The following is a 461,373-nucleotide window of genomic DNA, read 5'->3' as shown; positions in this document are numbered from 1 at the left end:
ATGAACGTTGTTTGTGCGGGAGGCGCTCATTTAGATCCTATTCGAGCCTTAAAAAGCGCCATTCAAGAAATAGCAGGCATGTTACTTATAACAGACGATGAGCTCGAGCACAAAAGAGAATACTACGAAAAATGCTTACAAGATCCTTATTTCGTTAATAAAATGGAAGACCATAGTATGCTGTATGGATTGAAAGAAACGGAAGAACGTCTTCACTTCCTTTTACGAGAAGATGCACCGGTGCAAACGTTCCAAGAAATGAATGTATCACAATCATTTGATATGGATTTAACATCCGATCTCCACCAACTTTTAAATCGTTTGCATCAATCTAATCTGGAAATAATTGTTGTAGATCAAACCGTTCCCCTTATAGAAAAGAACGGACTATACTGTGTAAAAGTTATTATTCCAGGCATGTTACCGATGACGTTCGGACACCATCTTACTCGGGTTACAGGATTGGACCGGGTATATACCGTACCGATGACACTTGGATATACAGACGAACCTTTAACGAATGAAAAATTAAATCCACATCCACATCCGTTTCCATAGTAAAGGAGGGATTTCATGCAGCTAGATACTTTTTTACATCATCTCCATTTCTCTATCGATGAAATTATGCCGAATCATGAGGTGGACTGGAAAGACGCACCGCTTCCTTATAAATTATATCGAAATGTACCTACCATCCCGCTCTCCTTAGAAATCCCGTTATCTTTATCGAACTCTTCTACTACACCTACTCTAAATGAGATTGGTTATTACCTTTGGTATTCATTTGGTGTAACACAATTATGTCAGCTAAATAGCGAGAGAAATGTATTACGTAGATCCATTCCTTCAGGCGGTGCCTTATACCCGAATGAATTGTATATCTATTTAAAGGTTGACGATTATCCAGACGGCATTTACCATTATGACGCCGCACATCACCGACTTATTTTACTTCGCGAAGGAAATTTCGATTCTTATTTAACAGACGCACTCGGTAATCGCTGTAATATACATGATTGTTTCGGTGCTGCATTCGTATCCACTATGTTTTGGAAAAACTTCTTTAAATACAATAACTTTTCATATCGACTTCAAGGATTAGATAGCGGGGTTCTCATTGGACAATTACTAGAATGTGCAAAACAGTTCGGTTATACGAACGGCGTATACTTTCAATTTCTAGACCGTGCACTGAACCATTTACTCGGATTGTCAGAAGGTGAAGAAAGTTTGTATGCCGTTATTCCTTTAAGTACAGAGCCAGAAACTAATTGGTTTCACAATGATTACCGTGAAAATAAAACAGTTACTTCTCATGAGTTGTTGCAACAAATTCCGCCGCTCGCACATGAACATTTCATTCGCTCAAAACATGTAGATGAATATCCGATGATAACAAAAATAAATGAAGCTTCTATGATCGAATCGACAGCACACTTCCAAACACTACATCATGAAGAGCACTATCAACATAATACGTACGCTGTACAGCTACCAAAAGTAGAACGGTTATCGTATGATTTCTTGCAACTTTGCAGAAAACGATATTCTCCTGATGCGGACTTTATTTTAACGAAATGGGATGCAGCCGAGCTCGCTACTTTACTACAAGAAGCGAGTCTCTCCTTCCCCTATTACAACGATCTTGACGGTAAGTATACAAATGAAAATACACGCATCTCCTTATATGGATGTTTTTATAACGTGAAAAATATTAAAAACGGGGCTTACGCTTATAACAGTAAAACACATTCCATACAACCAATTCGATATGGAGACCTTCGCTACCCACTTCAGTCTAGTATGACGATGGATAACGTTAACCTTTTTCAAGTACCACTTTGCTTACATGTAGTCGGAAAGAAAGATTACTATACACGTGCATTAGGCTATAGAGGATACCGCATTCACCAAATGGAAGCAGGTATACTCGTTCATAAACTCATTTTCGCTGCAACTGCTATGGGGATGGGCGGGCATCCGTTACTAAGTTTTGATACAAATTCATGTGATCAATTGTACGGTATTGATGCTGGGAATGAAACATCTCTTATTCAAGTTCCAGTTGGGGCATATCGGGCGCGGAATTGGTTAAAAGGGGCTTTGCATAGTTAAAAGCACGCCGATGGACGGCGTGCTTTTTTACTAGATTAACTTAAAAATACTCTTAATTTGTCTAGCAAATAACCAATTTTTCGTACCGTAGTTATCATTTAAACTATCTAAATTAATAGATTGTCCGTTAGCAAACTTTAATTCTAACGTAGTATTTTTGTCATTTGTTTTTAAATTACTATTGGTAATGGCATCATACTTTAATTTTTCAATCTCAACATATTCGTCTTTTTCTTGTCCAATCACGACATGGTCTTGGAAGAAGAAAAAGACTTCTACTTTTTTACCGAAACAAAATACGTTTTTCGTATAAATTAATGTCGCGTTATCAAGTCCGACACATACTTCTTTCATTTCTTCCACAACGTGTCCAAAGTCTTCTTCATGTCTTGCATTTGATTCAGCAATCCATTCTTCGATTGTTTTCATGTTAATTGCCATACTGCGCCCCCTGGTTCGTTCATTGCTTCGTTTAAAAAATAAATACTATATGAAAATATAAGCGATACGTACGATGTTTTCAAGGGGGCACGGTATATTCAAAATAAAGTGAAACTTTATTTACTCCCTCATTGTAAAAAAAATAGCACTTTAAAAAGTGCTATTCCGCTCTCCTTGCCGCTTGCTGAATTGGGTCCCACACGCTGTTATATGGTGGTGCATAACTTAAGTCGACATCTTCTAAATCATGAATACTCATTTTATTGAAAAGCGCCATCGCAATCACATCAATACGTTTATCTACGCCTTCTTCTCCAATTACTTGTCCACCTAATAATTGTTTCGTGTCAGAACGGTATAGTAATTTTAAGTAAAGTGGTTTCGCATTTGGATAATAGCCTGCCATATTTGTGGAATCTACTTTGACTGTTTTATACGGGATATGTAGTCCTTTTGCTTCTTTTTCATTTAAGCCTGTTCTTGCAAGCGTCAAATTCATAAATTTAATAATGCCTGTACCTAACGTTCCTTTAAAAGCTCTTCGTTTATCCAGCATATTCAGCCCGGCAAGTCGCCCTTGTTTATTTGCAGTTGTTCCAATTGGAATATGGTCATAAATTTCTTTTATCACGTGATAATGTGTCGCACAATCACCAGCTGCATATACATCTTGCACATTCGTCTGCATATATGCATTTACCTCGATGGCCCCTTTATGATTTGTACGTATGTTCGTTCCTTCAAGAAAATCAGTATTCGGCTTCACTCCGACAGATACTAAAACAAGATCCGCTTTATACGTACCTTTATCCGTTTCAACTGCTTCTACTTGTTCATTCCCTTTGAACGCTTTTACATTTTCATTCGTTAAAATTTCAATATGATGTTTATCTGCTTCTTTATGTATATACTCCGCCATATCCGCATCATAAATCGTACCGATATGATCATTTCGCTCAATCATTCTTACTTTCTTACCAAGTTCGACGAATGTTTCTGCCATTTCCAGTCCGATTGCACCACCTCCAATAATCGTTACATCTTCAACTTTACTCGTTTCTAGCGTTTTTAATATGCGCTCAGCATCAGGAATTGTTTTTAAAAGATGAACACCTTGTAATTCCCGTCCCTCCCATTCTGGCATAACAGGACGCACTCCAGTCGCAATTAATAATCGATCATATGGAAATTCAAAGACATCTTTCGTCTTCGTATGCTCTGCATACACCATTTTCTTTTCCGTATCTACTTTCGTTACTTCATGACGCACTTTCGCATCAATTCCATATTTCTCACGAAACGTCTTCACGTTGCGCGCAATTAACTTTTCAGTTGAAGCGATAGCACCACTAATGACATACGGTAATCCACACTGAGCGTATGAATAAATTTCACCTTTTTCTAAAGTTACAACATTTGCATTTTCATCGTTTCTAACAATTTGCATAGCTGCACTCATACCAGCTGCATCTCCGCCAATAATGACATAGTTCACTTTACCACTCCTTCTTTTTTACATATTCTTTACGTTTTCCATATTTTATAGAAATAACACCTACTTCCATTGTAAAGAAAGAGAATTTCATCTTCAAATTTGGTGCACAAACTTATGTATGAATAGGTAACTGTCGTGTCTTATAAACAACATGTTTAATATGCTATAACAGTAACTATTGAAAGTAGGTGAAACATACATGTGCGCTGGTCTTCTCGCTCAGTTTCCAGAGGAACCGAAAGAACCGAAAGCCGCCCTCCCGCTTGAACAAGAATTTACCGTTAATGCAACATTATACAGTGCTCGCGCTTGGTTATCAGACAATGATACTTTCTCTCAAACTATTTGGAAAGCCACTCGCTTTGCTTCTGCATCACATGCTGGTAAGTCCATCTTCCCCGTCGGTACTATTAAAGTTGTAAATGTTTCTGATGATACAATAACGGTTACTATATCATCAGAATCAGATGATGCACTCAAAATAGTCGTTCCTCCTCATTCTGAAGCTGCCTTAACGTCTAGTTCTTTATCTGATGTGCAAGCCAGTACATCCGGGGGAGCAAGTAAAGTCACATTTCTCTTTCATATCTTTTTCTCTAGGGATCCTGGTACAGCTAAATAACGATAGAAAAGGTACAGCAATATACACTGTACCTTTTTCAAGCGCTCTATTCTCTTGATTTGATTAGTTCAACATTATAAGTTTCAATATCTGTTAACGTTCCTGTAAAATAAGGATTTTCTCTATACCAAGACTGTTTTGCAAAATACGCTTGCATATCTTTCGTTTGAAAAATATGGCCATGCCTTGCATATATTTCGTTTCTAGCAATTTTCAACTGCTCTTTCGATAAATATGTTAAATCTGCGCTCGTTAATTTTCGAATATCACTATCAGGAAAGATGAAACCATTATATACATACTCAGTCGTAGGTGGCGGGGTAACATTATAAACAACTGTTTTTTCTGTACTTTTCTTTTGGAATGGAAGATTATAAGACGAAAGTGCCGTTACCGTCTCTACTTTTGTCGTTTCCCGTCCACTTTCTCCATTTCGTTCTAAATAAATCGTCGCACTTCCATCAGTCGCTACAGGCCCCCATGTAATTTCTTCTCCTGCCAGCGCTGTAACTGGTTTTTGATTTACGTACAATGTTGCACCAGGCGCGTTCGTTTGAACTGTAATATATTGACCTTGCAACGTTAAATCTACCGTTACGTTATTTTGGCTTTGTTTCATAAGTACAACCTTTTCCTCACGCAATAGTTTTACGTAGTCATTTTTATATTCTGATTGAAACACTTGATTTCCCGGAAGAAATGGCCCATATTGCTTCTCAAACTTTTTGTCATCTGTCTTATCAATTTCTTTTCCGTTCATTTTTAACGATACGTCTTTTTCATTTGTAAGCAAAGTTGTATAGTACGTCTTCGCTTTCAATTTATAGCGATCAAATATAACGAAATACTTTCCGTCTTTCGTTAATGAAAAATCAGCTCTTTCTATTCCGTCCCGTTGTTTTTCACCTTGTCTCAAGTATTCTCTTAATTCATTTACGTAAGATGGATTTTCTTTTATATATGAAAATAGAGGCGTTACGCTCTCTCTCGTTATCATAATCGATGGATCATCTGCCGTAACGATCTCAGCTAATTTCTCTCCGTCTCTCTCTTGTAAAATCGTAATCATCCGGTCTACTTGTGCCACCTGCGTATAATACGACGATCCGTACAAATACAATCCAATAATCGCTATAACAAATAGCGCTAACAGTGTAATGCCAACTTTTACACCACCGCTCATGTTCTTCTTTACTACAGAACGTCCCCTCTTCGTCCCGCAGTTTTGACAAAATTGCACACCATCTTCAAACTGAACTCCGCACTTTGTACATACCTTCATCCAGTCAACCACCTTTTCATTAGAAGCCAGTTATTCCTTGTGTTAAGGCTTGAATTATCGTGCTAATGTAAGACCAAAGTACAATGAATGTTGCTATTCCAATTAAAACATTCGCAATAATAAGTGTGTAAACGAGATCTAATCCGCCATTGGCTAGTTTTAATACCGCTACAGTTATACTAATCCCTATATAAGTTGTAGCTACCGATAATAATATCGGTAAGAAAAAGATTAATAAGAAACTAAAAAGAAAAGAAAGGACTAATATGACAATAGCCGGCGTCGCTATCGTTCCCCATATACCGAATACTTCAAGAAACGAAAAAGATGATTTCATCATCTTACCACTTACAAAAATAATAAATCCGACAAATAAAGTTAAAATTAATAAAAAGAAAAAGACCGTTATAGATTCTCCAAAAAACGTGGGAGTAGGTATATCTGGTGCAAATGTTCTCGTAACTGCTGATGCTGCACTCATCATTCTATAAAAAATACATGCTCCTAAAAAACAAATAAGAATAAGACTTACAATTCCATTTCGCACTTCAATAGCGCCGCTTTTCATAATCGCTGTCGGTGCTTGTAATGCATGTTTAAAAAATTGAAAATAGCCGCTCGCAAACCGCTTCGCTTGTTCTACCGTTTCATTTGGCCCAGTTTTCTTCGCTTGTGCCGCACGTGCTTGTTCCGGCCCTTCTTCTTGACCACTACTTGCCACTACCTCTTCCGTTAACGAATGTCCACAATTCCCGCAAAATTTTGCCTCCGCTGCATTTTCTGTATGACATGACGGACATTTCATTCTCTTATCCCTCCTTAAGCATATACCATATAGGGTGTTACAAGTTCAATATATGACTTTGGACATAAAACATGACTACAAGAAAAAGATTCTGAAATCCTTCTTCCGAAAGAAAATATATGTGCTAGTAATCTTGAAAAAATGCTATTATGAAACAGAATAAATAATATTTTTAACAGATTGGATGACTGGCAATGGAATTGGTAAACTCAATTTTTCAAATATTCCTTACGAGCGTAATCCAATTATTTTCTTTAATTGGCGTTATCATTGTAATTGGATTTCTATTAGGTTATTTAGAATCACTAACACGAATGTATTGGTCGAGGGCTTTCGGAAGAAAAGGATTCCTTTTAACGGCGTGGATTGGTGTTCCGATTCACGAACTTGGACATGCCATTATGTGCGTACTGTTCCGTCATAAAATTGTAGCAACGCAGTTTTTCCCAACAGATACAAGTCAAGGAGCATTAGGTTACGTACAACATCAATACAATCAAAAAAGTGTGTATCAACGAATTGGGAATTTCTTCATCGGCATCGGGCCTATTATTTCTGGTATTACTGCATTAATCCTTTTAATGCGCTATTTCGTACCAGAATCATATTTTTTATTTAATACAACTCTCGAAAAAACGATTGCTTCTACTTCTATTAATGTAGAAATGATCCAAAACATGCTCTTATCGACGTTTGTATTATTGAAAAGCTTATTTACAATCGGCAATTTATTGAATCCTTTCTTTTGGTTATTTTTATTTATCGCCATTTGTATTTCCGCACATATCGCTTTAAGTAAACCAGACATTAAAGGATCAATAGACGGAGTTATCGTCATGTTTATCGTTTTATTTTTATTCAACATCATAGCGGGACTGTTTCAATACGACAGTAACCAGCTAATTGGACAGGTTATGAAATATAATATGTATCTCATTGCGTTTTCTAGTGTAGCACTGCTTTTCTCTTGTCTTTCTACACTTGTTAGTTTTGGGTTTTATAAAATAAGAAGAGGGCGTTCTTTTTGAACGCCCTCTTCTTATTAATTATTCCCCTTATAATCACAATGCTCAACAGGCACACGAGCATGCCCTTCTTCATCGGTACACCATGACTGTGATTGGAATGCAAGAAAGATACCAATCCATTCTTCTTCCTTTTCAAAGTGAATGAGTATCCCTCCGTCTTGCCATATACCATTATCACCTTTCCATTTCTCTACATTCCCTTGATTCATGTGAATATCATGTATACCGTTTCCTGGTTTGAAATGAAAATAGGAATCTGGTGTATTTTCTTCTGGTCCCCATCTTTCACCAAACGCGTAAATAATCGCTTTTTCTTCTATCGCTCGCTTTATATAACGTTCTATTTTTTCGTTTAAATCATTATCTGCTCCTGCTTTTTCGGGAGGCAAAGGAATCATTTGTTTTGAATCAAATAGATTTCCTCTTACATAATCTAAAGCCACTTTCGGTTCATTGTTTTTTATTTCTGTAAAACCGAATGGTAATGTCGGTAAAATATGAATTGCTTCTGATTTAATATTGTTACTCGCAAAATATAAAACTTCTGATGGATAACTTTGCGACTTTACGTTAATTGCAATACGATAATCTACTCCTGTTTCGCCCTGTAAATGAACTTGATAATGAGGTGTTTTCCCTTTTCCAATCTTTGATTGTATAACTGTACCTTTTAACACACCGTAGTTTTTTAGGGGCATACATTTCATCTCCTATTCATCTAAAATCGGCAAGGATACCCCCTACTTCAATCGTGTGAAGGGCGATAGCCCAACGATAAGTGGGGGAGGAATTGCCGGCAGATACGGTATGGTACGTTAAAAATCCTAAGATTCTGTACCATATCAAGTATCTGAAACTTCCACCTTTCCTCCTACTTTCTCTACTTAAGTTGTTTGCTTTCACTAAAAATCTGTTACAATTTAATTAGTGAAAGGCGGTGAAAATAATGCCTACAATTACTGCAAAAATACAAATCCATGTTTCCGATAATCAAGCTGAAAGTCTAAAGATAACAACGAACGCTTACCGCAAGGCTTGTAATTGGTTATCAAAACACATATTTGAAACAAAGAACCTTAATCAAGTAAATCTCAATAACTTATATTATTCTGATTTACGAAATCAATTTAGGTTAAAAAGTCAAATGGCTCAATCTGTGATGAAAACTGTAATTGCTCGTTACAAGTCGGCTAAATCAAATGGACATGAATGGTCTTTGATTGACTTCAAACTTGCAGAATATGATTTAGTCTGGAATCGAGATTATTCACTAACCAAAAACCAATTTAGTGTAAACACGCTTGAAGGTCGCCTAAAACTAAATTATGAGCGTAAGGCTATGAAGAAATACTTCAACAGCACTTGGAAATTTGGTACTGCTAAATTAGTGCATAAGTACAAAAAGTGGTTCTTACATATCCCGATGACAAAAGAGTACCAAACATTAGATTTCGCAGATGTAAACAACATCGTTGGTGTTGATTTAGGAATCAACTTCCTTGCAACCACTTATGATAGTCAGGGCAAAACAACCTTCTACAACGGAAATATTGTTAAACATAAGCGTGGTAAATTTAAAGCTACTCGTAAGCAATTACAAACACGACAAACACCATCTTCTCGTAAGAAAATAAAACAAATTGGCTCAAGAGAAAACCGTTATGTAACTGATGTAAACCATCAAATTACAAAGGCACTCGTTGAGGCATACCCTAGAGGTACTATGTTTGTTTTAGAAGACTTAACAGGGGTTCGTTCTGCGACAGAGAAAGTACGAGTGAAAAACCGCTATGTTTCTGTATCTTGGGCTTTCTATCAGTTCCGTCAAATGCTTGAGTATAAAGCTGAATTGAATGGACAAAAGGTAATTGTGGTAGACCCCAAATATACTTCCCAAACTTGCCCTAAGTGCGGAAACATTGAAAAAGCAAATCGTAATAAAAAGCTACACACTTTTAAGTGTAAAAATTGCCAATACCAATCAAATGATGACCGTATTGGTGCGATGAATCTACACCGTAAGGGAATTAAGCATATCAGTGTAGTTACCACAGGAGTATAGCTCTTGTGGTAGGGGCGAAGTCAACCGTCCTTATGCTCCACCATACTAAGGTAGGAGAGCATTGCTCGTTCGTACTACTGGGTAGGAATAAGTGTAGTTGCTCTCTATGAGGGTAGAAGCACTGTCGAACTCCGACAGACGCAAGCCCCCACTTCAAACGCCCCGTAAGGGTGTTAAGTGGCGGGTTGTTGACTTAGTAGAAGCTATTCATATTTAAATCATTATCCACTCACAAAAAAAATCCTCCTATGTTAGGGGGATTTTTAATTTCTCAACATATACCAAACAATAACCTCTACCACTACAAGTAAAACCGCACCAAAGATCATTAACGTCGTCCTCTTTAATAGTTCATTTTCACGGTAAGGGATATTACATAAGTAAGCACCTAATGTAATCCGTGATGGACAAGCGATTGTCGCTACTGATGATGCGGTGTTTTGAAGTGTTGTGACATATTGCCACGGGAGTGCTACGTTTTGTGCGGTTTGCATTTGTAGTTTTATAAACATTGCATTTGATCCTGCGTTACTACCTGTTAAAAATCCACCAATAGCGCCAATAAACGGAGCAACAAAAACGAAAAAGCTTCCAAATGTTTCACCAGCTGTTTTTGCAAGTAATGAATGCATGCCAGATGCACCCATTAGTTCTGAAATGGCGATAAACATTGTCGTCGTAATAGCAAATGGAATCCATTGTTTGATCGTTTGTGAGAATGATTGTTTAATAATATTAGACGGGATGCGGAAGAAAATAATAGTAAATAAGCAAGTCATACCGAGCCAAAATCCTGGTGAATATAGTAACTCTAGTTTGTAAGAGTATGATTTCAAATCAAGAACCGCATATGATCTGAACAAATCATGTAATGCTGGAACGAGGCGAGAAAGTAAAATACAAACTGTTAGAAATATATAAGGGCTAATAATTTTTATAATGGATACTTCTCTCTCCGTTGCAGCCGCATGTTCTGTTATAAGATTTTGCCCACTTTTTCCTTTTAATTTAATGATAAGAAAGCCAAAGGTAATCGTAACGATAGAACTTAATATCCCGGCTAGTTCAACACTTACGTACGCATTAGAAAGATATATTCCGAGAGAAAATAATAGAAAGAACCCTACTCCTTCTTTCCACTTTTCTATAACCGCTTGCCAGCCGCCAACAACGTGTAAAGAAAGAATAACGAAGTAAGCAAACATCGGAATACTTAATAGCGCTGTATTTGTACCAAGTGTTGTAAGAGGCATATTTATTAGCTGCGAACCGATAATCGTACCCGTTGCCATTGCGCCCCATGAACTAGCTAGTAAGCCGATGAATGAGAGCAGTACAGCTTGAAATGGTTTATATCCTAGTGAAAGAAAAATAGGTGCTGCAACCATGAAGCCAATACCGAATCCACTTACTGATTCAATAAGTGGGCAAATGCCAAAACACATAAGCAGCATTTGTAATAAACGATCCTGAGTAACTGCTTCTAGAAAACGTGCTACTTGATCGATGTACCCCATTTTGTTCATGAGGTGAAATAAAAAAATACCGAAAAATAAAACGTACCCGACAATAAAACAAATTAACCATCCTTTAATCGTTGCGTGCACAGTTTCACTTATCCCTAATTGAAACATTGGCGAGAATAAAACGATTCCAACAGACACAGCATAAGAAATTAACGAGGACCTTAATGACGTTTGTTTAAATAAAAATAAACAAATGAAAATCATCATAATTGGGATAAGTGCCAACAATATGGCCATGTTATCATCTCATTTCGTTTAAAATACAATTTTTAACTATTATATAACAGATGCTATAATTTTCAATTGTTTTTACAACAGATTCAAAAAAGGAACCAAACGGTTCCTTTTCATTCACTCCCATTTTCTATTATCCTGAAAAACTGTCTGCTTTCCGACTATTTCTTTCAACACAACAAACACAATGTAAGTACATATTGCTTGCAATATAATATTCCAAAATTTCATTAATGTAAATGAATGAATCCGTAGAAATAATTCGTTTAATAATACAATCGAAACGATACTAAATAATTCTATACTAATTGAAAATAGACATATTTCTAAAATAGACTGTTCTTGAATGCGATTTAAGTTGGAAAAGATGAATACATATCCTAAAAATAGAGCCATTAACTCTATTTTCGTCATGCTAATTAGCCAAGCGTATAGCGGTACAGTTAAAAATAGATATAGTAGTTTACGTCTTAGCATGCCTTCTCTCCCCTTTAATTATATGTATTTTCTGTATATTTTAACATTTATTACGCAAAACAAAAAGAAGAGACTACGCCTCTTCTTTTTGTTTTGTTGCATATATTAATTCACATATTTCTTCTCGCTTTTCATTTTCTAAAAGCTCAATGATCTTACTTCCAACGACAACGCCGTCGCATATTGTAACCATTTCTTCTACATGTTCTTTTGTTGAGATGCCGAATCCAGCGACTACTGGTAAGTTGACGTGTGATTTTACTTTTTCTAAGTAACTATGAATCTCCTCTTTAAAATTTTGACGTACTCCTGTTACGCCCGCTACTGTAACGGCGTATACGAATCCTTCTGATTCACTCGTAATTTTTTTGATTCGCTCAATTGGGCTCGTTACGGTAACGAGTGGAATTAAAGCGATATTCGCCTCTCGAAGGAGCGGCGCAATAATATCTTGTTCTTCATACGGTAAATCTGGAACGATGATGCCGTCTACACCCGCTTCTAAGCATCTCTCAATGAATTGTTCTTTTCCGAATGCGAGTACTGGATTTAAATATGTCATGAGTACAAACGGAATTTGTACGTCTTTCCTTACCTCTATCAATGCTTGAAAAATGCCTTTTACTGTTACACCGCCATCTAGCGCTCGTTTCCCTGCTCTTTGAATCGTTGGACCGTCTGCAACTGGATCTGAAAACGGGATGCCAATTTCAACGATGCTCGCTCCCGCTTCATCTAAAAAACGAATTCTTTCTTTTAATTTTTCAAGACCACCATCTCCGCCCATTACGTACGGAATAAATGCTTTCTTACCACTTTCAAACGCTGCTTTAATTTTTTCTACTCCCATTTTTCACACCTCTTCCATATAACGTTTTATACTCTCTACATCTTTATCGCCGCGGCCAGATAAACAAATGACAAGTCCCTCATCTTCCTTCATTTTCGGAGCTAATTTTAATGCGTATGCGACAGCATGTGAACTTTCTAACGCTGGGATAATGCCTTCTTTTCTCGTTAATAATTGAAATGCTTCTAATGCTTCTTCGTCTGTTATCGAATGATAAGAAACGCGGCCAATATCTTTTAGCAAACTATGTTCTGGACCAACACCTGGATAATCAAGTCCTGCTGAAATAGAGTGAGCTTCTTGAATTTGTCCTTCTTCATTTTGTAGAAGATACATCATCGATCCGTGTAAAACGCCGACGCTTCCTTTCGTTAAAGTCGCTGCATGCTTTTCTGTATGAACGCCTTTTCCAGCTGCTTCTACGCCGTAAAGAGTGACTTCTTCATCGTGTACGAATGGATAAAACATTCCCATCGCATTACTACCACCACCAATACAAGCAACGACTGCTTCTGGTAACTTTCCTTCTAACGCCTCATATTGTTTTTTCGTTTCATTTCCAATTACACTTTGGAAATCACGGACAATTTGCGGGAATGGATGTGGTCCGAGAACAGATCCCATAATGTAGTGCGTATCATGCACATGTGAAACCCAGTAACGAAGCGCCTCGTTTACCGCATCTTTTAATGTACCGCTACCTGCCGCTACACTTTCTACTTTCGCTCCGAGTAATTCCATTCGGAACACATTTAATTTTTGACGTCTTACATCTTCTTCTCCCATAAAAATGACGCATTCTAATCCGAGAAGAGCACATACAGTAGCTGTTGCGACTCCGTGTTGTCCAGCTCCTGTTTCAGCGACAACTTTTTTCTTGCCCATTCGTACCGCAAGAAGCGCCTGACCAATTGTATTGTTAATTTTATGAGCCCCTGTATGATTCAAATCTTCACGTTTTAAATAAATCTTTGCACCTCCGCAATACTCCGTCATATTCTCAGCGAAATAAAGCGGTGTTTCTCTTCCGACATACGTTTTTAAATAATGATTTAATTCCTTTTGAAATGCTTCATCTTCCATCGCCTCTTTATACGCTTCTTCTAGTTCTAATACAGATTGCATTAACGTTTCTGGAACGTATCGTCCTCCATATATACCGTAGTGACCTTTTTCATCTGGATATGCGTAATTCATTTGGAACACTCCTTCGCTTTTTTAATAAATTGTTTTATTTTCTCTACATCTTTCTTTCCTTCCGTCTCTACTCCGCTACTTACATCAACCATATATGGTCGAACAGTTTGAATTGCTTCTTCTATATTAAGAGCGTTTAATCCACCAGCTAATATCGTTTTCTCTCGTAATTCTTTTGGCATATACCCAAGTAATTCCCAAGAAAATGTCTTTCCATTTCCTCCGTGAAACTTTTCCTTCGGGCTATCAAATAATATATAATCCGTTTCATACCCTTGGGCGTTTTTCATATCACTCTCTGAAGTTACTCCTAGCGACTTTATAGACGGAATATTCAATCTTCTAATTTGATAATTGTCTTCATCCCCATGTAGTTGTACATGTGTTAACCCGCACTCATCTGCAATTTTCTGGATCACTTCTACTGATTCATTTACGAAAACACCGATTTTTAACACGTTGGCTGGAAGCTCCTGAATGATTTCTTCCGCTCTCTTTGGAGTGATTTTCCGCTTACTTTCTGCAAAAACAAATCCGAGTGCATCTGCTCCGTATTCGCAAGCACGTTTTGCTGTTTCCATATCAGTGATGCCGCAAATTTTCACTTTCATATGTTCACCTTACAATCTTCAAAAAAGGTACGAATAGAAGATGATGTCATAAGTGCTTCTCCAACTAATACACCTTTTGCTCCAGCTCTTTTAACACGGATAATATCCTCTTTTGAATGAATCCCGCTTTCGCTAATCCAAAGTAATTTCTCCTCATTTAATCGTTTTCCAAGCTTTTCTGTTTGGCCTAAATCGACTTCGAATGTTTTTAAATTACGGTTGTTAATACCGATAACGTGTGGATTTAATTCGATTGCAATTTCTAATTCCTCTTCATCATGAACTTCAACAATTGCTTCTAATCTTTTTTCTCGTACATAGCTATATAGCTCTTTTAATTTCTCTTTCGTTAAAGCTGCTACAATTAATAAAATAATATCTGCGCCAGCTTCATATGCTCTATCAATTTGAATCTTATCGATTATGAAATCTTTACATAAAAGCGGAATGTTACTTTCTTCTCTTGCCGTTTGTAAATCATGAAACGACCCTTTAAAAAATTGACCGTCTGTTAAAACAGAAACTGCTCCTGCGCCACATTCTTCGTATGTTTTCACTTGTTTTCGTACATCAACGTGTAAATTGATATCTCCTTTTGATGGTGACGCTCGCTTTACTTCTGCAATAACAGTAAACTGCTGTAATGCTTCTACGAGTGAATGTGTCTTTCTTTTTGCTTTTACTGGTGTATATATTTCACATAACTCCGCAACTTCCTTTTTCTTCTGTTCTACAATTTTATCTAAAATCGTCTCCACTTTAGTTCACCCTTTCTAATTTTTCGTTGCTTGCTGCAATTAATAAGTTTAATTTGGCTAATGCTTTTCCAGAGTCAATGCTATGTGCCGCGAGTTTAATTCCTTCTTCAATCGTTTCCGTTTTTCCATTTGCGAAAAGAGCTAGACCTGCATTTAATAAAACGGTATCGCGGTAAACACTCTTTTCTCCGCTCAATACGCCGACTGTAATCTTTGCATTTTCTTTCGAATCCCCGCCTCTAATCTCTTCATTGTTCACTATTGAGAAACCGTATTTCTCAGGTTCAATACTCGTTTCTACTATTTCATTATCTTTTAAAAGAACTACGTGATTTTCCCCTTGTAATGATGCTTCATCTAAAAAACCACTTCCATTTACGACAAGCGCTTGTTTCCGGCCTAACTTTTGTAATACTTGTGCAACTGGTAATAACATATCTCGTTTATAAATACCGACAAATTGTGTTTCTAAATTCACTGGATTTGTTAAAGGGCCAATTAAATTAAAGATCGTCGGAACATTTAATTCTTTTCTTATTTTCATAATGCGCCTTAATGCTGGGTGCATCGCTGGTGCGAATAAAAATGCGATTCCGACATGTTCTAATAAATAATCAATTTCGTTTGGCGTACTACTAATATTTACACCGAGTTCTTCTAATAAATCTGCACTTCCTGTTTTACTAGAAACAGCGCGATTACCATGTTTTGCAACCTTTACACCTGCTCCTGCCAGTACGAATGCTGATGTTGTGCTAATATTAAACGTTTGGGCACCATCACCACCTGTCCCGCAATTGTCCATCGCGCCTTGTATATGGTTGGAAAATGGTAATGCCTTTTCACGAAGAGCTCGAACGAGACCGTATATTTCTTCTGCTGTTTCACCTTTCGCTTTCAGTAATACTAAAAAAGCTGCAATTTCACTTTCCAATATGTTTTCATTTAATAAAAGAAGCCCTGCTTTATACATTTCCTCTTCTGTTAAATGTTGCCCCTCCACTAATTTACGAAGATAGTTATTCATACTCTTTCCTCCTCTTTCACTTCGCCTAAAAAGGCATGTATTAACTTTCCGCCTTCTTCTGTTGCGATTGATTCCGGATGAAACTGTAATCCGAAGAGCGGATAATAATTGTGACGAACTGCCATTATTTCTCCGTCGTCCATCGCTGTCGCTAATATGTCAAAACACTCTGGCAAGCTCGTTTGCTCTGCAACAAGGGAATGATAGCGCATTGCTGTTAGCGGCTGCATCACATATGAAAAGATTGACGTTCCGTTATGTTTCACACGCGATGTTTTTCCGTGTCTAATACGTTCTGCTCTAACAATGTCTCCTCCAAATGCAGCTATGATCGCTTGGTGGCCAAGACAAATCCCTAATATAGGAACGTTCTTATAAAAATGACCGATGACGTCGATACAAATGCCAGCATCCTCTGGTTTTCCTGGTCCTGGTGAAAGTACAATTCCTCTTGGATTCATCTCTTCTAACTGTTTTATCGTTATTTCATCATTTCTTACAACTACAATTTCTTCTTCATGTTTGCCTAACAGCTGGTACAAGTTATATGTGAACGAATCGTAATTATCGATAAGTACAATCATTTCATTACCTCCAAAAGCGCTCTCGCTTTATTTAATGTTTCTTCATATTCAGCTACTGGATCTGAATCGTAAACGACTCCTGCTCCTGCCTGAACGTATGCTTTTTCATCCTTTACGACCATCGTTCGGATGGCGAGCGCCATATCAAGATTTCCTGAAAAACTAACGTATCCAACTGCACCAGCGTATACATTTCTTTTTTCATTCTCTAGTTCATTTATAATTTCCATCGCTCTAATTTTCGGAGCTCCAGAAACCGTCCCTGCTGGTAAGCAATATGCTAACGCATCAAATTCGCTCATTTGTTTTCGCAATGTTCCGTAAACTTCAGATACAATGTGCATAACGTGAGAGTATTTTTCTACTTTCATATATTTATCTATCGTAACCGAGCCAATTTCGCTCACTCTACCAATATCGTTTCGCCCAAGATCTACAAGCATCATATGCTCTGCTCGCTCTTTCTCATTGCCTAACAGTTCTTTTGCGATTTCCTCATCTTCCCTCTTCGTTTTCCCTCTTGGTCTCGTACCAGCAATTGGATTCGTCATCACTTTATCCTCCCTTACTGATAGTAAACTTTCCGGCGAAGAACCGAGTACAACATAATCTTGGAAATCGATATAAAACATATATGGTGATGGATTTGCAATTCGAAGTTTTCGATATAACGCGAATGGATCACCAATACATTCACTTTGTAAACGCTGTGACAGTACGACTTGGAATATATCTCCCGCTCTTACATATTCTTTGGCCATTTCTACCATCTCACAAAACTCTTTTTCCGTTATAGAAGAAGTGAATGATAATGTGGATGGTATTGCATTTACTTCAGCTTCTTCTCCTTGTAGCACTTCTTCTTTGTATACTCGTAGTCTTTCGTATACTTCCTCATAATTTGCTGAATCATCTTCCCTGCATACATATACAAACGATAACTTTTGGCGTAAATGATCGTAAACGATAAACTCACGATATAGTAAAAGGTGTACTTCCGGAATATTTAATGGGTCGTGTAAATCCGCTCCAATGTTTTCATACTGCCGAATGACATCATATCCAATATAACCAACTGCTCCTCCGCAAAATGGAAATGGACTGTCTACTTGTGATGGTGCAACTACTTCTTCTAACACTTGTAGTACGTTACCTTGTAACTTTTCTGCGCGGCCGAAAATCGTTCGTTCCACTTCCGTACCAACGCTTTTCACTTCTCCATAAGGATTACATCCTAAGTAAGAATAACGCCCTTTATCTTGATGAAGCTGTGAACTTTCTAATAAGAATTTCTTCTTCCCTTTCATACGTCTATATAAAGAAATTGGCGTAATGCTATCCCCTTCTTCTTCAGTGATTACTAAAAATGTCTTTCTCTCTCTTTTTTGTTTTATAAATTCTTCTTTCGTCATCATGTCCTTCACCTCGCCCTGAAAAATAAAAAAGTCCTCTACATATCGAAAATATGTAGAGGACGATAAATATACCGCGGTACCACCTCGTGTTGGATGCAAAAGCATCCCGCTTTGTTCAGGTACAAAATTTATACCTTATCCTTGTAACGGCGGAACCCGGGTTGCCTACTGAATATAATTGTTCAGCATACCTCTCGTAAGCCCATTCCGTATATGGCACCGTACCGGGCTCCCACCTATTCCCGGCTCTCTGTAACGTCTCCAATATACGTACTCTTCTTACTTAAACGATTTCATTTATTTAATTTTTTATACACAAAAAGGGAGTACTCATCCTATAGAAAGGACGGGTACTCCCGTGGTGCCACCTTAATTCGTTACAAATGTAACGCACTTTACCGTATCAAAAACAATACGTGTCTCTTGTATCGATGAGATCATGTCGCCAAAGCCTACTTCTTTCGTTTCGGTTTGGAAGCTCCGAAGCCCATTCCACATCAATTCCATACTGATTCGCACCAACCATCAGCTCTCTGACATGTTCATCATGTGTACTCTTCTTCATCAACGCTTGCATTTTTTTAAGTTGCACTCATTATAGACCTGAATTTTTTCACAAGTCAATACTTTTTTAAAAATTTTATTTTTCTTTCCTTTCAATATTATATTGACAAAACAACCTCTTTTTATGTAAATATAATAAATACTCTATTAAAAATAAGGTTTTTTGTATGAATATTATATATTAAAAAAGTAAAATGACACCAAAAAACGCTTACATTTCTGAAAATTCGTATTTCTATATGGATTTTTCAGAATAATCATGATAGATTATAAAGTGAAACTTTAATCAGTGGGGGGTGTTCATCCCCACTGATTATTAGTTGAACCAATCGGGCATTTACGGGCAGTTGATCTCCCACCTAACTTCCTTGCACAGCCAATTTTAAGGTGGGAGTTTTACTACCCGTTAATGCGGGATAAATATGCATAACGCATCAAAAGACATGACAAAAGGAAGGGGAACTATATGAGTACGCAGATGTTAACTTTAACTTCAATCTCTATCTACATGCTCGGGATGTTAGTAATTGGCTATTTCGCCTATAAACGAACGTCCAACTTAACAGATTATATGCTTGGCGGGCGTACACTAGGACCCGCAGTAACGGCATTAAGTGCTGGAGCATCCGATATGAGTGGTTGGCTTTTAATGGGATTACCAGGTGCAATGTTTAGCGTTGGATTAAGTAGTAGTTGGATTGCGATCGGCCTAACACTAGGCGCATACGCAAACTGGCTTTATGTTGCTCCTCGCTTACGTACCTACTCAGAAATTGCAAATAACTCTATTACTATTCCAGAATTTTTGGAACACCGTTTCCACGACAAATCTCATATGCTACGTTTAGTATCTGGACTTGTTATTATGATTTTCTTTACTTTCTATGTAGCTTCAGGATTAGTTTCAGGCGCTGTATTATTTGAAAATTCATTTGGCATGAACTATCATGTTGGATTATTCATTGTAGCAGGCGTTGTTGTAGCTTACACATTATTTGGTGGTTTCTTAGCAGTAAGTTGGACAGACTTCGTGCAAGGAATCATTATGGTAGTTGCTCTTATTCTTGTTCCTATCGTAACAATTATGAATTCGAACGGACTTGGACCTGCATTTGATACAATTCGATCTGTAGATCCAACACGTCTAGATATTTTTAAAGGTGCCTCTACTTTAGGAATGATTTCTCTATTCGCATGGGGCCTTGGTTATGTCGGACAACCTCATATTATCGTACGCTTTATGGCAATTTCTTCTGTAAAAGAACTTAAAAGCGCACGAAGAATTGGTATGAGCTGGATGATTTTCTCTGTTGTTGGAGCTATGTTTACTGGTCTTATTGGTATTGCTTACTATTCACAACAAGAGTTAACATTATCTAACCCAGAAACAATTTTCCTTGAACTTGGGAAAATTTTATTCCACCCACTTATTACTGGATTTTTATTAGCCGCTATTTTAGCAGCGATTATGAGTACAATCTCATCTCAGTTACTCGTTACTTCTAGTGCCGTAACGGAAGACTTATATCGTACATTCTTCAAACGTTCTGCATCTGATAAAGAACTTGTATTTGTCGGTCGTATGGCTGTACTTGTTATTGCATTAGTTGGGTGCGCTTTAGCGTTTAAACAAAATGATACGATTTTAGCTCTTGTTGGATACGCTTGGGCTGGTTTTGGTTCTTCATTCGGACCTGCTATTTTATTAAGCTTATATTGGAAACGTATGACGAAATGGGGCGCGCTTGCTGGTATGATTTCTGGTGCCGCTACAGTCATTATTTGGACTCAATTCAAATTCTTAAAAGATTTCTTATATGAAATGATTCCAGGTTTTGCTATTAGTTTACTAGCCATCGTAATTGTTAGTTTACTAACACAACCTTCAAAAGAAGTTGAAGAGCAATTTGAGGATTTCGAAAAACAACATCGTCATAATTTATAAAAAAATCTCTGCTGTTATCGTAACAGCAGAGATTTTTTACAGTTCGACAATCTTCTTATCAAATTTAACAAATTCTTTATGTTTCGTTAAATTTAACATAACACTACTCCTTTATAGTATGAGTATCAGCACTTATACAGAAAGGGGACTCCAACATGTTAGCAGCTTTCCAGCAACAACAAACACGAAAATTTTCACCTATCACAAATACTTCTGCGTCTTGTTTAAACATGCAACCTAACCCGCCTAAAATTTCAATTGCTCCTTCTGTTATTTCAGTCATCGGTGTTCATATGGAAAAACATAAATTAAAAATAAAAACGGGACAAAACATTGTGTTAGCAGCTTCCATTTTGCCAATACAAGCAACGAATAAAGAGCTTATTTGGTCAAATATGAATTCTGATATCATCACCATATATCCAAAAGGTGACACCGTGACGATTACTGGAAAAAGTGCAGGTAAAGCAGTCGTAATTGTCACAACTGCTGAAGGCAAATTCCGTGACCTATGTGTCATTCATGTACAACCTTATATGACAAATCCAAAGTAAAAGAGTGGCTTCATAGCCACTCTTTTACTTGATTTCAATATTTAAGTTTTTACTTTTTACAAGGTTAATAAATTATTCTTTATTTCTTGGAGAAATAATTTCTGTTTTATGTGTATCGTAAACAATTTCAAGTCGGTCAAATGATAATGCATGAGCTGCTATTGGATTTTTCGTATTTGAAATTTGTTTTATATCTCTTATAAATATACGTTTTGTAACGAGACCCGATCTAATTGTAATTATTTCTTCCCCGGCAATATATTTTGCCAAAAACCAACTCCAGCTAAACAACATTGCTAATGGAATTGTAAAAAGCAAAAGAAAATATTCTCTCCCTACAAAAATTGTCGCAAAATAAGCACCAAAAACAATGAAAACAAGTGGATATAACCATGTATCTTTTTTTGATGGAAATTCGATTTCCATCCCCCTTCTATGCCCATATTTCTATAAAACAAAAAGAGAAGTATCACAACTTCTCTTTTCTCCCCTAACACTATAATTCCTGTGTATACACCGGCTCGTTTACGACGTTTTTTGCTGTACGTTTTTGTTGCTGCAGTAAGAAAACAGATACACCAAACAATACGAGCATGCTACCGATAATTTGCATTGCATTTAATTTTTCTCCAAGTAAGAAGAACGCAAGTATAGATGCTCCAACAGGTTCTCCTAAAATACTCATTGAAATTGTCGTTGCATTTACATAATTTAACAGCCAATTATTAATTACATGTGACACTGTCGGCACAACCGCAAGTAAAAGAAAAACGGTCCAATCCCATTTCGTATAACCTGTAAAAGGTACTTGTAATATGACATTATAAATCCCCATAAAAAGACCTGCGAACGCAAAGACTGTAAAACTATAAATCCAGTGTGATACTTTCTTTACTGTCGTTTGCCCGATAAATAAATAACCGACAACTGCTATTACACTTAGAAAGGATAATATGTCTCCATAAATTGCTTGCTTACTTAACCCTAAATCTCCCCAACCAATGCACATTACCCCTAAAATAGCGATTCCCATCGTTGCAATGGCTGAATATGTTGTTCTTTCTTTAAACAGAAAAAAACCTCCAACTAAAGATACGATCGGTTGAAGTGCCAAAATAATTGTTGAACTAGCAACTGTTGTATGCTTTAAAGATTCAAACCATAAAAGAAAATGAAGTGCTAAAAAGAAACCAGATCCAATTAAAAAGCCCCAATCTTTCATTTGAATCCTATTAAATTCCTCTCTTTTTTTCCATACGATAGGCAGCATAATAAGTACGATAATCCATAAGCGGTACATACTTAATATTGAAGATGGTGCTGAGGACATCTTTACAAAAACTGCTGCAAAGGAAATGGCAATTATAGAAATAGCCAATGGTAGTGCGATTGATTTTTCTTGTTTCAAATCCTGTCTCCCCTCTCACCTGTCAAAAATCCCACTTCATTATATCCGTTTTCTTTCGTAACTTAAATACTAATTTTTTAGATTCTTCGTACCATTATGGTAAAATAGAAATTAAGGCGCCAATTAGTGAATATTTCTTTCCTTTTCACTACAAGCGTCGCTCTTACAATCGTTACAGTAAATTTTTATTTAGGGGGATCTACATGAGTCAAACAATAGGGAGAATTGAAGAAATTTCATTTTATAGCGCATCACTTCAAGAAGACGTTACACTTCTCGTTTATTTACCTGTAAATTACACACCACTGCACAAACATACAGTTGTAATTGCACAAGATGGTAGAGATTATTTTCAGCTCGGTAAAGCGCACCGTGTAATTGAGCGCCTTCGTGAAACCGAAGAAATTGACCGTACAATTATTGTCGGTATTCCATATAAAAATGTACATGATCGTAAAGAAAAATATTTCCCAAATGAAGTGAAAAATGCTGCATATATTCGTTTCCTTGCTCATGAACTTGCACCATACATTGATGAAAATTATCCAACGTACCAAATGGGAAAAGGTCGTGTTTTAATTGGTGATTCTCTTGGCGGAACAGTTTCCTTTATGACTGCACTTATGTATCCGCATACATTCGGTAAAGTCGTTATGCAATCACCATTTGTGGATGAGACAGTGATGAACTTAGCAAAAGAATTCAAAGATCCACAGGCGTTAGAACTGTATCACGTCATCGGTACAGAAGAAACGGCTGTAAAGCGTACTGATGGACAAGTATCGGATTTCGTAGGGCCGAACCGTGAGTTAAATAAGCTTCTTACGGATAGAAATTTCATCACGCATTACGAGGAGTTTGAAGGCAATCATACTTGGAAATATTGGCAAACTGATTTACCGAAAGCCTTCTCTCATATTCTAGCAATGAAATAATAGAGAGCAGTATTCAGAATAATTTGATATAATAGATAAAGAGATTTATTTATCTCAAAATCTAACTAGACTTACAAAGGGAGGAATTGGAACATGAAATTAGGCATTGTAATTTTTCCATCTAAAATGATTCAAGATAAAGCGAACGGATTGCGTAAACGTTATGACCCGCACTACGCATTAGTTCCACCACATATTACATTGAAAACACCCTTTGAGGCGCAAGATGAACAATTAGAGTCGATTGTAAACGAATTACATACAATCGCAAGTAAAACGAACCCTTTCACCCTTCATGTTGGGAAAGTTGGTTCATTCGCACCTGTTAATAACGTCCTTTACTTTAAAGTAGAAAAAACACCTGAACTTACTTTCTTAAATGAAGAAATGCATAGCGGGTTATTCACGCAAGAACGCGAATATGCTTTCGTACCTCATTTAACAATCGGACAAGGCTTATCAGATGCAGAGCATGCTGATGTTTTGGGCCGATTACGTATGAAAGATTTCTATTACGAACAGCCAATTGATCGTTTCCATCTTCTATATCAATTAGAAAATGGAACATGGACTGTACACGAAACATTCCGTCTTGGAAAGGGGAACAACTAATTTGCACGCACAGATTGTACAAACGGACGAACAACTAAGAGATGCATTCTCTGTACGTAAACAAGTGTTTGTAAATGAACAACGTGTCTCTGCTGAAGAAGAGTACGATGAGTTTGAAGAAACTTCCACACACGTTGTTATATATGACAATGATGTTCCAGTTGGTGCTGGACGTTTTCGCACCCTTGATGGTATAGGAAAAATGGAACGCATTTGCGTGTTAGGTTCCCATCGTAAAAAAGGTATCGGAAAAATTGTTATGGATGCGCTTGAAGCGTATGCAAAGGAAAATTCGTTACCGAAATTGAAACTTCATGCTCAAACACATGCTGAAGATTTCTATAAAAAACTTGGATATGTAACAAGTTCTGATGTATTTATGGAAGCAAATATCCCGCACGTCATAATGATAAAAGAATTGTAATTTGAAAGCAGGAGGTGACCCCTCCTGTTTTTTTACATTGCTATTTTCTTTTTCTTCCGCTAAAGTTAAATGTTGATGCTATAGTTTTGAAGGTGAACATATGACACAAGAAAAATTTTCACAAAAATCGTTAACACACGCTGATATTCCGCGTGCGACATATCATATTCCGAAAACATCTACCCATTTAATTATGGAAGAAGATGTAGATGCGGCTTATTTCCGCGCTCTAGAACAACAAAATGTTTTTTTAAACGAAAAACAATTAGAAGCTGTGCGCACAACAGAAGGTCCTGTTCTTACACTAGCTGGTGCCGGAAGCGGGAAAACATCTGTTTTAACAACTCGCGTTGGTTATTTAGTAAATGTAAAACAAGTTCATCCACGAAATATTTTATTACTTACATTTACACAAAAAGCTGCTGAAGAAATCCGAAGTCGTGTTGCGAAGTTACCAGGTATGAACCATGCAGCAAGTAGCTACGTAGTTGCTGGTACATTCCACTCTGTTTTCTTAAAATTGCTTCGTAGTCAAGGGTATAATCAACAAATTTTAGCAAATGAAAAACATAAACAAATTATGATAAAGAAAATCTTAAAAGAATTGCGTTTAAAAGACGATTACGATGCTGAAACGATGCTCGCGATGATTTCACTTGAAAAAAACAAATTAAATCGTCCGAAAGATGTAAAAGCGAAAACACCAGTGGAACAAGAATTTAAAGAAGTATATGAACGTTTTGAAGAGGTAAAACAACGATACAATTATATTGATTTCGATGACATCTTATTGGAAACATATTATATGTTAGAAAATAATGCTCCTTTACTAACTCAATTACAACAACGTTTTCACTACATTGAAGTAGATGAGTTTCAAGATACATCCTATGCACAATATGAAATTGTAAAATTGTTAGCCACGCCAAGAAATAATTTGTTCATCGCAGGTGATGATGATCAAGCAATTTATGGCTGGCGAGGGGCAAGTCACCAAATTATTTTATCTTTTCCAAAAGAATTTGATAACACAACAATTATTGCACTAAATACGAATTATCGATCCAATCCCTTTATCGTCGGGCTTGGAAATGAAGTTATAAAATTAAATCAAGAACGTTTTGATAAAGAGCTATACTCCGTTCGCGAGGAAGGTGTACAACCTTTTTATGCACGACCTGCTACGACTCTTGATGAAGCAAATCAAATTTTACAGCTCATTCAAGAAAAAGTAGATAGCGGTGACCGAAACTATAAAGATTTTTGTTTACTGTATCGCACACATTCTGTAAGTCGTTCGTTACTTGATCAGCTTACCATTCATAAAATCCCGTTTATTAAACACGGGGCGAGCCAATCATTTTATGAACATTCTTTAATTAAGCCTGTATTAGATCATTTAAGACTCGTGATTGAGCCGTTTCGGCTAGAATCACTTTCAAACATATTGCCGACGATGTATATCGGACGTGATGATTGTATTTCATTTATTGAACGTGAACAATGGAAATATGGTGAGGGACGCTTCCCTTCTCTTCTTCATTTCTTACTATTAAATCCAAGCTTAAAACCTTTTCAAGTGAAAAAGGTAAATGAGCGCATCGATTTTATTAAGTTTATTAAAGAATTAGAACCGAAAAAAGCATTAAAAGAAATTATTCATGGTAAAGGAAAATATTTAGAGTACTTACAAAGTAACGATCGTTCTTCCTTTACGATGCATAAAGACATACAAGAAGAAATGTTGGAAGAATTAATGGAGTCTGCAACTCGTTTCACCGATATTCCAGCTTATTTACAATTTATCGACGAGGCGATTCAAGGTCAAAAAGAAATGGAAGCATTAAAAACAATGCCGCAAAAAGATGCCGTTTCACTTATGTCAATCCATAACGCAAAAGGCCTTGAATTTCCATGTGTCTTTTTACTTGGAGCGAGTGATGGAATCCTGCCCCATACTTCTTCTTTAAAAGATGCAAATGATCGTATTACGGAAACTTCTGAAGCGTTAGAAGAAGAACGCCGATTACTGTATGTCGCCATTACACGTGCAAAAGAAGAACTTTACATTTCTTCTCCGCAATTTTTCAGAGGAAAGAAATTAGATATATCTCGTTTTTTATATACTGTGCGAAAAGATTTACCTGAAAAGACATCCACTAAATAAGGATGTCTTTTTTTATATCACGTTATGTACATCCCTCCTATATAAATTCCCTGTTTTTATCGTGAGAATTAACGTAATATCAGCCATATCCCACTCATATTGTAATAGTGTATGTCAGAACTCACGAGAAGGAGTGAACATAATGAGCTGCAATTGTAACGAAGACCATCATGAACATGATTGTGATTTCAACTGTGTATCTAATGTCGTTCGCTTTATACATGAACTGCAAGAATGTGCAACGACAACATGTGGATCTGGTTGCGAAGTTCCATTTTTAGGAGCACATAACACTGCATCAGTAGCGAATACACGTCCTTTTATTTTATACACAAAAGCCGGAGCACCTTTTGAAGCATTTGCACCATCTTCAAGCCTTACTAGTTGCCGATCTCCAATTTTCCGCGTAGAAAGTATAGATGATGATGACTGTGCTGTATTACGTGTATTAACTGTAGTATTAGGTGATAACTCACCCGTACCACCTACTGATGACCCAATTTGTACGTTTTTAGCTGTACCAAATGCAAGATTAGTATCAACCTCTACTTGCATTACTGTTGATTTAAGTTGCTTCTGTGCTATTCAATGCTTACGCGATGTTACAATTTAAAACTAAATAATGAGTTAAGTATGGATTGGGTGGCAGATAATTCTGCCACCCAATCCATGCTTAAAGAGTATTATTATGTAAATTTCTTAAAATTGGGAACTTGTCTAGAACATAGAACCTGTCCTTTTCATTAACTGAAAGTAGAAACAGATAAAGGAGTGAAAAACATGTTCTCTTCTGATTGCGAATTTACTAAAATTGATTGTGAGGCAAAGCCAGCTAGTACACTACCTGCCTTCGGTTTTGCTTTCAACGCGTCTGCACCTCAGTTCGCTTCACTATTTACACCACTACTATTACCTAGCGTAAGTCCAAACCCAAATATTACTGTTCCAGTAATAAATGATACAGTAAGTGTTGGAGATGGCATTCGAATTCTACGAGCTGGTATTTATCAAATCAGTTATACATTAACGATTAGTCTTGATAACGCACCTGTAGCACCAGAAGCTGGTCGTTTCTTCTTATCATTAAATACGCCAGCTAACATTATTCCTGGATCGGGTACAGCGGTTCGTTCTAACGTTATTGGTACTGGTGAAGTAGACGTATCCAGCGGTGTTATTCTTATTAACTTAAATCCTGGTGACTTAATTCAAATTGTACCAGTTGAGTTAATTGGAACTGTAGACGTCCGTGCAGCAGCATTAACAGTTGCACAAATTAGCTAGTAAAAAGCGGTATTTCTAATACAGAAATACCGCTTTTTATATGTATAATAAAAAACACTCACAGTAACATGAGTGTTTCATTCTTCATATTGTTTTATTGTGTTCTTCTTTTTCCCACAATTACATCCCTTTTTCTTCACAAATCCTTGTTGTTGCAATTGTTCTTGATATGCCTGTTGTTGTGCATGGTGCTGTTGCTGTATTTGATACCACTGCTGCAGGTCATATGAATTTTGCCTTGGATTATTGCTCACAGCAAACATCTCCTCTACTGTCAATTCTGTCTATTTACTATATGAACAACTCTTTATTTCCGTTCCCTCATTCTTTTAAACTCCGCTTTTTCTCTTATTATGAAAATATATTATTCTCCCATAAAATATCCTGTAATCGTTTCAATGATTGCTGCTGCTCCTGCAATAGCCAATAATGCAAGTAACGGCTCCGCAACAATAGGAATCCAATTATATAAAACTAATAAAAAAGCACTAACCCATACACCTGTACACCAATAACAGCTTAATAATTCGCCAATCCACTTTCTTAATCCTTTACCTTTCACTTTTGTAAACGTTGATACACTTCCATCTGGCTCCGTAATCTCTAATTCATCAATAAATGGTCTTCGCAAAAAGGCTGTAATTTTATCATAAACAATTAAACGAGTGAGCCTAAAGGCTGCTAACGCGAAAATAAAAAATAAAAGCCAGCTTGTAAACAGCATAATTCCACCTTCCCTTATCCTCTTTCGCCTATTTAAAAAAAAAGGTCTTGAGATTGTGACCAAATCTCCTCGACTCCAATATCTTATTAATGTAAATACAAACAAGAAGATAAGGAGTGACATTAATGAGTTGTAACGAAAATAAACACCATGGCTCTTCTCATTGTGTAGTTGACGTTGTAAAATTCATCAATGAATTACAAGATTGTTCTACAACAACGTGTGGATCTGGTTGTGAAATTCCATTTTTAGGTGCACACAATACTGCATCAGTAGCAAATACACGTCCTTTTATTTTATACACAAAAACTGGAGAACCTTTTGAAGCATTTGCACCATCTGCAAGCCTTGTTGGCTGCCGATCTCCAATTTTCCGTGTGGAAAGTGTAGATGATGATAGCTGTGCTGTACTACGTGTATTAAGTGTAGTATTAGGTGATAGCTCTCCTGTACCACCTACTGATGACCCAATTTGTACGTTTTTAGCTGTACCAAATGCAAGACTAGTATCGACATCTACTTGCATTACTGTTGATTTAAGCTGTTTCTGTGCGATTCAGTGCTTACGCGACGTTACTATCTAATGTGAAGTGAACTAAAAAACTATTGGGGTGGTAGAAGCTTTCTACCACCTTTACATATTTAAAAGCCGGCCATACTAATCGATTGGATATCATCTATAGACAACCTAATATCTCTCATACTATTTTGCGGCATAATAGATACGATGCCATTACGATACGATATGATTGATCCAACATAAGAAACTGTAGCTGTTTTTATTCTACACCTTACTTTCGGAATGTAATGAGGGCGGTTTAATAAAAAATGAATTTTTTCATCATTATTCATATCCTTAAATGATTTATTATACGGGACGGTTCTTACCTGCTCTTGTTCTTCTTGTTCTTCTTGTTCTTCTTGTTCTTCTTTTTCTTCTTTTTCCTCTTCTTCTATTTTTCCTTCCACTTGCTGTTCTTCTTGCTTCTCTTCTTGTTGTTCTTGTTCTATTACCTCTTCCACAGCACTACTTACAATATTTTCTTGTCTATTACTTTTTTCTTTTTGATCTTCATTTTCAAAGTTTGTCAGGATAATCCTTTTTATTTTCGGTGCAGCAAGTTCTAAACTTACTTGCGTAATATATAACAACGGTTTTCCAACTGTTGAACTTTTATTTTTATTCTTCACACTCGTCCCTCCCACTTCCATACGTAGCTGAATAAATCGTGTACTATTATAGTTATATTCATCACGTGGCAAGAACTTTCGTTAAAAATCGTTCTTTCTAAGAACAAATAAAAAGGACAATCTCAGCATTTAGAGATTGTCCTTTAAAAATTAATATTATATTTATCCTAGGATATGATACCCTGAATCAACGTGAATGTTTTCTCCTGTTACACCGCGTGCTAAATCACTGAATAGGAATACTGCTGTATCGCCAACTTCTTCTTGCGTTGTTGTACGACGAAGTGGTGCGCGCTCCTCAATTTCTCTTAAGATTGAGTTGAAATCGCCTACACCTTTTGCAGATAACGTACGAATTGGTCCTGCAGAAATAGCGTTGACGCGAATACCATGTTGACCTAAATCGTTCGCTAAATATTTCACGCTCGCTTCTAATGAAGCTTTCGCAACACCCATAACGTTATAATTTTTCACAACGCGCTCGCCGCCAAGATATGTTAACGTTAAAATATTTCCGCCTTCTGTCATTACTTTCTTCGCTTCTCTTGCTACAGCTGTTAAAGAGAATGCACTAATATTTTGTGCAAGTAAAAATCCATCGCGAGAAGTATCTACAAATTCACCTTTTAAGTCATCGCGATTTGCAAAAGCAATACAATGTGCTACACCGTGAATAGTACCTACTTCTTGTTTAATTGTTTCAAAACAAGCTGTAAGTTCCTCATCATTCGTTACATCACAAGGTAATACAAGTGATTCTTGCCCTTCTAATGTGTCCGCTAATTCACGAACGTTTCTTTCTAAACGTTCTCCTGCATATGTGAAGATTAATTTTGCACCTGCATTATGCAAAGAGCGAGCAATTCCCCATGCAATACTTCTTTGGTTCGCAACGCCCATAACAACAAATGTTTTCCCTTGTAATAGTTCCATGATATATCCTCCCAGAAATACTTATACTTGTTATTAGTACCTGATACTATAATTATAGTAACATAAAACCGCTTAAAGGCAAACAAAAAAGTCATTAACAGAAATTTGTTAATGACTTTTGGTTTCTATAAAAAAGCGCTCTAATCCTTCTTCCCAAGACGGCATTTGTAAAAAACCATTTAATCGTAGCATGTTATGTTGAAAGATAGAATATTTGGGCCTTGCAGCCGCAGCTCCGAATTCTTCCGTTGAAACAGGTAATACATTCACTTTCATATTGGCGTACGAAAATATTTTTTGTGCAAATTCAAACCAAGAGCATGAACCTCTGTTTGATACGTGGTATGTACCGTATAAAGAAGTATGAATGAGCTTATTAATAACCATATTTAAATCCGCCACATACGTAGGAGAGCCAACTTGATCCGCTACAACAGATATTTCATCTCTTTCTTTTCCTAATCGTATCATCGTTTTTACGAAATTATTTCCATATTTACCATATAGCCACGATGTGCGAACGATAAAATATTTATTATGTAACTCTTTGACGAACTGCTCCCCCGCATACTTAGAGGCTCCATATATATTTACCGGAGCAGGACTATGAAATTCATCGTACCCCTCTGGTCTGGCGCCTTGAAATACATAATCAGTACTAATATAAACTAGCTTCGCCCCTACTAATTGTGAAGCGACCGCTACATTTCGAGCTCCAATTGCATTTATTCTATATGCAAGATCCTGTTCTTTCTCTGCATGATCTACTTTCGTATAGGCAGCACAATGAATAATTATATGTGGTTTTATTTCTTGTACCACTTGTTGTATTCGGGATATATTTGTGACATCTAGTAACTTTTTATCAAATGCATATATATCATATTCTTCAGAGTTTAACTCTTCAAATAGTTGCTTTCCTAATTGGCCGTTTGCTCCTGTTATGATAACCCTCTCTTTCATTTAACATGCCCCTTACTAATCTTTTAGTGGTTTCCACCATTCCTTATTCTTTTCATACCATTTCACCGTCTCTTGTAATCCTTGTTGAAATGTATATTTCGGTTCCCAATCAAATTCATTCTTCATTTTCTCTGCATCAATCGCATAACGACGATCGTGCCCTAAACGATCTGTAACATATTCAATATCTTTTTTTGTTTTTCCTAAAAGAGTAATAATTTGTTCCACAACTTCTACATTTGTTTTTTCATTATTTCCACCTATATTATATACTTCTCCTACACGTCCCTTATGCAGAACAACGTCAATCGCACTGCAATGATCCGTTACATGTAACCAATCTCTTACATTTAAACCATCACCATATAACGGTAATTTTTTTCCTTCCAGTGCATTCGTAACCATTAATGGAATTAATTTTTCGGGATACTGGTACGGCCCATAATTGTTAGAACAACGCGTTACTATAACTGGTAATTGATATGTTTTATAGTAAGATAGAGCTATCATGTCCGCGCTCGCCTTACTTGAAGAATATGGACTATTTGGAGCTAACGGCGTTGTCTCTATGAACTTCCCTGTTTTTCCTAAAGAACCATACACTTCATCTGTTGACACTTGCACAAGTTTTATATGCGAATATTTTTTAACTAGTTCTAATAAAGTGACCGTCCCAATTACATTTGTATCATAAAAAGGAATCGGATTTTCAATACTACGGTCCACATGTGATTCAGCTGCAAAATTTACAATCACTTGTACGTCTCGCTCTTTTATGATGTGTTCTAATAGCTCTCCATTTTGAATTTCTCCTTTTACAAAAGAGTAATTCGGGTGATCCTGAAGAGATTTTACATTATTTAAATTCCCGCTATATGTTAATGCATCGTAATTAATAATTTTATATGTTTCATAACTTTGTAGCATGTAATGAACGAAATTACTTCCAATAAATCCAGCCCCACCTGTTACTAATATATTCATAAACAACTCTCCTACTTAAAAACTATCTTCATATTCCTCTAGTAATGGCAATATCCGGTCCTTATCGGACAATATGGGATCTGTTACCGGCCAAGGAATTGCTAAATCTTTATCTTCCCAAAGTAATCCAGAGTCATGCTCTGCACTATAATATTCATCTACTTTATACATAACGATAGTATGCGGGACAAGCGTGCAAAAACCATGGGCAAATCCTTTTGGCACTAGTAATTGCCGATGGTTATCTGCACTTAAAATATACCCTTTCCATTGTTTAAATGTTGGTGATTTTTTTCGCAAATCAACGATAACATCATAAATTGCTCCTTGCATAACTTGAATGAGTTTCGTTTGTGCTTTCGGTTTTTTTTGAAAGTGTAGCCCCCGTATCGTTCCTGCCTTAACCGAATAAGATACGTTATCCTGTACAAATGAATACGTAATCCCTAATGTTTCTAGCACCTGCTTATTATAGCTCTCTGAAAAAAAGCCACGCTCATCTCCAAATAACCTCGGTTCTAACAATTTTGCATCGGTAAAATTTGTTTCTATAACTTTCATATTCTCACCTATTCTCCGTTAAACTGTTTCCCAAAGTTAATATCCTGTGCTAACGTATTCGCCTTTTGAAGAGAAGCATGAGTTCCAGCATCAGTCCACCAACCGCTCATTTCATTATAAGTAAGTACCCCTCGTTTTAAATACCAATTATTTATATCTGTAATTTCAAGTTCTCCCCGTGCAGAAGGTTTTAATTCTTTTATATAAGAAAAGACTTTCGAATCATACAAATAAATTCCCGTAACAGCATAAGAACTTTTCGGCTCTTTCGGCTTTTCTTCAATTTCAACTATTTTTCGGTTTTGAATATGTGCTACGCCAAATCTTTCGGGATCTTCTACAGATTGCAATAGTACTTTCGCACCTTCTTTTTGATTTGCAAACTCTTCAACATACGGAAGAATATCATCTGAGAAAATATTATCCCCCAATATAACTACCATACGATCATTCCCGACGAAATCTTCACAAAGCCCTAACGCCTGTGCGATACCGCCCGCTTTATCTTGCACACGATACGTAAAGGACACGCCAAATTCATGACCACTCCCTAAGAAGCTAACAACATCCCCCATATGCTCTTTACCTGTAATAATCATAATATCTGTAATATCGCATTGTTTTAGTTTATATACCGCATGATAAATCATCGGATACCGCCCAACAGGAAGTAAATGTTTATTCGTTACTTTCGTTATTGGATATAATCTCGACCCAGTACCACCTGCTAAAATAATTCCTTTCACTCTGCATCTCTCCTTTATGATGGAGATAATATATCTTTGTAATGTTCTACAAACACTTTCCGGTACTTCTCATATGTATCCGCATCAAACTCATCCCCGTTGTAATGAATACACCATAAATTTGCTTGATTTGGGATACCGATTAAATAACCAGCCCTTTGAAATTCTAAAGATTGTGACACATCATAAAAGTGAAACCCTTGAAATAAATCTTCTCGCCACGGAATATCATACTGCGTTGCCATAAATAAACCATCAATTGCCTGAACTGACAAAAATGGTTGATTACCATAAAAAACCTGATCCAAATTTAATAATTGATAATTCCGTCTTCTATATTCAATCACTTTCCCTACTAAATTTTTCCCTTCCCACCATATCCCGTTATTCGGTAAAAACTGAGCCCCAGCGACCCCTATTAAACCAAGCTTTTCATTTTCTTCAAAAAGAGATATAAGTGTATAAAACATATCTCGATTAATAAGATATGTATCTTGATGTATATACACTTTGTATTTCGCTGGATATGAAAGGGCTCGGTTATATGCACTTGCCATACTTTGTGCATCTCGTATCGGAAAAATTTGTACAGCGTAACCAGGGGGAACAAAAATGTTTCTTATTTGGCTCTCACATTGTTTAAAAAGCTCCTCATTATTTACACAAACAACGACTAATATTGTATGATCTTTCATTTTTGTCCCCCCTTTATTCTTCCTTATTTACATCTGCCATATAGTGTTCTACAAATATTTTTCGATACTTTTCATAGTTCGTCATATTCACATCAAAATGATAATGGATGCACCAAGCATCGCGCTGTACAGGTACACCGACTGTATATCCTGCTTTTTTAAATTCAAATGATTGAGATACATCATAAAAATCAAATCCGTCAAATAAGTCTTCTCGCCACGGAACATCATATTGTGTCGCCATTAATAAACCGTCAATACATTCTACAGGAATAAATGTTTTTGATTCATGATACGGTTGTTCTAAACTTGCCATATAAAACAAATCATTCATATAACCAATGACCTTTCCTACAATTCCACGCCCTTCGTTCCATACACCAGTTGGAGGAACATATTGCGCTCCAACCATCCCAATCATACCAAGGTGTTCATGTTCCTCAAATAATTGAAGTAATCCATATAAAAAAGCTCTATTTATAATAAAAACATCTTGATGTAAATACACTTTATACTTCGCTGGATGCGAAATAGCTTGATTGTATCCACTCGTCATACTTTTCGCATTTCGAATCGGCATAAATTGAACAATATACCCTGGAGGTACTAACAATTGCAATATATGTCGCACGCAGTTTGCATACAATTTCCGATCATTTATACATGTAACAAATAATATTGTTTTGTCTGCAGCACTCATAATTGTGATTTTTCAGCTTCAATAATATACTGAAATACAACTGTCTCAGCCATGAAGCCACTTCCAAGACGATATTTTTTACAAATTCCATACAACTCCTCAATAAGCGGCTCATACATTTTATGATCAACATATACACGATCTACTTTACTAATAACATATCCTGCTTTTAAAAACATTCTTAGCATTTCATTAAATGTAAAGAAACGAATATGTGTTTTATCTAATAAACCATATTCTGTATACGTCCAATTTCCGGCAAGTAAGGGCGCTAATACTGAAATATGAGCAACGTTTGGTATACTTGCTAAAATCACACCATTTTGCTTTATATATGGCTTAACCTTTTCAATCACAGCCCATGGATCAAATAAATGCTCTAATACATCTCCAAATAGGATGCAATCAAATTGCCCCTCCTCATAAGGAAGATCTATTTTTTCTATATCCCCTAAAATAACATGATCTAGTATTTCTTTCGCTTTTTCTGCAGCCTCTGGAAATGCCTCAATTCCTGATACACGTGTACCGTTTTCTTTAATAGCTGCTCCCAATGCACCGCTCGAGCAACCAATATCAAGAACTTCTTTCCATTCCTTTTTTATATGCTTTAATAAATTCGGATTCGCTGCATTATAATAATGCTCGGATTTTTCTTCATATAAAGAACTTTTTTCGCGATTCATTTCACACACTCCTTATGCAAATTGAATTAGAAATATAAATCTCATATGAATTCTATAAAGTGTAGTTTTTGTTCATCCCCCACTGATTATTAGCCCGCAAATAGCAGTATAAAAATTTTTATCTATATTGGTTACGTTACTGATACTCTAATATATAACCAATCTATTAGAGTTAGAATAACGATAAATCATTTCTAAAAAAACGAAACCTATTACGCTTTATATGGTTTATCAAAAACTCCCCGAAAATATTTACGGTTATATTCAATTGCAGCATTATTCGGAACATAAGAAGCTGCTAATTCATTGTAATAATATGCTTTATCCTGCTCTCCTAACCTGCTATAACAAATACACATTTGTAAATAGGGTAGCCATGTGTAGCTAGCTGGACTATGGAAAGGACTTTCCGTTGCCATTGGTACTTCCGTTGCAAGTTTAAACCAAAATATCGCTTCATTATATTTTTCTTGTTCCATATATATATATCCTATTCTTGTACAATTCTCTCCTCTAGGGACGTCATACCGAAACGACTTCACACAAGATTCAATTGCCTTCTCCCACATTCCGAGCTTCGCATAGCAATCTCCTAACTTACCACATGCATAAATTTTTTCTTCATACCATCCTTCGTCCTGATTAAGAAATGTTTCATAAAGAAGAACTGCATCATCATATTTTTGGTTATCCATAGATTCATTTGCGTAATAAAATAAATCCCTTGGACTCAATTCTTCCCCTGCAGCTACAGTGTTTTGAAAAATTCTCAAATTACGATCTGTTACTTTTTTTTCTTTTTTATGCGTAATAGCAACATTACTACTAAAAACCTCACCAGAAATAGCTAAATACTCGTGAACCTTTCCAAACCATTGAAATTGTTTTTCACGTTTTACAAGTCGATTTCTTTTTGTACAATATAAAGGTTTCCCGTTAGAATCCATTGCAAGGTGATAAGGCATCGAAACGGCATCAATTTTAGGATCTAATTCTCTTTTTAAAAGTTTCAACGCTTCTTGAGCATCTTCTAATAATACGTCATCTGCATCTAGCCACAATATATACTCTTGCGTCGCTTTTGAAAAAGAAAAATTTCTTGCTGCTGCAAAGTCATCCATCCACTGGAAATCATATATGTTAGAAGTGTATTTCTCTACGATTTCTTTCGTTCGATCGACGGAACCTGTATCAACTACTATAATTTCATCCACAATTTTTTCAACTGTGTCTAAACAACGGGCTATTGTCTCCTCTTCATCTCGAACAATCATACATAAACTAATTGTAATTCCTTGCTTGTTCAACATAATCACCCTCTTCCAAATCAATCATATGTTATACCTATACTAAACTTTCCATTTTTTTAAATTGTTCAAGTAGTTTAAGATTTCTTTTCAATAATTCAAATGTCCGTGTCATTTTCTTTCGGTTTTGCATCTACTATATAATGAACGCTTTATGGAGGTGAATTTATGTCAAATAATAATTATTCAAATGGATTAAATCCCGATGAATCTTTATCAGCTAGTGCATTTGACCCTAATCTTGTAGGACCTACATTACCACCGATACCACCGTTTACCCTTCCGACTGGGCCGACCGGGCCGACTGGACCGACCGGACCTACAGGGCCGACTGTACCTACGGGGCCAACTGGACCTACGGGACCAACTGGTGACACTGGGGCTACTGGACCTACGGGGCCGACTGGTGACACTGGGGCTACTGGACCTACGGGGCCGACTGGTGACACTGGGGCTACTGGACCTACGGGGCCGACTGGTGACACTGGAGCTACTGGACCTACGGGGCCGACTGGTGACACTGGAGCTACTGGACCTACGGGGCCGACTGGTGACACTGGGGCTACTGGACTTACGGGGCCGACTGGTGACACTGGAGCTACTGGACCGACTGGGGCTACTGGACCTACGGGGGCGACTGGACCGACTGGACCAACTGGACCATCCGGACTAGGACTTCCAGCAGGACTATACGCATTTAACTCCGGTGGGATTTCTTTAGATCTAGGAATTAATGATCCAGTACCATTTAATACTGTTGGATCTCAGTTTGGTACAGCAATTTCTCAATTAGATGCTGATACTTTCGTAATTAGTGAAACTGGATTCTATAAAATTACTGTTATCGCTAATACTGCAACAGCAAGTCTATTAGGAGGTCTTACAATCCAAGTGAATGGAGTACCTGTACCAGGTACTGGATCAAGTTTAATCTCACTCGGAGCACCTATCGTTATTCAAGCAATTACGCAAATTACGACAACTCCATCATTAGTTGAAGTAATTGTTACAGGGCTTGGGCTATCATTAGCTCTTGGCACGAGTGCATCTATTATTATTGAAAAAGTTGCTTAATTTTTTACTTAGCAGTAAAACTGATATCAGTTTTACTGCTTTTTCAATTTCAAATTCAATCATGAAACATTCAGTACCTACATAATCATATTGTTGTATGACATTTTGCAGGAGGCACAAATATGGAAAGTAAATCTGCTGTTCAGCTTTATCTCGAATTGCTAAAGAAGACAATTTTATTTGAAATATGGTTAGAATATGAGGCATACTTACCCGCATCTCTACATATTTCGAAAGAACTAGAATTCGAACCAGTTACAGTCCCTCTCCCTTTATTCATTAAGCAATATGCCGAAAACCATAACTTAAAAATTGTAAAACCAAATGTCTCAAAAAGTGAACGTCATGATGGAATGGATTGGCCAAGAGCAGCACATAGCATGATTGGTCGAGAACGTATGAACCAATTACAAGAGGCGATGGAAACCGTTGTTCGTGAAAATATAGAAGGTGATTTTATTGAAACAGGTGTATGGCGCGGAGGATCATGCATTTTTATGAATGGGTTTTTACAAGCAAACAACATTACGGATCGTAATGTGTGGGTCGCAGATTCATTTGAAGGTTTGCCAGCACCGAATCTAGAACAATATCCAAAAGATTACGGTGATTATTTACACACATTCGATTACTTACGCGTCTCTTTAGAACAAGTACAAGAGAATTTCAAAAAATATGATTTACTAAATGATCAAGTGAAATTTTTAAAAGGTTGGTTTAAAGATACTTTACCAACAGCACCAATTGAAAAAATAGCAATTGCACGGCTTGATGGTGATATGTACGAATCCACCATGGATGGTCTCATGAACTTATATGATAAAGTTTCTAAAGGTGGCTATATAATTATCGATGACTACGGGCTACCACCATGCGCTGAGGCTGTGACAGACTTTAGAAAGCAACGAAATTTAAAAGCCCCTATTACTAAAATTGATGTATTTGGCGTTTATTGGAGAAAAGAATAAAAAGATTTAATCTATAGGAGATCCCATTTTCACTCATCCTTCTCTCACTTCTAACCCAACAAAATATTTTTTCGGAATCTCCTTACATATAACAATTGTTTTCCTGTCTTCTCTCACTACAAATTGAAAATTTCATTAATAGAGTTACTGCATATTCTCACACAAGAAAGGGGTATACTCATGAGCGAATTTAACAAAGAAATGACTTTACTCCCCCCTCCTGAACTCGTCCAATATGTAGGTGGCGACTTCAAAAAGGTTGGAAAAGAGTTCCTAAAGCATTTTATTCAAATTGGCGCTTTAAAATCAAATGAAAAAGTATTGGATGTAGGCTGCGGCGTCGGCCGAATGGCTGTACCATTAATGAATTACTTAAATGATGATGGAGCGTATTATGGATTTGATTTGTTTAAAGATGGAATTACTTGGTGTCAAAATAACATTTCAACTATGCGTAATAATTTTCACTTTGAACATGTTGACATATACAATCAATTCTATAATCCGGAAGGAAAAGAAGATGCCTCTCAATATCGTTTTCCCTATGAAGACGGAACATTCGATTTTATCTTTTTAACTTCTGTATTTACGCATCTTCTCCCAAAAGAATTAGAACATTACGTATCTGAAATTGTACGTGTATTAAAAAAAGACGGGAGATGTTTCATTACATTCTTTCTTATAAACCCTGAATCGTCTTATTATTTAAATGCAGGACAAAGTACATTAGGTTTTTATCATCGAATTGAAAATTGCTACGTTGTAAATAAAGATATTCCGAATTTCGCAGTTGCTTATCCGGAGACAGATATTTGCAATTTATTGAATAAGTACGACCTAGAAATAATCAATAAGCCGCATTACGGCTTATGGTGCGGCAGACATGAATATACAAGTTACCAAGATATTGTTCTTACAAAAAAAAGCTTCTGAAAGGAAGTTATGTATGATGAATGAAAAAAATCCACCTCTCGTTTCCATCCTTATTCCCACTTATAATCGGCCTCATTATTTCAAAATTGCTCTAGAAAGTGCATTGGCACAAACTTATTCAAATATTGAAATCATCATCGGAGATGATAGTACAAATGATGAAACAGCAACTTTAATACGCGAACAATACTTACCAAATTATAAAAATATAACATATATTCGAAATACCCCTACTCTAGGACAATTTCACAATGACCTTATGCTCATAGAAAAATCAAATGGTGAGTATATAAACTTTTTAATGGACGATGACGTGTTTTATAAGCATAAAATACAAAAAATGATGGCCTATTTTGAGCAAGATTCCAATAAAAATCTTGCTCTTGTTACTTCTTATCGAGTACGTATTGATGATTATGGAAATCTAATAGGTGATTCCCACCCAACACAAAGGTTATATAGTGAAGACACCCCATTAAACGGGATATTTTTAGGTAATTGGATGTTAAAGGGCGGGCACAACATTATCGGTGAGCCTACGACTACTTTGTTTCGAAAAAAATTACTCACTGAACCTTTTGGCACCCTTAAAGAGCGACAATATTCTTGTAGTGTTGATATGGCCTCATGGATTTCTTTACTTTCTAAAGGAAATGCAATATACATTTCTGAGCCTTTAAGTCAATTTCGCTACCATGCTGGACAACAAATACACAATAAGCTCCTTCAAGGTTGTGAAGATTTCACACACCTTGTTATAACAGCAAAAGAATATGGCTTTTTACAAAATACTATGGACTATAGAGCAGCTCTACTTAGTGCTTACCAATGGTGTAAAAGTTCCTTAAAATACTATCTTCATCAACTAGATATTTTTCCTGACGCACATGTACGTCTTTCCCATTGTTTGGATATAATTATTAAAGAGTTAAACAATTAAACTACTCTGCAAAATTAAAAGTGTATGGACTATATGTGAATCATTCGTATAGTTCATACATTCTTTCTCATACTATAAAGTGAAACTTTAATCAGCCCTCACCAATCGGGCTTTTACGGGCAGTTGATCCCCCACCTAACTTCTTCGCTTTCCCTGAATTTTGAGGTGGGGGTCTTACTGCCCATTAATGCGGGATAAAATCCATTACTATAAAGAGCAGTAGAAAGGAATACCTACATTGAAAGATCCAAATTCTCAATATCAAATAGACTACTTATTACTATTTATTTTATTTGCCATTGGGATTGTTAGTTGTTGTGCTATTGCAAGTGCACAAGCCTCTTTACCTCCATTTTTACAAAACGTCAATTTTGTACTAAAGCAAATCCAATGGTATTTCATTGGATTTATAGCCATTGGTGTTATTATGATTATCGACTTCGATCGTTATCAAAAAATTGCTTGGTATTTATACAGCTTTGCAATGGTACTACTTATTGGACTAGAACTTCAAGTACCAGGTGCCGTTACAATTAAAGGCGCTACCGCTTGGTACAGGCTCCCAGGTACCGGAAATTTTCAGCCTTCTGAAATTATGAAATTGTTTTTAATTATCGTCATTGGACGAATTATAGCAAATCATAATGAGAAATATTTTTCCCAAACGATACATGACGATTTTTTATTACTTGGAAAAATATTTGCGACAAGCTTGCCACCACTACTACTTATTGCAAAAGAACCAGATTTAGGAAACACAATGGTCATTTCAGCGATGCTTGCAGCAATGATACTAGTTTCTGGCATACGATGGCGTTTTATTTTCGGATTAGTTTCAGCTACTTTCGTGGCTGGATCTACATTAATATATATTTTTTTTACTCACACAGATTTTTTTAAAGCACACATTTTAAAAGAATATCAATTAAATCGCTTCTACGGATGGTTAGCACCTTACAAATATGATGCACAAGGCTATCAATTAAGACAAGCATTCTTAGCGACTGGATCCGGAGAAATGCAAGGAAAAGGATGGGAAAATGGACAAGTATATTTTCCAGAACCCCATACAGATTTTATTTTCACTAATGTCGCTGAACAATTTGGATTTCTAGGCGCAAGTGTCATTATTTCACTTTTTTTCTTACTCATTTTCCGAATGATTCATATCGCTTTAGAAAGTAATGACCCTTTCGGTAGTTACATTTGCGCTGGTACAATCGGAATGTTTACTTTCCAAGTATTTCAAAATATCGGGATGACAATTGGATTACTTCCCATTACAGGGATAACATTACCTCTTATGAGCTACGGAGGCAGTTCACTACTTACATACATGATTGCGATTGGATTCATTTTAAATGTTCGCTCAAGAACGAAAATCTTTATATTTAAATGAACAACATAAAACCGCTATATTTTTATCTCTATCCTTTTTTAGATATACTAATGAAAAATACGATGGAGGTTTAAATATGAAATATGACATTATAGGAGATATTCATGGATGCTTCCAAGAGTTTCAAAATTTAACGGAGAAGCTAGGATATAACTGGAGTAGCGGTCTACCAGTTCACCCTGACCAACGTAAACTTGCATTCGTTGGCGATATTACAGACCGTGGTCCTCATTCATTACGTATGATTGAAATTGTATGGGAACTTGTCATACATAAAAAAGAAGCTTATTACGCTCCTGGAAATCACTGTAATAAACTATATCGATTTTTCCTTGGGCGTAATGTAACAGTCGCTCACGGACTTGAAACAACTGTTGCTGAATATGAGGCACTTCCTTCTCATAAGCAAAATATTATAAAAGAAAAGTTTATCACTCTTTATGAACAATCACCGCTCTACCACATACTAGATGAAAAAAGAGTAATCGTATGTCACGCTGGAATTCGGCAAGATTACATAGGAAGACAAGATAAAAAAGTACAAACCTTTGTATTATATGGCGATATTACAGGAGAAAAGCATGCCGATGGCTCACCTGTCCGTCGCGATTGGGCACAAGAATACAAGGGACAAGCTTGGATTGTATATGGACATACACCAGTGGCAGAACCTCGATTCATCAATCAGACAGTCAATATTGATACTGGCGCTGTATTTGGTGGCAAATTAACCGGATTACGTTATCCTGAAATGGAGACTATCTCTGTCCCTTCTTCTTTACCTTTTGTCGCCGAGAAATTCCGTCCAATTTCATAACTACCTTACTTAGCGAAAGATTATCGTATTATTTAAGCAGATTTCATATAAAACTAGGTAAAGTAATTAAAAAAAGATGCAATAAAGTGCATCTTTTTTTAATTCCCCTACATATAATGTCGCAGGAGGTGACAGAATGAAGAAAAAATCTTCTAAACAAAAAAGAAAATTTTCCCCTTTATATCTGCCCATGTACGGAATTAACAACTGGTGTAGTATTCGGGCTGCAGCGATAGAAGAACTGGAAGAACAAGAGTCATCAAAAAAAAGCAAAGTAAAACCAACATATGTCTCTTTAGAAAATGCTGTGATGAGCCGCATAATCGATCGCAGAAAAATAAAGATGCAACAAAAAAATAAACAGCTTTCAAATCAAGATGAACAGATACTACATTCTAACCAAACAGAAGAAAAGACGGAAGAAAATATTTCTGTAGCAGTGAATAAAGAAGTGGAACCAGAAATTCCAGCTGCTATTATAAACAAAGTAAAAAAAATAAAAGAAGCATTAGCTTCATCGAATGATATACAAATTGAAAAACCGCTCATAATTGAGACACCTACACCTGAAAATACAAAAGTTAAAAGAGGCGGCCGATATGCATATGCGGAAGGGCTTCACTCTCATGCAGAGGGCATGGCAGCACATGCGGAAGGCTTATTAACACATGCAAAAGGTTCTTTCTCTCATGCAGAAGGATCAAACTCAAAAGCAACTGGACATAGTTCGCATAGTGAGGGAAGTGAAACGACAGCAGGCGGCTCTTATTCTCATGCAGAGGGTAAACAGACGATCGCTTTAGGCGAAGCAGCACACGCAGAAGGAACCGCAACTATCGCTAACGGATCCTCTTCTCATGCGGAAGGTCATCATACATCAACAGCTCATTTTGCAGGTAGCCATATTATGGGGCGCTTCGGCACTGCAGAAGAAGCTTATTCTTGGTTTATTGCAAATGGTGTAAACGACACCGACCATAATATCGGTGCTAAATGGCTTGCCCATAATGGAGAAATGTACATTGAGGGCGCGTCTTACAATGCAAGCGGAACAGATTTTGCACAAATGTTTGAAACAGAAGATCCTACCCCTATTGATGTCGGTTATTTCGTTACATTTAGTAGCGAAGAAAAAATTCGGTTAGCTACTTCACACGATTCATTCATTTTAGGAATATCTAGTGCAACCCCTGCTCTTATAGGAAATAGCGGGGCTTTAAGTTGGCAAAAACGTTATAAAACAGATAACTTTGGAAAACGTCAATATGTATGGACGGAAACAGAAGAAATACAACCTCTTTTAAATACAGAATGGGATCCAACTTGCAAATATGTAGCAAGAAAAGATCGCGCCGAATGGCTTCCTGTCGGATTAATTGGACAAATGTTAGTACGTGATGACGGCACTTGCGAAGCACATGGATATTGTCGTCCAAATGACAATGGCATTGCTACAAAAGCCGAAAGTGGATTTTTCGTCATAAAGCGTACGGGTGAAAACCAAATTTTAATATTATTCCGCTAAGAAAAAAGGGAACAAAATTCTTTATAATATAAGAATTTTGTTCCCTTTTTAAGTATGCCGCAACACTTCTTGCATATCGCTTGGAAGCTTTATAGTAAAAGACATCTCTTTCTCTAAAATAGGATGATAAAACGTCAAAGATTTACTATGAAGTGCTTGCCGCTTCATTTCATCCCTTCTCCCTCCATATAAGCTATCACCAAGTAATGGATGTCCTATATGAGCCATATGCACACGAATTTGATGCGTTCTTCCTGTTTCAAGCTCAAGCGCTACATGTGTCTTATGATATGTACTATCAATTACTTTAAAATGAGTAACTGCCCTTTGTCCATCCTCACAAACCGTTCGCTCAATAATGCTATCAGATTTTCGACCAATTGGTGCATCAATCATTCCTTCTCGTTCTACAATCTTTCCGTGAACAATTGCTTCATACGTTCGTTTCACAGCTTTTTGTTGATGCTGCTTCGATAAAAGATGATGCACAAAACGATTTTTTGCAATAAGCATAAGCCCCGAAGTATCACGATCTAACCGTGTTACAATGTGCACTGTACTTGCAAGATGCTGCTTATCATAATGAGATAAAAGCGCATTAGCAACACTCCCTGTCGGATGTTCTCTAGACGGAATTGTTGACATGTTCGCCTCTTTATTAATGATAAGAACCGCATCATCTTCATATACAATGTATAAAGGGATATCTTCTGCCATCATCCCTTCACTTCTTTCCTCCACTGGAAAAAAGATACGTAATTCTTCACTAGCGCGCAGCTGATGACGAACACTCGCATGTTGCCCATTTACTTCAATCGCCCCGCCGTGAAACTTTATATCCGTTAAAGCGGCTTTAGAAATACCTTTCGTTTTCAAAAATTCCCTAACTAAAGTTCCCTCTTCAGCCAGCCCTATATCCCATTTCAATGTAAATCTGTTCAAATATATAACCCTTTCTATTTATCTGCAACAAACGAGTCACGAACTCGTTTCCAGAACGGGAACGGGCGGAAACGAACAAATCGTACTTTCTCGTTTGCGACGCGATACTGGATTGATTTCACATCTTGATGAACCATCGTTAAATGATCCACTGTAATTTGTAAGTTCATTCCCGCAGCTGGCTTTAACACACATGTATGATGCTTCGGCAATACAAGTGGCGATCCTACAGTACGAAATACACGATTGTTAATGGACGCCATTTCTGCAATTTGAATCGCTTCAATAGATGGGTGAATAATTGCTCCGCCAAGCGCTTTATTATACGCGGTACTGCCTGAAGGAGTAGAGATACAAAGGCCGTCTCCGCGGAATGTTTCAAAATATTCTCCGCGTATTTCTACTTCTGTTACTAATGTACCTTCTGCACTTTTTACAGTCGCCTCATTCATCGCTAAATACTGTGACTCTTTACTTCCATTCACATAGCGAATAATTACTTCTAAAAGCGGATATTCCACCACTTGGAATGGTGTTTTCGCAATCGCAATTACTAATTTCTCTACTTCTGTCGGTAACCAATCTGCATAGAAACCTAAATGTCCTGTATGTACACCAACAAATGCTGTTTCATCCAATCGATTATAATAACGATGAAACGCATATAAAAGCGTTCCATCTCCCCCAACAGAAATTACAATATCGGGTTCCTGTTCATCCATTATAAATCCAAAATCTAGCAAGTACTCTTTCATCGTGCTTGCCAGTGTATCTGATGATTGATCTCCCTTTGACATAATTGTAAATTTCATCGCCCAACACCCTTTAGTTTATGATTCGGAATCTTTCGTTTCTTGCTTTCTTGAAAAAGCCTTTTGCGCTTCTTGAATTTCAAGACGAATAGAAGACATTTCTTCATCTAATAAAAACGCCGCTTCAGCTGCACGTTGCAAGCGTATTTTAATATCTTCAGGAAAACGTCCACTATATTTATAATTTAAAGAATGCTCAATTGTTGCCCAAAAGTTCATTGCTAGCGTGCGTATTTGGATTTCTACCAATACTTTTTGTTCACCCTGAATCGTTTGAACAGGATAACTAATGACAACATGATAAGAACGATAACCGCTATCTTTCTTTTGCGTGACATAATCACGTTCTTCCACGATTTCAAAGTCATTTCGTTTTCGAAGATATTCTACAACAGGCTTAATCTCATCAACAAATTGACACATCATTCTAAGCCCAGCAATATCCTGCATATCTTCTCTCAATCGGTCTAACGGTACATTTCTCTTCTCCGCTTTATCAATAATACTTGCAACCGACTTTACCCTTCCTGTTACAAACTCAATTGGAGAATGCTCTGTTAACATTGCAAATTGAGTACGCATTCCTTTTAGTTTCACTTTCAGCTCTGCCACCGCTTGGTGGTAAGGTGCTAAAAATTCTTCCCAATTTCGATTCATTTCAACCACCACCAAAATCAATCCATTTGCTTATAGAAATACTTTTTCTACAGCAGTTACTAGTTCTTCTCCGTAATTTGCATTACCTTCAATATTTTCAACTAAATATTCTACTTCTTCTTTTAATCCTTCTAATTCCATTTCAATGTCATTCACGCGAACGAACATAACCACATCGTTATTCATCGCTTCATGCATTGCTTCCCAGCATGTGTGCGGAATACTTACATAAATGAAAGATGATTCGTTTTCTAAGATATATAAAAATGATAAATTGTCTGAGTCTACAAGTACGTGATTACGCGCACTTAACTCTTTTACCTCTATTTCACTATTTTCCGCACAAAAAATAAGAGCATTCTCTCTCTTTTCTACGCTCTTAACTTGGATTTTATTTTGCATGCTCTAACTCCTCCATCTCAACTTCCTGTCTTACTTAACAGTATTATTGTATCATAACATGGACGCAAACAAATAAAACATTGAACCAAATTTATGAAAAAGCGATAATGTGTAAAGAATTATTTTTCAAAAGGAGATTATACAATGACACAAGAAATTGAAATTGAATTCAAAAATATCGTTACAAAAGAAGAATTCGATACATTATGTAAATCGTTTTCTATTGAAGCATTTACAAAACAAGTGAATCACTACTTTGAAACACCTGACTTCTCGTTAAAAGAAGCTGGCTCTGCACTTCGTATTCGTCATAAAGGAGAAACTTATACGTTAACGTTGAAACAACCTGCAGAAATCGGTTTATTAGAAACGCATCAAGTCGTAACAGAATACGAAGCAAAAATGATGATGGAAACAAACACAATCATTCAAGGAGCAGTAGTAGATCAATTACATAAATTACAAATTCCTGTTTCCGCTTTAACATATATGGGTAGTTTAACAACAGAAAGAGCAGAAACATTATTTAAAGGCGGAACGCTTGTCTTTGATCATAGTTTCTATTACAATCACGATGATTATGAAATTGAATTTGAAGTGCAAGATGAAGAAACAGGAAAAGCTGCATTTATTCATTTATTAACGCAACATAACATACCTGTTCGTCATACAAATAACAAAGTAAAACGCTTTTTTCTTGCCAAACAAAACAAAGCACGCTAAAGTGAAAATTCCACTAGTGAATATGTTTCACTAGTGGATACATCTCACTAAAAAAGTTTACACCCGTAGAATAAGCAAAGAATCTTTGAGAAAGCTGTTTATTTGCCCTCTCGAACATTCCATTGCTACAATAGATATACATTTCATGGAAAAAGGAGTTTATAAAGGATGAGCAAGCAACCGATGACACCATTTGAAGCAATTGGCGGTGAACAATGCATTGCAATATTAGTAGATACATTTTATTCCTACGTCAGTAAACACCCTGACTTATCTCCCATCTTCCCGGAAGATTTAACAGAAACCGCTAGGAAGCAGAAGCAATTTTTAACACAATATTTAGGTGGTCCTAATTTGTACACTGAAGAACATGGTCATCCTATGTTAAGAGCACGCCATCTCCCGTTTGAGATTACTCCAAAACGAGCAGAAGCTTGGCTATCATGTATGGAACAAGCAATGGATGATACTGAAGTGCATGGTCATATAAGAGAGTTTGTTTTTGAACGTTTAGCATTAACCGCTCAACACATGGTTAATACTCCAAACGAAACAGGTGAAGTGTAATGGATAAGCAGGAAGCAAAGCATATAAATATGCCATCTCCTTCCGCATGCGAGCATAAGTCTGTAGAAGCATATTTATTTATTGATCCACTTTGTAAAGATTGCTGGGAAATTGAGCCTTTTATTATTAAACTATGGCTTGAATACGGAAAATACTTCTCTATTCGTCATATCGTAACAGGAAAAGTGGATGGAACGAACGCTTCCTCACACAAATGGAATAAACCTGCTAATATTCGATTTGTGTGGGAAAAGACAACAAGTTTACAAGGTTTTTCATGTGATGGAAAGGTACATATGCAAGAAGCATCGTCAACACCATATTTAGTTTCGATGGCAATTAAGGCAGCGGAGTTGCAAGGCCGAAAAGCAGGTTCGAAGTTTTTGCGAAAACTCCAAGAATACATCTTCCTTGAAAATGTATCAAACCCTGACTGCGAACTATTACTTGCATGTGCGAAAGATAGCAATATTGATGTAGAAGAATTTAAAAAAGACCTACATTCTGCTAGTGCAAAAAAAGCTTTCCAATGTGACTTGAAATTCACGAATGAGATGCATATTACAGAAATACCCTCCCTCGTCTTTTTTCATGCGAACTCAGATGAAGAAGGTATTAAAATTGCTGGAAATTATTCCTACGATGTATACGTACAATTATTGAAAGAACTTGTAAAATGTGAAATTGAGCCAGAACCATTACCACCTTTAGAAGTGTTACTAGAAGCCACACAATTTATATCTTCAAAAGAAGTAGCATTTATTTATAACTGTCCGCAACAAGAAATTGAGCGCGAACTAAAAAAATTACAACTGAAACGAAAAGTGCAAATGATTGAAGTAAAATGCCAACGTTATTGGAAATGGATAGCAAAAGAAAAAGACCTGGTGTAAACACCAGGTCTTCTTCTTTACGGCTTATAAAAATATTAAAGGGGATGGGAGAAATTTTCACGTTCAAACAAAGGGGTATATGTTTGTATGTGAATTCGTTCACGCTTATTATATTACAAGATTCGACGTCAAATGACAACCCCTTTTGTCGATTTTCACACTTTTGTCACATTCTAAACGTTTTCATTTTTGAATAAGCTATAAAAAAGGTCATTTAGGGGGTTTATTTATGAAAAAATCTTATATTGCTCTTCTCTTTCTAGCTGTCATCGTTTCTTTTTTCTTGTACATCCTCTCTCTACTACAAGCTTTTCCTAAAATTATTGCCTTACCTCTTTTATTCGGAATCATCGTTATCACACTCTCTTATTTCAATTATAAAAAACGATTCAAAGGGTTTTAATTTCAAAAGTCAGCCGTAAAGCTATCCTTTCAGTTAGAAAAAACAAAGAAATCCACCCTTCTCTTCGACAAATATCGACATTGAATCTATTCAACAAAAAAGACGAGGATACAATCCCTCGTCTTTTTTCATTACTTTTCTTCAAATAATAATGCTTCTAATTCATTTAATCTCTCTTCAAATACTTGTAGCGCCTCTTTTACTGGTTCAGGAGATGCCATATCTACTCCTGCTTTTTTCAACACTTCAATTGGATAATCAGAGCTTCCTGCTTTTAAGAACTCGTTAATATAGCGTTCTACTGCTGGTTGTCCTTCTTCTAAAATCTGTTTAGATAGAGCGGTCGCTGCACTAAATCCTGTTGCGTATTGATATACGTAATAGTTGTAGTAGAAGTGTGGAATACGAGACCATTCTAAACCAATCTCTTCGTCGATTACTAAAGCGTCACCGAAATATTTCTTATTTAAATCATAGTAGATTTCCGTTAGCATATCTGGCGTAACAGCATGTCCTTCTTGTACTTTCTTATGAATAGTATGTTCAAACTCTGCAAACATCGTTTGACGGAATACAGTACCACGGAATCCTTCTAAATAATGATTTAATAAATATAGACGCTCTTTCTTATCTTCTGTCGTTTTTAATAAATAATCATTTAGAAGCGCTTCATTACAAGTAGATGCCACTTCTGCTACGAAGATGGAATAATCACCATATACGTGCGGTTGTGTCTTTCTTGTATAGTAACTATGCACCGAATGACCAAACTCATGAGCAAGTGTAAATAAATTATTTACATTATCATGCCAGTTCATTAAAATATACGGATTTGTTCCATATGCACCAGATGAATATGCCCCGCTTCGTTTTCCTTTATTCTCATACACATCTACCCAGCGATTTTCATATGCTTCTTTCAAAATACCAACATATTCATCACCAAGTACGTTTAAAGATTTTAATAAAAGGTCTTGCGCTTCTTCGTATTTCACATTCATTTTCACTTCTGGTACAAGTGGTGTATATAAATCATACATATGAAGCTCATCAAGTCCTAATGCACGCTTACGAATATCGATGTAACGGTGTAATAAATGTAAGTTATCATTTACCGTTTCAACGAGTTGATCGTATACTGCTTCCGGAATATTATTATTGCTCAGTGCAGCTTGGCGAGCAGAATCGTATTTACGAACACGCGCATTGAAATTATTACGTTTTACTGCTCCACTTAACGTACTTGCGAATGTGTTTTTAAATTTTCCGTACGTTTCATATACAGCTTTAAATGCATCTTCGCGAACACGACGATCATCACTTTCTAAAAACTGAATGTAACGACCATGTGTAATTTCTATTTCTTCTCCGTCTTCACCTTTAATAGATGGGAATTTTAAATCCGCGTTATTCAACATACCGAATGTATTGCTTGATGAACTCATTACTTCAGATGCTTCCGCTAATAAAGCTTCTTCAGCTTCTGATAATACGTGCGGGCGTTGACGTGTAATTTCTTCTAATGCATGTTCATATACACTTAAATCTCTATTTTCCTTCAAAAATGTTTGCAGTGTATCTTCTGAAATAGATAAAATTTCAGGCACAATATACGCTGTGCCACTAGATACTTGTGAATATAAATTTGTTGCGCGATCATTTAATGCTTGATACACAGAGTTTGTTGTATCTTGATCGTAACGCATATGAGCATATGTATAGAGCTTACCTAATCGCATTGAAATTTCATCTTCATATTGCAATGTCTCAAGTAAATTGTCCGCAGAATCACCAAGTTTCCCTTTAAATTCAGTTAACTTCGGTAATAGCTCCTTAATAGCTTGGAATTCTTTTTCCCATTCTGCATCTGTTTGGAAAATATCTTCTAATCGCCACGTACTTGCTTCTTCAATCTCATTGCGATCTGGTAATGTTTTCGCTTTGTTTTGTTCAGACATTCTTTAAGCCCTCCTTTAAATATCTCTACTTAAGTACAATTCGTTTTTTTCTTATGTAATTCCTTCACAATCAGTCTTTATTATATCCCCTTTTCCTTCTCTCATGTTGTACTTTTCCTCAAATAAAGATAAGGCATACGCTAAACAAGTTTCATCATATTTCATAACTTCCTCCTCTGTTTTTAACATAACGATCCCCCTTATTTTCCGGTACTTATAAGCCTCCACTTTACGTAATACACCTGTATAACATAAAAATGTCATATATTCAGTAACTGCTACTTTCCATATATGCTTTGAAAAGTACGGGAGCATACGCCTTTTCGTATACTTTTTTACATAACTACACACATATTGAATAGAAATACAATCCCCTACCGCAAGCTCACCTATACACTTCATATATAGAAATGCTTGCCATATAAATGGATTTGTTTGAAAAGCAAATGAGGATGGGAGCGGCACACCAATTTCAGAAGGAAAATTTGCTGGGGTACATTTACATTGATATAAAAAGCGTAATAGTGACTTATAATTATAATTCCAAATAGGCAAAGCATTTTTTCGAAAATAGTCCTTTCGTTGCTTCCATTCTCGGTCTAATATTTCTTTTTGGAAAGGAACAGAGGAAAAGAGTAGTTCAAAAGTAGTCGTTTCAGTTGGTAAATATATAGTATGTGAGAAAGAGACGCTTGTAGAAAATGAAGTAAGAAACGCGCATTTCATAAATGATTTTTGTTTGGAACAGAAGAAAATAAGAAATGGTTGAGGATAAGATTGTAAGGAGAAAGCCATAAGTGAGGAGAATTTCATCCAATATGCAGATTGCTTTTTCAATTGATTTCCACCAATGATCCAAATGACCTGTATACCCGCTCGCCAATACGAATATGTTCGTTTGTACAGCTGCTCTATAGAAAGGTTTGCGCATTGGTATTCAATCGCAATTTTTCTCCCTGCTCTCTCTATAAAAATATCTGGCCGTTGCTGAATCTCTGGCATATAACGCTCTATATCTACATGAAAGTTTTGACGTTTGAACCATTTATATAACAATTCTTTACCGTGCCTATGATACATAGATTCCGCTTCATAAAAGGCAAGACATGAATCCACTTTTTTATGAGCAAAATGCCAACTTTTTTGTTTCCCTAATTTCATTTGTACTTCCTTTCCACAAGCTACACAAAAGAATCGTTCCTGTTGACGCATACGGCGCAAAAGCTCTTCATTACAATTGTAGAGTAAATGAATTTTTTCTCCGTTTTCTCTTTTAGCGATAAATATCGTAATCACACCCTTTCAGCTCCTTATATTCTACAATTTGTTACAAATTCCTTTAAAAAAGAGATGTCCCAATTTCGGACATCTCTTTTTATAATAAAGGCGATAATAACCGGTACGTTGATTCAACAATTCGTCTATGAAGACGCCTTTTATGAAAACGATCGACGTGAATTTCACTGGATTCTTCTAAATCGTCTTTAAAATCTTGAACAAGCTTTCGAATGCTATCTGTATCATATAAAAAGGCATTTACTTCAAAATTTAAATGAAAACTTCTCATATCCATATTAGCTGTCCCAATTGAAGCTAAATCAGAATCGACAATGACAACTTTACTATGGAGAAAACCTTTTTCATACTCATATATCTTTACCCCTGCATCTAAAAGCTCTGGGAAATACGATCTCGATGCGTAAAAGACAGTACGCTTATCAGGCTTACTCGGCATTAACAAACGAACATCGATACCAGCAAGTGCAGCAACCTTTAATGCGGATAAAATATCATCATCCGGAATGAAATACGGCGTTGCAATCCAAATGGATTTCCGCGCAGAAGCAATCATTGCGAAATATAAATGCTTAATTGTTTCCCACTTATTATCCGGTCCACCTGCAACGAGCTGCACGCCTCCCCAATGTTCCCCCTCAACTGCTTTCGCTTGTAAATATTCAGGGGCTAGCACAGCCTCACCAGTCATATAAAACCAATCTTGAAGGAAAATAAGCTGCAAACTTTGTACAGCTTCACCACGCAAATATAAATGTGTGTCTCGCCAAAAGCCGAAGTACTTATCCTTGCCTAAATATTCATCACCAATATTTAATCCACCTACAAATCCTTCATTTCCATCAATAATAACGATTTTTCGGTGGTTTCGATAATTAATCTTATCGTTTAAAATCGGAAAGCGCACAGGGAAGAACGGAATCATTTCGACACCTGCATCGTTTAATTCTTCAATATACGATTTTGATAATTTAAAACTTCCAACCGCATCATATAAAAAACGAACGACTACGCCCTCTTTTGATTTTTGTATTAAAATATCTTTAATTTCTGTTCCAAGCTTATCATCACGCACAATGTAATATTCCATATGAATGTGATGTTTCGCTCGTTTTAATCCATCTAAAATGGCCTGAAACGTTTCATCTCCATTTGTTAATGTTCTCGTTTCAGTTTGAAATGAAATATTTAAAGCGCCTAAGCGATCCGCTAAACGAAATAATAGCTCTTGATGCTTATGATTGCGCAAAATCCGTTCTTCGTAATCTTCATGCCCTTTATATTGTAAAAACGCCTGTTCATCAAGTAAAGCCTTCTTTTGGAACATTCTTTTTCTCCGAAAATTTTGTCCAAATAATAAATAAGCAAAGAAGCCAAATACCGGAAAAATACCTAACACAATTAACCATGTAAGTGTTTTTGACGGATGACGGTTCTCTAAGAAAATAACGCAGCCAATTAAAAACGCAGATACTGTAAATAAAATACTAATAATACCTAAAATCGAAACATCTTTTATCCCAATCACATCCGAATAAAATGCTACATCAATAAACATACGTAGTGAAACAAATAATGCGAACAATAGAAAAACAAAGAAAATCAACTTTAACGTATTTTTCATCTCTTACCTCCTAACTAAGAAAGCTTTCCTATTCTTCATATAAAAAGCCGATTTCATACTACAGAAATCGGCCTACGTTTTAGCAGGAAAATTATTGCGAATCGTTTCAAGCGCATGCTCTTTCACAATTTGTTTTCCATACTCACTTACACGATGAATTGTTAAAGTTGATTCTTCTCCATATTCTAAAATAATACTTAAAATACGATCAATTTCTTCTTCATCATGTAGCACTTCATCGAATTCCACATATACATAATAGCGGTTCTCAAATGAATACAGCTCATCTTTTATATCTTCAAAGATAAGACGATGACTTAATGAAATGACATCTTCAAAATCATTAAATTTAATTAAAAAGCCAAACGTACCATCTTCATTAAAGGTTGTTCCTGTTTGTTCTTCTACCTCTTCGACTAACTCTTGCTGGAATAATGATTCGATGCCTTCATCTAGAGGAATATCTATAATTTTGTCTACCCCTATCGGTAGTTCCAGCTTTTGCCCGTCCTTTGAAAGCTCTGCTTTCGTGACAAGTACTTCAATCCCTTTATCGACTGCTTGCACTTGAATCCATAACGGTCCATCAATAAAGAAATCGTCATGATCACGAGCTTCGTCCATCATCTCCCAAAAGAGCTCTTCACTTCGTTCGCGATCATACCAAATTTCTTCACGATTAAATCCTCTATCCTCTATATCAATGTACGTAATAAAAAATTTCATCGTATGATCATTAATTCTTTCAATATCCAAAATACAACTCTCCCTTCCTGCTTAGAATTGTTATGAAGGGATTCCCCACTCATATGACAAATCAATAGATTCTTGTACTCTCATTTTATGATAAGATTCTCCAGAATGGAAATAAAATCGATTTATTTTACAAAAATAGTTATATGCCTATCTTTACTCGATCAACTACATAAATATATTATTATAGCGATTTCTTACTTACAAAAAATTTGGACATACATTTCCACATTCCCCCGTACACTGTAATAAAGTGAAACTTCTATTGGAAGAGATTACTTAACAACAACTTTCTTCATCACATACATATAGTTCGCTTATTAAAACATCATAAATGGAGGCAGACGAATGGACTTAGAGTTTTTAACATCAGTACTAATGATTGTCGGTATCGATGTTGTATTAGGTGGTGACAATGCAATCGTCATCGCACTAGCTAGCCGAAACTTACCTGAATCGAAACGAAATAAAGCCATTTTGATCGGTACTCTTTTAGCAATCGTACTAAGAATTGTCCTTACTATACTAGCTGTCTATTTACTCGACATTCCATTTCTGCAACTTATCGGGGGCGTTTTACTTACATTAATCGCAGTAAATTTATTAACTGATAATAGCAACGATCTTTCTTCTATTCAAGGAAAAACAACTTTATTTCAAGCGGTGCGTACAATTGTATTCGCGGACCTTGTTATGGGGTTTGATAATGTTATTGCCATTGCAGGTGCAGCTCACGGGAGATTTTTACTCGTCATAATCGGCTTACTCATTTCTATCCCGATTATTATTTGGGGTAGCAAACTTATTTTAATACTTATGGAACGATTTCCATTCCTCATTTATTGTGGTGCAGCGATTCTTTCCTATACTGCAGGAAAAATGGTTACACATGAAGACAGACTTGCAACCTTTTTTCATAACAACCCAAGTTTCACTGCAAGCATTCCCTATTTGTTCATTTTCACTATTTTATGCATCGGCTTTATCGTACAACAAGTTCGATTACGCAATGTGAAACATTAAAAAAAACCTTCTACTATATAATAGGTAGAAGGTTTTCATATTATTATAATTAATTTACAAGACGTTGTGCTTCACGTAATTGGAACGTTCTTACTGTACGTGGTAAGAAACGGCGAATTTCGTCTTCGTTGTAACCAACTTGAAGGCGTTTCTCGTCAATCATAATTGGACGACGTAAAATCCCTGGATAGTCACGAATCATCTTATATAAATCTTGAAGTGGTAAAGACTCTAAGTTTACATTCAATTCTTGGAAAACTTTCGAACGAGTAGAAATAATCTCATCCGTTCCGCTTTCTGTCATACGTAAAATCTCTTTAATTTCCTCAATCGTTAATGGATCTGAGAAAATATTACGTTCTGTATAAGGAATATGATTTTCCTCTAGCCATAATTTCGCCTTTCTACAAGACGTACAGCTTGGAGAACTATATAATGTTACCATACAAAGCTCACTCTCCTTAAAGAGTACAAATTCTGTACTAAATACAGTTTTAATTTCTAACTTCAGCAATTTTTCGCGATAACTTGTCTTATTAAAAAGTACAAAAATCGCATTTCATGTAAGCAACAACTTATAATAAACAACAATTACTTTTAATAAGTAACTTCTATAATCATTATACAATAGATTTTGCAAGAAATATACAGTAAATTTCCTGCTAGTTGAGAAAACTCTTCCGTGTATTCCACTGCTATGTAACATGATTACGCTCACTTCAGCTGTACTTGAACAATAACTTTCAACCCTTTTACTACTCACTTCCCATAGATTTTTCATATAATATATAGTTATTTATCTATAATCTTTCCTATGAAAAAGAGAACGTTTTCTTACTTTTTCGTGATAAATCAATTAAGAAATGTAAGACTATACAAATGAGAACGAAAAGGAACGTTTGTTCTCATTTTAACAAACATTCCCCCTCCTGTCTACAAGATTTCTAAAGTAAACCGAAATTTTTTCTGACATTTCTTTCTTTTTTATTTTTTATCTCATACAATAAACATACAGACAGGCAAAGGGGGAGTTTGCAAATGATTGCTTTTTTTATTGATTTTATTACGGTTGCTGCCCTCATCATCGGAATAACAGCATTGATTGGTGTCATTACAAATAGCATTGGCGAAAAGCTCTTTGGTGGAAAAGAAAAAATGAAGTTTGTTAACAAAAGTTTGGATGTACAATCCGGCTGGAACGAAGTTGGCGGAAAAGGCATTTATAAGAAACGAACGTATTAAAAAAAGCAGGTGGTTAGCCTGCTTTTTTTATTTTCCTACGGACGCCCACTTAAAGCTTAAATCTCCGCCATATTTATGGTTGTACATATCTTTAATTGTTTCTCTTTGTAAGTATGCTCTACCACGTTGATATACTGGAACGATTGCAGCGTCATCAAGTAACATTTTTTCTGCTTCTAATAAGTTTTTCCAACGAGCATTTACATCGCTTCCATCTTTTTTCGCCTTCATAATGATTTCATCGTATTTTGGATTAGAGTACTTCATCTTATTTTGTGACCCATCTGTTACAAACATATCAAGATATGTAATTGGATCTGGGAAGTCCGCACTCCATCCAGAGAATGACATGACATAATCGCCCGCATCTTCTAATTTTAGTTTTTGTGCGAATGGTTGTTGTTTAATCTTTACTGTTAAACCTGGTAAATTCTTTTCTAATTCACCTTTTAAATATTCACCAGTTTTCTTTGATAACTCTACATCTTCATTTAATAATTCTAATTCGATTTCATTTTTACCAAGTTCTTTTTTACCAGCTTCCCAATATTTTTTCGCTTCTTTCGCGTTTGGTTTTACAATATCCCCGTTTACAGCACGGAAATCTTTTTTATCTGGTCCTTTAATAAAGTTATCAGGAATTAATCCTGTCGCTGGCTTAGAACCGTTATTTAATAATGTATCCACGAATGGCTTACGGTCAAAAGCAAGTGAAATTGCTTTACGAATATTTTTATTTGCTAAAGCTGGATCTTTTTGATTTAAACGAAGGAAGAACACAGATGTATCTTCTACTGTTTGGAAATCTGGTTTTCCTTTATATTTATCAATAAACTCCGCTAATAACGACGCTCGATCAATTGCATTTGTTTCATATAAGTTAATTGGCGTAGATGTATCTTTTACAATATTAAAGTTTACTTCCTCAATCTTCACTTCTTTATTGTCCCAATATGACGCGCTCTTTGTCATTTTAAAGCTACGTTCATGTTGCCAATCACTTAATGTAAATGGTCCGTTATAAAGCGTTGTATTCGCTTCCAAACCAAACTTCGTACCTTGGTCTTTCACAAACTTTTCATTCACAGGATAGAAGATTGGATATACCATTAAATCTACAAGGTATGGAATGGTATTATCTAATTCCACTTCTAATGTATAATCATCAATCGCCTTTACCCCTAATTGATCCGGACTCATCTCTTTTTTATTAATTTTCTCTGCATTTTTTATATCATACATAATGTACGCTGATTTCGCAGCTGTATCTGGGTTAATCGCTCTTTGCCATGCGTATACGAAATCTTTTGCCGTCACAGGCTCACCATTTGACCATTTTGCGTCTTCACGTAATTTAAATGTATATTTTTTACCATCTTCTGATTTTTTGAATTCCTTCGCTACACCAGGAACTAGCTTATCATCTTTTCCTAAACTGTATAAGCCTTCCATCGTATTAGTCATTACTCTTGAAGAAACTGCATCAGCTGATAATGCTGGATCCATCGTTGGTATTTCTTGCGTTTCAATTAAGTTAATAACTTGCTTTGCGCCGCTTTTCCCGCTATCCCCTTTTGCGTTCGCTTGCGGTTCATCTTTTTGATAGCTACATGCCCCTAACATCATGCTCATCGCTACTGTTGATGCTACAAAAACTGGTATCTTTTTTTTCATACTTCCACCCTCCCAAAAAAATGTTAACCCTTTCATTTTCAAACAGAAAGAAATATATATATGTTCTAATAATTCATATTATACACACAAATATATTTTTTGTATATTTATATTTCTATTTTATTAAAATTTTCCGTTTTAAAATATATCTTTGTAAACGTTTTATATTACCGATAATCCTTACTAAAGTACTGAAAATAATTATTTTTATATTTTTCTAAATTATCAGAGAAAAATAAATTTTATATTTTATAATACTTTATGCATAATTATCCCACCCTTTTTAACATAAAATAGCAGACCCTTCATATTAAAAATATGTAGGCTAAAATGAGTGCAAAGGTTAAGAAAGTATGTTACGATACATTTTGCTAAAAATAGATATCGGTAAAGAGGGGACGGACATGACAGCAATTCAGGCAAAAAATGGACCGACAGAGAAATTAAGTTTATTCTTATTAACATGGCCTATTTTTCTAGAAGTTTTTCTTTTTATGTTAATGGGGATCGCTGATACTTTCATGTTAAGTGCATTATCAGACGATGCTGTATCTGGGGTTGGTGCAGCGAATCAATATCTTCATATTGCGATTTTGGTATTAGAAGTCATCGGGAACGGCGCTGCTATCGTTGTATCTCAATACCTCGGTTCCAAACGCTTTATGGAAGCATCTAAAATATCAGCATTAGCCGTCACATTAAATTTAATAGTTGGGCTCGTTATAAGTGCTGGTTTTCTTTTATTTTCGAAACATATGATGCTCGCAATGAACTTACAAGGCGATGTACTAACGTATGCGCAAAACTACTTATCTATCGTCGGAGGAGCCATCTTCCTACAAGCTATTATTAACTCATTAGCCGCAATTATCCGTGTACACGGTTTTACAAAGCAAGCGATGTTTATTTCACTCGGAATGAATATGATTCATATCGCTGGAAACTACGTACTCATTTTCGGGAAATTTGGTTTCCCTGAGCTCGGTGTACAAGGGGCTGCAATTTCTTCTGCTATCAGTCGATTGATCGCACTTATTGTTTTCTTCTGGTTACTATACCGCGTTATGGAATATCGTGTAAAATTACAATATTACTTCACTTTATCCAAAGAATACATTGGGAAAATTTTAAAAATTGGCATTCCATCTGCATTTGAACAAGTGATGTATCAAGCTTGTCAAATCGTCTTTCTTTATTACGCAACGTACTTAGGAACGGAATCATTAGCTGCTAGACAATACGCTACTAACATTTCCATGTTCACTTATTTATTTGCAATTGCAATTGGTATGGGAACAGCCATTATTATCGGCCGCCTCGTTGGTGGTGGCGAAAAGGATGAAGCATACGAACGCTTGTGGAAAAGTGTAAAATGGGCAATTGGTGTAACTTTATGTATGGTCGCTCTCGTTATTACATTCCGTACACAATTAATGGGACTGTTTACAGATAATCCGCACATTATCGGGTTAGGCGCAAGTGTTCTTTTACTAAGTGTACTACTTGAAACGGGACGCACGATGAACATCGTCATCATTAATTCGCTTCGTGCAGCTGGTGATGCAAAATATCCTGTTTTAATCGGTGCATTTTCTATGGTGTTAATGAGTTTACCACTAGGTTACTTTTTCGCCTTTCATTTAGATATGGGGCTCGTTGGTATTTGGCTAGCGATCGCCATCGACGAATGGACACGTGCCATAATTATGTTCTTCCGCTGGAAAAGTAGAGCGTGGGAACGTTATGCACTTGTTAAACCCGAGGAGCAAGAAGAGAATATTTCTGTTCAAGTTCAGTAATTTTGCATATGGATATCACTAATGGTACATGAGATTTATCCTAGCGATTCTTTAAATATATCAACTGACCGACAAATGTATACAATTCTTTTATATAGTAGAAAAAGAGCCATCCTTCCATAACAGAAGAATGGCTCTTTTTCTTATTGATAAATCTCTTTATATTTCTTATACTCCGCTTCAGAACATAGTACGAAATGTCCTGGGCGAATTTCACGCATTGTTGGCACTTCGCTACCGTAATCATGCTGCGATGGATCATATACGATACGTTTACGATTGCGCTCATAATCTGGATCTGGAAGTGGAATCGCTGATAATAGTGATTTCGTATATGGATGAATTGGATTCGCATATAATTCATCACTTGTTGTTAACTCAACGATTTGGCCACGATACATTACACCAATACGGTCACTAATGTATTTTACCATTGATAAATCATGGGCGATGAATAAGTATGTTAAACCTTTTTCTTTTTGTAGCTTTTTCAGTAAGTTTACAACTTGCGCCTGAATCGATACGTCCAGTGCTGAGATCGGCTCATCGGCAATGATAAATTCTGGGTCTACAGCAAGCGCTCGAGCAATACCGATACGCTGACGTTGTCCACCTGAGAATTCGTGTGGGAAACGGTTTGCGTGCTCTTTATTTAAACCAACTGTGTTTAATAGTTCATGAACACGGTCCATGCGCTCTTTTTTACTTTTCGCTAATCCGTGAATATCAATACCTTCTGCGATAATATCCCCTACTGTCATACGAGGATTTAATGATGCGTATGGATCTTGGAAAATCATTTGCATTTTACGGTTGAATTTCTTCAGTTCTGCGCGTGATTTCTTACCATGTACATTTTCACCATCGAACAATACTTCACCAGCAGTTGCATCATATAAACGAATAATTGTTCTTCCAGTTGTCGATTTACCACAACCCGATTCTCCTACAAGACCAAATGTTTCTCCGCGGTAAATATCAAATGAAATATCATTAACCGCTTTGACAACACCACCACTCACGTCGAAGTGCTGCTTTACATTTTTTACTTCAATTAATTTCTCACGTTGTTTAGTCATGTTGTTCACCTGCTTTCATTTGAAGAATGCGTCTTTCAACGACTGCCGGCGGTTTTACTTCTGGAGCTTGCTCGTGAAGTAACCAAGTTGCCGCATAGTGTGTATCACTTACTTTAAATAAAGGTGGGTCCATTTCAAAGTCAATTTTCAGTGCCTGTGGGTTACGTGGTGCAAAAGCATCTCCCTTCGGCGGCTTCAATAAATCTGGAGGCGTTCCAGGGATTGCATATAACTCTTCTTCTGAACCATCTAAACTTGGCATAGATGCGATTAAACCCCAAGTATATGGATGTTTCGGATTGTAGAAAATTTCATCTACAGTTCCAATTTCAACAACTTTACCAGCGTACATAACTGCCACTCGGTCCGCAACGTTTGCTACTACACCTAAGTCATGCGTAATAAAAATGATTGCTGCTTCTGTTTTTTGCTGAATGTCTTTCATAAGTTCTAAAATTTGCGCCTGAATCGTAACGTCTAGCGCTGTTGTCGGCTCATCGGCAATTAATAATTTCGGGTTACAAGCTAACGCCATCGCAATAACTACACGCTGTCTCATACCACCTGAGAATTGGTGAGGATATTGTTTTAAACGAGCTTCTGGATTTGGAATACCTACAAGGTCAATTAATTCTAAAGCAACTTTACGTGCATCTGCTTTACTCATCCCTTGGTGTTTAATTAGACCTTCCATAATTTGATTTCCAATTGTCATCGTTGGATTTAATGATGTCATTGGATCTTGGAAAATCATCGCAATATCTTTACCGCGTACTTGCTGCATTTCTTTTTCTGTTAATTTTGTTAAGTCACGACCTTCAAATACGATTTCACCATTTTTAATGCGTCCAGGAGGATTCGGAATTAATCCCATTAACGCTTTAGAAGTAACTGATTTCCCCGAACCAGATTCTCCTACAATCGCCAATGTTTCTCCTTTTTTCAAATCAAAAGTAACGCCGCGTACAGCTTGTACTTCACCTGCATGTGTATCAAAGGAGACTTGTAAATCTTTTACCTCTAACAATGTTTTCATCTTTGCCTCTCCCCTCTTTTACTTACGCATTTTTGGATCTAACGCGTCGCGTAATCCGTCTGCCATTAAGTTAAACGCTAAAATTAATATACTGATGACAACCGCAGGGATGAACATCATATGCGGATACGTTTGAATAGATTTATAACCATCATTTACAAGAGAACCTAGTGACGCAAATGGTGGCTGAATCCCTAAACCGATGAAACTTAAGAACGCTTCACCAAACACCGCTGATGGAATTGTAAACATTGTCATTACGATAATAGGTCCCATTACATTTGGAATTAAATGTTTCACAATTAATTGTGTATTTGTTGCACCTAATGTACGAGATGCTAATACATATTCTTGGTTTTTTAACTTTAAGATTTGTCCACGAACAATTCGCGACATCCCTATCCAACCTGTAATCGCCATCGCGAGTGTAATTGACCAAATACCAGATCCCATAATGATTACCATTAAAATAACGATGATTAAGTATGGAATACCGTTAATAATCTCCATAATACGTTGCATAATGTTATCTACTCTACCGCCGTAGAATGCTGAAATACCTCCGTATGCAACCCCAATTACTAAGTCAATTGCTGCCGCTAAAAGAGCGATATATAATGATACGCGTGTACCTTCCCATGTTCTTGTCCATAAGTCACGGCCAAGGTCATCTGTACCAAACCAGAAGTACTCTTTAATATCACGTTTTTCATATTGGTCAACACCATATTGATCTGTACCGTCAAATGGTAACCAATGAACATTTTCAATAACTGGAATTTTTGGTGGTAATTTCGCACGACCTAAATCTTGCTCTTTATACGAGTGTTTACTTACCATCGGTCCAAAAATCGCTAATAGCGCAATGATAACTAACAATACAAGGCCAAGCATCGCACCTTTATGTTGGAATAAACGTCTTCTTACATCTTGCCAAAACGTTAAGCTTGGACGGGCAATGACTTCATTATCAACATTATTTTGATTGGCTTGTTGAAATAAATCTGGAGATAATTTTTGTACATCTTTCATCATTTTTTCCCTCCCGCTAAACGAATACGAGGATCAATAATTCCGTATAAAATATCGACAATGAAAATAACTAAAATGAAGATCGCACTATAGAAAATCGTAGTTCCCATAATAACTGTATAGTCATTTAAAGTAATCGATTTAACGAATTGTTCCCCAAGTCCTGGTACAGCATAAATTTGCTCGATAACAAGTGTTCCTGTAATTAATGCCGCAACCATTGGTCCTAAAATTGTTACAACTGGAATTAACGCGTTACGAAGTGCATGTTTGACAATGATAACGCCTTGGCTAATTCCTTTCGCTTTCGCTGTTAAAATGTAATCGGCTTGCATAACTTCAATTAATTCTGCACGAGAGAAACGTGCGATTGTTGCGATAACTCCCATCGATAATGCAATTGTAGGCATTACAGTAAACTCTGGCCCTTTCCAGAATGCTACTGGGAACCAGCCAAGTTTTACCCCTACGAAATATTGCAGTAATGCGGCGAATACGAATGATGGTACCGACATTCCGAGTACCGAAATAACTGTTGCACTATAATCTACCCACGTATTATTACGAAGTGCGGCAACAATACCTAAAATTAAACCGATAAATGTTCCTAATATAATCGCTTGTAAACCTAATTGGGCTGATGGTCCAATACGATCCACAATCATGTCTGTTACTGGGCGGTTATCATATTGGAATGATACCCCTAAATCACCTTTTGCTAAGTTACCTAAGTAACGTGCATATTGAACTGGTACCGGATCATTCAATCCGTATTTTTCAAGAATGATTTCTTTTTGTGCCGGTGATAGCTTCTCCTGGTTTTTAAGCGGAGAACCCGGAAGTAATTTCATCAAAAAGAAAGTCATTGTAGTAATTAAAAATAATGTCAAAGCCATGTACACGAAACGTTTTAATACATAACGTCCCATAGTCAAGCACCTCCCCGTTTTTCTCAAAAGCAATAAGATAGTTTAAAATATTCTTACTTTTATTTTTTTAAAATAAGAGCATATGCCCATCATAGGCATATACCCTTGTAAACGATGGAAAAAAAGATTATTTTTGTTCAACAGATGCCCATTTGTAAGTTAATTTACCACCATAGTTAATTGGGATAATATCTTTTACGGCACCTTTTACTACATACGCTGAACCTTTTTGGAAGATTGGAGTGATAACTGCATCCTCTTTAATTAACATCTTCTCTACTTCTAGAAGGTTGTCCCAGCGAGCTTGTAAATCTTTTGTATCTGTTTTAGCTTTTTGGATTAACTCATCATATTTCTGATTAGAATACCCTGTTTTATTTTGAGAACCATTCGTAACAAACATATCTAAATATGAGATTGGATCTGGGAAATCTGGTCCCCAAATACCAAACGCAATATCATATTGCTGAGAATCTTCTAATTTATTTTTTTGTGCGAATGGTTGCTGTTTAATTTTAATTGATAAACCTGGTAAGTTCTTTTCCATCTCACCTTTTAAGAATTCCCCAACTTTTTTAGCATCTTCATTATCAAAGTTTAAGAATTCTAGTTCGATTTTATCAGTTCCAAGCTCTTTCTTCGCTGTTTCCCAAAGCTTTTTTGCTTCTTTTGGATTTGTTTCAACTAGCTTTCCATTTTCAGCTCGGAAATCTTTTTTATTTGGACCTTCAGCGAAATCTTTTCCAACAAATCCGTAAGCTCCAATTGCGCCGTTATTTAAAATAACTTTTGCAATGTTATCACGGTCAAAGGACATTGAAATTGCTTTTCTTAAGTTTTTATTACTTAAGTACTGATTACTTTGATTAAATCTTAAGTAAGCAACCCCTGCCTCTTTTCTTGTTTGGAACTCTGGGCTTTTTCTAAACTTATCAACAAATTCAGACGTTAAAGCCGCTCGATCAATCGCGTTTGTCTCATATAAATTTACATCAGTTGCTGTATTTTTTACAATATTAAAGTTGATTTCTTCGATTTTAACCGTTTTATTATCCCAATATGAAGGATTCTTCTTGAATTGGAAACTTTGTTCATGTTTCCAATCACTCATAACGAATGGACCGTTATATAATGTTGTATTTGCCTCTAAACCAAATTTATCACCTTGTACTTTTACAAAGTTTTCATTTAGTGGGTAAAATACTGGATAAACTGTTAAATCGATAAAGTAAGGAACGGGATTGTCTAATTCTACTTCTAATGTATAATCATCAATAGCTTTTACACCTAATTGGTCAGCAGGTAATTCTTTTTTATGAATTTTCTCTGCATTTTTAATATCGAACATAATGTACGAATACGTTGCTTTTGTATCTGGATTTACTGCTCTTTTCCATGAATACACAAAGTCTTTAGCTGTTACAGGTTCCCCATTCGACCATTTCGCATCTCTTCTTAATTTAAATATGTATTTCTTCCCATCATCTAGCTTTTCGACATCTTCTGCAACTCCAGGCATTCTCTTTTGATCTTTGCCAATACGATATAAACCTTCCATCGTATTATTTAATGCTGTAGAAGATGAAGAATCAGATGCTAATGATGCATCCATTGACGGAATTTCAGATAACTCTGTTAAATTAAGAATCTGTTTTCCGTTACTACTACTCGTAGCGTTCTCTTTCCCTTTTGCTTTTGCGTCATCTTTTTGGTAGCTACACGCGCTAAGCAACATACTTGCAGTTAAAGTTGATGCAAGTAATAACGGTATCTTTTTCTTCATGTTGTGTTGCCTCCCCTAATTGCACTTCCTGTACCCTCACTTGTTAAAAAGTAGAATTGAAAGAATAATCTCCAAGTTTCTACAATTTTCATTATACATATAATAAGACGATTGTGAATATAGTTTTTTGTTTTTTTGTTAAAATTTTTAATAAAATATTTATATTTTTAATTTTTCGTAAAGGGATACATTAACATTGCTACCATCATCTTAAAATCAGACCTTTAATTGCGTATAATTTTCAAAAAATTAATCCTAGTACATATTATAGCTTTTATAGTATAATAATTCTAGTAATATTTTGACGGAGGGGAATATTTTGAATAAAGTTTTTTTTCATACTTGTATACTAATTTTTATAGCGATGATTGCTTCTAGTATTGCTGCATTCCTCATTTCATCTCAATTTTTGTTGAACTTTGTCAACATCTCGTTTTATATCGCGCTATTTTTTATTCTGATAGGTGGTTTTTTATTCATATTTCAAAATGGGTTTTTCAATGTAACTCTATATGCTTTCCAAAGAGTATTTGGTACGAACAAAAAGATTGACTCTTTAATTGAAGAAGTCGAGGAACCTACAGATAAGAAAGAACGTATTTATAAAACATATTCATTCAAATGGACATATCCGATTTGTATTACAGGTATCGTTCTTGGGTTGTTCTCGACCCTCATTAGCTTTACTATTTTGATGTAGTTTGCAAACACTATCCCATATGATATAATAATCAGCAAAACATTTTGTTATAAAACTTTAGTTCTTTCATATTAAAAGAGCTCAAGTAACAATAAATAAATTTATATGTATGCGATGATAAAGAAGAGTACATATTGAGGCAATTTCAGAGAGCTTGTGGTTGGTGTGAACAAGTAATTGTACAGTATGGAATGGGCTTTTGAGCACCAAACCGAACCGAAAGTAGTAGGCTTTGGCGTTATATCCTAACGTTATTATGGATTAGAGAGATTTCACAGTAGTGAAATAATTAGGGTGGTACCGCGGTCCATTCGTCCCTATAGTTTTTGGGATGAATGGGCTTTTTTGTTTGCCTTCTCTTCCCCACATCACACATTCAATTTTAGGAGGAATTACTTATGTCAGTTATCTTTTCTGGTATTCAGCCAAGTGGAACGATTACACTTGGAAACTATTTAGGAGCAATGAAGCAGTTTACAGAGCTTCAAAATGAACACGACTGTTATTTCTGTATTGTAAACCAACATGCGATTACAGTGCCTCAAGATCCCGTCGGGCTTCGTAAAAACATCCGCAGTCTTGCTGCACTTTATGTGGCATGCGGCATCGATCCTGAAAAAGCTACTTTATTTGTACAGTCAGAAGTACCAGCACACGCTCAACTAGGATGGATTATGCAATCTGTTGCTTACGTTGGAGAATTAGAGCGTATGACGCAATATAAAGATAAAGCTTCTGGTAGAGATTCAGTTCCAGCTGGATTACTTACGTATCCACCATTAATGGCTGCTGATATTTTACTTTACAACACTGAAATCGTGCCGGTTGGTGATGACCAAAAGCAACATATCGAATTAACACGTGACTTAGCAGAGCGTTTCAACAAACGTTACCGCGAAATCTTCACAATGCCTGAAATTCGTATTCCAAAAGTAGGAGCTCGCGTTATGTCATTAACAGAACCTACGAAAAAAATGAGTAAATCTGATCCAAATCCAAAATCAATGATCAGTATGCTTGATGAGCCAAAAACAATTGAAAAGAAAATTAAGAGTGCTGTAACTGACTCTGAAGGTATCGTGAAATTTGATAAGGAAAACAAACCTGGTATCTCTAATTTATTAACAATCTACTCTTCATTCTCCGGAAAAACAGTTGAAGAAATTGAAGCAATGTACGAAGGAAAAGGATACGGCGACTTCAAAGGCGACCTAGCGCAAGTAGTCGTAGAAGCAATTCGTCCAATCCAAGACAAATATAACGAACTAATCAATTCACCAGAACTAGACGAAATTCTAGACAAAGGTGCAGAAAAAGCAAACCGCGTTGCATTCAAACAACTACGCAAAGTAGAAAACGCAATGGGACTAAGCAGAAAACGTAGGTAACATATAAAGCGGAGGCAGCTCGTTCAGCTCTGACTGGCTAAGGTTCTTTCGCATAGAAGACGCTTTTTGTCTTCTTATGCGGAAGGTTCTTAGACACGAAGAGCTTGCTGCCAGAGCTGGATTTCATATAAAGCGGAAGCGGCTCGCTTAGAATGTGAGGGGGATGGAGCTCCTGACATAGAGGCGCTTTTTGCCTCGCAGGAAGGCGCGAAGCCACCGAACATTCTTGCCGCTGGAGCTGGATTTCATATAAAGCGGAAGCGGCTCGTTCAGAATGTGAGGGGGATGGAGCTCCTGACGTAGAGGCGCTTTTTGCCTCGCAGGAAGGCGCGAAGCCACCGAACATTCTTGCCGCTGGAGCTGGATTTCTATAAAAAGCGGAGGCGACTGCTTAGCCCTGACGGCTAAGGCTCTTTCCCACAGAAGGTGCTTTTTACCTTCTCGTGGGGAAGGTTCTTAGACGCGAAGGGCTAGGAGCCGGAGCTAGATTACAACAAATTAAAAAAACCGCCAATCGGCGGTTTTTTTAATTTACCTTTTGCTCATTTTCCATTTCCCATAACTTTTCAAAAAATGGCTGTCCTTTTACAAGACGCTCACATAATTGTTCATGTTTCTCAGACCAGCCAGCTTTCGCTTCATCATACAGTCTAGCCCAAATATCCTCGAACTCCATATGTTGAACCGTTCCATATGCTGATGGATCCCACTCTGTGTACCAATAGCGAATCTCTGCTGTATTTTTCGTTGTATGTAATTGATCTAACGCCATAAATAATAATTGTTTTAGCTGTCTTTCTTTACGAGTCAAGCCATTCATAATGAAAGGCGATGGTGATAAAATGTGATGTTCTTTTTCTGTTTCTTCTACTTGGAACTCATACTTTTCTGCTTTTACGTTTTCTACCATCTCATATACCATCTGCTCTTGGCGTGGTATAAGTCTGCTTTTACGAATTGGTACATTGTAACCAATTGTGTCAATCGCAATAATTCCTTTTCCATCTGTAACAACAAAGCAATACTCTTGCTGCAAACGTTCATGATTTTTACGAATATAAGCCTTATGATGTACGTCTTCCAGCATTTTTTGCGGAAGCTCTAACAATTCGTTCTCGATGTAATGATATAATGTGGCATCTACTTTTAATAATGGCACTTGATCTAATAGCTCAATCGTATCATCTTTCCGCCATTCGTAAAAATGACAAACGTTATACCCATTTTCTTCACCTTCAAACCAATTTACCCATACATCATGTAGATATAACATTCACTACCCCTCACTTCACTACTGTTTGTACCAATCATTATGTTCATTTTTGCTTAACTTTATTCCACTTGAGGAAATATATTCTAATTATTATTTTTTCTTCTATTAATAATAAAAAAACAGGAAATAGAACTCCTGTTTTTTATATATGAAATGCACTTGCTTTATTCAATATTTCTTTTGCATCTATAGATAATAAAGAAAGTGTATCTTCTCCTTCCAAAGTTACACAATCTTTGACAATATGAAATCCAAGCGCATAGCCAAGCATCTTCGGATAAGAGTGAAAGCCATTTAATACGATGTCATGTTCCCTTGTTCCTCGTTTTATACTTATTCTTTCATGTACAACATTTTTCCAATAATAAATAGCTTCTTCTTTTGAAAGATACGCCGTCCACGGTGCATTGTTTTTTTCTGTATACCTTTCTGTTACTGCCTGCTCAGCTAGCCCTTCCATAATCATCGTATCAAGTAATGTATATTCTGTTTCTTTCATCTCAATTTGATGTAACCTGCATATGTGATGATATTCATGCGCCAATAACACTTTTAATTCTTCTACCGAATTCCGCCCACATACGAATAAGAAAATAACATGACGCATAGATAATCCAGCCCTACCGTTATACTCTTCTTGTACAGTTCGATTATAGGAATCTGATAATAAAATAAAGACAGGGACATCTGGACCTTTTAACCAGTTTTTCAGTTTATCATACTCCAGGCTCAATTCTTTCCAAATTTCCTTTTCCTCTAATTCTTTAATTTCCTTTTCTCCGCGCATAATCGGGCGATACATCCCTTTTGAAATTAAAAAGCGATACAACCTTTCTTTTGGCAACGGAATATACTTCGTAAATTTCTCACAAAGTTTTTCTGGCCGCCCATAATATAAATGTAGCCATTCAGCTGTTTCAACAATCCCCATCTTTATCCCTCCTTTTCTTATGTATATGCTACAGGAGAAAAAGGCGTAAAAATAAATAAGGAGTTTTTTCGCAATATATTGCGAAAAAACTCCTTATTTTATCTATTATTTATACGATTTAAATACTAACACTGCGTTATGACCACCGAATCCTAATGAATTACTTAACACCGCGTTTACTTCTTGATGTCTCGCATTATTCGGTACGTAATCTAAGTCACATTCTGGATCTGGTGTCTCATAGTTAATTGTTGGCGGAATTACTCCGTCTGTAATTGATTTAATAGAGAAAATCGCTTCAACAGCACCAGCTGCTCCTAATAAGTGGCCTGTCATTGATTTCGTTGAGCTAATCGCTACTTTATACGCGTGCTCACCGAAAGTTTCTTTAATTGCCATCGTTTCATATTTTTCATTCGCATCCGTACTTGTACCATGCGCATTAATGTAATCAATATCTTCTGGCTGTAGGCCTGCATCAGCTAAAGCTTGACGCATTGCACGCACTCCGCCTTCACCACCAGGAGCAGGCATTGTAATATGGAACGCATCTCCAGTTGCACCATAACCAGCAATTTCCGCGTAAATGTGAGCACCACGCGCTAATGCGTGCTCTAATTCTTCAAGAATTAGAATACCTGAGCCTTCACCCATTACAAAACCGCTACGATTTTTATCAAATGGACGGCAAGCCGTTGCTGGGTCTTCATTAAATGTTAATGCTTTCGCTGAGCTAAATCCTGCGAATGCCATACTTGTTAGCGGTGCTTCTGCTCCGCCTGTAATCATTGCATCAGCATCACCACGCTGAATTGCTTTAAATGCATCACCAATTGAGTTTGCACCAGATGCACAAGCCGTTACAGAACAAGTGTTAATTCCTTTTGCTCCTGTTGCGATTGATACTTGACCTGCTGCCATATCCGGAATCATCATCGGTACGAAGAATGGGCTCACGCGGCGTGGGCCTTTCTCAGTAAAAATCTTAAATTGTTCTTCGTATGTTTCCATACCGCCAATACCTGATCCAATCCATACACCAATTCGAGGTCCGTTTTCTTCTGTAATTTCAAGCTTTGCATCTGCAACTGCCATTTTCGCTGCTGCTACTGCATATTGTGTAAAGCGGTCCATACGGCGCGCTTCTTTTTTATCAATATATTTCTCGACTTCAAAGTCGTTAATTTCTGCTGCTACTTTTGCTGGAAATAGTTCCGGATCAATTCTTGTAAGTCGTCCGATTCCAGATACACCCTTTTTAATGTTTTCCCATGCTGTTTCAACATCTGTTCCGACCGGTGTAACAGCCCCTAGTCCTGTAATTACGACCCTCTTTTTTTCCATACAAAATACACTCCTTTTTTCTCTCAGTCCTTATTTACCCCAACGAAGAGCAACTGCTCCCCATGTTAATCCGCCACCAAAACCAACAAGTATAATTAAATCACCGTCTTGAATACGTCCGTTTTGCAATTCCTCTACCATTGCAATCGGAATTGAAGAAGCTGATGTATTACCGAACTTCTCAATTGTCATACTCATTTTTTCTTGTGGTAAATTTAACCTCTCTCTTGCAGATTCCATAATACGAATGTTTGCTTGATGCGGTACTAAGAAATCCACATCTTCTTTCGTAAGACCAGCTTTATCTAAAACGCGAAGACAAGAATCACCAAGTTGACGAACGGCAAATTTAAACACTTCTCTGCCATTCATCATAACATACTCGTCTTGATAAAGATGCTTGCCGCCACTTCCGTCTGCTCCTAATTCAAAAGATAGAACACCTTTACCTTCTGAAACAGCTCCCATTACGATAGCACCGGCTCCGTCTCCAAATAATACTGCTGTATTTCGATCGTTCCAGTCTACAATTTTAGATAGTTTATCACTACCAACTACTAATACATTTTTATAAGTTCCCGTTTGAATAAATTGCTGCGCTGTAATCATTCCGTACATAAAACCAGCACATGCTGCACCTACATCCATTGCAGCTGCCTGTTTCGCTCCAATCGCTTCTTGAATTACACAAGCAACTGCTGGAAAAGCACGATCTGGTGTTACTGTTGCTACTAAAATAAGGTCGATATCCTCTCCGTTAATTCCTGCATCTTCAAGTGCTTTTTTAGAAGCCTCTACGGCCATATATGAAGTATCTATTGTATCATCGGCAATGCGTCTTTCTGCAATTCCCGTTCTCGTACGAATCCATTCATCGGATGTTTCCATTATTTTCTCTAAATCGTGATTTGTGACTACTTTTTCTGGCACATATCTTCCGATCCCTAAAATGCCCACGTTCACATCGCAGCCCTCCGTTTTATATCAATTATTATGACTTGGTACTAATTTTAAAACATAAATGTATTTTTGTCTAGAATATATTTCGCATAAAACAGAAAGCTAACGCATTATTCACGTTATTTTTCATTAAAAGAAACAGAAACATACCTCTCAAATATAAAAAGACTCAAACCGCTTCTATTCACGGTTCGGGCCTCTCTTCCATCTTAAAAAGATGCTTTTTATTCTTTATCTGCTTTCCTTCTAAACTAAAGAGTTCTCCTCACTACTTTTCCTTTATACTCTTCATATCTCTGATTTTCCCCCAGGCGAGAATAAAAAAGGCCCTGACCGCTTCTACCCACGGTTCGGGCCTCTCCTCCATCTTAAAAAGATGCTTTTTATTCTTTATCTGCTTTCCTTCTAAACTAAAGAGTTCTCCTCACCACTTTTCCTTTATACTCTTCATATCTCTGATTTTCCCCCAGGCGAGAATAAAAAAGGCCCTGACCGCTTCTACCCACGGTTCGGGCCTCTCCTCCATCTTAAAAAGATGCTTTTTATTCTTTATCTGCTTTCCTTCTAAACTAAAGAGTTCTCCTCACCACTTTTCCTTTATACTCTTCATATCTCTGATTTTCCCCCAGGCGAGAATAAAAAAGGCCCTGACCGCTTCTACCCACGGTTCGGGCCTCTCTTCCATCTTAAAAAGATGCTTTTTATTCTTTATCTGCTTTCCCAAGCTCATAAGCTTCATTCATAACTTTCATTAACAACTCTAACACCGGCTGTGCTTTCTCCATATCAAGTGCAATTCCATTATCATCTAAAATTGCCTTTGCTTCCGGTAAATGCTTCATTGCGATTTGTAAAAACTGCATGCTTTTTTCGTTCATATTATGCTCTTCCTCTCCATTAAAACTTTCACATACAATAGTGTAACACGCGTGCTACTCTTCGTATAACTCTTTATATTTTTTCATGTGTGCCAGTTGCTTATTTAAACCATATTCTAACGGAGTATTTCTTTTTATCGAAATTACTTCGATAGCCTCATCTCTTACTTCGTTATTATTTTGATTTACTTTATCATCCGCGCGTAAAAGATTCATACCTTTTTCCCATAATGACTGTTTACCACTAAGTAAATTGTATATACCAAGATGCGCCCCGCTCGTTCCATGTTCCCATAAGTATTCACATACATCTTCAATGTAAAGTAAATCACTTCCTTTTTCCTCACTCGTACAACGGCACTCTTTCTCGTCTAATTCTGATAAAATGAGCTGATGATACATCATAAAAGATGGTTGCCACGGTCCATATAATGTAGGAACTCGAAATACACTATATTGTAAATTCCCTTTCTTCAATCCTTCTTCTACTTTCAAAAATAGGCGCTTATTTTCTGATTCATCTGTACTACCTACTTCAATAGAAGAAATTAAATTTAACTTCACTTTTTGTTCTTCACACATTCTTATGATTCGCTTTAAATATTGTAATATGACTCTTTCATTCCGAAATCCACTTTGCTGATTTGGCTCATATAAGCAAAAGTAAACAGTATCGAAGCTCTCTTCCTCTACTGATCTCCATCCATCTTCATCTCTTATCGAATAATACGTAAATAATGCATTTCGCCCAATTAATAATAACTTCTCTTCATTAATTTTGGTCATACTATCGAATTCATCAAAATCAAGACCATATACTTCCACTTCTTCTTCAATCATTTTATTTACAAGGTGATAACCTACAAACGTAAGTGCACCTATTATCAGCACGCGTTCCATACCACCAACCCTTTCCCTCTGAAACAAATAGCTCCTCATTTATGTATATGGGAGCTTCACAATTCTTCTTCATATTTTTTAAAGAAATCGGTCGTTTGCCTAACCATTTTATATTTCACATCTTGCAGATGGAACAAGACAGAAGTATCACATTGATTGAATTGCCTCATTTTCTCATATTTACGCAATTGCTGTTTTCTTCCTCTTTTTTCTTGGGTTGATACGAAAACTTTGACCGGTACACAAGATGGAAGAAGCGTAAATGATTTCTTATTTATTTTTGATTCTAATTCTTCTTCTTTGGCATCATACGCCAAACTTAATTCCTTCACGAGTCTCTTGTAAAAAAACTTATGCTCTTTTTCAAACTCCACATATTCTGGTAAATCTAAACACGGATTTAACATAATGACAGAGCGTATACAATCAGGGTATTTGTTCATCATTTCGAGTGCTACAAGTGCTCCCATACCATCTGCCATAATGTGCATTTTCGCATTCAATGTCTCTTTTCTCAATACAACGTCATATAAACGTTTTGCTAGACGAACAGATTGGTCGTTTCCCCAATGTCTTCCGTATAAATTAGAAGAAAAGACCGTGTAGCCTTGCTCAATAAGGCCATGTAAAAAATAAGATCTACCCGCATGCTGTGTCCATAAACTTGTACCATTCTCAATAAAGTAGTTATAATCACCGAGGAGCATAACAGAAAATCCATTTGGCTTCTCCGGTAAATAAATGACACATGGTTCTTTTTCTAAGTAAAAAAAACGTTCCGTAATACTCATTTTTCCCCCGCCTTATTTTCTAAACATATAAAACCACTCTTTTATAATGTATGAACGGAATGCAAATTTGCGTTGAAAAATCTACAAATATTTTTCTATATTCTTTTTTCAATTGTGTTACAATAAGGACAGATTGAACGAATAGAGGTGTAAAATATGCGTTTCATTTGGGCATTAATTTGGTCGTTCTTACTTGTACATATGATGAGCTACGTAATCGGCTCTATGACTGGCGGTACATACGACTTTAACCAAGCGTCTATTTTCTCAGTTGTTCTTGCTGTGTTAGTACTAGCAATTTCAGCTGCAATTCCAAACGAGCCAGTAGAACAACACTAAAAAAAGAGTCCGGATTTTATCCGAACTCTTTTTTATTTTTATTTCACATGAACGACTAGTTCGTTATTTTCTACATCAACAACTACGTGACTATTGTCAGTAATTGTTCCTGCAATTAATTCTCGTGCTAATTTCGTTTCCACTTGACGTTGTACGTATCGTTTTAATGGACGAGCTCCGTACATTGGGTCGAAACCAGCTTCTACAACAAATTCATTTGCTGCATCTGTTAATTCTACTGTAATGTGACGGTCAGCTAGACGACCTTGTAGTTCTTTTACAATTTTATCAACAATGCCTTTAATTTCATTCGTTGTAAGAGGTTTGAATAAAATAATTTCATCAACACGGTTTAAAAATTCAGGGCGGAAATGTCCTCTTAATTGCCCCATTACAAGGTCTCTTGATTCCTCTTTAATCGAACCATCTTCTTCTAATCCATCTAGTAAATGAGCAGACCCAATATTTGAAGTCATAATAATAACTGTATTTTTAAAGTCCACTGTACGACCTTGCGAATCTGTAATGCGTCCATCATCTAACATTTGTAATAAAATGTTGAATACTTCTGGATGTGCTTTTTCAATTTCATCTAATAAAACAACGGAATATGGTTTACGTCTTACCGCTTCTGTTAATTGACCACCTTCTTCATATCCTACATATCCAGGAGGCGCACCAATTAAGCGTGACACTGCGTGTTTCTCCATATACTCAGACATGTCAATGCGAATCATTTGCTCTTCACTATCGAATAAAGACTGTGCTAACGTTTTTGCAAGTTCTGTTTTACCAACACCTGTTGGTCCTAAGAAGATGAAAGAACCAATCGGGCGGTTCGGATCTTTAATACCAGCGCGAGCACGAAGAACCGCGTCTGACACTAAGCTTACTGCTTCCTCTTGTCCAATGACACGCTCTGATAAGATTTGCTCTAAGCGTAATAATTTCTCGCGTTCGCCTTCAACAAGTTTAGCAACAGGAATACCAGTCCAGCGTGAAACAATATCTGCAATTTCTTCTTCACTTACTTCCTCACGTAATAAACGATTTTCTTGTTTATTATGCGCACCCATTTCTTCCGCTTCTTTTAACTCTTTTTCAATTGCTGGAATTTTCCCGTGACGAAGTTCGGCTGCTTTATTTAAATCGTAATTACCTTCTGCTTCTTCTAATTCACGGCGCAGACGTTCTAAATGTTCACGTAAGTCACGAACTTTGTGAATGTCTTCTTTTTCTTTCTCCCATTTCGCTCTCATACCACTTGCAACTTCTTTTAAATCCGATAATTCATGTTGCAATGTTTTTAGACGCTCTTGGCTACCACGATCCGTTTCTTTTCCAAGAGCCGCTTCTTCAATTTCCAGCTGCATAATGCGGCGCGTTACTTCATCTAATTCTGTTGGCATAGAATCGATTTCTGTACGAATTGTTGCACACGCTTCGTCAACAAGGTCAATCGCTTTATCAGGTAAGAAGCGATCTGAAATATATCGATCTGATAAAACTGATGCTGCTACAATCGCACGGTCATGAATATTTACACCGTGATAAATTTCAAAGCGTTCTTTTAATCCACGTAAAATTGAGATTGTATCTTCAACAGTTGGTTCTTCTGCTAATACTTGTTGGAAACGTCTTTCTAACGCTGGATCTTTTTCAATATATTTGCGATATTCATCGAGCGTCGTCGCTCCAATACAATGCAGTTCACCACGCGCAAGCATCGGTTTTAACATATTTCCTGCATCCATCGCACCTTCTGTTTTACCAGCTCCAACTATTGTATGAAGTTCATCAATGAATAATAAAATGCGTCCTTCACTCTTTTTTATTTCATTTAATACAGCTTGCAGACGCTCTTCGAACTCACCACGGAATTTCGCACCAGCTACGAGCGCACTCATATCTAACGCAAAAATCGTTCTATCTTTCAATCCTTCAGGTACATCCTTTTTCACAATACGCTGTGCTAGCCCTTCAACGATTGCTGTTTTACCAACACCTGGCTCCCCAATTAAAACAGGATTGTTTTTCGTTTTACGTGAAAGAATACGGATTACACGTCGAATTTCACTATCCCGTCCGATTACAGGATCAATTTTCCCTACTCTCACTTCCGCTACTAAATCACGACCATATTTTTCTAACGCTTCATAAGTTGCTTCTGGATTTTGACTAGTCACTCTTTGATTCCCCCGAACTGTCATTAAAGACTGTAATAAGTTATCTTTCGTAATATGCAATCTTGTAAATAATTGATTTATATCGCCTTTTTCTTCAGAAAAAGCAAGCAATACATGTTCTACTGAAATGTAATCATCCTGCAGTTTTTCTGCTTCTTTCCCTGCTCTTACAAGCAGTTGTTGCAGAGCGCTCGTTACATACAATTTTCCAACTTCTGCACCGCTCCCCGTTACAGAAGGTTTCTTTTTAATTAAACTTTCAGCACCTTGCTTTAATGCTTCTATATCAACATTCATTTTTTGAAATATACGTACTGCTAATCCATCTTGCTCTTCTAATAATGCAAGTAATAGATGAACAGTATCCACCTCTTGGTGATGATGAGATACCGCTAAAGATTGGGCACTCATAATCGCCTCTTGTGTTTTTGTTGTCATTTGATTTAAGTCCATCTTTACAGCCCTCCAAAAGTTTGACTTTCTTTGACCTTTGATTTGATTATACGCCAACTGACTTTTTTATACAATAATTTTGCCTATGTATTTTCAAACTTATTATTTGAAAAAGAAAAAGAGAGCATTCATTATACTGCTAAAAATACGGTAAATGAAATTACAATGTGTGACGACAAAAAAGCCGCAATAACGATTGCGGCTCCTGTTACGGTTTTCTTTTATATGTCCACTGGCGGTTATGATTCGTGTTATCCGGAAACTTTTCACCGGCAGTTAATTTCACCATTTGCGGATTTTTCACCATACTTCCCGTTTCACCAATTTCTACGTAAATGCCATCATTCGGCGCTTTTTGTCCAGAACGAAACCTGCGATTTTGTCCCATCTTCATTCTCCTTCCATGACGTCTTGCCTCATTAGTATATCCATTTTAAAAGAAAGCTTTTCTGTCATGTTTAGGAAACAGTACTACATCTCATTCTTGTACATATATATGAATGACACGAGCGTAAGCAGGGATTTCTTTCCTACTTGTAGAAAAAAAGAAACCAACCTACTCTAGGCTAGTTTCAAAGGAGAGTCAAACATATACGAGAAGATTACATATTCATTATATGCCTCATTATACGAGCAATGTAACCCTTTTCACAATTTGTACATAATGAAAGAAACATTGTTTGAACTTTCTAAAAAGATGTTGACTTCTCTTAATTTCCAACGATAAATAGTAGACACCACAGCACTTTGAGACGTAAGATGGATATATAGTGAAATTTCCATCTATGGTGATTTCACCAAGTCTAACCTCTTATTTCTGCATATTAAAAACGGAAATACAGATAGATACAAAAAAATTATTATAAGAGGTGAAATTATGAACAAACAACATTTAATCGCATTAGACTTAGACGGTACTCTATTAACAGACAACAAAATAATTTCCACTCGAACGAAACATACAATTGCAAAAGCAAAGGAACAGGGACATATTGTTGTTATTTCAACAGGACGTCCATTCCGTGCTAGTTATGATTACTATAAAGAACTTGCTCTTAACACACCTATCGTAAACTTTAACGGTGCTTACGTACATCATCCTCTTGATTCAAGCTGGGGAACACACCACTCTCCTCTTGAGCTAGCAACAGCGCAAGAAATTGTACGAGCTTGCTTTGATTTCGGCGTAAAAAATATATACGCGGAAATAATGGACGATGTGTATGTTCGTGAAATTGATGAAGATAAAAAACATATTTTCGAATTCGGCTCTCCTAAGATTTTTACGGGAGACTTATTAAATATTTTAAACGATCATCCAACTTGCTTATTAATTGATGCACATGACGAGCATTCCACTGCAATTCGTCAACATTTAACGGATATGCATGCGGAAGTAATCGACCATAGAAAATGGGGCGCACCTTGGCCGATTATTGAAATTGTGAAAAGTGGATTAAATAAAGCAGTTGGATTACAAAAAATCTCTAGTCATTACAACATTCCACAAGAGCGAATTATCGCTTTCGGTGATGAAGATAATGATTTTGAAATGATTGAATTTGCTGGTCACGGCATTGCAATGGGAAATGCCATCCCTGAATTAAAATCACTCGCAAACCATACGACGTTAACGAACGAAGAAGATGGTATTGCTTTATATTTAGAAGAGGTTCTTGGGTTGTAATCTAAAAATTCCCTACTTATAGTTTCCTGCCAAATGTCCATACTATAAGTAGACGCATGAGACATCGCGTCGATTGTTTTCAGCTAAATAAAGGGGGTTTTTCGAATGGGTAAAAAGAACAAATCAAAACGTTTTATCCAACAAGGAGCCGATGCTGTTATGAAGCATGATGCAAGATTCCCGTACAGAGGTACATTAGCTGAGGCAGAAAAAGCAAGAAGTAACTCTTCTTTTGGAGGGGTTTAAATGGGGAACTTACTATTCCAACAAGCTAGAGATGCTGTTGAAAATGCCGTATCTTGTTCAAGCGGTACTGAGCAACAAGATCTCGTGTATAGAGCAAAAAATGCTTTGCAATCCGCTTACGCAAACTCTTCAACTGCTGAAAAAGTTCAGCTCCGTGAAATGCAAGAGCAATTGCAAAACATTACGAATTTACATTAAAAAAGAGGACCAACTTTGGTCCTCTTTAATCTTTCCGAAACAATCCGAACACCCCAACTGTTTGCAGTATATTTGTAAATGCACCTGGGTCCACTTGTTTAATAATCCTCTCTAATTCGTATAACTCGTAACGGGTAATAACCATCATTAACATTTCTTTATTTTCATTCGTATAAGCACCTGTTGCTGGTATCGTTGTAATCCCTCTTACTAATCGCGAGTGAATCGCCTTTCTTACGTCTTCCCCATTCTTCGTAACAATTAATGCTGTAATCTTTACATGACGAGTATGAATTGCATCAATAATTCTCGTTGACACATATAAAGTCACTAGCGTATACAACGCTTTTTCCCATCCATATACATAGCCAGCAGCGATAATGATAATTGCATTAAAAAAGAAAAAGTATGTACCGACAGGCTTATCTTTTATTTTTGATAAAATCATGGCAATAATATCTAATCCGCCTGTAGAAGCACCCCACTTTAAAGCAATCCCTACTCCAATCGCCGAAATAATTCCGCCAAAAATCGCATTTAATATGATATCATTCGAAACCGCTCTAACAGGGATAATTTCTAGAAACAGAGTCATAAATATAACACAAAGAAAACTAAAAAAGGTGAAGGCCTTTCCAACCTTTTTCCACGCTAAAATAACGACAGGAATATTAAATAAGCTAAACAATACTCCCGTAGATATGTGAATCGATAAAAAATCACCTAATATTTGTGATAATAATTGAGACAATCCAGCAAAGCCGCTCGCATACACTTTTGCTGGCGTTAAAAATAAATTCATCCCAATCGCGTTTAATAAACCTGCGATGATTACAACGATTAACTTCTTTATAAGTTCAGTATAATTCAACTTCAAATCCATTTGGAATCCACCTTTACCCTTCATAAATGCACCGCTATACATAGTCTTTACGAAAAAGGAAATGATAAACGTACAACGTTTAGAAATGGAGTTGATACATATGCCACATACGAGTGATAACGACAAAAAAGCACGCGATAATAACGCAAAACGCACACAAAAAAATGAGCAAGAGCAAAAAAATATTCAGCAAGGTAAACGTGCATACTCTAAAAAGACCGATCACCTTTGATTCCATCGTACATCAACAATTATGTTGATGTACTTTTTTACATTTTAAAGGAAAAAAACATTAAAAATTCACTTCATGTTCACTTCTATATTCTACAATAGCGATAACATATTCGGATGAGGTGTTGGCATGAGAGGGAAACATATTTTCATTATTACTGCACTAATAAGTATATTGATGCTATCTGCTTGCGAACAAAAAAATGGCTCAGCTACAGTCGCTACAGCAACAGACTCGACCATTACAAAGGATAACTTCGAAAAACAATTGAAAGATCGTTACGGAAAAGACATGCTATACGAAATGATGGCACAAGACGTCATCACAAAAAAATATAAAGTACCTGATGAAGAGGTAAATAAAGAAGTAGAAAAAGTAAAAAAACAATATGGAGATCAATTCAAAAAAGTATTAGAAAATAATGGTTTAAAAGATGAAGAGGATTATAAAAATCAAATTAAGTTCAAACTTGCTATGAATGAAGCGATTAAGAAAAGCATTACAGAGAAAGACGTAAAAGACCACTATAAGCCAGAAATTAAAGCGAGTCACATTTTAGTAAGTGACGAAAATGAAGCGAAAGAAATAAAGAGTAAACTAGATGCTGGTGCTTCATTTGAAGAATTAGCAAAACAAGAATCACAAGATCTACTATCAAAAGATAAAGGCGGAGACCTTGGATACTTCAATTCAGGTACAATGGCTCCTGAATTCGAAACGGCTGCCTACAAACTAAATGTTGGGCAAATTAGCAACCCCGTAAAATCATCAAACGGTTATCACGTTATTAAATTAACTGATAAAAAAGATTTAAAACCTTACGATGAAGTAAAAAACTCTATTCGCAAAAACTTAGAGGAAGAACGTACTGCTGATCCTGTATTCAGCAAAAAATTGTTACAAGAGGAATTAAAAAAGGCAAATATTAAAATAAACGATAGTGATTTGAAAGATACATTTACTCTTGTTTCTCCGCAAGGAAATTAAAAAAAGTACACCCTTATCTTTTTAGATAAGGGTGTGCTTTTTAATCTTTCATCTTATTTCTTAAAGTAAGTCCAACCTTCTTCTTGGTAAACCTTTTCTTCTTTCATCAACTTACCAAGTGCACGCTTAAATGCAGCTTTACTCATGTTAAAGCGTTCTTTAATATCTTCTGGATGGCTCTTATCCCAAAACGGCATTGCTCCGCCTCGTTCTTCCATATATGCATAAATTACTGCAGCATCGTCTTCCATTCCTTCTTCTTTACGAGGAAGAAGTGAAATGTTAATTGTACCGTCATCTTTTACGTCAATAATACGTCCTGTTACACGCTGACCGATGCGGACTTGTTCTTTTCTTTCTGTATGGTGTAAGAAGGCACGGAAATGCTCATCCGTTAGTATGAATGAACCAACTTGAAGTGAACGATATACACGTCCATTTACGTTTTTATTACGCATAGATGGCGTTGCATCTACGATAATTTCTTGCATATCACTGTCTCTTGCCGGAAGAGCAATTAAACGATCACGATTCGTTAATTTTAACGTACAATATAATTCGTCGCCTACTTCTGGCCATACTGGCATATAAATCGGGAACTCATCAGCTGGAATTAGTATATCTTTTGACACACCAATATCAACAAACACACCTAAACTAGGAATAACTTCTACAACCTTTACCCAGTTCCAATCATAAGTTGTAATAATTGGTTCCTTCATTGTTGCTGAAATACGATTTTGGTGATCAAGGTATAAGAATACATCAATCGCATCGCCTTCTTCAATTTCTCCAGCTACTTCGTTTTTATGTAGGAAAATTTCTTCTTCTTCATTCCCAACCATATATCCGATTTCCGTTTCGCGTAAAACAGTTACCTGTTCAATCGATCCTATTTGCAAATACATATTTTTTAATTCCCTTCTATATATATAAAATTATCTTTTTTATCATTCCAAACAAAAGTTAATTATAACATGATTTTTCCTATATTTGTCCAACTGCCCAAAATTCACTATAATAAAATGAGGTTACATGAATATAAGTACGAAAACACTTAAGTCTAGACTCGTTTTCAGCTATACTTTAGTATGTACAGTACATAACAAGATTAGAAATTTATTTGGAGGTGCTAACTATGGCAAAAGATAGTTCTTTTGACATCGTTTCGAAAGTAGAATTACCTGAAGTAACAAACGCAATTAATATCGCATTAAAAGAAATCCAAAACCGATATGACTTTAAAGGAAGTAAAAGTGATATTAAATTAGAAAAAGAAGTACTTGTTTTAACTTCTGATGACGAGTTTAAATTAGAGCAAGTAAAAGACGTTCTTATCTCTAAACTTGTAAAACGTAACGTTCCAATTAAGAACTTAGATTACGGAAAAGTTGAAGCTGCAACTGGCAACACTGTTCGCCAACGCGCAACACTTCAACAAGGTATCGATAAAGATAACGCGAAAAAAATTAACAACATCATTAAAGAAATGAAATTAAAAGTAAAAACACAAGTACAAGATGATCAAGTACGTGTTACAGCAAAAAGCCGTGATGACTTACAAGCAGTAATCGCAGCTGTTCGTAGCGCTGATTTACCAATCGACGTACAGTTCATTAACTACCGCTAAAAAGAAAACTCCTCTTAATTAGAGGAGTTTTCTTTTTTGTCTTGTAGAGACAATATTACGAGAACAAACTATAGAAAAAGGGTATGTGTGGTAAAAATCGCTAAGTAAATTGAAAATAAGGAAAAGACACCTTAAGACGTTTTCCCTTCGATTTGAATTACTTTTCTTAGTAACTACATCCTAGACCAAAGTCATCTTAAAAATCGCTGTAACTCATAATTCCTCTCCACGCCAAAACGTAACAATTTATGAGTATAAGAATATTTCCCGACCTTTAATGTAATGTAAAATTAGTAAGGATCTTAAAAAATGTTAATTAAAAAAGAGTTAGAAGTGGTTATTTGAAGAAATTAATATTATGGTTTTTATTGGCCACATTCTCCCTAAATACTGTAGGATGTTCTAATAATACGAATACACTAACGGATAAGTCTAACTGTATCAACAAAGCTTGGTACAAAAAAAATATGTCATGTAATCATTTAAAAAAACATTAAATAGTTAATGATAAAGGTCATAAAAAAAGACACCTCAAAGTGCCTTCCTCCGACTTGAACCAATAATATTCGGATGGATTTAAAAAGAAGCATACATCGTTAATAAAGATGCAGACTTCAAAATAAAAAGTACACTAAGTAAACTCTTATTCAAAAATTTATATTAAACACTAATATTTTAGAAGAAAGTTTATAAGTTTAGAACCTACAGGGATTTTCCCTGTAGGTTTTATTATATTTCAAGTGATTTCCAAATGAATTATGAGTGACTTTTTTCAGTTTGGTTTTCAAAATATTTTTCTTTAACCATTTTTATCAGATTTTCTTTTTCTGTTAGTTCAAATATAAATAATGCTTTTTTCATGTTATTTGCAACATCTTCTTCATTAGGTTGTTTAAGTTTCAATAAATTCCAAGCTTTTCCATAGTATAATTCACCTAGTAAATATAAAGTATTTAGATTAATAGCTAGTTTGATACCCATATCATTGTATTTTACTGCCTCTTCATGTTGATTTGCATGACCTAAAATTTTTGCTAAATTAAAAATAATTTTCAATTTAATTTCTTTATCTCTAGGAAAATCTAACTTATTAAAATTAGTTAAACACCTTCTTAATATATTAATACTTTTTTCATATTCTTTATTTTCCCCATGGAATATAGCAATTGTCTGCATAATATCTATTTCTCTTTCTGATAAAAAATCTGAATTAGTTACAGTTAATTTTAATGCATTATTTAAAAAATCTAAAGCAGTTTTTATTGATTTATCCACCATAAATATAGCAATCGCTTCATGCCATATTAAAAATTGTTTATCTTCTGTTGATTGGAAGTTATTTTCGTTTTTCTCTTTTTTCACTATTTCATAAAGTTCTTTGTATTGTTTTTGCTTTAAGCAATCTTTTATTACGCATTTTACATTTTCTACATATTTTAGTTTTTTGTTTTGAGTTAATGCAAATATATTATTTGGGTCAATACCAAGTCTTTCTGATAATTGATATAACAATATACTAGATGGATAAATCACACCTTTTTCTATTTTGCTAATTTGACTTTGCGAACATATTCCATGACATAATTCGGATTGTGATATATTTTTTTTAATTCTAAGCTCTTTAATGGTAATACCCAAATCGTAAAACTCCATTTTCCCACCTACTATTTAGCACTGTATTAGTATAAGAGTATTCTCTAACTTTTAATGTAATGTAAAATTAATATAGTTGCAATTATTGATTTTTCAAAGATTCTTCCCTATCGGTGCTAACACAAAAAACAGGTTAGGAAGAAAATCCTCTTCCTAACCTGGCCCTCCTCTCACTAGGGACGTTTTCATTCTCACATCGTTTCTCTTAAGAAATTTCATATCAACAGAATAAACACTATCGCGCCACCGAACAAACTTACATATACAATAAGAAGACATGAACATAGAGCCAGCAACTTCTCATCTTATCTACGCTTCCTTTTAACTGCAATTAAAAACGCAATAAATAATACATTCACCCCAACGATTAAGGAGATAAATAACCAATTCACACCTGTTTCTCCGTTAACTTTATACACGTTTGATTCTTCACGCTTTAAAACGAGATAAAATTCCCCATCTTCCTCTCTTATAATTTCATCCTCTAACAATCCTCTTAACTCTTGTTTTTCACCAATCATACTTGCAGGTAAGGAGACTTTTTGTGTTTCTTTCGTATTATTAATTGCTACTAAAGTTACTTCATTTTTATATTTTCGTTTTAGTATGCTCATACCGCTCTTATCATACAGTAGCTCAAACGTACCGCGTCGTAAAGACGGTCTCGCCTGTCTAAGTTCACCTAGTTTTGTTATGCGCTGCATAAATTTTTCGTCTGACTTAAAATCCATTAATCGTCTATTATCGGGTACACTTCCTCCATCTAATGCAATTTCAGTTCCGTAATAAAAATTCGGAATTCCAGGTGATGTTAACAAATATGTAAGCGCCAGTTTTAAACGTGATGGCGGATAATACATATTTTCTTTTGCAATACGCGCATATCTTTTTGTTTCTTGATCATCTAAAAACGTAACAAATTCCCCTTCTTTTTTACTCACATCGTATAACGATTTCACCGATACATCTGCTTTAGAAAACGATTCTACTATTTTTTCGTTGTATTCGCTATCCTCCTTTGTCATAATACGAAAATCTTTCTTTATCACTTGCATATCTTTTTGCGCGTTATCCCAAAAGGAACGCGGCTTTTTTTCACTATGTATAACATAACTTCCGTCTAAATCAACTTCTTTTATCCACCATTTCATTGCGTCAATTACCTGTTGTTCGTTTTCTCCAAGTGGAAATTGAAATACAACTTTCATTCCTTTTGCATGAACTTCTTTTACAAGTTCTTTCACATCATTGTCTGTCCCGAAATGTTCATTTACCTTTTTAAAATTTCGCACGTCTAATCCATCGTACTTTCCACTTTCAAAAAGCGGCGAAAGCATAACGGTAGTAAAACCCATTTCTTTTATGTAATCCAACCTTTTTATAATTCCCCTTATATCCCCTCCTTGATACCCTTCTAAATTACCAACTTCTAACTGCTTGTCATTTTTCGGTTCTCCATTATTAAAGCGGTCAATCATAATGGAGTATATAACTTCATCTCGCCACTCTCTTTTTTCGTCTGCAAAAGTATGTATTGGTACAAACAAAACAACAGCTAAGCAAAAACAAATGAATAGTTTCCTAGTCCGTATTTTTCCCACACGCATCCCCCAAGCTTTTTAATTGTAAGAATATTATACCAATTATCCGAATGAAACGCATATGTCGATTTTAATCCTCATAAAATAATTCATGTTAGGTTTTATGACATCACGCATATAATTTTCTGAATTTTTAGTTGATTTTTAGTTTAATTTCGAATATGATATGAAACATAACAAATAGATGTTATTTTTTCTAACATTACAGGAGGAGAGATCATGGATATGGGAGATACAGTTTTTATGTTTGTGACGACAGTAATGGTCATGTTGATGACACCAGGATTGGCACTTTTTTATGGAGGTATGGTTCGCAGCAAAAATGTACTCAGCACAACGATGCATAGTTATAGCGCAATGGCTATCGTTTCGATTCAATGGATTGTTATCGGCTATTCTTTATCATTCGGACCAGATTGGCACGGGCTTATCGGTACACTTGATTGGTTCGGTCTAAACGGAGTTACCTACGCACCAAATCCAGACTACTCATCTACTATTCCTCACAATTTATTCATGATGTTTCAACTCATGTTCGCCATTTTAACTCCAGCTTTAATTTCAGGTGCATTCGCTGAAAGAATGCGATTTTCTGCCTTTCTTATTTTTATCCTTCTATGGACAACGATCGTTTACAATCCTGTCGCTCATTGGGTATGGGGCGTCGGCGGGTGGCTAAGGGAACTTGGTGCACTAGACTTCGCTGGCGGAAACGTCGTTCACATCACTTCCGGAGTTGCTGGTCTTGTATTAGCTATTTTCCTTGGAAAACGAAAAAACATAAATGGTTCTTCTCCCCACCATTTGCCATTTACAATGTTAGGCGCAGGCTTATTATGGTTTGGCTGGTTCGGTTTTAACGTCGGCAGCGCATTATCCTTAAACGACGTAGCTTTAACTGCATTTATTAATACAAATATAGCCGCTGCTGCCTCCGCTCTAACTTGGATGCTTTCTGAATGGTTCTTCCAATCAAAACCGACCGCGATGGGAGCTGCTTGCGGAGTTGTTTCTGGTCTAGTCGCTATTACACCAGCTTGCGGGTTCGTTACACCTTTCTCCGCCCTTCTTATCGGAGCAATTGGTGGCATATTATGCTTCGGCGCCGTTTTCTTCTTAAAAACAAAATTTGGGTATGACGATACACTTGATGCCTTTGGATGCCACGGCATCGGAGGAACTTGGGGCGGTATTGCAACAGGACTATTTGCAACTACTACCGTAAACGGAGATGGTGCGAACGGATTGTTTTACGGAAACGCCGCGTTACTGTTTAAACAACTTATAGCGATTGGCGCAACATATGCATTCACAATCATCATGACGTATGCCATTATTAAAGCGATCAACTTCTTCCTCCCTGTTCGAGTAGATGAACACGAAGAACACATGGGTCTTGATATTTCAATGCATGGTGAGAAGGCTTATGAACATGCAGAGCGAGCAAACTAAAAAGGGATGCAATCTATTACTAATAGATTGCATCCCTTTTTTTTGCGCACGAGGCAACATACCCCACCTAGTATAACTGTAAATATATCAACGTTTTTTTGGATATATCAACGCTTTTTCAAATATATCGATTGTTTCTTTCAATATATCAACGGTTCGACACAACATATCAATTTACCAACAAATTCTGACATGAAGAAGATGAAAAATACCCCGGCATAAATTTACACACAAAAAAGACGACCGAAGCCCGGTCGTCTTTTCCTATTTATTTCGGAGCATTTCCTACATATTGCGTAATATCAACATTTAATGCCTGCGCTAAACGCATACCGTATTCTTGATCTGCACGGAAGAAGTTACAAACAGCTAATAATTTTGTGCGTTCATTTACGTCTTTTAGATCATTTGTTAAGTTTGCAATTAAGTTATCTTGCTCTTCTTTAGAGAATGAACGGTAACGCTCACCTGCTTGTTTGAAGTCATTTGGTTTCTCAATTTTTTCACGAGATACATAGCCTTCTACTTTCATAGTTGAATCGCGGTAAGCTTTGTCTTCAACTGGATTTTCAGCATGACGACTAGGTTCATAGTTGATTGTAGATGGGTTTTGATTCACTTGCATCGCACCATCACGTTGTTGATTATGAACAGCTGCGTATGGGCAGTTTACAGGAATTTGCAAGTAATTTGCACCAAGACGATAACGTTGTGTATCTGGGTAAGAGAATAAACGACCTTGTAATAATTTATCTTCCGATGGCTCAATACCATTTACAGTTGCACTTGGAGAGAACGCTACTTGTTCTACTTCTGCAAAGAAGTTTTTCGGATTACGATTTAATGTCATTGTCCCTACTTCAATTAACGGGAAGCGATCTTCTGGCCATACTTTCGTTGGATCTAGTGGATCAAAGTCTAAAGAATCCATTTCATCTAATTGCATAACTTGTACGTGTAAATCCCATTTCGGGTGATTTCCTTTTTCGATCGCGTCGAACAAGTCACGAGTAGCATGATTGAAGTCTTTCCCTTGTACCTCTTGCACTTCTTTCGCATTTAAGTTACGTACACCTTGCTGTGGTTTCCAGTGGTATTTAATATAAACAATTTTACCTTCTTCATTAATCCATTTAAATGAATGGACGCCGAAACCTTCCATTTCACGATAACTTGCTGGTGTACCGTAATCAGAAAATACCCATGTCATCATATGTGTAGATTCCGGACTTAACGTCATGAAATCCCAGTAACGATCTGGCGTTTGAATATTCTTATCAGGTGCTGGTTTTAAAGAATGTACCATATCAGGGAATTTAATTGCATCACGAATGAAGAAAACTGGTAAATGATTACCTACGATATCGTAGTTTCCTTCTTCTGTATAAAATTTAACAGCGAACCCACGTGGGTCACGTGCTGTTTCAGGAGAACCTTGACCATGAATAACCGTTGAAAAACGAACAAATACAGGTGTTTCAGTTCCTTCATTTTGTAAAAATGCAGCTTTCGTATATGGCTTCATACTATTTTTCGTTACGAATACACCGTGAGCACCTGCACCACGTGCATGTACAACACGCTCCGGAATACGTTCACGATCAAAGTGTGCAAGTTTTTCTACTAAATGATAGTCTTCTAATAATACCGGTCCACGACGACCAGCTGTACGAGAATTTTGGTTGTCTCCAACTGGAGCACCTTGGTTTGTTGTTAAGCGATTATTTGGATTCATCTAGGGGGATCCTCCTCTTTCTTTCATAGTAATTATTATTTATTTAAAATTATTATAAATTAATTATTATTCAAAACTAAATCTTTGTCAACTATTTCCTTCACTTTTTTGGAAACAATTTCAGCCAAACAGTCGATAAATGCCGATTGCGCATTCGGCATATTTGGTCTAAAATATTTGGCATTTAATTCATCCGTTACAACTTTACATTCATAATCGTTGTCATATAAAACTTCTAAATGCTCCGCTACAAAACCAACTGGGCAATATATGAAATATTCGTACCCATGCTCTTCATATAAATCTTTCGTTAAATCTTGCACATCTGGACCAATCCACGGATCTGGAGTATTCCCAGCACTTTGCCAACCGATTGTATAGTTTTGAATATTTGCAGCTTCTGCAATTAAATCTGCCGTATGCTTTAGTTGTTCTACATATGGGTCTCCTGCTGCAATAATTTTTTCTGGCAAACTATGTGCTGAAAAAATTACGACCACTTTCTCTTTATCATCAATTTCTTTAAACGTTTCTTTTATTTGGTCTGCCCAATACGAAATAAATTTCGGTTCATCATACCATTGTTCAATTGGTTCAATAACAGGACCACCGATTTCTTTTGAAAGACGAATAGCACGGTCATTATACGCTTTAATGCTAAATGTAGAATAATGCGGCGCTAATACGATACTAATCGCTTGCCCAATCTTATCACGCTTCATCTCTTCTACTGCATCTTCTATAAATGGAGCTATATGTTTTAAACCTAAGTAACAAGTAAATTCATACTCTATAAATATGTTATTCATTGAATCTGTTAATTTATGCGCCTGTTCTTTCGTAATTTTTGCAAGTGGCGAAATTCCACCAATCGCTTTATAGCGCCCAATTAAATCTTCAAGCGCTTCTTCTGATGGCTTACGCCCGTGACGGATATGTGTATAATATCCCTCTACATCGTCTAATGATTCCGGTGTTCCATACGCCATTACGAGTAAACCTATTTTTTTCTTTGTCATCTATATAACACCTCAATTTTATAAATGAGAATCTTTTTCAAGAACGTTTGTTTCCAATTATAACAAACAACAATAAGTACGTAAAGATAATTATTCTAAATAAGTATTTCTTCTAATATGATTTTAAATTCCATTTGATAATCCCTTTAATAAAAAGCGACTTACATAAAAGTAAGTCGCTTTTCCCTTATTCCCTAATATTTACCCCATACTCTTTAAACCAAACGTGAATTTGTGCTAAATGAGCTAAAAGTTGAGGACCTGTCATTAATTGCCCGAACCAAGGTGATTGAAATGCACTGCCGCCAGACTGAATCAATCCGCTCAACTGCTCTTTATCAAATAGTTCGTGTAAAATTGAACCTTTATCTGTTAATAAATCTTGCAGCCATACTGTGACTGCTTTCGTATAGTGCGGATTATGCGTTTTCGGATAAGGACTCTTCTTTCTATATAAGATGTCATGTGGAAGCACATCTTCTAACGCTTTACGTAATAGACCTTTTTCGCGGTTTTTATACATTTTCATTTCCCAAGGAATATTCCACGCATATTCGACAAGACGATGATCCGCAAATGGAACACGTACTTCTAAGCTTGCCCCCATACTCATGCGGTCTTTTCTGTCTAATAATGTTGTCATAAACCATACCATATTTAAATAAAATAATTGGCGTCTTTTTGCTTCTAGCGGACTTTCTCCCTCTAAAATAGGAACTTCTTGAATCGACTCTTCATAGCGCCTTTGTACATATTGTTGTAAATTTAATTTATTTCTCCATTCTTTTTTTAGAAGTTGTTCACGCGCTTCTGTAGAGCGCATCCACGGAAATGCACTCGATTGTAGATCATCTTCTCTATAAAACCACGGATATCCACCAAATATTTCATCTGCACATTCTCCAGATAAGCCGACGACAAAATCTTGTTTAATTTCGCGGCAAAACCATAATAATGACGAATCGATATCTGCCATACCAGGCAAATCACGAACGAGTACCGCCTCCGTTAAATACTCTGCTAGTTTTTCATTCGAAATGACGCAACGATGATGGGTTGTTTGAAACGTCTCTGTCATCAAATTAATAAACGGAGCATCTGAATTTGGCTGAAACGCATTCGCTTTAAAGTATTTGTCATTATCTTCGTAATCAATAGAATACGTGTGTAATGGCCCTTTTCCTGATCTCTCGTATTCTTTCGCTGCGATAGCTGTAATAGCGCTCGAATCTACACCACCTGATAAAAAAGTACATAGTGGTACATCAGAAACAAGCTGTCTTGTAATGGCATCTTGTAATAAGAAGCGCGTTTTCTCTACTGTTTCTTCAAAAGAGTCTTCATGTTTTTTACTTTCTACATTCCAATATCTCCATATACATAAACCGTTCTTTGAAAATGTCATCGCATGACCTGGACGCAATTCTTTTATACCAGCATAAATACCGTGCCCAGGCGTTCTTGACGGTCCGAGTCCGAATATTTCTGATAATCCTTCTAACGTTACTTCCGCCTTCACATCTGGATGCGACAATATCGCTTTTAACTCCGAACCAAATAGTAAGCGTCCGCTATCATATTTAAAAAATAGCGGCTTTACACCTAATCGATCTCTCGCAATAAATACTTGTTCTTTCTGTTCGTCCCATACTGCAAACGCATATATACCGTTTAAATGACTGACACATTCTTCTTTCCATTCAATATAAGAAGCTAATAATACTTCTGTATCAGAATGACCTTTGAACGTATATCCTCTTCTTAATAATTCCTTTCGAATGTCTTCTGTGTTATAAAGTTCACCGTTATAGCAAATGGCGTAATTCGTTTCATCTTTTAAACAAGTCATCGGTTGTTTACCGCCCTCAGGGTCCACAACGATTAAACGTTTATGCCCAAATGCGACATTGCCTTTAATCCAAACTTTATTATCATCCGGCCCCCGCTTCGCTAACGTCTCAGCCATTTTCGTAACGACGTCCCGCTCTCCTTCTAATGAGCGTTTATAATCCACCCATCCTGTAATCCCGCACATATAAATCATCCTTCCATCTTATTTCTTTTCTTGAACGTGCAGTAATCCCCACCCTAAGAGTGCGGATTAAAAAATGAAAAACTTGACGATAACCTACTATCCACATATGGAATAGCATTTTCACTCAGTAAAACGTGTTTTATTGTATGCCCACCTATGTCTAGATGTGTCTAGTTATAAAGAATGCACGAACTGTCTATAACAGAAATAACTACTTTTCATAAAGGAGAAATCGTGTATGATACAACGTAAACATATTTTATATAATCAACCCCGTGCTCATACAGTCGGTAATGTAGAATATATAAACAATGAGTGGGTATTCTTTGATGATGAAAATGATGAAGCGTTTTTATTAGAAGATATTGCCGAAGATGGGTTTGAAATTTTGTATAATAACAATTGGCTACCAGCCCGTTTCTATGAACAAGATGTATTACAAATCGCCAACGAGCAACACCATTTGCAAAACGGTGAAATGATACGTATTCGAAAAAAGTTACTTCTTAGCTATAATGAATGGCTGGAGGAATTACCTGACTCTGTCTTCACATTATTAACGGAATCATTGCAATCACTTCACTACTCTTTATATGATTGCATGTATTGTCATAATTATTTATCTTTCTTACCGAAAGAGGAGTCACGCGAAGGAGTAAATATTCTTTTGTTTGATAACGAAGAAATGATTTGTACACTGCAGCATCATTTCGTTCGTCACACTACATCAAATAAAAATATGTTCCGTTTTACAAAAGTAAACGGAGAAGAGTTGCATATTGATGCGACATAAAGTAAAACTTTAATTAGTGGGGCAACCCCCACTAATTATTAACCTTCACCAATCTGGTGTTTACGGGATAACGTAAAAAACCACCTTATCTCCCAAGTCTTTGAGATTATAAGGTGGTTTTATTTTTTATTAGAATACTTGCCAGCCAATCGGTAATTTCAGTCCAAGGTAAAATACTGCTACTAGTGCAACAATAAATAGCCCCCAAACTGCCCCTGTTGCTTTGTTCTTGCTCATTTTCACAAGAACCATTTCCATTCCACCGATAACTAAAATACCAGCTATCATTTTTAAACCATACCACATGTGCATGTTACTTGTTGCAGTCTTCATAATACCCATGTACAACATGAAACCTGTCACAATAATGATAATATACATTAGGCGAAGCCCCATATGTACACCTTTACCTTTTCTTCCTGCTGAATAAAGTGAATACGCAACGAAGAATAAAATTAAACCTAACGCCCATGCTGTAATATGCATATGTACCATCGTATCCCTTACCTCCTCTTTTCACACTTTTTCACTCTATATGATAACATGTTCATTTATTTTCAGGAAATGTTTCGCTTTTTTACATTTAAATGATATAATATTTAGAGTATTTACAAACTTCTTGTAATAACAAAAGGGGGAACAATCATGATTCAAACTAAGGATATTATCGAACTTACAGACACATACGGAGCAAATAACTATCACCCACTTCCAATCGTTATTTCTAAAGCAGAAGGTGTTTGGGTAGAAGATCCTGAAGGAAACCGCTATATGGACTTATTAAGTGCATATTCTGCAGTAAACCAAGGTCATCGTCACCCGAAAATTATTAACGCTTTAATTGACCAAGCTAATCGTGTTACGTTAACTTCTCGTGCTTTCCATAGCGATCAATTAGGTCCTTGGTACGAAAAAGTTGCGAAACTAACTAATAAAGAAATGGTACTTCCAATGAATACAGGTGCTGAAGCTGTTGAAACTGCAATTAAAACAGTTCGTCGCTGGGCTTATGATGTGAAGAAAGTAGAAGCAAACCGTGCTGAAATCATCGTTTGTGAAGATAACTTCCACGGACGTACAATGGGTTCTGTTTCTATGTCTTCAAATGAAGAATACAAGCGTGGATTCGGTCCAATGCTTCCTGGCATCGTTGTAATTCCTTACGGTGATTTAGAAGCGTTAAAAGCTGCAATTACACCAAACACAGCAGCATTCATTTTAGAGCCAATTCAAGGTGAAGCAGGAATTAACATCCCACCAGCTGGTTACTTAAAAGAAGCTTTTGAAGTATGTAAAAAAGAAAACGTTTTATTCGTAGCAGATGAAATCCAAACTGGCTTAGGCCGTACTGGTAAAGTATTCGCTTGTGACTGGGACGATGTAACTCCTGACATGTACATACTTGGTAAAGCGCTTGGCGGCGGCGTGTTCCCGATCTCTTGCGTTGCAGCAAACCGTGACATTTTAGGTGTATTTGAGCCAGGTTCTCACGGTTCTACATTCGGTGGTAATCCACTTGCATGTGCTGTGTCTATCGCAGCTCTTGAAGTGTTAGAAGAAGAAAAATTAACAGAGCGTTCTCTTCAATTAGGAGAAAAATTAGTTGGGCAATTAAAAGAAATTGATAACCCAATGATCACTGAAGTTCGCGGTAAAGGTTTATTCATCGGTATCGAATTAAACGAACCAGCTCGTCCTTACTGTGAACAACTAAAAGCAGCTGGTCTACTATGTAAAGAAACACATGAAAACGTAATTCGTATCGCACCACCTCTAGTAATCTCTGAAGAAGATTTAGAGTGGGCATTCCAAAAAATTAAAGCTGTATTATCGTAATGATAGAGAGGTTGTCCGACATATTGGGACAACCTCTTTCTTTTTATATTCATTTATATTAAGATAAAATTTTAATTTTCTGTATTTTAAAATCGTAAAGGAGGTGCGATATGCTATTAAGATATGGTAAACATATTAACTATTTAGCTACATCTTTTATTTTAGTTACATTCTTTAGCTTCCTACTTTCCACAACATGGCTTACTCACTACTCAACTTCTACTACATTCACACTACTGAAAGCATCATTTTGGACTGCTGTTATTCTTACTATCATTGGTTTTGGACGAGAAAAAAGCGCACTTACGGTTATACTATTTGGCATTTGTACACTTGCATTCATTGGTCTTTACACTTTTTCCGTTATCGATTACCTCTATAACCCAAGGCCATAAAAAAGAGCTATCTTTTAACAAGATAGCTCTTTTCTTCACTTCACTACATTTCGCAAAGTACCAATTCCTTCTACTGTAATAACCACTTCATCACCAGCATGTAAAAACTTTGGTGGCGTGAAACCTTTTCCGACACCAGCCGGGGTTCCTGTTGCGATAATATCGCCTGGTTCTAAAGTCATTCCTTTACTTATCGTTGAAATAATTTCTTCTATTGGAAAAATCATTTTATTTGTGTTGGAAGTTTGCCTTACTTCTCCATTTACTACCGTTTCAATGTGTAATGAATTCGGCGCATTAACCACCGATTTATGAATTAAATACGGTCCCATCGGACAAAATGTATCGAAGCTTTTCCCAAGGAAAAACTGTTTATGTTTTCTTTGAATGTCTCGAGCTGTTACATCATTGATAATCGTATAACCAAAAACATGCTCAAGCGCTTTTTCTTTTTTAATTTGTTTCCCTCGCTTACCAATAATGATAGCTAATTCTCCTTCGTAATCTAGTTCGTCCGTTGCATGAGGGTGACCATTAATTTGCTCATTTATGCCAATAACTGTTGTTGGTGCTTTCGTAAAGATCATTATATTTTCTGGAATAGACTCTACTCCGCCCATTTCTACCGCATGCTCACGATAGTTTTTTCCAACGCACAAAATATTCTTTCTTGGCCTTGGAATCGGTGCTAATATTTTCACCTCTGTTAACGGATAATACGCCGCTTCCCCGTTCTCTTTTGCCCAATTTACAATTTCACATACTTTCTCAAAGCATTCAGTCCCTCTTTCAATACACTCTAGCATTGTAATAGGGATTGTAACCTTTTCCCCTTTTTGTCTTTGCGCTTCTCTTAAGTGTAATACCTTTTCTTCTTCTTCATCCACAATACCTACAAATACCTTTTCTTCTTTTTTCGCCGTTACAAAACGCAATATTTCCACTCTCCATCCTACAACTCATACACTTTAATTGTATTCGCATCCGCAAGAAAAAAACCTTCTCATGCACGCTAATTTTTACAATATTCTTCTCATATCCGATTCGTTACTCCTTTATCATTTGGCATAAAATGTAGAAATTTTACTTTTTTTAGCGAATGCATTTCTTTTTTATGAAGTTTTTGTATAATATGTACTACATATATACTAAAAATTTCATTTAGAGATGGAGCCGATTTCAATGTTTGAGCAAGCGATTGAAAAAAAACGTGAAAAAATGATTTATTTTGCTGAACGCTATGGAATGACTTCTCAAAAAACAGTGGATTGTAGCCAAGAACTGGACAGGCTCTTAAATGTAATTTGTCATGTACATACGGATTTACACCCTAATCAAACGTTCAAAACACACACGCAATAATGCGTGTGTTTCTTTTATTTCAAAAAAATACACATTTTATTGGAAACGCCCATACAATAGTAGAAAAGAAAATTTTAAAAACGAAGGGTGTTTTGTATGCCAGCTATGGTCGGACATATTCGTATCGTCAATATTGGATCAAGTGGTATTTTTCATATTGGAGATGTATTTGCGATTAGGCCTATTAGTTACTCACGTGCTTTCGCCGGGGCCGGCTCTTTTAACGTTGGAGATAACGTTTCTGTCTACAATTATCAAAGTGCAACGACTGTCAACGATTCAGATGTCGTCGATCAAGCGATAATTGGTTCAACTTAAAGGGGGCGATTATATTGAACTTTTATGTAAACCAAAGTATCGTCATCAACAGTATTAAAATTGATAGCATTACAACCTCTTCTGTGTTCCAAATTGGTACTGCCGGAAGTATTAAAGCCCTATCTAAATTTTCAAATACGGGCGGATTTACGGAGCCGCTTCGCCCATTACAGGCGAAAGGACAAATTATTTCTATCAAACCATCAACTAGTTCTTCTTAAGACATCCTTGTCATAAATATATAGTAGGAATATTTTTACCCTCCCTATTGAAAAGGAGGTTTCACAAATGAATCAAGATATATATACTTACTTACACCAACTTCAACAAGCTCTTCAAACACAACAAGCAGCCATCTTGAATTTAGAAGATCAAGTGCGCCAACTCCAAGAAGAGCTTAACGAATTAAAAAATCGCCCCTCCTCTTCTGTAGGAAAAGTGGAATACAAATTCGATCAATTAAAAGTCGAAAATTTAAATGGTACTTTAAATATTGGTTTAAACCCATTTTCAGCAAAAGGACAACAAATTGAAGATTTTCAAGTGGATACAGAAACATTAAAGGTAAACCCTGAAACCGAAACAAACCCAGACTTTTATCAAGGTATCCTCCAAGAAATGCATCGATACTTAGATGAAGAAGCATATAATCGTATTCTCCATTTTGAACAAGAAGAGAGAACACCGCTTGATGAAATGTATCGACAAATGATGGTGGATGACATAAAAAAACAGATGGAGCATCGACTCCCTTATTATTTATCACAAGCGCAATCATATGAAGGTATTTCAACAGATCCAGATTATTTACGAGATATCATTATTCAGGCAATGAAACAAGATATTGACAAAGCCTTTCTCTCCTTTATTCAGCACATACCAGGAAATTTCCGAAAGGAGTAATTATGTATGAACCTTAACGTTGTAAACCGTGAGTTAAAAGTCGGACAGATTAAAATGAACGGTGTATCGTCGTCCGCACTCTTTTTAATTGGAGATGCAAATCTCCTCATTCTATCTTCTATTCTCGATACACCATTTGAAACAGTTACAGAGGGTCCATTTGTACCATTAGTAACAGATGTCGCTCCTACTCCAGGTTAAGGAGACTGAGAAATTATGTTGCATCATGTGTCCATTGTCCAAAATGTTTCTATTATTTCTTTAGGTATTACTGCCGTATTTCAAGTTGGAGATGCAAACCAAATGGAATTAAAAAGTAGAGCTATTGCCGTCCACCGTGAAATTCCTTGTTATATACGGGGAGAAGGTCGCTTTGATGCTTTTGAAATCTTTACAGATGAACACATTACAATTCCAAAACGAACGACAGATGTAAAATTAAATATTGTAAATGAATGTCCTTTTATTGAAGTGAATAACGTTGAATTGCGGACACTTTTAAATTCTGGTTGCTTTCAAATTGGGAATGTTGATTATGCTTTTAATAACTCTCGTATTATGCAAATCCGCCAATATATTACGGATGAACCTTCCGCACAATAATTCATATAGTAATTAAAAAGCTTAGTAAAGTAGGTGGATGGTATGCCTTCGGTTGTAGGAAATCTCGTCGTGCAAAACAGTAACGGCTCTTTCAACTTAGGAGATTTTTATAACGTATCTCCGAAAGAAAACACGAAAGCCTATAACGGATCTGGAGCTTCTAATGTTGGGTTTGTCGTGAATACGTTTAACGGTGTTAGTGCAACAAATACGTTTGATTCTGATGTGGCAGATCAAGATCAGATTGGAACAGCGTAAAAAAAGTAGGAGATATTCTCCTACTTTTTTCTTTTATCTAATTCAAAATTATTAAAATGAAATTTTAATAAGCAAGAGCTTTACTGTCCACAAATAGTGGTATAAACAAGTAAGTAGTGAAGAAGCACTATTTCATTTTATTTAAATGATAACCCACTCTCCTCCAAAGCCCTCCTAAGCTTCGGCAAAGACGCTGGTCCCATACCATGCATTTTTAAAATTTCTTTTTCACTATATTTTGAGAGTTCTTCTATCGTTTGAATTCCGTGATGTTGCAGCGCATTTCGTGCTGGTGATGAAAGAAGTGAAAGAAATCCTGTTTTCGGCTTCTTTTCTTTCTCGCAAGTTGGGCAAGTTGGACAGTCGCTACTTTTGTAGTATTCATGTCCTTTTTCACACGTTCTTAACGTTTTTTCCGTTGCCATTTTCAAGTCCCTCTATTCTTCAATTTTTACAATATGATTGCCATCAAAGAAGTATAAGCATTTCTCTTTCACAGGATGTTGTAAGCTTTTCTCCAGTGCTTTTGCATATAACGAAAGCTGTACTTTATATCGATCTTCTAAAATTGGTTTTGCTTGTTCAAATCCGCCTGGGAATTTTCCTTCAATCGTATCTGTTTTGAAGTCGATTAACGTAATGCCGTCTTCCTCTTCAATCATGCAGTCGATAACCCCTTGGACAAGAATCGTTTCTTCACTCTTCCCTTGCCAATCTTGATATGCTTCTTCTGCTGCAAGCATCATCGTAAATGGTACTTCACGCTCAACACTTTTCGCCGCTAATACCCTTTTACCTAAGTCACTGTCGAAGAATGAAATTACTTTTTCAATGGCTATTTCTTCCGCCTGCTCGAATGTTAATAATTCCTTATTTACCATTCCAGCAATTTGTTCTTGAAGAACTTCAACCGTAATCGGCTTCTTCAAATCAACATGCTGCATAACGGCATGGACTGCTGTTCCGCGCTCTGCGTACGTTAACCCTTTTTTCTCCATAAAGCGCGGGCGTGTTTTAATTGGTGCACGTAGTTTTTTAATAAAGGCGTTATCGCTACCTTCTTCAGATTGATAATTTCTCTTTATTTCTGTAACAGATTGCTTCGCGCGATGAGATGTCGCATCCTCATATCCGTACTTCCACATTAATCTGTCGTACACTTCTTCTTTCCGCTCACTTTGCAGGGGAACAGCCTTTTTCTCACGAAGCGCTTCTAACAATTCTTGTTTCTCTTCTTGAACTGGCTCTGGTGCAAGTAGCGTATTACCGTCCACAACTTCTACTTTCCAGCTAGTGTCATACCCGTAAATTTCATCTGGAATACTTCCTTGTCCTAATTCAAGAAGCATTTCACTATCACGGTGTCTATATAATGAAGGTGCAATCCAGTCTAAATAACAAGACGCTCCGGCACGTATATGATCTGGTAATAACCATTCACTATGCTCCCTCGCATCAAGCCATTTTTCCATTTCCTTATTTGCATCCTTAACTGTTCCAATTAAAATTAACTTCTCTTTCGCACGCGTCAATGCTACGTATAGTACGCGCATTTCTTCCGCAATTAATTCCATTTTCATTTTACGCTTAATCGCAAGCTGTGATAATGTTGTATATTTAATTCGTTTGCGCGGATCGATAAATTGCGAACCGAAACCGAAATCTTTATGCAATAAGAAACGTTTCATTAAGTCTTGTGTATTAAAACGACGACCGAGTCCAGCTACAAATACAACTGGGAACTCTAGCCCTTTACTTTTATGAATCGTCATAATGCGAACAACGTCTTCTTGTTCACCGAGGGCCCTCGCCGTCCCCATATCATCACCGCGTTCTAAAATACGTTCAATAAAACGTAAGAAGCGGAATAATCCTCTAAATGATGTTGCTTCATATTGTCTTGCGCGGTCATATAGTACGCGTAAGTTTGCCTGCCTTTGCTTTCCAGCTGGTAAACCGCCAACGAAGTCGTAATAACCTGTCTCACCGTACACTTTCCAAATTAAATCAGAAAGTGATTGTTGACGTGCAAATTCACGCCATCCTTGTAGTAAGTTATAAAACCACTCTAATTTATCATGAAGTTCTTGCTCCTCTTCAAGCGGTGCCCCTTTTAAGAATGAGCTCATTACTTCATAAAACGAGCCTTTCTTTCCATGAGCACGAAGCGTTGCAAGTTCTTCATCGTTTAATCCAACGATCGGAGAACGAAGTACAGCTGCAAGCGGGATATCTTGCATCGGATTATCAATAACGCGGAATACGTTCATCATAATATTTACTTCCGTCGCTTCAAAGTAACCAGTCGCGAGGTCAGCATATACTGGAATTCCTTGTAATTTTAACTCTTCCATAATTTGCGGGGCCCACGGCATGGAGCGAAGTAAAATAACGAAGTCGCGGTATTGTACCGGACGCATACTATCCGTTTTACGATCATATACTTCATAACCTGAATCGACCATCGCTTTAATGCGCTGCGCCATAAGGCGAGCTTCAAGCTGTGCCTTTTCTACTTCCGCACCTTCTTCACCGTCTATTACTTCTTCTTCTGTTTGCTGAATGCATAGTAGTTCAGCCGCTACATCTTCACCTTCTGGATAGGTAGCACCTAGCTTTAGTTCAGCGTCAACATCGTAGTCAATTTCCCCAACTTCTTCGCCCATAATTTGTTTGAAAATAAAATTCGTACCTGCTAGTACTTCATGACGACTACGGAAGTTTTTCGCTAAGTCAATCTTCATTCCGCCACCCAATCCTTCTTGTGTGAAGCGTTTATATTTTCCTAGGAATAGTCCTGGTTCGGCTAGTCGGAAACGATAAATCGACTGCTTTACGTCACCAACCATGAACAAGTTCCCTGCACTCTCAGAATCTTTCGTTACGAATTTAATAATGGATTCCTGTACAAAATTCGTATCTTGATATTCATCGACTAATACTTCAGCAAATTTATTACGATATTGGAGCGCCACTGCTGACGGATTCATTTCACCATTTTCACTTGGTTCACTTAAAATTTGTAAACAGAAATGCTCTAAATCTGTGAAATCGACCATTCCTTTATCTCGCTTCATCGCTTGGAAACGCTCTGTAAATACTTTTACAAGTTGAACGAGCTTTTCTAATACTGGGTGCATATCTTGAAAATCTCGTAAGAAACTTTCAGGTTTGCGGCTAAATAGCTCTTCTTGTAATTTCTTCACTTCATCTTTCGCTTTATTACGAAGAGAGTCTACTTGTTTTACAATATCCTCGTTATAATCACTTTTCTTAATGCGCTTTAACGTTTGCCACGATACGTTTTGCATCGCTTCATACAAACTTGTCCACGATTCACGAGCAGCTGATGATAACGTTCCAAGTAAAGCTGCATCTGCTTGCAACGTTTCAACGCGAGGCGCTGGACCGTCAGGAAGCATTGCGAGCTCCGTCGCTTTACGAATATGCTGTTCCGCTGTTTCAAGCTGGAATTTCACATCTTCTAATAAGTAAGAAGCGTACACTAAATCTTCAATTGTCTTTCCTTCTACGTCATATGCTTCTACTAATTTATCGAGCCATTTTTCCGGATTTGGATGCGCTCTTGACTCTGTATGAAGCGCTAAAATCATACGTTGTAAGTCATCATCACTACGGTCACTCGTATAACGATCAACAAGTTCAAAGAAGATTGTATTATCTTCGATTCCGTACTCTTCTTCTAATATGTCATCTAGCACTTCTTCTTTTAACAATTCATTTTCTGTTTGATTCGCAATACGGAAACGAGGATCCACATCAAGCATGTAATAGTATCCTCTAATTACTTGTAAACAAAAGGAATGAATCGTCGAAATAGAAGCTTTATTTAATAAGCTCAGCTGCTTTCTAATGTGCTGAGAGCCTGGCTCATCAATTAATACTTTTTCTAACGCTTCCCCAATTCTGTTTTTCATCTCTTGCGCCGCTGCATTCGTAAATGTTACAACGAGCAGGCGGTCGACATCGACTGGATTCTCTTCATTAATAATCTTTTTAATAATACGTTCAACTAATACTGCTGTTTTACCTGATCCAGCTGCAGCCGCAACTAAAATATCACGTCCGTTCGCTACAACAGCTTTCCACTGGTCATCTGTCCATTGACTACCTTCTGGTTTTTTAGGCCAATTTTCTATCATTCTCCGCCAACCTCCTCTCTTATTTTCTCCATCGCTTCGCTATCTTTCATATCTTTTAACGATCGGAACTGATTATCTTCAAGTGACTCATCAAATTGACAAACAGATTTGAAGTTACAGAACGTACATGCTGCTTTATTTCCCATTTTATAAGGAGCAATATCGATAACACCTTCTGTAATATCTTTTCCGATATTTTCAAACGTATGGTGTACATATTTTTGCAGTACGTTAAACTCTTGCTCACTTGCAATACTTGAACGCGCACTAAAGCTACCGTCTTTTTTCAGGCCAGCAGAAATAATATCTGAACTTCCTGTTGAAAGTTTGTTATCCATTAAACGAACAACGTCAGCATCTCCTAATACGAGTCCTTTCATTTTAAATTTCTTTAAAATTTCTTTTTCAATTTCAGCTTCAGATGCGTCACCTTTCATCTCAACGATTGGGTTATGAATATGAAAATACAATACACCAGCTGGTGATGCTGTGTGACCTTTTTTCATCCAGGTCTGTGCATTCGAAGTAACAACATCTAAATACGTTAACATTTGAAGCGCTAATCCGTAATACACTTCCGTTAAATCTAACGCTTTTGAACTTGATTTATAATCAATAATACGTAAGAACGTCCCGTTTTCATCTTCTGCCTTATCAACACGGTCAATACGGCCGACTACTTCCATCTTCACACCATTTGGTAGTGAGAATTCCATCGGCGGAAGTGATCCTGTACCGCCCATACCGAACGGCACTTCTAAATCAACTGGTACGAATCCGCTCGACTTCGCATGTTCACGAAGAATGATTGACGTACGGAAAATGATTTGTTGTAGTTTTTGTTTTAAATAGAAATGACGGTTTGAACTTAATAAAATTTGTCGTTGTAATAACGGTGCGATTTCTTCTATTACTAAAACAGAAAGATGCTCACACTCTTTTATGGATAAATCCGCCCAAGTACGGTTTTCACGCAATAACTTGTCCGCAATTTTCTTTAATGCCGCATGGAATAATTCGCCGATATCTGGCGCATCAAGCTTGAAAATATCACGCTCTCTAAGCGATAAACCGTGCTGCGCAAAATGAGCGTATGCACAACGGTTAAATAGTTCCATACGAGAGACGCTTCCTTTAATTATATCTCCATATAAATCTCTACTTACTGCTGTACTTAGTTTCTTCGCACGATTTCGATAGAATAAACTTGATAAGACGCGGCTACTTTTTTGTTTCCATTCATCTGAAGTTACGTAGAAGTTGTATACGTCCCACCAAAAGTCTAAATTCCCTTCAAATCCGTATCGCTTCCACGTTTGTAGTTGCTGCATAACGTAAGATAACGTTACTTCTGGCGTTGCTACGTATGAAATTTGTTCTGAACGTGATAAATCATTTACGTCATTCGTAATAAATGAATCTTTCACATTAGGGAACATTCTTTTTATTTTCTTAATAAAGCTAGACGCAAGTAACGTCTTTCCTTCTTCATCTGCAAGCGGGCATGAAATGTATAACTTCTCAGATGCTCTCGTTACCATTTGATACATAACGAACTGTTCTTCTAACAAAGTTTGTCTCGTCGTTGGCGCTAATTCAATTCCTGCCGCACCAAGAACTTCTCTTTCCTCATCAGAAAGCATACCTTCATCCATAGGTGCTGCTGGAATAACCCCCTCATTTACACCTATAATAAACGTTGCTTTCACGTCAGATAACCTGGAGTGATCAATATTAGCAATTAATACTTGGTCTAATGAAGGCGGAATATTAGCAAATTGAAGTGCCTCAAGACCTGTCGACATAACGTCCGTAAACATAGAAAGAGACATTTTCTCATCACCAAGCATCTCTACAAACGTATCAAGAAGGCTCATTACCTCTTCCCATACTTGTTCATGATCTGTCGCAAATAAGAAATCTCCACTTTCTTCTGCACGTATACGTAATTCTTCTAGTTTCTTTGGAACATCCAGCTCTTCTAAAAATAAGTAAACTGCTTCACACATTTGCATAACTGTTCCTGCACGCTTTAACCTTTTTTGCATGCGAATAACAGGTGTTCTTACAACGTCACGTAGCCTATTTATTTTCTCTTCCATTTCACGTTCACTGTCTGTGATCATCCCGTTCGTATCATCAAGAGAACGATAACGGCGATACATCCATGGATCCTCTGAAGTCCATCTCTTTCCTTGTACACCGTACGCTAAACAGTAATTTTCAAATTCATCCATTTCTTCACGCATCGTTTCTTTTCTTACGTCTAATGGATATAAAAGCTCTGTTTTCACGCAGCGGAACACCGCATCATAACGCCAATTCCCACTAATAATCTCGAGTGCAGAACGAATACATTCTACTAATGGATGGTGTGACATCGGGCGCTTTTCATCGATGAAGTGCGGGATATTGTAATCTGTAAATAACGTTCGCATCACATCGTAATAACTTTCCCCATTACGAAGAAGTACTGCAATATCTCGGTAACGATATTTTTCATCCGCAACAAGTTTACGAATTTCACGAGCAACACCTTCTACCTCCGCTCGTAAATTCGCAGCTGTACTAATCGTTACACTCGCTTCATCGTTAAATTTTTCATTCGGACGCGCTTCATAATGAGCTTCTAAATGCGCTAATGCTGGAGAATGAAAACGCGGCTGTTCCATAAGTGGAATTGTTTTTTCAATTTCTATTTTTTCTTCACGCGCTACTTGTTTTATTTTTTCATACGTTACCGTCGTTTCATAAAATAAATCGAGTTCATTTACTGGCTGCGCTAACGTTTTTTCATCTATCGTTAACGTGATCGTAACTCTCGCTCCGCAAATCATAAGCTGTCTTACAATCTCTAACTCTTGCGGGGAGAATGAATGAAATCCATCTATATAAATTTCCGCACCATTTACATATTCAGACTGCGGAAGCTTTTCCACTAGCAATTGCAAGTAGTCTTCTGAATCTAAATATTTTCCGATTAAAGCACGTTCAAAATCATCATATAGTAGTTGTAAATCATACACTTTATTCGCTAATAGCTTTTGCTCGGCACTGCTACTATGCGCATCTAATTGTTGCCACATTTCATATACGTTAGATGGCGTTACATTGTAACGTTTAAACTCTGCAATCATACTGCCCAGATGTTCAAAGAAACCGTTTTGCTCCGCTGCTTTTTGGAACACCGATAACCCATCTTTACGAGACTCTACAATTTTACGAAGTAACATATGTACACCCGCTTCATCAATATGAAGACGACTCGCTCCGCCAACTTCTTGTAGTACCTTCCACGCTAATCGTGAAAAACTAAAAACTTGTGCCCGAATAGAACCTCTTACATCCTCACTTCCAATTAACGCCTGCTGCGTCTGGAATGTCATCTGTTCTGGCACAAGATATAATATTGTTTCCCCTCTCGGGCGCTGTTTTAACTCTTCTTGCACTTCGTGTAAACAAAGTGTACTTTTTCCACTTCCCGCTCTACCAATCACAAATCGAAGTGACATGTAACCCCACCTTTCACTTACATAACGAACGTTAGTTTGCTACTATAATTGTATTATAGGACACGAAAAAAGACAAACGGAGTAGTTTGCCTTTTTTTATACTTCTATCTATTATATCAACCTTTTGAAAAATTCGTTTGCACCTCTTGAATTGGCCAATATCGTAAATCAACTTTACCGACAACTGTATCAGCTTTTACAAATCCAAAGTGTCTACTATCCCAGCTCCCGAGGCGGTTATCACCTACTACAAAAATATATCCAGGTGGCACCGTTTTTTCCTTCGTTAACTCTTCTAGCGTAAAGTCACCTGTTAGTTGTCGTCCATTTATCTCCTTCTTATATTTCTCTAAATAAGGTTCATCCACGAATTGTCCGTTTATATATAATTTATCATGCTTATATTCAATATGATCTCCAGGTAAACCGATAATCCGCTTTACATAGTCCTCTTTTTTATTCGCATGAAACACCACAACGTCAAATCTGTTCAAGTCCCCAACTTGATAACTCACCTTATTTACAACGAGCATATTGCCATCTTGTAATGTCGGCATCATTGACTTCCCCTCTACAACGTACGTCGAAAAGAAAAACGTTCGAAAAAATACAGCTAATAATACACCAATTAAAATTGTTCGTATCCACTCTATGCCTTCTTTTTTCAAAGTTTTCTTCATCTGCTTCTCCCCTTATCCTTTAATACTGAAGCTTTCCTTTACAAAGAAGACTATTCTTAATGCAGTTCTAACTTTACTTCGATTTTCTTACCGACATACCATAAAATAAAAATACCAATCGCTACAATGACTGATTTCACTGGATTATGAATAAATGACATTAAATCATGACCGATATACGTTAAAATAAAAATCATCACAAGTTTTCCGAATGCTAACGCTAGCCCAAACTGTTTTACACTAATTCGGGATAAACCAGCGACAACATTTATTAATGCTGACGGTGTAAATGGAAAACAAAATATAACAAAAATCGGTGCAAATCCTTTTCTTTCAATCCATCCCATTGCTTTTCGTACTCTCTCATGCTTATTTACAAACGAAAAGAAACGACTGCGACCAAAATGGCGGATGATGAAAAAGACAAGTAATGCACCCATTACTGATCCAAGCCATGAATAAAGAAAACCGAGCCAAAAGCCAAATGCAACAGCATTTGCCAGTACAAATACAATAAGCGGTAATGCTGGAATCAACGCCTCTATCATCGGTAAACCAATACCAAGAAGTGGTCCGAACGCTTTATAACTCTCAACAATATGATCCATATTTTCTGGTGAAAAATACTCTTTGATTGTCTGAAAATCCATTCTACACTTTACCCCTTTACTCTAAATACTATCCCTACTGTATCATTGCTTATATGAAAGAGGAAATGGTAGATACGACATATGGAGATGTATTTATTAAAGTTTCCATATCTTTCATAAGAATTCCTTCATTATTTAGCTATGATAATCTATCAATATTCGACAGGACGTGTCGTTCGTTTTGTTATTTAGATTGTTTTTCGATTTTTTATCGGCAAATGAAATTACACTGGTGATTTTCTAGATATATCAATTACAACTCGGTTTCTCTAATATATCGCCTTATCTACAAAGACTGATAAAGTGAAACTTTAATCAGTGGGGATTTTGTTGATCCCCCGCTTAACTTCTTTGCTTTCGCTGAATTTTGAGGTGGGGGTCTTACTGCCCACAAATAGCGGGATAAACAAAAAAAGAATGGGGATTCCCCCCATCCTTTCACACTTCGCCTTCCTTCACAAAATACACACTCTCATAAGCGGGTCTTAATGTTGATTCCTCTTTTTTATCAACCTCTTTAAAACAAGGGCTCCCTTGTTTTTTCCTACGATCTTCATATTCAGTACGTAATTTCGCTGTACGATTTTGTTGATTTTCAAAACTAGTTTTTGATATTTCTAATTTCACAGCAAAACCATTTATAAATCTAATAATAAGATTTCCATCTTTTAATTCTTTGTTACTTTCAATATAAAAATGAGACAACCAAGCGCACTCTTTTCTAGAGTAAGAATAGGTAGGGAAAAAATAAAGTTGATCTGCTGGACTAATCGCAATCGGTGCTTTATGTGTAATATGAGTTAACTCTTTCGTTCCTTCTTTTCTGCCTAAGAAACTAGAGCCATGCTTGCGGCAACTTCTTTCTATAATATCTAGAGGTTTTTGAAATACGAAAAAAGAATCATTCATTTCAACGACTCGCGTAACAATTTTCTTTTCACTTAGAATAACAGGAAGTAAGGCCATCGTATTTTTCGTTACAACATAATTTTCGACATAGCGTTCCACTTTACTTTCCATACTCCATTATCTCCTTTTTTCCATTTATATTAGCAGCTGCATATATAATTTTAGCATCTATGAAAAGGAAATAGCTTACAAGCTCCGCTTTTTTACAGTTTTTTATCATTTATCAAACATTTGTTAAATAATAAAATCACAATATAGTGATTTTTTAATTTTAAAGTTATAAAAACAACATTTATACTACCTATAAATATTTATTATCCCTTCCTATTTTCACATCATTAAAACAATTAACTTTGCTATAATTAAAATGTAAATCCAATATATAGAGGGTCACTATGGAAGAAAAAGAAATCCAACCATCGATTCAAATGAAAAATAGTAGCATCATTATCGTGAAAAACTCAGCTAGTATTATATTCGGTTTATTTTTCATTCTGCTATTCTTTGCCAAACCGTTTCGTAAATCAAAATGTACAGAATGTAAAAAACGTGAGAAGAAAAAATCAGGGCAAGAACAATAAAAGGCCTTCCTTTATGGAATGCCTTTTTACATTTGTAGTATCATTTTATTTATTCTTCTTAACCCTTAAAAAAAACAACTATATTTTCTTCCAAGGTTCTCTACATCTTTTTTGATTTGTAATATGCTCCTTATATAAAACATGAGAAAGAGTATTTGTACTTGTTACCCGCTTTTAATTTTTGTTAAAAAATTAAAATTTGTACATCTTTATCCATCACTAACAATTCGTTAATTAGTTAACTTTGTAATATAAGTTTTGTATATAATTTCATTCAAAAACACAATATATAAGTAGCTAGTTATAATTACATTACTTTTTATCGAATTCCCAAAAGGAGCTGTATACTTATGGATAAAGAAGATCTATTAAGCCAGCAGGTTAATAGCATCCCCTCAGATGCTCTGAATACCCCTAGTAAGGAACAAGAACAACTGTTAGAAACATCATCTCAAAACGTACAAAATTCCAACAACAATGCTAACAAAAAAGATGTTACTCAAGGTCTATCTAGAAAAGATTTCCCCATTTCAACAGAGAAAACAAATTTATAGTTATTTACTATCATACGCAGCAAATGCTCTTGCTGAACTAACTCTTCTACAGAAACTAATACGCATTCCCGATAATTTTTTACCAGTTTTAACATAAAAAAAAGAGAGTTACATATAAAAACAGGCTCTGGAAAAATTTTCTCCACAACCTAAAAAAAGGATGGCATTAGCCATCCTTTTTTCCATCATCAACTATAAAATTATAGTTTGATTACGTTTTTAGCTTGAGGTCCACGGTTACCGTCTTCGATTTCGAAGCTAACTTTTTGACCTTCTTCTAGAGATTTGAAACCGTCAGTTTCGATTGCAGAGAAATGTACGAATACGTCGTTTCCACCTGGAACTTCGATGAAACCGAAGCCTTTTTCGTTGTTAAACCATTTTACTTGTCCTGTTACTGCCATAATTATTTCCTCCTAAGAAAATACAAATTTAAAATTTTTTAGTCTTCCTGTCTAAAAAAAGAATCCACACATTATCAAATACGAAACATAAACTAGTTCTCACATACTTTTTCTCGTTCGTTTTCAGCACTTGATAACATATGGATTGCTTAATTTAACTATTCAACTGACATTATCATAGCACATTAAAATAAAATGTACAATCTTTTTCGAAAATAGAATTCCTAATTTTTAGTATTTCTTATAAAATATAATTATCTCTATTCTAAATAAGGAGGAGTTTATGACCAATAAAATTCCTAAAAAAACATTAAAAAGAATTGAAGAGGATATTGAAAATAATAATCTTGGAAAAGCAAGAGATAGATTGCATGGCCTCATCTTTACATACCCAAATGAATTACATCTTCGAAAACAACTCGGAGATATTTATTATAAATTACAATATCCGGAAATGGCTGGACGTTACTGGTATCTAGAAGAGCATAAAACAGATATTATGCATGAATCATGTTTATTATTTGAAAAATCAATGGGAAATAGTCCTCATCATATTGCACGTGCTTTAAAGTTTAAAGGCGATTCTATCCATATAAAGGGTTTGGATAAAGATAAGCCCTTATCTTCAGTGCAGAAAGAAGTAGTAGAGAATTTAGTTTATGAGTATAAAGAAACATGGCAAGATAAGCTAGTTCCTTTTGGCTGTCTAGCATTGCTTGCTTCCCTTCTCTTTTCTGCCATTGTTGGTCTATTCACTATTTGGAATTGGATTTTTTAATCACAGGGGGGAATTTTCACATGTCAAACTACGCTAAAGAAGAAAGACTAACAGGGGGAAACGTCTCAAACGTATATCATTCTGAAAATACTGTTCGGCGAGAGTTAAAGCTAGGCAGTGAAAAGATTCATAAGCTATTGCAACACTTAGAAAACAAAGGATTTCATTATGCTCCAAAGTTTTTAGGTGTAGATGAAAAAGATAGAGAGATTTTATCCTTTATTGAAGGAGAAGCTGGCAATTATCCTTTAAAAGAATATATGCGATCTAATGATGTATTAAAAGAAATCGCAAAGATGCTCCGCCTTTACCATGATGCCGTAAGTGATTTTCCGTTATTAGATGATTGGAAACCGATGGATCACACTCCAAATAACATTGAGGTTTTATGTCACAATGATTTTGCCATATATAACATTATTTTTAATAATGAGAAGCCAGTAGGGATTATTGATTTCGATGTTGCTGCTCCTGGTCCAAGACTATGGGATATCGCTTATACACTCTATACTTGTGTGCCTTTAAGTAGAGTGTATTATACAGAATCTGGTGAAGCCGTTCATTATGACTCATCGCAACATGCAGATCGTATTAAAGAGAGAGTGAATTTGTTCGTTCAGTCCTATGATAAAAATATGGATGAAGATTACTTAGGAATGGTGTTACTTCGATTAGAAGGGTTATGTACATATATGAAACGAAAAGCGCAAGAAGGCGACTTGAATTTCCAAAGAATGATCGATGAAGGACATCTAGAGCATTATGAGAAAGATATGAAGTTTATTCGTGATCATAGGGCTGAGTGGAGTTGATTTAGTAATAAAGAAAAGTTAGTATTGTTTTTTGCCGACAACTCAATCTCTCTTTTCGAATCTTTTAGAAAATAATAAGGGGCACCCTTCAAAAAGGTGCCCCTTCCTTTTATTTCGTAAACTGTGCTTCTTCTGTAGATCCTTTTAACGCTGTCGTTGATGAAGTTCCGCCCGTAATCACTTGTGCCACTTCATCAAAGTAACCTGTTCCCACTTCGCGTTGATGACGTGTTGCAGAGTAGCCGTGTTTTTCAGCTGCGAATTCTGCTTGTTGTAGTTCAGAGTATGCTGCCATGCCGCGCTCTTTATAGCCACGTGCTAGTTCAAACATACCGTAATTTAATGAATGGAATCCAGCAAGTGTTACGAATTGGAACTTGTAACCGTAAGATGCGATTTCCTTTTGGAAGCTTGCGATTGTTTTTTCATCTAGTTTTTGTTTCCAGTTGAATGAAGGTGAGCAGTTATATGCAAGTAGCTTCCCTGGATGCTCCTTATGAATTGCGTCCGCAAATCGTTTTGCATCTTCTAAATTTGGTTCTGACGTTTCACACCAAACGAGGTCTGCATACGGTGCATACGCTAAACCGCGCGCAATTGCTTGATCAAGACCTGCATTCGTACGGTAAAACCCTTCTGGTGTTCTTTCTCCTGTAATAAATGCTTTATCAACAGGATCGATATCGCTCGTAATTAAATCAGCTGCATCCGCATCTGTTCTTGCAACGATAATTGTCGGCACTCCCATTACATCTGCTGCAAGGCGTGCAGAAATTAAATTGCGTACTGCTGTTTGCGTTGGTAGTAGTACTTTTCCGCCTAAATGGCCACATTTTTTCTCTGAAGATAATTGATCTTCAAAATGCACACCTGATGCACCTGCTTCAATCATACCTTTCATCAGTTCGAATACATTTAATTGCCCACCAAATCCAGCTTCTGCATCTGCTACAATCGGTACGAAATAGTCTGTATCATCGCTTCCTTCCATATGCTGAATTTGATCCGCACGTTGAAGCGTTTGATTAATTCGTTTTACTACAGCAGGTACGCTGTTCGCTGGATATAAACTTTGGTCTGGATACATATGCCCAGAAAGGTTTGCATCAGCTGCTACTTGCCAACCACTTAAGTAAATCGCTTTTAACCCAGCTTTTACTTGTTGCATCGCTTGGTTTCCTGTTAATGCGCCAAGTGCGTTAATATAGTCTTCTGTATGAAGCGATGTCCAAAGCTTCTCAGCACCACGACGCGCTAACGTATGTTCAATATCAATTGACCCGCGCAGGCGAATTACATCTTCTGCCGAATATGGACGTGTGATCCCTTTCCAACGCTCATCTAATTCCCAGCTTTCTTGTAACTTCTCGATTCTTTCGTTTTTCATTTGTTCCATCCCCTTTTCATTTTTTATAAAATTTCATAACCCGGTAATGTTAAAAATGGTACGAATTCATCATTCCGAACGAGATTTGTAAACAACGTTGTCGCCTCTTGGAATCTCCCTTTCTTAAAGGCTTCCTTACCAATCTCTCTTTCTATTTTTGCTAATTCTTCTTCTTTTAACTCTTCCATTAATTCAAGCGTAATATTACGACCATCATTTAGTTTTCCACCTTCATGACGAATCCATTGCCATACTTGTGCTCTTGAAATTTCAGCTGTTGCCGCATCTTCCATTAAGTTATAAATGGGTGCTGCTCCCCGTCCGCTTAACCAAGATGCAATATATTGAATACCTACGCTAATATTCATGCGAAGGCCCTCTTCTGTAATCGTTCCCACCGGTACCTCTAGTAAATCGTTTTCTGTTACACATATTTCTTCACGTTTTCTAAAAATTTGATTTGGTGTTTTCATAATGTGATTAAACACTTCCATTGCAACCGGTACAAGTCCAGGGTGGGCAACCCAAGTCCCGTCATGACCGTCTAAAGCTTCGCGTTCCTTATCAGCACGCACTTTTTCAAAAGCTGCTTCATTTGCTTCTGGATTATTTTTAATCGGAATTTGTGCCGCCATTCCTCCAATTGCTGGTGCATTACGGCGGTGACATGTTTGAATTACTTTCAAAGAATACGAACGCATAAATGGCGCCGTCATCGTGACTTGTGCTCTATCTGGTAGTAAGAATTTATTATGATTACGGAAACTCTTTAAAAAGCTAAAAATATAATCCCATCTTCCGCAGTTTAAGCCAGCAGAATGATCTTTTAGCTCATACAAAATTTCATCCATTTCAAACGAAGCATGAATCGTTTCCAGTAACACAGTTGCTTTAATCGTTCCATTTGGAATGCCGATATATTTTTGAGCAAATACGAATACATCATTCCATAATCTCGCTTCTAAATAACTTTCCATTTTCGGTAAGTAAAAGTATGGGCCGCTCCCTTTCGCTAAAAGAGCTTTCGCATTATGGAAAAAGTACAAGCCGAAATCTACTAAACTACCCGACATATTTTTCCCATCAACTTGCATATGCTTTTCCTCTAAATGCCATCCTCTTGGACGTACAATGAGTACAGCTGTTTTCTCATTTAATCTATATTCTTTCCCTTTATCATTTTCATGTGAAATCGTTCCCTTTACTGCATCTCGTAAATTGATTTGACCTTCAACTGCGTTTTCCCAAGTTGGTGCATTCGAATCTTCAAAATCCGCCATAAAAAGATGCGCTCCTGAATTTAAAGCGTTAATGACCATCTTTCTATCTACCGGTCCAGTAATCTCTACGCGACGATCCTCTAAGTCTTTTGGCAGCTTGGCAATTGTCCAATCCGCTTCACGTATGTGTTTTGTTTCTTCTAGAAACTTCGGAAACTCCCCTGCATCAATTCTCTTTTGTTTTTCTACACGTTTTTGTAAAAGTTCTATGCGGCGCTCATTAAAATTCTCATGTAGTTCCTTCAAAAAACTAAGCACCTCAGGTGTCAATATTTCGTTGTACGCTGGTAACATTTCTCCAACGAGTGTAACCCGTGAAGTTTGCGTCGACATATTAGCATCCCCTTCTTAAACTGTTTTATAACAGATTTGATTTCATGTTTTATATTATATAACAAATCTTCAGAAAAGGAAGTTTTTTTTGAAAATTCATTTCACTTTTTTTCAAAACGTCATTCTTTCGCGCTTTATTTTATAAAAAAAAGGCCGCTGTTATACAACAACGACCTTTTTGTATTATTTTTAAATTTCACTTTGACTAGTTAAACTTTATTACTGCCCTTGTTCCATATCATGCAATATTGCTCTATGTAAAAACTGTGCGTATTGTTCTCTCGTTACCTTCATAGACGGACCGAATTTACCTTCTCCGATTCCCATTGTAATACCATTTGTTTGTACTGCACTAATTGCATTCGTTGCCCATGAATTTGCTGAAACATCATTAAAGTTATGAGATCCTTTTGCCTGTAAGTCAAAAGCATTCGTAAGAACTTGTGCCATTTCCGCACGCGATAACGTTGCCTTCGGTCTAAAGTTTCCATTCTCGTCTCCCTGGAAAATTCCGATTTCCGTTAAAGCCAATATCTCCTCGATAAAGCTTGTTGAATTTTCATCGATATCTCCATATGGGTTTTCATATTCATCTTGTTCTTCCATATCAAACACACGGTAAATTAAAGCTGCAACTTGCTCACGTGTTACATTATCCCCAAAACCGAATATTCCATCACCATATCCCAAAATGATTTCTTGCTCCGCTAATTCATGAATTGCCTCATATGCCCAATGTCCTTTTGGTACATCTTGAAATACAATTGTATTTGTTTTTTGCAACGGTGCACTTTCCGCTTTTACACTATCACTCTCTGCTGAGAATAACACCCCACCCATAATTGTTAATGCTGTAGCTGTTTTTAATAATTTTTTGCTCATCCAATTATCTCCCCAATATGCATATGTTTTTTTAAAAATATACAGAATAAATGGTATAGAGACAATATATTTTTCGACACATTTCGTGACGGTTTTGTGAATCATATTACACATCATGTCTTTTTCATCGGGTTGATTATAAAGCTTGTGTATAACCATAAAAATACATAAATACGAATAATAATTCTTTTTAAACAAACAAAAAAGCACAACTATTTCTATTTGTGCTTTCATAGTTCACTCTACTTCCAATCCTCTTTCAAATGATAATTAATAATCGCATTATTAATAAACTGAGCATATTGTTCTCTAGGTACAGGGCGATTTAATTCATACATGCCATTCCCAGTTCCTCTCACAACATTATTAGATTGTAACGCACTAATTGCATCTTCTGCCCAGTGACCTTTTGGAATATCTTTAAATGTATGTTTTTGTTTCGTTTCAAAATTAAATGCTCGTTTTAAAATGACAGCCATTTCCGCTCTAGAGATTGGTGCTTTCGGCCTAAAATCCCCTTGGCCATCCCCTGTAAAAACCCCACGTTTTGTTAACGCTAAAATTTCCTTTTTAAAAGTGGTTGTACTATCAGAAACATCTTTATATGGATTCGCTACTGGCCCTTCTTCTTTTATCTCAAGTGTTCTGTAAATAGTCCCAGCTACTTGTTCACGTGTTATAAGATCGCCAACACCATACTTCCCGTTTCCATACCCTAATATAATTTTATGATACCCTAAATCCATAATAGCATCATATGCCCAAAATCCGTATGGAACATCTTCAAACACAATCATTTGTGGATACTCTTCCGCTTTTACAGGTGTCACATTCGCCCCTGCAAATATACCTACTGCCATTGTCGCAATCATCATTACACCCAATATTTTTTTCTTCATTATCCTCTCTCCCTATTTCATTCAAATAAAATGAACTTCATTGTTTCAGGAGTACTATTTTTTGGTGAATGTAAGATAAAATGCAAATCTTCTAGAAGAAATATTCCCACTACCTTTCTGCTTTATGCCTCCTTCTTTCTTTTTTAAAAAGGAAGTTGTTACATCTAAGGTGTTATATACTAAAACATTCTACAATTTCTTTATAAACTCCTTTTCACTTTATAACTTCCCTTTATTGGCACCTAAAGAAGATACCTAATGGAGGCTACTATATTGATAGTTTATATTTCAAGGGTAGCATTTTTCGCTGAATTTTGAGGTGGGGGTCTTACTGCCCAGCAAATAACGGGATAAAAAAATCATCCTTTTTTCTTAAAAGAGGATGATTTTTTTATCTTTATTAACACTCAAATATGCTACTACTTTTGAAGAGTAAATTGGGCAACTATTTGTTTTAATTTTCCTGCTGCGTTATGCATATGTTCAATTGAAACCGAAATCTTTTGAACAGATTTTTCTTGCTGTTGAATAGACTCTTTTACCCTATCAGTTCGGTCAGATGATCTTTGGGAAATTTGAGCCATGTCTTCTGCAGAAGCCGAGATTTCCTCACTACTCGCTGCAATTTCATCTGTAGACATAGATACCGTTTGAATTTGCTCAGATACTTGCTGTACTTTTTCTGTAATTGTTCCAAATACTTTTTCGGTATGCATTACTACTTGTGTACCTGCCTGTACCTCATTATCTACTTTCCCCATCATATGTACCGTATGGTTCGTTGTTCCCATAACTTGAGTAATAAGATTCTCAATTTGTTTTGCAGAATCACTAGATTGTTCTGCTAATTTCCGCACTTCATCTGCCACAATTGCAAATCCTCTACCACTTTCACCAGCACGTGCAGCCTCAATTGCGGCGTTTAATGCTAATAAGTTAATCTGGGAGGTAATACCTTGCATAACATCAATGATTTTAACAATTTCTTCTGATTGTTCTTTCATAGTCTCTACTTGTTTCACACCGCTATGTACCGAATTTTGGATTGTATCCATCTGTTGAATCATTTGTTTCATTAATTTGTTACCATTCTCTGCATCTAATGCTGATTGAGCAGATAATTCATTTACAGAGGATGATGTATTGACTATACTCTGCATTCCTTGTGTCAACTCTTCCATCGCACCCGCAGTTTGTTCCATTGCTTGCATTTGACTTTCTGCACCATTTGCAACTTCTTCAATATCCATAGTGATTTTCTTCGCTGCACTACTAGATACTTCTGATGCAGATACTACTCCGTCTGCATGTTGGAATAAAAGCTGAATATTATTCTCTACTTCTTGCATATTTGTTCTTAGCCCTGCAATCATCTCGTTAAAATTACTTACTAATACACCTAATTCATCCTTAGCAGTATAATCACCATGTACGGTTAAATCTCCTTCTTTCGCTCTTTCCATCATACGACTAACCGTTTGTAAAGGAGCAACTATAAGCTTGCTAATAATATAACTTACTATACATATAACGATTGTAGTAACTACTACAAGAATGATAAAGGTAATAACGGATCGATCAATCATTTTTTGAGAATCTTTAAATACTTGATCAGCTAAGTTTGAAACATACGATTCTAGATCCACTGCATAACCAGCTAACTCTATTCCCTTCGGTTTTAATTCCTTCTGAAATTCATGTACCATTTGTGGCTCGTTTGTTGCCTTCGCCTTTTCAAATATTTTTTTATATGTATCTTTATAACTTGGTAAAGATTTCTTCATCTTCTGAAACAGTTCATCCTCTTGCTTACTTAAATTAAAACCATCATCATATTCTTTTAATAAAGAATCATATTTTTTAAGATCCTTTTCAATATTATTAATTATTCCCTCTTTATTTGCTACTTCATTTTGTGATGCCGTAATTAATTCTAATAAATTATATTCTAGTGAATTTTGTGTGCGAAGCATTCCTTCTAATAAAATTGCAGAATATTGATAATCATCTACTACAACCTCTGTATCATGCTTAATCTTATTAATAGAACTAATTGCTACACTGCTTATAATTACCATACCTAAAACTGCTAATGAAATAAGCGACAATAATTTATATTTCACTTTTAAATTTTGTAAAAAATACATTTTTTCACCTTTATTCCTTTATATATAGATTTTTAGAATTTTATAGCTTATTATTTACAAAATCACAATAAAAAGCAATGATAAATATTCCCAATATGAAACTTATATCTCTATAAAAAAAGAAGTAGCTATCATGCTACTCCTTTTTGCTTTGTTTCTCATATTGTTCAAACGTATGAATTCTTTCAAAAATTGGTGGGTGCGTGTATAAGAAAAATTTCACTAACGCAGGCGGATTTACTTGGCTTAAACTTGTTTTTGATAAATATTGAAAAGTTTTCACACCAGATTTCCCGTCCTTCGTCATATTTAAAGCATATTGATCTGCGGCTCTTTCTTCTATACGTGAAACGTAGTTTGTTGCTGGTTGTGCTGCAAAAGAGAGTATAGAAGAAATTAAGAAAAATAAAGGTAAAATGGAGAAACATCCCACTTTTGAAATTTGCAATGTATCTCCCCATTTGCGAATACACATATTTATAATACGACTAATTAAAAACATACCTATAAACGATAGCAACACATAACTTGCAACGCCAAAATATATATGTTTCATAACATAATGCCCCATTTCATGGGCCATTATAAATAAAATCTCTTTATCTTTTAACTGCTTAAGTGTTGTATCCCACATTACAATACGGGCGTTAGGGCCAATTCCTGTTACGTAAGCATTTAATGCATTCGTTTTTTCTGACATATTTACTTCATATACGTGTTTAGCAGGAATGTCCGCTTTGTCTGCTATTGCTAAAATTTTCGTTTCTAATTCTTTATTTTTCAGCGTCGAGAAGTCGTTATACAGTGGATCAATAACGACAGGCTGTATGAATGTTAAAAAGATTGTAAATGGAACAGAGAGCGCCCATCCTGCTAGCCACCATCTCTTCGGAAATTTACGGATAAGCCATAATAGAACGGTAACTACGATTAACATAGTCGCATAACTTTCCCAAAAACCGATAACATGATCTTTTATCCAGCTTTGTGTACTTTGTGTTGAAATGCCGTAATCAACGGACACTTTCCGGCCAATCCATTGCATCGGTAAGGCAAGCACTGTTGTCAATAATGATAAATAAAAGAAATAAATTGCAACTTGCAAAACACTTATTTTAGTCGTTTCCTTCGACCATTTCTCAAACTTTCTTGAAATACCTAGCACAAGTACAAATAATAAAATAATCCATTCAAGAGGCGTCGCTAAAAAGTATAGTAAATTTTTCACGCGCGAATAATCTTGGCTTAGCGTAAGCTCTCTAGCACTCATAAACGTTTCTGGATCTGCACTCGTTCCTTTATACATGTCCGGAATAAGTTCATGATTCCATCCAAATAAATACCAATATATAAGTAACGCAAATCCAACGTACAAAAAAAGCGACCAACCGATAACCTTCCTCACGCTATTCCCTCCTCTATGCTGCCTGTCTATTATTATTGTAAGTTCGTACACGCTAAATTAGAACAAGCTTATTATGTGAATTGCTCTGGATCTTTTTATTTACATAAAAAAACTCTTCTACATAAGAAGAGTTTTACCTATCTTTAAACACTTTCTTCGGTTCACAATCCGTAATAAGGATCACACTTACAAACCAACACGTACCCTACTTGCTTTTTAGATAAAATAAAAAGCCTCTTTAAGGAAGTACATCTATTAATAAACTAAAATCTTGTAAAGAGAAAGAACTATATTTCATAATACCCTGTACAGCTAAAAGTAAAACAAGACCGATCACACACATATAGTTAACGCTTTCTTCACTCTTTTTTTCAGTAACGACTCCACCACTTATACATAAAATCCCCAACAAATGAAGCGCTAAATACATGAAAAAGTAAGCTTCCTCCCAGCGCAAAATAACATTCACTGTCGTTATTAACACTAGACTAAGCAAAATCAAATAAAAAAACTTATTTGATGATATCGTTTCATTCATATGATTTTATACATCCCTTTCAAATTTCGAATTAATGATGTTTCAAAGCTATAAAGTAAATGATTGTTTTTATACCATAAAACAAAAGGAAAGCCACCATTACTTTCTCGAATACTTTATGAATCCACATATACTTCTCTTCATTCTTTCTGAAGATGCGCTTCATCATTTCTTCTACAATTAGACCAAATATTAGTAAAACCCCGAACACAATAAGAAGAGAAATAATATTTTCTTTTAAATGAGTACTAGAAAATAAGTAATACTCTGGAAACACAATCGTATCTACTACAGGTTGAAGCCAATGACAAAAGCTTTTATCACACATATCTGTGATAGACGTAGCATCTATAATATCTTTTAATATTTTTTCAACCGTCTTCTTCATCTTATTTACTCCCGACTACATCTGAAAAGCTCTTTTCCTGCTCTGCATATATAACTGGCACTTCTTTACTCCAATACTTGCGATTAACAAATAAAAAGATAAGTACTAAGTTTAATCCTGTTATAAAAATAATAAGTCCAGGAAAGAATGTCGTATAATTTGAGAAATCGGCAAAACTCATAATTTTTTCTCTACTTATTAGAAAAGACGCACCTATTACAAATGCATTGTTTAACATATGTATTGCAATTGGCATGAGTAAACTTTTCGTACGAATATATACAATCGACAATACGATGCTGAATATGGCTGCACCGAGGAAATCAACATGTAACAACGCAAACAATATTGCTACAACGATGGTCGCTATGCTCGTTCCCCATTTTGTGGCAAAACGTTGAAGTAAAAATCCGCGAAAAACAAATTCCCCAATAACTGGTGCGATGAATACGACCCTAATGACTTGAGATACATATCCCCCAGTACTATCTACAATCGGTTCATGCAGGGCATTCATAATAAAGTCCGGTGTAATCCATGCAAAACTATACATATACAAAATAAGATACCCGTAACTAAACATGCATAACATAACCGTAATGTATAAAACTTGCACCAAGTTAAATGTTTCATTTTTATTAATAAACAATGAAAATGAAATGTGATGCTTTCTATACTCATAAAAAATCCATACCATCGGAAGGATATAGAATATAAGGGTATTTATAAAAGAAGAATTTTGTATATGAAATATACTTGTTAGCAAATCGCCACTACTTCTCGCTATTAAAATTAATAGTGCAAATACAATTAAAAAATATCTAGCTCGCATCACTTGAAACGGATTCACACTCATCTCCTCCCCTATGTTACTTTTATCATATCATTTGATTCTTAATTTTTTGCGAAAGAAAACCTTAAAATTTCCTTAAAAATTCCATAAGTTACAAAAGGATGATATGATATTCGAGAAAATTAGGAGGGATGTTTATGTACCAAGCAAATATTTTACTCGTTGATGATGAAACTGCAATTTTACAATTACTAACTACCATTCTTGAAAAAGAAGGTTTTTCTCATATTACAACTGCAACATCAGCTGAAATAGCTTTATCTCTAACTAAGGAAAACAATTACGATTTAATTATTTTAGATGTAATGCTTCCTGGACAATCTGGTTTTGATATTTGTCCAATCATTCGCCAACAAACAGATTGTCCCATTTTCTTCCTATCAGCAAAAGCATCTGATTTAGATAAAATATCTGGATTTTCATACGGTGCGGATGATTATATTACGAAGCCCTTTAATCCATTAGAAGTAGTAGCACGCATGAAAGCACAGCTTCGGAGACATATGAAACAAACCGTTCCACACGAGCAAAAATCACACTCGATTTCATTTGGAAGATTTGAAATTGATCAGCACTCTGCAGAACTAACAGTAGATGGGCATATTGTCGAATGTTCCGCTCAACTCTTTCAACTACTACTCTTCTTTTGCGAGAATCCAAACTACGTATTTTCGAAAGAGGAAATATATGAAAAAGTTTGGGGAGCACCTGCCTATAATGGCGATGACAACACTGTTATGGTCCACATTCGAAAACTACGTGAAAAAATTGAACACGATCCAAGTAAACCAGAATATATAAAAACCGTTCGCGGGCTTGGTTATAAGTTCGTTACAAAGTAGGGTGACGATATGAATTTTAATAAACGACTTATTATTCAATTTATCATGCAACACGTTTTTGTTTTAGTTACATTACTTATCGCTGTAGTTGCTGCTTTTACTTATTTAATTTTTCTTCTTACTAGTACTTTATACGAACCTAATATTCCAGATTCTGATAGTTTTACAATTTCAAGATACATCTCTTCAGAAGATGGGCATATTTCATTACAATCTGAAGTGCAAGATTTAATAAAAGAGAAAAATGATTGGCTCCAAGTTGTAGATGAAAACGGAAAAATCCTCTACCACTTTAATACACCAAATGATGTTCCGAATGCTTATACGAAGACATCTTTAGTCGCATACATACAACATCATATCGAAAGTAATTATAAATTTACATATTGGGAAATTGAATTAGAAGAAAAGAAAGTACTTGTTATTTATGGTGGTATGTTAAAAAGCAATGCGTTACTGACAGCAATTCAAAAGGATCATTCCTCTTTAACGATGGATTCGTTCACATTAACAGATCAAGAAAAACAGTTACTGTCTAAAGAAAAAGCAGCACTTCAAATATTTAATCAAAATGGCGAAGAGGTTTTTTCCTATCCAACTGGAAAGAAAAAAACATTTTCAGCAATACAAATTGCCCTTAATGAAAAAGAACCGTGGAATCATAAAGAAAACACGTCTAGCTTTTACGATGCAAATAGTGGCAACCTTCTCGTTGTAACTGCAAAAAATGAGCACTACTATCCAGATGATGAAATGGAAGATGTATTTACTAAGAAGTTTCTCATCGGATGCGGATTAATCCTTCTTATCGTATTTGTTTATTTAGTCATTCTTTCTATTTGGTACGGTAATAAATTCGGGAAACCGTTATTACATGCGATGCGCTGGCTTAAAAATATCGCTGGTGGAAAGTATGAAGAACCTATTAGTAAAAAAGGAAAACCTGTCAGGTTCCGGCGATCTGGTAAAGAAAAATGGTCATTCCGTTTGTTTAGAGATGTGACAAGTTCACTAGAACACCTTTCTATTACACTCAAAAAAAATGATGCGATGAGGCAAGTACTCCAGCAAACACGAGAAGAATGGATTACTGGTCTAACGCATGATTTAAAAACACCACTTAGCTCTATATATGGCTACGCATTATTACTTGAATCGAATCAATATAACTGGACTGATCGTGATATTCAGCAATTTGGTAGTGTTATGAAAGAGAAATCTCAATATATGACGACATTAATTGATGATTTAAGCTTAACGTATCAATTAAAAAATAATAGCCTTCCTGCACAGCACGTAAACGTTGAAATCAATCAGTTCGTTCAAAAAGTATTATTGCAATTTATTAACAATCCAACACTCCAAAATCAAAATATTGAATTCGTACCGAGCTCAAATAAAATTCAATATTTCATTGAAGAAAAATGGTTTCAGCGTATTATCGAAAACTTACTCGTAAATGCTGTAAAACATAATAACGAAACGACTAATGTCATCGTAAAACTATCACAAAACGCTAATTCCTTTACACTCTCCATTTCAGATGATGGAAAAGGAATGGATGAAAAAACGAAAGAACTTCTATTTGAACGATATTACCGCGGAACAAACACAGAAGAAAGCAACATCGGAACTGGACTTGGCCTAGCCATTACAAAACAGCTCGTTCATGCTCATAACGGGACAATTTCCGTTGATAGTGCACTCGGAAAAGGAACGACGATTATTCTTGTCTTTCCGTTTCGTTCGTAGGAAAGACGCTATGTGGCGTCTTTTTTTCTTTTCTGGGAGAGTTTTGCGGTAATTGAAATTATGCAGATCGTTTTTTTTGAGGTGTTTTAGCGGTATATGAAATTATATCAGCGATTTTTTGAATATATCAGCGCAACTCGAATTATATCAGCGATTTTCGAAATATATCGGCGCAATTCAAAATATATCAGCGATTTTCTAGATATATCGACTTACCGACAAAAACCGACAATACTAACCTACCTCCCTACTATACAAAGTAAAAATAAAACTATTAACAAATACATTTCTAAACTGTTATACTATAAATAGAAGTATAAACTAACTAAGTTTTGCATAAAATGAAGTAGACGAGGTGCTTCCAACACCCCGTCACTGCAACTAATTACCGTAAGGTGGAAGGTTGCAACTAAAGCTTATTTGCGCTTAGAAGACTTCCCACGCTTCGCAGGCAGACGGGTGGTCTTCTTTTTGCGCTTTTTTGCCGTTAATTTCTTAAATCCCAAAACTATACCTTCTCTAGCTATAGTTTTTGTGATTCCCAACAAAATTTGCAAAAGAAATTCCATACGATTACACCTCCTTTCTTCACCAAATGAAGAAAGGGCATAACCTTCCACCCGCAATATTTAATTGCTATTTTATTTTACCATTTTCATATGTATTACAGATAAAACAATACAAATTTAACAATCCACTTATAAAAAAAGCGAACCATCTCTCAATGATTCGCTCTTACCCTATTATTTTTTCTTCACCGGTATCCAAAGCTCTACTTGTGCAAACTCACTCTTATCTTCGTGGCAACGCTCATCGTACAGTTCAAACTCTGTAACTCCGCAATGTTCATATCCTGAATGCGGGAACCATTCTGAGAATACTGCATTCCAAGTTTGGTGAATAGACGATACCATTTCTTTATGAGGAACTTTCGGCGTTGTAAATACTGCATATGTTGCTGCAGGGAAAGTACGCTTTGCAATTTCATTTGGTACATTTTCAAAGTCTGTAACTTCCATTCCAATAATATAAGTGAAGTCCCCTGTTTCTAAATTAAAATCAGTACATAATCCAAGCTCTACCCATTGGCTCGTATCTTTACGATTCGGAATCGTTGTTCCAAGATCTTTTTGTAAATATTCTTGCCAAAATGCTGGGATGTCTTGATGGTTTTTCCCTTCTTTACTTGTCGTCTTCAGTTCATAACCTGCCATTAAAAATTCTGGTTTATTTACAATACGATATTCCATTTGTATGCCTCCTAAATACGGATTTAATTTTCTTTGCTTTACATTCACGCTGTAATACATCGGTGTTTCAATTTCTTGTTTTCGATATTCACTCGGTGTCATTTGAAATAATTTCTTAAAGGCTCTCGTGAACGTTTCGTGAGATTGAAAGCCATGCTCAAATGCGATATCAATAACTTTTTCATCCGTATGAGAAAGTTGATACGCTGCCCGGGCTAACCTCCTCTTCCGAACATACTCCATTACTGTATCACCTACTAATGCCTGGAATACACGATGAAAATGCGACTCAGAAAAACCTGCAATACGCGCTAAATTACGCAACGTCTGTTTTTCCATTACATCTTCCTCAATATAATCAATGGACCTTTGAATTTGTGTTTCATAGCTTTCCATCTCTGTTCACCCGCCTTATATGTATTATGATAAAAGAGAATCCTATCCAATTCTTGACGTTTTTTACTATAATTCCATAAAAAATTGTAACTTTTTTATATGTATTTCGTTGTTATGTATGAAGGGAGGGAAATGTAGTGAAACGCAAACAATCATTAGAAGACATTTACTCCGAGCATATGCAAGATTTATTTCGCTATCTTCTCTCCCTAACCGGAGATTCCCACTATGCGGAAGATCTCATGCAAGAAACCTTTTACCGAATGCTCGTCCATATTGACTATTACAAAGGCGAAGAAATTAGGCCGTGGTTATTTACAATTGCCTACAATGCCTTTATCGATTGGTATCGTAAAGAAAAGAAATATAAAACAACAGAAGTTGCAGAACTCCATTTACCAAACGTTCCAAGTACAGAACATGCATATTTCGTAAAATTTGAGATTGCTAGTTGGTTAGAAAGTTTATCCATTCTTCCGCTCGAACGACGAAATGCCCTGCTACTACGAGATTACTATGGATTCTCCTATAAGGAAATAGCAGAAATGACTGGTCTCTCATTAGCGAAAGTGAAAATTGAATTACACAGGGGACGAAAAGAAATAAAAAGCATAAAGGAGTGATACAGATGGGCTGTGCAGAATTTAAAAAACTATGGAAGAAGTATGAAAATGGAACGCTCACGCATGATGAACAAGAACTGTTAGAAAGTCATATTGAGTCATGTGAAGAGTGTGAAGCTTACTTAGATGAGCTGTTAACAAAAACAGAACCAATTAAGAAAAAGTTACCTCCAAAAGATCTTAAAATTCCTTTTTGGAGAATTAAGTGGAAACATCGTTTACAAACGTTTGGTTTTATATTATCAATTTGCATCGTTATCTATATAATCGGCGGGGTATTATCAGCCTTTTATTTTCAAGCTAATAATGATAAAAGGCTAAAAGAAATTAGAGAGGTTCCTTCTCTTGCACTTGAAGCAACTATCCCAAATAGCCGCGTTATGGGAGGCGGAACAAGTGTAGAAGCTTTTTTCCGTACGAATAGCCAATTTGATTTAGTAAGAACCGTCGGTAAAAAAGAAATGCCCCTCGGTACAATAGAAACAAAAAGCTTCTTATCATCTGTAGATATCACGAAGCAAACTTGGATGAATCCGTTCTATCAACCAAAACTCTTCTTTGTTCATCCAAAAACAGAGCAGGGTGATTATTTAAAGGATTCATCAAAAAAAGTATGGGATACACTTGCAAAAGTACATGATGGAACCGTTGCAGAAGTAGCAATTTCTTTTGATAAAGCTTACACTTTAAAAGAATTAGAACCGCTTTTATATAGCATATTCGAGGCACAAGAACTCCCTCCAACTCCTGTATGGTACGCTTTAGATACAGGACAAGAAAGAAAAAATGTAGATGACTATATCCTACATGGCGGAGAAGCTATAGGGTTTCCAGAACATGTAAGATTCCTCGATAATGAAACTGACGGGCAGAAAACGCAAGAAGACAAAGTAACCGAAATGATGCGCGTCCTTTCTATCCATAAAAAAACGGTAAGCAAAATAGCAGCGCTTTCTGAGAAAGAACTAAACTTAGATAAACGTTATCAATATGTAAAGGATAACGGTGTAAAAGTATACGGAATTGTTATTACTGGCCCATCGAAAGAGTTATTAAAATTACAAAACTCCCCGCACGTACGTTATGCGACTCTTGGAGATATTGAGATTTGGAATTGGTTTGATCATTAATAAAAAAGAAGTAGCGCTCTAAAAAAGATGCGCTACTTCTTTTTTATTCCGAAATCAATTTCACATACATCCCTCTCACCGCTTTTTCATAAGCAATATCACTCATCTGTCTTATGTTTTCTGACACAACAGACGACTGAACGATTTTTCCTTCACGAAGTAACGGCGGATCAATAAGACGCACTTTATTTTTCTGATGTAAATCATAATCGTTTCTATCTTCTTTTACTTTTACATTTCGATGAACTTTGCTTAATAAAGCTTCTACTTCGGGGTCATTACATTGTTGCAATTTCGAAATAAGCTCCTCATCTTCAAGAAGAAAATCATCTGCATGAATAATCCTTTTATGAAGAGCTACCTTTAACGTTTTCGCTAACATATCATTTCCGTAAATATTCATTGGTTCCATAAAGAAATCGATTACTTCCTTGTAATACGTTTCTGTAAACCATTCTGCCATTTCGACACTTTGAACAACCATTTTCCCATCTACAGCGATGACATCTTCTAAAAAACTGTGAACTTCTTCTAAAGAAACATACCCATATGTATACATATCTCGTAATGTATAATCCACTCTGTCTGCGCATAATTCTGGTGCTGACCTTTCGAGTAACGTCCATTTCGAATCATCTAACAAAATATCTTCATAGTTATAACCATACTTCGCAAGAATCGCTGGAATTTCTGAGTTTTTCACAACAGAACTAAATATCTCTTCATGATAACTTTCATCTTCATTATGAAAAACGTAATCAATCACGTGGGAAAAAGCAGTATGCGATACGTCATGCAGTAAACCAGCAATCTGTTCTTTTACTGAACCACCTAGTTTTTTCACTAATAACATAACACCAACTGAATGATCAAAGCGCGTTACATTCCATTTCTCGTTCATTAAGTAACTTGCGCCTGCTTGATGAATTCCCTTTAGTCTTTGCACAGACTTACTTAAAATTAATTCTTCTACTACTTGATCCACTTCAAATTCTCCGTATAGTACATCTGATATGATCACTTACAATCCCCCTTTATTTTAATCGAGTCTTATAATCGTATCTCTTTTATGAAATTAGCACCAACATAAGTATTTATTGTTATTTGTTTTTATTGAAAAAATAGAGAGCCATCAGCTCTCTATTTCATAACACCTATTCAAACGTAACCTCAACCTGCACAATCTCCGACCTACTACCAAGTCTAAGCGGTGGTCCCCAAAATCCAAATCCAGAAGAAACAATTGCATGGAATGCACCTTTTTGTACGTATCCCCAGTCTAGTTCGTACATTCTTCTCGTTACAATATGGTTTGGTGCCATTTGTCCGCGGTGCGTGTGACCGGATAATAGTAAATCTACGCCAGCATCCGCTGCTTGTTTTAACTCAAATGGTTGGTGATCCATTGCGATAACTGGCATCGTTTTATCTACCGTACTCATAAGATTTTCAAAACTTTGGCGGTCTCGTTCTGTTTTATCTCTTCTTCCAACGAGATAAAAGGCATCTTCAATGGTGATCACTTCATCTAACAAAATACGAATATCGATCTTATCCATCTCTTGTAAAAATTCTGGAACTGCTCGTCCGTAATATTCGTGATTTCCTAACACACCATATACGCCTAGTGGAGCTGTCATTTGTTTCATAATATGTCCCATATTTTTTTGAATGAACACACCTGGATGATCATCGATAATATCACCTGGCAGTAAAATAATATCAGGCTCCATTTCATTTACATGACGAACAAGCCTTTTCAAATGCGAAACGCCAGATAATTTACCGAAATGCATATCAGAAGCCATCGCAATGCGTAAGCTTTTACGTCCCTCTACTTTTTTCGGAATGTGCACCTCATACTTTCTTACTACCGGGCTATATGCATTAAATACTCCGTACGCAAAGATAAAAATAAATGCAGCTAACACAGCCGCCCCTGTCCAAATAATTGCCGCTTCTTTCTCCACTGAAAACTGTAAAAGAAAGACTGTAATATTAGCTAACGGCAATAACATAAGCGCGTATTGTATAACCGCAAACCAAATTGAACCTATCGTTCGTAGGAAAGGCAAAAACTTAAACACTTGCACGAGAATGTACGCATACGAAATGAAGCCAACTATGAAAGCGTAATATCCCCAAGACTCCCAGCCAAATACCGCATGAAGCCAAACCCAGCCGTTCCAGCCAATGTAAAACATAAGTAGTGTGTATATAATTAATATCGTAAATATATTGAGATAACGAAGATTCTTCACAACTAGCCTCCTTATTCATTTCTTCTATTATATCTTGTTATGCACGTTTAACGTAAATATTAAGCACAGCAATCTTCACAATAAAAACCTCTAACTGCTAGATGCAAACCTAACAATTAGAGGTGCAATTCAAAACAACATTACTTTTACAGATTTTCGTTATAGAAACTTGTTAATTTTTTAACTGTAATTTTTACTGGTTCTGGTTGGTCATATAAATCGTAATGACTCGCACCTTCCACAACAAGTAAGTCTTTCTTCTCTGAAGCTGCTTTCTCATAAAGCTCATGACCATCTTTATAAGAACCGAATGCACCTTGCTTACTGCCGACAATAATTTGCAGCGGCTGCGTTAATAACGTATCTGCTAAATGGAAAGCATCAAAACCAATTACCGATCCCATACTCGTAAAGTTTAACTTATTTGGCGAATTCACACTTTGACCTCGCGGCGTTGTGTAATACTCAACTGCTTCTACAATATCTATATCTGTCATACCTGCTGCCGCTAACTCTTCCTGATTTTTAGGAATCCAATTTGTAATCATTTTCTCTGCTCCGCGTGCTTCAGCAGTACGTTGTTTACCAATCGCCTCTAACACCCCAATTGGATCAGCTTCACGATTTAATCGGCCAATATTTGCACCAACAACTGTGCCAACTGCTTTAATGCGGCGCTCTGTCATTGCGGCATTTACCGCATAACCACCGCCCGCACAAACGCCTAACACACCGATGCGTTCTTCATCTACATAAGAAAGAGTAGTCAAATAATCTACCGCTGAGCGAATATCTTCAACGCGCGCAGCTGGCTCTTCCATATATCTCGGTGCACCTTCACTTTCACCTTGATACGATGCATCAAACGCAAGCGTTACATAACCTTGCTCTGCTAATTTCTCGGCATATAATCCTGCCGTTTGATCTTTACAGCTACTACCTGGATGCACACAAACAATCGCTGCATTTTGTTTCTTTTCCTCAGCACCTACAGGAACATTTAAAATACCTACAACTTGTAATCCTCTTGCATAAAAACGGACATTTCTTTTCGTAACTGCCATATATAAAACCACCCTTATCTTATTTTTAATTTTACACTTGTGAGAGTTATTACTCACGTGTATATTTATAATAAAATGAGTAGCACCTTGTTTCAATGACCACATTTACACATTTGGGTGATAATACACACATACAGAAATATGTGTATCAACAACGGAGGAACACCATATGGAGAAAATCGATCGAAGAATTATAAAATCACAAAACGCCATTCAATCTGCATTTATAGACATGTTAATTACAGATGGTTTTGACGAAATTACAGTAAAAAACATTACAGAAAAAGCAAACATCGGGCGAAAAACTTTTTACTTACACTATCTAGATAAGTACAATTTATTAGATAAAATTGTGGACGATCATTTAGACCAATTAAAAGAAATATGCTACAAGAAGCAAAACAAAGAGTTTATAGAAGGAACGATCATATGGTTTGAATACTTCAAAGAACACAAACCATTTTTCGCGGCGTTATTTAACAGTAACAGCACCTTATCATTTCAAAAAAAATTACTAACTTTCATTATGGGTGAAATAGAGAAAAAACTAAACACAAACACATCAGTAAATAAAAACATCGATAAACATATTGTCTTAAAATTTTTAGGAACAGCTGTAATGGGCATTTTGGAATCTTACGTGTTAGACGAAATTGATAGTGATGTTGCGTTTGTTGCGACGCAAGTTGGGGAGTTGATAAGGAGGAATATATAACGGTTATGAGAAAATGCACCCAAATTGTTGGGTGCACTTTTTATATTTTAACGCCTTTATTTTAATCCGTAATATTCATCGATAACATCATCCAAATCATCCCATGCTACAGACACGATTGGATTTGTATCTTTTGATGGTACTTCTATATTTTTATGTACGAGGTGAATGCGTTCTTTCAGATCAATCGTCTTCAAAAATACCTACTCCTGATACATACATTTTTGTACCTCAACTTAGAGATTTATAATAAATTAAATGCCTCTTCACTAGGATAAACCTGTATATAATCTTCCTCATCGTTCACATAAGCAATCTTCACACCATCTAACAAATGCTGATTTTTCAATTCCTCTAGCGTTGTTTACAACGCTTTATCAACGTCAATTACAAAAATAAATATGTTAATTGTCCCGCTACCAATGTCTCCACCATCACAATGTCCATTTCCAGACCACCCTAATGCTTCATCCATAACCTCTTGAACTTGATGGCGCTTTTCCAATGCTTCTTCCAACTGATCGTCTGCATACTCATATTGCAAAACAAATGCTATCAATTCTTCCTCATCGAGTTTCTTATACCTACCTGCCAACTGTTCATCTGCTAACTCTTTCATTTCTTTTTCAACACGTTGAAATGGATAAAGTTCTATTTCATACATTTCACCTGTATCACCAACACATCCACAATGTACAAATTAAAGTTTTCTCATCTTCTCCCCATGCTTCTATCGATTCTAAGTAATCTGCTAATGTTATATTCGTCATAAAAGGAAATATTAATTAGTCCTCACCAATCTGCTGGCTTTTCTATACAAAGTTTATACTCATCATACTTATTTTCTTTTACAAATGAAATGGCATATTAATTTATTTCACATTAGCTTAATAACAGTAATTCACGTACCTATTTTTACAATAAAAAAAGACTATCTAAAATTCAATTTAGAATAGTCCTTCTTTATTATCACTCTACAACTTGCGTTTTCCATCCATCATAACTATCACATGTCCCACTATAAATACCCTCTAATTATCTATACAGTTTTCGCATACATAATATGAAAATAACAGCTAAGACCATAAATAATAAGTGCAATCATTGTAATATACCACTTTCCCTCGTACTTCTTTACACACTGCATAATCCCCCAAAGGCAAAGTAATATAATTGATTGAATCACTAAGATATTTAGCGTCCCTAACAGGGTAGCTGCCGTAGGGTAAATGATCCATATGCTCAGCAATGAACGTATTACTAGAATCATTGCAAAGATTCTCTTATAATGAAACAGTCTTATACTACCTATGCAGTACTCTTGTAAAAATACGATAGATGCTACTAGCATATTCAAACCCAAAATTAATAAATATTCTAAAAGCTCTACCAATCCTAAATTCTCCTTCTTAAATTTATTTACGCTTTCCTATCGCATTAGAAATACGCATTAACTTTGCTTTTGTAGAATTCTTCTTCGCTTTAGCTAGCCTTTCTAATCGTGCACCTGGAAGCCTTTTAAAGTGTTTTTTCGGGTTTCCAATAAAACGAGACACGTTACGTCCTACTTGTTTAAACGGGATTAGCGCCCTTCCTTGAATAGTTTTTTTCACTACTCTTATCCCCCCTTGCATAGGAGTTATAAACCCAAACACTCTCCCTACACCACCACCAATCAAGCCAGTTAAAGCACCTTTCCCTGCAGCTTTCAAACCACCTTTCCAAGTATATCCAGTTTTCCTGTTTTGGTATAAATATTTAGCTACTCCAAAACCAGCACCAATTGCTGCACTACCAACCCACCAAGCAACATGCCCATCCGGATCCACCATCATCACCGGATTATTATCTGCATACGTATAACCATTCATTGTAACCGGATCATCTTCATCACCTGGATCAGGATCTACCGATAAGAACACACCATGATCTGGGTTATAATAACGTGCAATCAGATAATACATACCAATTTCTTTATCATACATGTATCCAGCATATCCAAATGGATTATCTGCTGCGATACCTTTTACTTCGCTCTTTAATACGTTACCCCACGAATCATATTCATACGTTGCTACAACTTCTTTATTTTGATTTGTCATCGTAACTACATCACCACGAAGGTTGTAATGATAGTATAGCGTTTCTTCTTATGATTTTATAATCAATAAAAATTAATGTATACACAAAGAGAGAAGAGGCTAATTTAGCTCTTCTCTCTTTCAATTACTTCTCTGTTTATTTTTCCTCTTTCACTTCTTCTACATCATATATCTACAATTCAAATAACGAATTTACTATCCATTGTTCATAAATTTTCTTCAATATAATTTTTAGCTACCTCATTGTTTGGGTCATCTTTTAATATATCCTTTGCCCAATTCATAGCTGATTTTTCTTCAAAAACATCATCTGGAACACTAGCAAAAAACAATAAAAACTCCCTATATTGCATATTATTAGGCTCCAATTCGATACACTTCTTTGCATGATAAAAAGCAGCTAGGTATGCCCCCTCTAAATGACATAGTGGATGACATAAAATATCTGATGCTAGTGAATGTAATCTAGCATCATTTCGACTCTCTAAATAACTAGTCAAGAAAGTGTATATAATAATATTGGGTTCATTAAAAGACCATTCTATTAATAAATCCTCTAATTCCTCAATACTTATTTTATTTGCATATGCTATCGCATTTCCAATGTCTCCTCGATAAATTGCATCTTTTAACAAATCATTCATTATTTTACCCACCCATTTGATATATATATCTTCCCGTTCTTTTTAGCATACGTAACCGTTACTTGTTGTCCTTTCACCTTCATAGTCCTTTGATAACTTGATTTTTTATATGGAGTTTCCTTTCCTTTCCTCATTACCTTCCCCATAACTTTAGAAACAGATTTAAAATCACCTGGTTTTTTTGTAACTTTATTCCAATTGTGCTTTGGAGCTAAAATATGCTGTACTTTATTAGTTTGCTTCCCTATATTTTTTAATTCTTTGTTCACAGCCCTAGAGTGTTTATAATTATTATAAGCTGCCTTTACCTTGTTGCCTACCCACTTCCCTGCCTGTTTACCATATTTAACACCAGCACGGATTGCATATTTCGCACCATACCTAGCTGCTATCATTCCACCTGCAATTGCAACCGGTACTAACCATGCCCACTTACCATCTGGATCCGTCATCATAACCGGATTATTATCCGCATAAGTATACCCATTCATTGTAATCGGATCATCTTCATCACCCGGATCAGGATCCACCGATAAGAACACACCATGGTCTGGGTTATAGTATCTTGCAATCAAGTAATACATGCCAATCTCTTTATCATACATGTATCCCGCATATCCAAATGGATTATCTGCTGCGATACCTTTTGCGTCGCTCTTTAATACGTTACCCCACGAATCATATTCATACGTTGCTACAACTTCTCTATTTTGATCTGTCATCGCAATGACATCACCACGAGGGTTGTAGTGGTAGTATAACGTTTGTCCTTTTGATTTCATCGCTAGACGCGCGCCACTTGTTGAGTATACATATTGACGAAGTACAGTTCCACTACCATCCGTCTCGTATAACGGGTTAATACTGTCTCCATCATAGAAGTAACATGTTACTTGGCCATTTACATTCTTTTCAATACGACGATTATCCTCATTGTACTTATATGTTGTGAAGGCATTGCTTTCACCTTGTTTTGTGAGTGATACGTGTTTGGCCAGATACTACATTTAAAAAGAAAATGCACCCCTAACTGTTGATTTCTCGACAATTAGAGATGCACTTCCATATCAAGTCTATCTTATATCAATCTTCTCTCTATTTTTCTACATGAATTCATACACTTTTTAAATTTAATTAATGCTTTATATTAAATTAAATTCACCTTCACTAGGATACACCTGTATATAATCTTCCTCATCGTTTACATAGGCAATCTTCACACCATCTAACAACTGCTGATTTTCTAATTCATCTAGAATTGTTTTCAACGCTTTATCAACGTCAATTACAAAGTTAAATATGTTAATTGTCCCACTACCAATATCTCCACCATCACAATGGCCATTTCCAGACCACCCCAATGCTTCATCCATAATCTCTTGAACTTGTTGTCGTTTTTCCAACGCTGCTTCCAACTGATTGTCTTTATAATGATATTGTAAAACAAATTCTATCAATTCTTCCTCATCGAGTTCCTTATAACCATCCGCCAAATGTTCATCTGCTAACTCTTTCATTTCTTTTTCAACACGTTGAAATGGATACAGTTCTATTTCATACATTTCACCTGTATCACCAACACAGCCGCAATGTACAATTAAAGTTTTCTTATCTTCTTCCCATACTTCCCAGTACAACATTTTATCTATGCCTTGCTTAATTAGTTTAATCAAATGTATACCCTCTTTCTATATTTATAATTAACTGCATAATGTTTCGCCTCAAGTTCTGCAATAATTGCTCCTGTTAAATTTTTATTTTCTCTTCCAAAATAATTTTGTTATTAAACATGAATTTCTTCTTTCCAACTACTAGATTTAGATTGAACTACTATTAGATTTTCACTTTCCCATTTTAATGTACCCAAAAATCTTGCATACACCATTTCATTTCCTACCTCTTCCACCAATAGTTGATCTCGAATCTTTAATCCCTTTTCATCATACACTTCACATCGTAGTTGGAAACCTTTAACACGATGAATTCCTTTTAATATCGCTATCTTCTTACGGCTTGGGCTTTTCTTAGGTGTCTTCCCAACTAAAAATATTCCTTCATAGTTTTGCTTCACAATTTCATCTAAAGATTCCTCTATATACCCTTTAACAACAGATGATGAAAGAGTAGAGTTTTCTTCAATTCCAGGGACAACATATTGGCGTACTAATTTGCAAAACTCTTTGTATTTCTCTTCAACTGAATTTAATGCTAAAAAGTCCATAAAATCATATGGAACATATATACGAATTTCACCCAAAGCTCTATTCACTTCATATGAAATATCAGTGTTTTCGTTAGCTAAACAAAAGACAGTTACTTTTTCAATCTCTCTTAATCCCATCTCAAACTCGCTAACTTTCTTTGAGAAAATTAGCTCAAAAATTCTAATTTCATGTACAAGCAAATAATGTTTTTTAGGACGTTTTTTTTTCCAATCGTAAAACTTTACTTCAAGCAATATAATTCACTCCTTTAAATTTATCACCATGGCATCGGGGACCTATGATACTTTCTATCAAACGTCACTCCCCTTTTACCTATTCTATTTACATGTCCCTGTTCCCATTTATATGCTTTTGCTCTGGTCATATTTTTCTTCACAACACGCGTGTAATGTTTTTGACCGTATTTAGCTGTCCATTTATTTGCTTGGCTTGTGGCCCTAGGAGATGTACCGGCTTTTGTTATACGAGAATTACTAATCCCTACTTTTACTACATGCTTTTTCCCTTTATCTTTTATATATATCTCATAACCATGATTATTTCTTTTACTTGACAGGGAATTCCCATGCCCTTTAGGCCTCTTAGCTTTCTTAGCAACCTTAGCAACTTTTGTAACTTTCTTATACGTCTTATAAGCTTTATATCCTCTATAAAGAAGTACACCACCTACAATAACTGGATGATTTCCATCCGCATCTACTTTCATTACTGGATTGTTATGAGCATATGTATAAGCATTTTGAGTAATTGGATCATCTTCATCCCCTGGATCTGGATCAACTGAAATAAATATACCGTGATCTGGATGATAGTATCTCGCCATTAAATAATAGATGCCTATTTCTTTATCATACATGTATCCCGCATATCCAAACGGATTATCTGCTGCAATACCTTTTGTATCACTCTTTAATACATTACCCCACGCATCGTATTCATACGTTGCTACAACTTCTCTATTTTGATCTGTCATTGCGACTACATCACCGCGTGGGTTATAGTGGTAGTATAACGTTTGTCCTTTTGATTTCATCGCTAAGCGCGTGCCACTTGTTGAGTATACATATTGACGGAGTACAGTTCCACTACCATCTGTCTCATATAACGGATTAATGCTATCTCCATCATAGAAATAACGTGTTACTTGACCATTTACACTCTTTTCAATACGACGATTATCTTCATCATACTTATAAGTTGCGAATGCATTGCTCTCACCTTGTTTTGTAATAGCTACAATTTGGTCATCTTCATTCCATGTATACTTGTACTTTCCATCAGATGTACGATTTCCATTCGCATCATACGTTAACGATTCGTTCCCGAATTTTACAAGTTGATTTCCTTCATTGAATGTTGCTGCTATAGATTTTGTTTCTTTTCCATTCTCTACAACTTTCACACTTGTACGGTTCCCAAATCCATCATATGTGTATGATTTAGTTGTTCCGTTTGGTAATGCTTCATTTAATAGTTGGTTGATCGGGTCATATACAAAGTTTGTTTCCGTTACTTTTCCGTCCGCACCTTCATGTTTAATCTTCGTACGGTTACCCGCTTGGTCATATTCATATCGTTCAGAAAGTAGAATACTATTTGACGTACCTACTACTAAATCTTTAATTTTGTTCGCATGATCATAGTTGAAAGTAGAGCCTGAACCATTTCCAGCTGTATACGTACGAACATTGCCTTGATCGTCATAATCAAATCGATACGTTTGAGAACCGTCTGTCACACGAATGTTTTGATCTAACGTGTTGTAGTCATACGATACTTTATTTGTGTATCCACCTTGCGTAATTGTTTGTTCTTTTAGTTTTTCTGTCTTACTGTTTGCTTTATCGTGATATGCCCAATCAATTTTTCCGCCTCGGCTATCTGTTGCACTTGTGACGCGGTCTGCCTTGTCGTATGTTTTTGTTCGTTCTACACCGTTGACATGGTCTTTCACTTTCGTAACTTGTCCATTTTGATCACGTTCAAATGTAAATGAATCTTTTCCGTTGCGCTTTTCACCAACGACACGATCTGCTGTATCATATACAGATTCTAGAATAGAGCCGTTTGGCATTTTTGTTTTAATCTTGTTTGCATTTTCATCGTACGTATTTTCAATACGACGGTTTAACGCATCGATATATACTGTATTTTTATTATCTACATCATATTCATATTTGTGTGTTTGTGTTTTCCCACCAAACATGACAGATTTCTCTGTTGTGTTTCCATTATGATCATAACGATAATTTACAGAAGTACCATTTTTTAATGTAACCTTTGTTAATAGATTATCTTTGTTATAATCATATAGTTTTGTATTTCCTTTTTCATCTGTCTCGCTCTTTTTATTTCCTGATGCATCGTATGCGAATGTATTTTTCTGTCCTTCTTCATCATACGTCGCAACAACATTTCCATCGTTGTCGTACTCGTTTTTAATAAGAGCGTTTCCTTCTAATAGGCGTATATCATCAAACCAAACTTTTCCTTTATTCTCTCTTCTAAAGAGCATATAAACTTCCATACGTTTAATTGGTTTAGTGGCAGGGATTACAACCGCACTACGATTCCAATCATTTGTCCCACTTGGGAATTTCGCTTGGAAATTTTCCCCACTACCATCTTGATAATGTACATCTGCCCAAATAGAGTAATCTCGAGAGAGTTTATCTGGTGCAGTATTTTCTACATTTACTGATTTAGACATTCCTGTTAGCGTAATTGGTTCTGCTTTTTTCTGATTTATAGTGATATGCTTGCCATATCCTACATCTGAACCACCATATTGGCTACGCTCTAATACAATAGATGAATGTCCCGTAAAGCTCTCTTGCTGAGAAACATCTTTTGGATCACAGCTTGTTCCATCTCCTCTAATCCAACCTGGCATACAGCCATTTCCCGCCATATTTTCTAAACTACTATTTTCAATTGGGTTAAAGCTAGAAGAAACTTCACCTTTTTCCAGTTGAATCTTATCAAACCAGACAGAACCACTCGTAGCAGAACCGCCATTTTCTACTTGTAAATAGATTTTTACTTTTCTCGTTTGTTCTGTTGTTTTAAAAGTAACTTGACGGTTAACCCAATCCCTCGTTCCTTGAACTTTATTGTGACGAGTATCATGCCATCCACCATCTACACCAGCACCGTTTTCATTTAATAACTGCACATTGAAGAAAGCGGCACCATTGGCTAAATCCGTTTTCATCATACCACTTAACGTATACGTTGTATTTGGTTCTAACGTTACTTCTTGAATTGCAGCAATATAGCCCCAATCATTATTCGTTGCTTTTGTTGAAATTTTAAGTGATGATTCTCCGCCCAGACCACCTGGTGCCGGTGTTGCATCTTTTGTAATAGATCCGGAATTATTCGCATTTACTGGTACCCATTTTTCCGTACCATTCATTTCAAAGCTTGGATTTTGAATCAGGTTTTCTCCTGTTCCCAACTCTCTAGTTGTCGCAATTGGATTTCCAAACTGATCATACTGCATGAAAGATGATGTATTTGCTGCTTGGTCTGTTTCAGATACTTCTGTATTTGCAGCCTTATAAGCAACTGTTGTTTCACGATTCTCATTATCTGTCGCTTTTATAAGCCCGTTGTCTTTATTGTACTCAAACTTTTCTGTTCCCATTTCATCAGTAACAGAAGTTACATTCCCATTACCATCATAGGTCGCTGTTTCTGTTTGATTTTTAGGAGTTGTTGTTTTTACTAGGTTATTTGCATTATATTCATACGTTGTCGTTAAATTAAGACGTCCCACATCTTCAACTGTTTTCACTGGGTTTCCAGCATCGTTATACGTATAAACAGTTTTACGCCCTTTAGGATTCGTTAACGTAACTTCTTTCGCATCTGTATTATATGCTAATGTCGTAGCTTTCCCTAATGGGTCCGTTACTTTTACTAATCTATCATTCTCATATGCATACGATGTTTTATATGGTTTTGCATCTGTATGTTGTGGGTCATAAATAGATGTCAGTACCCCATTATCATATCCATATTTGTATACTTTTCCTTCTGGATTTGTAGAAGAAACGAGTAGATCTCCATCATACTTAAACGTAATCGTCTTGTTATCCGGACCGATTACTCTTGCTGCTTTTTTATTATTTCCATCATATTGTACGACTAACTCTTTACCAGAAGCGTTCTTTACTTTTGATAAACGGAATTCCCCATCATACTCATATGTCGTCGTATTTCCGTATTTATCTTTTGTATACTGGATACGACCTTGTGCATCTCCAGATTTATAGAAAGTAACCGTTTGGTCTTTATCTTTTATTTCATACCCGCCTGATACTTGTTTAATTTCTAAATATATACCAGTAGGGGCTTGATACGTATTATCTCCCGTTCTAGTAAAAGTAATATTTGCGCCATCGGCAGAAATTAATAGTAAGTTTCCATTTCCTTCAGCCAAAATTCTTTCTTCTAATCCACTAGACCAACCTGTACCAAATAAACCTACTTTTTTACTTTGGCTATTATACGTTCTTTCCACTGATACATCCGGTCCGCGCCCAGATAACGTAATATCTTTCTCACTCATGATAAAGTTACCATTTGTAGCATTCACTGTACCATTTAGTACCGGAACTGATGCCCAGTAATCAAACATCCCTATAAACCCAAAGTCTTGAGCAAATTTAGGTACAAACTCATGCGAAATTTCACTTTCAGCATGTCCGGCTTTACTATACGCTGTTACACGGAACCAATAATTTTTAAAGCCAGCATAAATTCCGCCAGAATTCTTATACACAGGTGATGGATCAACTGCTAATTCTGCACCTTTTTTATCATGATGAAGTAAATATTGGCCTTTTGCAATTTCATCTTTCGTTGGCCAAATTTTCTCATTTTGCGTTGTCCAATTTGTTTTATTCCCTACATCGAACGCTTCGTAATCTTTTCCGTTATAAATCCAAACTTTATAGCCTGCAGCCGCTGGAACTGCATCCCACTTTAATGTGACATATCCTGTTTCTTTATCTGTCGCATTAATGTAGGCCTATCCATCTGGCTTTTTCACTTGTTCTAATGGAATAAATGGAACTATTTCATCTGAAAGTGGACTATCCCCAAACGGATACTCTGCTACAATACGAATCCAGTAGCTACTTCTTCCGCTATAATCCCCGTACGGACCTCCTGACTCGTAAGCATTTTTATATATTTGTCCTGGGTTAGTAGGCGCTTCTGCACCTTTTCCGTCATCATGTATCCAGTAACGCCCTTGTGCAATTTCTTCTGGCGTCGGGAATATTTTTTTATCTTTCGTCGTCCAGCTTGTCACATTCCCAACAGGAATATATTCATAGTCATATCCATTAAAAATGGCAACTTTATAACCTGTTGCTCCTGGAACTGCGTCCCATTGTACATTGAAGTGACCTGAACCACTCCCACTGCCATTTGAGTAAGCTTGTACTCTTGGCTTATTTGGTTTTGCGTAGGAATATTTCACTTCCAAGAATGGTGCATTCGTTCCATTTTCAGCTGCAATGAATTTCTTCCAATGGTTTTGACCATTACCATTTGCATGTAGCTTAAAGCCATTGTTTGGTCTCGCGCCTTCTACCCATGCTTTCACTGTATTGGTTACATTGAACTGGGCCCATTTTCCGCGGCCCACATCAGCGTGTGCAATGTTGTTAGAACCTGGTTTGTTATTCCAGTTTACACTTCCAACATTCCATCCACTTGTTACTTCATCTAACCAAACACCATTTGGTTGATTCGCATAATAATGCCAAACTGCATAGGCATGGAATGTTGCACTTTCAATCTTTGCACCCTTTAAGTTTGAAACATCTGGTTTAATAAATGAAAAATTAGTTCCAGATGCTCCATCATAATATCCAACTTTTAACGTATAAGCATTTTGACCTGAATCCCAAAGTTTTCCCCCTGAATAATTGACAGTTGGATACGCACTTGAAGCGTAAGCATTTTCAAAATTATCCAATTCAATTGAAGGATCTACATATACCGGATATTTTCGCTCTGGTGCTTGTAACCACTGCGGGTCTGCAGTAACAGTTAATGTATATGTTTTTTCATCTTTCTTCTCAATATTGTAGCGAACCGCATCTGACGTTACAGCCTCACCTGATTGCTGATCCACATTGGAATCATTCATATATGGTTTCGGCAATGTGAATACTTTTTCTTTTTTCTCATCTTGGAAGTCGATTGAACCATCTTCCTGTAAGCTAGGTGTTAAATCTGTTTCTAATGAAAATGTAAAAATGTGGTGTCCTGTATACTCACGTAATACAAAATCTTCTTTTACATTTTCATTGAATGTCGTACTCTTTAAATCAATATTTGGGAAGACCCCTTTATACCATACTGTATTATTTTCATGTGTTGCGGTTACTGGTGATGGCTTCATTTCACCTTTTTCACCATTTGCACTTATTAGTTTATACTGAATAGTATGATCTTTTACTTTAAATTGAACGTACTTTCCATCTTGTGTCGCTTTCTCGAACTCTGGTTCTAATGTTGTATTTTCCGTTACAATTTTTTCATTTGGTGCTTCTACTAATTTTGGTGAAACCTCTTCTAGCTTTCCATCTTTCTCTGCATGAATCGGTTCCGTATATACCCTCTTTGTAAAAGTACCATCATTGTTATCAAAAACCTTTTCGGTTTCCGTTCTTTCTTCTACAATCTCAGTCGGACTCGCCTGTGCTTTAGCCTTATCCTTCTTTAATTGATCTGGATGTGGAGCTGGTAATTCCTGCTCCTCTTTCTTTTCCACTTCTGGACTTTGTTCTGAATTTGGAGATGGTGTAAACGGTGGTGCCGTTTCTGCCAACCCATTCAGTGGTATAGAAGTAACAATTAATGCAACTACGATAAGTTGTATTAAATACTGATACCACTTCCTTTGTTTCTTACCTTCCATAAACTCACCTCACTGAAATATTTTTAACATATATAATGTTACATATCACAATTTATATAAACTAAAGAGTAAAGTAAATACAGTTTTAAAGTTTTGAAGATTTTGTGCACAAAATACGACAATTTAATAACAATTTTTAAAATATCATTACAGATAATTAATTCTGTTATATAATTTAAGATTACAATAATCACATCTATTATTATTTACTAACAACAGAATATGAACATGATTCAACTAAACTTTTACATTCACTTTTGTTCTAGTATTCCAATGAAGCTAATACATTGAGTTTCATTGGAATAGCATAAATGTGGGTTTTCTAATTGTAATAACTGTGTTTAAGAAAGTAAGAGAAATATCTTCATTACTACTCGTATCAAATAGTTGAACACGCTCCGCTATTATATATACAAACTTCCTACTACATTTCATATGAGAAAAAGTTATTACGATAAACAAAGAAAAGGTCTCCTAAAATATCTTTTAGGAGACCTTTTCTTCATTACACTTGCATCGCTTTCTCTCTCAATGCTCTTCTTAACAACTTACCCGTCGTATTCTTCGGTAATTCTATTAAAAACTCAATGCTTTTCGGCACTTTATATTTCGCTAAATGTAACGTGCAGTAATGCATTAGCTCTTCTTCTGTTACGTTTGCTTGCTTCAAAACGACGTACGCTCGCACAGCTTCTCCTAAGTTTTCATCAGGAACACCGATTACGACAACTTCCGCTACTGATTCGTGCGTATATAATACTTCTTCTACTTCACGAGGGTATACGTTATAACCGCCAACTAAGACGATATCTTTTTTACGATCCACGATATAGAAGTAACCTTCTTCATCCATTTTCGCCAAGTCACCTGTATATAGCCAGCCGTCTTTCAATGTCGCAGCTGTATCTTCTGGTGCATTATAGTATCCTTTCATAACGTTAGGTCCGCGAACGATTAATTCGCCGACTGCGCCGACAGGTACTTCTTCCCCAAGTTCATTTACAATTTTATTTTCTACATGCCAAATATTTGTGCCAATTGATCCTGGTTTACGAGGACGATCTAGCGGATTGAAACAAGTAACTGGTGATGCTTCTGATAAACCGTATCCTTCTGAAACAATAACGTTAAAACGTTTTTCAAAGTTTTGCAGAAGAGCAACAGGCATCGATGCACCACCGGAAATACAAAGGCGAAGCGTCTTCACATCTTCTGCACTTGCTTCTTCAAATAAATATAAATAATTGTACATCGTCGGTACGCCAGCAAAGATCGTTGGTTCGTACGTGCGACAAATACGGAATACTTCTTTCGGACTAAATTTCGGTAACATTAAAATCGTTGCCCCGTTCACAATCGGTGCATTTACCGCAACTGTTAAACAGAATACATGGAACATAGGCAGTGCCGCAACAACGCGGTCATCAGCCGTATATTGTAAATACGACGCCACATCGTTCGCATTACTATATAAATTTTTATGTGTTAACATAGCGCCTTTCGGTTTTCCAGTTGTGCCCGAAGTGTATAGAATAACCGCTACATCTTCTTCATCTAGTTCAGGACCTTCGTAAGTTGTATCTCCAGTCCCCACAAAACTAGTAAACGTTTTCATTTTTTCGGTTTCTGTATGGTTAAAATCTGATGAGGTTTCACATATGATGATGTTTTCTAATGAAGGAAGTCTTGTTGTAAGAGATTGTATAACAGGTAGAAGGACGTCGAGTACGATGATTGTTTTTACATCTCCATTTTGTAAAATATAATGCATTTCGTCTGCTGTATAAATTGGATTAACTGGAATAACAGTTGCTCCGGCTTTCATTGTTCCGTATAAACCGACCAAAAAATGTGGTGAGTTCCCAACAACTAATGCGACATTGTCCCCTTTTCCAATGCCCATTTCTGCTAAATTGCTAGAAAACCTTGTGACCATTTTGTTTAATTGGTCATATGAGACCGACTGATCCATAAATATATAAGCCGGTTTTTCCCCCTTCTTTTTTGCCGTTTCAGCCAAAGATTGAACGAGATTCACAAAAACCCCACCTTTATAAAATTTAGAATATTTAAAAATTCTAAATTAATTATATTAAAAGAAAATTAAAGTGGCAAGTGATATTCTATTAACTGCATATAGACAGATCACCTTTTCTTAGTTTACTTTGGAAAAATAAGGGGATTTTATTTACAAGTAATTTATAACACTAGACCAAAAATCATTTTAGGATAATATGCACTCATCTTTTTTCTAAGATTTTCAAGTTCCTCTTTATTTAAGCTCGTATACTCCCCATACAAATTCAAAACGTCCGCTCCATTTTCATGAAAATACACGGTAACATATAATGCCGGTAACCCTGTATTGTCTTCATCTATTGATAAGACGACATCTGGTGTTTTATTAACAGTGCTGAATGTTTCATTTCTTTTCCACTTCTTATTTTGAAACATGTCTTGTATATCATGTATCTTTCGTTTGTTATCTGTATGCGTAAAATATATAACATTATCCTCCGCTGGTTTTCCGATAGACAAAATTGTACGACTTGAGGGCGATCCACTGCTACACGCTGTCATTCCGACGACGAAGCTGAGTAATAATACAACGTACATTACCCTTTTCATTTCGATTCGCCTCCTTTTGTATATATATATTCCTTTACGAGGGGCGAATGTCCTGTGATTTTATGTTTTGTGGTAAATGAAATTATATGAGCGATTTTTCAGTTATATCAGCGCAACTCAATTTATATCGGCGATTTTTCAAATATATCAGCGATTTTTCAGTTATATCGACTTACCGACAAAACCTGACAATCTACGCAAAAAGAAAGAGGCTGCCCATTATCGCAACCTCCCTTATTTTTAGAAGAATAAATGTAAGAAATCTTCTGTTGTAATGTTACCGAAGTAGCGTGCGATATCTACGCCTTCTAAAGCTGCAGTGAATGCATCTTTATCGAACTGAACGCCTGTTAGACGCTCTTCGATATCATGAACATCTAGTGAACCGAAGAAGTCGCCGTAAACTTTACATTCTGTTACTGTTCCTTTTTTCACTTCAAGACGAACGTCAACTTGTCCAACTGGGAAGCGGTGTGAATGTTGTAAGTTGAACTTCGGTGATTTTCCGTAGTTCCAGTCCCAATTTTGGTAGCGCTCTTCAGAAAGTTTGTGGATTTCTTTCCAATCTTCTTCTATTAATTCGTACGTTGGAATTTCTGTTTCCCCTTCGAAAATTGTTTCTAGAAGAAGTTGTCTAAACTCTTCTGTCGTCATTTCTTCGTTTAGAAACTCTGTAATGTTCGCAACGCGGCTACGGATTGATTTAATACCTTTTGATTGAATCTTATCCATTTTTACTTTTAATGCCGATACGACGTGATCGATTTCAGAATCAAATAGTAACGTACCGTGACTGAACATACGACCTTTCGTTGAGAACTGCGCGTTACCTGAAATTTTTCTACCCTCAGCTAAAATGTCGTTACGACCACTTAGTTCTGCATTTACACCTAATTTACTAAGCGCTTTCGTTACAGGCTCTGTGAATTTTTTGAAGTTGCTGAAACTGTCTCCATCATCTTTCGTAATAAAACTGAAGTTTAAGTTTCCTAAATCATGATATACTGCGCCTCCGCCTGATAGACGACGAACGACATGAATACCTTTTTCTTTTACGTAATCTGCATTAATTTCTTCTACTGTGTTTTGGTTTTTACCAATGATAATCGAAGGCTCATTAATGTAAAACAGTAAATATGTTTCGTTAATATCTAAATTTTTCACACAATATTCTTCAATTGCTAAGTTTATTCTAGGATCTGTAATCCCTTTATTATCAATAAATAACATCGTATCACCTCATGAGTTCCATACGTAGCCACTATGCGCTAGCGTAATGTGGCCACTGAAAATTTGTTTTGCTTCTGTTACTAAATCAGATGGGTTGCCTGTATGCGGTAAGTGCGTTAATAAAAGTTCTTTTACATTTGCATCTTTTGCAATACTTGCTACTTCTGTACTATTCATATGCCCTGCTTTTGCAGCCTCTTGATGTGCATACATATTACACTCACAAATGAAAAGATCAGCATCTTTCGTGAATGGAATGAATTCAGGAATATAACTTGAATCAGCGCTGTATACTACAGCATCATCTCCAGCTGTAATACGCATCGCAAAGCATGTAACAGGATGAACAGTTTTTAAGAACGAAATCGAGAACGGTCCAACTTGAAGTGTTTCTTCTGGATTGTACGCGATTCCTTTCGTATGTGGTTCATGTGTTAAAGAATGGAATCCATTCTCGTCAAACGTATGACCGTATATTGGTAATTCCGGTAGTTGCCTTGTTGTCGCACTCGTAATTAATCTCGCATATTGCAATACCCCAATGTCCGCAACATGATCGTGATGATAGTGTGACAGTACAACTGCATCTATATGAGATGGTGTTATATATTTTTGAAGCTGTGCTAGTACACCACTACCACAGTCTACAAGTAAACGAAAACCATCGTGTTCAAACAAATACCCCGACGTTGCTTCTCCCGCTTCTGGAAAGCCGCCCCAAAAGCCGACAACAGTCATTTTCATATGTATCCATCCTTTCTAAAACCGAGTAGGAATGCAGTTTTTCTCCGTACTTGAGAAAGTTTTTTACTTACATCCTACATTGTTAACTATAATCCATTTCCTAAACTTTTTCATTAATTTTCAATTTTGTTATAAAACAGTTGTTGACTTTTATTTTTTGTACTAATACAATGATAGTAAGAAATGGAAATGGAGGGATTGACATGATCGATCAACCAATGGAGTTTTTCAGAAATTTACCGACGAAAACTTGTGCGCACTGCGGGAAAGAAATTGATGAGCAACACGAAGCATACCATAACAAATGTGACGATTGCGTTCACGAAGAATAGTAGTTTTTGAACATAAAAAAACCTAGCAGACATAGTCTACTAGGCTAATAACATCTTATCCTTCATCGTTGAACCTTTCACCAAGAGCTCCAGTTCAAACTCATACAATTCTTTTTTTCGATAATTTTTCGTATGGATTTTATCCATCATTAGGTCGACAACTTTTCGGGCCATTTCATCAATTGGCTGTTCAATTGTCGTAATACCTGGTTCTGTAATCTGCGATAATATTTGATTATCAAAACCGATAACAGCGAGATCATCTGGAATGCTCCAGTTATGGCGTTTCGCCTCTGAGATAATTCCAGCTGCTACCTCATCGCCTCCTGCCAAAATCGCGGTAGGATTTTTTTTGTCCTTTAATACTTCATGGAATATTCGTTTTCCATCTTCCCAAGAGAAAGCGTTTTCAATAAAGTCAATCGCTTCTACTTGGCGGCTCTTCTCAGTTATTGCACGTAAAAAGCCCATTTTTCGCTGCTGGCTAACGACTTTGGTTTCGTTACCACGGCAAAAAATAAGATTACGATATCCTTGATCTAACACATGCTTCGCAGCTATGTATGCTCCTTGCGCATGATCAAACTTCACTGTTGGAATATTTGCTTCCTCAATATATTCATTACACAACACGATTGGACCGTGCTGTAAGTATGGCTCTACATCTTCCCACGGATTTTCTAGTGAACATAGAATAATCCCATCTACTTGTTTCGTAGATAATAATTGTAAATACTCCATCTCTTTTTCCGGTAAATATCTTGTTTGACAAATAATCAGTTTATATTTATGTTCAGAAGCAGCAATCTCGATTGCTTCAATAAATCTACTGAAGAAAGGATTTGTAATCCTTGGAACTAGCACCGCAATTGTTTCCGTTTTTTGTTTACGAAGCCTTCTCGCCGCAGAATTAGGAACGAAGCCTAAATGCTTCATTGCTAATTGAACCCTTTTTTTCTTCTCATCTGAAACATATGGATGATTATTAATCACCCTAGAAACCGTTGTCCTTGATAACCCTGCTAATTTCGCCACGTCCTCTATAGTCGACACGAAATTCTCCCCCTTTGCATGAAAACGTTTTCTTAAATTGATTATATAGTATATTATTGGAAACTGCAATATCGGTTGTTAGGATTTTACTATATTAATATTATACATAGGTAAAAGTCTGTTAATGCATGGGCAATATACTGCTTTTAGAAATTTACGTTATGTACATTCCTTTTCTTAATACCATATATCCTTTATTCAATATAAACCCCCATCAATACGTCATCTCCATATGATCCATCTTCATACTTTATTTGCTTTCTTTGTCTTCCTTCTTCTACAAACCCCATACGTTTGTACACTTTAATTGCCCGATCATTAACAGAAACTACACCTAAACAAATTTTTTCTAAACCTTTCTGCCTTTTAGCCCAACTAATAAGAAATTCAATTAATTTCGTGCCGATGCCTTGATTACAATACGCCTCTTTAATTCCCATTCCCATTGTACCTGCGTGTTGTAACCGTTCTAGTTCATATCGGTTGAAAATTAAAAAGCCAACTACCTTCCCATCTACTTCATACACGATATAAAGATTTCCTTTCTCATTGCTTTTCCGTATCTTTTCTCTTTCTGCATTCATATCATTCGGTAACTTCTTCGGGGATACTATGAAAAACTTTGTAGTATTTTCCGATAATATAATTTCTTTTCTAATGTTCATTATTGCTTCTGCATCAGTCTCTTTTGCTAATCGTATCATTGAATCACCTCGTACTTTTTCTTTTTAAAAATAATATTAAAACTATAAAACGTCCAATATGCAATATTGCATATTGAGAATCTTTTTACTCTTGATACAATATTCATACATCAAAATAAAAGGAATGTATGCAATGAATCCAATCTTAACAGCTGCAAAACAACTATTACATAAAGAAGAAAAGGTTTTATCTACTTTAAAATGTTCACTTACTGGCTATATGATTACGCATAAAGTCCCGTATCCTGGCATGTTACTTGCTACTAATCAAAGACTTCTCTTTTTTAGCCAATATAAAAACACATTCATTGCCGAATTTGATTATGAAAAAATTCTATCTATAGAAACGAAGAGAAGAATCTTTGACAAAAAAATAATATTTTACTATGAAGATGAATATATAACGCTTGGATACATTACAAGTTCGAATGTTGAAGCGTTCATAGACTTACTACAAAGAAACAGCAAGACTAGCACAGGCTTATAATCAGCGGGGATCCCCTCGCTGATTCATTATTTTAACTCCTCCCACTTCGTCCAAACTTCTCTCCCGTTTATACGGTACATATTATCCTCTCTATCCATAAATCTATGTACAATAAATTCACGTCTAATTGTACAAAAATCATCATGATATTGTTTTATAAATGTATTAATTTCTTTTTCTGTATATTGATTTCCAGCATCTAACTTGCTAATTAAATGCTCTAACAATACTAGTTTTTTCTTCTTTTGACCTGGAATCGATTTTAAGCGCTCCTCTTTATCGAAAAAGTTACGAATGGTCGTATCACGGAATTTCATTTCACTTTCAGTCATTTTTTATCCTCCATCACTTTTTTTCTTTATCTTTTCACTTAAAATATCAATAAAGTAATATCCACCCATTAACACATAATAGAACGTAAGTATTCCAAATGCATCTTTCATACTTGTATATACTTCTTTATCAAACAATATAGGTGAAAGGGCATAAACAAGAAAGATTATTAGCGGATTTACGATAAAATAATAAGTAAGATTGCCTTTCATCATATCAACTCTTCTACCCTATGTTTCTCTGTAAATTGTTGTAATTCCTTTTCTTTCGTTTCTATAGCTTTTAGAAAGATTTATAGATGAACTAAGGAAAAGATGCCCTCTATTAAAATAAAAAAGCACCAAAAAGGTGCTTTTATCTACGCTTCAACCGATTGATTTTCAGCAACATTTTTAAATTGTCGTTTGTGCATCAAAGTTAAGGAAGCGATTGTTCCAAGTGATAATACAACGATAAAGATCATGAGCATTCCTATGTTTTGCCACATGAAGTCAAAGTCTCCACTCGATACGACTGCTTTCAATCCTGATACAGAGTATGTCATCGGTAACCAAGCATTGAATGGTTGTAAAAACTTCGGAATCAATTCTAGTGGGAATGTTCCGGCACTTGTTGTAAGCTGCATAATTAATGTGATGATGGCGATAAAACGGCCTGCATCACCGAATGCTGTTACTAAACATTGAATTAATGCGATAAATGCTAAGCTTGTAACGATGCTAAAGAGTATGAAGTACGGAATACTTTGTACTTCTACACCTAATCCGAACAGTAATATAACATCTGCTACTATCGCTTGAATAATACCGACCGATAGTAAAACACCGAACTTACTAATAAACCAGCTAAACCCTGATTTTGGAACACCGACTGTATCACGTAATGGATATACAATTGATAATAGTAATGCCCCAACGAATAAACCAAGTGATAAGAAGTACGGCGTAAATCCAGTTCCGTAGTTTGGAACTTCCGCCATTTTCTCTGTCTTCACTTTTACAGGACTTGCAAACATATCATACGTTTTATCCGTCCCTTTTACTTCACCAGTTTTTTCTGCTCCTTCGCCAAGTTTCTCTGCAAGTTCACCTGAACCATCGTTTACTTTCACTAGTCCATCAGTTACTTTTCCTGATCCGTCTGCTAGTTTATTTACGCCGTCGATTAGCTGGGTTGAGCCATTTGACATTTGATTTAGGCCACCATTTAGAGTACCTAAGCCCGTTGTTACTTGACCAGATCCGTCTGCTAATTGATTTACTCCACCTGCCATTTGGTTTGCTCCTACAGATAATGTTCCTAAACCATCTGTTACTTGGCTTGAACCATCTGCTAATTGATTTACTCCACCTGCCATTTGGTTTGCTCCTGCAAATAATATTCCTAAACCGCCTGTTACTTGACCAGACCCATCTGCTAATTGATTTACACCACCTGCCATTTGATTTGCTCCTGCAGATAATGTTCCTAAACCGCCTGTTACTTGACCAGACCCATCTGCTAATTGATTTACTCCTGCAGATAATGTTCCTAAACCACCTGTTACTTGGCTTGAGCCATCTGCTAATTTCGTTACACCTACAGATAATGTCCCTAAACCGCCTGTTACTTGACCAGACCCATCTGCTAATTTGGATACTCCTACAGATAATGTTCCTAAACCGCCTGTTACTTGACCAGACCCATCTGCTAATTGATTTACTCCTGCAGATAATTGACCTAATCCTGCTGTCACTTTTCCAGAGCCACTTTGTAATTGCGTTACTCCATCAATTAATTGAACTGATCCATCTTTTAATTTATCGGCACCTATTTTTGCATTATCTAATCCCTCACCAAATCCATGAAACTTACTAACAAATTCATTTTGTGCGCTCGTTAGTTTCTCAATACCACCTGCTAGAGTTTTTATCCCTGCTGGATTTGGTAATTTATTTTGCAATCCACTTGTTTTTTGATTTATTTCGCCCTTTAATTGTTTTACTTCTTCATTTAGTTTATTTGTTCCACCTACTACTCCGGCAGCCTTTTGCTGAACTGTCGCTGTACTTTTTACAGCACTTGTTATGAATGGTTGTAACTGCTCTTGATATTCTTTCGGTAAACTTTCAATTTGCTTTTGTAAATTCGCTACCTCTTGTGCTGCATTTTTGGCATCTCCTGCTGTTGATTGTGTAAGTTCATTTAACTGATTTACATTCGCCCCAGCTCCATCTATTTTTTCATTTACTGTATTCAATATAGAAGGAACTTTCGACTGCATTTCCTCTAAGCCTGCAGCAGACTTTTGTACGTTACTATTTAACTCTTGCAATCCCTTTTGGATCGCTTGAGAACCTTCCTCTAATTGGCTTTGCCCTTCAACAAGTTTTCCCATACCATTTGATAGGTCCGTTGTTCCTGTTTTTAATTCACCGGATTTACTTACTAATTTGTTCAAGCCACCGGTCACTTTCTCAGATCCATCACGCAACTCACCCGTTTTACTATTTAACGTATTTAAACCGTCTGTTACTTTGCCTGATCCGTCTACTAATTTCCCTATACCTGCATTGCTATTTAATGCATGTAAACCATCTGTTACTTTGCCTGATCCATCTACTAGTTTCCCAATACCTGCATTGCTATTTAATGCATGTAAACCATCTGTCACTTTGCCTGATCCATCTACTAATTTTCCGATACCTGCATTGCTATTTAATACATGTAAACCATCTGTTACTTTGCCTGATCCATCTACTAATTTCCCTATACCTATCTGCATTTCACCTGTTTTGCTATTTAGTGTATTTAAACCATTTGTTACTTTGCCTGACCCATCTACTAATTTCCCTATACCTATCTGCATTTCACCTGTTTTGCTATTTAGCGCATTTAAACCATTTGTTACTTTGCCTGACCCATCTACTAATTTCCCTATACCTACCTGCATTTCACCTGTTTTACTATTTAGCACATTTAAACCGTTTGTTACTTTGCCTGACCCATCTACTAATTTATTAGATCCATCCGCTAATTTCTGAACTCCATCCTTCATCTCCCCAGACTTCCCTTGCAGTGTATGAAGGCCATCTGTCACTTTACTTGAACCATCATGCAGCTCACTTGATCCGTCGTGTAGTTTATTTGCACCTTCCGCTCCATCTGCTAATCCTTTTGAGACGTCTTGAATGGAATCAAACATTTTCTCTGCATATGTTTTCGTTAACGTACTTGATACTTCACCTTTAATTTTTTCAATGGCTGTTCCGCCAATTTGTGAAGATAGGAAGTTTAAACTTTCGTTTGGAATGTATTCTAAGTTTAATGGTTTTGGATCATCTTTTAATAATGTTGTAGCGTTACTTGAGAAGTCATCTGGAATGCGCACTAACATGTAATACTTTCTACCTTCCATTCCTTTTTTCGCTTCTTTTTCACTTACAAATTCCCATTTGAAACTTGTATTATCTTTTAAGTTATCAACGAGCCCTTTTCCGACCTCAATTGGTTTCCCATCAAATACTGCACCTTTATCTAAATTGACTACCGCAACTGGTAAATCATCTAACTGTTTATATGGATCCCAAAAAGCCCATAAAAACATACCTGCATATAAAATTGGTACGAATAAAACCGCGATAATTGGAATTAATATTTTTTTACTTTTTATAATTTCATTAAACTCTTTCCGAAGTAACTGATTCCATTTCATCTTTACTCCCCCTCTTTCAAATGACTAAAATGTTCATTTAGTCATTTTTACCCAAATAAAAAGGCTATATTTATTCATACATATGCCTTATCCCCGAATTTATACTATGCAACTTTTACTCAATATGAAATTATTTTCCCTCCTTAAATTAAATATATGACCGTTTTGTTCATTTAGTCATATTTTATAATAATAAAAGGATTATCTTAATTTGACAATCCTTTTAATAAATAAAGTTCAAATAATTCTGCAATTTTTCCTTTTTCTAGTGGTTCGTGATTTTTTTCCCAATCAAAAATAAGCGATACGTATAGGCGAAGCATAATAAATGCTGTAATTTCTGGATCACATTTGCTAATTTCACCTTTTTCAATCGCAATCTTTAAATACGATTGAATAACAGAAACGATTTCCACATCAACTTGTTGCATAACTTCTTGTACTTCTTTCGTTCCCATATCGCGCTCTTCTTGAATTAATTTAATCATGAGCTGATGTTCTTTTCTAAATTCCAAGATGCTATATAATGCTCTATGTACATTTTCAAAAAATGAAACATCTGAACGAATTGCATTTTCTGCAACTTGCTTCATTTCTGTAATTAAATTAGAAATAATTTCACCAAATAACTCTTCTTTATTTTTGAAAAAAGTATAAATCGTTCCTTTTCCTACATTCGCTAACTTCGCTACTTGATCCATCGTTGTTGCTTTATAACCGAACGCTGAAAAAGACTTTGTTGCAGCTTCAATAATAGAACGTTTTCGATCTATCGCCACATTGTCACCTCCAAAAATGACCAATTGGATAATATAGTCAATCAGTACATCTTTGATATTACCACACGCTTACATTCTATACAAGTTCTCTTTTTATTATTTCCAGTATAAAAAAATTTCAGTCAGTGTATATCATACTTTCCATAGTTTATCAAAAAGTATACTTGTATGGAAAGCTAGAATATATTCGTAAATAATTGCTGACTAGATCCCACTAGAAATTTAATAAAATAGACAGTGTTCTTAAAACCAACGGTTTAAGAACACTGTCTATTATTTTGACATAGAAAGTAATATTTTCTCCATTTCTTTCTTAGTTAGCTCATCATCGATTATCTCTTCGTATATCTTTGTATCTCTTGTAAAAATATCATTCACTATGACAATTTGATAATCACTATTCTTACCTTGTGCTGGTACAAACATTTTAAGGCCTCTTAACTTCCCCTCTCCATGAGAAGATTTATTATATACCATTTCTTTCCCATCTAAACTATAACTTTCTAGATTCTCTACTCCAGGCATCATATAGTGTAGCGGATCCTTAGTGCCATTACCATTACCATTACCATCCATATACATCCTTGACTGATAAATCGTAAAACCATATTTTCCTTTTGTATATTCTGATTTAATAACTAATTCTACGTCTCTTCCAAAATATGAGTCAGCCCACTCTCTCTTTAACTCATAACCTTCAGGTATATAAGTCGGCTGCTTAATTTGATACGGTACATGTTCTTTTGCTTCTTCCATAGTATATGTTAAAGACTTCTGCAATTTATCATCAAAAGGTTTTAATTTCTTCTGAATAGTAGCTAGTCTTTCTTGATCAGCTTTCTTCAAGCGTTCAGGTTTATATTCCTTTGTATCTCCATCATAATTCTCAGGCACATTTTTCTTAACCATTGCTTTTTTCTGAATTTCGCTAGCCTCTTTAAATAATTGGACATATTGTTCAAATTCTTCTTTTGTAAAATTCTTTTCTGCCAAATACAAAAAATCTGTATCTCTTTTATATGATTTTATCGACATACCCCATTCTCTACTTGCATTCTCTGGTGTACCATATACTGTTTCTATCGCTTTTTCAAATGCAGGTTTATATTGCTTGTTTTCTACAACCTTTTCCTTTTGTCTTTCATCTCCCTCAGTTATCCTTGCATTTAATAAAAATCCGCCTGCTATAGCTGCTATCGCAATAACTCCAAGTAAAGAAAGACGATACGATTTCTTTTGGAATTTTTTAATCATAATGATTCTCCTTTTTAGTGTTCGTTTATTTCTACTTAAATTTGCTAGGCTTGGTACTTGATAGGAATAATGTTCTAGAAGGGTAATAATTGTATGTCCGTATGCAATTTGCTCCTCTTTATCTATGAAAGTAAGCGCATATGCATCACATGCCAATTCTTGATCTTCTCGCATACAAAAATAGGCGTACCAAAGAATCGGATTGAACCAATTTAATAGGATTAAACTGTACATAATCCAATTTACAGCTACATCGTTTCTCTTAATATGAGCTAACTCATGGTAAAAGACATATTGTAATTGTTGCTCATTTAATACTTTCATATGTTTTTTTGATAGTAATACTTTCGGACGAAAGAAACTAAACACAGTTGGGCTCGCAATCTTTCCCGCTAGACGTAACGAAACTGCCTTCTTCATTTTCATAGACTGCTTACAGCGATTAAACACTGTAATGGCCTGTTCATCTGTAATATCGGGTTGTTTCTTTATGTACGAATATAACCGTCTATTTGTAAGAAACGTGATGGTTGCTAATATGATTACCCCAGCTAGCCAAACATACAAAGCAAGTTTGTATAAAGAAAATGTAGTCTGTTTTTCCAAACTGACTTCTACTTCCGGTTCGCTAGTTTTTGTCACCATTTTAGGATTTGATTCCAATTCCACTTTACGGTCGCTTTCTATGTTCTCTATATTCTCAGTAGCCGGCATATTTTTCGGAATCACTTCCGATACACTAGAACGATAGGAAAGTAATGAGTAAATGCTATAAGAGCTATCTGGCGACCACGGTAAAAGGAGTCTTATCATTAATACGATCCACAGCATATATTGCCACCGGGGGGTTAATTTATTTCTAAATAGAACTTTTATACATAAAATAAATCCAACTAATATGCTAGCCATAAGTGACGTTTCTATAAGCCAATCAAAAAAATGAGGAAGGTATATATTTATAAGCGTGTTTATCATTTTTATCGATCCTTCCTCTTATTCTCCTCTGTCTTCTCATCTAAAATGCGTTTTAATTCATTAATATCTTCTGAAGATAATTTCTCCTCTTTTAAGAAATTAACAAGTAATGGTTTAAACGCTGCACCGCAAAAACGCTTTAGTAAAGATTTCGTTTCCACTTGCAAATAATTATCTTGTGATACTAACGGATAATAAGCATACATTCGCCCTTTATCTTGATGGTAAGAAACGGCTTCCTTTTGTACTAATCGATTAATTAATGTGCGGATTGTTTTTGGTTTCCAGTCCATTGTATCTTCCAGTTCTTCTATAATTTCATTCGCTGTTTGTGGAGAATTCGACCAAAGTACTTTCATAATTTCTAATTCTGCTTCAGATATTTTAGGTAATTGATTTGTCAACGTATGTTTCACTCCTAAGTATTACATTCGTAATCTACAATTAAGATTACAAATGTAATACTTAATTGTCAACCATATTTTAGAAAAAATTAATTCCAGCTAACCTTACTTTACAACAAAAAAATTCCTCTTTTTTAAATAATCAAATAAAAAAAACAAGAAAATCTTTACAATTAATAGTAATATAGAAAATAGAAAAGTTTATCAAAACAGTGGAGGCTTTTTCATTCATGATGCGTGCACTTCGTTTAAATATAAAGCAAGCTTTTTGTAGTCGTATTTCTTTCATTATGATGCTTAGTGGATTCGTTCTTATTTGCATTTATCACTATTATTATGTAATTCGTTATTTAGGAGACGCAGCAAATGGTCCTATATCAACAGATTTAAAATGGATTGGATTTCGCGACAATGAAATGGATGTTTATTTATTATTAATGCCAGTTATTGCGAGTTTCCCCTTTAGTACAAGTTACAATTCGGATAAGTCCGATGGTTTTAAACCGTTTGTGAGTAAGGGGATTTCTATATTTCCTTATTCCGTAGCGAAATATATCGTTACGTTTTTTTGCGGAGGATTTCTTTATACACTTCCATTCATCTTATCGTTATTATTTTGCAAATTAACCATTCCAGACGGAACACCTACGGTTGGGTCAGGCATCATAAATGCTGATGGAATGTTCGCAAACCTATATTTTGATGCGCCTCTCACTTACATTACTGTATATATTGGAATTAATTTTTTATTTGCAGGTTTAATGGCCCTTTTAGGACTTGCTGCATCTGTATGGTCACAAAAAGACTATATGGCAATTCTCTTTCCATTTGCAGCCGCCTCCATTCCGTACGTCCTGCTAAATACAATACTTCCTTCAATAGGCGGAGCACCTTTTCATTTATATGATCCGAAACAACCATTGCAAGGCATGTCACCATATATTTTAATGACGCAATGTGCTTTCTTCCTTTTCGTTAGCTTACTTATGTATATACAAGGAGTAAAGCGGGATAGAAAAAAATATAAAAGAAGACTGCAAAAAAGAGAGCGGTGTAGAAAAGCGTTTCAAGTATAATAAAACCCTAATTTCCTTACTATATTGGAAATTAGGGTTTATTTACTATTCACTTACGGTGTACCAGCCAACCCCCATAAAATAACGACCGCTACAAAATAAATCGCTTTAATACCTACAACTAAACATAATGAAACAATTGCATATTTACTTAATTCTCTTCTTGCACCTATTAAAGTGAAAATAACCGCCAAACTAAATGTTATATAAGAAGCTGCTGTATGTATTAAGTTATACGTAATATCTAGATTGCTTGTAAGTCCTGTTATATCAGCTACAAACTGAAGCATGATGATCGTACTAAAAAAAATTGCAAACTGATTCATTACCTTTCCATTTATTTGTAACTGCATTGTTGTCCCCCTTGTTAAAAACTAAATATTCAATCAATTTTATCATTAGATTACAAAAAAAGGAATCATCTCTTTATACTATTCTATAACGATGCAAAAAAAGAACGCTTAGTCACCTAAGCGTTCCCCACTTTAAGAAGCCTTCTTCAAATCAATTTGAGCAAGTACTGGGTCGTGGTCACTTACACGTCCGTGCTCTTTCATTATGTTTGAGTTTAAGTGCACTGGATCTACAATTGTGTGCGGTGCGATGTTGTTTGTTACTAAAATATGATCTAACACTTGCGCATTTCCTTCGTGAATGTACGTGTAACGATTCTCTTTCGGTACTGTGTTTAACATATCTTTTAAGATTGTTCCCTCTAGTGTTTTTAGTGGTTTAGAGAATTCGAAATCGTTCATATCACCTAACACGACAACTGGTGCATTCGTATTCTTTTTCTGAATTCCTTGTACGAAATGATTTACTTCTTGCGCTAACTGAATTCGTTTGTCTTCACTTTTTAATACGAGCGGCTGCACTTTTCCAAATGGCGTTGCATCTCCTATTTTTGAGTTTAAGTGATTTGCAACGACAACAATGTTTTGTCCTTGGAACGTAAATTCTGCCGCTAACGGTTTACGTGTACTTTCAAATAATGGATTTTCGTCTCCAATACGAACGACATTTTTATCAAGTAACTTCGGTACCGTCGCTAATTTCACGCGTGATGGATTATAGAAGAAACCGACGCGAATATTCGCTCCTGGTGCTCCTCCGTCTTGATTATTGTTTGGAGCGATTTCTACATACTCATACTTTGGCCCGCGAATTTCTAGAACTGCATCAATGATACGTTTTGCGCTTAATGACGCATCTGTTGTACCGTCATTAATTGATCCGTTATTATCTTGCATTTCCTCTACACCGATAATATCTGGCATTTTTAAATTGTATTTAATAGAATATGCTAACGCTTTTACCTTTTCATCTGTTGTTTCTTTTTTATTCGCCGAGAAGTTTTCAATGTTATATGTAGCAACTGTTAACTTATCAAGACGAGGCTGAATATTTGCGCCTACTTGCTTAAATCCACCATCCACTACAGATGGTAATTCCGTTATTGGCGAAATGCGGAACGAACCGTAATCATATCCGACTACCCCTGTTATATCTCCAGTGAAAGTATCTCCTACTTTTGCTACATAATCGCGAGGTACTTTTACAGAAAGGCGCTCTGGGTTTAATTGATTTTCATCTAATAGAGGTGTTCCATATTGTGTTACTATTTTATCTCCACTATTTTTTACTGTTACATATAAATTTCCGTTTTTCTGAGGTGTAATGATTTTTGGTGTTGGCATCGTAACACGCATGCCTTCTATACTTTCATAGAAGTCGATTGCATCTTCAGTTGGATCAAATAAACCAAATGCATCATTATCAATAATCTGGTCCGGGATTTTCACACCGTTTTCTCCAAGTATGATCGGTGCTGGTAAAGGTTGATTTTTTGCGACTACAGCAACGCGACTCGCCTTAATTTCTGTCGTCGTTAAGTCTGTTTCAAATCGCTCTGCATATCCTGGTCCAACATATTCTTCTACTACTCCATCAACTTGAATAAGATCTCCTACTGCTACATTCGCATCTTTTTTATATACGTACATACCTTCTGAAGTAGCTGGATCATTATCTGGTTGATTATCTTCTATATAAAAGCCGTTTTTATCAAGCGCTGTGACAACGCCTTCCACATTGTATACTTTCTTCCCGTTGTAAGGAGACATATGTGATTTTCCTTGAATGTCATGAATACGAACCTGTTCATTATTTACGATAATAAATGAAAATGTCGAAATTGCTGAAGAAGTAAGTCCTTCTTTTTCTGCGATTGCTTTCACTACACTATTTTCATTCACTATAATTTGTCCATTATAACGAACACCTTTATTAGTAGGATTAGAGCCATCTAACGTATAGTAGATTGTTGCTCCCTCTGTATTCGTCGTTAATGTTACCGCTGTTCCTTTAGCAACTTCTCCACCGTTCGGTGAAGCTACTACATCGCTAACACGGTTTTGTCCTTCACCTTGAAACTTATAAGCTGTTACTGATTTTAGACCTGGGTTACTAAAATATAATTCAAGAGTCCCAGTCAAAATAACTTTCTTCCCGATATTTTCAGGGTGATCTTTTACATTCACTGCCGTTCTCACATCACCTTTCGGTAACTGAACGGGCATGATTTTGTCTGGATTCGTTTCGTTTGGCGAATCTGCAATTGCTACGTTTGTATCATCAAACTTAGCTGGATCCTTCGTATATTTAGAAGAACTTTGCGTATATCCAACAATATATCCTTCTACTATCCCCTTCGTTTTCCCTTGCTGCTTAAATACTTCAATTGCTTTTTCTACTGACATAGAAGCAGTTTCTTCTGCTTGCGCTAAAGTTCCAGTAAATGAAAGCAATAGCAAGAATGATAAAAAGACACTTAACAATTTCTTCACAGCCATTTTCCTCTCTCTATTTCATATTTTCTCAGCATTTCTATCATAACAAATGATTCGTTATATAGAACTATATTTCGACAAATTTTACAAAAGATTTATTTAATTTACAAGCTTTCAAACTATAATACAAAATAATAATTTTACACCTTCTACAAATACACTCTATAATGTTAGAGAGAGAAAACAGAAAATATCGACATTTAATTGGCATGTAAAATGGATTCATTTGAATAGGAGTGATTGGATGGAAGTGCAAACAGAAACATACCGCGCAGCTATGAATGGAACATTAGAACGTCATTTTTCAGATATGATTGCCGTTATACCAACTAGAATTACAATTGAGCAGTTAAAACAGCGACTAGAAACGATCGCTACTAAAGTTGATGATTTAAAAATTGTTTATAGTGATGAGACAAGCCTTATTGTTGAATTACATATGGGTGAAACAGTCATACCGTATGAACTGCATATTGATGAACCGAACGATCCAGAAGGATATAAAATGTACAATAGACAAGATACTACAATCGTAGATCGTAATTTTGAAGATGCAGCTTTCGGCACTGAAATTTTCACTCGTACGCTATTTGTAGGCGATGTACTGGACTGCTTTTTCCAGCAGTTACAGTTCTTATGGAATCTCGCCCCAGATTTGTTATTTGTAATCGATTCAAGTGCAGCAATGAAAGTGATATCTAGAAGCTATATTGAATATCACGTTGAAAATGAATTATTACCTGACATTCCTGACTTATACGTTATTCATTCCGTTTATGAAGACGATAAAGACGGTGAGCCTACGCAATATTGGTTTCATACACATGGTCTTTTAAGAGCAGGCGTAACTGAAATAGAGTTAATTATTCCAAATCGCATTTCTTCCTACTACGGCATTAGCGATCTCTTTCAAACATTTGCTAATAATGCCGTTGAGAATGGACAAGTCCCTATGAATGAGCCTATCGTTATCGCGCATAGTCAGCAAGGTTCTATACATACAGTCGCTGTTCCGTGGGAAAAAGGATTATCTTATATAGGGCATAAAACGAGTATGGACCAATTATCTTCAATCGAAGATGAGGAAGTGAGTCTACAACCAATAGATTCACAAAATGCATTCTTAGGCGGAATGGATGCCCGAGATGAATACCATCAATCTCCATCCGTTCTCTTATTCAAATTTAATACTTCAGAAGAATATATTGAAAGTTTTTTCAAAGAACACGAGGAAGCTACAGGGCTCATGTTCTATAAAACAAATAGTGAAACCGATCGTATGGCTTACAATGCGAAAAATACTTTTGGGTATTTCAGCAACATTTTTCACATTGAACAATCAAATGAAGATTTTCGTTTCCTTGCTAAGTTTGGTGTCTCCTACGAAGAAGGAAAAAGTGAACATATGTGGTTTGAAATGCAAAACATTACGGAAGATTTCATTCAAGGAATACTCATTAATGAACCATATTTCATAGAAGATATGAGTGAAGGAAATAGTTATCATTTAGATTTTGATAACTTAACAGAATGGGTTATTTATGCAGGAGATGCTGTTATAAAGCCAAATAACTTATATATGTTTATTGGCGAATAAGTATTTTATATAATAAACGAAACGCCTTCAATATGATTGAAGGCGTTTCGTTTATTGTGCGATTAATTCAGCATCTATTACTTTCTCCAAATGAGATAATACACGCTTTGCAGCTTCCTCACCTTGATTAATACAATCTGGAAGTCCAGCACCAGCATAGGAGCTACCTGCCAAGTATATACCAGGCAACTCTTTCTCCATAAATGTTGTGAGCTTTTTCATTCGCTCGTTATGGCCTACTGTATATTGAGGCATCGCTTCTTTCCAGCGGCTTACGATTGTAAACTCTGGATCCTCTGTAATATCCATCGTCTTTCTTAAATCTTCTAGTACGAGCTGAACGAGCTCTTCTTCAGTTTGTTCTACAACCGCTTCATCACCAGCACGTCCAACGTAACAGCGAAGGAGTGTTTTTCCTTCTGGCGTTGTATGTGGCCATTTTTTATGCGTCCACGTACATGCTGTAATGGTGTAATCGCTATTTCGTGATACGACAAATCCTGTACCATTAATATCGCGCTGGATTGCGGACTTTTGGAAAGCAAGTGCGACATTCGCAACGGATGTGGATGGAATATTACGAAAGAAACGAAACTGCTTGTATTGAGCAAACATGGACGGCAATACTTTATGCGAAGTTGCCACTACGATAGCGTCTGCTTCTATTTCTTTTCCGTTACTAAGAGTAATCGTATAACCATCACCCTGTTTTGCAACTTTTTCAATGCGAGTTCCCTTTATTATCGTACCTTCATGCATCTTTGCTTCAAGAGATTCAACGATAGATTCTAAACCTGTTTTCACTGTTTGGAAGATTCCTTTTTTCGGTTCAGCTTTCTCTTCTTTCGGAGCGAGCGTACGCATACCGAGTGAAATGCTGCGATGTTTCTGCTCAATCTGATACATTTGCGGGAATGTTGACATTAAGCTCATTTCATCAATATCCCCTGCATAAATACCCGATAGTAACGGTTCTATTAAGTTTTCAACCACTTCGTTTCCAAGACGATGTCTGAAGAATTGTCCGAGTGATTGGTCAGATACTGGCTTTGACCTTGGCATTAATAGATCAAAACCAGCTCTTAGTTTACCAATTGGGGAGAACAGCCCGGAAAATAGAAACGGCGTAATTTGCGTTGGAATTCCCATCATTGATCCATTCGGCATTTTATGTAATCGATTGTTTACGAGGATAAATGATTGACCGGCTTGATTATTTACAAGTTCATCGCCAAGGCCTAATTCTTTCACTAATCTAGCTGCACTTTCTTTTCGTGCTAAGAAAGAATCCGGTCCGCGCTCAATTGTAAATCCATCTTTTCGAACGGTTTGAATTTTTCCGCCAAGTTTACCCGATGCTTCTATAAGTAATGTATCAATCGGCAAGTTTTTTTCATGAATATTTTTTTGTAAGTTATACATTGCTGTTAATCCAGTAATACCTCCGCCGACGATCACAACTTTTTTCCTCAAGCAGGCTCCCCCTTTCTTCTTACAGTACAGATTCTTTTTTCTTTAATACAACATCTGTTAAACAATCAATAAATGCGTCCGATGCATTTGGCATTTCTGGACGATAATATTTCGCACCAATTTCATCCGTTACAACTTTACACTCAAAGTCATTGTCATATAAAACTTCTAAATGTTCCGCAACAAATCCAACTGGTGCATATACGAATGAAGTATAACCGTGCTTTTCATTTAGTTCTCTCGTTAAATCTTGTACATCTGGACCAATCCAAGGATCTGGTGTGTTTCCTGCACTTTGCCAGCCTACTGCATAGTTTGCTACTTCAGCTCCGCGCGCGATATGATCCGCTGTTTCATTTAATTGATCTGGATATGGATCGCCCATTGCAATAATTTTCTCTGGTAAGCTATGTGCAGATACGATTAATACTGCTTTTTCACGCTCTGCATCTGACATACCGTTATATATACCTTTCACTGCATCAACCCAGTACTGGATGAATTTCGGCTCTTTATACCAGCTATCAATGCCGTGAATTGTTAAGTTTCCAAGTTTCTCAGCTTCTTCTTGTGCTCGTCCAACGTATGATTTCACACTAAACGTAGAATAGTGAGGTGCAAGAACAAGTGCGATTGCATCTTGTATTCCGTCGTTATGCATATCTTTCACTGCATCTTCAATAAACGGTTCAATATGTTTTAAGCCAAGATACATATGGTACTCTACTTCATCTTGTACTTCATTTAAGCGCTTCTCTAACTTCTTAGCTTGCTCTAATGTAATAGTAGCTAAAGGAGAAATACCACCAATTGCACGGTAACGCTCTGTTAAATCTTCCAACATTTCAGGACTTGGCTTTCTTCCTCTGCGAATATGTGTATAGTAACGTTCAATATCTTCTTCTTTATATGGCGTTCCGTATGCCATTACAAGCAAACCAATTTTCTTTTTCATACAGCAATTCTCCTTTACTTCGCTAACTTCCCTTTAGAATATTCATGAATAAATGTAGTTAAACGTTTTAATGTATCTGGATTTACTTCTGGGAACACACCGTGACCTAAGTTAAAGATATAACCCGGCTGTTTCATCCCTTGATCTAAAATACCTTTTACATGTTCTTCAATAACAGACCATGGTGCAAGTAAGAATGAAGGGTCCATATTTCCTTGTACCGCCTTAAGAACGCCGCGTGCACGTGCTTCTTCAATCGGTAAGCGCCAGTCTAAGCCGACTACATCAAGCGGTAAGTCGTGCCACTCATTCACTAAGTGTGCAGCTCCTACGCCGTGCATAATCATCGGTACACCCATCTTACGAACTTCTGCAAAAATACGCTCCATTGCTGGTTTAATAAATACGCGATAATCTGCTACATTTACTGTTCCAACCCAAGAATCGAAAATTTGAACTGCTTTTGCTCCTGCGTTAATTTGCGATTTTAAATATGTAATAACCATATCTGCTAGCTTATCCATTAAAGCAAACCAAGCTTTTGGCTCTGCATACATGAACGCTTTCGTATTATGGTAGTTACGAGATGGACCGCCTTCAATCATATAGCTCGCTAATGTAAATGGAGCTCCTGAAAAACCGATTAACGGTACGTCTAACATTTCTGTCGTTAATAAACGAATTGTATCTAGTATGTACGGTACATCATCTTCTGGATTGATTTCCCCTAGTTTTTCTACGTCTTGTAAAGAACGGATTGGGTTATCGATAACTGGGCCAATACCTGATTTAATTTCTACATCCACACCAATTGCAGGTAGTGGTGACATAATATCTTTATAAAGAATTGCTGCGTCTACGTTATATTGATCAACCGGCAATTTTGTAACGTAAGCACATAACTCTGGATTGTGTGTAATTTCAAATAAAGAATACTTTTCTTTAATCTTTCTATATTCCGGCTGTGAACGACCTGCTTGACGCATATACCATGCTGGTACATAATCGGTACGTTCCCCCCTACATGCTTTTAAAAATGTCTCATTTATAGTTCTTACCAAGACCCTTGCTCCCTTCCTTACCAATGCTTCGAATACGTTCGATATTTATCTTTTTTTACTATACAGCTTGTAAAAACAAAATGCATAATATTATGTACGTTGTTCATTAAATTGACACAAACATTCGTAAAAACGCTTACTATTTTCACAACATTCTTATTATAACACAGAGAAAAACTATGGTTTAGCTACTTTTGACTTTTCTCCTTCGCGATTCGTTTGTGAATTATATGGTACAACGTAAAAGCTCGGTTTTGAAAATATGTTAACGAACTTTTCCTCATATTCTCCAGCACCATTTACAGTGCTAACATGCGTATGAATTCCGTTCTCCACTCTATAGATTCGGTACATAATTCTGTTATCTGGAAGTGGCGTCCAACTTAATTTTGCTTTAAATAAACCGAAAGGGCTAAATGATAGTTTCATTTTTACATCTTCAATTTTGCGCAGCCGAATCGGAGCACCGATTGTTTCCACACCTTCAGGCTTCATAAACTTCTCTTTATGTTCTACATTAGCCTTCGTTAAAATTTTCTTAAACAATTTTGTCGCAGATGCACTTTCTCCTTGCAACTGATGTTCCTTATCCGTACGGTCATAACCAATCCAAACAGCGCCTACTAAGTTCGGTGTATAGCCGACGAACCACATATCTCTTGCTCCCTTATCGTCATTTGGCAATGAAGTTGTACCCGTTTTTCCAGCTAGCGCACCGTTATATACACCTGCTCTCGCTGTCCCCTCCTTCACAACTCCTTCTAACATTTTCGTCATATACCATGCTGTCTGCTTCGAGAAGATTTTCGTCTCTACTTTTGGAGATTCCCCAATGACTGCACCGTGTCTATTTAATACTTTATCAATAACGTGCGGCTCGATAATATTTCCATTTGCTAAAAATGAACGATACATTTTTACAAGATCAAATGTTGAAACGCCATTTTTCAATCCGCCAAGCGCTGTACTTAAACCAGCATCTGCAATATGGACATTTCCTTTTTCTAAATATTGCTTTCCTTCTTCTACCCCTAACTCATTTAATAAAGAAACTGCCGGTACGTTTGCCGACTCTAAAATCGCATCATACATCGTCATTTCTTTTGAATACTCATGATTATAATTTCGAGGTTCATACCCTTCAAAAGAATTTCTTTCATTCGTTAATAAAGAATACGGATTATACTTTTTCGTTTCTAGTGCTGGTGCATAAACGATAAGTGGTTTTAAAACAGATCCGGGCTGCCTTTTGGCAAAAACACGATTAAATCCTCTCGGGACGTACTTTCTTCCCCCAATCGCCGCTTTAATCCCTCCCGTACGATTATCCATTAATAAAAATGCACCTTGTGCCCCTTCTTCTTTCCCAGGAAAATTCCTTGCATCTTGAAACTGGTTATACGCTACCTTTTGAATTTTTTCATCCATAGGTACGACAAACGTATATCCTCCGCGAAGTACTTCTTGATGAGACAATCCGTATAAACGAGCTGCTTCATCTATGACCATATCAATATACGGCATATATGCGAGCTCATTTTCGTCTAAGTTTTTATATAAAGCAATCGTCTTTCCTTGATAACGTACGCTATCTTCGGCAGTCAAATAGCCTTGTTTATGCATAAGTGACAATACTAGATCGCGGCGTTCCTTACTCTTCTCTGCAGAATAGTACGGTGAATATCCGTTTGGTGACTTCGGAAGGCCTGCAAGCATTGCCCCTTCCTCTACTGTTAAATCCTCAACATTTTTATTAAAATATAACTTTGCTGCTGCTTGAATACCGTAAGCCCCATGACCAAAATAAATATGGTTCATATACATTTCAAGAATTTGTTGCTTCGTATATTTTTGCTCTAATTGAAGAGAAATTGCGACTTCCTTCAATTTGCGCGTAAATGTTTTTTCACGAGTTAAAAAGACGTTTTTAGCGAGTTGCTGCGTAATGGTACTACCGCCCTCTACCTTTTCTCCAGCTAACGTATCTTTATAAAGAGCACGGAATATAGAGGGATAATCAATTCCTTGATGCTCATAAAAACGAGAATCTTCCACCGCAACAAATGCCTGTTGCACATACTTCGGAATTTGCTCGATCGGTACGAGCTCTCTATTTTCTACGTATAATTTCGTAATTTCTTTCCCTTTCTGGTCAACGATACGTGATGAAGAGTGGAAAACGAGCTGCTTTTCATCCATCATATAGCCACCAGCTAACACGATAAGTTTATAGAGTACAATCGCTACTACGAACGTTGCGACGCCGCCTAATAAAGTCCACTTTACTTTCTTCATACATCGTCCTTCTTTCCAAATGATGGTACATTTATTATTTGAAAAAGAAGTATCTTTATGTATATTATCTTCGAAGTTTTTTAAGAGAGTTGATATAATAGAAACAAACTATTAAGGGGGCATTAAAATGAAGGCTATTATTTCATATGAAACACCTCTAGAACAAGCACATTTCACTGCAAAAAATGATGAAAAAAATATGTTTTATAAAGAAAATACAGAAGAATCTGTAGAAGGCTCACTTAAGTATGACGTACTAGATGCTGTCGGTGAATTTAAAGGACAACCTGGCTATATCGTTTGTAACAACATTTCTGTCACAGACGAAGGTCGCCCTGTATTTGAAAACCGCTTTAAAAACCGCGCAGGCCTTATCGAAAACGAACCAGGATTCCAAGCGATCCGTGTTCTACGCCCATTAAGTAACGATACATATGTTATCTTAACGATGTGGGAAACAGAGCAAAACTTTAAAGATTGGACAGAATCACGTTCATTCGAAAACGCTCATAAAAAACGTCCCACGCAAGCAGAAGGACAAGCTCCGGCACATCCACATGCGGAACAGCAAAAGAGTATTTTCTCACGTCCATCTTTTGTGACTACTTTTAATGTGTTAGTTTAATTTTTTGGAGTTTGGAGTTCGGAATTCTCGGTATGTGAAATTATATCGGCGATTTTTCGAATATATCAGCGCAACTCGAATTATATCGGCGATTTTTCGAATATATCGGCGTAACTCGAATTATATCAGCGATTCTTCGAATATATCGACTTATCGACAAATCATGACATAAAAAGGAAACACCATTACACACCGGTGTTTCCTTTTTCTTTGTACCAATTATATATACGAAGTGAATCTTTTTTTCTCATATGCTTTACTTCATAACCCCGCCCCGCTACCGCTACAAGAGTTGTACATAATTCATCCTTTCTTTGAAAATACGATTGATTATAACCTACTGCTTGAACATGTCTTCTTCGCATTATTCCTGTATATTTCGAAAAATCACGATATACAACCGTTAGTTGATTTTCTCTTAATTCATAACCGCCGCTTTTATATCTAGCATACGCAAGTAACGAAAATACGATAAATAACGGTAAAATAACAAACAATGCAATATATTGTTTTAAATATATACTAACGCTGGCAATTAGAACTGTTAGTATGATACTTATTAACCAGCCCATAATGAAATAACGACGCAACGCTGTTTTTGGTAAGTGAACGATCTCCGCTTCAATTTCATAAGGTAACTCTAAATATGTGAGCAGTTGCCGTACATCTTTTTTCTTCATAAACGGATGCAGCATCACTTCATTACTTGCTGCTCCAATACTGTGAATTGCTTCCACTTCAACAGCGCAATAACCAAATGGCTGGCGAAGCATACCTTCTTTTACAGTAATCGCTTGAATTCGGTGCAATTTTAAGACAAACTCTTTCTTTTCAAATAAACCTTGAACGATACGAATTTCTTCCCCTTTTCGCTCAATTTTAAAGTTTGCATATTTCAACACATATCCAGCCGTGGAAATAATCCATGAAATTGCCATTAAAATTAATGCTATTACAATTAGTTTATAAACACCGTTTCCCATCACATACGCTTCTACTTTACTTGTGAATCCTTCAGGAAGAATAAAATCAAACTTTGTGTAAAGAAGTACTAGTCCAGAAAACACTAGTCCGAACCGACCAGAGGTAATCGCTGCTGCTAAAACCTCTTTCGCTGTTAACTGATAAACCGTCTTGCTTTCTTCCTCTTCTATTTCTTCTTTTACAGTAGTTTCTTTCTTATGTAATAAAGCGATTAAATGTTTTGCCTCGTCTTCTTTAATACCAGCCAACATCACTTCTGGTTCACTACCACCACCCGCTACTTCTATATTTAACTTCATAAGTCCAAGCATCTGATAAATAACGTTAGAAGACGTACTAACATTTTGCACACGTTCTTTATTTAAATAACTTTCCTTCTTTACAAAAACACCGTGCTTTATATGTAGAATATTATTCTCAATCCAGTACACTTTAAAATACCATTTAATTGCTGAAAAAATAGCCATGATGAATAAAACAACCAGAAGAAAAAGATAAAATAAATACCAAGGTTCCACTTGTTCATCAGGTTTAAATAAAACAAGAATAATAAGTGGCAACAAACTCGCAACCCTAATACCTAACAATATTGTAATCGGATGTTGCCTCTTATACATCCTCATCACTCACTTTCGCAAGTTCTCCAATTTGTCTTTTCAGCTGTTCTGCTTCTTCTTTCGTTAAACCTGGGATACTATGAGAAGTTGCGGCTGTTGAAATATGTAATTCTGCTAAATTATACTTTCTCATGATTGGCCCTTGCTCAATCGTTACGTGCTGCACACGGATCATCGGAATAAGTACGCGTTTTACAACGAACATTCCCTTTTGAATCTCAATCTCTTCTTCATTTAATCTGTAACTATAATAGCGCTGACGTAAATTTGGAAACACAAAATAATCAAGTGGAATAAATATAATGGCTCCTGTTACTAATAGTCCAAACAACCAGCCCCACCAGTTAAAATTAATCATAAAAAAGAAATACGCAATTACGACTGTTAGTATAACTGCCGCCCCAATTAAAGCGTGAATTCGCCACACTTTCAGCATATTAGAATGAATCTCTCTTTCTAACGGCTGCATCTCATCACTCCAATTCTATGAATTTATTACTTATATATTATCAAAAAATATGAATCAAAAGCATATTAAAGAAACACATACCTCAGTTTTGAAAATTATATATTATAAATATGAATTATTTTGAACTAAAATAAACCTTACATAATTCATGCAAGGTTTATCGTTTTATGCACAATATATTTCATTATTGTTGAGATATACTAGCATCGCTTTCAATTTGATTTTCTTTTTGGCTCAGTTTTTTATCTTTAGATTTTTTTAATGTTAAAGTCATGCCAATAAAAATAAAAAGAATTCCTGTTATTTGCATTAAAGTTGGACGGAATCCAGTAAGTACAGTATCTAATAATATTGCCACTGCCGGATCTAAAAAAACTAATATTGAGATTGTTTTTGTAGATAAATAACGTAGACTATCAAAAAACAGATAATATACTATCCCTGTGTGAATAAAACCAGTAGCTATAATATATGTCCAATTACTTTGAGTGAGGCCACTAAAAGCATCTAAATCTATAAATGGTATTAAAAGAAATATCCCCAAGAATGTTTGTAAAAATGTCATTGCATACGCACTCATTTTGTTAATCCCTTTACCAAATAAAGTTGTAAATGCATAAAAGAGAGCTGCAAGAAATCCCCATATCATACCTGAAGACATTAATGAGCCGACAGAGAAGCTTCCATCGATACCAGCAATTAATAAAGCTCCTGCAAAACACACAACTATTGAAATGATAGATATTAATGTTAATTTTTCTTTAAAGACGATACTTCCAATTAACAGTACAATTACTGGTGCAAGATGATAAACTGAGATAGCAATTGTAACTGACATATTTTCAAAGGCTTTAAATAAGAAAACCCAATTAAATACTAAGAAAAAGCCACATATTAAAACTTGAATAACTTCTTTTCGTTCCCATTTATCTTGTTTATATTGCCCTGTAAGCAACCAGCATACACTTAAAAATATTGTCGCAAAAATACACCTTACAAACACTAATTCAAACGAAGGTAAGTTTGTTTGAACCGAAAAAAATCCAACTGATCCAAAGATAACCATTGACGCTATCATCTTTAAGGCCGGTACCGTTTTCTCTTGCTTAAAACTTTTTTGAAGCAAATTAATCCCCCTCCAATAAAAACTCGGTTTATAGTGAGAAAAACACCAGCCTAAAAAAGGACAGGTGCTTTTCCTCAAAAACACTCAATTATAAATTTTTCCCAGCAGTCCAACCACCATCAATTACAAAATTAGAACCAGTAATAAAGCGGGCCTGATCAGAAATCAAGTACTCAATACATGAAACAATATCCTGCGGCAACCCCCAAGTATCTAAAGATTGATTACTTTTTATCATAGACATCAAGGCTTTATTACTAAAGTATTCTTCTGTAAGTTCGGTTCTAATAACACCAGGAGAAATGCTATTTACCCTTATATTTTGCTTCCCAAATTCCATAGCCATCTGTTTAGTCAATCCGATTAAAGCATGCTTTGATGCAACATAAGCAGCTCGCTCTGGTTCAGCCATTAATCCAGAAACCGATGCTATATTCACAATACAACCTTTTATTTTCGATTCACACCATCGCTTCGCTACTTCCCTAGAAAGGATAAATGGGGCTACTAAATTTACATCAATTACTTTTTTAAACATATCATCGGATAAATGTAAAACAGGTGTTATCTCTCGAATACCAGCTGCATTTATTAATATATCAGGAGAAAGCTTTTCTAAATCTAATTGAGTAAAAAGATTATGAATCGCTTCGCTATTACTTAAATCAATTTGCACTACTTTCAAAGGCATATCTGTTTTCATATAATCTATTAAATTATTATTATTAATATCAAGCGCTATTACATGAAATGATTTTTCTAAAAAGTATTTTATACAAGCATAACCTATACCGCTATTGGCTCCAGAAATCATAATTATTTTATTCTCTCTCATTTTGTCTCCTTATAAGAAAATGTTACTAATAAAATATCGCGAAAAGCCTCCGTACTACATTCTGTTCCAAGTGGCGTTACGGCATGGAAGACCTTTTGTCCAAATACTAAAGTTTCTAAAGGCTCCTTCAAACTTATAAACTGATTAATTTCCCGAGGAGAATTAGCTATTAAATTATCTCCGCCAATAGCTGTATTACTTAAATTCATAAGGTGTAAAAACACTACTGGTTCATCATCTTTATGTAACCAAATAGGTGAACTAAAAGATGGTCTTTCTTTAGTAGCTTTATATCTTACTTGATGTAAACCTATAATTAAGTCTTTACTTGTATCTATTATATTTGTTTTAAATGCAAATTCAGTATCGAAACGCACGATATTTTGAATTAAAGGATTACATAAAAAGCTATCATTTATGCTATTGAACTGTCTAACTTTCCCGCCATCGTCATAGTTATATTCTTTAGATTGGAAGTAATCATTACTATTATCTAAAATATAATCTGGTGAATCAACATACTTTATATACCTTGAATAAGATCTAGCACGGCATTCACCGTACGCATCATCTTCCAAATTATAATAATCTAACTGTGCTTGTGTTAATAAACGATGATTCTCTTCCTCTTGTAAAAAGATTTCATTTGAGATTTCAAGGAATCCTTTAGATTCAAATTCATGTACCTTTTCTTCTATGCTAAAGCCACTCATTTTACTAAGAACAAACGTCATTATAAAAACCTCCACACTATTGTATTTTTCTATCTCACCCTATGTTAGAAATGCAATAAGTAACCGAGATTCTTGCTTAATAAAATTTAAAATTATGATATTCAATTAATACACCAAATGAAATATACGTAATTCATTAAAATTATTTATTAAGCAATATTATATATCCTTTCGGGTATTTTTTCTAATTATCTGAAGATTTATCAACATTAGTCTTAATATTCAAAAATAAAGAAATAGATTTTTCAGAAAGATAAAACTGCGTGTATTGCAATTATTTATGTATATAACTTTTTTAAAAATTATATTTGAAATATAGCTAGTTTTTTATAAATTTTTTGATATAATTACATACGGGAAAAGGGAAGAATTTTGTCTTCCCTTGTGTTTTTATTTGCATCTAGTACTTTTGCTAGATGCTTTTTTTTATGCTAAAAAAGGTATCCTCAAATACTTTGAGGATACCTTTTCCATCAATTTAGTGCAGTTCAATAATTGTACCATCTTCGAATACTTTGAATACTCCAGTAAATCCTGGTCCAGCTGCGCCTTCTATTTTATATGTCGTACGCACTCTAATTTGATAATATTTCTTTCCATTCTCTACTTGCGTATTCTCTAGCGTGTAATCATAGTCTTCTTTATATTCATTTTTAATATATTCTTTAGCTTTCTCAAAAGTAAATGCATTTTGTTTTTTTTCTGCCTCTACCTTCTGATTCTTTTCTGTCTCAGTTTTTTGGTTCTTTTCAGTCTCTACCTTTTGATTTTTTTCTGTCTCTGCTTTTTGATTCTTTTCTGTTGCTACCTTTTGATTTTTTTCTGCCTCAGTTTTTTGAGTCTTTTCTGTTGCTACCTTTTGATTCGTTACTACATTTGTTTTTTGTGCCTTCGCTACTTCACTCTTTGCAGCTTTTTCTTCTTCATTCATTTTAGTAACTAATTCTACCGCTTTTTTATTATACTCTTCAAGATTCTTATTACCTTTTGTTTCTACAACTAGCTTATTTAATATCTCTTTCGCTTCTGCATAATTTTTCTTACTTATTAACTCTTCACTTTTCGTCAGTTGCTCGCTATACTTCTTTTTTTGCTCTAAGATGGCTAGTAATGCTGTTCGTTCTTCCTTTGCTTGTTTTACAAGCGTAGCATTTCCATTCTTCATGTTCTCTACTTTTTCAAATGACTTGATTGATTTTTCTACCTTTGTTTCTTCTTTTAACTTCACTGCTTCAATCATTACTTTTGTTTGTTCTACAAGCACCTTTGCATCTGAATCGTCTTTTTTCTCATCTAACGCTTTTTCAAATGATGATAAGGCATTTTTATATTCTTTATTCGTTAACGCGGTCTTTCCTTCATCCATTGCTTTGTCAAAATTCCCATTACTACATCCAGCTAACATTAAAAATGTAAGTCCAATTACCATTAATAACTTTTTCATTTTTTCTCCTCCTATATATCCCTAAAACAATAACAGCATATGTATAAAAGTCTGTGTAGTAATTAGACTGAAAGTAAAGATGTACTGTGTGTGGGAAAGGAAGTACATTTCATTTACTATCATTACTTAAAACTCCTAAATAGTTGGTAGTTGGTTTTCTTCTTTTAAAGACAGAAAGGAATTTTAATAATGTGCGTAAAGCTCTCACCAGGCCCTTTACTACACACACTCTTATACACATAGAAAAACTATTTTTAGGTTGCTATTTTTTTAACTTTACATATTCTCGGTTGTTTTGCTACGAATCTCATTTCGTAACATACCGAAAAACAAAAGAAAACAAACCGTAATGTAAGTTACAGTTTGTAACTTTTCTGTAACATAAATGTAACATAAGGTTTTTAAATATACAATAGTTTTTTTACATTATTTTCCCCTATCTACATTTTAAGGTGCTACTACAGTGCTAAAACGATTTTCATCTCCCACCTGCTATTGGACTATCATCCTTTGAGTACTTTAGGAAATAGACTTCTTTCCTAAAGTACTCAAATTAATTACAAAGATAACTCTTTTTTCATCCAAACATTAAGAAGGCCTTTAATCTTTTACTTTCACATTAAATATATATAGCTAACTTTTTTGATATAGCCACATTAAGAAAATAGGGCAAACTTTGTATTCCTTTTTGTTTTTATTTGTATCGAGTTCTTTTGCTAAATACCTTTTTTATGTCAAATAAAAAAGGTATCCTCAAATACTTTGAGGATACCTTTTCACCTTTATTATCTCTGCTGTTTTCTACCTAATACGAGTAATCCAAAACTCATCATTACAAGAAGTGCTCCCATATATGGTTCCACAGGCATTTTCTGCCCTGTCTTCGGTAATTCTTTTTCAGGTTTTTCTGGATTTTGTGTTCCAGGTTTCTCTGGATCTGGTGTTCCAGGATTTTCTGAATTCGGGGTTCCAGGTTTCTCTGAATTTGGGGTTCCAGGATTTTCTGGATTCGGTGTTCCAGGATTTTCTGGATTCGGTGTTCCAGGATTTTCTGGATCTGGTATTCCAGGATTTTCTGGATCCGGTGTTCCAGGATTTTCTGAATCTGGTGTTTCTGGACCTGGTGGTGCTAAATGATTCAATTTGTTTAATACTTCTAATTGAACTGCATTTATCATTCCATTTGTAATTTCAAATGGAATTGGATTAGTTAATTTTTCATATCCTTTTGGTGCTTCTACTTCTACTAGTGTGTAGTTACCTACAGATAGATCTGCGATTTTTGCCTTTCCATCTTTATCTGTTGTTACTTTCACTACTACTTTTCCCTTTTCATCATGAACTTCAAACACAGCTCCTGATAAGACTTCCTTGCTTTCAGCAGCCATTTTTGTAATCTCCACTGAACCTTTGTCTAACTGTTCATTCTCTACTTTCAATGATAAGACTTTCGTCATACCTTTTTTGATTTCGAATGAAACTGGCTTTTCTAGTGGTTTGTAGCCTGCTGGTGTTTCTACTTCTACTAACTCATACTTTCCAATAGATAAATCTGAAACGTCTGCTTTTCCTTCTTTATCCGTTGTTACTTTCGCAACTACTTTGCCTTTTGAGTCACGTACTTCAAATACAACATTTTCTAATGGTGCTTTACTGTCTTTATCTATTTTTGTGATTTCTACATTCCCCGTATCTACCATTTCATTTTCTACAGTGAACGCTAAAGATTTTGTCATACCTTTTGTAATTTCAAATAGTACAGGCTTTTCTAATTTTTTGTAGCCTGGTAAACTCTCTACTTCTACTAGCTTGTACTTTCCTACTGATAAATCTGCAACTATTGCTTTTCCAGCTTTATCTGTCGTTACTTTCGTTACTACTTTGCCTTTGTCGTCTTGTACTTCAAAGACTACACCTGCTAACGGTGCCTTATTATCTTTATCTATTTTTGTAATTTCTACATTTCCCGTATCTACCATTTCATTTTCTATTTTTAATGATAGAACTTCTGTCATACCCTTTTTAATTTCAAACAATACTGGTTCTGTTAATTTTTTGTAGCCTGGTAAGCTTTCTTTCTCTACTAATTTGTACTTTCCTACAGATAAGTCTGAGATTTTTGCTTTACCATTTTTATCTGTTTTTACTTCCGTTACTACTTTACCTTGTTCGTCCTGTACTTCGAAAACTACGCCTTCTAATACTTTTTGACTATCTTTATCTACTTTTGTAATTTCTACTGAACCTTTGTCTAACTGTTCATTCTCTACTTTTAATGATAGAACTTCTGTCATACCCTTTTTAATTTCGAATGATACTGGTTCTGTTAATTGTTTGTAGCCTGGTAAGCTTTCTTTCTCTACTAATTTGTACTTTCCTACAGATAAGTCTGAGATTTTTGCTTTACCATTTTTATCTGTTTTTACTTCCGTTACTACTTTACCTTGTTCGTCTTGTACTTCGAAGACTACGCCTTCTAATACTTTTTGACTATCTTTATCTACTTTTGTGATTTCTACTGAGCCTTTGTCTACTAGTTCATTCTCTACTTTTAGTGATAAGACTTCTGTCATACCTTTTTTGATTTCGAATGATACTGGTTTCGCTAGTTTTTTATATCCTGGTAAGCTTTCTACCTCTACTAGCTTATATTTTCCTACTGATAAATCTGAAATTGTTGTTTTTCCTTCTTTATCTGTTGTTACTTTCGTTACTACTTTATCTTTTTCATCTTGCACTTCGAATGTTACGCCCGCTAATACTGCGCCACTTTCTTTGTCCACTTTTGTAATCTCTACTGAACCTTTGTCTAACTGTTCGTTCTCTACTTTCAATGATAAAACTTTCGTCATACCTTTTTTAATTTCAAACGATACTGGTTCTGTTAATTGTTTGTAGCCTGGTAAGCTTTCTTTTTCTACTAATTTATACTTTCCTACTGATAAATCTGAAATTGTTGCTTTTCCTTCTTTATCTGTCGTTACTTCTGTTACTACTTTGCCTTGTTCGTCTTGTACTTCGAAGACTACACCTGCTAATACTTTTTGACTATCTTTATCTACTTTTGTGATTTCTACATTTCCCTTGTCTAACATTTCATTTTCTACTGTTAAAGCAAGAGATTTTGTCATGCCTTTTTCAATTTGGAAAGTAATCGGATCTACTAATTGTTTATATCCTTTTGGTGCTTTTACTTCTACTAACTTGTATGTGCCAACTGATAAATTAGTAGCTTGTGCTTGTCCTTTTTTATCTGTCGTTATTTTAGCGACTACTTGTCCTGCTTCATCTTGAATTTCAAAGACTGCATCAGCTAAAGCATCTTTCGTTTCTTTGTCTACTTTTGTAATTTCTACATTTCCTGTATCCACTAATTCATTTTCTACTGTTAGCTTTAGCGCTGTTACTCTACCCTTTTCAATTTCGAATGAAATTGGCTTTTCTAGTGGTTTGTATCCTGCCGGTGTTTCTACTTCTACCAACTCATACTTCCCGGTAGATAAATCTGAAACGTTTGCTTTTCCTTCTTTATCCGTTTTTACTTTCGCAACTACTTTTCCTTTTAAATCACGTACTTCAAATACAACATTTTCTAATGGAGCTTTACTATCTTTATCTATTTTTGTTATCTCTACATTCCCTGTATCCACCATTTCATTTTCTACTTTTAATGATAGGACTTCGGTCATGCCTTTTTTTATTTCAAATGATATTGGTTTTTCTAACTTTTTATAACCAGGTAAACTTTCTACCTCTACTAATTCATACTTTCCTACAGGTAAATCTGAAACATTTGCTTTTCCATCTTTATCTGTCGTTACTTTTGTAACTTCATTACCCTTTTCATCTTGGACGATGAATGTTACTCCCGCTAACGGTGCTTTATTATCTTTATCTATCTTTGTAATTTCTATATTTCCCGTATCTACCATTTCATTTTCTATTTTTAATGATAGAACTTCGGTCATGCCTTTTTTTATTTCAAATGATACTGGATCTGTTAGTTTCTTATAGCCTGGTAAACTTTCTTTCTCTACTAATTTGTACTTTCCTACTGATAGATCTGAGATTTTTGCTTTACCATCTTTATCTGTTTTTACTTCCTTTACTACTGTTCCAGCTTCATCTTGCACTTCAAAGACTACGCCTTTTAATACTTTTTTGCTGTCTTTATCTACTTTTGTAATTTCTACTGAACCTTTATCTAACTGTTCATTTTCTACTTTCAACGATAGGACCGTTGTCATACCTTTTGTAATTTCGAATGATACTGAATCTGTTAGCTTTTTGTAGCCTGGTAAACTTTTCGTCTCTACTAATTTGTACTTCCCTACTGATAAATCAGAGATTTTTGCTTTACCATCTTTATCTGTTTTTACTTCTGTTACTACTTTGCCTTGCTCATCTTGCACTTCGAAGACTACGCCTTCTAATACTTTTTGACTATCTTTATCTATTTTTGTAATTTCTACTGAGCCTTTGTCTAACTGCTCATTTTCTACTTTTATTGCTAAAGCTTTTGTCATACCTTTTTTTATTTCAAATGGTACTGGTTCTGTTAGCTTTTTATAACCCGGTAAGCTTTTCGTCTCTACTAATTTGTACTTTCCTACTGATAAATCTGAAACGTTTGCTTTTCCATCTTTATCTGTTACTACTTTTCTTACTACTCCATCTTTCTCATCTTGGACTTCAAATTCGACACTCGCTAATACTGCCCCGTTTTCTTTGTCCACTTTTGTAATTTCTATATTACCTTTGTCTATCATTGCATTTTCCACTTGTATTGGAAATATGCCGTCCCCTGTTACATTTACTTCGAACTCTATTTCTTTTAATTGGTAGCCTTCAGGCGCTTTCGTTTCTTTTAAAATATATTTTCCTAGTGCTAACGGTTTAGAAGTTGCCTTACCATCTTTATCTGTAACAATATGTTCGACTACTACACTGTCTTTTACTATATCAAACTCTGCATTTGCTAATGGTTTTTCACCATTTTCCGAATCAATTTTCTTTACTTCAATTTGACCCTTTTGCATAGTATTTTTAATTTCAATTGTTTTTGTTTCTCCAGCTTGAAGTGTAACCTCTACTGGGCTTGTTAATTTTTGATATCCTTCTGGTGCTACTGTTTCATAAACTTTATACGTCCCAGGAGCTAAAGTTTGAGGTACTGAAAAACCTTTTTCGTCCGTTTTCAGTTTTGCAACAACTTCATTTGCACTATTTCGAACTTCAAATTCGGCACCTTTTAACCCTTTGTTCGGATTCTCAGAATCTATTTTATGAATCGATACTGTACCATCTTTTGGAGCTTCAGGCGGCGTAATAGTTACTTCTTTTGATGTTAATGTTTTATCATCAAAATGTAATTCCGCTTTATTAGGAATCTTCTTATCTACGTAAGAAGATAAGTCTGCATCATTTTTAATTTTCGCCTTGATACTGAGATTAATTATCTGGTCTTCATATGACTTATAGTCAAAATTCTCACCAAACGTAAATGTTACTTCACTTCTTTGTTTATCTATATTTAACGTTCCTTTAGATGTAATATCTTGGCCATTTTGATCATACACTTTTGCCTCTAATACTTCTAAAACATCTTCTAAATCATCACTAATTACCATTGATGTGTATTTAAGAGGATCTTTTGGTATATGTGTACCAACTTGGTATTGAATAACTTGATCCATTTGCGTTAGATGCTCATTCTCTACAAGCTTGCCATTCTCATCAACTATATTTTTTTCAATACTAGGTGGATTATCGTCACCTGAACCGGATCCTCCCCCACCACTTACAAATACTTGTCCTACTTTTTCTTCAGTTACAATATTTTTACCTTCTAATTTCACAGTATTTTTATGAGGCTTTGCAGCAGGATTTGTAACCTTTGTTTTATATCTTAAAATATAGCCTTTTGAACTGTCTGGAAATTCAATTGTAAATCCAGTCTTTGTTGCATTAATTTTAATGTTAGATAAATCTGCTGGCTTAATATTTGTTGGTGCATAACCATCTTCAAATACAGCCTCTTCTAATACTACGCTGTCTGTAATTAACTCATGCCCAGGTCCTAATGTATCTGTTAATTTAAGATCTTGCATTTCTGTTCCAGTTGCATTTACATATACAAGCCAATCAGCAATTGAAGGATCTTCTTGATTATAAGAACCCCATTTCAATAAATTTTCCGTATTGGGCTGTGGCTTCGGTCTCTCTGTCGTATTATTTACACTTACTTCTTTATTGACGATTTGACCATCAACGTTAAATTCTAATGGAATTTCTTTAACACCATCATATGCTTCTAGACCAAAGTAGAATTCTACGAATAAAGAACCTTTAATGTTATTCTTTCCTTCTACGTAATCACCCATAGTACATGTTAATAAACCCTTTTTCATCTCACATGTACCAACTGTTTTTCCTTCAGCATCTTTTAAGGGAAAACTCATATTCATAAGGTCTTTTCGAAACTCTTTTGGCATATCAATTGTGAACTGATCTCCACTTTTTATTTTTTCTTTAGCTGACCACTTCACTTCTACTTTCATTCCATCTGAGGCTTGATACGGTTCAGATGTCGTGCCATCAGTACGGGAAATATTAATTTCGTCCACTGGACTTTTCATCACAGCAGCTTGAATAACTGGAGCCCATACATTCAGCACTGAAAATAATACTAGAAAAACTAATGAAACCATTGAAATGTGCCTTTTAGTACTTTTCATTTGCATAGTTCCCTCCTAAATTTTTATATTTATATAACAAAAAAAGATCGTCCGGTTGCATCAAAAATGTGCAACCAGACGATCTTAGTAACCAATATGTATTACCGTAGACTCTAAGCTTTGCGGCCTATCCTTTCGAATAGTGTGCTAAAAATATCTTTTATTCTTTTTTTGTTTCATTTTCCTCTTAAACCAAATATTACTATACCGTCTGGACGGTTATAATTCAATACTCTATAAAATTGTTCTATTTTTCTAATAAAAAAAACAATTCACCACTACATTAAAGAAGCAATGGTGAATTATTTTAAAATTATATAGTTCGTATATTCTATTTATATGAATTACTAATAAGAGCTTGAATCACTTTTTCTCTTAACTCTGGCCTTAGTCTTCCAACCCCTAAATATTCCGAATACCATAATCCATCTGCTGCTAATCTAATAATTGTTGCACACACTGAATCTATCTCATCATTTTCTATATTCTTTTGCAGTTGCTGAAATGATTGTTGTAACGGCTCAAGTAATTCAGGTTTTAACATGAGTGCTGCCATCATACTGCTAGACAACTCTTCTGTTCTTCTCTCATTACTTAATCTTTCCTCTACAAAAGAGCGAACCCATCTCCCTTTCCTCTCTGAGTCTTCCGCTACTTTATTGTAAATGGCCCCTTCATAATCCTCTACCCCTCTGACTATCATACCTTCTATTAAAGCTTCTTTATTTGAAAAGTGATACAATAATCCACCTTTACTTAAACCCGCCTCTTTTGCCACTGCTTCTAAGGTTAATTTAGCAACCCCTTTACATTGTACAATTTGAGAAGCAGCTGCTAAAATCTTTTGCCGCGTTATGCTTATACTCATTCCTTTTTAAAACCCCATTTCTACTAAATTTATATAAATACGAATCTTATTTTTAATATTGTTGATTACTACTAAGTATTTTCTTTATACAACAAAAGCTGCATTACCTTTGAATTTTTAGTTACTTATTCTATTAAAAATTTCCATATCATTCAATATGATAACATTAAATACACAAAGTTGACTATACATCTATACTTTTGTATTTATTGAAAATATATCCATTAATAAAATTTACCGATTTAGTCTTTCTTATTACTTTAAGACGGCAGTAATTCTTTCAGCACTAAATAAAAAATGTTATTACCCCCATTGAATTGAGTAATAACATTTTACTTAACAAATTCGCTGCCAACTAGCATCCTTCACTAGTCGGTTTTCTAACTGATCCAATAAAACATTCCTCGCAAGCACCATATGCAATAAAATTTTTCTGTGCTTGCCTTAACGAGACTTCATTTGCCCCACCTTCATAGTCATGATTTTCAAATTGAACCGGATCATCTTCCCAATAACATATATTACAAATTTCATATGTACCTGGTGGTTCTTCTTCTAATGTTTTACCCCGCATTAACGGGCAGTAAAACTCCCACCTCAAAATTCAGCTAGAACAAAGGAGTTAGGCGGGGGCGGGCTGCCCATAAATGCCCGATTGGTGAGAACTAATAATTAGTAGGGAATGAACAAAATCCCCACTGATTAAAGTTTCACTTTATATCCGCAAAATAGATAAGTATATTTCATTTCTGTTACTCCTTTTATTTTTCCTAAAAAGAATTATACCTATTTATTAGACGAATTCCTCAAAAAAGAAAACCACCTATCCCCTAAAGAATATAGGGAACAGGTGGTTTATATGTTTTATTAGAAAGTAGTGCTCACTTTTTTATAATATTCTTTTGAAATCTCTTCATAAAATGCTGCCGATGTCGAGTAGAAATAAGGTACTAACCATAAGAAACCAATTCCTACAGTAAGAATACTTAAAATGAACCACCCTAAGAAACTTAAGCATAGTAAAAAGTAATCCATTTTATGTCCATTCATCATATGACGACTCTCAGTAATCGCTTGATTCGCTGTATATTCTGGATGATCATTCAAAATAAAATATGTCATAGAATAAGAAAATGATTTAATAATACCTGGGATAATAAGAAGTAATGTCCATAGAGTCAAGTATACATACATTAGTAAATATGTTAAAAACGACTTCATCAACTTACTTCCATCGCTAAACCATCTAAATATATGACCAATGCTAGCATCAGTCCCACGAATTGCATTTAAAACAAGATAATAGGCACCTATTGTTAATGGACCTATAACAAGCATTACAATAATACTTACTGTAAATGAATCACTTGCTTCTTCCCAACCCCAAAATATCGAGAAAATACCTGTTGTTAGCATTTCAACAACGCCAATAAGGATTCCAATTAATAAGGTTGCCCCTACCGCTAATCCCCATCTTCCTTTTAATGCATCAAGTGCTTCTCTTTTCAACTGACTTATCATATATAACCTCCTAATACTATTTCCATTTTATTATACCATTTATATCAAAAATCCCACATATTTTCCTAAAACAGAAGCATATTACCTTTTTTCATACGTATTGGTACATGTGTGCTGTAGTTGTACTGATATATGGATTAAACCACTCTTTTCCCTATAACCAGAGAAAGCTTGCCCTTCATAATAGGCAAGCTCTCTCTGGTTATTTCTCATTTATTTTCTTCTTATACCAATCCTGCATTCTCTCCGCATCTTCTACTCTCGTATGCTCTATTTTGTAACTAGATGATGCACTCGAAAACTTATACGTACATAAATCCGCACGGCGCTGGAAATATGATTGTGTCTTCTCCATTGATTGGACGTGTCTTCTTCTAATAAGTCCTGTATATTTTCCGACGCTACGATAGACAAGTGTAATTTGTTCTCCGTTAACACTGTAACCATTTGTTTTAAATGTTGCGTAGCCAAGTGTAAAGATAAGGATTGCGAGCGGTAGTAATGCCCACATGATGTAATACTTTTCAAAGTATATGCTTATTCCAGTAAGCGGGATTGCGAGCATAGCGAAAAAGATTAAACTATCAATGAGATAGCGGCGTAATGCTGCTTTTGGTAATGAAATAATATTTGTATCCAGTTCGTATGGTAGTTGTAAATGCGCCAGTAACTGTTGTACTCGATCTTTTCGAATGATTGGATGCAGTGTAACTTTTTCTTTTTCATCATCCGTTCCCTTACTTTGAATCACTTCTACTTGCACAGCACAATAGCCGAATGGCTGACGTAAAATACTTTCTTTTATGGTAATACCTTGAATACGGTGCAATTTTAGTACGAGTTCTTTTTTCTCAAGTAATCCTTGCGAAATGCGGACTTCATCATTTCTTCGATTCACTGTGAAATCTCCATGTTTTAGCGCATAACCGATTGTAGATATAATCCACGAAAGGACGAGCAAAATAGCTACCATGAAAATCCAGCCATATATATCATACTCCATTACATATGACTTTACGCTATTCTCTATCCATTTCGGAATGTACTCCTGTACTTGGTGATACACGAAAAAGATTAACGAGAATAATAGTCCAAACTGCCCCGATGTAACAGAGGCTAGTAAAATTTCTTTCCAAGTCAATTTATATTCTGTCGTTTGTTTTTCTTCTGTAACGATTTCTTTTTCTACTTCATGTTCCGTTTTTTCACCTAGCGTTCCTTCTGCTTTCACTTCTGGAGTTGGCTCATTTAGCAAAGCAATAAGCTCAGTTGCCTCTTCTACTGTAATACCGGCTAAGCTAACCTCCGCATCATCGCCCCCACCAGCTGTTTCAATTTGGATTTTCTTTAAGCCAAGCATTTGATATAACACGTTAGAGCTTGTATTGATTGTTTGAACACGTTCTTTATTTAAGTAGCTCTCCTTTTTCACAAAGAGACCTTGCTTCACATGTAATACGTTATTTTCAACCCAGTATGTTGTGTAATACCATTTTTCAAACGCTGAAAAGACAGTGAGTAAACCAAATGCAGCGGGAATTAAGTACCAAAACGGGAATTTTCCATTTAAGCTAAACATGAAAATAAAGAGTGGTATAAAATCTCTTATTTTTAATTCCAATAACATCGTGATTGGATGCTGCCTCTTATACATCCTCATCACTCACTTTCGCTAATTCTGCGATTTTTGTTTTCAACATTTCTGCTTCATACATCGTTAAGCCTGGGATGCTGTGAGAAGTTGCCGCTGTAGAAATATGTAATTCTGCTAAGTCATATTTTCTCATAATCGGTCCTTGTTCAATTGTCACGTGCTGCACACGAATCATCGGTACTAATACGCGCTTTACGACGAAAAGACCGTGCTGAATTTCAAGCTCTTCTTCATTTAATTGATAACTGTAATAACGTTGACGTAGTTTCGGGAATAAGAAGTACGAAAATGGTGCGAACACAACTGTTAGCCCAATCATCACATACAAAATCCATGCCCACCAATCAAACTTTATCATGAGGAAAAGGTAAGCTAAAATGACGAGAATACCGATCCCTTCTTCAATTACAGCACGAACTTTCCACACCTTGACCATGTCAGGGTGAATTTCATTTTTCAATGGCTCCATGTAACCACTCCAAATCTAGTAATCTAATATATGAATACTCTTAATCTATATTTTACGTAACTTTACAGAAAATTGAAATTCAATCTTCTTTCTTCTCAGGAATAAAATATCCGAACCAAAGTAGCCAAATGAAACCGATTAACTTCATCCAATTTCCATCCGTTTGAAAAGCTTCAATCATACCTGCTATTTTATAAACCCCAATAAATCCAAGAAAACCGAGCCACCAGTTTTTTTGCATTTTCATTTTTACTCCTCCTTCATTACGTTTTTCACATTTCGAATCCAAATTTCTTTATACTTTAACTGGAATCCCATGAGCATATAGTTGCTCATATTATCGATCACGAGTGCTAGCGTATGAGCATTTTCTTCCGTTTCATGTTGTGACACAACGCCCAGTCTCGCGCCTTTCTTCAATAAATCGTGGAAACCATGTAAGAAATCCTCTTGTATTTCAAATAAACGTTTCTGGTACTTTTCATTTCGCGATGCAGTTACGATAAATTCATTGATAACGCGTAGTATTCCTTCTTGCCCTTCATACTCAGAGAGCATATGTAAACCATCTGCGATTAGCTTTTCTGCAAAGTTTTCTTTCGTATACTGCTCTTCATCGAAGTAATTTGCGAAATGATAATCAGAAAAAATCTCTTCAAATAAAAAATCAACTAACGCTTCTTTAGAAGAAAAATGATAGTAAATAGCCGGTTTTGAAATACCTACCTCTTTCGCAATCATGGAAAGACTCATCTTCTCAATGCCGTGTTCTGCCATAAGTTTAAATGATGCCTCTACAATGTTCTGCGATGTTTGTAAATTCTTCGTCATACTGTACCTCACTTATTTTTACTTACCGGTCGGTAAGTAAATTATAAAACAAAACGAAATGATTTTCAATTTAATTAGTACTACATAAGGTATTTATAGGAAAATACCTAAAATTATAAAGTAAAAGCAATATATAACAATAAAGAGGATATCGTATGGGACTTGGTGGTAATGGGGTAGTGGGGGTAATGGCGGCGGTGAAGCGGGACAAGCTGGTAAGAGCGGATTTTCATTAATCATTGTACTTTTTATGGTATTGATTATAGTTGGAGTTAACTATATCGGACTTGGCTTCTAAGAAAAGGCGTCCCACATTACACATGTAGGACGCCTTCTTTTTAATCCCTATTCAGCAATCGCATACGATAACAATTCATCGTCACTTCTCCAAGTCTTTGCAGCAATTGATAGTTCGCATATGCGCCGACTGGGGCACCGATTACTGGTACGAGCTGAAGCATTTTCGCTAAATCAATATAGTCTCGGTACTCTGTTTGGAACTTTTCCCAGTCCATATGATTTTCTTTTTCTGTATCCCACGTTTCAATTGCTTTCCATATTTCTTTTCTATGATCATCACTTGAAAAGGCGAGTTGGAAAACGTGAAGGATAAAAAGACGTTCTTCTTGTTTACTCGTATCAAATCCGTACAACGTTGCTGCATCGAATAAAAATTTAATTTTAATTGTAAGTAAAAGCGGAAAGTCAGCAAGACCGAGGAGAATACCGCCAGCCCCCGTCCCTGCTCCTTCTGCCGCTGCTATTTTTTTGTACTCATCCATTTTTTTACGCACTTCATCGTCACGTCTTTGCAGTGACCATGTCGTCTCTTTTAGCTTCGGCTTTATAAAGTTTGACCCGGCGCTGATCGTTTGCACCATCATACGAATCGTCTCTGTTAGTACCTTTTGTACTTTCGCCGGAATGAGCTGTTGCACTTTCGTCTGCACTTTTTTGGAGAACCGTGTCATCATAGAAGAATCTTTCATGAATGTAGCTTTCCACTGCTCCAATTCTTTTATAACCTTCTCTTCGTATGTAATCATAGGTTCATTCCTTTCAATTTAAACGCTCAATGCGCTTCGCCCCGTATTGGTAAACGAAACCGATACTAAATAATATGCTTAGGGTAAGTAAAATTCCTGTCATCATGAAATCTTTCGTTGCTAGTGCAAATATAACTGTAAAGATTACGCTCCCGATGATTAGAATCGCATTTAATAAAGTAAGAAAATCTTTCTTCTTTTCATCTACCTTTACTGGATACAAATCAAGCCAAATTTTCATACGGTGATGTTTCCATAAAGTTAATAGCTGATAACCGATTAAGTATAGGAAAATAAAACTTACGATAAATCGCCCGTATAAAAATGGAATGAAGTACAAAATAACTCCTCCAAGAGCGAGCAGACGCACATATAATCCAAAATAGTTACCTGATCTTAAAAACGTTCTCGTATATAAGTATAAATATGTACGCTTTTCGCCGATTATCGAAAGAATGAAATCAAGCCATTTTCGGCGAGATACTCTTTCTTTTAATGCTGGTACATCAACGAACATATTCGCAATGCGGTACAGCAACATCATCTTCTTACCTTCTTCAGAAATTAAATACTCCCAGTTTAGCGGCTTTCCCTTTACCATTTGATGCATGATAGCAAGGTATAACACCATGAGAAGGACGATTCCACCAATGAAAAGAACTGAAGTACGTTCTACAAGGAAATATACAAATAAACCGTTTAGGATAAAACGAACAAACCAATCAGCCCTTTGTATATTTTGATCTGTTAAAAATGACTTTTCCCACGCTACAAATAAATTCCACGCTTTTACAATGACAAATGCGAGTACGATCCATATGTAGCCAGCTCCTGTTTGCTTCATTTGTTGGAAGTATAACGGAGCAAGCGCAGCTGCTACGATTGCGATTATGTATAACTGAATCATAAATGTAAAAAGAAATGCCTTTGTGAAGTAAGGTTTTAACTTTTCTTCAACTGGCAGTAAGTAAACGAGATCCGCTTCTTTTAATAATGTTTGAATGGATCCAGCCGTTAACACGAGTCCAATTAATACTGCCATTACGAGCGCAGTTGGAAACGAAGTTGTTAACGTTTGTAACCATTGCTGGTAATAATACGCTCCCGCACCGATGATGAACACGAAAATAAATTTCAAATGATCATTAAATACGTATTTACTATATGTACGAACTTCTTTTAGAAAGTGACGAAATCGTTCTTTCCATAACGCTGTGCTATTCATAATCTTCTTCCTTTGTTAGCGCGATGTAAATATCATCTAACGTTGCACCTGGCATATGAAACTGTGATTGCAGTTCAGATAACGTTCCCTTCGCCCTTACTTCACCTTGATGCAAAATAATGAACGAATCACAGTAACGCTCTGCCGTCGCTAAAATATGTGTACTCATTAAAATACCCGCGCCACTCTTTTTCATTTGGTCCATCATTTGAAGAAGCGATTGAATCGCTAACGGATCTAATCCAACGAAAGGTTCGTCTACTATGTAAAGAGATGGCTCCACTAAAAATGCGCTCATAATCATTACTTTTTGTTTCATCCCTTTTGAGAAATGAGATGGAAACCATTTTAAACGATTTTTCATACGAAACTCTTGTAGTAGTTGTCCTACACGTTCTTCATATTGTTTTTCATCAACACCATACGCCATAGCTGTTAATTTCAAATGCTCTTCTAACGTTAATTCATCATATAATACCGGCGTTTCTGGAATGAATGAAAAGCTGGAACGGTACGCTGTCATATCATCACGAATTGTTTTCCCATTAATTGTGACAGTTCCTTTTTTCGGTTCCATTAAACCGATAATATGTTTAATCGTCGTACTTTTACCAGCTCCATTTAAACCGATTAAGCCGACAAGTTCGCCTTTATTAACAGAGAACGAAACGTCTTTTAATACAGGTCGTTTCGTATATCCTCCTGTAACATTTTCTACACGCAATAACTCGCTCATACGACACCACTTTCTTCATTAGTATTCATTCTATATTCATCTTACCAAAAATTATGCCGTACTACATAGTATCCATGTACTCAAAAAAATTTTTAAAATTTATTAGCATATATTTTTCCGAAAGCGGACATCATAATTATTGAAGAAGGAACACATTGAAAAAGCAACCACCAATTGATGAGTACAACAACATAGTGAAGTCATCATGAAATGGGGTGTCCAAGTTGGACAATGAAATTTACACATAACCAGATCATTTGTTTCATTTTCGAAACGGGGTGTCTCTGAAAGAGCATATACTGTTTTAAAAAATAAACAATTTCATTTTAAAAAAGATTGCAATTCATTTCACTTGAAAATGGGGTGTCTACGGCAGAAACTTTAGCCGATTTACCGTGCATTTCTTAAATAAATGAGGTGTCTGCGAAACGTAAATTACGATAATGCTTTTTCAATCCCTCTTCAGAAAACAGGAAGCTGAGTCAGCTTCCTGTTTTTCGTGTTTGTTCTCTTATGTAATTATGGTAAAATACGGCTAAGGATATTTGAAAGGATGAGATCAATGAATCATACAGCAGACAATTGTATTTTTTGTAAAATCATTGACGGGCAAATCCCTTGCTCAAAAGTATACGAAGATGAACATGTGCTTGCATTTTTAGATATTAGTCAAGTAACAAAAGGACATACTCTTGTTATTCCGAAAGTTCACAAACAAGACATTTTTGCGTTAACGCCAGAAATCGCATCACACATTTTTTCTGTCGTTCCAAAAATCGCAAATGCGATTAAAGCAGAGTTTAATCCAGTTGGCTTTAACCTACTTAACAATAACGGTGAAAAAGCTGGACAAACTGTGTTCCACTTCCACCTTCATTTAATTCCACGCTACGGTGAAAAAGATGGTTTCGGTGCTGTTTGGAAATCACATCAAAATGAATACACTATGGAAAATTTACAAAACATCGCAAGTACAATTGCAAATAGTGTGAAATAATGACACTATAAGAAGGCGTAATACATAACAAGCCACTTCCCTGAAGTCATCAAATTCCGCATGGCTTGTTTCTTCACTTAAAATGCTCAGGGATGATTGTTTGTGCATAGCACAGATAAGAAAGATATGCATATTTTTTCCATCATGAATACGAACAAAAAATAAGGAGGTCTCCTTTTATGTCAAAAGCTAAATCCTTTATTACAGGTGTTATTTGCGGCGGAGCAGTTGCTGGACTAGCTGTTCTTTTCTCAACTCCTTCTTCTGGTAAAGACATGCGCGGCAAGTTAAAAGAAAAAGGAAATGATATTAAAAAGACTTTAGCTGATATTACAGCTGATACGAAATTATTAAAACGTCAAATCGTTGAAACTGCTTCAGAAGGTAAAGAAGTGTTTCAAGAATTAAAAGACGATATGCACGATACACTTTCTAACTGGAAGCAAGATATTTCTCAAAACAAGCGCCATATTGAGAAAGAAATTTTGGACATCCAAAAGTCAATTGAGAAACTACAAGAAGCTGTTCCAGAAAAAGCGTAAACAAATTCCTGCTTAGTTTTTTGCATATAACAAATATTTTTTATATAAATTGACCTTGACACGGCATATCGTATAGATATGCCGTGTTTTTATGCATTTACAATATATGTTATCACTTAACATGTAAGGACAACGTATGTATTCACGACTCATAAAACGCTTCCATAGTTATGCATGATTTGTATAGAATGTCATTTTTCCGAAAAATTTTCACAATTCTCACAAAAAGACTTTATTAATTTTTATTTTACTGGCATAATAGATAGTAATGAAAAAAGAATGTTAAAGTGGGTGAGTAAATGAAAAGTGGAGAAAAAGATTACTCGGTAAAAGAAGCGATGATTTTCAGCCAACGCATTGCTCAATTATCGAAAGCGTTATGGAAATGTGTAGAGAAAGATTGGCAGCAGTGGATTAAACCTTACGATTTAAATATTAATGAACATCATATTTTAACAATCGCTTATCATTTAAAAGGGGCTTCTATTTCTGAGATTGCTAAGTTTGGAGTTATGCACGTATCAACAGCGTTTAACTTCTCGAAAAAGCTGGAAGAACGCGGCTATCTTGTATTCTCAAAAAAGGAAGATGATAAACGAAATACGTACATTGAAATTACAGACAAAGGGGAAGAATTACTACTTCGCTTAATGGAGGAGTATGATCCTGAAAATAATTCAGTGTTTAATGGGGCTCTTGCACTTCGTAATTTTTATGGGAAGTTCCCAGAAAATATCGAACTGATTGCAATCCTGCGTAATATTTACGGACAAGACTTTATCGATATTTTTGAGAAATCATTAGAAGATATTGAAGAGAACTTTACAGAATCCGATCAAAAGTTAGTTAAGAAATAATCTATTTATTTTTTCGCAATCATGCTTAAGAATTCATTCATAAGCGGCTTAAATAAACCTTGTTTTGCTAGCGCTTCCGCAGTTTCGTGTACTTCGAGCTGATGTGGAAGCGCTTTTTCAAATTGATCTAACAGCGCATCGAACAAAAGAAGCCCTTCTGCTTTCTCCACTACATATTGCTCGTTCAGTTTTTCACAAAGATTTAGTATACGTTCAATATCTTTTTTACGAGCTTTTTTCTTTATGATCAAAGAATAAAATGGACACTTCTCTTCATCAATCATTTTAAATAGTAGGTCTACATAGTATTCAGCTTGTTCTAATCTTCTAACAACGTCCATTTTCTCCCTCACTTTCTAACACAAAGTCTTCTATTTCTGAATTTTGTAACACGAACAAAATATCGTGTGATACAATATATGTATATGTATTTTAGCCAAAAGGAGGTCTCGCCTCATGACACTTATAACAGTTGTTTTTGTCGCATTCGCACTTCTTGTTATATTTTACACGAATTTCATGACACATACACTGTGTGAACGAAAACAAATAGCTGCGAGCCGCCAGCCCGGTGTCTTTCGGGTTATTAATGTATGTATAACAATTTTATTAATTTCTAGTTATATAGAAATTATATTTCATGGAAAGTGAGGAAGGAAAGCCCCTTCCTCACTTTTTTCCTCTATAAGCAAATTATACCTACAATAACCAATAAAATAAACAGTACAAGTAATAAAATAAGTTGAGAATTCATCCCCATCCCCTCCTCTATTCTGTATATGCGGCATGCGCCCAATATGGCACACTTTCAAAATCTGACACGTGCTGGTTAATTTTTCTTTATCAATATGAAAACGGTTCGAAATATGATATATTAAATTTTGTACATATTGCTTATACTATAGAACAAAACATTCATCAAAACTTTATCCTCAGCCACGGTAAGCCCTGTTAAGCGCGCTTTACCAATATAAAAAAGCAAAAGTATCAGTGAGACTTAATCGGGCTCTTATGAATCAAAATTCATTGGTGTAGGATAAATTAAAAATACATAATAGTAGGAGTGTTTATTGAATGAAGAAAGCTATGCTTGCCTTAGCCGCAACAAGTGTAATCGCATTATCAGCATGTGGAACATCATCATCAGACAAAATCGTTACATCTAAAGCTGGTGACATTACAAAAGAAGAATTCTACGATCAAATGAAGACACAAGCTGGTAAACAAGTACTAAACAACATGGTTATGGAAAAAGTACTTATTAAAAACTACAAAGTTGAAGACAAAGATGTAGACAAAAAGTTCGATGAAATGAAAAAACAATACGGTGATCAGTTCGATACACTATTAAAACAACAAGGTATTAAAGAAGAAACTATAAAAACTGGTGTGCGTGCTCAATTAGCTCAAGAAAAAGCTATCGAGAAAACAATCACTGATAAAGAACTAAAAGAAAACTACAAGCCTGAAATTAAAGCAAGCCACATCCTTGTAAAAGATGAAGCTACTGCGAAAAAGGTAAAAGAAGAACTTGGACAAGGTAAATCTTTCGAAGAGTTAGCGAAACAATACTCTGAAGATACTGGTTCAAAAGAAAAAGGTGGAGACCTTGGCTACTTTACTGCTGGTAAAATGGTTAAAGAATTCGAAGATGCTGCTTATAAACTGAAAAAAGATGAAGTAAGCGAGCCTGTAAAATCACAATTCGGTTACCACATCATTAAAGTAACAGACATTAAAGAACAAAAACCATTTGATGAAGTAAAAGGCGACATCAAAAAAGATCTAGTTCAGAAGAAAGCACAAGATGCTGCATTCATGAATGATCTTATGATGAAAGAAATGAAAAAAGCTGACGTAAAAGTTGACGATAAAGATTTAAAAGATCTTTTCGAAGAGAAAAAAGCTGACGCTAAGAAAGACGAAAAGAAATAATGAAAAGCTCGGGATTAGCCCGAGCTTTTTTTATGTATCCTCTTCATTAACGAAAGTTTATTTTGTCATTCATTTAACTAAAACCATCTTTTATGCATTTCACTTAAAAACGTTTCTGTTATTTTACATCCAGAACTTTCTCCGATAATAGAGTCAATCCCGCAATGCGGACAAACTGCTGTGTTATCATCATCCCACCACTCTGTAATTTTTTCTGGATGGAAAATTTCTAAACAATAGAAACAACCACATATAACATCCTTTTCTAAGTGCTTTCTATTACGAGAACAAAAACGATGTGCTTCCTCAAAATATTTTTCCATCAGTATCCCCCTATTCCTGATTTTCTGCTTTGGTTTACTTACATTCTCCTTAATAAAATTACAATTCTCCCTTAAAGAAAAACAAAAAAAACCTCGATTCACGCCACACGGAACCAAGGTTTATCTTATTATCATTGATTAAATGAAAAAACTATGTTAAATTAGAACAGAAACACGTTTCACAAAACAAAAGGAACGTATTTATCCGTATCTTAATTGTACACCAAAATACATCTTCAGTCAACCTCTATTTTTCACTTTTAAAGGAGTGCTTACCGTATGAACAAAAACCTTGATTTAGAGCAAAAACGATTGGATACCGTAATTGAAACAATTACGGAGCAAATTGATAAACTGGAAAACGAAACTGGCAGACGCCGGGCAGAAGTAATCAATATTCGTAAACACTTTTGGGATGACGTGAAAGTGAATACTGATACTTTCGATGATTATCTTGAAACAGTTATCAACTTAAGACAACAAGCTCAGTCACTAGCTGTCACACAAATTACCCATAAGCACACCTATAATCGACTTGCCGCATTAAGACGCATGCATAAAGCACCTTATTTCGGACGAATTGATTTCAAAGAAGAAGGAGAATCTGCCGCGGATCAAATTTATATCGGCGTCGCTACACTTACTGATGCAAGCGGAGAAAACTTCCTTATATATGACTGGCGCGCACCTATTTCGAGTGTGTACTATGATTATCCACCAGGACCTGCTGAATACAGTACACCAGGCGGCGTAATCCACGGTAACGTGGAGAAAAAATTACAATACATTATTCAAAATGGCGAGATTGATTCTATGTTCGATACGAGCCTTACAATTGGTGATGAAATCTTACAACAAGCGCTTGGAAAAGGCACGAACAAACATATGCAAAGCATCGTTGCTACGATTCAGCGCGAGCAAAATGAAATTATCCGTCACGATGAAGGCCGACTCCTTATCGTGCAAGGAGCCGCTGGTAGTGGTAAAACATCAGCTGCATTGCAACGAATCGCCTACTTACTATATAAATATCGCGAATGGCTAAAAGCAGATCAAATTATTCTCTTCTCTCCTAACTCTATGTTCAATAGCTACGTTTCTAACGTACTACCTGAACTCGGTGAAGAAAATATGCAGCAAGTTACATTCCAAGAATATTTAAATCATAGACTAAGTAAGTCATTTGAAGTTGAAGATCCTTATGAGCAATTGGAATATATGTTAACTGAAACGAATAGCCCTACCTATAAAATGAGAAATGCGAGCATCCGATTTAAAGCATCCACTCAATTTTTCGAGATGATTAGAGCGTACAGACAATCTCTTGAATCTTCAGGTATGCTATTTAGAGGAATGAAATTTAGAGGAAAACTAATCGTCTCAGCTAAAGAAATTACAGAGCAATTTTATAATACTGACTCCTCCCTCCGCTTCCATAGTCGAATTGAGAAGTTAACGGATTGGCTAAATAAGCAAATAGATGCACTTGAAAAAGCAGAACTGAAAAAGCCTTGGGTAGAAGAAGAAATTGAATTACTTAGTAAAGATGAATACCAAAAGGCTTATAAATATTTACAGAAAAAAGGCGAGTTTGACGACAACTCCTTTCATGATTTTGAAAAAGAAACGAGAGTACTTGGACGTATGATTGTCCGTAAAAAAATGAAGCCACTTCGTAAAGGCGTTCAAACTTTACGTTTCATCAATTTCACAGGCATATATAAACAGCTCTTCACAGATGCATCATGGGTTACTGGGGAAAAACCGAAAGAGTGGGATGACATTTGCTCATTAACAGTAAACATGCTCGATGAAGGAAAACTATATTACGAGGACGCAACTCCATTTTTACTTTTAAAAGAGTTAATTGAAGGCTTCCAAACGAACAGATCGATTAAACACGTACTCGTAGACGAAGCGCAAGATTATTCGCCGTTTCAGTTCGAGTTTTTAAAACGTCTCTTCCCTGCCGCGAGAATGACAGTACTCGGCGACTTTAACCAAGCGATATTTGCTCATGCGAGTGAAACAGTTAATTTCGATACACTTACAAATTTATACGGTCCAGACGAAACAAACGGCATTAACTTAACTCGTAGCTATCGCTCCACAAAACCGATTATTGAATTCACACGCGCTCTCGTACCGGAAGGCAAGAACATTCACGCCTTTGAACGTGACGGCGAGAAACCCACAGTGACGAAAGTAGCGAATGAGAGCGAACTGCACGAACATATTACTGCCAAAGTTGCTGAACTACAAAAAGAGCAGCACAATACAATCGCAATTATATGTAAATCCGCAGCTGAAAGCGCCGCTGCATACGAAGCACTTAATCATATCGATAATATTAAACTCGTGAAGAGTAACTCAGCCGAGTATGAGCAAGGCATTGTCGTGATCCCTGCTTACTTAGCGAAAGGTATCGAATTTGATGCCGTTATTATTTACGATGCTTCTAAAGATGTGTACAGCACTGAGAGCGTTCGTAGATTGTTCTACACTGCTTGTACGCGCGCGATGCATGAATTGCAACTTTATAGCGTTGGCGAGGTTAGTCCTTTTGTGCTTGGGGCTGATTCGTATAGTTTTGAGCTAATAACTAAAACACCTTGATGATTATCAAGGTGTTTTTCTCATTCTAAAAGGAATATCTTTACGTCGATATACACTTAACACAATTCCCATTATAAATGCATGAAACAGAGTTGGTATCAATCCGTAGCCAATAAATGGTAATGATATAGAAACACGTGGTAATATCCCGAGGGTCATGCCAACGTTACAAATAAAATGGATTACAAAAAGAGTCACTCCGCCAACGAGAAGCAATTTACCATAACCATCATTTATTTTATAAGCTATGTTCATTATTCTTACTGCAAAAAGAGAAAGAATCACGACAAGAACTAGCGCAAGTACATATCCATAATAGTAAGTCAAACTTGCAAATACAAAATCAGTATGAGCAGCACGGATAGACTTTATATTTCCATATGTACCAAACCAACCTGCTGAAGACATCGCCTCTTTTAAACGTAAATACCATAGATCATGCTCTGGATTTAACATTCCTAAAATTCTAGCTATCCGGTATTCTTTTACAGCAGACCAGGAAAATAAATCCCTAATAATAAAGAAACAAATCGGTAACATTGTAATGAGCCATGCCGTTTTCTTTCCTAGCTTACTCCACCAAAGCATAACGAAAACCATCGTAATATAAATAAAAATTGGCACTAGGACGGATGTAATTAAAAATAAATATAAAGAAAATACGTACAGCATGAAAAGATGCATAAACTTTAATCTACTGTTATTAAAAAATGAAGCCCAGGCTAGAAAAAAGAATGGTATCGTCATTAAACAGTCAATTTTGATGGGACCAATTTTTATTATTGCTTCCCCAATCACGTAACCAGTCGGAAAACATTTTATAGCTAACAAGATAAGTATTCCAATTGTATAAAACAGCCACCCGAATCTTTCTAGCTTCCGGTAATCAAGCAACATCATCCCAATAGCTGTTACAATGCCGAGAATTACAAAAATTACTTTGTTCATTAGTAAATCGTTCGTATGCCCAAGAGCGATTATTGGCAAAAACCCTAACCCCATAGCAGCCACCAATAAAATAAGTAAGAACCAATCCACCTTTGGCTTATGTAGTTTGTTAAGTTCCCGCCCTAATTTACTCGGACTTCCCATCTGTTCCACAGCTTTATTTTCAGCAATTTCCTCACTTAAACCTTTTTCTATCCACGTGTTCTTCGCCTGTTTTAAGTGAAAATCTAGTTCAATTGCTACAAAGCTCTTTGCTTCTTTTGATTTAATATGATTCGTAACTTCGCTTACAAAACGATCCCCTTTTTTATTCAATTTCGCCTCACTCCTGTACTAAGCCTTTTAATATAAATTGTACCTTCGTAGCATTCTTCTCTGCCTTTCGCAGCATCTTGTTTCCTTTATCATTTAATTGATAATATTTAGCTCCTGCGTGATCCCAGTTAGATTGGATAAAGCGATTCTGTTCTAGACGATGTAATAAAGTGTATAGAGACCCTTCATCACCTTCGAATTTTTGAATCCCTCTCCCCCGTAGTAACTGCATCAATTCATAACCTGTTTTTTCATTCATAAGAAGTTGTAACACTGCTAAAAGGATATCTTCTTCCTTTTCGGACGATTGCTTAATTTTTTCGCGCACCTGCTTCTGGTGTTGATCAGAAAAACTCAAATGTTTAAACGTTGTGTTCTCCATTGATTTTCGCAAGCCTTTTAATCGATCTTCCATTTGATTATTCCTCCAATCCTTTCTTCAAAAGCTCCTTCGCTTTTTTCAGTCTCGTTTTTATCGTGTTTTCTTTCACGTCTATTACAGTAGCAATCTCTTTAATTGATAATTCTTCATAATAAAATAGATAAATGACTTCTCGGTATTTTATCGGTAAATTCATTACCGCAGAAGTGAGCTCACGATCCTCCGCATTTTGCATAACAGTTTGTTCGACACTATCATTTTGAACCCCCATATAAGCAGATTCATCCTCTGTCACGATCACCTTTTTGTTATACCAACTTTTTATATAGTCCTTACATTGATTAATCGCAATTCTCCATAACCACGTTTTCACATTCGACTTCCCTTTGTATGTATGAAGAGACTTATAACATTTCACAAATATATCTTGCGTTACATCCTCAGCGATTTCTTTATTGTTTACATATGAATACACAAGCTGCAGGACTTCTTGTCCATACTTGTTCATGATTTCATCAATAAGGAGTTCCTTATCTTCTATTTCAAACGCTTCTACCGTTAATTCATCCACATCATTTCCTCCTTCCCATATATTAGACGACGCACTGTATGAAAAAGTTTTATAAATTTATAAAAAATACGGACGGCAATCACGTTTTTTATAAAACACTTTCCAGCTACTTACATATAATAAACCGAATAGTCGTTACAATACATTCACTTAAAGAGCGCCTCTCTCCCAAGGCGCTCTTTCAGTTTGTGATAAGGGTTTTATCGTAGTGCTCTAGTAGTTCTGGATCTTCATAAATGTTTTTATCAAATTCATCATCCAAAAGCTTCTAGGTAATTTTCTTTGAGCAGGGTGTATCCTCCGCTAAATTAAAAAGAGAACTCATTTAATTTAATAGTTCGCCTTTTAAATATTACCGCAATTTTCTATGTTAAAATTAATGTTGGAGGTGTTTCTTATGGAGGAATTGCAAGAAATTTTAGAGAAAAGCAACTATACATATGCAATAATTCAACACGAAAAACCGATACACTCAAGACAAGAGGGCTCAGAGTATTTTGGGATTGAAGTTGGGCAAACAGCTCCAACGATGATACTAAAAACCGATAAAGGCTTCTTTGTGTTAATTGTATCTGGAAGCCGTAGTAAAATTAATTTTGAGAAAATAGCTAATATTTTAGGTTGTAGTAAAGTGAAATTAGCATCTCCAGAGGAAGTTCAAAAAGTTACAGGCTTTCAGGTAGGAAGTGTTCGTATGGTAGGTCTTGATTTACCTTGTGTGATAGACAAACGACTTTTCCATTATGATTATATTTACGGAGGTACTGGTCAATCAACATTTACTTTAAAACTTGAACCACAGGCCTTAAATGAATTAAATCAAGTGATCGCAACTTTCGATTAATAGGGAATACTACATTTTCTTGTTTAACAAACGGGTGCCATTTTTTGAATAAAACCTAAATTTCCAAACCACTTTATTGTTATATTTTTTTAGTGTAGTAAAGTATCTTACATCAAGATTAAACAACTATATTTTTAACCCCGTCCTAAATTTAGAACGGGGTTATACTTGTTTGGGCTTTTAAATTAAATAACTTTATTGTCATTTTACAATATCTACATTTAGTTTTGGATTTTCTGCTAACTCTTCAGTCGATTCAACCTCAATTTCTGAAGTGAACGGAATTACATACAGATATACCATCTAGATTTTAGGATCATAAGTAATTAATTTTTTTATGATACACCTCATATCCGTATTCATTTGTCTTGTTCCCTATTTTAAAACATAATACAATTGAAATGTAACTTAATAAGCTATAACTAGTAGGTGTGGTAATCATCTCTTCCATTTTGAAAAAAGGGGGGAGGTGATAAAATGATCGCGATGTTTGTCATTAAATTAGTGTACGGTATCCTAACCGGAGCTGGCGTTGTCATCGGTAGAAGATACGTCGGTCCGTGGCTAATTTCTGTATACAAAAAAGCGAGAACCACCCTGCTTCGTGGAAAAGGTAAGGGCGGTTCTCGGCTAAAACGTTAATGTAATTGTCTTATAACCGCACCTACTACCACCACAATAGCAAGTTAGGTTACACAAGGCAGAAGTTTCTCAGGCTTCTGTCTTCTTTATTTTATGCAAAATTCATACTACATACTCTATCATCATTGTAACACATTTTATTTATTTTTAGTCAAGATAAAAAACACCTGAAGGGGTTCCCTTCAGGTGTTTCTCTATTTTACGCTAACGCAGCCGCCTGCTCTTGTTGATCTACAGGAATTACAGCGTCTGTTAATGCTTTTTCTAGTTCAGCTGTATATTTCATTTGTTCTTCTTTGCTCCAGCCTAGTTTCGCAGCCATGTAGTTGATTACTGCTTCTTTCCACTCGTATACCCAGTGGATGTTGAAGAATACAGCGCCTCTACGGCGTACGAAGAAGTCAACTGGTTTTGCTGTCATTTCGTAATCCATTGCGTATACAAGTGGGATTAGAACGTCTAGCGGCATGTTGTATTCTTTCGCTTCGTCTTTATGTTTTTTCGCTAAGTCAAATAGTACGTCAACGTTAGAACCGTAGAATTTCGCGAATTCTTCTGCTTGTGCTGTTGTTAAACCATATTTCGTACCTTCGCCAGCTTTTTTCGCAACGAATGCTGGGAATCCGTGTGAACCATCTACATGTCCACCAGAGATTGGCATATGTTTCGTGTCGCTCTTCGGATATGCGCTATGACCTTCTTTTTGTAGTAAGTTCGTTACGTAGTCTACTACCATTTCAGCCATTTTGCGGTATCCTGTTAATTTACCACCTGCGATTGTAATTAAACCAGATTCAGAAGTCCAAATTTCATCTTTACGAGAAATTTCAGATGCACTCTTACCTTCTTCATAAATTAACGGACGTACACCAGCCCAGCTTGATTCAATGTCTTTCTCTGTAATTTTCACGCTTGGGAACATGTAGTTAATCGCATTAATGATGTATGTGCGATCTTCTGTTGTCATTTGTGGTACAGCTGCGTCTTTATCGTAGAACGTATCTGTTGTACCTACATAAGTTTTTCCGCCGCGAGGAATCGCGAACACCATACGTTTATCTGGTGTATCGAAGTAAATTGCTTGACCTAATGGGAAACGTTTTTGGTCAATTACTAAGTGAACACCTTTTGATAACTGAAGTACTTTTCCTTTTTTCGAGTTATCTTTTTCACGAAGTGTATCTACCCAAGGGCCAGCTGCGTTTACAATTTTCTTACCGTACACTTCATATACTTCACCGTCTAGTAAATCGATTACACGTACACCGCATACTTTTCCATCTTTATATAAGAAACTGTCTACTTTTGCGTAGTTAACAGCTTTTGCGCCGTGCTCAATTGCTTCTTTCATTACTTCAATTGTAAGACGCGCATCATCTGTACGATATTCTACGTAGTAACCGCCGCCTTTTAATCCTTCTTTTTTTACAAGAGGCTCTTTGTTTAGTGTTTCTTCACGGTTAAACATCTTTCTGCGCTCGCTTCGTTTTACACCTGCTAAGAAGTCGTATACACGAAGACCAATTGATGTACTAAATGATCCGAACGTACCGCCTGTATGGAACGGAAGTAACATCCACTCTGGTGTTGTTACATGGGGACCGTTCTCATATACGATCGCACGCTCTTTACCCACCTCTGCTACCATTTTCACTTCAAGTTGTTTTAAATAACGTAGACCACCGTGTACAAGCTTCGTTGAACGACTTGATGTACCTGCTGCAAAGTCCTGCATTTCAAACACAATTGTTGATAACCCGCGTGTTGCTCCATCTAATGCAATACCAGAACCAGTAATACCTCCACCAATTACGATCACATCTAACTCTTGTTTATTTACTCCGTTTAATACGTCTTTACGTTGTTTACTTGAAAATTTCATGGTAATTCCTCCCTTTGATAACGAAAAAAGAGACCACAAACTCCGCTATAGATTTCGCCTCTATAGCGCGTTGTGGTCTCTCCAAATCTCCTACCGAATTATTAACTTGTCACCATTATAACACTGTTTATGATTATTTGAAAGCTTTTGTTGCTTCAATTGCTTTTTTCCATCCAGCATATAGCTCTTCGCTTGTTTTCGCTTCCATCGTTGGCTCAAAGCGTTTGTCCATATGCCACTGTTCTTTAATTTCATCTTGGTTTTTCCAATATCCAACTGCAAGACCAGCTAAGTATGCTGCACCTAGAGCCGTTGTTTCGTTGATTACTGGACGCTCTACAGGAACATCTAAAATATCACTTTGGAACTTCATTAAGAAGTTATTTTTAACCGCTCCGCCATCAACGCGTAATGTTTTCAGTTCAATACCTGAATCTGCTTCCATTGCGCATAATACATCTTTCGTTTGGTAAGCTAAAGATTCTAGCGTTGCACGAATGAAATGCTCTTTCGTCGTACCGCGTGTTACACCAAACATAGCGCCGCGTACTTCACTATCCCAATAAGGTGTTCCTAGTCCAACGAATGCTGGTACAACGTATACACCATCAGTTGATTCAACGCGATTCGCATACACTTCACTCTCACTTGCATCTTTAAACATGCGCATTCCGTCACGTAACCACTGAATTGCAGAACCTGCTACGAAAATACTTCCTTCTAATGCGTAGTTTACTTTACCATCTATTCCCCATGCAATTGTTGTTAATAGACCGTGCTCAGAAGCTACTGCTTTTTCACCTGTGTTCATTAACATGAAGCAACCAGTTCCGTAAGTATTTTTCGCCATACCTTCACCGAAACAAGCTTGTCCAAATAATGCTGCTTGTTGGTCACCAGCTACACCTGCAATCGGTACATTTTGACCGAAGAAGTGGTAATCAATTGTTTCTCCGTAAATTTCAGATGATGGACGTACTTCTGGAAGCATGCTCTTTGGTACTGTTAACATTTCTAGAAGCTCATCATCCCACTGTAAGTCGTGAATGTTAAACATTAACGTACGTGATGCGTTTGAGTAATCTGTTACGTGTGCTTTACCACCAGATAGTTTCCATACAAGCCACGAATCAATTGTTCCGAATAATAGATCGCCGTTTTCTGCTTTTTCTCTTGCACCTTCAACGTTATCTAAAATCCATTTTACTTTCGTTCCAGAGAAGTATGCATCAATTAAAAGACCTGTTTTTTCGCGAACCATTTCACTATAACCTTTTTCTTTTAACTCATCACAAATTTCAGCTGTTTGGCGAGATTGCCATACGATTGCGTTGTAAATTGGTTTACTAGTCGTTTTATCCCAGACAACCGTTGTTTCACGTTGGTTCGTAATACCGATACCAGCGATTTGTTCTGGTTTTACATCTGCTTCGCTTAAGCAAGTTGCGATAACTGCTAAAATAGATCCCCAAATTTCTTGTGCATTATGCTCTACCCAGCCCGGCTTTGGAAAATGTTGTGTAAACTCTTTTTGAGCTGAATGAACAATTTCACCTTTTTTATTGAAAAGAATTGCGCGTGAGCTTGTTGTTCCTTGGTCTAATGAAAGAATATATTTTTTCATATCGGTTTCCCCCTTATGCTACTTTTCTACTATTTGTATTGCTTCCGCTTTTTTTACTTGTCATATAAGAGATTGCTAGTACAATCACAGTTGCGATAATCACATAAATAAGTGCTGAATTTTGCTTTCCTTCAAATACAACTTGATGGAATAAACCTGCAAGTGATCCACCTAAAATTGGACCAACTACTGGAATCCATGCATACTTCCAGTTTGAACCGCCTTTTCCTGCAATCGGAAGGAAGAAGTGTGCGATACGCGGACCTAAATCACGCGCTGGGTTAATTGCGTATCCTGTTGTCCCACCTAATGATAAACCAATACTTACAATTAAGAAACCTACGATAAATGGATTTAATCCATCTGCAAATTTATTTGCACCAATTGCTAATATACCAAATACTAAAACGAATGTTCCAATCATTTCACTTAAAAGGTTTGCAAATGTGTTCGGAATTGCTGGACCTGTTGCAAATACACCTAACTTTGTTCCTGGATCTTCTGTTTCTTTCCAGTGTGGTAAGTAATGTAAATATACGATAACTGCCCCGATAATTGCCCCAATCATTTGTGCTACGATATAACCTGGTACGTCACTCCATGGGAACGCTCCCTTAAATGCTAATCCTATCGTTAAAGCTGGATTCAAATGTGCCCCACTAATTGATCCAACCGCATACGCTGCAACCGCTACTGCTAAGCCCCAGCCCATTGTAATAACAATCCAACCTGAATCTTTCGCAAACGATTTCTTTAAACTTACACCAGCACAAACGCCGCCACCAAGTACGATTAACAACGCAGTCCCTATTAACTCTCCTAAAAATGCTGACATAGTATCCCTCCACAATCAATTTAAACGCTTCCAAATGTGATAGAGGTAAAATGAATGGCCATTCGTTTTTGTCAAAAGAAAAAGACCCACAGCTTGCACGCTTCTATATACATTTATATAGAAACAATGAAATGTGGATCTCTACTTTTCTCCGTCACGTTTATTAACTTGTCTATAATGTTAACCGTAAATGAAAGCGGTGTCAACGAAAAAATTCACATTTTCGTCACTTTTTTTGGTAATGTTTCCATAGTTCGCGTTTTGATGTCGTAATTGCTGTCGCACCAGCGTTTAAAGCTCTTTCCACATCTTCTACAGTACGAATAAAACCACCTGCTAAAATCGGTACACCAGTACGCTCTTTCACTTCAGCAATAACATCCGTTAATGCTCCAGGAAGTACCTCAATATAATCCGGTTTCGTCTTATCTAAAAGATTGCAGCTCTTCTCCATCGCACTCGAATCGATTAAAAAGATGCGTTGTATTGCCACAACACCTTTTTGCTTCGCCTTCATAATAACGCTCGCCTTTGTTGAAAGTAACCCGTACGGTCTAAACTCCTGACATAAATATTCCGTCGCATGCCCATCACTCTGCAAACCATGAATTAAATCCACATGTAAAAACACCTTTTTACAATATTGCTTCGCAAGTGATATAACACTCTTCAATTGACCGACATGAATATCTAAAATAACGATATATTCATACGAACTATGTAATAGCTTTTCCAAATCTTTAATTTGCCTCACTGCCGGCAAAATCTTCTGTTCATGAAATTCCATTCTATATGTCCCCTTCTTTATGTCATCCTATCCTTTATAGTACACAATTTAAGTGAAAAGAACAGCTAGTGTTGGGGATTTCTTTCAAATCTTTCTCTTATCTATATATTTTCTTCAACTTATCGGAACCTATACCACCTATAATCATTAGTGCAAGGGGCAAAAGATTCATTACATATGGCGCATCTGCTACAATTGTAATACTTGCTCCAGCAAACTTGTTTAGCATCCATACAACGATTTTTGCAATAAACAAAAATACTCCTATCATAAATAGACTATCAAAAAACACCTTCCATTTTGGATACGCCAATTGCTTACTATCTTCAATTACTTTCTGCGTCAATTCTTCATCACTCCTCAGCAGTTCATCAATTGTAATACCGAACAGATCACTTAAATGAATAATAATTTCAATGCTCGGATAGTTCTTTCCCGTCTCCCATTTCGAAACAGATTGCCTGCTCACATGAAGTTTTTCAGCCAAATCATTTTGCGACCAATTTCTTTTTTCCCTTTCTTCTTTTAAACGCTCACTAAAAATCATACTGTGTTTATCACCTCTCTATGCCCATTATGTTCAAATAAATGATGAAGAGTAAAGCGAGTTATCGTTGCATTTCCTGCGCAACTTATGCGTTACAGCTTATAATGGCGCTATTTTATATGTATCTTCCCTATACTATGCTCCAATAATAATTTCCCGAACAATAATACAAAGGACGGATACTAATAAATTGAAACTTTAATCAGTGGGGGTTTTGTTGATCCCCCACCTAACTTCTTTGCTTCCGCTGAATTTTGAGGTGGGGGTCTTACTGCCCGGCAAATAGCGGGATAAAGACTAGATTAGGCATAAAAAATACGCCATCCCTTCTTATCAGTCTCCAGAAAGAATAACGCAAATTTTCATTTTTACTCATCATTTTTCGGACTATATAAAAACTCCGGATATTTCACAACAGGCCACTTCTCCTTACGCAGGGAATCCATTACTTGCGGGCCAACATGTATATTACTCTCCACTATTTCTTTAGGAGTCAGTGCCATCCATTGATTTAACGATACATCTTCAAAACGATTACTTCTGAACATCTCTAAAAACCATAATGTTTCGGTACCTGTATTTTGAATATAATGCCCCGTCGCAAACGGTACATATCCGACATCGCCAGCTCTATAATCAAATGTACGAGCGGTACCATTTCCAAGAAACACAGTCATTCTCGCTTCCCCTGTCAAATAATATTGCCATTCATCATTATTCGGGTGCCAATGAAGTTCTCTCATTCCGCCAGGCTCAACCTCAACGAGCGCTGCTGCGATTGTTTTGGAAATAGGGAAATTTGTAGAATCTACAATTCGAACGCTACCACCAGGAGTCTTAATCGGCTTTTGTTTTAACAATTCATGTTTAAATGTTAAAGGAACTTCTCCTTTAGGTGATTGAATTTCCTGACTTTCAAGCGAACCTGGTACCTCTCCTTGATAAATATAAACTTGATCTGAAGGAATAGAACGAAAAGCACTCTCAGGTACTCCGAAATTAGCCGACAACACTTCTTTTGGGGTATGCGCAAACCAATCAGAAATAGCTAAAGTAGATAAATCAGAAAAATGCCCATCATCGAAAACGAGTAGAAATTCACAATGTTCCAATCCTTGAATGGAATGCGGAATACCAGGAGGAAAATACCAAAGATCACCTGGCCCAACATCAGCAATAAAATTACGCCCATTTTGATCAACAGCCGTTATGCGCGCCCGTCCTAAAAGCATATACGCCCATTCTGCCTCTTTATGCCAATGTAGTTCTCGTACTCCACCGGCCGTTAAACTCATATTCACTCCCGCAATCGTCGTCGAAACCGGTAGTTCCCGAGCAGTAATCTCCCGAGACCACCCGCCTTGTTTCAAAATCATAGAAGTGTCCGAGAATGAAAACTTCAAGTTAGGAACTAACCCTGCATCCGTTATAGGCGGAACAAGCATATTCGGATTTTGAATATCCCTCATAACATTACGAGGTCCAGAATCAATCGCACCTGCTCCGTCGCTGCGGATTGGTTGTGGCACATTCCCTCCCGCTTCATTAACAGTACATTTCTTCATGATTACACTCCTTTTTCATCCGATTAGTAAGTAAAAAGCCTCCATCATAGTTTATGAATTGGGCTTTAGATGGTTACAGTTACATCGTGAGAAAGGTTTGCCTATCATTATCGTTTTGTTCATTTCTCAACTTATACTAGTATGCTTAGCGCTTAGGAAGACAAAAAAATAAACTAGAACTAACAAAAAACCCTGTAAAATTTATTACAGAGTTTTTCACCAATTATTTATTGTTTTATATATCGAATACGAACATTATCGTCCATTTGATAAATTTGTAATGTGTTTCCATAACTAATTCCTAACTCTTCACTTGCACCAACTGCACCCACAAGTACCCCTTAAAATAATTTATTCTTAGTTGGTTTTACTACCGATACTCTTCGCTGCCTCTTCAAACAGTTTCGAACCTTCTTGTGCTTTACTTAGTGATTGATGCATTTTACTTTCGTCTTCTTGATCTAATGCATCAAATAGAAGTTGAAAACAATCCGCATATAGTTCCATCGACTGCTTTATCTTCGCCTGTTCTCCCTGTAACTCAGGAGGCGCTTGTAGATTCTTCAGTTTCGTTGCAGTTGCCTTTGCTCCACCTAAACTCAGTTGTACTTCACTTTTCTTTTGTTTGTATGATTTTACGTCTGAATCTGCTATTCCTTCAATTAATTTCATTGTATCTTCAATTTGAGTAGCACTATTTATGATATCTGCCTTGTACCTTTCAACATCTGAACCAGTTACCTTACCAGTTGAAGAACTAGAAGAAGTTGAATTATTTGAAGAAGAACTTGGTTGACTACTTGATGAGCTACTATTTGTACCTTCACCTTTCGCTACAAATAAGCTATCCTCTTTCTTGCTATCAGTTGACTTACTCTCTTTTTCAGAAGTCTTATTCTCTTTCTCTACCTTTTGCGTTTCTTCTTTCTTTGGTTCAGCTTTCTTACCATCAGTTTCAATTGTAATACAACCACTCAATAACATAACTGGTAGCGCTAAACTTACTAATTTCTTTGCTTTCATGATTACTAATACCCCTTTATTTGTAAAATGTAGTGCAAACAAGTTAATATACTTAACTAATAAATTTCCCTTGAATAATTTATTAAAATCTATTATCCATAGATTTCCTGCATATTCATAATATTTCCATATATAACATTTTACAAAGAATTACATATTTGGTCAAAGGGATTTATGTAGTCCTTAAAAGAAAATTTTAATCACAAAGAAAAGAAGCTAACAATAAATTGTTAACTTCTCAGCTTAAGGAAAAATAGTATCTTTCCTTATCTTCTAATATCTAGGTTGTGATTGGATATTTGTAAGGTGAACATCATACATATCAATGATTTCAAGAAATCTATCAGCTTCACGGAAAACATGGTCTGCTAATAATGGATGAATGATACTCTTTATTTTACATTGCTCAATTAAATCACGTGCTGTTTTCTTAAAATCCCGAAGAGATGCAACCGACACGCGATTTTGATCTAAAAATTGATCTAAAAGAGGAGCTGTTTGGGATTGTGGTTTCATAGATTCTAAGTCAATTGCTTGATACATCAATTCATCAAAATCATTGCTAAAATTTCGTGCTGTATCTACAAGCTTTCTTTCCGATGGATCAAGAAGATGACCAATAAATTTAGCATGGTCTGCCATAATCCGTAAAAAGAAAACATTTTCTTTAATAATAGCATCAGGAAGCGCATCTAATTTACCTTCATTTAATTGTATTAAACGTTTTCTAAAATAATCAGCTTCCCTACTTGTATGGTCAACTAAAAGTGGAAAGTTATTTTGTCCTGGCAATTTACATGTGAGAATTAATCCTAAAATTTTTCGTTTAAATCCCCAAATATTAGTTGCGGCTTGTTGTACTTCTGCATTAAATCTTTTTATTTGCTCAGGATCTGTTTCATTTGTATAGGAATGCGCTATTTGTTCAATATGTTCAAACAATCGATAAAATTGATTCGCCTCTTCGATTAATTGCGTATCCTCGCATCTAAACCCTAAGCGAAGAAAAAGAGAATGCTCTTTCATGATTCTAGACCAAAAACGAATTTCATTTAATGAACGCTCAACAAACATTACAGATGTAACACCTGTATCAGGATGTAATGAAGTTTCATCCCTATGCATTGTTAATCCCCCCCCAGTAAAATCCCCACTAGTTCCATTCTTATGAGTAAAAATATATATAAATACCATCAATAAAAGTTTATGATGACTCTCTTATACATGTAAAATTAAACTAATATAACCTTAGCTTGATGAACATATACTGCTCCCGCAGAAGAAAAAAAGCTACCACCTAGATGTAAAATCCTACTAGGTGGTAGCCTTTCAAAATTTTTATTAAAGCAATACCGAATCTTTATCACTATCCTGATTACGTTTCTCGCGTTCTTCTTCTAAGCGCTTCATATATACTTCGCCTTCTTTTTCAATAAACTCATTATCCATATCTTGCTCTTTTTTCGAAGTATATAAAACCATGTAGCCACTTAGTACAATCCCGACAATTACAAGATACACCCACCATGGTAAAGTTTCCAAATCACTTCATTCCTTTCCTTAGACAAGCCTTATTAGTTTCACTTTATGAGGAAAGAAGTGGATTTATGCTTAAAATTTTTATTGTGGATGCTTCGCGAAAAACGCTTGTACATATTCCATAAACTCGATTGGTTCCTGACGAAACGGTGCGTGGTATCCTTTTTCAATAATATGAAACGTACTATTTGCAAATAGCCCATGATACAGTTCACCATTTTTCCAAGAAACACTCTTATCATGTCGTCCCCATATAATTAGAGTTGGCACCTTAATTTTATCAGCTTCCATCGCAATGCGGCGCTCTCTCATTTTCGTAAGCTGATCATAATGCTCTTTATCATCACGACTATTTTTCACTTCATTTTTATTATACTTCGTAATCTCAGTTACAGTTTGTAAGTCCGTCGATAGCGGCGGCACTTCATAACTTTCTTTTTGCTGGAAAGACTCTATCCCTGTAGCATCCGCCAAGATGAGATGCGTCACTGCATCCGGATATAAATACGCTAAATTAAGGGACATCTCTCCGCCCATCGAATGACCGAGCACCGCAAACTGATCGTATCCGAGCTTCTTCATTAACTTATAATATAAATTCACTTGCGCAGGAAACGAATACTGAAAATCAACTGGCTTAGAAGAACGCCCAAATCCTAAAATATCAACCGCTATAATCGTGTGATCCTTTACAAGTTCCGGATAAATATCACTAAACCCATCAGATGAACCACCAAACCCATGAAGCATAAGTAAAGGCGGCTTCCCCTCTCCAATTTGCTTAAAATAAATTGTCTGCCCATCAATTTGCGCCATACTCTCTTTCGTATGCAGCTTCATCATAACAGTATCTTTCACTTCTCCAACCTTCGCAATCGGCTTATCGACGAAATTACAAACAATTAACAAAACGAGCACAATACCGCTAATCATATAAAACTTAAACCTTTTCAAAGTTCCCGTCTCCTTTCTCTTGTTGCTATTTAAAAGTTTTTACATTTTTTGGTTATTTTATGTTCTCTTTTTAATTGTAACTAAAACAGTTACAATTATACTAAAAAAATATAACTCACTTCTATTACTAATGGTTATTCTGTAACTATTATAGTTACATATTTAAAGTAAGTCAATTCTTTTCTCTACATGGCCTAATAACAAAGAAAAGGACCTCGTTGTGAGATCCCTTTCTTTGTTATTATTTAATTTAAAAATGATCAGCGTGTGAGTCTTGCTTGCTAATACCGCCACCGTCACCTTTATTGAAGTTGGCTGGTGCTCCACCATCGCCTTTATTATCTGCTGGTGCTCCGCCCGTGTCGCCAATGTTAACGTAGTCTGGTCTTGCTGGTGCTCCTCCTGTGTCGCCAATGTTAACGTAGTCTGGTCTTGCTGGTGCTCCTCCTGTGTCACCAATATTAACGTAGTCTGGTCTTGCTGGTGCCCCTCCTGTGTCACCAATATTTACAGCTTGATTTGTAAAAGAACTATTGAACCCAATTGATAATACCCCTACTAATGCAGTCCCAACAATAGCCAAACGAAATTTCTTCATTATTTTAACGCTCCCTTTTCCAATATATTTTTTTGAGCCTTATTATTCATATAAAAATATTTACTTGCCTTAACATGATCATCAAATTCATAAAATTTCAGTGCTAAAATTTCAGTGTATTCTTGAATACAATCCCATAATCTTTCTCTCTCAAAATAAGAAAGTCCTTCTAAAATTACATCTTCAATAATTGATACTGAAGATTTTCCATTGAGTTCTTTCAAAATTTTAAACCGATGTTGAAATTCTTTTTCTCCTAAATCAACACAAATATTTAAACCTTTTTCAACGATTGGATTCGCTAAATTATATTGTCCTAATTTGTAATGTTCACGCGCTTCTACAAATAAGGCTTTAAAGTGTTCTGGGTAGTTTTTGGTCACCTCAGATATATGACGAATTGCTAATTCTGAAAGATTTTGACTAGCATAAAGCCAAGCTAAATTATGCCGAACCATTAGCATATATTTTTTTTGATCTGCTTTTTGCAATACTTCCATAGCAGAATTAAAGTTTTCTTCCGCTAATTCATAGTGATCTATGTCTACACAACATAGTCCAAAAGCATTTTCACATAATCCTACTTTTATTTCATAACCTGGATATTGTAAAAATGCTGCTTTTGCCCTATTCAAGTAATCTATTGCATGAACTTGGTCATATTTTTGATAATAGAAATTCCCCATCCGATAATTAAACTCCGCATGTTCTATCGGATCTGCAATATATTTCAATAACTTCTCAGCTTGCTCATACTGTTCTTTCGCTTCGTTATAATTTGAAATTAATGTGCAATGAAACCCTTTAAAAAAGTGATAGTAATAAGCTAGAACACCTTCTGCTGGGATTTCAAAAGATTCCACTTTATCAAAACTATCTTCTCTAACCCCAATCCAATCCACTAATGCATCATATCTAAAATTCAACAACGCATGATAAAGCAATACATCCTGATCCACATCCAACCCACTAATCTTACTTTCAATCGCCTCTTTCATTTCCATAGCTTTCTCTATATTTTGCTGCAACATTACACGATACCAATCATCTAAAGAATGTTTCATTTGCTCCCGTGTTACTACATCTGCTCCCATACACTCGCATCCCCTTTTCTCCAAAAATACAAAATTAGGATTTTTATACAATTATCAAAATTTTATATTACCACTCCTTTTCTATGTATTGAAAAATAATTATTAGAAAATTCTATATTTTAATTAATCATACCAAAGTTTTCCTTTTTAACAACTTGAGAAACAATTGTCAGAAAACTTACTAGAATAAATAAAAAAGCAAGCAGTTCCAGCACTCCGCTAAAACTACTTGCTCTATTTTTACTCTTTAATAAATTCCTTCGTGCTTCTTACTGTATCAATTGGACGAACTAATTTTTCAATTTCTTCACGTTTTGGCTCTAGGAATGGAGGTAAAGATAATTTTTCGCCAAGTGTTTCGTATGGCTCATCTCCCATAAATCCTGGGCCGTCTGTTGCAAATTCAAATAAGATTTGTGGTGCAACTCTTGCATATAATGATTCGAAGAAGTGACGGTTTACATATCCAGATGAAGGAAGTCCTACGCTACTGATTCTCTCAATCCATTCTTCTAATACAGCGCGATCTTCTACGCGGAATGCCGCATGGTGCACTGTACCAAAACCTTGTTGTGCTTCAGGAAGAACTGTATTATGTTCTACGATGACAGAGGCACCGTTTCCACCTTCGTTCACTTCAAATAAATAGAATTCTCCTTCTTGCGCAATCTCTTTAAATAATAAAACTTTTTCTAACACTTCTTTAAAGAAGCTAAAGTTCGCGATACGAATGAATACAGGTCCTAAACCAGTAATTGCGTATTCTAATGGTACTGGCCCGTTTTGCCAAGGTGTACCTGATTCGATCCCTTTATCTAATTCATCAGAGATTAATTGATATTGTTGGTCATCAAAATCAATGAAAGATAGAGTTTTCTTACCAAATTGCTCTTTAATTCCTGTATGTTCTACTTCCAAACGGTCAAAGCGTTTCACCCAATACTCTAATGCTGCATCAGTCGGAACACGGAATGAAGTTTTTGAAATTTCATTTGTACCGTGTACACCTTTCGGAACACCTGGGAAATCAAAGAATGTCATATCTGTTCCTGCACTACCTTTATCATCTGCAAAGAATAAATGATACGTTTGAATATCATCTTGGTTTACTGTTTTCTTAACTAAACGCATTCCTAAAACGTGAGTGAAAAACTCATAGTTTTTTTCTGCACTACTTGTAATCGCTGTAACGTGGTGAATTCCTTTTAATTGGTTCATTTTATATTCCTCCAATGTTTTTTAATTTATATTTTCTCTCCTATTACTTCTCTTCAATAGGTGCTAAATTCGCTTCAATTTCTGCTCGCTGATCTTCTAAGAACGGTGGTAAATCAAGTTTTTCTCCTAAATGTTCCACATCTCCATCAACTGTAAATCCTGGTCCATCTGTCGCAATTTCAAAAAGGATTCCGTTTGATTCACGGAAATATAAGCTTTTAAAGTAGAAACGGTCGATGATTCCTGAAGAATGGAAGCCTTTTTTTATTACCTGTTCTTCCCAATAAGCTAGCTCTGCATCGTTCTTTACACGAATTGCTAAATGGTGAATGCTACCGCGGCCCGGCTTTTCAGTAGGACCATCTAAATATTTCACAACGATTTCTCCAAAAGCCTCTCCTTTAATGGACTGAAAAATTGCTTCCTCTTCGCTGCGGCTAACCTCTGTATAACCAAACATCTCTGTAAGTGTACTCGCCATTTTATCAAGTCTACGAACTGTCATTTCTACAGAACCCATTCCTTGAATTTGATGCTTTGCAGGAACTTCTGATTTCTCCCAAGTTTCCCAGTGCTCTACTTTTTCCCCGTTTGAAACGAGTAGTACTAAGCGAAGACCTTCAACATCCTCAAATTGTAAAGCAGGACGATTTGCATATGTTGTCATTTCACTATGTTTCACATCAAATTTCTCAAATCGTTCTTTCCAGTAATGTAAGCTTTCCTCTGAAGGAACGAGTAATCCAATTCGAGTAATCGCATTTGTACCGCGATATGTTCTTCCTACTAATGGAATTTCAAAAAATGATAACTCTGTACCCGGACTTCCTGTTTTATCTCCGTAAAATAAATGGTACATTGACGGATCATCTTGGTTTACTGTCATTTTCACACGACGTAATCCAAGCACATTTTTATAAAAGTGATTATTTTCATTTGCATTTTTCGTAACCATTGAAATATGATGATGCCCTTTAATTTTATACATTTGTAATTCCTCCGCTTCGTTTTACTAGTCAAGTGATGATAAAAAAATAATATGCTTTTTAGCTTTTCAATTTATTCTCATTATGTTTTTGTAAATTCATCTTAGTTTTTACTGTATAAGTTACTTTGTTTTTTAATCGAAAACAACTGAGTGTATGTTTTTCATATGGCTCAATTGCTTTCGTTACTATCACTTTACAACTCAAGTGATTAAAAAGCAAGTATTTTATCTCAAATTCGAGATATTTTTCATAAAGTATTATTCACTTCCTATAAAAACAGCCTCACTAAGCATATTAACACTTAATGAGGCCACTTTATTCACACTATTAATTATGGAACGACGGCTTATAGAACGAACGATTATCAAGCGCAAAGACACGCTCTGTATATTCGCCTGGTTTTGTGCGTCCTAATGCGCGGTCCATCATGTTCATTTTTGCATCTAAGTTATCGATGTAATGCAGAATTTCTGCTTCTTTTACTAATGGTGGTTTTGGACTACCCCATTCTGCTTTTCCGTGGTGAGAAAGGACGATGTGTTGAAGAATTAATACTTCTTCTGCATCAATTTGCAGCTCGTCTGCTGCTTTCCCAATTTCGTTCACCATAATCGAAATGTGACCTAGTAAATTTCCTTCTAACGTATACGTTGTAGAAATTGGGCCAGATAATTCGATTACTTTACCAAGGTCATGTAAAATAACGCCTGCATACAGTAAGTCTTTATCTAATGATGGGTATAGATTTGAGATAGCTTTCGCTAAATCAAGCATCGATACGACGTGATACGCTAATCCAGATACGAACTCATGATGGTTCTTAGTCGCTGCTGGATAGTCTAAAAATTCGTTTTGATGCTTATTTAATAAATGTCTTGTTAGACGTTGAATGTTCGGGTTTCTCATTTCAAATATGTATTGCGTAATTTTCTCGACCATATCTTCTTTTTTCACTGGTGCTTTTTCTACGAAGTCCGAGATATCTGTTACTTCATTTTCATTCGCAACTCGAATTTGTTTCACACGTAATTGAATACGGCCTTTGTAGTTTAAAATATCTCCAGCTACTTTCACGATTGTTTCCGCTACATATTGTTTCTCAACTTCTGGTGATACGTCCCATAGCTTCGCTTCAATATCTCCACTTGGATCTTGTAAGATTACTGTTAAAAATGGCTTTCCATTGCTTGCGATACCTTTTGTCGCTGTTTTAATTAACAAGAAAATATCGACTTGTTCACCAACTTCATATTCTGCAATTTTCTTTTTCATTCGAATTCCTCCACCAAATCAGTTACTTTTAGTATAGCACACTACAACTCATTTTCTTTACGCATATGTGTTAATTTTATAATCTGTTTTTCTGTAAAATACGCGAGTAAATGCGCATGACATGTAAAGAATATGACTTGTCTATCCTTTGCAATTTCCTTTATAAGTTCAATCGTTCGATTCGTCCTTACCGCATCAAAATGCACGAAACTATCATCAATAATAAATGGATAATCATGTTCGAATGTTTTCGCGAGTGCAAATCTCAGCGATAAATATAACTGCTCCGCTGTCGCTTGGCTTAGTTCATGACTGTAAAAACGCATACCATCGTTACGTTCAACGATAAACGGTTCTGCCTCTGACGGTGAAAAGATTTTACTATATCGTCCGCCTGTTAAATAGACGAAATACTCTTCTGATTTTTGTAAAATACGAGGAAGATGTACTTCGTGATAATATTGCTTCGTTTTCGTTAACACCGTTTTTGCGGCCGCATAAGCAGCCCACTTCTTCACTTGTTCACGCACTTGCGCTTTTTTCATTTCCCATTCATGCATTAAATCGCCGTATGTACTACCTTCTTCTAAATTCGCAATTTCCATACGATGTTTCGCAATACGCTCTGTCAGTTCTTTCTCTTCCGTAAGACAGTTCTGCACGACTGTCATTTCTCTCTTTAATTTCTCTTCATAACCGTCAGCTTCATAATGTTCAGCTAATGATAAGTTCGTTAAACGCTGTTCCAACAGATCAATTTGCGGTAATAAACGCCCCACTTGTTTCTCAGCATCTTCACGTTTTTCCGCTAGTTTACCTACTTCTAAAAACATCTCTTCATCTGTAGCCTCTGCAATATGCCATAAACCATCTCGTTCTACTAACAGATGTTTCAATCGTTCTTGCATAAACTCATATTCTTCTTGCCATTCCGCCAGTTTTTCTTTTAACTGCTTACAAGTTTGGCGCTTCTCTTTCTCATTTTGCATACGGCTTTGTGCCTCGTGTAGCTTACTATACTCCGCACTACCGATAACAGTTTCTAGTTTATGTTCAAATTGCGAAATCATTTCAAATAATGAAGATTTGCGCTCACTTTTCTTCTCTAAATCACGATATAATTGCTGCATTTTTTCCATACGCTCAAACGCCGGCAATATGTGTGCATACGTATAAAATTCAGGAAACATATAGCGCGTTTTATATGCATCGACTTGTTCTCCCGCCTGGAACGTTTCTCTCTCCCATTCCTCATACGATGAAACGACTTTATCATACGCTCGTTCCATTTGCTGTAACTTATATGACTCACGCTCAAATAGTTTACGTATCTCTTCATCTTTTTCTAACTCATAGCGCACAGACATCGCTTCTTCACTTTGTCTCCCGCCAGCACTTTGCTGAAGTGTAAGGAGCTCTTCTTGTAATCCACTTGATGGATCTTTATATAAAACAAGGGCGAGAACAATCCCTACAAAAACAATGACACTAATAAATAAGAGCGCTCGGTTATCTATAAATAAGCTTGTGAATAAAACGCCTGTGTTAATAAGAAGTAATAGAAGACAAACTCTTTGCCACTGCTTTTTCTTTTGCTTAGCTGTTCCTGCTTTTTCCTCATACTTGCGCTTCATTCTCTCTGCGCCTATACCGATAAACGCCGCATCTTGGAACGATTTCTCTTTCTCAACTAACACATTTCTCTCTTCATCCACTAACATTTGTTTCTTAATCTGCCTTATATTTTCTTCTTGTTCTTCTAATTGCTCTTGCGCTACTTTAAAACGATCATCGAGCTGTGCTTTTTGCGTTTCTAATTCGCGCGCCTTTTGCACTGTTTGCGTAATTAACTCTTTCGTTGCCAAACTCATATCAAATGAAAGAACTGTTTCCTTTTCAAAAGTAGCACCAATTTGTTGTTCCAGTTCTGCGATTTCTTCTTTTATATTCGTAATACTTCCTGTCAGATCACGCATTTCTTGGCGTGCATTTTCGTAAGACATATGCTGCATTCGAAGTTCTTCTACATAACTTTCTTTTTGCAAAAACTCTTCATCTATTTGAATCGATTCCATTTCAGATTGCACATTCTCAATTTTTTTATGAAGTGAGTCCACTTGTAATTGAAGCGGCTCCATCTTCGCCTTAATTGCTTCATAACGCGCCATTCCGTTTACAGGAAACTGCCCGCTCTCGTTCTCTAACACTTTCTCATGCGCACGCTTTTCAATAACGAGTGGCTCAAGCGCTGCTAATATTTCATAATCTTGCTTTCGTTTTTCTGCACTCTCTTTTTCCCCGCGAACAGAAGCAAGCTTCTCTTCACTTTCTTTTAACTGCTCCACTTGCTTTTCATACGTGCCAATTTTCCCTTGCCACTCTTTCATCTTCTCTTCAAGTTTCTTCATCTCTTGCAATGACACGTTAATTTCTGGTTTACGACCACTCGGCTTAAAGCGCTGGTCCATTTCTTTTTCTAGCTTTTTATCTAACTGCAATAGCGCATCACTCCCGACTGCACTTGCCGAAAATAAATAATTGCCAATATCCGCTTCACCAAGCTGATGAATGTTTTGAAGGCCATGCATATCAAATGAAAAGACAGATTCAAATAAACTTTCATTCATCCCGCTTAATATATCGTGTAAAATTTCCTCGCCGCCCGTTTTCCCGTCTTCAAAATAAACGGTCACCTCGCCAGCTGCCATCTTTGGCAATCGTTCAATTTTCAAACGGCCGTACTTCTCTGTTTGCACAGTCATCGCACCGCCATACTTGCCGCCTTCTTTCGGCTCATAACGGCGCTGTCCTCTCGTCGGAAAACCGAATAAAATACTTTTCATAAATGAGCGAATTGTTGATTTCCCCGCTTCATTTTCACCATATAACACTGTCAGCATTGACAGATCCATTTCCACATTTTCTAATTTTCCGTACCCATAAATATGGAGTTTTTCAATTCTCATTTCTTATCCCTCTCTTGCTGGAATAATTGTTCTAAAATAATATTTTCTGCTTCCTTTTGAATCTCTTTCTTCTCTTCCTCTGTAAAAGATTCAATACTATTACGTGCTACAGGAGATGTCCAAATCGTGCGCAACACGCCGTCCATATTGGTGAAAGCTTCTAACTCCTTCAGCACACTACCGACGAAATGATTTTCTTCTTTCAAACGCTCGATTTCTGCAAAAGAGACTGTCTCATTTTTCCACTTCATCGTATATACGAAATCTTTTCGCTCTTCACCAGATGCTAAAATATGAAAAATCTCTTCTACGCGCTTTTCATCACGTAAATAAGGAGAAAGTGGCCCTTGTCCTGTAAATACGACAGTAAGTAGCGTCCCTTCCTCTTCTCTTCGGCATTCATTCATCGCACTCGATACGCTCGTCATCAGTTCATCAACAGTTTCAAGTCCATCAATATTCACTTCTATCTCATCCCACACAACATCCGCCGTATGGAAAAATGAACATTGCGTTCCTTGTTTTGTAAGTTCAATAAGGTACGCACCCTTTTCCCCTGTCTCCTTACGATGACGACCTTGTATATTCCCCGGATAAATAATATACGGCTCTTCTGATAAAATTTCACGTTTATGTATATGGCCAAGAGCCCAATAATCAAACTGCTTTTCTTTCAGCTCACGAATTTGAAACGGCGCATAGCGATTATGCTCTGCATCCCCTTCCACACTTCCGTGAAGCATACCAATATGAAAAGGCGCATCACTCATTTTCGTATACTGCGCTGTCATATTATCCGTTACCGCTTGCTGCAAATAACTAAAACCGTAAATAGAAGCTAACAACTCACCATTTTTATAAAATGATTTCTCTTCTACATAAGGCTCCGTAAACACGTGAACATTTTCCGGAAACTCAATTGCTGCCCAGCTTCCCCCTAAATGATCGTGGTTACCGTGAATAATAAAAACAGGGATATCGTACTGCGAAAGTCTCTTCATTTGCTCGCGCACAAACACTTGCGCTCTCAAACTTCTCGTCTCCGCATCATACAAATCCCCGGCTAGCAATAAGAAATCAACGCGCTCTTGAATCGCTTTATCAACAATACGCTCGAACGATTCAAACGTACTCTGCTTCATTCTCTCCCAAACAGACTGCGGTACATTCATCTCCATCCCTTTAAATGGACTATCCAAATGCAAATCAGCCGCATGTATAAACTTTACTTGTTTCACAAATAACGATCCTTTCTATGTTTCAAAAGTTTCACCTTATTGTAACACGCAATGTCATATATTTCTTTGCATATTCTAGTGATTTATGCCAAAATAGTTATAAGATTCTGATTTTATTATTGGAGGGAATTTTCATGGGAGTATACGTTCTAACAGTCTTTGAAAAAGATGGTTCTAAAGCATTAGACGAATCATTCGAGGCGGCAACTGAAAAAGAAGCGAAAGCAAAAGGTGAATCTATTTTAAAAGAAAAAGGATTGTATGAGAAAACACATCGCTGCACATCTTCTGCAGGTAAGCTCGTTTTATTCCAGCGCTAAAAAAAGAAGCGTCATCCGCTTCTTTTTCACTCTACTATATCTTCGTCACACCACGTAAACACCACATCTAGAATGCGATTACCGATACGTACGCGTTTATTCCATTTACCTGTTTGGATCTGATGTTGCAATTCTGCTTTCATCTTTTCCGTCCAGTCGTGAATCGTTTCACTACCGTCGTACGGATATACGCTCGGAAACTCTTTCTGCAATAGATGCAAGCTCTCTGCATCAAAATGAAAATGGAAGAAGTAGTTTGCTGTAAGCGATGGTTCTTGTAATCGTAAAAAATGATCATCAATTTGCTTTCTATTTCTATAGAAAGTAAAGATATTCACTTTACCACTCGTAATTTGGTCAATTTGAATTTCGTGCTTCTCTATAATCACGTCTTGTCCACCTCGTTGTATACTATCTTTAGTATATATGTCTTTTGCAACAAAGTTAACCATTTTCGTGCGAAATTCATTTCCTTCATTATAATTCCTGTACCTCCATATGCAATCAGGATAAATAAAAACAAAGTTGAAGGGGAGCGATCACATGTATTTCGGAAGCAAAGGTTGGTATGTAAAAGAACTTAAAAAATTAGGTATCCGTACTTATGAAGGTAAAAAACTAGAATCTTATCGTACGCATGTGTTATCTAGTTTACTTGAGAGAATGAAGAAGGCTTCGGCTTAATTGATGTAGGAAGCAACTACGGTTGCTTCCTTTTTATATAGTGGAAAAAAAGAAATAATTCTATCTTAACGTTCTATCTTTACCGTTATACTCTCTTGATAAAAACCACCCATTATTAACTGAATCTCTATTACCAAATCTCTTTCTAGATAATCATTCGTACATACTTTAAATTTCCCATACTTATTAACCCGTCCGCTTCCAACATACATATCACCACTTGTTATGACAATTGTTGAATGAGGTTCTGCACGACCCAACACAAAATTATGACCATATTCCACAGAAGCTATCGTTATTTTTTGATGCATATTATTAATTGAACCTATACATTTCTTTTTACGCAAATTAGCATTACTTTCTTCAGCCCTCGAAAACGCTAGATTCCTGTTAATCTTTTCTGAAGACGAAGCAACATTCCCCAGCCAAATAAACCTATCAAATGTAGTAATAAGTAGAAACATCTACGCTAACTCCCCCATTCTTCCTTTCCCACATTAAAAACGTCTGTGTAATGCAATTAGAGCGTTCTTAAATCTCTCATACTTTCTAAAGCATAACATGAGAAAATAATAAAAAAATCGTACAAAAGGGCAAGCCTATAATGTACGATTGGGCATATATAACGTTTTAAAAATGAATTAACTTCCTTTCAATAGATACAGCTACTGCTTCTGACCTTGAATTAACACCTAATTTATTATATATATTTGTTAAATACGCTTTTACTGTTCGTTCAGCTATTCCCATATCGAATGCAATTTCTTTATTCTTATTTCCACGCGCAATAGCTTTCAACACAAACAATTCTTTTTCTGTTAAATTATTTTCTTCAACCTTATCAGCATATACTTCTTTCCTTTTATAATTCACTATCTTTTCCATAATATTAGGTTGTAGTAAAATCTCACCTCGAATAGCCGCTTCCAATGTTCGAAACAAATTCTCACGATCCGTATCTTTTAGCAAATATCCTTTTGCTCCTAGCTCAATTCCCTTTAACATTAATTCATCTTCGTTATAAGTTGTTAATATAATAATCGGCGTATGATTTTGTTTTTTATTTAAAGCCTCAATTGTTTCTAAACCACTCATTTTAGGCATATTTAAATCCATTAAAATAACATCAGGTTTCTTTTTTTCTATGAAAGAAAGGGCTTCTTCTCCGTTTGCAGCCTCACCTATAATTTGAAATGAATCACTCGTTTCTATTATTAATTTCAGACCTTCCCTTACAACGAAATGATCATCCACAATTAATACGTTATACTTCATCGCTATCTCCTTCATTATTAATAGGTACTTGAATACACACTTTCGTACCCTTCATCTTTTCACTCAATATATGTATTTCTCCATTAATCAATCGAACTCGCTCATTTAAGCCAATTAAGCCGTAATGTCCAGGATTCTTACCGATATATCCAGTGTCAAAACCAATTCCATTATCTTCAACTTCAATAGTAAGTTTTTCAAGGTTATCACTATATTCAACTTTCAAATTTACATCTTTTGCCTGTGAATGTTTTGCGATATTCGTTAAACATTCACTAATTACATATAAACAATGTTCCTTTACTAATCTTGAAATATGCGGGGGACTTTGAATAGTAAATCTCACATGTATAGACGTAGCCTCAGAAAAACGTTGAACTTCTTCCTCTACAGCTTTATTAAATGAATTAGTAGTATGACGCAAATCATCAATAACCAGCCTTGCGTCATGTAAAGTTTGTCTCGCTCTTATCATAGTTTGTTTCATAATCTCTTGCGATCGCCCTGTATTCCCTTTTTGCATATGGGCTTCTATTGCTTCCAATTGCATAATTAAGCTCGCTACACCTTGCGCTAACGTATCATGTAAATCCCTTGCCATTCGTTGCCTTTCATTAGCTAATGTCAATTCTTCTACTCTCATATATGCAGACTCTAACTCTTGAATGTAGCTCTGTATACGATTACGTGCATCATATTGCTGCTTATTAATATAAGAAAAAGGAATAATAATTGCTAGTACTAAAAGGAACATAGAGATAAGAATAGCTACTTTATTCACACCATAATTCATACTAATCGCAGTACAAAATATGGCATACATGAGAGTGAAAACCGCCATTACTTTAAATATATTGTTATAAACATATAAACTTTGGGCAATTAAAATAGGGGTTAATCCAACAAAAATAGCTATTGAACCATTTGGTACAATAAATGCAGCAAGAAACACAATGAAGAGTTGTACAAAAAAGAAATACAACAATTGTCTATTCTTTAATGAACTTGCATACCAATGAAAGATAGTATGAATAACAATAATTATTGTGAAGAAGAAACTATCCATTGAGAGAATATTATTACGAAATTCTAAAAGCATTGAAGCTATATATACGAGTGTAATCCATAAAACAATAAACCTTCTTGGAATAAATACCGCTTCCAATACATTTGTATCCACGTCTATATTTGAATTCATTTTTTTCATATTCGACCTCCACCATTATATTATACAAGATGCAGCTTACATTTTGATAAAGTGAAACTTTAATTAGTGGGGCTTTCTCCCATCCCCATTACAGAATACAAATATGAAATATTGCATATCGAAATGCATTGATATAATTGTAAGCGCTCACTATAATAAGCGTATAAAGATTTATTGTATCTTACCCTTAAAAAAGGAGGCACTCATATGGAAATCGCAATGGCAGTTTTAAAATTTGTAGGTGGAGTAATTCCATTAGTTCAAGAACTTTTAAAAGCATTCATGTAAGGTTATCATTCAGCAATTATCTATAATAATTATCATACAAATGATCTGTATATCAAAAGCAAATTGATATACAGATCATTTGTGTGAGAAAACTTTATACGAGAACTATGTAACCTAGTAGAACAATAATAATGCATCTATCTCAAGTTAGAAAAAGACGCTCACAAGAGCGTCTTTTTCTTATATTACTACGTATTCAGAAGAAACCGATTTTATCAAATAGATAAACGAAGAATTTCTGTTCCCTTTTATTTTTTGATAACCAAATAATCACTCCAACCAAAAATGCTATAATTAATCCTATCAAACCAAGGGGGAACATTTATCGTGCACGGAAAACACATTCAATTTCACAAGTTTGGCAACCCAAAAGATGTATTACAAGTTGAATATAAAAATATAGAACCACTAAAAGAGAATGAAGTTTTGGTCCGTATGTTAGTTAGACCGATTAATCCATCTGACTTAATTCCAATAACCGGAGCGTACGCTCATAGAATTCCTTTACCTAACATACCTGGTTATGAAGGTGTTGGTATTGTAGAAGATGTAGGTGCGGGCGTTACGAGAGACCTTATCGGTAAACGTGTTTTACCGTTACGCGGAGAAGGTACTTGGCAGGAGTATGTGAAGACGTCAGCTGATTTTGTAGTCCCTATCCCTGATTCCATCGATGATTTTACAGCGGCGCAAATGTATATTAACCCTCTTACGGCGTGGGTTACTTGTACAGAAACGTTAAACTTACAGAGTAATGACGTTTTATTAGTGAATGCTTGTGGATCCGCTATTGGACATCTATTTGCGCAGTTATCACAAATTTTAAACTTCCGATTAATTGCTGTTACAAGAAATAATAAGCATACAGAAGAATTACTGCGCCTTGGTGCTGCATATGTAATTGATACTTCCACTGCCCCGCTTTATGAAACTGTTATGGAATTAACAAACGGGCTCGGTGCGGATGCTGCAATTGATTCTATCGGGGGATCGGCTGGAAATGAATTAGCTTTCTCCTTACGTCCAAACGGGCACTTTTTAACGATCGGTCTTCTATCAGGAATACAAGTAAACTGGGCAGAAATTGTCACGAAAGCCAAAGTACACGCGAACATATTTCATTTACGACATTGGAATAAAGAAGTGTCACCATATAAATGGCAAGAAACGTTTCGTCACTTAATTCGCTTAGTAGAAAATAAGCAATTGTGTTTTATGACGGTACATTCTACGTATGACTTAGCAGATGTGAAAGCAGCAGTTGATGTTGTGCAGTCCGCTGAGAAAACGAAAGGGTAACTAACTGTTACGATTTATTTAACCAATTATAACGAAAGTTAATTAAATATATCAGTAAGCCCTGCTAGTCAAGTGATTGGCTAGTAGTGAGGGTTAACTGCGGGCAATCCCTAAAGCTGATTGAACTACAACGTGGCTAGAAATAGTGAGCGTGAATGTCGCGAAAGCAGAAAAAATCAATCAGATCGTGCAAGGTTAAATCCTAAACACTAGAACAATGGGTCTTCCGCCTCGAATCATCTAAGTCGAAATGGATAAGATGAACGTTCAACGACTATCTCGTATAACTGACGAGAGTACATCACAAGCCTATGGTGGTGGAAAAATCCTCTATCTCTAAGTAGATAAACATATAGTCTGCGCTCATGTGAAAACATGAGAAGTTCATAAGAGAACTGGCTAAGGAGTTGCGCCCTTAGTTGAACGAGATAAATTTTATTGAATCTATCAAACTTTATTGATTTTATCGAACGTACGTGCTGTGTTTGGTTCGATGAGGTGAGAATAATAATGAAATTTTCACGAGTTAGTCAAGTATCGGAATTAACAGGTTTGCATCCGAGTGGTCTCAGGAGAATGCTGGTGGAACACGCTACGATTCAGAAGAACAAATCTTTCATTAAAGGAGTTACATTCTGATGATATTGGCGAAGAAAGTTAGACTAATTCCAACGCCTGAACAAGAAAAAGTGCTTAGAAACCATGCTGGTGCTGCAAGATTTGCTTATAACTATTGTAAAAGAATGAGTGATAGATATTATAAGCTATTTGGAAAATCTGTTTCACAGTTAGCTTTACAGAAACGATTTACAAAGATCAAGAAGCAAAAGAAATATGAGTGGTTAAAAGACATTAATGCACAAGTTCCTAAACAGGCTTCAAGAGATTTTGATGCGGCGAGAAAAAATTCGTTCAAAAAGTACAAAAATGGTTCTCACACTTCTTATAAATCCAAAAAAGATGTAATCCAAGGATTTTATGCTAATTATGAAAGACTGATTATAGGAAAGAAAGTAGTTCACATTCAGTCTATTGGAGAAGTGAAAACAAGCCAACAACTACCAAGAAATAAAAAACCATCCAATCCAAGAGTTACCTTTGATGGTCGTCACTGGTGGATTAGTGTAGGGTTCCAAGAAGACTTTGAATTACAAGAACTAACGAATGAGTCGATTGGTGTGGATGTTGGTTTAAAAGAGCTTTTTGTAGCTTCTAATGGTATGAAAGAACGAAATATAAACAAAGATGCCAAGGTTAAAAACTTTTGAAAAGGAAAAAGTCAGCACAAAGAGATATGTCTAGGAGATTTAAAAAAGGTGCAAAAATTCAATCTGCCGGATATGAAAAAGCGAAAGCTGAGCACCTGCGGTTATCTAGGAAAATTACGAATATCCGAACTAACCATATCCATCAAGCAACAGCTAAATTGGTGAAAACCAAACCAATCAGGATTGTTGTGGAAGACTTATCTATTTCAAACCTGTTAAAAAACAAAAAACTATCGAAAGCATTTTCATTTCAAAAATTAAACTTCTTCTTTCAATGTTTGTCATACAAGTGCGAGAAGTACGGCATTGCGTATGTAAAAGCTGATAAATGGTTCGCTTCAAGCAAGATTTGTTCATATTGCGGCGTAAAATACGACCATTCAGTTCAACCAGAAGGACAGTGGAGTTTAAAAATACGTGAGTGGTGTTGTGTTTCATGTAATAGCCATCACGATAGGGATGTAAATGCTACGATAAATTTATCAAGATGGGTAAAATAAATGCTTGATAATAGGAGGTAACGATACTGCCTCGTGTGGAGTGTTATACCCCTCGTCCCTTTGGGGCTGCGAGAACACTTTGAAGCACTAACTTGTGTAAATTTGATTGAATTGTATAGATTTAGTTAAGTTTATCGTATCGGAAAGTGTTTTTGACGAGTTATTAAATGCAAAAGAAGAAGTCTTTTGCATTTACCTTTTAAATAGACTAGATAGTACGTTTAGCAGTCTATAATTGCAATTTTTTGGTACAATTATATTGAAAGGTGAAAGGAGCTTCTAACATGTGGCTAATTTCGGCAATTTGGCCTATTATACTAGTCGGGGGGATTGTAGTATTTGTAATAAAAAGATTGGAACATAAATATAAGCACGGCAATTTGGGTAAGAAAAAATCAAATGAGGCTCAAATTTTATTAGACAGTTTAATACCAATGGCAATGCTTTTAGGGTGTTTGATCGGTATTATTGTCGGCATATTTTCTCCTGATTCTTTACTACTTTCAATTAGTTTAGGATCCGGAATAGGCTATTTATTTGGATTTTTCGCCTATGAATTTTATAGCAAGACAGCAAAAAATTTTTGTTAAGCCACAAGGAATAAGCGGGACAGTACATAGTGATCATATAAAATATGTAACTGTCCTTTATTTTTGCATCAATGTTATCAATTTTTCTTCCACATCCTATACACCTTTTTTATTGATGTTTCTCTCCTCTTTCTTTCGCATATCCGCTTTTTTGTTCTTCTCGGCTCTATAACCAAAGTAAAGTAGCGCACATGTAGTAATAGAACCTACAATGTATCCTAAAAAGCCTCCTAACCAAAACATAAAAATTGCCCCCAATCCATTATAAATTTTATGTAGTAGACATCTGTAAACCGCTCTCGGTACCTCGGTTTTTTATTACAGATTGGAAAATCCCCTTAACCATTCCATCCATGAACATTCTGTCTTCTCTATTTTGATTATTATCTATAAAGTTATTTATACCACTAATTCTTCCATTATCTCAAATAACAACTTTATTATAAAGTTTGCACTCACATTACATATATGTAGCATCACTGTTTCTTTTTTCATCTCGCCCTTACAACTGGAGTTTACTTCTATAACTTAAAAACAAAAAACCCCCTCAAAGCATAAACTTCAAGGGGTGAGCCTGTTTTTTATTTACTTATATACGTACAGCTGTACCACTTACAGCAACCATTAACATTCCATCACGAACAACTTCGTAATCTACGTCAACACCAACGATAGCGTTCGCACCTTTTTGTTTTGCAAGTTCTTTCATTTCATCCATTGCGATATCACGAGCTTCTTTTAGCTTGCTTTCATACGAACCAGCACGACCACCGACAACATCACGAACAGAAGCGAATAAATCGCGGACAATATTTGCACCCATAATAGCTTCACCATTTACAATATCGATATACTCAATAATTTCTTTACCTTGAATTCCAGACGTTGTTGTTACAATCATGACTGACACTCTCCTATAAATTATAATTTTTGATTAGCTTTCTTATATCTTTATTATGACATGGAAAAAGTAACTAATCTATTGAATTACCTTACAGGAGTGTGACAATTTTGTAATAATAAAACGCGCTTTATGTTTCATTTTAATAAAGCGCTTTAATATTGGGATACATAAACGATTCTCTATTTTCTTTCCAATCCTTTTCTACTTCTTTAAAAGTTGGTCGCCCTAATTCTTTATTATTTTCATGTTTACTAAACCATTTTTTCACATACTGATCTCCATTTTTATTTTGAACTGTACAAAGGAAACTATTACTACTATCCTTTAATATTTTTACAATCACGAATAGACACCTCTTCCCTGCTCAATATCATAATAGGACTTGATCTTTTACTATAAGCCCTTCCTCTCTTATAGTCATACGACTCCTCGGTCGCGCCAAAGTTGTAAGATCAAAAATAATATTTACTTTGTTTACATTTTATTTAAAGAAATCAGAGTTATAAGCATTATGCTTATCAAATATTTTATAGATTTCTAACTTATCATCTAATTTTGCATCTACTAAAATTAATATATTGCCATCGTAAATGTATTCTTCATACTTTTTAGCATGTTCTTCTGGAATTCCTAATCCTATAAATGCTCCTATTAAACTTCCAGCTCCTCCGCCAATACCGGCTCCTCCAATAGCTGCTGCGATTGGTCCTGCTGCTACGATTGGACCCATTCCAGAAACGGCAAGTATACCAAGACCTGTTAATAAACCACCGAGTCCGCCTGCTACTCCTCCAGCTACAAGCCCTGTCGCTGAAAAGATATCTGCTTTATGTGCAGTTTCGCTATTCACTTTTTCACCCGATTTTTCTTCCAGATGTTCAATTTCCTTTTGATCCTTTGCAATAGCTGAAATGTTATTTGCTGAGTATCCTTTATCATTTAATTCATTAATAACGAGTGCCGCATCATCAATTGTTCTAAAAACACCTACTATTTTTCTATCTACATTCATAACTATTAACCTCCTAAAGTTTTATATAATGTATCTTTATTTTTCTTCATTTCTGTATACACTAATCTTCTTATTAACATAACCATTTACGAAAAAAGCGAATAGTAAAAGCACTACAAGTGAACTACTTAACAAGTAAATTAAATCAAATGTAATATTAATCATCATTTCATTCATGTATACCAGGCTCCTTTTTATTTAAAGTAAAAGTATATTTTGATAGACTAATCTACTAAACATAGACATCTTACAATTCATCTTCAGTTAATCTCTTTGTAGTATATGTATACCCTTCCTAACCTTTTCTAAACGTAAAAAAACTATAATTATATTTTTCTTATTTATATGTTTAACATTTTTTAAAACGGGTATGTTTATATTGTTATGCTTACTATATGGAAAGGAATATTACGATGAATGTCATTCAATCTACTACTATTTCTTATAATGAAACACCTACAATAACGCAGATTCATCATTTTTATGCTTTAATGACAACATTTCAAACGAATGTATTTATAGGTAAACATGGAGCACTTACTTCTATTAAAAACTTAAGCACATTAGTATCCTTTTTCCTTACTGTCAAAAAGAAAGAACTTGTATTATTTATCTTTGAAGGAATAGATGCAAAAAAAGCTTTAAGAACACTTTTTCCTGCTTAAAAGTTTTATGATCCCCCTATTCCCTCGATTGTTACTTTTCATATATAGTTTTATATTTCAACATGATTTCCTCTATGAAAAACGAACCCCCTAATACAATAGGGGGATTTCTAGTTTGGCCTTACGAAAACTGATATAATATATATTACGTTTTCATTCTTTACGATTGAAAACTTTTAATAATCTTGAAGGTAGGAATTTTTGATGAAATCGAAAGCAAAATTTAGTATTCGTTACAAAATTATGGCTGGTTATTTAGTTATCATTTTGTTCTTACTTATTTCTTTCATTATGCTAAACAATGAGATTTCCAGTTTACAAAAATCTCGTAATTTTATTATTAAGCACGATTTTAAAGTTCTTAATTTAACGAATCAAGTGGAGAAAGATTTACTCACAATTGAAAATAAAACGAAAGGATTTATCACTTCTAATGATGCAAATTACGTTCAATCCCTTAACGCTGCGGAAAAGGATTACGAAAAACATTATCAAGATCTTTTCTCATTATTAGAGGATAACCCATCTCAGCAAGAAAAATTAAAACAGATTAACGAAAACATTACTAGTTGGATTAATAAAGAGATTCACCCACTCATTACAAATAATAATAGTAATAATGTACAAACAATCGACACGACTCAAATTCAGTCCTTACAGTCACAGGTAACTAACTTCCGTAGCACTGAGGAGCAATTAACGAAAAAAAGAGCAGCACAATTAGATACTGAAAATAATAAATTAGAGATTTGGTTATACAGTTTATTGTTCTTACTTTCTTGTATTTCTATTATCATTTCACTCTATATTTCGAATTCCATTACAAAAACGATTAAAAATGTAATTCAAGCTATTAAATCCATTTCTTCTAAAGAAAAAATTACGGAAAGAATTCATGTAAACACACGTGATGAAATAAAAGATCTAGCTCACACAACGAACCACTTACTAGACGAAATATCGAAAAGAGAGTGGTTGCAAACCGAGCTTGCAGAATTAATTTTAATGTATCAAGGTGTATCTTCTATTGAGATGTTAGGTAACAAAATTCTTAGTGGGGTTATACAAAAAACGCAAACTTCTTGCGGTGCATTTTATGTTCGTGAAGAAATTGAAGACACTGTCTACTATGTGAAGAAAGCTTCTTTCGCTGGTCAAGGTCCTGATGTTGGAAAACAGTCTATTAAAATGGGTGAAGGTTTCATTGGACAGTCTGCTTTAGAAAAGAAAAGTTTTATTCTCAGGGATATACCTGAAGAATTCCGTTACGTTACTACTGGATTATTAGAAATACGCCCTAAAAACCTACTAGTCATCCCTATCTTATTTGAGGATGAAGTAATTGCAGTAATGGAGTTAGTAAGTGTAACTGAGATTTCAGACTTGCATCAAGATTTAATTCAACAAACTGTTGATAATTTAGGTTTGACAATCCATAGTATTATGGGACGTATGCGAATTCAAACTCTTTTACATGAATCACAAGCAATGACAGAAGAGCTGCAAGTTCAATCAGAAGAATTACAAACGCAAGCTGAAGAACTACAAATGCAAGCCGAAGAATTACGAACAACGAATGAACAACTAGAGTCTAGAACGGAAGAGGCGGAGCAAAAGACAGCTGACTTACAAATTACTAAATCAGAATTAGAAGAAAAAGCAAGTGAGTTATTACGTAGCTCAAAATACAAATCTGAATTTCTAGCAAATATGTCACATGAATTACGCACACCGTTAAATAGTATTTTACTATTATCTGAAATGTTAAAAGAAAATCATGATAATCATTTATCCGACGATGAAATTGAATTAGCAACCGTCATTCATTCATCAGGGAAAGATTTACTTACTTTAATTAATGACATACTAGATTTATCGAAAGTAGAAGCTGGGAAACTAGATGTAATTTTTGAAGCAACAAATATAAATGACATGGCAGCAAGTATGCATCAAAACTTTTTACATATAGCTGCACAAAAAAATGTCGAATTTACGATTGAAGATAGTGATACAATTCCTGATTTATTTTATACAGATGCAAAACGGATTGAACAAATTATTAAAAACTTATTATCCAATGCATTTAAATTCACGGAAACAGGATCCGTTTCTTTACATTTCGATTCAATAGAAACAACTAATTTAAGTCCTGATATGCAATCTATCAGTAATGATTGGATGAAAATTTCGGTAAAAGATACTGGTATCGGTATCGCTAAAGAACAGCATCAACTTATTTTTGAAGCCTTTCAACAGGCAGATGGCGCAACGATTCGGAAATATGGTGGTACAGGCTTAGGATTATCTATTTGTAAAGAATTTGCTAGATTGTTAGGTGGTTGGATTACGTTAGAGAGTCATGTAGGAGAAGGCAGTACTTTCACTGTATATATTCCTAACCTTCCAAATGGATTACATGATATACAGTTATCCAATTTAGAAGTTGCAGCAACGATAGAAGATGTTATTCCTGCTGAAGTTGCGGAAGAGACTATCGTGACTCCAGAAACAAATAACGTCTTCCAAGAGAAAACTATTTTAATTGTCGATGATGATCACCGAAATATATTTGCATTACAAAATGCATTAAAAAAACAACATGCCAACATTATTACTGCACAAAATGGTATAGAGTGTTTAGACATACTAAAAAACAATACAAATATTGACCTTATTTTAATGGATATTATGATGCCGAATATGGACGGTTATGAAACGATGGAACATATCCGAATGAACTTAGGGTTACATGAAATACCTATTATCGCATTAACTGCGAAAGCAATGCCAAATGATAAAGAGAAATGTTTATCTGCTGGTGCTTCAGATTATATAAGTAAACCATTAAATTTACATCAACTTTATTCGGTAATGAGTGTATGGTTAATAAAATAAGTGAGGTTTAGTTTAAGTGGAAAATAAGTATTATAATTTTGATCCATCTGTAGATATGGATAAGCGTACGAACTTAGAAATTGAATTACTATTAGAAGCGGTATTTAAACTATCTGGCTTCGATTTCCGCCAATATGCTCGTACATCTATTTATAGAAGAATTTGTAATCGAATGCAGATCTCTAATATCCCAACCATTTCAAAGTTAATTGAAAAAGTAATTCATGAGGAAGGGTTTTTAGAACAGTTATTAAATGATTTCTCCATTAATGTAACTGAAATGTTCCGTAACCCTAACTTTTTTAAAGCGCTAAGAGAGCATGTCATTCCTGAATTAAAAAAGTATCCTGAAATTAGAATTTGGCACGCTGGATGCGCAACTGGTGAAGAAGTATTATCCATGTCCATCTTACTTCACGAAGAAGGATTAAGTGAAAAAGCTGTTATTTATGCAACAGATATGAATACAAATGTGTTAGAAAAAGCAAAACAAGCTATCCTTCCGTTAAATAAAATGCAAACTTATACGAAAAATTATTTACAAGCTGGCGGTACACAAGCATTTTCTAACTATTATTCAACAGATAATCGCTTTGCTTATTTTAATCCGTCACTTTTACAAAACATTATTTTTGCGCAGCATAATTTAGTAACTGATCAATCTTTTAACGAATTTCATATTATACTTTGCCGTAACGTTTTAATTTACTTTACGAGTAAACTTCAAAACCAAGTACAACAACTATTTTATGAAAGCTTAGGTCACAATGGATTCCTATGTTTAGGAAATAAAGAAACTCTACGTTTTTCCGATATAATGCCGCATTATATCCAATTTAATCCGAACGAACAAATCTATCAAAAAATACAATAAAAGCGTATGAAATCCTCTGTTTGGATTTCATACGCTTTTTATTTCGCATTCGTTTGTATCATAATTAGACACATATCATCTGATTGCGCTTTCTTTTGTTCTTCCTTGTAAAACCCTTCTATCTCTTCTTCTAAATCTCCCCATTTTCTTTCTGTAAAAGTACGTAATTTCTCTTCAGCCTCAAATTCATCATTTGCAATTGCTTCAAGAACACCATCTGTAAACAATAATATTTGAGCGTTCTTCTCAAAAGGTATAACTGTCTTTTTAACTTTTATTTCATCAAAAAATCCTACCGCACAACTCCCGCGATCTAGTTCAACTACATTTGTTTCATCAACTAAAACATATCCAGAAGGATGCCCTGCATTTACATATTCAACTGTTCTATCTTCTGTATTAACAACTAAGTATATAGCCGTAAAATAATAGGGAATATTATCATTTTCATTATGTAAAAGAGTCATATATTTATTTAATTCTTTAATAACGAGTTCTGGATCAATTAAACATTTAATTGTTTCACGTAATACAGACGAAATAAACATACAAACTAATGCAGCAGATACACCATGTCCCATCACATCTAATAATATAATACCGTAGCGATTTTCATCGATTTTATACCAATAATACATATCTCCAGCTAGTTTAAATGAAGGTAAGTAACTTGCTTCAATTTTTATATGATCTTCTCTTAATGGGCTACTTAATAAGTTTCTTTGTACTTGCGTAGCTAAATCTAATTCATTCCGAAGATTTTCTTCTTGTTCTTTATGCCAATTTAATTCCGATTTCAAGCGTAACGCTACACGCATACGTGCTAATAGTTCAACTTTATTTATAGGTTTGGTAATATAATCCATTGCCCCCATATCAAGAGCTTCGGCCAATTTATTTGCATCCTCTAAAGCTGTAACAAAAATAATAGGAATATCTTTAAACTTCTCCTCTTTTTGTAATCGCCTACAAACTTCAAGTCCATCAATTTCAGGCATCATAATATCTAATAGTATTAAATCAATTTCATTATGCCTGGAAGAATCTTTTCCAAACTGTATGTATTCGAAGAGCTCTTGTGCAGAATTGAGCGATACAAGATCATGATATCCGGCTTGTTTTAAAATCTTCTCAATTACAAATATGTTAACCGGATTATCATCAACAATTAAAATGGACACAAGTTATTTCCCCTTTTCTTATTTAAAATGTAAATCTATTATCATTTTCTATTTTTCTAGTATTACATACTCAGTTACAAAATGAAAATTTCCTACTCATATATATTTTTTATACAACAAAAGAACAAACCCCTAGAAATAGGAATTTGTTCTTTCACTCTATAAATTTCTACTTTTAATTTAACACCATTGCTTTATCATTTAAAAGACGATCTAATTCTTCCATATGATTTGTTTCATCTGCAATCATATCTTCTAGCTTTACAACTAATTCTGTCATATTTAATTTCGCTGCCTGTTCTTTTCTCGTTTCATAACGCTTAATTGTTTCATATTCTGATTGTCTAGCGGATTCTAACATTTCTCTAACATCTTCTACTTGTTTCACTGGTAAAGGGATCGTAGTAGGTGTACCACCTAACGTCTTAATTTTCTCTGCTAAATATAGGGCATGTCCTTGTTCATCACTAATTTCAGATTCAAAGAAAGGTTTTAACACTTGTCTATATATACCAGAAACTGTAGCTGCATTATGGTTATACATAATAATTGCTGAGTATTCTCCTGCTAAATCTTCATTCAATCCTTCGATTAGTTCTTTCACATCGTGTGACATTTTTATATCTCCTCCTATACTTAATAACTACCCCTTTTCTCATGTTTTAAACATAATGATTTTAAATTTTTATGTATCTAAAAATGCTGCTTGCTTCAATTTACTTATCGCTTGTCTTTTAATACGAGAAACGTGCATTTGTGAAATACCTAACCGTTCCCCTGTATCTTTTTGATTTAAATTTTCTCCAAATATATAATGAATAACACTCTTTTCTGTCTCATTTAATACGTTAAAAATATCCTTTAAAACGAGACGCCTTTCTGTCTCTTCATATCCTTGCTCTACTTCACCTACAGATTCAATCCTCGCTACCGAACTGCCATCAGATGAATTTTCAACTACATCATCTAAGGAAGATACGCGATAATTATTTTTCGCATCCATAATTTCTAGCACTTCCTCTTCGGATAGTCCTAAATGATCTGCAATCTCTATAATCTTGGGTGAACGCTGCAAACGATCTGTTAGCTCCTCTATCGCAAGTTTAATCTTCCCGCCTAAATCTTTAATTCGCCTTGGAACGTGAATACCCCAAGTTTTATCACGTAAATATTTCTTTATTTCGCCTACTATTGTAGGTATTGCAAACGGCTCAAAAGCATTCCCTATCGAATAATCATACCTTCTTATTGCACCTAAGAGCCCTAACATTCCTACTTGTATAATATCTTCATGCATCGGCCCACCTTTTGAATAGCGATATGCAATGGAATATACGAGATTTTTATAGTGATTAACCAATCTTTCCTGTGCTTCATCACATTGGTTTTGTTGGAAGTCTGCAATTAGTTTAATAACGTCTTCTTTAGTAAGATTTGTAGGTTGAGATTGGATTTCCATCATTCTCCACCTGCTCTCTTTGTATATATTTTGTCATTAAAACTGTCATGCCCTCATCATGCATAATTTGTATATCATCCATTAACGTATTGATTAAATATAAACCTAAACCATTTTCTGGCAAATACTCTACTGGTTTATTAATATCATACGGACCAACTTTACTTTTTAAGCTATTAAAATCAAAGCTAACTCCATTATCCGCGGCCATAATTTCTAATCGATCTTCATATAGGCCAAAGACAATTGTAATTTCTCCAACGTCTTCTTTATATGCATGTTGTACAATGTTTGTACATGCTTCACTAATAGCAATTTTCATATCTTCTATATCGTCATAAGCAAAACCCATTCGATTCGCAACACCAGCCATTGTTAAACGAATAATAGCCACATATTCTGCTTTTGCAGGAATTTTCATTTCTATCTTTTCAAATCTCTCCATCATCCCTAGTCACCTTCTTTCTACTTTTTCAAAATCCGAATTCAAATTTAATATTTCTGTTAGCCCTGTAATATCAAATAATCTTTTTAGCCTTTTAGACACACCAGTAAACTCTAGCTTCCCATCATTTCTCTTAACTGCTTTTAATAAAGCTATAAAAACTCCTAAGCCTGTACTATCCATATAATCTACGTTATGAAAATCTACTACAATATGAACCTCTTTTTCACTTGCAATAGGCATGATCTTATTTTTCAAATCTGATGCTGTATATGCATCAATTTCACCATTAAGTTGTACCGTATAACCTACATCATTTTGCAAAATATTTATTTCCAAATTCATCATTTCCGCCCCCTTATCTCAAACTACTACTATTTAATTACCCTTAAAAATTAGTTTTAAACATATTTTTTCATTTTAATTATAAATAAATTTTCTACACCTTTCTCAGCTTAATACTAAAAAAATACTACCAAATGTTTAAACTTTATAAATTTGTGTATGTATAATGTATAAACATTATTTTTAGGGGGATCTATCTATGGAAGAGCACAACTTTAAAAAGGGAGATTTCGTTCAATTTTCTTATCGACACGATCATGCTACAAAATTAGTTGGTTCCATTATTAACATACTAACGAATACAATTGTAGTTGATATAGGTAATAACGAGGACTTATCTCATATAGAGCCACGGCAGGTCGTAAGAATAAGCAGTTGTAAAAAAGTAACGATGGCTTAATACATAATAGAAAGTGTAATTTTAATGAGTGGGGGGTTCTTCATCCTCCACTCATTTCTATGTAGATTACATTAAAAAAGCATCCAAATTAGTTTAATTGGATGCTTTTTTATGTATATTTATCAGTTTATTCACTTTATAGTTATATATAATAAACTCAAGATTACTATTCATTACCATACTTACGCTTTCCGTAGCATTCTAGAAAAGAATGTAACGATTAAAATAAAGACGATTGCACCTAATAACGCCGGAAGAATAAAGATGCCTCCCCATTCAGGACCCCAATGACCAAATAACGCACTACCTACCCAAGATCCGATTAATCCGGCAATCACGTTACCAACTATACCTAACGGAAAGTCTTTTCCTGTAATCATTCCAGCTAACGCACCAATAAGTCCACCTACAATACACGTAATAATAAGTCCCACAATTAAACCTCCTATATTCGTTTTATATTGGATTCATCAAGCTTTAGTATGTAACCAAAGCTTGATGAACATATATTATTCTTTATTATCCAATTCATCGCTTATCTTTTGTTTCACTTTTCCGACTTTTTCTTTTATCGTTCCCTTCGTTTTTTCCCACTTCCCTTCATTTTTCAACTCTCTATCTTCTGTAACTTCACCAATTCCTTCTTTTACTTGTCCTTTTTTCTTTTCAACTTTACCTGTAATTTGTTCTTTTAGTCCGTTCTCACTCATATTTACAATCTCCTTTTCGTAATAGATTTATAGATTTACAGGATACAAATTTAAATAGAATACATGCATCTTCTTTCTTGTAACCATTCACCGACTCTTTCTAAATCTTTAACGAATAACAAGATTTTTCCTTCATCCAGCTTTTCTTCATAAAAGTTAGCTTCTTCCTCATTAAGTCCTAACTCTTGCATCTTATTTCTTAACTGATCTCCCGTTTTATGAAAGACATTAATAATACTTGTCCCAAGTCCCTCCTCTTTTATTCCAATCGTGTTCACGTCTGCATTATCTGCGATTCTATCTGTCCTCTCTTTCTCATGTGTTAACACGTAAATATCTTTTTGGTCTATTCCTTTCTTCACTAGATCATTCGCCGCATTCATGACCTCTTTCTCCGTAATAAATTCATATACAAAAGGTTTACTATACTTCGTTTCCATCTTTAACTTCCTCCTTTAAAATGAATTATTTGTTATATTATATGTAGTACACCTATTTTCGAAATGTTAAACATAAAATATGAAAAAAGTTATGTGAATTTTAATTTTAATAGAAAATGAACAACATCATTTACCACTTTAAAACATCTTCTTCTTACAATAACCACCTAAAATAAAAGAAAATTGTTATAATTAAACTTAAGGAGGGATACTATGAAAAAAACCATATCTATATGCGCTCTAACCGCTCTATCTTTCACTTTAATAGGTTGTACAAGCACCTCGGCTACAGATAAAGCTTCACAAGTTAAGCAAGAACGCACTCAACATACCTTTCAATTAAACTCCGCAAATATTTCAGATATTGAAATACTAAAAACAACAAATCATACTACTTCCAAATCTCAAACAGATAACGAAGAAATGATAAAATCTATCGTTTCAGCAGTTCAAAATGGAACACCTAAAACAATCACTTTAGATCAAAAAAAGAGAGAATCTGCACATTCTACTATTACCGTTACATATAAAGATGACTCAAAAGAAGAATTTCTTGTGTGGGTTAATAATAAGGAACAAATTACAATCACTAAAGATGAGAAGAAAGATAAGGTAGAAGGTGTGATAATGAATATTAAAGATGCTAAAATGATGAAGGATTTCTTTTAATAATGTAAAAAGGATCTCCTTTAAGGGGATTCTTTCTCTCTTCATACAGCCTATCGAGTTCTGCTCCTTATCATCCAAAGCAGAAATATTAATGATATATTATGAAGACGTTTATTTACGCTTTAGTTATATACCTATTGCAGAAAAGTACAACAAGCTGGACAACCTAGATTTCAAACTGTAAGATTAGATGTTGGTGAAATCGGGCAGCAAAGCATATATAGAAAATAGGTGTTAATTTTGAAAATCAATAAAAAATTCGAACCATTAATTTTTAATATCTTTATGATTTTAGGTATATCTAGTATTATCTCTTTCGTCATGGTTTCAATGAATGTTGGATATACAGCTTTATTTCTCAAATCATGGATGAAAACATGGGGAATTGCTTTCGTACTTGCATTTTTAGCTTCTAAATTACTACCCTTTGTAGTGAAAAGGATAATGAAAATATTCACTTTTGTTGAGAATGATGCTTAAAAATAAAGTGATGTACTGCGTAGGTTCATTCCAATTAAAAGAGTTTATTATCACAAAAACTTAACTTAGTAAAATGTTTCAAATCGAAGGAAGACACCTTAAAGGTTGTCTTTTCTTTATAAGTAAAAAAAGCCCGCCTATTTCCGTAGGCAGACTTTATCTTTATTACACAATACGAAAGTATACTCTCTTTTTCACTGAAATTTCATGTAATTATACATATTCATGAAAATAGAAGAAGTAAAATATACATTGTGGGCATGTTCCATACCCATCAGGCTCAGATTTTAACATGTGCAAAAATAAAAATCCCCTAAATAGCTATATAGAGATGAAGTTGTTATTACAACATATTTTCCACTTTCAACTTAGTTATCATTAGAATGCTTTTCTACAAAATCAAGGATCCTAGCATTAACTGCGTTAGAGAACTCACCATTGATTGCGTGAGATGCATTTTCTCTTAGACCTTCTAAATTAGGTACCCACATTGGAGTAGATGCACCACGTCCAGGGAGTAAGAGTATTGGTTCCTTATGTTTGTTTTCCTCTTTAGTAAAATAATAAGCACAAATTGTGCCATATTTCTTTTCTATATCTTTCGTATCGTTAGGTTTTGGAAGAAGTGCCATTGATTCATCGTAGGCACTTTGAAAATCTTCCTTTCCTTTTTCAAATGTAAAGTGACCAATCTTATTATCATCCCTCTTCATTTACTTACTCTATTGCTTCAATTTGGGATCCTAATTGATGTATATCTTAAATCATTCGAATCTTACCTTTATATATAAAATAAGCTTCCCATTAAGCCTCCATGTGCTATGTTGTTTACAGTATTTTTATCTTTTGAAATACCTCGTATTAATGTTCCAGAATACTCATTATTAAAAATATAAGTTGCATAATTGATTTCAGTATCTAAATATGACACCTTATCATCTTCAACATACGGCATTAAAATTTTTGGGGATTCTACCCTTTCTTGAACAAGGTATTTTCTATTTGATTGAAAAATATTTGCTAGCTGTAATTCCCATGCATTTTGATTCATTCCTTTTCCTATAACAACACCATCTCCCCCATATCCTCTTAGGGGTTTAAGGACAAAGGTATCTTTTTTATTTATAAGCAAATTATGCAGTAAATAATCTTCACCTTCATAATTAACTAATTTATCTTTTTCAAGAAATCTAGACCAAGGAATACATCTATTTATAACTTGTTTTTCTTCCTCATTAAACATATATTGATATTCTAAATCGGATAAATAAGCAAAATTACCCTTATTGCTATATAAATCCGTATGAATACCATTGGTAATTATTAGATTATCTAAACGACATAATTCTAAAATTCTCTTAATCTCCCCTTTATCGCCTTTGATATCATCTAATAAAAAAAGTCGAAATAAAATATCAATTTTCTCGCCTTGAGTAAATAAGTTTCCTTCTCTAATTTCTATATTTTCTTGGTGACATATCACGGCTTTTAACCCTTCAGCTATAAATAATTGCTTCATTTCCTCATGAGCATATATATATTGCATCATGTCAGGGTACCAATCCATTATCCCAATTGTCACTTGTTTTTTATTTAGTTTATTTTTATTTATTATATCTTTAAATACTTTTACTATTTCTTTGTTTGGATCTTTAAATTTCCAATTATCAGAATCAAAAAAACCCTCTTTTAATATCATGTTGTTCAAATTGCCAATTTCAGTACCACCAACACTACTTTCAACATTAAACTCTATAATTTTATAGCCACTGTTTTCTAAAATCATATCACTTCTTGCTAACATACCATCATTATTATGAAGTGTTGTTTCTATCAACTCTCTTTCTTCTACGCTGTACCCTAATTTATCAAATAATTGAGCGTTGTCTTCCTTGGACAAACGTTGATTAAGCGATACAATTAAATCCAAAATTGTTTTACAATCTACATTTATCTTTTCTAATTCCTCTTTCTTTTGGACAATTGGAACTGAAAAAATAGGTGTTTGTGTATTAAAATAAAAAAGTCTTTTTTCTATAATCTCTGAAAAAATTTTATTATGATATTTTATAGCATTTTCTTCGTTTTCCTTGAAATATGAAGTTAAATCTTCAGCTATTTTTATCATTTTAGTACCAACCTACCTTTTGCTAAGTTAATACTATATTCAATGATTTCCTTGCATATTTCTCTCCCCTCTTCAACAGATAAAGGATACCATCCTGGACAATTGTTTACTTCAAACACATAAAATTGATTATTGTACTCAATAATATCTACTCCAGATAAGGATAGACCAATAGCATTAGAAGCTTTTAAAGCTATTTCTTTTAATAATGTATAATCTTTTACAACTTCAATATTTGCTCCCATTGCCACATTTGCTTTCCATGTTTTTTCATTAGGAATTCTTCTAAATGCATAAAATACTTCATTCCCCATTGTAGTAACTCGTATATCCCCATCAGGATGAGGAATATATTGTTGTACTAAAAGGTTTTTGTACTTTGATAATAAATTTTCTACAATAGGTAAATAACTCTCAAAATCTTCATTAATTCTTTCTACATCAGTCCCACCATAACCAAATGACGGCTTTATAACTATATTTTTATATGTCAGCCATAAATTTTTTATCTCTTCTACTGAATGAACTAGAAAAGTATCTGGAACATTCACACCACATTTAGTTAATAGTTTTTGGGTAATCATTTTACTTTCCGACATATAGTAATTATCGAAATTCTCATTTATACAATCTGTATACTCCTGAATGCTTTTCAATAATTCTAAATCCTGTTGATAGTATTCTGGCCTAATTTGCGCTCTTGATATAATAGTGTCAAATTCTTTTAAATCTACATTAAACACTGTTAATTTAAAATCATTATTTATTACAGTCATTTTGACATCCTGTAGACTAAATAATAAACTATCATAACCCAATTCCTTTGCTATTTCATCTAGTTGTTTTGATTCGTATTCTTCATGATCCCAACCCATAATTCCAATTTTCATTTGTTATCCCTCCTAATATTATTTTTTTAGCATTCCTATAATCTAAACTATTTTAATAAAATCGATGTGTTACCTCTGTAAAAGAATAAATCAATACAGACGAAGTAATTACTAATGATATAACCATTATTTTCAACAAAAGAATATTTTCACAATAATAACTTTCTATCAAACACTTACCTTTGATTATAATCTCTGAATAAAATCCTACTTGTTAAGGCTTTCGAATAGATGAAGTGCCTTATCTTCTATTTTTTTTGCATTTATATCCCCTTTACCCACAACCATATATTCAATAGTTTCAGTTCTTGCAAAATCCTCAGTTAAAATAATTACGCCCTCTTGATACTCCTTCGTTACCAATAAATTATCCTGCTGTAATAAATCCAATAATTTTGCAAGGCTTTTCCCAGCTTTAATTTTATTTCTGGTAAGGATTTTGTAATCTTTAGCGTAATTTTCCCCGTATAATTTTTGAGCTAAATAATGAATATGACTGCATCCACCATTTCTACCATTAATTTCACTAATCATTAGCTTCCCATCATCTGTTAATAATCCATCAATATTAATATTACCTTCATATCCACGTTCACGAGCAACATTTGCCAATGCAGTAGAACTTGAAATAAATTCTGCTAATGTATATGGGTCCATGTTTGAAGTAGGAATTTCAAAACCATTCCATACTGGTTCCATTCTCATATCTCCAAAATTTAACAACAAAGGTCGTAAATTTTGTCTTGAAACGGCAAGTTCTGAATAGTAAACTCCCACCGTTTCATAATATACTTCTATTACTAATGCTGTGTTGCGAAATCCTATTAGTTTACTCCATAAATAAGAAACGGTCTCTTCTATAGGTATATTTGGATCGTAATAAATTGTTTCAAAGGCACCTTTAGATTCTTTTTTATCAATGTTTTTCGTTAAAACTATATTTCCATCTCCCCCTGCATTTACATCTTGCTTTACAATTACAGAACCTGTTTTTGTTATTAGGGCTAGAATGGCCTTTTGAAGCTCATTTTTAGAATAACAATTCATCCCTTCTGCTACAGGAATATTGTGGGAAGCTGCAATTCTTCTAAACTCTACTTTACTATTTAGTACTTCAGACCCACCTTGTAATAGAAATTCAACTGTATGTGGATAAACGTTTGTATTCATATGTTGTGCAAATTGTGCAACTGCACGGTCAAAATAATATGGTAAAATCCCTATGGAATCATTACTTCCTGCTAATCCCCTTACTTTTTCATATAATCTCTCATCTGTTAATATATCAAATGTTAGTAATTTTGTTTTCTCCTCCTCAGAATCAGGTGGAGATAATATACTAATCTTGTCCGGATTAATCCTTAGAAGTTTACACATATATTCTTGAAATTCTCTTGAAATAGAATAAGGAAGTAAAAGAATATCACCCTCTTCCACAAACCAACTTAATCTATTTGCGACTATAGACGCACTTGCTAACATGTATGGAGTGTGATTTTTTGTTTCACCCACTAAGGATTCTCCATCTACGTTACCAATAATAATTTTCCGACTAGCTTTTTTTTGATGTTCTAGATTATTATCTTTTTTCATTAATATTTCCACTTATTAAACCCCCGTTTCTTTTTCCATGTTTAAGGAAATGACATTTTGTTTCGTATTTAGCCTACTAATTAACCAACAAGTAAAACATGTAATGCCACAATAAATAATCCATGGATAAATAGAATTCATTTCCATAAGCCACATTCCAATATAATTTCCGATTAGGGTTCCTCCTGCAAAAGAAATTTCAAACAATCCAAAATACCCTCCAGTATTGTTTCCTTGACTATAGTCTGCAACTGCCATATCTGAACTTGGTAAGATTAATGTTTCTCCCAATGTAAATACAACTATAATTAATACTAGCCACACTAAGGATTGAGTTAGTGGGATTAATATAAAACTAGCAGCACAAATTAACATCCCTATTTTTATTAAGTTTAGTGCTTCATGTTTTTCAAAATATTTTCGTAAGAAAAACATGAATATTAGACCCGTTATTCCATTTGCAATAAATATAAAACTAATATACTTTTCACTTTGGGTAATATTAAACACATGTATCGGGATCGATATTGTTAATTGTGCAAACATCGCCCAAAATAACATCATTGCAGAAATATATTTTAAATATGCTTTATTACCTATAATTTCTTTTATACTTTTTAATACATTAGTAGTTGTAGTCTGTGTTATGAAATGTTTATTAAACATAAATAATGTAACAAAAATACAAACTAATACTAAACCACTAATTATAAATGGTGTAGTAGCATCTATTCCGAGTAATAGGGCAGCAAATAACGGACCTAAAACAGCACCTGCATTTAATGCTTGATTTAAATAGGTAAAAATTCTTTTTCTATTTTTTGAATCTTGTGTAGCAAAAATTGATGTAACAGAAGGATCATAAAAAGCCCCTCCTATCCCAGTTAATGCAGATGCAAATACAAGCCCCCAAAAATCTGTAAATAGTCCATAGCCAATAAACCCAAATGCTCTAATCGCTATGCCAATAAACAAGGTGAGTCGATGACTAATTCTATCCCCTAATAGACCTGTTACAATAGGAAGTGCTCTACCACAAATCAGATTCGCTGAAATAATAGTACCAACTTCTATTGGCGTGAATTTAAGATTAATTGATAGATAAACTACTAAAAAAGGACTCACCATGAAAGTACCAGCATTCATTAGGAATGCTGATACAATCAAAATTTTTATATGGAGAGGAAGTTTTTCTTTATGTTCCCTCATTTGACCAATTCTTTCTGTGCTAAATTCTTTAGGAATTTTTCCTTATCAATAATAAAACGAGTATGATATCCCTCTACTACCTTATCGTGAAAATCATAACCTACAACTTTAAAAATCAGCTTTTTTCCACTTACTTCTACAAGCTCACTTTCAATATTTATAGTATGCCCCATTGGAGTAGCAGCTAAATGTTTCATCTCATGCGCATATCCTACTGTCATTTGGTTTGTGCTTAATTCGCTTTGTTCAATTGTTTTCATGCAGCTTAATTCAGTCAGCCATAATAATACTGGCGTCGCTAATACCGGTACATCATTCCTCCAATTGGTAGCAAGTTCATTTTCTGATATCTCATGGGTAAACTTACTTTTTAAACCCGCAATTAATTCCATACAACTGCCTCCCGATTTTGATATATTTTTTGCATTTGATTAAACATATTAACTCTTTGAATATCACTAGTTCCCCCTGCTATTCTAGTTCCTGCAGAATCTTGGAATAGTTTAGATATTTGACCTACCATATACCCACTATGACCATGTATTTGCATTACATGTTGTGCTGTCTGGAAAAGAGACTCAGTTCCAATATATTTAGCCATTGAACACATTAAAGACGCCTCGTCATCATTTTTTATTAATTTTTCTAAAGCAGAATAAGTAATTAATTTTGTAGTTTCTATGTTCATTTTTATATCTGTTAGCTTCTGTTGTATATATTGATGATTTGCAATTGGAGTTTTAAACGCTACCCTGTCGTTAGAATATTCCAAACTTTTAAACATCAATCCTTCCATAAATGCAGCAGCAACCAGTCCATATAAAAGTCGATCCAAAGAAATCATATTATATAAAGTTTGTAAGCCATCCCCTGGGTGACCTAATATAGATTTATTCGTGATACTCACGTTATTTAAATAAATATCACCTGTTGGACTTGTCCGATTTCCGAACATATCTTCTTTTTCACCAAAACTTAAACCTTCCAGGTCTTTTTCTAGGATAAATAAAGTAATATCTTGTTTCCCCAATTCTGGAATTCTTCCAACTAGAACAACAATATCCGCGATTGGTGCATTTGTTATATGCGATTTTTTACCATTAAGAATAATTTGGTTTGCATCATATTCACCAGCTGTACGGATTCGTGCTACATCGGATCCACCTGTTGATTCTGTAATAGCAGTTGCACCAATCTTACCGTTCATCAACTCATTTAAATAATAATGTTTTTGTTCTTCTGTTCCATGTAAAAGAAGAACTCGTAAGCAACCAATATGAGCAATTATAGATAATAAAAACCCTAAATCTGTAGAGCGTGATGCTAACCCTTCAAGGGCTGCCGAAAATTCCCACCAAGACATTCCTAATCCTCCATACTCTTCTGGTACGGGAATTTTCCAGATTCCTTCTTTAGTAATTTGATTCCATGTTTCAAAATCAAACGATCTGTTCTGATAACATTCTGCTGCGTTTTCATTTAATGTTGTGCTAAACTGGGTATATTTTGTCTTCATTGCTTGCTGAACACTATTCCAATTAAATTCCATTAAAATTCCTCTTCTCTATTTATAATTTATTATTTTAAAATACAGAATATTAATTCCGTATCATACTATAATTCTTTTTTTATGCTAAATAAAACATTATGTTAATCATAATAATGTTCAGTACCTAAATGTAAATCTACTACTGCAGCAAGTGACTGTAGTTGCGGACTAGCTTCTGAACGGTGGACAATTCCACTATCGTAAAAAGTCTTGTAAAGTCCAGTTTGGAACGAAATGATGGGAATGTTCATATTCATACAGTTATAAATTTCTATATAGTAATTTATAACTGTATCGGACTCAATAACAACAATATATTCATTGTTTTTTTCAAATTCTATAATGGCATATTTGTTACCCCTTATCCGTACATACTCTTCTATACGTTCCCCAATTGAATAAACCATCTCCTGTAACATTTTTTCCCTCCAATGCTTTTAATTTTAGTGAAACCACACATTAATTACTTTAACTATTAAATTCCACAAAATTTTCCTCTTATACATGTGTACCTGGATAAATAATTCAATGAAATACAGGATAAGTGAATCATCTGTAGTCCCATTATGTACCGAGATTATTAGTAAGAATTTAATGTTTTTCTCTAAAATAATACAATGTATGATTTCAAATACATCATATAATTATTTCAAAATAACTTTTAAAAAACTAACTATCCACTATTATAGTTAAAAAAAGATATTGATAGCCTAGTTAATTAGGTTAACGACATCCCAATCACTATCTAGTTTTCAATTTAGCCTTTTGGGTTTGCTATATTAAAATTTTTACCACAAATGTAAATTTATTTAAACAAGTTTTTTTAGGATACTATCGTTTTTCAAAAATTTTCTGAATATAAAGAAAAATATTAGAATCCTATCATATATCATGTTCTGTATCTAAAAAACTACTTTAATTTTAGTATTAGCATAGAGGTATTATTAAGAAATTTTTAAAAATAAAGTTCTCAAATTAAAAAATTGTGTACATATTTCATAAATTTTTCTCAATATTAAAAACGAAGTGATTTCCATATAATGAAAAATGTATATTTACGAATATATATATTTCGAATTAAATAAAGTTTATTGACTAACAAGATAAAGATAAAAAAGAATGCCCATATATCTATCAATGGACATTCTTACAAATTAAATACTCATAATTGAATTTTATTTTTTTTACGGTGCCGCTGAACTTTTGCAATGGTGCCACATGATCTACCTTTAGGTTCAGATGCATACATTCCACACCAACGTTTACTTGCATTGCGAGAATTATCATAAAAAACCCAACGACAGTCTGGACAGGCTTTAAGCCGTTTCCACTGATTTTTTGCAATACTTTCGATGATAATTATCAATATCTCACTAAAAAAGTCTTGTTTATTTTTAGGATTATATTGAATATTTTCAGGATTAACAATAGATATTTCTATAGGGTACTGAGTTAACCATTTATTTAAACTATTAGTTGTATTTAACTCTATTGATATTCGTAAATCCTTACGAAATTGATGCAGTATCTCTAAATCTCTAGAAAAATGAATATCTCCAAAATACTTAAAAATAAAATCCTCTACATCTTTTTTGGTATTCAAACGATCAGTTGGTTTACGAGTATCATTGGGAATTTCCCAAGTATTTAAGAAATCACGAATGATCTCTAATCTTCCTGGAGCTATTTGATTATTAATCAATACCACTCACCTCATAATTTTTAGGATTGACTTTATTATACAACTGTTGATAACATAATAAAAGATAGTTGTTAACCACTAAAATAAATAGATGGTTAATAAATATCTTTCTATATTCCCAAGTGCTTGAAAGGTGGTGATTATTACCGTTGTAGTAGGTAATTATGTTCAGTGTAATAAAAAGAACGTTTTAGTGAAAAATGCGAACATAAAAAGCTGTCTATCAAGATTACTCTATATAAACAGTCCTACATATTATCATTTACTATAAATTTACTTTTTATTAAAAAAATCAAACCTGTTTTGTTTCGGTATATTGTTTGCATTGATAACAATTTAATTTTATTAAACAATGTTAAGGAGGTTCTACAATGGAAATCAGTTTCACTTCAAATACACAAAAAATACCTACTAATTTAAATAAATCACCAAAACTTATTATTGGTAACGTAGGGGCCGAATCTTTAGTTGGTGAGCCTGATAAATTAACTGAAAAGGCTGGATCAATGTGGTCATCATTTTCTTATCGCTTAGCTTGGTTACTTGAAAAGGGTGATATTTTACTAATACCTAGAGAAATCTCTAATGATTTTTTAACTTATATACTATCCATTAAAGGATTACAACTGGATGACATACATGTAATAGTACCTGAAAGTGTACATAAAAAAGATTTATTAACTTATGAGACTTTAAATAGCCCTAAATTAAAAGAAAAACTCTTAGGTCTAATGGGCGGAGCTGATTGGGAAGTTATACCTTATTTTTTTGACAGGTCTGTGGCTCAATTAGTAAAAAACTTACCAGTTAAAATTAAATCTCATACTTTGGATTATTTTCGACAAGGTGGATCAGAAGTTTTAAATAGTAAGATTGAATATCGTAGAATTGCGGGAGCATATAATATTCCTGTGCCAGAGGGAATAAATTGTTATACATCAAAAGAATTGAATCAGGCTATGAGAGAACTTATTGATATAACAGGGTCAATAATTGTAAAACAAGACACGAATGCAAGTGGTCAAGGCAACATTGTCATTACATATGATAAGAGAACTGAATCACCTGGTGCATACAAAACATTATGTATTAATCAAGAATCCGAATTAGAAGAAATATATTCAGGCATTTGGATGCAATTGATAGGTGAATTAAATACTAAATTAGTAGTTGAAGCTTATTACGAAACATTTTCAGTGTTCTATGCTGAACTAGAAGTTAAAGAAGGTGTCCTTAGACCTTATTTGTTGAATTTTGGAGATATGAGAATGGAGCCAGTATGGAATGGATTTGAAATACCAACCGTATCATTAAGACCATACGCTATAGGTGAATTTATTTCTAATTGTACAAAACTTACTGAAGTTGTTATGCAAAGAGGGTATATTGGATTGATAAATATTGACGGTATTTTAACTAGTGATGGAAAAATCATGATTTCCGAGATTAATGGACGTACAGGCGGCTCTACCCATGTACATGTCGTTGCTCATCATTTATACGGAGATAATTATGGAGATAATTACACAATTTTGACTCAAAATAAAGTTAGTATAGGTAACAAAACATTTGGTGAATTGTTGAAAGAACTTGAAGTAAATAGCTTATTAGCTTCAAAGAATAAAGAGGGTGTCGTTCTTTTAAATGATGAAAATCAAAGCAAATCTATCGAATATATGATTATAGGTGAGACAAGAGAAAAAGCTTATGATTTAGAAAAATCTTTCAGGGCATTTTTAAGTGAATTTATTATTTAATATCTATAGAGGAGCGTATTTCAATGAGTACATTCAGCCTTTCAAAATCATCCGTCTTAAAACCGAATATTTCCAAATCATATCCTATTGTAAAGTATGGAAAAGGAGTTTACATATATGATCAAGAGAATAAGAAATATTTAGATGGCTGCTCTGGAGCGATAGTGGCTAATATTGGTCATGGTGTAAAAGAAATTGCAGAAATTGCATACAATCAGCTCTCAAAAATTGCGTTTACATATAGAACACAATTTACTAATTCGCCTTTAGAAGAGCTAGGTAATAAAATTACGCAACTCTCCCCCAATCTCAATCATATCTTTTTTTCTAATAGTGGATCAGAAGCAACTGAAACGGCATTACGTTTAGCTATTCAATATTGGCAAGAACTTGGAAAAGCAAAAAAAAACATAATATTATCAAGAAAGATTAGTTATCATGGAGTAACTTTAGGTGCCCTTTCGATGTCGGGGAGTGATCGTAGAATAAAATTTGAAGATATTCTAACTTATAAACCAGCTATTCCAACACCATACTGTTATAGATGCCCTTTCTCTAAGGATCCTGAAACTTGTAATTTAGAATGTGCAACCGCTATAGAGTCTGTAATTAAAGAAATGGGAAGCGAGAATATTGCTGGGATTATCATGGAACCTGTTGTAGGAGCATCAGGTGGAGCGATTACACCATCTGAGAGCTACTTTAAGATAGTTAAAAAAATATGTGATAAGTACGATATTCTGCTAATATGTGACGAAGTGATGACGGGTTTAGGTCGAACTGGAGAGTGGTTTGGAATCAACAACTGGAATGTTGAGCCAGATATTATTGCTCTTGGTAAAGGGATGAGTGCAGGCTATACCCCAATTTCAGGTGTTTTGTTTAATCAAAAAATTTATGATGCAATACATGCTGGTTCTGGAATAGCAGTATATGGGCACACATACAGTGGAAACCCAGGTTCTGCTGCCATTTCATTAGGGGTATTAAACTATATTGAGTCTAACGATCTTATAACAAATGTTCGTAAAAACGAAGCAATTATAAGAAAAAACCTAAATGAATTAAAGAATAGATTTGAATTTATTGGCGATGTAAGAGGCATAGGTTTACTTTGGGGGGTAGAATTAGTCTCCAATAAAGAAAAACGAAGTCCTTTCCCACGGAATCTTAATATTGCAGATATTATTGTAGATATTGCTTTAGAAAAAGGACTATTAATATATCCTGTTAAAAATATGATTAACTATTCAGAGGGTGATGCTTTCTTAATAGCTCCCCCATTTACTATCACAGAAAATGAATTAGAGGAATTATTTAATATATTGACAGATTCATTATTAAGTTTAGAGCAGCACATATTAAAGGTAGAGAAAAAATAATAGAAATAAATCTGAGCGACATTGAAATTAAATACATTTAAAAATTCCATATTTAACCTACTATTTTATACGTGTTCTAGTTCCATGTGGATTGAGACAAAGATAGTGGTAAATCTAATACACAAAAAAATTAACTCTCTAAATAGGAGGAATTAGATTATGAACTTTCAAGTTGATTCTTTAGGAAAATATGAATATGTAGTTCAAGAAAAGGACTTAGCAAACAACTGGGAAAATGACGTAGAAGTATTAGCAACCCCCGTTTTACTCTGGTTAGCAGAAGTATCTTGTATGGATGCTATTAAAAACCAAATTGAAGAAAATTATATGTCTTTAGGGCTAGGTCATTATGAAATGAAGCATTTGGCCCCATCTCTTTATAATGAGAAAGTAACAATTCATTCAAAATTAATTAAAGTTGATAAAAATAAATTGCTTTTTGAAGTTGAGGCATTCGATGAAAGTAATAAAATATTAAGTGGTTTTCATGAAAGAGCTGTAGTAAAAAAAGAAAAATTCTCAAAAAAATTAGAAGAAAAAAGAGAGGCAATCAAAGTCAATGGTTAGCGAAAAAATTCCTGTTCCCATCAAGATTTTGCTTACAGCTGTTTTATTTATGAATACAGGAAGTTTTATGATAATGCCTTTTTTAGCAATACATTTAACTAATGATCTCCACTTCTCTTCTTGGGAAGTGGGGACCATTTTAACTACAATTCTTATTTCACAAAGGGGGTTGCCAATATTCACGGGTTTTATAGGTGACCGAGTAAGCCATACAATAAATATTCTTCTAGGAGTTGTAATAAGAGCGGTAGGATTTGGATTATTTGTTTTTGCTAGTGATTTTTGGTCAGTAAGTATCGCCTCATTTTTTATTGGTTTTGGAGGAGCATTATTTGATCCATCTATTACTGCTTTCTTTACTACTCAAAAAGAGGCGCTACGAAAGAAAATATTTACTTATTTTAACCAAATGCTTAATGCAGGCGTAATTGTGGGGCCTTTAGTTGGGGCCTTATTAGTTCAATTTGATCCAGTATATCCATTTACGATTGCAAGTATCGCTATGCTACTTTTAGCATTTGTTCTTTTTGTATATCGTAATAAGTATCCTAAGACGTTTAAAGATACTAAAAAAATATTGGCAAGCTTAAAGGATACAGCTTCAAATAAGTTATTTTTACTATTTATGTGTATTATGCCTTTATTTTGGATTATGTTTGTTCAATTAAATATTTCTTTTCCAGTCAAAGCATACAATTTAACTGACAATAAACAATTAGTAAGTTCTATTTTTATTTTAAATGGTGTTTCCGGATTATTATTAATGTTCTTATTAAGAAAAATATTTATTAGTAAGCATCCCTTGATTATGGTAAAACTAGGCGTTTTGATTATGGGACTCTCAATTGGTGCTATTCCACTAATTTCATCAATTTATTGGATGTTATTTTGTATATTTCTTTATACTCTTGGAGAAACACTTGCCCTTCCAGGTGCTGAAATGACTGTTGCTCAGTTTAGTAACAATAAACCTGCAGGCTTATTTTTCGGTATTTTCCAAGCCTTTTGGGCCTTTGGAGGCACTATTGGTAACTATCTTGGAGCTTGGTTAAATAAATTTAATCACATATCGATCTACTGGTTAATATTTTTAGCGATTGGAATTCTAGCTTCTCTATTGTTCCATATAGTTCATCAAAAGATGGAACAACCTATTTCTTCTTCTAAAAAACATAATATGAGTATTTAAATATAGTTAATCAAAGGAAATCAGTGCTTCAAAACCTTGAAGTACTGTGTTTTTAGAATAACAGATCATTCAGTACCCTTACCACTTTTAGTTTACTATAAAATAAGTATGTATATCAAAATGATTTAATAATCCATACAATAGACATAAGATTCAAATTTTATAAGTAAGTTACCTAAACGATAGACTTTCAATAAAAACTATCTTTTTAAAAATACAGCTCATAATAAGTTATTTTTTCCTTTGTTATAATAAACAAAATTCGTTAATTGCATCAATTCATTCACCAGTTATTCAACAACTGTCTGGTAAAAAAAGAAAAGGTATAATGTCAGCTATATCCTTTGGTTCCCTCAACCTATTATCGGTCGATAAACCTTCAGTATGTTTCTGACTGGCTTTATTTTCAAATATCTCAGTATTCAATTCTATATTAATTACACATTGAATTATTCTCTTTATATATTTTACGTATCTGTTCCCTTTGAACCCTACTATTATAGGGTTCCTTTTTTTATAATCATATATTTATTAATTAACTTATCAATTTCCTGACTTAAATGGAGGACTTTCGTATGACTAAAGCAAAGTTTATTTACCAGTTCTACTAATTCTAATTTTCTATTAGATCATTTAACTTCGCTGTCATAAAGTCGTTAGAAAAATCTTTCAATGCATTCTTCATTACATTTAATTCTTCTTGTGATTTAATTTCAATACTGTTTAAGAAATCAAATACTTTTGATTGTTCCTCCGCAACAAAGTTTTGTGTCATATAATCATCTTGGAAGTCTTTCTTCGCCTTTTCTTTTACTTTATTCATTGCCTCTGTTTTGTTTATGCTTTTCATTGGATTTTCGAATGCTCCAGTAGGTTGTTCCGGTTTTGGCTCTTCTTTCTTTTCCGGCTGCTGCGCTACTTGTTGCTCTTTTTTCGCTAACTCATCTTTTAACTTCTTCACTTGCTCATCAAGAGATTTTTTTTCAGTTTCTAACACACTCATATCACCTTTCAACTTTTGCGTTTCTTCAAAATGTTCATCTACTAATTTATTATATTCTTTCTCAGAGTACATTTTTTCACTGGTTGATGTCGTTTTCTCTTTCGTAACAACTACATTAATAATTACAAATAAGGCTACAATTCCTATTAACGCAGCGAAAATCTTATTTTTATTCATGATTAATCCTCCAAAATGTAAAATTTCAAAAATTATCATAACAGACCAAATCCCTTTCACTTGGCACATTCTGTCGAATTAATACAATAAAAAAAGCATCTAAAACAGATGCTTTTTTTCATTCTTAATACGTAAACGTAATCGTCACTAAAGAATATCCTTCTTTCGCATTGTAAGGCTCCGCTTTATAAGAAACTCGATTTGCCCCTTGCGGATAACCGATTTCCCCAATTGCCTTTTTCACATCTTGCAGTGCACCGTTCATTGATTGCTTATAAAGTACTTCTATCTTTTCTGGCTTTGTACTATAGCGCTGCTGCATTTTATTTTTTAATTCAGTATAGTTATTTGCGATATATTCATTTCCTAAATAATTTAACTTTGTATCTTTTAATATTTGCTGATATGCAGGCGTTTTCGTACTACCTGCCGCAATTTTATTTGTCAGTGTACTATAATAATTTGTTGTAGCTTGCGGGTAGTCTCCGCGGTTCCACTCATGATTTTTTGCGATTTGTTCATCTGATAAATTGAAATACGAATACGTTACGCGGCCCTGCTCATCTGGAACCGGATCATCGAATGTTGTATCAAGATGATACCATTTGTTTTCGATTTTCACTAAATTCCAAGCATGGGGTTGTCCGTCCCCAGTTCCTGTCACGAAATGATTTTCAATTCCTGCTTCTTTTAATAATTGATAGGTTAATAGTGCGTAACCTTGGCAAACTGCAGAACGATTTACAAGTGCTTCATATGCTGTATAAGCTTTATAAGACGTATCATAAGAAACATGTTTTACTACATAATCATGAATCGCCTTCACTTTTTCGTGATCATCCATTCCAACTTGAGTAATAGAAGAAACGATTGCTTTCGCTTGTTTCATGACATATTCCGTCTGTTCTTTCGTTTCACGATATGTAATCTTAAGCGTAAACGTATAATTTCCAGGTGATCCAGAAAGTCCATATGAAACATTCGATCTATTATTATTTGTATACTCATTTTTACTTGCAACTTCTTTATATGCGTTAAAGAGTGTATTCATCACTTCTTCTGTATTATTATTTTTCGTTTTATATGGAAGTGTAATATTCGTTTCATACATATTAATACGCTTTTGTACTTCCTCTTTAAACCCTGTTAATAATGCCGCATCTCCTGTATCTTTCACATTAGCATTTTTATATTTTAAAGTTTTATATAAAAATTGCGCATACTGTTCACGTGTTACTGTACCATACGGTTCAAAATTTCCGTCTCCTGTGCCATCTGCGATTCCATTTGACTGCACTGCACTAATTGCGTTTTCTGCCCAAAACGGATTTGGAACATCTTTAAAGGTATGTTTTTGTTTTGCCGCAAGATGGAAAGCATTTGTAAGAATTTGTGCCATTTCCGCACGACTCACAGAAGCTTTCGGTCTAAATTGGCCATTTTCATCACCTTTAAAAACTCCTAAATTTGTTAAAGTTAATACCTCTTCTGGGAACATTGTAGAACTTTGATTAATATCACCGTAAGGATTTTTAAACGTAGACCCATCCTTTAATACGAAACGAGTTCCATCATTACTAAACGAACCGCCTTGTTTATTCGGTACTAACACTCGATAAATTAAAGCCGCAACTTGCTCCCTTGTCGCAACATCTCCAAAACCAAATATCCCATTTCCATAACCGGAAATAATATTCTTACTCGCTAAATCTTTAATTGCAGGATATGACCAATGTGATGTCGGCACATCAGAAAAAACACCCACTTCAGCAGCTTTCACATCACTGCCATTTGTATATAACAACGCACCACCAATAAGTGATAATGATGTAATTGATTTTAATAATTTTGTATACATAATGTCTTCTCCCAATACGTTCTCTATTTTTGTTGGTTTATGTCGAAAAATCTAAAAATATGACAAAATATATTATACAATTAAAAGTTTTTGAGGGATATATTGAATTTTAAAATATGCAAAAATTCATATTAATATATTTTTCCGTATTAATATTATGTTGTTTCGCTTGTGAATATATATAAGTAGTCAAGTCAACACAAATAATAAAAAGACAGCTATCCATAGATAACTGTCTTTTTATTGAATCCAATTTAATTATTTTGAAAATCTAGCATACCCCAAGAAGTGCTTTTGAGTGTATGAACTATTTATCTTACTTTTAATTACACCTGTTGTTTCGTCAGCAGCATGAATATATTCACCATTCCCTAAATATATTCCTAAATGAGAAGGACCCGCTTTATATGTATTCTGTAAGAATACTAAATCTCCTGGTTGAGGATCACTTATTTTTGTAACCATTCCCCAATATCCAGCTACGCTTGTTCTTCCAATATTGTATCCATTATTTTTAAATACATAATAAATAAAACCGCTACAATCAAATGAATTAGGTCCACTATTTCCAAATACATATGGTTTTCCTAATTGTTTTAAAGCAAGATCAACCACTCCAGAATTACCAGAATCTGTTTGGTTAAGATTTATCCACTTGTCGCCTTCCCATGTTTTAATCTTCAACCATCCACTAGTTGTCCCATCTATTATTCTAAAATTCTGCGGACTATATAATGCTCCAGCGTTTGCTTTTGCTGAACTAAATGAAGGTTCATTATATGCATAGAATGATTTATTTATAAATCTTTCTTCTCCATCTGGATTCAGCCATTTCTCGCCTTCCCATGTTTTAACCTTTAACCATCCATTAGGTGTCCCATCCACAACTCTAAAATTCTGCGGATTATATAATGCTCCAGCATTTGCTTTTGCTGCATTAAATGAAGCTTCGTTATACGCATAGAATGATTTGTTTATGAATCTTTCTTCTCCATCTGGATTGATCCACTTATAACCTTCATAAGTACTTACTTTCATCCAGCCATTTTCTTTTTTTTCTACTACTCCCCAATTTTGTGGGTTAAATGGTGCTCCATAATTTGCTTTCTTTGCATTAAATGAAGGCTCATTATATGCATAAATCGTTTTGTTGACGGTAATTTGTTCAGCCGCAGGATTCATCCACTTATCGCCTTCCCACGTCTTAAATTTAAGCCAACCATCTGTTGTTCCATCTACTATTCTAAATGTTTGTCGTCCGTACTTCGCTCCAGCATTCGCAACCTTTGATGAGAGAGAAGGTTCATCATATGCATAGAAATCTCCCATGACACGTTCTTCCCCATTTAAGTTAATCCAAACTGGACCTTCCCATGTTTCAATCTTCCACCAGCCATTATCTCTTTTTTCCACTACTCCTACATTTTGAGCACCATACTCTGACCCACCATTTGTTTTAGCTGAATTAAAAGATGGCTCCTTATACCCATAGAATGATTCATTCACATATTCTGAACTACTAGCAGCGTGAGTTACTATACTAAATGTAGAAATAGATAGAATGAGAATCAATAGCAATGATACGCCTTTTTTAAACATATAAACTTTTCACCTCTTCCTTTTTTTAACAATATATTACCATAAGTACATTAACATAAATTTCTTTATTTATCTATAATTTACCATATTAATCGACAAATAATTTAGATTATTATATTTCTTTTAAACCCTCTCCATTCAAGGCATGATTGGGTTAAATGTAATATGAAATACAAGATATGCAATATTGCATATCTTGTATTTTGTATATTAAATTATCAATTTATTCCTTTCTTATACATCAGTATCTAATTTTTGCTAGTTGCTCTTCTTTTTAAAATAACTATTTTGTTCAATTTTTTGATACATTTACGAAACATTTCTCTGTTATCTTCATTAAGTTCTTTTCTTTTTATAATGTCGTGCGAGATATACCAACACAGGAAGCCCTAGCCCCCTAATCCTAGAGCTTCTTTTTTAATAAGGATTTTATGTATTTTATTATTCCCACCAACTTTCTAAATTTTATATTCAATATATAATTATACTAAATTTATAATATATTAATGGAACGTCACGTGTTTCAAATACAACATTTTTTGATGACCTTTAATACATAAAATGTTGTTATCAAGTCGGAGTAAAACACCTTTGGGTGTCTTTTCTTTTGTACATTATATTCATTAGGGCTCATTTATTTTTTACAAAACCCACCCTTTTGCTTCCGACGACGATGAGGAGTGGTTTTTTTGTTATCTTTTTCTAAAATTTGTTTCCTAAAAACATACGCAGAAACTCTACGTACAATGGTTTTCACAAATTCTTTTAGAAGTTCAAACAAAACTCCATTAGAGATAGTTTTATTAAATTTTTCACTACTAGCCACAAAAATATCTTATAATCTTTATATAATAAATTAATGTATTAGGGGTAGATAAAATGCCAGTTACACTCGAACTTATTCTTTTCATTCTTATAGCAATTAGTGCTGTTGGCTATTTAATAAAAGAATTTCAAAAAACTAGGAAACGAACACTTGGAATTTCACTAGAATTTTTAGTTCTTTTCTGGTCAATATGGAGAATATCAACTCTCATAATCTAATTTATAAAACATGAATTCCTTCGAATGAAGTGAAACTTTAATCAGTGGGAGTTTTATTCATCCCCCACTGATTATTAGTTAAACCAATCGGGATTTTACGGGATAAATTTACCAGTATTTTTACCACAACATTCATGTTAAAATCCCTTGTGAGTACGACATAACTCGACCTTATGAAGCTCCGCAGCTTTTATCGCGGAGCTTTTTTTATTTAAAATAACTTTTTTGTTCATTTTTTTGATACATTTACGAAACATTCATATGTTACGTTATATAAGTCCTTTTTTAAATCATATTCATTCTAGCAAAAAGTCCTAGTCCCCCTAGGACTTTTTGCATTCAAATAATGAGTTGTCTTTTTTCTCAATAACCGAAACTATTTAAGGTGGTAAAATAATAATTGGACTGGCATCCAATACCATATTACAATGGAGCAAATCTCAAGAAGGCACCTTAGGGTGTCTTTTTTATAGAGAATCAGTTTAAAAACTAAAAATAAAGGAACCTCAATAAATGAGGTTCAAAAAATCTACTATTTTAAATTACCTTCGTAAAAAGCAACTCCATTTTGAACATGTTTTAAATACCACGTAATCGTCCCGCCACAAACATTTTCATTAAAACTATTAGCATATACTCCATTTGAGTAATAAAGAGTTCTTTTGAATTTCCCATTAGAATACTCATAAGGAATTGAGCATGTTGCTTGCTTCGGAGAGCTCACAGCTTTTTGTGTATCAGCTGAAGCTGCACCAATTCCTCCTGTTAATGCAATACCTGTTGCTAACGCTCCTACTACTAATTTCTTGAACATAATAAATCCCCCTTTAATAGTTTTTATTGATTACAACTTAAATGTATCACTTTTGTAATTTATGTAAATATCTTGAATATGTAGAAATATTTATTTAATTATTGGTAATATTAGGATTTTATTTTATCAAATGGAAAATAGAGGGATTATTAGATGAGCATGTGAAAATACAGATAGGTTTATATTAAATGAACGTGGTCCAAGTCGGCGAAAGGCACCTTTTGGTTTCTTTTTTTACATAAAAAAATCTCACCATCTTATAGAAACGATAAGCCCTTTAAAACAATAATTGCAACTATATTAATTTTACATTACATTAAGGTTAGAGAATGTTCTTATATTAATAAAGTGCTAAATAGTAGGTGGCAAAATGGAATTTAACGATTTGGGTATTACCATTAAAGAACTTAGAATTAAAAAAAATATATCACAATCCGAATTATGTCATGGAATATGTTCACAAAGTCAAATTAGTAAGATTGAAAAAGGTATGATTTATCCATCTAGTATATTGTTATATCAATTATCAGAAAGACTTGGTATTGATCCAAATAACATATTTGCACTAACTCAAAACAAAAGATTAAAATATGTAGAAAATGTAAAATATGTAATAAAAGATTGCTTAAAACAAAAACAATATAAAGAACTTTATGAAATAGTAAAAAAAGAGAAAAACTTAAATAATTTTCAAACAAAAGATGAGAAACAATTTCTAATATGGCATGAAGCAATTGCTATATTTGTGGTGGATAAATCAATAAAAACTGCTTTAGATTTTTTAAATAATGCATTAAAACTGACTTTAACTAATTCTGATTTTTTATCAGAAAGAGAAATAGATATTATGCAAACAATGGCTATATTTTATGCGGAAAATAAAGAATATGAAAAAAGTATTAATATATTCAAAAAATGTTTAACTAATTTTAATAAGCTAGATTTTCCTAGAGATAAAGAAATTAAATTAAAACTCATGTTAAATTTAGCAAAATGTTTCGACTTCACATATCAACATGAAGAGGCAATAAAGTACATTGATAAAGGTATCAAATTAGCAATTAATCTAAATACTTTATACCTACTAGGTGAACTATTCTATTTAAAAGGTCAGTGTTTATTAAAAATTAAACAACATAATGTAGAAGAGGTTATTTATAACTGGAAAAAAGCATTATTTATATTTGAACTAACAGAAAAAGAATATTATACAAAAGTGATACCAGATGAACTTATTGAAATACAAAATAAAAAACACTCATAATTTCGTAAAAACTACTTACAAAACCCACAGAAAAAATCCCTATAGCTTTTAAACTTAGATCGATAATATTAAAATAATTTAAGCCGGCGGAAGGCACCTTTTGGTGTCTTTTCTTTATTTTTACAAGGACCTGCTCAATTAATTCTTAAAAACATAATAGGGAATATTGTTTTATTTATCTCATTTTCATTCATGCTATATATAAAATTCGCTAATAAATCCACCTCAAACATACTTATATGCATAGGAGTATGTTTGAGGTGGAACTCCTTCAAATACTAATTCCTTTTATAAGCCGTTTTTTTGATGTAGATGACATTATTCTCAATACAATAGAATGAATTATGGGAACATATTTAGCAATATATATCAAAAAACAATATTAAGACCCTCCCTCCACCTTAAGGTAGAAGGTATCTTCTAATTTCTATTTCAAACTACTCGCAATCTCGGTAAAGATAACCCAAAGCGCATACGCACTTGCATCTAGATATCCTTAACTTCTTTCACCAACTACCGCTCCTCTGCCGAACGATCTTTCACCGATAGATTGTATGCCGTGAAGTGCTATTTGTAACATTTCAATTCAGATATACGACAGTAAAGAATACATCATCACGGTGTCAGCAAGCAAAAGTGTATTCTGCATTTCTGAAAACAGTAGATGGCAGATTATGACCTACTGAATCTGCTAAGAAAGAATATACAAGAACATCCTTAACATCCTCTCTATTTCCACTAATGATGACATCAAGGAAATCTTCTATTTGGAATTCTGGAGTAAACAACACAATCTTAGTTGTTCTGTTTGGTTCTAAAGAAACAAAAGTACGAGAGATTTCAACTAATTCATTTTGAGTTGGGAAAAAAGTGTTTCGGCTTCTCTTAACAGTTACCGTTACATTACTAGTATGGCAACGTGAATCATTGTTTAACATAATGTTGAGAGCAGTTGGAATAATCCCATTTCCAGAAACTAGAACTCGAAACACTCCCGTAGATTTATAAGCCATATAATCACATTCTTTCAAAATAAAATATATTTACAATATATTAGATGCAAAAAACGTTCATTTTGATATGGACAAATTATATGATTAATATATTTATAATAACCCTCGGTATTACTAAGCCAAAGTTTTAAAAGATTAACAAATAATTACCTCTGCAAATTTAGAAACCCTTTGCATTTTTATAATCAGATAAACTAAATCGTTACCGCATTAACAAAGGGACTCCAATTATGGAGTCCCTTTGTTAATTAGCAATTAAAAATGATCAGCATGTGAGTATTGTATAATTTCTTCCTTTTTTAGAGCATGTTGTGTATCACCTGTATTGTTACTAAATGATAATGTTATCACTAATCCTAACGCCGCTAATATAAGCTTCTTCATTATTTTAACGCCCCTTTTCTTAGTAATTTTTGTTTCGCTTCGTAACATACATTGAAATAATCACTAACTTTTTCATGCTTATTCAATTTGCGGAAGCGAACCGCTAATACTTCTGCATATTCTTCTACGAAATCCCATAAATCCTGCTTTTCGAAGTAAGAAATACTTTTTTCCACTTCTTCTTCTAAGAGTTCAATTGCTTCATCTTCATTAAGAGAACGTAAAATATTGAAATGATATACATACTCTTCATTTCCTAATTCTATACAAACTGCTAATCCTTTTTCAATAAGTTCTTTTGCAATATTTATTTCTCTTAGCTTATAGTGTTCACGTGCTTGTAAGAACAATGCTTTAAAATGGGCAGGATTCTTCTCTGTCACTTCTGATAAATGACGAATCGCTAATGTAGATAAGTTTTGAGTTGCGTATAATAATCCTAAATTATGCCTTACTACTAAAATCAATTTTTCCACATTATGTTTTTGCAAAAGATCAATGGAACGATTCAAATGTTCTTCCGCTTTTTCAAATTGCTTTAAGAATATACAAGCTGTCCCTAGTGTGTTTTCACAAGAAGCGACTTTCACCTCGTATCCAGCATGTCTTTCAAAGATTTCTTTCGCTTTATTTGCGTATTCAATAGATATTAGCATACTAGACATATGATGATTTAACACCGCATATTTTTGATAAAACTCTGCATGCTCTAATTCGTCAGAAATATGTTCTAATAGGCTCTCAGCTTCTTCATATTGTCTTCGGGCTTCATTATAGTTACTAAACATTAAAGCATGTTCTGCTTTAAAAGAATGATAATAATAAGCTGTGAGTGTATCTGTCGATTCATCGAATGTATCAATTGCTTCAAAACTATCTTTTCGAATACTTACTCGATCAGTTAGCATTCTATATTTTAGGTCTAGTAAAGAATAATATAATAATAAATTTTGATTTTGATTTTCTTTTTCTTCTGCATGTTTAATCTGTTCAATTTTTTCATCTATTTCTTTAATTCAGTTGCTTTTATAATTTGCTGCGACAACATCATTTGATAAAAATCATTAAGTTGTTGCATAACTGCTTCATGCATTAAAATATTTGTGCTCATATCACTACGTCCTCCTCAACCACTTCTATTTACCTAAATATTACCATAATTCCGCAAATTATATAACAATTCACCCCGCAATTATAAATTGATAAAAAAATAACAGAATATTCTAAATTAAAAAGAGGACTGGCTGACACATGGTTACTGTATAAAAAATAAAAAACTTATGATATTTGATCTTATTTATGGTTCTGTTACAAAGTTTTCTAAGTTAATATAAACTCTAGAAAAAATGAATACAGATCACCAAAAATGAGTTATCTTTAATCCGAACAATAATTATAATAGTTGTAAAAATTCTCATTATTGTTAATAATAAAATATTTTGATATTCCATTTTTCCTAAAAGTGTACTATACTGTAAATTGCTGAGGGGGAATTTTTAGTATTTTATGGTAACCATTCAATTTGTTAGGTTGTTATTAGTATTATGGTAACGAAAACCTTATATTTCCCCTTGAAGATAAAGCATTAGCAGCAATCACATCGAAATATCATAATAATAATTATGTTCTTAACATATATCAAGGAGTTTTAATTCAGAAAATTCTAATCATTAACTGATATAAAGTGCTAAATAAAATATTTAGACAATTGAAGTCCAACAATGATTAGAAGATATATATATTAGAAAAGGAATTTTGGGAGATCTTATCCTATATAACTAATACATATAGCGTTGTATCTTTAAATCAATAAATTTTTCGATAAGCTAGTTAATAGATTATTGAATTTAATCTTTTGATAGAGTTAAAAAAATCAACTTTATATTCTAATTTAGAAATTACTAGGTGGTGTCGGTAGTGTTTGAGTATCTTTTAGTTAAAGCCTTATTTACTATTTTCTTAATTAGCCTAATCGTGTTAATCAGTGTAATATGGACTAAAATAGAAAAAATTATGGACGAGACTGTATTTAAAAACGTTTCTGAAAAAACCAGATATGTAGGAACTATGATAATTGTTATGGTGGGAGAATTTGTTCTCATAGTCATTACTTCATTAAATTGGAAAGCTTCAATTATTGACACACTCTTTTTTGGTAGTATTATTTTGTTCTGCTGTATATGGCTAATACCTTATTTTGTTAATCAACAACAAAACGTCGCTAAAGTTATGGATAAGCATTTTAGTGGAGGGGTAGATTTAGGTGAAATTCAAGTTCATCGTGCGAAACTTTCTGCATTTAATTTAGGAAGTATTGTATTTTCTATAGTGGGAATCATTATACCTATTTGTTATTATTTTAAATACTTTTTATAACGCTTTATTGGTACTGTTGCAAATTTTTTTAAGATATAGTAATAGGTGAGATTACAGATATTTATGTAGAAACAACTTAGATGTATAAGACAATCCATTTGAGCGAAAACAGTAAAATACCCTACAAGTAAAAAATGATACTCATTTCCAAAATCTTAAACTTGGCTGCCGCTATTTCTTCCTGAGCTGATACATTAGTACGTTTAGCATCGTGAATCTCCCTGACCATCTTCATAAGATTATCATCCCTTAGCTCTAACTTCTTTTCTATCTTTTTTCCCGTTCCTTCATATCTTCCATTATTAATTTATTCCTTTTGAAGTACTTTTTATCAATTGAGAAATTTTCCAAAACACAATTAAACAACCTAAACTCCCTATTTATAGGAACTCACGTTGCTTCTTTTAAAACTATTATCTTAGTATTTATAAACATACATATCTTTACAGAGAAAACATCTAACGAAACTATATATCAATCAATTATATAAAAACCCCTCCACCTTAAGGCAGAGGGGATTTTCTCATTCCTATTTCAAACTACCCGCAATCTCCATAAAGATAACTCCAAGTGCATGTGCACCTGCATCTGGATAGCCTAAGCTTCTTTCACCAACTGTACCGGCGCGGCCCATGCGAGCTACGATTTCTTTCGTATACTCCGCTCCTTTAACTGCTGCTTCTGCTCCTTTTTCAAAAGCAGTTTTCATGTCTTCTTCGTTTGAAGCGCTATTTAACCAAGAGTCTACACATGGAGCAAGCGCGTCAACAAGTGTTTTGTCACCAACTACCGCTCCTCTACCAAATGATCTTTCTCCGATAGATTGTATACCTTGAAGTGCTGCTTGCAACATTTCAGCGAATTCTTTCACTGTTAGCTCACGTTTTTCTCCTGCTGCTTTGCTAGCTGCGCGGAATGCACCACCCCAAATTGGACCAGATGCGCCGCCGCAATGTTCCATAATAATCATTGAACAACCGTCAAGGAATGACCCAATCGTTACGTTCTCTTGATCTACAATAGAATGCCACTCACGTTTTAATTGCTTAAATCCTTTTGCCACACTCATTCCGAAGTCGCCGTCACCTGCGTGTGTATCTAACTCACAGAACGGTACTTCGTTTTTAATAATAACGTCGCTCATTTTATCAACGAGATAAATCATGTTGTTTAATGTAATAACATTATCCTTAATAACAGCGTGCTCTTCCGCCGTTTCTATTTCAAAGGAAACTTCCTTCTCTTCTGTCTCTTCAAGCACATTCACGTACTCTACACTTTCAACTGGCCCATCTACTTTAAACGCTGGTGTATTACACTCTTTTGATAGTAATGTTTTTAACTCATCATCTAACTTCATCACTGTTAAAGACATGCCAGCCATATCGATACTTGTCATATAGTTACCGACGAATACTCTATTGATTTTAATATTTCTAGCAGCTAATTCTCTCGTCACTGCGTTGTTAAATAAGTAAAGTTCTTGCAGTGGTGTTCCGCCAAAACCGTTAACTAGAAGTGCGATTTCCTCGCCATCTTTTACTCCTAAATCTTTTACAAGATCATTTGTCATACGGTTAGCTAGTTCATCTGCTGACAGCATTTTTTCACGCTTAATTCCTGGTTCGCCGTGAATACCTACGCCGTATTCCATTTCATCTTCCGCAAGTGTGAAAGTAGGTGATCCGCTCGCTGGAACTGTACAAGAAGTTAACGCTAAACCGATTGTGCGCACGTTAGCCGCTGCTTTTTCCGCTACAGCTTTCACCGCTCCTAAATCCATACCTTCTTCCGCTGCTGCGCCGGCAATTTTATGAACTAAAATAACTCCCGCAACGCCGCGGCGTCCTACTGTATATAGGCTATCTTCTACCGCAATATCATCATCCACTTTTACGTAGTCGACTTCAATTCCATCTTCCGTCGCTAAATGAGCTCCGTTTTTGAAATTCATAATATCGCCGCTGTAATTTTTAATAATTAATAACGTTCCTTTTTTACTAGCTGTCTCTTTAATCGCTTGATACACCTGAATTTGTGAAGGTGACGCAAACACATCTCCGCACACCGCCGCATCTAACATTCCTTTTCCGACTAATCCTGCATGTGCCGGCTCATGGCCACTACCGCCGCCACTAATTAACGTTACTTTGTTTTCGTTCATTTCTTTCTTCTTAATAACTTTATATTTTTTCAAAAGTTCAAGCTCTGGGTGAGCCATAACCATTCCGTTACACATTTCCATTACTAATGTTTCTGGTTTGTTTATAATCTTTTTCATTGTGATTATCCCTCAATTCCTTTAATATATTGTGATATATTTGAAATCTTCTTCTTACTACTCATGTTAAAATGAAAGCGTTTTATAGTAAACGGACAAAATGGACAATCTGTCTAAAGACACCGCTCTCATTTATAGATAGGATTTTTATATTACTAACATTCTAGGGATGATTCAGATGACCTCTTCTATAATTTCTAAAAAAATAATCGCGAACTCATTGAAATATTTAATGGAAACAGAGTCGTTTCATAAAATATCAGTGAGCGATATTATGTTACACTGTCAAATGCGTAGGCAAACTTTTTATTATCATTTTAAAGATAAATTTGAACTATTAAGCTGGATTTATAGAGAAGAAACGAAAGAAAACATTATCGACTTTCTCGATTATGAAACATGGGAAAACATTTTCGATTTATTATTTGATTACTTTTACGAAAATCAAAAATTTTACCGAAATGCTTTTAAAGTCATTGAACAAAACTCGTTTAATCACTATTTATTTGAGCATACGAAAAACTTATATATGAAGATTATTGATGAATTATCTGTGAGCTGTGGATTCAGCCTTTCTGATGAGACAAAAAATACGATTGCCTCCTTTTATAGTCACGGCTTCGTCGGAACGATAAAAGATTGGATTGAAAGCAAATGCGAAGTAGATCCTTCCATTATGTCTTCTCTCATGAAAAATATGATAAACAATCAATTACTACTATTACTGGAGCAATCAGCAAAGTAATTAAAGGGTGGCAAAAGCAATGAAAAAGATTATGAATGATGTACAAAATATCGTTCAAGATATGATGCATGGCTTTTATTTTGAACATAACGACAAAGTAAATTACGACGAAACAAATAACATCATTTATGTAAAAGATATCCAAAAAATGAAGCAAGACGTCGCTATTATAAGCGGCGGTGGTAGCGGACATGAGCCTGCTGATATTGGCTATGTAGGAAAAGGAATGCTTACAGCGGCCGTAAACGGCAGCATTTTCACTCCGCCTACAGTAGAACAAATTATAATGGCAACTCGCCTTATGCCGAAAGATAAAAGTATTTTATTCATCATTAAAAACTTTAAAGATGACGTTGAAAACTTTCTAGCGGCAAAGCAAATTGCTAAAGAAGAAGGAAGAAAAATTGACCACATCATCGTAAATGACGACGTTTCAATTGAAGATGATGTTTCCTTTAATAAAAGAAGACGCGGCGTCGCTGGTACTGTTTTCATTCAAAAAATACTTGGTGCAGCCGCTCTTGAAGGACATTCTTTAGAAGAACTGACTGCACTCGGCCGTTCTATCACTGAAAACTTACACACATTAGGAGTCGCCCTTTCACCTGCCAACGATCCAGTGAAAGGACAAGCTTCATTCACATTAAACGAAGATGAAGTCTTTTACGGCATCGGTATTCACGGTGAAAAAGGTTACCGCAAAGAATCGCTGTCCTCTTCTGAAATATTAGCGATTGAACTGATGAACAAACTAAAAAGTATTTATCGCTGGAGAAAAGGCGACAACTTCGCCATCCTTATTAACGGACTCGGTGCGACACCATTAATGGAACAATACATTTTCGCAAACGACATTCGCCGTTTGTGTGAACTTGAAGAATTGCAAGTTACATTCGTAAAGGTTGGTACGCTGTTGACTTCTTTAGATATGAAGGGTGTTTCGCTTAGTTTGCTTAAAGTAGAGGACTTGGATTGGGTGAAGTGGTTGAAGGCGGATGTTAGAGTGGGTAATTGGTAAGTAAAAATTATGATGATAAAAGCCTTTAACTATAACGTGTTAAAGGCTTTTTGCAAATTGAAATATCGTACAGGCGTTAACAAGAAATTCTTAATCACCTCACTGAATAATTACAGGTCTTCCAAATAAAGCTGGATAATAAATTAACATCGCACCTACAAATGAACACACTAAACAAAAAACAGCCTCGTATTTTATGACTAGAGAAGAATTCGTATCAAACTTTTTTTCATCTCTTTTACATATCATTTTAAATAAAACGCTATATAATAAATACCCAATAATCGCCCCGAGGGTGTTCGTAAATAAATCATCAATATCTGTAATTCTATTATTTAGTAATTGATTTAACTCAATTGCCAATGAAAAAAAGAATCCCGCGCATACGGTGTTTTTCATTTTTTTAAACTGCGGCCAAATAGTCGGCAATAAAAAACCTAATGGCATAAACAGTACGATGTTCAAAAGATACGTAGTACTACCCGCCGTATCAAATAGAGTCAAATTGATTTGATTTACACGAATCCACGTTTCATATCTACTTATATCCCATACAGTCGCAATCTGCGTCACCTTATACACTAGCGAAAGATAGAATAGAAAAATATATACCCATAGAAAATGCCGAATAGATATGTTTCTTTTCGCTTTAAAATAAAATCCAATTTGAAACATAATACAAAACATAATAGTAAAAAAATAAGTATATAAATAACTCATCAAAACTCCTGTATGCATGTGGAATCCCCTAACTTTACATTTTCATCTATTATTTTAGAACATAGTTCAAGAACTGGTACTTTGTTCATATATTTAATCTTCTACTTTGTCTTCGAATATAGGGAATATATTAAAAATATAAAATCCCCACTTCTTCATTTTCAGTCTCCTCCTTGATGTAACTTGTTTATAGGATAGAAAAAACTTTTAAAATAAAAAGTGGGGTAAATATAAAATTTTTCTTAAATCTTATGTTGGGTTTAATTATTGCTCTTCTTAATAATCCGCTATTCATTGTTAGGCAACAGTATGCTTAAACTTAGTTTTCACTCTATTCCTTCGCATCCCTCATACTGTAATACCCCAAATTAATAATAATCAAGAAATACCCACCCATAATTCCAGCTGCAAATGTCCACATGAATTCATGATGTTCAATTTCATACATAATAATCGCGCCAAGTATTGCCGCTGCGAACCGATTTATCATTCCGAGCATCGGTGCTTTTTCTTTTTTTACAATGCTATCTCCGAACTTTTCAATACGCCTTCCTAAAATCCAGGCGCAGTACATACTCACCAAAAGGCCAATGCTTATCCCGACAAACTGGGCTGAAAAAGGTGTCACGAGCCATCCCAATAACATTACGCCTAGCAAACAATACATTTGTATGTTGAATGATCTTAATGCCATACGAATCATGTTATTCTCCTTTATCTTTCTCATTGTAGTTCCGTATCATCAATCCAATCTTCCAAGCTTCAAGCTTTCAGCTATATCTTTTTTTAAATGAGGGAATTTGATTTTGCTCACCATTAAATAAGCGAGTACGCATGTACCAAACGCCACGGAAACTGGATTCTTTAAAAAACATAAAATAAGGAGACACATTGCCGCGAATGGAATCGGCATTCCGATAAATGTCGGGAGTTTGCTTTGCTGTGTGTTAAATCTCGCAAGCCGAAGCATTCCGCAAATACTATAAGCGAGCGCGCATATCATCCCAATAGACTGCAAATCTTTTAACGAGGCATTATATGCAAGAATAGATGGTGCCACACCAAAAGTAACTAAATCCGCAAATGAGTCCAACTCTCCACCAATTTCTGAAACAGAATCAAGTTTCCGAGCGACCATGCCATCAAACAAATCAAGGACCATACCTGTAATAATGAACATAACTGCACCGTACATATCGTCAACGAAAACAGCATGAATAGCCAAAAGCCCACACACAAAATTTGCTATCGTAATCATATTTGGTATGTAACTCATCACATGCTTCCCCTCCTTTCTACTAATTGCTTCATCTAAGTTCTTACTCATTACAATCAAAATCCTTCTGCTTTTCTTCCAATATTACTTTATTTATTTTCGTTAACGTCTCTGTCATTTGCTCTAGGGCATTTATATCGATTTTAGAAAAGTATTTCTCAATTAATACATCATCTAACTCAGACAACCGCTCTATATACTTACTACCGTTTGGACCAAGTGTAAGAAAATACTCCCTTTTATTATTAGGGTTTACTTGTTTTGAAATCATCTTCTGTTTCTCCAATTTCGATAAAACTTGGCTAACGGCACTTTTGGATACATTAAAGGTAGTCGCAATGTGATTTGCTGTCGTGTTTTCATTTAAATTAATATGAAATAGCATGCTCTCTTGCTGTCCTGTAAGACCGAACTCATCTTTTAACTCCTGAAATAGTAAAATGTAGAATTCATTATAAGCTCGGTTCATTTCATTAATTACTTCTTTATAAGTTCTAGTCATAGCGTTATTCCTCCATGCTTTCATTTCGTTTCGCTTAATAGTTAAGTTTACTTAACTTAACTATAGTATACCGTTATCTTCGTGTAAAGGGAAATATAACTCTACACTTTACTCACAATGATACAAAAAAGAAGACACTCTTCTAAAACAAGTTTAGTCGCTTCTGTCTCACTGCTTTCCTCATCCAAATACTTGGTAAGTCATTCTGAATAATCAAAAAGAAAATCAATAAAATTCCATATAGACCCATTACTGGTTAAAATGTTATAATAGAATTACCCTACATAGTTACTCATAGCCAGACTGAGGAACTAGCGTCTTATTAAGTAATGCGCATAACTAAAATAAAAAAGACACTTTACGGTGTCTTTTTTATTTATATTCATTGCAATTATCTCTTTTATAAACAGACTCTATCAAACAGTAAAGGAAACTAACAGATGGAACATCCTGTTGCAAGAGAACTACGTTTCATACGTGTATACCTCATCATTTTGATTATTGTCATCGCGTTTTGGGATCGTGAGAAAACTGTGGAAATTACTGATCACGGTAGCGATCCTATCTTAAATACCAGCAATATGACCCAAGTTGGTGAGTATACATTTGCATACAAAGACGAATCTAATCAAATTAAAATATTTAAGTTTAATCCAGATACGAATGAAATAAAACTAATAAAAGAGTTTTATGCTAACGAATATGAACTACATACAATAAATAATTCAAATCGATAAAAGGCACTTTAGGGTGTCTTTTCTTTATGGAGTAGGATTATGAAAAGACAGATTTACAATTCTAAGCGACTCGTTGGTACTACCCCATCATCATCAAGCTAATATTTTCATATCCCCCTAAATTAAAATTTTCTTTCTCTACAGATAGTTATTCTGAGAAGGTGCTCATTTTTTCGTTTTGGGGGCATTTCTTTTTCTTAAGTTGATGGGCATATATGGTGACCCCTATTAGACGATAATAAATTAACAATTTCGGGGTTCAGTTCAACTTTATTCAAAATAAGATTTTTTTGCAGTAAAATCAATGTTAGCGGAAATTTTTTTAAAATTAACATAAATACTTGCAATATTTAAATTAGTACTATATAGTTCTAGTTATGACAAAGGTAAAATTAATGAATCAAAAACGTGTGATTGAAGTAGCTGCAACATTATTTTTAGAAAAAGGGTTTGCTTATACAAGTATGGATGAATTAGTACGTGTAAGCAAAGTTTCAAAGTCTAATGTGTATTATCACTTTTCTAATAAGGAACAATTATTAGAAGGAGTCGTTGATTATTGGATTGAAATGTATCAATCTGCAATTGATGACGTACTTTCTCAGAACCAATTTTTAGTTGAAGATCGTATCCAACTGTTTTTAAAGCAATTATCACAAGGAGTTCAGTCGAGAGAGTATAAGGGGAGCTGTCCATTTATTACTCTTTATATTCAAAGTCCTACACAGGCCACGCAAATAAAAGAAAAAATAGGTCTTTTTTTTACAGGATTACAAGAGAAAGTTTCTCTATTACTTAAACAAGGGGTAGAGAATGGAGAATTCAGAAATACGATTCATATTGATGAGGTTGCATCACTTTTTATTACAAATCTTGAGGGAGCGTTATTTATTTCAGAAACATTGAAAGATGCAACTGTAATCACGAAAACAGCAGATCATTTTTTTAAATTGCTTCGATAAAAGAAGCTTTTTTTTTACATCAAATTAGTACTAATTAGTACTACAAAGGGGATTTTATATGAGAACAGTATTTTTAACTGGTGGAACAGGCTTTATTGGAAAGCAATTAGTGAAAGAATTAGCCAAAGAGGATGTTAAAATTCTTCTTTTAGTAAGGTCGAAAAGTAAAGCAATACGCCTTTTTCAAGAAAGAGGCATCTTAAAAAAGAAAGTTATGCACTTTATTGAAGGTGATTTGACGAAAATAGATTTAGGTCTAAGTGCTGAAGATAAGGAGAGGGTATTGAAAACGGATGTGATTATTCACGCAGGAGGCCCCATGGATATTCAAGCGACAAGTAAAGAGGCAGCTTCCGTATTTTTAAATGGCGCCAAACATATTAGTGAATTAGCTAAAAGTATTCATCAATTGAAGGGCTTGCAACAATTTATTCATGTTGTAGGTTATATGAGTCCCTTTGATGATAAAAATAGCAAGATTGCAATTGATGTGTTTAAAGAAGGAAACAATTATTTAAAAATAAAAAATCCATATGAGAGAACAAAATTTTTAGCAGATCTCTATATCCGTCAGCAGGCATCCGCAGTAGGTTATCCGCTTTCTGTAATTAATCCGCCAACTGTAGTCGGTAGTAGTAAAACAGGGAGTACAGAGCAGATAACAGGATTAGGTTTGCTTGTAATGAGTATGCGAAGAGGGCTCATGCCAATGATTCCTGGAGGTAAGGGATATAGGTTACCACTTATTTCAAACGATGAGCTTGCGAAGTTTATTATGCAGGTTTTCAGATTGGAGCAACCGACTATTCAAACATATACACTTGTTGAAGACAAACAGTACGATCAGAACATTGCTGAATTATTAAATATTATGTCGGAAAGTATGAATATGAGGGCACCAAAAATCTCTGTTCCAATGCCACTTATGAAAGCAATTATGAATAGTGGAGTAAGTAAAATAACAAAAATTCCTTCTGATGGATTGAATTTTATTACAAAACAAAATTTCCCAAATGTTTCAACGAAAAAAATTATGGGAGGAGATTGGTTTAAGAAGACGAGTGTAATGAAATTTTTGCCTGCCGTAGTAGCTGATCTGGATTATCGAATGATGTATCAAAATGGCCAGCATAATCATTTATTTAAACGAACATTATGCGATAACACTACCCTTTACCAATTACAAGGAGAGGGTAAACCGTTTATTTTATTACATGGTTTATTGAGTGATGGAGAAGATTTATTTCCTTTAGCACAAGAGCTTCATGAAAAAACTGGTCAACCTATATGGATCTTGGATCTTCCAGGTTTGGGACGTTCTCCTTTTAAACGAGAGAAAAATCTTCTAGATATCTATTTGAATGTAGTGAAAAAGTTATTGGAGAAAGCTACGAATGGTGCACATCTAATTGGCCATTCATTCGGTGCGTTTATTCTTCTGGAAGCATTGGTACAAGAGTACATAGATAAGAAGTATGCAATCACTTTACTTCAGCCACCTGTTGCTAAAAAAAATGCTAAATCACTAAATGTTCCTCAATTTATGAACAAATGGACATTAAAATTAGCAACTACTAATTTGATAGAGCGTTATTTATTAAGTAATGGTTTGTTTGAAAGTATGGAGAGCATCCCTGAACATTATATTGAAAAGATAAGTAACAGTTTTACTTCTCCTAGAATTTTAAATACTACGGTTCAGCTTAACAGTTTACTACTGAAAAACGATCAAGGTGATTTCAATGAAGTAACAAAGTATAATCTTCACATTATTTGGGGGGATTATGACAGAGCCTATTCTGCTCCATCGCATCTTGGTAAGGTTGATTTTGTTCCATATGGCCATCATTTTCCTCTTAGCCATCCGAGTGAAACGGCAACATTAGTAATAAAAAATAGTAATACTAGCAGATGAGAGTGTGGGATAAATAAAAAGTGTGTAGTAAAATCGTTGTGTCTTTGAAATAAAATCGTACTGTTTTGGGTCCCACCCTATGCCCATCAACTTCAAGATTTTATAACACCCCAAAACGAAAAAATGAGATTTTTATTGCAAGTAAGCACAATTTTTCGTTCTGAGGGGTAAAATAATATTCGGATGGGAGTCCAATACATATTATTAAAATTAAGATGGTTCAAGTCGGAGGAAGGCGCATTAAGGTGTCTTTTCTCTTTAAATTAAAAAGTTTGAGACATGGAGTCTTTAGTCATAATTACGACTAAAGGCTTTTTTCTATAAAAAAATTAAAACATAGTAAAAACGACATACTTACTTAAATTGTTTTTCGCTTTATAAACTAAATCCAAAAAGTTGGATAGCTTCTTTTACTACTCATATTATTAATGAATAAAGCAATAACTACAATAACAACGGAGCCAATTAAAACTGGTGTTACTAAATAACTCCAACTATTTGCCCCTAAAATAACGATAATCGGATCGGCCCCTGCCGGAGGGTGCGTCGTTCTCGTTAACATCATAACGGCTATTGCCATCCCCACTGCTAAAGCAATTGTCCAATATTCATTCCCAAACAAATGATATATTGATAGACCAATGAAAGTTGAAATCAAATGTCCTCCAATAATATTACGCGGCTGAGATAATGGCGCATTCCAAACTCCAAACGCTAATACACAACTCGCCCCAAATGGAGCCATTAATAATTCTGTAGAGGTTATGCTCGTTAAATATGTTAAGGTAAGAATTGTTAAAAATCCCCCTAGTAGTCCTGTTAAAGAGTCCTTTATATTTACTTGTAATGGACTTCTTCCTTTCCCTTTCATTTTTGTAAAATATCGTACACTTATTGGTTGAGGATCTTCCTGCTTAGTTGCTGTTATATTATCCATCATTCTCCTCCTTTATTTACCAACAATTATAACTCGACATAACTAACCTGTAAATATTAATTTTATAGGTTAGTTAAAGAAGAAAAAAAAAGAATCAACTGTTATAAGTTGATTCTCTAGACTTCTTCAAATTTTCGATCCTGAAATTTTGCTACCTTTTTCCGGTTCCCACATATTTTCATAGAACACCATTTTCGTTTCCCACTCTTATCTATAAATAATAAAACACAGTCAGGATTTGAACACCTTTTAAGGAAAATAAGCTTATTTTCTGCTATTAACGTTAAAGCATCAAATGCAATTAACGATGCGAGTACATCCTCGATTTCTCCAACCGGGATAGATACTAGCTGCTGTTCAATGATTTTATATGTAAATGGTGCTTTCTCAATTTGTGTTTCTAAATACGTAACAAAATCATTGGAAATTTCGTGCTGATCAGCAATTACCTCAAACTGTTTTCTCAGTACCTCTCTTACTTCCAATATAATAGATGTCACTTGATTCGTGCGCTCTTGAATCCTTATAAATGTTTTTTCATTCCAAAAAGGAAGACTAACCTTTATTACATGTAGCCATTCTAATACATCTTCATTTGTTATTAATAAATCATAACGTTGTCCACGCCTAACTAGCTCTGTATTTACTAAATCTAATGAGAGATTTCCAGATATAAGCGGGAATTGTTTTTTGTCCTGCATGTACTCATCACCTTCTCTTTAAATAATCATATTCCAAATTAATACAGAAGTGCAACTTTTTTATAAACTACAAAGTATGAAGATCCAAGCCTTTAGCCATAATTACGACTAAAGGCTTTTTGTAGATAAGTAAATGAAAAGGAGCTAATTTTATGGAACATAATAAAAATGGAGTGCTTGCTTTAATCGTTTTGTTTGTAGGACTAGCATTTTTTGTTATCGGTATGGTTTATCATTTATGGGGAACGGTTTAAAAATAAATAATAATTCATTTAAGAAAAAGTACTCGTATGAGTACTTTTTTTAATGTCATATAAAAACATTCTAAACTTACTTACATGCATACAATCATCAATTATAGTTATATAATTGGGAAGGTTGTAAATTATCAATCTATATCTATATTGATTAGGAAAGGAGCTAAAAATGTTAGAAATCATTTTTGTTGCTGTATTACTTTTATCTAGTATCATTCCCATCTTTATCAAACGGGGTTTGACGAAAAAAAATGGAGTCCTTTTACTAATAAATTATGCATTATTATTTGCCACCATCATTGTAATTGGTGCAAACTGGCGTATGATTCCCGCCTATTTCTTATTGTTCGTTTTAACATTACAAGTTTTTTTGAAACCAAAAACTACAGCCGTTTCTAAAAAGTTAGTGATGAAAGTTTTAAAAGGTTTAGGAATTATCGTAACTGCTATCGCAATGTTTACATTACCTTTACTTTTTCCGATCATAACACTCCCAGAGCCTACTGGAAAATATACAGTAGGAACGAAAGCTTTTCATTTAATTGATACAAATCGAAAAGAAACCACTGTACCAAATAATCATGGAAATCGTGAGTTAATGATACAAGTATACTATCCTGCCGCAAAAGGATCAGGGAAGCCTTCTGCCTATTTTGAGAACATAAACGAGCTGGCTGAACAATTGGCAGTAACAAACGGTGCTCCATATATCGTAACGACACATTTAGGGCTGACAAAAACACATTCTTATCAGAATGCTAAGCCACTTCAAGATAAAGAAAAATTCCCCCTCCTTTTATTCGGCCATGGGATGGGATTATATGGTCAACAAAATACATTCCAGTTAGAGGAATTAGCTAGTCAAGGCTATGTAGTAATCGCTCTTAATTTTACAGGATATGCAGCAACAACGATTTTCCCTAATGGAAACCGTGTAGACTCTATACCAATTGAATATACACCTACCGCCTTAAATACCATAGTTCAAAAATGGGAACAGGATACTACTTTTGTTTTAAATGAAGTAATAGAAGGCAATTTCGATAAAAGTTTTAAAACTATTGCAGACTTAATTGACTATGACAAAATTGGAATGTTCGGTCACTCTTTTGGTGGAGCAACTGCCGCACAAATGTTAGTGAAGGATACGCGTATTAAAGCTGCAATTAATATGGATGGTGGATTGTATGGCGATCCAATGCCTAAAGACGGTCCTCAAAAACCATTCATGTTGATGAATGCTGAAGCTACGATTCATTTTATGAAAGAGGCTGAGAATCCAAAGACAACCGGAATCCAAAATGAATTATTGGAAATAGTCTATTTAAGAAATAAAACCATTGAAAAACCGGGCGTGTACACAGTGGTAATTCCAAAAACAAACCATACTAGTTTTACAGATTTAGCAGCATTTTCACCTATTATTAATGAACCTGGCGAAGATGTAGCCACAAACTACAAACTAATTAATAAACTAGTAACTAGCTTTTTCGATCAAACTTTAAAAGGCAAAAGCGAAAATCATTTAGAAGAAATTCAGAAACAACACCCTGAACTTCCTCTCATTAAACACAAATAACTATTTTCCTAGTTATGTAACCCATCCTTATGCTTGAGGGGTTTCTACTTTAACACAATTATAAAAAGGCCCCATTACTGGGGCTCTTAAAAAATAATAAGAATAAATGAATTAAAACAAATAACAGACAACTAAAATATACATGCTTAACATTATATAATCTATATATTTATGTAAAATTACATAAATATATAGATTATTATACGCTATACTAAAATAGGAGTCGACAATCGTTATTTTCTTCTTATTTTTAAAGCAATATGGATATACCTTCTTAACTCATTTGGATTGGATAAGAAAAGAAGACAGCTTAATTGATGTCTTCTTTTTTTATAGTTTTATGAATTTTTTTGAGCAGCTGCTCTCCAATCACGAAAAGATGTTGGGCGTCCAGAAAAAGCTCTTTGCTTTGTAACAGATGGTTTTTCTTCAGGAGTCATTGTTTTTTCTTTAAGAGTCGCTGGTTTTTCTTTAAGCGTCACTGATTTTTCTTCAAGAATAGTCACAGCTGTTTGCATTTTCTCTAACTGTTCTTTCAACAATTGTTGTTCAATCTTTAAATCCGTAAGTAAACGTAAAATCATCTCAGAATTAGCCATAAGATCCTCCTTCCCCCAATACACAGAATAAAATACAATATGTAGCAGACGAAATACCGGTGACAAAAATAAGGTCGTCAACTCTTTTTAACTTCCAAAATCCTTTTATTTTTTTAAGGACCTGCTCCATTCATCCTTAAAAACATAAAGTAAATTAAATCCATTAATAAATGGTCTTTATGGAAGGAGGAGTTAATATGGGCTATGGCGGTAGTTGTGGTGGAGGCTGTGGTTTCGGCGGCGGATTTGCCTTACTTGTTGTGCTCTTCATCTTATTAATCATCGTTGGCGCTAGCTGTTGGGGCGGCGGATTCGGCTGCTAAGGAGAGGCACTCTTGAGAGTGTCTTTTTTTAATATGTGGCTCGTATACATATTGCTCAAAATTTCCGTTCTAGAAGTATTATAATATTAGCTTAACATGTCAGTTTCCCCTAATTAATAGGTGGTTCTAGCCTATAGAATTCTTTTAAATATAAAATGAAACTATATTTCTCAATGAATAAAACAATTTAACATGGTAAAATAATATTTGGATGGGAGTCCAATATATTATTAAAATTAAGATGGTTCAAGTCGAAGGAAGGCACCTTAGGGTGTCTTTTCTTTTTTATAAATAATTATAAATTAAAATTACAAAGGATGCTTACTACTTACAAGGAACATTTTCTTCCGTACAACTATTTATTTGAAACTAATTACTATTATAAATATAAAGAAATTATGGATAAAGTAGTGAGGTAAATAAAACAAAATATAGATTTAATTCATGTTTCTCAACGAGGTACTACCAGCATTTTCAAAAAAATACGCTAAGCAAAAAAATAATCAGCTGTCCATATGGACAGCTGATTTACATCATTACATTTCTATTATTTATCTTACCACTTGTACGGATACTGGTTTCCACCCCTGATTTTCTACCCAATCAATATTAACCTTATATTTTTTATTATTTTGCTTATCTCGTACATTACCGTAGGCTTTATTATTACCATTATTTCCAATAAAATCGAAAATCAATTGGCTCTCTGGAACATCAACAGCATAAGAAATTGCTTTTTTCATCTCACTCCAATCTACTGTTCCTTCTTTAAATTTCATTTCAGGTTTTGCTCCTTGCTCGGTACCAATTGGCTTCCAAGAAGGATTAGTTTGAGAACCCTTTTCTTGAGATGTCGTTTTTTCTTCCTCATTATTTTCAGTTCCGTTCGTTTTTACCGATTTTTCTGTTTTTGATTTCTCTTCTAACTGTGCTGCTTCTTTATCTTCAGCTTTCTTCTCTTCTATCTTTGCTACTTCTTTATCTTCAGCTTTCTTCTCTTCTATCTTTGCTGTTTCTTTATCTTCAGTTTTCTTCTCTTCTATCTTTGCTGTTTCTTTATCTTCAGTTTTCTTCTCTTCTATCTTTGCTGTTTCTTTATCTTCAGTTTTCTTCTCTTCTATCTTTGTTACTTTCTTTTCTTGAGCAATTGCTTTCGTTGATGTATTAGAAGGGGGAAATAACTGGTATGTCACTATACCAACTGTCACTAATACCAAAGTAAATGCAATATTAAAAATTGCCTTTTGACGACGATTCTGTTGTTTTTCTTGAAATCTGCTTACTTGTCCCATTCTTCAAACCTCCGTGTTTACTTTCTCCTCTACTCTTTATGTATTATCCCTAAAATTCTTAATATTTTTATTAAACAATAGAAATAAACTACACTTTCCATACAGGATTTCATATCATAATAAAATTTGTGTTTTTTCAAGTATCTGACATATGTTATTCAAAATAGTTTAATACATTAAAAATTGATAAGTTTCTGCACTTAAGAAACCTTCAATTTTATTCAAAGGTGATTCCAATTATGTCCATATTAGATCTCCTGTAGAAAGCTTTTTAACAATTAAACCTCTTCTTCCCTTATTTATAATTTTTAAATTAAATTTCCCTCTATAGTATAATAAAGATGTTTCGTTTTCTAATGGGGTATGTCGTAAAATCAAAAGGGATTTTATCTCTTTTACCTTCTTTTCAGAGTAAATTTCACCACTAGGAAATTCTATTATTCCTAATGTAATCTTTAATTCGCTCTCATCGAAAGGCCACTCCTTATTAAGTTCCCTTATCTTTTGTATAAAGCTTCTTTTGGTTTGTCCTATATATAGCAATGTTACACTCTTAGCACATACTCTAGAGATTGCAAATATCCCCTTCTTAGAAGCTTCTTCCCTATTATAAAAATCATTTATACTATACATTCCATACCATTTAATATGTACTGTTTCTATGAATCTCACCTCATTTTTAGACAATATTATAATTTCTGAATGTTCAAATTATAATGGGCGCATAGTCCTGATTACTTGAATTATAAATTGTGCTTTTCAATAATACATTTTATTATTACTAATTTCAATAATACAAAAAAAAATACAATATTATAGTTTAATTACAAAACTTTATGAAAAAACAAAGTGATGTCGTACCAAATATTATATTTTTTCAATATCAGACTACCATGAACAAAAGTTAGAGAGTTATGGAATAAAATATAATTTGTATGTACATACATTTCTTTAAAAAGAAGTTTTGTAGTTTGCAACTGAATTAAACAAACATAGATTTTTATGACTCTTTTTGGGATATAGCAAAGTGGGATCTTTTATATGCACGTTACTATACCGAACTTTCGGTATAGTATTTTTTTGCAGCTCCTTGATTTTTCACCAAATACGTATAAAAATTAATAGTATGAAAATAAACTGCTGGCTAAAAGTTTACTTTCGATAAAATAAAAAAGGACCTACTCCATTCATTCTTAAAAACATAAAGTAAAGTGAACCCGTTAAAATACATGAATGGCCCTTAGTTTTAATCCTCTTATCTAAAGGAGGAACTATTATGGGCTATGGTGGTAGTTGCGGAGAAGGCTGTGGTTTTGCTGGAGGATTTGCTTTGCTTGTTGTACTCTTTATACTATTAATCATTATCGGATGCAGTTGCTTCTGCTAAAAAACTATTAGAAAGGCCACTCTTATATGGGTGTCTTTTCTTTATGAAAAGTATCTAACTATCAACCTTTTCCTTATGACTTCTAACATCAACAAAGGGTGATACAAATTATTACATATGTTTGTACCACCCTTTATTGATGCGTTTAAACTTCACAAGTGTTGAAGTTTTAGACTTCTCCCTTAGTGCACCCATATTATTAGAACATCCTGTAATCTGTAGACAAAATGTAGCTAATAAAAACAATATTAATAATTTCTTCAATAAATCCTCCTACATACATAAAACACCATATATTACAAAACAAACATAACATCAACTCTTTATAAAAACAATAAAATCCTCGGTCCTTAAGCTATCTCTTAACATAGGAGTACCGCTACAAATCCATTTTTAAAATATCCTCTACTTAAGGAATTGGTAAGTATCAAGTAAGAAAAACGAGAACTTTGCTTCGTATAATCAAAATATAAAGTGAAGGAAGAAAGATTATTTCTGAAGTTTATATGCATGTGGAAAAGGAGAAATCTACGTTTGTTTAGAGTAATAATATAAATGTGTCCAAGTTTTGGAGATTAATTGTAAATATTTTGAGGTTTTTGTACCAGAATTCTAATTACCGTACTTGTTTTTTACCAGCACATATTGGAGGTTAAAACATGAATAAAAAAAAGAAAATACAAAAATCAGTACTTACTAAAATGTACCCTATAGAATAGACTTTTTTCAAGTGCCTATTCTATAGGGTACATTTTAAAGACTACTCTTGTTTCTTTTCCTTCTCTTCTTTTTCAATTTCAGATACCGACTTTTCAGGGTCTTTTATAAGTTTTCCAAGTTCTCCAGAACGTGTGAAATCATCTTCGAAATTTTCTGTAGTACTAATATAAGCTATAAAATCCAATTCTTCATTATTATTTATATAACCTTTTAATCTGGGAACACCCATTGGACTTACACTGTGTTCTTTAAATGTAATCGATTTTACATCTTGAATATTGTAATGAATATACTTTTCTACTCGTGCCTCTTGTGCCTTCCAAAACTTTTCTTCTTTTTCTTTTTGTTTTAAGTATTCCATAGTAAAATACCCTCCTACTATGAGTATCACAGCAGATACAACCCAAATGATTACTTTCTTCATTAGAAAATCTCCTTATAAAAAACCTACCAATGGATTCTTCTTAAAATGAGACAGAGAAAAAAAGAGTAGTACAAAGACTACTCTTGTTGTTTTTCTTTCTCCTCCTTTTCAATTTCAGATACTGATTTTTTAGGGTTTTTTATTAGTTTTCCAAGTTCTCCAGAACGTGTGAAATCATCTTCGAAATTTTCTGTAGTACTAATATAAGCTATAAAATACAATTCTTCATTATTGTTTATATAACCTTTTAATCTGGGAACACCCATTGGACTTACACTGTGTTCTTTAAATATAATCGATTTTACATCTTGAATATTGTAATGAATATACTTTTCTACTCGTGCCTCTTGTGCCTTCCAAAACTTTTCTTCTTTTTCTTTTTGTTTTAAGTATTCCATAGTAAAATATCCTCCTGCTATAATACAAATAATGGATAAAATAATTACCAATTTCTTTTTCATTTAAAATCCCCTTGTATTTGAATATAGTTAAAATATACCATGAAATGAGTTGGAACATATGAGTGAGTTTAAAAAGAACACAATTGCGACAGATGAAGATTATTTCAAATTAGCAGATCATGTTTATGATGACGAAGTTTTAAAAAAAGGTACAGAAATAGAAGGTGTTGATGGAAAAACTTGGATAGTTATAGAATCAATAGATGCAGATTATCAAAAAGTAAAAAATGGATTAGAAGCTATCGCAGTAGTACCAGCAGACAAATATGATGAAAATGCAACACATTATGATGAGATAATCCTAGCATTTCGTGGGACAGAGCCTAACCAATTAGCAGATTTCGAAACAGATATCGATCAGATTACGTTTGGAATTAAAACACATTCTAAAGTAATTACTCCAAGTAACAGTCAAACTATAAAACCTGATTCTGAAACATCATTTGATACTGGATTAAAATGGGCAAAAAATGACATCGTAGCAAAATATACCCCTTATTCTCTTCATACTACTGGACATAGTAAAGGTGGTGCAGAAGCGGACCTTATCGCTGCAGAATTAGATTGTTATGCAACTACATGGGCTGCACCAAATCCTTATCGTTTGCTAAGTCCTGAAGCAAAAAAACGAGTAGATAGAGGGGAAATGGAAAACAAAGCTACGGATTATACACATGAGAATGATCCAATTGGTAACCATACTCAATTCGGTGCGCCTCTAATTGGTAAGCAATTTACAGTGAGACAGAACGATACAAAAGAAGATTTTTTTACACGTTTAACTATGGAAGGACACGGCAGAGATACATTTAGAGGAACATTTCATTCAAATGGAAGTCCCCTATTAAAATTAGAGCCTGAAGATATTATAAGACAAGCACAAAAAATTCAATTGCTCAGTAATCGATTATCAGATATCGCAAAAAATATAGAAGAGTTTCAAAGAAGAGAAGCTGAAGCGGTTAAAAAGTTGAAGAGTCAATTAAAATATGAAACAGGGCCAGGTGGGAAATATCATCTATTAGAAGCATACGAAATAGATGAAGCCATCTCACGAATTGCCAAAACGAAAGAAGGTGGAAATGACTATTTTCACGATGTACACATAGCAGAAGAATTAATTCATCTTTTAAGAAAAGAACAAAAAAGTTTAAGTAGATTTGGGGACGAAATTAGTGATGCAGCAAATTCACTTAGGGATAAAGATAATCAATTAGCAGGGAATTTTCAGTTTAGATAAGGAGATAATTATATGATGGATTTTATGGGGGAAATTAAAAAGATAGAAAAGCAAATCGAAAGTGTTACAGGAGATTTAGCGGATCAGGTTGTTGAGGAGTTACAAGCTGCTAAAAAACAGATTGAAAGAGAAATGCAGCGTGTGATGTTAAAAACAGAAGTAGGGTTTAAATCGATAGACATTATAAAAGAAGATACATATGCTCTTCAAAAAAACATAGGGGCATTTCATGAATTACAAACAAGTCTAAGAGATATAGCAGCAGAATTAGAGAAAAGTTTTGAAAGTAAAACTGGCAGTAAAATCAATGAAGAATTAAAGAAATATGAAAAAACAAATTAACAACAACATTTTTAATGAACATGTTCACTTAGCAAACAGTTGCGGAAAAAAATAAGGGAAATAGAAAAAAAGTCCTCTTAATATAGGACTCTTTTTTTGTTATTCCTGAAAGTAAACTTTTAAATATTAGTTTACTTTCAAATTACCTTAAACATTGAGTTCACACCAAATCTTCTGATACTCTCAAAATATAAAATAAAAGTATACATTCGAAGTATTATAAACAAAGAAGTTGAATCCCTCATAAGAAAAGATGAGTATCTCCTCACTATCGAGATACTCATCCAAAGAAAACATAAATTAACTATTAGTATTTAGCTCTTTACTGTATTTCTTTATAAAAAACGCCATTATTAACGTAATAATTCCTATACCTAAACCAAGTAATTGATCTAACGAAATTACATCACGAAAAATCCAACGTATAATAAATCCCACACTAAATACTAATACAAGTAAAAAACCAAAATATTTTAGTCCCCCATATACGTCTCCCATACCCAAACCCCTCTTAATTTTATAATTAATTCATCCATAAATATAAAATATTATTATTGATTTTGTTTTTCTCTTTCACCTACAACCCAAGCTACTAATAAAATTGAGCTAGTTGCTAACAATGCTGTAAAAACTCCCATTAAACATTTCTCCTTTTTACAAACATAATTAACCATATTATACCATAGTGATAATACTTACAAAGACTTAGTTACCATAACATCACTTATCGGGATTCAATGTATCTAGAAAAAACCCCTTCAGTTTACTTGCTGAAGGGGTTTCATATTTACATAATTATCGTTATTGGAAGTCGTTTTAAAATTCTACATGTTTACTTTTTTCTTGTTCTTACGAATAAACCACAACACCACAGTTAAAAATAATAAAAAAATCAGTAAAAAGAGCGGTATTTTTTGAATAAAGAAAAATCCTTTCCAAAAATCTAACCTAGTACTATCAGGAGAATCTGTTGCCATCCCACCTATAAAATAAGATAACGGAATGGTAAGTATATTTATCCCTAAACCGATCATTACGAATGATAGATTTTCACTCCAGATTTTTGGTAATGCAGCCATAATAAATAAAACTAATGCAGTACCAATTATAAGAAACAGTACTCCAAAATAAAATGCAAAATATAAAATAATCCCCATAATATCCCTCCAAGGCTTTAATTGTACCATCAATAAGGGTAATTTTGGTTGAATATGATATTTATAGAAAGTTAACATAACTTCTCATTATCGGTAGCGAAGAAAAAAGTGCCCCCTTAATCTCAGAAGGGATTCGCCTTTTTCTTTTTCTATGACTCTATGCATCTTTTTATACATCCCTATGGTTCCCGGTGTCCCCCTATTTTTTGCATAAAACTTTGTATACTCTTAGCGTGTTCTTTTCAAAAATGCTGGCCGTACCCCTCTTCAGGTGAAGCGCCTTAAATCATCTTTCCCTTATTTTCAAAAGGACCTGCTCATTTAATCCTTAAAAACATAAAGTAATTTGAATCCATTAAAATACATGAGTGACTCCTTATTTTTCTCCTACTCTTTAAAGGAGGAATTATTATGGGCTTTGGTGGTAGCTGCGGTGGCGGTTGTGGCTTTGCAGGAGGATTTGCTTTATTAGTTGTATTGTTTATTTTATTGATTATTGTTGGAGCTTCTTGCTTCTGCTAAAAACTATGGGAAAAGACACTCTTATTTGGGTGTATTTTCTTTTGTACATTAAAAAACTCACCATCCTACAGAAATGGCGAGATCCTTATATATTATTTAATATCTTGTTTTCTTTAATACTTTTCTTCTTGATTGAACATCTATAGATTCATAAAAAAATAACCAAAAATTATCACAGAAATTACAAGTCCCATAGCAGCACCTAATAATATTTGCCCATCAGTATCAGTCCAAAATTCTTTTAAATCTGCTTTTGCCTTTTTCCTATTTTCGCCTGTTGAAAATAGATATCGAATAGAATATATAACTAGTAAAAAGAATGACGTGATTATATCTATCATGACTTATGTACCTCCTAATATATATGTACCTTTAATTATCCAGTAATTTTCTTGCACTTTGTATCAGCCTGAGTAACTGAAATGCTTAGTTCAATAAAAGCCAAATGACAAAAATTACTCCTGTAACTGCTGCAGATCCAAAAAAACCTACCAACATTTTCCCCTCAGGACCATTAATAAGCTCTTTTAAAACTTCTTTTGCTATTCGCTGACCTTTACCACTTAAAGATATCGAAAGAATAAAGAATATTACCACTAATACAAATGAAGAAATTATTAGCTCCATGACTTGTGTACCTCCCTAATATATGTTCGCTATTAATTAACCAATAATTTCCTTAGACATTATATCGGCTAGAGTACATGGAAGTATAACAAATTATTTTTATATTTAAATGTATTAATAGTTACCATATTAATACATGGTAGTTCAAGTCGGAGGAAGGCGCCTTATGGCGTCTTTTTTCTATTTTCAAAAGGACCTGCTCAATTAATTCTTAAAAACATAAGGTAAAGTGAACCCATTAAAATCCATGAGTGAACCTTAGTTTTACCCTCTAATCTAAAGGAGGCACTATTGTTATGGGATATAGTGGTAGTTGTGGCGAAGGCTGCGGTTTCGCTGGAGGATTCGCTTTATTAGTTGTATTGTTTATTTTATTAATCATTATCGGATGCAGTTGCTTCTGCTAAAAAACTATTGGAAAAGGCACCCTTATATGGGCGCCTTTTTGTATATTAAAAACCTCCCTATTTCCGTAGGCAGGCTAAATGTGATTTTGCACAATTGAGTTATAGCAAAATCATTTATATTGAAAGTAATGAAAATTAACTTAGTAATCCTAATACCTTAATAATCTCAATTGTTTTATTATCTTTTATTTTAAAATAAAGCCTTTTCCCTATACGTTCACTAATTACAATATTTCCAAAGGCTAATTTACGCAAATGTTGTACAATCAAATCCTCTGTAATTCTTGTTTGCTTACTTAAATCAGAAACTGACAACGATCCATATGTAATCAATTTACAAACAATTGATAAGCGAGTAGAATTCCCTAATAACCCTAAAACTTTTATACTTTCGGTATAGAAACTAAAATCCATATGAAAAGCATGTAACAGATTTTCCAACCTCCTAAAATAAGATGAATATCAACCAAAATATCTTAACATAAAAATAGTAAAAAACACCCTAAAATATACCAAATAATCATTGAGAAAAATGTTACTTGAATAGGAGTCCAATACATATTATTAAAATTAATGTGTATTGGACTTTCCATCCTCAATGAATGGAAAGTAGAGATGCTTCAATTATATACTGATCTGGAGCGTCTCCTATATAGTCAAAAGGATAACAAGTTGTTAATGTTAATGTTGGCTCACTTTTTTCTACAATAACTGTTCGATCTTCTGAATCTGTTATCCAATGCTTGTTAATTTCATATGTATATGTTTTATTTTCATATTCCACGATAAGTTGGTCATTTTCCTTTAATTGACCAAGCTCGGTAAAAACAGTATCTCTATGTCCACTTAAAACTGTATGACCATTTCCAGATGGTGTAGTGGTTAAGTCACTAACAAACATACCTACACCCTTTTTTAGTACTTTATCATCAGCTCCCCAATATATAGAGTATTTCTTTTGTATTTTAGGGATAATTAAATATGCTACTTTATCTCCTAACTGATGGTTTACCTTTGAAGCAGGAATTTGTACAGGTTTTTCTTGTAAGGAAGTGTCAGTCTTTATCTCTGTCTCTGTTTGATTGATGTTTTGCGTTTCATTTTCTTTAGAAGGGGTGGAGGTCTCATATTGTTTAGCCTCGTTAGTTGTTAACGACTCTGCTGATTGTCTAGCACTATACCATTCTAGAAAATAATAGGAAAAGATAGTAAGTCCAATAACAGTTAAACATAAGCCTATCCATTGTTTTTTATTCACTTTTATCACTCCATTTGAAAACGACAGGATTTCTCCTGCCGTTTTAAGGAACTATTTTATGCGTTTGTCTTTTTACGACGGAACATTAATACAGAACCAGCTAATGCTAATCCTAAGCTTGCTAACATCATTGTAACACCGTTTGATGCTGTATTAGGTAATTTTTCACCTTGTTTTTTCGTTTCTTTTTTCACAACTGTATTAGTATTTTTCTTTGTTTCTTTTGCAGTTGTTTGAAGCTTAGTTTGTTCTTGTTTATGATTTGTTGTTTGGTTATTTTGTTTTGAATTCTCTTGCTTAGTGTTTTCTTGTTTAACAGGTTCTTGTTTAGTGTTTTCCTGTTTAGTATTTTCTTGTTTAGGTTGTTCTTGAGGTTTAGTAGTTTCTTTATTTTCTGTTGTAGTATTTGTGCTCTTTGGATATTTATAATCTTCACATGGAATGCCGTCTTTATCATTATCTAAACGGTGTGGATCATTTCCAACACCATATCCATTTTGATCCCAGAATGCTTGAGCATCTTGTTGACTTTTAAAATGGCCACAGTTTTTTGTATCATTAGGACTCTTAGCTGCAAATGCAGAAGAACTGTACCCCACTGTTAATAGTGTTACCGCTGTTGCTGAAGCTAATAATTTTTTCATAAATTTCTTTATCCCCCTAAATGGTATGTATTTACATTGAAATATTTTACATTTAAAAATCTAAAAATACAATAATAATTTGTAGATAAATGTAAGATTTCTAGATAATAATACCAAACTGTTAATTCGTATATTGTCATATTATGTCGAAAGAAAATAAAAAAAGAGCCAAAGCTCTCTTTAATAACTAATACTAACCATAGTCACTATTCTCACAGTAATATGAATTTGATTTATCACAACAAATATATGTTGTTTGTTGGATAAATAATGGAATCAGTAAAGCGTTAGCTGTAGTAGCATTTGAGACAGTAATACTTGAACATCCTCAAATAAGAAAGCTCTTGTATCTCCCGGTGTTAATGTAATTATTACAATTCTACATGCCTAATAAAGAAAAGGTATACCGTATACTTTATACAGTTGGCTATTGTCAGGAATCATTTTGCACGAAAGAAAAGACACTCTATATGAGTGTCTTTTCCAATAGTTTTTAGCAGAAGCAAGAAGCTCCAACGATGATTAATAAAATGAATAACACAACTAATAAAGCAAAGCCTCCAGAAAAGCCACAACCGCCACAACTACCACCGTAACCCATAATAGTTCCTCCTTTAGATAAGAGGGGAAAACTAAGGTTCACTCATGTATTTTAATGGATTCGTTTCATCTTATGTTTTTCCGTATTGATTGAGCAGGTCCTTTCGAAAACTATTTACATATTAACTATATTTTTAAAAATGAATAATTTAACTATAACAATAAATAGATAAATTAATATAATGTATTAATTCTAAAAGAAGGGAGGAATAGCCATGCAATTAGTTTGTTTTAAAATAGTAAGTGGTCAATATTTCTTATTTGTAGAAGGTATTCAAATTCCTGTACCAATTCCAGCAGTTGCTGCAGCTTTATTAATTGGTTTAGGAGTAATTCCACTTTGTTCTTAATGTAAGGAATTCGGATCATTCCTATCTTTCCATTGGAAAAGCCTCAAGTATATGAATACTTGAGGCTTTCTTTATATCAGAGAAAAAACACCTTACAGCGCTTGAAGATCTCCTGATTTAATTAATGCGGCCGTTACATCATCACCGAAAGTATTGAGACAAAATACTTGCTCGTCTACCTTATCCATCACTGTAGCTTCACCTATCACGCCACCTTGAAGTTTAATAAAATAGTTATGTTCTTCTACAATTTTACTAAAATCTCTATTTGCCCATCTTTCAGTAATTGCTAATAGCTCTTCTTTGTTCTTGAAATTGTTTCCGTTTAGAATATTTCTTACTTTCTCTGCATTCTTTTTGGACATAGGGGTTGCTCCCTTTCCTTCACACGCTTTTACTTTTTGATGAGTCATGCTATGCATAGCTGAAATAACTTCTTCTTCAGTAGAAGTTACTGTAATGTGAAGTTGTGCATTTGAACCTTTCACTTCTGCTTCATTCGATAGTATGTCTTCTTTATTAACCTCTGCAAAAACATGGTCCTCACTCTTAAGCGGGACTTCAGCAAACTGTAATATTCCATAAGTCATACCAGTTGCAAGTACTACTCCCCCTATAATAGATGCTAGCCAATACTTTAGCTTCTTATCCATCTTCACTTCCCCCGTCTTCGTTTACATACATTAACTAAAGAATACCATATTTAATTCCTTTTTATTGAAGAGTCTCTAATTTCTACTATTTAAAAATATTCTCATCGTCTAATGTAATACGATATAATCATTTTATAATACAAAAAAAACCATATTCTCATTCCCTATTTTTTTGGAGGTGATTGTCTTGGATAAAAACATCAATCTACTTCTTCAAATAATAATTGGAATTATAATTATGATCGCACCTATTCTCATAACAGGATCTATATACGATGTCACTAAATCATTTGGTGAACTATTAGTGGCAGAACTTATTATAAGAACACTTTCTCTCATTATTGGACTTTTAGTTATTAGTACGGCTTTGCATCGTTATTCTCAATAATTATTCATGTTCAAAAAATACAAATATTTTACATACCAATTCTTATGTATTAAGACATCAAAAACAAGTGTTACGAAAAAAATATAAAAAAGACATCTTTTTTAGGGAAAGATGTCTTCTTTATATAAACCTTAATGTTCGTTCTGTAAAACTCTCGCTGCCTTTACTCCCTTTTTCTCTTCTTTTAAAAATAACGATATGATAAACGCAACAATTATAAAGACTAGCCCAAGTGTAAATGCACCTTGGAATCCTGACGTTAAACCGTTTAACTTCTCTACTGGATCCAGTGGATTTGCGGAGCTTTCCATATAGCTAGTTGTTCCTGAAGACATTTTCGATATAAATATAGCTGTACCAATTGCGCCAGCTACTTGTTGCAGTGTGCTAAACAGTGCTGTTCCGTGCGGATATAGATCTGGTGTTAATTGATTTAAACCGTATGTTTGTGCTGTCATAACAAACATGAGTCCAACCATTAATACGCTATGCATAACAATAATTTGTACCATTGATGTATCAGGAGTAATACCTTTAAACAAGAACATTGCTATCCCCACTAACACAATACCGGGAACGATAATAACTTTCGGACTAAATTTATCAAATAGTTTACCTGCGATTGGTCCCATTATGGCGCTAATAACACTTCCCGGAAGCATGGTGATTCCTGATTTAAAAGCTGTAACGAGTAAAACTGTTTGCAAGAACATCGGTAATAAAGTCATCGTTGAAAATAACGACATCATCACAATGACGATTAATCCAACTGATAATGCAAACATCGGAAATTTAAATGCGCGTAATTCTAAAATTGGATTCTCAATTTTTAATTGTCGAACGACAAAAATACATAATGAGATAAGCCCAACAAGTAAAGTGCCATACACTTTTGCATCGGACCATCCTAAGTCACCTGATGCACTAAAGCTATACACAAGTCCGCCAAATCCTAATGTCGATAAAAGGATAGATGGGTAATCTACTTTTGGTCTTGTTAACTCTGAAACATTTTGAATGTACTTCATCCCAATTATTATTGAAATGATCACGACAGGAATAACAATATAGAATAACCAGCGCCAATTTAGTGAGTCTAGGATTACTCCGGATAATGTAGGACCAATTGCTGGAGCTGCCATCATTACAAGTGCGATTAATCCCATTGTTGCACCACGTTTTTCAGGCGGACAAATAATTAAAATCGTATTCATTAATAACGGTGTAATTAATCCCGTCGCTACAGCTTGGACGATACGGCCGACTAATAAAACGGAAAATGTCGGCGCAAATCCCGCAATTAATGTACCAGCTAAAAACGTTACCATAGCGATTAAAAACATTTGCCTCGTTGTGAGCCATTGTTGAAGTAACGCTGTAATTGGGACTAAAACACCAACTACTAACATGTAAGCTGTAGAAAGCCATTGAATTGTTGAAGCTGTTACACCAAATTCTTTCATTAATACGGTTAACGCATTACCAAGTAACGTTTCGTTTAATAACGCAACCATTGCCCCTAAAAGTAATGCAATTAAAATGGGGGTATGTTTCATATTAGAAGTATCAACTTTGCCACTTACAGGGCTCTTAGTTGTCATATTCATTTACAGATTCTCCTCCTGTTTCTTACTTAAAAAACTTTAAATATACCTGAACACATGTAATATAATATACATATGTAGATTAAAAAGGGAGAATCAATTTTCAGCCACTGTATATTTAATCTACAAAAAAGGAGAAGTGTAGATGAATGATAATGAAAAACAACTTGATTTACGTATTAGACGTACACATAAATTACTATGGGATTCCTTATTTGAATTAATGACGCAATCAAAACAGAAATATAGTACGATCACGATTAACCAAATATGTGACCGCGCGATGGTACACCGAACAACCTTTTATAAACACTTCGAAGATAAAGATGCTTTATTAGCATTTGGATTTAAACGATACAGCAAGATGATTGTTGAAATACCAGTTTCAGATCGATTAAGTAAACCATTTCAAGTAATGGAACAATTTCTACACCATGAAGAAATCGGTAAAATATTAGAAACGCAAATGTCTGATGAACAATTCATTAACCGGACACAGTATTTAAGTCACGAAACGAGAAAACAAGAAATAGAAGCGTTACATCAACTGCGCAAAAATCATACGATGCCAAATGATTTAATCATTGAATTTTATTCAGGGGCAATCACCTCATTAAGCGCATGGTGGTTTAAAAATGAAAGAAAAGTTTCTGCTGCTGAAATGGATAGGTATCTTCACCAACTCATTAACCGGGATATTTTTCAGTTTGAAGAGGAATAAAACTACACCTTTTCAATCATGCAATCAAATTGACCACAAAATAGGAATATGATATATTTTCCGTAGAATACTATATAAGTGTGACAGCGAATAAATTGGCATATAATAAAAAGAAGAGATGCGCTAACATCTCTTCCCTAACTGCTACCGTATAGGGTGGTGGTTATTATACGTTACTATTTTTTACGAAACCCACCCTTTTGCTTCCTACGGCGCGGAGTGGGTTTTTTGTTGTCCTTACCCAGAAGTTGCTTCCGCAAAAAATACGCTGAAACTTCACGTACGGTCGCTTTTACAAATTCTTTTACAAGGTCAAACAAAAACTCCATATTATCACCCCCTTTCCTTCCAAATGGAAAGAAGGGATAACCACCCACCCTCACAATATGCAGTTGACTTTATTTTATCAAATGATTGTAAAGATATTATGTAAACAAAACAAATGAAATGAAATTTTATATAGAAAATATGAGTTTATATTATTTTCATTCTCTTCACTTAAATTTTCTTTTTTAATGAGAATTTTTCAGATGCTATCTTTGAATAAATAGCATCTAAAAAATGTTAAAAGGAATTTCCCCTATTGTCTTCTTATATTTTATGTAATCTACATATTTGACCTTTTCTACATCCTTTGATTACTTACTGAATATAGTCATACAGATTTTTCGCTAACAATAAACAAGTTACTGTAATGAAAAGAGCACGAACATACCCACTTCCTTTTTTTATAGCGAATTTGGAGCCGACAATTCCTCCAGCAATTTGAGCAATCCCCATTATGAAGCCATACACATAGTTTACTTGCCCTACATACATAAACATCAACAATGCACCAACATTACTTCCTAAATTAAGAAACTTCGCCGTACCTGCTGCTTTTAAAAAATCATACCCAATAAATAAAAGAGCGAACATTAAAAACGAACCTGTGCCAGGCCCTAGAAATCCATCATAAAAACCAATAGCAAAAATAAAAAAGGTAAAAATAATGACGTGTCGACCAGACAATTTTTTATGAGTGGAAATACTTCCCCAATCCTTCTTGAATATCGTATAAATAGCGACCACACCAAGCATGATCAGCATTAATGGCTTCAGTACTTCTGGGTTCATTAAATGAACGGTCCATGCCCCTATTATGGAACCTATGAAAGTGATTGGAAATAATTTAAACGCCGATTTCAAATCAAGATTACCAGAACGATAAAACACAATATTACTAGTTGCACTCCCCATTGTTGATGCTAATTTATTCGTGGCTACTGCACTTGCTGGATTCAGCCCTGTAAATAATAAAGCTGGTAAAGCAATCAATCCACCACCACCTACAACTGAATCAATAAATGCAGCCACAAACCCAAAAACAATCAAAATAATTAATATAGATGGGTCTAAATAAAAATCCATACGAGTAGCCTCCCTTTTAGTCACTATTGTAATAGTAACTATCAATTTGCTAAATGTAAAGAGTTATTGTAACGTTGAAATATAAAGTGAAACTTTAATCAGTGGGGGGTTTTGTTCATCCTCCACTGATTATCAGCCCTCACCCATCGGGCTGCCCGTTAAAGCGGGATAAAAGCAAACATCGGAGGACGAAAAAGTGGACTACATCGTACAACAGCTTAAAAAAATTGGTTTTAATGAATATGAAGCTAAATCTTATGTATCTCTTGTGAAACAGGGGCCTGCTACAGCCTACCAAGTAAGTAAGGATTCAGGGGTCCCAAGAGCGCGAATTTATGAGATTTTAGGTAACCTTGTAGAAAAAGGAATTGTCATGAAGGAAGAAATAAATGACACCACTCGCTATTCACCTCTACCTGTTGAAATCTTTTTACAGAAGGCGCAAACAGAATGGCAGTCTACTTACGAAGGAATAAGTGATTCATTAAAAAAACTCGAAACTTCTGAGGAAAAAACGGATAATCGAGTAATTACTTTAAAAGACAATAAAACAATCATTAGCTATTGTCATGCATTAATAAAAAAAGCAGAACGACGTATTGTCATTTCAATGTGGGATGAGATGTATGAAGCGTTAAAAGAGGAACTATCTGAAGTAGCTGATAAAGTTTCAATACAAGGTATTACCCTGCATGTTGAAAATCCCATTAAAAATCTAGAAGCCCATCGCATAACACCTTATACAGAAACCTTGTCTACAGAACATTGGTTTATTGTATCAATAGATTCTAAAGAGATGATTTATGGACCATCACTTGAAGAGCGTAATATTGCTTTTTATACAGATGACCCCGTCCATATATACTTATTAGAGGATTATGTATGGCATGATGTTTTAGTAAATCGACTTGTCCGACGTAGCCAAGATGACTTGCAGCAATGGATTACTGCAGAGAGAAGATCTTTCTTTAAGGGGAAATAAGAAGTATATTCAAGAGCAAATCAAAAAATTCGCGTATTAAACCTATCAACTTTTCCTTATAAAAATAGCCGACTATTATATAGTAAATAGTCGGCTATTTTTGTATAAATTTATACAGACACTGCCATTTTCCCTTTGCGAAATATTCCCATTAATCCAGCGATTAATGAGATAAACGCTTCTCCCACTCTTTCACCTTTTCAATTGTTACATCTAATTTCTTAGCCACTTCCTCTATACTCATTCCTTTAAAGAGCATTCCAGCTGCCGAAAGTGCTTTATCAATTTCTTCTTGCTTCTCCTGTTCATATAAACGACCCACTTTTGTCATCCGTAACCACTCCTTTACTTTTTTCGCGTAGTCTTCATCAATAAATTTATCTGTAGCTACAAGAATTCCGGCAATAACTTGAATTTGTTCTTGCTCATCGGAGATACATTTTGCTACTTCTATCGTCTTCTCAATTAAAATTTGTCTTTTTTCTCTGCTATGCATAAGTGGTACAAGTATCAATTTCATGGTTTCTTCATCCGTCAAAGATTTTCCTTCTTCCATTTTTTTAATAACCTTTTGAAGGATAGCATCACCATTATATTCGCTTAGTAAAACCGCTTTGGAATTTAAACGTATACTAGATACATCTATTTCTTCTATTGGATTCATTACCTCACTTGTATAAATAACCACGATTCGAATATCCGGTAACTCTTTATTCTTATTATAATAACGATACATAATTTGATTTGCATAATCCATATACTTCAAATGGTTTTCAAGGAAACGGGTATTACTTTCATACTCTAACATTAAAATTGAACCATCTTCCATTTCAAATAAAGTATCTGAGCGCCTTTGATCTGCACGAACTCTCGAGAATTCATTTAATAACAGCTCTTTTATTTTTGGAAAGCCTTTTAATCCATATGCTTCAAGCCCTTTATCCCTATAACATTCACTTAAAAACTTCATAAGAATATCTTTATTATGATAAGAAATATCATTCCCTGCCAATAGCTAATCCCCCTTAACTATTAGTTACCATTTTCTTTATTATATAACTTATGAAATTAGCATTACAACTTTGGTTCACATGCAGATACTATTTTCAAAACAACTTGCCCTTTCACTACTTTACCCCCTCCACAAACTGCCCAAACTCCTTCAAAAACCTCAATTTAAAACTCCCCACAGGCCCATTCCGATACTTTGCCACATGAATCTCCGTCATCTCTTTCTGCACCGTTTCCTTATCATAATAATCCTCGCGATACATAAGCATAATAACATCCGCATCTTGCTCAATTTGTCCTGTCTCTCTTAAATCAGATAAAAGAGGGCGCTTATCTTGCCGTGCTTCTACCGAACGAGATAATTGTGACAATGCTACTACACAAACATTTAATTCCCGCGCTAATAACTTAAGCTTACGAGAAATCTCACTAATCTCTTGAAATCGATTTCCCTTATGCTTCGGATCGCCCGTAATAAGCTGCAAGTAATCTACAATAACTAAAACCTTCTTATCACCATGCTTCCTCTTTAACTTACGAGTTTGCATCCAAATATCTTGCACCGAAATGCCCGCGTTATCGTAAATCTCAAGCGGTAACTTCCCGATTTCCGCAAACGCCTTACTCACCTTTTCCCAGTCCTCTATCGCAAAACGATGCTTCGGATTTTTTAGCCTACCTCCCGACACTTCACTTACGCAAGACGCCATCCTTTTCAGCAATTGCTTACTACTCATCTCTAACGAAAACAATCCTACCGCCGATCTAGACTTCGCCGCATGCAGTCCAACATTTAACGCAAACGCAGTCTTCCCCATAGAAGGTCGCGCACCAAGAACGACAAAATCACCTTCCTGAAGTCCACATGTCATTTTATTTAGCGATGTATAACCAGTCTCAATACCAGTAATCTCTTTCGCATCCTGATGAAGCTCTTCATATAAATCAACTAGCGCATCCTTCAAATCAAACTCACATACACAGTCCTTCTCCTCTAACTCACAAAGTGCCGTAATCGTCTCACCAATAATTTCCTCATTCTTCTCCGCAATAAGACGCTCTCCCATCTTGTGCCCGAGAACACCCGCCTGATACATTTTCCAGGCACCTCGAACAAGCCCCTCATAATAAGAGAAGTTGGCAATTGTAGGCACACCATCCATTAACCCTATAAAATACTCCATTCCCCCGATCCCCTGCAAAAACTTCGGATCTACCCTAGAAATGAACGTCACAAGATCAATCGGTTGCCCCTCTTCTTCCATTTTTCGCATTAACTGAAATATAGACTTGTGCACCGACAGAGAAAAATACTGCTCCGTCAAACGGCACTCCTTAATAAGCTCTCCATCAATTAATAGAGAACCTAATACCGTCTTTTCCGCCTCCACATTTTGAATACTCATGGACGCCACCCGCGCTCCGCTAAAAAGCGCTGCAACTCTTCCTCTGACGGCGCATTCTTCTCCCACTCCTCACACCTCGCCAAAAACTCCTCCGTCTCCCCCGTACTAACAGACGACTCCTTCTTTCGAAACTTAGCCATATCCGCCTCAACCTCACACACTTTCGTAAATCCTTTCCCGTGCCACCCTCTCAAAATCCCTTTCACATAAGCAACCGTCCGCTTATTATTCTCAAACGCAATTTGAAGAGCCTTCAGTACAAGCTCCTCTGACAAATCTTCCATCCACGCACTCAGTTCCTCTACAGTATGCGGGGACAAACTACCGAAATGTTGCTCATAAAAAGAAAACACACGACTCCCCGTCTCTTCCTCTATAACCTCTTCTTCCTCTGTCTCCTCACAAACTGGATCAACATCATCCACAGCCAAATCACTCGGCATACCGAAATGCGCTAAAAGCATCGGAACATTCAGCTCCTCCTCTACGCACTTCTGAAGAAACATATGTACAAACTCCTTATTCTTCACACCCTTCAGCTCACGAAGCACACACTTCTCCACATTCGTATTCGTCACCGGATTATAACGAAGCCAATTTAAAACGAATAACTCTCGTGTATCCGCATCATAAAGAATCTTCCCATAATCAATGAAGCGCTGCACAAGCTTATCAACAGTCTCCCGATTATAACCCGTCTCCATCTCAGCTAACCGCTTCGGAAAAGGAAAAATCCCACACTGCGTCGTCTTCGAATAAGTTAACAAATACACATAAAAATACCGCTCCTCCGGCGTCAAATCCAAAACAAAATCATCCTGCCAAAAATTCACCTGCACATTACGATACACCGCCATCAAAGTTCCTCCCGTCTCCGTTCAAAAGTAAAAGCCCCTTCATAATATATATGGGAGGGAGTCAGGGTTTTTGGCGTGTTATTTTAAATTTTTTTGACTACTACTACGGTGTTTGTTGTTGTTTTTGTTTTTGTTATGTTTTTTCTTAGTGATTTATTACTTGGTAGGGGCTTGTAAGGGGCTTAGGAGGGGTTAGTTATCGGTTACTTCGATTAGGAAGACTCGATCTGAGAAACCGCCTCTTTCTTCTGCTTTCTTTTTACGGATGTTGTTGATTTCTTCTAGTGTTGTGTCTTCGTGTTCGGCTAGGACGTTGATTAGTTCTAGGAGGTCGGATAGTTCTTCGAGTTTATGTTTTTTTGTGTCTGCTTCTAGGTATTCGGTTAGTTCTTCTTGAGTTTTTTTGCAGAGTTCTTTTATGTATTCTTCTTCAGGTAGGATTCTTGTTGTGGGTGTTTTTCCGTTTGCTTCTATTATTTGTGGAATTTTATTTCGGATTAGTTTGTTGTAGGTTGGCATGGGATTTTCCCTCCGTTTGGTTTTTTCGTTTATAATAAATTTATAAGGCTCATAAACCAGCTTTTCATTTATTCTGCATACACTAGCCAATCCTATTAAAAAATAGAAAAAATTAATGATGTTTATTATAATCGGGATCGGCATTAAATTTTCTTGATCTATCTGATCCAGATTCAGTACAAAAACATGAACCGTTTGGTTTATTTGTTATTGATTCTTTCTCTACTTTTTACAAAAAAAGATTTAGTTTCCCCTGTAGTTTCATTTTCCAATTTGTTTGGATATATAAAGCAGAAATTAAAATCAGACTTAACCTGAACTCTTTTTCAATTACAATACGAATATTATGCAAAAACTTGTAAAATATAAATTTTGAAAGGAAAAACCAAATGAATAACAGTGTAAATAAAAATAATAAAATTATTAGAGCTGCCCTTTTTTTGGAATACGATGGGAAATGTTTTTATGAGGGGTTACCTATTAGATTCCAAGATATGCATATTGATCATATAATTCCTACTGATACTGAAAAAATGGCGATTTAGACGATTTGCTAAAAAAGTTGGCATTACCAACGGACTTTAATTTAAATAGTTTATATAATCTAGTTCCGTGTTCGCCCCATGTAAACCAAATAAAAAACAAAAAACAGTATCCTCCTGAATATTTGGCACATTGTATTTATCAAAAAACCGCTTCTAAAGTATTAGAAATAAAAAATAGAATAGAAAAATTAAAAAAAGAGCATGCATTAGACAAAGATCTTGCTCGTTTAACAGCACGATTAAATAATTTTAGTAATAAGAAAGAACTTGAAGAATTATACAACTCTTTATCTAATGAAAAACCCTTTCAGATAAAAAGAGATGTTACTAAAAGTCCTTTTGGATTTACATATGAGCAAAGCCTACCAAATGTTAGTTTAGTCGGACACATCCCGATGTACCCCAAACTGAATGGAAATTGTTTAATTACTTTTAGCAATTTAAGATTGAGGGATTGTATGATAACTATAGACCACAGAACGATAATGGAAAGTTTATTCCAAGGAGTCAATACTGGTCTAGAGCTAAATTTAAGGAATTTTATTATACACTCACCAGAAATTAATAAAGATATCTATTATGTTGATTTGTCCAATACTAGAATACCTCTGGAAAAGGAAGAAATTAAACAGTTAATTACAATAATCGATGATTTTGCAGCGGTGTATATTGCTGAATGTAGGAATCTCTATCTAATGTTAAACAGAGATATTTTTGAAAAATCAGGTGATAAATACATAAAATTGTTTAGAATCCACAAAAAACTTTGGCTTAAAATGATTGAATTTTGTAGAGAATTCGATTACGAAGAAGGAGAGTCTGATTGGCATACTTTTGACTCTCATAGTTCTTTTATAAAGATTTTTGATAAGCACAAATCTGAATTTAGGGCTTTTATTGTACCTAAGATAGAAGAAAGTACATTTTTAATTCATAACTCTGAGGACATTTGGTTAACTTGGACTGACGAATTTTTTTGGGAAAATCGGATAGAGGATATTGAAACAAATAGAATTTGGTCTCCTCTTTATACCTATCATTGGCTAACTAAAGAATTTATTCCTTATGTAATATACTATAGTAGCAAAAAAGAAAAAAGGAATTTCCTGAACAGAAAAAATAAGTTTGTTAATTTTGAAGAATTTAGAAAAACATTCAATATTGAAAATTATACTTCTTATCTCCCTAACATAACAAACGATAATTGCAGCACTACAAACTTATTATCAACAATAAATGAGTTAAGGTTGTTTTATTCAACATATTGTAATGCTTTTTATGAATGTAAAGATTTGAAGAATTTATATGAGAGTTTAATCATTCTCTTACAAAAATCTGATATTGATAAAAGCGGAATAGAATACATAAAGAGTAAATTAAATATTTCAAATGGAAATGATAAAGACACTATCATCCATGAGATTAAAAATATTAAGAATAATATTACTAGCGGAAAAGTATATTCTGGTTTTAAAATTGACCTTATTTTTAGAACCTTGGAAATCACACTAAGAGACTATAATATTTATCTACTAGAAAGCGAAATAAATTCAATACGAATTTTATTAGCATTCTTTATTGAGACAAAACAAAAAGAAGAAGTTAGAAGGAAATTTTAACTATTATTCAATTTCTAACCTTATAGCCTCTAAAGAGCTGTTTTTCTAAAGTTGTTTACTTTGATTAGTACCATACTTATATTGGTCAAGAAATTGGATTTTTCTATGCTACAAGATTTACATCAGAAAATACAAAGTACCCTGTAAACCCTTGATACAGCTAGTTTTCCGAAACATAAAACATACGTTTCTAATCTTGGTAGGAGCTAGTTATCAGTTACTTCGATTAAAAAGACTCGATCTGAAAAGTCACCTCGTCCTTCTGCTTTCGTTTTACGGATGTTGTTGATTTCTTCTAGTGTTGTGCCTTCGTGTTCAGCTAGGGCGTTTATTATTTCTAGGAGGTCGGATAGTTCTTCGAGTTTATGTTCTTTAGTATTTGCTTCTAGATATTCAGTTAGTTCTTCTTCTGTCTTTTTGCAAATTTCTTTTATGTATTCGTCTTTGGATAGGATTTTTGTTGTGGGTGTTTTTCCGTTAGCTTCTATTATTTGTGGGATTTTGTTTCGGATTAGTTTGTTGTAGGTTGGCATGTGGGTTTCCTCCGTTTGGTTTTTCTTCTATTATAATGGAAAAGCAGTTTAACTAGGTGTTAAACTGCTGCATTGCTTCTTTTATATAGTTTTCTTCTTCGGTTGTGAAGAGAGTTGGGAATTCAGATAGCGGAAGGTTTGATTGATTAATTATGTCCTCTATATCACTTTGAGGAATATCAAGGGAATTTGTTATCTCTTCTATTACATTGAAAAATTCCTTCAAAGTAACTTGAACTTCATGATGACTCGGATCCTCCTCTTCTTCCTTATACTTTTTTAACTTCCCTATCACATCCATAAAGCGCCGATCAAACTTTTCTTTTAGTTCCTTATTATAAAAAGCTCGAACACTATCTGCTGAAAAGTGTTCCTCTAACCATTCCTTATTTTCTTTCTCCCATATAAAAGTTTGCAAAAAGGAAGAAAACAAAGCGACATCCACTCGTTCTTCCTTTTGAAACTTCTTCGTCATCTCATCCATATGCGAAAGCACCTTCGCAATTCTTTCTTGCTCTGCCAGAAGCACTTCTCTTTGAAAATGCATCTGTCTTAAAAAGTCTTCTGTCTCAATATCACGCTGCAATATAATATTTTGAATCTCCCCAAGCGAAAAACCAAGATGCTTAAACGATTGGATTTGCTGCAGCACATACAAATCATCTTTCGTATATAGCCGATGCCCACCTTCAGTATAATCACTCGGCTTTAATAAATTAATCTTGTCATAATAACGAAGCGTCCGCACCGTAACATCCCCAACACTTGCAAACTCACTAATCATCCACGCCATACCATCACCTACTCTGCTAGCTTCTCTTTCACATACTGAAGCATACGAGAAAAACTCATCTCATTCTGCCTAAAATATTGAAACAAACTTATAACAAGTAACAAAAAAGGAACATTATCTCTATAACGATTTTCATACTCACTAATACCATCATAAAAGTACTCATATTTTCTTTTTCGTAAAACGATATAAATCGCAATAAACAGCACTGCAATCATAATCAAAAGTCGCTTTCCCCTTATTTCCCCTTCTTGTTTCATCACCTATTCTCCTTCCACCGTATACTTATCTTCTTTAAATAACGGAATTCGAATGAAATAACGATATGGTTCGTCGCGTATTACTTTCCACGCAATAATAATTACTTGAACTACCTCAAAAGCGAATACGATCCAAAATAAAACATCACTAATACGTGAACTAATATTAAATAGAAGAAAGATTAACAAATGAAAGTTGAACGCCTTTCGGCAATGATATTTGTACACCTCACTTTTACGTGCCAGTGTGATGTACATGAGTAGTGGTGAAAAGATTCCTATCGCGGCTGAGAGTAGTAGCATGATGATGGTGTTTCTTTTTTCTTTTGTGGTGGTTTTCATGAGTGGTTTGGTCCCCCTTTTTGATTTGTCTTCTTTAGGTTAGGGGGTGACGTTGGGGGAGATGCAAGAAATAAACTATAATTAGTTCTGAAAAAATAGACACAATGAAGTATCTTACATACTACATTGTGTCTATTTACCTCATAAAAAACTAATCATCTATCAAAAAACATTTGAAATACATACTGCAGCCAAAATAACATACATGTAATAAACATCCCAAACGCTATATTTTCATTAAATTTCTTAACAATAATATTCCATTTAACAACAATATATTGATTCACAACACACCAATAGAGAATCATAAAATTGAAATACCGGTCAAAAGAATCATAAAGTTCAACACTCTTCCTCCTTTCAATTTTATGATTCTCTTATTATACCCCCCCACTAAATTAAAAGATCAACTATATACATACTCTTTAAACACTAAACTTTTCTCTAATTATGAATTCCCCTCACCTTTATCTATATAAAAATCATTCAAGAATTTTAGAAGACTTGAAAAGGAAGACCTTCTATTATTTCTAAGTTTCAACATGATTAACAATACAAAAACCACCTCAAACAAATATACCGTCCAAGGTGGTTTTCATATCACTATTAAATTACTACTTCAATCTATCCTGCAACGCACTAATATTAATGATCACAGGACTACCCGACTTCAACGTACCATCTTTTTGTAACATTGGTCCCGAAGTGATACATTGACCTTTCTTCAATGTTGCAAGTCGTTTTTCCCATTCTTTACGTACAGCTGAATCTTGAGCAAGGTTTGATGCAATAGCACTAATTTCATTTTCTGGTGGCATGAAATACACTTTTTGACTTGAATTCTGTAGTCGTGAAATTTCATCCATTGTAAATTGTCCTTTTAATGATTGTGTTGCATACCAACCTGACCAACCAAATTTTCTTCCTTCAGTTAAAATTTTGGCACTTGGTGATTTTTCTCTATGATCAAGATTTTGCGCTTCATCTAATATAACTGGGAATGGTTTATTTTTGTCTCCATGGTGTAATTGATAGTTCCAAATATCCCATAAGATAAACTCTGTAATCATGAGCTGTACATCTCTATTAAAGCCCGTTAATTGTACAATAAACACTTTACCTTTTTGGTTCAGTATGTCTCCCCAATCATATACAGCATTATGATTAAATGGATTCTTATCAATAAAAGGCTTAATTTGTGATCTTGCTGTTTTAGCCGGCCCAGAAGTATCCTCTTCTAATTCTGCTAATAAATAATTTAAATTCATACCTTCGCCATATTTATCTAAACCGCGCATTACTGCCTCATATATAGCGTTTTGTTGCTGAATGCCTAAATCTTTATATACAGCTGAAAATACACTTTTAATTCTTTCAGCAACATCTGTATTATCTTCATCGATATAAATTCCTTCATCCAATTCTTTTTGATTTCGCTTAAATGGATTTACTGGGAATTTATCTTTTGCTACTAGGAATTGTTCAATGTTATCTTGGAGTTTCTCTTTGAATTCCGGTTCTAACTTAGAATTCTTGAATCCATCTGTATAGTCAAATATCATACTAGAAATTCCATTTTGCGCCAGCTCAAGTAGTAAACATTGAATGAAGTAACTCTTACCTTGTCCTGATTTACCCGAAATTAAAATATGTCTATTTGCTAGCTCTGAATTTCCGAATTCCCAATATATTTCTTGAGTCGATCCCTCTACTGTTCCTAACAAAACGCGGATGTCTTTTAATTCTTTTGTTCCTCCTGTTCCTTTTTCTTCCTTTTCTTCTTCAGAATGAGGTACAGTTGGAACGACTTTATTGCTAGTTTTTTTTAACACTTGATTAGAATCATGATTCTGATTTAATAATCTATCTGGATTAATATCAGTTCCACCTGAATGGATTTTCATTTTGAGTGCTTCAATTTCTTCGATTACTCCTTCATATCCATCCTCTTCGGTTAATTCCACTAATAAAATATCTTCTTCTATTTTGATGGATCTCCATGATTGTTCCTTTTTGAATGATAAAATTGCTCCTTTTCCGATTTTATCATCCAAATGTCCACTCATTTCGTAATCATCATTTAATAATCTTTTCTTTAGTTCTTCAATTTTCTCATAAGATTTTTCTGGCCAAATGTTGTTTGCAATAAATTTCTCGGCATTTGCTAGCAATAACTGTACAAAGAAGTTTCGGAAAAACTTATGTTTAAATACATGTAAACCATCTTCACTTGTTTTAGAAAGTTGCGTATCAAATAGTTGCTTAGTAGCATTAATTTGCTCTTTTGCTTTTGCAATAGCACTGTCTTGATTTAAGCCGATTTTCACTTCCACTGGATAATAATGCACTGATAATTTATCATCTTGCATTTCTACTCCAATTAACAGTAAATCGTCACTATGTGCACCTTTTCCGCCTAGATTTTTCGCAGAAAATACACCTTCACTTTTCGTTAATTTCACCGCTCCAGCAACACGCAATATTTCTTCTAATGAGATAGGAACCCATAAAATATTCTCATGATCTAAAACACTTAATATATACTTCACAGCTGAAATAATACTTAACTTTTCTCTTGAGAATTGTCCCTTACTTCCTATAATTCGTAGTAACCACTCACCATTTAAACTATTGAAAGCTCTAATAGCTGTATTAATTTTTTCAGGTGTCGATACAATTTCTTTTTCCGCTAAATACTGTTCAATAACCGCTCGGTATTGTCTTGCTTTATCCGTTACTGTAATTGCATCATACTGGCTTGATGAAGAATATTGATCACTATAATGAATAACCAATAAATTACGTGATGAATCTTGGAAGAAATCTAAACCTACATTAGGTTCAATAAATGTTACCCAATAAGAAGATTCATATAAATGTTCTAAAACTTGTTCATCATAGGTAGATGTTCTCGTAACAATTGTTTCGTTCTTACGATAAGGGTTTGTACCATCGTTATTTAAATTACTTCCTAATTCATTCATTCCTCTAGCAGTTTGAATTAACAAATGTTCATTATTCAATACATTTTTCAATCCAAATCCTGTACGATAATCTACTTCTGTACTTATAGATGATAGAGATGATAACATTCCATTTAAAGATAATCCTGTTTCAATATCTTCCATTGTACTTTTCGCATGCTTCTCATTTGAAATCATTTTATAGAATGAAATATGAGCGTAACCATATTCTTTCGTACCAATAAGTTTATAATAGAAAACATTTTCTCGAATCAGCCTTAATACGTCTACAGCATCGAGATTCTTTGATGCTAACGATAACTCAAAGAACTCCTCAAATTTTTGAACATCATCATATATAGAAAATTTTTCAAAGGCGCTTAGTATATTACTCTCATGATATAAAGCAACCTCTACTGGTATAATTTTGGACGGCCCTTTTTTATCTATCTGCTTCTTAATAAACTGTACTAAACCTCTTACAACTTCTTTATCATTATTTATATTAATCACATTGATTCGTATCGGAGACTTAGATTCTTGTAAAAATAAGTATTGGAAATGTTCCACAAATTGTTGAAGCTTTTCTTCAACTACATTAGCTAAAAATGCATTAGATTCTCCAATCGCAACCTTATGAAGTGGTTCATAAACGGTCCATTCAGGCGCTTCATTTTGAGAAACCGGTCTATACAATTCATCATTCTGTCCATATATATATGGCAATAGATTGTTAGGATGCAGACGATTTAAAATATGCATCTCAACTACTTCGTTTTTAATTTCATCATTAACACTTAACTGATAGGCAACATTAAGCGGATGCAACGGTGTTAGTATGACCCTTTGTTCCTCTTCAATAACTCCCAATTTAAACAAATTCTTTTCTTCTTCTTTTAACATTACATTTTCTTGTATATGAGCAACACTTTCGTTAAAAGCCTTCAAGTATCTTATAGATAGCTCTCTTAATTGATTATCCACAAAACAAAGACTAGGAACCGTATTATTAAACTTATAGTAATTTAATAATTGTTGATACGCATCTCTCAATGATGGGTTCATTAATAATTCAACCTTATTTAGGCCTGATACCCCTCTAACTGCAAAAGCGATTTCATTTTCAATCCATACTCTCTCGTCTTGTAAATAATTTCGAAATCCTTCTCGTGCTGAAAATTCCCTTGCTCCTTGTTTTAATTTATTTGTATCAAGGTTATATTCAAAGCTTTCTTGATGTTCTCTTTTTAATTTCCATACCCTTTCTCCTGATACTGGAACAGTCTTTGCAACTTGCTCTCTAATAAGAATAGGAATTAAAGATGTTTCAATTTGAACAGAAAATGATAAGCTATCATCATTCCATGCAGGGGAAGATTCAGAGACTTCAAAACTTCCACCTTGCCAATTTATAATCTGTGCATCTTCCTCAATAAATACTTCTTCTGGCTCATTAGAAATATCTCCAAAAATAATACGTTCTTCAGCTTTATTCATAACTACGTTTTTCTTATTTACATTCACTTCATAAATCGTTTGAAGCGATTGTAAAAACGCGGCTTCACATTCTATAACAGCAATATGAAACTCATATTTCGACTTAGATTGCATCTTATGCGTATATACAACTTTATGGAATGAAGTCACATTTTGCTTATGCGCTAAACTAACAGTTAGTTTTTTCCCAGATATCCCACAGAACCCCTGTGAATTTTTATGAATGTATTCCTTCTTCAACTTTTCTTCAAATTCAAAGTTCAGATTGATATCTTCTATCTGTGTAGGATTAAAAACGATAATATGGCGTTTACGTCTCCCAGCCTTTGTCTCAGCTTGTGCTTTTTCCCAATATAACAGACCTTCTTTTGAATATTTCTTTGGTGATTCGATATATTCTAATGGACGATCTATCTCAGTCATTTTGTCGTAAGAATCTTTAACAAGAACATAATCCGCTTGCTGCCAATCTTCTTTCTTCAGGCGAGAAACACCTTTCTCATCAAATAATTTTTCTAATTGACTCTCTAAATGTTCATACTCATGCATATGTTGAACTTTCTCAAAGAATGAAGCATTTTCTTCTAGCCTTTTTTTCATTTGAGCTGAAGTAAATTGATTTAAATTTTCATCATAGAAAATGCCTAGATTAGAATAGTCTTCTCTCGCAATCTCTTGTTTTGATAAAAATCCAAGAATTTCTTCATAATCCCAAAGAGATGGTCGCACAATTGTATCATCTAATTTTTTACGTAAATAAAATGAAAGTACTTCCTTCTCTTCTTTATTTAAAGAAGAAGTTTCAATTTCTTCTTTTAATGTTTTCAAAATTGATTTCACATTAAATGGCATACCTTCTTTTTGCAAATCACTGCTACCACCCTTAATACTGTCCAGTGTCTCATGACATATACTAAGTAAAGCTGTTTTCTCCCAAATATCCTTTTGTTCACCGACTTCATTACGAAGTGTTACTAAAAAGTCCGGAGTAACGTTTGCCGATGTAGTCGCAACAACTACTTTCATTTCCTCTGAAACCTTAATAGCAATCGTTTCGTATGGAGTTCCTTGCTTATGCTGATAATAAAACGCCTGCGATAAATCTTGTTCTTTTAATGTGTCATAAAATGCTTGTACTTGTTCATGATTATCAAATTGAAGGTAAAACCGCTCTCCACCTCTAAGATTTTCTGCTTGTAAATAATTTATTAGTTTATCTGAAAGATAATTATAAAATTGGTTTAACATACTGTGCATCACCGCTATCACTTTTTTTGTCTATTAAATTCAGCTTATCAAATAACTGTACAATTTCTTCTTTTGAGTAACGATCGAAGAATAAACCTCTAGCCTCTAAATCTATAAATACTTGCTTCAAAGGTTTTCTTTCCTTTTTTAAACTCAATGCTGTTAGCAGCAATAACATATCTTGACTAATATTAAGCATATAACCAAGTGAACCTCGAGTTTTTAAGAAATATTTTTTCCCAACCTCTTCTATTGATAAAGAGTATCTGTGTCGGGGGCCTTGCATCGTATCTTTTTCATAGGCTTCTTCTATACTACGGAATAAGGATTGTACAAGCGTATCATATTCTAATTCTAAATTTCCTTCATAAGCCCCAAGACCTAAATGTCTTCTATATTCCATAACCCAATCACAAAGCATCTCTAAAAATACTTTTTTATCCTCATCGGATAATTGCTGATATGTTTCCTTTAATTCAGGATAGCCACCTGCTTTTTCTACTCCCATTAGGAAATTTAAATGTTCTAAGCAATTAATATGTAGTAGTAAATGTCTACCTGTATCTTTAATCATTTGATAACCATGAGTATAACCTTTTCTATTCTTACTCGTAGACTCCCAGTCAAGTGTAAAATAAACTTCGTTGTTCTCACTAAAGTTCGCTTTCCCAACTTGTGAAAGCTTTAAAGTCAATTGAGTAATATATAAAAAGTAATAATAACTAAGAAACAAATGATAATGAGTTCTAAAATAATCTTTATGTTCCGCTAAAAATTGAAAATCTTCTTTGAATAGCTTTGAGATAAATGGAATTTGATTAATATACGGACGGCGTTCTTTTTCGTCGCTCTCCAAATGATTTAATTGTTTTAATACAAGACGTGACATTAAATCTGTTGAATCACTTTTTCCAAAAATCTCTTCTACTGTTTCTTTTTCACCTAATAAGACGTCTAAAAGGAATCTAGCAATATCTTGTTCTCCTTTTTTATCAGCCTTATCACTTAATGGTAAATATTGAAACAAATGCAAATGAAAAATTTTAATTGTATTGTCACTATCCTGCAGAAAGGTACGTAGTATTTGTTCAAATTGCGACTTATCTTGCTTTGATACATCAACAGATTTACTAATCTCTCCAATAAGTTCTTCTAGATTAACTTCCATTTTCAACTTATTTCCGCTGACTAGACGCGTAAACTCTCCTAATACTCCCTGAAACCCTTTTGCGAATTTTGCCCGCTCTGTTCCTCGGGTAGAGAAAGGTAACAGAGGAGATTTTTTATTTATTGTATGTTTTAATCCTAACTTTTCTGGTTTAATACTCAGCGAGTTTTTCAAATCCTCTAAATTCTCTCTTACAATCATTTTCTAATCCCTTCTAAACGTAAATTCTTCAAAATCTTCGTCGTATGTTAGTCTAAACATTCCATTTTCATTAGATTGAACAAACAATAATTCTTTTTCTCTATTTCCTAATTTCATTATCTTATCCACAAATTCAACGAACTGAATACAATCTTCTTTATCCTTTTTATTCGGGCGATAACCTTTTGAAAGTTTGACCATCATTTCATATAATGGATAATCAATTTCTAAATATACAGGAGCTACTTTATCTTCATTGGAAAAAGCAAGTAATATATTTAATTTAAATCGATTTAAAACCTCCGGTTCTACCCCTTTCAAATGTCCTACAAACGGCTTAATTTTAAGAGACTGTGCAACCTGAGTAGTATCATTTGAGTAATCCATAAATACATAATCTGACTTCGGACTTCCGTTCCATAAAAAAATTGATTTTCTGGCTAAATTATACATATCTTTTAAATCAGATCGATTTCCTTTATTAAAAGCATATAAATATTCCATATATTTTTTATAATTTTCATCCCCAAATATTTCATTTAAAACCGGAGATAAAAATAATGACATACGTATTAATGTTTTATTGAATACCTGTCTAGATGAATCACTTAGCTCAAAGAAAGAGCCCATCTCTTCTAGCCCTTCTATCCATCCATCAAGTCCATGTAAATTCAAATGCTTTTGGAAAGTATTCTTCATATTTACTGAATTGTTTAGCTCAATTAGCATTTGGTCTACACTATTTGATCGTAGATGAATAGGATCCATTTTAGAAATAACTGCTAGTAAATTTGATTTTTCTTGACCATCAAATAATAAATTCGGTAATAAGGCTTCGGTTTTTTCCATCATACCTGCCCCAAGAAAATCTTCATTGCCATGAGAAGGCACTAAAATATCATAAATAAAATTAAGCATGGAACGTGTCGAAATAATCATCTTATGCTTAACTATTGCTTCAATTAATATACTTAAAACACCATCTCGTATTTGTTGTTGTTGCAATAACTCATAATTCACCATAAAGAATCCATTTATACCACGTTGCTTATCCTTCAAATAAGCTTGATAGAATGGATTTTTTTCTGACTCAACCACAATTCGCTTTAAAATAGATGAAAAATAATCTGATTTTGGCCCTTCACTGGTTAATTCAAAAGGTTGATAATCACTAAAGCTAATCAAGTGGAAATTACCGCTTTGTTGATTAGTAGCAATTTCATTTGCCTCAAATATTCCTGATTCCTCAATGAATTTTGTTAAAATTTGATAGTGCTCTTTTGCATAATCTGATTCAATAAAGTTATGCAGAACTCCTAGGTTAATAGCTAAAATTAGCTTGAATCTAGAACCATCAATCTCACTATCACTATATGGCTTTAATACTTCCGCTAATGTATCAAGGGAACTCTTTTGTGGATCAAAACTTTCCGTAGCATCATTATGCACCGAAAACTCTTCCATCAATTCAGGATATTTATTTTTCACATACGATAATAAATGTGATTTCCCATCTCCAACGCTACCACACAAGAAAATTAATTGACTCGTATTTTGCCCAGCTGCTGCTGTTAGAGCAGACATCATATCGTTCTGTATCGTTCTTTCTACATGTAAATAATCCTTAAACGAACTAAATTCATTAGGATTTTCGATAGCCTCTTGAGATGATTCTTTCAGCTTCGAGAGTTCTGCTAGTAAATAACTCTCTCCTTCTCCTAAAATAAAATCATCATACACAAAATTGTTATCTGCTTCTTCTTCATTATCTACAGACTGTTTATCTTCAATTTCTAACCCTACCGCAATCTCAGCGTTATTTATTTCTGTTAATTCCTCAGTTTGATTTGATGTATTTTGTTTACTTGCAATCTCAATTAGCATTTTTAACTTTTCTTCTAAACTAGCAGATATCTTTTCTTCTAATTTCTCCACAATATGTACACTACTCTTCGGCTGTGGATGTTTGTATTTCGGGACAACAAACTCATAACTCCCGTATACCTCCATAAACCACACTGCAATTTGGAATAGATTTTTATGCATTTTAAAAGCACTCTCTACCCCACTTTCAATATGTTCATGTGCCGCTTTATTTCCTAAATAGCGAACAGTATCAAATGAACGGGAAATTTCCTTTGATAAGATATCTTCTCTTTCTAATTTTTGAATACGCTCTACTTGCTTTAAGTATTGTACGTCGTGCAGTTCATGTTCTTCCGCAATGCGTTTTGATAATAGCTCTGCAAATATTCTTCCCTTAATTAAAACCGATTGGGGATCTTGATAAAAAACATTTTCAATATCTCTCCCCATCTCCGCTAACTCGGGGAATACCTCTTGTAGAAAATCAAATGTATATTTCTCCAATGATGTAACACCTCTTAATCTAAAAATACGTTTCGAATATATTCCATATTATACAATATCTATAGAAGAATTGTTGGTATTAAGAAAAAAGGAAATTAGTGTATTTTCCATTCATAATAAAATTAAACAGTTCCCACTACTCCATTCTTACTTTTAAAAGATTACATAAAAAATAACCTGAGTCTTTAACTATAGAACCCAGGTTATCCAACACTATATACTTTTAAATTTTTCACAAAAACATGCTACATTTACTTTCTAAAATAAACTTAACTGTACAACACTATCCATCTTCTCTTCTTCTTTGTTAATCTCTAAAATCCTTTGACCCATTCGCTCCACCAAATCAACCACTAAAGCATTTCCCATACAAAAGTACCTGTTTCTTTGTGGCATACCTGTATTCGTCCAATCCATCGGAAATCCATTTAACAACTCACATTCAACTGGTGTTAAGTATCTTAGTTTTTTTGTGTAAGGATCTTCAATTACATGAGAACTTCTATTACAAGTCCCTTCACTTGTTAACATTGTACGTCCAGGCTTATTTAAAGCATCAGGGAAAGCCATCCCTCCCTCAGAGTAGAAATATTTATGACCTGTCGCCTTTGATATTCTTTCTTCTTTTTTAGGCCCTTTAAGGTACTTAAGTTCCTCAAATTCCGTTCTTCCCTTTTTGTTAACCTTATCCATTTTCAAGTAATATGATTCATCTGCAGGACCAAATTTATTATATGCTTTCTGAACAATCTCACCTAAAGTCTTTGGATTTTCAGTTACTGAAACTACTTCTTCAGTATATACTTGTCCATCTATCATCACGCCAGAATTATAGTATTCAGCTTTAAATGTATCAGAAACCTCAATAATATCGACCGGCAACTCAAATTGCCCTCTTTTTTTGTTTTCTTCAGGCGCTTCATGCACATTAAAAATCGGAGCGAAAAATCCATTTCCACATAATATCTCTAACGACTTCATTTCACTTTGAACTGATGCAAAATGAGATTCTTTTAAGTACGCGAAAATAAATACTCTTCGTCTTCTTTGTGAATTCCCATAATCCGCAGCGTTAATAACTCGCCATTCCACTGCGTACCCTGCGTCTCTAAAGCTCGCCAGCATAATAGAAAAATCACGACCTCTTTGTTTTGCTGGTGATTTCAATAATCTATCTACATTCTCTAACAAAACAAATCTTGGCTTGCGAGAGTTAACTATGTTCATTATCTCCCAAAAAAGAACACCTTTTTTCCCTTGTATCCCTTTTTCATTTGATATTGTGCGTGCTACTGAATAATCTTGACATGGAAAGCCACCTACCAATAAATCATGCTCAGGTATTTCTGGCCAAACCTCTGCTATATCTTTATTTTCATGTATTCCTTTATTTTCGAATTGAGTGGCATAACAATTAAATGCATGCTGCGCTTTAGTTAAGGGCTCCCATTGATTCCCCCAAATAATCTCAAAATTCTCGTTCGCTTCAAGCCCTAACCTAAAACCCCCCACTCCCGCAAAAAGTTCTACTACTTTCACCATAAATACACGAACATCCCTTCGGTGTTTTATTTCTTTATGCTTCATTATAATAAAAAGTAAGGAAAAGATCAATCCCTCCATTATGAGAGTAAACACTTCTATTCCATAATATAGATTTCGGATTTCCATATCTTATTTAGTAAGAAATCCTCTGATTTTCCTTTACATAATTTTTATCTCTATAAAATTAAAACAGCTTTTTATTATATCACAACTTTTCATTTAACGGTTTCTCAGCAAACTAATTAATATAGAATACGAAAGGGGATTAATATGGTTACATACGCTACACTAGATGAACTAATGTTAAAAGCAAAAAAAGCTGAAGGACAAAAATTTAGTGAAATTGATTCAACCAATAAACTTACAACAGCAAATTCTAAAGGTGAACTTGGTCAGTTAGTCAAAGAAGGATTTTTTGGTTATGAAAGCACCTCAGATGCGGATATTAACTTTACAAACCTTGGAGTTAAACTAAAAGTAACACCTTTTAAGCAAAATAAAAATGGTTCTTTATCTGCTAAAGAACGCTTAGTTTTAAATATCATTAACTACATGGAGGAAGTTAATACATCTTTTGAAGCGTCTAGCTTCTGGGAAAAGAACAAAAAATTATTACTTATGTTTTACGAATGGAAAGCAGATTTAAATCGTCAAGACTTCCATATCGCAAAGAGTGTTCTATTTTCATATCCTGAAGCTGACTTAGAAATAATAAAGCAAGATTGGGAAACAATCGTATCTAAGATTCGTTCTGGAAAAGCACATGAGTTATCTGAAGGCGATACAAATTATTTGGGAGCTTGTACAAAAGGAGCAAATAAAAATTCAATCCGTCCACAACCATTTTCCGAAATACAAGCAATGCAACGAGCGTTTTCATTAAAGCCATCTTATATGACTACATTAGTTCGTAGATATATCAAAAATGAAGAGTTAATAAGCTTCACAACAGCAAACGACTTAAAAGGAAAATCATTAGAGGAATTTCTTCATTCAAAATTCGAACCTTATATAGGTTTGACAGATAAAGAGATTGCTCATTCACTAGAAATAGATTCTAAACCTACTGCAAAAAATTTCATTCCATCACTGGTAAGCTCTTTACTAGGTATTAAAAACACACGTCTTACTAATATTGAAGAATTCGCTAAAGCAAATATAGAATTTAAAACAGTTCGCCTAGAACCAAACGGAAAACCTGAACAAAGCATGTCATTTGAAACGATTGATTTTCATCAATGGACAAATGAATCATGGGAAGAGAGCGAAATTCGAGAACGCTTCTACCAAACCAAATTCTTATTTGTAATTTTTGAATTTAAACAAACAAAAAAAGAAAACCCAAACCGCGAGCTCTACTTTAAAGGCATTAAACTTTGGAACATGCCTGTCCCTACAATAGAAAAAGAGATACGTGAACTTTGGGAAGAAGTAAACACGGTGGTAAATGAAGGTATTCAACTTGAATATAAAACACGTGGTGATAAAACCGTTGAAGTAAATAACCTACCAAAAATGAATTTCAACGGCGTTGCACATATTCGACCAAAAGCTCGTAATGGGGCTGACAAGGTCACTTTACCTGATGGACAGCAGATTACAAAGCAGTGTTATTGGTTGAATAATTCTTATATTGCTTCTGTTGTTACCAATAACATTAACGAATAATTTACCTTAATCTATAATCTCTATACCATAAAAACACCTTCTTATTACATGCTTAGTACATGTAATAAGAAGGTGTTTTGTTATTTATATAACACTCTTATTGTAGGCATGCTATCTCCCATCATCTCAAACCAATTCCTCCTATCAACTCACCATACCCTAAATTACTCTCCTCCAAAAACCCCCTACTCTCCCCACTCCCCTTATAAAAACTCTCCCAACCCCGCTCCCTCAAAATCCCCTTCCAACTATCACTCTCAACCATCTTCTTAATCACACCATCCCAATAAGCAACCTCTTCCTCTGTCATATCTTTCGGGCCCATAATCCCTTTCCAGTGCTGGAAGATGACGTTGATTCCTTGTTCTTTCCATGTTGGGATTTCTGGTAGTCGGTCTAGGCGTTTTGGTGCGGATACGGCTAGTATTTTTATTTTGCCGGCTTTGTATTGTTTTTCGGCTTCGGATAGGGTCATGGTTGCGGCGCTGATTTGTTTGTTCGTTAGGGCGTTTATGATTTTTTCTTTGTTTTCGTAGACGAAGAATTGTAGTTCGGCTGGGTTTATGCCGAATGCTTTGCTTACTTGTACGAAGGATAGGTGATCGTCGTTTCCTAGGCCAGGGGCAACACCGATTTTGAATTTTTTCTTATCTTGTTTTAGTTGTTCCATTAGTTGTTTTGCGTTTTCTATGTTTGATTCCTTTGATACGACAACGACTTCCCAATCTGATGCTAGTAGCGCGAGCGGGGTGAAGTCTTTATATGTTAGTTTACTGTGGCCTAGTAGGTTGTTCGTTATGAGTAAGCATGAGTTAATCGCCAGTACGTGACCGCCTTTTTGTTTCGTATATTTCCATCCGACATCACCGCTACCACCTACTTTGTTTGTGACTGTGATGGGTTTTGTGAAGATTTTTTCTTCTGTGAGCGTTTTTTGCATCGCTCGTGCTGTTAAGTCCCATCCTGCTCCTTGAACGTTTGGTGCAACAATCTCCACTTCTTCTATGTTCACTTTATTCGTGTGCGTTTTTTCTACAGAACAACCAGCTATTACTCCTGTCATGATCCATATACATAGTAATAATCGCTTTTTCATAGTCCTCGTCCTATGCGATATTTCCGTTCTGGTCGTCCGATGATGCCGTATGTGTATTCTACTGTGCATTCGCCGGTCGCTACTAAGTATTCTAAATATCTTCTTGCGGTTGTTCTGGAGGCACCCATTTGTTCTCCCATTTCTTCTATTGTAATGCCCTCTTCGAATCCTTTTATAATGCCTTTCACTTTTTGCAGTGTTAATGGATCCACACCTGTCGGTAAGTTTTTTATGTCTTGTGTTTGCGAAAGGCCAAAGAAGTTATCGATAAGTGCTTGATTCACTTCATTGTTACTATGTAATAGTTGCTTCTTTCTTTTATAGTCTTCAATTGTGCGGACAAATTTTTCTAACGTGACCGGTTTTATAAGGTAGTTGCTTACGCCGTTTCGAATTGCTTTTTCTAACATATGGTTTTCATTCGCCGCTGTAACCATAATGACGTCAACACTTGGAAAATTTGCATGAATTTTTGGCAATAAGTCTGTTCCGATTCCGTCTGGTAAGTAATTATCTAATAGAAGTAAATCGATTTCTTCCCTTTGTAGTAGTTCCATCGTTTCTTTCGCGTTCAATGCTTTTCCAATCACTTTTACGTCCTTTATTTTTGATAAAAACTCCTCTTGAATTTGCGCGACGCGGAAATCATCTTCTGCAATTGCAACCTTCAACATATGCCCATCCCCCTGTTTGTCATGTACTTTCTTTCAATGTTTTCGGAAGGTAAATTGTAAAAATTGCTCCCCCATTTTTCTCGTTTTGAATTTCAATTGTTCCCCCTAGCAGATCTACCATTTCTTTCACGTTTGCTAGTCCGTAACCACGATCATTTCCTTTCGTTGAAAATCCCTTTTGAAAAATGGTCGTAATTTTTTCTTCTGGTATCCCTATCCCGCTATCTATCACTTCAAACACAATGTCATGTCCAATATCCGTAACAAAGAAGGAAACATTCTTCTCCTCTTGCCCACTCACCGCATCAAACGCATTGTCGATTATGTTTCCAAGAATCGTAATAAGGTGCGAAACTTTTATATGGTCTGGTAACGGATGAAGCGTACTCTCTCCTTCAATATGAAAATCGATTTTCTTCTCAGATGCCGTTCCGATTTTTCCTAATAAAACAGCTTGTACTTTCGCATCATGAATTTGATGGAATAAAATATGGTTTTGGCTTTGATGAATATTAGATTCTTGCTGGATAAATTCAATCGCTTCTCTGTAGTGCCCTAACTGAAGTAATCCTGATAAGACGAAAAGTTTATTTGTAAATTCATGCGTTTGAGCACGTAAGTCCTCTGAATACTTTCTTACCTCAGATATTGTATTCACTAAATTTTGCAGCTCCGTTTTATCTCTAAAGCTACATACAACGCCTACCGTACTATTATTTTCGAGTATCGGCGTCATGTTTAAAATAAACACTTTATCTTGAAACGCGATTTCTTGATCGTTTTCTAGCACTCTTTCCATATTAAATTCTGGTAAAACTTTTGAAATGTGCTGCTGCATATAATCATCATTTACATGTAGCATCTCTTCTGCCGACGTATTCATCATCGTAATAAAACCATTTTGATCAATGGCGATAATTCCTTCTTTTATAGATAGTAGTATCGCACTTCGTTCCCGGTATAACGCTGCGATTTCATTCGGCTCTAAACCCAGTGTATCTTTCCGAATGCTACGCGCTAAAAGAATTCCACCAACAATGCCGGCTATTAATACCGCTAAGGAGAAGAGGATAATTTCTTTCGTTCTACTCAATATGTTAGATTCAATGCCTTTTATTAAAAACTCTACTGTCACAACGCCTACTACTTGATCGTAATCTCCGTTATGAACAATAATAGGTGCTTTCGCCATTAAAGCTGGACCGCTTGTACCATTTCCTTCGAGCGTATAATAACCACCAAAAGTGAGTGCTTCATAGTTATACGGGTTGTTACTCTTTGTTCCAATCAACTCAGAATTAGAATGGGAATACATAACCCCATAGCGATCTTCCACAATTACATAATCCACACCAGCTTGCTCACGAACTTGTTCCGCAATGGATTGAATCGTATTTTTATGCTCGTTATTTTGAAAAGCATCTTTTATAGCTGGCATAAAAGAAAGCGACTTGGCTGTTTGTAGTGCTAGCTGCTCCACTTGGCGCTTCGTATCAACGGACTGAATGTAAACAAACATTCCCGCTAATAGGAGAACGACAAATAAAATTAACGCGATAATTAAGCTTACTATTTTCGTTTGTAATGACACTTTTCGTGATTTCTTCATACTTCATATCCTTTGATAAAATATTCAAAACTATCAATCTCCTTTTTCTATTATTATGACAAAACGAATAAGGAAGCAACTATTAAAACTCTCCATGTACATAAAGTACGAAAAGAATAAAATTGTCATAATATTGAGATTTCATTCTATAGATAGTACAATCCAACTATAATGAACACGCTTTCATAATTATCGTTTTATTTATAAGCAAGAGGAGGAACGATTATGGCTCAAGTAAAATCTAATCGAGTCGCCGGCAATATTTTCAAAGGTTCTGTCGGCAATTTAATTGAATGGTACGACTGGTACGTTTACTCTGCTTTCGCTGTTTACTTTTCAGCAGAGTTCTTTCCTAAAGGCGATCCAACGAGTCAGTTACTGAACACAGCGGCTATTTTCGCAGTTGGATTTTTAATGCGCCCTATCGGAAGTTTATTAATGGGACGCTATGCAGATCGGCACGGACGCCGGGCAGCATTAACACTTTCGATTACGGTTATGGCCGGTGGTTCTTTCATTATCGCCTGTACACCTAGTTACGAAAGTATCGGTATTATGGCACCAATTATTTTAGTTCTTGCCCGTTTACTACAAGGATTATCACTTGGCGGAGAGTACGGAACTTCTGCCACATATTTATCTGAAATGGCTAGTAGTGGTCGCCGCGGCTTTTATTCAAGTTTCCAATATGTAACGCTCGTTGCTGGGCAAATGGTTGCGTTAGGCGTTCAAATTGTTCTTCAGCAATTACTAAGCGAACCAGATATGAAAGCTTGGGGCTGGCGCATTCCATTCATTATTGGAGCGATGGGTGCAGTAGCTGTATTATGGCTTCGTCGCACGATGGATGAATCAGAGCAGTTTTCAAACATAAAATCGCAAAAACGCGAAAGCGCAGGAACCGTTCGCGCTCTTATGAAACATCCAAAAGCAGTATTAACAGTAGTCGGCCTAACATTAGGAGGCACTGTCGCATTCTATACGTACACAACATATTTACAAAAGTTCATGGTAAACACAGTCGGTCTCCCGAAAGAAGTTGTAAGCTGGATTAACTTTGTCGCACTACTTATTTTCGTCGTACTTCAACCAATTGCGGGGCTATTATCCGATAAAATTGGACGCCGCCCACTATTAATGGCATTCGGTATTCTCGGAACATTACTAACAGCGCCGATCTTCTTCTTCATGGAAAAAACGACAGAACCAATCGTAGCATTTTTACTTATGATGGTCGGCCTCATTATCGTTACTGGCTACACTTCCATTAACGCAATTGTAAAAGCCGAACTCTTCCCAACTGAAATTCGCGCACTTGGTGTAGGTTTACCATATGCATTAACCGTTGCGATATTCGGCGGAACAGCTGAGTTCATCGCATTATGGCTAAAGAGTATCGGAATGGAATCACTATTCTACTTCTACGTAGCTGGATGTATCGCGATCAGCTTTATTACGTATTGGCGTATGGATGAGTCATCGAAGACTTCGCAGATTGAGGCGGAGCTTGGTGGTGGGGATAGTTTAGTTAATAATAAATCTAGTTAAAATTATGTATTCTATGTTCTTCGTTTACCTGAACTCGATTTGCTTTATCTAAAAAAGCATAATTCATTAAGATATAATTTAAAAACCTCTACTTATATGTAGGGGTTTTTGTATGACGAAAAAACACGTATTATCGACAATTGCAAAAAGCCGGAGATTTTGCCAATGTAGAATCCAATGGTACTCACACCATGCGAAAAACCTTCGGCTATTGGTTCTATAAACAAACAAAAGATGTTGCTATGTTACAAGAAATTCTTAACCATAGCACACCACACATCACTATGGAATATTTTAGAATTAATAAAGAAGAAAAAGATAATATTCTTGATACATTTCAAATTTAATTCACTTAAAATTACTATTTCAATCATCATAAAAAAGACCTTTTATTTTAAAATAAAAGGTCTTTTTTATACACATATATGTATTAAGATTTATATTTTTTTACTGTACAAGGAATAGTTACAATGTACAAATCTATAGCATAGATTGTAACCCAGATACCTTTACCTTCAGCTTCTAACTTTTTATCTAGTTGAGACAAATGCTCTGAAACTTTTCTTTTTCCCCATCTTCTAGGAAACCATTGAAAAACCTTAGGAACATTATATTTTTTATTATACCAAGTATTCAATCTCCAAAAAATGAAAAAAACCAAAACAATAATTATGATATGAAAAATATCAGAATATGAAATTCCTAAAACCATATTATATTTTCTCCATTTTCACTAAAACTCAGATAATTTACTTCTTAATTCTAATTCATCCTCTGTTTCGAAACCCTTAAATAATAAATGAATTATTTGATTATGATTAAAAAACACATTATATTCTTTTGATAAATTACCATGAGGATATGGACAAGAAACATAATCGCATAATTTATTATCAGCTTGTTGTTGCTTTCTTCCATAAATCATAAGAGGTTGATTAATTTCTTCTATAAGAGCTACAGAACCAATTGGTAATAATTAGCCTCCGATCGGAAAATAAGAGACGAACAAAGACAATCTACTCAGCTCCCTTAAGGTTTTAATAGTTTAATATTTGATTTTCAAGTTTGCCTTCACAAATTCCTGTTAACACTAATAATAAGAAGAACAGGCCGTAAAACGGGCGATCAATTTGATCATATAGGTCATACGCTTCGCTAAGTAGAACATCCGAATCATGTGGTTGTTCACCCTGTAACAATTACTAACAGCGCGTAGAAAACATTTGGATAAATAAGAGGCAAATAAATGATTAAAAAGTTGTAACCCCTACTATAAGAAATACTATTATTACCAAAGGAAGAATGATAATCATAAAGGATATTATTATTGTTAATAATGCTTTCCATGCTGAAAATTGGTGTGCTTCCCCTAAACATTTTAAGGAAATAATGATTGTCCAAATTCCAATAACTATATCAATTATGGCAAAAATAAGAAACAAAATCGTTAAAGTTATGCTACTATCCATTTCCGGTGTCTCACTCGTAAAGTTTTCTATCCCAAACAAGAAAAATGAAGGCACCCAAACTAATATAAGAGAATAAACGTAAGGGATATAAGAATAGGCAACTGAGTAACGTGTTTTTTCAAAGGTACCTTGTCCACCAAGTTTTTTTGCCACCCAATTAAATAACGCTGGTAGCAAAAAATAATAAATTAAGAAAGCAACGAAGGTACCGAATATAACCATTGAGATTATTGAAACTGGACTACTTATTGAATCCGCCATATTTTTAGAAGATGCTCGATCTAAAGTCTGTACGAATGAGCCTAGTAAAATGAGTAAAAACACATTCTTAGGTTTGGATATAAAAATTTCTTTCATTGTATCACGTGGTTTTGTCCAAATGGAGAACCAAGGATTAAGTGCACGCTTAAATTGATTTTCTGGAGTTTTCATATAAAAAAACATTCCCCTTTCTTAAAAGATATTAAATACAATTTCCTAATCATTCCAGTTATGTACATAGAAATATTAAAGCATAAATAGACAGTTATTTAAATATAAATATTCAATCATTTAATTTCATCTGAAACTTAGGAGGAGTGCTTCTTAGCAATTACCTCTATATTGTCTTGCATTTTTAACTATGGGCTGAGTAGTTACTTTCATTTTTGAGTACCTCACATTCTTTAATGCATTGGATAAACAGTTATAATCTTACCATTAATAAGAACAAACCTAATTTCCATTCCTTCAGATGTTTTACCAGAATATAACCTTCCACCTATACATCTTTTATTGCTATAAGCCTCGTGAATGGCTTCCATAAGAAGAATGCGATTATATACTTGAAATGCAACAAATTCTCTTTAAAAGCCTATACGTATTTTCCCTCCATCTTCTATATGCTTCCGTAAATAATAATACTTATGGAGTTCTATAATCATATAAAACAAACCAAACGAAAACACTGTGCATGCACACATAAATACAATCGCACCCATCTGTTGTGTTGCAATGCTAAGAATTATATTAGCAATTAACTGCACCAATCCCGCTGCAATAGCTGCTACTTTTACACCACCAGTTCCTTTCGATGATTTTGATTTTTTTCTTGGTTCCTGAAGTTTTTCAATATGATTTTTATAAAAATGATACAAAGCAAAACTATACAAACCAAATGAAAGAATACAATAGATAGGAGTTTGTAATTGTAACACTTCATAAGCATATTTTTGAGTTATAACTAATAATCCGACTGAACATATGGTGCCATATACTCCTCGAAATAGAGTGTATTGTAACTGTCGTTTCCGAGGATTGATAGCAATCCATATCGCCCACAAATTTAAAAAAACAACTGGAGGAGTTACTATATATACATAGAGTAATCGAAAAGGATTCGCAAACGCAGGCAAAAGAACAAACACATCCGCCCCCAAAAGGACAAGACCAATTACGTGGACTCTTATTTCATTTACAGGATAAAGAGCCATATAATGTGCAAAAGCTTTCTTATTAAAATCTAGACTTTTTTTCATGTTAATTAAACCACCCCGCTACTGTTCCAATCAGTAAAAGTTTCATAACTATTCATTCTCTCCCCCTAAATTTATCCATAATATTATGAGCAACTATATTCCATAGTAAAGAAAGTACGGTAACAAAAAGTACAGCTAAAGAAAAATAAATCCTATCCTTCCATGTATCATGTACAATCATGCCTAGTATAATCATTATTAACGCACCAACACATATAACTATTTTTGAAAATTTTCGCATTCTATTATCTCGCTTCCTTCTCAAACTTAAATGAAACTCCTGCGGAATCTATAACCATACCCACCTATTACAATCTCACCTTTGGAACTTATATCATAATCACCTAATACAGGTATATAATTAGGTATCTTAATTTTAGTAATTTCCGCTTCATATGTTTGCAACACTATCAACGTTTCAAATGTCCTTTATACATTCCTTATTTAACCCCAAAACATTAAAATATGAATATTATAAAAATTAACTATCTACTTCCCATCAAAATTACGGTAATCCTATTAAGCCTGGGGTTACTCCTTCTACCTTCGCCCATTCAAACGAGCACTCAACTAACATTTGATTCTTACACTTAATTCTTAATAAACCTTCTTCTATCGTATTTATTTCAAAATAATCAATTATATTTTCTGTCCCTAAACCTTTTATTGTTAAATTATGAATAGTAAAGAAAGATATCTCTACATAAATTACATCCCACTTATCCCATCTTTTTGGCTTGTTTTCAACATTTTCCTTTGTCATCAATTGAATAACTAAAGTAGGACCATCTCTTTTAAGACGCACATCTAATAACTCTGATTCTTCAAACTTTGGTATTTTCCCAAAAATACTAATTAACGCTTGTGGATTTAAAAATTTAAATTGATCAATCATTTTTATACTCCCTATTTATTATTTCTCTTCTCAAAATAATAATAATCCTCCATACGATCTACCTGTCCTGTTCGTGTATTGTATTCATTTCTTACATTATGATGCGGTGACTGATCTCCAATTCCACCTTCTCCAAACTTATGACCCTCTGAATGATCTTGAATTATAATTTTTTGACCTTTTACTTCATATGTTAATTCTCGAGTTATAATAGGCTGTTTATTATCATTTAATATCCTTTTACCATTACTATCTGTTAATGGTACCATTTTTTGACTAATCGGGTGTTGAAATCTAGGTATATTTAATTGTCTTTTAATTTCTTTTAAACTAGCTCCCCTAGATTCATGAGAATTTTCCCCCTCAATCTTCTTAACTTTGGGTTAATATTAAAAAGACTTATGCGTAATTCACATAAGTCTTACTTTTGTTACTCATAATTAATTATTCGTCCTCGTCTTCAAACTCATATAAGCTATCAAGTAATTCTGCAAAAGATGAGCAAACAGGATAGATGGATTCTTCCATTTCTTCTTCCTCATGGTCCCAAAATACGACTGTTGGTGACTGAGGATTATTTCGGTAATCAAAGCATAGAAGGTTACCAAACGGGTCTCTAGCAAAAGGATATACTTTATCTACCAATCTATCTTTTATACTATTATATGTTTGCAGCATAGAAATTTTTCTCTCAGAGTCTAAGGTTAAAAGGTTATTAAGTGAATCTTCATCCTGATTAGGAATATTGAATGTATCTGGAGTAGGATAGCCACCATCATATTTCTTTACACACTCAATAAAATCATTAGGAAATTTAATACCAAAGTACTCTTCTAATTGTTCAATTTGTTCATCTGTAACTTTTTTCTCACTTACATTAATCCATGTAATGTTGTTCATAATTATAAACCGCCCTATCTTTTCCTCAAATTTTATATCCACCTGTATGACCAGTATCGTGATGTATCTGATAATCTACAAGTTGTATTCGACCAGGTTCTTGATTATGAAAGATTTAAAATTAATTCTGCTAAACTATCACAGATTACTTCGAAGCTTCCGCTTTCATAAGCTTCTAATTTTACTTGTCCATTTTCATTATCTACAACTACCAAGAGACCATTAAATTCCATACCAATAGGAATATTATTCAGTTGATTATCATGTGCGCCTTGGTACCCTTGTAAAGATACATAAAAATCATGCAGTTCAATTCCTGGTATAACAGAATTTAATTCAAAATCATAACCTAAATAATTACCTCCTAAGTCTAAAAACCAATAAGAATTATAATATTCTTTAATTGAATTATATAATTGTATCCCCAAATCTTTTTCTATATTAGAAAAATCATGAATTATATTTTTTTCTAACGGTTTCCAGAATACGTATCCCTCTATATCTGGTTCTCCTTCATAGATAAAAGCCTCTGCTTCTTCTATCCATAAAGATTTTGGCAATGAATTATTACAATCTTGCCACTCTCTAATTATTTTATCAAAACAATTTTTCATTTCATTTTTCATTTTTTTTATTTACCGCCTAATGTATGATGTTCAATAAATTTCTGAAGCATTTCTACATATCCTGCATCTTTTCCCCCATGCTCCAATCAATTTTTCTGCGTTATGAATCCCTCCAAAACCAGGATGTAGTGGCAGCGGAACACCAACAGCTTGACCACCACCAATATGGTGATGGACTAATTTAGTTCCACGTAATCCAGTAAAATCATATTGTAGAAATTCCCCTCTAAATCCTTAATGATTTAGAGGGGAATTTCTTTATCACATAAGTAATATCATTTCTTATTAAATTTACTGTGTATCAGTTCAAAGAATTTATTTGTACCAAGTGAAATTGCGCCAATAATAAGAACACCAATAATAAAATAAATCTTTTTAAATAAGTTGTAAGGAGATAAAATAGCAACTACAAGAAGTATTATAATTGCAACGAATGTGACTAATTTCCCAACTTTAAATGCTTGCATATCAGCTTTCCTCCTTCTGGATAAAAACAGCCAATATAGTCATACATCACAGGTTCTTTAACCATAAGTTTTTGTTTCCTTCCATAAATCACAATACTTAAAATTCAATAAACCTCTTTAAAAGGTTTCATGTGTTCTACCCCCATCTTCTATATGCTTCCTTAAATAATAGTACCTATGGAGTTCCATAATGAAATGAAACAACATAAACGAAAGCATGGAGTATACACACACTAATACAATTGCTACCATCTTTTGTGTTGCAAAACCAAGACAGATATTAGCAATGAGTTGACCCAATCCTACAAAAGCCAATACTCCGAAACCAGAGTTTTTTTTCGATGATTTTGATTTTTTGATTGATTCCTGAAGTTTTTTAATATGATTTTTATAATAATAATACAAAGCAAAAATATACAAACCAACCGAAAAAATAAAATAGATAGGAGTTTGTAATCCTAACATTCCATATGCAAACTTTTGGGTTATAACTAACAATCCTGCTGAACATACGATGCCAAATACCCCACGAAATAGAGTGTATTGTAATTGCCGCTTCCTAGGATTTATAACAATCCATATTGCCCATACATTTAAAAAAGCAACTGGTGGAACTATTATGTACATATATATCGGTTGAACAGGATTCGCAAAAGCAGGTAAAAGCACAAATATATCTGCTATCCCAATCACAAGAGTAATTATAGTCGATCTTATATCATTTACAGCATAAAGAGCCATATAATATTCAAAAGCTTTTTTATTAAAATCTGTATTTTTTTTCATGTTAATTAAACCACCCCGCTACTGTTGACCAAGTTTTTTTCGCACCCGTTTTCACCATCACCATCTAAATTAACCCCCCATTTTACACCTTCTGTGGAATATTATTCCCTTCTTGAAAAGAAGATCAACCCATTAATAAGATCTAGACTTATCAAAAATTTCAAAAAGCCGGAGATTTTGCTGGTATGTCCAAGTTTAGTAGATTACTTGCAAGAACTTCGCACCAAAACCACCTTAAATCAGTATGCCACAATTATCATAAAACAAGTTAAATACCAACGTAATCAAAAGTTATTCGAAGCATCTAGAGCAGCATATGAAATTGGCAGAAAGGAAGATATTTAGATAGGAAGAATTTTTTTCATAAAAAAGACATGCTAAATTATAGCATGTCATCTTTTAAAGATTTCTACCAAGACGTTTAAAGTATTCTTACTAAAAGGATATTTATAAACAAAAGCTTTATTTACATTTCTAATAACTTTTCACGTAAAACTAATTCTTCATCTGTCATGTATCCTTTATGCATTTCTTCTTTGATTTTATCGTAGTTAAAACACAACACATTCTCATTACCTATAAATCCAATAGGGTAAAGAACACCTACATAATCAAATTCACGTTTATCTTCTGAAATAGCCATTCTTCCAATAATCATAACGCTTTGTTCCATATCTTCTAGCTTAACTACTGTTCCAATTGGTAATAGTTTCATTGATACTTTTGCCTCCTAAATATTGAATAAATTCCGAGAATTATAAATCTACTATTTTTTCTTATTGTCTATACGTTTATAGATATACTCTACTGTAAAGTATGCAATAACATTGCAAATTAGCAGCAAACCTATAAGTAAAATTTTATCTTCTAACCGTATAGTAGAAGAAGCCCCAATTAACAACATAAACATAATACATACAGTAAAAGTGAGAATTCTATTTATTGTACGCATATCTTAATTACTCCAGTCTTATATTAATCCCGTTTTTTTGTAAATTTATCATAAAATTTCTCTTGCGCCCACCGTCCAAATTTTAAAAAACATATTAAACCTGCTCCCAAAAGAATGAGAACGATAGTTCCTAACAACTTTTCCCACCAATTGTTGGATGGAGTAATCATTAACCCTATAATAGATACGGATATTACGACATAAACTAAAATATATAATGGTTTATACGATGGTGTTTTCATATCATTTTTTCTCCTCAGATTTTTCAAATTTAAAACTACTTCCCACAGTAAACCCCTCTAAAACAGGAACTGTTATACCAGTTTCTTTTCCAACGCTACCTTTCAAACCTATTGCGCCCAATCCCAAATCACCTTTAATTTTCAGATCTGTATCTCCAATAATTGGCAACCAATCTGGAAAATGTAGCATACTTACTTCTACTTCATACTTAAGTGTAGAAGCTTCCGATGCTGCTTTTAAGGAGTAATCGTCAATACCTGCTACAACTTCTCCTGAAAAAATTTTTTGAGTAACTGTAACCTCTCTATCTTTTAATTGTATAATACCTAAAGGTGTCATGAAAGGAATTGTGGATTTAAATTTATATGAGTTATCTAAAATACCTGCTTCCCCTTTTAAACCAATAACTTTACTAGCAAATACATCTTCTTTTAAACTCTTCCAATCATAGGGTATATTCACATCCAATTGCCCAGCTATAGCCTTTGTTGAAAGCTCATCAATATATCGTTCCTTAGTAAGCTTATCACCATTAGAGAAGCTGCTCTTTTTTCCCATTATAGACCCTTCAGCCTCAAATCCAATTCGCTTTCCTTCTTTACCCTTTACTGATCCCTCCATGAACTTAGCATCTTCGTCTCGTGACTTTTTCTTATCTGCTTCAAGAGTTTTCTTTTCTGTAATTTTCTTTTCTGTAATTTTCTGAATAGGCGCTATCCAATCCATATTCAACCCTTGCGTACTAAATGTACCACTTGCAGGACTAAAGCCTTTTCCACTTTGAACTTCCGCCAAACCTGTCGCAATGCTAACAGCTAGTTGGAGAGCAGTATCATAATTACTACTAGAAGTATAATTAAATTCATATAGATGTTCTAGTTTTTCTTGCAGTTTTTGCCTCATCACAGTAAAAAGATTTACCATAGCTTCCATACCTGGGATTGGCATAGCTTGACTGATGGCTTCCATACTTGCTTTCATTCGGTCAATTTCTCGAATTTGTTCTAATATTTCTTGTTCAATTACATCTGTGGAAGCGACTTGTGATTGAAATTGACTTGGAAAAGCATCGTTCTGGCGAATTAACTCTTCACACAGATAAATGATTCCTTGCGCTAAAGGACGAAAGGTTTGTACAAAAAATGATTTTGCACTGCTATAAGTTTGGCCTTGTAGAACAGTATCAATTGCAAAGGCATCAATTGACTGAATGACTTGTTCCATACCTTGAATAGTAGCGTTACATACAGCATTCATGCTTTGAGTTTGGCCTTGTACTTCTCCTAAATACATATTTAAGCTCATGCATTGACCTCCCTCGCTAATTGTTGTTGTTGTTGATAGGAAAGGTCGTTTTCTAAATCACTAAGGTTTCGTCTTTCTTTAAGCAACGTTTCTTTTTGGTTTTCCAATTCAAATGTGACTTTTCGTTCAATATGTTGTGCCTCTTGATATGTATTCATAAAAAACTGAGACATTTCTCTATCACCATGCCAAGTTCCTAAAATTCGATCAAACAAACGATGGTTTCGACCTCTCCATTCATAAAAAGCTGCTTCCGCTTGCTCCTGAATGTGAATCGCGGATTGATTTCGGTCTTGTTCTTCAAATACACTTCTTAACTTTTGATTTACTTGATTGATTTGTTTTTCAATATCTTGACTCATTATATTCCTCCTGCCATTTTACCTTTACGTAGGTTGTCACATTAGCGAAAAGTGTTGTGAAGTTCGTTATCCATTCTCTCAAACTCTTGGGCTACTGAATGAATATTATCAACCGCTTGTTGAAAGGCAGCGGAAAATTGTTTCGTCAAGTCTAACATTTGTTGATTCGCTTCTTGTGCTTTGAAATTAACAGATAATGTTGTACGCGTCGCCTTTGTTATAGAACGATTTGTTGCACTTTGGATTATATTCGAGGCTGTTCTCATCTGCGTAGCAATTTGTTGTGCCGTTTGAAAATTACTTTGAAATTGTCCCATCACTCAAATCCTTTCTCTAATTTTCAGAACATGCCAAAGAAATCCCAATAAATATATGAAAACTCCCTATCAATATCACTCTTTTTAAACGTGTGTCCAGCTAAGTTGGGCATGCAATCAAATGAGCCATACAATATAAGCTGTATGGCTCATTTAAAATGCTTGTTATATAGAGTATGACAATTTTTATTTCAAACCGAAATTACGTGATAATTCTTCATCATGAGAAGCAACAGCCTCTGCAGTTTTATTAAGCTGCATATTAATTTCTTGTAATAGCTGTGCAAAGTTTTGTACCTTTGGCTTTAATTGATTGAACTGTTGGTCAAAACCTTCAAAAGCACGTCCTTCCCATTCTCCTCTTAATTCATTTTGCAAGTTTTGTAGTTGACTTAAAATGTCCTCAATTTGATTTGCACCTTGTCCATATCGAGTCGCTTTCGATTTAAGCTCCTCTGGTGACATACGAATTTGTCCAGCCATTTTCATTTCCCCTTTAATACATAATGAGCAAAATATTTATTGGTTAATTTTACTAAACATATTATAATCTATTATTCTGAACTTTTAAACGTTTTATCTTTCTATTGAATATTAGAATATGAATATTCAATTCTAATCGTTAAATATCCTACTTTTTCTAGCTTTACAAGATTTCATGCAAAAAAGACCACCAAAAGGCAGCCCCTCAAAACTCAATCCCATCCCACGCTCCACTACTTTCTCATACAAATAATTCGCAACGATAATATCTACTACAGCCAAACCAACTGATTTGAAAATAGTAATCTCTTCATCATTTTCGCGTCCGTTTTTCCCCCACTTAAGATTTGTCCAAGTTTGGCGTGGAGATTGCTAGTTTTATCGGAATTTGAAGATCATCTGTTTCTAGATTATATTCAATTAAGCAATCCTACAAATACCTCTTCTTCCTCCTCTATAAAACCTACAAATATAATTTCTTCGATATCCTTATGATTAAATACAAATGTATAATCAGGGTTAATATATCCTTCTGAATAAAAACAGCCAATATAGTCATACATCACAAGTTCTTTAATCCCAAGTTTTTGTTTTCTTCCATAGTTATTTATGTGAATTCAGCTCGTTCTTTTGTTTTGGGTGAAAAAATTTTTTAACTTGATAGCAATGTGGTGCTGCACCTATTAGGCAAATTCGACAAAGAAAAGATACCCAAAGGTGCCTTCCTCCCACTTGAACCATCTTAATTTTATTGTGTTTTTATTATATAAGAAAAGAAGACATCACTTAAGATGTCTTCTTTTCTTGTACACTTGGTGTTAAGAAGGTATTTATTGCTTAAAAACCATAAAAAAAATATAACAATCATCGAGTAAACCTATTATAGCATCAATAAATAGAGTTTTTATATGCATTTTTACATATATATAGATTTATTTATGTTTTATCTATATAGTTAAATTGTCTGTTTCTTGTTTTAATTCGTTTGTTTATTTTGAGTGCTCCAGCAATGGAGCCTTTTTTTATGCAATAAAACATTTTCTTAGCATTACTTAGTTGATCTATATTAACTTTACCCTCTTAAATTATATCTATATTTTACCAAACAATTATGTAGATAACCAGTTTTTTCTAATAATCTAGTGGATTGATAATTTTAATGGTAGTTATTAATACTTACAGGAAAATTCAGTATGCAATGGAAACTGAGAAATCAAGAATTATAAAAAACTTATAGTATCTTTTGTAAAAGTATATTTATAATTTTTATATTAATATGTTATAATTTAATTTCTAAAACTACCAAAAAAGGACTGCCAGTAATGGTGGTCTTTTTTATATTGGTGAGATTGTACTAGTATAATAAAATAGGATTAACTGTTTATTGTGAGTTTGATTGGTTATCCCTTCTTTCCATTTGGAAGGAAAGGGGGTAATATACCTATGGAGTTTTTGTTTGAGCTTCTAAAAGAATTTGTGAAAGCCATTGTACGTGAAGTGTCTGCGTATGTTTTTAGGAAACAAATTTTAGAAAAAGATAACAAAAAACCCACCCTTTTGCTTCCTCGTCGCCGTCGGAAGCAAAAGGGTGGGTTTCGTAAAAAATAAATGATCACGTTATATCCCTAATTGATTGTAAATTGATTTGAATACGTGAATTCACCACGATATTTAATTGCAGCGACATAAGTACCGCTTGTATAGCTATCTGTGATAGGGGTTTGCCAAATTTCTGTTCCAGGAATAAATTCTGGTTCTATTGTTTGGAATCGTTCTAGGGTACCATTTGTGTGGATTTTAAAAATTTTCATTTGCGCACCAAAATGTTCTCTACCAAAGTGCTGTGTTAAGTAAAATGTATCACCAGTTATTAAATTCCCAATCTTCCAATCTGGTTGATATGTACTTTCCTCTGAATTTTGTAAATCCACAATGGTTTTAAATCCCCAATCATCATTAAGTGGATCTGAGTAAGCTGCAGCTGCTTGTGAGGTAGGTTTGCTCATTTCTATTGCAGTAAAACCGCTAAAAGTTAACGCCCCAATCAATGCTAATTTTCCTAACTTCATTATTGTTTCCCCCCTATTAATTTTTAAAACCAGAAATCATACACACATAATAATATAATCTACTGTATTATATTTCAAATATTTTCTATAAAAATACATAAATAAAAAAGACACCCAAAAGGTGCCTTCCTCCGACTTAAAAACCTTAATTTTTAAGCATGTTTTGAATGTATTCTTTTGTTGTATATTTAGAGGATATTGGGAGATTTGATGTGAATTAAGGGGGTTGAAGAAAGGAAAGGAAAGCAAACTAATAATAAAAAGTTTACTTTCCAAATAAGAAAAAAGTCCTACATAAAAGGACTTTTTTGTATGCATATAGATTAAAATAATAATAGCAATTCTTTATTTTTTATTTCTTTTCACAACTATTAATTAAATCATATTATTTAGAAAGTATCTCATTTCGAATTTGATTGAGATGTTTATTTAATGTTTCTTTTATCGCATTACCTGTTTTACTTTCAAAACTTTTGTATAATGAAATCCTTTATATAGAAAAAATAAAAAATTTATTAAATTGTTTTCTATCAAACTTATTCTTATTGCTTAGGTTATTTGAATTTAAAATAGCATATTCATTGAGTCATTACTACTATTATTTTATATCTTCTTTTTTTGCTTCTTTTTGTTTGCTTAAGAACTTTTTAATCAAATCCACTCCCGAAAAAATAATAGTTGATGCTACAATAAATCCACCAGCAACTAGGGTACTATTAGAACTTGATCTTATTGAAAATATAGTTGTTCCAAGAACAATTAATATTCCAAAAATAAAAAGGGCTAAGCTAAAATACTCCCATCGTTCAATTCTTTTCAAATTAGTATCTCTTTTCAATGCTAAAAAAAGACAAATATACAATTTATAGATTAATAACAGACAGAAAACCAATAATATTATATACACAAAGATTTTCGAGATTAAGTTTTCTAACTTAAATAAAACTATTATTTCTTCTAAGTAATTTATTCCAAGCGCTATAACCTTACTAAAATAAATTGCTCCAATAGCCATAATTAAGAAAAAGCTTATCAATAGTAACAATTTACGTTTAGCATTTTTTTTGGATTTAAAATCCATAATTAGTTGATTGACCCACATCAAGGATTCCTTAAAATACTCTTTTAAAAATACGAACCTTTCTTTCCCCTGATTAGAATAATTATTTATCTCTTTTTCATATTCAGGTAACTGATGAAGCATTTCAAAAAGTTTTTTTAAATAGGTAATAACTTGTACAAAAGCAGCAATAAAAAAAAGAGTCAATAGATATCCTGCCATACTGGTGTTACCTTGGCTTGCATTATTTAATATATTAGTTTTAGATGTCTTATATCCTAGAAAAATATTAAACATAATGAATACAGGTGAGACTAGCAGCTCATTGATATCTCTATCACTTTTTTTTACAGGAAAAGAATAAACACCAGCTACTGATAGTCCAACAGATAAAATTAAAGCGTATATATAGGAATGTTCAGCAGGAACATTATATTGAACAAAAAAGTGCAAAAGTATAAGATACAGACTACTTATTGATAGCCATACAGCTATATACAATTTTACTATGTAAAACATTAAACGTTTAAATGAATGAAATTTATTTTTCAAAGAAAAGATTAATCGCATGAGAATCATTGGAACATTCAATGTTTTCGACGACAGATTCACAAAAAGCATAAGGCTATTCAAAATCATAAATATTATAAAAAATACAAACCAATTATTATATAAATTTTGGGTAAATAGAGATGCTACTACTGCTACAGAAAGGGATCCAATAGCAGAAAAAAATGTACTATATATACCATTGTAAAATTGCATAATGAATAATTCACGAATTCCTATTTGTTCTTTATTATAAGTATTAATCTTACTAGCAATTACCGCCGTGAATTCTAAAAATAGACACCAAATATTCCGTAATACGTCTTTTTTTCCTATTTCATCACTCTTCTTTCTATATAAAATCCTGCCGAATTATAAGGAAAAACATTTATGTCTTTTCGAAATTATGCACTTCATAAGAACAATTATATACCAAAAATACGATATATCCATGTGAGATTATTGCATTTTTTGTTAGGCTTCTAAAGTGTTAGGAAATTCTTTATCACCTTATATTTAACATAATATTCAAAGATCAATGTATATAACTATAAATATTTTTTATGAATGATAAATAGTTAGGAGAAGTGAGAAGCTGGAGTTTGAATTCCTTAAGAAGAAATACCAAGAAAAAGTTTTAAAAAGAAAAAGAGCTTGTACTGATGATTGAACTAATTATTATGTAGAATCTCTTTGTTCTTTATAAGGGGATAGTTCTCAATTGCTGATGGGAATGGGGAGGTGTTAATCAGAGAGTTTAAATTAATCCCTTTTGTTTGAATTGAAAATAAAATTGTTAAACAAATGTTGAGAAATACCAAATTTAAATTTCCATTATATTCTATTCTTGCTATTATTTAATGTAAGACTATTCAGAAAAGGAAGGGATTATATGCGTGTTCCAGTGAAGGGGAATGAACAGATTTCAAAATTATTTAATGACTGGTATCAAGCTATACTACAACATCAAAATGTACAAGCAACAAACTTAAAACAAGAAGTTGAAGATAAGCTTTCCAGTATAAAAGAAGATAAAAATTTATTATTATACTATTCATTATTAGACTTTAGATATAAAGTACTAACCGATGGACTTAACATTACAAAAGATAGCTTTAATGAAATTAACTCCTTTGATATACCTGATAGTAGTTTTTTATCCTATTATTATCACTTCTTCAAAGCTATTCACAGCACAATTCTTGCAGACTATAATGAAGCAAAAGAATATTTTGAGAAGGCGAAAAAACTTTTAATGTACGCAATGAATGAAGTAGAAGAAGCTGAATTTAATTACCGTTTAGCTTCATTTTATTATCAAATCTATAAACCGCTTTTAGCTATTGATTACATACGAATAGCTAAAGATATTTTCTCTAAACACACAGACTATAAAATTAATGTAGCATTATGTGACAATGTTTTTGGATTAGCTTGTATAGATTTAAGGCAATTTGAACAAGCCGAAGAAAGTTTTAACACTGCCATAGATATTCTAAAAAGTAAAAATGAAAGAACATTGTTACTACGTGTTAGAAATAACATCGGACTATTATATGCAAATCAAAATCTTTCCTCTTTAGCAATTCGTCACTTATCAGAGGTTACAGAAAATATGCCAAATCACTTTAAAGCCCTATATTTACAAGCAGATGAAAATTTAAAATTAGGCGAAACGGAAGTAGCATCCCAACTCATCGAAAAAGGCTTAAACATTTGCAATGAATTAGCAAATAAAGAATATCAATATCGCTTTAAAATTTTAGAAAAATTGAACAACACGTCTAACACTACAGAATTAGAAGCTGTTTTATTAGCAGGAGTTTCATACTTTAAAAAAGAAGAGTTATGGGATTGCATTGAAGAATATGCAGAACGATTAGCGAATAAATTTTATGCAGAGGAACATCATGTGAAGGCTAGTAAATATTTTTATATGAGTAATGAAGCAAAGAAAAAACTATTAGCTAAAGGGGCGTTAAAGTAATGAAAAAGTTTGGATTAGCAATAGCAGGTTTAACGTTAGCTGGAATTATGACTTTTGGTATAAGTAACAACTTAGAATTTTCGGCATTAAACAAAGGTGACACACCTGCACCACAAAGACCTGATTTAGCATTTAGTGATGGGCATATTGGTACTTCTCCAGAATATACACATGGAGAAGGGTGGTCTTCATCTTACACACACGGGGAGCCTTGGGGTATAGCTGATGGTAATACTGGTGCACCTGCTTACGACCACGGAAGACCACCTGCGCCAAAAGCTTAATTGTTTCATAAAAAAGTCATACTACTTGTATGGCTTTTTCTTCATTTTAGTTACTTAAGCCCTACATTTTTATCTGATTTGCTTTTGCTGGTGTAGAAGAAGGAAAAGATATAGAAGCATAAAGTGAAACTTTAATCAGCCCTCACCAATTGGGCTTTTACGGGCAGCCCGCCCCCCACCTAATTTCTTTGCTTTCGCTGAATTTTGAGATGGGGATCTTACTGCCCGTTAATGCGGGATAAAAGAAAACCGCCTAAAATGATATGTACTTGAATAGTAGTACATAAAAAAATACAAATAACAATAAATTAAATATCGTTACAACAAAAAGGAGATGTCCCAAGCATGGTACTGGGACATCTCCTTTACTTATCTAAATTTCTAAATTCTACAAAGCACTATCAATTAAACAATTATTAAATATATCTTCTCTCTAAAACATCGTATTATCATTAGCTGCTTCACTTGGAATCTCTTGAATTACATCCCAGTGTTCGACAATCTTTCCATCCTTGATACGAAATATATCCACTATAGCAACTCCCTTATCTTGAGAATTAGTACGAGAGTGTACATGAAGAGCAACTGTATCCCCTTCAGCTACTACACGTTTAATCTCTGCAGAGGAATTAGGATTTTTAACAAAATCCTCCTTAAAGAAATCCATGAAGGCTTTTCGTCCATCAGCAACAAAAGGATTATGTTGCTTATAATCTTCGCTAACATATTTAGGGATAATATCGATATTATGTTTGTTAAAAACTTCATTATAGAAATCAACTACCATCTTTTTATTCTTTTCATTTTCGTTTACTTCTTTTGATACAGAAGCGACATTTTCACTCTTTATTGAGTTCCCTTTGTTATTACCGGTGGAAGCTTGATATACCAAAGTCGAAACTACTCCTAAAATAAATACAGAAATAATTGTTATGATTAAACTTTTCTCTAATTTCATATATACCTACCTCTTCTACTTAAATAAGTTTTCTTCTATAAAAAGCTTGAAGAAGGAGAAACCTTCCCCAAAATGTAATGTCAGGGGTAATGTTAGAAACGATTAACTCTAACTTAATACCTCATTAACAGTTGCACTGTCCACAATTTGAATAAACTTCTTAACCTTATCGTTCTCATCAAACTTATAAAGATGACAAAAATCTGCTACAAATGACTTCCCTGTAGCTTTATATGTTCCACTATATTTTCCATACACGATAACAGTATCGTTATTAAAAGTATAAATTTCATCTTTAGCACTATAGTCATCCCATTCCGTGCCAAGACGTTCATGTACGTTTTTCACTACTTCATCTGGACCTATATAAGTACCTGCATATGGAAACCCAGCAGCTTCTGTCCAAGATACATTTTCACTTAAATACGTTTTGAACGCATCCAATTTCCCTTCGCCAGTTAACACATACGTTTCATGTAATAGTTTTTGATATTTATTCATATCATTAACCCCAAGGCATTTCTTTTGTTACAACTTTTGCACTTAATTCTAATACACCTTTATTTGCATAGCCTGGATATGCTGCTTCAAGTTTTGCCACAAAATCTTTTGAAGTTCCACTTTCCTCAGAAGCTTGAACCGCCGTTCTTAGATAATCCATTGTCGCAGTAAGTGCTTGATTATTTAGGGATTTTTCGATTGATCCATGGCTAGGCACAATTATGTCAGCATGTAATGCTTGTAATACTTTCAAGTTCTCAATCCATGCCTCCATAGCCGCTTTTGAGCTAGTATCCGCTAAGAATACATGTATTTCGTTAAATACATCAATACCACCAATTAATACTTTTAGTTCTTTATTAAATAGGCTAGTTCTGTAATGATCTAAGCCTACTAGTTCAAATGTTAACCCCTGAAAACCAATCGCTTTTTCTTTAAATACTTGAGGTAATACCACGTTACTTGGCGCATTTTCTCCAAGGGCGTCTTTCCAAACTTTTAATTTTCCTAAGACAGAATGAACGATATGTTCAACAGTAGACTCTGTTGCATACGCTATAGCTTCTGGGTAAACGGCTTTAATGCTCTCTAATCCAAAGTAGTAGTCTGGATCCCCATGAATAATAAAGATTTTATCTAGAGATAAGTTGTTTTTTTTCAGATACTCAATAATTTCTTTCGAATCAGATTGAGTAAATTTTGAGTTTATTAAAAATGCATGTCCTGCTTTCTCAACTAATGTTGCTGTGACCATAAAGCTTTTTTCGTCCGAACTAAACACCGTTAATTTCACATCTTTTTGATTTGTATCGATTGTTTTAAACATAGTATGTTATTCTCCTTTTGTTAAAGTTATGAACTAATTATCATATTTTTATCTTGTTCCGATAAAGTGAAACTTTAATCAGTGGGGGGTTTGTTCATCCCCCACTGATTATTAGTTGAACCAATCGGACTTTTACGGACAGTTGATCCCCCACCTAACTTCTTTGCTTCCACTGAATTTTGAGGTGGGGGTCTTACTGCCCGTTAAAGCGGGATAAAATCTCCCACTCCCATTTATCTGAAAGTGTAATAGTACTGGCGAATATTCCGGAGATGAATGTCAGGTGGCCTAAGATAACATGTTTGCTACTGTATCCTAAATTTTCTTAATATAAATTTTTAAAACGCGCTTCAATTTTATCCGGTGTCATTACGCCACCACCAATAGGAATAATTTGATTATCCTTTTGTAAAAGTAATGAAGGATAGCTATTAACACCAAGCTGTCGAACTTTATTAAAATCATTTTGGACATCTATTATTGTTTCTTGAGCGTTTAAACGTTCTAATACTTGTTCAGGGTCCAAACCATGCTCGATTGCAATCTTGCGATATGTTTCAGGATCACTCAGACTTTGGCCCTCATAATAAAACGCTTTTTGCATAGCCGAAGTGAATTCTAATAAACGGTCTGGCGCTAATGAGCGTAAAGCTGAAAAACCAATTGCAGCATCTTTCGAATTCATTTTAAAAGTCCCTTCCTCCACCAATTTTTGATAGGAAGGACCAAATTCAGTACCTGTAAGTTGATTAATTCTTTTATTTCCTTCTTCTATATATGAGAAGTGTTTCATTGGTAAATTATCCAAAAATAACCCTCCACATAAAACCGTTAATGGCACTTCAGTGTGGTTTTTGTAAAATCCTTTAATACTTTCTGAAAAACCATAGCACCATCCACAATATGCATCCCATACGTAAATAAGATTATCTTGTTTCGTCTCCATTTAAATCTCCTACCTTTTTTTTATTATCCAGCTCAACTAAATTTTTGGTTTATATAGGTACATCTTTTTATACCTTATTCTTTTTTAGATACCTTACTATATTTCCCCAAAACTAATATTTCCAAAGAAAGATCCACCAAGGTTTTTAACAAAAGATAACGTTTCACCTTATTGCCCCGTAACAGAAAATACTAAAGCTTAGAATATGCATCGATTTGAATGTGTTAGTAACTTTCTACACCGGGTGGCAACGTATGGACCACCATCCTTAATTAAATATATAAATCATATTTTTAGCAGATATTAGTTGTAACTAAATTTATTACATCTTTATGTAACTATTTTAGTTACAACTAATATAGAAGTCAATTCTTTTTTTCGAAAACATTAAATTTCTACATTAATCTACAACTAATCCCACTCTTTACAAAAATATATCAACGATTATTCAATTATATCGATCGTAACTCCGAATATATCAACGTTTCGACACAACATATCGATTTACCGACAAATTTCGTGAAAACTATCACCAAAACCAACAACCAATCCCACACCACGTCCACCTACAAAGAAAAAAGCACCAGGTCCCCCCTAGTGCTCTTCCTCTAAAACAAATGACAAGCCACCTCATGCCCCTTCGCAATCTCAACCATCTTCGGTACTTCCTGTGCGCATTTTTCAGTGGCGAATTTGCAGCGCGTTCTGAATTTGCAGCCGGATGGTGTGTTTAGTGGGCTCGGTACTTCTCCCTCTAGGATAATCCGTTCTTTGCCAATGTTTGTTGGATCTGGTTCTGGCATAGATGAGAGTAGTGCTTGTGTGTATGGATGTGCCGGTTTTGTGTATAGGTCTTCACTGTCGGCAATTTCTACTATGTTTCCTAAGTACATGACTCCGATGCGGTCTGATATGTGTCTTACCATAGATAGGTCATGTGCGATGAATAAATATGTGACTCCTGTTTCTTCTTGGATGTCTTGCAGCATGTTTACGACTTGTGCTTGGACGGAAACATCTAGTGCTGAGATTGGTTCGTCACATAGGATGAAATCTGGTTTTACAGATAATGCACGCGCGATGCTAATGCGCTGGCGCTGGCCTCCGCTAAATTCGTGCGGGTAGCGATATAAGTGTTCTTCTTTTAATCCTACCTTTTTCAGAAGGTCTAAAATGATTTCTTTTTGTTCTTCTTTTTCGTAAGAACCGTGAATGTTCATTGGTTCGCTAATAATTTGGAATACATTCATTGCCGGGTTTAATGATGCGTATGGATCTTGGAAAATGATTTGCATTCGTTTTCGATATTCTTTTAGTTCACTTTCCTTTAAACTTGCGATGTCTTTTCCGTCGAATAAAACGTTACCTGAAGTGACATCGTGTAAGCGAATGATACTTCTTCCTGTCGTTGATTTTCCGCAGCCCGATTCTCCTACTAATCCGAATGTTTCACCCTTTTTAATTGTGAAGCTTAGGTCGTCGACTGCTTTTAATTGCTCTGTTTTTCTGCCGAATAGTCCTTTTTTAATAGGAAAATACTTTTTTAAGTTCCGAACTTCAATTAAGTTTTCTTCATGCATGAAAATCACCTACCGCCCTATCGTTTAGCCAGCACATGGAACGTCTTTCGTTTCCGATTTCAAAATATGGTGGACGTTCTTTTTCACAAATGTCCATCGCATGCGGGCAACGCTCTGCGAACGGGCAACCTTGTGACGGGTTTAATAAGTTTGGCGTTACACCTTGAATGGGAGCAAGTCTTTCTTTTACGCCGTTTGCGATTTTTGGCAGAGAGTTTAATAACCCTTTCGTATATGGATGATTCGGCGATTGGAAAATATCAAGTACAGGTCCTTCTTCCATAATAAGTCCGCCATACATAACGATAACGCGTGTACAGTTTTGTGCGACTATTCCTAAGTCGTGCGTAATAAGAAGTAACGCCATGTTCGTTTCGTTTTTTAAGTTTTTCATTAAATCTAGTATTTGTGCTTGTATCGTTACATCAAGTGCTGTCGTCGGTTCGTCCGCAATGAGAAGGTCAGGGTTACAAGACATCGCCATTGCGATCATAACTCGCTGCTTCATACCTCCGCTTAGTTCATGCGGATATTGTTTCACCCTTTCTTCTGGTGAAGAAAGACCGACTTGTTTTAACAAGTTGACCGCGATTTGCTCTGCTTCTTTCTTTTTCACTTTTTGATGACGTATAATTACTTCCATCATTTGTTTCCCAATTTTCACGACCGGATTTAGCGCTGACATTGGGTCTTGAGAGATAAGTGAAATTTGATTTCCTCTAATAGAACGTAATTCTTTCTCAGATTTAGAAAGGATATTTTCATTATGAAAAAGAATTTCCCCTTCTTTCACTTTCCCTGGTGATGTAACGAGAGACATAACAGACTTCGCCATCACACTCTTTCCGCTTCCAGACTCCCCAACGATACCAACTACTTCTCCTTTATTTAAACGAAATGTAACGCCGCGAACTGCTTCTACTTCTCCGCTTTCTATGAAAAAAGAAGTCTTTAAATTTTTCACTTCTAATAGTTTTTCAGACACGCTTCTCACTCCTTTCACGTAACACTTTAGTTTTCATTTCCAGCTCCTTTTGGCGCGAAAGCTTTCTTTAATGCTTCACCAATTACGTTAAAACTAAGTACCGTTAAAAGGATAAGGAATCCTGGGAAGAGTGTTAAATACCAAGCTTCGCCAATATATCCTTGCGCATTGTTTAGCATGCTACCCCAAGAAGAATCTGGCTCTCTAATACCTAAACCTAAAAAGCTAAGTGATGATTCCATTAAAATCGATGTCGCAATTGTTAATGTCGCAGCGATAATAATGGTTGATAAAATGTTAGGAATGATATGTCTTACAATAATTGTGAGTGATTTCTGTCCTGATACTTTTGCGTATAAAACGTACTCACGCTCTTTTACAGATAGCGTTTCTGCCCTTACAATACGAGCGGTGTCCATCCATGTTAGTAATCCAATAATAAGAACTAACGTCGTAATCCCTGGTTTTAAATACGCATTTAATAGTAGCATTAAAAAGAATGATGGAATTGACATAAGTACTTCAACAACCCTCATTAAGAAGTTGTCTAACTTTCCGCCAAAATATCCGCTAATTGTTCCAACTGCGGTACCGATTGTAATAGAAACAACCATCGCAAGAAAACCGACCGCAAGTGAAACTCGTCCGCCATATAACGCTCTCGTTAAGTAATCTCTTCCGTAATCATCCGTTCCGAAAGGATGACTCATACTTGGTTCTTGTAAGCGATCTGGAATCGACATTTTGCTAGGATCGTACGGCGATACGAATGCGAAAATTGATGCGACCGTTAAAATCGCAAGTATAATAACTCCCATTGCAACAAACTTATTTTTCGTAAAGCTATGTTTTATCGTTTGAAATCTCCTATTATTCATTCCAAATCACCCCCTCATTCGAATGCGCGGATCTACTACGCCATATAAAATATCAGCAATTAAGTTACCGAGAATTAACATGAATGATGATAGTAATGTAATTGCCATGATAATCGGATAATCAAATCTAAAAATAGCATTTACCCCAAGTGAACCAAGACCCGGCCATGAAAATACTGTTTCCGTAATAAATGCTCCGCCTACTAAACTTGGAATCGATAATCCGAAAATTGTAATGATCGGTATTAATACATTTCGAAGTACGTGATTAAATAACACCGTTTTCTTTGAAGCGCCGTACGCATATTGAATTTGTACATATTCTTCTTCTAATTGCTGAATCGTACTTGAACGAATATATCTCATATAAACAGATACGTTTTGGAACGCTAGCACCATGCAAGGTAAAATGCCGTGTTGCACAATATCCCAAACAGAATCTTTACCTACGGTGCGCATACCCATACTCGGAAGTAGGTCCAATTTTAAAGAGAATAAGTAGACTAATAGTAGTGCAAACCAGAAAACCGGCATAGAAATACCAACGTATGAAATAAAGTTTACAATGCGGTCAAAGAATGAATTCTTTTTCACACCTGTAAATAGTCCAAGTGGTATTGCGATTACGAATGAGACAAGTAAAGATGATCCCATTAACCCAATTGTTGCGGGTAACCTTTCTGCGATAAGATCTAAAACAGGACGATGATTTTGAAGTGAGTAACCAAAGTTCCCTGTTAAAATGTTTTTTAACCATAAAAAATACTGCACGTAAATTGGTTGATCTAGTCCTAAACTTTTGCGAATACGCTCCACATCAATTGGACTCATATTTGGCGTTACAAAGTTTCGAACCGGATCGCCCGGTGCTAGTTTTATTAATAGAAAAGAAATAATAGAAATAACAAATAAAAGCGGAATTGCATTTAAAAGCCTCTTCGCAATTACTTTATACACAAACTTCCCCCCTCAAGCTAAAGAAGCTGATTTCCACCAGCTTCTTTATTGTTTCTTATTTCACTTCATAAATCTTAGATAGATCTTCAAACATTGTGACAGGAATTGCTTTTGCTTCTTTTAATCCATCAAACTTTTTATCTACTGCAATAACTGCTTTCGGATATGCGATTGGTAGATAAGGTACATCTTCTCTAGCTGTTTCTTGAATTTTATGGTATAGCTCTGCACGTTTTGTTTTATCTGTTTCAACTGCAGCTTCTTCCCATAACTTATCGAAATCAGCGTTTTTATATCGTGCATAATTGTATTCAGCATTGCTTAAGAATAAGCTCTTATATGAATCTGGCTCAGGTCCCATTATGTAACCACCAAATGTAATGTCATATTCTTTATTCTCTTTATCTAAGCCTTTTTCACTTGCTGCACTAGCATCTAATGCATTTAGTTCAACTTCTAAGCCAACTTCTTTTAATTTTTGTTGTGTATAAAGCGCTAAGCTTTCCATGATTTTATTATTCGTTACATACATCACGCGTACTTTTTCTTTATCTTTCACGCCAGCTTTTGCTAATAAATCTTTCGCTTCTTTTTTATCATACTTATAGTCTTTAATATCTTTCGCATAATACATAGCGTCTGGCGTTAAGATTGAATTTGCTGGTTCTGCAAATTCACCCGAAACGAATGCTGAGTTAATCATTTCTTTTTTATCTAACGCATGCGCAATTGCTTGGCGCACTTCTTTTTTCTTCATAAGATCAGTATTCATGTTATAAGATAAGTAGAATAATCTACCTTCAGGGAATGTCACCATTGAGAAGTTCCCAGTGCTATCTAATTTCTTAAAGTCTTGCGGCTCAATCATTTTCATGTTGATTTGACCATTTTGCAGTGAAACATTTGCTGTATTACGGTCTTTTACAACTCGGTATACGATAGAGTCTAATTTAGCTTTCCCACCTACATAATCATCGAATCGATCTAATGCAACGTACTCATCTGATTTATATTCTTTAAACTTAAACGGACCTGACCCTACAGGTTGTAAGTTTTTCTTACTCTTCGCTAAATCTGCTTCCCCTTCAAATACATGTTTTGGAATCGGGAAGAAATCATTCATCACACCTTCGAAAGATGCGCTTACTTGTGGTAAAACGAATTGAGTTGTTAACTCATCTACCTTTTTCACCTCAAGCGGCTTTCCTTTAAAAATAAAGTTTTCACGACTTGAGCTATTTTGCTTCTCATCTAAAATAGATTGGAATGTAAATGCTATATCGTCTGATGTAATTTTCTTACCATCATGCCATTTCAAATTATCTTTCAATTTCAATGTCCACGTTAATTGATCTTCTGAAGGCGTAAAGCTCTCAGCAAGAACAAACTTTTTCTTACCGTCTTCCATATGATACAGCGGCGCATATAAAGCTTGCTGCACAGTTAATGACACACGATCATTCGCATAAAGCGGATTCATCGTATCTGGATTATCGCTAACGCCAATCGTTAACGTTCCTCCATCTTTCGGAGTCCCTGATTTACTAGTGCCCGCTTGCTTCGAATCTTTTTCCCCTGAACAAGCAGCTAATGCAATAAATAATAGTAGGACAAATGGTAATACAAACAACTTCTTCTTCATATTTCGACCCCTCTCGACTATTTACACCTATAAGAAAACTCGGAATTAATACCGAGTTTTCTTATAGGTTTTAAATTACCACTACCCGTATGTATTGTCAAACTTTTTCGCAAAGATAGAAAGTTTAAAATCTATTAATGCGTTCTTGCGATAAAATATATTTATGCGGAAGATAAAATAAAAAGACCACGAATAGGTTACCTCGTAAAATGAGTTAAAAAACTAGTAACTTCCAAAAAAACCTCTGAAATGATTGTTATATATGATCGAAAATGTAGAATGGGATTAAAGACAAAAAACACATTTAGGAGGTTACCATGACATTTGATGAATTGAAAAAAAACAAACCAACAACCCAATGGATTGAGAATGATGAAGATGGGGAATTTTTCACTGAAGAAAATATAAGTGCAACAAATAAAGTTCTTGATACTTACATAAATAATTTAGAGCAATTGGGAAAAAATCCAACTGAATTTGAAATAATGCATGTTGTTAAAGAGGTTGTTCTTAACATAAATGAATTAAATGACGAACATGACTATTTTATCGAAACAATGGAAAGAGAAGATCTCTATGAATTTATCGATACAGCAGCACGAATAGCTGGTCTAGAATCTGAAGAAGACATAACAGAAGAATGGCGAGAATGGTAAAAAGTTGCACCTCTAATTGTTAGAGGTGCAGCTTTTTTCATATACCAATTGAATGAATGATGTGATGTCCGCGCAGAATTCATATATTTAAACATAATATTAAAAGTATTTAATTATAAATACTAGCACACCCATCCTGACAAAAAAGACCACCAAAAGGCAGCCCCTCAAAACTCAATCCTATTCCCCACTCCGCGCTCCACCGCTTTCTCATACAAATACTTCGCAACGATAATATCCACTACTGCCAAACCAACTGATTTGAAAATAGTAATCTCTTCGTCGTTTTCGCGGCCGGCTTTTTCTCCGCTTATGATTTGTCCGAGTTCGGCGTAGATGTCGCTTGCTTCAAATAAACCTTCTCTTATCGGAACTAGAAGATCTCCTGTTTCTTCTAGTGCTGCTTCTTTTGATTCGACTACTACTTTGTTTGCTCCCGCGATGGCGTGGGATGGTAGTTCTTGCATGCTTGGTCTAAATGAGCCGACGGCGTTTACGTGGACGCCTTTTTGTAGTTTTTCTGAGAAGACTGGTGTGGATGCGTTCGTAGTTGTGACGATGATGTCTGCTTCGCTTATTGCTTCATTTGCATTTGTGTGAACATATGCAGGTTTGTTGAATCTCTCTTGTATATATTCCGCAAATGCATACGCCTTTTCTTCTGTTCGATTGTATAAAATGACTTTTTCGATAGCTCTTACCGCAAATACAGCTTCAGCAATTCCCTTCGCCTGTTCACCCGTCCCGATGATACATAAAGTTTTTGCGTTATGACGAGCTAAATATTTTGTCGCTACTCCTGATAAGGCGCCTGTTCGAATCATCGTTAAGTAGGATCCTTCTAAAAGTGCGAGCGGTTCTCCCGTTTGAAAGTCTGATAGCATCACAATCCCGTTTATCGTTTTCTTTCCTATCTTTTTGTTCTCTGGGACTACTGTTACTACTTTTAAGCCAAGTGCCTCAAGCCCTTCCGCTACTGAGGGCATAATTAATGCCGTATTTTTCTCGTTCGCAAATGGCAATGAGCCTCGAATTGGTGTGATTGTTCTTTCTGCGGAAAATTCTTTTAAAGCAAGCGCCGCGTATTCAATGACTTCGTTCATATTTACTAAGTTTCGTTGTTCGTTCGCGCTTATGACTAGCATATCTTTTCACCTCCTCCTTCTATCCTAACAAAAACCCTCGATTTAAATCATCTCTTGGGTCTACAACGAACTGATGAAATCCTGTAATAAATGCATGCCCCGTTACTTTCGGAACGACAGCTTCATATGTATCTACTGCGGTTACCGACAATACTTCCCCCTCGAATTCCCCGTCAGTAATACATTCGTGGACGAAAATTTCTCCCTTTTGTAAGGCATCTTTTTCAAAAAGCGTTGCGATTCTTGCGGAAGTTCCTGTGCCGCAAGGAGAACGATCTACTTGTCCATCAGCGAAAATCGTTACATTTCGTAAAGTTGCGCCCTCTCCTTTCGGTTCATCTGAGAAAATAACGCCGTATATTCCTTTTAAATCTTCTTCAAGTGGATGCTTCACTTCCATCTGGCTCTCAATGTAGTGCTTAATTTTACCGCCCCACGCTTGAATGACAGGTAAGTCTTTAAAATCTACCTTCAAACCAAATTCTTTACTATCTACTACCGCATAAAAAGCTCCGCCAAATGCGATATCTACTTGAAATTCATAGTTATCTATTTTAATAGGAACGTCTTTTTTGTATACAAATGAAGGAACATTTTCAAATGATACGGACTCTACTTCGCTCCCGTTATATTTTGCGTACGCAATGACTTCCCCAGCAGGGCTATCAATAATGAACTGTTGTTTCTCACCTGTCACTTCAAACATACCTGTTTCAATTCCGACTGTAATAACAGCAATAATGCCATGACCACACATCGTACTCCATCCTTCGTTGTGCATAAATAATACGCCAAAGTCAGCATGAGCACTTGCAGGCGGTGTAATGATACAACCGTACATACCGTGATGTCCTCTCGGTTCATACATAAGAACTTCGCGAAGATGATCCAAATGTTCCATGCAGTATGCGCGTCTTTCTAGCTGCGTGTCTCCTTTTATTTCCGGCACGCCGCCTGTAATAATTCGAAGCGGTTCCCCAGCTACGTGAGCATCAATTGTCGTGTACACTTTACTAACCTTCATTTCTATCTCTCCCCTATATGTTGATACTATTTTCATTGCAAATATCATGCCAACGCATAGGATATAAATTTGTATACATTGTGTAAAAAAGCATACACTACTGTCTATTTTTTTATACACTGTCCGGAAATTATTTTATGGAACACCCTGATACAGCCAGGCTTATTATTTTCAATGGAAAGTTACTTCCACCCCCAACATATACTGTTCAAAAGCAAAAAGGAAGTGATCTAATGTACTACGGAACAAAAGGCTGGTACGTAGCTGAATTAAAAAAATTAGGTGTGCGCTATCACGAAGGACGAAAACTAGAAAGTTACCGCGGACATATCTTACGCAATTTACTAATCGCACAACAAGAAAAATTAAAAGAACAGTAATATACTAATGTAGCGATATCGGCGATTCGACATAGGATATCGACTTACCGACAAATCACTCCTCCATTCCACCAACCAATCACACAGCAATACAAACCAAAAAAAGGTCACCCAAACGGGTGACCTTCCTTTCTTATTCACAAACAAGAATCTGTCTAGTAAATGACCCTTTTCTTGTAATACAGCGATCTGTAATTTCAAATCCTGCTTCATGGATCATGTCGTCCATTGTTTCCATCGTGACAACGACTACTTTTTTCGCGATGCGGCGTGCACTTGAGAGAATTGATAGTTGATCTTCTGGTGTGGCGTGCGTAAATAGGTCGTACGGCATATCGATAATGGCAACGTCGTAGTTCTCAGTAATTTCCTCGATTGGACCTTTTGTTACTGTTCCTTCAAATCCGAAATGCGCGATGTTTTTTCTCGTTCCAAGAACTACAAGTGGATTTATATCTCTACCAACGATGTTAATCCCCATAGAAAGTGCTTCTACTACTACTGTTCCAATACCGCAGCACGGGTCAATTGCTCGTACTCCCTCTGGATTTGGTACAGCGATATTTGCAACTGATCTCGCAACACGTGTGCTAAGAGATGTCGAATAACTATGCGGTTTTTTTATGTGATGATACCAAACTGGCTCACTTTCTACATAGTGTCCGAAGTACCAGCGTCCTCCAAGAGGAACAATTCCGAATACACGCTCTGGATTACGAACATCCGCTTCTCCTTCAATATGCATGCCGAGGTCGCGTTCAATGAGACGTCTTTCTCCATATTCAATTTTATTCTCTCCAACAAGGTCATTGATTTTAACGAATATAACTTTAAATGACGCCCCCGCCAAATCAATTTGTTCTACTTGTTTTAAAATGCTTTCTAAGTCGTCTCCTTCATACATAACCTCAACGCGCTCTTTTATAAACGCACTTCTACTCGGGTCAATTTTGACATCACTTTTCAAAATATTAACGTGAGACTCCGTTCCAAAGAACGAGCGCATTTCCAAATAACATAAAGCACGCTCCTCCTCGCGAAATGCGTACGTATATATACATGCAGGTGTTTTACTATAATTATTCAATCTATGATCATCCTCTATATCGTTATAATTACAATTACTACAATACTTTTTCTTATAAAATTAAATGATATCATATGCCGGAAATAAAGAGAAACGTTAATAAATAAAAGAGACTGCCTATTGGCAATCTCTTTTGATTTATTAGCGGTAAGAAGATACGTTATTACCCTTTGCTTCGTAATAATCTAAAATACCTTGATAAATCGCTTCTGCTGCAGCTTGTCTCTGTTTTGGTGTAGCAATTTTATCTGCATCACTTTTATTATCTACAAATGCTAATTCTGTTAATACAGCTGGCATTGTATTTTCTCTAGTTACGTATAAGTCCTGATGTTTTATACCACGATCTTTTGTTCCAAGTGCTGCTACAAGACGGTCTTGAATTTTTTGTGCTAATAACTTACTGTCTTCTACATGCGGATTCGTTACTTTTGCTCTTGCTGACTGATAATATAATGTTTCTGTACCTTGTCCATTTTTCTTTTCAGAACCATTAGCATGGATACTTACAAAAATATCTCCATTATTTTTTTGAGCAAACTCTACTCGTTTTTTCAATGAATCTGTTGAGTTTACTCCTGGACGTGTATTATCTGTACGAGTGAACATAACAGTAAATGGTGCCTTTTGCTCAAATATTTTCTTTAATCGTAATGATACATCTAATACCGTTTGACTTTCTTTCTCGTAATAACCAACATTACCCGAGTCAATTCCACCATGACCTGGATCAATGATAATCGCTTTTCCTTCTAAGAAGTTACCTTGCTTCACTGGATTTAATTGATTTTTATTAACCCATTGGAAACCAGCGCCCATGCGGATACGAATCCAGCTGCCGTTCTCTTCAATAACAGTTACTTGCTGTGCGTTATGTGTTCCCATTACTTTTGAAGAAGAAGAAGCTTCTGCATAAGTAGTGAATCCTTCATTAATAACTTCTGTTTTCTCTACTAGAGGTGTCCATTTATCACCTTTACTTGTTGCAATTTTGATCCATCCATCTCGTTCTTCTTTAATTTCAACCATTTGTGGATTATGCTGATTTGCACTAATCCCAGAACTTAATGATGGTGCGTGATATGTAATGAATTTTCTATCTATGTACATTTTCTTTGTTTCTACTGGACGATCACTATTCTTGCTAAATTTATCTGTTTGCGCAGTAAGTTGAGCTGCTTGTTCACGCGTAATAGAATCATTCGGTTTCCAGCCATCCTCTGTACCTAACGAAAGTTTTAATTCTACTAAAATATTAACTTCTTCTTTACCCCAATGATTCTCTAAATCAGCAAATTTTGTAGGAACTGGTCCTGTTACTTTGCTTTTCAGATTATATGCTCTTACAAGCATAGCTGCCATTTCAGCACGAGTTACTTTTCCTTCAGGATCAAATACTCCTGGTTCTCGCCCTTTAATAATATTCTCTTTTTCCATGGCTGCAATAAATGAAGCTGCCCAACTATTTTTTGCATCATTATAAGACGGCTTTGCATTTGGATCTACTTTAGCACCAATTGCTGTTGCGATAATCTTTGCTGCCTGAGCGCGTGTTAAATTTCCGTATGGCATAAAGTTACCATCTGGCATACCGTTAATTACATTTCTCTCTACTAAATAATAAATTGCGTCTTTTGACCACGCACTATCTGAAACATCAGGAAATTTCTTCGTTTCTGCTAAACTACTAATTGGATGTGCTAGTAAATTTGCTGCTAATAAACCTGCGGCTATTGCTTTGTACTTCATGAAAAATAAATCTCCTCTCAAAACTTCATCTTCATTCATTTTTTTAATCAAGCTAACTAAAAAATATTAACTATTAATTAATTCCTTTCATAGTGTATAACATTATATATCTATAGTAAATACGTTTCCGGCCGTATAACAAAAATCGCATATATATAACTTATAATGAATGTATATAAAAAACTTTAATCAGCCCTCACCAATCGGGCTTTTACGAGATAAAAAGCTGATTAAAAATAATATCTTTAATCAGCTCTCTATTATCTATGAAATTATTCTTCAATTAAATTAGACATTACATATGCATACACTAATGCTTCTGTATGCGCAATTGAACTTTCATGCGTACGTTCAAATGCATGGGAAGAATCAATACCCGCTCCAATTAACGCATGTTTCACATCAAATCCCGCGCGAATCGCAGCTGATGCATCAGATCCGTAGTACGGATAAATATCTACTTTATATTCAATATGATTCGTTTTCGCAAGCTCTACTAAATGTTTGCGCAGTGCATAATGATACGGGCCGCTAGAGTCTTTTGCACAAATAGATACTGTATATTCATCAGATGCTTGTCCATCACCTAACGCTCCCATATCAACTGCTAAGTATTCAACAGTTTCTTCTGGAATGTTAGAGTTACCACCGTATCCAATCTCTTCATTATTAGAAATTAAGAAATGCGTCGTATATGGTAATGTTATGTTTTCATCTTGTAATCTTTTAATTAATTTTAATAAAATTGCAACACTTACTTTGTCATCTAAATGACGTGATTTTATGTATCCACTCTCTGTAATTTGAACGCGCGGATCAAATGAAACGAAGTCTCCTACTTCAATTCCTAATTCGCGTACTTCATCAGCTGAAAATACGCGCTCATCAATACGAACTTCAATATTTTTCTCATCGCGTTTTGCTTCACCTGCATCTTTATATACATGTACAGATGTTTGATGCATTAAAATCGTTCCTGTATATGTCTTGCCACTTGATGTTTCAATTTCGCAATATTCCCCTTCTACAGAGTTCCAGCGAAATCCACCAATCATAGAAAGACTCAGGCGACCATCAGGCTTAATTTCTTTCACCATCGCACCTAACGTATCAACGTGTGCCGTTAATAAGCGGTGCTGCGCATCATTTTTCCCTTTTACCGTTAAAATAAGAGCTCCCTTATTATTACGTTTCGTTTCTACGTTCCACTCACTGACATAGTTTTCAATGAAATTAATAATTTTTGCTGTATTTCCAGATGGACTTGGAATAGAGACAAGCTCCTTAATCAGTTCCATCGTTTCTTTCGTATGGTGTGCCATTGTCGTTTCCTCCTCATTTTCTCTACTATTCAGTATACAAAATTCGCCAGAAAACCTCTACTTATATGGCCTAATTTTCTAAATTATAGTAAAATTCTTTTTAGTATACAAAAGGAGCCTTGAAATATGAATATATCAAAAAAATATATACACATTGCACTCATTTGGTTTTTAGCATCATTATTTTGTTTACAAATCTCTTATGCCGTTCATACTACTACTTCTATTACAATCGGCTGGATATTAACAGCAATCTTCTTCATTATTAGCTTCATTGCAACAAGAAAGCATAGCGTTACTCATTAACGCTATGCTTTTCCTATAAAACTATTCTTCTGAAACGTCTAATAAATAAATCCCTCTTTCAAATCCACCGCGCTCTATCTCTTTTTGCTTACGAAGGCGTTCTACATCTTCAATCGATGCACCTTCTGCACGTGCTAATGAGATGATAACTTCTAGCGCATCCGCAAGAGAATCTAGCGCATGTTCGCGTTCTTTCATAGAAGCAAATTCACGAATTTCTTCCGTTCCAATTTTCGCTAAAGCTTGTATGTATGCTTGCCCTGTTAATTTTTGTGCTGTATATGTTTTTCCAGACATTAAAATCTTCTCTGGAACACGATCTCTTACTAACTTGTTATATGCTGACATCATTCATCCTCCTATATTTAATAACATCCGAGCTCTGCTTTATAGAAAAACCATTTTTTCTTCACGCATGCACTTAACATATCAATTTCTGATTCATGTGCTCTTACAGGCGGAAAGAAATAGTGCTCTGAGTTTTCTTCCTTACCATATAGAGTTTGGTACTCATCTGGAATCGCTTCTTTTTTCACATCTTTTTCTTTCGTCACCCCGTCAGAAAATGCAACACTTGGATGTCCCTCAAAAAATAACGCAGTCCGAACTGCCAAAGATGGTGTACTATGCAAAGCAGAATATGTAAGCAAAATAATAGTGATAACACCGATTATTTTCTTCATGTATTACTCCTAAAAAAAAGTGCTAACACAATTATACTAAAATGTGTTAGCACTTTCTCCCCTTTACCCCGAATTAACGAGCTAATAATCAGTGAGGAATGGACAAACTTCATTCCCCTTTAAATGCTGGTAAACGTTTCTCTAAAAACGCAGCAATACCTTCTTTATGATCCGCTGTTTGTCTCATTGCATATTGACCACGCTTTTCTAATTGCAATGTTTGCTCTAAATTAGAGCGATTTACTTCACACAAAATTTGCTTCGTTTGAATCATTGCTTTAATCGGTTTTTGTGACCATTCATTAATTTTTTGTTTCACAGCCGTTTGGAAATCTTCGCCGATTACTTCATCAATTAAGCCGATATCAAGCGCTTCTGTCGCTGATAACTTCTTACCTTCCCAAATAATTTGCTTCGTCATATTTTCACCGACACGCTTTTGAAGGAAGAAATGACCGCCTCCATCTGGAATTAAAGCGATTCCAATAAAGTTCATTGCAATAACAGATGATATATCCGCCATTACATAATCAGCTGTTAACGCAATACTTAACCCAAGACCTGCAGTCGGTCCATGAATTGCACTAATAACAAGCTTTGGCATCGTATATAATGTCACGACAACTTCAGAAATGGTATTCATAATGCCATCAAACTTACTTTCATCATTACTTGAAAGCATCGATTTAATATCCCCACCCGCAGAAAAACCACGGCCGTTCCCGCATAACACAACGATATGCGCAGAACTTTCCGCTACTTCTTTCAACTTTTGTAATAACTCTTTTAAGGTCGGCTCATCCAACGCATTTAACACCTCTGGGCGATTGACCATAACCGTTGCAACGTGGCCTTCATATTTCACAACGACAGATTCTGTTTTACTTGTTATTTCCATTATATATACCCCTCTTTTCTCCATAAAGATTATACTTATATAATTATAGAAAACCACTGAAAAATCCTTCTTTTTTCTCAATTTTCTGTCTAATAATCTCGCAATTTGTACATTTACCGTATAAAACATACAATTCCGTTGAAAAATATAGAAATTAAAGTCGGTTTATCCATGCTTTTCATCTATTTACCATTACAATGAAATGGTGTATTCTTAAGTTTGATAAAAAAACAAATATTGAAATTCATTCGCCTTACTATGTAAAAAAGGCTTTATACCCATCTTTTGGGTGTTGTAATAAAGGAATGAAGAACTGGAGGAACATATGGTTAATAAGTTGAAACAAACGGATAACTACTTCCCACATTTCCTATTGCTATTCATTGTGTTTCAACCAATTTTAGATTTATTAACATCTTTTTCAATCTATATACTACACATGAGCGCAACAGTTGGAGTTGTAGTCCGTTTCGCCTTTATGCTTCTTGCATTAGGGTACCTACTTCTTCATCACAAACAACAAGATGCGAAAAAGTACATCCTCTATTTATGCTTACTCGGAATCGCACTCGCAATTGGTCTTGTAAATAATATGATGGTTAAATCTCCAGTTTCATTTGGAGAAGAAGTTAAATTCATCTTAAAGAGCGTATATCCAATTGTGCTACTGTTTGGATATATTATCGCCTTTAAAGAGCTAAAAAATAAAGAGTATGTATTCCATAAAATCATTACATATTTCTTATATGCAACTTTAATTTTAAGCATTACAATGATTGTCGCAATGCAAACTGGAACGGATTTCCCAAGCTATCCTCACTCAAAAATCGGTTCAAGAGGTTGGTTCTTCGCTGGAAATGATTTAAGTTCTCTTTTCGCCATTATGTTCCCAATCATTGTCTTATATTCGATTCATAAAACAACTTCTTTCTCGAAAATATATTACTGGATTCCAACAATACTTGCGATGTATGCAAGTATTATGGTCGGAACGAAAGTCGGATATGGCGCAATTGTTATTACATTAGGCGTAGCACTTTTCTTCTCATTCATTGAATATATGATAAATCGTAAAAAAGAAGGAAAAGGATTCACACATATTGTAAATACCGTTGTTGTCGCAGTTATACTAGGAGGTTTAATTGCTCTTACACCGCATACTCCTATCGCAAAAAATATGGGCATTCACATGCAAATATACGAATACAAAAAATCAGTGCAAGAAGAGAAAGATCGAAAAGAAGGAAAAGTAATTAAAGCAGATCCAGAAGATGCAAAAAAACATGCAAAAGGTGAACTTACAGATTCTGAAGTAAAAAGTTTAATTTACAGTGATCGCGACAAATTCTTAAAAACATACAAACAATACTATAAAGACGCACCGCTTTCACAAAAACTATTCGGAATGGGTTACGCTGGTAACTACACAGATAAAATTAAATTAATTGAAATGGACTTCCATGACCTATTTTTCGCCTTTGGAATTGTCGGTTTCCTTATTTACTTAATACCTCTTCTATACTTTGGTATTAAATTATTTATCCGCATGATCACAAACTTTAAGAAAATCATGAAAGTAAAGTATATGCTATTAGCGAGCACACTCGTTCTATCACTTGGCATTGGCTTTATGTCTGGCCACGTATTAACAGCACCAGCCGTTAGTATTTTCTTCATTGTTATTCTCGCTTATATCATTGTTGATTTTGAAATTGAATAAAAAGAAGGTGCTACGAAATATTAGTAGCACCTTCTTTTTTATTTAATTAATGTTTTACGTATTCTAAGCTTTCTTTTGCAATATACGCTTCTGTTACAGTAGGATTATCTGAAATAACTTTAACCCACGCTTTTCCATTTATTATCTCTTCACCAGTAACTGTGACAACTACATTTGTATTTAAACGATACAGTCGCTCATTTGATATACTAGGATTCTTTTTCACTTCCACGTTATTCATCACACGTGCAAGTTTGTACTTGTTGTATTCTTTTTTACCTAAATAAGAATCAAAACGGTTCATATGCCCCGCTACTTTTTTACCCCAGTTCGCATCAGATGCATATTTCGCATTTAAACCAGCAGCTTTATCACCTGTATATGTTGCTGTATAACGCCAATGTCCTGGATTTAAATATCCTTCATTCATGTATAATTTTGCTGCATGTTCAATACAATCTTCTTTTGAATTGAATGCTTCTCCGTTACCATACGGACTATCGTCTGTTGCTTTTAAACCAAATAAATTATTTTTGTCTTTTGCAAGAGCGCTTGTTCCATAATAACTTTCATGAATTGCTAATGAATATAAGAATAATGCATTTACATTATACTTGCTTTCTACTTCTTTAAATTTCTTTCCTAAACCAATTAATGGAGAGTCTGGTTTAATCGATTTCACATAACTATCTAGTTGTTCAGCTGTATAATCTGTTTTCGAACGTAATGATAAATAATTGAAATATTGATAGAAAGTTTCGTCTCCAAATGTCTTTCCATCTACACTATACATTTGCTGTCCTTGCTTCATGAAAGAAGGTGCCACACCATATCTAAATTCTGTATATCCAGGTGAACTTGTATTATATGTATAATATTTATGGTATAAATATCCATCTGATTTCATATAATAAGACGACTGTTTCATTTCATTTGTAGGAATTAAAGTGATTTCATTCTTCTTCACATAACCTGTCAAACCAGAAAGTTGAACTTTCACACGATCTTCGCCAACTTCTAACACTTTCAATTCTGTTCCATACTGAATATACGTATATACTGTTGACAAATTCTCATCATAAATATTAATGATGTTTTGCCCAGTTATTCTTTTTGCACTTGCAAAACCATCTTTAATCCATAAAAATTCGTTCTCGTATTTTACCGCATTCATACCTTTATTTTGAGCAGCCGTAACCGCTTCTTTATACGTATTATAGCGCTCTACTTCTTGCTCTGTTCCGTTTTCTCTTACATTTGTCACAACATATTTCTTAGTTTCTACAGGATTGCTATTTCCGTTTTTTTCAATCGTCTGAAGCATGCGATCCAACATAGCTGAAGCCATCCCTCTTGTAGCTGATAAATGTGGTCTAAATGTATTATCTTCTGGATACCCTTTAATAATTTGAGTAGCCACCATAACTTGTACATGCTCTTTATAGTTAATACTATCTTTATCAGTAAAGGTAAGCGGACTTACAGCTACTTTAATATTTTTATAGTCTAACGCTCGCTTTACCATTATCGACATTTCTTCACGTGTAATCACATCATTTGGTGAGAATGTCTCGTTCGTACGACCATTAATAATTTTCGCTCCATATGCTCTACTTACACCATCATATAAACCGTAAGTCTTCGGCACATCCTCGAAATTCGAATCAGCTTTCGGTAAATTTAAAGCCCTTGCTATGAATGTAGCAAACTCTGCCCTTGTTACTAATTTATCAGGCGCATATACATTGTCTCCATACCCCATTAAAACTCCTTTAGTAATAAGTGAGCGCATATTCGTCTCAAACATATGTCCTGTAATATCATCATTTGCCGCATAACTTGAAATAGGAGTTAAAAGTAATGATCCCGTTAATGCCACTGCTGTTATACCTTTTGAAAAAGTCTTCAAGTTTACCCTCCTCGTAATCTACGAATTTATTATCACAAATTTGATTATATAATAATCGCAATCATTTTAGCATAATAAATAGGAATTAAAATAAAACGTTTTTGTAATTAGAATTTTCATTAAATTCAAAACAAAAATAAAAGACACTTTACTTTTTTAATAAAGTGCCTTTTTCCATATGATCAATGAGTTTCTTTGTTGCCTGTTTGCCTTGCAACCGAAGCTCATCTATTGTCAATTGTAACTCTTGCTGCACAGTTCCTTGTTGCATTAATTGCTTTTTCGCAATTTCATATAAATACTCAGCACTCCATTCGCCATCCACACTTCCTATAACTGGCTGATTCACTTGACTTAAAAACGAATCAATTTTCGGATCGTATGAAATCCCGACCATTGGAGTTTTGGCTACAGCAGAAAAAACTAGTGCATGAAGACGCATACCAATTAGTAATGAACATTGTGATAAAATGAATATTTTCTCGTCGATATCCATTTTATATGGAAGCATATACGTCTCTTCTCCCATTAAGTCTACTACTTCACGCGAAGCTTTTTGATCAAATGGCTCATGCATTGGAACAAATAGAATTTGGTATCCTTCTTGCTTTAATTTTTTTAATGCCTCAGCTAATTTTTTTATATAATCTTCTTTTGCATTCCAATAACGCACACTAACCGCAATTACTTTTCCATGTATCGAATGCTTTTGCAACCAATCCGATTGTTTTGTCCGTTTCCATGTTAAAACAGGGTCTGGAACAATTTCAATATCGTTTTTTATGCCAAGTTCTTTTAAATATAAAAACGAATCCTCATCTCGAACTGATACGTAGGAAGCTTTTGACAAGTTCCATTTTACTAATAAACGATTATATCCTTTTGTAATTGGACCTATTCCTTGTGAATAAATATAATACGGCTTTTTTAATAATCGAGCGAGTCCCATAATACCCGTATAATATAGAATACTCTTCGTACTTGTCTGATCTTGAAGAAGGCTCCCGCCACCGCTAATAACTCCATCACTGTTTTTGATTGCATGATAAACAGCTTTTATATCCCAGCGATCTACCGATTCTACACCATACATTTCCTTTGTATATTTAGAATCATTTGATAGTACTACTAGTTCTATATCCGGGTTCTCTTTACTTAACGATTCAATAATTGATTGTAGAATCGCCTCGTCTCCAACATTATAAAAACCATAATATCCTGATAAGACTAAACGCACCCTAAATCTCCTCCAAAACTAGGTAACCGTTTATTTCATCTAACATAAACTGGTACCCATTCCTTACCTAAACACTTGATACCCTACATAGTTTCCTCTTTATCAGCTCATATGAATTATAATAAAAAATTAAATTTCTATATTTATCTTTTCAAAAATGGTATTTTGTTTATTGATATCCATTTTAATTTCAAAGCACATACACCATACAAAATGGTTGTAATACTTAATGCTATACCACTGAATAATAACGTCATAATTCTTGAAGATGTAACATCTATCACATTACATAGTTCATACAATCCTAGTCCCAAAATACATGCTATTGCTAGCACACCAAAAAAGCTTTTTAAATGAATAGAATAGGCAATATAGCTTCGAATATACAAATGATTTACAATACAAATCAATACGTAAGTAATTAGTGTACTATACGCCGCTCCATCTATGCCAAACTTCTGCACGAACATCATGTTTAACACGACTTTCACACAACTCGCACCAATAACAATCCATGCAGCTTGTGCAGAACGGTTAATGCCCTGTAAAACACCTATTGATAATACCATAACCGCAGTAAAATACGAACTGCCAATCATAACTGTTAACATACTACTGCCTTTTACGTCTGTGAACAATCCGACATTTAACGGTACTGTTAATGCCATCAACCATATTGTTAACGGTGCTGTCAAAACATGCGCTAGTCGATTTGTATTTTGAATTGTTATTTTCGCCAAATTTATATCTCTTTTGGCCAATGCGGAAGTTAAGAGTGGTATTAATGGAAATACAATTGCACTTGCAAAAATAACAATTATTTGCGTGAATGCAAAACCGCGACTGTATATTCCAAATTGTTCTTGAATTTCTGTTGATGATCCTTGTAATACATGCGGTATTGTAAGCGAGTCTACTAAATTTAAAAGTGGCATTGATAAAGCTCCGATAGCGATTGGGATCGATACCCGCAATATCTTTTTGCCGTTTTCTCTTAAATCTCGGAGCGAATAGGAATTGCTTTTATTGTAGTATGGACTTCTATTATATTTTATACGCAAATATATAAGCGAACTAATGACTCCAAGAAAAGAGCCAACCATCGCACCACTAGTAATAACAGTATTACTCTTATCCCATGATACTAGTATGTAAGCAATTATTAACATAAAAAACACACGTACAAATTGCTCAATGACCTGTGATACCCCTGTTGGTTTCATATCACCGAAACCTTGAAAATACCCTCTATACACCGCCATGTATGGCGCAATGAGTAATGCTAATGAAGTAATAAGCAACGGCATTCTAGTTTCTTGTCCACCAAGCATATTCGCAATTTCAATAGAAAATAATACAATGACTAAACAGCCGAAAACGCCAAATGCTATCCCAATAATTGACGCTGATTTAAATAATTTCGCAATTTCCTTTTGCTTATTTTTTTCGTTCAACTCTGCAATTAGTTTCGAAATTGCAAGTGGAACTCCGGCTACCGATAATGTAAGAGCAATCATATATACAGGAAAAACAAGGCGAAAAATACCGAGCACTTCATCTCCTGCAATATTTTGTAATGGAATTTGAAAAAAACTACCAAGCAATTTCGACAAAAAAGTTGTAATGGTTAAAATTGCTGCTCCTTTTACAAATGTTTTATTCATATTTTTTCTCTTTTCTTTTATACATATACTCTCAAACATATTGTTTTAAGCGATAGGGATTCATTTTATCCCATTGGTTATCATAACAAATTTATTATAGGTTGAATACTTGGTTTTTTTTTCAAAATAGAAAAGCGAACCCATTTAAGCCTGTCTCTTCACAATATTTTTCTAATTCCTTCCATTATATATGTACACACTATAAGCGTTTCTGTTACGCCAAAAGAGCCCTTCCTCTCTGTCACTGCGATACATATTACTAAAAACATTATAAAAACATCCCACAACTCTACATTATAATTTATGTAAAATTGTGAGATATTCTAATTACTATCTAAACACTTAAGATTTTCAATTGCTCTTTCTGTTCATCGCTTGCCATTACTGCGATTGTTTTTTCAATACTCGGATGTACTTGCTCAAGCTTTACACTTGCTCCTACTTTATTTGATTGCTCAACAAAATTTAATAATGCCATAGCTCCTGATACATCCATATAACGCACATCTTTCATACGTAAAACAACCGGTGACTTCACATCTTGTAAAGTAGAGAAAATACGATCTACTGATAGGAAAGAGAGCGGCCCTTGAATTGTGTACGTTTCTTCTTTTTCTTTTACGATAGAAGTTTTACGTTCTTTACATTTCACCATATATATGATGAACGAAAGAATAATACCGAAGGCAACAGCAATCATTAAATCGAACTTCACCGTTACAATCATCGTTACGAGCATAACAACGACATCACCTTTAGGAGCGACATGCATCTTTTTCATGCTTCCCCAATCGAACATTCCAATACCAGTTAAAATTAAAATACCTGATAATACAGCAAGTGGAATATATTGTACGACCGAACCAAGACCCATAATAAAAATAAATAAGATAACACTATGCATACATGCCGAAAGTGCCGTTTTACCGCCACTTCTTATATTCACGATAGACCTTACAGTCGCACCTGCACCTGCTAATCCGCCAAACAATCCGCTCATCATATTACCGATACCTTGTCCAACGAGCTCTTTATTACTTTTATGACGTGTACCTGTCACATTATCCATTACGACCGATGTTAACAACGAGTCAATCGACCCTAACAAAGCAATACTAAGCGCTGGTAAAATAAGTGCTGCTATTCCTGTTCCACTTAAAGATGGAATATGAAGTGTAGGCATCGCTTCTGGAATAGTTCCAATCTTTTCAATTACTTTATTTAGTGAAAGATTTCCGATAATCGGTAACTTTACTGTAAGTCCTTCGAGTAGAGAAGAAAATAAAGGAAGCAAAGCTGTCACACCGACTAGTGCTACTAAACTAGACGGAATCACCTTAATCCATTTGCCAGAAACAATCATTACAATAATCGTTAACACAACAAGTAGAAAACTATTTTGTACGTGTTTTATTTCGCCTAAAATAATGATTAATGCAATACCATTCATAAATCCTGAAACGACAGGATACGGAATATATCGAACGTAAGAACCGAGCTTACATACACCGAATAAAATTTGAAATAATCCTGCCATCATAAAGGCAATAAAACTTGCCTCTAACCCGTGCGTCGCAATAACTCCTGTTGCAATAACGGTAATCGGTCCAGTTGGCCCTGTTACTTGCCCAGGTGTCCCGCCAAATAACGCTGCGAATAAACCTGCAAAAATTGCACCATACAATCCAACAAGCGCTCCCTCAGACGTTCCTGTCGCAGCAATACCAAACGCAATCGCAAGTGGTAACGCAACAATCGCAACAGTAAATCCTGCTAAACATTCCTTTGCTATTTTTTGAAACATAAAAAAACCACCTTTGTATAAAGTCCATGTTCCATTGTACACCTAAAAAGATACATTCGTTAGCTCACTTTTTACATTCTCGTGACGTAAACGCATTCAACGAAAAGTTTTCCCCTTATCTTTGGAAACAATTGCAACTATGCTATAATGAACAAATTAAATCTTTTACTATATACTTGGAGGCACTATGCTAACTTTTGAAGAAAAATTATCGATTATTGAATCTTTCCCAGAACTAGAAAGAAAGAACGTATCATTAAAACGTGTAAACTTCCACTTTGAAGAAAGTCGTTTAGATAAAAAGAACGTTGTATTTCATTTACATCCAAATGGAAATGGATTTGTATATGCAAGCGGTATTAAAGGTTATAAAACAGATGATAAAGGTATGGTTAACATTCGTGAGTTTTCAGCAGAGGAGTTACGTTCAGTAATTGAGAAATCAATTGACCTTCTATCACAAGAAGAGGTAGTAGCACCTGTAGAACCTGCGAAAGAAGAAGAATGGCAGAACGAAGATGGTCATATTCTTACTCTTATTTCAGAGGATGACATGTGGAACGTGTACGCTGGTGTAAACTTAGACGGTACATTCAACTCTTATCCAGAAGCTGCGGAATACCTTGATGAAGAAGGCTTTTCACGCAAATAAAAATAGAAACCTATTTCATTAAACGACTTTTATAGTAATCAAAGAAGACACTTAAGGTGTCTTTTTTTGTTATATAAACTCCTTTCTCACACTATCTCTATTAATTTTCATAAGATGATTTAGAGGAGGTTTATATGAATACAACTGCTAAATTAATAAATTGGAAAGAACATGGCGATATGATTATTCTAGAATGTGAATTAAATGGAAAACGCTTCGAGATATCAACATATAAACAACGAATATATAATGCACACCTTTTATCAGATGACGTTTATATTCGTTTAGACTCATCTGATAATATAATTGGAATAAATATTTATAAAAAGTAAGAAAAGCCCCCTATTCCGTAGGTGGGCTTTATCTTTATTACACAATATTAGAGTATACTCTCTTTTTTCATACATTTTATGTAATTATACATATTCATTAAAAAATACACTAAATGAATATTACATGTAGTAAAATATAACTTGTGGGCACGTTCTATAAAGCAGATTCTTTTAAAAGGCGTAACATATCAATTATTATAGGGGATGTGGCGTCACTTCGATATTGATCTCAAATCTCTTGTCTTTTGTGAACTAACAATCTAGTGTATATAGACGATTCTGCTTTATAGTGTGTGTTTACACTCATAACAAAGGGGTAATGGTAATACGGATAGATTCCGATTCGTATGAAATGAAATGGTTCAAGTCGGAGAGAGGCACCTTAAGGTGTCTTTTCTTTTTGGACATTACATCCATTTTGTTTTTCCACCTTATTTCAAATGCGCTAATTAACCTTCACCAAGAAGAAACGAGAATTAAGTAAATATAAAGTGATTGATATTCACTTAATTCTCAATCTCTATAAAGGAACAGGACATTTAAGAATTAACAAAGATATTGTTTCTTCGGTTTAATCTCTTACAGAACAAGGGACAAAAATCCCATAGGTATGAGGCACCCTTCATTTTCTATTTTTTGCCCCTTTCAACGATTCCCTCAGCACAAACTTCTGCAACTTACCGCTCGCATTACGCGGAAGTTCATCTACAAATAAATAATGACGCGGACGTTTATAATCTGCTAGTTCATCACTTTCTTTGCAATACGTTTCTAAATCAGCTTCAGTTATTGTTTCATCTTTCTTCACAATAACTGCTACAACACGCTCTCCCCATAATTCATCTGGCTCACCAAGTACCGCCACATCTAATATACCAGGATGACTATGAAGGAAATCTTCAATTTCACGAGGATAAATATTTACGCCACCGCTAATTACCATATCATCAACGCGATCAGCAACGAATAAATAACCGTCTTTATCAAAATAGCCTAGATCACCAGAATGATACCATCCTTTATACATCGATTTTTTATTCGCTTCTTCACGATTATGATAGCCAGCCATCATAGTTGGGCCGCGCAAAATAATTTCTCCCACTTCATAAGGAGGTAATACATCCTCTGGTTCTGCCGGTGCATCCTCGTTCGGTTTCACAATACGAACTTCATGGCTAAAGCATGGCGTGCCTGCTGAACCAGCTTTCGTAATTTGATCCTCCTCTACGAGAAACGCAACAACTGGTCCCATTTCTGTCATTCCGTATATTTGAACAAGATCAATATAAAGGCGTTCTTTACATTCCTTCACTAACGCCGGTGCCATTGCTGCTCCGCCGTATATACCAATCTTCATCGAAGTTAAATCATACTGAGCTAAATCTTTTTGCAACAACATATTCCACATCGTCGGCGCTGCAAAGAACGTCGTAATCTTTTCTTCTTGAATCGTATGTAATACTGTTTCTGTATCAAAATGATGCAAAATAACATTCTTTCCACCAACTTGAATGCGTGGTATGATTCCGGCATTTAATTCACCACAGTGATATAAAGGCGCCACAACAAGCCCTACACTATCTCTATTATATTTAAGGAAATACGTACAAATCATACTATGCTCAGTCATTTCACGATGACGATGTAATACGCCTTTCGGATGACCTGTCGTACCGCTCGTATAAAGCATTGAACAATAATCCATTTCATCAATTTCGATATTTACTTTCTCAGAAGATGCTGCATTCACTTTTTCATGGTAGGAACTTGCATAGGAAGGTTTATCGTTTTCTATAGACCAAAAAGATGTATTTGGAAAATCTCTTTCAATTATAGCAACAGTTGACTCAACTGCTTTTTCAAAGACAACGACTTTCGAGGATGCGTCCTGAAGAATATAAGATACTTCTTTTGCTTTTAAGCGGAAATTAATCGGGTTAAAGATCGCTCCAATTTTCGCACAGGCTAAGTAAACGTTTACAAATTCACGGCAATTATATAAGTAAACAGATACAGTATCTCCCTTTCTTACTCCGTCTTCTAATAGAGCGTGCGCTGTTTTATTTATTTGTTCATCCCACTGTTTATACGTCCAGCGAATATTCTTTTCAGGTTCCACTAACGCCTCTTTATTCGGATACTTACCAACTGATAAATCAAAAATTCTCCCTATCGTCATGTACATGCCAACAATTTCCCCCTTTTCTCTTTCATAAATCTATCATTTCGTCCATAAGTAGACATTGTCCTTTAATGATTTGACTAATTTTTCTGATTATTATCGACATAGTTTTACATACGGTGCCGCTAGAAGGTAAATGAAATTATATCAGCGATTTTCCAGGTATATCGACCGTAACTTGAAATATATCAGCGCAACTCGAATTATATCAGCGATTTTTCGAATATATCGACTTACCGACAAAAACTGACAAGATATAATCGGACCGCCCATTACTGCAGGATAAAAAAGAGGTTGTTCCGACTCGGAACAACCTCTTTCTTCTTATGCAAATAGCTCTTCTAAAATTTTCAGTTTGTCTTCTGTATATTTTACGAAGCCATCGTTATATGATTTTGGATCTTTCGGATTTGCGAAGTGCGTAATTGCCCCCGTCTTCGGGTGAACAAATTTACTTGATGCACCACAGCCAAGTCCGATAATCGATTGTACTTCTTCCATAATAACAATGTTGTAAATACTTTCTTGCGTCGGCATTGCATAACCAACGTTCTCTAAGTTACCTAAAATATTCTTTTGACGATATAGGTAATATGGTACGTAATTATGCTTTTGCGTCCACTCTTCTGCTTCGTGCATCATCGCTGTAATTTCTTCGCGACCTGCTACTTTATATTTACGTTTGTTTTGCGTCATTTCAGAAGCACGTTTAAATGATAACGTATGAACTGTTAATGATTCTGGCATTAACTTTTCTGTTTCATCTAACGTATGCTTGAAGATATCTAACCCTTCACCAGGAAGACCAATAATTAAGTCCATATTAATATTGTTCATTCCCATTTCACGAGCTAAATGGTATTTCTCAATTGTTTCTTCTACAGTATGATGACGTCCAATTGCTTTTAGTGTCTCTTGATGGTATGACTGTGGATTAATACTAATACGGTCAATGTTCCATTTATTTAACACTTCTAGCTTTGCTGGCGTGATCGTATCTGGGCGACCTGCCTCAACTGTTACTTCACGCACATTTTTCACATCTGGGAACGCTTCATACATTTCTTCATACAGCATATCCATCTCTTCTGCTGTAATACTTGTAGGTGTACCGCCGCCGTAATAAATCGTCGTAACTTTTACACCTTTTTCTTTTAAAAACTTACCAATTTCACGAACTTCATAATGTAAACCACCCAAGAACGAATCAACAGAGCCTTGGCGTCCATTAATCGCATAAGCCGGGAATGTACAATATGCACATTTCGTTGGGCAGAACGGAATACCGATATAAATACTTACTTCTTCTTTCAAACGGTATAAATCCGGAACAACTGCTAATTGGCAATCAACAATGCGCTGAAGAAGTTCAATTTTCTCTTCATGAATTAAATAACTTTCACGAAGCTCTTGATGCGCTTCTTCTTTTGACATACCATTTTGAAGCATTTTATGAAGAAGTTTCGTCGGACGTACTCCCGTTAAAATACCCCAGCTTTGTTCAATACCAGTTAACTGCTGAAGAACAGAAAGATATACATAAGAAACAACGTGCTTCACTTGCTTCATACGCTCTTTTTCATCTGTGAAAGCAGATAAATCTTTCGAGAATGTTTCTTCATACACATTTCCTGTGCTAACATCCGTTAATCGAGCGGATGCTTTCACATTATCCTCAATGTGTATATCAACGATAAGATTCGCTTCCTCTTGTTCAAATCCAATCGTACTATCTTCAAAAAATAAGCCGCCAATATTTTGTAGCGGACGTAAAAAACGATCATCTTGTAACGTTTTAATTGAAATTAACAACATTATCACCTTTTCATTTGCAAACTCTCTTTAGTTTACTTGAAGGGCGTTTACAGGTCAATACAGAAGGTTTTACCTGTTTCTCTTACATTTTTTCAAATAATTCTTTTTATGAATATCGCTCATGTATATAGACATCATCATTTTCTCTTGTTAAAATTTATTAGTACTAAAATCTATACATAGTGAAAATACAATATAAAAAGGAGGAATGTTAACACTAGATTCCATAATCTAATGTGTTAAAAAAAATATGAAAAAGAAATTTTATAGTGTTTTAACTCTCTCTCTTGCATTACAAACTGTTCTTGCACCTACTTATTCATTTGCAGAGAGTGCTGAAAAATCCGCTGAAGTATATACGGAAGATCAAGTTTTTAAAAGTATTAAAGAGCATGTTAATGAGCATAGTACTCATGAAGAAGATATCGAGGTTACTGGTCAATTCCTACTATACACTTCAAAAAAACATTCATTATATACCGCGAATGATTTAAAAAACAAATCGAATATCGAGATTACAGAACAAGTCGTAACGGCGACAAAGAAAAAAGGAAATGCTTATTACATAACGACGCCAACTGGCGCTGGATGGATAGATAACAATGATAATAGCTTAGAAGTTCAAGAGATTCATAAACTATCTAATCAAAAATTAATCGTAAAAGAAGAAGCTTCCATACATGCCCTTCCGTTCCAATCATTTAAAGAAGAAGGGAAACTACAGCCACAAGTCATAACTCCTACTGAACAAGCTGGAAATTGGTTTAAAGTCCAAATAAATGAAACAGCAAAATGGATTTATGCACCTGCTGCTACATTTGAAGGTACAAAAGCTTCATTATTAAAAAACAGTCGTACTGCTAAAAATAGTTTATTGAGATCGCCAGAAGCTCTACAAACAAACAATATTTATGGCGTTACATTTAAAGAAATGATTGTCCCAAAAGGAAATGATGATATTCGCCCTGGCTACCCAATGGTACCTAAATATATTACGATTCACGAAACGGCTAATACAGCGAAAGGTGCCAATGCTCTAAATCATGCAAAATTCTTAGATAATCAAGCACGCGGAACAGCTGATCGCGCCGCATCTTGGCATTTCACAGTAGATGATAAAGAAATTTATCAACATCTTCCAGTAAATGAAGTTGGATGGCATGCTGGAAATAAAACTGGAAACTATGAATCTATCGGAATTGAAATTGCCGTTAATCAAGATGGAAACTATGAAAAAGCGGTAGAAAATGCCCGTAAATTGGCAGCTTATTTAATGAACGACTTAAATATTTCTCTAGATAAGGTCCAAAAACACCAATTTTGGTCAGGAAAAAACTGCCCTGCGTTTATGATTCAACGCGGACAATGGGATGCTTTCTTAAAAGGAACTGAAACATACTATAAGGAAAACCAAAAAGATCCAGTAACTGATGACATTACAGGTGGATGGTATGAACAAGACATTCGTCAATTAGCAGCTAGAGGCATTATGCAAGGAGAAGGGAACGGCAAGTACTTCCCAGAACGTCTTGTAACGCGTGCTGAATTTGCTACACTAATTACTCGTGCTTTACAATTACCAAGTGGAAATGCTAATTTCACAGACTTAGAACAAGTACACCCATCGTTAAGAGACGGTATTAATCGTGCAGCAAGCGCAGGCATAATCCGCGGACGTGGTGATAATACATTTGATCCAAATACTACAATTACACGCGAAGAAGCTGTTATTATGATTGATCGTTCTCTAAAACACGCTGGTATTTTTGCAAAACAAGTTGAACTACCATTCGTAGACCAAAACTTAATTTACGCTAAAGAAGAAGTACAAAGAGTGTATGGATATGGAATTGTAAAAGGTAATGAATTTAATCAATTCGTACCAAAAGGACCATCACAACGTGCACACGCAGCTGCATTTATAAACAGAATGCTTAGCGTAATTGAAGCTTAACATATTTATCATTCCATATAGATATTTTCATTTTATCTGTATTCACTTAAAAGGCATCAGAGACTATATATCTCTGATGCCTTTTATACATCTGTTAGCTATTTTTAGCCATGAATCTTAAACGTATTCCTAATAACAGAAGCATAAAACCGATGAATGGAACGTAATTCGTATTGTGTCCTGTAGCTGGAAGTTGTTGATTATTAGAAGAACCTTGTCCTTTTTCTGGTAAATTAGGTTTTTCTACTCCCTCACCTGGTTTTTCTGTTTCTTCACCTGGCTTCTCTACTCCTTCACCTGGCTTCCCTGTTTCTTCACCTGGCTTCTCTACTCCTTCACCTGGCTTCTCTACTCCTTCACCTGGCTTTTCTGTTCCTTCACCTGGCTTCTCTACTCCTTCACCTGGCTTTTCTGTTCCTTCACCTGGTTTTTCCGGACCTTTTTCTGTATCTTTTTTATTTGTAATTTGAAGCTTTACAACTTCAATTTTTTCATTAGAAATCGTAAATTTCATTTCCTTATCGGATAAAGTATATCCTTCTGGCGCTTGGATTTCTTTTAAAGTGTAATCTCCTGGTTCTAACTTCTTAGAAGTCGCTTTACCGCTCTTGTTTGTTGTTAATGTGTCGATTTTTGTTCCGTCTTTCCAAATTTCAAACACTGCGCCTGCTAAAGTTTTATTTGTATTATTGGCATCTACCTTTGTAATTTCTAATTGACCTGTAATTTCTTCTTTCACTTTTTCATTCATAACTTCTTGTTTTACTACTTCGTTCGCTATAACATTTACTTCTACTGTTACTTCTAACGCCTTATAACCTTCTGGCGCTTTTGTTTCCTCTAACGTGTACTTTCCTGGCACTAATTTTTCGAATTTCACAACACCTTCTTTATTCGTTGTTTTCGCTTCTCCAACTACTTGACCAGCTTCGTTCTTTAATTTAAATTCTGCACCTGCTAGAACTGTTCCACTCTCTGCATCCTTTTTGGTTACTTGTAAGCTTCCTAGTTCTTTTGCGTTTTCTACTTGTACTTCTACTACTTTTTTTACTTCCACAACGACTTCAATCTCTTCTTTTAACAACTTATATCCTTGTGGTGCTTTCGTTTCTTTTAATGTGTATGTTCCTGGCTCTAATTTCTGAGAAATTACTTTACCTGTTTTATCTGTTCGTAACGTATCTACTTTCTTACCATCTTTATACACTTCAAATTCTGCGTCTGATAATACTTTCGTTTTATCTTCCGCATCTACTTTTACAATTTCGAATTGACCAAGGCTCTTACTGTTCGTTACTTTTACATCAACAACTTTTTCACCGTCAACTGTTACATGAATTATTTGTTTTGTTAACTCATAACCTTCTGGTGCTTTTGTTTCTTCTAACGTATATTCACCTGGCACAAGTCCGTCTACTTTAACCGTTCCAGACTTATCTGTTGTAATTCCTTCTTTTACAACATTTCCTTTCACATCTTTCAATGTAAATTGTGCGCCTGCTAAGCGTTTCGTTTGATCTTTATCATCCATTTTAATAATTTGTAGAGAACCTAAGATTTTTTCGTTTTCTGCCTCTACTTTTACTACTTCTTTCTCGTTTTGAATTGTTACTTTCCATTCTTTATTTGAAAGCTTGTAGCCCGCTGGTGCTTTCGTTTCTTTCACTGTGTATTCACCTAGCGGTAATTTCGGTGACATCACTTTTCCACTCTCATCTGTTTTTAGTTCTGCTACCTTTTTACCATCTTTATACACTTCGAATTCTGCACCTGATAACAATTTCGTTTTATCATTCGCATCTACTTTCACGATTTCAAATTGACCTGTTACTTTTTCATTCGTAACTTCTTGTTTTACTACTTCGTTCGCTACAACGTTTACTTCTACTGTTACTTCTAACGCCTTATAACCTTCTGGCGCTTTTGTTTCCTCTAACGTGTACTTTCCTGGCACTAAGTTTTCGAATTTCACAACACCTTCTTTATTCGTTGTTTTCGCTTCTCCAACTACTTGACCAGCTTCGTTCTTTAATTTAAATTCTGCACCTGCTAGAACTGTTCCACTCTCTGCATCCTTTTTGATTACTTGTAAGCTTCCTAGTTCTTTCGCATTTTCTATTTGTACTTCTACTAACTTGTTTGCTTCCACAACGACTTCAATTTCTTCTTTTAACAATTTATATCCTTGTGGTGCTTTCGTTTCTTTTAATGTATACTTTCCTGGTTCTAATTTCTGTGAAACTACTTTACCAGTTTTATCTGTTCGTAACGTATCTACTTTTTTACCATCTTTATACACTTCGCATTCTGCATCTGATAATACTTTCGTTTTATCTTCCGCATCTACTTTCACGATTTCGAATTGACCCGTTACTTTTTCGGGGATCTTTTTATTCATCACATCTACAGTCACTACTTTATTAGCCTCTACATCAATAGAAACTGAACTAGATGATAATTCATATCCTTTCGGTGCTTCTACTTCTTTTAATGTATAGCTTCCAACTGGAAGTTGTTTCGATAAGGCTTCACCTTTATCATCTGTAACAATTGTTTCCACAACTTTCCCATCTTTATCGATAACATCAAATTTTGCACCTGGTAGAAGTTGACCAGATTCACTATCTTTTTTCAATAATTTAAATTGGCCATTCTCTACTTTTCTCGTATTCTTCATAACAAGTTCAATTACGTTTGTATTATCAATTGTTACTTTGACTGGTGTATCAACTTTTATATATCCTTCTGGTGCATTTATTTCTTTTACAAAATAGTCACCAAATGGTAAATCTTTAACTTCCGCAATACCCTTTTCGTTTGTTGTAACAGTAGCCACAACGTTATTATCTTTGTCTATAACATCAAATTTTGCGTCTTTTAAAACAATATTTTCATCGTTTTCATCAACTTTTTTAATTTGTAAATGTCCTTTTTCAGCTGCTGGCTTATTCCACTTTGGCCAGTTAAATTTAAAGTTATGAACCTCAAAACCATCTCTTTGGTGTAATCCTCCAACATAGGCTTGTCCATTAATAGAACCACCTTTTGTTTCTACAACTGCATTAGGTGCAAACACACTACCTACTACACCATAACCTTTAGTTGTTATCTTTGTAGCATTAGGAAATACCCAAATTACCTTACTAGCTAACTCAGTAAAAGATGAATTAGGGTCGTATGCTTGAGATGTATTAATTAAATCCGTCGCCATCCCAGTATTTCTTGTATCATACAAAATTGCACCGCCACCAAAACTCACTTCTTCTGCATCTGAATAAATAACAATAAAGTCTTTATTCTCTACATTCGGAAGAAAAACGTCTTTTACATCAAATGTTTTCTTTCCCGTTTGGCCTGAAGAGACATAAATATTAGGGTTGTTTACATCTTCACCGATTCCAAAGCTCATATTAGGTTTTGGCTTATCAGTGTGTAGTTTACTTGCATCCCCAATTACACCATCGACGTCTTTTCTAAATTCTTTAAACTTAGCATCAATCTCCGCTTGCTCTTTATAAGAGATACGGTCATATGATGTTTTCATTGCGCCATCTGGGTCACCGTCTTTTGTCATCGTCACTGTTCCATCTTGAATAATTACTTGTCCTGCTCCCGCTTTCGTAAATTGACCGCCTAGTAATAATGATGGATATCCTTCATCTACCCAAGTTGCTCCAGCTAAGTTATTTGCTCCAGTTGCAGCCGCTACGACTGTATAACTTGATGCGTTCATATTTTTCTGAACAGCCATCGCACCTTCAATATCCGCACTCGTTGCACTATGATCTCCAAAAATGATGGCATTGTAATAAGATACATCACCTAAACCTTTTAATTCTGTTGTAGCTGCCTCTGCTTTAAATGGTAAGTGGATTAAAAAATTCATACATATTAGTAATGCAACTATTAAACTACTACTTAACTTTTTAATTTTTTGATTAAATGATTTCCTCAAGAAATTCATTCCCCCTTTTAAACTTCCTAAAATCACAAAAAGAAGTACATATCATATGTACCAAACCTTACTCACATTAACTTAAAATAATCCATTTAAATAAAACAAAGAAACACTACAACTACTTAATAAGATTGCTACAATTCATTTTTGAAATAATACGTGAACTAAACTGTCATGCGGAAATACTTTTACGTATGGGAGCCCAATAAAATTAATCTGAAGAATATTTCATGTGGTGTAACTGTTTTGGCAACATCATCCACTTTACATTAGTTTTCTGAAGGATTCAAGTGAATTGTATGGATTTCATACACAATTCATATTTTAAAATGCTTTCACTGTTTTTAATAAGATAAACAAAAAAACGTAGCCAAAAAGCTACGTTTTTCTTTCATCGTTTCGGTGTATTTTTATGATTCTTCAAAAACGGAAGCGGGAATTGCTTACGGAAATGCTCTTTAATCATATACTCTACACCGTTTTCGCTATTTGAACGTGTAATCCAATCTGCTGCTTGCTTTAATTCTACAGGTGCGTTCCCCATCGCTACCCCAAGTCCCACGTTTTCAATAACTTCTAAATCTTCCATACTATCTCCAATCGCAACCATTTCATTTAGCGAAATATTTAAATGCTCTCCAAGCAATTGTAATCCACGTAATTTTGATACATTTTGTGGTAAAATTTCTATTCGTTTTGAATCACATTCAACATACTCTACATCTTGGAACGCTTTTCTTAATGTATTTAGCCCGCGTTCTTTTTCACCTTTAGTTTGGAAAAGAACATCAATTTTTGGCGCCGCTACCGGATGATCACGAAGCGCATCACCTAACGAATCTACAAATTGAACTGGATAAAATAACGGATCTGCGCTTGATAATACAGTGCGCGCAATTAAGTTTGGTGTATTTCTCTCACGATTTCCGATTGAAAACCGTTCATGAGAAATACGTACGTTACAATCAAAGTGCTCTAACACTTGCACAATGTTAAAAGTCTTCTCTTCAGATAATCTTCTTTGAACGTACGGCTTATCTAACGTTGCTGAAACGAAAGCACCACCATGTGTCACTAATATAGAATCTAATTTTAACGCTTTTGCTACTTTATGAGCGGATTGAAAATTACGACTCGTAAATAATGTAACGTATACATCTTTTCTTTTCACAAATTCAATTGTTTCTCTTAATCCTTTTGCAATTTTTCCGTTGTTGTATAGTAGTGTCCCATCTATATTAAGAGCTAGTAAGCGATAAATCATGTCGCACTCCCCCTCTTCGCTGTTGTACTCTATCCATAATTTATGAAATAAATGTAGCAAATAGAACGAGTTAGAATTACTACTGAAAATTTGGTTTACTATATACATATACACTTAGCAAAGGAGATAGTACAATGCAGGCACCACCTTCCTTTTATGAAGGCGATACGTTAGAAGTCGCAAAGAAATTACTCGGACAGAAACTTGTACATATTGTAGACGGAGTAAAACGAAGCGGAATCATTGTAGAAGTAGAAGCATACAAAGGTCCCGATGATAAAGCCGCACATAGTTACGGAGGTAGACGAACGGACCGTACAGAAGTCATGTTTGGTGCACCGGGACATGCTTACGTATATTTAATTTACGGTATGTATCATTGTTTTAACGTCATTACAGCGCCAGTTGGCACCCCGCAAGGTGTTCTCATTCGAGCCCTTGAGCCGGTAGATGGAATAGAAGAAATAAAACTAGCACGCTACAACAAAACCGACATTACAAAAGCCCAGTATAAAAATGTAACGAACGGCCCTGGCAAACTATGCCGTGCCCTCGGAATTACTTTAGAAGAACGAGGTGTATCCTTACAAAGTGATACATTACATATTGAACTCGTCCCAGAAGAAGAACACCTATCATCACAATATAAAATAACAGCAGGACCTCGTATTAACATCGACTATGCGGAAGAAGCTGTACATTATCCGTGGCGTTTTTATTATGAAGGACATCCGTTCGTTTCAAAGAAATAAGCGATATCAACGATTTTTCAAATATATCTATCGTAACTTACAATATATCAACGGTTCGACAAGAAATATCGATTTATCGACAAATAATAACATTACGAATAAAAGAAGACTGTTCCATTTTGGAACAGTCTTTCCCTCTTACTCTGCACCTTCCGCAGTTGCAATATTATCCTCTAAATTTTCTCTTGATAATTCAGCCTTCATAAAATCTGCTGTTTCTGGAAGTGCTAAATGCATATGAGCTTTTTGACAAATTTGAATCGTGCAGTTTTCTACAACATAGTCGAAAACATGTCCGCCTCCGCTTCTTTCATCATCAATGTAATGTAAGTGGAATCCAGCTACCCCAATACCTTGTGCATAATCCGGTGTCCAAAATCCAGCAAGCGTACCTTCTGTATTTTCAAACGAAAAGATTGGTTGCGATTTCGTCACTTCAACGAGTGGTGTATACGGTTTTTCTTGTCTTGGAACAGTTCTCGTTCTTACTTCACGGAACGTACCGTCCATTCGAATAGCGTAAAATAAGTTTTTACTTGGCATTAATTCATGTAATAACGCTTCAACTTCTTCACGATTCATCGGACGCTCTACCTTATAACTCATTTCTTTTTCAAAAAACGTTACAGTCGCAAATGGCGTTGTTTCTTCTGGCTCTACTTTTTCCGCTGAACCGTCTGAACGTAAATGATAAAATCCATTATCAAATGCAATCATTTCACCGTCTAATTGATCAAATGTGCCGATGCCGAAATCACCATGTTTTTTCAAATCTTCAAAGCTAATCACACCATCATATATACCATCTAATAGCGCAAGCATTGTAGATGTTTGATATACTTCATTACTCATTTTCGTTTTTTTTGCATCAATATCAATTAATTGCGCAACAGTCATCTCAAATCTGCCTCCATTAGTTTAGTTGGTTTGGTAATAATTTTTCGCTTAATTTAATGTTATCACGGTAGTCGATTGGAATATCAATAATGACAGGGCCGTCTGCTGCTAATGCGGATTTTAATACCCCTTCTAATTCATCAGGCGTGTTAACACGAAGACCTAACGCCCCGAAACTTTCCGCATATTTCACAAGATCAACATCGCCAAACTCTGTAGCTGATGTTCTGCCGTATTTCATCATTTGTTGGAATGCAACCATATCATATGTGCCGTCTCTCCAAACAAGATGGACGATTGGAGAATTTAAACGTACCGCCGTTTCTAACTCCATCGCTGAGAATAAGAAACCACCGTCACCTGATACGGAAACTACTTTTTTACCTGGTTCTACTAAAGTAGCTGCGATTGCCCAAGGAAGTGCAACACCTAACGTTTGCATGCCGTTACTAAATAATAATCTACGTGGTTCATAAGAACGGAAACATCTCGCCATCCAAATAGAATGGGAACCGATGTCACATGTAACGGTTGTATCGTCACTAATTAAAGAACGAAGTGTACGAATCACTTGAAGTGGATGCGTAACACCTTCTGCAGGACGATTTGGAACTTCTGCTTGTTCTGATAATTTCGCGCGTAATCGTTCTAATACCGCTTCTGATTTCGTACTTAATACAAGTTTCGGTAATTTCTCCGCGATGCTATTTACCGTTAAGGCAATATCACCAATTAATTCACGCTCTGGTTGGTAATCATGGTCGATATCTGCTTGATGGTCGTCAAGATGAATAATCGTTCTGTCGCCAAGTTTATTCCAGAACTTTGGATCATACTCGATTGGATCATAACCAATTGAAATAACAAGGTCTGCTTCTTCTAGTAAAATATCACCTGGTTGGTTACGGAATAATCCAACGCGGCCGAAGAAATGATCTTCTAACTCACGTGAAATCGCACCAGCTGCTTGATATGTTTCAACGACAGGAAGTTCTGTATCCGCAATTAATTTACGAACAGCTTTCGTCACTTCATTTGTGCTCGCTCTCATACCGAGTAAAATAACTGGTAATTTCGCTGATTTTATTTTTTCTACTACATATGTAATATCATGTGTGGGAGCGATTCCAAGCTGTGGCTTAGAAAGCGCACCGATAGACTCTACAGTTGTTTCCGCAGTCATAACGTCTTGCGGCAGACTTACTAAAGTAGCGCCTGGATTTGTGGAAGTTGCACTTCGGAATGCATTTGATAATGCTTCTGGCACATTATCAGGATGCTCTACTTCTACGCTATATTTTGTGATTGGTTCGAATAGTGCAGCATTATCCATAGATTGATGCGTACGTTTTAATCGATCCGTACGAGGTACTGCACCAGCTAAAGCAACAACGGGATCACTCTCCGCATTCGCAGTAACAAGACCTGTCGCTAAATTTGATGTCCCTGGTCCTGAAGTTACAAGACATACGCCCGGTTTCCCTGTTAATCTACCAATAGCAGCTGCCATAAATGCTGCGTTTTGTTCATGACGACAAACGATTAACTCTGGTCCTCTTTCTTGCAATACATCAAATACAGAGTCAATCTTCGCTCCTGGAATACCGAAAACATGTGTAACACCTTGTTTAATTAAACAATCAACAACAAGATCTGCTCCTTTTGTTTTTGTCTTCACGTCGTTTGCTTTTACATCTGTACTCAAAACTAATCACCCTTTATTTCATAATGTGTGTAATAAAGATTTTAATTTCACCTAGTTAATTAATGTGGTGAAGTATCGTTATCATTATATTACAAATGCATTATTTTTCCAACAATATGAATTCGACATTATTTTGACAAGATTCAAAGAATGCGCTTACAACCTTTTGTTTATCTTAAAATAACATTTTTATATCTCTTCTAAAAATACGCAAAAATATTTCCATCCATTTATAATATTAAAAATTTTATAGTACCTTGCAAAGAACAATAGTAAGTGATATATTTGTAAATAATGGAATAACCATTATTTGGAATGTTATTCACAATCTATATCTCCTTTCAAAAAGTAGATATAGATTGTGTGTGCTGTTTAGAAAAAAGATAGGATTTTCAGCCATAATTCATCATTTTATAAAGGAAAGTGATTGTTATGAACAAAAGTGAATTTTTAGAGCAACTTAGTTCTTCCCTACGGAATATGCCTATTTTAGAAAAGGAGGATATTATCTCGGAGTACGAAACTCATTTTATTAGTGGTAAACAAGATGGAATATCTGAAGAGGAAATTTCTAAAAAACTAGGAAACCCTAAAACTATCGCTAAAGAACTTAACGTTTCATATGCAATAAGCAACGCTGACAATAGGCGCAGCCTAAAAAACATTATGAAAGCACTGTTTTCTGTTATGAGCTTAAGTGTTTTAAACTTTATATTTATCATTATCGCCTTTTTCGTATTACTCTTTCTATTACCGCTTCTTCTAGCACTTATAATTGCTACACCGTTATTAATTATTTCGCCTATATTATTAATAGGGTTAGGATTCTTTAAAGGGTTTCATCAAATCAGTTATTCCGATGCTTACAATGTATTCATAGCTTTTTGCATCGGCTTACTAATATCAGTCATATGTTATCAAATAATAAAACATCTATACGTAGCTTTAGTTAAGTATTTGAAATGGAATGTAGCTATTTTGCAACGACACTAATGCAAAAGGAGATTAAGATGAAAAATTATATTTTATACCCACTCACGTTACTTACAATGTTATTTCTATCAGCTTGTTCAAACAGTGTACAGCCTAAGGAAAAAAATGATGTACAATCTATCAAAGATGTTGTTATTAAAGTTCCAGAAAATATATTTAGTTCCTCAAAGAAAAATGAAACTATTAGTGAAGACGAAATGAAACAAAATATAAAAAGTTATTTAAATTATAGCGGAGAGTTAGATGAAAATATCGTTCCACTTTCATCCACTACATCCGATGAAAATATCACTGAATCTGACCGAGAAAAATTACAAAAACTAATAGAATTAGCGAAACAAAATGATACAAACTTCCATAATTTTATTAGTAATAATACAATTCCTGATGATTACAAAAAGCCTTCAAAAGAAATATATGAATTTATTTCATCATCTACAGCACTTTCAGTAGAACTAGATCAAGAATTAGACAAACTCGCTCAAGATGGTAAATTATTCAAAACTGATTTCTCTTTTACAAAGCGCTTTGAGAAAGCTAATGGTAGGAAGCAAAAAGAAATTGAAAAGTTTTTGAAGGAAAAGAACATTAAAACTTCAATTAACAGCAATAAAAAAATTAGATGTATTACATACCCCTTTCAAAATAACCAATAAGAAATGGCTATTTTGAAAGGGAGTTTTTGTGGTATAACTATTAAATTCCCTAAACAAAAAAGACGCTCCCATAGGAGCGTCTTCCACTATTACGCTTGTTGTTGCGCGCTATATAATTCTTCAAGTGGCTTCATGATAATTTTGTTAACGTCACCGATTACAACGTTTAGGCGTTGCTCAGTTTCCATTAATTTTGTAATTTTAGCATCTTGTTGAATGCGAGCTACAACTTCTTGTGCCTGTTGGTTGTCTTCTTCAGTGATTTCTTGGCCTTGCATCATTTTTTGTTGTAAGCTAAGTTGCATTGTACGGAATTCATCGAATAAGTTCTTTGAAGCCGCATCAGCTTGAACTGCTGCGTAGCTCTCTTTTAAAGTTTTGAAATCTTCGTTTTCAGCGATTGCTTTTTGTAATTCATATGCAACATCATGAATGTTCTTTGTCATTTTATTTTTCCTCCTTTAGAAGGCTAGCGCTTTTCACTCGCACTGCCTTTTCAGTGCATTTACATACGCACCTCTTCTTACCATATCAAACTATGCAAGAGATGTGAAGAAATTTCACTTTTATTTCTATGTACTCACCTTATTATCTAAGAAACAATAGTAACAATCCTTGTATGAGTCCGATCATTCCGCCTAATAACGCTCCTAAATACGTAATCATTTTCAATTCGTTTTTCGTAATAGACAGAACTAGGTCTTCTAATCTTTCTGTTGAAAATGTAGACACCTCTTGCTGGACAATTTCCGCAAGGTGTAGATTGTTTAGTATACTCTCTACATTTTCTGTTCCCCACTTCAAGCCTTTCGTTACTGTGCTTGGAACCACTTTTTCAATAATTGTTTCTCGAACTGGTTCACATACTTGCTGAACAGATTGATTTAAAAACTTACTCACTGTTTCCTCTACTTTAACTGCTGACAGCACGGAGCTTACAATCATTTCTTTCTCTACAAATGCTTCTAATTCTTTTACATCTCTTCCTTTTAACTTTTCCCACTCTTTTTGCATTACATCAGTTAAAAGCTGCTTTGTACCATCTTGACCTAAAAACTTAATAACTTCTGGCTGCACACGATCCACTACACTTACATTTCCTAAAAACATTCCGACTAAGTTAAGTAGCGTTCCGCGAGAAGCAAAGAAATCATCAATCATTTTTGAAAGACGCGCTTTCCCTTCTTCACTTTCAAAAAAGCTAATTCCTCGCTCTAAAATAAACGCCGAGGCATTCGGAATCGCATTCTCTATCTTTTCATGTACAGAATGAGGTAAAGCCTGTTCCCATGTATATGTATAATACTCTGCTAAAAATGCATGAATTTTTTCTGTAATCACATGTTCGATTTTTCGAATCGCTTCATCTTCTACATGCGCTACATTCCATTTCTCTAACATATGTCGCAGTGATTGTTCATTCGTAATTACTTTATCCACTTCTACTTTGGCCCAGTGGATTAAACCTTTTTGAAACTCTTCATTTGTTAACTTCTTTCCGATTCCTTCTGGTGTTAACAAATGCTCTACAACCATTTTCCCTAATTGAACAGCAAGTTCATCACGACGCTTCGGAATTAATCCTGGTGTAAATGGAACTTGAAACTTTCCGATATAAATAGGACGATGAGGACGAAATAACATTTTTATCGCTAGATGATTCGTATATCCCCCAATAATTGCTCCGAGTCCTGTCGTCGTTAACATATTTAACCATATATTCATTACAATCAACCTTTCACTTCTCCAAAACTATAGCATATCATCATACGGACAAAAGTATAATGGTATAAAAACGTATTTGCAATATATAGCTTCGCCTTTTATGCAAATAGTAGTAAAGGAGTGATTTCGTTGGTTCTCGGCCTTTTAACTTCTAAACTTCATTATGAGCAAACGTATTACACCGAAATCGCTAAACGCGCTCGGCTTTATCATAATGTCGTTGCCCAGTTTACGCCATTTTGTATTGATTCTAAAACAGACCTTGTTTCTGGTCTTATTTACGATACAGATACAGGAAAATGGAAAGAGCAAACATTCCCTATTCCTTCTTATATATATGATCGTTATTCTTTTCACGAGGAAACAGACTTTGAAAAAGCAAAATCAATTATTCACTCTTTGCACAACCGTCCTTCCACTACCTTTTTAAATAACACACTTATTAACTTAAGTGAACTACATGATTTATTTCTTACTAATAAAAAACTGTCTCCTTATATACCAAAATTTGAAGTGGCAACGATACAAATCATTTTCAAACTGTTGTTAAAAACTAAAGATATTATTATACGCCCCACTAATATACATTCTAAAGATAACTTATATCGAGTCGCTTACAAAAATAAAACGTTTCATATCGATACAGTAAATGAAAAATACCATACATCTATTCCAATCAAGAGGACAGATGAATTTATATCTTGGTGTAAATCTAACATACGTTCATCACGCTACATAGTGCATACTATGCTACAACCACCAAATCAATTAACATATCCACTGCACATTCGAACCATTTTGCAAAAAAACAAAGAACAAACTTGGAATGTTATCGGTCAATTTATACAAAAAAGCTCATTTCCTAATCAGCTTTTACCCTCAGCAACGGCCGATGATTCATTGCATTCATTTTCAAAAATTAAATACGTACTATCTAGTACAGGTGTGCAACTATTGCATGACGCTTTACACGACATTATAAATGAAGTATTCCAAACACTAGATCAATCTTATTCTTCGTTATTTGAACTAGAACTTTCCACAATTATGGATCAAAAAGGTGCAATCTGGCTTATGTATGTCAACACGATCCCTCCTTACGAACAATACATTCGTCATAGTGATTTATTAGCTGAAAAGATATTTCACGGACCACTTAAATTCAGTCGCTTTACACCATAATGAAAGGAGGTAAATCTATTTTGAAAGAACATATATATACATTAAACATTTCAGATGAACATCCAAATAGCATTACTTTACCTTACGTTTTTTCTATTACACCACCTATTACATCTCTCTCCTTCGGCATACGTCATATTGCAAGTGAAGAGGTGAAAATTCATTATTCCTTTACTCGCGAAATTATTATCGGAAAACATATTGCCGAAAAACTTTTACTGCCTCAATCAACTACTATTCATGCATTCACACAAAACCAAACGATTATTTTCGGACCATTGATTGGCATTTTTACAACTGGCTTTAACGATGATTCTTCTAACCCTTTAGGAAATCGTTCAATTGCTCTCAGTGAGTTGTTAACACCACCATTCTCATTACGACCGTTCGTATTCGTCTTTGGCGTTCAACATATAAACTGGGAAGAAGAAACGATTGAAGGATATTTCTTTCAAGAGAAACAATGGATAAAGAAAAAAGTCCCTTTACCAAATGTCATTTACGATCGATTACCGAATCGACAAGCGGAAAATTATAAACCAATTGTCAGAGCAAAAAGAAAGTTAGAACATGACTACTCCATCCCATGGTTTAACCCAGGGTTTTTCAATAAATGGGAAGTTCATCAACTTCTTATGAAAGACGAATCAATTAAACCCTTATTACCACATACAGAAACATTTCAGCATTTTGAACAAGTAGAACGGTTTCTTGGCACGTATAAATCAGTGTACATGAAACCAATACACGGGAGCTTTGGTAGAAATATTCATCAAATATTTTATTCTCAAACAGAGAATTGCTACTACTGTCGTTATCGCGAAAATGAAGAAAATAAACTGAGAAAGTATCAATCATTAGAAACTCTTCTAAACCACTTATTAAAAGGACATGATTTAAAAAAGTTTATCGTACAGCAAGGTATTTCGTTACTTCGTTTCGATGGGCAACCTGTTGATTTCCGCATTCATACAAATAAAAATCATTTCGGTAATTGGATAGTTAGTGCAATCGTCGCCAAAATCGCCGGCAAAGGCAGTTTAACAACGCACGTAAATAGTGGCGGTGATACAAAATTATTACAAGAGCTTTTTCCAGATTCAACGAAACAAGTTCAAATTGAAAATAAATTAAAACATACTGCCTTACAAATAAGTTACGCGCTCGATGAACAAGTAACCGGAAATATTGGAGAAATCGGTTTTGATATCGGTTTAGACACGAAGGAAAATCCATGGCTCTTTGAAGCCAACTCGAAACCTGGGCGAACTGTATTCCAAGATAAAAAATTAAAAGAGCAAAGCGAACTGACGCGCCAGTTATTTTACGAATATGCCGTCTACTTAACTGAACATTCTTTACGTGATACAAAAGAAAAAATGCCTCAAATAAAATCAGGGGCTTCATCAAACACCGAACATATCCCTTCTCCTATGATTCACTCACAAATACAAAAACAAAAACTTCCACCTAGATAATAAGGTGGAAGTTTTCTATTTACACAAGTTTTACTACAACCTCAGTTTCCACGTTACATACTCCGCAATAAAAAATATGATTGCAATATTCATTTGAATTATTATGCGTTAAACCATCTACTGCACTTAATAATTCTTGATCCATATAGGCACTATAATCGTCTATGTAATCTACAGACTTCCCATAATCTTGGAGTATACTTTGGCAATTTTGACAAGAATATGTTTGTGATTCTAATGCGTTGCAAAGCGGGCAAATCCCCATCATGATTCCTCCATACATTATCGTTTAAAGCCTCTCTTTTTTAGAGTGAAGAAAGAAAGCAACCTATCCAGGCATAGGAGCGGTCACTCCACCACTACTTAAAAATAGAACTATAAAGTTGCTACCGATTTCATTTCAATAAATCATAAATAAGAAGCTAATGATTAGCCTACAAGTAATAGGCTACAAAGAGAAAAATATATTTAATATCCCTCTTAGTTTGGCCTGTTTTCTTAAAAATACAACGATTACTCTTATTTCATAATTTACGAAATCAATAAGTTTTTTTGACAAAATTTACAAATTATTATTTTGTATATCTTTCTAGGTAACATCCATACTATGAGTACAAACTTAATTACCGATGGATTAGCGCCAACCGGGGCGATAATCTGGTTCAACTCCAGCTAGTCCAACCAAAAAAACTTTTATAACTCTAAGGAGGATATATTCCTATGGCAAACCAAAATTCTTCAAATCAATTAGTAGTACCAGGTGCAACAGCTGCAATCGATCAAATGAAGTACGAAATCGCTCAAGAATTTGGTGTACAATTAGGAGCAGATTCTACGGCTCGCGCTAACGGTTCAGTTGGTGGAGAAATTACAAAACGTCTAGTTGCAATGGCTGAGCAAAGCCTTGGCGGATTCCACAAATAAATATATATGGCAAAAAGGTCTCAGGGCATATACCCTGAGACCTTTCTTAATTTACTGCAACATTTGTAAGAATTTTTTCGTGCGTTCTTCTTTTGGATTTGTAAATACTTCTTCTGGTGTACCTTGTTCCACAACGACACCGCCATCCATGAAGATAACACGGTTCGCAATTTGATGTGCAAAGCGCATTTCGTGCGTTACAATTACCATCGTCATACCTTCTTTAGCAAGTTCCTTCATTACTTTCAGAACTTCTTGAACGAGTTCAGGATCAAGTGCTGACGTCGGCTCATCAAATAGTAACACTTCCGGCTCCATCGCAAGCGCGCGCGCAATTCCAACGCGCTGTTGCTGTCCGCCTGATAATTGGAACGGATATAAGTCTACTTTATCCGCAAGACCAACTTTTTCAAGGAAATAGTTTGCTTTTTTCTTCGCTTCTTCTTTCCCCATCTTTTTCACTGTAACGAGCCCTTCCATTACATTTTGAAGTGCTGTTAAATGCGGGAATAAGTTATGGTGCTGGAATACCATACCTGTTTGCGTACGAAGATTGACAATATCTTTCTTCGTTACTTTTTCAGAGAAGTCGAGTTCTTTATTACCGATGCGAATACTACCAGCGTTCGGCGTTTCTAACACGTTGAGACAACGTAAGAATGTCGTTTTACCAGATCCAGATGGCCCGATAATAACAACAACCTCGCCCTTCTCAACTGTTAAATCTATATGCTTTAGTACGGTATTATCTCCGAAACTTTTTTGTAAGTGCTGAATTGAAATCATAAAAACAAAAACTCCTTTTGTAAAAGGATTATTTTAATGTGTAGCGTTCTGAACGCTTTTCTAACATCTGTTGTACGATTGATAATAAGAAACAAATAACCCAATAAATAAGACCTGCCTCAAAATAAACAATTAAAAACTCGTAGTTCATCGCCGCAATTTCCTGCGCTTTTCGGAACATTTCTGTTACTAAAATTAACGATGCTAATGAAGTATCCTTCACTAAGCTAATAAATGTATTCGAAAGCGGCGGGATTGATACGCGCGTTGCTTGTGGTAAAATAACACGTTTTAATGCTTGTGGATATGTCATCCCAATTGTGTAAGCTGCTTCCCACTGCCCTTTCGGGATGGAAAGGATAGAAGCACGAATAATTTCAGATGCATATGCACCGACATTTAATGAAAATCCAACAACTGCTGCTGTATATGGCTCAACTTCAATATTAAGAGTTGGAAGACCATAGAAAATAATAAATAACTGTACAAGAAGTGGCGTTCCGCGAATGATAGATACATAGATACGAGCAATCCATTGTAAAATACGACTACCAGAAATACGTGCGAGCGCTGTTAACGTTGCCAGTATAATCCCGATAATAAATGTAATAAGCGTTAATGGAATTGTCGTAAAAACAGCTTCCTTCAGCATAGGCATGAAGGAAGACTGCATAATATCTGTCCAAGTAGACAATCGATCTGAAACCAATGCACTACTTAGATACATTTTCACCGAACCATTTTTTCGTTATTTTGTCATACGTACCGTCTTTTTTCATATCTTCTAACGCTTTATCTACTTCTTGTACAAGCTTAGTGCTACCTTTACGGAATAAGAATCCACTTTCTGAAGCTTCTTTTTCAGTATCTACAATTTTAATTTTTGCATCTTTTTTCGTTTCTAAATAATTTAATACTGATAACTTATCATTAATTGTAAAATCAACGCGTCCTGAAGCTAATAATTCTGCCGCTTGGCTAAATCCTTCTACACCAATAATTTCCGCACCATTTTTCTTAGCGATATCTGCATAGTTACTCGTTAAAGATTGTGCTCCTTTTAATCCTTTTACATCAGCAAATGTAGCAGGCTTATCTTTATCTTTTGCAATAACTAATGCCGCTGAAGATGAAACGTATGGCTTAGAGAAATCGTATTTCTTTTGACGATCTTCACGAATACCAACTTCGTTTGCAACCATATCGAAACGTTTTGCATCAAGGCCAGCAAGTAAGCTATCCCATTGTGTTTCTTTAAATACAGGTTTTACACCTAAACGTTTTGCAACTTCTTCTGCTAATTCAACGTCAAATCCAGTTAATTTATTGCTTGAATCGTGGAACGTAAATGGTGGATATGTACCTTCTGTACCAATTACAAGTTCACCGCTTTGTTTAATCTTTTGTAACGCGTCTTGACTAGCTGTATCTTTTTTCTCTTCTTTACCGCAGCCGGCTACAATCCCGATCGCTAATGTAGTTACTGCAAGCACTGAAAATAATTTCTTCATGATAGTAATCCTCCAAGTATTCTGATAGGAATTTAAAAACTATATTGATTGTATGCAATCTTGAACAATTTTTCAATGAAAATGTTCTTATTTAGTTTATCCTTTTTCTTCATAATCAAACAAAAGGGAAAAATAACGCTACATACAAAAAATAAGTAACATTTTTTAATATAGCATTTATGGAGAAAAAGGTAAAACAATACTTCTTATTTAACTGTCGTAATTTGCTAAAGAGTCGACATGTTCATCAATAAAAAAGAACTTGTGAAAATCACAAGTTCTCCCCCGTACATATTAAGCACTCTGATTACCTTCCATTTGCGTTTTATACATATCGTAATAACGCCCGCGCTTTTTCATTAGTTCATCATGAGACCCTTTTTCTAAAATCGTCCCTCTATCGAGCACAATAATTTGATCTGCGCTTTTAATCGTTGAAAGACGATGAGCAATAATAAATGTCGTTCTTCCTTTTTTTACAACTTCCAATGCTTGTTGAATCATCGCCTCTGTTTCTGTATCAATACTAGACGTTGCTTCATCTAAAATTAAAATAGCGGGATCAAAAGCAAGCGCCCTAGCAAACGATATAAGCTGACGTTCTCCGGTTGAAAGTGTACTTCCCTTTTCTGTAATTTCTTCATTTATATTGTTCGCAAATCTTTCAGCACCGACATCATGCAATGCTTTTATGATACGCTCTTTTGAAATTTTTTCGTTTTCTAAGCTTACATTAGAAGCAACCGTTCCGCTGAAAAGAAACGGGTCTTGCAGTACGATTCCCATATGCTCACGAGTTGCTTGTTTCGGCATTTCTTTTACATCGTGACCATCAATCGTAAGTTTCCCTTTTTCAAACTCATAAAATTGAAAGAGTACATTCATGATGGAACTTTTTCCTGATCCAGTATGACCGACAAGTGCCACTGTCTCGCCTTGTTTCGCTTCAAAAGAAATATTTTTTAACACTTCATCTTTTCCATTATAAGAAAATGATACATTATCAAATTTTACATTTCCTTTTAAACGAGGCATACGTTCTTCTTCTACCGCTTCTCCTTTTTCCTCTAACAATTCAAAGACACGTTCTGATGCAACGCGCGCTTGCTCTAAGTTTGCAAGCTGGTTCACCATATTCGTAATTGGCGAGAATAATCGTGTTAAATAATCGACGAACGCATACAGTACCCCAAGTGAAATAATACCTGTAGCACTTAATGACGCACCGCCGAAATACCAAATTACTCCTGTGAAAGCGATATTTCTTAATACGGCTACTAAGTTATGCGAAGTTGCTGCATTTAAATTTAAAATTTTATTTTGATACTTAAAATAATCGCCATTTAATTCTTCAAACTCTTTTTTCGTTTCACGCTCTTGACGGAACGCTTGAATAATTGGCATCCCTTGAATGGATTCATTCACTGTTCCGTTAATATCAGATAAACGCGAACGCATTTTATGATTGTATACAGACGCATATTTTCTATATAAAATGGCCCAAACAATTAAAATCGGGATAATTAACAAACATAATGAAGCGAGCTTCACATCTAGTAAAAATAGCGCAGCAAATATCCCAATAATATAAATGATACTAGAAACGAATGTTGCCAGCACCGTTACATATAAATCACGAATGGCCTCTGTATCATTCGTCACACGCGAAACAATTTTCCCCGCCGGTAAATGATCAAAATACCGAATCGGCAACGTTTGAATATGAGAAAACACATCTTCCCTCATAATTTGAATAATTTTATTCGCCGCCTTCTGTAAGAAGAATTGCTTTCCGTATGCAAATAATGATACGACTACTAGTAAAGCGAAATAGCCACCACCAAGCAATAATAGACGGTTTATTTCCGGTTTATAAAACGCAAACACTTCTTCTTTCGTTAATGCTTTCGCTTTATACACTTGCACCGCCTTACCATTTTGAACGGTAATCATCCCCCCTTTTACAGTACGTGATCCTTCAATATTCACTTTATTCGGTACAAAATAATATTGAAAACCAACTTGCATCACACGTACTTCTTTACCTTTTGTCTCGCCTTGCTGGAAGCGATCACTTCGCTTATAAAAGGCGCCATTATACGAAACAGCTTCTTCACTCTGTTCTGTTTCATACCAAGGTTTCTCTATCCCGACGATATGATCGTCAATCATCGTTTTAGCGACGAAAGGACCGGCAAGCTCTGCGATGACGAAAATAAATAACATTAACATCGCTGCAAAAATCGTCCCTTTCACTTTCATCGCGTATTGAAATAATCGTTTTGAAACGCTCATATTTTCACCCCACTATCCGCACTTTCACTTTCTCCTTGTTGTCTTTCAAACTGCTCAGCATACCAGCCTCCGCTCTGGATAAGCTGAGCATGCGTACCTTCTTCTATAACTGCGCCTTCATCCATAACGAGAATCCAATCCGCATGTTGTACGGCAGATAAACGATGCGTCGTAATAATCGTCGTCTTTCCGCTTCTTTCCGTTCTTATATTTTCAATGATCGCTGCTTCCGTACGAGCATCTACAGCTGATAAAGAATCATCCAAAATTAAAATTTCTGGATTTTGAATAACAGCTCGCGCAATCGAGATTCTTTGTTTTTGCCCTCCTGATAAAGAAACACCCTTCTCTCCAACGAGCGTTTCTAACCCTTCTGGTAAAAACTCTAAATCCTTTGTAAACGCCGCGATTTCAATCGCTTTCTCGAGTTCTTCTTCCGTCGCTTCCCTATTTCCGAATAAAATATTTTCCCTCGCTGTTTTTGAGAACAAAATATGTTCCTGCGGTACATATCCAATCCAACCGAGCACATTTTCATTTGTCATTTTATCTAGCGTCACATCAGAGACTGCAATATCCCCATCTCCAAGCGGATATTGACGAAGAAGCTGACGTACAAGCGTCGTTTTCCCGCTTCCTGTTTTTCCAACAACCCCAAGCGTTTCCCCTTGTTTTAATGTAAACGAAACCTTTTTTAAATTTGTTTCAGTTGATGAAGGATATGAAAAGGTAACATCATCAAACTGAATATAATCCGGCTCTTGTACAAGCTTTGGATGTTTCGGATCCTTTACATCTGGTTCATACGCTAATGTTTCATTTACACGGCCTAATGAAGCATTTCCTCTTTGCATAACATTAATTAATTCACCAATTGCAAACATCGGCCAAATCATCATCCCTAAATACACGTTAAATGAAACAAGTTCACCAAGTGTTACCTTTGATTGAAATACAAGATATGCGCCGTACACTAAACCGATTAAATAACTAAGGCCAACAAGCATTTTCACAGTTGGTTGGAATAATGCGTCAATTCTCGCTACTTTCATATTTTTTTCGTAGACGTCATCTCCTAAGTGATGAAATCTTTCCTCGTCTGCATTCTCTTGTACGTATGCACGAATAACGCGCACACCAGCGATTGATTCAAGCACTTTATCGTTCATATCACCAAACGCATCTTGCGCAACTGTAAATCTTTCATGCAATTTCTTTCCATATATATTCATCGCATACGCCATAATTGGAAGCGGGATAAGCGCCGCAAATGTAAGCTCCCAACTAATTGTAAATCCCATCATAAAGACAATCGTAAGCATATATAAACTCGAATCCACGAGCGTTAATATACCAAAACCAGCTGTCATAGCGATTGCTTTCAAATCATTTGTCGCTCTCGCCATTAAATCACCAGTACGATTTTTTTGATAAAAAGTCGGCGTCATCTTAAGTAAATGCCCCATAAATTTAGAGCGCATCGTTTTCTCAAGTACGAATGCACCTCCAAACAATTGATGTTGCCATACGAAAGTAAGACCATACCCAACGATTGTAACCCCTATTAAAATAAGAATAGACTGTATAATAGCTTCGTTTGATAACGTTCCTGTTTTTATGTTATCTATCGTAACCCCTAACACTTTCGGGGGAATCACTTCAACTATATTCACAATTAAAAGAGCTCCAATGGCAATACTATATCTCTTCCAGTGCTCTTTAAAAAACCATTTTAACTTTAGTAATACTGATAACAATGTAACCTCTCCCTTCTCGTTCTCGTTTACTTCTCATTTCTTTATCCACTATCCAAACCCATTACATTTACATTTCGTAACCCATACAATCTCATCACATTTGTCCACCTTCCAAAGTTTTATATAGGAATATGGAAAATAAACAAAAAAAAGCATACCGCCGCTTGACGATATGCACAAAAATGCATAAAAAGCGTACGTTACGATATACGCAACGTACGCTTTTTATAAGACAGAGAATGCCTTATATATCCGCACGGGTTGCGTAATGATATGAATGTTTTCTGCCATTTAACAGAGCTAAACCCATTACATTTACGATTACAATCATTACGCACACCCCTTTCATTTATTTTCCATTTATAATCTTACAACTTTATTGAGTATTCTGTCAATTATTTTTTTTACAGATCGAATGAAAATATACGATACATCATTTTGAAATAAGGGAATGTTCTGTAAGAAAGGGCATACAAAATAAAAAAATAATAAGAAATCGTTTTCACAAACATTTCATTTGAAAAATGTTATCAAACCCCCTACAATCACCTTATACTCACTCTTACAAGTTGCTATTTTAGGAGGACTAATCATGACAACTAGCAATACGTACAAATTTTATTTAAATGGAGAATGGAGAGAAAGCTCTTCAGGAGAAACAATCGAAATTCCATCTCCATACTTACACGAAGTAATTGGACAAGTACAAGCAATTACTCGCGGAGAAGTAGATGAAGCAATTGCATCTGCAAAAGAAGCTCAAAAATCATGGGCAGAAGCTTCTCTACAAGATCGCGCAAAATATTTATATAAATGGGCTGATGAGCTCGTAAATATGCAAGATGAAATTGCCGATATCATTATGAAAGAAGTCGGTAAAGGATATAAAGATGCGAAGAAAGAAGTTGTTCGTACAGCTGACTTCATTCGTTACACGATCGAAGAAGCTTTACATATGCACGGAGAAAGCATGATGGGCGATAGCTTCCCGGGCGGTACAAAATCTAAACTTGCGATTATCCAACGCGCACCACTTGGTGTTGTATTAGCAATCGCACCGTTTAACTACCCAGTAAACTTATCTGCTGCAAAACTTGCACCAGCATTAATTATGGGTAACGCTGTTATTTTCAAACCAGCAACTCAAGGTGCAATTAGTGGTATTAAAATGGTGGAAGCACTTCACAAAGCTGGCCTTCCAAAAGGTCTTGTAAACGTAGCTACAGGACGCGGTTCTGTAATTGGTGACTACTTAGTAGAACACGAAGGCATCAATATGGTATCGTTCACAGGTGGTACAAACACAGGTAAACATTTAGCGAAAAAAGCTTCAATGATTCCACTTGTATTAGAACTTGGTGGTAAAGATCCTGGTATCGTTCGTGAAGATGCTGACTTACAAGATGCTGCAAACCATATCGTAAGCGGTGCATTCTCTTACTCTGGTCAACGTTGTACAGCTATTAAACGTGTACTTGTACACGAAAACGTAGCGGACGAGCTTGTTAGCTTATTAAAAGCGCAAGTAGCTGAACTATCAGTTGGATCTCCAGAACAAGACAGCACAATCGTTCCATTAATCGACGACAAGTCTGCTGACTTCGTTCAAGGCTTAGTTGACGATGCTGTTGAAAAAGGTGCTACAATCGTTATCGGTAACAAACGTGAGCGTAACTTAATTTACCCAACATTAATCGACCACGTAACAGAAGAAATGAAAGTTGCTTGGGAAGAGCCATTCGGCCCAATCCTTCCAATCATCCGTGTTTCTTCAGATGAGCAAGCAATTGAGATTGCTAACAAATCAGAGTTCGGTCTGCAAGCAAGTGTCTTCACAAAAGACATTAACAAAGCATTTGCAATTGCTAACAAAATCGAAACTGGTTCTGTTCAAATTAACGGACGCACAGAGCGCGGCCCTGACCACTTCCCATTCATCGGTGTAAAAGGTTCAGGTATGGGCGCACAAGGTATTCGTAAGAGCCTTGAGTCTATGACACGTGAAAAAGTAACTGTATTAAACTTAGTTTAATCTTATAAAAAGAAGCTGATCTATTTTTAGATCAGCTTCTTTTCTATATAAACACTTCCGAAAAACGGAGTATTTCGTTCTACTTCCGATTTGGTTTTCCAAATCGAACTAAAACATGCCATAATAATTTTAATTCCTGAAGCACTTCTTCATAAGTACCACGATCACTCCAAGATAATGGATTGCGTTTCAAATCCACTACAGCAGAGCCAATTATATTGGCATCGATACAATGATTCCGTGCAATGCGTCTTGCTAAAGATGGCATTTTTGAACCTCTAAAATCCATTGGAACTTCGTCTACCATAAGTACAAAACCGATGTGCCAATACAAATCAATCGCATACTTCAGGCAAATTTCTTCTAAAACTTTTCCTACATCCGTACCCTTAAATGAAGGATCTGCAACAAGCACCTCTACGTCTTCTTTAAGAGAAATCTCTCCATGAATTTGCGCTTCGATATAATGATTAAGATTACGGGCTGGCTCTTTGCTTACTAAATCTATAAACGGCCTTTTCAGATTAGCCAGTAAATGATTAATTAATATTGTTGGCGTCAAATTCCCTTCACCAATTGCAAAATCTCTTACGAATGTCTCTTCCAAAAGAGCAGCTAAAATCATATCAAACTCCTCATAAGTCCCCTTTTCTTTCGGATCTTGATGCGAATCTAAATATGTATATGTAGAGCGCGAAGAAACTTTTGGAGATAAGAGAAAATAACATGAACCAAAACGCGGAGCCGGCCCATCTGGATGTAACATTAAATTTAGCGCTCCGTATTTTGGCCGTTGATCATTCGTTACGCCTTCTAATTGATATGCCCCTCCAAATATTCTCTTTTCCCAAAAGTCACGTTCACCACCAGGGTAAGCAGATACGCTTCCATTAGATAGTAATGTTTCAAACTGACTTTTATATATTCCTTGCTCAAACAGTGCTTCAGCAACACTTTTCATACTCGAATCTAGTCTGTCTGGATGAAAGTGTAAAGCAATCCGTGCATGAGATTTTAAATTAGCGACAGCTTCTTCAAATATTTCATCTGTAATATTAGACATTTTAAGTATATGATTAATCGTTGCTTTAGCCTCTCGTTTTTCGTTCTCTGCATATTTTGAAATATACTCTAAAGCAAATAATTGAGATCTTGATAATTCCATAATCCAATCTCCCCTTTAATTGAAATGACCTTAATCAATTCAATTAAAAGCTTAGTCTTTCCTTCTTATGAAACGAACCTTATTTATTTAAAAACGTAATTTACTAAATCTTAATTATGCATACACGCATTTTGCATAGGCAAATGTACACATTCTACAGAAATTTGATACCCTAGCCATTGCTCAGCAATATGTTCAAATGATAAAACAGATCCCGTCGTAAAAAAACGATGCTTCGGATTCAGATTGTCAGACAAAATTCCTTTGTGCTGTAAAATGGTACTTAACTCTATCGCTGTTTCTTCTGCAGAACTAATAATCGTTACATCTTCTCCTAACTCACTTTTAATCACAAACTCTTCTCTATAATCTGATTATTACTATATCCATTGACGTATAAAAATTCATTTGTTACTCTTAAAGACGTTAATTTAATATTTAAATCCTCATTCGTATCTCGGTGAGGTAGAGGTTGCAATCATTAAGAGTATCATTTCAGGAGATGTAGTGGCATTGATGAAGGAATGAGAAAGGAATGGTTGCCGAAGTAAGTCGTGTCCACCATGCACGCTTGCTGGGTCTGCATTTAATAAGTGCAGAACTGTCACAAACGTTTCGTTTGTGGAGAGCTATCGAGAGGTATGTCGTGGGTTTCTTATAAGATAGAAAGCATGTAGCGGCAAATTATGTGCTTTTTTTGTTTTGTTTGGGACTTCTCTTCCTGACTCAGGAAGACATACATATCTCCTCGCTTGACTTGGTTATACTAACTTTGGAGGTATTTTCTATGCAACAAAAAAAATGGGGCTTTTGGGTACTAACAGCTTTCGTTGTCGGTAACATGGTTGGCGCTGGTATTTTCATGGTGCCAAGTACGTTGGCACAAACAGCAAGCCCACTCGGTGTCACTTTAGCTTGGTTAACTACAGGGTTTGGTGTTTTAATGCTAGCTCTTGTTTTCGGTAATTTAGCAATTCGTCGTCCTGATTTAACGACAGGGCCACAAAGTCATGCATATGCTTTATTCTCAACACCAAAAAAGAAAAAAATGGCTGGTTTCAGTATGGTATGGGGATATTGGGTTGCAAACTGGGCAAGTAACGTTGCCATCATTACATCATTTGCGGGATATTTATCACTCTTCTTCCCAATTATGAAAGATACGCGACTACTATTTTCAATCGGTTCGTTTAACGTAGAAGTCGGAAAACTAATTACATTTACGATTTGTTCCATCTTACTTTGGGGAACTCATATTATATTAACAAACGGTGTAAGCGGAGCTGGAAAGCTAAACTTTTTAGCAACAACAACGAAAGTAACTGGATTCCTTTTATTCATCGTCGTTACGTTATTTGCATTCGAAGCTTCTAAGTTTGGACAATGGTACACACCGATGATTGATAAATCAGGTGCATCACACGGTCTTCTTTCACAAGTAAATTTAGCTGCTCTTACAACGCTTTGGGCGTTTATCGGAATTGAATCAGCCGTTCTTTTATCAAACCGTGCTGTTTCTCCAAAAACGGTAAAACGTGCAACAGTTGCGGGATTACTTATTACAGTTGCAATTTACTTAGGAATCACAATTTTAACAATGGGTGTACTTCACGTTGATACATTACAAGCTTCTGAACGTCCATTAGCAGATGCATTAAATGCTGCAATGGGTCATGGCGGCGGGAAACTGATGGCATTACTTGCTCTTACTTCCCTGTTCGGTTCTATCTTAGGCTGGATTTTATTAAGCTCAGAAGTCCCTTATCAAGCAGCAAAAGAAGGTTTCTTCCCTTCCTTCTTCGCAAAAACAAATAAAAAAGGAAGTCCAATTTACTCATTACGATTAACAAACATTATGTCGCAAGTATTCCTATTCTCAACATTATCAGGAACCATTGCGGAAGCTTATACATTCGTTATTACCGTATCGACACTGGCCTACCTCATTCCATATCTCGTTTCACCAATCTTCCAGTTAAAACTAGTCGCAACTGGTGAAACATATAAAAATGAAATGCGGGCAAGAATTACAGATGGCATAGTCGCAGTTATCGCACTTTGCTACGCACTATGGGTTATTAAAACAGGCGCAGCCGATATAAAAACGTTCCTTCTCGGAATTGGTTTATTCGTAATCGGCTTTGCCTTCTATCCATTAATGAATCGTGATCAGAAAAAAAATAACGAAAAGAAAGACGGGCAAGTTGCATAACGCAATTTGCTCGTTTTTTCTTTTACAAAACATATATAATAGAACAAAGAGGTGAAAAACATGTCAATCGAATCACTATGGAACAGCCGTTTCCAACAACATATTCAAAATATCATTACATACTTTGCACGTATGATTAACGGTTTACTATATAGCTTTATCTTTATTTCATGCGTTGGCGCATACTACTATGCTCAGTTTCTAAAAACATCTCCTTCTAAAGGAATATCTTTACTACTCATCACGATTGTACTTACATTCATTATAACGAGATGCCCTATTCGTACATTTATTCAGAAACCTGACGCTGTCTATTTACTAGCACTAGAAGAGAAATTAACTTCTTATTTCAAAAAATCTCTTCTATATAATTACATCATTCAGCTTTTCCCATTATTATTTACGTTCCTTATTCTCGTTCCGCTTGCACTGCAATCATTACAATTAACGATACCTTTCTTCTGTACAATCTTTCTCGTTTTAATGGTTACGAAAGCTTGGAACATATACATACATTGGATGTGGCGTGATAGTCACGAAAAAAATATATGGCTGATCATTCGTATTGCTTGTAACGCCCTAGTCATTTATATGCTGTTTTATGTAGCAAATGTTCTCATATTAGGCGGATTACTCTTACTACTTGCTTTCCTACTTCTATACACGAAAAAACAGCCTACAAAACGAATACCGTGGGATTACATAATCGAGCAAGAAGAAAAAATGAACGTTCGTTTCTATCAATTTGCTAGCATCTTCACCGATGTTCCGCAACTAAACAAGCAAGTAAATAAAAGAAAATGGCTTACAACTTGGATTGAACCTTTATTACATAAAAAACGAGCAACTTTCTTCTATTTACATACACTCGCATTTTTACGCGGGAATGATTATTTCGGTATATATATTCGCTTAGGGCTGATTGGTGCCTTCGCCTTATATTTTATACCAAACATATACGTAAAGGGCGCTATCGCTTACATCGTCCTATATATGATTTCTATGCAGCTCCGTTCCCTATGGAAATATTTTTCGGGAAATATTATTGTAGCATTATATCCAATTGATACTGAAAAACGACTGAATCAATTTCTTCACTTAATCTTTATATTGTTAAGCATTCAGCTCATTGTATTTTCAATTGTTATACTCCTTGCTACAGGAGAAATTTTACATAGCCTTATCATTATGATTATCGGGTTACTCTGGATCAAATTTATTATTGTACCAAAAACGAAGCAACGTGTTTCCTCATTTTAACGAAAAGAATTATCTTAAACGCCAAGGAGAAAATGAATTTTCTCCTTGGCGTTTTATTTTTTTCCTCAAACAAGAATCACCGGAACAACCGATATTTTATGATTTTACATACAAAAACGATAATACATGTTTACGTCCTAATAAAAAGGGTATCTATTAAATTAACAGAGTAAAGGAGGGGCCTATATTGTGAATAAAAAAACGGAACAATTGAAACACCATGTTACCGACAATCAATGCAAACATGCTTTAACAACAAATCAAGGGGTAAAAATAGCTGAAGATGAATTTTCTTTAAAGATGGGCTTAAGAGGCCCAACCTTAATGGAGGATTTCCACTTTCGCGAGAAAATGACCCATTTTGATCACGAACGAATTCCCGAAAGGATTGTTCATGCACGCGGGGTTGGCGCTCATGGTTATTTTCAACTTTATGAATCTTTAGAAGCATATACGAGAGCTGATTTTCTTACAAATCCTTCAAAGAAAACACCTGTATTTGTACGTTTCTCAACCGTTCAAGGTTCTAAAGGATCCAACGACACAGTAAGAGATGTACGCGGATTCGCTACAAAATTTTATACAGATGAAGGAAACTATGATTTAGTAGGCAATAATATGCCAGTATTCTTTATCCAAGATGCTATTAAATTCCCTGATTTTGTCCATGCAGTTAAACCAGAACCACATAATGATATTCCTCAAGGAGCTAGCGCTCATGATACCTTTTGGGATTTTGTTGCACATAACCCTGAGTCCACGCATATGGTCATGTGGCAAATGAGCGACCGTGCTATTCCGCGTAGTTTACGAATGATGGAAGGTTTTGGAGTTCACACATTTCGACTCATTAACGCAGAAGGAAAAGCCCATTTCGTAAAGTTTCACTGGAAACCTGCCCTTGGGGTTCATTCATTAGTATGGGATGAAGCTCAAAAGATTGCTGGGAAAAATCCTGATTTCCATCGTCAAGATTTATACGAAGCAATTGAAAAAGGCGATTATCCGGAATGGGAGCTTGGATTACAGTTAATTCCAGAAGAAGATGAGCATGCATTTGATTTTGATATTTTAGATCCAACGAAATTATGGCCGGAAGAAGAAGTTCCTGTAAAACTAGTTGGTAAAATGACATTGAACAAAAATGTTGATAACTTCTTTGCGGAAACGGAGCAGGTAGCTTTCCACCCTGGTCATGTCGTACCAGGTATTGATTTTTCAAATGACCCTCTTCTGCAAGGAAGATTATTCTCCTATACAGATACACAATTATCTCGTTTAGGAGGACCTAATTTCCATCAAATCCCTATTAATCAGCCTGTATGTCCTTTTCATAATAATCAACGTGATGGTATGCATCAAATGCAAATTCATCGTGGTCAAACAAGCTATCATCCTAATGGCTTAAATAATAATCAACCAGCAACAGTCCAAGCAGAACAAGGAGGATATGAGCATTATCAAGAAAAGATTGATGGACATAAAATTAGAGGGCGCAGTAAAAGCTTCCTTAACTTTTATTCTCAGGCTAAACTTTTCTATAATAGTATGAGCCCTATTGAAAAGCAACATATAAAAGAAGCTTTTTGCTTTGAAGTTGGGAAGTGCAAATCAGACATGGTGAAGGCAAATGTAATTGCTCTTTTAAACCACGTCGATCGTCAATTAGCACAAGAAGTCGCTAACATTATTGGAGCTCCTTTACCTAAGGAAAATCACGAAGTAAATTCAGATGCAAAATCACCTGCACTCAGCATGTCCAATACTATTTTTAAAGCTGATTCCAAAAATGTTGCAATTCTATTAAATGGTGACCCAAGCATCTCTCTTCTGTCCGAATGGATTCAAGCTTTTGCACAGCATCGAATTAACTATAGCATCATAGATAATAAAATTTATCATTTCAATAATTCCATTAAAGTAACGGATACTTATACAACAGCAGACTCCTCACTTTTTGATGCAGTATTAGTGTTTAGTAGTAAATCTGTCATTCAACCCCCTGTTTTAGAATTTGCAGAAACTACTTTTAAACATTTTAAACCGATAGCTCATGTCCTTAGTGACCCTCATGCTTTAGACCATAGTAAGGTGAAACTGGATGGAGCAGGAGTTTACAACTTAACAAACACTTCAATTGAGTCATTTATAGAAAGCATTGCCCAAGGACGATTCTGGAACCGATAATATAATGTAAGGAGCGGATTAGAATGAGTAAAAAAATTGCTATTTTAATAACGGATTATTTCGAGGACACAGAATACACAGAGCCAGTAGAAGCTTTTAAACAGAAGGGATATGAATTAACAACTATTGAAATGGAAAAAGGTAAAACGGTACACGGTAAACAAGAAAAAAGCGAAGTCGTAATTGATAAAAATATTGATGGTGTTTCTCCAGAAAACTTTGATGCACTCTTCATACCCGGCGGATTTTCTCCAGATATACTTCGTGCAGATGAGCGTTTCGTTCGCTTTAGTAAAGCATTTATGGATGCAAAAAAACCTGTTTTCGCTATTTGTCACGGACCTCAGCTACTCATCACTGCACAAACACTTGAAGGACGTGATGTCACTGGATATAAATCTATTGAAGTCGATTTAAAAAACGCCGGCGGAAACTTTCATGACACAGAGGTTGTCGTATGCCAAAACCAGCTAGTCACAAGTAGACAACCAGAAGATATACCGGCGTTTATTGAAGAATCATTGCGTATATTAGGATAGTTATTATAGGTTAACCAAAATAGCTGTTTAGCTACTTTGGTTAACCTTTTTATTTGTATGAAACATAAAAAAGAATATCGTTTTTAATGATCTGTGGATTCCATCCCTTCTTTGTCCCCAAATTTCTAATCACTTTTCATAGGCATTTCTCATATAGTGAAAATGACTATACGATTCCTATCCATAAGTTAAATAATGATTTTACACATATATAAATACAAGAGATGGGACCCTAACTATGAACAACAATCCACCTTCAACGCCCCAAGACAACTCCGAAAACAATAGCCGTGACATTACACTGCAAACATTAAGAGTCATCAGACTCGTCGTCCTTATTAGTGGTTATATCCTCGTCGCTCTCTCTGAAGTAGGTGAGCTGAAAGTCTTATTAACGAACCCAAATAGCAATCCTGATTTAGCTGAAGTTGATCCGTTTTAAAAGCCATGTGAAAAGCGATTTCTAGCATCGCTTTTCATATCATTTTATCCAATCTGAGAAGCCTCCCCCTCATACTTCTCTCTCCCAATCGCCTTCATAAATAATAAAATACTGCTCATACCCACGATAAAGTACAGAGCACTCATGCCCCAAGATGCAAGAAATGAACCTAGCATAACACCTAATGCTCCGTTCATTTTTGCCACTTGAAAGACCATTCCGTTAATCGCCATGTATGAGCCTCTTGCCTCATTTGGCACCATATCTGCCATAATAGATTGACGTACTGGCACATACATCATCTCGCCTACCGTTTGGAACAGCCCTGCAATTAATAAAATCCATAAACTATTGCTTGTTCCGAGTATTGTAAATCCAATCGTGTAAATGAATAAGCCTACATATAAGATTTTCAAATCATTGAAGCTTTTCAGCATTTTAATAAGAAGTGCTGAACATAACACAACTAAAATTGTATTCTCTGCAGAAATCCAGCTCAACATGCGAATACCTGTTAAATCAAACGTAAAACCATCCCCGAATAAAAAGTGCACCGTTTCAAATTCCTTCTGCAAACGTACCCCTAAATAATTATTAATTTGAAACTCTAACGATAATGTACATATACTCGCTGCACAAAAAATTAAAAATGCTTTATCTTTCATCACGACTTTATAACTATCTACCATATCTTTTAATACATTTTTCTTCTCCACCGTTTTTCGTGCTACATACACTTCTTCCATATACACAGCCATCACATATAAAGTCATAATGGCAACAAGCGTTAATACGATAAACAATTGTAGTCTATAGTTTTCAAATAGTAATCCTCCAAATATCGCTCCAATGGCAATCGATAAATTAATAGCCCAGTAACTAATGCTGTACATCACTTTTCGATTTTCAGGTGTACTCACATCAATTAACATCGCCTCTGTCGCAGGATTCATAAGTCCAGACCCTAAACTATTCACTAACATAAACACAAATGTTAGCCATGGTGAGTCAATGTAATCCGAATTCGCAACTCCCATACAAGCAATGGAAATGACTTGTATACTTTGACCGATAATCATAACCTTTTTACGCCCAAGCCGGTCTCCAACATATCCACCGTATAAACCAATTACTAATGAAGCTATGACATTAATGAGTAGTAACGCACCAGCAATCGCACTACCTAACTTTATTGAAAAATAAATCGCCATAAATGGAAAAATCATCGTGGACACAGTACGTGTTAAAAATGATGTTATAATTCTAATTTTTATATTTCGATGCATACTCCAAAATCCCATTGTTTCCCCTCCTTATGCTTACTTATTTTACTTTGAAAAAAAGGAAGAAAAAGGTTAGAATATTCTAAAGAGTTTCCCCTTTTATGATAGAAGGAAGTGTATATATGAAAATTATGGACTATTACATTCGATTAAGATTACATGCACAAGATCAACAACATATACGAAATAGCTTACAAGAATTAGCAGATGTTTTATATTGCAGTACGAAAAACGTAAAGATTTTATTAAAGAAAATGAGCGAGGAGCAATTAATTAGCTGGACTCCAGGGCGAGGCCGCGGAAATAAAACGGAAATTCTATTTTCACATAATTTCGTAGAAGCGATTGAGTCCTATACAGATGAACTGTTAGCGAAAGAAAAATTAAAAGACGTTTTTCTTCTTTTAAAAGAACCCCTCCCCCTCGCACTTCAAAAAAAGATAGAAAATAAACTACATCATCATTTTGGATACGAACCTTCAAATGATATGTACGACGTATTAAAGATTCCTATATCGAGAAAGATATTCCCATTAGATCCGGCTTTTGTGGCTGTAACTACAGAGAGCCATCTTACGAGTCAAATTTTTGATACGTTAGTCGTCTATAACGATGTTACTGAAAAAATGGAGCCCCACATTGCGCATACGTGGGAATTAAGTGAAGATGGACTTACGTGGACCTTTTATTTACGAAAAGATATATATTTTCATAACGAAACAATTTTAACTTCTAAAGATGTACAATTTTCATTTGAAAGACTAAAACAAGTTCAATCCCCTTTCGAATGGTTAACAGAAGAAATTATTCAAATTGAAACACCATCACCACTGCAAATTCAATTCCATTTAGCAAAACCAAATCTATTTTTCTTACACTATGTAAGTTCAATGCAGCTCGCAATTTTACCGCGTGATGCTAGTATTCAAAATAATCATTATATAGGTACTGGACCTTTCAAACTTGCTCATTACTCTGAAGATAATATCGTACTCGAAGCGTTCACCCATTATTTTAAAGAGCGCGCGTTATTAGACCGTATTGAATTTTGGGGTATTCCTGACCATGTGCAAATAGATGCTGATTATGAACTACCAAACGAAGAGGAAAATGAAAGGCATGATATACAAATAGAAGAAATAGGCTGTATTTATGCTGGCTTCAACTTTACAAAACCTGGTCCTCATCACGACATTTACTTTCGAAAAGCTTGGAGAGAACTATATGATGTTGAAATGATACTTCGTAACATAGAGGGTAGACGAACAATTGCTGCATCAAGCTTCTTCCCTGATAGAAGCCGCCAAGCTACTAAAAGGTCCTACTCTTTAGAAAAAGCGAAAGAGTATTTAAAAAAGAGCACCTATAACGGAGAAACGATTCATATTTATTTCTTCGCATTTAAAGACAGTGCAAATGACGCATATTTCCTAAAAGAACGTTGCGAACAATTAGGCATACATGTAGAACTTCACCCATTTCTCGTTTCAGATTATATGGATCGTTCTATCGATACACATGCCGATATTATTTTCATGGGAGAAGTATTTGCTGCTGACCATGAACTCGCATTCTTAAATGTGTTTAAAAATAAAAGTTGCTTCGTAAATCGGTTCATGGATCCGCACTATGAAAAACAAATTAACTGTTTACTTGATACATTTTTATTAGAGGAAAATAAAGAAGAACGCTATGAGCTCATGTATGAAATCGAAGAATTTTTACAAGTAGAGCACATCATTTTATTTAACTATCACGTTTTAAAAAGAAAAACATACCCTTCTTCTTTAAAAAACGTAACAATTGATTCATTCGGCTGGGCAAATTTTGCGAAGTTATGGATACAGCCATCCATGTATTAACATGCAAAAAAGCCCCTTACAAAAAGGGGCTTTCCAATCATTCTTTATTCTCATTACTTCGCAAAACTTCCAGCCAACTGTTTCTCTCTCCACATAAATGTAATGCCGAGACCAACTATTAAAACAACGCCTGAAAATGCATATGGATAATGAATATTCATATCAAATAATATTCCGCCCATCGCTGGTCCTGCGATATTTCCTAAACTCGTATAAGTCGAGTTCATCCCAGCAACGAATCCTTGCTCTTTTCCAGCTGCTTTTGATAAAAACGTCGTTAAAGCTGGACGAAGTAAATCAAATGCAAGGAAAATAAAGCACGTAACGAGAAGTACAATCCAATAATTAAAGACTACAGTTGAGACGAATGCTAACACTGCACCTACAATTAAACATATTTGAATTAATACTTTCTCACCGAACATGTCTACCAATTTGCCAAACATAAATACTTGCACAACTACCCCAAAGATTGAACTAATTGTAATAATTGCTGCGATATCTTTCGGTGTGAATCCAAATTTATGATCAGAGAACAGACTAAACACAGTTTCATATGCTGATAATCCGAATGCGAGTACAAATACGATAATAAATGCAATTGCATACATTGGATGTAATGATTTCTTTAAATCACCAATAAAGCTTGATTCTTTCGTATTAGAAGAAATCTCTGCAAGCTCTTCTTTCGTTAACGGTTCTTTTAAAATAAATATCGAAATCACACATGCTATAAAGGCAATTGCTGCTGCAACAAAAAACGGCACACGTATACCGTATTCTGCAATAAATCCGCCGATTCCAGGCCCTATAATGAATCCAGTACTAATAGCCGCAGATAAGTATCCCATCGCCTTTGGACGTTCCTGAATAGATGTAATATCCGCAACATATGCCGTAACACCAGGCATAATAAAAGCAGCACTAATTCCGCCTAACACCCTCGCTACATAAAGCATCCACACATCTTTTCCTAATCCAAAAAGAAGCTCTGAAACACCAAAAATAAATAATCCAATGATTATCATTTTCTTCCTACCGTAAAGATCAACCCACCGGCCTGTAATAGGTGAAGCAATAAGCTGAGCCATTGCAAACACTGCAACGAGATACCCCATCGTCTTCCCTGTTAAATGCATGTCATTCATAAAGGACGGCATAACCGGAATGATTAATCCAATCCCTAGAAAAGCGATAAATATATTACTCAAAAGAATGACCAGTACCATCTTTTGTTCTTTTATCGGTTTCTTCACTTTTAACACCTCTTCCCGTAAGCTCCTCTCAAAAAATAATGCCCAAGAAGCTTTTTCTTTATCCTGCTATTTGTGGGCTAATCATGAGTAGAGATGCCTCCACTCATTAGAATTTCACTCTATCCTTCCACACATACATAAGTATTAGGTGAATGACTATCATTCATTTTTCCTCAAAAATGAACCTACCTTCTCAGACAGGTTCATCTTACTACTTCTTTATATGTAGTGCATGTGTTAAAAAATCTAGTACTTCTTCCTTTTGCAAATCCACCTGCTCATCATCTTTATGATCATATAAATACACTTGTTCCGCTGCTGATTCAACTAGAGCGATAAATAACTTCGCTGTTCGCTCTGCGTGAACCGAATTACGAATTTCACCAGCTTCTTTTGCCTCATTTAAAAATTCACTTAGCCACATATAAAGGGGCTCATACACAGCTTCCCATTCTTTTATATGTTCTGTAGATGCAAGACCAGCATACATTAAAGCTTGTATTTCACGATATTCAGCTATAAAGTGAAACACCGCATCTATTACTTGCGTCACTTTACTTGAGAAAGGCGCATTGTTTTGCACTTTTTCTTTCACTGCAAGTATCATCTTTTCAACCATCACTTCTGCTATTGCAGGCATAACAGATAACTTAGAAGGAAAATATAAATAGAAAGTTCCTTGCGCAATGCCAGCTAATTTCACGATATCAGAAATCTTCGTTTTTTCGACGCCCTTCTCCTGAAACACTTCAATAGCTGCATAGACAATTTTCTCTTTTTTATTCATCATCTAAACCCTTTCACACGCATATTGAATGACTGTCACTCATTTTATAAGATAATCGATTGTACTGTCAATGATAGTGAACTCTAAGAGGAAATCGTTTTTTTATAATAAAATCTCCTAATAAACAATTAGGAGATAAAAATGCAATATATCTTTAAGAAAGTGCCTTTAATCCTGTCACTCCACATACAATAAGAAACACACTAATGATACGCGCTTTACTTTTCGACTCACCAAACAAGAACATGTTTAACAAAACTGCACCTGCTGTTCCGATACCAATCCAAACCGCATACGCGACACTTACTTGTAAAAATAAGAAGGAAGTATACAAAAATGCGAAGGATGTAGCAAACCCACCGATATAAATCGCACCATTGGCTAATGTCTTATCTTTACTATACATTTTAAGTCCTATCACACCGACTATTTCACTAATTGCAGCACAAAATACGAAAAACCAACCCATTTTTAAGCAGCTCCTTCCACAGTTTCTTCTTTATTATCAGCTAGCTTTAAACCGATAACGCCAGCTACAACCATCACGATAAAAAATAACTTCCCTACACTGAAACTTCCACCGAAAAGAAATACATCCATTAAGAAAGTACCTACCGTACCAGCTCCGGCGAAAACAGCATATACAGTCCCTGTTGCAAGATGTTCACACGCTTTAGAAAGGAAGTGAAAATCAACAGCGATAACTCCTAAAATAATAATCCAATGCCACCAAGTATTGGCTGTATTAAAACCAAACACCCAAAAAATTTCAAAGATACATGTTAATATGACATATAACCAAGCTTTATTTTTCATACCTCTCACCTCTTATGACTGACTATCAGTCATTTTTGTTTTAAAAAAATATACTCTTTCATCAATACTATATAAAAACAACTATCATCCTCATTTACCATTGTATTTGTTCCATTTCTAAGCTAACTGCATCCTGTCACATAAAAATGACTGAATGTCATTCATATATATTGTACATGAACATTTTAAAAACTGTCAATGCCGAAAGTTTATTTAAAATTTCTTTCATCTGATTTGTATATTTCTTAATAATCTGTCAATACTGCTAGTAACATAATATTTTCTCCACTCCCCCTTGGAGAGATCCCTTGAATGGAGCAGTTAGCTTTTGCTAGCTGCTCTTTTTTCCTTTTATTTCATCCAACATATCGAATCATCGCCACCTCATCACAATAATCAACCTTTGGACAATGTCTACAATCAACCCATACTTTCTCTGGTAGCGCATCTCTATTCACAAAATCAAATCCACACTTTTGAAAAAATTCTGTTTCATATGTTAAAGAAATGACTCTACTTACTTTTATTTTCACTGCTTCATTTATTACATGATTCACTAACATACGCCCGATTCCTTTCCCTGCATATGTATGCGAAACGACTAACGACCGAACTTCTGCAAGGTCCTCTCCTAACACATGTAAACCAGCAACTCCAACAACTTTCTCTTCTTCTTTCATAACATATAAACATTGCAAATATTGATAAAGAGACAAAAGAGAACGTGGTAAAACAACTCCCTCTTTTGCATAAACCTCAATAAGACTATAAATTTCTTTCACATCACTCGTCACCGCATTACAGATTTTCATATTACATCCCCTTGCCCCTCAATATTAATATTTATAACTTAAAATGAATTTTAATTCATAATTTTATATAATAATACATCTCTCTTTTCTCCTCGTCAATCACTTTATGCAAACAAAAAACCAAGCAATCTAATCGATGCTCGGTTCCTCATCTCGTATCGGCAATACTGTTGAATATTTAATTTCACGAAGTGCTAAACTTGTCTGTATACGTGTAATACCAAGCTTATTCAGCTTTCTAATAAACTGCTCCAGTTCTTTACGATCACGATTTGCAACCTTTAATAAATAATCGTACTCTCCTGTTAAACAGTGACATTCTAACACTTCCGGCATCGATTCTAATTCTTTCTCCAACACTTCCAGCTTGTCAAATTGATGAATATTTGTACTCATAAAAATAAAACATAATAAATCAAATCCAAGCTTTTCTTGATTTAAAATCGCAACTTGCTTATCGATGAAACCTTCCCCATCCAATCTTTTTATTCTTGCATGCATCGCAGCCGGTGATAAATTAACGCGACGTGCCAGCTCTGCATTACTTACTTGTGACTCCTTCTGCAATATATCTAAAATTTGTACATCCAAATCATCCAACACTTTAATAACAGACGACTCCATTACAATTCCCCCTTTTTTCTTACCGATGATTATTCGAAAAAATACCTTATACCTTACACAAAACTGAATATTATTCCGTAAATATCATTCATAACTAAATATTTTATCGAGTTTTATCCATTATACAAAAGAATATATTACACAATAAAGAAAAATGCTAAAATTATTTACAATTCGTATTGATTACAAAAAAGGGGATTTTAGCATGCCTTATTTTTACGTCTTTTTACTATTACTAACGAGCTTATTATGGGGAGGAAATTTTGTCGTTGGAAAATCACTCGTCGATCATGCATCGCCGATGACACTGACAAATTTAAGATGGATGATTGCGATTGTTTGTTTATTACCAATGGTATGGTTTAAAGAAAAGAAAATCCTTCCACCACGTACCGCAATACTTCCGTTAATATTGATGGGAATTTCAGGGGTCGCTCTTTTTAACATCTTTCAATTTTTAGCATTAGAAAAAACATCCGCTACAAATGTAGGTCTTATCTCTACTTTGAATGCAATTTCAATCGCATTATTTTCAGTATTATTTCTAAAAGAAAAAGTAAATACACTCCAAATCCTATCCATGATTCTTTCATTCTTCGGGGTTATCCTCGTCCTATTAAAAGGTGATTTCTCGCTTTTATTTTCACTACATTTTAATAGTGGCGATTTATGGATGATTGCAGCAGTTTGTATTTGGGGAATCTATTCTGTTTGTAGTAAATGGGCAACAAAAACAACTACACCACTTATGGCAACGTTGTACTCTGGTATTTTCGGCGTTATTTTATTACTACCGTTTAACATAGGTAGCTTCACTGTTTCAAATATAAATACTTCTTTCATCACATCACTTTTATATACTGGGCTTATTTCGACAGTTCTTTGTATGGTATTTTGGAATATTGGTGTACAAAAATTAGGAGCTACGACATCCGGGATTTTTCTAAACTTCAATCCGATTTTCACAGCGATTTTAGCATTCCTTTTCCTCGGTGAAGAATTAACGTGGATACAAATTGTAGGGACAATGGTCGTTGTAACAGGATGTTATTTATTTTCTCATTTCAAAACTGTTGCCGTTCAGCCAACTAGACCTTTAATACGAAAACATTCTTAATGAAAAAACATCGTCATCTGGGTTGGCGATGTTTTTATTTACTCTTCATTTCTTTTATATACTGCTTTTCCTCTTCTGGCGATAAACGTTCCGTCGCCTTGCCAGTATCTCCACCTTGAAGGCTCCATAAAAAGTTATGCTCCTCAACAGTTTGAGAAAAATCTCCTTTTTCCCATCTATTTATAATAGAAAATAACTTCATTTTATATTGAAAACCTGTACTATTTTCAATATCTCTTTTTACATTAGAAATCTCCTTTTTTGTCATCTCTACAAATCCCCATTTTTCAGAGGATTTTACCTTTTGGTGCACCATTTTATGCATAGTAGAAATAATTTCACCTTCACTAATTTGCGGAGCTTCTTCTGCAGCTTTTTTCTCTTTTTCGTTTGCCGCTCGCTCGATTTGAATATTTTTATTTTCTTTTTCCACATATGCAAGCAATTTCTTTCCGCCAACTATAGACGAGAAAATTACTATAATTGTAATGCATATACCTACGATCCATTTAAAAAGCATTATCTCTTCATCGCTTCCCTAACAATATGACTATCTACATATTGCTTAAACTTCACAATTTTTCCGTTCTCAAGTTGCCATACATGAACAAATTCTGCTTCAAATGATTTTCCCGTTTCTTTATAAATTCCTGAATAAACACCTTCAGCAATAATTACATCTTTTCCGTTTACTTCATGATACGTATTTACACTTGCTTTATAATCATCCCATTCTGATCCTAAACGGCTAAATACATTTTCCATTATAGCTTCTACGCCTTTATATGTTCCGCCATACGGGAACCCTTCTGCCTCTGTCCATTCCACTTTTTCAGAGAAGGCTTCTGCTAAATGCTTTGCATTTGAAGAAGCTGATCCTTCATACGTGCTTTTAATAATTTCTAAATTTGATTTAGGCATATTACTTCCTCCCGTTTATTTATTTTTACACAAGACGTAACCAATGTAGTTACATCTTGTGTAAAAAAATATTTAAATTGTTTCATTCGTAATTCATTAATTGTAATCATTATAGTTACAATATTTCTTCAAGTCAACATTTATAAATAAAATTCACTTTGTTTTCATTACTTTCTCTTTTAAGAAACGATCTACATATCCTTCTGCTTTTACTACGAATAAATACGCACCCATTGATAATAATGCAAGATCTAATTCATATCCTGGATTCTTTCCATCTCCTAATAAACCTGCTGCTCCATTTACCTTTACGATAGCTCCAGCTAAAATAAGAGCGAATAACAATCCTACATATCGTACACCTAAACCGATAATTAATAATATACCACCAACTAATTCAACTGTTGCTACGCCGTATGCAAGGCCACCTGGTAAGCCGATGCTTGTAAACCATCCTGCTACGTTATCGATACCTGATTGAAACTTCGCTAAACCGTGCGCAAAGAACGTTACTCCTAACACGATACGAATAATTAAATTCCCAATATATTGGTTCATTTTGAACTCTCCTTTTCGTTTTGTTATAGTGAACTTTTATTTACAAGTCAAAACAATACGGTATTTCAATTCATTCGTCAAATACTTTTTTAAAGAAAACAAAAAACATTATCCCTTTTACGGATAATGTTTTCTTACAAAATAGCGCTAATTCAAGCTTTTACTCTATCGCACAAAAAAGTTGAAACATTTTTCCAGCGCCAACATACGGCAATAAAGAAATATCCTCTTCTACAACCATTCCAACAACATTCACTTTCTCATCTACAGGTAAATCATGTGTGGCAACTTGCATCTCTCCTGCATATCTACCGTACAATTCATTATCAATTGTAATGCTACCTTTCTTTCTTACAATTGTATGCATCGGCTGTAACATCACTCTATTTCCTTCCCTTGATTCTACAGATCGAATAGCATCACGAGACGGATCTAGTCTATTTGTATGCACTTGCTCTACCACTTTTAATACTTCTTTATCAGTTATAAATGATTTGTAACGCAATGGAATAATCCCTCTACTTGCACTAGCTACTTCTTGCATACTTTCTAAACTTGCGCTTATATCTCCAATCAATACTTTATCAACACCACAATCTTGTACAAGTTCTAAGTACGCTTCAAGCGGGCGCATATTGCGATGTTTTTCTAACGTTGGTAACCCCTCATATAACGGACCACGTTTTTCCGCATCTCCTGGAATAAATGCCATCGTCTTTATTCCGCACTTCTGTAAATATTGATTTTGTTTTTGTAAGAAGGACTTTGCTAGTCCCGTCTCTGGACGTGGGTAAAAATTATGCCACGCTTCTACATTCTCTACTCTTATATGTTCTGCAAGTAACTCTTTCCAAAATGACTTTGTAATCGTACTCGCATTTAAAGCTACTTTCATCTTGTGAGATACGCGGGCGATTTCTTTTGGCGTGATGCCATAGTCCATTCTTAAACCGGTAATGCCCCAGTTCAATAACTCTTCCACATTTTCATATGTTAGCCCTAAATGGTGTAACGATTTTGGAGAAACATCAACCATTAGCTCCATTTCATGTGCAAGAGCTTTTTTCCCTAATATTTGAATTAACTCTTTATACGTATTTGGATCATCTTCTGGAATGTGCAGTGATGTAAAAATAGATGTAAACCCATTTTCCTTCGCTACTTTTAGCCACTCTTCTTGTTTCTCTACTCGTTCTTTTGAAAGATAAATGGAAACTCCGATCATATAAATCTCCCTTTCTATTAATAGAAAAAGAGAAAGGAATCCCTTTCTCTATACGTTTTCTGCCATTTCTTCTTTAAATCCGAAGAAGTACGTAAAGATAAATCCGAAAGTATATGCAATTACTAAACCTAAGAAATATAGTAAATATTTATTGTCAGCAATTAACGGAATTAAAGATAGCCCTGATACGCCAATTCCAAGTGAAGCCGTTTGCATAACTGCTTGGAAAGCACCACCGACAGCCGCTCCTAAACAAGCAGTAATAAACGGTTTCCCAAGTGGTAATGTAACCCCGTATAATAACGGCTCACCAATTCCTAAAAAGCCAACTGGCAATCCACCTTTAATTACATTTCGAAGTCGTTTGTTTTTTGTTTTCACATAAATCGCAATTGCTGCGCCTACTTGGCCAGCACCAGCCATTGCGAGTACTGGTAATAAAGGTGTTACGTGTGTTTGATTAATAAATTCCATATGAATTGGTGTTAAACCGTGATGCAATCCGACCATAACGAGAGGTAAAAATGTTCCCGCAAGTACTGCGCCAGCAAATGCTCCGCCAATATTTAAAATAGCATTAATTCCGCTCGTAATACCATCTGATAAGAAACCTGCTAATGGCTGAATGGCTAACATCGTTACGATACTTACAACTAATACAGTAATGAGTGGTGTCACGATAATATCAACTGCATTCGGCACTGCTTTTCGAACTTGTCTTTCCACTACAACCATAAGCCATGCTGCAAAAATAACTGCGAACAATCCGCCACGTCCGGGCACTAATGCTTCACCAAACAATTTTACGTTTGCCATCGCTGGGTTGAAAATTAAAATGCCAGCAATTGCCCCAAGAACCGGTGTCCCGCCGAACTCTTTCGCTGTATTCCAACCGACTAAAATTCCTAAGAATGTAAAGATACCGCCGCCAATGAGTAGTAACATTTGTAACCACGTTGCATTTGGATCAGCACCAGCGTTTTTCGCAAAGTTAGCAACCCCGTTTATAATTCCTGACGCAACAAGTCCTGGAATTAACGGAATGAAAATACTTCCTATTTTTCGTAAAAAGTTTTTCACCGGTGTATTATTTTTCTTCTTAATCTCTGATTTCATCTCTTGCCCAATATCTTCAAGGTGATGATCTGCTACCTCACCAATTCGTAGTCCTGTTAAGCCTTCCATTTCAGCTGCTACTTTATTTACTGTTCCTGGACCAACGACAACTTGAAGCGTCTCATCTTCTATAACACCCATAACGCCTTCAACTTTTTTTAAAAGGTCCATATTTACTTTACTTTCATCATGAAGCGTTAATCGTAGTCTCGTCATACAATGAGCAATACTACGAATATTTTTTATTCCTCCAAGTTGCTCCGAAATTTCCTTGGCCATTCTCTCTTCTTTCTTCATAATAGAATCCCCCTCCCTATTATTTTATAGTGCTTTCTTCACAAACCCTTTAGCGTATTTTAGTTTCTCCAGTGCTTCCCCATATTCACACTGCAACAACACCATAACAATGGCAGCTTTTACGTTACGTTCTGCCTTTTCATAATACTCTGCCGCTACTTCATAACTAGCGCCTGTTGCTTCCACAATAATTCGTTTTGACCGTTCTACTAACTTTTCATTTGTGGATTGAACATCTACCATTAAGTTTTTATATACTTTTCCTACACCAATCATCGAAGCTGTTGAAATCATATTCAACACTAATTTTTGTGCTGTACCAGCTTTTAAACGCGTTGATCCTGTTAATATTTCTGCACCTGTCTCTACTTCCACATTTAACTTTGCATATTTACTTATTTCAGCATTTTTATTACAAGAAATACTCGCTGTACTCGCTCCTACACTCTGTGCGTATTTCAAGCCGCCAATTACGTAAGGAGTTCTGCCACTTGCAGCAATTCCAATCACTGTATCTTTCTCATTTAATCCAATACTTTTTAAATCTTCTTCTGCTAACTCTTCGCGATCTTCGGCACCTTCCACCGCTTTAGTAAACGCTTTCAATCCACCTGCTATAAATCCTTGCACCATTTTATCATCCGTGCCAAATGTCGGCGGACATTCCACTGCATCTAGAATACCTAAACGACCACTCGTACCAGCACCAATGTAAATTAAACGTCCCTCTTCTTCAAAAGATTTAATAACAGTCTGTACAACCTTTTCAATTTGTTCTATCTCTTTTTCAACTGCTAACGCAACAGTTCGATCTTCTTCATTCATACTTTGCAACACTTCTTTTATGCTCATCTCATCCAAATTCATTGTTTTCTCATTACGATGTTCTGTCGATAAATTTTCTAACATATTGCCACCCTCTTTGAAATTATATTTCACACTTTTATTATAACTTTAAGAAACTAAAAATCAATTACTCTTTCTTATTTTATGAAATAAAATTTCACGACATGACATATTTTTGTCAAAGATAATAAAGTGAAACTTTAATCAGTGTGGGTTTTGTTCATCCCCACTGATTATTAGCCCGCACCAATCGGGCATTTACGGGCAGTTGATTCCCACCTAACTTTCTTTGCTTCCGCTGAATTTTGAAGTGAGGGTCTTACTGCCCGGCAAATAGGGGGATAAAAAAAGATGAGTCTCCTCATCTTTTCTTCTACTTTAACTTCCGTAACCGCAACGCTTCTTCTCGTGTCTCCATAAATTGATTCAATACTTTATTACCAATTCGATTGAAAGTAATCACATATAAAGCATCGATCATATTCAATTGCGTCATTCTCGAAGCAATACTCGCAATACGATGATCTTGTTCTACATCTGGCATACAAAGGCGAATATCCGCTTCTTTATATAACGGTGATGATTGATCTAGTTTCGTAATTCCAATAACAGTTGCACCTTGTCTCTTTGCATACTGCGCCATTTCAAGCACATCTTTCGTTCGACCAGATGTTGAAATCGCAACAAATATATCGCCTTCTTTTAAATTCGTCACAAGCGGCAACATCATATGAAAATCAGATAGCATCATCGCTGTAAATCCGAGCCTTGTAAATTTATAAGCTCCGTCCATCGCCGGAGTAGCTGATCCGCCTACTCCATAAAAGATAATTTTATCGGCATTTACAATACGATCTGCAGCTTTTTCAAGTTCTTTTTTATCTATCGCCGTCACGCTCGCCTCAATTGCAGCTTTATTCACATAAGTAACTTTATTAAATAAATCATACGGTCCATCTTCTGTATTCATCACTGAAAAATCGTTAATATTATAATCAGCAATCGTTAATTCACGAACGAGTGCTATCTTAAATGCTTTAAAACTTCCGATTCCAATCGATTTACAAAAGCGAACGACACTCGCTTCACTTGCGCCTGCATTCGTTGACACTTCTTTCGTCGTTAAATTCGGTACAATCTCTGCATTCTCCATTATGTACATGGCAACCTTCTTCTCAGCTGGTGAAAATTGATCCATATTACTTTCAATTTTAAATAGTAATGTTGAAGCTTTCACTATTTAACCTCCACTTCTTACGGTTGCGTTCACTTATTTTCTCTTGCTTCAAGAAGGTAATAACCATCATCGCCAGGAGGATGAAACACATTTACAATGCGATTCCCTTTTTGATAAACAGTTCTTTCCCCTTCTGTCCACTTCTTTTCCCAACCGTTCATCCAAATCGCAACATCAGGTAAAAAAGCAGTATATTTCAGCTTCTGACCGTACTCACCATCTGCTTCTTCCGAAAAAATAGAAACCGGAAAATCTTTCACTTTTGATTCTTTCCATGCAGTAAATGGTATACATACTGCAATAAGTACGATTACACCAATAACCTTCTCCTTCGTAATCTTCACACTTCCCTCTCCTTGTCATATCACATACATAGATTTTACCATAATTACAAACCCTTCATGCTATATGATCATTGCTTTTGGGAATAAAAAAAGAGCTTACCTACATCAGATAAGCCCTTCCTCTCTATACAAAATATTTCTTCAAAAGTGGCGGTGTAATAATCGTCGTCAATATAACAACAATAACAATCGCTGTGAAATTTTCTTTCGCTAATAAATTCGCCGTAAGTCCATTTGCAGCGATGATAAGCGCTACTTCACCACGTGATACCATCCCCGCGCCAATACTAATAGAAGATTGGAGATTAAATCCTGTCAGCCTTGCTCCTAAACCTGATCCGATTAACTTTGTGAAAATCGCAATGAGAGTCATAATAATAATGAACCAAAGCTGGCTTCCAATACCTTGAAATGTAATTTCCATTCCGATACTTACGAAGAATACTGGAACAAATATTGCATAAGCAATCGGTTCAATTTTATGTTCCACTTCATGCTTATACTCTGTTTGAGAAATAGCAATTCCCGCTGCAAACGCTCCAATAATACCTGCAATTCCCATCATTTCACTGTAATAAGAAAAAGAGAAACAAATAATAAGAGCCGCGCTAATTAACGCTTCTGTTACACGAAGCGGTACAAGCATTTTCATAATCCAAGGAACGACTTTCCAAGCAATAAAAACAATACTTACAAAGAAAATAATTTTCTTTACAATGACAAGTGTTATATTCACATCTTGCGTTCCTAAAAAACTCATTACAAATGCCAATAAAATAACGACAATGACATCATCAAATACGGCAGCACCTAAAATTGTTGTACTTTCTCTCGTATTCATTTTTCCTAGATCACGTAGCGTCTGGACCGTAATACTAACCGATGTTGCGCAAAGTAATAACCCTAAAAAAATGGCATGGGACTGTATTAATCCAAACAGCAATCCTGTTACATAACCACCGATGAAAGGAAAAATAATTCCACCGGCCGCTACTGCAAACGACGATTTCAAATTCCGATTTAACTCTTCTAAATCTGTTTCAAGTCCCGCCATAAACATAAGTAACAAAACACCAATCTCACTCAGTTCATCGATCAGTTCAGAACTATTAATAATACCAAGTACAGCCGGACCGATAATAATACCGACAATTAACTTACCAAGTACAGAAGGCTGACCAAGTCTCACACTAATGTCACCAGCTAATTTCGTACAAAGTAAAATGACGACAAGTTCAAAATAAAATAACATAGCATCTGCTCCTACTTTAACTTTAATCAGTGGGGTTCTCCATCCAAGTAGATTATTAACCCCCGTCCATTTCTGCAAGTAGTTTCCCCTATTGATCCGCATTTTATTTGTCATATTTTTATTTGACAAAATATTCTGAATTATATTAAGATTAATCCAGCAATTTTAAAAAAACTACATACCATAACTGCACCTCCACTTCCTTACTTACTCTTTTTTAATGGGCTCATACTATAGTCGCAGTTATGGAAATAAAAAAATGGGGGGAGAGTCCAAAGTGAAGTCATTATTACGAAAAAAAGCGCTTAGTACTGAATCACCAAAGCAGCTAGATAGAACATTAACTGCACTCGATTTAACATTTTTAGGAATCGGCGCCGTAATTGGGACAGGGATCTTTGTATTAACAGGTATTGTTGCAGCAAAACATTCTGGTCCTGGTATTATGCTATCATTCCTTATTGCTGCATTTACTTGTGCTTGTGTAGCCTTTTGTTATGCTGAATTTGCTTCTTCTATTCCTGTCTCAGGAAGTGTGTATACTTACGCATACATGACAGTCGGAGAAGTTGTCGCCTTCATCGTCGGATGGTGTTTAATGCTCGAATATTTACTTGCCGTTGCAGCAGTAGCTGTCGGTTGGTCTGGTTATTTGCAATCTTTACTACAAGGGTTCAATATACACCTGCCCGCCATAATCGACTCAGCCCCCGGCGTAGGAAAAGGTGGTCTCATCGATTTACCAGCTGTTTGTATTTTACTCATCATTACTGCCCTTTTAAGTTTTGGTATACGCGAAAGCGCACGCATTAATAATATTATGGTTCTTATCAAGTTAGCCGTTATTATCGCTTTTATCGTAGCAGGCGCAAAATATGTAAAACCTGAAAACTGGACACCGTTCATTCCATTCGGATACGACGGTATTATTACTGGCGCTGCCACTGTGTTTTTCGCCTTTTTAGGTTTTGATGCAATCGCAACCGCTGCGGAAGAAACGAAAAAACCACAGCGTGATTTACCAATTGGTATTATTGGTTCCCTTCTTATTTGTACTATTTTATATATGATTGTATCTTTCGTTTTAACAGGTATGGTTCCTTATACACAATTAGACGTTTCTGATCCAGTTGCATTTGCATTGCACTTCGTTGGTGAAGATGCAATTGCAGGACTACTCGCTGTTGGAGCGATGACTGGAATGACGACCGTCCTCCTAGTCGTGATGTATGGACAAGTTCGCGTTTCATATGCGATGAGCCGTGACGGTCTACTTCCAAAAGCGTTAGCACGTGTAAATAAAAGAGTAAAAATCCCTTTATTAAATACATGGATTACTGGCGTCATTGCCGCTTTATTAGCAGGCCTTTTAGACTTACATTTGCTAGCGAATTTAGTAAATATCGGTACATTAACAGCCTTTACATTCGTTTGCTGCGCTGTACTTATTTTACGAAAAACACATCCTGACTTAAAACGTGGATTCCGTACACCTTTCGTACCTGTACTACCAGTTGTCGCGATTCTTTGCTGCTTATATTTAATGATCAATTTGTCTAAAACAACATGGATTAGCTTTGCAGTTTGGCTTATAGTCGGCTTATGCTTCTATTTCTGCTACTCTAGGAAACATAGTCATTTAGCTAACGAAAAAACAGATGATGAACAGAAAAAAGCATAACAAAATAGCTCGCCGATAAAACGGCGAGCTATCTTTCTGTACTATTATATTTTTTCGTTAACGATTGTAAAATGAAAAATATGCCGATGCAAGCTGTAAACCATGCCCAATTTCCTATTGGTGTCGAATATTTGACCATTCCAATACCCACAAGCACTAAGAAAATAATCACCTAATATATGAGCTTCCACTTTTGCATATATTCCCTCCTTTACTTCGTCCCCTTCTTTTTCTTCTTCCAGGCATTCAAACTATCAAAGAAGAAGTTAATAAATAACGTTCCTAATCCTGCTAATAAAAACGTCATTAAGAATAAAACCCAAATACTTTTATCTTTTAATAAATAATATCCTACAAGGAGCACAACCGCGATCCATACATATTCAAGAATTCTTTTTAGCTTTTTCTGTTCCAAATTATTCGCTCCTTCTTTCTATGCTACTTTTAGTATAACAAAAAAGAAGCCTATCATGATAAGCTTCTTTTCTTCTCTCTTATTTGTTCATACTTTTTTCAACGAGTGAAATCGCATATTCCATCGTACGATTCATCGTTTCTACTTGTGTATCTTTTACTTTCGCATCTTTTAACACAGATTCTGCCACTGTAATTTTTTGGCTCAATGATTTCATTGAACCGTCCGTTACATTTGCAGCTTGCGCTTTTTTCACTACTGCTTTTGCAGATTCAATATTAATTTGTAATTTTTCTTTCGGTGTTTTCGGTTGTTCTACTACTTTAGATTGTACAAATGTTACATTAGCTGTTTTTAATTCGTTATACGTTTGAACGATTTGCTCTCCCGTACTCCCTACATTTTCAAATGCTTGCTTTGCTATGTTAAAGCTTTTCTCTAATTCTTGAAATGCTTCTTTTGAATATTGACCTGGCTTGTCACCAAACTCATACGTACCAGCTAACACTTCTTTTACTTTTCCAAGCTCTTCAAATAGCGCATTTACTTGCTCTAACTTCGTACGGTTAGAAAACTCATTGTACGCTGCTAATACTTCTGAAGAACTTAACGCTTTACTATATAATTTCGCAAGCGCGATTTGCCCATTTAACGGAATACCACCATTTCCGTTACTATCAGGATCCGCTCCAAATGCAAATGGTACGTTCGGGTTATAAACTTTTCCTTGAGCTGACTGACTATTTACTTTTTTACCATCTACGTAAATTGCCACTTCGCTTCCATTATATGTTCCTGTTAAATGATACGTTTTGTTCGCTTCCAATTGAGCGCCAACACGTTTGTAGCTACCGCCAATGTGAGCCCATAATTCAACATATCCACTTCCTGTAGACTCAAAACCAATTCCGCCGCTCTCTGTATTTTGCAAAATACCTTGCCCGCGAATTTCATTCATTGAAAACACAGTTTCTAACGTAAACGTATTTGCTATTTTCTTTTTTTGTGCTGCTGAAAATGGAAGATATCCAAATGTATTTGCTTTTCCGTTTAACTTCATAGCATTCTTTTTCAATGCTTTATCATATTCAATAGTCACATTACCCTTCAATTCACCTTTTGTACCAAATGGTGAATTGTCTTTAAATGTACCATCTGCAAAGTTTACATCAAAAACATCCGCTTTTGGTACTTTCACATTCGGGTCAATATTATCTTTTTTTGTAGTAATTTCTGCTGTTAACGGCTGCGCGGTTTCATTGCCAAATGAATCAATCGCAACTACTTCAAGTGTATATGTTTTCCCACCCTCTAACCCAGCAAGCGTAAACGTAAGATCTTTTGGTACTGGATCACGATAAAACTCTGAGAATGCTAATAACTTGTTTTTAATCTCTCCCGTTTGTTTATCCTTCGCTTGTACGCGATACGAATGAACGAGAAGGTTGTCCAATGCTTGTGGGAATGTTACTGTTGCTGCATTTTCTGTTACATTTGATACTGATAACTTCGCATCTGTCGAAAAAGATGGTTTTTCTTTATCACGATCTTCTACATGTGTAAAAGTTTCTTTCTTTGCTGGTAATTTAATTTTCCAAGGCTCACCTGTCCAAGAATTTGTATGGAAATCACGACGATTAATCGTTACTTCTTTATCGTCTACTTCTACTAATAAACCTTGGCTTAATGCACGCGATTCTAAAGGAATATTCCCTTGCACTTTACCGCCCTCTACCTCCATATAGCTTACAGAAGACGTACCAACAGATGTAAAGTCTTTTTGATGAATCGACCTTGGATCATCTAATGGATAATGTGAATGACCTGAAAACGTAATGACTTGTGGGTATTCTTTTAATACTGCATTAATTTTTGCACTATCCTTCGTTCCCCATTCTTGGCTACCGTACACTGTATCTTTAATATGTTGATGTAAAAATACGAAAATCGGTTTTTCTGGGTCATCTTTTTGTGCCTTTGCCATCTCTTCTTTTAACCAATTAATTTGTTTATCTGAATAATATCCATGTGTTGTCCCATTTTCTGGCGACATAACAAGGAAGTGATACCCTTTCACCACTTTATGATAATAAATTGATTCCATACCTGTTTTTTCTAAGAAACGCTTCTGCGCTCCCTCTACGGATAAACCGTTCCAATAATCATGGTTACCTAGAGAATTCATTCGTACCGCATCTTTATTTGCATTGTCATTATACACTTGCATGAAACGATCATATTGCTGCACAGACCCTGAATCAGTAAAATCTCCTACAATAACAAAAGCATCTTGCTTTGGTGCAAGCGTATTGAACTGTTCAATCGCTCTTTTCCAGCGAAACATATCATCTGTTCCACTATTTTTAATATGAACATCACTTACAACGGGGAAAACTATTTTCTTCTCACTTGGTGCCTTTTCTTGCTTTTTCTCTTCCGCTTTGACTGATGTACTCCACGGAAATGATACAAATGCTAATACAAAAACCATTAATAATCCAATAAGGCCTTTTACTTTTCTTAAAGCATTTCTGTCCACGTGAATCCTCCTCATAATAATTGATTCATTACAAGGGCTATTTTATCTAATACATGTTAATGTCGTTTAAATAACAAATGAACTTTATTAGATTTTTGTAAATATACAGTTAATTAGAAATTAAGTCCAACATTACTTGTACTATTGTATACAACCACCTTTTGTCTAAAAGAGTCTGATCATTCTTTTCCTATGACTATTCACATATAATCTTTTCTATAACACCAATGATAAGTTAAGGTTTAAGCCTATTAGACAATCTTAATTTTTAATATTTCCTTCTTTTTTTAACACATCGGCCATACTTTTACATTTAATAGTAGTAAAAGACAACTTAAAAGGAGGGGTTGTATTGAAGAATAAAAAAAATATTGGCTGTTTCGCTCCTTTATCTATTATTTGTCCAGACCCTTGTCCACCGTCCCCTCCTCCAAATCCAAATTGCGAGCGAGTAAAAAATGAATTTGCAGGGAATTTCCTCATAACTAATAACACCATCCCCTCTGCCAAAGATGCATCACAATCAATGATACTATGGCAAAGTGATGGGATACTACTTATATCAGGTACTGTCTCGGTTTACAATAGTACTAGCAGCACCGAAGCAATTACAATTCAAATCATTGGAACAGTAACCAATATTTTCACTGTGTTTCCTGGTAATACAATATCGTACACAGGAAAAGACCTACAGTCGATCAATATTATCAATATAACAAGTAATCTTTCACTATATTTAGAAGGCAAGTACTGTTGCGAATTTACATGTTGCTTATAGAATACCAATTTCATTATTTCCTTAATATAAAAAGCATACCGTTCACGGTATGCTTTTTATGAGATTGGATAACGTACTGTAATACAAAACTCTCCTTGATTAACAGTCGTTCCTGTCGTAGTAATTCGGACAGTAGTAAAATATCGGACAGTGAAAGTACCACTACTTTGTGGTTGTACAGTAATTGTATCAACTACTGTTGCACCTACTAAAAAATCAACTGTAATCGGGTTGGCACCTACATCATACTTCACGTAACCTGAACCATATACTTCTTGCGTGATATTATTTGTATATACAATTTGAGTACCAGCACCTGTAATAGACCAGTCTGTACATACTTGATCTTGCACAAGTGTTTTATTAGAACAACAAGACAAACTGGAACTTCTCATTCCCATTTCGATCCTCTCCTATTCTGCTATGAAAGTGGATAACGTGTTGTAATACAAAATTCTCCCTGATACGTTCCAGCAGGTGTTGCAGGTAACACAACTTGTATAATATCAAAACGACGATACGTAAACCCGATACTCGTTCCTGGATTTAATGTTTGTGTATCTATTACAGTACCAGCAGAATCAAGCGCCTCTACAGTAATTGGGCCTGGTCCAACATCATATTTAACAAAACCAGTACCAACTACATTTTGATTAATATTATTTGTATAGAGAACATTATCAATTGCTGTTGCAACTACAGTAGCAGACCACGGACTACACACTTTATCTTGCACATAATTTTTATCTGGACAACAAGTTAATGCTGACCCTGAGCACTCACAAGACATAGTTGTTTCCCCTCTCTCTTTTATATTCCCTATATGTGTATGTCCCTCAGAGTCTTTTGCCTGTACTATTCATCTATTTTCAAAAAATATTCAATTGACTAGATAGATTCCGTTTTATTTCTTTTCTTCATATATTTATAGACAAAGATACTAGCAACGATAAGAATAACGCCTCCTAATATTGGTAGCATATATTGCCCAACAACATCCGCTGCCTTCTCCCAATGCGGACCTAATTTCATTCCAAAATAAACATACAAAGTCGTTAACGGAAACATTGCTATAAATGTATATATGCTAAATTTCCATATATTCATTTTCGCCATACCACATGGGACAGAAATAAGCGTTCGAACCCCTGGCACAAAGCGTCCAACAAATGCTACAACCGGTCCATATTTCTCAAAGAAATCATCCGCTTTTTGAATTTGTTCTTCTTTAATAAAGAAGTATTTCCCGTATTTTATTAATAGAGGACGACCGCCGTAATAACCGAGGGCATATAACGTTAAAGGTCCTGTCGTTCCGCCCAGTGTTCCAGCTAATACAGCGAGCCAAAAATTCATATCTCCCTCGTACACCCAATACCCAACCATGGGCAAAACTACTTCTGCTGGAATAAATTCAAACGTTAATGCTAACACAACTCCAAAATAAGAAAACTGCTTTAAAAACTCGATTATATCTAAAATCATTTGCTCCATATTTTTAACTCCTATCCTACGTTTACGTTATGCTTTTCTTGTAATTGAACTGGCGCCATTTTTACAATTCGGTTCAAAATAAATAACACAATTCCAATATCATCTAAAATACCGATAAACGGTAAAAAGTCTGGAATTAAATCAAGCGGCATCGCTACATAACCAACTAAAAAAGCGATAGATAAAATTTTCTTCTTTATTGAAACCTCTTTTGAAGTGAAAAAGTCAAATAGGAATGGAACAAATCGGCGAACATGAAATACAACTCTTAATCTACTAATAAGTTTTTTCATTTTTATTTCTCCTCTCTTTGTATACGAAAAGGACCCTACCAAATATGGTAAGGGTCCTCAAAAAGACAATAAGGGGCCTTTACCATTGCTGGTAAAGGTCTCACTAACAACGAAACGTTGCCAATAAAGCCGAGGGTTTCTCCCTGTAATGACGACTTTACTGTAATAAGTTACTCCCCTTTATACACAATTTTATACAATCACATTAAAATATTTCAGAGAGCTTGTCAATATATTTTATATCCCAATCCCTTCCGTAAAAAACAAAAAACGTATAGGAAATTTCTTACTATCTCATAATATACATAACCATTTTTGAACGAAAGGAGATGTTTCATTTGCATACCGTCTGGAAAGGTGCACTTTCACTTGGACTATTAAATATAGGAATTAAACTATACAGTGCCGTAGAAGAAAACGATATAAAATTTTTAAGTCTCCATAAAGAATGCTTAACACCTATTAAATATAAAAAATTTGCTCCTGATTGTACGGATGAAGAAATTGATGATACAGATATTGTAAAAGCCTATGAATATGCACCTCATAAATACATTATTATGGATGAAAAAGAATTAGCTGAGTTGCAAAAAGCTCACGAACCACGATCCATTCGGATTATATCTTTTGTCCAAAATAACGAAATCGATTCTGTTCTTTATGACCGTTCTTATTTTATAGGTCCTACCCCAGGACATGAAAAATCCTATTTATTATTAAAAGAAGCTCTTGAACGTACAAATAAACTTGGGCTTATTCATATTTCTATTAGAAAAAAACAACATTTAGCTATTATCCGTAACTTTGAAGATGGGCTAATGTTACAAACCATCCACTACCCTAATGAAATTCGCGAAATAACAAATACACCTAACTTACCAAGTAACGAAAATTATCCTATACAAAAACAAGAACTCACCGCAGCAATTAATTTAATCCACCATCTTACAAATCCTTTTGAACAAGAAATGTATACAGATGAATATAAAGAAGCCCTTACCGAATTAATCGAGAATAAAATTGAACAACAGGAAAAAACTGAAACAATCTCTCCAGCTCCGAACATCATTAATATTATGGAGACATTACAGGCAAGCATTGAACAAGCAAAAATAAAAAGAGACAATAAAACAGACAAAGAGGCCAAATAAAATTGGCCTCTTTTTCTTTAAAGCGGATTACATTTTGGCATTTCAAGTCCAGACGATTGAGCTAGTTTTAATAAGTAGTAACATTCCTCTCTTGCCATATGATCTGCCATTCTAGCTGATAATACACTTAATACTTCATTCGATAACTCGAGCTCTTCCACTTCATGTAAAAAATGCGAAAATAATTTCAATTCAAGTGAAACATCTTTCGTAAACTTCTTTAATGCTGGAAAATGATGAAGCTCCGTTCGTAAATATCCAGTCATCTCAACTGCCTTTAAGTAAAATTGTTCAAAATGCTTCGTAAATTCTTCGCTTTTCTCTTTCAATTTTTTTTCAACAAGATCTAGCCCACCAGAAATAGAACCTGCATGACCAGCCGCATCTGTTAACCAAACGAGATGATAATGTAATTCATGAAAAACAGGCGGAACTTCCCCTTTCTTCAAAAACTCTAAAACCGTTATATACTCTTCCACTTCGTTTACCATATGATTAATAAAAGTTGGCGTAAAATGAATAGTAATTTTCCCTTCCAGCTGTTTCTGTATAGTATCTAATTTAAACGCCCGAATCTCCTTAGCGGCTTGTTCTGCCTCTTTGGAGAATACCATCAGATTCACATTGCGAACTTTATTTAACAGATTCGTAAATGTTTCAACAAAGTAAGTAGCTTTCTTTATATCCTCTTTTTCCTTCGGAGCTAATGCATCCAGTAAAAATTGTGCATGATCAGTAAGTACCTTTAGCCAAAATTGATGCTCAAACAACGCACTTTCTTCATAACTTCTCTCCACTAAATCCCCTCCGTTTATTCATCCTTCTCTATCACTTGAAGTTTATATCCATCTGGGTCTTGTACTACAATACTCTTCTCACTTTTGTTTTCTATATATAAAATTTCATAAAACGTTAGCTTCTTTTTTAACTTCTCTATGTTAGAAATTGAAAATGTTATAACCTCGCATAAATTCGTAACACTCTTTTCTCTTCCTCCTAACATGCGATTCATAACAAAACTAATTCTCGTTGAATCGATATCATACCAAACCCCTGTAACATCTAATTGCGGCCTCAATGAACTAGGTGTTATTCCTAAAATCCCTTCGTAAAAATACAGAGTTTCCTTTAAGTTCTTTACTTCTAACACGATTAAATTCTTTACATTCTCCACATTCATTCCCCCTGTACTTATTACTTTTTTATATGTGTCATAAATGCTCATTATGTCTGAATACAATACGTAGTGATGAAGATATAGGGAGGTTTATTAATGGATAAATACATGAAATCATATGTGCCATATCATAGCCCTCAAGATCCTTGCCCTCCTATTGGGAAAAAATATTACTCTACCCCTCCTAATTTATATTTAGGTTTTCAACCGCCAAATTTACCACAATTCTCACCGAAAGAAGCACTACAAAAAGGAACTTTATGGCCTGTTTTTTATGATTATTACGAAAATCCTTATAAAAAAGGGCGGTGACTACTGACGTGAATCAACCACTACCAGAAGAGTATTATCGACTTTTAGAGAATCTCCAAGAATTAGACTTTGTATTAGTTGAACTAACTCTTTACTTAGACACCCACCCAGACGATACAGCAGCTATTAACCAATTTAATGATTTTTCCTATAAACGAAGAGTATTAAAACAACAGATGGAAGAAAAATATGGACCGCTTCAACAGTATGGAAATAGCTATTCTAATGCCCCTTGGGAATGGAGTAAAGGTCCTTGGCCATGGCAAATATAAAGGAGAGAAACTATGTGGATTTATGAAAAAAAATTACAATACCCTGTTAAAGTAGGAACTTGTAATCCAGCACTTGCAAAATTATTAATTGAGCAATACGGTGGTGCAGATGGAGAATTAGCTGCTGCACTACGTTACTTAAACCAGCGTTATACCATTCCTGATAAAGTCATTGGCCTCCTTACCGATATTGGTACAGAAGAATTTGCGCATCTTGAAATGATTGCTACGATGGTTTATAAGCTGACAAAAGATGCGACTCCTGAACAGATGAAGGCAGCTGGTCTCGACCCTCATTACGTCGATCATGACAGCGCACTTCATTACCATAACGCAGCTGGTGTTCCATTTACTGCAACCTATATACAAGCTAAAGGTGATCCAATTGCCGACCTATACGAAGATATTGCAGCTGAAGAAAAAGCGCGTGCCACATATCAGTGGCTTATCAACCAATCTGACGATCCCGACATAAATGACAGCTTACGCTTTTTACGCGAACGAGAAATTGTCCATTCCCAACGCTTCCGAGAAGCCGTTGAAATTTTAAAAGAAGAACGCGATAGAAAAATATATTTTTAATACACGTATCCTAGCGATATGTGTTTTTTTCACGTTAAAAGTTAAATCCTTCCTATTAAACATACAAATAGTATATTTATTCGATTTAATGCATTATTTTTTAATTTTTTCAAAATTCCCTATTGCTTTCTAGTCATCAGACCTTTAAAATAATAACAGTTACTCGACAAATTATTTGAATTTTCGACAAAAATACTCATTAGGAGGATTTTCTTTATATGCGTACAACTTTGAAACCAGCGCAAATACTTTCGATTAGTTTATTACTATTCGCAGTTTTCTTCGGTGCTGGTAATATGATTTTCCCACCCCTTCTTGGTCTTTCTTCCGGAGAAAATATGTGGGTTTCCATTACAGGATTTATTATTACAGACGTAGGTTTATCTTTACTTGCTATCGTTGCTGTTGCCCTTGCTGGTGGTAGTTTTAACACTTTAGCGAGCCGTGTTCATCCAAAATTCGCAGCAGTATTCGCTATCATTATTTATCTTTCAATCGGCCCACTATTTGTTATTCCACGAACTGGATCTGTATCTTATGAAATTGGGATTGTACCACTTTTCCCAGATCAATGGTATTCTATGTTAGTTTTTAGTGCGATTTTCTTTACAGTCGTTTACTTCTTATCATTAAATCCATCCAAGCTAGTAGATCATATCGGTAAAATATTAACACCAATTTTACTTGTAATTATTGCAATTATGGCAACAAAAGCGATTCTTTCACCAGGAACGTTTGCAGAGCCTATCGGTGACTATAAAGACATCCCGTTTTTCAAAGGATTTCTTGAAGGATTTTTAACGTTAGATGCAATTGGCGCTCTCGTTCTATCAACAATTGTTGTAAATGCAATTCGTCAAAACGGTATACAAGAGAAGAAATCTATCGCAAAATATACAATCATTTGCGGAAGCATCGCTGCTCTATTCTTAACAATTGTTTACTTCTTACTCGGTTATATCGGAGCTTCAAACGGAAACTTAGGGCAATTCGAAAACGGTGGTCAACTATTAGCTACTGTTATGTATCAATTCTTTGGGACAAGCGGTAATATTTTATTAAGTATCGCCATTATCTTCGCTTGTTTAACAACGGCAATTGGTGTTGTAAGTGCATTTGCAAATTACTTCACAACAGTGCTAACAAATGTTTCATACAAAAAGCTTGTACTATACGTTTGTATCTTTAGCTTCGTTATTTCAAACTTAGGATTAAGCTTATTAATTAAAATCACACTACCTGTATTAATTATTTTGTACCCAATTACAATCATTTTAATTTTCGTATCATTTATCGATAAATATACGAAACGTAAACCTTCTGTCTACATCGGAGCGATGATCGCAGCATTTATTATTAGCTGTATTCATGCACTTGATAATGTGGGAATGATACCAAGTTTTATCGCTAATATCGTACACACGATTCCTTTTTATAACTTAGGAATCGGCTGGATCGTTCCAGCAATCATCGGTGGTATAATTGGATACTTTATTCCGCAAACAGAAGCTGAAGGCGAAGTTTCTACAAAATAAAGAAAAGAAGCAAGCATGAAATACATGCTTGCTTCTTTTCTTTATTTTCACATCGTATGCTTAAAAGTAAATAACTCTTCTTTCGACTGCACAACAGATTGTTCCTCTTCTACAACATCCTTCTTTAGCTCTCCTCCTAACCTTACCTTCAACATCGCCTCTTCTATACTTTTTACAATCATATTTCCTGAAAAAATAGTAAGCCCGAAAAATGTAATTGGGACGAGAGGAATCCATGGATGCACTGTTAATGATCTAAAGTATACTCCAATTAAACCTGACCATTCATGCGTATAAGATTCCACCTCTTTTATAGGTCCACCAAACGTAACAGTCCCACCAAAGAACACTTCAAGTAATCCTAAGTGCAGTAAAATAGTAAGAGTCTGCGTAAACTGCTGAAGAAATACGAGTATAAATGGCATATAGAGATGCGGAAAAATATGTTTTATAACAATATGTCTTCTCGATCCACCTAATATGCGCGCGGCATCAACAAATTCTTCCGTTCGCAATTTACGAACTTCCTTCGCAACATACAGTGCAATAACTGGCATTACAAGCAGTATAAGTAATACCACTTGAAACGAAGCCCTTTCAAAAAAGGTTGTTGTCTCCTCTCCGCTTCCAAATGCATTTGCAGATTGAAGAAAAAAATACGCAATCATAACTGTCGGAATAACTGTAAAACTATCAAAGAAAGCCTCAATTTTTGAAAATCCTCTTTTTATATACGTTCCGAGTACGACACCGAAAAACACACCTATTACCATTCTAAGTGCCGCAATTAAAATAGATATACCAATCGTCCACTTCGCGCCCTCAATGACTAAATGTAACAGGTCATACCCTTTCTGGTCTGTCCCGAGTAAAAATTGTAATGAAGGTGGAAACGGTGGCACTTGTGGATTTTCATCCGCATCATATTGCAATGTGACTTGTCTAATATGTCCATCATTCCATAACGTATTTCCGATGCTCAAAAGAACTAATAAGAGAAGAAACCCAATGCTTATCCAAAATCTTTTATCACGTTTTATATACGTCCACATATTATAATCTCTCCTTCATCGCAGCCGGAATGAGATAATGAAACAATTTAAATAAAATAAAAATCGGAATATATATAAGAAGCACACTAACGATGAAAACCTCAACTCTAATACCGAAATACGATTTCAAAAACATAAAAATACCACCCGTATTAAAAATCCATTCTATAATATATAAATTAGATAACATAAAAAAGATGTTCGTTTTCGCAAAGAATAATGTACTAAGCAACACATTTCGTAAAATATGACGATTTAAAATATGAAAGCGCCCCAGCCCTTTCGCCTTAGCAAATAGTACATAATCTTTTTCTAGTTCATTTTCAAAACGAAGCACGACCATTTTTACAAACATAATCGTAGTCGGAATGCTCAAACACAATATTGGCAACCCCCTAATCGACTCGCCTCCAATTGAAGCAATTTGAAAAGGTAAAAAACCTGTTTGTTTAAAAAACCATACAACTAAAATTTGTGATACTAAAATAAGAAGGATATCTGGAATGGATTCTAGGAAGATAAGAAATGATTTAATTCGATGTTGTATACGCGGTGAACTATTCATAATTACATAAACAATACAAAATGCTACAAATAATGAAATAAAAAAAGCAGCTAAAAAAATAATAATCGTTTCTTTATAATGGACGAACAGCTGCGGAAATAAAAATTTACCTCTCACATATTGCAAATTGGAAATATCCATTAAGTTCACAAACACTTCTTTTAAACTCTGTATGTACTTTGATACATCCAGCTTAAATCCATAAAACAATTTCGGCAGAGCCCCTAACATAATAATCCCCAAAATCGAAATAAGAAATTGAATCGTCACTTCCATTCCATTTAGAAAAACTTTTTTGACCACGTTTTCCCTTCTCTCTATATATAATTTACCCCTTAATTCTATTCTTAATTTTCTGAATTGTAAATATTTTAAAGACGAAAAATCACTAGGCTATGATCCTAGTGATTCTTTATGCGTATGCCCTTCTCTTTTCGCAAACGGCATATATAAAATGAAACATCCAATAAGCGCTGCAAGCTCTAATGAAATAATATAGTAAGGATGCGGTCCTAACATATCGAGTAATGAAGCAGTCTCTGGCTTATGAGCTAAAAACATATAATTACCGCCTGTTTTGTAATTTACAAACGAAACAAGCGGAATTAATATGTTTAAAAATATCATCGTACGCTTAATAGATTGCAAGGTCGGTCTATAGCCTTCCACCCAAGTCATAAAGAGTGGTGCCCAAATGAGCAATACATGCGCGATAAAATATTCAATGAAACGAAAATGCGGAAAAGCATATTGCAAATTTGGTGTTAAAATGGCTTGTGATGCACCAATAATTCCCGTAAAAAATACAATCTCATATATACGGTAACTTTTCGTTACAATCATAATCGATGCTAACAACAAACTAATCGTACATAACTCGAATGGTAATGAAGTGGCTAGCTCAAAAATCCCTGCTTTCCACTCCCACATATGCAGTCCAATTTCACTCCCTATAAATAGAAATGCAATCGCATATCGAACCGTTATATTCCACTCATTTTGACGTAATACATCTTGGTATTGATATAGGAAAAATATCCCCACCAACATAATAAATAATATAATGGCATGTTGCCTTGAATAGGGAATAAACGGTTTTAATGGATGCGCGCTAAAATAAGCTTCCATCTTCCTTCCTCCTTTCCTCCATACAATATTATTGTAAGAAAGAAACGACGAGTCAATTCATTTGCTTACACTAGGACAACCTCTACCTTACATTTACATATTCATACCTTACAAAACTGTAAGGTTATTGTAAGCTAAAACGATTTGTCAGATTCTTTACCTCTTCTATACTTAATGTAGATACTAAAACGAACGAAAAGGTGATAAATAGATGAAGAAGAAAAATAAAGTGTTAATTACTAGTGTAGTAGCAATCGGAATTGCAGCTGGATCATACTTTGCATTTGCTGGTGGCGGTTCAGAAGTAGCAATGGCATATAGCGGATATAAAGTAACTGAAAAACAAATCCAAAACGCGCAAAAATTTGGTGGCGAAGTTATTCCAAATGGAATTGAAACTATTTCATTCGATCCAACAAAAGGAACATATGAATTAGCTGTTAAAAAAGGCGATGAAGTGAAAAAGGGTCAGCTTCTATTTAAATACAATGATCCGACTGCGAAACAAGGTATAACAGAAGCAGAAATGCAAAAGAAAATCGCACAAAAAGAAGTAACATTGTTCCAAAAACAAATTGATGCAGCGAAACAAAAATTACAAAAAGATAAAAATGCAGGCCTTCCTGCTGAAGCATTAAAAGCATCAGAAGTTGAAGTTGGGCAATTAGAATCACAACTTGAAATGAAAAAGTTTGAAGTTGAAAAAGCTGATGAAATGATTAAAGCAGCAAAAGAGAAAGTAAACACTCTTTCTGTAACAAGTCCTGCTGATGGCGTAATTGATGATATCGTAAAAACTGCTGACGAAAAAACAGGTATGAGCGGAATTACTCTTCGTCACGCTGGTCAATTTAAAGTAAAAGGTCAACTTTCTGAATATGAGCTTGCTAGTATGAAAGTTGGGCAAGAAGTAACTGTTTCATCAAAAACTGTCGCTGGTAAGACTTGGACAGGAAAAGTAACAGAAATCGGTTCTACACCTTTAAAGAGCATGGATGAAAATAAAACTGTTTCTAACTATCAATTCACTGTCACATTAGATAATAGTGACGAACTACAAAACGGCTTCCACGTTTACGTAACAAGTAAATCTGGCGAAGCAACTGGTACAATTGTTCCGAAAAGCAGTATCGTGAAAAAAGGTGATAAAAATGTTGTCTTCGTTGTAAAAGACGGTAAAGCGAAAGAACAAGCAGTTACTGTTGAATTCGAAACTGATAGCGAAGCAAAAGTTTCTGGAGTGAAAAAAGGCGAGGAAATTATCTCTAAACCTGAAAAAGACTTAAAAGATGGTATGGAGGTTGTCGCCCAGTGATTAACTTAAAAGGCATCACGAAATCCTTCCAAAATGGTACAGAATCCGTTCAAATATTACATGGAATTGACGTAACACTGAACCAAGGAGAATTCACTTCTATTATGGGACCTTCTGGTTCTGGTAAATCAACATTAATGAACATTATCGGTTGCTTAGATAAACCGACGACAGGTACGTACGAGCTGGCTGGACAAAACATTTCAAACATGTCTGAAACAGAACTTGCACATGTCCGTAATAAAGAAATCGGATTCGTATTCCAAAACTTTATGTTATTACCGAGACTTACAGCAATGCAAAATGTTGAATTGCCTCTTATTTATGCAGGTGTTGATAAAAAAGAGCGACGTGAACGCTCACTAGCAGCTTTAACAAAAGTAGGTTTAGCTGATCGTGCTACTCACTTACCGAACGAATTATCAGGTGGACAAAAACAGCGTGTCGCAGTTGCACGTGCAATCGTAAATAATCCAAAGTTCATTTTAGCCGATGAACCGACGGGAGCACTTGATACGAAAACGAGTACACAAATTATGGACCTCTTTTACGAATTAAACAAACAAGGCTCAACAATCATTATGATTACCCACGATCGTGAAATTGGAGAAGCTGCAGCACGTCAAATTGTAATTCGTGACGGAAATATCGTCCAAGATTGGAGAGGTTAATTTTGAACACGAGTGAAAATATACGCATGGCCCTTTCCTCTATCTTTGCTCATAAAATGCGTTCTATCTTAACGATGTTAGGTATTATTATCGGTATTAGCGCTATCATTACTATCATTTCAATGGGTGATGGTACAAACGCAAAGTTTAAAAAAGAATTAGGCCAAGGAAAAGATAATGAAATAACGATTTACTACGATAACTCTGACTATGGAACAGATATTGCCAAAATTACAGCTGATATGCTAAAACGTCTTCAAACTGTTCCAGGCGTTAAGGATGTGTATCCAGATGTACGTATGAAAGTAAAAGCAGCTTCTGGTTCAAAAGATGTCTCGCTTGATTTAATAGGTGGAACAGGCGACTTCATGACAGATTCGAAAATAAAATTAGTTCACGGTCGCGAATTAAACGACAGCGAATTAACACAAGCAATTCCTGCTGTTATATTAAATGAAGAAGCTTTCAATAAATTATTTAATGGTTGGGAATCAAATTTATACACTGATATAAAAGGAAAGCCGTATAAGGTAGTCGGTGTGTACGAAACGAAAAATGAATTCGGAATGGCTATGGCTGAAGGGTATACGTCACTTGAAAATGTCCCTGTCATTTCAGGAGTAACTGAGTATGACTCTGTAAAATTAACAATGACCTCCCCAACAGAGCGTAAAAGTGTAGAAAAACAAGCCGTTTCTGTTTTAAACGAAATGAAATCTCCTAAATTTGAAAATAAATTCAAAGCACAGGACTTAGGTGAATTTACGAAGCAATTAGACGAATCTATCGGTATGATGAAAATGGTATTCGGTGGTATTGCTGCTATCTCCTTACTTGTTGGTGGTATCGGTGTAATGAACATCATGCTTGTATCTGTAACAGAACGTACACGTGAAATTGGTATTCGTAAAGCACTTGGTGCAACGCGTGGTAAAGTATTAACACAATTCTTAATTGAATCTTGTATTTTAACAGGACTAGGTGGTTTCATCGGATTCATGCTCGGCATCTTCTTCGCTTGGATCGTCTCCATCTTTGCCGGATGGCCACTCGTTGTCTCAAAAGAACTTGGACTTCTTGCAGTAGGTATCTCTATGTTAATTGGTATTATATTCGGTCTACTACCAGCTAACAAAGCTGCAAAACTGGATCCAATTGAATGTTTACGATATGAATAAAAAACGTAGGAGTGTAAACTCCTACGTTTTTTATTCATCTACTAAATTGAGTTTCTTCTATTATATATGTTTCACGTTACAACTATCATTCTAATACTCTTCATTATTTATAGGTACTAAGGCTATTATCTAATTCTATTATTGCAAAAATACTATGTAACAGACGAAAATCAAGGCGTAATTTTTTCCATACTTCGACTGATTTTGTAACAATTATATCGATATTTTATTAAATTTCACCTCATTTATATATTTTCACGCCTAAAAAGATTATCGTTTCATAACTAAATTTCCATTCAAACAGTAAAATACGCTACTTTTGTAATACCATAGATATCATCAAGAAATATTACTGTAACATTATTAACGTTACAGTAATTGAAATGCTACTCATTTTGTGTTTCATATGCCCTAATACGCCAAAAAACAACAAGGAAGCGCTATCAGGATATTTATGGAATTGTTACAGAATATTAATGCCCCGTTACGAAAGCTTTGTAATTTTATGTTTTTCGCAAATAAGAAAATAATGGTTGCTATAATGAGGTCAACGAAAACAAATGCAATGGAGGCTATTATGAAAAAATTTATGGGTATAGCAACAGCAGCGGTTTTTGGTCTTGGGATTTTCACAACATCTGCTAAAGCAGAAACAATCGTAACGACTGACGTACTAAACGTACGAGAAAACCCAACTACTGAATCAAAAGTTGTAGGAAAATTATTAGATGGATATAAAGTAAATGTTTTACATACAGAAAATGGTTGGTCAAAAGTTCAATTGAATAGCGGTAAAGAAGCTTTCATAAGCGCTGACTATACAAAAGACACTTACTACGTAACAGCAAACGTATTAAACGTACGTGCTGGAGCAAACACAGACTCAGAGATTCTTGGTAAGTTGAAAAAAGATGATGTAATTGAAACAACACACCAAGTACAAAATGATTGGATTCAATTTGAATATAACGGAAAAACAGCTTATGTTCATGTTCCTTACTTAACAGGTAAAGCACCAGTTAAAGTTCAACCAGTAGCTAAAGTTGAAAAAACAACTAAAGTTCAAGATACAGCTAAAGTTCGTGAAGCAGTTAAAGCTCAGGAAGTAGCTGAAACTCAAGCAAAAGCTAAAGCAGTAGAAGCAACTAAAGCTCGTGAAGCGGCAGAAGCTCAAGCAGAAGCTAAGGCTCAAGAAGCAGCTAAAGCTCGTGAAGCAGCTAAGGCTCAAGAAGCAGCTAAAGCTCAAGAAGCAGCTAAAGCTCAAGAAGCAGCTGAAGCTCAAGCAGAAGCTAAAGCTCAAGAAGCAGCTAAAGCTCGTGAAGCAGCTAAAGCTCAAGAAGCAGCTGAAGCTCAAGCAGCGGCTAAAGCTCAAGAGGCAGCTAAAGCTCGTGAAGCAGCTAAAGCTCAAGAAGCAGCTGAAGCTCGTGAGGCAGCTAAAGCTCAAGAGACAACTAAAGCTCGTGAAGCGGCTAAAGCTCAAAAACCTGCTACACAACAACCTGTTGCAAAAGAAACTGAAACAAGTGCACCATCATCTTCTCGTGAACTACGCGTTGTAGCAACTGCTTACACAGCAGATCCACTTGAAAATGGTTATAAAGCAGGCGACCAAGTAAAATCAGCTTTAGGTCACAACTTAACAGCTAATCCAAACATGAAACTTATTGCAGTTGACCCAAGTGTCATTCCATTAGGTTCAAAAGTATGGGTTGAAGGTTACGGAGTAGCAATCGCTGGTGATACTGGTGGAGCTATTAAAGGAAATAAAATCGATGTTTTAATGCCAGATAAAGGCACATCTAGTAACTGGGGACGTAAAACAGTTACAGTTAAAGTATTAAACTAGTTACCATATAAAAAAGAGTCAGTCTTATTATTGAGGCTGACTCTTTTTTTATGATTCTCACATTCTATCTTTCTCTTGAAAGTAAGCAATGTTGTCTCGAAGCCACTTTCGCTCTGACATAAATAAATTCCCTCGTTTTTTGTACACTTTATCAAATGTCTTTAAAACTTCTTCACGATCAACAAACTTATGTAAAAAACGAACACTATCGTTTTTATGATAAATATAAGGAATAATTTTATTTGTACTACTTACTACTGGTAATGTATAAATATTACTAAGCAATTCACTTAACAAAGTCGGACTGTCTTCATATTCCAAACAATCTATAAGATAATCTGCAATACAAATTTCTTTCGTATTAATAGCAAGTTTCGTCATTAAATAATAAATATCTTTCTTCATAGATACCTTTTTTGCTTTGCTTAACTTCCCCTGTAAATAAGGAAAAATTAATAAGTCATTTAACGCTTTTGCTTCATCATACGCACGATGCCATATATCTGTCTCTTCATCAGCTATCCCCCTTAATAAATCATCTATACACCTTTCCATCTCCTTCTCTCCCGTCTAAATTAAATCTATCTCTTTGCATTCTATATACGAGAGATTACTATTTCAACAGAAAAAAGAGGATGTCATAGCATCCTCTCCTGCCCTACCCTATTCCACACAAGTAAACTGTGTCCAAGCTCCTACATAATCTAGTAAGAATAACTCTTCTTCTGCAATTGTACCGACAATATTTTTCCGTTCATCTATCGGCATTTCTTTTAGAATGATTTGAAGTTCACCTTTATACTTACCAAATGAGTTGTTTCCAATTACAACTTGCCCTCTTTCCTGTAATACACTTTCGCGCACTGGGAAGTCATAGTCTTTATACTTTTTACGTACTTCTGTAGAACGCACCATATATTCTGTTATGTCGCCGCGTCTTACATGTAATTCTTGCAGTGTCGCTTTCTTCTCTACTTCAGTCGCTTCGTCTACAAAATTTACCTTTAGCTGTAACATGTAACGATTTAAGTTTCCTAGTTTCTCTAACTCTTCTTCACTCGCATAGGCATTTCCGATAATAACGTCATCAATAAGCCCTGTCGCCCATAAGTGTTTCGCTTGTACTTCAATCGGCAAGTTACGATGCTCTTCTAGCGTACATAATCCGTCATTAATATCCCATGGACCGATGTTAGCTGCATGTGACGTAATAAATGCTGCCGTGCGAATACCGTGTTTTTTAAAGCGTTCACTACAGCGAATGAAATAATCATACGGAAGACCAGTGAATTTTTGCGGATAAAAGTTATGGCAACCAATTAAAGCTGGTTTATTTGCCTGATGCGAAAGGATATTTTCTAAGTATGCAATATCGTTACTTACGTTCAGTTCAATTTTTAAGCCGTACGGATTATTCGTCATTTTCGCTTCTGTTAAACCGTCGAAACCTAAATCTAAACGGATACCATCTGCACCTAACTCTGCAAAGAATGATAGATCGCTATAGCTAATACCAAGTTGATCAAATACCGCCGGAGCTACATCTAAAATAACTTCCATATTATTATCTTTTGCATGATTAATAATTTCTTTAAATTCAGCTACAATTTCTTCTTTCGGACGATTCACAGATAATAGACATGTGAATATTCTTGAAAAACCGTGGCGTGCCGCTGCCAAAATGTATGCCATATCTTTTTCTTTCGTTGAATGCTCTGGATAAAGTGAAATTCCTAATTTACGCTCCATGCTTTTGCATCTCCTTCACACGTTGTATTAATGCCATGCTCGTAAATCTATATTTTGCAGATAAACATGTTGCACATAAAATCGTTGGTACAATAATTACGTACGGTGATTGTAACCCTAACATTACATAAGCACCCATTGAACAACCGATAAATAAAACTGATATTAGTAGTAACACTAATAAAGATTTACTTTGTACCCATTTTGAATAATGTGCAATACACTGCCCCGCTACGAATGTAATTAAGATGATAATTGCTCCGAGCATTCTGTTTTCTCCTCTCCTGCTATTTGTTGTTTCTCATACATTTTGAAGAATGGATAGTAAATAACGAATGAGATAACAAAGTTAACAAGTACAAGTACACCAGCCATAATTGTCCAGTCCGTACTAATCACCGCTGCAATTGGCGCTAACATCGTAAATGGCAATTTCGCCATCATCAGCGGAATCATACCTGAAACAACTGCGAAATATGATACTGTCGTTGTCACTAACGGTGTAATAACGAAAGGAATAATTAAGATTGGGTTCATTACAATTGGTGCCCCGAAAATAATTGGTTCGTTAATATTGAATAAGCCTGGCACGAATGATAATCTACCTAACTCTTTTAAGAACTTAGATTTAGAGAACATAAACATAATAACTAAAGCTAACGTCGAGCCCGATCCACCGATCCATACGAACCATTGAATAAATTGCTCTGTAAATAAGTTTGGTAATTGATGTGCATTTCCTGTAGCTGTGAATACTTCCATATTTTCAAGAATTGCTGAATCCCACATCGGACGAATAATTGGTCCTAAAATCGCAGGGCCATGTATACCGAATGACCAGAAGAACACGATTAAGAATACTGTTAATAAACCGCCGAATAAATTATTTCCTACTAATACTGATTTTAGTGGTGCGATTAAATATGTGATTGTTGTATTTACATCAAATTTTAAACCGTAACGAATACCCCAGAATAAAAGAATAACGACTAAAGTTGGAATTAATGCTGCAAACGAATTTGAAACTGCTGGTGGTACACTGTCTGGTAATTTAATCGAGATATTATGCTTAATCATAAAGTGGTAAATTTCTACTGCAATTAATGCTGTAACGATTGCGCCGAATAAAGATGTTGCACTTAATGTTCCTACTGAAATGTATCTACCTGCATCAATAACACCTGGTACAGCTTTCGTAATTTGAATTGGTTCAACTGATGCTAGTAAAAAGGCGAGTACAGATAACAACCCTGCACTTAACTGATTGAGCTGATAAAAGTTTGCGAGTGAAGCTCCTACCCCAAATGCTGCGTATAACGCCATTAAACCTACTGTAAATCGGAACGGAATATCTAAAATATGGCGAAACGGTGCAATCCACTCCATATATGCATCAATTGGTAAATTTAAAAAGATAACGAAAAATGATCCGACAATCGTTAACGGTAATGTAGAAATAACCCCGTTTCGAATTGCTAATAAATGTCGTTGTCCTGCAATTTTTTGCGTTGTTGGCATAATCTTTTGTTCCATAAAACTCATAAACCCATTCATCAATAGCCCTCCTCTTCCTCTCTACTATAAAAGAATGAAATAAACTTTATAACATTATAATGTTTATATTTAAAAAGATATAATTATGCTAAAACTAATTGTTCCGCTTGCTTAAGCACTTTCAAACCATCACACATTCCATAATCTCGTTGGTCTATGATCGCAACTGGTATATTGTATGAATTTGCAAGAAACTCTACAGCTGGAAATAAATATTTCACCTGTGGGCCAATTAAAACGACATCGGCTTCCTTAATTTCAAGCTTCACTAGTTCTGAATCAACTGCCTTAATTTTATAATTCTTCCCCTGTTTCTTTGCCTCTTCTTGCATTTTTCTTACGACCATACTCGTTGACATACCTGCTGCACAACATAATAAAATGTACATCTTATACTGTCACTTTCTCTTCTACTCGTTTATGAAGAGCAATAAATTCTTCAGCCAGTTCTTTTACTGTAATTGCATTCATTAAATGATCTTGCGCATGCACTAACAGTAAACTGATTTCTGCATGATTTCCTCTTGCCTCTTCTTGAATTAAATCCGTTTGAATGCGATGAGCTGATGAAATTTCCTCACTAGCAAGTTTCATCTTTTCACTGGCATTCCCGAAATCTCCTTGTCTTGCAAAAGCAATTGCTTCAAGCGCCGCACTTCTCGCATTGCCACCATGTAAAATTAATGCAAATGGAGTTTGCATATCAGCCATTTTAAATTCCCCCAAGCTATATGTTTTCTATGTTTTTATCTTATTATGAAAACGCATACAATTAAACATAAAAAACTTCCGTTATGTAACGGAAGTTTTTATATACTTTTTCAAAATGATAATAAAATCTCTTGAAAATCTTCAATTAACTCGGTCTGAGTAAGTTTCTCTATCGTAGTTTGACTAGACATAATATCATATAAAAAATCATAAAGCCTTTGCAAATCTTCATTATTATTGCGCTTTACACTAAATAAAATAATTACTTGTACTTTTTTATCTCCCCAATCAACAGCCTTTTCAAGTGTGCAAAACATCAAAAAAGTTTCCTCACTTAATAACTGCATCGGATGCGGGATTGCAACTGAATTCCCAACCGCTGTCGGAGACGTATTTTCTCTTTCCATAACAGAAGCATAAAAGTTTTTTGGTACATAGCGTTTCTCAGCAGCTTTCTCACATAAAAACTGAATAACATCCTCTTTCGTAGAAGCACTATGATTTAAAAAGATTAAATCTTCCTTAATATAAGGCTGCACACTAGTATTCACATGCGTAAACAATCGCTGACCAATCGATTTAATCTCTTTATCATCAAATATTGAATTCACTTTTATAACTGGAACAGGCAAGCCACTCGGTATATGAATCGTACTAATAATACAATCTATTTTTTCTTTATAAAGATCTTCTACTTTCAATTGATAATAGCCTGTAATACCTACAATCTCTAATTTATCTCGGAACTGTGATAAAATTTTATATTTTAATAGTTGTGCACTCCCTTGACCAGTCGCACAAACTAATAAGCATCTTTTCTTTTGATTCTGCTCCTGCAAACGGCTCATCGCTCCGCCGAAGTGAATTGCAATATAACCAATTTCACTTTCAGGAATCGATTCACCCATATATTCACCAATGATATCTCCAACAAGAACCGCAACTTCAAAAGCATACGGATAATTCTTTTTCACTTCTGCCAAAAGAGGATTCCTCGTATTTAACTTATACTTCAAACGATTTAATAACGTTTTTAAATGAATACCAAATCCAAATAATAATTCTTCATCATAATAAAAAATAAGATTCCGTTCTTCCGCTACTTTAAAAAGAATATGTTGCATAAATGCATATATATCTTTCCCTAATAGCTCTTCTACATTTTCATAGCGACCTCTCGTTGTAACAGCAGTACTTAATAAATGCATCGTCACATATAATACTTCTTCTTCTGGAAATGAAAATTTTAACTCTTTCTCTAAATCTCCTAAAATCTGCTTCGCAATTGTATATTCTTTCTTTATTATAAGTTCTGATTGCTCCGCATGTAGTCCTTTCATATAATGTTGACTTTGACAACGCTTTAATGCAATTGCAATATGAATGACTAAATTATCAATTTCTATATCAGATAAATATATTGTTCCGCCTTCAATATACTTTAATATAATTGAACGAATGAGTGATATATGAGGTAGCGATAAATATGTCTCCGTCTGCTCAAATTGCTCATGAAACGGAGTATGGTCATAACGCGGGAAACCATATTGTGATAAACAAGAACGAATATTAAATTCCTCTCCAACAATACGTATACCATAATACGGTCTCTTCTCAATTTGTAATTTATAGCGACCACATATATCTGTAACATCTTTCATAATTAAATTGACCGTTGATTTGCTCACATACATCTCTTCCGCTAATTCTGAAAGCTTCACATATTCCTCTGTCATTAAAACACGCTGCAGAATGTACGCTATTCTTTCTTCATAAGAAGTTGGGATCTTTTCCGTCTGTTTTTGAAATAGACTCACACAAAAGTCTTCAAATTTCTTCTTTTGTATAATTTCTAATTCGTACCCATTCCCTCTTTGCGATTCGATTTTCGCTCCGTTTTCTTCCAATATATCATTTAATAATTTTATATCCTTTTGAATCGTCTTCGTTGATACATGTAAACGGCCCGCTAAAAAAGCTCGATTTAACATCGATTTCTCTTCTAAAAATTCCTCTAAAATAGAAATTAATCGCTGATGCACCTTTGTCATAGCTCTTCCTCTCGCTCTTTATATATAAAGGGGGAAACGCTGCTGAAATCAGTAGTTTTTCCCCTTTATATTCTCTCTATTTCTTTAATGTGAATCCGAATTTATCCCATGCTTGTAAATAGTCTAGTAAGAAAATCTCTTCTTCTACAATTCGACCAACTACATTTGTTTTTCCTGTATTCACCATATCTTTTAATGCAATTTGTAATTCACCTTTATACTGGCCATATTGCTCATTGTCAATTAATAAATCTCCACGCTTAATTTCGCGCGTATTATGAGGGTTAAACTCTTCTTTTTTATATTTCACACGACTTTGTGTAGAACGAATCATATATTCAGATACATCTCCTCGATAAAAATGTGGTTCGTCTAATACGATAATTCTTTCTAGTTCTGTCGTTGTATCATATAGTTCTATATCAAATGCTTGTTTTTCTTTATTTAATGCACCTAGTGCTTGTAATTCTTCTTCTGACGCATATGCGTTTGCAATAATAACATCATCAATTAATTCCGTCGCGAATAAATGCTTCGCCTGTGTTGTCATCGGTAATTCACGATGCTGCTCTAATGTACATAACCCTTCTGTTACTGGCCAAGGTCCGTATGTTGCATCAAATGATGAAATAAAAGCAGCCGTTCTCATACCGTAATCTTTAAATTGTTTCGAGCATTTAATGAAATGATCGTATGATAACCCTGAATAACGATGCGGATAAAAATTATGACAACCAATTAAATTTTCACGATTTGGTCTATGACTCATAATGTTATCTACATACTTCGTACCATTACTCATATTAATCTCAATTTTCAAACCATATGCATTATAAGTCATAATTGATTCTTCTAATCCTGAGAAACCGACATCTAAACGAATACCGTACGCACCTAATTCATGGAAGAATGATAAATCATTATACGAAATACCTAATTGTTCAAAAACAGATGGACTAATATCAACTAATACTTGGAACCCTAATGCATTCGCATGAGAGATCGTTTCTTTAAATTCTTCTATAATTTTCTCCTTTTCTCCATCCACAGATAATAAACATGTGAACACACGTGTAAATCCATATTTACTTGCTAATGTTAAATACTCCTTATCTTTCTCTACTGTTGAATGTTCTGGATAAATAGAAATACCTAATCGTCTCATATGTACACGCCTCTTTCTTCATCATATTGTAAACCTTTTCAAATATATGTAGTGAAAAAGTATATATCCCCTTCTTGTTCACTACTCTTTTGAATCCGCTTTCTTTAAAGAAAAAATAATTTCTATCATTCTTAACACCTACAAGTCTATACATCTATACTTTACATCTTTTTTTCATAGTTGTGTAGCTTTTACACAAATTTGTCAGTTTTTCATCTTAAAAATTGTTATCCGTTTTCAAGACACCTTCCTTGACTGTTTCATTGGCCAATACATATACTCGAAAGAAAAGAGATAAAGTGAAACTTTAATCAGTGAGGGGGGGTTCATCCCCCACTGATTATTAGTTGAACCAATCGGGCATTTACGGGCAGTTGATCTCCCACCTAACTTCTTTGCTCCAGTCCGATTTTGAGGTGGGAGTTTTACTGCCCGTTAATAGCGGGAAAATTTTATATAGGGGATGAATATATGGGAGAAGCAATACTCGTAAAACGAGAGCCGTTATGGACAAAAGAGTTTGTTGCTTTAATTTTTGCAAACTTATGTATGTTTTTAGGGTTTCAAATGTTAATTCCAACCTTACCTGTTTATGTGAAAGAAATTGGTGGCACAAGTTCCAATATCGGATTTGTTGTCGGCATGTTTACCGTTGCGGCACTTTTTGTTAGACCGCTAACTGGGAACGCCTTGCAAAAATTTAATAAAAAAATCATTTTAATGATCGGTACTGCTATTTGTTTACTCGCTATGGGCAGTTACCTTTTCGCCTCAACAATCTTTCTCTTGCTTGCTGTTCGTATTTTACACGGAGCTGGTTTCGGTATTACAACGACTACATATGGAACTGTCGTTTCTGATTTAATTCCCTCAGCTCGCCGCGGAGAAGGCATGGGATATTTTGGCCTTTCTGGAACAATTGCAATGGCCCTCGGTCCACTTATCGGACTATGGCTTATGCAAACATATAATTTCACAATTCTTTTTTTATGTGCATTATCGTGCACAATTGTTTCATTAATATTAACGAAGCTACTTCAAATCCAAAAAACGAAACAGCCGCCACAACAATCATCTAGTACTTTTCTCGATGGATTTATTGAGCGTAAAGCTTTACTTCCTTCATTATTAATATTATGTATTACATTAATGTACGGAGGAATCGGAAGTTTTATCACACTATTTGCTACAGAAGTCGGCATAGCTGATATTAGTCTCTTCTTTTTATGTAACGCACTAGCAATCGCTGTGACTCGTCCATTCTCTGGAAAGCTATATGATGCGAAAGGGCATACATTCGTCATCATTCCGGGAGTTATTATAACGTTTACAGGCATTATTTTATTGTCGTATACGACGACAATTCCGAGCTTAATTATTGCTGCAGCATGTTACGGAAGTGGTTTTGGAGCGATCCAACCTGCACTACAAGCATGGATGATTGACCGCGTAGCACCCCATCGACGCGGCGTAGCAACTGCTACATTTTTCTCCGCATTTGACCTTGGAATAGGCGCTGGAGCAATTATATTTGGATTTATTGCTCACTTTACAAACTATGCAACTGTATATCGTTACTCCTCTCTATTACTTATTGCTTTTCTCTTCATTTACATTACAAGCATAAGAAAACAAAAGCATGGCGATAAAAACACGGAAAAAGCTGCTGGATAATTCAGTGGCTTTTTTATCGTGTTAAAAAAATTGTTTTTCCTCGCTTTGCTATTATAAAACTACATGCATTTTCCTACATATTTTTTTAACTTTCCTCAAAAAATATACGATGAACTCGCAGACGCTTTCCTTGATATTCGACTGAACAATATTATTCTAAAAAGTGTGATTTCTTTACAAAATTAAGATTTAAATAAGATGTAAACCAATAAAATACAGCTGTTTCTTTAAGGGATTGTAAACTTTTCTTCTCTTTGTAAATTTAGTGTAAATTTTACTAGCAAACCGTTTACAGTAACTCAAGGTTCAGTTAATAATTACATCGTACATGAAATTTAAGGAGTGGAATGCGTGGAATATAATGTTCAAGATATGATCTTCCAGTTCATTGGTGGATTAGGTATTTTCTTATTCGGGATTAAATACATGGGCGATGGACTGCAACAAGCAGCTGGAGATCGTCTTCGCGATATTCTAGATCGCTTTACAACAAACCCACTAATGGGTGTACTAGCTGGTATGTTAGTTACTGTATTAATCCAATCCAGTTCAGGAACAACCGCTTTAACAGTCGGACTTGTAAGTGCCGGATTTATGACATTAAGACAAGCAATCGGTGTTATTATGGGTGCAAACATCGGTACGACGGTTACTGCATTTATTATCGGAATTAAAATCGGAGAATATGCTCTTCCAATTATGGCAGTTGGAGCAATCTTACTATTCTTCTTTAAAAATAAAAAAGTACATTCTTTAGGTCAAGTTATATTCGGTTTTGGTATGTTATTCTTCGGTTTAGAATTAATGAGCACAGGCATGAAACCTCTTCGCTCTTTAGAATCATTCCAAGAATTAACAGTTAGCATGAGTGATAATCCAATTTTAGGTATTGTTGTTGGTACAGTCTTTACTTTAATTGTACAAAGTTCAAGTGCAACAATCGGTATTTTACAAGAACTATTCGGTCAAGGTGCAATCGATTTACAAGCTGCCCTTCCTGTATTGTTTGGTGATAACATCGGTACAACAATTACAGCTGTATTAGCAGCAATCGGTACTTCAATTGCTGCAAGACGCGCAGCATTAGTTCACGTTATCTTTAATATCGTCGGTACAATCATCTTTACAATTTTATTAATACCTTTTACAAATTTAATTCTATACTTCCAAACGTCATTAAACTTGAATCCAGAAATGACAATTGCATTTGCACATGGAACGTTTAACGTAACGAATACTATTATTCAATTTCCGTTTATTGCAGTATTAGCATGGATTGTAACAAAAATTATTCGCGGGGAAGATGCAGCTATTGACTTCAAACCGCAACATTTAAATCCAATCTTTATTGAACAATCTCCTGCTATCGCATTAACAGAAGCACAAAAAGAGATTATTCGTATGGCTGAGTTTTCATTACATGGATTAAAAGAAGCAAACCAATTTTTGAACACACAAGATAAAAAACACGCTGACATGGCTACTCAATTAGAAGGAGCTATTAACAATTTAGATAAAAAAATTACCGAGTATTTAGTTTTACTATCAGAAAAGCCACTTTCACCTACGGATTCTGAAAAACATTCCGTTTTAGCAGGTGTTGTTGGAGATATTGAACGTGTCGGTGATCATGTAGAAAACCTTGTAGAACTTGTAGATTTCCAAATTTCAAACCGTGTTTCACTATCAGATGAAGCATTAGCTGAATTAAACGAAATGCTAGAATTAACTATTTCAACACTGCAAGACTCAGTTGAAGCTTTAACAAACTTCGATACTGAACTAGCTCAAACTGTTATTGCAAAAGAACGTAAAATCGATCAAATGGAACGTGTTCTTCGTAAACGTCACGTATTACGTCTGAACGAACGTAGCTGTTCAGGTGATGCAAGTATCATCTTCGTTGATATGGTAAGTAACTTAGAGCGCATTGGTGATCATGCTGTAAATATTGCTGATGGTGTTTTAGGTGAACAAGGTAAAATCAATTTAAAACAATCATTATGATAAGAAAGAGACGCTAACTTAAGCGTCTCTTTTTTCATTATATTTTAACAACTGTTCTTCCTTTTAACTTTCCTTGCAATATAAGTACAAACTTCTTCTCTAGTTCTTCTAATGTACATTCCTCTGTATAAGATAGTAACTCTTTATTTCCCCATTCATTCGCTAAAAGCGTCCACACATCACTTCTCACATCTGCTGGACATTGCACAGAATCTATCCCTAAAAGGCTTATGCCTCGTAAAATAAACGGATATACCGTTGTTTGTAATTGCTGACCTGCCACATTACCGCATGTCGTTACACAACCACCATACTTTACTGTTTTTAAAGCTGTTTCTAACATACGTCCACCTACAGTATCGATAACCCCCGCGTATATCCCTTTTAACATTGGTCTTCCTGATTCATCATTCAATTCCACGCGATGAATCACTTTTTTCGCGCCTAGACGTAGTAGCATATCTTCCTCTTCCATTTTCCCTGTCGCTCCTACTACGTTAAACCCTAACTTACTTAATATACTAACAGCTACACTCCCTACGCCGCCTGTAGCACCCGTTACTAAAACATCCCCCATACTAGGGGTTATACCTGCTCTCATAAGCTTATATACTGATAAAGCCGCTGTAAAACCTGCTGTTCCGTACATCATACTTTCCTTTAATGACATTCCCTCTGGTAAAGGGACAATCCAAGATGATGGCACGCGAATATACTCTCCGAAACCACCAGAAGTATTCATTCCTAAATCATATCCCGTTACAATGACTTGATCTCCTGCCTTAATGGTAGCATCTTTACTACTTATAACCACTCCTGCTGCATCAATTCCTGGCGTATGAGGATATGTTCTCGTAACACCTTTATTACCAGTAGCTGAAAGAGCATCTTTATAATTTAATGAAGAATAATGAACTTGTATGAATACGTCTCCCTCAGGTAAACTACTTACTTCTCTCTCAACAACTTTTCTTACAAACTGATGATTTTCCTTTTCGTTCACAATGATTGCTCGGAATGATGTATGATTCATTATGCTCTCTCCTTTATCCGTCAAATTCTTCTTTATTATATAGAAGAAATAAGTAAGCTTACTCATTTCTTCTTGGCTATATTTCAACAAATCTTACTTCCCTATCACTTTCTCATAATATATATTTTCATTTCTACTAAAAGCCCTTATACTTATTCTACATCTAAAAAATAACATATAGAAAATCTGACTTTTTATAAATAAATTGAATTTTTACGAAATGTAAATGATTTGTAATGTTTTTTTTCGCTAAATTTCATTATAATAAGTGGATATGAGTGTCGTATTTCAATCCAAATGAAGGAGTACAGGAAATGGAGCAAAACCCATCTTTGCAAGAAAATACACGCAATAAACCGAAAAAAAATAAGAAAAAAATAAAAATTATTATAAGCGCTATACTATTCGTTTTATTAATAGGCGGCGGTTATACTTGGTTTTTAGTAAATAAAGCATCTTCTGCTGTTCGAAATGCCGCACACGATTTAGCACGCGGTGATAAATCTGATTTACGAGATAAAGCTGTAAAACCTATTACAAACAATGTCTCTGTTTTAATAATGGGTGTTGATGAAAGCGATGTCCGTGGAAAAGAATATGGTGAAGCTATAAGAACAGACGCGCTTTTACTTGCAACATTTAATAAAGATAGCAAAACTGTTAAACTATTAAGTATCCCACGTGACACATATACTTATATTCCAATAGAAAAGAAAAAAGATAAAATTACACACGCTCATGCATTCGGTTCTGCTAAAAATGGAAAAAATGGTGGACCACAAGCAAGCATTGATGCAGTTGAAAAATTAATGAATGTTCCTGTTGATTATTTTGTGAAATTTAACTTTAAATCATTTATAAAAATCGTCGATGACTTGGGCGGTGTTGAAGTTGATGTACCAGTTGAATTTACTGAGCAAGATAGCAATGATAATGCTGAGGCAATTCACCTAGAAAAAGGTGTTCAAAAGTTAAATGGCGAAGAAGCTCTTGCTCTTGCTAGAACAAGACACATCGATAGTGATGCAATGCGTGGACAACGTCAACAACTCGTTATCGAGGCTATTTTAAAGAAACTAACAAGTGTTGGTTCTGTAACAAAAGTTGGCAGCATCATTGATGATATTAACGGACAATTCGTTACAAACTTAACATTTGATGATATGCTTTCATTCTATAAATATGGATCGGATTCGGAAATTGAGAAATTACAAATCCAAGGTGATGATTGCTATATGGCAAAAGGTGACGATACTTGTAGCAAATCTGCTGGTGGTGGTCGAACTTACTATTACAATCCAGATAAAAAAGAATTAGCTAATGTTACAAATGAACTTCGTACTCATCTTGGACTACCTGCATATACAAAGTCTGACTCAGACTCTGATTCGAAAAAGACAAAAGAATCTAAGTCTGAAAATAAGAACGAGCACAAATCAAGCAAAAATGAAAATAGTAGTGAAGGTACAGAAACATCGTCTAATGACAATGAATAATATAGAAGCGGTTCTCTATGGAGGTAGAGAACCGCTTCTTTTATTCTTCCAAATACAAAAATCAGAACTTTCTAACTATCTTTTTTAATATTTTTAAATTATAATAAATAGTAGCAATCTATTCCAATTATCAGGGGGCTCATACATATGAAAGCTGCAGTAAAACATAACATCTCAGATTTTAAAGACTACTTAAAATCCAACGATATATACATGGAAGAAAATATAGATGAAAATGATGGCTCTGTTCATTTTTCAGTAGGATTAGAGACTGAAGCTGGCGCAAAAATTCAACTTATCGCTGCTTTCCAAAACGAACATCCTACGGTGGATATATACTGCTTCAATGTTGCTCACGTGCCTGATGCAACATCAACAAATGATATTTTACATGTCATCAATGAATTAAATACATCTTATCGCTTTGCAAAATTCACATTAAACAAGCAAAATGCAATTGATATTTCAACATCTCTTGCATTCTCAGAACCAAATTTTAATCCAGCACTTGTCTTTGAACATACAAGAATGCTATATAAATTAGCAAATGACGAGTATAAAAACTTAATGAAAGTTATTTGGGCATAAATTAAAACTATAATCCGTGGGGTTTACGGGTAATAAATAAAAGGATGGGCTGTAAGCAGCACCATCCTTTTATTTTGATAGCATATCGACCCACATTTTAACAGCGGTGCCTACAATTAAAATCGATAACATATATTGTAGTGCTTTTTGATTTATCCTCTTCCCGACTCGTGCTCCAAGTGGCGCAGCAAATATACTTGCAACCGCAATAATTAGAGCTGGAATCACAACTACTTGTCCAGTAATCATTTTTCCAGTCGTAATCCCTACTGAAGAAATAAACGTAATAGCGATAGATGTTGCTATCGTCATGCGCAATGGTAATTTTAAAATAACTAGCATAATAGGAACTAAAAGAAATGCACCGCCAGCTCCAATAATGCCCGAAACA

The 461,373-nt window shown here is 35.0% G+C and carries 461 protein-coding genes, 20 pseudogenes, 2 riboswitches and 3 other annotated features (2 of these 486 running past the window's edge); of the genes and pseudogenes, 150 read left to right on the top strand and 331 right to left on the bottom strand.

Annotated elements, in window-relative coordinates:
* Both ACTFRH_RS02775 and ACTFRH_RS02770 read left to right on the top strand, forming a co-directional pair.
* On the top strand, positions 1–558 hold the 3' portion of the coding sequence (locus ACTFRH_RS02775; RefSeq protein WP_000192987.1) for a TOMM precursor leader peptide-binding protein. It extends 1,392 nt beyond the left edge of the window; only the last 558 of its 1,950 coding nucleotides appear in the window; its start codon lies off the left edge, out of view; it ends in the stop codon at positions 556–558.
* Positions 559–573: 15 nt separating this feature from the next.
* Positions 574–2,115 (top strand): SagB family peptide dehydrogenase, encoded by a 1,542-nt coding sequence (locus tag ACTFRH_RS02770; protein ID WP_001175551.1) that lies wholly within the window; start codon positions 574–576, stop codon positions 2,113–2,115.
* Between the two features lie 30 nt (positions 2,116–2,145).
* On the opposite strand, the gene ACTFRH_RS02765 is transcribed toward ACTFRH_RS02770, so the two are convergent.
* Both ACTFRH_RS02765 and ACTFRH_RS02760 read right to left on the bottom strand, forming a co-directional pair.
* The gene (locus tag ACTFRH_RS02765; RefSeq protein WP_000996782.1) at positions 2,146–2,556 is read right to left on the bottom strand and encodes a DUF3908 family protein; all 411 of its coding nucleotides are present in this window, start codon (positions 2,554–2,556) and stop codon (positions 2,146–2,148) included.
* 160 nt (positions 2,557–2,716) lie between these two features.
* Positions 2,717–4,051 (bottom strand): FAD-dependent oxidoreductase, encoded by a 1,335-nt coding sequence (locus ACTFRH_RS02760; RefSeq protein WP_001110236.1) that lies wholly within the window; start codon positions 4,049–4,051, stop codon positions 2,717–2,719.
* Between the two features lie 199 nt (positions 4,052–4,250).
* Between ACTFRH_RS02760 and ACTFRH_RS02755 the strand changes: the two genes are divergently transcribed.
* Positions 4,251–4,673, top strand: coding sequence for a hypothetical protein (locus ACTFRH_RS02755; protein ID WP_000332396.1), 423 nt, complete (start codon positions 4,251–4,253; stop codon positions 4,671–4,673).
* 46 nt (positions 4,674–4,719) lie between these two features.
* Here ACTFRH_RS02755 and ACTFRH_RS02750 read toward each other — a convergent pair whose 3' ends face one another.
* A complete protein-coding gene (locus ACTFRH_RS02750) occupies positions 4,720–5,955 on the bottom strand; it encodes a TcaA 3rd/4th domain-containing protein (protein WP_000861668.1) in 1,236 nt (411 codons plus the stop codon).
* A 19-nt stretch (positions 5,956–5,974) separates the two neighbouring features.
* Entirely contained in the window at positions 5,975–6,760 is a 786-nt protein-coding gene (locus ACTFRH_RS02745; protein WP_000650092.1) for a zinc ribbon domain-containing protein, read from the bottom strand.
* Positions 6,761–6,954: 194 nt separating this feature from the next.
* On the opposite strand from ACTFRH_RS02745, the gene ACTFRH_RS02740 reads away from it, so the two are divergent.
* Positions 6,955–7,788, top strand: coding sequence for a hypothetical protein (locus tag ACTFRH_RS02740; protein WP_000424501.1), 834 nt, complete (start codon positions 6,955–6,957; stop codon positions 7,786–7,788).
* Positions 7,789–7,802: 14 nt separating this feature from the next.
* On the opposite strand, the gene ACTFRH_RS02735 is transcribed toward ACTFRH_RS02740, so the two are convergent.
* On the bottom strand, positions 7,803–8,486 hold the full coding sequence (locus ACTFRH_RS02735) for a DUF2278 family protein (protein WP_001128605.1): 684 nt from the start codon (positions 8,484–8,486) through the stop codon (positions 7,803–7,805).
* Positions 8,487–8,734: 248 nt separating this feature from the next.
* Here ACTFRH_RS02735 and ACTFRH_RS02730 point away from each other — a divergent pair, with 248 nt between their 5' ends.
* The gene (locus ACTFRH_RS02730; RefSeq protein ID WP_001142359.1) at positions 8,735–9,850 is read left to right on the top strand and encodes an RNA-guided endonuclease InsQ/TnpB family protein; all 1,116 of its coding nucleotides are present in this window, start codon (positions 8,735–8,737) and stop codon (positions 9,848–9,850) included.
* Between the two features lie 263 nt (positions 9,851–10,113).
* On the opposite strand, the gene ACTFRH_RS02725 is transcribed toward ACTFRH_RS02730, so the two are convergent.
* From ACTFRH_RS02725 to trpE, 9 genes are all read right to left on the bottom strand, one after another.
* Positions 10,114–11,613 (bottom strand): L-lactate permease, encoded by a 1,500-nt coding sequence (locus ACTFRH_RS02725; protein WP_000996236.1) that lies wholly within the window; start codon positions 11,611–11,613, stop codon positions 10,114–10,116.
* A 114-nt stretch (positions 11,614–11,727) separates the two neighbouring features.
* Positions 11,728–12,087, bottom strand: coding sequence for a DUF4029 domain-containing protein (locus tag ACTFRH_RS02720; protein WP_000946131.1), 360 nt, complete (start codon positions 12,085–12,087; stop codon positions 11,728–11,730).
* Positions 12,088–12,160: 73 nt separating this feature from the next.
* Entirely contained in the window at positions 12,161–12,937 is a 777-nt protein-coding gene (trpA, locus tag ACTFRH_RS02715; protein WP_000537840.1) for a tryptophan synthase subunit alpha, read from the bottom strand.
* Positions 12,938–12,940: 3 nt separating this feature from the next.
* Entirely contained in the window at positions 12,941–14,134 is a 1,194-nt protein-coding gene (trpB, locus tag ACTFRH_RS02710) for a tryptophan synthase subunit beta (RefSeq protein WP_001105002.1), read from the bottom strand.
* A complete protein-coding gene (locus tag ACTFRH_RS02705) occupies positions 14,131–14,745 on the bottom strand; it encodes a phosphoribosylanthranilate isomerase (protein WP_000865119.1) in 615 nt (204 codons plus the stop codon). The genes trpB and ACTFRH_RS02705 overlap by 4 nt, the downstream gene beginning before the upstream one ends.
* Positions 14,742–15,503: an indole-3-glycerol phosphate synthase TrpC gene (gene trpC, locus ACTFRH_RS02700; protein WP_000447789.1), complete on the bottom strand. Its 762-nt coding sequence runs from the start codon at positions 15,501–15,503 to the stop codon at positions 14,742–14,744. Before trpC ends, ACTFRH_RS02705 begins: the two co-directional genes overlap by 4 nt.
* Position 15,504: 1 nt before the next feature.
* The gene (gene trpD, locus ACTFRH_RS02695) at positions 15,505–16,530 is read right to left on the bottom strand and encodes an anthranilate phosphoribosyltransferase (protein WP_001067349.1); all 1,026 of its coding nucleotides are present in this window, start codon (positions 16,528–16,530) and stop codon (positions 15,505–15,507) included.
* Positions 16,527–17,114 carry an anthranilate synthase component II gene (locus tag ACTFRH_RS02690; RefSeq protein ID WP_000636359.1) on the bottom strand — a complete coding sequence of 196 codons (588 nt, stop codon included), beginning with the start codon at positions 17,112–17,114 and terminating at the stop codon, positions 16,527–16,529. Before ACTFRH_RS02690 ends, trpD begins: the two co-directional genes overlap by 4 nt.
* A complete protein-coding gene (gene trpE, locus ACTFRH_RS02685) occupies positions 17,111–18,529 on the bottom strand; it encodes an anthranilate synthase component I (RefSeq protein ID WP_033702971.1) in 1,419 nt (472 codons plus the stop codon). Before trpE ends, ACTFRH_RS02690 begins: the two co-directional genes overlap by 4 nt.
* Before the next feature lie 52 nt (positions 18,530–18,581).
* Positions 18,582–18,826, bottom strand: a binding site (T-box leader).
* 42 nt (positions 18,827–18,868) lie between these two features.
* Positions 18,869–19,106 (bottom strand) — a binding site (T-box leader).
* Positions 19,107–19,559: 453 nt separating this feature from the next.
* On the opposite strand from trpE, the gene putP reads away from it, so the two are divergent.
* Positions 19,560–21,038, top strand: a complete 1,479-nt coding sequence (putP, locus tag ACTFRH_RS02680; RefSeq protein ID WP_000107210.1) for a sodium/proline symporter PutP — start codon at positions 19,560–19,562, stop codon at positions 21,036–21,038.
* 155 nt (positions 21,039–21,193) lie between these two features.
* Positions 21,194–21,592 (top strand): Ig-like domain-containing protein, encoded by a 399-nt coding sequence (locus ACTFRH_RS02675; RefSeq protein WP_000878730.1) that lies wholly within the window; start codon positions 21,194–21,196, stop codon positions 21,590–21,592.
* A gap of 72 nt (positions 21,593–21,664) precedes the next feature.
* On the opposite strand, the gene ACTFRH_RS02670 is transcribed toward ACTFRH_RS02675, so the two are convergent.
* Together ACTFRH_RS02670 and ACTFRH_RS02665 are read right to left on the bottom strand one after the other, a co-directional pair.
* Positions 21,665–22,012: a PH domain-containing protein gene (locus tag ACTFRH_RS02670; RefSeq protein ID WP_046945139.1), complete on the bottom strand. Its 348-nt coding sequence runs from the start codon at positions 22,010–22,012 to the stop codon at positions 21,665–21,667.
* 76 nt (positions 22,013–22,088) lie between these two features.
* Positions 22,089–23,000 (bottom strand): DMT family transporter, encoded by a 912-nt coding sequence (locus ACTFRH_RS02665; RefSeq protein WP_000806939.1) that lies wholly within the window; start codon positions 22,998–23,000, stop codon positions 22,089–22,091.
* A 203-nt stretch (positions 23,001–23,203) separates the two neighbouring features.
* On the opposite strand from ACTFRH_RS02665, the gene ACTFRH_RS02660 reads away from it, so the two are divergent.
* The 6 genes from ACTFRH_RS02660 to exsF all read left to right on the top strand — a co-directional run bounded on the left by ACTFRH_RS02660 (position 23,204) and on the right by exsF (position 28,422).
* Positions 23,204–23,935 (top strand): alpha/beta hydrolase, encoded by a 732-nt coding sequence (locus tag ACTFRH_RS02660; RefSeq protein ID WP_000084011.1) that lies wholly within the window; start codon positions 23,204–23,206, stop codon positions 23,933–23,935.
* Positions 23,936–24,028: 93 nt separating this feature from the next.
* On the top strand, positions 24,029–24,547 hold the full coding sequence (locus ACTFRH_RS02655) for a YjcG family protein (RefSeq protein WP_000765863.1): 519 nt from the start codon (positions 24,029–24,031) through the stop codon (positions 24,545–24,547).
* A 1-nt stretch (position 24,548) separates the two neighbouring features.
* Positions 24,549–24,971, top strand: a complete 423-nt coding sequence (locus ACTFRH_RS02650; RefSeq protein WP_000543304.1) for a GNAT family N-acetyltransferase — start codon at positions 24,549–24,551, stop codon at positions 24,969–24,971.
* A gap of 100 nt (positions 24,972–25,071) precedes the next feature.
* Positions 25,072–27,138, top strand: a complete 2,067-nt coding sequence (locus ACTFRH_RS02645) for an ATP-dependent helicase (RefSeq protein WP_000191198.1) — start codon at positions 25,072–25,074, stop codon at positions 27,136–27,138.
* 142 nt (positions 27,139–27,280) lie between these two features.
* Positions 27,281–27,751, top strand: a complete 471-nt coding sequence (cotY, locus tag ACTFRH_RS02640) for a spore coat protein CotY (RefSeq protein WP_001277698.1) — start codon at positions 27,281–27,283, stop codon at positions 27,749–27,751.
* A 167-nt stretch (positions 27,752–27,918) separates the two neighbouring features.
* Positions 27,919–28,422 carry an exosporium protein ExsF gene (gene exsF / locus ACTFRH_RS02635; protein WP_000492936.1) on the top strand — a complete coding sequence of 168 codons (504 nt, stop codon included), beginning with the start codon at positions 27,919–27,921 and terminating at the stop codon, positions 28,420–28,422.
* Positions 28,423–28,499: 77 nt separating this feature from the next.
* On the opposite strand, the gene ACTFRH_RS02630 is transcribed toward exsF, so the two are convergent.
* Positions 28,500–28,685: a hypothetical protein gene (locus ACTFRH_RS02630; protein ID WP_033672524.1), complete on the bottom strand. Its 186-nt coding sequence runs from the start codon at positions 28,683–28,685 to the stop codon at positions 28,500–28,502.
* 101 nt (positions 28,686–28,786) lie between these two features.
* Positions 28,787–29,146 (bottom strand): DUF1360 domain-containing protein, encoded by a 360-nt coding sequence (locus ACTFRH_RS02625; RefSeq protein WP_000899662.1) that lies wholly within the window; start codon positions 29,144–29,146, stop codon positions 28,787–28,789.
* 125 nt (positions 29,147–29,271) lie between these two features.
* Between ACTFRH_RS02625 and exsY the strand changes: the two genes are divergently transcribed.
* The gene (gene exsY / locus ACTFRH_RS02620; RefSeq protein ID WP_001277741.1) at positions 29,272–29,730 is read left to right on the top strand and encodes an exosporium assembly protein ExsY; all 459 of its coding nucleotides are present in this window, start codon (positions 29,272–29,274) and stop codon (positions 29,728–29,730) included.
* Positions 29,731–29,788: 58 nt separating this feature from the next.
* Here the strand turns inward: exsY and ACTFRH_RS02615 are convergent, their stop codons facing one another.
* From ACTFRH_RS02615 to ACTFRH_RS02570, 10 genes are all read right to left on the bottom strand, one after another.
* Complete coding sequence (locus tag ACTFRH_RS02615) at positions 29,789–30,358, bottom strand: spore coat CotO family protein (protein ID WP_003300431.1); 570 nt, start codon at positions 30,356–30,358, stop codon at positions 29,789–29,791.
* Between the two features lie 141 nt (positions 30,359–30,499).
* Positions 30,500–31,270 carry an enoyl-ACP reductase FabI gene (gene fabI, locus ACTFRH_RS02610; RefSeq protein WP_000421886.1) on the bottom strand — a complete coding sequence of 257 codons (771 nt, stop codon included), beginning with the start codon at positions 31,268–31,270 and terminating at the stop codon, positions 30,500–30,502.
* A 108-nt stretch (positions 31,271–31,378) separates the two neighbouring features.
* A complete protein-coding gene (gene rfbD / locus ACTFRH_RS02605; protein ID WP_000664658.1) occupies positions 31,379–32,233 on the bottom strand; it encodes a dTDP-4-dehydrorhamnose reductase in 855 nt (284 codons plus the stop codon).
* A gap of 15 nt (positions 32,234–32,248) precedes the next feature.
* Entirely contained in the window at positions 32,249–33,217 is a 969-nt protein-coding gene (gene rfbB, locus ACTFRH_RS02600) for a dTDP-glucose 4,6-dehydratase (RefSeq protein WP_001024167.1), read from the bottom strand.
* 15 nt (positions 33,218–33,232) lie between these two features.
* Positions 33,233–33,778, bottom strand: a complete 546-nt coding sequence (gene rfbC / locus ACTFRH_RS02595; protein WP_000864167.1) for a dTDP-4-dehydrorhamnose 3,5-epimerase — start codon at positions 33,776–33,778, stop codon at positions 33,233–33,235.
* Positions 33,779–33,786: 8 nt separating this feature from the next.
* Positions 33,787–34,524: a sugar phosphate nucleotidyltransferase gene (locus tag ACTFRH_RS02590; protein ID WP_000676158.1), complete on the bottom strand. Its 738-nt coding sequence runs from the start codon at positions 34,522–34,524 to the stop codon at positions 33,787–33,789.
* 14 nt (positions 34,525–34,538) lie between these two features.
* The gene (locus ACTFRH_RS02585; protein WP_000651519.1) at positions 34,539–35,219 is read right to left on the bottom strand and encodes a glycosyltransferase family protein; all 681 of its coding nucleotides are present in this window, start codon (positions 35,217–35,219) and stop codon (positions 34,539–34,541) included.
* 13 nt (positions 35,220–35,232) lie between these two features.
* The gene (locus tag ACTFRH_RS02580; protein WP_001271182.1) at positions 35,233–35,919 is read right to left on the bottom strand and encodes a glycosyltransferase family protein; all 687 of its coding nucleotides are present in this window, start codon (positions 35,917–35,919) and stop codon (positions 35,233–35,235) included.
* Positions 35,916–36,605 carry a class I SAM-dependent methyltransferase gene (locus ACTFRH_RS02575; RefSeq protein WP_001078429.1) on the bottom strand — a complete coding sequence of 230 codons (690 nt, stop codon included), beginning with the start codon at positions 36,603–36,605 and terminating at the stop codon, positions 35,916–35,918. Before ACTFRH_RS02575 ends, ACTFRH_RS02580 begins: the two co-directional genes overlap by 4 nt.
* 212 nt (positions 36,606–36,817) lie before the next feature.
* Positions 36,818–37,915 (bottom strand): glycosyltransferase, encoded by a 1,098-nt coding sequence (locus ACTFRH_RS02570; protein ID WP_000932910.1) that lies wholly within the window; start codon positions 37,913–37,915, stop codon positions 36,818–36,820.
* A gap of 165 nt (positions 37,916–38,080) precedes the next feature.
* Between ACTFRH_RS02570 and ACTFRH_RS02565 the strand changes: the two genes are divergently transcribed.
* From ACTFRH_RS02565 to ACTFRH_RS02535, 7 genes are all read left to right on the top strand, one after another.
* Complete coding sequence (locus tag ACTFRH_RS02565) at positions 38,081–38,986, top strand: BclA C-terminal domain-containing protein (protein ID WP_440048772.1); 906 nt, start codon at positions 38,081–38,083, stop codon at positions 38,984–38,986.
* 122 nt (positions 38,987–39,108) lie between these two features.
* Entirely contained in the window at positions 39,109–39,954 is an 846-nt protein-coding gene (locus ACTFRH_RS02560; protein ID WP_000444379.1) for a TylF/MycF family methyltransferase, read from the top strand.
* Positions 39,955–40,134: 180 nt separating this feature from the next.
* Positions 40,135–40,887, top strand: a complete 753-nt coding sequence (locus tag ACTFRH_RS02555; RefSeq protein WP_001288764.1) for a class I SAM-dependent methyltransferase — start codon at positions 40,135–40,137, stop codon at positions 40,885–40,887.
* A 13-nt stretch (positions 40,888–40,900) separates the two neighbouring features.
* Positions 40,901–41,827, top strand: a complete 927-nt coding sequence (locus ACTFRH_RS02550; protein ID WP_002163893.1) for a glycosyltransferase family 2 protein — start codon at positions 40,901–40,903, stop codon at positions 41,825–41,827.
* A 238-nt stretch (positions 41,828–42,065) separates the two neighbouring features.
* Positions 42,066–43,226: an FtsW/RodA/SpoVE family cell cycle protein gene (locus ACTFRH_RS02545; RefSeq protein ID WP_000654689.1), complete on the top strand. Its 1,161-nt coding sequence runs from the start codon at positions 42,066–42,068 to the stop codon at positions 43,224–43,226.
* A 76-nt stretch (positions 43,227–43,302) separates the two neighbouring features.
* Positions 43,303–44,043, top strand: a complete 741-nt coding sequence (prpE, locus tag ACTFRH_RS02540) for a bis(5'-nucleosyl)-tetraphosphatase PrpE (RefSeq protein WP_000872696.1) — start codon at positions 43,303–43,305, stop codon at positions 44,041–44,043.
* A 136-nt stretch (positions 44,044–44,179) separates the two neighbouring features.
* Positions 44,180–45,568, top strand: coding sequence for a peptidase G2 autoproteolytic cleavage domain-containing protein (locus tag ACTFRH_RS02535; RefSeq protein ID WP_000730522.1), 1,389 nt, complete (start codon positions 44,180–44,182; stop codon positions 45,566–45,568).
* Between the two features lie 48 nt (positions 45,569–45,616).
* Here ACTFRH_RS02535 and ACTFRH_RS02530 read toward each other — a convergent pair whose 3' ends face one another.
* Genes ACTFRH_RS02530 through ACTFRH_RS02515 form a run of 4 tightly spaced genes read right to left on the bottom strand, consistent with a single transcriptional unit; the run spans position 45,617 to position 48,381 of the window.
* The gene (locus ACTFRH_RS02530; RefSeq protein ID WP_001079125.1) at positions 45,617–46,510 is read right to left on the bottom strand and encodes an RluA family pseudouridine synthase; all 894 of its coding nucleotides are present in this window, start codon (positions 46,508–46,510) and stop codon (positions 45,617–45,619) included.
* Between the two features lie 14 nt (positions 46,511–46,524).
* Entirely contained in the window at positions 46,525–47,322 is a 798-nt protein-coding gene (locus ACTFRH_RS02525; protein WP_000673195.1) for an NAD kinase, read from the bottom strand.
* 18 nt (positions 47,323–47,340) lie between these two features.
* The gene (locus tag ACTFRH_RS02520) at positions 47,341–47,979 is read right to left on the bottom strand and encodes a GTP pyrophosphokinase (protein ID WP_001081482.1); all 639 of its coding nucleotides are present in this window, start codon (positions 47,977–47,979) and stop codon (positions 47,341–47,343) included.
* A gap of 30 nt (positions 47,980–48,009) precedes the next feature.
* A complete protein-coding gene (locus tag ACTFRH_RS02515) occupies positions 48,010–48,381 on the bottom strand; it encodes a hypothetical protein (RefSeq protein WP_001180003.1) in 372 nt (123 codons plus the stop codon).
* A gap of 144 nt (positions 48,382–48,525) precedes the next feature.
* On the opposite strand from ACTFRH_RS02515, the gene ACTFRH_RS02510 reads away from it, so the two are divergent.
* The 4 genes from ACTFRH_RS02510 (at position 48,526) to ACTFRH_RS02495 (ending at position 50,967) form a co-directional block, all read left to right on the top strand.
* Positions 48,526–49,104 carry a CYTH domain-containing protein gene (locus tag ACTFRH_RS02510; protein ID WP_000191124.1) on the top strand — a complete coding sequence of 193 codons (579 nt, stop codon included), beginning with the start codon at positions 48,526–48,528 and terminating at the stop codon, positions 49,102–49,104.
* A 168-nt stretch (positions 49,105–49,272) separates the two neighbouring features.
* Entirely contained in the window at positions 49,273–49,671 is a 399-nt protein-coding gene (locus ACTFRH_RS02505; RefSeq protein WP_000043384.1) for a globin domain-containing protein, read from the top strand.
* A complete protein-coding gene (locus tag ACTFRH_RS02500; RefSeq protein WP_000360646.1) occupies positions 49,671–50,564 on the top strand; it encodes a ClpXP adapter SpxH family protein in 894 nt (297 codons plus the stop codon). The genes ACTFRH_RS02505 and ACTFRH_RS02500 overlap by 1 nt, the downstream gene beginning before the upstream one ends.
* Positions 50,565–50,793: 229 nt before the next feature.
* The gene (locus ACTFRH_RS02495) at positions 50,794–50,967 is read left to right on the top strand and encodes a hypothetical protein (protein ID WP_000750355.1); all 174 of its coding nucleotides are present in this window, start codon (positions 50,794–50,796) and stop codon (positions 50,965–50,967) included.
* 131 nt (positions 50,968–51,098) lie between these two features.
* Here the strand turns inward: ACTFRH_RS02495 and pepF are convergent, their stop codons facing one another.
* The 4 genes from pepF to mecA all read right to left on the bottom strand — a co-directional run bounded on the left by pepF (position 51,099) and on the right by mecA (position 56,601).
* Positions 51,099–52,925 (bottom strand): oligoendopeptidase F, encoded by a 1,827-nt coding sequence (gene pepF / locus ACTFRH_RS02490; protein ID WP_000003360.1) that lies wholly within the window; start codon positions 52,923–52,925, stop codon positions 51,099–51,101.
* A gap of 51 nt (positions 52,926–52,976) precedes the next feature.
* A complete protein-coding gene (locus ACTFRH_RS02485; RefSeq protein ID WP_000628321.1) occupies positions 52,977–54,221 on the bottom strand; it encodes a competence protein CoiA in 1,245 nt (414 codons plus the stop codon).
* Positions 54,222–54,300: 79 nt separating this feature from the next.
* Positions 54,301–55,845 carry a cardiolipin synthase gene (locus tag ACTFRH_RS02480; RefSeq protein ID WP_000799199.1) on the bottom strand — a complete coding sequence of 515 codons (1,545 nt, stop codon included), beginning with the start codon at positions 55,843–55,845 and terminating at the stop codon, positions 54,301–54,303.
* Between the two features lie 72 nt (positions 55,846–55,917).
* Positions 55,918–56,601 (bottom strand): adaptor protein MecA, encoded by a 684-nt coding sequence (gene mecA / locus ACTFRH_RS02475; protein WP_000350719.1) that lies wholly within the window; start codon positions 56,599–56,601, stop codon positions 55,918–55,920.
* 345 nt (positions 56,602–56,946) lie between these two features.
* Between mecA and ACTFRH_RS02470 the strand changes: the two genes are divergently transcribed.
* Positions 56,947–57,621: a TerC family protein gene (locus ACTFRH_RS02470; RefSeq protein WP_000362616.1), complete on the top strand. Its 675-nt coding sequence runs from the start codon at positions 56,947–56,949 to the stop codon at positions 57,619–57,621.
* A gap of 49 nt (positions 57,622–57,670) precedes the next feature.
* Here the strand turns inward: ACTFRH_RS02470 and spx are convergent, their stop codons facing one another.
* Positions 57,671–58,066, bottom strand: coding sequence for a transcriptional regulator Spx (spx, locus tag ACTFRH_RS02465; RefSeq protein WP_000258267.1), 396 nt, complete (start codon positions 58,064–58,066; stop codon positions 57,671–57,673).
* Positions 58,067–58,659: 593 nt separating this feature from the next.
* Here spx and ACTFRH_RS02460 point away from each other — a divergent pair.
* Positions 58,660–58,863: a hypothetical protein gene (locus ACTFRH_RS02460; protein ID WP_000559969.1), complete on the top strand. Its 204-nt coding sequence runs from the start codon at positions 58,660–58,662 to the stop codon at positions 58,861–58,863.
* Between the two features lie 27 nt (positions 58,864–58,890).
* Here ACTFRH_RS02460 and ACTFRH_RS02455 read toward each other — a convergent pair whose 3' ends face one another.
* On the bottom strand, positions 58,891–60,537 hold the full coding sequence (locus ACTFRH_RS02455) for a peptide ABC transporter substrate-binding protein (RefSeq protein WP_000727244.1): 1,647 nt from the start codon (positions 60,535–60,537) through the stop codon (positions 58,891–58,893).
* Positions 60,538–60,890: 353 nt separating this feature from the next.
* Here ACTFRH_RS02455 and ACTFRH_RS02450 point away from each other — a divergent pair, with 353 nt between their 5' ends.
* Positions 60,891–62,336 (top strand): MATE family efflux transporter, encoded by a 1,446-nt coding sequence (locus tag ACTFRH_RS02450; protein ID WP_002163890.1) that lies wholly within the window; start codon positions 60,891–60,893, stop codon positions 62,334–62,336.
* A gap of 143 nt (positions 62,337–62,479) precedes the next feature.
* On the opposite strand, the gene ACTFRH_RS02445 is transcribed toward ACTFRH_RS02450, so the two are convergent.
* The 5 genes from ACTFRH_RS02445 to ACTFRH_RS02425 all read right to left on the bottom strand — a co-directional run bounded on the left by ACTFRH_RS02445 (position 62,480) and on the right by ACTFRH_RS02425 (position 68,195).
* Positions 62,480–63,415: an ABC transporter ATP-binding protein gene (locus ACTFRH_RS02445; RefSeq protein WP_000166347.1), complete on the bottom strand. Its 936-nt coding sequence runs from the start codon at positions 63,413–63,415 to the stop codon at positions 62,480–62,482.
* Complete coding sequence (locus ACTFRH_RS02440) at positions 63,408–64,451, bottom strand: ABC transporter ATP-binding protein (RefSeq protein ID WP_000854347.1); 1,044 nt, start codon at positions 64,449–64,451, stop codon at positions 63,408–63,410. The genes ACTFRH_RS02445 and ACTFRH_RS02440 overlap by 8 nt, the downstream gene beginning before the upstream one ends.
* Positions 64,452–64,469: 18 nt before the next feature.
* On the bottom strand, positions 64,470–65,486 hold the full coding sequence (opp3C, locus tag ACTFRH_RS02435) for an oligopeptide ABC transporter permease (RefSeq protein WP_000974106.1): 1,017 nt from the start codon (positions 65,484–65,486) through the stop codon (positions 64,470–64,472).
* Positions 65,483–66,412 carry an oligopeptide ABC transporter permease gene (gene opp3b, locus ACTFRH_RS02430; RefSeq protein ID WP_000534172.1) on the bottom strand — a complete coding sequence of 310 codons (930 nt, stop codon included), beginning with the start codon at positions 66,410–66,412 and terminating at the stop codon, positions 65,483–65,485. Before opp3b ends, opp3C begins: the two co-directional genes overlap by 4 nt.
* A 127-nt stretch (positions 66,413–66,539) precedes the next feature.
* Complete coding sequence (locus ACTFRH_RS02425) at positions 66,540–68,195, bottom strand: peptide ABC transporter substrate-binding protein (protein ID WP_000727221.1); 1,656 nt, start codon at positions 68,193–68,195, stop codon at positions 66,540–66,542.
* Positions 68,196–68,514: 319 nt separating this feature from the next.
* Here ACTFRH_RS02425 and ACTFRH_RS02420 point away from each other — a divergent pair, with 319 nt between their 5' ends.
* Positions 68,515–68,895 carry a DUF3899 domain-containing protein gene (locus ACTFRH_RS02420; RefSeq protein ID WP_001044996.1) on the top strand — a complete coding sequence of 127 codons (381 nt, stop codon included), beginning with the start codon at positions 68,515–68,517 and terminating at the stop codon, positions 68,893–68,895.
* Between the two features lie 105 nt (positions 68,896–69,000).
* Positions 69,001–69,217 (top strand) — a binding site (T-box leader).
* A 76-nt stretch (positions 69,218–69,293) separates the two neighbouring features.
* Positions 69,294–70,283 (top strand): tryptophan--tRNA ligase, encoded by a 990-nt coding sequence (gene trpS, locus ACTFRH_RS02415; protein ID WP_000110982.1) that lies wholly within the window; start codon positions 69,294–69,296, stop codon positions 70,281–70,283.
* A 526-nt stretch (positions 70,284–70,809) separates the two neighbouring features.
* Here the strand turns inward: trpS and ACTFRH_RS02410 are convergent.
* The 7 genes from ACTFRH_RS02410 to ACTFRH_RS02380 all read right to left on the bottom strand — a co-directional run bounded on the left by ACTFRH_RS02410 (position 70,810) and on the right by ACTFRH_RS02380 (position 77,360).
* A complete protein-coding gene (locus tag ACTFRH_RS02410) occupies positions 70,810–71,556 on the bottom strand; it encodes a YjbA family protein (protein WP_000966124.1) in 747 nt (248 codons plus the stop codon).
* A 142-nt stretch (positions 71,557–71,698) separates the two neighbouring features.
* Complete coding sequence (locus tag ACTFRH_RS02405) at positions 71,699–72,487, bottom strand: DUF2268 domain-containing protein (protein WP_000513273.1); 789 nt, start codon at positions 72,485–72,487, stop codon at positions 71,699–71,701.
* A gap of 105 nt (positions 72,488–72,592) precedes the next feature.
* Positions 72,593–73,831 (bottom strand): beta-ketoacyl-ACP synthase II, encoded by a 1,239-nt coding sequence (gene fabF / locus ACTFRH_RS02400; protein WP_000412652.1) that lies wholly within the window; start codon positions 73,829–73,831, stop codon positions 72,593–72,595.
* A gap of 30 nt (positions 73,832–73,861) precedes the next feature.
* Positions 73,862–74,794 (bottom strand): beta-ketoacyl-ACP synthase III, encoded by a 933-nt coding sequence (fabH, locus tag ACTFRH_RS02395; protein ID WP_001100544.1) that lies wholly within the window; start codon positions 74,792–74,794, stop codon positions 73,862–73,864.
* A gap of 698 nt (positions 74,795–75,492) precedes the next feature.
* Positions 75,493–75,669 carry a ComZ family protein gene (locus ACTFRH_RS02390; RefSeq protein ID WP_001986215.1) on the bottom strand — a complete coding sequence of 59 codons (177 nt, stop codon included), beginning with the start codon at positions 75,667–75,669 and terminating at the stop codon, positions 75,493–75,495.
* Between the two features lie 54 nt (positions 75,670–75,723).
* Complete coding sequence (locus ACTFRH_RS02385; protein WP_002163889.1) at positions 75,724–76,596, bottom strand: NAD-dependent epimerase/dehydratase family protein; 873 nt, start codon at positions 76,594–76,596, stop codon at positions 75,724–75,726.
* 29 nt (positions 76,597–76,625) lie between these two features.
* Entirely contained in the window at positions 76,626–77,360 is a 735-nt protein-coding gene (locus ACTFRH_RS02380) for a hydrolase (RefSeq protein WP_000028710.1), read from the bottom strand.
* A 156-nt stretch (positions 77,361–77,516) separates the two neighbouring features.
* On the opposite strand from ACTFRH_RS02380, the gene ACTFRH_RS02375 reads away from it, so the two are divergent.
* Positions 77,517–77,699 carry a YjzD family protein gene (locus tag ACTFRH_RS02375; RefSeq protein WP_001211116.1) on the top strand — a complete coding sequence of 61 codons (183 nt, stop codon included), beginning with the start codon at positions 77,517–77,519 and terminating at the stop codon, positions 77,697–77,699.
* Between the two features lie 38 nt (positions 77,700–77,737).
* Here the strand turns inward: ACTFRH_RS02375 and clpB are convergent, their stop codons facing one another.
* The gene (clpB, locus tag ACTFRH_RS02370; protein ID WP_000365406.1) at positions 77,738–80,338 is read right to left on the bottom strand and encodes an ATP-dependent chaperone ClpB; all 2,601 of its coding nucleotides are present in this window, start codon (positions 80,336–80,338) and stop codon (positions 77,738–77,740) included.
* Between the two features lie 208 nt (positions 80,339–80,546).
* Complete coding sequence (locus tag ACTFRH_RS02365) at positions 80,547–80,726, bottom strand: YjzC family protein (protein ID WP_003300393.1); 180 nt, start codon at positions 80,724–80,726, stop codon at positions 80,547–80,549.
* A 489-nt stretch (positions 80,727–81,215) separates the two neighbouring features.
* On the opposite strand from ACTFRH_RS02365, the gene ACTFRH_RS02360 reads away from it, so the two are divergent.
* The 3 genes from ACTFRH_RS02360 (at position 81,216) to ACTFRH_RS02350 (ending at position 82,469) form a co-directional block, all read left to right on the top strand.
* Positions 81,216–82,025: a Cof-type HAD-IIB family hydrolase gene (locus ACTFRH_RS02360; RefSeq protein ID WP_001041230.1), complete on the top strand. Its 810-nt coding sequence runs from the start codon at positions 81,216–81,218 to the stop codon at positions 82,023–82,025.
* Positions 82,026–82,130: 105 nt separating this feature from the next.
* The gene (locus tag ACTFRH_RS02355; protein ID WP_000516816.1) at positions 82,131–82,271 is read left to right on the top strand and encodes a hypothetical protein; all 141 of its coding nucleotides are present in this window, start codon (positions 82,131–82,133) and stop codon (positions 82,269–82,271) included.
* Positions 82,272–82,469, top strand: coding sequence for a DUF3813 domain-containing protein (locus ACTFRH_RS02350; protein WP_000527407.1), 198 nt, complete (start codon positions 82,272–82,274; stop codon positions 82,467–82,469).
* 25 nt (positions 82,470–82,494) lie between these two features.
* Here the strand turns inward: ACTFRH_RS02350 and ACTFRH_RS02345 are convergent, their stop codons facing one another.
* Entirely contained in the window at positions 82,495–83,352 is an 858-nt protein-coding gene (locus tag ACTFRH_RS02345; protein ID WP_000364436.1) for a YitT family protein, read from the bottom strand.
* Positions 83,353–83,452: 100 nt separating this feature from the next.
* Between ACTFRH_RS02345 and ACTFRH_RS02340 the strand changes: the two genes are divergently transcribed.
* Positions 83,453–83,584 carry a DUF3941 domain-containing protein gene (locus ACTFRH_RS02340; RefSeq protein WP_001120851.1) on the top strand — a complete coding sequence of 44 codons (132 nt, stop codon included), beginning with the start codon at positions 83,453–83,455 and terminating at the stop codon, positions 83,582–83,584.
* Between the two features lie 129 nt (positions 83,585–83,713).
* A complete protein-coding gene (gene prsA / locus ACTFRH_RS02335) occupies positions 83,714–84,571 on the top strand; it encodes a peptidylprolyl isomerase PrsA (RefSeq protein WP_001214203.1) in 858 nt (285 codons plus the stop codon).
* Between the two features lie 53 nt (positions 84,572–84,624).
* On the opposite strand, the gene ACTFRH_RS02330 is transcribed toward prsA (ACTFRH_RS02335), so the two are convergent.
* Positions 84,625–85,479 carry a CvfB family protein gene (locus ACTFRH_RS02330; RefSeq protein ID WP_000281258.1) on the bottom strand — a complete coding sequence of 285 codons (855 nt, stop codon included), beginning with the start codon at positions 85,477–85,479 and terminating at the stop codon, positions 84,625–84,627.
* 230 nt (positions 85,480–85,709) lie between these two features.
* On the opposite strand from ACTFRH_RS02330, the gene ACTFRH_RS02325 reads away from it, so the two are divergent.
* Complete coding sequence (locus ACTFRH_RS02325) at positions 85,710–86,201, top strand: YajQ family cyclic di-GMP-binding protein (protein ID WP_001040149.1); 492 nt, start codon at positions 85,710–85,712, stop codon at positions 86,199–86,201.
* Positions 86,202–86,957: 756 nt separating this feature from the next.
* Here the strand turns inward: ACTFRH_RS02325 and ACTFRH_RS02320 are convergent.
* Both ACTFRH_RS02320 and ACTFRH_RS02315 read right to left on the bottom strand, forming a co-directional pair.
* Entirely contained in the window at positions 86,958–87,854 is an 897-nt protein-coding gene (locus ACTFRH_RS02320) for a helix-turn-helix domain-containing protein (RefSeq protein WP_000397889.1), read from the bottom strand.
* Positions 87,855–88,159: 305 nt separating this feature from the next.
* Entirely contained in the window at positions 88,160–89,461 is a 1,302-nt protein-coding gene (locus tag ACTFRH_RS02315; protein WP_003300386.1) for an alpha-amylase family glycosyl hydrolase, read from the bottom strand.
* Positions 89,462–89,674: 213 nt separating this feature from the next.
* Here ACTFRH_RS02315 and ACTFRH_RS02310 point away from each other — a divergent pair, with 213 nt between their 5' ends.
* On the top strand, positions 89,675–90,907 hold the full coding sequence (locus ACTFRH_RS02310; RefSeq protein ID WP_000367134.1) for an ammonium transporter: 1,233 nt from the start codon (positions 89,675–89,677) through the stop codon (positions 90,905–90,907).
* A gap of 268 nt (positions 90,908–91,175) precedes the next feature.
* Here ACTFRH_RS02310 and katB read toward each other — a convergent pair whose 3' ends face one another.
* From katB to asnB, 3 genes are all read right to left on the bottom strand, one after another.
* A complete protein-coding gene (gene katB / locus ACTFRH_RS02305; RefSeq protein ID WP_001069161.1) occupies positions 91,176–92,642 on the bottom strand; it encodes a catalase KatB in 1,467 nt (488 codons plus the stop codon).
* A gap of 59 nt (positions 92,643–92,701) precedes the next feature.
* Positions 92,702–93,661 (bottom strand): ferrochelatase, encoded by a 960-nt coding sequence (gene hemH / locus ACTFRH_RS02300; RefSeq protein WP_000162632.1) that lies wholly within the window; start codon positions 93,659–93,661, stop codon positions 92,702–92,704.
* A 187-nt stretch (positions 93,662–93,848) separates the two neighbouring features.
* Complete coding sequence (gene asnB, locus ACTFRH_RS02295) at positions 93,849–95,696, bottom strand: asparagine synthase (glutamine-hydrolyzing) (RefSeq protein WP_000334008.1); 1,848 nt, start codon at positions 95,694–95,696, stop codon at positions 93,849–93,851.
* 238 nt (positions 95,697–95,934) lie between these two features.
* On the opposite strand from asnB, the gene ACTFRH_RS02290 reads away from it, so the two are divergent.
* The gene (locus ACTFRH_RS02290; RefSeq protein WP_000616044.1) at positions 95,935–96,489 is read left to right on the top strand and encodes a DUF2777 domain-containing protein; all 555 of its coding nucleotides are present in this window, start codon (positions 95,935–95,937) and stop codon (positions 96,487–96,489) included.
* Between the two features lie 129 nt (positions 96,490–96,618).
* Here ACTFRH_RS02290 and ACTFRH_RS02285 read toward each other — a convergent pair whose 3' ends face one another.
* A complete protein-coding gene (locus ACTFRH_RS02285) occupies positions 96,619–96,984 on the bottom strand; it encodes a YisL family protein (protein WP_000233490.1) in 366 nt (121 codons plus the stop codon).
* Positions 96,985–97,134: 150 nt separating this feature from the next.
* Here ACTFRH_RS02285 and rocD point away from each other — a divergent pair, with 150 nt between their 5' ends.
* Together rocD and ACTFRH_RS02275 are read left to right on the top strand one after the other, a co-directional pair.
* Positions 97,135–98,325, top strand: coding sequence for an ornithine aminotransferase (gene rocD / locus ACTFRH_RS02280; RefSeq protein WP_000616657.1), 1,191 nt, complete (start codon positions 97,135–97,137; stop codon positions 98,323–98,325).
* A 110-nt stretch (positions 98,326–98,435) separates the two neighbouring features.
* Positions 98,436–98,720, top strand: a complete 285-nt coding sequence (locus ACTFRH_RS02275) for a hypothetical protein (protein WP_000926866.1) — start codon at positions 98,436–98,438, stop codon at positions 98,718–98,720.
* Positions 98,721–98,755: 35 nt separating this feature from the next.
* Here ACTFRH_RS02275 and ACTFRH_RS02270 read toward each other — a convergent pair whose 3' ends face one another.
* Positions 98,756–99,655, bottom strand: a complete 900-nt coding sequence (locus ACTFRH_RS02270) for a fumarylacetoacetate hydrolase family protein (RefSeq protein ID WP_001213073.1) — start codon at positions 99,653–99,655, stop codon at positions 98,756–98,758.
* Positions 99,656–99,902: 247 nt separating this feature from the next.
* Here ACTFRH_RS02270 and ACTFRH_RS02265 point away from each other — a divergent pair, with 247 nt between their 5' ends.
* The 7 genes from ACTFRH_RS02265 (at position 99,903) to gerPF (ending at position 102,164) form a co-directional block, all read left to right on the top strand.
* On the top strand, positions 99,903–100,082 hold the full coding sequence (locus ACTFRH_RS02265; protein WP_000462841.1) for an aspartyl-phosphate phosphatase Spo0E family protein: 180 nt from the start codon (positions 99,903–99,905) through the stop codon (positions 100,080–100,082).
* 96 nt (positions 100,083–100,178) lie between these two features.
* On the top strand, positions 100,179–100,400 hold the full coding sequence (gene gerPA / locus ACTFRH_RS02260; protein ID WP_001111188.1) for a spore germination protein GerPA: 222 nt from the start codon (positions 100,179–100,181) through the stop codon (positions 100,398–100,400).
* Positions 100,401–100,414: 14 nt separating this feature from the next.
* Complete coding sequence (gerPB, locus tag ACTFRH_RS02255) at positions 100,415–100,621, top strand: spore germination protein GerPB (RefSeq protein ID WP_001012516.1); 207 nt, start codon at positions 100,415–100,417, stop codon at positions 100,619–100,621.
* 67 nt (positions 100,622–100,688) lie between these two features.
* Complete coding sequence (gerPC, locus tag ACTFRH_RS02250) at positions 100,689–101,303, top strand: spore germination protein GerPC (protein ID WP_001070760.1); 615 nt, start codon at positions 100,689–100,691, stop codon at positions 101,301–101,303.
* Positions 101,304–101,309: 6 nt separating this feature from the next.
* On the top strand, positions 101,310–101,504 hold the full coding sequence (gerPD, locus tag ACTFRH_RS02245; RefSeq protein ID WP_001052806.1) for a spore germination protein GerPD: 195 nt from the start codon (positions 101,310–101,312) through the stop codon (positions 101,502–101,504).
* A gap of 15 nt (positions 101,505–101,519) precedes the next feature.
* A complete protein-coding gene (locus tag ACTFRH_RS02240; RefSeq protein ID WP_000902323.1) occupies positions 101,520–101,906 on the top strand; it encodes a spore germination protein GerPE in 387 nt (128 codons plus the stop codon).
* Positions 101,907–101,948: 42 nt separating this feature from the next.
* Positions 101,949–102,164: a spore germination protein GerPF gene (gerPF, locus tag ACTFRH_RS02235; RefSeq protein ID WP_001141566.1), complete on the top strand. Its 216-nt coding sequence runs from the start codon at positions 101,949–101,951 to the stop codon at positions 102,162–102,164.
* Between the two features lie 137 nt (positions 102,165–102,301).
* Here gerPF and ACTFRH_RS02230 read toward each other — a convergent pair whose 3' ends face one another.
* The 6 genes from ACTFRH_RS02230 to ACTFRH_RS02205 all read right to left on the bottom strand — a co-directional run bounded on the left by ACTFRH_RS02230 (position 102,302) and on the right by ACTFRH_RS02205 (position 112,189).
* Positions 102,302–102,589, bottom strand: a complete 288-nt coding sequence (locus ACTFRH_RS02230) for an RNA polymerase alpha subunit C-terminal domain-containing protein (RefSeq protein ID WP_000179952.1) — start codon at positions 102,587–102,589, stop codon at positions 102,302–102,304.
* 12 nt (positions 102,590–102,601) lie between these two features.
* A complete protein-coding gene (gene addA / locus ACTFRH_RS02225) occupies positions 102,602–106,327 on the bottom strand; it encodes a helicase-exonuclease AddAB subunit AddA (RefSeq protein WP_000572270.1) in 3,726 nt (1,241 codons plus the stop codon).
* Entirely contained in the window at positions 106,324–109,839 is a 3,516-nt protein-coding gene (gene addB / locus ACTFRH_RS02220) for a helicase-exonuclease AddAB subunit AddB (protein WP_000058568.1), read from the bottom strand. Before addB ends, addA begins: the two co-directional genes overlap by 4 nt.
* Before the next feature lie 116 nt (positions 109,840–109,955).
* Entirely contained in the window at positions 109,956–110,519 is a 564-nt protein-coding gene (gene lepB, locus ACTFRH_RS02215; RefSeq protein ID WP_000751900.1) for a signal peptidase I, read from the bottom strand.
* Positions 110,520–110,575: 56 nt separating this feature from the next.
* The gene (locus ACTFRH_RS02210; protein ID WP_000347517.1) at positions 110,576–111,169 is read right to left on the bottom strand and encodes a TVP38/TMEM64 family protein; all 594 of its coding nucleotides are present in this window, start codon (positions 111,167–111,169) and stop codon (positions 110,576–110,578) included.
* A 438-nt stretch (positions 111,170–111,607) separates the two neighbouring features.
* Positions 111,608–112,189 (bottom strand): competence protein ComK, encoded by a 582-nt coding sequence (locus ACTFRH_RS02205; RefSeq protein ID WP_000444444.1) that lies wholly within the window; start codon positions 112,187–112,189, stop codon positions 111,608–111,610.
* 284 nt (positions 112,190–112,473) lie between these two features.
* On the opposite strand from ACTFRH_RS02205, the gene ACTFRH_RS02200 reads away from it, so the two are divergent.
* Positions 112,474–112,659: a hypothetical protein gene (locus ACTFRH_RS02200; protein ID WP_000391367.1), complete on the top strand. Its 186-nt coding sequence runs from the start codon at positions 112,474–112,476 to the stop codon at positions 112,657–112,659.
* Positions 112,660–113,009: 350 nt separating this feature from the next.
* Positions 113,010–113,213 (top strand): hypothetical protein, encoded by a 204-nt coding sequence (locus ACTFRH_RS02195; protein ID WP_000356609.1) that lies wholly within the window; start codon positions 113,010–113,012, stop codon positions 113,211–113,213.
* Positions 113,214–113,413: 200 nt separating this feature from the next.
* Here the strand turns inward: ACTFRH_RS02195 and cspA are convergent, their stop codons facing one another.
* A complete protein-coding gene (gene cspA / locus ACTFRH_RS02190; protein ID WP_000301523.1) occupies positions 113,414–113,617 on the bottom strand; it encodes an RNA chaperone/antiterminator CspA in 204 nt (67 codons plus the stop codon).
* Between the two features lie 283 nt (positions 113,618–113,900).
* Between cspA and ACTFRH_RS02185 the strand changes: the two genes are divergently transcribed.
* Together ACTFRH_RS02185 and ACTFRH_RS02180 are read left to right on the top strand one after the other, a co-directional pair.
* Entirely contained in the window at positions 113,901–114,395 is a 495-nt protein-coding gene (locus tag ACTFRH_RS02185; RefSeq protein ID WP_000182384.1) for a DUF6584 family protein, read from the top strand.
* Between the two features lie 20 nt (positions 114,396–114,415).
* Positions 114,416–115,207 (top strand): phosphotransferase, encoded by a 792-nt coding sequence (locus tag ACTFRH_RS02180; RefSeq protein ID WP_000073782.1) that lies wholly within the window; start codon positions 114,416–114,418, stop codon positions 115,205–115,207.
* Between the two features lie 109 nt (positions 115,208–115,316).
* Here ACTFRH_RS02180 and aceA read toward each other — a convergent pair whose 3' ends face one another.
* The 10 genes and pseudogenes from aceA to ACTFRH_RS02130 form a co-directional block, all read right to left on the bottom strand.
* Positions 115,317–116,594: an isocitrate lyase gene (gene aceA, locus ACTFRH_RS02175; protein WP_000787346.1), complete on the bottom strand. Its 1,278-nt coding sequence runs from the start codon at positions 116,592–116,594 to the stop codon at positions 115,317–115,319.
* Positions 116,595–116,617: 23 nt separating this feature from the next.
* Positions 116,618–118,207, bottom strand: a complete 1,590-nt coding sequence (aceB, locus tag ACTFRH_RS02170) for a malate synthase A (RefSeq protein WP_000107337.1) — start codon at positions 118,205–118,207, stop codon at positions 116,618–116,620.
* Positions 118,208–118,426: 219 nt separating this feature from the next.
* Complete coding sequence (locus ACTFRH_RS02165) at positions 118,427–119,194, bottom strand: S-layer homology domain-containing protein (RefSeq protein ID WP_116777462.1); 768 nt, start codon at positions 119,192–119,194, stop codon at positions 118,427–118,429.
* A 137-nt stretch (positions 119,195–119,331) separates the two neighbouring features.
* On the bottom strand, positions 119,332–119,988 hold the full coding sequence (locus ACTFRH_RS02160; protein WP_000727107.1) for an S-layer homology domain-containing protein: 657 nt from the start codon (positions 119,986–119,988) through the stop codon (positions 119,332–119,334).
* 419 nt (positions 119,989–120,407) lie between these two features.
* The gene (locus tag ACTFRH_RS02155) at positions 120,408–121,199 is read right to left on the bottom strand and encodes a methyl-accepting chemotaxis protein (RefSeq protein ID WP_440049317.1); all 792 of its coding nucleotides are present in this window, start codon (positions 121,197–121,199) and stop codon (positions 120,408–120,410) included.
* Positions 121,200–121,355: 156 nt separating this feature from the next.
* Positions 121,356–122,135: pseudogene (locus ACTFRH_RS02150) on the bottom strand (MCP four helix bundle domain-containing protein); the annotation flags it as partial.
* Between the two features lie 136 nt (positions 122,136–122,271).
* On the bottom strand, positions 122,272–123,540 hold the full coding sequence (locus ACTFRH_RS02145; protein ID WP_001233320.1) for a M48 family metallopeptidase: 1,269 nt from the start codon (positions 123,538–123,540) through the stop codon (positions 122,272–122,274).
* Positions 123,541–123,778: 238 nt separating this feature from the next.
* The gene (locus ACTFRH_RS02140; RefSeq protein WP_002163887.1) at positions 123,779–124,078 is read right to left on the bottom strand and encodes a DUF2101 family protein; all 300 of its coding nucleotides are present in this window, start codon (positions 124,076–124,078) and stop codon (positions 123,779–123,781) included.
* 31 nt (positions 124,079–124,109) lie between these two features.
* A complete protein-coding gene (locus ACTFRH_RS02135) occupies positions 124,110–124,466 on the bottom strand; it encodes a hypothetical protein (RefSeq protein WP_000754328.1) in 357 nt (118 codons plus the stop codon).
* Between the two features lies 1 nt (position 124,467).
* Positions 124,468–125,316, bottom strand: a complete 849-nt coding sequence (locus tag ACTFRH_RS02130) for a CPBP family intramembrane glutamic endopeptidase (protein ID WP_001067990.1) — start codon at positions 125,314–125,316, stop codon at positions 124,468–124,470.
* Positions 125,317–125,456: 140 nt separating this feature from the next.
* Between ACTFRH_RS02130 and ACTFRH_RS02125 the strand changes: the two genes are divergently transcribed.
* Together ACTFRH_RS02125 and ACTFRH_RS02120 are read left to right on the top strand one after the other, a co-directional pair.
* Entirely contained in the window at positions 125,457–126,161 is a 705-nt protein-coding gene (locus tag ACTFRH_RS02125; protein ID WP_000283860.1) for a response regulator transcription factor, read from the top strand.
* Positions 126,162–126,170: 9 nt separating this feature from the next.
* Positions 126,171–127,913: a sensor histidine kinase gene (locus ACTFRH_RS02120; protein ID WP_001010451.1), complete on the top strand. Its 1,743-nt coding sequence runs from the start codon at positions 126,171–126,173 to the stop codon at positions 127,911–127,913.
* A 416-nt stretch (positions 127,914–128,329) separates the two neighbouring features.
* On the opposite strand, the gene ACTFRH_RS02115 is transcribed toward ACTFRH_RS02120, so the two are convergent.
* On the bottom strand, positions 128,330–128,482 hold the full coding sequence (locus ACTFRH_RS02115; protein ID WP_000394954.1) for a hypothetical protein: 153 nt from the start codon (positions 128,480–128,482) through the stop codon (positions 128,330–128,332).
* Between the two features lie 174 nt (positions 128,483–128,656).
* The gene (locus ACTFRH_RS02110) at positions 128,657–129,559 is read right to left on the bottom strand and encodes an AraC family transcriptional regulator (protein ID WP_000446844.1); all 903 of its coding nucleotides are present in this window, start codon (positions 129,557–129,559) and stop codon (positions 128,657–128,659) included.
* A gap of 137 nt (positions 129,560–129,696) precedes the next feature.
* Here ACTFRH_RS02110 and ACTFRH_RS02105 point away from each other — a divergent pair, with 137 nt between their 5' ends.
* A complete protein-coding gene (locus ACTFRH_RS02105; RefSeq protein WP_000823983.1) occupies positions 129,697–130,182 on the top strand; it encodes an RNA polymerase sigma factor in 486 nt (161 codons plus the stop codon).
* A 5-nt stretch (positions 130,183–130,187) separates the two neighbouring features.
* Complete coding sequence (locus ACTFRH_RS02100) at positions 130,188–131,312, top strand: anti-sigma factor (protein WP_000501655.1); 1,125 nt, start codon at positions 130,188–130,190, stop codon at positions 131,310–131,312.
* 43 nt (positions 131,313–131,355) lie between these two features.
* Here the strand turns inward: ACTFRH_RS02100 and ACTFRH_RS02095 are convergent, their stop codons facing one another.
* The 3 genes from ACTFRH_RS02095 to ACTFRH_RS02085 all read right to left on the bottom strand — a co-directional run bounded on the left by ACTFRH_RS02095 (position 131,356) and on the right by ACTFRH_RS02085 (position 134,637).
* Positions 131,356–132,333 carry an HD domain-containing protein gene (locus ACTFRH_RS02095; protein ID WP_000587054.1) on the bottom strand — a complete coding sequence of 326 codons (978 nt, stop codon included), beginning with the start codon at positions 132,331–132,333 and terminating at the stop codon, positions 131,356–131,358.
* A gap of 133 nt (positions 132,334–132,466) precedes the next feature.
* Positions 132,467–133,573: a metallophosphoesterase gene (locus ACTFRH_RS02090; RefSeq protein WP_000793742.1), complete on the bottom strand. Its 1,107-nt coding sequence runs from the start codon at positions 133,571–133,573 to the stop codon at positions 132,467–132,469.
* Between the two features lie 146 nt (positions 133,574–133,719).
* A complete protein-coding gene (locus ACTFRH_RS02085) occupies positions 133,720–134,637 on the bottom strand; it encodes an alpha/beta hydrolase (protein ID WP_000301567.1) in 918 nt (305 codons plus the stop codon).
* 169 nt (positions 134,638–134,806) lie between these two features.
* On the opposite strand from ACTFRH_RS02085, the gene ACTFRH_RS02080 reads away from it, so the two are divergent.
* Positions 134,807–135,352 carry a TetR/AcrR family transcriptional regulator C-terminal domain-containing protein gene (locus ACTFRH_RS02080; protein WP_000410990.1) on the top strand — a complete coding sequence of 182 codons (546 nt, stop codon included), beginning with the start codon at positions 134,807–134,809 and terminating at the stop codon, positions 135,350–135,352.
* A 56-nt stretch (positions 135,353–135,408) separates the two neighbouring features.
* Here the strand turns inward: ACTFRH_RS02080 and ACTFRH_RS02075 are convergent, their stop codons facing one another.
* The 15 genes and pseudogenes from ACTFRH_RS02075 to ACTFRH_RS02005 form a co-directional block, all read right to left on the bottom strand.
* The gene (locus ACTFRH_RS02075; protein WP_000848278.1) at positions 135,409–135,549 is read right to left on the bottom strand and encodes a hypothetical protein; all 141 of its coding nucleotides are present in this window, start codon (positions 135,547–135,549) and stop codon (positions 135,409–135,411) included.
* Between the two features lie 47 nt (positions 135,550–135,596).
* Positions 135,597–136,122: pseudogene (locus ACTFRH_RS02070) on the bottom strand (hypothetical protein).
* A gap of 269 nt (positions 136,123–136,391) precedes the next feature.
* Positions 136,392–136,703 (bottom strand): hypothetical protein, encoded by a 312-nt coding sequence (locus ACTFRH_RS02065; RefSeq protein WP_074594671.1) that lies wholly within the window; start codon positions 136,701–136,703, stop codon positions 136,392–136,394.
* Positions 136,704–136,767: 64 nt separating this feature from the next.
* Positions 136,768–137,454, bottom strand: coding sequence for an RHS repeat domain-containing protein (locus ACTFRH_RS02060; protein WP_003300356.1), 687 nt, complete (start codon positions 137,452–137,454; stop codon positions 136,768–136,770).
* Positions 137,455–137,660: 206 nt separating this feature from the next.
* Positions 137,661–138,098, bottom strand: coding sequence for a hypothetical protein (locus ACTFRH_RS02055; protein ID WP_000998883.1), 438 nt, complete (start codon positions 138,096–138,098; stop codon positions 137,661–137,663).
* Entirely contained in the window at positions 138,098–138,367 is a 270-nt protein-coding gene (locus ACTFRH_RS02050; protein ID WP_332309765.1) for a polymorphic toxin type 35 domain-containing protein, read from the bottom strand. The genes ACTFRH_RS02055 and ACTFRH_RS02050 overlap by 1 nt, the downstream gene beginning before the upstream one ends.
* Before the next feature lie 54 nt (positions 138,368–138,421).
* Positions 138,422–139,084, bottom strand: a pseudogene (locus tag ACTFRH_RS02045) (RHS repeat-associated core domain-containing protein); the annotation flags it as partial.
* A 156-nt stretch (positions 139,085–139,240) separates the two neighbouring features.
* The gene (locus tag ACTFRH_RS02040) at positions 139,241–139,771 is read right to left on the bottom strand and encodes a hypothetical protein (RefSeq protein WP_046945933.1); all 531 of its coding nucleotides are present in this window, start codon (positions 139,769–139,771) and stop codon (positions 139,241–139,243) included.
* A gap of 110 nt (positions 139,772–139,881) precedes the next feature.
* Positions 139,882–140,556: a hypothetical protein gene (locus ACTFRH_RS02035; RefSeq protein ID WP_000895166.1), complete on the bottom strand. Its 675-nt coding sequence runs from the start codon at positions 140,554–140,556 to the stop codon at positions 139,882–139,884.
* Positions 140,557–140,579: 23 nt separating this feature from the next.
* Positions 140,580–147,266: pseudogene (locus ACTFRH_RS02030) on the bottom strand (DNRLRE domain-containing protein).
* A gap of 294 nt (positions 147,267–147,560) precedes the next feature.
* Positions 147,561–147,728 (bottom strand): hypothetical protein, encoded by a 168-nt coding sequence (locus tag ACTFRH_RS02025; protein ID WP_170965442.1) that lies wholly within the window; start codon positions 147,726–147,728, stop codon positions 147,561–147,563.
* A 43-nt stretch (positions 147,729–147,771) separates the two neighbouring features.
* The gene (locus tag ACTFRH_RS02020) at positions 147,772–149,304 is read right to left on the bottom strand and encodes a fatty acid--CoA ligase family protein (protein WP_001055200.1); all 1,533 of its coding nucleotides are present in this window, start codon (positions 149,302–149,304) and stop codon (positions 147,772–147,774) included.
* Between the two features lie 161 nt (positions 149,305–149,465).
* Positions 149,466–149,894 carry a hypothetical protein gene (locus ACTFRH_RS02015; RefSeq protein WP_000832641.1) on the bottom strand — a complete coding sequence of 143 codons (429 nt, stop codon included), beginning with the start codon at positions 149,892–149,894 and terminating at the stop codon, positions 149,466–149,468.
* A gap of 240 nt (positions 149,895–150,134) precedes the next feature.
* A complete protein-coding gene (locus tag ACTFRH_RS02010; protein WP_000897279.1) occupies positions 150,135–151,124 on the bottom strand; it encodes a lipoate--protein ligase in 990 nt (329 codons plus the stop codon).
* A gap of 9 nt (positions 151,125–151,133) precedes the next feature.
* The gene (locus ACTFRH_RS02005; RefSeq protein WP_000784690.1) at positions 151,134–151,868 is read right to left on the bottom strand and encodes an MBL fold metallo-hydrolase; all 735 of its coding nucleotides are present in this window, start codon (positions 151,866–151,868) and stop codon (positions 151,134–151,136) included.
* Positions 151,869–152,071: 203 nt separating this feature from the next.
* Here ACTFRH_RS02005 and yhfH point away from each other — a divergent pair, with 203 nt between their 5' ends.
* Positions 152,072–152,200, top strand: a complete 129-nt coding sequence (gene yhfH, locus ACTFRH_RS02000; RefSeq protein WP_000567010.1) for a protein YhfH — start codon at positions 152,072–152,074, stop codon at positions 152,198–152,200.
* Positions 152,201–152,239: 39 nt separating this feature from the next.
* On the opposite strand, the gene ACTFRH_RS01995 is transcribed toward yhfH, so the two are convergent.
* Together ACTFRH_RS01995 and ACTFRH_RS01990 are read right to left on the bottom strand one after the other, a co-directional pair.
* Positions 152,240–153,253 carry a LacI family DNA-binding transcriptional regulator gene (locus ACTFRH_RS01995; RefSeq protein ID WP_000103712.1) on the bottom strand — a complete coding sequence of 338 codons (1,014 nt, stop codon included), beginning with the start codon at positions 153,251–153,253 and terminating at the stop codon, positions 152,240–152,242.
* Positions 153,254–153,447: 194 nt separating this feature from the next.
* Positions 153,448–153,957: an N-acetyltransferase family protein gene (locus tag ACTFRH_RS01990; RefSeq protein WP_440048792.1), complete on the bottom strand. Its 510-nt coding sequence runs from the start codon at positions 153,955–153,957 to the stop codon at positions 153,448–153,450.
* Between the two features lie 133 nt (positions 153,958–154,090).
* Here ACTFRH_RS01990 and ACTFRH_RS01985 point away from each other — a divergent pair, with 133 nt between their 5' ends.
* Positions 154,091–154,444, top strand: a complete 354-nt coding sequence (locus ACTFRH_RS01985; protein ID WP_001068226.1) for a PH domain-containing protein — start codon at positions 154,091–154,093, stop codon at positions 154,442–154,444.
* Positions 154,445–154,470: 26 nt separating this feature from the next.
* Here ACTFRH_RS01985 and ACTFRH_RS01980 read toward each other — a convergent pair whose 3' ends face one another.
* The 6 genes from ACTFRH_RS01980 to ACTFRH_RS01955 form a co-directional block, all read right to left on the bottom strand.
* Positions 154,471–154,776, bottom strand: coding sequence for a DUF2087 domain-containing protein (locus tag ACTFRH_RS01980; RefSeq protein ID WP_000140300.1), 306 nt, complete (start codon positions 154,774–154,776; stop codon positions 154,471–154,473).
* Between the two features lie 3 nt (positions 154,777–154,779).
* Positions 154,780–154,992, bottom strand: coding sequence for a hypothetical protein (locus tag ACTFRH_RS01975; RefSeq protein ID WP_001986098.1), 213 nt, complete (start codon positions 154,990–154,992; stop codon positions 154,780–154,782).
* 143 nt (positions 154,993–155,135) lie between these two features.
* On the bottom strand, positions 155,136–158,471 hold the full coding sequence (locus ACTFRH_RS01970) for a YhgE/Pip domain-containing protein (RefSeq protein ID WP_000871852.1): 3,336 nt from the start codon (positions 158,469–158,471) through the stop codon (positions 155,136–155,138).
* 206 nt (positions 158,472–158,677) lie between these two features.
* Positions 158,678–159,250, bottom strand: a complete 573-nt coding sequence (locus tag ACTFRH_RS01965) for a TetR/AcrR family transcriptional regulator (protein ID WP_000963379.1) — start codon at positions 159,248–159,250, stop codon at positions 158,678–158,680.
* A 273-nt stretch (positions 159,251–159,523) separates the two neighbouring features.
* Entirely contained in the window at positions 159,524–161,479 is a 1,956-nt protein-coding gene (locus ACTFRH_RS01960) for a M56 family metallopeptidase (RefSeq protein WP_033702956.1), read from the bottom strand.
* A 2-nt stretch (positions 161,480–161,481) separates the two neighbouring features.
* Complete coding sequence (locus tag ACTFRH_RS01955) at positions 161,482–161,883, bottom strand: BlaI/MecI/CopY family transcriptional regulator (protein ID WP_000184507.1); 402 nt, start codon at positions 161,881–161,883, stop codon at positions 161,482–161,484.
* A 230-nt stretch (positions 161,884–162,113) separates the two neighbouring features.
* Here ACTFRH_RS01955 and ACTFRH_RS01950 point away from each other — a divergent pair, with 230 nt between their 5' ends.
* Positions 162,114–162,959, top strand: a complete 846-nt coding sequence (locus ACTFRH_RS01950) for a hypothetical protein (protein ID WP_000984166.1) — start codon at positions 162,114–162,116, stop codon at positions 162,957–162,959.
* 53 nt (positions 162,960–163,012) lie between these two features.
* Here ACTFRH_RS01950 and ACTFRH_RS01945 read toward each other — a convergent pair whose 3' ends face one another.
* Both ACTFRH_RS01945 and ACTFRH_RS01940 read right to left on the bottom strand, forming a co-directional pair.
* A complete protein-coding gene (locus tag ACTFRH_RS01945; protein WP_001176844.1) occupies positions 163,013–163,312 on the bottom strand; it encodes a hypothetical protein in 300 nt (99 codons plus the stop codon).
* Between the two features lie 132 nt (positions 163,313–163,444).
* Entirely contained in the window at positions 163,445–165,811 is a 2,367-nt protein-coding gene (locus ACTFRH_RS01940) for a DUF6359 domain-containing protein (protein WP_000279268.1), read from the bottom strand.
* Between the two features lie 241 nt (positions 165,812–166,052).
* Here ACTFRH_RS01940 and ACTFRH_RS01935 point away from each other — a divergent pair, with 241 nt between their 5' ends.
* Entirely contained in the window at positions 166,053–167,405 is a 1,353-nt protein-coding gene (locus ACTFRH_RS01935) for a DUF4026 domain-containing protein (RefSeq protein ID WP_000453723.1), read from the top strand.
* A gap of 51 nt (positions 167,406–167,456) precedes the next feature.
* Here the strand turns inward: ACTFRH_RS01935 and hemY are convergent, their stop codons facing one another.
* The 4 genes from hemY to ACTFRH_RS01915 all read right to left on the bottom strand — a co-directional run bounded on the left by hemY (position 167,457) and on the right by ACTFRH_RS01915 (position 173,189).
* The gene (gene hemY, locus ACTFRH_RS01930) at positions 167,457–168,878 is read right to left on the bottom strand and encodes a protoporphyrinogen oxidase (protein ID WP_001228098.1); all 1,422 of its coding nucleotides are present in this window, start codon (positions 168,876–168,878) and stop codon (positions 167,457–167,459) included.
* Positions 168,879–168,897: 19 nt separating this feature from the next.
* Positions 168,898–169,833: a ferrochelatase gene (hemH, locus tag ACTFRH_RS01925; protein WP_000726773.1), complete on the bottom strand. Its 936-nt coding sequence runs from the start codon at positions 169,831–169,833 to the stop codon at positions 168,898–168,900.
* A 14-nt stretch (positions 169,834–169,847) separates the two neighbouring features.
* The gene (gene hemE / locus ACTFRH_RS01920) at positions 169,848–170,894 is read right to left on the bottom strand and encodes a uroporphyrinogen decarboxylase (protein ID WP_000252617.1); all 1,047 of its coding nucleotides are present in this window, start codon (positions 170,892–170,894) and stop codon (positions 169,848–169,850) included.
* Positions 170,895–171,071: 177 nt separating this feature from the next.
* On the bottom strand, positions 171,072–173,189 hold the full coding sequence (locus tag ACTFRH_RS01915) for a transglycosylase domain-containing protein (protein WP_000756299.1): 2,118 nt from the start codon (positions 173,187–173,189) through the stop codon (positions 171,072–171,074).
* Between the two features lie 127 nt (positions 173,190–173,316).
* Here ACTFRH_RS01915 and hmoB point away from each other — a divergent pair, with 127 nt between their 5' ends.
* Complete coding sequence (hmoB, locus tag ACTFRH_RS01910; RefSeq protein WP_000644056.1) at positions 173,317–173,814, top strand: heme-degrading monooxygenase HmoB; 498 nt, start codon at positions 173,317–173,319, stop codon at positions 173,812–173,814.
* 185 nt (positions 173,815–173,999) lie between these two features.
* On the opposite strand, the gene ACTFRH_RS01905 is transcribed toward hmoB, so the two are convergent.
* The 14 genes and pseudogenes from ACTFRH_RS01905 to ACTFRH_RS01840 form a co-directional block, all read right to left on the bottom strand.
* Positions 174,000–175,415: a PH domain-containing protein gene (locus tag ACTFRH_RS01905; RefSeq protein ID WP_000278146.1), complete on the bottom strand. Its 1,416-nt coding sequence runs from the start codon at positions 175,413–175,415 to the stop codon at positions 174,000–174,002.
* The gene (locus ACTFRH_RS01900; RefSeq protein ID WP_001182719.1) at positions 175,408–175,884 is read right to left on the bottom strand and encodes a PH domain-containing protein; all 477 of its coding nucleotides are present in this window, start codon (positions 175,882–175,884) and stop codon (positions 175,408–175,410) included. Before ACTFRH_RS01900 ends, ACTFRH_RS01905 begins: the two co-directional genes overlap by 8 nt.
* 184 nt (positions 175,885–176,068) lie before the next feature.
* Positions 176,069–177,010 carry a DMT family transporter gene (locus ACTFRH_RS01895; protein WP_000939631.1) on the bottom strand — a complete coding sequence of 314 codons (942 nt, stop codon included), beginning with the start codon at positions 177,008–177,010 and terminating at the stop codon, positions 176,069–176,071.
* A gap of 88 nt (positions 177,011–177,098) precedes the next feature.
* Positions 177,099–177,845 carry an SDR family NAD(P)-dependent oxidoreductase gene (locus tag ACTFRH_RS01890; RefSeq protein ID WP_001208950.1) on the bottom strand — a complete coding sequence of 249 codons (747 nt, stop codon included), beginning with the start codon at positions 177,843–177,845 and terminating at the stop codon, positions 177,099–177,101.
* Positions 177,842–178,579, bottom strand: coding sequence for a 2OG-Fe dioxygenase family protein (locus tag ACTFRH_RS01885; protein ID WP_000144819.1), 738 nt, complete (start codon positions 178,577–178,579; stop codon positions 177,842–177,844). Before ACTFRH_RS01885 ends, ACTFRH_RS01890 begins: the two co-directional genes overlap by 4 nt.
* 478 nt (positions 178,580–179,057) lie before the next feature.
* Positions 179,058–180,023, bottom strand: a complete 966-nt coding sequence (locus ACTFRH_RS01880; protein ID WP_000735176.1) for a hypothetical protein — start codon at positions 180,021–180,023, stop codon at positions 179,058–179,060.
* 785 nt (positions 180,024–180,808) lie between these two features.
* Positions 180,809–186,766 carry a SpaA isopeptide-forming pilin-related protein gene (locus ACTFRH_RS01875; protein WP_440048793.1) on the bottom strand — a complete coding sequence of 1,986 codons (5,958 nt, stop codon included), beginning with the start codon at positions 186,764–186,766 and terminating at the stop codon, positions 180,809–180,811.
* A gap of 60 nt (positions 186,767–186,826) precedes the next feature.
* A riboswitch (cyclic di-GMP riboswitch) is annotated at positions 186,827–186,919 on the bottom strand.
* A 172-nt stretch (positions 186,920–187,091) separates the two neighbouring features.
* The gene (locus ACTFRH_RS01870) at positions 187,092–187,628 is read right to left on the bottom strand and encodes a TetR/AcrR family transcriptional regulator (protein ID WP_000028009.1); all 537 of its coding nucleotides are present in this window, start codon (positions 187,626–187,628) and stop codon (positions 187,092–187,094) included.
* A gap of 336 nt (positions 187,629–187,964) precedes the next feature.
* A pseudogene (locus tag ACTFRH_RS01865) lies at positions 187,965–188,202 on the bottom strand (CPCC family cysteine-rich protein).
* Positions 188,203–188,495: 293 nt separating this feature from the next.
* Positions 188,496–189,149, bottom strand: coding sequence for a DUF975 family protein (locus ACTFRH_RS01860; protein WP_000625406.1), 654 nt, complete (start codon positions 189,147–189,149; stop codon positions 188,496–188,498).
* A 202-nt stretch (positions 189,150–189,351) separates the two neighbouring features.
* Positions 189,352–190,803 carry a PH domain-containing protein gene (locus ACTFRH_RS01855; RefSeq protein WP_000278177.1) on the bottom strand — a complete coding sequence of 484 codons (1,452 nt, stop codon included), beginning with the start codon at positions 190,801–190,803 and terminating at the stop codon, positions 189,352–189,354.
* Positions 190,796–191,272, bottom strand: coding sequence for a PH domain-containing protein (locus ACTFRH_RS01850; RefSeq protein WP_000433536.1), 477 nt, complete (start codon positions 191,270–191,272; stop codon positions 190,796–190,798). Before ACTFRH_RS01850 ends, ACTFRH_RS01855 begins: the two co-directional genes overlap by 8 nt.
* Positions 191,273–191,351: 79 nt before the next feature.
* Entirely contained in the window at positions 191,352–191,519 is a 168-nt protein-coding gene (locus ACTFRH_RS01845) for a hypothetical protein (RefSeq protein ID WP_000783811.1), read from the bottom strand.
* Between the two features lie 2 nt (positions 191,520–191,521).
* Positions 191,522–192,103 carry a TetR/AcrR family transcriptional regulator gene (locus ACTFRH_RS01840; RefSeq protein WP_000164833.1) on the bottom strand — a complete coding sequence of 194 codons (582 nt, stop codon included), beginning with the start codon at positions 192,101–192,103 and terminating at the stop codon, positions 191,522–191,524.
* A gap of 155 nt (positions 192,104–192,258) precedes the next feature.
* Here ACTFRH_RS01840 and ACTFRH_RS01835 point away from each other — a divergent pair.
* Positions 192,259–192,401: pseudogene (locus ACTFRH_RS01835) on the top strand (YjcZ family sporulation protein).
* A 40-nt stretch (positions 192,402–192,441) separates the two neighbouring features.
* Here the strand turns inward: ACTFRH_RS01835 and ecsC are convergent.
* Genes ecsC through ecsA form a run of 3 tightly spaced genes read right to left on the bottom strand, consistent with a single transcriptional unit; the run spans position 192,442 to position 195,110 of the window.
* On the bottom strand, positions 192,442–193,149 hold the full coding sequence (gene ecsC, locus ACTFRH_RS01830; RefSeq protein WP_000634142.1) for an ecs operon protein EcsC: 708 nt from the start codon (positions 193,147–193,149) through the stop codon (positions 192,442–192,444).
* 13 nt (positions 193,150–193,162) lie between these two features.
* On the bottom strand, positions 193,163–194,374 hold the full coding sequence (gene ecsB, locus ACTFRH_RS01825; RefSeq protein WP_440048794.1) for an ABC transporter permease EcsB: 1,212 nt from the start codon (positions 194,372–194,374) through the stop codon (positions 193,163–193,165).
* Positions 194,367–195,110, bottom strand: coding sequence for an ABC transporter ATP-binding protein EcsA (ecsA, locus tag ACTFRH_RS01820; RefSeq protein WP_001292602.1), 744 nt, complete (start codon positions 195,108–195,110; stop codon positions 194,367–194,369). The genes ecsB and ecsA overlap by 8 nt, the downstream gene beginning before the upstream one ends.
* Positions 195,111–195,672: 562 nt before the next feature.
* Here ecsA and ACTFRH_RS01815 point away from each other — a divergent pair.
* From ACTFRH_RS01815 to ACTFRH_RS01805, 3 genes are all read left to right on the top strand, one after another.
* Positions 195,673–196,107 (top strand): HIT family protein, encoded by a 435-nt coding sequence (locus tag ACTFRH_RS01815; protein ID WP_001016835.1) that lies wholly within the window; start codon positions 195,673–195,675, stop codon positions 196,105–196,107.
* Between the two features lie 179 nt (positions 196,108–196,286).
* Positions 196,287–196,649 carry a YtxH domain-containing protein gene (locus ACTFRH_RS01810; RefSeq protein ID WP_000030300.1) on the top strand — a complete coding sequence of 121 codons (363 nt, stop codon included), beginning with the start codon at positions 196,287–196,289 and terminating at the stop codon, positions 196,647–196,649.
* 299 nt (positions 196,650–196,948) lie between these two features.
* Positions 196,949–197,506 (top strand): HTH-type transcriptional regulator Hpr, encoded by a 558-nt coding sequence (locus ACTFRH_RS01805; RefSeq protein ID WP_000834924.1) that lies wholly within the window; start codon positions 196,949–196,951, stop codon positions 197,504–197,506.
* 5 nt (positions 197,507–197,511) lie between these two features.
* Here ACTFRH_RS01805 and ACTFRH_RS01800 read toward each other — a convergent pair whose 3' ends face one another.
* Positions 197,512–197,847 carry a DUF1878 family protein gene (locus ACTFRH_RS01800; protein WP_000383655.1) on the bottom strand — a complete coding sequence of 112 codons (336 nt, stop codon included), beginning with the start codon at positions 197,845–197,847 and terminating at the stop codon, positions 197,512–197,514.
* Between the two features lie 115 nt (positions 197,848–197,962).
* Between ACTFRH_RS01800 and ACTFRH_RS01795 the strand changes: the two genes are divergently transcribed.
* Both ACTFRH_RS01795 and prsA (ACTFRH_RS01790) read left to right on the top strand, forming a co-directional pair.
* Positions 197,963–198,157, top strand: a complete 195-nt coding sequence (locus ACTFRH_RS01795) for a hypothetical protein (protein ID WP_000172690.1) — start codon at positions 197,963–197,965, stop codon at positions 198,155–198,157.
* A 423-nt stretch (positions 198,158–198,580) separates the two neighbouring features.
* The gene (gene prsA, locus ACTFRH_RS01790) at positions 198,581–199,441 is read left to right on the top strand and encodes a peptidylprolyl isomerase PrsA (RefSeq protein WP_440048795.1); all 861 of its coding nucleotides are present in this window, start codon (positions 198,581–198,583) and stop codon (positions 199,439–199,441) included.
* A 77-nt stretch (positions 199,442–199,518) separates the two neighbouring features.
* On the opposite strand, the gene ACTFRH_RS01785 is transcribed toward prsA (ACTFRH_RS01790), so the two are convergent.
* Complete coding sequence (locus ACTFRH_RS01785) at positions 199,519–199,764, bottom strand: hypothetical protein (protein ID WP_000417114.1); 246 nt, start codon at positions 199,762–199,764, stop codon at positions 199,519–199,521.
* A gap of 279 nt (positions 199,765–200,043) precedes the next feature.
* Here ACTFRH_RS01785 and helD point away from each other — a divergent pair, with 279 nt between their 5' ends.
* Positions 200,044–202,380: an RNA polymerase recycling motor HelD gene (gene helD / locus ACTFRH_RS01780; protein WP_001038960.1), complete on the top strand. Its 2,337-nt coding sequence runs from the start codon at positions 200,044–200,046 to the stop codon at positions 202,378–202,380.
* A 6-nt stretch (positions 202,381–202,386) separates the two neighbouring features.
* On the opposite strand, the gene ACTFRH_RS01775 is transcribed toward helD, so the two are convergent.
* From ACTFRH_RS01775 to ACTFRH_RS01765, 3 genes are read right to left on the bottom strand one after another with little or no spacing between them, the layout of a single operon-like run.
* Positions 202,387–203,643 (bottom strand): FtsW/RodA/SpoVE family cell cycle protein, encoded by a 1,257-nt coding sequence (locus ACTFRH_RS01775; RefSeq protein ID WP_001034605.1) that lies wholly within the window; start codon positions 203,641–203,643, stop codon positions 202,387–202,389.
* A gap of 7 nt (positions 203,644–203,650) precedes the next feature.
* A complete protein-coding gene (locus tag ACTFRH_RS01770) occupies positions 203,651–204,058 on the bottom strand; it encodes a PadR family transcriptional regulator (protein ID WP_000390148.1) in 408 nt (135 codons plus the stop codon).
* 4 nt (positions 204,059–204,062) lie between these two features.
* A complete protein-coding gene (locus tag ACTFRH_RS01765) occupies positions 204,063–204,596 on the bottom strand; it encodes a sigma-70 family RNA polymerase sigma factor (protein WP_000344023.1) in 534 nt (177 codons plus the stop codon).
* A 397-nt stretch (positions 204,597–204,993) separates the two neighbouring features.
* On the opposite strand from ACTFRH_RS01765, the gene ACTFRH_RS01760 reads away from it, so the two are divergent.
* A complete protein-coding gene (locus ACTFRH_RS01760; protein ID WP_000391907.1) occupies positions 204,994–205,440 on the top strand; it encodes an aminoacyl-tRNA deacylase in 447 nt (148 codons plus the stop codon).
* 210 nt (positions 205,441–205,650) lie between these two features.
* Here the strand turns inward: ACTFRH_RS01760 and ACTFRH_RS01755 are convergent.
* A pseudogene (locus ACTFRH_RS01755) lies at positions 205,651–205,779 on the bottom strand (DUF2283 domain-containing protein); the annotation flags it as partial.
* A 138-nt stretch (positions 205,780–205,917) separates the two neighbouring features.
* On the opposite strand from ACTFRH_RS01755, the gene ACTFRH_RS01750 reads away from it, so the two are divergent.
* Positions 205,918–206,082, top strand: coding sequence for a hypothetical protein (locus ACTFRH_RS01750; protein ID WP_000561154.1), 165 nt, complete (start codon positions 205,918–205,920; stop codon positions 206,080–206,082).
* Positions 206,083–206,281: 199 nt separating this feature from the next.
* On the opposite strand, the gene glpD is transcribed toward ACTFRH_RS01750, so the two are convergent.
* From glpD to ACTFRH_RS01665, 17 genes are all read right to left on the bottom strand, one after another.
* Positions 206,282–207,964 (bottom strand): aerobic glycerol-3-phosphate dehydrogenase, encoded by a 1,683-nt coding sequence (glpD, locus tag ACTFRH_RS01745; protein ID WP_000672831.1) that lies wholly within the window; start codon positions 207,962–207,964, stop codon positions 206,282–206,284.
* 133 nt (positions 207,965–208,097) lie between these two features.
* Entirely contained in the window at positions 208,098–209,588 is a 1,491-nt protein-coding gene (glpK, locus tag ACTFRH_RS01740) for a glycerol kinase GlpK (protein WP_000760009.1), read from the bottom strand.
* Between the two features lie 13 nt (positions 209,589–209,601).
* On the bottom strand, positions 209,602–210,423 hold the full coding sequence (gene glpF, locus ACTFRH_RS01735) for a glycerol uptake facilitator protein GlpF (RefSeq protein ID WP_001272200.1): 822 nt from the start codon (positions 210,421–210,423) through the stop codon (positions 209,602–209,604).
* A gap of 226 nt (positions 210,424–210,649) precedes the next feature.
* Positions 210,650–211,210, bottom strand: a complete 561-nt coding sequence (gene glpP / locus ACTFRH_RS01730) for a glycerol uptake operon antiterminator GlpP (RefSeq protein ID WP_000394285.1) — start codon at positions 211,208–211,210, stop codon at positions 210,650–210,652.
* 97 nt (positions 211,211–211,307) lie between these two features.
* Positions 211,308–211,757, bottom strand: a complete 450-nt coding sequence (locus ACTFRH_RS01725) for a helix-turn-helix domain-containing protein (RefSeq protein WP_000577657.1) — start codon at positions 211,755–211,757, stop codon at positions 211,308–211,310.
* 368 nt (positions 211,758–212,125) lie between these two features.
* Entirely contained in the window at positions 212,126–213,322 is a 1,197-nt protein-coding gene (locus ACTFRH_RS01720) for an oxalate decarboxylase family bicupin (protein WP_000710666.1), read from the bottom strand.
* Positions 213,323–213,679: 357 nt separating this feature from the next.
* Complete coding sequence (locus ACTFRH_RS01715; protein ID WP_000644832.1) at positions 213,680–214,345, bottom strand: DUF7018 domain-containing (lipo)protein; 666 nt, start codon at positions 214,343–214,345, stop codon at positions 213,680–213,682.
* Positions 214,346–214,618: 273 nt separating this feature from the next.
* On the bottom strand, positions 214,619–215,470 hold the full coding sequence (locus ACTFRH_RS01710; RefSeq protein WP_000554486.1) for a DUF2935 domain-containing protein: 852 nt from the start codon (positions 215,468–215,470) through the stop codon (positions 214,619–214,621).
* Positions 215,471–215,686: 216 nt separating this feature from the next.
* Positions 215,687–215,887: a sporulation YhaL family protein gene (locus tag ACTFRH_RS01705; RefSeq protein WP_000449223.1), complete on the bottom strand. Its 201-nt coding sequence runs from the start codon at positions 215,885–215,887 to the stop codon at positions 215,687–215,689.
* Between the two features lie 78 nt (positions 215,888–215,965).
* Positions 215,966–216,838 carry an alpha/beta fold hydrolase gene (locus ACTFRH_RS01700; protein ID WP_000819477.1) on the bottom strand — a complete coding sequence of 291 codons (873 nt, stop codon included), beginning with the start codon at positions 216,836–216,838 and terminating at the stop codon, positions 215,966–215,968.
* Positions 216,839–217,088: 250 nt separating this feature from the next.
* On the bottom strand, positions 217,089–217,436 hold the full coding sequence (locus ACTFRH_RS01695) for a Phr family secreted Rap phosphatase inhibitor (protein ID WP_000714519.1): 348 nt from the start codon (positions 217,434–217,436) through the stop codon (positions 217,089–217,091).
* Positions 217,436–218,530 (bottom strand): RapH N-terminal domain-containing protein, encoded by a 1,095-nt coding sequence (locus tag ACTFRH_RS01690; RefSeq protein WP_000500578.1) that lies wholly within the window; start codon positions 218,528–218,530, stop codon positions 217,436–217,438. Before ACTFRH_RS01690 ends, ACTFRH_RS01695 begins: the two co-directional genes overlap by 1 nt.
* 240 nt (positions 218,531–218,770) lie before the next feature.
* Complete coding sequence (locus ACTFRH_RS01685) at positions 218,771–219,748, bottom strand: ring-cleaving dioxygenase (RefSeq protein ID WP_001072575.1); 978 nt, start codon at positions 219,746–219,748, stop codon at positions 218,771–218,773.
* Positions 219,749–219,791: 43 nt separating this feature from the next.
* A complete protein-coding gene (locus ACTFRH_RS01680) occupies positions 219,792–220,736 on the bottom strand; it encodes a ring-cleaving dioxygenase (protein WP_000276680.1) in 945 nt (314 codons plus the stop codon).
* A gap of 328 nt (positions 220,737–221,064) precedes the next feature.
* A complete protein-coding gene (gene yhaM, locus ACTFRH_RS01675) occupies positions 221,065–222,009 on the bottom strand; it encodes a 3'-5' exoribonuclease YhaM (RefSeq protein WP_000726638.1) in 945 nt (314 codons plus the stop codon).
* Between the two features lie 41 nt (positions 222,010–222,050).
* Positions 222,051–224,975: an ATP-binding protein gene (locus tag ACTFRH_RS01670; RefSeq protein WP_001217627.1), complete on the bottom strand. Its 2,925-nt coding sequence runs from the start codon at positions 224,973–224,975 to the stop codon at positions 222,051–222,053.
* Entirely contained in the window at positions 224,972–226,213 is a 1,242-nt protein-coding gene (locus ACTFRH_RS01665; RefSeq protein ID WP_000815719.1) for a metallophosphoesterase family protein, read from the bottom strand. Before ACTFRH_RS01665 ends, ACTFRH_RS01670 begins: the two co-directional genes overlap by 4 nt.
* Before the next feature lie 134 nt (positions 226,214–226,347).
* On the opposite strand from ACTFRH_RS01665, the gene ACTFRH_RS01660 reads away from it, so the two are divergent.
* On the top strand, positions 226,348–226,533 hold the full coding sequence (locus tag ACTFRH_RS01660; RefSeq protein ID WP_000539547.1) for a YhzD family protein: 186 nt from the start codon (positions 226,348–226,350) through the stop codon (positions 226,531–226,533).
* A gap of 26 nt (positions 226,534–226,559) precedes the next feature.
* On the opposite strand, the gene ACTFRH_RS01655 is transcribed toward ACTFRH_RS01660, so the two are convergent.
* Positions 226,560–226,922, bottom strand: coding sequence for a hypothetical protein (locus tag ACTFRH_RS01655; protein WP_000582785.1), 363 nt, complete (start codon positions 226,920–226,922; stop codon positions 226,560–226,562).
* Between the two features lie 154 nt (positions 226,923–227,076).
* On the opposite strand from ACTFRH_RS01655, the gene ACTFRH_RS01650 reads away from it, so the two are divergent.
* Complete coding sequence (locus ACTFRH_RS01650; RefSeq protein WP_000273536.1) at positions 227,077–227,217, top strand: YflJ family protein; 141 nt, start codon at positions 227,077–227,079, stop codon at positions 227,215–227,217.
* Positions 227,218–227,282: 65 nt separating this feature from the next.
* Here the strand turns inward: ACTFRH_RS01650 and ACTFRH_RS01645 are convergent, their stop codons facing one another.
* The 3 genes from ACTFRH_RS01645 to ACTFRH_RS01635 all read right to left on the bottom strand — a co-directional run bounded on the left by ACTFRH_RS01645 (position 227,283) and on the right by ACTFRH_RS01635 (position 229,699).
* The gene (locus tag ACTFRH_RS01645) at positions 227,283–227,681 is read right to left on the bottom strand and encodes a hypothetical protein (RefSeq protein WP_000479289.1); all 399 of its coding nucleotides are present in this window, start codon (positions 227,679–227,681) and stop codon (positions 227,283–227,285) included.
* A gap of 166 nt (positions 227,682–227,847) precedes the next feature.
* The gene (locus tag ACTFRH_RS01640) at positions 227,848–228,492 is read right to left on the bottom strand and encodes a response regulator (protein ID WP_000876838.1); all 645 of its coding nucleotides are present in this window, start codon (positions 228,490–228,492) and stop codon (positions 227,848–227,850) included.
* Complete coding sequence (locus ACTFRH_RS01635; protein WP_000738695.1) at positions 228,482–229,699, bottom strand: sensor histidine kinase; 1,218 nt, start codon at positions 229,697–229,699, stop codon at positions 228,482–228,484. Before ACTFRH_RS01635 ends, ACTFRH_RS01640 begins: the two co-directional genes overlap by 11 nt.
* 103 nt (positions 229,700–229,802) lie before the next feature.
* Here ACTFRH_RS01635 and ACTFRH_RS01630 point away from each other — a divergent pair.
* The 5 genes and pseudogenes from ACTFRH_RS01630 (at position 229,803) to ACTFRH_RS01610 (ending at position 233,644) form a co-directional block, all read left to right on the top strand.
* Positions 229,803–229,987, top strand: a pseudogene (locus ACTFRH_RS01630) (hypothetical protein).
* A gap of 327 nt (positions 229,988–230,314) precedes the next feature.
* The gene (locus ACTFRH_RS01625) at positions 230,315–231,286 is read left to right on the top strand and encodes a zinc-dependent alcohol dehydrogenase family protein (protein ID WP_000546057.1); all 972 of its coding nucleotides are present in this window, start codon (positions 230,315–230,317) and stop codon (positions 231,284–231,286) included.
* Positions 231,287–231,796: 510 nt separating this feature from the next.
* The gene (locus ACTFRH_RS01620; RefSeq protein ID WP_000672782.1) at positions 231,797–231,925 is read left to right on the top strand and encodes a hypothetical protein; all 129 of its coding nucleotides are present in this window, start codon (positions 231,797–231,799) and stop codon (positions 231,923–231,925) included.
* A pseudogene (locus ACTFRH_RS01615) lies at positions 231,925–233,054 on the top strand (RNA-guided endonuclease InsQ/TnpB family protein). Before ACTFRH_RS01620 ends, ACTFRH_RS01615 begins: the two are co-directional and overlap by 1 nt.
* A 284-nt stretch (positions 233,055–233,338) precedes the next feature.
* A complete protein-coding gene (locus ACTFRH_RS01610) occupies positions 233,339–233,644 on the top strand; it encodes a hypothetical protein (RefSeq protein ID WP_000266257.1) in 306 nt (101 codons plus the stop codon).
* A 96-nt stretch (positions 233,645–233,740) separates the two neighbouring features.
* On the opposite strand, the gene ACTFRH_RS01605 is transcribed toward ACTFRH_RS01610, so the two are convergent.
* From ACTFRH_RS01605 to ACTFRH_RS01585, 5 genes are all read right to left on the bottom strand, one after another.
* Positions 233,741–233,887 (bottom strand): hypothetical protein, encoded by a 147-nt coding sequence (locus tag ACTFRH_RS01605; protein ID WP_000498642.1) that lies wholly within the window; start codon positions 233,885–233,887, stop codon positions 233,741–233,743.
* Between the two features lie 346 nt (positions 233,888–234,233).
* A complete protein-coding gene (locus tag ACTFRH_RS01600; RefSeq protein ID WP_000637511.1) occupies positions 234,234–234,545 on the bottom strand; it encodes a YbjQ family protein in 312 nt (103 codons plus the stop codon).
* 142 nt (positions 234,546–234,687) lie between these two features.
* Entirely contained in the window at positions 234,688–234,891 is a 204-nt protein-coding gene (locus tag ACTFRH_RS01595) for a DUF4028 family protein (RefSeq protein ID WP_000635853.1), read from the bottom strand.
* Positions 234,892–235,029: 138 nt separating this feature from the next.
* Positions 235,030–235,560, bottom strand: coding sequence for a general stress protein (locus ACTFRH_RS01590; RefSeq protein WP_001100093.1), 531 nt, complete (start codon positions 235,558–235,560; stop codon positions 235,030–235,032).
* A gap of 36 nt (positions 235,561–235,596) precedes the next feature.
* Positions 235,597–235,737, bottom strand: a complete 141-nt coding sequence (locus ACTFRH_RS01585) for a hypothetical protein (RefSeq protein WP_001004571.1) — start codon at positions 235,735–235,737, stop codon at positions 235,597–235,599.
* Between the two features lie 236 nt (positions 235,738–235,973).
* Here ACTFRH_RS01585 and ACTFRH_RS01580 point away from each other — a divergent pair, with 236 nt between their 5' ends.
* The 3 genes from ACTFRH_RS01580 (at position 235,974) to ACTFRH_RS01570 (ending at position 239,994) form a co-directional block, all read left to right on the top strand.
* Positions 235,974–236,225, top strand: coding sequence for a hypothetical protein (locus ACTFRH_RS01580; protein ID WP_001100943.1), 252 nt, complete (start codon positions 235,974–235,976; stop codon positions 236,223–236,225).
* A gap of 204 nt (positions 236,226–236,429) precedes the next feature.
* A complete protein-coding gene (locus tag ACTFRH_RS01575; RefSeq protein WP_440048796.1) occupies positions 236,430–239,120 on the top strand; it encodes an ATP-binding protein in 2,691 nt (896 codons plus the stop codon).
* A gap of 16 nt (positions 239,121–239,136) precedes the next feature.
* Complete coding sequence (locus ACTFRH_RS01570; protein ID WP_000429029.1) at positions 239,137–239,994, top strand: CheR family methyltransferase; 858 nt, start codon at positions 239,137–239,139, stop codon at positions 239,992–239,994.
* A 38-nt stretch (positions 239,995–240,032) separates the two neighbouring features.
* Here the strand turns inward: ACTFRH_RS01570 and ACTFRH_RS01565 are convergent, their stop codons facing one another.
* The 5 genes from ACTFRH_RS01565 to rsbV form a co-directional block, all read right to left on the bottom strand.
* A complete protein-coding gene (locus tag ACTFRH_RS01565) occupies positions 240,033–241,175 on the bottom strand; it encodes a fused response regulator/phosphatase (RefSeq protein WP_000025515.1) in 1,143 nt (380 codons plus the stop codon).
* Between the two features lie 175 nt (positions 241,176–241,350).
* Positions 241,351–241,791: a ferritin-like domain-containing protein gene (locus ACTFRH_RS01560; RefSeq protein ID WP_000017755.1), complete on the bottom strand. Its 441-nt coding sequence runs from the start codon at positions 241,789–241,791 to the stop codon at positions 241,351–241,353.
* Between the two features lie 69 nt (positions 241,792–241,860).
* Positions 241,861–242,637, bottom strand: a complete 777-nt coding sequence (sigB, locus tag ACTFRH_RS01555) for an RNA polymerase sigma factor SigB (protein WP_016117354.1) — start codon at positions 242,635–242,637, stop codon at positions 241,861–241,863.
* Positions 242,600–243,082 (bottom strand): anti-sigma B factor RsbW, encoded by a 483-nt coding sequence (gene rsbW / locus ACTFRH_RS01550; RefSeq protein ID WP_002163876.1) that lies wholly within the window; start codon positions 243,080–243,082, stop codon positions 242,600–242,602. Before rsbW ends, sigB begins: the two co-directional genes overlap by 38 nt.
* Positions 243,083–243,088: 6 nt before the next feature.
* A complete protein-coding gene (gene rsbV / locus ACTFRH_RS01545) occupies positions 243,089–243,427 on the bottom strand; it encodes an anti sigma b factor antagonist RsbV (protein WP_003300267.1) in 339 nt (112 codons plus the stop codon).
* A 196-nt stretch (positions 243,428–243,623) separates the two neighbouring features.
* Here rsbV and ACTFRH_RS01540 point away from each other — a divergent pair, with 196 nt between their 5' ends.
* The gene (locus ACTFRH_RS01540; protein ID WP_000390998.1) at positions 243,624–243,824 is read left to right on the top strand and encodes a hypothetical protein; all 201 of its coding nucleotides are present in this window, start codon (positions 243,624–243,626) and stop codon (positions 243,822–243,824) included.
* A gap of 182 nt (positions 243,825–244,006) precedes the next feature.
* Here ACTFRH_RS01540 and ACTFRH_RS01535 read toward each other — a convergent pair whose 3' ends face one another.
* From ACTFRH_RS01535 to ACTFRH_RS01525, 3 genes are all read right to left on the bottom strand, one after another.
* Complete coding sequence (locus ACTFRH_RS01535; RefSeq protein ID WP_000522902.1) at positions 244,007–244,258, bottom strand: GlsB/YeaQ/YmgE family stress response membrane protein; 252 nt, start codon at positions 244,256–244,258, stop codon at positions 244,007–244,009.
* A gap of 75 nt (positions 244,259–244,333) precedes the next feature.
* On the bottom strand, positions 244,334–244,534 hold the full coding sequence (locus ACTFRH_RS01530) for a CsbD family protein (RefSeq protein WP_001293464.1): 201 nt from the start codon (positions 244,532–244,534) through the stop codon (positions 244,334–244,336).
* 50 nt (positions 244,535–244,584) lie between these two features.
* A complete protein-coding gene (locus ACTFRH_RS01525; protein ID WP_000448805.1) occupies positions 244,585–244,974 on the bottom strand; it encodes a general stress protein in 390 nt (129 codons plus the stop codon).
* A 213-nt stretch (positions 244,975–245,187) separates the two neighbouring features.
* Between ACTFRH_RS01525 and ACTFRH_RS01520 the strand changes: the two genes are divergently transcribed.
* Together ACTFRH_RS01520 and ACTFRH_RS01515 are read left to right on the top strand one after the other, a co-directional pair.
* Positions 245,188–245,643, top strand: a complete 456-nt coding sequence (locus ACTFRH_RS01520; RefSeq protein ID WP_440048797.1) for a hypothetical protein — start codon at positions 245,188–245,190, stop codon at positions 245,641–245,643.
* A 240-nt stretch (positions 245,644–245,883) separates the two neighbouring features.
* A complete protein-coding gene (locus ACTFRH_RS01515) occupies positions 245,884–246,123 on the top strand; it encodes a DUF2798 domain-containing protein (protein WP_000700225.1) in 240 nt (79 codons plus the stop codon).
* 458 nt (positions 246,124–246,581) lie between these two features.
* On the opposite strand, the pseudogene ACTFRH_RS01510 reads toward ACTFRH_RS01515, so the two are convergent.
* The 9 genes and pseudogenes from ACTFRH_RS01510 to ACTFRH_RS01470 all read right to left on the bottom strand — a co-directional run.
* Positions 246,582–246,836: pseudogene (locus ACTFRH_RS01510) on the bottom strand (carboxylesterase); the annotation flags it as partial.
* Between the two features lie 68 nt (positions 246,837–246,904).
* A complete protein-coding gene (locus ACTFRH_RS01505; protein WP_000589954.1) occupies positions 246,905–248,251 on the bottom strand; it encodes a hypothetical protein in 1,347 nt (448 codons plus the stop codon).
* Positions 248,248–249,141, bottom strand: a complete 894-nt coding sequence (locus ACTFRH_RS01500; RefSeq protein WP_000689988.1) for an ATP-grasp domain-containing protein — start codon at positions 249,139–249,141, stop codon at positions 248,248–248,250. Before ACTFRH_RS01500 ends, ACTFRH_RS01505 begins: the two co-directional genes overlap by 4 nt.
* Positions 249,142–249,348: 207 nt before the next feature.
* Positions 249,349–250,734 carry a hypothetical protein gene (locus tag ACTFRH_RS01495; protein WP_206774322.1) on the bottom strand — a complete coding sequence of 462 codons (1,386 nt, stop codon included), beginning with the start codon at positions 250,732–250,734 and terminating at the stop codon, positions 249,349–249,351.
* Between the two features lie 15 nt (positions 250,735–250,749).
* A complete protein-coding gene (locus ACTFRH_RS01490; RefSeq protein ID WP_001206702.1) occupies positions 250,750–251,943 on the bottom strand; it encodes an MDR family MFS transporter in 1,194 nt (397 codons plus the stop codon).
* Complete coding sequence (locus ACTFRH_RS01485; RefSeq protein WP_000419007.1) at positions 251,940–252,335, bottom strand: thioesterase family protein; 396 nt, start codon at positions 252,333–252,335, stop codon at positions 251,940–251,942. The genes ACTFRH_RS01490 and ACTFRH_RS01485 overlap by 4 nt, the downstream gene beginning before the upstream one ends.
* The gene (locus tag ACTFRH_RS01480) at positions 252,326–253,492 is read right to left on the bottom strand and encodes an acyl-CoA dehydrogenase family protein (protein WP_000395615.1); all 1,167 of its coding nucleotides are present in this window, start codon (positions 253,490–253,492) and stop codon (positions 252,326–252,328) included. Before ACTFRH_RS01480 ends, ACTFRH_RS01485 begins: the two co-directional genes overlap by 10 nt.
* A 101-nt stretch (positions 253,493–253,593) precedes the next feature.
* Entirely contained in the window at positions 253,594–253,911 is a 318-nt protein-coding gene (locus ACTFRH_RS01475; RefSeq protein WP_000938787.1) for a hypothetical protein, read from the bottom strand.
* Positions 253,912–254,654: 743 nt separating this feature from the next.
* Complete coding sequence (locus tag ACTFRH_RS01470) at positions 254,655–255,194, bottom strand: CGNR zinc finger domain-containing protein (protein ID WP_000609507.1); 540 nt, start codon at positions 255,192–255,194, stop codon at positions 254,655–254,657.
* Positions 255,195–255,565: 371 nt separating this feature from the next.
* On the opposite strand from ACTFRH_RS01470, the gene ACTFRH_RS01465 reads away from it, so the two are divergent.
* From ACTFRH_RS01465 to ACTFRH_RS01450, 4 genes are all read left to right on the top strand, one after another.
* Positions 255,566–256,951: a hypothetical protein gene (locus ACTFRH_RS01465; protein ID WP_000406132.1), complete on the top strand. Its 1,386-nt coding sequence runs from the start codon at positions 255,566–255,568 to the stop codon at positions 256,949–256,951.
* 23 nt (positions 256,952–256,974) lie between these two features.
* Entirely contained in the window at positions 256,975–258,333 is a 1,359-nt protein-coding gene (locus ACTFRH_RS01460) for an aspartate aminotransferase family protein (protein ID WP_000102998.1), read from the top strand.
* A gap of 159 nt (positions 258,334–258,492) precedes the next feature.
* Positions 258,493–258,900, top strand: coding sequence for a thioesterase family protein (locus ACTFRH_RS01455; RefSeq protein WP_001011131.1), 408 nt, complete (start codon positions 258,493–258,495; stop codon positions 258,898–258,900).
* The gene (locus tag ACTFRH_RS01450) at positions 258,893–260,089 is read left to right on the top strand and encodes an MDR family MFS transporter (RefSeq protein WP_000253211.1); all 1,197 of its coding nucleotides are present in this window, start codon (positions 258,893–258,895) and stop codon (positions 260,087–260,089) included. The genes ACTFRH_RS01455 and ACTFRH_RS01450 overlap by 8 nt, the downstream gene beginning before the upstream one ends.
* Positions 260,090–260,586: 497 nt before the next feature.
* Here the strand turns inward: ACTFRH_RS01450 and ACTFRH_RS01445 are convergent, their stop codons facing one another.
* From ACTFRH_RS01445 to ACTFRH_RS01420, 6 genes are all read right to left on the bottom strand, one after another.
* Positions 260,587–260,691, bottom strand: a complete 105-nt coding sequence (locus tag ACTFRH_RS01445) for an aspartyl-phosphate phosphatase Spo0E family protein (RefSeq protein WP_074594354.1) — start codon at positions 260,689–260,691, stop codon at positions 260,587–260,589.
* Positions 260,692–260,702: 11 nt separating this feature from the next.
* Positions 260,703–261,269: a hypothetical protein gene (locus tag ACTFRH_RS01440; protein ID WP_001038911.1), complete on the bottom strand. Its 567-nt coding sequence runs from the start codon at positions 261,267–261,269 to the stop codon at positions 260,703–260,705.
* A gap of 124 nt (positions 261,270–261,393) precedes the next feature.
* A complete protein-coding gene (locus tag ACTFRH_RS01435) occupies positions 261,394–263,127 on the bottom strand; it encodes an S-layer homology domain-containing protein (protein WP_000288173.1) in 1,734 nt (577 codons plus the stop codon).
* A 258-nt stretch (positions 263,128–263,385) separates the two neighbouring features.
* Complete coding sequence (locus ACTFRH_RS01430) at positions 263,386–264,726, bottom strand: C40 family peptidase (protein WP_000473136.1); 1,341 nt, start codon at positions 264,724–264,726, stop codon at positions 263,386–263,388.
* A gap of 634 nt (positions 264,727–265,360) precedes the next feature.
* Positions 265,361–265,552 (bottom strand): hypothetical protein, encoded by a 192-nt coding sequence (locus ACTFRH_RS01425; RefSeq protein WP_000168408.1) that lies wholly within the window; start codon positions 265,550–265,552, stop codon positions 265,361–265,363.
* 750 nt (positions 265,553–266,302) lie between these two features.
* Positions 266,303–266,584 (bottom strand): LCI fold-containing protein, encoded by a 282-nt coding sequence (locus ACTFRH_RS01420; protein WP_000473814.1) that lies wholly within the window; start codon positions 266,582–266,584, stop codon positions 266,303–266,305.
* A 370-nt stretch (positions 266,585–266,954) separates the two neighbouring features.
* On the opposite strand from ACTFRH_RS01420, the gene ACTFRH_RS01415 reads away from it, so the two are divergent.
* A complete protein-coding gene (locus tag ACTFRH_RS01415) occupies positions 266,955–267,848 on the top strand; it encodes a helix-turn-helix domain-containing protein (protein ID WP_000395465.1) in 894 nt (297 codons plus the stop codon).
* A 499-nt stretch (positions 267,849–268,347) separates the two neighbouring features.
* Here ACTFRH_RS01415 and ACTFRH_RS01410 read toward each other — a convergent pair.
* The 4 genes and pseudogenes from ACTFRH_RS01410 to ACTFRH_RS01395 form a co-directional block, all read right to left on the bottom strand.
* A pseudogene (locus ACTFRH_RS01410) lies at positions 268,348–268,431 on the bottom strand (dihydroxyacetone kinase, ATP-dependent); the annotation flags it as partial.
* A 40-nt stretch (positions 268,432–268,471) separates the two neighbouring features.
* The gene (locus tag ACTFRH_RS01405; protein ID WP_440048798.1) at positions 268,472–268,861 is read right to left on the bottom strand and encodes a hypothetical protein; all 390 of its coding nucleotides are present in this window, start codon (positions 268,859–268,861) and stop codon (positions 268,472–268,474) included.
* A gap of 255 nt (positions 268,862–269,116) precedes the next feature.
* Positions 269,117–269,245 carry a hypothetical protein gene (locus ACTFRH_RS01400; RefSeq protein WP_000733501.1) on the bottom strand — a complete coding sequence of 43 codons (129 nt, stop codon included), beginning with the start codon at positions 269,243–269,245 and terminating at the stop codon, positions 269,117–269,119.
* A pseudogene (locus tag ACTFRH_RS01395) lies at positions 269,245–270,356 on the bottom strand (tetratricopeptide repeat protein). The gene ACTFRH_RS01400 and the pseudogene ACTFRH_RS01395 overlap by 1 nt, the downstream one beginning before the upstream one ends.
* Before the next feature lie 806 nt (positions 270,357–271,162).
* On the opposite strand from ACTFRH_RS01395, the gene ACTFRH_RS01390 reads away from it, so the two are divergent.
* Positions 271,163–271,621, top strand: coding sequence for a hypothetical protein (locus tag ACTFRH_RS01390; protein ID WP_000464476.1), 459 nt, complete (start codon positions 271,163–271,165; stop codon positions 271,619–271,621).
* Positions 271,622–271,742: 121 nt separating this feature from the next.
* On the opposite strand, the pseudogene ACTFRH_RS01385 reads toward ACTFRH_RS01390, so the two are convergent.
* Both ACTFRH_RS01385 and dhaK read right to left on the bottom strand, forming a co-directional pair.
* Positions 271,743–271,939: pseudogene (locus tag ACTFRH_RS01385) on the bottom strand (DUF3967 domain-containing protein); the annotation flags it as partial.
* A gap of 211 nt (positions 271,940–272,150) precedes the next feature.
* Entirely contained in the window at positions 272,151–273,902 is a 1,752-nt protein-coding gene (gene dhaK / locus ACTFRH_RS01380) for a dihydroxyacetone kinase subunit DhaK (RefSeq protein WP_000720764.1), read from the bottom strand.
* A 178-nt stretch (positions 273,903–274,080) separates the two neighbouring features.
* Between dhaK and dhaS the strand changes: the two genes are divergently transcribed.
* Entirely contained in the window at positions 274,081–274,647 is a 567-nt protein-coding gene (gene dhaS / locus ACTFRH_RS01375) for a dihydroxyacetone kinase transcriptional activator DhaS (protein WP_000204220.1), read from the top strand.
* A 19-nt stretch (positions 274,648–274,666) separates the two neighbouring features.
* Positions 274,667–275,665, top strand: a complete 999-nt coding sequence (gene dhaQ, locus ACTFRH_RS01370; RefSeq protein ID WP_000723398.1) for a DhaKLM operon coactivator DhaQ — start codon at positions 274,667–274,669, stop codon at positions 275,663–275,665.
* Between the two features lie 99 nt (positions 275,666–275,764).
* On the opposite strand, the gene ACTFRH_RS01365 is transcribed toward dhaQ, so the two are convergent.
* From ACTFRH_RS01365 to ACTFRH_RS01350, 4 genes are all read right to left on the bottom strand, one after another.
* On the bottom strand, positions 275,765–276,403 hold the full coding sequence (locus ACTFRH_RS01365) for a VanZ family protein (protein WP_000556870.1): 639 nt from the start codon (positions 276,401–276,403) through the stop codon (positions 275,765–275,767).
* A gap of 313 nt (positions 276,404–276,716) precedes the next feature.
* Positions 276,717–277,088, bottom strand: coding sequence for an ATP synthase subunit I (locus tag ACTFRH_RS01360; RefSeq protein WP_000620605.1), 372 nt, complete (start codon positions 277,086–277,088; stop codon positions 276,717–276,719).
* A gap of 39 nt (positions 277,089–277,127) precedes the next feature.
* The gene (gene pssA, locus ACTFRH_RS01355) at positions 277,128–277,712 is read right to left on the bottom strand and encodes a CDP-diacylglycerol--serine O-phosphatidyltransferase (protein WP_000042027.1); all 585 of its coding nucleotides are present in this window, start codon (positions 277,710–277,712) and stop codon (positions 277,128–277,130) included.
* Entirely contained in the window at positions 277,705–278,163 is a 459-nt protein-coding gene (locus tag ACTFRH_RS01350) for a MarR family winged helix-turn-helix transcriptional regulator (protein ID WP_000198942.1), read from the bottom strand. The genes pssA and ACTFRH_RS01350 overlap by 8 nt, the downstream gene beginning before the upstream one ends.
* 440 nt (positions 278,164–278,603) lie before the next feature.
* On the opposite strand from ACTFRH_RS01350, the gene ACTFRH_RS01345 reads away from it, so the two are divergent.
* The 3 genes from ACTFRH_RS01345 to ACTFRH_RS01335 all read left to right on the top strand — a co-directional run bounded on the left by ACTFRH_RS01345 (position 278,604) and on the right by ACTFRH_RS01335 (position 281,777).
* Positions 278,604–278,900: a YmzC family protein gene (locus ACTFRH_RS01345; RefSeq protein WP_000400974.1), complete on the top strand. Its 297-nt coding sequence runs from the start codon at positions 278,604–278,606 to the stop codon at positions 278,898–278,900.
* A 395-nt stretch (positions 278,901–279,295) separates the two neighbouring features.
* A complete protein-coding gene (locus ACTFRH_RS01340; RefSeq protein ID WP_001072299.1) occupies positions 279,296–279,862 on the top strand; it encodes a TetR/AcrR family transcriptional regulator in 567 nt (188 codons plus the stop codon).
* 58 nt (positions 279,863–279,920) lie between these two features.
* A complete protein-coding gene (locus ACTFRH_RS01335; RefSeq protein ID WP_001261151.1) occupies positions 279,921–281,777 on the top strand; it encodes an alpha/beta fold hydrolase in 1,857 nt (618 codons plus the stop codon).
* 382 nt (positions 281,778–282,159) lie between these two features.
* On the opposite strand, the gene ACTFRH_RS01330 is transcribed toward ACTFRH_RS01335, so the two are convergent.
* Both ACTFRH_RS01330 and ACTFRH_RS01325 read right to left on the bottom strand, forming a co-directional pair.
* A complete protein-coding gene (locus tag ACTFRH_RS01330) occupies positions 282,160–282,714 on the bottom strand; it encodes an HPP family protein (RefSeq protein ID WP_000368839.1) in 555 nt (184 codons plus the stop codon).
* 116 nt (positions 282,715–282,830) lie between these two features.
* On the bottom strand, positions 282,831–283,415 hold the full coding sequence (locus tag ACTFRH_RS01325; RefSeq protein WP_001152933.1) for a CGNR zinc finger domain-containing protein: 585 nt from the start codon (positions 283,413–283,415) through the stop codon (positions 282,831–282,833).
* A gap of 426 nt (positions 283,416–283,841) precedes the next feature.
* Here ACTFRH_RS01325 and ACTFRH_RS01320 point away from each other — a divergent pair, with 426 nt between their 5' ends.
* Positions 283,842–285,251, top strand: a complete 1,410-nt coding sequence (locus ACTFRH_RS01320) for an alpha/beta hydrolase family protein (RefSeq protein WP_000889698.1) — start codon at positions 283,842–283,844, stop codon at positions 285,249–285,251.
* 338 nt (positions 285,252–285,589) lie between these two features.
* On the opposite strand, the gene ACTFRH_RS01315 is transcribed toward ACTFRH_RS01320, so the two are convergent.
* Positions 285,590–285,850 (bottom strand): hypothetical protein, encoded by a 261-nt coding sequence (locus ACTFRH_RS01315; protein ID WP_000013691.1) that lies wholly within the window; start codon positions 285,848–285,850, stop codon positions 285,590–285,592.
* 197 nt (positions 285,851–286,047) lie between these two features.
* On the opposite strand from ACTFRH_RS01315, the gene ACTFRH_RS01310 reads away from it, so the two are divergent.
* A complete protein-coding gene (locus ACTFRH_RS01310; protein WP_000540377.1) occupies positions 286,048–286,173 on the top strand; it encodes a YjcZ family sporulation protein in 126 nt (41 codons plus the stop codon).
* A 551-nt stretch (positions 286,174–286,724) separates the two neighbouring features.
* Here the strand turns inward: ACTFRH_RS01310 and ACTFRH_RS01305 are convergent.
* Both ACTFRH_RS01305 and ACTFRH_RS01300 read right to left on the bottom strand, forming a co-directional pair.
* Entirely contained in the window at positions 286,725–287,465 is a 741-nt protein-coding gene (locus ACTFRH_RS01305; protein ID WP_000532019.1) for a YrrS family protein, read from the bottom strand.
* Between the two features lie 237 nt (positions 287,466–287,702).
* On the bottom strand, positions 287,703–288,137 hold the full coding sequence (locus ACTFRH_RS01300) for a hypothetical protein (RefSeq protein WP_002100802.1): 435 nt from the start codon (positions 288,135–288,137) through the stop codon (positions 287,703–287,705).
* Between the two features lie 604 nt (positions 288,138–288,741).
* Here ACTFRH_RS01300 and ACTFRH_RS01295 point away from each other — a divergent pair.
* Positions 288,742–288,852: a YjcZ family sporulation protein gene (locus ACTFRH_RS01295; protein ID WP_000540371.1), complete on the top strand. Its 111-nt coding sequence runs from the start codon at positions 288,742–288,744 to the stop codon at positions 288,850–288,852.
* A gap of 111 nt (positions 288,853–288,963) precedes the next feature.
* On the opposite strand, the gene ACTFRH_RS01290 is transcribed toward ACTFRH_RS01295, so the two are convergent.
* The 3 genes from ACTFRH_RS01290 to ACTFRH_RS01280 all read right to left on the bottom strand — a co-directional run bounded on the left by ACTFRH_RS01290 (position 288,964) and on the right by ACTFRH_RS01280 (position 290,457).
* Positions 288,964–289,116, bottom strand: a complete 153-nt coding sequence (locus tag ACTFRH_RS01290; RefSeq protein WP_000734746.1) for a hypothetical protein — start codon at positions 289,114–289,116, stop codon at positions 288,964–288,966.
* 496 nt (positions 289,117–289,612) lie between these two features.
* The gene (locus tag ACTFRH_RS01285) at positions 289,613–289,996 is read right to left on the bottom strand and encodes a DUF1433 domain-containing protein (protein WP_000755768.1); all 384 of its coding nucleotides are present in this window, start codon (positions 289,994–289,996) and stop codon (positions 289,613–289,615) included.
* A 77-nt stretch (positions 289,997–290,073) separates the two neighbouring features.
* On the bottom strand, positions 290,074–290,457 hold the full coding sequence (locus ACTFRH_RS01280; RefSeq protein WP_000728332.1) for a DUF1433 domain-containing protein: 384 nt from the start codon (positions 290,455–290,457) through the stop codon (positions 290,074–290,076).
* Positions 290,458–290,515: 58 nt separating this feature from the next.
* On the opposite strand from ACTFRH_RS01280, the gene ACTFRH_RS01275 reads away from it, so the two are divergent.
* On the top strand, positions 290,516–291,697 hold the full coding sequence (locus tag ACTFRH_RS01275) for a hypothetical protein (protein WP_001288656.1): 1,182 nt from the start codon (positions 290,516–290,518) through the stop codon (positions 291,695–291,697).
* 12 nt (positions 291,698–291,709) lie between these two features.
* Positions 291,710–292,094 (top strand): annotated as a pseudogene (locus ACTFRH_RS01270) (hypothetical protein).
* 245 nt (positions 292,095–292,339) lie between these two features.
* On the opposite strand, the gene ACTFRH_RS01265 reads toward ACTFRH_RS01270, so the two are convergent.
* From ACTFRH_RS01265 to ACTFRH_RS01255, 3 genes are all read right to left on the bottom strand, one after another.
* A complete protein-coding gene (locus ACTFRH_RS01265) occupies positions 292,340–292,537 on the bottom strand; it encodes a hypothetical protein (protein ID WP_000503141.1) in 198 nt (65 codons plus the stop codon).
* 53 nt (positions 292,538–292,590) lie between these two features.
* Positions 292,591–292,713 carry a hypothetical protein gene (locus ACTFRH_RS01260; RefSeq protein ID WP_001999185.1) on the bottom strand — a complete coding sequence of 41 codons (123 nt, stop codon included), beginning with the start codon at positions 292,711–292,713 and terminating at the stop codon, positions 292,591–292,593.
* Positions 292,714–292,863: 150 nt separating this feature from the next.
* Complete coding sequence (locus ACTFRH_RS01255) at positions 292,864–293,196, bottom strand: hypothetical protein (RefSeq protein ID WP_033703662.1); 333 nt, start codon at positions 293,194–293,196, stop codon at positions 292,864–292,866.
* A 411-nt stretch (positions 293,197–293,607) separates the two neighbouring features.
* Here ACTFRH_RS01255 and ACTFRH_RS01250 point away from each other — a divergent pair, with 411 nt between their 5' ends.
* The gene (locus tag ACTFRH_RS01250; RefSeq protein ID WP_000505681.1) at positions 293,608–293,718 is read left to right on the top strand and encodes a YjcZ family sporulation protein; all 111 of its coding nucleotides are present in this window, start codon (positions 293,608–293,610) and stop codon (positions 293,716–293,718) included.
* Between the two features lie 140 nt (positions 293,719–293,858).
* Here ACTFRH_RS01250 and ACTFRH_RS01245 read toward each other — a convergent pair whose 3' ends face one another.
* Both ACTFRH_RS01245 and ACTFRH_RS01240 read right to left on the bottom strand, forming a co-directional pair.
* A complete protein-coding gene (locus ACTFRH_RS01245) occupies positions 293,859–294,059 on the bottom strand; it encodes a hypothetical protein (RefSeq protein ID WP_000565427.1) in 201 nt (66 codons plus the stop codon).
* 85 nt (positions 294,060–294,144) lie between these two features.
* The gene (locus tag ACTFRH_RS01240; protein WP_000420164.1) at positions 294,145–294,345 is read right to left on the bottom strand and encodes a hypothetical protein; all 201 of its coding nucleotides are present in this window, start codon (positions 294,343–294,345) and stop codon (positions 294,145–294,147) included.
* A 296-nt stretch (positions 294,346–294,641) separates the two neighbouring features.
* Here ACTFRH_RS01240 and ACTFRH_RS01235 point away from each other — a divergent pair, with 296 nt between their 5' ends.
* The gene (locus tag ACTFRH_RS01235) at positions 294,642–294,752 is read left to right on the top strand and encodes a YjcZ family sporulation protein (protein WP_000542355.1); all 111 of its coding nucleotides are present in this window, start codon (positions 294,642–294,644) and stop codon (positions 294,750–294,752) included.
* A gap of 135 nt (positions 294,753–294,887) precedes the next feature.
* Here the strand turns inward: ACTFRH_RS01235 and ACTFRH_RS01230 are convergent, their stop codons facing one another.
* The 4 genes from ACTFRH_RS01230 to ACTFRH_RS01215 all read right to left on the bottom strand — a co-directional run bounded on the left by ACTFRH_RS01230 (position 294,888) and on the right by ACTFRH_RS01215 (position 297,255).
* Positions 294,888–295,166, bottom strand: coding sequence for an ArsR/SmtB family transcription factor (locus tag ACTFRH_RS01230; RefSeq protein ID WP_000347623.1), 279 nt, complete (start codon positions 295,164–295,166; stop codon positions 294,888–294,890).
* 181 nt (positions 295,167–295,347) lie between these two features.
* Positions 295,348–296,010 (bottom strand): class D sortase, encoded by a 663-nt coding sequence (locus ACTFRH_RS01225; protein ID WP_440048799.1) that lies wholly within the window; start codon positions 296,008–296,010, stop codon positions 295,348–295,350.
* Between the two features lie 56 nt (positions 296,011–296,066).
* Positions 296,067–296,654 carry an excalibur calcium-binding domain-containing protein gene (locus ACTFRH_RS01220; RefSeq protein WP_046945341.1) on the bottom strand — a complete coding sequence of 196 codons (588 nt, stop codon included), beginning with the start codon at positions 296,652–296,654 and terminating at the stop codon, positions 296,067–296,069.
* Between the two features lie 493 nt (positions 296,655–297,147).
* A complete protein-coding gene (locus ACTFRH_RS01215) occupies positions 297,148–297,255 on the bottom strand; it encodes a YjcZ family sporulation protein (protein WP_000540375.1) in 108 nt (35 codons plus the stop codon).
* Between the two features lie 214 nt (positions 297,256–297,469).
* Between ACTFRH_RS01215 and ACTFRH_RS01210 the strand changes: the two genes are divergently transcribed.
* Entirely contained in the window at positions 297,470–297,604 is a 135-nt protein-coding gene (locus ACTFRH_RS01210) for a hypothetical protein (protein WP_001177693.1), read from the top strand.
* A gap of 92 nt (positions 297,605–297,696) precedes the next feature.
* Here the strand turns inward: ACTFRH_RS01210 and ACTFRH_RS01205 are convergent, their stop codons facing one another.
* The gene (locus ACTFRH_RS01205; protein WP_000358641.1) at positions 297,697–298,257 is read right to left on the bottom strand and encodes a PRK06770 family protein; all 561 of its coding nucleotides are present in this window, start codon (positions 298,255–298,257) and stop codon (positions 297,697–297,699) included.
* Between the two features lie 187 nt (positions 298,258–298,444).
* Between ACTFRH_RS01205 and ACTFRH_RS01200 the strand changes: the two genes are divergently transcribed.
* Positions 298,445–298,645 (top strand): hypothetical protein, encoded by a 201-nt coding sequence (locus ACTFRH_RS01200; protein ID WP_000360023.1) that lies wholly within the window; start codon positions 298,445–298,447, stop codon positions 298,643–298,645.
* A gap of 131 nt (positions 298,646–298,776) precedes the next feature.
* On the opposite strand, the gene ACTFRH_RS01195 is transcribed toward ACTFRH_RS01200, so the two are convergent.
* On the bottom strand, positions 298,777–300,252 hold the full coding sequence (locus ACTFRH_RS01195) for an MDR family MFS transporter (protein WP_001057566.1): 1,476 nt from the start codon (positions 300,250–300,252) through the stop codon (positions 298,777–298,779).
* A 142-nt stretch (positions 300,253–300,394) separates the two neighbouring features.
* On the opposite strand from ACTFRH_RS01195, the gene ACTFRH_RS01190 reads away from it, so the two are divergent.
* Positions 300,395–300,970 (top strand): TetR/AcrR family transcriptional regulator, encoded by a 576-nt coding sequence (locus ACTFRH_RS01190; protein WP_000999312.1) that lies wholly within the window; start codon positions 300,395–300,397, stop codon positions 300,968–300,970.
* Between the two features lie 176 nt (positions 300,971–301,146).
* On the opposite strand, the gene ACTFRH_RS01185 is transcribed toward ACTFRH_RS01190, so the two are convergent.
* Positions 301,147–301,299: a hypothetical protein gene (locus tag ACTFRH_RS01185; RefSeq protein WP_000394757.1), complete on the bottom strand. Its 153-nt coding sequence runs from the start codon at positions 301,297–301,299 to the stop codon at positions 301,147–301,149.
* 313 nt (positions 301,300–301,612) lie between these two features.
* Complete coding sequence (locus ACTFRH_RS01180) at positions 301,613–302,380, bottom strand: TSUP family transporter (protein WP_000348415.1); 768 nt, start codon at positions 302,378–302,380, stop codon at positions 301,613–301,615.
* A gap of 196 nt (positions 302,381–302,576) precedes the next feature.
* Here ACTFRH_RS01180 and ACTFRH_RS01175 point away from each other — a divergent pair, with 196 nt between their 5' ends.
* Positions 302,577–303,362, top strand: a complete 786-nt coding sequence (locus tag ACTFRH_RS01175) for a TrmB family transcriptional regulator (RefSeq protein ID WP_000384577.1) — start codon at positions 302,577–302,579, stop codon at positions 303,360–303,362.
* A 163-nt stretch (positions 303,363–303,525) separates the two neighbouring features.
* Here ACTFRH_RS01175 and ACTFRH_RS01170 read toward each other — a convergent pair whose 3' ends face one another.
* The 4 genes from ACTFRH_RS01170 to ACTFRH_RS01155 all read right to left on the bottom strand — a co-directional run bounded on the left by ACTFRH_RS01170 (position 303,526) and on the right by ACTFRH_RS01155 (position 307,155).
* Positions 303,526–304,374, bottom strand: coding sequence for a hypothetical protein (locus tag ACTFRH_RS01170; protein WP_000908107.1), 849 nt, complete (start codon positions 304,372–304,374; stop codon positions 303,526–303,528).
* Between the two features lie 115 nt (positions 304,375–304,489).
* Complete coding sequence (gene dnaB / locus ACTFRH_RS01165) at positions 304,490–305,779, bottom strand: replicative DNA helicase (protein WP_000027301.1); 1,290 nt, start codon at positions 305,777–305,779, stop codon at positions 304,490–304,492.
* Complete coding sequence (locus ACTFRH_RS01160) at positions 305,776–306,636, bottom strand: DnaD domain-containing protein (protein ID WP_000312070.1); 861 nt, start codon at positions 306,634–306,636, stop codon at positions 305,776–305,778. The genes dnaB and ACTFRH_RS01160 overlap by 4 nt, the downstream gene beginning before the upstream one ends.
* Before the next feature lie 192 nt (positions 306,637–306,828).
* Positions 306,829–307,155, bottom strand: a complete 327-nt coding sequence (locus tag ACTFRH_RS01155) for a nucleoside triphosphate pyrophosphohydrolase (protein WP_001143658.1) — start codon at positions 307,153–307,155, stop codon at positions 306,829–306,831.
* A gap of 389 nt (positions 307,156–307,544) precedes the next feature.
* On the opposite strand from ACTFRH_RS01155, the gene ACTFRH_RS01150 reads away from it, so the two are divergent.
* Both ACTFRH_RS01150 and ACTFRH_RS01145 read left to right on the top strand, forming a co-directional pair.
* A complete protein-coding gene (locus tag ACTFRH_RS01150) occupies positions 307,545–307,700 on the top strand; it encodes an HNH endonuclease (RefSeq protein WP_003300223.1) in 156 nt (51 codons plus the stop codon).
* Between the two features lie 17 nt (positions 307,701–307,717).
* On the top strand, positions 307,718–309,319 hold the full coding sequence (locus ACTFRH_RS01145; RefSeq protein WP_157464233.1) for a hypothetical protein: 1,602 nt from the start codon (positions 307,718–307,720) through the stop codon (positions 309,317–309,319).
* Positions 309,320–309,525: 206 nt separating this feature from the next.
* Here ACTFRH_RS01145 and ACTFRH_RS01140 read toward each other — a convergent pair whose 3' ends face one another.
* The 8 genes from ACTFRH_RS01140 to dcm all read right to left on the bottom strand — a co-directional run bounded on the left by ACTFRH_RS01140 (position 309,526) and on the right by dcm (position 322,236).
* On the bottom strand, positions 309,526–309,852 hold the full coding sequence (locus ACTFRH_RS01140; protein ID WP_001143657.1) for a nucleoside triphosphate pyrophosphohydrolase: 327 nt from the start codon (positions 309,850–309,852) through the stop codon (positions 309,526–309,528).
* Between the two features lie 52 nt (positions 309,853–309,904).
* A complete protein-coding gene (locus ACTFRH_RS01135; RefSeq protein WP_000312427.1) occupies positions 309,905–310,645 on the bottom strand; it encodes a MerR family transcriptional regulator in 741 nt (246 codons plus the stop codon).
* 8 nt (positions 310,646–310,653) lie between these two features.
* Positions 310,654–310,905: a hypothetical protein gene (locus tag ACTFRH_RS01130; protein ID WP_000806840.1), complete on the bottom strand. Its 252-nt coding sequence runs from the start codon at positions 310,903–310,905 to the stop codon at positions 310,654–310,656.
* A 3-nt stretch (positions 310,906–310,908) separates the two neighbouring features.
* Positions 310,909–311,247, bottom strand: a complete 339-nt coding sequence (locus ACTFRH_RS01125; RefSeq protein ID WP_000859133.1) for a DUF4870 domain-containing protein — start codon at positions 311,245–311,247, stop codon at positions 310,909–310,911.
* 614 nt (positions 311,248–311,861) lie between these two features.
* Positions 311,862–316,955 carry a DNA phosphorothioation-dependent restriction protein DptH gene (dptH, locus tag ACTFRH_RS01120; protein ID WP_440048800.1) on the bottom strand — a complete coding sequence of 1,698 codons (5,094 nt, stop codon included), beginning with the start codon at positions 316,953–316,955 and terminating at the stop codon, positions 311,862–311,864.
* A complete protein-coding gene (gene dptG, locus ACTFRH_RS01115) occupies positions 316,936–318,324 on the bottom strand; it encodes a DNA phosphorothioation-dependent restriction protein DptG (RefSeq protein ID WP_000637020.1) in 1,389 nt (462 codons plus the stop codon). Before dptG ends, dptH begins: the two co-directional genes overlap by 20 nt.
* 3 nt (positions 318,325–318,327) lie before the next feature.
* Complete coding sequence (gene dptF / locus ACTFRH_RS01110) at positions 318,328–320,694, bottom strand: DNA phosphorothioation-dependent restriction protein DptF (protein ID WP_000417615.1); 2,367 nt, start codon at positions 320,692–320,694, stop codon at positions 318,328–318,330.
* A 258-nt stretch (positions 320,695–320,952) separates the two neighbouring features.
* The gene (gene dcm, locus ACTFRH_RS01105; protein ID WP_033703514.1) at positions 320,953–322,236 is read right to left on the bottom strand and encodes a DNA (cytosine-5-)-methyltransferase; all 1,284 of its coding nucleotides are present in this window, start codon (positions 322,234–322,236) and stop codon (positions 320,953–320,955) included.
* A 273-nt stretch (positions 322,237–322,509) separates the two neighbouring features.
* On the opposite strand from dcm, the gene ACTFRH_RS01100 reads away from it, so the two are divergent.
* Positions 322,510–323,907, top strand: a complete 1,398-nt coding sequence (locus ACTFRH_RS01100) for a Sau3AI family type II restriction endonuclease (RefSeq protein ID WP_000259327.1) — start codon at positions 322,510–322,512, stop codon at positions 323,905–323,907.
* Positions 323,908–324,028: 121 nt separating this feature from the next.
* Here the strand turns inward: ACTFRH_RS01100 and ACTFRH_RS01095 are convergent, their stop codons facing one another.
* Genes ACTFRH_RS01095 through ACTFRH_RS01085 form a run of 3 tightly spaced genes read right to left on the bottom strand, consistent with a single transcriptional unit; the run spans position 324,029 to position 327,286 of the window.
* On the bottom strand, positions 324,029–325,003 hold the full coding sequence (locus tag ACTFRH_RS01095; RefSeq protein WP_000746660.1) for a tripartite tricarboxylate transporter substrate binding protein: 975 nt from the start codon (positions 325,001–325,003) through the stop codon (positions 324,029–324,031).
* Positions 325,000–325,677, bottom strand: coding sequence for a response regulator (locus ACTFRH_RS01090; RefSeq protein WP_000921557.1), 678 nt, complete (start codon positions 325,675–325,677; stop codon positions 325,000–325,002). Before ACTFRH_RS01090 ends, ACTFRH_RS01095 begins: the two co-directional genes overlap by 4 nt.
* Positions 325,678–325,696: 19 nt before the next feature.
* The gene (locus ACTFRH_RS01085) at positions 325,697–327,286 is read right to left on the bottom strand and encodes an ATP-binding protein (RefSeq protein WP_000749646.1); all 1,590 of its coding nucleotides are present in this window, start codon (positions 327,284–327,286) and stop codon (positions 325,697–325,699) included.
* A gap of 225 nt (positions 327,287–327,511) precedes the next feature.
* Here ACTFRH_RS01085 and ACTFRH_RS01080 point away from each other — a divergent pair, with 225 nt between their 5' ends.
* Together ACTFRH_RS01080 and ACTFRH_RS01075 are read left to right on the top strand one after the other, a co-directional pair.
* Positions 327,512–328,834, top strand: a complete 1,323-nt coding sequence (locus tag ACTFRH_RS01080; protein ID WP_000079853.1) for an MFS transporter — start codon at positions 327,512–327,514, stop codon at positions 328,832–328,834.
* Between the two features lie 131 nt (positions 328,835–328,965).
* A pseudogene (locus tag ACTFRH_RS01075) lies at positions 328,966–329,181 on the top strand (tyrosine-type recombinase/integrase); the annotation flags it as partial.
* Between the two features lie 83 nt (positions 329,182–329,264).
* Here the strand turns inward: ACTFRH_RS01075 and ACTFRH_RS01070 are convergent.
* From ACTFRH_RS01070 to ACTFRH_RS00960, 23 genes and pseudogenes are all read right to left on the bottom strand, one after another.
* The gene (locus tag ACTFRH_RS01070; protein ID WP_000242737.1) at positions 329,265–329,546 is read right to left on the bottom strand and encodes a hypothetical protein; all 282 of its coding nucleotides are present in this window, start codon (positions 329,544–329,546) and stop codon (positions 329,265–329,267) included.
* 21 nt (positions 329,547–329,567) lie between these two features.
* Positions 329,568–329,759: a DUF4176 domain-containing protein gene (locus ACTFRH_RS01065; RefSeq protein ID WP_000639126.1), complete on the bottom strand. Its 192-nt coding sequence runs from the start codon at positions 329,757–329,759 to the stop codon at positions 329,568–329,570.
* Positions 329,760–329,871: 112 nt separating this feature from the next.
* Complete coding sequence (locus ACTFRH_RS01060; RefSeq protein WP_003300196.1) at positions 329,872–330,033, bottom strand: hypothetical protein; 162 nt, start codon at positions 330,031–330,033, stop codon at positions 329,872–329,874.
* A 51-nt stretch (positions 330,034–330,084) separates the two neighbouring features.
* Entirely contained in the window at positions 330,085–330,735 is a 651-nt protein-coding gene (locus tag ACTFRH_RS01055) for a Yip1 family protein (RefSeq protein ID WP_000856487.1), read from the bottom strand.
* 233 nt (positions 330,736–330,968) lie between these two features.
* Positions 330,969–331,106, bottom strand: a complete 138-nt coding sequence (locus ACTFRH_RS01050) for an EndoU domain-containing protein (RefSeq protein WP_080545857.1) — start codon at positions 331,104–331,106, stop codon at positions 330,969–330,971.
* A 42-nt stretch (positions 331,107–331,148) separates the two neighbouring features.
* Entirely contained in the window at positions 331,149–331,820 is a 672-nt protein-coding gene (locus ACTFRH_RS01045) for a hypothetical protein (protein WP_440048801.1), read from the bottom strand.
* 505 nt (positions 331,821–332,325) lie between these two features.
* Positions 332,326–332,715, bottom strand: a complete 390-nt coding sequence (locus ACTFRH_RS01040; RefSeq protein ID WP_000566917.1) for an immunity 50 family protein — start codon at positions 332,713–332,715, stop codon at positions 332,326–332,328.
* Between the two features lie 11 nt (positions 332,716–332,726).
* On the bottom strand, positions 332,727–332,984 hold the full coding sequence (locus ACTFRH_RS01035) for an HNH/endonuclease VII fold putative polymorphic toxin (protein ID WP_000249009.1): 258 nt from the start codon (positions 332,982–332,984) through the stop codon (positions 332,727–332,729).
* A gap of 175 nt (positions 332,985–333,159) precedes the next feature.
* Positions 333,160–333,615 (bottom strand): SMI1/KNR4 family protein, encoded by a 456-nt coding sequence (locus tag ACTFRH_RS01030; RefSeq protein WP_001060032.1) that lies wholly within the window; start codon positions 333,613–333,615, stop codon positions 333,160–333,162.
* Between the two features lie 25 nt (positions 333,616–333,640).
* Positions 333,641–333,724 (bottom strand): annotated as a pseudogene (locus ACTFRH_RS01025) (HNH endonuclease); the annotation flags it as partial.
* Entirely contained in the window at positions 333,720–334,241 is a 522-nt protein-coding gene (locus ACTFRH_RS01020) for a SecY-interacting protein Syd (protein ID WP_000787238.1), read from the bottom strand. The pseudogene ACTFRH_RS01025 and the gene ACTFRH_RS01020, both read right to left, overlap by 5 nt.
* Positions 334,242–334,271: 30 nt before the next feature.
* Positions 334,272–334,412, bottom strand: a pseudogene (locus ACTFRH_RS01015) (hypothetical protein); the annotation flags it as partial.
* 104 nt (positions 334,413–334,516) lie between these two features.
* Positions 334,517–334,708, bottom strand: coding sequence for a hypothetical protein (locus ACTFRH_RS01010; RefSeq protein ID WP_001147554.1), 192 nt, complete (start codon positions 334,706–334,708; stop codon positions 334,517–334,519).
* Positions 334,709–334,719: 11 nt separating this feature from the next.
* Positions 334,720–334,812, bottom strand: a pseudogene (locus ACTFRH_RS01005) (DUF4176 domain-containing protein); the annotation flags it as partial.
* A 13-nt stretch (positions 334,813–334,825) separates the two neighbouring features.
* Positions 334,826–335,494, bottom strand: a complete 669-nt coding sequence (locus ACTFRH_RS01000; RefSeq protein ID WP_000742389.1) for a hypothetical protein — start codon at positions 335,492–335,494, stop codon at positions 334,826–334,828.
* Positions 335,495–335,960: 466 nt separating this feature from the next.
* Positions 335,961–336,209 (bottom strand): DUF4176 domain-containing protein, encoded by a 249-nt coding sequence (locus tag ACTFRH_RS00995; protein ID WP_000771620.1) that lies wholly within the window; start codon positions 336,207–336,209, stop codon positions 335,961–335,963.
* Between the two features lie 260 nt (positions 336,210–336,469).
* Positions 336,470–336,688, bottom strand: a complete 219-nt coding sequence (locus ACTFRH_RS00990) for a hypothetical protein (RefSeq protein WP_000856866.1) — start codon at positions 336,686–336,688, stop codon at positions 336,470–336,472.
* 1 nt (position 336,689) lies between these two features.
* On the bottom strand, positions 336,690–337,994 hold the full coding sequence (locus ACTFRH_RS00985; protein ID WP_000056055.1) for a T7SS effector LXG polymorphic toxin: 1,305 nt from the start codon (positions 337,992–337,994) through the stop codon (positions 336,690–336,692).
* Positions 337,991–338,356 (bottom strand): DUF3958 family protein, encoded by a 366-nt coding sequence (locus tag ACTFRH_RS00980; protein ID WP_000076115.1) that lies wholly within the window; start codon positions 338,354–338,356, stop codon positions 337,991–337,993. Before ACTFRH_RS00980 ends, ACTFRH_RS00985 begins: the two co-directional genes overlap by 4 nt.
* Positions 338,357–338,397: 41 nt before the next feature.
* On the bottom strand, positions 338,398–338,673 hold the full coding sequence (locus ACTFRH_RS00975; RefSeq protein ID WP_000529653.1) for a TIGR04197 family type VII secretion effector: 276 nt from the start codon (positions 338,671–338,673) through the stop codon (positions 338,398–338,400).
* Between the two features lie 186 nt (positions 338,674–338,859).
* The gene (locus tag ACTFRH_RS00970; protein WP_000918603.1) at positions 338,860–339,156 is read right to left on the bottom strand and encodes a WXG100 family type VII secretion target; all 297 of its coding nucleotides are present in this window, start codon (positions 339,154–339,156) and stop codon (positions 338,860–338,862) included.
* A 132-nt stretch (positions 339,157–339,288) separates the two neighbouring features.
* The gene (locus ACTFRH_RS00965; RefSeq protein ID WP_332309764.1) at positions 339,289–339,456 is read right to left on the bottom strand and encodes an ornithine cyclodeaminase; all 168 of its coding nucleotides are present in this window, start codon (positions 339,454–339,456) and stop codon (positions 339,289–339,291) included.
* Positions 339,457–339,572: 116 nt separating this feature from the next.
* Positions 339,573–339,758: pseudogene (locus tag ACTFRH_RS00960) on the bottom strand (DUF4176 domain-containing protein); the annotation flags it as partial.
* An 841-nt stretch (positions 339,759–340,599) separates the two neighbouring features.
* On the opposite strand from ACTFRH_RS00960, the gene ACTFRH_RS00955 reads away from it, so the two are divergent.
* Positions 340,600–340,764, top strand: coding sequence for a hypothetical protein (locus ACTFRH_RS00955; protein ID WP_000394761.1), 165 nt, complete (start codon positions 340,600–340,602; stop codon positions 340,762–340,764).
* Between the two features lie 17 nt (positions 340,765–340,781).
* Here the strand turns inward: ACTFRH_RS00955 and ACTFRH_RS00950 are convergent, their stop codons facing one another.
* Positions 340,782–341,225 (bottom strand): DUF5065 family protein, encoded by a 444-nt coding sequence (locus ACTFRH_RS00950; protein WP_000765890.1) that lies wholly within the window; start codon positions 341,223–341,225, stop codon positions 340,782–340,784.
* Positions 341,226–341,823: 598 nt separating this feature from the next.
* A complete protein-coding gene (locus ACTFRH_RS00945; protein ID WP_001161090.1) occupies positions 341,824–343,050 on the bottom strand; it encodes a hypothetical protein in 1,227 nt (408 codons plus the stop codon).
* Positions 343,051–343,726: 676 nt separating this feature from the next.
* Between ACTFRH_RS00945 and ACTFRH_RS00940 the strand changes: the two genes are divergently transcribed.
* Positions 343,727–344,821: a RapH N-terminal domain-containing protein gene (locus tag ACTFRH_RS00940; protein WP_001265862.1), complete on the top strand. Its 1,095-nt coding sequence runs from the start codon at positions 343,727–343,729 to the stop codon at positions 344,819–344,821.
* Positions 344,821–345,105 carry a hypothetical protein gene (locus tag ACTFRH_RS00935; RefSeq protein ID WP_000713272.1) on the top strand — a complete coding sequence of 95 codons (285 nt, stop codon included), beginning with the start codon at positions 344,821–344,823 and terminating at the stop codon, positions 345,103–345,105. The genes ACTFRH_RS00940 and ACTFRH_RS00935 overlap by 1 nt, the downstream gene beginning before the upstream one ends.
* Positions 345,106–345,538: 433 nt before the next feature.
* On the opposite strand, the gene ACTFRH_RS00930 is transcribed toward ACTFRH_RS00935, so the two are convergent.
* The 9 genes from ACTFRH_RS00930 to ACTFRH_RS00890 form a co-directional block, all read right to left on the bottom strand.
* Positions 345,539–346,063 (bottom strand): nuclear transport factor 2 family protein, encoded by a 525-nt coding sequence (locus tag ACTFRH_RS00930; RefSeq protein WP_000764216.1) that lies wholly within the window; start codon positions 346,061–346,063, stop codon positions 345,539–345,541.
* Between the two features lie 108 nt (positions 346,064–346,171).
* Positions 346,172–346,564 (bottom strand): nuclear transport factor 2 family protein, encoded by a 393-nt coding sequence (locus ACTFRH_RS00925; RefSeq protein ID WP_001046364.1) that lies wholly within the window; start codon positions 346,562–346,564, stop codon positions 346,172–346,174.
* A gap of 4 nt (positions 346,565–346,568) precedes the next feature.
* Positions 346,569–347,390, bottom strand: coding sequence for an MBL fold metallo-hydrolase (locus tag ACTFRH_RS00920; RefSeq protein WP_000477258.1), 822 nt, complete (start codon positions 347,388–347,390; stop codon positions 346,569–346,571).
* A 325-nt stretch (positions 347,391–347,715) separates the two neighbouring features.
* Entirely contained in the window at positions 347,716–348,336 is a 621-nt protein-coding gene (locus ACTFRH_RS00915; protein ID WP_000448616.1) for a DsbA family protein, read from the bottom strand.
* Positions 348,337–348,944: 608 nt separating this feature from the next.
* Positions 348,945–349,916, bottom strand: a complete 972-nt coding sequence (locus ACTFRH_RS00910; RefSeq protein ID WP_000544131.1) for an ABC transporter ATP-binding protein — start codon at positions 349,914–349,916, stop codon at positions 348,945–348,947.
* Entirely contained in the window at positions 349,909–350,901 is a 993-nt protein-coding gene (locus ACTFRH_RS00905; RefSeq protein WP_001291150.1) for an ABC transporter ATP-binding protein, read from the bottom strand. The genes ACTFRH_RS00910 and ACTFRH_RS00905 overlap by 8 nt, the downstream gene beginning before the upstream one ends.
* Before the next feature lie 26 nt (positions 350,902–350,927).
* Positions 350,928–351,779, bottom strand: a complete 852-nt coding sequence (locus tag ACTFRH_RS00900) for an ABC transporter permease (protein WP_001065280.1) — start codon at positions 351,777–351,779, stop codon at positions 350,928–350,930.
* A gap of 6 nt (positions 351,780–351,785) precedes the next feature.
* A complete protein-coding gene (locus ACTFRH_RS00895; RefSeq protein ID WP_000278770.1) occupies positions 351,786–352,736 on the bottom strand; it encodes an ABC transporter permease in 951 nt (316 codons plus the stop codon).
* A gap of 55 nt (positions 352,737–352,791) precedes the next feature.
* Positions 352,792–354,378, bottom strand: coding sequence for an ABC transporter substrate-binding protein (locus ACTFRH_RS00890; RefSeq protein ID WP_000727701.1), 1,587 nt, complete (start codon positions 354,376–354,378; stop codon positions 352,792–352,794).
* Between the two features lie 317 nt (positions 354,379–354,695).
* On the opposite strand from ACTFRH_RS00890, the gene ACTFRH_RS00885 reads away from it, so the two are divergent.
* Positions 354,696–355,034 carry a hypothetical protein gene (locus ACTFRH_RS00885; RefSeq protein WP_000141767.1) on the top strand — a complete coding sequence of 113 codons (339 nt, stop codon included), beginning with the start codon at positions 354,696–354,698 and terminating at the stop codon, positions 355,032–355,034.
* Between the two features lie 167 nt (positions 355,035–355,201).
* Here the strand turns inward: ACTFRH_RS00885 and ACTFRH_RS00880 are convergent, their stop codons facing one another.
* Both ACTFRH_RS00880 and ACTFRH_RS00875 read right to left on the bottom strand, forming a co-directional pair.
* Entirely contained in the window at positions 355,202–356,179 is a 978-nt protein-coding gene (locus ACTFRH_RS00880) for an ornithine cyclodeaminase family protein (RefSeq protein ID WP_000960307.1), read from the bottom strand.
* Between the two features lie 19 nt (positions 356,180–356,198).
* A complete protein-coding gene (locus tag ACTFRH_RS00875; protein ID WP_440048802.1) occupies positions 356,199–357,251 on the bottom strand; it encodes a proline racemase family protein in 1,053 nt (350 codons plus the stop codon).
* Positions 357,252–357,340: 89 nt separating this feature from the next.
* Between ACTFRH_RS00875 and ACTFRH_RS00870 the strand changes: the two genes are divergently transcribed.
* Positions 357,341–357,583, top strand: a complete 243-nt coding sequence (locus tag ACTFRH_RS00870; protein ID WP_000400883.1) for a YflJ family protein — start codon at positions 357,341–357,343, stop codon at positions 357,581–357,583.
* Between the two features lie 133 nt (positions 357,584–357,716).
* Here the strand turns inward: ACTFRH_RS00870 and ACTFRH_RS00865 are convergent, their stop codons facing one another.
* The 3 genes from ACTFRH_RS00865 to ACTFRH_RS00855 all read right to left on the bottom strand — a co-directional run bounded on the left by ACTFRH_RS00865 (position 357,717) and on the right by ACTFRH_RS00855 (position 361,741).
* Complete coding sequence (locus ACTFRH_RS00865) at positions 357,717–358,670, bottom strand: TRM11 family SAM-dependent methyltransferase (RefSeq protein ID WP_001067402.1); 954 nt, start codon at positions 358,668–358,670, stop codon at positions 357,717–357,719.
* 141 nt (positions 358,671–358,811) lie between these two features.
* Positions 358,812–360,419 (bottom strand): N-acetylmuramoyl-L-alanine amidase, encoded by a 1,608-nt coding sequence (locus ACTFRH_RS00860; protein WP_000875333.1) that lies wholly within the window; start codon positions 360,417–360,419, stop codon positions 358,812–358,814.
* Positions 360,420–360,691: 272 nt separating this feature from the next.
* The gene (locus ACTFRH_RS00855; protein ID WP_000930084.1) at positions 360,692–361,741 is read right to left on the bottom strand and encodes a M42 family metallopeptidase; all 1,050 of its coding nucleotides are present in this window, start codon (positions 361,739–361,741) and stop codon (positions 360,692–360,694) included.
* A gap of 126 nt (positions 361,742–361,867) precedes the next feature.
* Here ACTFRH_RS00855 and ACTFRH_RS00850 point away from each other — a divergent pair, with 126 nt between their 5' ends.
* Complete coding sequence (locus tag ACTFRH_RS00850; RefSeq protein ID WP_001027086.1) at positions 361,868–362,047, top strand: hypothetical protein; 180 nt, start codon at positions 361,868–361,870, stop codon at positions 362,045–362,047.
* A 21-nt stretch (positions 362,048–362,068) separates the two neighbouring features.
* Here the strand turns inward: ACTFRH_RS00850 and ACTFRH_RS00845 are convergent, their stop codons facing one another.
* From ACTFRH_RS00845 to ACTFRH_RS00835, 3 genes are all read right to left on the bottom strand, one after another.
* Entirely contained in the window at positions 362,069–362,395 is a 327-nt protein-coding gene (locus tag ACTFRH_RS00845) for a nucleoside triphosphate pyrophosphohydrolase (protein ID WP_001277350.1), read from the bottom strand.
* Positions 362,396–362,412: 17 nt separating this feature from the next.
* Positions 362,413–362,730, bottom strand: coding sequence for a hypothetical protein (locus tag ACTFRH_RS00840; protein WP_000720150.1), 318 nt, complete (start codon positions 362,728–362,730; stop codon positions 362,413–362,415).
* 109 nt (positions 362,731–362,839) lie between these two features.
* On the bottom strand, positions 362,840–363,652 hold the full coding sequence (locus ACTFRH_RS00835; protein WP_001999174.1) for an enoyl-CoA hydratase: 813 nt from the start codon (positions 363,650–363,652) through the stop codon (positions 362,840–362,842).
* A 301-nt stretch (positions 363,653–363,953) separates the two neighbouring features.
* Between ACTFRH_RS00835 and ACTFRH_RS00830 the strand changes: the two genes are divergently transcribed.
* Positions 363,954–365,348, top strand: coding sequence for an O-antigen ligase family protein (locus tag ACTFRH_RS00830; RefSeq protein ID WP_000247534.1), 1,395 nt, complete (start codon positions 363,954–363,956; stop codon positions 365,346–365,348).
* 46 nt (positions 365,349–365,394) lie between these two features.
* Here the strand turns inward: ACTFRH_RS00830 and ACTFRH_RS00825 are convergent, their stop codons facing one another.
* The 4 genes from ACTFRH_RS00825 to ACTFRH_RS00810 all read right to left on the bottom strand — a co-directional run bounded on the left by ACTFRH_RS00825 (position 365,395) and on the right by ACTFRH_RS00810 (position 371,962).
* Positions 365,395–367,257, bottom strand: coding sequence for an S-layer homology domain-containing protein (locus ACTFRH_RS00825; protein ID WP_000847505.1), 1,863 nt, complete (start codon positions 367,255–367,257; stop codon positions 365,395–365,397).
* Between the two features lie 148 nt (positions 367,258–367,405).
* Positions 367,406–368,494 (bottom strand): polysaccharide pyruvyl transferase CsaB, encoded by a 1,089-nt coding sequence (gene csaB, locus ACTFRH_RS00820; RefSeq protein WP_001241595.1) that lies wholly within the window; start codon positions 368,492–368,494, stop codon positions 367,406–367,408.
* 143 nt (positions 368,495–368,637) lie between these two features.
* The gene (locus ACTFRH_RS00815) at positions 368,638–370,158 is read right to left on the bottom strand and encodes a putative polysaccharide biosynthesis protein (RefSeq protein ID WP_001044003.1); all 1,521 of its coding nucleotides are present in this window, start codon (positions 370,156–370,158) and stop codon (positions 368,638–368,640) included.
* Positions 370,159–370,492: 334 nt separating this feature from the next.
* On the bottom strand, positions 370,493–371,962 hold the full coding sequence (locus ACTFRH_RS00810; protein WP_000486671.1) for a SulP family inorganic anion transporter: 1,470 nt from the start codon (positions 371,960–371,962) through the stop codon (positions 370,493–370,495).
* A gap of 187 nt (positions 371,963–372,149) precedes the next feature.
* Between ACTFRH_RS00810 and ACTFRH_RS00805 the strand changes: the two genes are divergently transcribed.
* Together ACTFRH_RS00805 and ACTFRH_RS00800 are read left to right on the top strand one after the other, a co-directional pair.
* On the top strand, positions 372,150–372,614 hold the full coding sequence (locus ACTFRH_RS00805) for a hypothetical protein (protein WP_000954998.1): 465 nt from the start codon (positions 372,150–372,152) through the stop codon (positions 372,612–372,614).
* Between the two features lie 134 nt (positions 372,615–372,748).
* Positions 372,749–372,946, top strand: a complete 198-nt coding sequence (locus ACTFRH_RS00800; RefSeq protein WP_001098260.1) for a hypothetical protein — start codon at positions 372,749–372,751, stop codon at positions 372,944–372,946.
* A 622-nt stretch (positions 372,947–373,568) separates the two neighbouring features.
* Here the strand turns inward: ACTFRH_RS00800 and ACTFRH_RS00795 are convergent.
* Entirely contained in the window at positions 373,569–375,131 is a 1,563-nt protein-coding gene (locus ACTFRH_RS00795; protein WP_000281981.1) for a fatty acid--CoA ligase, read from the bottom strand.
* A gap of 321 nt (positions 375,132–375,452) precedes the next feature.
* A complete protein-coding gene (locus ACTFRH_RS00790) occupies positions 375,453–376,943 on the bottom strand; it encodes a coproporphyrinogen III oxidase (RefSeq protein WP_001999181.1) in 1,491 nt (496 codons plus the stop codon).
* Positions 376,944–377,193: 250 nt separating this feature from the next.
* Between ACTFRH_RS00790 and ACTFRH_RS00785 the strand changes: the two genes are divergently transcribed.
* The gene (locus ACTFRH_RS00785) at positions 377,194–378,897 is read left to right on the top strand and encodes an S-layer homology domain-containing protein (protein ID WP_000726525.1); all 1,704 of its coding nucleotides are present in this window, start codon (positions 377,194–377,196) and stop codon (positions 378,895–378,897) included.
* Positions 378,898–378,991: 94 nt separating this feature from the next.
* Here ACTFRH_RS00785 and ACTFRH_RS00780 read toward each other — a convergent pair whose 3' ends face one another.
* Both ACTFRH_RS00780 and ACTFRH_RS00775 read right to left on the bottom strand, forming a co-directional pair.
* On the bottom strand, positions 378,992–382,852 hold the full coding sequence (locus ACTFRH_RS00780; RefSeq protein WP_440048803.1) for a SpaA isopeptide-forming pilin-related protein: 3,861 nt from the start codon (positions 382,850–382,852) through the stop codon (positions 378,992–378,994).
* 394 nt (positions 382,853–383,246) lie between these two features.
* Entirely contained in the window at positions 383,247–384,119 is an 873-nt protein-coding gene (locus tag ACTFRH_RS00775; RefSeq protein WP_000640430.1) for a Cof-type HAD-IIB family hydrolase, read from the bottom strand.
* Between the two features lie 134 nt (positions 384,120–384,253).
* On the opposite strand from ACTFRH_RS00775, the gene ACTFRH_RS00770 reads away from it, so the two are divergent.
* Entirely contained in the window at positions 384,254–384,871 is a 618-nt protein-coding gene (locus ACTFRH_RS00770; protein ID WP_001148809.1) for a DNA-3-methyladenine glycosylase, read from the top strand.
* 138 nt (positions 384,872–385,009) lie between these two features.
* On the opposite strand, the gene alsD is transcribed toward ACTFRH_RS00770, so the two are convergent.
* Both alsD and alsS read right to left on the bottom strand, forming a co-directional pair.
* Entirely contained in the window at positions 385,010–385,768 is a 759-nt protein-coding gene (gene alsD, locus ACTFRH_RS00765; protein WP_000215006.1) for an alpha-acetolactate decarboxylase, read from the bottom strand.
* A 16-nt stretch (positions 385,769–385,784) separates the two neighbouring features.
* Complete coding sequence (gene alsS, locus ACTFRH_RS00760) at positions 385,785–387,473, bottom strand: acetolactate synthase AlsS (protein ID WP_000102394.1); 1,689 nt, start codon at positions 387,471–387,473, stop codon at positions 385,785–385,787.
* Positions 387,474–387,905: 432 nt separating this feature from the next.
* Here alsS and ACTFRH_RS00755 point away from each other — a divergent pair, with 432 nt between their 5' ends.
* Positions 387,906–388,466, top strand: a complete 561-nt coding sequence (locus ACTFRH_RS00755; RefSeq protein ID WP_001042960.1) for an HAAS signaling domain-containing protein — start codon at positions 387,906–387,908, stop codon at positions 388,464–388,466.
* 17 nt (positions 388,467–388,483) lie between these two features.
* Positions 388,484–389,122: an NDxxF motif lipoprotein gene (locus ACTFRH_RS00750; protein WP_000800761.1), complete on the top strand. Its 639-nt coding sequence runs from the start codon at positions 388,484–388,486 to the stop codon at positions 389,120–389,122.
* 89 nt (positions 389,123–389,211) lie between these two features.
* Here ACTFRH_RS00750 and ACTFRH_RS00745 read toward each other — a convergent pair whose 3' ends face one another.
* Both ACTFRH_RS00745 and ACTFRH_RS00740 read right to left on the bottom strand, forming a co-directional pair.
* Positions 389,212–389,568: a YlbF/YmcA family competence regulator gene (locus ACTFRH_RS00745; RefSeq protein WP_000164612.1), complete on the bottom strand. Its 357-nt coding sequence runs from the start codon at positions 389,566–389,568 to the stop codon at positions 389,212–389,214.
* Positions 389,569–389,710: 142 nt separating this feature from the next.
* Positions 389,711–390,847, bottom strand: a complete 1,137-nt coding sequence (locus ACTFRH_RS00740; RefSeq protein WP_003300150.1) for a DUF445 domain-containing protein — start codon at positions 390,845–390,847, stop codon at positions 389,711–389,713.
* 129 nt (positions 390,848–390,976) lie between these two features.
* On the opposite strand from ACTFRH_RS00740, the gene ACTFRH_RS00735 reads away from it, so the two are divergent.
* Positions 390,977–392,029 carry a YheC/YheD family endospore coat-associated protein gene (locus ACTFRH_RS00735; protein ID WP_000242821.1) on the top strand — a complete coding sequence of 351 codons (1,053 nt, stop codon included), beginning with the start codon at positions 390,977–390,979 and terminating at the stop codon, positions 392,027–392,029.
* A gap of 20 nt (positions 392,030–392,049) precedes the next feature.
* Positions 392,050–393,507 carry a YheC/YheD family endospore coat-associated protein gene (locus ACTFRH_RS00730; protein ID WP_000658099.1) on the top strand — a complete coding sequence of 486 codons (1,458 nt, stop codon included), beginning with the start codon at positions 392,050–392,052 and terminating at the stop codon, positions 393,505–393,507.
* 19 nt (positions 393,508–393,526) lie between these two features.
* Here ACTFRH_RS00730 and ACTFRH_RS00725 read toward each other — a convergent pair whose 3' ends face one another.
* Positions 393,527–393,772, bottom strand: a complete 246-nt coding sequence (locus tag ACTFRH_RS00725; RefSeq protein WP_000510474.1) for a hypothetical protein — start codon at positions 393,770–393,772, stop codon at positions 393,527–393,529.
* 455 nt (positions 393,773–394,227) lie between these two features.
* On the opposite strand from ACTFRH_RS00725, the gene sasP reads away from it, so the two are divergent.
* The gene (gene sasP, locus ACTFRH_RS00720; protein ID WP_000013338.1) at positions 394,228–394,431 is read left to right on the top strand and encodes a small acid-soluble spore protein, SasP family; all 204 of its coding nucleotides are present in this window, start codon (positions 394,228–394,230) and stop codon (positions 394,429–394,431) included.
* Between the two features lie 51 nt (positions 394,432–394,482).
* Here the strand turns inward: sasP and ACTFRH_RS00715 are convergent, their stop codons facing one another.
* From ACTFRH_RS00715 to ACTFRH_RS00695, 5 genes are all read right to left on the bottom strand, one after another.
* On the bottom strand, positions 394,483–395,217 hold the full coding sequence (locus ACTFRH_RS00715) for an amino acid ABC transporter ATP-binding protein (RefSeq protein WP_000623612.1): 735 nt from the start codon (positions 395,215–395,217) through the stop codon (positions 394,483–394,485).
* 28 nt (positions 395,218–395,245) lie between these two features.
* Positions 395,246–395,944 carry an amino acid ABC transporter permease gene (locus ACTFRH_RS00710; protein ID WP_000281502.1) on the bottom strand — a complete coding sequence of 233 codons (699 nt, stop codon included), beginning with the start codon at positions 395,942–395,944 and terminating at the stop codon, positions 395,246–395,248.
* The gene (locus tag ACTFRH_RS00705; protein ID WP_000732844.1) at positions 395,931–396,728 is read right to left on the bottom strand and encodes an amino acid ABC transporter substrate-binding protein; all 798 of its coding nucleotides are present in this window, start codon (positions 396,726–396,728) and stop codon (positions 395,931–395,933) included. The genes ACTFRH_RS00710 and ACTFRH_RS00705 overlap by 14 nt, the downstream gene beginning before the upstream one ends.
* Before the next feature lie 294 nt (positions 396,729–397,022).
* Entirely contained in the window at positions 397,023–399,023 is a 2,001-nt protein-coding gene (locus tag ACTFRH_RS00700) for an ABC transporter ATP-binding protein (RefSeq protein WP_000116656.1), read from the bottom strand.
* Positions 399,020–400,780, bottom strand: coding sequence for an ABC transporter ATP-binding protein (locus ACTFRH_RS00695; RefSeq protein ID WP_000953767.1), 1,761 nt, complete (start codon positions 400,778–400,780; stop codon positions 399,020–399,022). Before ACTFRH_RS00695 ends, ACTFRH_RS00700 begins: the two co-directional genes overlap by 4 nt.
* Positions 400,781–401,372: 592 nt before the next feature.
* On the opposite strand from ACTFRH_RS00695, the gene gapN reads away from it, so the two are divergent.
* Positions 401,373–402,812 (top strand): NADP-dependent glyceraldehyde-3-phosphate dehydrogenase, encoded by a 1,440-nt coding sequence (gene gapN / locus ACTFRH_RS00690; RefSeq protein ID WP_000213634.1) that lies wholly within the window; start codon positions 401,373–401,375, stop codon positions 402,810–402,812.
* 79 nt (positions 402,813–402,891) lie between these two features.
* Here gapN and ACTFRH_RS00685 read toward each other — a convergent pair whose 3' ends face one another.
* Positions 402,892–403,977, bottom strand: coding sequence for a DUF3626 domain-containing protein (locus tag ACTFRH_RS00685; RefSeq protein WP_000423685.1), 1,086 nt, complete (start codon positions 403,975–403,977; stop codon positions 402,892–402,894).
* A gap of 110 nt (positions 403,978–404,087) precedes the next feature.
* A pseudogene (locus ACTFRH_RS00680) lies at positions 404,088–404,336 on the bottom strand (glutamate racemase); the annotation flags it as partial.
* 99 nt (positions 404,337–404,435) lie between these two features.
* Positions 404,436–404,617, top strand: a riboswitch (Lysine riboswitch).
* A gap of 147 nt (positions 404,618–404,764) precedes the next feature.
* Here ACTFRH_RS00680 and ACTFRH_RS00675 point away from each other — a divergent pair.
* From ACTFRH_RS00675 to ACTFRH_RS00655, 5 genes are all read left to right on the top strand, one after another.
* Complete coding sequence (locus tag ACTFRH_RS00675; protein WP_001186306.1) at positions 404,765–406,189, top strand: amino acid permease; 1,425 nt, start codon at positions 404,765–404,767, stop codon at positions 406,187–406,189.
* A gap of 60 nt (positions 406,190–406,249) precedes the next feature.
* A complete protein-coding gene (locus tag ACTFRH_RS00670) occupies positions 406,250–407,449 on the top strand; it encodes an ABC transporter permease (protein ID WP_000021351.1) in 1,200 nt (399 codons plus the stop codon).
* A gap of 189 nt (positions 407,450–407,638) precedes the next feature.
* A complete protein-coding gene (locus ACTFRH_RS00665) occupies positions 407,639–409,636 on the top strand; it encodes a catalase (protein WP_001036532.1) in 1,998 nt (665 codons plus the stop codon).
* Between the two features lie 23 nt (positions 409,637–409,659).
* The gene (locus ACTFRH_RS00660; protein ID WP_000037535.1) at positions 409,660–410,175 is read left to right on the top strand and encodes a type 1 glutamine amidotransferase domain-containing protein; all 516 of its coding nucleotides are present in this window, start codon (positions 409,660–409,662) and stop codon (positions 410,173–410,175) included.
* Positions 410,176–410,413: 238 nt separating this feature from the next.
* The gene (locus ACTFRH_RS00655; RefSeq protein ID WP_002163857.1) at positions 410,414–410,617 is read left to right on the top strand and encodes a hypothetical protein; all 204 of its coding nucleotides are present in this window, start codon (positions 410,414–410,416) and stop codon (positions 410,615–410,617) included.
* Positions 410,618–410,661: 44 nt separating this feature from the next.
* On the opposite strand, the gene ACTFRH_RS00650 is transcribed toward ACTFRH_RS00655, so the two are convergent.
* A complete protein-coding gene (locus ACTFRH_RS00650) occupies positions 410,662–411,918 on the bottom strand; it encodes an MDR family MFS transporter (RefSeq protein ID WP_000508200.1) in 1,257 nt (418 codons plus the stop codon).
* 83 nt (positions 411,919–412,001) lie between these two features.
* Here ACTFRH_RS00650 and ACTFRH_RS00645 point away from each other — a divergent pair, with 83 nt between their 5' ends.
* Positions 412,002–413,762, top strand: a complete 1,761-nt coding sequence (locus tag ACTFRH_RS00645; RefSeq protein WP_000569503.1) for an SgrR family transcriptional regulator — start codon at positions 412,002–412,004, stop codon at positions 413,760–413,762.
* 53 nt (positions 413,763–413,815) lie between these two features.
* On the opposite strand, the gene ACTFRH_RS00640 is transcribed toward ACTFRH_RS00645, so the two are convergent.
* The 6 genes from ACTFRH_RS00640 to ACTFRH_RS00615 form a co-directional block, all read right to left on the bottom strand.
* Complete coding sequence (locus ACTFRH_RS00640) at positions 413,816–415,018, bottom strand: MFS transporter (protein WP_000742946.1); 1,203 nt, start codon at positions 415,016–415,018, stop codon at positions 413,816–413,818.
* Between the two features lie 211 nt (positions 415,019–415,229).
* Positions 415,230–415,808, bottom strand: coding sequence for a TetR family transcriptional regulator (locus ACTFRH_RS00635; protein ID WP_003300131.1), 579 nt, complete (start codon positions 415,806–415,808; stop codon positions 415,230–415,232).
* Positions 415,809–415,959: 151 nt separating this feature from the next.
* Positions 415,960–416,274, bottom strand: coding sequence for a DMT family transporter (locus ACTFRH_RS00630; RefSeq protein ID WP_000539671.1), 315 nt, complete (start codon positions 416,272–416,274; stop codon positions 415,960–415,962).
* Between the two features lie 2 nt (positions 416,275–416,276).
* Positions 416,277–416,621, bottom strand: a complete 345-nt coding sequence (locus tag ACTFRH_RS00625) for a DMT family transporter (RefSeq protein WP_000790626.1) — start codon at positions 416,619–416,621, stop codon at positions 416,277–416,279.
* A gap of 356 nt (positions 416,622–416,977) precedes the next feature.
* The gene (locus tag ACTFRH_RS00620) at positions 416,978–417,433 is read right to left on the bottom strand and encodes an N-acetyltransferase (protein WP_000686671.1); all 456 of its coding nucleotides are present in this window, start codon (positions 417,431–417,433) and stop codon (positions 416,978–416,980) included.
* Positions 417,434–417,562: 129 nt separating this feature from the next.
* A complete protein-coding gene (locus tag ACTFRH_RS00615) occupies positions 417,563–418,057 on the bottom strand; it encodes an Lrp/AsnC family transcriptional regulator (RefSeq protein ID WP_000446095.1) in 495 nt (164 codons plus the stop codon).
* A 205-nt stretch (positions 418,058–418,262) separates the two neighbouring features.
* On the opposite strand from ACTFRH_RS00615, the gene ACTFRH_RS00610 reads away from it, so the two are divergent.
* Positions 418,263–419,174 carry a DMT family transporter gene (locus ACTFRH_RS00610; protein WP_046946561.1) on the top strand — a complete coding sequence of 304 codons (912 nt, stop codon included), beginning with the start codon at positions 418,263–418,265 and terminating at the stop codon, positions 419,172–419,174.
* Between the two features lie 34 nt (positions 419,175–419,208).
* On the opposite strand, the gene ACTFRH_RS00605 is transcribed toward ACTFRH_RS00610, so the two are convergent.
* The 9 genes from ACTFRH_RS00605 to ACTFRH_RS00565 form a co-directional block, all read right to left on the bottom strand.
* The gene (locus ACTFRH_RS00605) at positions 419,209–419,694 is read right to left on the bottom strand and encodes a PRK06770 family protein (protein ID WP_000897978.1); all 486 of its coding nucleotides are present in this window, start codon (positions 419,692–419,694) and stop codon (positions 419,209–419,211) included.
* On the bottom strand, positions 419,694–420,095 hold the full coding sequence (locus tag ACTFRH_RS00600; RefSeq protein ID WP_001126687.1) for a nuclear transport factor 2 family protein: 402 nt from the start codon (positions 420,093–420,095) through the stop codon (positions 419,694–419,696). Before ACTFRH_RS00600 ends, ACTFRH_RS00605 begins: the two co-directional genes overlap by 1 nt.
* A 153-nt stretch (positions 420,096–420,248) precedes the next feature.
* Positions 420,249–420,653: a DoxX family protein gene (locus ACTFRH_RS00595; RefSeq protein WP_001077751.1), complete on the bottom strand. Its 405-nt coding sequence runs from the start codon at positions 420,651–420,653 to the stop codon at positions 420,249–420,251.
* A gap of 160 nt (positions 420,654–420,813) precedes the next feature.
* Entirely contained in the window at positions 420,814–421,878 is a 1,065-nt protein-coding gene (locus tag ACTFRH_RS00590; protein WP_000580620.1) for a DUF871 domain-containing protein, read from the bottom strand.
* A 48-nt stretch (positions 421,879–421,926) separates the two neighbouring features.
* A complete protein-coding gene (locus ACTFRH_RS00585; RefSeq protein ID WP_000711296.1) occupies positions 421,927–423,291 on the bottom strand; it encodes a PTS transporter subunit EIIC in 1,365 nt (454 codons plus the stop codon).
* 24 nt (positions 423,292–423,315) lie between these two features.
* Complete coding sequence (murQ, locus tag ACTFRH_RS00580; RefSeq protein ID WP_000892345.1) at positions 423,316–424,200, bottom strand: N-acetylmuramic acid 6-phosphate etherase; 885 nt, start codon at positions 424,198–424,200, stop codon at positions 423,316–423,318.
* A 310-nt stretch (positions 424,201–424,510) separates the two neighbouring features.
* The gene (locus ACTFRH_RS00575) at positions 424,511–425,374 is read right to left on the bottom strand and encodes a MurR/RpiR family transcriptional regulator (RefSeq protein ID WP_000648164.1); all 864 of its coding nucleotides are present in this window, start codon (positions 425,372–425,374) and stop codon (positions 424,511–424,513) included.
* 29 nt (positions 425,375–425,403) lie between these two features.
* Positions 425,404–425,718 carry a hypothetical protein gene (locus ACTFRH_RS00570; RefSeq protein WP_000704958.1) on the bottom strand — a complete coding sequence of 105 codons (315 nt, stop codon included), beginning with the start codon at positions 425,716–425,718 and terminating at the stop codon, positions 425,404–425,406.
* A 124-nt stretch (positions 425,719–425,842) separates the two neighbouring features.
* Positions 425,843–427,048, bottom strand: coding sequence for a cation:proton antiporter (locus tag ACTFRH_RS00565; protein WP_001174890.1), 1,206 nt, complete (start codon positions 427,046–427,048; stop codon positions 425,843–425,845).
* 199 nt (positions 427,049–427,247) lie between these two features.
* Here ACTFRH_RS00565 and ACTFRH_RS00560 point away from each other — a divergent pair, with 199 nt between their 5' ends.
* A complete protein-coding gene (locus ACTFRH_RS00560) occupies positions 427,248–428,651 on the top strand; it encodes an amino acid permease (RefSeq protein WP_000838716.1) in 1,404 nt (467 codons plus the stop codon).
* 28 nt (positions 428,652–428,679) lie between these two features.
* On the opposite strand, the gene ACTFRH_RS00555 is transcribed toward ACTFRH_RS00560, so the two are convergent.
* The 4 genes from ACTFRH_RS00555 to ACTFRH_RS00540 form a co-directional block, all read right to left on the bottom strand.
* Positions 428,680–428,823: a hypothetical protein gene (locus tag ACTFRH_RS00555; RefSeq protein ID WP_000583226.1), complete on the bottom strand. Its 144-nt coding sequence runs from the start codon at positions 428,821–428,823 to the stop codon at positions 428,680–428,682.
* Positions 428,824–428,862: 39 nt separating this feature from the next.
* Positions 428,863–429,066 carry a hypothetical protein gene (locus ACTFRH_RS00550; RefSeq protein WP_000435800.1) on the bottom strand — a complete coding sequence of 68 codons (204 nt, stop codon included), beginning with the start codon at positions 429,064–429,066 and terminating at the stop codon, positions 428,863–428,865.
* Positions 429,067–429,145: 79 nt separating this feature from the next.
* Positions 429,146–431,605, bottom strand: coding sequence for a LamG-like jellyroll fold domain-containing protein (locus ACTFRH_RS00545; RefSeq protein WP_000375663.1), 2,460 nt, complete (start codon positions 431,603–431,605; stop codon positions 429,146–429,148).
* Between the two features lie 261 nt (positions 431,606–431,866).
* Entirely contained in the window at positions 431,867–432,115 is a 249-nt protein-coding gene (locus ACTFRH_RS00540) for a hypothetical protein (RefSeq protein ID WP_003300113.1), read from the bottom strand.
* Between ACTFRH_RS00540 and ACTFRH_RS00535 the strand changes: the two genes are divergently transcribed.
* Positions 432,000–432,383, top strand: coding sequence for an S-Ena type endospore appendage (locus ACTFRH_RS00535; RefSeq protein WP_231122449.1), 384 nt, complete (start codon positions 432,000–432,002; stop codon positions 432,381–432,383). The genes ACTFRH_RS00540 and ACTFRH_RS00535 overlap by 116 nt on opposite strands.
* Before the next feature lie 56 nt (positions 432,384–432,439).
* On the opposite strand, the gene ACTFRH_RS00530 is transcribed toward ACTFRH_RS00535, so the two are convergent.
* From ACTFRH_RS00530 to ACTFRH_RS00515, 4 genes are all read right to left on the bottom strand, one after another.
* On the bottom strand, positions 432,440–432,784 hold the full coding sequence (locus ACTFRH_RS00530) for a DUF3992 domain-containing protein (RefSeq protein ID WP_000525819.1): 345 nt from the start codon (positions 432,782–432,784) through the stop codon (positions 432,440–432,442).
* Between the two features lie 20 nt (positions 432,785–432,804).
* Positions 432,805–433,173, bottom strand: a complete 369-nt coding sequence (locus tag ACTFRH_RS00525) for a DUF3992 domain-containing protein (RefSeq protein ID WP_001277541.1) — start codon at positions 433,171–433,173, stop codon at positions 432,805–432,807.
* Between the two features lie 98 nt (positions 433,174–433,271).
* Complete coding sequence (locus tag ACTFRH_RS00520; RefSeq protein ID WP_000437063.1) at positions 433,272–433,877, bottom strand: DedA family protein; 606 nt, start codon at positions 433,875–433,877, stop codon at positions 433,272–433,274.
* 11 nt (positions 433,878–433,888) lie between these two features.
* On the bottom strand, positions 433,889–434,170 hold the full coding sequence (locus ACTFRH_RS00515; RefSeq protein ID WP_000733844.1) for a YkvA family protein: 282 nt from the start codon (positions 434,168–434,170) through the stop codon (positions 433,889–433,891).
* Between the two features lie 338 nt (positions 434,171–434,508).
* On the opposite strand from ACTFRH_RS00515, the gene ku reads away from it, so the two are divergent.
* The gene (ku, locus tag ACTFRH_RS00510) at positions 434,509–435,321 is read left to right on the top strand and encodes a non-homologous end joining protein Ku (protein WP_000557753.1); all 813 of its coding nucleotides are present in this window, start codon (positions 434,509–434,511) and stop codon (positions 435,319–435,321) included.
* Between the two features lie 17 nt (positions 435,322–435,338).
* Here the strand turns inward: ku and ACTFRH_RS00505 are convergent, their stop codons facing one another.
* Entirely contained in the window at positions 435,339–436,118 is a 780-nt protein-coding gene (locus tag ACTFRH_RS00505) for a DUF2935 domain-containing protein (RefSeq protein WP_000442439.1), read from the bottom strand.
* 14 nt (positions 436,119–436,132) lie between these two features.
* On the bottom strand, positions 436,133–436,561 hold the full coding sequence (locus ACTFRH_RS00500) for a lactoylglutathione lyase (RefSeq protein ID WP_165498028.1): 429 nt from the start codon (positions 436,559–436,561) through the stop codon (positions 436,133–436,135).
* 33 nt (positions 436,562–436,594) lie between these two features.
* On the opposite strand from ACTFRH_RS00500, the gene ACTFRH_RS00495 reads away from it, so the two are divergent.
* The 4 genes from ACTFRH_RS00495 (at position 436,595) to brnQ2 (ending at position 439,199) form a co-directional block, all read left to right on the top strand.
* Entirely contained in the window at positions 436,595–436,810 is a 216-nt protein-coding gene (locus ACTFRH_RS00495) for a spore coat associated protein CotJA (protein ID WP_000362188.1), read from the top strand.
* Between the two features lie 8 nt (positions 436,811–436,818).
* Positions 436,819–437,082, top strand: coding sequence for a spore coat protein CotJB (cotJB, locus tag ACTFRH_RS00490; protein ID WP_001075543.1), 264 nt, complete (start codon positions 436,819–436,821; stop codon positions 437,080–437,082).
* A gap of 12 nt (positions 437,083–437,094) precedes the next feature.
* Entirely contained in the window at positions 437,095–437,664 is a 570-nt protein-coding gene (gene cotJC, locus ACTFRH_RS00485; RefSeq protein ID WP_000265278.1) for a spore coat protein CotJC, read from the top strand.
* A gap of 218 nt (positions 437,665–437,882) precedes the next feature.
* Positions 437,883–439,199 (top strand): branched-chain amino acid transport system II carrier protein BrnQ2, encoded by a 1,317-nt coding sequence (brnQ2, locus tag ACTFRH_RS00480; RefSeq protein WP_001260940.1) that lies wholly within the window; start codon positions 437,883–437,885, stop codon positions 439,197–439,199.
* Between the two features lie 47 nt (positions 439,200–439,246).
* Here the strand turns inward: brnQ2 and ACTFRH_RS00475 are convergent, their stop codons facing one another.
* The 3 genes from ACTFRH_RS00475 to ACTFRH_RS00465 all read right to left on the bottom strand — a co-directional run bounded on the left by ACTFRH_RS00475 (position 439,247) and on the right by ACTFRH_RS00465 (position 441,944).
* Positions 439,247–440,251 carry an ABC transporter permease gene (locus tag ACTFRH_RS00475; protein WP_440048804.1) on the bottom strand — a complete coding sequence of 335 codons (1,005 nt, stop codon included), beginning with the start codon at positions 440,249–440,251 and terminating at the stop codon, positions 439,247–439,249.
* Position 440,252: 1 nt separating this feature from the next.
* Entirely contained in the window at positions 440,253–441,119 is an 867-nt protein-coding gene (locus ACTFRH_RS00470; RefSeq protein ID WP_000239696.1) for an ABC transporter permease subunit, read from the bottom strand.
* 90 nt (positions 441,120–441,209) lie between these two features.
* Complete coding sequence (locus ACTFRH_RS00465) at positions 441,210–441,944, bottom strand: YwaF family protein (RefSeq protein ID WP_000388683.1); 735 nt, start codon at positions 441,942–441,944, stop codon at positions 441,210–441,212.
* Positions 441,945–442,155: 211 nt separating this feature from the next.
* On the opposite strand from ACTFRH_RS00465, the gene ACTFRH_RS00460 reads away from it, so the two are divergent.
* The 4 genes from ACTFRH_RS00460 to entC all read left to right on the top strand — a co-directional run bounded on the left by ACTFRH_RS00460 (position 442,156) and on the right by entC (position 446,954).
* Positions 442,156–443,259 carry an efflux RND transporter periplasmic adaptor subunit gene (locus ACTFRH_RS00460; RefSeq protein WP_000728827.1) on the top strand — a complete coding sequence of 368 codons (1,104 nt, stop codon included), beginning with the start codon at positions 442,156–442,158 and terminating at the stop codon, positions 443,257–443,259.
* Positions 443,256–443,930: an ABC transporter ATP-binding protein gene (locus tag ACTFRH_RS00455; RefSeq protein WP_000609108.1), complete on the top strand. Its 675-nt coding sequence runs from the start codon at positions 443,256–443,258 to the stop codon at positions 443,928–443,930. The genes ACTFRH_RS00460 and ACTFRH_RS00455 overlap by 4 nt, the downstream gene beginning before the upstream one ends.
* A 26-nt stretch (positions 443,931–443,956) precedes the next feature.
* Positions 443,957–445,108, top strand: a complete 1,152-nt coding sequence (locus ACTFRH_RS00450) for an ABC transporter permease (RefSeq protein WP_003300097.1) — start codon at positions 443,957–443,959, stop codon at positions 445,106–445,108.
* A gap of 454 nt (positions 445,109–445,562) precedes the next feature.
* On the top strand, positions 445,563–446,954 hold the full coding sequence (entC, locus tag ACTFRH_RS00445) for a cell wall-binding protein EntC (protein ID WP_440048805.1): 1,392 nt from the start codon (positions 445,563–445,565) through the stop codon (positions 446,952–446,954).
* Between the two features lie 57 nt (positions 446,955–447,011).
* On the opposite strand, the gene ACTFRH_RS00440 is transcribed toward entC, so the two are convergent.
* The 8 genes from ACTFRH_RS00440 to ACTFRH_RS00405 all read right to left on the bottom strand — a co-directional run bounded on the left by ACTFRH_RS00440 (position 447,012) and on the right by ACTFRH_RS00405 (position 454,184).
* Positions 447,012–447,509, bottom strand: coding sequence for a hypothetical protein (locus tag ACTFRH_RS00440; RefSeq protein ID WP_000438975.1), 498 nt, complete (start codon positions 447,507–447,509; stop codon positions 447,012–447,014).
* A gap of 108 nt (positions 447,510–447,617) precedes the next feature.
* Positions 447,618–448,703, bottom strand: coding sequence for a DUF871 domain-containing protein (locus ACTFRH_RS00435; RefSeq protein WP_000440029.1), 1,086 nt, complete (start codon positions 448,701–448,703; stop codon positions 447,618–447,620).
* On the bottom strand, positions 448,693–448,971 hold the full coding sequence (locus tag ACTFRH_RS00430) for a hypothetical protein (protein WP_000900030.1): 279 nt from the start codon (positions 448,969–448,971) through the stop codon (positions 448,693–448,695). Before ACTFRH_RS00430 ends, ACTFRH_RS00435 begins: the two co-directional genes overlap by 11 nt.
* Positions 448,947–450,257, bottom strand: a complete 1,311-nt coding sequence (locus ACTFRH_RS00425) for a PTS sugar transporter subunit IIC (protein WP_001013058.1) — start codon at positions 450,255–450,257, stop codon at positions 448,947–448,949. Before ACTFRH_RS00425 ends, ACTFRH_RS00430 begins: the two co-directional genes overlap by 25 nt.
* 83 nt (positions 450,258–450,340) lie before the next feature.
* Positions 450,341–450,646: a PTS sugar transporter subunit IIB gene (locus tag ACTFRH_RS00420; RefSeq protein WP_000275642.1), complete on the bottom strand. Its 306-nt coding sequence runs from the start codon at positions 450,644–450,646 to the stop codon at positions 450,341–450,343.
* A 1-nt stretch (position 450,647) separates the two neighbouring features.
* On the bottom strand, positions 450,648–450,968 hold the full coding sequence (locus ACTFRH_RS00415; RefSeq protein WP_000774633.1) for a PTS lactose/cellobiose transporter subunit IIA: 321 nt from the start codon (positions 450,966–450,968) through the stop codon (positions 450,648–450,650).
* 110 nt (positions 450,969–451,078) lie between these two features.
* Positions 451,079–453,019 (bottom strand): BglG family transcription antiterminator, encoded by a 1,941-nt coding sequence (locus tag ACTFRH_RS00410; RefSeq protein ID WP_000169787.1) that lies wholly within the window; start codon positions 453,017–453,019, stop codon positions 451,079–451,081.
* Positions 453,020–453,095: 76 nt separating this feature from the next.
* The gene (locus tag ACTFRH_RS00405) at positions 453,096–454,184 is read right to left on the bottom strand and encodes a DUF871 domain-containing protein (RefSeq protein ID WP_001253346.1); all 1,089 of its coding nucleotides are present in this window, start codon (positions 454,182–454,184) and stop codon (positions 453,096–453,098) included.
* A 471-nt stretch (positions 454,185–454,655) separates the two neighbouring features.
* Between ACTFRH_RS00405 and ACTFRH_RS00400 the strand changes: the two genes are divergently transcribed.
* Together ACTFRH_RS00400 and ACTFRH_RS00395 are read left to right on the top strand one after the other, a co-directional pair.
* Positions 454,656–455,858: an MFS transporter gene (locus ACTFRH_RS00400; RefSeq protein WP_000503239.1), complete on the top strand. Its 1,203-nt coding sequence runs from the start codon at positions 454,656–454,658 to the stop codon at positions 455,856–455,858.
* 351 nt (positions 455,859–456,209) lie between these two features.
* Complete coding sequence (locus tag ACTFRH_RS00395; protein WP_000456252.1) at positions 456,210–457,865, top strand: Na/Pi cotransporter family protein; 1,656 nt, start codon at positions 456,210–456,212, stop codon at positions 457,863–457,865.
* A gap of 37 nt (positions 457,866–457,902) precedes the next feature.
* Here ACTFRH_RS00395 and ACTFRH_RS00390 read toward each other — a convergent pair whose 3' ends face one another.
* Entirely contained in the window at positions 457,903–458,898 is a 996-nt protein-coding gene (locus ACTFRH_RS00390) for a YhdH/YhfP family quinone oxidoreductase (protein WP_001016952.1), read from the bottom strand.
* 314 nt (positions 458,899–459,212) lie between these two features.
* Between ACTFRH_RS00390 and ACTFRH_RS00385 the strand changes: the two genes are divergently transcribed.
* Together ACTFRH_RS00385 and ACTFRH_RS00380 are read left to right on the top strand one after the other, a co-directional pair.
* Positions 459,213–460,394: an LCP family protein gene (locus ACTFRH_RS00385; RefSeq protein WP_000437394.1), complete on the top strand. Its 1,182-nt coding sequence runs from the start codon at positions 459,213–459,215 to the stop codon at positions 460,392–460,394.
* Positions 460,395–460,541: 147 nt separating this feature from the next.
* Positions 460,542–460,982 (top strand): hypothetical protein, encoded by a 441-nt coding sequence (locus ACTFRH_RS00380; protein WP_000642362.1) that lies wholly within the window; start codon positions 460,542–460,544, stop codon positions 460,980–460,982.
* A 69-nt stretch (positions 460,983–461,051) separates the two neighbouring features.
* Here the strand turns inward: ACTFRH_RS00380 and ACTFRH_RS00375 are convergent, their stop codons facing one another.
* Positions 461,052–461,373 carry the final stretch of a sulfite exporter TauE/SafE family protein gene (locus tag ACTFRH_RS00375; RefSeq protein ID WP_000060623.1) on the bottom strand. 443 nt of this gene lie beyond the right edge of the window, so the window shows 322 of its 765 coding nt (coding positions 444–765); its start codon lies beyond the right edge, outside the window; the stop codon is at positions 461,052–461,054.

It is taken from the genome of Bacillus cereus group sp. MYBK216-1, from assembly GCF_051916495.1.
In the GTDB taxonomy this organism is placed as follows: domain Bacteria; phylum Bacillota; class Bacilli; order Bacillales; family Bacillaceae_G; genus Bacillus_A; species Bacillus_A thuringiensis_K.
This window is presented reverse-complemented; position numbering and strand designations above follow the sequence as displayed.

Bases quoted from the DNA above. Each gene is read 5' to 3' on its own strand.
- ACTFRH_RS02770 (WP_001175551.1), top strand. From the start codon at position 574: ATGCAGCTAGATACTTTTTTACATCATCTCCATTTCTCTATCGATGAA.
- ACTFRH_RS02765 (WP_000996782.1), bottom strand. From the start codon at position 2,556: ATGGCAATTAACATGAAAACAATCGAAGAATGGATTGCTGAATCAAAT.
- ACTFRH_RS02755 (WP_000332396.1), top strand. From the start codon at position 4,251: ATGTGCGCTGGTCTTCTCGCTCAGTTTCCAGAGGAACCGAAAGAACCG.
- ACTFRH_RS02750 (WP_000861668.1), bottom strand. From the start codon at position 5,955: ATGAAGGTATGTACAAAGTGCGGAGTTCAGTTTGAAGATGGTGTGCAA.
- ACTFRH_RS02745 (WP_000650092.1), bottom strand. From the start codon at position 6,760: ATGAAATGTCCGTCATGTCATACAGAAAATGCAGCGGAGGCAAAATTT.
- ACTFRH_RS02740 (WP_000424501.1), top strand. From the start codon at position 6,955: ATGGAATTGGTAAACTCAATTTTTCAAATATTCCTTACGAGCGTAATC.
- ACTFRH_RS02735 (WP_001128605.1), bottom strand. From the start codon at position 8,486: ATGCCCCTAAAAAACTACGGTGTGTTAAAAGGTACAGTTATACAATCA.
- ACTFRH_RS02730 (WP_001142359.1), top strand. From the start codon at position 8,735: ATGCCTACAATTACTGCAAAAATACAAATCCATGTTTCCGATAATCAA.
- ACTFRH_RS02725 (WP_000996236.1), bottom strand. From the start codon at position 11,613: ATGGCCATATTGTTGGCACTTATCCCAATTATGATGATTTTCATTTGT.
- ACTFRH_RS02720 (WP_000946131.1), bottom strand. From the start codon at position 12,087: ATGCTAAGACGTAAACTACTATATCTATTTTTAACTGTACCGCTATAC.
- trpA (WP_000537840.1), bottom strand. From the start codon at position 12,937: ATGGGAGTAGAAAAAATTAAAGCAGCGTTTGAAAGTGGTAAGAAAGCA.
- trpB (WP_001105002.1), bottom strand. From the start codon at position 14,134: ATGAATTACGCATATCCAGATGAAAAAGGTCACTACGGTATATATGGA.
- ACTFRH_RS02705 (WP_000865119.1), bottom strand. From the start codon at position 14,745: ATGAAAGTGAAAATTTGCGGCATCACTGATATGGAAACAGCAAAACGT.
- trpD (WP_001067349.1), bottom strand. From the start codon at position 16,530: ATGAATAACTATCTTCGTAAATTAGTGGAGGGGCAACATTTAACAGAA.
- ACTFRH_RS02690 (WP_000636359.1), bottom strand. From the start codon at position 17,114: ATGATTGTACTTATCGATAATTACGATTCGTTCACATATAACTTGTAC.
- trpE (WP_033702971.1), bottom strand. From the start codon at position 18,529: ATGATGACGAAAGAAGAATTTATAAAACAAAAAAGAGAGAGAAAGACA.
- putP (WP_000107210.1), top strand. From the start codon at position 19,560: ATGAGTACGCAGATGTTAACTTTAACTTCAATCTCTATCTACATGCTC.
- ACTFRH_RS02675 (WP_000878730.1), top strand. From the start codon at position 21,194: ATGTTAGCAGCTTTCCAGCAACAACAAACACGAAAATTTTCACCTATC.
- ACTFRH_RS02660 (WP_000084011.1), top strand. From the start codon at position 23,204: ATGAGTCAAACAATAGGGAGAATTGAAGAAATTTCATTTTATAGCGCA.
- ACTFRH_RS02655 (WP_000765863.1), top strand. From the start codon at position 24,029: ATGAAATTAGGCATTGTAATTTTTCCATCTAAAATGATTCAAGATAAA.
- ACTFRH_RS02645 (WP_000191198.1), top strand. From the start codon at position 25,072: ATGACACAAGAAAAATTTTCACAAAAATCGTTAACACACGCTGATATT.
- cotY (WP_001277698.1), top strand. From the start codon at position 27,281: ATGAGCTGCAATTGTAACGAAGACCATCATGAACATGATTGTGATTTC.
- exsF (WP_000492936.1), top strand. From the start codon at position 27,919: ATGTTCTCTTCTGATTGCGAATTTACTAAAATTGATTGTGAGGCAAAG.
- ACTFRH_RS02630 (WP_033672524.1), bottom strand. From the start codon at position 28,685: ATGTTTGCTGTGAGCAATAATCCAAGGCAAAATTCATATGACCTGCAG.
- ACTFRH_RS02625 (WP_000899662.1), bottom strand. From the start codon at position 29,146: ATGCTGTTTACAAGCTGGCTTTTATTTTTTATTTTCGCGTTAGCAGCC.
- exsY (WP_001277741.1), top strand. From the start codon at position 29,272: ATGAGTTGTAACGAAAATAAACACCATGGCTCTTCTCATTGTGTAGTT.
- ACTFRH_RS02615 (WP_003300431.1), bottom strand. From the start codon at position 30,358: ATGGAAGTGGGAGGGACGAGTGTGAAGAATAAAAATAAAAGTTCAACA.
- fabI (WP_000421886.1), bottom strand. From the start codon at position 31,270: ATGGAACTATTACAAGGGAAAACATTTGTTGTTATGGGCGTTGCGAAC.
- rfbD (WP_000664658.1), bottom strand. From the start codon at position 32,233: ATGAAAGAGAGGGTTATCATAACAGGAGCAAACGGCCAATTAGGAAAG.
- rfbB (WP_001024167.1), bottom strand. From the start codon at position 33,217: ATGAATATATTAGTAACAGGTGGGGCTGGATTTATTGGAAGTAATTTC.
- rfbC (WP_000864167.1), bottom strand. From the start codon at position 33,778: ATGAAAGTTATAGAAACAAATTTTACCGATGCAAAATTGTTAGAACCG.
- ACTFRH_RS02585 (WP_000651519.1), bottom strand. From the start codon at position 35,219: ATGAAAGATCATACAATATTAGTCGTTGTTTGTGTAAATAATGAGGAG.
- ACTFRH_RS02580 (WP_001271182.1), bottom strand. From the start codon at position 35,919: ATGAGTGCTGCAGACAAAACAATATTATTTGTTACATGTATAAATGAT.
- ACTFRH_RS02575 (WP_001078429.1), bottom strand. From the start codon at position 36,605: ATGAATCGCGAAAAAAGTTCTTTATATGAAGAAAAATCCGAGCATTAT.
- ACTFRH_RS02570 (WP_000932910.1), bottom strand. From the start codon at position 37,915: ATGTTGAACAAGCAAGGAATTACAATTAGTTTATGTATGATTGTTCGA.
- ACTFRH_RS02565 (WP_440048772.1), top strand. From the start codon at position 38,081: ATGTCAAATAATAATTATTCAAATGGATTAAATCCCGATGAATCTTTA.
- ACTFRH_RS02560 (WP_000444379.1), top strand. From the start codon at position 39,109: ATGGAAAGTAAATCTGCTGTTCAGCTTTATCTCGAATTGCTAAAGAAG.
- ACTFRH_RS02555 (WP_001288764.1), top strand. From the start codon at position 40,135: ATGAGCGAATTTAACAAAGAAATGACTTTACTCCCCCCTCCTGAACTC.
- ACTFRH_RS02550 (WP_002163893.1), top strand. From the start codon at position 40,901: ATGATGAATGAAAAAAATCCACCTCTCGTTTCCATCCTTATTCCCACT.
- prpE (WP_000872696.1), top strand. From the start codon at position 43,303: ATGAAATATGACATTATAGGAGATATTCATGGATGCTTCCAAGAGTTT.
- ACTFRH_RS02535 (WP_000730522.1), top strand. From the start codon at position 44,180: ATGAAGAAAAAATCTTCTAAACAAAAAAGAAAATTTTCCCCTTTATAT.
- ACTFRH_RS02525 (WP_000673195.1), bottom strand. From the start codon at position 47,322: ATGAAATTTACAATTATGTCAAAGGGAGATCAATCATCAGATACACTG.
- ACTFRH_RS02520 (WP_001081482.1), bottom strand. From the start codon at position 47,979: ATGAATCGAAATTGGGAAGAATTTTTAGCACCTTACCACCAAGCGGTG.
- ACTFRH_RS02515 (WP_001180003.1), bottom strand. From the start codon at position 48,381: ATGCAAAATAAAATCCAAGTTAAGAGCGTAGAAAAGAGAGAGAATGCT.
- ACTFRH_RS02510 (WP_000191124.1), top strand. From the start codon at position 48,526: ATGACACAAGAAATTGAAATTGAATTCAAAAATATCGTTACAAAAGAA.
- ACTFRH_RS02505 (WP_000043384.1), top strand. From the start codon at position 49,273: ATGAGCAAGCAACCGATGACACCATTTGAAGCAATTGGCGGTGAACAA.
- ACTFRH_RS02500 (WP_000360646.1), top strand. From the start codon at position 49,671: ATGGATAAGCAGGAAGCAAAGCATATAAATATGCCATCTCCTTCCGCA.
- ACTFRH_RS02495 (WP_000750355.1), top strand. From the start codon at position 50,794: ATGAAAAAATCTTATATTGCTCTTCTCTTTCTAGCTGTCATCGTTTCT.
- pepF (WP_000003360.1), bottom strand. From the start codon at position 52,925: ATGTCTGAACAAAACAAAGCGAAAACATTACCAGATCGCAATGAGATT.
- ACTFRH_RS02480 (WP_000799199.1), bottom strand. From the start codon at position 55,845: ATGAAAAATACGTTAAAGTTGATTTTCTTTGTTTTTCTATTGTTCGCA.
- ACTFRH_RS02470 (WP_000362616.1), top strand. From the start codon at position 56,947: ATGGACTTAGAGTTTTTAACATCAGTACTAATGATTGTCGGTATCGAT.
- spx (WP_000258267.1), bottom strand. From the start codon at position 58,066: ATGGTAACATTATATAGTTCTCCAAGCTGTACGTCTTGTAGAAAGGCG.
- ACTFRH_RS02460 (WP_000559969.1), top strand. From the start codon at position 58,660: ATGATTGCTTTTTTTATTGATTTTATTACGGTTGCTGCCCTCATCATC.
- ACTFRH_RS02455 (WP_000727244.1), bottom strand. From the start codon at position 60,537: ATGAAAAAAAAGATACCAGTTTTTGTAGCATCAACAGTAGCGATGAGC.
- ACTFRH_RS02450 (WP_002163890.1), top strand. From the start codon at position 60,891: ATGTTACGATACATTTTGCTAAAAATAGATATCGGTAAAGAGGGGACG.
- ACTFRH_RS02445 (WP_000166347.1), bottom strand. From the start codon at position 63,415: ATGACTAAACAACGTGAGAAATTAATTGAAGTAAAAAATGTAAAGCAG.
- ACTFRH_RS02440 (WP_000854347.1), bottom strand. From the start codon at position 64,451: ATGAAAACATTGTTAGAGGTAAAAGATTTACAAGTCTCCTTTGATACA.
- opp3C (WP_000974106.1), bottom strand. From the start codon at position 65,486: ATGATGAAAGATGTACAAAAATTATCTCCAGATTTATTTCAACAAGCC.
- opp3b (WP_000534172.1), bottom strand. From the start codon at position 66,412: ATGGGACGTTATGTATTAAAACGTTTCGTGTACATGGCTTTGACATTA.
- ACTFRH_RS02425 (WP_000727221.1), bottom strand. From the start codon at position 68,195: ATGAAGAAAAAGATACCGTTATTACTTGCATCAACTTTAACTGCAAGT.
- trpS (WP_000110982.1), top strand. From the start codon at position 69,294: ATGTCAGTTATCTTTTCTGGTATTCAGCCAAGTGGAACGATTACACTT.
- ACTFRH_RS02410 (WP_000966124.1), bottom strand. From the start codon at position 71,556: ATGTTATATCTACATGATGTATGGGTAAATTGGTTTGAAGGTGAAGAA.
- ACTFRH_RS02405 (WP_000513273.1), bottom strand. From the start codon at position 72,487: ATGGGGATTGTTGAAACAGCTGAATGGCTACATTTATATTATGGGCGG.
- fabF (WP_000412652.1), bottom strand. From the start codon at position 73,831: ATGGAAAAAAAGAGGGTCGTAATTACAGGACTAGGGGCTGTTACACCG.
- ACTFRH_RS02390 (WP_001986215.1), bottom strand. From the start codon at position 75,669: ATGAACGAAAAAAGCATGCAGTTTTTACAAATCGCAATGAAGCATTTA.
- ACTFRH_RS02380 (WP_000028710.1), bottom strand. From the start codon at position 77,360: ATGAGTATTACGGAACGTTTTTTTTACTTAGAAAAAGAACCATGTGTC.
- ACTFRH_RS02375 (WP_001211116.1), top strand. From the start codon at position 77,517: ATGCGTTTCATTTGGGCATTAATTTGGTCGTTCTTACTTGTACATATG.
- clpB (WP_000365406.1), bottom strand. From the start codon at position 80,338: ATGGACTTAAATCAAATGACAACAAAAACACAAGAGGCGATTATGAGT.
- ACTFRH_RS02365 (WP_003300393.1), bottom strand. From the start codon at position 80,726: ATGGGACAAAATCGCAGGTTTCGTTCTGGACAAAAAGCGCCGAATGAT.
- ACTFRH_RS02360 (WP_001041230.1), top strand. From the start codon at position 81,216: ATGAACAAACAACATTTAATCGCATTAGACTTAGACGGTACTCTATTA.
- ACTFRH_RS02355 (WP_000516816.1), top strand. From the start codon at position 82,131: ATGGGTAAAAAGAACAAATCAAAACGTTTTATCCAACAAGGAGCCGAT.
- ACTFRH_RS02350 (WP_000527407.1), top strand. From the start codon at position 82,272: ATGGGGAACTTACTATTCCAACAAGCTAGAGATGCTGTTGAAAATGCC.
- ACTFRH_RS02345 (WP_000364436.1), bottom strand. From the start codon at position 83,352: ATGGATTTGAAGTTGAATTATACTGAACTTATAAAGAAGTTAATCGTT.
- ACTFRH_RS02340 (WP_001120851.1), top strand. From the start codon at position 83,453: ATGCCACATACGAGTGATAACGACAAAAAAGCACGCGATAATAACGCA.
- prsA (WP_001214203.1), top strand. From the start codon at position 83,714: ATGAGAGGGAAACATATTTTCATTATTACTGCACTAATAAGTATATTG.
- ACTFRH_RS02330 (WP_000281258.1), bottom strand. From the start codon at position 85,479: ATGTATTTGCAAATAGGATCGATTGAACAGGTAACTGTTTTACGCGAA.
- ACTFRH_RS02325 (WP_001040149.1), top strand. From the start codon at position 85,710: ATGGCAAAAGATAGTTCTTTTGACATCGTTTCGAAAGTAGAATTACCT.
- ACTFRH_RS02320 (WP_000397889.1), bottom strand. From the start codon at position 87,854: ATGGAGTTTTACGATTTGGGTATTACCATTAAAGAGCTTAGAATTAAA.
- ACTFRH_RS02315 (WP_003300386.1), bottom strand. From the start codon at position 89,461: ATGCGTGTGGGAAAAATACGGACTAGGAAACTATTCATTTGTTTTTGC.
- ACTFRH_RS02310 (WP_000367134.1), top strand. From the start codon at position 89,675: ATGGATATGGGAGATACAGTTTTTATGTTTGTGACGACAGTAATGGTC.
- katB (WP_001069161.1), bottom strand. From the start codon at position 92,642: ATGAATCCAAATAATCGCTTAACAACAAACCAAGGTGCTCCAGTTGGA.
- hemH (WP_000162632.1), bottom strand. From the start codon at position 93,661: ATGACAAAGAAAAAAATAGGTTTACTCGTAATGGCGTATGGAACACCG.
- asnB (WP_000334008.1), bottom strand. From the start codon at position 95,696: ATGTGCGGGATTACAGGATGGGTGGATTATAAACGCTCATTAGAAGGA.
- ACTFRH_RS02290 (WP_000616044.1), top strand. From the start codon at position 95,935: ATGATACAACGTAAACATATTTTATATAATCAACCCCGTGCTCATACA.
- ACTFRH_RS02285 (WP_000233490.1), bottom strand. From the start codon at position 96,984: ATGGTACATATGCATATTACAGCATGGGCGTTAGGTTTAATTTTATTC.
- rocD (WP_000616657.1), top strand. From the start codon at position 97,135: ATGATTCAAACTAAGGATATTATCGAACTTACAGACACATACGGAGCA.
- ACTFRH_RS02275 (WP_000926866.1), top strand. From the start codon at position 98,436: ATGCTATTAAGATATGGTAAACATATTAACTATTTAGCTACATCTTTT.
- ACTFRH_RS02265 (WP_000462841.1), top strand. From the start codon at position 99,903: ATGTTTGAGCAAGCGATTGAAAAAAAACGTGAAAAAATGATTTATTTT.
- gerPA (WP_001111188.1), top strand. From the start codon at position 100,179: ATGCCAGCTATGGTCGGACATATTCGTATCGTCAATATTGGATCAAGT.
- gerPC (WP_001070760.1), top strand. From the start codon at position 100,689: ATGAATCAAGATATATATACTTACTTACACCAACTTCAACAAGCTCTT.
- gerPD (WP_001052806.1), top strand. From the start codon at position 101,310: ATGAACCTTAACGTTGTAAACCGTGAGTTAAAAGTCGGACAGATTAAA.
- ACTFRH_RS02240 (WP_000902323.1), top strand. From the start codon at position 101,520: ATGTTGCATCATGTGTCCATTGTCCAAAATGTTTCTATTATTTCTTTA.
- gerPF (WP_001141566.1), top strand. From the start codon at position 101,949: ATGCCTTCGGTTGTAGGAAATCTCGTCGTGCAAAACAGTAACGGCTCT.
- ACTFRH_RS02230 (WP_000179952.1), bottom strand. From the start codon at position 102,589: ATGGCAACGGAAAAAACGTTAAGAACGTGTGAAAAAGGACATGAATAC.
- addA (WP_000572270.1), bottom strand. From the start codon at position 106,327: ATGATAGAAAATTGGCCTAAAAAACCAGAAGGTAGTCAATGGACAGAT.
- addB (WP_000058568.1), bottom strand. From the start codon at position 109,839: ATGTCACTTCGATTTGTGATTGGTAGAGCGGGAAGTGGAAAAAGTACA.
- lepB (WP_000751900.1), bottom strand. From the start codon at position 110,519: ATGAAGAAAACTTTGAAAAAAGAAGGCATAGAGTGGATACGAACAATT.
- ACTFRH_RS02210 (WP_000347517.1), bottom strand. From the start codon at position 111,169: ATGGATTTTCAGACAATCAAAGAGTATTTTTCACCAGAAAATATGGAT.
- ACTFRH_RS02205 (WP_000444444.1), bottom strand. From the start codon at position 112,189: ATGGAAAGTAAAGTGGAACGCTATGTCGAAAATTATGTTGTAACGAAA.
- ACTFRH_RS02200 (WP_000391367.1), top strand. From the start codon at position 112,474: ATGGAAGAAAAAGAAATCCAACCATCGATTCAAATGAAAAATAGTAGC.
- ACTFRH_RS02195 (WP_000356609.1), top strand. From the start codon at position 113,010: ATGGATAAAGAAGATCTATTAAGCCAGCAGGTTAATAGCATCCCCTCA.
- cspA (WP_000301523.1), bottom strand. From the start codon at position 113,617: ATGGCAGTAACAGGACAAGTAAAATGGTTTAACAACGAAAAAGGCTTC.
- ACTFRH_RS02185 (WP_000182384.1), top strand. From the start codon at position 113,901: ATGACCAATAAAATTCCTAAAAAAACATTAAAAAGAATTGAAGAGGAT.
- ACTFRH_RS02180 (WP_000073782.1), top strand. From the start codon at position 114,416: ATGTCAAACTACGCTAAAGAAGAAAGACTAACAGGGGGAAACGTCTCA.
- aceA (WP_000787346.1), bottom strand. From the start codon at position 116,594: ATGAAAAACGAAAGAATCGAGAAGTTACAAGAAAGCTGGGAATTAGAT.
- aceB (WP_000107337.1), bottom strand. From the start codon at position 118,207: ATGTCGACGCAAACTTCACGGGTTACACTCGTTGGAGAAATGTTACCA.
- ACTFRH_RS02165 (WP_116777462.1), bottom strand. From the start codon at position 119,194: ATGATTCACAAAACCGTCACGAAATGTGTCGAAAAATATATTGTCTCT.
- ACTFRH_RS02160 (WP_000727107.1), bottom strand. From the start codon at position 119,988: ATGAAGAAAAAAATATTGGGTGTAATGATGATTGCGACAATGGCAGTA.
- ACTFRH_RS02155 (WP_440049317.1), bottom strand. From the start codon at position 121,199: ATGCAAGCAATGGAACAAACTGCGGGTGCGATGGAAGAGTTGACACAA.
- ACTFRH_RS02140 (WP_002163887.1), bottom strand. From the start codon at position 124,078: ATGAATGAAACGATATCATCAAATAAGTTTTTTTATTTGATTTTGCTT.
- ACTFRH_RS02135 (WP_000754328.1), bottom strand. From the start codon at position 124,466: ATGAAGAAGACGGTTGAAAAAATATTAAAAGATATTATAGATGCTACG.
- ACTFRH_RS02125 (WP_000283860.1), top strand. From the start codon at position 125,457: ATGTACCAAGCAAATATTTTACTCGTTGATGATGAAACTGCAATTTTA.
- ACTFRH_RS02120 (WP_001010451.1), top strand. From the start codon at position 126,171: ATGAATTTTAATAAACGACTTATTATTCAATTTATCATGCAACACGTT.
- ACTFRH_RS02115 (WP_000394954.1), bottom strand. From the start codon at position 128,482: ATGGAATTTCTTTTGCAAATTTTGTTGGGAATCACAAAAACTATAGCT.
- ACTFRH_RS02110 (WP_000446844.1), bottom strand. From the start codon at position 129,559: ATGGAAAGCTATGAAACACAAATTCAAAGGTCCATTGATTATATTGAG.
- ACTFRH_RS02100 (WP_000501655.1), top strand. From the start codon at position 130,188: ATGGGCTGTGCAGAATTTAAAAAACTATGGAAGAAGTATGAAAATGGA.
- ACTFRH_RS02085 (WP_000301567.1), bottom strand. From the start codon at position 134,637: ATGGCAGTTACGAAAAGAAATGTCCGTTTTTATGCAAGAGGATTACAA.
- ACTFRH_RS02080 (WP_000410990.1), top strand. From the start codon at position 134,807: ATGGAGAAAATCGATCGAAGAATTATAAAATCACAAAACGCCATTCAA.
- ACTFRH_RS02065 (WP_074594671.1), bottom strand. From the start codon at position 136,703: ATGCTAGTAGCATCTATCGTATTTTTACAAGAGTACTGCATAGGTAGT.
- ACTFRH_RS02060 (WP_003300356.1), bottom strand. From the start codon at position 137,454: ATGACAAATCAAAATAAAGAAGTTGTAGCAACGTATGAATATGATTCG.
- ACTFRH_RS02055 (WP_000998883.1), bottom strand. From the start codon at position 138,098: ATGAATGATTTGTTAAAAGATGCAATTTATCGAGGAGACATTGGAAAT.
- ACTFRH_RS02015 (WP_000832641.1), bottom strand. From the start codon at position 149,894: ATGAAAAGGGTAATGTACGTTGTATTATTACTCAGCTTCGTCGTCGGA.
- ACTFRH_RS02010 (WP_000897279.1), bottom strand. From the start codon at position 151,124: ATGTTATTTATTGATAATAAAGGGATTACAGATCCTAGAATAAACTTA.
- ACTFRH_RS02005 (WP_000784690.1), bottom strand. From the start codon at position 151,868: ATGAAAATGACTGTTGTCGGCTTTTGGGGCGGCTTTCCAGAAGCGGGA.
- yhfH (WP_000567010.1), top strand. From the start codon at position 152,072: ATGATCGATCAACCAATGGAGTTTTTCAGAAATTTACCGACGAAAACT.
- ACTFRH_RS01990 (WP_440048792.1), bottom strand. From the start codon at position 153,957: ATGATACGATTAGCAAAAGAGACTGATGCAGAAGCAATAATGAACATT.
- ACTFRH_RS01985 (WP_001068226.1), top strand. From the start codon at position 154,091: ATGAATCCAATCTTAACAGCTGCAAAACAACTATTACATAAAGAAGAA.
- ACTFRH_RS01980 (WP_000140300.1), bottom strand. From the start codon at position 154,776: ATGACTGAAAGTGAAATGAAATTCCGTGATACGACCATTCGTAACTTT.
- ACTFRH_RS01975 (WP_001986098.1), bottom strand. From the start codon at position 154,992: ATGATGAAAGGCAATCTTACTTATTATTTTATCGTAAATCCGCTAATA.
- ACTFRH_RS01970 (WP_000871852.1), bottom strand. From the start codon at position 158,471: ATGAAATGGAATCAGTTACTTCGGAAAGAGTTTAATGAAATTATAAAA.
- ACTFRH_RS01960 (WP_033702956.1), bottom strand. From the start codon at position 161,479: ATGATAAACACGCTTATAAATATATACCTTCCTCATTTTTTTGATTGG.
- ACTFRH_RS01950 (WP_000984166.1), top strand. From the start codon at position 162,114: ATGATGCGTGCACTTCGTTTAAATATAAAGCAAGCTTTTTGTAGTCGT.
- ACTFRH_RS01945 (WP_001176844.1), bottom strand. From the start codon at position 163,312: ATGCAGTTACAAATAAATGGAAAGGTAATGAATCAGTTTGCAATTTTT.
- ACTFRH_RS01940 (WP_000279268.1), bottom strand. From the start codon at position 165,811: ATGGCTGTGAAGAAATTGTTAAGTGTCTTTTTATCATTCTTGCTATTG.
- ACTFRH_RS01935 (WP_000453723.1), top strand. From the start codon at position 166,053: ATGGAAGTGCAAACAGAAACATACCGCGCAGCTATGAATGGAACATTA.
- hemH (WP_000726773.1), bottom strand. From the start codon at position 169,833: ATGAAAAAGAAAATTGGTTTGCTTGTAATGGCATACGGAACGCCATAT.
- ACTFRH_RS01915 (WP_000756299.1), bottom strand. From the start codon at position 173,189: ATGAAGAAAGTAAAGTGGACTTTATTAGGCGGCGTCGCAACGTTCGTA.
- hmoB (WP_000644056.1), top strand. From the start codon at position 173,317: ATGAAGGCTATTATTTCATATGAAACACCTCTAGAACAAGCACATTTC.
- ACTFRH_RS01905 (WP_000278146.1), bottom strand. From the start codon at position 175,415: ATGTATAAGAGGCAACATCCGATTACAATATTGTTAGGTATTAGGGTT.
- ACTFRH_RS01900 (WP_001182719.1), bottom strand. From the start codon at position 175,884: ATGCAGCCGTTAGAAAGAGAGATTCATTCTAATATGCTGAAAGTGTGG.
- ACTFRH_RS01890 (WP_001208950.1), bottom strand. From the start codon at position 177,845: ATGAGAGAGAATAAAATAATTATGATTTCTGGAGCCAATAGCGGTATA.
- ACTFRH_RS01885 (WP_000144819.1), bottom strand. From the start codon at position 178,579: ATGACGTTTGTTCTTAGTAAAATGAGTGGCTTTAGCATAGAAGAAAAG.
- ACTFRH_RS01880 (WP_000735176.1), bottom strand. From the start codon at position 180,023: ATGAAAAAGTTATTAATGGTAATTGGACTTACATTTTTAATGTTAGCT.
- ACTFRH_RS01875 (WP_440048793.1), bottom strand. From the start codon at position 186,766: ATGCAAATGAAAAGTACTAAAAGGCACATTTCAATGGTTTCATTAGTT.
- ACTFRH_RS01870 (WP_000028009.1), bottom strand. From the start codon at position 187,628: ATGAGTATAAGCATAACGCGGCAAAAGATTTTAGCAGCTGCTTCTCAA.
- ACTFRH_RS01860 (WP_000625406.1), bottom strand. From the start codon at position 189,149: ATGATAAGTCAGTTGAAAAGAGAAGCACTTGATGCATTAAAAGGAAGA.
- ACTFRH_RS01855 (WP_000278177.1), bottom strand. From the start codon at position 190,803: ATGTATAAGAGGCAGCATCCAATCACGATGTTATTGGAATTAAAAATA.
- ACTFRH_RS01850 (WP_000433536.1), bottom strand. From the start codon at position 191,272: ATGGAGCCATTGAAAAATGAAATTCACCCTGACATGGTCAAGGTGTGG.
- ACTFRH_RS01845 (WP_000783811.1), bottom strand. From the start codon at position 191,519: ATGAAAATGCAAAAAAACTGGTGGCTCGGTTTTCTTGGATTTATTGGG.
- ACTFRH_RS01840 (WP_000164833.1), bottom strand. From the start codon at position 192,103: ATGACGAAGAATTTACAAACATCGCAGAACATTGTAGAGGCATCATTT.
- ecsC (WP_000634142.1), bottom strand. From the start codon at position 193,149: ATGATTACATACGAAGAGAAGGTTATAAAAGAATTGGAGCAGTGGAAA.
- ecsB (WP_440048794.1), bottom strand. From the start codon at position 194,374: ATGAATAGCACAGCGTTATGGAAAGAACGATTTCGTCACTTTCTAAAA.
- ecsA (WP_001292602.1), bottom strand. From the start codon at position 195,110: ATGAGCGAGTTATTGCGTGTAGAAAATGTTACAGGAGGATATACGAAA.
- ACTFRH_RS01815 (WP_001016835.1), top strand. From the start codon at position 195,673: ATGAATCATACAGCAGACAATTGTATTTTTTGTAAAATCATTGACGGG.
- ACTFRH_RS01810 (WP_000030300.1), top strand. From the start codon at position 196,287: ATGTCAAAAGCTAAATCCTTTATTACAGGTGTTATTTGCGGCGGAGCA.
- ACTFRH_RS01805 (WP_000834924.1), top strand. From the start codon at position 196,949: ATGAAAAGTGGAGAAAAAGATTACTCGGTAAAAGAAGCGATGATTTTC.
- ACTFRH_RS01800 (WP_000383655.1), bottom strand. From the start codon at position 197,847: ATGGACGTTGTTAGAAGATTAGAACAAGCTGAATACTATGTAGACCTA.
- ACTFRH_RS01795 (WP_000172690.1), top strand. From the start codon at position 197,963: ATGACACTTATAACAGTTGTTTTTGTCGCATTCGCACTTCTTGTTATA.
- prsA (WP_440048795.1), top strand. From the start codon at position 198,581: ATGAAGAAAGCTATGCTTGCCTTAGCCGCAACAAGTGTAATCGCATTA.
- ACTFRH_RS01785 (WP_000417114.1), bottom strand. From the start codon at position 199,764: ATGGAAAAATATTTTGAGGAAGCACATCGTTTTTGTTCTCGTAATAGA.
- helD (WP_001038960.1), top strand. From the start codon at position 200,044: ATGAACAAAAACCTTGATTTAGAGCAAAAACGATTGGATACCGTAATT.
- ACTFRH_RS01770 (WP_000390148.1), bottom strand. From the start codon at position 204,058: ATGGAAGATCGATTAAAAGGCTTGCGAAAATCAATGGAGAACACAACG.
- ACTFRH_RS01760 (WP_000391907.1), top strand. From the start codon at position 204,994: ATGGAGGAATTGCAAGAAATTTTAGAGAAAAGCAACTATACATATGCA.
- ACTFRH_RS01750 (WP_000561154.1), top strand. From the start codon at position 205,918: ATGATCGCGATGTTTGTCATTAAATTAGTGTACGGTATCCTAACCGGA.
- glpD (WP_000672831.1), bottom strand. From the start codon at position 207,964: ATGAAATTTTCAAGTAAACAACGTAAAGACGTATTAAACGGAGTAAAT.
- glpK (WP_000760009.1), bottom strand. From the start codon at position 209,588: ATGAAAAAATATATTCTTTCATTAGACCAAGGAACAACAAGCTCACGC.
- glpF (WP_001272200.1), bottom strand. From the start codon at position 210,423: ATGTCAGCATTTTTAGGAGAGTTAATAGGGACTGCGTTGTTAATCGTA.
- glpP (WP_000394285.1), bottom strand. From the start codon at position 211,210: ATGGAATTTCATGAACAGAAGATTTTGCCGGCAGTGAGGCAAATTAAA.
- ACTFRH_RS01725 (WP_000577657.1), bottom strand. From the start codon at position 211,757: ATGATTTTTAGTGAGCGTTTAAAAGAAGAAAGGGAAAAAAGAAATTGG.
- ACTFRH_RS01720 (WP_000710666.1), bottom strand. From the start codon at position 213,322: ATGAAGAAATGTACTGTTAATGAAGCGGGAGGGAATGTGCCACAACCA.
- ACTFRH_RS01715 (WP_000644832.1), bottom strand. From the start codon at position 214,345: ATGAAAGCAAAGAAATTAGTAAGTTTAGCGCTACCAGTTATGTTATTG.
- ACTFRH_RS01710 (WP_000554486.1), bottom strand. From the start codon at position 215,470: ATGCATAGGGATGAAACTTCATTACATCCTGATACAGGTGTTACATCT.
- ACTFRH_RS01695 (WP_000714519.1), bottom strand. From the start codon at position 217,436: ATGAAGAAATTTCGTTTGGCTATTGTTGGGACTGCATTAGTAGGGGTA.
- ACTFRH_RS01690 (WP_000500578.1), bottom strand. From the start codon at position 218,530: ATGGGAGCAGATGTAGTAACACGGGAGCAAATGAAACATTCTTTAGAT.
- ACTFRH_RS01685 (WP_001072575.1), bottom strand. From the start codon at position 219,748: ATGAACCAATTAAAAGGAATTCACCACGTTACAGCGATTACAAGTAGT.
- ACTFRH_RS01680 (WP_000276680.1), bottom strand. From the start codon at position 220,736: ATGTATAAAATTAAAGGGCATCATCATATTTCAATGGTTACGAAAAAT.
- yhaM (WP_000726638.1), bottom strand. From the start codon at position 222,009: ATGAAAAAGAAAATTGCAGAATATGAAGTTGGTGAACAAGTCGATATT.
- ACTFRH_RS01670 (WP_001217627.1), bottom strand. From the start codon at position 224,975: ATGAGAATTGAAAAACTCCATATTTATGGGTACGGAAAATTAGAAAAT.
- ACTFRH_RS01660 (WP_000539547.1), top strand. From the start codon at position 226,348: ATGGGAGTATACGTTCTAACAGTCTTTGAAAAAGATGGTTCTAAAGCA.
- ACTFRH_RS01650 (WP_000273536.1), top strand. From the start codon at position 227,077: ATGTATTTCGGAAGCAAAGGTTGGTATGTAAAAGAACTTAAAAAATTA.
- ACTFRH_RS01645 (WP_000479289.1), bottom strand. From the start codon at position 227,681: ATGTTTCTACTTATTACTACATTTGATAGGTTTATTTGGCTGGGGAAT.
- ACTFRH_RS01640 (WP_000876838.1), bottom strand. From the start codon at position 228,492: ATGAAGTATAACGTATTAATTGTGGATGATCATTTCGTTGTAAGGGAA.
- ACTFRH_RS01635 (WP_000738695.1), bottom strand. From the start codon at position 229,699: ATGAAAAAAATGAATTCAAATATAGACGTGGATACAAATGTATTGGAA.
- ACTFRH_RS01620 (WP_000672782.1), top strand. From the start codon at position 231,797: ATGAAATTTTCACGAGTTAGTCAAGTATCGGAATTAACAGGTTTGCAT.
- ACTFRH_RS01610 (WP_000266257.1), top strand. From the start codon at position 233,339: ATGTGGCTAATTTCGGCAATTTGGCCTATTATACTAGTCGGGGGGATT.
- ACTFRH_RS01605 (WP_000498642.1), bottom strand. From the start codon at position 233,887: ATGTTTTGGTTAGGAGGCTTTTTAGGATACATTGTAGGTTCTATTACT.
- ACTFRH_RS01600 (WP_000637511.1), bottom strand. From the start codon at position 234,545: ATGATTGTAACAACAACGTCTGGAATTCAAGGTAAAGAAATTATTGAG.
- ACTFRH_RS01590 (WP_001100093.1), bottom strand. From the start codon at position 235,560: ATGAATGTAGATAGAAAAATAGTAGGTGTTTTTAGAACAATTGATGAT.
- ACTFRH_RS01585 (WP_001004571.1), bottom strand. From the start codon at position 235,737: ATGAATGAAATGATGATTAATATTACATTTGATTTAATTTACTTGTTA.
- ACTFRH_RS01580 (WP_001100943.1), top strand. From the start codon at position 235,974: ATGAATGTCATTCAATCTACTACTATTTCTTATAATGAAACACCTACA.
- ACTFRH_RS01575 (WP_440048796.1), top strand. From the start codon at position 236,430: ATGAAATCGAAAGCAAAATTTAGTATTCGTTACAAAATTATGGCTGGT.
- ACTFRH_RS01560 (WP_000017755.1), bottom strand. From the start codon at position 241,791: ATGTCACACGATGTGAAAGAACTAATCGAAGGATTGAATGAAGATTTA.
- sigB (WP_016117354.1), bottom strand. From the start codon at position 242,637: ATGATGGAAATCCAATCTCAACCTACAAATCTTACTAAAGAAGACGTT.
- rsbW (WP_002163876.1), bottom strand. From the start codon at position 243,082: ATGATGGAGAGATTTGAAAAGATAGAAATGAAAATTCCTGCAAAAGCA.
- rsbV (WP_003300267.1), bottom strand. From the start codon at position 243,427: ATGATGAATTTGGAAATAAATATTTTGCAAAATGATGTAGGTTATACG.
- ACTFRH_RS01540 (WP_000390998.1), top strand. From the start codon at position 243,624: ATGGAAGAGCACAACTTTAAAAAGGGAGATTTCGTTCAATTTTCTTAT.
- ACTFRH_RS01530 (WP_001293464.1), bottom strand. From the start codon at position 244,534: ATGAGTGAGAACGGACTAAAAGAACAAATTACAGGTAAAGTTGAAAAG.
- ACTFRH_RS01525 (WP_000448805.1), bottom strand. From the start codon at position 244,974: ATGGAAACGAAGTATAGTAAACCTTTTGTATATGAATTTATTACGGAG.
- ACTFRH_RS01520 (WP_440048797.1), top strand. From the start codon at position 245,188: ATGAAAAAAACCATATCTATATGCGCTCTAACCGCTCTATCTTTCACT.
- ACTFRH_RS01505 (WP_000589954.1), bottom strand. From the start codon at position 248,251: ATGATAAAAATAGCTGAAGATTTAACTTCATATTTCAAGGAAAACGAA.
- ACTFRH_RS01500 (WP_000689988.1), bottom strand. From the start codon at position 249,141: ATGAAAATTGGAATTATGGGTTGGGATCATGAAGAATACGAATCAAAA.
- ACTFRH_RS01495 (WP_206774322.1), bottom strand. From the start codon at position 250,734: ATGAAAAAAGATAATAATCTAGAACATCAAAAAAAAGCTAGTCGGAAA.
- ACTFRH_RS01490 (WP_001206702.1), bottom strand. From the start codon at position 251,943: ATGAGGGAACATAAAGAAAAACTTCCTCTCCATATAAAAATTTTGATT.
- ACTFRH_RS01485 (WP_000419007.1), bottom strand. From the start codon at position 252,335: ATGGAATTAATTGCGGGTTTAAAAAGTAAGTTTACCCATGAGATATCA.
- ACTFRH_RS01480 (WP_000395615.1), bottom strand. From the start codon at position 253,492: ATGGAATTTAATTGGAATAGTGTTCAGCAAGCAATGAAGACAAAATAT.
- ACTFRH_RS01475 (WP_000938787.1), bottom strand. From the start codon at position 253,911: ATGTTACAGGAGATGGTTTATTCAATTGGGGAACGTATAGAAGAGTAT.
- ACTFRH_RS01465 (WP_000406132.1), top strand. From the start codon at position 255,566: ATGGAAATCAGTTTCACTTCAAATACACAAAAAATACCTACTAATTTA.
- ACTFRH_RS01460 (WP_000102998.1), top strand. From the start codon at position 256,975: ATGAGTACATTCAGCCTTTCAAAATCATCCGTCTTAAAACCGAATATT.
- ACTFRH_RS01455 (WP_001011131.1), top strand. From the start codon at position 258,493: ATGAACTTTCAAGTTGATTCTTTAGGAAAATATGAATATGTAGTTCAA.
- ACTFRH_RS01450 (WP_000253211.1), top strand. From the start codon at position 258,893: ATGGTTAGCGAAAAAATTCCTGTTCCCATCAAGATTTTGCTTACAGCT.
- ACTFRH_RS01440 (WP_001038911.1), bottom strand. From the start codon at position 261,269: ATGAATAAAAATAAGATTTTCGCTGCGTTAATAGGAATTGTAGCCTTA.
- ACTFRH_RS01435 (WP_000288173.1), bottom strand. From the start codon at position 263,127: ATGTATACAAAATTATTAAAATCAATTACATCATTATCACTTATTGGT.
- ACTFRH_RS01430 (WP_000473136.1), bottom strand. From the start codon at position 264,726: ATGTTTAAAAAAGGCGTATCATTGCTATTGATTCTCATTCTATCTATT.
- ACTFRH_RS01420 (WP_000473814.1), bottom strand. From the start codon at position 266,584: ATGTTCAAGAAATTAGTAGTAGGAGCGTTAGCAACAGGTATTGCATTA.
- ACTFRH_RS01415 (WP_000395465.1), top strand. From the start codon at position 266,955: ATGGAATTTAACGATTTGGGTATTACCATTAAAGAACTTAGAATTAAA.
- ACTFRH_RS01405 (WP_440048798.1), bottom strand. From the start codon at position 268,861: ATGGCTTATAAATCTACGGGAGTGTTTCGAGTTCTAGTTTCTGGAAAT.
- ACTFRH_RS01400 (WP_000733501.1), bottom strand. From the start codon at position 269,245: ATGAAGAAGCTTATATTAGCGGCGTTAGGATTAGTGATAACATTATCA.
- dhaK (WP_000720764.1), bottom strand. From the start codon at position 273,902: ATGAAAAAGATTATAAACAAACCAGAAACATTAGTAATGGAAATGTGT.
- dhaS (WP_000204220.1), top strand. From the start codon at position 274,081: ATGACCTCTTCTATAATTTCTAAAAAAATAATCGCGAACTCATTGAAA.
- dhaQ (WP_000723398.1), top strand. From the start codon at position 274,667: ATGAAAAAGATTATGAATGATGTACAAAATATCGTTCAAGATATGATG.
- ACTFRH_RS01365 (WP_000556870.1), bottom strand. From the start codon at position 276,403: ATGCATACAGGAGTTTTGATGAGTTATTTATATACTTATTTTTTTACT.
- ACTFRH_RS01360 (WP_000620605.1), bottom strand. From the start codon at position 277,088: ATGATTCGTATGGCATTAAGATCATTCAACATACAAATGTATTGTTTG.
- pssA (WP_000042027.1), bottom strand. From the start codon at position 277,712: ATGAGTAAGAACTTAGATGAAGCAATTAGTAGAAAGGAGGGGAAGCAT.
- ACTFRH_RS01350 (WP_000198942.1), bottom strand. From the start codon at position 278,163: ATGACTAGAACTTATAAAGAAGTAATTAATGAAATGAACCGAGCTTAT.
- ACTFRH_RS01345 (WP_000400974.1), top strand. From the start codon at position 278,604: ATGGAACATCCTGTTGCAAGAGAACTACGTTTCATACGTGTATACCTC.
- ACTFRH_RS01340 (WP_001072299.1), top strand. From the start codon at position 279,296: ATGAATCAAAAACGTGTGATTGAAGTAGCTGCAACATTATTTTTAGAA.
- ACTFRH_RS01335 (WP_001261151.1), top strand. From the start codon at position 279,921: ATGAGAACAGTATTTTTAACTGGTGGAACAGGCTTTATTGGAAAGCAA.
- ACTFRH_RS01330 (WP_000368839.1), bottom strand. From the start codon at position 282,714: ATGGATAATATAACAGCAACTAAGCAGGAAGATCCTCAACCAATAAGT.
- ACTFRH_RS01325 (WP_001152933.1), bottom strand. From the start codon at position 283,415: ATGCAGGACAAAAAACAATTCCCGCTTATATCTGGAAATCTCTCATTA.
- ACTFRH_RS01320 (WP_000889698.1), top strand. From the start codon at position 283,842: ATGTTAGAAATCATTTTTGTTGCTGTATTACTTTTATCTAGTATCATT.
- ACTFRH_RS01315 (WP_000013691.1), bottom strand. From the start codon at position 285,850: ATGGCTAATTCTGAGATGATTTTACGTTTACTTACGGATTTAAAGATT.
- ACTFRH_RS01310 (WP_000540377.1), top strand. From the start codon at position 286,048: ATGGGCTATGGCGGTAGTTGTGGTGGAGGCTGTGGTTTCGGCGGCGGA.
- ACTFRH_RS01305 (WP_000532019.1), bottom strand. From the start codon at position 287,465: ATGGGACAAGTAAGCAGATTTCAAGAAAAACAACAGAATCGTCGTCAA.
- ACTFRH_RS01295 (WP_000540371.1), top strand. From the start codon at position 288,742: ATGGGCTATGGTGGTAGTTGCGGAGAAGGCTGTGGTTTTGCTGGAGGA.
- ACTFRH_RS01285 (WP_000755768.1), bottom strand. From the start codon at position 289,996: ATGAAGAAAGTAATCATTTGGGTTGTATCTGCTGTGATACTCATAGTA.
- ACTFRH_RS01280 (WP_000728332.1), bottom strand. From the start codon at position 290,457: ATGAAAAAGAAATTGGTAATTATTTTATCCATTATTTGTATTATAGCA.
- ACTFRH_RS01275 (WP_001288656.1), top strand. From the start codon at position 290,516: ATGAGTGAGTTTAAAAAGAACACAATTGCGACAGATGAAGATTATTTC.
- ACTFRH_RS01265 (WP_000503141.1), bottom strand. From the start codon at position 292,537: ATGGGAGACGTATATGGGGGACTAAAATATTTTGGTTTTTTACTTGTA.
- ACTFRH_RS01260 (WP_001999185.1), bottom strand. From the start codon at position 292,713: ATGGTTAATTATGTTTGTAAAAAGGAGAAATGTTTAATGGGAGTTTTT.
- ACTFRH_RS01255 (WP_033703662.1), bottom strand. From the start codon at position 293,196: ATGGGGATTATTTTATATTTTGCATTTTATTTTGGAGTACTGTTTCTT.
- ACTFRH_RS01250 (WP_000505681.1), top strand. From the start codon at position 293,608: ATGGGCTTTGGTGGTAGCTGCGGTGGCGGTTGTGGCTTTGCAGGAGGA.
- ACTFRH_RS01245 (WP_000565427.1), bottom strand. From the start codon at position 294,059: ATGATAGATATAATCACGTCATTCTTTTTACTAGTTATATATTCTATT.
- ACTFRH_RS01240 (WP_000420164.1), bottom strand. From the start codon at position 294,345: ATGGAGCTAATAATTTCTTCATTTGTATTAGTGGTAATATTCTTTATT.
- ACTFRH_RS01235 (WP_000542355.1), top strand. From the start codon at position 294,642: ATGGGATATAGTGGTAGTTGTGGCGAAGGCTGCGGTTTCGCTGGAGGA.
- ACTFRH_RS01230 (WP_000347623.1), bottom strand. From the start codon at position 295,166: ATGGATTTTAGTTTCTATACCGAAAGTATAAAAGTTTTAGGGTTATTA.
- ACTFRH_RS01220 (WP_046945341.1), bottom strand. From the start codon at position 296,654: ATGAAAAAATTATTAGCTTCAGCAACAGCGGTAACACTATTAACAGTG.
- ACTFRH_RS01215 (WP_000540375.1), bottom strand. From the start codon at position 297,255: ATGGGTTACGGTGGTAGTTGTGGCGGTTGTGGCTTTTCTGGAGGCTTT.
- ACTFRH_RS01210 (WP_001177693.1), top strand. From the start codon at position 297,470: ATGCAATTAGTTTGTTTTAAAATAGTAAGTGGTCAATATTTCTTATTT.
- ACTFRH_RS01205 (WP_000358641.1), bottom strand. From the start codon at position 298,257: ATGGATAAGAAGCTAAAGTATTGGCTAGCATCTATTATAGGGGGAGTA.
- ACTFRH_RS01195 (WP_001057566.1), bottom strand. From the start codon at position 300,252: ATGAATATGACAACTAAGAGCCCTGTAAGTGGCAAAGTTGATACTTCT.
- ACTFRH_RS01190 (WP_000999312.1), top strand. From the start codon at position 300,395: ATGAATGATAATGAAAAACAACTTGATTTACGTATTAGACGTACACAT.
- ACTFRH_RS01185 (WP_000394757.1), bottom strand. From the start codon at position 301,299: ATGGAGTTTTTGTTTGACCTTGTAAAAGAATTTGTAAAAGCGACCGTA.
- ACTFRH_RS01180 (WP_000348415.1), bottom strand. From the start codon at position 302,380: ATGGATTTTTATTTAGACCCATCTATATTAATTATTTTGATTGTTTTT.
- dnaB (WP_000027301.1), bottom strand. From the start codon at position 305,779: ATGAGTATTCAAAATGTGGAGGCGGAAAAGACGGTATTAGGTTCTCTA.
- ACTFRH_RS01160 (WP_000312070.1), bottom strand. From the start codon at position 306,636: ATGGCGGTGTATCGTAATGTGCAGGTGAATTTTTGGCAGGATGATTTT.
- ACTFRH_RS01155 (WP_001143658.1), bottom strand. From the start codon at position 307,155: ATGCCAACCTACAACAAACTAATCCGAAATAAAATTCCACAAATAATA.
- ACTFRH_RS01150 (WP_003300223.1), top strand. From the start codon at position 307,545: ATGAATAACAGTGTAAATAAAAATAATAAAATTATTAGAGCTGCCCTT.
- ACTFRH_RS01140 (WP_001143657.1), bottom strand. From the start codon at position 309,852: ATGCCAACCTACAACAAACTAATCCGAAACAAAATCCCACAAATAATA.
- ACTFRH_RS01135 (WP_000312427.1), bottom strand. From the start codon at position 310,645: ATGGCGTGGATGATTAGTGAGTTTGCAAGTGTTGGGGATGTTACGGTG.
- ACTFRH_RS01130 (WP_000806840.1), bottom strand. From the start codon at position 310,905: ATGAAACAAGAAGGGGAAATAAGGGGAAAGCGACTTTTGATTATGATT.
- ACTFRH_RS01125 (WP_000859133.1), bottom strand. From the start codon at position 311,247: ATGAAAACCACCACAAAAGAAAAAAGAAACACCATCATCATGCTACTA.
- dptH (WP_440048800.1), bottom strand. From the start codon at position 316,955: ATGTTAAACCAATTTTATAATTATCTTTCAGATAAACTAATAAATTAT.
- dptG (WP_000637020.1), bottom strand. From the start codon at position 318,324: ATGATTGTAAGAGAGAATTTAGAGGATTTGAAAAACTCGCTGAGTATT.
- dcm (WP_033703514.1), bottom strand. From the start codon at position 322,236: ATGGTGAAAGTAGTAGAACTTTTTGCGGGAGTGGGGGGTTTTAGGTTA.
- ACTFRH_RS01100 (WP_000259327.1), top strand. From the start codon at position 322,510: ATGGTTACATACGCTACACTAGATGAACTAATGTTAAAAGCAAAAAAA.
- ACTFRH_RS01095 (WP_000746660.1), bottom strand. From the start codon at position 325,003: ATGAAAAAGCGATTATTACTATGTATATGGATCATGACAGGAGTAATA.
- ACTFRH_RS01090 (WP_000921557.1), bottom strand. From the start codon at position 325,677: ATGTTGAAGGTTGCAATTGCAGAAGATGATTTCCGCGTCGCGCAAATT.
- ACTFRH_RS01085 (WP_000749646.1), bottom strand. From the start codon at position 327,286: ATGAAGAAATCACGAAAAGTGTCATTACAAACGAAAATAGTAAGCTTA.
- ACTFRH_RS01080 (WP_000079853.1), top strand. From the start codon at position 327,512: ATGGCTCAAGTAAAATCTAATCGAGTCGCCGGCAATATTTTCAAAGGT.
- ACTFRH_RS01070 (WP_000242737.1), bottom strand. From the start codon at position 329,546: ATGGTTTTAGGAATTTCATATTCTGATATTTTTCATATCATAATTATT.
- ACTFRH_RS01065 (WP_000639126.1), bottom strand. From the start codon at position 329,759: ATGATTTATGGAAGAAAGCAACAACAAGCTGATAATAAATTATGCGAT.
- ACTFRH_RS01055 (WP_000856487.1), bottom strand. From the start codon at position 330,735: ATGAAAACTCCAGAAAATCAATTTAAGCGTGCACTTAATCCTTGGTTC.
- ACTFRH_RS01050 (WP_080545857.1), bottom strand. From the start codon at position 331,106: ATGGAAGCCATTCACGAGGCTTATAGCAATAAAAGATGTATAGGTGGA.
- ACTFRH_RS01045 (WP_440048801.1), bottom strand. From the start codon at position 331,820: ATGAAAAAAAGTCTAGATTTTAATAAGAAAGCTTTTGCACATTATATG.
- ACTFRH_RS01040 (WP_000566917.1), bottom strand. From the start codon at position 332,715: ATGATTGATCAATTTAAATTTTTAAATCCACAAGCGTTAATTAGTATT.
- ACTFRH_RS01035 (WP_000249009.1), bottom strand. From the start codon at position 332,984: ATGGTACCATTAACAGATAGTAATGGTAAAAGGATATTAAATGATAAT.
- ACTFRH_RS01030 (WP_001060032.1), bottom strand. From the start codon at position 333,615: ATGAACAACATTACATGGATTAATGTAAGTGAGAAAAAAGTTACAGAT.
- ACTFRH_RS01020 (WP_000787238.1), bottom strand. From the start codon at position 334,241: ATGAAAAATGAAATGAAAAATTGTTTTGATAAAATAATTAGAGAGTGG.
- ACTFRH_RS01010 (WP_001147554.1), bottom strand. From the start codon at position 334,708: ATGCAAGCATTTAAAGTTGGGAAATTAGTCACATTCGTTGCAATTATA.
- ACTFRH_RS01000 (WP_000742389.1), bottom strand. From the start codon at position 335,494: ATGAAAAAAAATACAGATTTTAATAAAAAAGCTTTTGAATATTATATG.
- ACTFRH_RS00995 (WP_000771620.1), bottom strand. From the start codon at position 336,209: ATGAAACTATTACCAATTGGAACAGTAGTTAAGCTAGAAGATATGGAA.
- ACTFRH_RS00990 (WP_000856866.1), bottom strand. From the start codon at position 336,688: ATGAAAACACCATCGTATAAACCATTATATATTTTAGTTTATGTCGTA.
- ACTFRH_RS00985 (WP_000056055.1), bottom strand. From the start codon at position 337,994: ATGAGCTTAAATATGTATTTAGGAGAAGTACAAGGCCAAACTCAAAGC.
- ACTFRH_RS00980 (WP_000076115.1), bottom strand. From the start codon at position 338,356: ATGAGTCAAGATATTGAAAAACAAATCAATCAAGTAAATCAAAAGTTA.
- ACTFRH_RS00975 (WP_000529653.1), bottom strand. From the start codon at position 338,673: ATGGGACAATTTCAAAGTAATTTTCAAACGGCACAACAAATTGCTACG.
- ACTFRH_RS00970 (WP_000918603.1), bottom strand. From the start codon at position 339,156: ATGGCTGGACAAATTCGTATGTCACCAGAGGAGCTTAAATCGAAAGCG.
- ACTFRH_RS00955 (WP_000394761.1), top strand. From the start codon at position 340,600: ATGGAGTTTTTGTTTGAGCTTCTAAAAGAATTTGTGAAAGCCATTGTA.
- ACTFRH_RS00950 (WP_000765890.1), bottom strand. From the start codon at position 341,225: ATGAAGTTAGGAAAATTAGCATTGATTGGGGCGTTAACTTTTAGCGGT.
- ACTFRH_RS00945 (WP_001161090.1), bottom strand. From the start codon at position 343,050: ATGCAATTTTACAATGGTATATATAGTACATTTTTTTCTGCTATTGGA.
- ACTFRH_RS00940 (WP_001265862.1), top strand. From the start codon at position 343,727: ATGCGTGTTCCAGTGAAGGGGAATGAACAGATTTCAAAATTATTTAAT.
- ACTFRH_RS00935 (WP_000713272.1), top strand. From the start codon at position 344,821: ATGAAAAAGTTTGGATTAGCAATAGCAGGTTTAACGTTAGCTGGAATT.
- ACTFRH_RS00930 (WP_000764216.1), bottom strand. From the start codon at position 346,063: ATGAAATTAGAGAAAAGTTTAATCATAACAATTATTTCTGTATTTATT.
- ACTFRH_RS00925 (WP_001046364.1), bottom strand. From the start codon at position 346,564: ATGAATAAATATCAAAAACTATTACATGAAACGTATGTGTTAACTGGC.
- ACTFRH_RS00920 (WP_000477258.1), bottom strand. From the start codon at position 347,390: ATGTTTAAAACAATCGATACAAATCAAAAAGATGTGAAATTAACGGTG.
- ACTFRH_RS00915 (WP_000448616.1), bottom strand. From the start codon at position 348,336: ATGGAGACGAAACAAGATAATCTTATTTACGTATGGGATGCATATTGT.
- ACTFRH_RS00910 (WP_000544131.1), bottom strand. From the start codon at position 349,916: ATGCATGAAGAAAACTTAATTGAAGTTCGGAACTTAAAAAAGTATTTT.
- ACTFRH_RS00900 (WP_001065280.1), bottom strand. From the start codon at position 351,779: ATGAATAATAGGAGATTTCAAACGATAAAACATAGCTTTACGAAAAAT.
- ACTFRH_RS00890 (WP_000727701.1), bottom strand. From the start codon at position 354,378: ATGAAGAAGAAGTTGTTTGTATTACCATTTGTCCTACTATTATTTATT.
- ACTFRH_RS00885 (WP_000141767.1), top strand. From the start codon at position 354,696: ATGACATTTGATGAATTGAAAAAAAACAAACCAACAACCCAATGGATT.
- ACTFRH_RS00880 (WP_000960307.1), bottom strand. From the start codon at position 356,179: ATGCTAGTCATAAGCGCGAACGAACAACGAAACTTAGTAAATATGAAC.
- ACTFRH_RS00875 (WP_440048802.1), bottom strand. From the start codon at position 357,251: ATGATATTTGCAATGAAAATAGTATCAACATATAGGGGAGAGATAGAA.
- ACTFRH_RS00870 (WP_000400883.1), top strand. From the start codon at position 357,341: ATGGAACACCCTGATACAGCCAGGCTTATTATTTTCAATGGAAAGTTA.
- ACTFRH_RS00860 (WP_000875333.1), bottom strand. From the start codon at position 360,419: ATGAAGTACAAAGCAATAGCCGCAGGTTTATTAGCAGCAAATTTACTA.
- ACTFRH_RS00855 (WP_000930084.1), bottom strand. From the start codon at position 361,741: ATGGCACACCATACGAAAGAAACGATGGAACTGATTAAGGAGCTTGTC.
- ACTFRH_RS00850 (WP_001027086.1), top strand. From the start codon at position 361,868: ATGAATATATCAAAAAAATATATACACATTGCACTCATTTGGTTTTTA.
- ACTFRH_RS00845 (WP_001277350.1), bottom strand. From the start codon at position 362,395: ATGTCAGCATATAACAAGTTAGTAAGAGATCGTGTTCCAGAGAAGATT.
- ACTFRH_RS00840 (WP_000720150.1), bottom strand. From the start codon at position 362,730: ATGAAGAAAATAATCGGTGTTATCACTATTATTTTGCTTACATATTCT.
- ACTFRH_RS00835 (WP_001999174.1), bottom strand. From the start codon at position 363,652: ATGGAGAAAAGAGGGGTATATATAATGGAAATAACAAGTAAAACAGAA.
- ACTFRH_RS00830 (WP_000247534.1), top strand. From the start codon at position 363,954: ATGGTTAATAAGTTGAAACAAACGGATAACTACTTCCCACATTTCCTA.
- ACTFRH_RS00815 (WP_001044003.1), bottom strand. From the start codon at position 370,158: ATGAATAAAACATTTGTAAAAGGAGCAGCAATTTTAACCATTACAACT.
- ACTFRH_RS00810 (WP_000486671.1), bottom strand. From the start codon at position 371,962: ATGTTTCAAAAAATAGCAAAGGAATGTTTAGCAGGATTTACTGTTGCG.
- ACTFRH_RS00805 (WP_000954998.1), top strand. From the start codon at position 372,150: ATGCTAACTTTTGAAGAAAAATTATCGATTATTGAATCTTTCCCAGAA.
- ACTFRH_RS00800 (WP_001098260.1), top strand. From the start codon at position 372,749: ATGAATACAACTGCTAAATTAATAAATTGGAAAGAACATGGCGATATG.
- ACTFRH_RS00795 (WP_000281981.1), bottom strand. From the start codon at position 375,131: ATGTACATGACGATAGGGAGAATTTTTGATTTATCAGTTGGTAAGTAT.
- ACTFRH_RS00790 (WP_001999181.1), bottom strand. From the start codon at position 376,943: ATGTTGTTAATTTCAATTAAAACGTTACAAGATGATCGTTTTTTACGT.
- ACTFRH_RS00785 (WP_000726525.1), top strand. From the start codon at position 377,194: ATGAAAAAGAAATTTTATAGTGTTTTAACTCTCTCTCTTGCATTACAA.
- ACTFRH_RS00775 (WP_000640430.1), bottom strand. From the start codon at position 384,119: ATGATTTATCGCTTACTAGCTCTTAATATAGATGGGACACTACTATAC.
- ACTFRH_RS00770 (WP_001148809.1), top strand. From the start codon at position 384,254: ATGCAGGCACCACCTTCCTTTTATGAAGGCGATACGTTAGAAGTCGCA.
- alsD (WP_000215006.1), bottom strand. From the start codon at position 385,768: ATGACTGTTGCGCAATTAATTGATATTGATGCAAAAAAAACGAAAATG.
- ACTFRH_RS00755 (WP_001042960.1), top strand. From the start codon at position 387,906: ATGAACAAAAGTGAATTTTTAGAGCAACTTAGTTCTTCCCTACGGAAT.
- ACTFRH_RS00750 (WP_000800761.1), top strand. From the start codon at position 388,484: ATGAAAAATTATATTTTATACCCACTCACGTTACTTACAATGTTATTT.
- ACTFRH_RS00745 (WP_000164612.1), bottom strand. From the start codon at position 389,568: ATGACAAAGAACATTCATGATGTTGCATATGAATTACAAAAAGCAATC.
- ACTFRH_RS00740 (WP_003300150.1), bottom strand. From the start codon at position 390,847: ATGAATATATGGTTAAATATGTTAACGACGACAGGACTCGGAGCAATT.
- ACTFRH_RS00725 (WP_000510474.1), bottom strand. From the start codon at position 393,772: ATGGGGATTTGCCCGCTTTGCAACGCATTAGAATCACAAACATATTCT.
- sasP (WP_000013338.1), top strand. From the start codon at position 394,228: ATGGCAAACCAAAATTCTTCAAATCAATTAGTAGTACCAGGTGCAACA.
- ACTFRH_RS00715 (WP_000623612.1), bottom strand. From the start codon at position 395,217: ATGATTTCAATTCAGCACTTACAAAAAAGTTTCGGAGATAATACCGTA.
- ACTFRH_RS00710 (WP_000281502.1), bottom strand. From the start codon at position 395,944: ATGTATCTAAGTAGTGCATTGGTTTCAGATCGATTGTCTACTTGGACA.
- ACTFRH_RS00705 (WP_000732844.1), bottom strand. From the start codon at position 396,728: ATGAAGAAATTATTTTCAGTGCTTGCAGTAACTACATTAGCGATCGGG.
- ACTFRH_RS00700 (WP_000116656.1), bottom strand. From the start codon at position 399,023: ATGAGCGTTTCAAAACGATTATTTCAATACGCGATGAAAGTGAAAGGG.
- gapN (WP_000213634.1), top strand. From the start codon at position 401,373: ATGACAACTAGCAATACGTACAAATTTTATTTAAATGGAGAATGGAGA.
- ACTFRH_RS00685 (WP_000423685.1), bottom strand. From the start codon at position 403,977: ATGGAATTATCAAGATCTCAATTATTTGCTTTAGAGTATATTTCAAAA.
- ACTFRH_RS00675 (WP_001186306.1), top strand. From the start codon at position 404,765: ATGCAACAAAAAAAATGGGGCTTTTGGGTACTAACAGCTTTCGTTGTC.
- ACTFRH_RS00670 (WP_000021351.1), top strand. From the start codon at position 406,250: ATGTCAATCGAATCACTATGGAACAGCCGTTTCCAACAACATATTCAA.
- ACTFRH_RS00660 (WP_000037535.1), top strand. From the start codon at position 409,660: ATGAGTAAAAAAATTGCTATTTTAATAACGGATTATTTCGAGGACACA.
- ACTFRH_RS00655 (WP_002163857.1), top strand. From the start codon at position 410,414: ATGAACAACAATCCACCTTCAACGCCCCAAGACAACTCCGAAAACAAT.
- ACTFRH_RS00650 (WP_000508200.1), bottom strand. From the start codon at position 411,918: ATGGGATTTTGGAGTATGCATCGAAATATAAAAATTAGAATTATAACA.
- ACTFRH_RS00645 (WP_000569503.1), top strand. From the start codon at position 412,002: ATGATAGAAGGAAGTGTATATATGAAAATTATGGACTATTACATTCGA.
- ACTFRH_RS00635 (WP_003300131.1), bottom strand. From the start codon at position 415,808: ATGATGAATAAAAAAGAGAAAATTGTCTATGCAGCTATTGAAGTGTTT.
- ACTFRH_RS00630 (WP_000539671.1), bottom strand. From the start codon at position 416,274: ATGGGTTGGTTTTTCGTATTTTGTGCTGCAATTAGTGAAATAGTCGGT.
- ACTFRH_RS00625 (WP_000790626.1), bottom strand. From the start codon at position 416,621: ATGAAAAATAAAGCTTGGTTATATGTCATATTAACATGTATCTTTGAA.
- ACTFRH_RS00620 (WP_000686671.1), bottom strand. From the start codon at position 417,433: ATGAAAATCTGTAATGCGGTGACGAGTGATGTGAAAGAAATTTATAGT.
- ACTFRH_RS00615 (WP_000446095.1), bottom strand. From the start codon at position 418,057: ATGGAGTCGTCTGTTATTAAAGTGTTGGATGATTTGGATGTACAAATT.
- ACTFRH_RS00610 (WP_046946561.1), top strand. From the start codon at position 418,263: ATGCCTTATTTTTACGTCTTTTTACTATTACTAACGAGCTTATTATGG.
- ACTFRH_RS00605 (WP_000897978.1), bottom strand. From the start codon at position 419,694: ATGCTTTTTAAATGGATCGTAGGTATATGCATTACAATTATAGTAATT.
- ACTFRH_RS00600 (WP_001126687.1), bottom strand. From the start codon at position 420,095: ATGCCTAAATCAAATTTAGAAATTATTAAAAGCACGTATGAAGGATCA.
- ACTFRH_RS00595 (WP_001077751.1), bottom strand. From the start codon at position 420,653: ATGAACCAATATATTGGGAATTTAATTATTCGTATCGTGTTAGGAGTA.
- ACTFRH_RS00590 (WP_000580620.1), bottom strand. From the start codon at position 421,878: ATGATCGGAGTTTCCATTTATCTTTCAAAAGAACGAGTAGAGAAACAA.
- ACTFRH_RS00585 (WP_000711296.1), bottom strand. From the start codon at position 423,291: ATGAAGAAAGAAGAGAGAATGGCCAAGGAAATTTCGGAGCAACTTGGA.
- murQ (WP_000892345.1), bottom strand. From the start codon at position 424,200: ATGTTAGAAAATTTATCGACAGAACATCGTAATGAGAAAACAATGAAT.
- ACTFRH_RS00530 (WP_000525819.1), bottom strand. From the start codon at position 432,784: ATGGGAATGAGAAGTTCCAGTTTGTCTTGTTGTTCTAATAAAACACTT.
- ACTFRH_RS00525 (WP_001277541.1), bottom strand. From the start codon at position 433,173: ATGTCTTGTGAGTGCTCAGGGTCAGCATTAACTTGTTGTCCAGATAAA.
- ACTFRH_RS00520 (WP_000437063.1), bottom strand. From the start codon at position 433,877: ATGGAGCAAATGATTTTAGATATAATCGAGTTTTTAAAGCAGTTTTCT.
- ACTFRH_RS00515 (WP_000733844.1), bottom strand. From the start codon at position 434,170: ATGAAAAAACTTATTAGTAGATTAAGAGTTGTATTTCATGTTCGCCGA.
- ACTFRH_RS00495 (WP_000362188.1), top strand. From the start codon at position 436,595: ATGGATAAATACATGAAATCATATGTGCCATATCATAGCCCTCAAGAT.
- cotJC (WP_000265278.1), top strand. From the start codon at position 437,095: ATGTGGATTTATGAAAAAAAATTACAATACCCTGTTAAAGTAGGAACT.
- brnQ2 (WP_001260940.1), top strand. From the start codon at position 437,883: ATGCGTACAACTTTGAAACCAGCGCAAATACTTTCGATTAGTTTATTA.
- ACTFRH_RS00475 (WP_440048804.1), bottom strand. From the start codon at position 440,251: ATGTGGACGTATATAAAACGTGATAAAAGATTTTGGATAAGCATTGGG.
- ACTFRH_RS00465 (WP_000388683.1), bottom strand. From the start codon at position 441,944: ATGGAAGCTTATTTTAGCGCGCATCCATTAAAACCGTTTATTCCCTAT.
- ACTFRH_RS00460 (WP_000728827.1), top strand. From the start codon at position 442,156: ATGAAGAAGAAAAATAAAGTGTTAATTACTAGTGTAGTAGCAATCGGA.
- ACTFRH_RS00450 (WP_003300097.1), top strand. From the start codon at position 443,957: ATGGCCCTTTCCTCTATCTTTGCTCATAAAATGCGTTCTATCTTAACG.
- entC (WP_440048805.1), top strand. From the start codon at position 445,563: ATGGAATTGTTACAGAATATTAATGCCCCGTTACGAAAGCTTTGTAAT.
- ACTFRH_RS00440 (WP_000438975.1), bottom strand. From the start codon at position 447,509: ATGGAAAGGTGTATAGATGATTTATTAAGGGGGATAGCTGATGAAGAG.
- ACTFRH_RS00435 (WP_000440029.1), bottom strand. From the start codon at position 448,703: ATGGAGCGTAAATTAGGAATTTCACTTTATCCAGAGCATTCAACGAAA.
- ACTFRH_RS00430 (WP_000900030.1), bottom strand. From the start codon at position 448,971: ATGCTCGGAGCAATTATCATCTTAATTACATTCGTAGCGGGGCAGTGT.
- ACTFRH_RS00425 (WP_001013058.1), bottom strand. From the start codon at position 450,257: ATGAATGGGTTTATGAGTTTTATGGAACAAAAGATTATGCCAACAACG.
- ACTFRH_RS00420 (WP_000275642.1), bottom strand. From the start codon at position 450,646: ATGTACATTTTATTATGTTGTGCAGCAGGTATGTCAACGAGTATGGTC.
- ACTFRH_RS00415 (WP_000774633.1), bottom strand. From the start codon at position 450,968: ATGGCTGATATGCAAACTCCATTTGCATTAATTTTACATGGTGGCAAT.
- ACTFRH_RS00410 (WP_000169787.1), bottom strand. From the start codon at position 453,019: ATGACAAAGGTGCATCAGCGATTAATTTCTATTTTAGAGGAATTTTTA.
- ACTFRH_RS00405 (WP_001253346.1), bottom strand. From the start codon at position 454,184: ATGAGACGATTAGGTATTTCTATTTATCCAGAACATTCAACAGTAGAG.
- ACTFRH_RS00400 (WP_000503239.1), top strand. From the start codon at position 454,656: ATGGGAGAAGCAATACTCGTAAAACGAGAGCCGTTATGGACAAAAGAG.
- ACTFRH_RS00390 (WP_001016952.1), bottom strand. From the start codon at position 458,898: ATGAATCATACATCATTCCGAGCAATCATTGTGAACGAAAAGGAAAAT.
- ACTFRH_RS00385 (WP_000437394.1), top strand. From the start codon at position 459,213: ATGGAGCAAAACCCATCTTTGCAAGAAAATACACGCAATAAACCGAAA.
- ACTFRH_RS00380 (WP_000642362.1), top strand. From the start codon at position 460,542: ATGAAAGCTGCAGTAAAACATAACATCTCAGATTTTAAAGACTACTTA.